At 30.3% G+C, this 461,373-nt stretch carries 414 protein-coding genes, 7 tRNA genes, 6 pseudogenes, 8 riboswitches and 4 other annotated features (2 of these 439 running past the window's edge); of the genes and pseudogenes, 95 read left to right on the top strand and 332 right to left on the bottom strand.

Going from position 1 to position 461,373, the window contains the following annotated elements; all coding sequences use genetic code 11:
• Both KQI89_RS02400 and KQI89_RS02395 read right to left on the bottom strand, forming a co-directional pair.
• On the bottom strand, positions 1-2,547 hold the 5' portion of the coding sequence (locus KQI89_RS02400; RefSeq protein ID WP_216455760.1) for a valine--tRNA ligase. The gene continues 96 nt to the left of window position 1, outside the view; the window shows 2,547 of its 2,643 coding nt (coding positions 1-2,547); it begins with the start codon at positions 2,545-2,547; its stop codon lies beyond the left edge, outside the window.
• A 117-nt stretch (positions 2,548-2,664) separates the two neighbouring features.
• Positions 2,665-2,882, bottom strand: a binding site (T-box leader).
• 48 nt (positions 2,883-2,930) lie between these two features.
• Positions 2,931-7,214, bottom strand: a complete 4,284-nt coding sequence (locus KQI89_RS02395; RefSeq protein ID WP_216455759.1) for a 2-hydroxyacyl-CoA dehydratase — start codon at positions 7,212-7,214, stop codon at positions 2,931-2,933.
• 338 nt (positions 7,215-7,552) lie between these two features.
• Here KQI89_RS02395 and KQI89_RS02390 point away from each other — a divergent pair, with 338 nt between their 5' ends.
• Positions 7,553-7,903: a tetratricopeptide repeat protein gene (locus KQI89_RS02390; RefSeq protein ID WP_216455758.1), complete on the top strand. Its 351-nt coding sequence runs from the start codon at positions 7,553-7,555 to the stop codon at positions 7,901-7,903.
• A 38-nt stretch (positions 7,904-7,941) separates the two neighbouring features.
• Here KQI89_RS02390 and KQI89_RS02385 read toward each other — a convergent pair whose 3' ends face one another.
• Genes KQI89_RS02385 through KQI89_RS02370 form a run of 4 tightly spaced genes read right to left on the bottom strand, consistent with a single transcriptional unit; the run spans position 7,942 to position 11,781 of the window.
• Positions 7,942-9,096 (bottom strand): transglutaminase-like domain-containing protein, encoded by a 1,155-nt coding sequence (locus tag KQI89_RS02385; protein WP_216455757.1) that lies wholly within the window; start codon positions 9,094-9,096, stop codon positions 7,942-7,944.
• Positions 9,097-9,110: 14 nt separating this feature from the next.
• Positions 9,111-9,752, bottom strand: coding sequence for a recombination regulator RecX (gene recX, locus KQI89_RS02380; protein WP_216455756.1), 642 nt, complete (start codon positions 9,750-9,752; stop codon positions 9,111-9,113).
• Between the two features lie 15 nt (positions 9,753-9,767).
• A complete protein-coding gene (locus KQI89_RS02375; RefSeq protein WP_216455755.1) occupies positions 9,768-11,015 on the bottom strand; it encodes a M16 family metallopeptidase in 1,248 nt (415 codons plus the stop codon).
• A 34-nt stretch (positions 11,016-11,049) separates the two neighbouring features.
• On the bottom strand, positions 11,050-11,781 hold the full coding sequence (locus tag KQI89_RS02370; RefSeq protein WP_216455754.1) for a class I SAM-dependent methyltransferase: 732 nt from the start codon (positions 11,779-11,781) through the stop codon (positions 11,050-11,052).
• Positions 11,782-12,082: 301 nt separating this feature from the next.
• On the opposite strand from KQI89_RS02370, the gene KQI89_RS02365 reads away from it, so the two are divergent.
• The gene (locus KQI89_RS02365) at positions 12,083-13,450 is read left to right on the top strand and encodes an aminotransferase-like domain-containing protein (protein WP_216455753.1); all 1,368 of its coding nucleotides are present in this window, start codon (positions 12,083-12,085) and stop codon (positions 13,448-13,450) included.
• Between the two features lie 150 nt (positions 13,451-13,600).
• Here KQI89_RS02365 and cobS read toward each other — a convergent pair whose 3' ends face one another.
• From cobS to cobT, 3 genes are read right to left on the bottom strand one after another with little or no spacing between them, the layout of a single operon-like run.
• Positions 13,601-14,368: an adenosylcobinamide-GDP ribazoletransferase gene (cobS, locus tag KQI89_RS02360; protein WP_216455752.1), complete on the bottom strand. Its 768-nt coding sequence runs from the start codon at positions 14,366-14,368 to the stop codon at positions 13,601-13,603.
• Positions 14,369-14,384: 16 nt separating this feature from the next.
• A complete protein-coding gene (cobU, locus tag KQI89_RS02355; RefSeq protein ID WP_216455751.1) occupies positions 14,385-14,936 on the bottom strand; it encodes a bifunctional adenosylcobinamide kinase/adenosylcobinamide-phosphate guanylyltransferase in 552 nt (183 codons plus the stop codon).
• Between the two features lie 21 nt (positions 14,937-14,957).
• Positions 14,958-16,031 carry a nicotinate-nucleotide--dimethylbenzimidazole phosphoribosyltransferase gene (cobT, locus tag KQI89_RS02350; RefSeq protein ID WP_216455750.1) on the bottom strand — a complete coding sequence of 358 codons (1,074 nt, stop codon included), beginning with the start codon at positions 16,029-16,031 and terminating at the stop codon, positions 14,958-14,960.
• A gap of 138 nt (positions 16,032-16,169) precedes the next feature.
• Here cobT and KQI89_RS02345 point away from each other — a divergent pair, with 138 nt between their 5' ends.
• The 3 genes from KQI89_RS02345 (at position 16,170) to KQI89_RS02335 (ending at position 19,234) form a co-directional block, all read left to right on the top strand.
• Positions 16,170-16,856, top strand: a complete 687-nt coding sequence (locus KQI89_RS02345) for a response regulator transcription factor (RefSeq protein WP_216455749.1) — start codon at positions 16,170-16,172, stop codon at positions 16,854-16,856.
• The gene (locus KQI89_RS02340; protein ID WP_216455748.1) at positions 16,853-18,403 is read left to right on the top strand and encodes a sensor histidine kinase; all 1,551 of its coding nucleotides are present in this window, start codon (positions 16,853-16,855) and stop codon (positions 18,401-18,403) included. The genes KQI89_RS02345 and KQI89_RS02340 overlap by 4 nt, the downstream gene beginning before the upstream one ends.
• Before the next feature lie 285 nt (positions 18,404-18,688).
• Entirely contained in the window at positions 18,689-19,234 is a 546-nt protein-coding gene (locus KQI89_RS02335) for an NADH peroxidase (protein ID WP_032121531.1), read from the top strand.
• Positions 19,235-19,401: 167 nt separating this feature from the next.
• On the opposite strand, the pseudogene tnpA reads toward KQI89_RS02335, so the two are convergent.
• Positions 19,402-19,875, bottom strand: a pseudogene (gene tnpA / locus KQI89_RS02330) (IS200/IS605 family transposase).
• Between the two features lie 127 nt (positions 19,876-20,002).
• On the bottom strand, positions 20,003-20,275 hold the full coding sequence (locus tag KQI89_RS02325) for a hypothetical protein (RefSeq protein ID WP_216455747.1): 273 nt from the start codon (positions 20,273-20,275) through the stop codon (positions 20,003-20,005).
• 649 nt (positions 20,276-20,924) lie between these two features.
• Here KQI89_RS02325 and KQI89_RS02320 point away from each other — a divergent pair.
• Together KQI89_RS02320 and KQI89_RS02315 are read left to right on the top strand one after the other, a co-directional pair.
• Entirely contained in the window at positions 20,925-21,338 is a 414-nt protein-coding gene (locus KQI89_RS02320) for an ATP-binding protein (RefSeq protein WP_343216324.1), read from the top strand.
• On the top strand, positions 21,331-21,645 hold the full coding sequence (locus KQI89_RS02315) for a hypothetical protein (protein WP_216455746.1): 315 nt from the start codon (positions 21,331-21,333) through the stop codon (positions 21,643-21,645). The genes KQI89_RS02320 and KQI89_RS02315 overlap by 8 nt, the downstream gene beginning before the upstream one ends.
• A 49-nt stretch (positions 21,646-21,694) precedes the next feature.
• Here the strand turns inward: KQI89_RS02315 and KQI89_RS02310 are convergent.
• The 3 genes and pseudogenes from KQI89_RS02310 to KQI89_RS02300 form a co-directional block, all read right to left on the bottom strand.
• Positions 21,695-21,994 (bottom strand): annotated as a pseudogene (locus KQI89_RS02310) (AMP-binding protein); the annotation flags it as partial.
• 57 nt (positions 21,995-22,051) lie between these two features.
• Positions 22,052-22,390 (bottom strand): AMP-binding protein, encoded by a 339-nt coding sequence (locus KQI89_RS02305; protein WP_216455745.1) that lies wholly within the window; start codon positions 22,388-22,390, stop codon positions 22,052-22,054.
• Positions 22,391-22,404: 14 nt separating this feature from the next.
• Positions 22,405-23,166 (bottom strand): annotated as a pseudogene (locus tag KQI89_RS02300) (IS630 family transposase); the annotation flags it as partial.
• A gap of 50 nt (positions 23,167-23,216) precedes the next feature.
• On the opposite strand from KQI89_RS02300, the gene KQI89_RS02295 reads away from it, so the two are divergent.
• Positions 23,217-23,570, top strand: coding sequence for a hypothetical protein (locus KQI89_RS02295; protein ID WP_216455744.1), 354 nt, complete (start codon positions 23,217-23,219; stop codon positions 23,568-23,570).
• Positions 23,571-23,854: 284 nt separating this feature from the next.
• Here the strand turns inward: KQI89_RS02295 and KQI89_RS02290 are convergent, their stop codons facing one another.
• The 44 genes from KQI89_RS02290 to KQI89_RS02075 all read right to left on the bottom strand — a co-directional run bounded on the left by KQI89_RS02290 (position 23,855) and on the right by KQI89_RS02075 (position 60,904).
• Positions 23,855-24,601 carry a nitroreductase family protein gene (locus tag KQI89_RS02290; RefSeq protein ID WP_216455743.1) on the bottom strand — a complete coding sequence of 249 codons (747 nt, stop codon included), beginning with the start codon at positions 24,599-24,601 and terminating at the stop codon, positions 23,855-23,857.
• A 413-nt stretch (positions 24,602-25,014) separates the two neighbouring features.
• Positions 25,015-25,224: a hypothetical protein gene (locus KQI89_RS02285; RefSeq protein ID WP_216455742.1), complete on the bottom strand. Its 210-nt coding sequence runs from the start codon at positions 25,222-25,224 to the stop codon at positions 25,015-25,017.
• On the bottom strand, positions 25,214-25,456 hold the full coding sequence (locus KQI89_RS02280) for a hypothetical protein (RefSeq protein WP_216455741.1): 243 nt from the start codon (positions 25,454-25,456) through the stop codon (positions 25,214-25,216). Before KQI89_RS02280 ends, KQI89_RS02285 begins: the two co-directional genes overlap by 11 nt.
• Before the next feature lie 155 nt (positions 25,457-25,611).
• The gene (locus tag KQI89_RS02275; RefSeq protein WP_216455740.1) at positions 25,612-26,199 is read right to left on the bottom strand and encodes an ATP-binding cassette domain-containing protein; all 588 of its coding nucleotides are present in this window, start codon (positions 26,197-26,199) and stop codon (positions 25,612-25,614) included.
• Between the two features lie 117 nt (positions 26,200-26,316).
• A complete protein-coding gene (locus tag KQI89_RS02270) occupies positions 26,317-27,003 on the bottom strand; it encodes a hypothetical protein (RefSeq protein ID WP_216455739.1) in 687 nt (228 codons plus the stop codon).
• Positions 27,000-27,365: an ATP-binding cassette domain-containing protein gene (locus tag KQI89_RS02265; protein ID WP_343216342.1), complete on the bottom strand. Its 366-nt coding sequence runs from the start codon at positions 27,363-27,365 to the stop codon at positions 27,000-27,002. Before KQI89_RS02265 ends, KQI89_RS02270 begins: the two co-directional genes overlap by 4 nt.
• 176 nt (positions 27,366-27,541) lie before the next feature.
• Entirely contained in the window at positions 27,542-28,381 is an 840-nt protein-coding gene (locus tag KQI89_RS02260; protein ID WP_216455738.1) for an ATP-binding cassette domain-containing protein, read from the bottom strand.
• Complete coding sequence (locus KQI89_RS02255; protein WP_216455737.1) at positions 28,378-28,821, bottom strand: hypothetical protein; 444 nt, start codon at positions 28,819-28,821, stop codon at positions 28,378-28,380. Before KQI89_RS02255 ends, KQI89_RS02260 begins: the two co-directional genes overlap by 4 nt.
• Positions 28,822-28,837: 16 nt before the next feature.
• Positions 28,838-29,041, bottom strand: coding sequence for a hypothetical protein (locus tag KQI89_RS02250; protein ID WP_216455736.1), 204 nt, complete (start codon positions 29,039-29,041; stop codon positions 28,838-28,840).
• Positions 29,042-29,064: 23 nt separating this feature from the next.
• Positions 29,065-29,397, bottom strand: coding sequence for a nucleotidyltransferase family protein (locus KQI89_RS02245; protein ID WP_216455735.1), 333 nt, complete (start codon positions 29,395-29,397; stop codon positions 29,065-29,067).
• A 61-nt stretch (positions 29,398-29,458) separates the two neighbouring features.
• Positions 29,459-29,935: a nucleotidyltransferase family protein gene (locus KQI89_RS02240; RefSeq protein WP_216455734.1), complete on the bottom strand. Its 477-nt coding sequence runs from the start codon at positions 29,933-29,935 to the stop codon at positions 29,459-29,461.
• Between the two features lie 1,115 nt (positions 29,936-31,050).
• On the bottom strand, positions 31,051-31,524 hold the full coding sequence (locus KQI89_RS02235; protein WP_216455733.1) for a ferritin family protein: 474 nt from the start codon (positions 31,522-31,524) through the stop codon (positions 31,051-31,053).
• 6 nt (positions 31,525-31,530) lie between these two features.
• Positions 31,531-32,274 carry an elongation factor P 5-aminopentanone reductase gene (gene ymfI, locus KQI89_RS02230; RefSeq protein WP_216455732.1) on the bottom strand — a complete coding sequence of 248 codons (744 nt, stop codon included), beginning with the start codon at positions 32,272-32,274 and terminating at the stop codon, positions 31,531-31,533.
• A gap of 99 nt (positions 32,275-32,373) precedes the next feature.
• A complete protein-coding gene (locus KQI89_RS02225; protein ID WP_216455731.1) occupies positions 32,374-33,264 on the bottom strand; it encodes a DMT family transporter in 891 nt (296 codons plus the stop codon).
• 169 nt (positions 33,265-33,433) lie between these two features.
• On the bottom strand, positions 33,434-34,132 hold the full coding sequence (locus tag KQI89_RS02220) for a CbiQ family ECF transporter T component (protein ID WP_216455730.1): 699 nt from the start codon (positions 34,130-34,132) through the stop codon (positions 33,434-33,436).
• Positions 34,117-34,389 (bottom strand): energy-coupling factor ABC transporter substrate-binding protein, encoded by a 273-nt coding sequence (locus KQI89_RS02215; protein WP_216455729.1) that lies wholly within the window; start codon positions 34,387-34,389, stop codon positions 34,117-34,119. The genes KQI89_RS02220 and KQI89_RS02215 overlap by 16 nt, the downstream gene beginning before the upstream one ends.
• Before the next feature lies 1 nt (position 34,390).
• Positions 34,391-35,113, bottom strand: a complete 723-nt coding sequence (locus KQI89_RS02210) for an energy-coupling factor ABC transporter permease (protein WP_216455728.1) — start codon at positions 35,111-35,113, stop codon at positions 34,391-34,393.
• A gap of 130 nt (positions 35,114-35,243) precedes the next feature.
• Positions 35,244-35,427: riboswitch (cobalamin riboswitch) on the bottom strand.
• 6 nt (positions 35,428-35,433) lie between these two features.
• Positions 35,434-36,162, bottom strand: a complete 729-nt coding sequence (gene cobJ, locus KQI89_RS02205; RefSeq protein WP_216455727.1) for a precorrin-3B C(17)-methyltransferase — start codon at positions 36,160-36,162, stop codon at positions 35,434-35,436.
• A gap of 2 nt (positions 36,163-36,164) precedes the next feature.
• Positions 36,165-37,016, bottom strand: a complete 852-nt coding sequence (locus KQI89_RS02200; protein ID WP_216455726.1) for a GHMP family kinase ATP-binding protein — start codon at positions 37,014-37,016, stop codon at positions 36,165-36,167.
• A gap of 9 nt (positions 37,017-37,025) precedes the next feature.
• On the bottom strand, positions 37,026-37,790 hold the full coding sequence (locus tag KQI89_RS02195) for a cobalt-precorrin-6A reductase (protein ID WP_216455725.1): 765 nt from the start codon (positions 37,788-37,790) through the stop codon (positions 37,026-37,028).
• 1 nt (position 37,791) lies between these two features.
• Positions 37,792-38,778, bottom strand: a complete 987-nt coding sequence (gene cbiG, locus KQI89_RS02190) for a cobalt-precorrin 5A hydrolase (protein WP_216455724.1) — start codon at positions 38,776-38,778, stop codon at positions 37,792-37,794.
• Positions 38,775-39,530 (bottom strand): precorrin-4 C(11)-methyltransferase, encoded by a 756-nt coding sequence (gene cobM / locus KQI89_RS02185; RefSeq protein WP_216455723.1) that lies wholly within the window; start codon positions 39,528-39,530, stop codon positions 38,775-38,777. Before cobM ends, cbiG begins: the two co-directional genes overlap by 4 nt.
• 1 nt (position 39,531) lies before the next feature.
• Entirely contained in the window at positions 39,532-40,209 is a 678-nt protein-coding gene (locus tag KQI89_RS02180) for a cobalt-factor II C(20)-methyltransferase (protein WP_216455722.1), read from the bottom strand.
• 31 nt (positions 40,210-40,240) lie between these two features.
• Entirely contained in the window at positions 40,241-40,801 is a 561-nt protein-coding gene (cbiT, locus tag KQI89_RS02175) for a precorrin-6Y C5,15-methyltransferase (decarboxylating) subunit CbiT (protein WP_216455721.1), read from the bottom strand.
• Position 40,802: 1 nt separating this feature from the next.
• Entirely contained in the window at positions 40,803-41,417 is a 615-nt protein-coding gene (cbiE, locus tag KQI89_RS02170) for a precorrin-6y C5,15-methyltransferase (decarboxylating) subunit CbiE (protein WP_032121519.1), read from the bottom strand.
• Between the two features lie 13 nt (positions 41,418-41,430).
• A complete protein-coding gene (cbiD, locus tag KQI89_RS02165) occupies positions 41,431-42,519 on the bottom strand; it encodes a cobalt-precorrin-5B (C(1))-methyltransferase CbiD (RefSeq protein WP_216455720.1) in 1,089 nt (362 codons plus the stop codon).
• A gap of 26 nt (positions 42,520-42,545) precedes the next feature.
• Positions 42,546-43,169 (bottom strand): precorrin-8X methylmutase, encoded by a 624-nt coding sequence (locus KQI89_RS02160; protein WP_216455719.1) that lies wholly within the window; start codon positions 43,167-43,169, stop codon positions 42,546-42,548.
• A 26-nt stretch (positions 43,170-43,195) separates the two neighbouring features.
• On the bottom strand, positions 43,196-44,542 hold the full coding sequence (locus KQI89_RS02155) for a cobyrinic acid a,c-diamide synthase CobB (protein WP_216455718.1): 1,347 nt from the start codon (positions 44,540-44,542) through the stop codon (positions 43,196-43,198).
• Positions 44,539-45,630 (bottom strand): pyridoxal phosphate-dependent aminotransferase, encoded by a 1,092-nt coding sequence (locus tag KQI89_RS02150; RefSeq protein WP_246582937.1) that lies wholly within the window; start codon positions 45,628-45,630, stop codon positions 44,539-44,541. Before KQI89_RS02150 ends, KQI89_RS02155 begins: the two co-directional genes overlap by 4 nt.
• 61 nt (positions 45,631-45,691) lie before the next feature.
• Positions 45,692-46,639, bottom strand: a complete 948-nt coding sequence (gene cbiB / locus KQI89_RS02145; protein ID WP_216455717.1) for an adenosylcobinamide-phosphate synthase CbiB — start codon at positions 46,637-46,639, stop codon at positions 45,692-45,694.
• 13 nt (positions 46,640-46,652) lie between these two features.
• Positions 46,653-48,137, bottom strand: coding sequence for a cobyric acid synthase (locus tag KQI89_RS02140; RefSeq protein WP_216455716.1), 1,485 nt, complete (start codon positions 48,135-48,137; stop codon positions 46,653-46,655).
• An 11-nt stretch (positions 48,138-48,148) separates the two neighbouring features.
• Positions 48,149-48,994: a sirohydrochlorin cobaltochelatase gene (locus KQI89_RS02135; RefSeq protein ID WP_216455715.1), complete on the bottom strand. Its 846-nt coding sequence runs from the start codon at positions 48,992-48,994 to the stop codon at positions 48,149-48,151.
• 31 nt (positions 48,995-49,025) lie between these two features.
• Positions 49,026-50,321: a glutamate-1-semialdehyde 2,1-aminomutase gene (gene hemL, locus KQI89_RS02130; protein WP_216455714.1), complete on the bottom strand. Its 1,296-nt coding sequence runs from the start codon at positions 50,319-50,321 to the stop codon at positions 49,026-49,028.
• A gap of 7 nt (positions 50,322-50,328) precedes the next feature.
• Positions 50,329-51,300 carry a porphobilinogen synthase gene (gene hemB, locus KQI89_RS02125; protein ID WP_032121512.1) on the bottom strand — a complete coding sequence of 324 codons (972 nt, stop codon included), beginning with the start codon at positions 51,298-51,300 and terminating at the stop codon, positions 50,329-50,331.
• Between the two features lie 21 nt (positions 51,301-51,321).
• Positions 51,322-52,797 (bottom strand): uroporphyrinogen-III C-methyltransferase, encoded by a 1,476-nt coding sequence (gene cobA / locus KQI89_RS02120; RefSeq protein ID WP_216455713.1) that lies wholly within the window; start codon positions 52,795-52,797, stop codon positions 51,322-51,324.
• Between the two features lie 15 nt (positions 52,798-52,812).
• Positions 52,813-53,685: a hydroxymethylbilane synthase gene (gene hemC, locus KQI89_RS02115; RefSeq protein ID WP_216455712.1), complete on the bottom strand. Its 873-nt coding sequence runs from the start codon at positions 53,683-53,685 to the stop codon at positions 52,813-52,815.
• The gene (locus tag KQI89_RS02110; protein WP_216455711.1) at positions 53,633-54,352 is read right to left on the bottom strand and encodes an NAD(P)-dependent oxidoreductase; all 720 of its coding nucleotides are present in this window, start codon (positions 54,350-54,352) and stop codon (positions 53,633-53,635) included. Before KQI89_RS02110 ends, hemC begins: the two co-directional genes overlap by 53 nt.
• Positions 54,310-55,506, bottom strand: coding sequence for a glutamyl-tRNA reductase (hemA, locus tag KQI89_RS02105; RefSeq protein ID WP_216455710.1), 1,197 nt, complete (start codon positions 55,504-55,506; stop codon positions 54,310-54,312). The genes KQI89_RS02110 and hemA overlap by 43 nt, the downstream gene beginning before the upstream one ends.
• Before the next feature lie 124 nt (positions 55,507-55,630).
• A riboswitch (cobalamin riboswitch) is annotated at positions 55,631-55,803 on the bottom strand.
• Between the two features lie 411 nt (positions 55,804-56,214).
• A complete protein-coding gene (locus KQI89_RS02100; RefSeq protein ID WP_216455709.1) occupies positions 56,215-57,045 on the bottom strand; it encodes an RnfABCDGE type electron transport complex subunit B in 831 nt (276 codons plus the stop codon).
• 14 nt (positions 57,046-57,059) lie between these two features.
• A complete protein-coding gene (gene rsxA / locus KQI89_RS02095; RefSeq protein ID WP_032121506.1) occupies positions 57,060-57,638 on the bottom strand; it encodes an electron transport complex subunit RsxA in 579 nt (192 codons plus the stop codon).
• Positions 57,639-57,660: 22 nt separating this feature from the next.
• Entirely contained in the window at positions 57,661-58,335 is a 675-nt protein-coding gene (rsxE, locus tag KQI89_RS02090) for an electron transport complex subunit RsxE (RefSeq protein WP_032121505.1), read from the bottom strand.
• Entirely contained in the window at positions 58,328-58,906 is a 579-nt protein-coding gene (locus tag KQI89_RS02085) for an RnfABCDGE type electron transport complex subunit G (RefSeq protein WP_032121504.1), read from the bottom strand. Before KQI89_RS02085 ends, rsxE begins: the two co-directional genes overlap by 8 nt.
• Complete coding sequence (locus tag KQI89_RS02080) at positions 58,906-59,841, bottom strand: RnfABCDGE type electron transport complex subunit D (RefSeq protein WP_032121503.1); 936 nt, start codon at positions 59,839-59,841, stop codon at positions 58,906-58,908. The genes KQI89_RS02085 and KQI89_RS02080 overlap by 1 nt, the downstream gene beginning before the upstream one ends.
• Before the next feature lie 13 nt (positions 59,842-59,854).
• A complete protein-coding gene (locus KQI89_RS02075; RefSeq protein ID WP_032121502.1) occupies positions 59,855-60,904 on the bottom strand; it encodes a 4Fe-4S dicluster domain-containing protein in 1,050 nt (349 codons plus the stop codon).
• Positions 60,905-61,235: 331 nt separating this feature from the next.
• Between KQI89_RS02075 and mscL the strand changes: the two genes are divergently transcribed.
• The gene (mscL, locus tag KQI89_RS02070) at positions 61,236-61,643 is read left to right on the top strand and encodes a large-conductance mechanosensitive channel protein MscL (RefSeq protein WP_032121501.1); all 408 of its coding nucleotides are present in this window, start codon (positions 61,236-61,238) and stop codon (positions 61,641-61,643) included.
• An 82-nt stretch (positions 61,644-61,725) separates the two neighbouring features.
• Here the strand turns inward: mscL and KQI89_RS02065 are convergent, their stop codons facing one another.
• The 13 genes from KQI89_RS02065 to KQI89_RS02005 all read right to left on the bottom strand — a co-directional run bounded on the left by KQI89_RS02065 (position 61,726) and on the right by KQI89_RS02005 (position 76,679).
• On the bottom strand, positions 61,726-62,070 hold the full coding sequence (locus KQI89_RS02065) for a DsrE family protein (protein WP_216455708.1): 345 nt from the start codon (positions 62,068-62,070) through the stop codon (positions 61,726-61,728).
• Positions 62,071-62,101: 31 nt separating this feature from the next.
• Positions 62,102-62,641 (bottom strand): GNAT family N-acetyltransferase, encoded by a 540-nt coding sequence (locus tag KQI89_RS02060; RefSeq protein WP_216455707.1) that lies wholly within the window; start codon positions 62,639-62,641, stop codon positions 62,102-62,104.
• 254 nt (positions 62,642-62,895) lie between these two features.
• On the bottom strand, positions 62,896-64,143 hold the full coding sequence (purD, locus tag KQI89_RS02055; protein ID WP_216455706.1) for a phosphoribosylamine--glycine ligase: 1,248 nt from the start codon (positions 64,141-64,143) through the stop codon (positions 62,896-62,898).
• Between the two features lie 49 nt (positions 64,144-64,192).
• Positions 64,193-65,698 (bottom strand): bifunctional phosphoribosylaminoimidazolecarboxamide formyltransferase/IMP cyclohydrolase, encoded by a 1,506-nt coding sequence (purH, locus tag KQI89_RS02050; protein WP_216455705.1) that lies wholly within the window; start codon positions 65,696-65,698, stop codon positions 64,193-64,195.
• 13 nt (positions 65,699-65,711) lie between these two features.
• Positions 65,712-66,320, bottom strand: coding sequence for a phosphoribosylglycinamide formyltransferase (gene purN / locus KQI89_RS02045; RefSeq protein ID WP_216455704.1), 609 nt, complete (start codon positions 66,318-66,320; stop codon positions 65,712-65,714).
• Entirely contained in the window at positions 66,308-67,306 is a 999-nt protein-coding gene (gene purM / locus KQI89_RS02040) for a phosphoribosylformylglycinamidine cyclo-ligase (RefSeq protein ID WP_216455703.1), read from the bottom strand. The genes purN and purM overlap by 13 nt, the downstream gene beginning before the upstream one ends.
• 4 nt (positions 67,307-67,310) lie before the next feature.
• Positions 67,311-68,720, bottom strand: coding sequence for an amidophosphoribosyltransferase (purF, locus tag KQI89_RS02035; protein ID WP_216455702.1), 1,410 nt, complete (start codon positions 68,718-68,720; stop codon positions 67,311-67,313).
• A gap of 30 nt (positions 68,721-68,750) precedes the next feature.
• Positions 68,751-69,452 (bottom strand): phosphoribosylaminoimidazolesuccinocarboxamide synthase, encoded by a 702-nt coding sequence (gene purC, locus KQI89_RS02030; RefSeq protein WP_216455701.1) that lies wholly within the window; start codon positions 69,450-69,452, stop codon positions 68,751-68,753.
• Positions 69,452-69,931: a 5-(carboxyamino)imidazole ribonucleotide mutase gene (gene purE, locus KQI89_RS02025; RefSeq protein WP_216455700.1), complete on the bottom strand. Its 480-nt coding sequence runs from the start codon at positions 69,929-69,931 to the stop codon at positions 69,452-69,454. Before purE ends, purC begins: the two co-directional genes overlap by 1 nt.
• Positions 69,932-69,961: 30 nt before the next feature.
• A complete protein-coding gene (locus tag KQI89_RS02020) occupies positions 69,962-73,714 on the bottom strand; it encodes a phosphoribosylformylglycinamidine synthase (RefSeq protein ID WP_216455699.1) in 3,753 nt (1,250 codons plus the stop codon).
• 143 nt (positions 73,715-73,857) lie between these two features.
• Positions 73,858-73,959, bottom strand: a riboswitch (purine riboswitch).
• Between the two features lie 54 nt (positions 73,960-74,013).
• Positions 74,014-75,099, bottom strand: a complete 1,086-nt coding sequence (locus KQI89_RS02015; protein ID WP_216455698.1) for an alanine racemase — start codon at positions 75,097-75,099, stop codon at positions 74,014-74,016.
• A gap of 177 nt (positions 75,100-75,276) precedes the next feature.
• Positions 75,277-76,218 carry an SPFH domain-containing protein gene (locus KQI89_RS02010; RefSeq protein ID WP_032121490.1) on the bottom strand — a complete coding sequence of 314 codons (942 nt, stop codon included), beginning with the start codon at positions 76,216-76,218 and terminating at the stop codon, positions 75,277-75,279.
• 29 nt (positions 76,219-76,247) lie between these two features.
• Positions 76,248-76,679: an NfeD family protein gene (locus tag KQI89_RS02005; protein ID WP_216455697.1), complete on the bottom strand. Its 432-nt coding sequence runs from the start codon at positions 76,677-76,679 to the stop codon at positions 76,248-76,250.
• 319 nt (positions 76,680-76,998) lie between these two features.
• On the opposite strand from KQI89_RS02005, the gene KQI89_RS02000 reads away from it, so the two are divergent.
• The gene (locus KQI89_RS02000; protein WP_216455696.1) at positions 76,999-78,906 is read left to right on the top strand and encodes an NAD(+) synthase; all 1,908 of its coding nucleotides are present in this window, start codon (positions 76,999-77,001) and stop codon (positions 78,904-78,906) included.
• 35 nt (positions 78,907-78,941) lie between these two features.
• On the opposite strand, the gene KQI89_RS01995 is transcribed toward KQI89_RS02000, so the two are convergent.
• Entirely contained in the window at positions 78,942-79,358 is a 417-nt protein-coding gene (locus KQI89_RS01995) for a YaaR family protein (protein WP_425514071.1), read from the bottom strand.
• A 488-nt stretch (positions 79,359-79,846) separates the two neighbouring features.
• Here KQI89_RS01995 and KQI89_RS01990 point away from each other — a divergent pair, with 488 nt between their 5' ends.
• A complete protein-coding gene (locus KQI89_RS01990; RefSeq protein WP_216455695.1) occupies positions 79,847-82,468 on the top strand; it encodes a calcium-transporting P-type ATPase, PMR1-type in 2,622 nt (873 codons plus the stop codon).
• Positions 82,469-82,490: 22 nt separating this feature from the next.
• Here the strand turns inward: KQI89_RS01990 and KQI89_RS01985 are convergent, their stop codons facing one another.
• Together KQI89_RS01985 and KQI89_RS01980 are read right to left on the bottom strand one after the other, a co-directional pair.
• Positions 82,491-82,979 (bottom strand): GAF domain-containing protein, encoded by a 489-nt coding sequence (locus KQI89_RS01985; protein WP_187117371.1) that lies wholly within the window; start codon positions 82,977-82,979, stop codon positions 82,491-82,493.
• A gap of 14 nt (positions 82,980-82,993) precedes the next feature.
• The gene (locus KQI89_RS01980; protein ID WP_032121485.1) at positions 82,994-83,497 is read right to left on the bottom strand and encodes a gamma carbonic anhydrase family protein; all 504 of its coding nucleotides are present in this window, start codon (positions 83,495-83,497) and stop codon (positions 82,994-82,996) included.
• Between the two features lie 337 nt (positions 83,498-83,834).
• Here KQI89_RS01980 and KQI89_RS01975 point away from each other — a divergent pair, with 337 nt between their 5' ends.
• Positions 83,835-86,846 carry a vitamin B12-dependent ribonucleotide reductase gene (locus tag KQI89_RS01975; protein ID WP_032121484.1) on the top strand — a complete coding sequence of 1,004 codons (3,012 nt, stop codon included), beginning with the start codon at positions 83,835-83,837 and terminating at the stop codon, positions 86,844-86,846.
• 344 nt (positions 86,847-87,190) lie between these two features.
• Positions 87,191-88,201 (top strand): CehA/McbA family metallohydrolase, encoded by a 1,011-nt coding sequence (locus KQI89_RS01970; protein WP_216455694.1) that lies wholly within the window; start codon positions 87,191-87,193, stop codon positions 88,199-88,201.
• Between the two features lie 137 nt (positions 88,202-88,338).
• On the opposite strand, the gene KQI89_RS01965 is transcribed toward KQI89_RS01970, so the two are convergent.
• Positions 88,339-88,686: a hypothetical protein gene (locus KQI89_RS01965; protein ID WP_032121482.1), complete on the bottom strand. Its 348-nt coding sequence runs from the start codon at positions 88,684-88,686 to the stop codon at positions 88,339-88,341.
• Positions 88,687-89,081: 395 nt separating this feature from the next.
• Here KQI89_RS01965 and KQI89_RS01960 point away from each other — a divergent pair, with 395 nt between their 5' ends.
• On the top strand, positions 89,082-89,540 hold the full coding sequence (locus KQI89_RS01960) for an Lrp/AsnC ligand binding domain-containing protein (protein WP_246582989.1): 459 nt from the start codon (positions 89,082-89,084) through the stop codon (positions 89,538-89,540).
• Positions 89,541-89,612: 72 nt separating this feature from the next.
• Here the strand turns inward: KQI89_RS01960 and KQI89_RS01955 are convergent, their stop codons facing one another.
• The gene (locus KQI89_RS01955; protein ID WP_032121480.1) at positions 89,613-90,122 is read right to left on the bottom strand and encodes a protease complex subunit PrcB family protein; all 510 of its coding nucleotides are present in this window, start codon (positions 90,120-90,122) and stop codon (positions 89,613-89,615) included.
• A gap of 149 nt (positions 90,123-90,271) precedes the next feature.
• On the opposite strand from KQI89_RS01955, the gene KQI89_RS01950 reads away from it, so the two are divergent.
• Positions 90,272-90,478, top strand: coding sequence for a DUF378 domain-containing protein (locus KQI89_RS01950; RefSeq protein ID WP_032121479.1), 207 nt, complete (start codon positions 90,272-90,274; stop codon positions 90,476-90,478).
• 224 nt (positions 90,479-90,702) lie between these two features.
• A complete protein-coding gene (locus tag KQI89_RS01945; RefSeq protein WP_032121478.1) occupies positions 90,703-91,482 on the top strand; it encodes a putative ABC transporter permease in 780 nt (259 codons plus the stop codon).
• A gap of 93 nt (positions 91,483-91,575) precedes the next feature.
• Here the strand turns inward: KQI89_RS01945 and murQ are convergent, their stop codons facing one another.
• Together murQ and KQI89_RS01935 are read right to left on the bottom strand one after the other, a co-directional pair.
• Positions 91,576-92,490 (bottom strand): N-acetylmuramic acid 6-phosphate etherase, encoded by a 915-nt coding sequence (murQ, locus tag KQI89_RS01940; RefSeq protein WP_216455693.1) that lies wholly within the window; start codon positions 92,488-92,490, stop codon positions 91,576-91,578.
• Between the two features lie 232 nt (positions 92,491-92,722).
• Positions 92,723-93,439: a lysophospholipid acyltransferase family protein gene (locus tag KQI89_RS01935; protein WP_032121476.1), complete on the bottom strand. Its 717-nt coding sequence runs from the start codon at positions 93,437-93,439 to the stop codon at positions 92,723-92,725.
• Positions 93,440-93,575: 136 nt separating this feature from the next.
• On the opposite strand from KQI89_RS01935, the gene KQI89_RS01930 reads away from it, so the two are divergent.
• Positions 93,576-94,454 (top strand): ComEC/Rec2 family competence protein, encoded by an 879-nt coding sequence (locus KQI89_RS01930; RefSeq protein ID WP_216456643.1) that lies wholly within the window; start codon positions 93,576-93,578, stop codon positions 94,452-94,454.
• Between the two features lie 52 nt (positions 94,455-94,506).
• Here the strand turns inward: KQI89_RS01930 and KQI89_RS01925 are convergent, their stop codons facing one another.
• The 3 genes from KQI89_RS01925 to KQI89_RS01915 all read right to left on the bottom strand — a co-directional run bounded on the left by KQI89_RS01925 (position 94,507) and on the right by KQI89_RS01915 (position 98,355).
• Positions 94,507-96,786, bottom strand: coding sequence for a DUF5050 domain-containing protein (locus tag KQI89_RS01925; protein WP_216455692.1), 2,280 nt, complete (start codon positions 96,784-96,786; stop codon positions 94,507-94,509).
• 159 nt (positions 96,787-96,945) lie between these two features.
• Entirely contained in the window at positions 96,946-97,614 is a 669-nt protein-coding gene (locus KQI89_RS01920; protein WP_216455691.1) for a ribonuclease H-like domain-containing protein, read from the bottom strand.
• 15 nt (positions 97,615-97,629) lie between these two features.
• Complete coding sequence (locus KQI89_RS01915) at positions 97,630-98,355, bottom strand: HAD-IB family hydrolase (protein ID WP_032121474.1); 726 nt, start codon at positions 98,353-98,355, stop codon at positions 97,630-97,632.
• 267 nt (positions 98,356-98,622) lie between these two features.
• Between KQI89_RS01915 and KQI89_RS01910 the strand changes: the two genes are divergently transcribed.
• Genes KQI89_RS01910 through KQI89_RS01900 form a run of 3 tightly spaced genes read left to right on the top strand, consistent with a single transcriptional unit; the run spans position 98,623 to position 100,819 of the window.
• Entirely contained in the window at positions 98,623-98,850 is a 228-nt protein-coding gene (locus tag KQI89_RS01910; RefSeq protein WP_032121473.1) for a FeoA family protein, read from the top strand.
• Positions 98,851-98,870: 20 nt separating this feature from the next.
• Positions 98,871-100,640: a ferrous iron transport protein B gene (feoB, locus tag KQI89_RS01905; protein WP_216455690.1), complete on the top strand. Its 1,770-nt coding sequence runs from the start codon at positions 98,871-98,873 to the stop codon at positions 100,638-100,640.
• Between the two features lie 14 nt (positions 100,641-100,654).
• A complete protein-coding gene (locus KQI89_RS01900; protein WP_081923228.1) occupies positions 100,655-100,819 on the top strand; it encodes a FeoB-associated Cys-rich membrane protein in 165 nt (54 codons plus the stop codon).
• A 128-nt stretch (positions 100,820-100,947) separates the two neighbouring features.
• Here the strand turns inward: KQI89_RS01900 and KQI89_RS01895 are convergent, their stop codons facing one another.
• A complete protein-coding gene (locus KQI89_RS01895) occupies positions 100,948-101,451 on the bottom strand; it encodes a superoxide dismutase family protein (protein ID WP_216456642.1) in 504 nt (167 codons plus the stop codon).
• A 212-nt stretch (positions 101,452-101,663) separates the two neighbouring features.
• Here KQI89_RS01895 and KQI89_RS01890 point away from each other — a divergent pair, with 212 nt between their 5' ends.
• The gene (locus KQI89_RS01890; RefSeq protein WP_216455689.1) at positions 101,664-102,311 is read left to right on the top strand and encodes an FMN-dependent NADH-azoreductase; all 648 of its coding nucleotides are present in this window, start codon (positions 101,664-101,666) and stop codon (positions 102,309-102,311) included.
• 48 nt (positions 102,312-102,359) lie between these two features.
• Here KQI89_RS01890 and KQI89_RS01885 read toward each other — a convergent pair whose 3' ends face one another.
• The 8 genes from KQI89_RS01885 to KQI89_RS01850 all read right to left on the bottom strand — a co-directional run bounded on the left by KQI89_RS01885 (position 102,360) and on the right by KQI89_RS01850 (position 109,859).
• Positions 102,360-102,731: a CBS domain-containing protein gene (locus tag KQI89_RS01885; RefSeq protein WP_032122754.1), complete on the bottom strand. Its 372-nt coding sequence runs from the start codon at positions 102,729-102,731 to the stop codon at positions 102,360-102,362.
• Positions 102,732-102,893: 162 nt separating this feature from the next.
• A complete protein-coding gene (argS, locus tag KQI89_RS01880) occupies positions 102,894-104,585 on the bottom strand; it encodes an arginine--tRNA ligase (protein ID WP_216455688.1) in 1,692 nt (563 codons plus the stop codon).
• Between the two features lie 100 nt (positions 104,586-104,685).
• Positions 104,686-104,894 (bottom strand) — a binding site (T-box leader).
• A gap of 87 nt (positions 104,895-104,981) precedes the next feature.
• Entirely contained in the window at positions 104,982-105,929 is a 948-nt protein-coding gene (asrC, locus tag KQI89_RS01875) for a sulfite reductase subunit C (RefSeq protein WP_216455687.1), read from the bottom strand.
• Positions 105,930-105,941: 12 nt separating this feature from the next.
• Positions 105,942-106,736, bottom strand: coding sequence for an anaerobic sulfite reductase subunit AsrB (gene asrB, locus KQI89_RS01870; protein WP_246582935.1), 795 nt, complete (start codon positions 106,734-106,736; stop codon positions 105,942-105,944).
• A 2-nt stretch (positions 106,737-106,738) separates the two neighbouring features.
• Positions 106,739-107,749: an anaerobic sulfite reductase subunit AsrA gene (gene asrA, locus KQI89_RS01865; protein ID WP_216455686.1), complete on the bottom strand. Its 1,011-nt coding sequence runs from the start codon at positions 107,747-107,749 to the stop codon at positions 106,739-106,741.
• Positions 107,750-107,766: 17 nt separating this feature from the next.
• On the bottom strand, positions 107,767-108,531 hold the full coding sequence (locus KQI89_RS01860) for a formate/nitrite transporter family protein (protein WP_216455685.1): 765 nt from the start codon (positions 108,529-108,531) through the stop codon (positions 107,767-107,769).
• A gap of 72 nt (positions 108,532-108,603) precedes the next feature.
• Positions 108,604-109,278 carry a Crp/Fnr family transcriptional regulator gene (locus KQI89_RS01855; protein ID WP_246582934.1) on the bottom strand — a complete coding sequence of 225 codons (675 nt, stop codon included), beginning with the start codon at positions 109,276-109,278 and terminating at the stop codon, positions 108,604-108,606.
• Positions 109,279-109,349: 71 nt separating this feature from the next.
• Positions 109,350-109,859 carry a DUF2179 domain-containing protein gene (locus KQI89_RS01850; protein ID WP_032121464.1) on the bottom strand — a complete coding sequence of 170 codons (510 nt, stop codon included), beginning with the start codon at positions 109,857-109,859 and terminating at the stop codon, positions 109,350-109,352.
• A 273-nt stretch (positions 109,860-110,132) separates the two neighbouring features.
• Between KQI89_RS01850 and KQI89_RS01845 the strand changes: the two genes are divergently transcribed.
• Positions 110,133-110,552: a hypothetical protein gene (locus KQI89_RS01845; protein ID WP_216455683.1), complete on the top strand. Its 420-nt coding sequence runs from the start codon at positions 110,133-110,135 to the stop codon at positions 110,550-110,552.
• 198 nt (positions 110,553-110,750) lie between these two features.
• On the opposite strand, the gene KQI89_RS17885 is transcribed toward KQI89_RS01845, so the two are convergent.
• Complete coding sequence (locus KQI89_RS17885; protein WP_281418268.1) at positions 110,751-110,879, bottom strand: hypothetical protein; 129 nt, start codon at positions 110,877-110,879, stop codon at positions 110,751-110,753.
• Between the two features lie 113 nt (positions 110,880-110,992).
• On the bottom strand, positions 110,993-112,288 hold the full coding sequence (locus tag KQI89_RS01840; protein WP_216455682.1) for an L-cysteine desulfidase family protein: 1,296 nt from the start codon (positions 112,286-112,288) through the stop codon (positions 110,993-110,995).
• Between the two features lie 283 nt (positions 112,289-112,571).
• Here KQI89_RS01840 and ppx point away from each other — a divergent pair, with 283 nt between their 5' ends.
• Positions 112,572-114,080 carry an exopolyphosphatase gene (gene ppx / locus KQI89_RS01835; protein ID WP_216455681.1) on the top strand — a complete coding sequence of 503 codons (1,509 nt, stop codon included), beginning with the start codon at positions 112,572-112,574 and terminating at the stop codon, positions 114,078-114,080.
• A 126-nt stretch (positions 114,081-114,206) separates the two neighbouring features.
• On the opposite strand, the gene KQI89_RS17880 is transcribed toward ppx, so the two are convergent.
• Both KQI89_RS17880 and KQI89_RS01830 read right to left on the bottom strand, forming a co-directional pair.
• Positions 114,207-114,329 (bottom strand): hypothetical protein, encoded by a 123-nt coding sequence (locus KQI89_RS17880; protein ID WP_281418267.1) that lies wholly within the window; start codon positions 114,327-114,329, stop codon positions 114,207-114,209.
• Between the two features lie 229 nt (positions 114,330-114,558).
• On the bottom strand, positions 114,559-115,248 hold the full coding sequence (locus KQI89_RS01830) for a Crp/Fnr family transcriptional regulator (protein WP_216455680.1): 690 nt from the start codon (positions 115,246-115,248) through the stop codon (positions 114,559-114,561).
• Positions 115,249-115,591: 343 nt separating this feature from the next.
• On the opposite strand from KQI89_RS01830, the gene KQI89_RS01825 reads away from it, so the two are divergent.
• Complete coding sequence (locus KQI89_RS01825) at positions 115,592-116,281, top strand: YjjG family noncanonical pyrimidine nucleotidase (RefSeq protein WP_216455679.1); 690 nt, start codon at positions 115,592-115,594, stop codon at positions 116,279-116,281.
• A gap of 264 nt (positions 116,282-116,545) precedes the next feature.
• On the opposite strand, the gene abc-f is transcribed toward KQI89_RS01825, so the two are convergent.
• Complete coding sequence (gene abc-f / locus KQI89_RS01820) at positions 116,546-118,450, bottom strand: ribosomal protection-like ABC-F family protein (RefSeq protein ID WP_216455678.1); 1,905 nt, start codon at positions 118,448-118,450, stop codon at positions 116,546-116,548.
• Between the two features lie 683 nt (positions 118,451-119,133).
• Here abc-f and KQI89_RS01815 point away from each other — a divergent pair.
• The 3 genes from KQI89_RS01815 to KQI89_RS01805 are packed head-to-tail and all read left to right on the top strand — an operon-like array spanning position 119,134 to position 121,100.
• Complete coding sequence (locus KQI89_RS01815; RefSeq protein ID WP_216455677.1) at positions 119,134-119,448, top strand: PadR family transcriptional regulator; 315 nt, start codon at positions 119,134-119,136, stop codon at positions 119,446-119,448.
• Positions 119,448-120,104, top strand: a complete 657-nt coding sequence (locus KQI89_RS01810; protein ID WP_216455676.1) for a DUF1700 domain-containing protein — start codon at positions 119,448-119,450, stop codon at positions 120,102-120,104. The genes KQI89_RS01815 and KQI89_RS01810 overlap by 1 nt, the downstream gene beginning before the upstream one ends.
• Before the next feature lie 15 nt (positions 120,105-120,119).
• The gene (locus KQI89_RS01805; protein WP_216455675.1) at positions 120,120-121,100 is read left to right on the top strand and encodes a DUF4097 family beta strand repeat-containing protein; all 981 of its coding nucleotides are present in this window, start codon (positions 120,120-120,122) and stop codon (positions 121,098-121,100) included.
• Between the two features lie 140 nt (positions 121,101-121,240).
• Here the strand turns inward: KQI89_RS01805 and KQI89_RS17575 are convergent, their stop codons facing one another.
• The 4 genes and pseudogenes from KQI89_RS17575 to KQI89_RS01780 all read right to left on the bottom strand — a co-directional run bounded on the left by KQI89_RS17575 (position 121,241) and on the right by KQI89_RS01780 (position 127,530).
• Positions 121,241-121,348 (bottom strand): hypothetical protein, encoded by a 108-nt coding sequence (locus tag KQI89_RS17575; protein WP_246582933.1) that lies wholly within the window; start codon positions 121,346-121,348, stop codon positions 121,241-121,243.
• 169 nt (positions 121,349-121,517) lie between these two features.
• Entirely contained in the window at positions 121,518-122,594 is a 1,077-nt protein-coding gene (locus tag KQI89_RS01795; protein WP_216455674.1) for a tetratricopeptide repeat-containing glycosyltransferase family 2 protein, read from the bottom strand.
• A gap of 325 nt (positions 122,595-122,919) precedes the next feature.
• Positions 122,920-124,623, bottom strand: a pseudogene (locus tag KQI89_RS17570) (collagen-like domain-containing protein); the annotation flags it as partial.
• A 453-nt stretch (positions 124,624-125,076) separates the two neighbouring features.
• Complete coding sequence (locus KQI89_RS01780) at positions 125,077-127,530, bottom strand: collagen-like protein (RefSeq protein ID WP_216455673.1); 2,454 nt, start codon at positions 127,528-127,530, stop codon at positions 125,077-125,079.
• Between the two features lie 556 nt (positions 127,531-128,086).
• On the opposite strand from KQI89_RS01780, the gene megL reads away from it, so the two are divergent.
• Positions 128,087-129,280, top strand: coding sequence for a methionine gamma-lyase (gene megL, locus KQI89_RS01775; protein ID WP_216455672.1), 1,194 nt, complete (start codon positions 128,087-128,089; stop codon positions 129,278-129,280).
• A gap of 186 nt (positions 129,281-129,466) precedes the next feature.
• Here megL and KQI89_RS01770 read toward each other — a convergent pair whose 3' ends face one another.
• Both KQI89_RS01770 and KQI89_RS01765 read right to left on the bottom strand, forming a co-directional pair.
• On the bottom strand, positions 129,467-130,240 hold the full coding sequence (locus KQI89_RS01770; protein ID WP_216455671.1) for an ECF transporter S component: 774 nt from the start codon (positions 130,238-130,240) through the stop codon (positions 129,467-129,469).
• A 30-nt stretch (positions 130,241-130,270) separates the two neighbouring features.
• A complete protein-coding gene (locus tag KQI89_RS01765; RefSeq protein WP_216455670.1) occupies positions 130,271-131,131 on the bottom strand; it encodes a pyridoxamine kinase in 861 nt (286 codons plus the stop codon).
• Positions 131,132-131,323: 192 nt separating this feature from the next.
• On the opposite strand from KQI89_RS01765, the gene pdxR reads away from it, so the two are divergent.
• Both pdxR and KQI89_RS01755 read left to right on the top strand, forming a co-directional pair.
• Positions 131,324-132,709, top strand: a complete 1,386-nt coding sequence (pdxR, locus tag KQI89_RS01760; protein WP_246582932.1) for a MocR-like pyridoxine biosynthesis transcription factor PdxR — start codon at positions 131,324-131,326, stop codon at positions 132,707-132,709.
• A 283-nt stretch (positions 132,710-132,992) separates the two neighbouring features.
• Entirely contained in the window at positions 132,993-134,177 is a 1,185-nt protein-coding gene (locus tag KQI89_RS01755; RefSeq protein WP_216455669.1) for a 3D domain-containing protein, read from the top strand.
• A gap of 168 nt (positions 134,178-134,345) precedes the next feature.
• Here the strand turns inward: KQI89_RS01755 and trmB are convergent, their stop codons facing one another.
• The 9 genes from trmB to hcp form a co-directional block, all read right to left on the bottom strand.
• A complete protein-coding gene (gene trmB, locus KQI89_RS01750) occupies positions 134,346-134,981 on the bottom strand; it encodes a tRNA (guanosine(46)-N7)-methyltransferase TrmB (protein ID WP_032121449.1) in 636 nt (211 codons plus the stop codon).
• Between the two features lie 22 nt (positions 134,982-135,003).
• Positions 135,004-135,654 (bottom strand): site-2 protease family protein, encoded by a 651-nt coding sequence (locus KQI89_RS01745; protein ID WP_032121448.1) that lies wholly within the window; start codon positions 135,652-135,654, stop codon positions 135,004-135,006.
• Between the two features lie 111 nt (positions 135,655-135,765).
• Positions 135,766-136,818 (bottom strand): hypothetical protein, encoded by a 1,053-nt coding sequence (locus KQI89_RS01740; RefSeq protein WP_216455668.1) that lies wholly within the window; start codon positions 136,816-136,818, stop codon positions 135,766-135,768.
• A 29-nt stretch (positions 136,819-136,847) separates the two neighbouring features.
• Complete coding sequence (locus KQI89_RS01735; protein ID WP_032121446.1) at positions 136,848-137,867, bottom strand: phosphodiester glycosidase family protein; 1,020 nt, start codon at positions 137,865-137,867, stop codon at positions 136,848-136,850.
• A gap of 175 nt (positions 137,868-138,042) precedes the next feature.
• On the bottom strand, positions 138,043-139,419 hold the full coding sequence (locus KQI89_RS01730; protein ID WP_032121445.1) for a PhoH family protein: 1,377 nt from the start codon (positions 139,417-139,419) through the stop codon (positions 138,043-138,045).
• 170 nt (positions 139,420-139,589) lie between these two features.
• Complete coding sequence (gene deoD, locus KQI89_RS01725; RefSeq protein ID WP_032121444.1) at positions 139,590-140,291, bottom strand: purine-nucleoside phosphorylase; 702 nt, start codon at positions 140,289-140,291, stop codon at positions 139,590-139,592.
• Between the two features lie 93 nt (positions 140,292-140,384).
• Positions 140,385-141,200 carry a metallophosphoesterase gene (locus KQI89_RS01720; protein ID WP_216455667.1) on the bottom strand — a complete coding sequence of 272 codons (816 nt, stop codon included), beginning with the start codon at positions 141,198-141,200 and terminating at the stop codon, positions 140,385-140,387.
• Between the two features lie 243 nt (positions 141,201-141,443).
• On the bottom strand, positions 141,444-142,094 hold the full coding sequence (locus KQI89_RS01715; RefSeq protein ID WP_032121442.1) for a nitrite/sulfite reductase domain-containing protein: 651 nt from the start codon (positions 142,092-142,094) through the stop codon (positions 141,444-141,446).
• A gap of 199 nt (positions 142,095-142,293) precedes the next feature.
• Positions 142,294-144,144 (bottom strand): hydroxylamine reductase, encoded by a 1,851-nt coding sequence (gene hcp, locus KQI89_RS01710; protein ID WP_216455666.1) that lies wholly within the window; start codon positions 144,142-144,144, stop codon positions 142,294-142,296.
• A gap of 262 nt (positions 144,145-144,406) precedes the next feature.
• Here hcp and KQI89_RS01705 point away from each other — a divergent pair, with 262 nt between their 5' ends.
• The 3 genes from KQI89_RS01705 (at position 144,407) to KQI89_RS01695 (ending at position 146,941) form a co-directional block, all read left to right on the top strand.
• Complete coding sequence (locus tag KQI89_RS01705; RefSeq protein ID WP_216455665.1) at positions 144,407-145,075, top strand: hypothetical protein; 669 nt, start codon at positions 144,407-144,409, stop codon at positions 145,073-145,075.
• A gap of 264 nt (positions 145,076-145,339) precedes the next feature.
• Positions 145,340-146,335, top strand: a complete 996-nt coding sequence (locus KQI89_RS01700) for a biotin--[acetyl-CoA-carboxylase] ligase (protein WP_216455664.1) — start codon at positions 145,340-145,342, stop codon at positions 146,333-146,335.
• 75 nt (positions 146,336-146,410) lie between these two features.
• On the top strand, positions 146,411-146,941 hold the full coding sequence (locus tag KQI89_RS01695; RefSeq protein ID WP_216456639.1) for an amidase domain-containing protein: 531 nt from the start codon (positions 146,411-146,413) through the stop codon (positions 146,939-146,941).
• A 60-nt stretch (positions 146,942-147,001) separates the two neighbouring features.
• On the opposite strand, the gene KQI89_RS01690 is transcribed toward KQI89_RS01695, so the two are convergent.
• Entirely contained in the window at positions 147,002-147,550 is a 549-nt protein-coding gene (locus KQI89_RS01690) for a signal peptidase II (RefSeq protein WP_216455663.1), read from the bottom strand.
• Positions 147,551-147,795: 245 nt separating this feature from the next.
• Here KQI89_RS01690 and rd (KQI89_RS01685) point away from each other — a divergent pair, with 245 nt between their 5' ends.
• Together rd (KQI89_RS01685) and KQI89_RS01680 are read left to right on the top strand one after the other, a co-directional pair.
• Positions 147,796-147,954, top strand: a complete 159-nt coding sequence (rd, locus tag KQI89_RS01685; protein ID WP_216455662.1) for a rubredoxin — start codon at positions 147,796-147,798, stop codon at positions 147,952-147,954.
• 133 nt (positions 147,955-148,087) lie between these two features.
• Positions 148,088-148,513, top strand: a complete 426-nt coding sequence (locus KQI89_RS01680; protein ID WP_096877959.1) for a hypothetical protein — start codon at positions 148,088-148,090, stop codon at positions 148,511-148,513.
• Positions 148,514-148,598: 85 nt separating this feature from the next.
• On the opposite strand, the gene KQI89_RS01675 is transcribed toward KQI89_RS01680, so the two are convergent.
• The 6 genes from KQI89_RS01675 to KQI89_RS01650 form a co-directional block, all read right to left on the bottom strand.
• Entirely contained in the window at positions 148,599-149,405 is an 807-nt protein-coding gene (locus KQI89_RS01675; protein WP_216455661.1) for a class I SAM-dependent methyltransferase, read from the bottom strand.
• A 36-nt stretch (positions 149,406-149,441) separates the two neighbouring features.
• Positions 149,442-150,449, bottom strand: a complete 1,008-nt coding sequence (gene asnA / locus KQI89_RS01670) for an aspartate--ammonia ligase (RefSeq protein ID WP_216455660.1) — start codon at positions 150,447-150,449, stop codon at positions 149,442-149,444.
• Positions 150,450-150,600: 151 nt separating this feature from the next.
• Positions 150,601-150,853: a binding site (T-box leader), on the bottom strand.
• Between the two features lie 50 nt (positions 150,854-150,903).
• On the bottom strand, positions 150,904-151,851 hold the full coding sequence (locus tag KQI89_RS01665; protein ID WP_216455659.1) for an L-lactate dehydrogenase: 948 nt from the start codon (positions 151,849-151,851) through the stop codon (positions 150,904-150,906).
• Between the two features lie 376 nt (positions 151,852-152,227).
• Positions 152,228-154,066, bottom strand: coding sequence for an extracellular solute-binding protein (locus KQI89_RS01660; protein WP_216455658.1), 1,839 nt, complete (start codon positions 154,064-154,066; stop codon positions 152,228-152,230).
• Between the two features lie 2 nt (positions 154,067-154,068).
• The gene (locus KQI89_RS01655) at positions 154,069-154,920 is read right to left on the bottom strand and encodes an ABC transporter permease (RefSeq protein ID WP_216455657.1); all 852 of its coding nucleotides are present in this window, start codon (positions 154,918-154,920) and stop codon (positions 154,069-154,071) included.
• Positions 154,920-156,005 carry an ABC transporter ATP-binding protein gene (locus tag KQI89_RS01650; RefSeq protein WP_216455656.1) on the bottom strand — a complete coding sequence of 362 codons (1,086 nt, stop codon included), beginning with the start codon at positions 156,003-156,005 and terminating at the stop codon, positions 154,920-154,922. The genes KQI89_RS01655 and KQI89_RS01650 overlap by 1 nt, the downstream gene beginning before the upstream one ends.
• Before the next feature lie 432 nt (positions 156,006-156,437).
• Here KQI89_RS01650 and rocF point away from each other — a divergent pair, with 432 nt between their 5' ends.
• Together rocF and KQI89_RS01640 are read left to right on the top strand one after the other, a co-directional pair.
• On the top strand, positions 156,438-157,334 hold the full coding sequence (rocF, locus tag KQI89_RS01645) for an arginase (RefSeq protein ID WP_216455655.1): 897 nt from the start codon (positions 156,438-156,440) through the stop codon (positions 157,332-157,334).
• A gap of 339 nt (positions 157,335-157,673) precedes the next feature.
• Positions 157,674-158,291, top strand: a complete 618-nt coding sequence (locus KQI89_RS01640) for a 3'-5' exonuclease (protein ID WP_032121430.1) — start codon at positions 157,674-157,676, stop codon at positions 158,289-158,291.
• Positions 158,292-158,349: 58 nt separating this feature from the next.
• On the opposite strand, the gene KQI89_RS01635 is transcribed toward KQI89_RS01640, so the two are convergent.
• Both KQI89_RS01635 and KQI89_RS01630 read right to left on the bottom strand, forming a co-directional pair.
• On the bottom strand, positions 158,350-159,705 hold the full coding sequence (locus tag KQI89_RS01635; protein ID WP_216455654.1) for an MATE family efflux transporter: 1,356 nt from the start codon (positions 159,703-159,705) through the stop codon (positions 158,350-158,352).
• A 128-nt stretch (positions 159,706-159,833) separates the two neighbouring features.
• Positions 159,834-161,126, bottom strand: a complete 1,293-nt coding sequence (locus KQI89_RS01630; RefSeq protein WP_216455653.1) for a M48 family metallopeptidase — start codon at positions 161,124-161,126, stop codon at positions 159,834-159,836.
• 166 nt (positions 161,127-161,292) lie between these two features.
• Between KQI89_RS01630 and rd (KQI89_RS01625) the strand changes: the two genes are divergently transcribed.
• On the top strand, positions 161,293-161,454 hold the full coding sequence (rd, locus tag KQI89_RS01625) for a rubredoxin (RefSeq protein ID WP_081923222.1): 162 nt from the start codon (positions 161,293-161,295) through the stop codon (positions 161,452-161,454).
• A 232-nt stretch (positions 161,455-161,686) separates the two neighbouring features.
• Complete coding sequence (locus KQI89_RS01620) at positions 161,687-162,043, top strand: hypothetical protein (RefSeq protein ID WP_216455652.1); 357 nt, start codon at positions 161,687-161,689, stop codon at positions 162,041-162,043.
• Positions 162,044-162,121: 78 nt separating this feature from the next.
• Here the strand turns inward: KQI89_RS01620 and pflA are convergent, their stop codons facing one another.
• Entirely contained in the window at positions 162,122-162,841 is a 720-nt protein-coding gene (gene pflA / locus KQI89_RS01615) for a pyruvate formate-lyase-activating protein (RefSeq protein WP_216456638.1), read from the bottom strand.
• Between the two features lie 63 nt (positions 162,842-162,904).
• Positions 162,905-165,130, bottom strand: a complete 2,226-nt coding sequence (gene pflB, locus KQI89_RS01610; RefSeq protein ID WP_216455651.1) for a formate C-acetyltransferase — start codon at positions 165,128-165,130, stop codon at positions 162,905-162,907.
• Between the two features lie 443 nt (positions 165,131-165,573).
• Here pflB and KQI89_RS01605 point away from each other — a divergent pair, with 443 nt between their 5' ends.
• A complete protein-coding gene (locus KQI89_RS01605) occupies positions 165,574-166,443 on the top strand; it encodes a formate/nitrite transporter family protein (protein ID WP_216455650.1) in 870 nt (289 codons plus the stop codon).
• Positions 166,444-166,668: 225 nt separating this feature from the next.
• Here KQI89_RS01605 and KQI89_RS01600 read toward each other — a convergent pair whose 3' ends face one another.
• The 10 genes from KQI89_RS01600 to KQI89_RS01555 all read right to left on the bottom strand — a co-directional run bounded on the left by KQI89_RS01600 (position 166,669) and on the right by KQI89_RS01555 (position 176,613).
• Positions 166,669-167,448 carry a serine hydrolase gene (locus KQI89_RS01600; RefSeq protein ID WP_032121424.1) on the bottom strand — a complete coding sequence of 260 codons (780 nt, stop codon included), beginning with the start codon at positions 167,446-167,448 and terminating at the stop codon, positions 166,669-166,671.
• Between the two features lie 321 nt (positions 167,449-167,769).
• Entirely contained in the window at positions 167,770-168,867 is a 1,098-nt protein-coding gene (locus KQI89_RS01595) for a 6-phosphofructokinase (protein WP_032121423.1), read from the bottom strand.
• A gap of 224 nt (positions 168,868-169,091) precedes the next feature.
• Entirely contained in the window at positions 169,092-169,922 is an 831-nt protein-coding gene (locus KQI89_RS01590) for an undecaprenyl-diphosphate phosphatase (protein WP_081923295.1), read from the bottom strand.
• 141 nt (positions 169,923-170,063) lie between these two features.
• Entirely contained in the window at positions 170,064-170,390 is a 327-nt protein-coding gene (locus KQI89_RS01585) for a thioredoxin family protein (protein ID WP_216455649.1), read from the bottom strand.
• A gap of 20 nt (positions 170,391-170,410) precedes the next feature.
• Positions 170,411-171,169, bottom strand: coding sequence for a 5'/3'-nucleotidase SurE (surE, locus tag KQI89_RS01580; protein WP_216455648.1), 759 nt, complete (start codon positions 171,167-171,169; stop codon positions 170,411-170,413).
• A 162-nt stretch (positions 171,170-171,331) separates the two neighbouring features.
• Entirely contained in the window at positions 171,332-171,943 is a 612-nt protein-coding gene (locus KQI89_RS01575; RefSeq protein WP_216455647.1) for a superoxide dismutase, read from the bottom strand.
• Between the two features lie 116 nt (positions 171,944-172,059).
• Positions 172,060-172,329: a hypothetical protein gene (locus KQI89_RS01570; protein WP_216455646.1), complete on the bottom strand. Its 270-nt coding sequence runs from the start codon at positions 172,327-172,329 to the stop codon at positions 172,060-172,062.
• Between the two features lie 148 nt (positions 172,330-172,477).
• A complete protein-coding gene (locus KQI89_RS01565; RefSeq protein WP_216455645.1) occupies positions 172,478-173,590 on the bottom strand; it encodes a transglutaminase domain-containing protein in 1,113 nt (370 codons plus the stop codon).
• A gap of 184 nt (positions 173,591-173,774) precedes the next feature.
• The gene (gene pckA, locus KQI89_RS01560; RefSeq protein ID WP_216455644.1) at positions 173,775-175,349 is read right to left on the bottom strand and encodes a phosphoenolpyruvate carboxykinase (ATP); all 1,575 of its coding nucleotides are present in this window, start codon (positions 175,347-175,349) and stop codon (positions 173,775-173,777) included.
• A gap of 286 nt (positions 175,350-175,635) precedes the next feature.
• Positions 175,636-176,613, bottom strand: coding sequence for a type I phosphomannose isomerase catalytic subunit (locus KQI89_RS01555; RefSeq protein WP_216455643.1), 978 nt, complete (start codon positions 176,611-176,613; stop codon positions 175,636-175,638).
• Positions 176,614-176,802: 189 nt separating this feature from the next.
• Here KQI89_RS01555 and KQI89_RS01550 point away from each other — a divergent pair, with 189 nt between their 5' ends.
• The 3 genes from KQI89_RS01550 to KQI89_RS01540 all read left to right on the top strand — a co-directional run bounded on the left by KQI89_RS01550 (position 176,803) and on the right by KQI89_RS01540 (position 180,077).
• Positions 176,803-177,891: a hypothetical protein gene (locus KQI89_RS01550; protein WP_216455642.1), complete on the top strand. Its 1,089-nt coding sequence runs from the start codon at positions 176,803-176,805 to the stop codon at positions 177,889-177,891.
• Positions 177,892-177,967: 76 nt separating this feature from the next.
• On the top strand, positions 177,968-179,329 hold the full coding sequence (locus KQI89_RS01545; protein WP_216455641.1) for a Mur ligase family protein: 1,362 nt from the start codon (positions 177,968-177,970) through the stop codon (positions 179,327-179,329).
• Between the two features lie 19 nt (positions 179,330-179,348).
• Positions 179,349-180,077, top strand: coding sequence for a type 1 glutamine amidotransferase (locus KQI89_RS01540; protein ID WP_216455640.1), 729 nt, complete (start codon positions 179,349-179,351; stop codon positions 180,075-180,077).
• A 144-nt stretch (positions 180,078-180,221) separates the two neighbouring features.
• On the opposite strand, the gene KQI89_RS01535 is transcribed toward KQI89_RS01540, so the two are convergent.
• From KQI89_RS01535 to KQI89_RS01505, 7 genes are all read right to left on the bottom strand, one after another.
• A complete protein-coding gene (locus tag KQI89_RS01535) occupies positions 180,222-181,916 on the bottom strand; it encodes a M3 family oligoendopeptidase (protein WP_216455639.1) in 1,695 nt (564 codons plus the stop codon).
• Between the two features lie 122 nt (positions 181,917-182,038).
• On the bottom strand, positions 182,039-182,743 hold the full coding sequence (locus tag KQI89_RS01530) for a DUF4430 domain-containing protein (protein WP_216455638.1): 705 nt from the start codon (positions 182,741-182,743) through the stop codon (positions 182,039-182,041).
• A 16-nt stretch (positions 182,744-182,759) separates the two neighbouring features.
• Positions 182,760-184,631 carry a DUF4430 domain-containing protein gene (locus KQI89_RS01525; protein WP_216455637.1) on the bottom strand — a complete coding sequence of 624 codons (1,872 nt, stop codon included), beginning with the start codon at positions 184,629-184,631 and terminating at the stop codon, positions 182,760-182,762.
• A gap of 58 nt (positions 184,632-184,689) precedes the next feature.
• Positions 184,690-185,376 (bottom strand): ECF transporter S component, encoded by a 687-nt coding sequence (locus KQI89_RS01520; protein ID WP_216455636.1) that lies wholly within the window; start codon positions 185,374-185,376, stop codon positions 184,690-184,692.
• On the bottom strand, positions 185,373-187,064 hold the full coding sequence (locus KQI89_RS01515) for an ABC transporter ATP-binding protein (RefSeq protein WP_216455635.1): 1,692 nt from the start codon (positions 187,062-187,064) through the stop codon (positions 185,373-185,375). Before KQI89_RS01515 ends, KQI89_RS01520 begins: the two co-directional genes overlap by 4 nt.
• Before the next feature lie 15 nt (positions 187,065-187,079).
• Positions 187,080-187,934: an energy-coupling factor transporter transmembrane component T gene (locus tag KQI89_RS01510; protein WP_216455634.1), complete on the bottom strand. Its 855-nt coding sequence runs from the start codon at positions 187,932-187,934 to the stop codon at positions 187,080-187,082.
• A 147-nt stretch (positions 187,935-188,081) separates the two neighbouring features.
• Positions 188,082-188,262: riboswitch (cobalamin riboswitch) on the bottom strand.
• 76 nt (positions 188,263-188,338) lie between these two features.
• A complete protein-coding gene (locus KQI89_RS01505) occupies positions 188,339-188,980 on the bottom strand; it encodes a lactate utilization protein (RefSeq protein WP_216455633.1) in 642 nt (213 codons plus the stop codon).
• Positions 188,981-189,165: 185 nt separating this feature from the next.
• Here KQI89_RS01505 and KQI89_RS01500 point away from each other — a divergent pair, with 185 nt between their 5' ends.
• Complete coding sequence (locus tag KQI89_RS01500) at positions 189,166-189,510, top strand: hypothetical protein (RefSeq protein ID WP_032121406.1); 345 nt, start codon at positions 189,166-189,168, stop codon at positions 189,508-189,510.
• A gap of 179 nt (positions 189,511-189,689) precedes the next feature.
• Here KQI89_RS01500 and KQI89_RS01495 read toward each other — a convergent pair whose 3' ends face one another.
• A complete protein-coding gene (locus tag KQI89_RS01495) occupies positions 189,690-190,853 on the bottom strand; it encodes an iron-containing alcohol dehydrogenase (RefSeq protein ID WP_216455632.1) in 1,164 nt (387 codons plus the stop codon).
• A 22-nt stretch (positions 190,854-190,875) separates the two neighbouring features.
• Entirely contained in the window at positions 190,876-191,493 is a 618-nt protein-coding gene (locus tag KQI89_RS01490; RefSeq protein WP_246582929.1) for an NUDIX hydrolase, read from the bottom strand.
• A 138-nt stretch (positions 191,494-191,631) separates the two neighbouring features.
• On the opposite strand from KQI89_RS01490, the gene KQI89_RS01485 reads away from it, so the two are divergent.
• Positions 191,632-192,897, top strand: a complete 1,266-nt coding sequence (locus KQI89_RS01485) for a D-alanyl-D-alanine carboxypeptidase family protein (protein ID WP_216455631.1) — start codon at positions 191,632-191,634, stop codon at positions 192,895-192,897.
• A 20-nt stretch (positions 192,898-192,917) separates the two neighbouring features.
• Here the strand turns inward: KQI89_RS01485 and KQI89_RS01480 are convergent, their stop codons facing one another.
• The 7 genes and pseudogenes from KQI89_RS01480 to KQI89_RS18115 form a co-directional block, all read right to left on the bottom strand.
• Entirely contained in the window at positions 192,918-194,036 is a 1,119-nt protein-coding gene (locus KQI89_RS01480; protein ID WP_216455630.1) for an aminopeptidase, read from the bottom strand.
• A 41-nt stretch (positions 194,037-194,077) separates the two neighbouring features.
• A complete protein-coding gene (locus KQI89_RS01475) occupies positions 194,078-194,977 on the bottom strand; it encodes a DMT family transporter (protein WP_216455629.1) in 900 nt (299 codons plus the stop codon).
• Positions 194,978-195,284: 307 nt separating this feature from the next.
• A complete protein-coding gene (gene ppaX / locus KQI89_RS01470; RefSeq protein WP_216455628.1) occupies positions 195,285-195,935 on the bottom strand; it encodes a pyrophosphatase PpaX in 651 nt (216 codons plus the stop codon).
• A 98-nt stretch (positions 195,936-196,033) separates the two neighbouring features.
• A complete protein-coding gene (locus KQI89_RS01465; protein ID WP_216455627.1) occupies positions 196,034-196,828 on the bottom strand; it encodes a divergent polysaccharide deacetylase family protein in 795 nt (264 codons plus the stop codon).
• Between the two features lie 143 nt (positions 196,829-196,971).
• Positions 196,972-200,421: a 5'-nucleotidase C-terminal domain-containing protein gene (locus tag KQI89_RS01460; protein WP_216455626.1), complete on the bottom strand. Its 3,450-nt coding sequence runs from the start codon at positions 200,419-200,421 to the stop codon at positions 196,972-196,974.
• Positions 200,422-200,631: 210 nt separating this feature from the next.
• Entirely contained in the window at positions 200,632-201,396 is a 765-nt protein-coding gene (locus tag KQI89_RS18120) for an LPXTG cell wall anchor domain-containing protein (RefSeq protein WP_425514070.1), read from the bottom strand.
• A gap of 69 nt (positions 201,397-201,465) precedes the next feature.
• Positions 201,466-202,284, bottom strand: a pseudogene (locus KQI89_RS18115) (metallophosphoesterase); the annotation flags it as partial.
• Positions 202,285-202,553: 269 nt separating this feature from the next.
• Between KQI89_RS18115 and KQI89_RS01450 the strand changes: the two are divergent.
• Positions 202,554-202,799, top strand: a complete 246-nt coding sequence (locus KQI89_RS01450) for a GIY-YIG nuclease family protein (protein WP_216455624.1) — start codon at positions 202,554-202,556, stop codon at positions 202,797-202,799.
• Between the two features lie 233 nt (positions 202,800-203,032).
• The gene (locus KQI89_RS01445; RefSeq protein WP_216455623.1) at positions 203,033-203,848 is read left to right on the top strand and encodes a tetratricopeptide repeat protein; all 816 of its coding nucleotides are present in this window, start codon (positions 203,033-203,035) and stop codon (positions 203,846-203,848) included.
• Positions 203,849-203,880: 32 nt separating this feature from the next.
• Here KQI89_RS01445 and KQI89_RS01440 read toward each other — a convergent pair whose 3' ends face one another.
• A complete protein-coding gene (locus KQI89_RS01440) occupies positions 203,881-206,268 on the bottom strand; it encodes a VIT domain-containing protein (RefSeq protein WP_216455622.1) in 2,388 nt (795 codons plus the stop codon).
• Between the two features lie 226 nt (positions 206,269-206,494).
• Between KQI89_RS01440 and KQI89_RS01435 the strand changes: the two genes are divergently transcribed.
• The gene (locus tag KQI89_RS01435) at positions 206,495-206,863 is read left to right on the top strand and encodes a CidA/LrgA family protein (RefSeq protein ID WP_032121396.1); all 369 of its coding nucleotides are present in this window, start codon (positions 206,495-206,497) and stop codon (positions 206,861-206,863) included.
• A complete protein-coding gene (locus KQI89_RS01430; protein ID WP_216455621.1) occupies positions 206,856-207,563 on the top strand; it encodes an LrgB family protein in 708 nt (235 codons plus the stop codon). Before KQI89_RS01435 ends, KQI89_RS01430 begins: the two co-directional genes overlap by 8 nt.
• A 78-nt stretch (positions 207,564-207,641) precedes the next feature.
• Here KQI89_RS01430 and KQI89_RS01425 read toward each other — a convergent pair whose 3' ends face one another.
• The 3 genes from KQI89_RS01425 to KQI89_RS01415 form a co-directional block, all read right to left on the bottom strand.
• Positions 207,642-208,793, bottom strand: coding sequence for an amidohydrolase (locus KQI89_RS01425; protein ID WP_216455620.1), 1,152 nt, complete (start codon positions 208,791-208,793; stop codon positions 207,642-207,644).
• Positions 208,794-208,924: 131 nt separating this feature from the next.
• Positions 208,925-209,425: a TspO/MBR family protein gene (locus KQI89_RS01420; protein ID WP_216455619.1), complete on the bottom strand. Its 501-nt coding sequence runs from the start codon at positions 209,423-209,425 to the stop codon at positions 208,925-208,927.
• A gap of 68 nt (positions 209,426-209,493) precedes the next feature.
• Complete coding sequence (locus tag KQI89_RS01415) at positions 209,494-210,432, bottom strand: alpha/beta hydrolase (protein WP_216455618.1); 939 nt, start codon at positions 210,430-210,432, stop codon at positions 209,494-209,496.
• A gap of 127 nt (positions 210,433-210,559) precedes the next feature.
• Here KQI89_RS01415 and KQI89_RS01410 point away from each other — a divergent pair, with 127 nt between their 5' ends.
• Both KQI89_RS01410 and KQI89_RS01405 read left to right on the top strand, forming a co-directional pair.
• Positions 210,560-211,243 (top strand): response regulator transcription factor, encoded by a 684-nt coding sequence (locus KQI89_RS01410; RefSeq protein WP_216455617.1) that lies wholly within the window; start codon positions 210,560-210,562, stop codon positions 211,241-211,243.
• 5 nt (positions 211,244-211,248) lie between these two features.
• Complete coding sequence (locus KQI89_RS01405) at positions 211,249-212,709, top strand: HAMP domain-containing sensor histidine kinase (protein ID WP_216455616.1); 1,461 nt, start codon at positions 211,249-211,251, stop codon at positions 212,707-212,709.
• Between the two features lie 92 nt (positions 212,710-212,801).
• On the opposite strand, the gene KQI89_RS01400 is transcribed toward KQI89_RS01405, so the two are convergent.
• The 14 genes from KQI89_RS01400 to KQI89_RS01335 all read right to left on the bottom strand — a co-directional run bounded on the left by KQI89_RS01400 (position 212,802) and on the right by KQI89_RS01335 (position 227,938).
• Positions 212,802-213,593, bottom strand: coding sequence for a rhomboid family intramembrane serine protease (locus KQI89_RS01400; RefSeq protein WP_032121390.1), 792 nt, complete (start codon positions 213,591-213,593; stop codon positions 212,802-212,804).
• A gap of 62 nt (positions 213,594-213,655) precedes the next feature.
• Positions 213,656-215,458: a M3 family oligoendopeptidase gene (locus KQI89_RS01395; RefSeq protein ID WP_343216322.1), complete on the bottom strand. Its 1,803-nt coding sequence runs from the start codon at positions 215,456-215,458 to the stop codon at positions 213,656-213,658.
• A 163-nt stretch (positions 215,459-215,621) separates the two neighbouring features.
• Positions 215,622-217,076 carry an aminoacyl-histidine dipeptidase gene (locus KQI89_RS01390; RefSeq protein WP_216455615.1) on the bottom strand — a complete coding sequence of 485 codons (1,455 nt, stop codon included), beginning with the start codon at positions 217,074-217,076 and terminating at the stop codon, positions 215,622-215,624.
• A 137-nt stretch (positions 217,077-217,213) separates the two neighbouring features.
• Positions 217,214-218,065: a response regulator gene (locus KQI89_RS01385; protein WP_216455614.1), complete on the bottom strand. Its 852-nt coding sequence runs from the start codon at positions 218,063-218,065 to the stop codon at positions 217,214-217,216.
• Between the two features lie 4 nt (positions 218,066-218,069).
• Positions 218,070-218,618: a tetratricopeptide repeat protein gene (locus KQI89_RS01380; RefSeq protein ID WP_032121388.1), complete on the bottom strand. Its 549-nt coding sequence runs from the start codon at positions 218,616-218,618 to the stop codon at positions 218,070-218,072.
• Between the two features lie 174 nt (positions 218,619-218,792).
• A complete protein-coding gene (gene rpsA / locus KQI89_RS01375) occupies positions 218,793-219,968 on the bottom strand; it encodes a 30S ribosomal protein S1 (protein ID WP_216455613.1) in 1,176 nt (391 codons plus the stop codon).
• Between the two features lie 59 nt (positions 219,969-220,027).
• Positions 220,028-221,413: a HAMP domain-containing sensor histidine kinase gene (locus tag KQI89_RS01370; protein ID WP_216455612.1), complete on the bottom strand. Its 1,386-nt coding sequence runs from the start codon at positions 221,411-221,413 to the stop codon at positions 220,028-220,030.
• Positions 221,414-222,106, bottom strand: a complete 693-nt coding sequence (locus tag KQI89_RS01365) for a response regulator (protein ID WP_425514062.1) — start codon at positions 222,104-222,106, stop codon at positions 221,414-221,416.
• Positions 222,107-222,443: 337 nt separating this feature from the next.
• On the bottom strand, positions 222,444-222,650 hold the full coding sequence (locus KQI89_RS01360; RefSeq protein WP_187117370.1) for a heavy-metal-associated domain-containing protein: 207 nt from the start codon (positions 222,648-222,650) through the stop codon (positions 222,444-222,446).
• Positions 222,651-222,699: 49 nt separating this feature from the next.
• Positions 222,700-225,138, bottom strand: coding sequence for a heavy metal translocating P-type ATPase (locus KQI89_RS01355; protein WP_216455610.1), 2,439 nt, complete (start codon positions 225,136-225,138; stop codon positions 222,700-222,702).
• 14 nt (positions 225,139-225,152) lie between these two features.
• Positions 225,153-225,419, bottom strand: coding sequence for a metal-sensing transcriptional repressor (locus tag KQI89_RS01350; protein WP_032121382.1), 267 nt, complete (start codon positions 225,417-225,419; stop codon positions 225,153-225,155).
• A 90-nt stretch (positions 225,420-225,509) separates the two neighbouring features.
• Positions 225,510-226,280, bottom strand: coding sequence for a peroxide stress protein YaaA (gene yaaA / locus KQI89_RS01345; protein ID WP_216455609.1), 771 nt, complete (start codon positions 226,278-226,280; stop codon positions 225,510-225,512).
• Between the two features lie 77 nt (positions 226,281-226,357).
• Positions 226,358-226,768 carry a CBS domain-containing protein gene (locus KQI89_RS01340; protein WP_032121380.1) on the bottom strand — a complete coding sequence of 137 codons (411 nt, stop codon included), beginning with the start codon at positions 226,766-226,768 and terminating at the stop codon, positions 226,358-226,360.
• Between the two features lie 108 nt (positions 226,769-226,876).
• The gene (locus tag KQI89_RS01335; RefSeq protein WP_216455608.1) at positions 226,877-227,938 is read right to left on the bottom strand and encodes an endonuclease/exonuclease/phosphatase family protein; all 1,062 of its coding nucleotides are present in this window, start codon (positions 227,936-227,938) and stop codon (positions 226,877-226,879) included.
• A 410-nt stretch (positions 227,939-228,348) separates the two neighbouring features.
• On the opposite strand from KQI89_RS01335, the gene KQI89_RS01330 reads away from it, so the two are divergent.
• A complete protein-coding gene (locus KQI89_RS01330; protein WP_216455607.1) occupies positions 228,349-228,840 on the top strand; it encodes a YtxH domain-containing protein in 492 nt (163 codons plus the stop codon).
• Positions 228,841-228,859: 19 nt separating this feature from the next.
• Entirely contained in the window at positions 228,860-229,207 is a 348-nt protein-coding gene (locus tag KQI89_RS01325; RefSeq protein ID WP_032121377.1) for a hypothetical protein, read from the top strand.
• A gap of 168 nt (positions 229,208-229,375) precedes the next feature.
• Here the strand turns inward: KQI89_RS01325 and KQI89_RS01320 are convergent, their stop codons facing one another.
• A complete protein-coding gene (locus KQI89_RS01320) occupies positions 229,376-230,254 on the bottom strand; it encodes a GGDEF domain-containing protein (RefSeq protein WP_216455606.1) in 879 nt (292 codons plus the stop codon).
• Positions 230,255-230,701: 447 nt separating this feature from the next.
• Positions 230,702-232,048, bottom strand: a complete 1,347-nt coding sequence (locus KQI89_RS01315) for a HEAT repeat domain-containing protein (RefSeq protein ID WP_216455605.1) — start codon at positions 232,046-232,048, stop codon at positions 230,702-230,704.
• Positions 232,049-232,365: 317 nt separating this feature from the next.
• Between KQI89_RS01315 and pssA the strand changes: the two genes are divergently transcribed.
• Positions 232,366-232,884, top strand: a complete 519-nt coding sequence (gene pssA / locus KQI89_RS01310) for a CDP-diacylglycerol--serine O-phosphatidyltransferase (protein WP_216455604.1) — start codon at positions 232,366-232,368, stop codon at positions 232,882-232,884.
• A 116-nt stretch (positions 232,885-233,000) separates the two neighbouring features.
• Here the strand turns inward: pssA and KQI89_RS01305 are convergent, their stop codons facing one another.
• The 3 genes from KQI89_RS01305 to KQI89_RS01295 all read right to left on the bottom strand — a co-directional run bounded on the left by KQI89_RS01305 (position 233,001) and on the right by KQI89_RS01295 (position 237,054).
• Complete coding sequence (locus KQI89_RS01305) at positions 233,001-234,725, bottom strand: methyl-accepting chemotaxis protein (protein WP_216455603.1); 1,725 nt, start codon at positions 234,723-234,725, stop codon at positions 233,001-233,003.
• Between the two features lie 283 nt (positions 234,726-235,008).
• Entirely contained in the window at positions 235,009-236,661 is a 1,653-nt protein-coding gene (locus KQI89_RS01300; protein WP_216455602.1) for a glutamine--tRNA ligase/YqeY domain fusion protein, read from the bottom strand.
• Between the two features lie 317 nt (positions 236,662-236,978).
• A tRNA-Ala gene (locus tag KQI89_RS01295) sits at positions 236,979-237,054 on the bottom strand.
• Positions 237,055-237,167: 113 nt separating this feature from the next.
• Between KQI89_RS01295 and KQI89_RS01290 the strand changes: the two genes are divergently transcribed.
• Complete coding sequence (locus KQI89_RS01290) at positions 237,168-237,485, top strand: heavy metal-binding domain-containing protein (RefSeq protein ID WP_032121372.1); 318 nt, start codon at positions 237,168-237,170, stop codon at positions 237,483-237,485.
• 72 nt (positions 237,486-237,557) lie between these two features.
• On the opposite strand, the gene KQI89_RS01285 is transcribed toward KQI89_RS01290, so the two are convergent.
• The 29 genes from KQI89_RS01285 to KQI89_RS01145 form a co-directional block, all read right to left on the bottom strand.
• Positions 237,558-238,835: an MFS transporter gene (locus KQI89_RS01285; RefSeq protein WP_216455601.1), complete on the bottom strand. Its 1,278-nt coding sequence runs from the start codon at positions 238,833-238,835 to the stop codon at positions 237,558-237,560.
• 30 nt (positions 238,836-238,865) lie between these two features.
• Positions 238,866-239,948, bottom strand: a complete 1,083-nt coding sequence (locus KQI89_RS01280) for an ArsR/SmtB family transcription factor (protein ID WP_216455600.1) — start codon at positions 239,946-239,948, stop codon at positions 238,866-238,868.
• A gap of 331 nt (positions 239,949-240,279) precedes the next feature.
• The gene (locus tag KQI89_RS01275; RefSeq protein ID WP_216455599.1) at positions 240,280-240,786 is read right to left on the bottom strand and encodes a transglycosylase SLT domain-containing protein; all 507 of its coding nucleotides are present in this window, start codon (positions 240,784-240,786) and stop codon (positions 240,280-240,282) included.
• Positions 240,787-241,026: 240 nt separating this feature from the next.
• The gene (locus KQI89_RS01270) at positions 241,027-243,849 is read right to left on the bottom strand and encodes a VWA domain-containing protein (protein ID WP_216455598.1); all 2,823 of its coding nucleotides are present in this window, start codon (positions 243,847-243,849) and stop codon (positions 241,027-241,029) included.
• 77 nt (positions 243,850-243,926) lie between these two features.
• A complete protein-coding gene (locus tag KQI89_RS01265) occupies positions 243,927-245,726 on the bottom strand; it encodes a vWA domain-containing protein (RefSeq protein ID WP_216455597.1) in 1,800 nt (599 codons plus the stop codon).
• Between the two features lie 11 nt (positions 245,727-245,737).
• Positions 245,738-246,619, bottom strand: coding sequence for a DUF58 domain-containing protein (locus KQI89_RS01260; protein ID WP_216455596.1), 882 nt, complete (start codon positions 246,617-246,619; stop codon positions 245,738-245,740).
• 3 nt (positions 246,620-246,622) lie between these two features.
• Positions 246,623-247,606, bottom strand: a complete 984-nt coding sequence (locus tag KQI89_RS01255; protein WP_216455595.1) for an AAA family ATPase — start codon at positions 247,604-247,606, stop codon at positions 246,623-246,625.
• Between the two features lie 14 nt (positions 247,607-247,620).
• Positions 247,621-249,186 carry a hypothetical protein gene (locus KQI89_RS01250; protein ID WP_216455594.1) on the bottom strand — a complete coding sequence of 522 codons (1,566 nt, stop codon included), beginning with the start codon at positions 249,184-249,186 and terminating at the stop codon, positions 247,621-247,623.
• Positions 249,183-250,064: an ABC transporter permease gene (locus tag KQI89_RS01245; protein WP_216455593.1), complete on the bottom strand. Its 882-nt coding sequence runs from the start codon at positions 250,062-250,064 to the stop codon at positions 249,183-249,185. Before KQI89_RS01245 ends, KQI89_RS01250 begins: the two co-directional genes overlap by 4 nt.
• An 11-nt stretch (positions 250,065-250,075) precedes the next feature.
• Positions 250,076-251,002, bottom strand: a complete 927-nt coding sequence (locus KQI89_RS01240; RefSeq protein WP_216455592.1) for an ABC transporter ATP-binding protein — start codon at positions 251,000-251,002, stop codon at positions 250,076-250,078.
• Positions 251,002-253,422, bottom strand: a complete 2,421-nt coding sequence (locus tag KQI89_RS01235; protein WP_216455591.1) for a hypothetical protein — start codon at positions 253,420-253,422, stop codon at positions 251,002-251,004. The genes KQI89_RS01240 and KQI89_RS01235 overlap by 1 nt, the downstream gene beginning before the upstream one ends.
• Positions 253,423-253,615: 193 nt before the next feature.
• Complete coding sequence (locus KQI89_RS01230; RefSeq protein ID WP_216455590.1) at positions 253,616-254,161, bottom strand: CD3072 family TudS-related putative desulfidase; 546 nt, start codon at positions 254,159-254,161, stop codon at positions 253,616-253,618.
• A 98-nt stretch (positions 254,162-254,259) separates the two neighbouring features.
• Positions 254,260-255,588: an ABC transporter substrate-binding protein gene (locus tag KQI89_RS01225; protein ID WP_216455589.1), complete on the bottom strand. Its 1,329-nt coding sequence runs from the start codon at positions 255,586-255,588 to the stop codon at positions 254,260-254,262.
• Positions 255,589-255,664: 76 nt separating this feature from the next.
• Positions 255,665-256,489, bottom strand: coding sequence for a carbohydrate ABC transporter permease (locus KQI89_RS01220; protein ID WP_425514061.1), 825 nt, complete (start codon positions 256,487-256,489; stop codon positions 255,665-255,667).
• A 13-nt stretch (positions 256,490-256,502) separates the two neighbouring features.
• Positions 256,503-257,372 (bottom strand): carbohydrate ABC transporter permease, encoded by an 870-nt coding sequence (locus KQI89_RS01215; RefSeq protein ID WP_216455588.1) that lies wholly within the window; start codon positions 257,370-257,372, stop codon positions 256,503-256,505.
• Between the two features lie 2 nt (positions 257,373-257,374).
• Positions 257,375-258,388 carry an ABC transporter ATP-binding protein gene (locus tag KQI89_RS01210; protein ID WP_216455587.1) on the bottom strand — a complete coding sequence of 338 codons (1,014 nt, stop codon included), beginning with the start codon at positions 258,386-258,388 and terminating at the stop codon, positions 257,375-257,377.
• Positions 258,389-258,553: 165 nt separating this feature from the next.
• Positions 258,554-259,231, bottom strand: a complete 678-nt coding sequence (locus tag KQI89_RS01205) for an amino acid ABC transporter ATP-binding protein (RefSeq protein ID WP_216455586.1) — start codon at positions 259,229-259,231, stop codon at positions 258,554-258,556.
• Positions 259,232-259,252: 21 nt separating this feature from the next.
• On the bottom strand, positions 259,253-259,894 hold the full coding sequence (locus KQI89_RS01200) for an amino acid ABC transporter permease (RefSeq protein ID WP_216455585.1): 642 nt from the start codon (positions 259,892-259,894) through the stop codon (positions 259,253-259,255).
• A 21-nt stretch (positions 259,895-259,915) separates the two neighbouring features.
• Positions 259,916-260,722, bottom strand: a complete 807-nt coding sequence (locus tag KQI89_RS01195; RefSeq protein WP_216455584.1) for an amino acid ABC transporter substrate-binding protein — start codon at positions 260,720-260,722, stop codon at positions 259,916-259,918.
• 198 nt (positions 260,723-260,920) lie between these two features.
• Positions 260,921-262,975: a methyl-accepting chemotaxis protein gene (locus KQI89_RS01190; protein ID WP_216455583.1), complete on the bottom strand. Its 2,055-nt coding sequence runs from the start codon at positions 262,973-262,975 to the stop codon at positions 260,921-260,923.
• A gap of 215 nt (positions 262,976-263,190) precedes the next feature.
• Positions 263,191-264,357 carry a MalY/PatB family protein gene (locus KQI89_RS01185; RefSeq protein WP_216455582.1) on the bottom strand — a complete coding sequence of 389 codons (1,167 nt, stop codon included), beginning with the start codon at positions 264,355-264,357 and terminating at the stop codon, positions 263,191-263,193.
• A gap of 192 nt (positions 264,358-264,549) precedes the next feature.
• Positions 264,550-265,110 carry a cytidylate kinase family protein gene (locus KQI89_RS01180; protein ID WP_216455581.1) on the bottom strand — a complete coding sequence of 187 codons (561 nt, stop codon included), beginning with the start codon at positions 265,108-265,110 and terminating at the stop codon, positions 264,550-264,552.
• Positions 265,111-265,388: 278 nt separating this feature from the next.
• A complete protein-coding gene (locus KQI89_RS01175; RefSeq protein ID WP_216455580.1) occupies positions 265,389-265,835 on the bottom strand; it encodes a GNAT family N-acetyltransferase in 447 nt (148 codons plus the stop codon).
• Positions 265,836-266,258: 423 nt separating this feature from the next.
• Entirely contained in the window at positions 266,259-268,751 is a 2,493-nt protein-coding gene (locus KQI89_RS01170) for an ABC transporter substrate-binding protein (protein ID WP_216455579.1), read from the bottom strand.
• Positions 268,752-268,892: 141 nt separating this feature from the next.
• Positions 268,893-270,062 carry a cation:proton antiporter gene (locus KQI89_RS01165; protein WP_216455578.1) on the bottom strand — a complete coding sequence of 390 codons (1,170 nt, stop codon included), beginning with the start codon at positions 270,060-270,062 and terminating at the stop codon, positions 268,893-268,895.
• The gene (locus KQI89_RS01160; RefSeq protein WP_216455577.1) at positions 270,063-270,416 is read right to left on the bottom strand and encodes a hypothetical protein; all 354 of its coding nucleotides are present in this window, start codon (positions 270,414-270,416) and stop codon (positions 270,063-270,065) included.
• 108 nt (positions 270,417-270,524) lie between these two features.
• Positions 270,525-271,244, bottom strand: a complete 720-nt coding sequence (locus tag KQI89_RS01155; RefSeq protein WP_216455576.1) for an ABC transporter ATP-binding protein — start codon at positions 271,242-271,244, stop codon at positions 270,525-270,527.
• A 17-nt stretch (positions 271,245-271,261) separates the two neighbouring features.
• The gene (locus KQI89_RS01150) at positions 271,262-272,017 is read right to left on the bottom strand and encodes an ABC transporter permease (RefSeq protein WP_216455575.1); all 756 of its coding nucleotides are present in this window, start codon (positions 272,015-272,017) and stop codon (positions 271,262-271,264) included.
• Complete coding sequence (locus KQI89_RS01145) at positions 271,992-272,984, bottom strand: ABC transporter substrate-binding protein (RefSeq protein WP_216455574.1); 993 nt, start codon at positions 272,982-272,984, stop codon at positions 271,992-271,994. Before KQI89_RS01145 ends, KQI89_RS01150 begins: the two co-directional genes overlap by 26 nt.
• 115 nt (positions 272,985-273,099) lie before the next feature.
• Positions 273,100-273,348, top strand: a binding site (T-box leader).
• Positions 273,349-273,471: 123 nt separating this feature from the next.
• Between KQI89_RS01145 and KQI89_RS01140 the strand changes: the two genes are divergently transcribed.
• Both KQI89_RS01140 and KQI89_RS01135 read left to right on the top strand, forming a co-directional pair.
• Entirely contained in the window at positions 273,472-273,972 is a 501-nt protein-coding gene (locus tag KQI89_RS01140) for a tryptophan transporter (RefSeq protein ID WP_216455573.1), read from the top strand.
• Between the two features lie 98 nt (positions 273,973-274,070).
• Positions 274,071-274,628 (top strand): biotin transporter BioY, encoded by a 558-nt coding sequence (locus KQI89_RS01135; protein ID WP_216455572.1) that lies wholly within the window; start codon positions 274,071-274,073, stop codon positions 274,626-274,628.
• Positions 274,629-274,720: 92 nt separating this feature from the next.
• Here KQI89_RS01135 and KQI89_RS01130 read toward each other — a convergent pair whose 3' ends face one another.
• From KQI89_RS01130 to KQI89_RS01105, 6 genes are all read right to left on the bottom strand, one after another.
• On the bottom strand, positions 274,721-277,495 hold the full coding sequence (locus KQI89_RS01130) for an ATP-binding protein (RefSeq protein ID WP_216455571.1): 2,775 nt from the start codon (positions 277,493-277,495) through the stop codon (positions 274,721-274,723).
• On the bottom strand, positions 277,495-278,631 hold the full coding sequence (locus KQI89_RS01125) for a metallophosphoesterase family protein (protein WP_216455570.1): 1,137 nt from the start codon (positions 278,629-278,631) through the stop codon (positions 277,495-277,497). Before KQI89_RS01125 ends, KQI89_RS01130 begins: the two co-directional genes overlap by 1 nt.
• A 227-nt stretch (positions 278,632-278,858) precedes the next feature.
• A complete protein-coding gene (locus KQI89_RS01120) occupies positions 278,859-279,050 on the bottom strand; it encodes an alpha/beta-type small acid-soluble spore protein (protein WP_032121339.1) in 192 nt (63 codons plus the stop codon).
• 176 nt (positions 279,051-279,226) lie between these two features.
• Positions 279,227-282,985, bottom strand: coding sequence for a S8 family serine peptidase (locus tag KQI89_RS01115; protein WP_216455569.1), 3,759 nt, complete (start codon positions 282,983-282,985; stop codon positions 279,227-279,229).
• Positions 282,986-283,303: 318 nt separating this feature from the next.
• Positions 283,304-284,137, bottom strand: a complete 834-nt coding sequence (locus tag KQI89_RS01110) for a polysaccharide deacetylase family protein (RefSeq protein ID WP_216455568.1) — start codon at positions 284,135-284,137, stop codon at positions 283,304-283,306.
• A gap of 108 nt (positions 284,138-284,245) precedes the next feature.
• Positions 284,246-285,433 (bottom strand): DNA polymerase Y family protein, encoded by a 1,188-nt coding sequence (locus KQI89_RS01105; protein ID WP_216455567.1) that lies wholly within the window; start codon positions 285,431-285,433, stop codon positions 284,246-284,248.
• Positions 285,434-285,806: 373 nt separating this feature from the next.
• On the opposite strand from KQI89_RS01105, the gene KQI89_RS01100 reads away from it, so the two are divergent.
• Positions 285,807-285,882: transfer RNA gene (locus KQI89_RS01100), tRNA-Trp, on the top strand.
• A 230-nt stretch (positions 285,883-286,112) separates the two neighbouring features.
• Here the strand turns inward: KQI89_RS01100 and KQI89_RS01095 are convergent.
• The 3 genes from KQI89_RS01095 to KQI89_RS01085 all read right to left on the bottom strand — a co-directional run bounded on the left by KQI89_RS01095 (position 286,113) and on the right by KQI89_RS01085 (position 287,716).
• Positions 286,113-286,349 carry a hypothetical protein gene (locus KQI89_RS01095; protein WP_216455566.1) on the bottom strand — a complete coding sequence of 79 codons (237 nt, stop codon included), beginning with the start codon at positions 286,347-286,349 and terminating at the stop codon, positions 286,113-286,115.
• A 422-nt stretch (positions 286,350-286,771) separates the two neighbouring features.
• A complete protein-coding gene (locus KQI89_RS01090; protein WP_216455565.1) occupies positions 286,772-287,134 on the bottom strand; it encodes a YccF domain-containing protein in 363 nt (120 codons plus the stop codon).
• A 162-nt stretch (positions 287,135-287,296) separates the two neighbouring features.
• Positions 287,297-287,716, bottom strand: a complete 420-nt coding sequence (locus tag KQI89_RS01085) for a putative ABC transporter permease (RefSeq protein ID WP_216455564.1) — start codon at positions 287,714-287,716, stop codon at positions 287,297-287,299.
• 191 nt (positions 287,717-287,907) lie between these two features.
• Between KQI89_RS01085 and KQI89_RS01080 the strand changes: the two genes are divergently transcribed.
• Entirely contained in the window at positions 287,908-288,183 is a 276-nt protein-coding gene (locus tag KQI89_RS01080) for a late competence development ComFB family protein (protein WP_216455563.1), read from the top strand.
• 58 nt (positions 288,184-288,241) lie between these two features.
• Here KQI89_RS01080 and KQI89_RS01075 read toward each other — a convergent pair whose 3' ends face one another.
• Both KQI89_RS01075 and KQI89_RS01070 read right to left on the bottom strand, forming a co-directional pair.
• Positions 288,242-288,862 carry a CBS domain-containing protein gene (locus KQI89_RS01075; RefSeq protein ID WP_032121332.1) on the bottom strand — a complete coding sequence of 207 codons (621 nt, stop codon included), beginning with the start codon at positions 288,860-288,862 and terminating at the stop codon, positions 288,242-288,244.
• Between the two features lie 133 nt (positions 288,863-288,995).
• Positions 288,996-289,904 carry a metal ABC transporter substrate-binding protein gene (locus tag KQI89_RS01070; protein ID WP_216455562.1) on the bottom strand — a complete coding sequence of 303 codons (909 nt, stop codon included), beginning with the start codon at positions 289,902-289,904 and terminating at the stop codon, positions 288,996-288,998.
• A gap of 230 nt (positions 289,905-290,134) precedes the next feature.
• Here KQI89_RS01070 and KQI89_RS01065 point away from each other — a divergent pair, with 230 nt between their 5' ends.
• The 4 genes from KQI89_RS01065 to rimI all read left to right on the top strand — a co-directional run bounded on the left by KQI89_RS01065 (position 290,135) and on the right by rimI (position 293,110).
• Positions 290,135-291,400, top strand: a complete 1,266-nt coding sequence (locus KQI89_RS01065; protein ID WP_216455561.1) for an HD-GYP domain-containing protein — start codon at positions 290,135-290,137, stop codon at positions 291,398-291,400.
• Between the two features lie 99 nt (positions 291,401-291,499).
• Positions 291,500-291,961 carry a tRNA (adenosine(37)-N6)-threonylcarbamoyltransferase complex ATPase subunit type 1 TsaE gene (gene tsaE / locus KQI89_RS01060; RefSeq protein WP_216456634.1) on the top strand — a complete coding sequence of 154 codons (462 nt, stop codon included), beginning with the start codon at positions 291,500-291,502 and terminating at the stop codon, positions 291,959-291,961.
• A complete protein-coding gene (tsaB, locus tag KQI89_RS01055; protein WP_216455560.1) occupies positions 291,958-292,671 on the top strand; it encodes a tRNA (adenosine(37)-N6)-threonylcarbamoyltransferase complex dimerization subunit type 1 TsaB in 714 nt (237 codons plus the stop codon). Before tsaE ends, tsaB begins: the two co-directional genes overlap by 4 nt.
• Complete coding sequence (gene rimI / locus KQI89_RS01050) at positions 292,664-293,110, top strand: ribosomal protein S18-alanine N-acetyltransferase (RefSeq protein WP_216455559.1); 447 nt, start codon at positions 292,664-292,666, stop codon at positions 293,108-293,110. The genes tsaB and rimI overlap by 8 nt, the downstream gene beginning before the upstream one ends.
• A gap of 59 nt (positions 293,111-293,169) precedes the next feature.
• Here the strand turns inward: rimI and KQI89_RS01045 are convergent, their stop codons facing one another.
• The 8 genes from KQI89_RS01045 to recD2 form a co-directional block, all read right to left on the bottom strand.
• Complete coding sequence (locus tag KQI89_RS01045; protein WP_216455558.1) at positions 293,170-293,802, bottom strand: ECF transporter S component; 633 nt, start codon at positions 293,800-293,802, stop codon at positions 293,170-293,172.
• Between the two features lie 99 nt (positions 293,803-293,901).
• A riboswitch (FMN riboswitch) is annotated at positions 293,902-294,017 on the bottom strand.
• 55 nt (positions 294,018-294,072) lie between these two features.
• Positions 294,073-296,229, bottom strand: coding sequence for a Tex family protein (locus tag KQI89_RS01040; RefSeq protein WP_281418264.1), 2,157 nt, complete (start codon positions 296,227-296,229; stop codon positions 294,073-294,075).
• 29 nt (positions 296,230-296,258) lie between these two features.
• Positions 296,259-297,378 (bottom strand): peptide chain release factor 2 gene (gene prfB / locus KQI89_RS01035; RefSeq protein WP_216455557.1). Its coding sequence is split into 2 segments (ribosomal slippage): positions 296,259-297,299 and positions 297,301-297,378, totalling 1,119 coding nucleotides; the frame shifts between segments, so codons are not numbered across the junction.
• A gap of 86 nt (positions 297,379-297,464) precedes the next feature.
• The gene (gene secA, locus KQI89_RS01030) at positions 297,465-299,972 is read right to left on the bottom strand and encodes a preprotein translocase subunit SecA (protein ID WP_216455556.1); all 2,508 of its coding nucleotides are present in this window, start codon (positions 299,970-299,972) and stop codon (positions 297,465-297,467) included.
• 178 nt (positions 299,973-300,150) lie between these two features.
• A complete protein-coding gene (gene hpf, locus KQI89_RS01025; protein ID WP_032121325.1) occupies positions 300,151-300,681 on the bottom strand; it encodes a ribosome hibernation-promoting factor, HPF/YfiA family in 531 nt (176 codons plus the stop codon).
• A gap of 462 nt (positions 300,682-301,143) precedes the next feature.
• Positions 301,144-301,755: a ComF family protein gene (locus tag KQI89_RS01020; protein WP_216455555.1), complete on the bottom strand. Its 612-nt coding sequence runs from the start codon at positions 301,753-301,755 to the stop codon at positions 301,144-301,146.
• Positions 301,756-301,898: 143 nt separating this feature from the next.
• The gene (locus KQI89_RS01015) at positions 301,899-302,936 is read right to left on the bottom strand and encodes a hypothetical protein (protein ID WP_216455554.1); all 1,038 of its coding nucleotides are present in this window, start codon (positions 302,934-302,936) and stop codon (positions 301,899-301,901) included.
• Between the two features lie 33 nt (positions 302,937-302,969).
• A complete protein-coding gene (gene recD2 / locus KQI89_RS01010; protein ID WP_216455553.1) occupies positions 302,970-305,204 on the bottom strand; it encodes an SF1B family DNA helicase RecD2 in 2,235 nt (744 codons plus the stop codon).
• Between the two features lie 174 nt (positions 305,205-305,378).
• Here recD2 and nagA (KQI89_RS01005) point away from each other — a divergent pair, with 174 nt between their 5' ends.
• Positions 305,379-306,509, top strand: coding sequence for an N-acetylglucosamine-6-phosphate deacetylase (gene nagA, locus KQI89_RS01005; RefSeq protein ID WP_216455552.1), 1,131 nt, complete (start codon positions 305,379-305,381; stop codon positions 306,507-306,509).
• 52 nt (positions 306,510-306,561) lie between these two features.
• On the opposite strand, the gene metK is transcribed toward nagA (KQI89_RS01005), so the two are convergent.
• The 6 genes from metK to KQI89_RS00975 form a co-directional block, all read right to left on the bottom strand.
• A complete protein-coding gene (metK, locus tag KQI89_RS01000) occupies positions 306,562-307,737 on the bottom strand; it encodes a methionine adenosyltransferase (protein ID WP_216455551.1) in 1,176 nt (391 codons plus the stop codon).
• Between the two features lie 106 nt (positions 307,738-307,843).
• Positions 307,844-307,946, bottom strand: a riboswitch (SAM riboswitch).
• A 146-nt stretch (positions 307,947-308,092) separates the two neighbouring features.
• Positions 308,093-308,177 (bottom strand) — tRNA-Tyr (locus KQI89_RS00995).
• Between the two features lie 4 nt (positions 308,178-308,181).
• Positions 308,182-308,256 (bottom strand) — tRNA-Thr (locus KQI89_RS00990).
• 23 nt (positions 308,257-308,279) lie between these two features.
• Positions 308,280-308,355 (bottom strand) — tRNA-Val (locus KQI89_RS00985).
• A gap of 6 nt (positions 308,356-308,361) precedes the next feature.
• Positions 308,362-308,446: transfer RNA gene (locus KQI89_RS00980), tRNA-Tyr, on the bottom strand.
• Positions 308,447-308,450: 4 nt separating this feature from the next.
• Positions 308,451-308,525, bottom strand: a tRNA-Thr gene (locus KQI89_RS00975).
• 475 nt (positions 308,526-309,000) lie between these two features.
• Here KQI89_RS00975 and yyaC point away from each other — a divergent pair.
• On the top strand, positions 309,001-309,534 hold the full coding sequence (gene yyaC / locus KQI89_RS00970; RefSeq protein WP_216455550.1) for a spore protease YyaC: 534 nt from the start codon (positions 309,001-309,003) through the stop codon (positions 309,532-309,534).
• A gap of 83 nt (positions 309,535-309,617) precedes the next feature.
• On the opposite strand, the gene mreB is transcribed toward yyaC, so the two are convergent.
• The 28 genes from mreB to KQI89_RS00830 form a co-directional block, all read right to left on the bottom strand.
• Entirely contained in the window at positions 309,618-310,649 is a 1,032-nt protein-coding gene (gene mreB / locus KQI89_RS00965) for a rod shape-determining protein (protein WP_032121320.1), read from the bottom strand.
• Positions 310,650-310,746: 97 nt separating this feature from the next.
• The gene (gene spoIIID, locus KQI89_RS00960; protein ID WP_032121319.1) at positions 310,747-311,001 is read right to left on the bottom strand and encodes a sporulation transcriptional regulator SpoIIID; all 255 of its coding nucleotides are present in this window, start codon (positions 310,999-311,001) and stop codon (positions 310,747-310,749) included.
• Between the two features lie 235 nt (positions 311,002-311,236).
• Positions 311,237-311,989, bottom strand: coding sequence for a M23 family metallopeptidase (locus KQI89_RS00955; RefSeq protein ID WP_032121318.1), 753 nt, complete (start codon positions 311,987-311,989; stop codon positions 311,237-311,239).
• A 296-nt stretch (positions 311,990-312,285) separates the two neighbouring features.
• Positions 312,286-313,329 (bottom strand): stage II sporulation protein D, encoded by a 1,044-nt coding sequence (gene spoIID / locus KQI89_RS00950; protein WP_216455549.1) that lies wholly within the window; start codon positions 313,327-313,329, stop codon positions 312,286-312,288.
• 234 nt (positions 313,330-313,563) lie between these two features.
• A complete protein-coding gene (gene murA, locus KQI89_RS00945; RefSeq protein WP_032121316.1) occupies positions 313,564-314,826 on the bottom strand; it encodes a UDP-N-acetylglucosamine 1-carboxyvinyltransferase in 1,263 nt (420 codons plus the stop codon).
• Positions 314,827-314,848: 22 nt separating this feature from the next.
• Positions 314,849-315,538 (bottom strand): hypothetical protein, encoded by a 690-nt coding sequence (locus tag KQI89_RS00940; protein ID WP_216455548.1) that lies wholly within the window; start codon positions 315,536-315,538, stop codon positions 314,849-314,851.
• A gap of 247 nt (positions 315,539-315,785) precedes the next feature.
• On the bottom strand, positions 315,786-316,052 hold the full coding sequence (locus KQI89_RS00935; RefSeq protein WP_216455547.1) for a F0F1 ATP synthase subunit epsilon: 267 nt from the start codon (positions 316,050-316,052) through the stop codon (positions 315,786-315,788).
• A gap of 14 nt (positions 316,053-316,066) precedes the next feature.
• Positions 316,067-317,464: a F0F1 ATP synthase subunit beta gene (gene atpD / locus KQI89_RS00930; RefSeq protein ID WP_216455546.1), complete on the bottom strand. Its 1,398-nt coding sequence runs from the start codon at positions 317,462-317,464 to the stop codon at positions 316,067-316,069.
• Positions 317,465-317,479: 15 nt separating this feature from the next.
• The gene (atpG, locus tag KQI89_RS00925; protein ID WP_216455545.1) at positions 317,480-318,334 is read right to left on the bottom strand and encodes an ATP synthase F1 subunit gamma; all 855 of its coding nucleotides are present in this window, start codon (positions 318,332-318,334) and stop codon (positions 317,480-317,482) included.
• Positions 318,335-318,353: 19 nt separating this feature from the next.
• Complete coding sequence (gene atpA, locus KQI89_RS00920; protein ID WP_216455544.1) at positions 318,354-319,862, bottom strand: F0F1 ATP synthase subunit alpha; 1,509 nt, start codon at positions 319,860-319,862, stop codon at positions 318,354-318,356.
• Positions 319,863-319,872: 10 nt separating this feature from the next.
• Positions 319,873-320,412 carry a F0F1 ATP synthase subunit delta gene (locus tag KQI89_RS00915; protein ID WP_216455543.1) on the bottom strand — a complete coding sequence of 180 codons (540 nt, stop codon included), beginning with the start codon at positions 320,410-320,412 and terminating at the stop codon, positions 319,873-319,875.
• Between the two features lie 2 nt (positions 320,413-320,414).
• Positions 320,415-320,891, bottom strand: a complete 477-nt coding sequence (locus KQI89_RS00910) for a F0F1 ATP synthase subunit B (RefSeq protein WP_216455542.1) — start codon at positions 320,889-320,891, stop codon at positions 320,415-320,417.
• A gap of 113 nt (positions 320,892-321,004) precedes the next feature.
• Positions 321,005-321,247, bottom strand: a complete 243-nt coding sequence (atpE, locus tag KQI89_RS00905) for an ATP synthase F0 subunit C (RefSeq protein ID WP_216455541.1) — start codon at positions 321,245-321,247, stop codon at positions 321,005-321,007.
• Positions 321,248-321,274: 27 nt separating this feature from the next.
• Positions 321,275-321,955, bottom strand: a complete 681-nt coding sequence (locus tag KQI89_RS00900; protein ID WP_216455540.1) for a F0F1 ATP synthase subunit A — start codon at positions 321,953-321,955, stop codon at positions 321,275-321,277.
• A 4-nt stretch (positions 321,956-321,959) separates the two neighbouring features.
• Complete coding sequence (locus KQI89_RS00895; RefSeq protein ID WP_216455539.1) at positions 321,960-322,337, bottom strand: ATP synthase subunit I; 378 nt, start codon at positions 322,335-322,337, stop codon at positions 321,960-321,962.
• Positions 322,338-322,802: 465 nt separating this feature from the next.
• Complete coding sequence (locus KQI89_RS00890) at positions 322,803-323,984, bottom strand: acetyl-CoA C-acetyltransferase (protein ID WP_216455538.1); 1,182 nt, start codon at positions 323,982-323,984, stop codon at positions 322,803-322,805.
• Between the two features lie 133 nt (positions 323,985-324,117).
• Positions 324,118-325,266, bottom strand: a complete 1,149-nt coding sequence (gene wecB, locus KQI89_RS00885; protein ID WP_032122731.1) for a non-hydrolyzing UDP-N-acetylglucosamine 2-epimerase — start codon at positions 325,264-325,266, stop codon at positions 324,118-324,120.
• Between the two features lie 22 nt (positions 325,267-325,288).
• Positions 325,289-326,311 (bottom strand): MraY family glycosyltransferase, encoded by a 1,023-nt coding sequence (locus KQI89_RS00880; protein WP_216456632.1) that lies wholly within the window; start codon positions 326,309-326,311, stop codon positions 325,289-325,291.
• A 28-nt stretch (positions 326,312-326,339) separates the two neighbouring features.
• Positions 326,340-326,828, bottom strand: coding sequence for a dCMP deaminase family protein (locus KQI89_RS00875; protein ID WP_216455537.1), 489 nt, complete (start codon positions 326,826-326,828; stop codon positions 326,340-326,342).
• Positions 326,829-327,043: 215 nt separating this feature from the next.
• Entirely contained in the window at positions 327,044-327,673 is a 630-nt protein-coding gene (gene upp, locus KQI89_RS00870; RefSeq protein WP_032121303.1) for a uracil phosphoribosyltransferase, read from the bottom strand.
• A 68-nt stretch (positions 327,674-327,741) separates the two neighbouring features.
• Complete coding sequence (rpiB, locus tag KQI89_RS00865) at positions 327,742-328,191, bottom strand: ribose 5-phosphate isomerase B (protein WP_216455536.1); 450 nt, start codon at positions 328,189-328,191, stop codon at positions 327,742-327,744.
• Between the two features lie 76 nt (positions 328,192-328,267).
• On the bottom strand, positions 328,268-328,717 hold the full coding sequence (locus KQI89_RS00860; RefSeq protein WP_216455535.1) for a low molecular weight protein arginine phosphatase: 450 nt from the start codon (positions 328,715-328,717) through the stop codon (positions 328,268-328,270).
• Between the two features lie 52 nt (positions 328,718-328,769).
• Positions 328,770-329,819, bottom strand: a complete 1,050-nt coding sequence (locus tag KQI89_RS00855; protein WP_216455534.1) for an L-threonylcarbamoyladenylate synthase — start codon at positions 329,817-329,819, stop codon at positions 328,770-328,772.
• 26 nt (positions 329,820-329,845) lie between these two features.
• Positions 329,846-330,595, bottom strand: a complete 750-nt coding sequence (locus tag KQI89_RS00850; RefSeq protein ID WP_216455533.1) for a ZIP family metal transporter — start codon at positions 330,593-330,595, stop codon at positions 329,846-329,848.
• A gap of 28 nt (positions 330,596-330,623) precedes the next feature.
• Entirely contained in the window at positions 330,624-331,217 is a 594-nt protein-coding gene (locus tag KQI89_RS00845) for a hypothetical protein (RefSeq protein WP_216455532.1), read from the bottom strand.
• Between the two features lie 42 nt (positions 331,218-331,259).
• Positions 331,260-332,342 carry a peptide chain release factor 1 gene (gene prfA / locus KQI89_RS00840; RefSeq protein WP_216455531.1) on the bottom strand — a complete coding sequence of 361 codons (1,083 nt, stop codon included), beginning with the start codon at positions 332,340-332,342 and terminating at the stop codon, positions 331,260-331,262.
• A gap of 92 nt (positions 332,343-332,434) precedes the next feature.
• Positions 332,435-334,195, bottom strand: coding sequence for a peptide chain release factor N(5)-glutamine methyltransferase (gene prmC, locus KQI89_RS00835; protein WP_216455530.1), 1,761 nt, complete (start codon positions 334,193-334,195; stop codon positions 332,435-332,437).
• Positions 334,196-334,212: 17 nt separating this feature from the next.
• Positions 334,213-334,818: a thymidine kinase gene (locus tag KQI89_RS00830; protein WP_216455529.1), complete on the bottom strand. Its 606-nt coding sequence runs from the start codon at positions 334,816-334,818 to the stop codon at positions 334,213-334,215.
• Positions 334,819-335,074: 256 nt separating this feature from the next.
• Between KQI89_RS00830 and rpmE the strand changes: the two genes are divergently transcribed.
• Complete coding sequence (gene rpmE, locus KQI89_RS00825) at positions 335,075-335,287, top strand: 50S ribosomal protein L31 (protein ID WP_032121294.1); 213 nt, start codon at positions 335,075-335,077, stop codon at positions 335,285-335,287.
• A gap of 52 nt (positions 335,288-335,339) precedes the next feature.
• Here the strand turns inward: rpmE and rho are convergent, their stop codons facing one another.
• The 7 genes from rho to ypeB form a co-directional block, all read right to left on the bottom strand.
• Positions 335,340-336,800: a transcription termination factor Rho gene (rho, locus tag KQI89_RS00820; RefSeq protein ID WP_425514069.1), complete on the bottom strand. Its 1,461-nt coding sequence runs from the start codon at positions 336,798-336,800 to the stop codon at positions 335,340-335,342.
• Between the two features lie 524 nt (positions 336,801-337,324).
• Entirely contained in the window at positions 337,325-337,672 is a 348-nt protein-coding gene (locus KQI89_RS00815) for a hypothetical protein (protein WP_216455527.1), read from the bottom strand.
• A 122-nt stretch (positions 337,673-337,794) separates the two neighbouring features.
• Positions 337,795-339,402, bottom strand: a complete 1,608-nt coding sequence (gene pyrG, locus KQI89_RS00810) for a CTP synthase (protein ID WP_216455526.1) — start codon at positions 339,400-339,402, stop codon at positions 337,795-337,797.
• A gap of 166 nt (positions 339,403-339,568) precedes the next feature.
• On the bottom strand, positions 339,569-339,874 hold the full coding sequence (locus KQI89_RS00805) for a ribose-5-phosphate isomerase (RefSeq protein ID WP_243125407.1): 306 nt from the start codon (positions 339,872-339,874) through the stop codon (positions 339,569-339,571).
• A gap of 239 nt (positions 339,875-340,113) precedes the next feature.
• On the bottom strand, positions 340,114-340,527 hold the full coding sequence (locus KQI89_RS00800; protein ID WP_032121291.1) for a YwiB family protein: 414 nt from the start codon (positions 340,525-340,527) through the stop codon (positions 340,114-340,116).
• Between the two features lie 19 nt (positions 340,528-340,546).
• Positions 340,547-341,530, bottom strand: a complete 984-nt coding sequence (locus KQI89_RS00795) for a tRNA 4-thiouridine(8) synthase ThiI (RefSeq protein ID WP_216455525.1) — start codon at positions 341,528-341,530, stop codon at positions 340,547-340,549.
• 119 nt (positions 341,531-341,649) lie between these two features.
• Positions 341,650-343,026, bottom strand: coding sequence for a germination protein YpeB (ypeB, locus tag KQI89_RS00790; protein ID WP_216455524.1), 1,377 nt, complete (start codon positions 343,024-343,026; stop codon positions 341,650-341,652).
• Between the two features lie 196 nt (positions 343,027-343,222).
• On the opposite strand from ypeB, the gene KQI89_RS00785 reads away from it, so the two are divergent.
• Entirely contained in the window at positions 343,223-344,335 is a 1,113-nt protein-coding gene (locus tag KQI89_RS00785; RefSeq protein WP_216455523.1) for an MGDG synthase family glycosyltransferase, read from the top strand.
• A gap of 44 nt (positions 344,336-344,379) precedes the next feature.
• On the opposite strand, the gene spoIIR is transcribed toward KQI89_RS00785, so the two are convergent.
• From spoIIR to KQI89_RS00730, 12 genes are all read right to left on the bottom strand, one after another.
• On the bottom strand, positions 344,380-345,024 hold the full coding sequence (spoIIR, locus tag KQI89_RS00780; protein WP_216455522.1) for a stage II sporulation protein R: 645 nt from the start codon (positions 345,022-345,024) through the stop codon (positions 344,380-344,382).
• 231 nt (positions 345,025-345,255) lie between these two features.
• Complete coding sequence (locus KQI89_RS00775; protein WP_216455521.1) at positions 345,256-346,437, bottom strand: Ger(x)C family spore germination protein; 1,182 nt, start codon at positions 346,435-346,437, stop codon at positions 345,256-345,258.
• Positions 346,434-347,534: a GerAB/ArcD/ProY family transporter gene (locus tag KQI89_RS00770; protein ID WP_216455520.1), complete on the bottom strand. Its 1,101-nt coding sequence runs from the start codon at positions 347,532-347,534 to the stop codon at positions 346,434-346,436. The genes KQI89_RS00775 and KQI89_RS00770 overlap by 4 nt, the downstream gene beginning before the upstream one ends.
• Positions 347,535-347,560: 26 nt before the next feature.
• Positions 347,561-349,021: a spore germination protein gene (locus KQI89_RS00765; RefSeq protein ID WP_216455519.1), complete on the bottom strand. Its 1,461-nt coding sequence runs from the start codon at positions 349,019-349,021 to the stop codon at positions 347,561-347,563.
• A 31-nt stretch (positions 349,022-349,052) separates the two neighbouring features.
• Entirely contained in the window at positions 349,053-349,238 is a 186-nt protein-coding gene (locus KQI89_RS18110) for a CLC_0170 family protein (RefSeq protein WP_032121283.1), read from the bottom strand.
• Positions 349,239-349,407: 169 nt separating this feature from the next.
• Positions 349,408-350,250, bottom strand: a complete 843-nt coding sequence (gene ispE, locus KQI89_RS00760; protein WP_032121282.1) for a 4-(cytidine 5'-diphospho)-2-C-methyl-D-erythritol kinase — start codon at positions 350,248-350,250, stop codon at positions 349,408-349,410.
• A gap of 238 nt (positions 350,251-350,488) precedes the next feature.
• Entirely contained in the window at positions 350,489-353,110 is a 2,622-nt protein-coding gene (cphA, locus tag KQI89_RS00755) for a cyanophycin synthetase (RefSeq protein WP_216455518.1), read from the bottom strand.
• A 1-nt stretch (position 353,111) separates the two neighbouring features.
• Positions 353,112-353,927 (bottom strand): cyanophycinase, encoded by an 816-nt coding sequence (locus tag KQI89_RS00750; RefSeq protein ID WP_032121280.1) that lies wholly within the window; start codon positions 353,925-353,927, stop codon positions 353,112-353,114.
• A gap of 203 nt (positions 353,928-354,130) precedes the next feature.
• Positions 354,131-355,699, bottom strand: a complete 1,569-nt coding sequence (locus KQI89_RS00745) for a DUF3794 and LysM peptidoglycan-binding domain-containing protein (protein ID WP_216455517.1) — start codon at positions 355,697-355,699, stop codon at positions 354,131-354,133.
• A gap of 468 nt (positions 355,700-356,167) precedes the next feature.
• Positions 356,168-356,404: a Veg family protein gene (locus KQI89_RS00740; RefSeq protein ID WP_032121278.1), complete on the bottom strand. Its 237-nt coding sequence runs from the start codon at positions 356,402-356,404 to the stop codon at positions 356,168-356,170.
• A gap of 348 nt (positions 356,405-356,752) precedes the next feature.
• Positions 356,753-357,616 (bottom strand): sporulation peptidase YabG, encoded by an 864-nt coding sequence (yabG, locus tag KQI89_RS00735; RefSeq protein WP_216455516.1) that lies wholly within the window; start codon positions 357,614-357,616, stop codon positions 356,753-356,755.
• A 207-nt stretch (positions 357,617-357,823) separates the two neighbouring features.
• On the bottom strand, positions 357,824-358,825 hold the full coding sequence (locus KQI89_RS00730; RefSeq protein ID WP_216455515.1) for a CotS family spore coat protein: 1,002 nt from the start codon (positions 358,823-358,825) through the stop codon (positions 357,824-357,826).
• Positions 358,826-358,933: 108 nt separating this feature from the next.
• Here KQI89_RS00730 and KQI89_RS00725 point away from each other — a divergent pair, with 108 nt between their 5' ends.
• The 3 genes from KQI89_RS00725 (at position 358,934) to KQI89_RS00715 (ending at position 362,327) form a co-directional block, all read left to right on the top strand.
• Positions 358,934-360,058 carry a glycosyltransferase family 4 protein gene (locus tag KQI89_RS00725; RefSeq protein ID WP_216455514.1) on the top strand — a complete coding sequence of 375 codons (1,125 nt, stop codon included), beginning with the start codon at positions 358,934-358,936 and terminating at the stop codon, positions 360,056-360,058.
• A gap of 95 nt (positions 360,059-360,153) precedes the next feature.
• On the top strand, positions 360,154-361,458 hold the full coding sequence (locus KQI89_RS00720; protein WP_216456630.1) for a putative DNA modification/repair radical SAM protein: 1,305 nt from the start codon (positions 360,154-360,156) through the stop codon (positions 361,456-361,458).
• A 137-nt stretch (positions 361,459-361,595) separates the two neighbouring features.
• A complete protein-coding gene (locus tag KQI89_RS00715) occupies positions 361,596-362,327 on the top strand; it encodes a TIGR03915 family putative DNA repair protein (RefSeq protein ID WP_216455513.1) in 732 nt (243 codons plus the stop codon).
• Positions 362,328-362,405: 78 nt separating this feature from the next.
• Here the strand turns inward: KQI89_RS00715 and KQI89_RS00710 are convergent, their stop codons facing one another.
• From KQI89_RS00710 to KQI89_RS00700, 3 genes are read right to left on the bottom strand one after another with little or no spacing between them, the layout of a single operon-like run.
• Complete coding sequence (locus KQI89_RS00710) at positions 362,406-363,461, bottom strand: CotS family spore coat protein (RefSeq protein WP_216455512.1); 1,056 nt, start codon at positions 363,459-363,461, stop codon at positions 362,406-362,408.
• A 13-nt stretch (positions 363,462-363,474) separates the two neighbouring features.
• The gene (locus KQI89_RS00705; RefSeq protein WP_216455511.1) at positions 363,475-364,230 is read right to left on the bottom strand and encodes a protein kinase family protein; all 756 of its coding nucleotides are present in this window, start codon (positions 364,228-364,230) and stop codon (positions 363,475-363,477) included.
• Positions 364,231-364,233: 3 nt separating this feature from the next.
• Positions 364,234-365,250 (bottom strand): CotS family spore coat protein, encoded by a 1,017-nt coding sequence (locus KQI89_RS00700; protein WP_216455510.1) that lies wholly within the window; start codon positions 365,248-365,250, stop codon positions 364,234-364,236.
• A 139-nt stretch (positions 365,251-365,389) separates the two neighbouring features.
• On the opposite strand from KQI89_RS00700, the gene KQI89_RS00695 reads away from it, so the two are divergent.
• Entirely contained in the window at positions 365,390-366,508 is a 1,119-nt protein-coding gene (locus KQI89_RS00695; RefSeq protein WP_216455509.1) for a glycosyltransferase family 4 protein, read from the top strand.
• Positions 366,509-366,678: 170 nt separating this feature from the next.
• On the opposite strand, the gene KQI89_RS00690 is transcribed toward KQI89_RS00695, so the two are convergent.
• From KQI89_RS00690 to KQI89_RS00675, 4 genes are all read right to left on the bottom strand, one after another.
• Positions 366,679-367,923, bottom strand: a complete 1,245-nt coding sequence (locus tag KQI89_RS00690; protein ID WP_216455508.1) for an ABC transporter substrate-binding protein — start codon at positions 367,921-367,923, stop codon at positions 366,679-366,681.
• A gap of 60 nt (positions 367,924-367,983) precedes the next feature.
• Positions 367,984-369,018 carry a hypothetical protein gene (locus tag KQI89_RS00685; protein ID WP_216455507.1) on the bottom strand — a complete coding sequence of 345 codons (1,035 nt, stop codon included), beginning with the start codon at positions 369,016-369,018 and terminating at the stop codon, positions 367,984-367,986.
• Positions 369,019-369,027: 9 nt separating this feature from the next.
• A complete protein-coding gene (locus KQI89_RS00680; RefSeq protein ID WP_216455506.1) occupies positions 369,028-370,017 on the bottom strand; it encodes a phosphodiester glycosidase family protein in 990 nt (329 codons plus the stop codon).
• Between the two features lie 233 nt (positions 370,018-370,250).
• Complete coding sequence (locus KQI89_RS00675) at positions 370,251-371,630, bottom strand: radical SAM/SPASM domain-containing protein (RefSeq protein WP_216455505.1); 1,380 nt, start codon at positions 371,628-371,630, stop codon at positions 370,251-370,253.
• A 335-nt stretch (positions 371,631-371,965) separates the two neighbouring features.
• Here KQI89_RS00675 and KQI89_RS00670 point away from each other — a divergent pair, with 335 nt between their 5' ends.
• Positions 371,966-372,859 carry a LysR family transcriptional regulator gene (locus tag KQI89_RS00670; protein WP_032121265.1) on the top strand — a complete coding sequence of 298 codons (894 nt, stop codon included), beginning with the start codon at positions 371,966-371,968 and terminating at the stop codon, positions 372,857-372,859.
• A 68-nt stretch (positions 372,860-372,927) separates the two neighbouring features.
• On the opposite strand, the gene KQI89_RS00665 is transcribed toward KQI89_RS00670, so the two are convergent.
• The 4 genes from KQI89_RS00665 to KQI89_RS00650 form a co-directional block, all read right to left on the bottom strand.
• A complete protein-coding gene (locus KQI89_RS00665) occupies positions 372,928-373,893 on the bottom strand; it encodes a polyprenyl synthetase family protein (RefSeq protein ID WP_032121264.1) in 966 nt (321 codons plus the stop codon).
• A gap of 99 nt (positions 373,894-373,992) precedes the next feature.
• Positions 373,993-374,514, bottom strand: coding sequence for a Gx transporter family protein (locus KQI89_RS00660; RefSeq protein ID WP_032121263.1), 522 nt, complete (start codon positions 374,512-374,514; stop codon positions 373,993-373,995).
• A gap of 11 nt (positions 374,515-374,525) precedes the next feature.
• Entirely contained in the window at positions 374,526-374,918 is a 393-nt protein-coding gene (locus tag KQI89_RS00655) for a NusG domain II-containing protein (RefSeq protein WP_032121262.1), read from the bottom strand.
• A gap of 37 nt (positions 374,919-374,955) precedes the next feature.
• Positions 374,956-376,836, bottom strand: a complete 1,881-nt coding sequence (locus KQI89_RS00650) for an FAD-dependent oxidoreductase (protein ID WP_032121261.1) — start codon at positions 376,834-376,836, stop codon at positions 374,956-374,958.
• 333 nt (positions 376,837-377,169) lie between these two features.
• On the opposite strand from KQI89_RS00650, the gene KQI89_RS00645 reads away from it, so the two are divergent.
• The gene (locus tag KQI89_RS00645; protein ID WP_216455504.1) at positions 377,170-377,664 is read left to right on the top strand and encodes an FMN-binding protein; all 495 of its coding nucleotides are present in this window, start codon (positions 377,170-377,172) and stop codon (positions 377,662-377,664) included.
• A 153-nt stretch (positions 377,665-377,817) separates the two neighbouring features.
• Entirely contained in the window at positions 377,818-378,864 is a 1,047-nt protein-coding gene (locus tag KQI89_RS00640) for an FAD:protein FMN transferase (protein WP_216455503.1), read from the top strand.
• A 130-nt stretch (positions 378,865-378,994) separates the two neighbouring features.
• Here KQI89_RS00640 and eutH read toward each other — a convergent pair whose 3' ends face one another.
• Positions 378,995-380,086: an ethanolamine utilization protein EutH gene (gene eutH, locus KQI89_RS00635; RefSeq protein ID WP_216455502.1), complete on the bottom strand. Its 1,092-nt coding sequence runs from the start codon at positions 380,084-380,086 to the stop codon at positions 378,995-378,997.
• A gap of 341 nt (positions 380,087-380,427) precedes the next feature.
• On the opposite strand from eutH, the gene KQI89_RS00630 reads away from it, so the two are divergent.
• Together KQI89_RS00630 and KQI89_RS00625 are read left to right on the top strand one after the other, a co-directional pair.
• Positions 380,428-381,093: a diacylglycerol/polyprenol kinase family protein gene (locus KQI89_RS00630; RefSeq protein WP_216455501.1), complete on the top strand. Its 666-nt coding sequence runs from the start codon at positions 380,428-380,430 to the stop codon at positions 381,091-381,093.
• 37 nt (positions 381,094-381,130) lie between these two features.
• Complete coding sequence (locus tag KQI89_RS00625) at positions 381,131-381,946, top strand: DUF92 domain-containing protein (RefSeq protein WP_216455500.1); 816 nt, start codon at positions 381,131-381,133, stop codon at positions 381,944-381,946.
• 116 nt (positions 381,947-382,062) lie between these two features.
• On the opposite strand, the gene KQI89_RS00620 is transcribed toward KQI89_RS00625, so the two are convergent.
• The gene (locus KQI89_RS00620) at positions 382,063-382,344 is read right to left on the bottom strand and encodes a DUF503 domain-containing protein (protein ID WP_032121255.1); all 282 of its coding nucleotides are present in this window, start codon (positions 382,342-382,344) and stop codon (positions 382,063-382,065) included.
• Between the two features lie 144 nt (positions 382,345-382,488).
• Here KQI89_RS00620 and KQI89_RS00615 point away from each other — a divergent pair, with 144 nt between their 5' ends.
• The gene (locus KQI89_RS00615) at positions 382,489-383,619 is read left to right on the top strand and encodes a PLL family lectin (protein WP_246582928.1); all 1,131 of its coding nucleotides are present in this window, start codon (positions 382,489-382,491) and stop codon (positions 383,617-383,619) included.
• Between the two features lie 101 nt (positions 383,620-383,720).
• Here the strand turns inward: KQI89_RS00615 and KQI89_RS00610 are convergent, their stop codons facing one another.
• The 10 genes from KQI89_RS00610 to KQI89_RS00565 all read right to left on the bottom strand — a co-directional run bounded on the left by KQI89_RS00610 (position 383,721) and on the right by KQI89_RS00565 (position 394,874).
• Positions 383,721-385,277, bottom strand: a complete 1,557-nt coding sequence (locus KQI89_RS00610; RefSeq protein WP_343216340.1) for an ABC transporter permease/substrate-binding protein — start codon at positions 385,275-385,277, stop codon at positions 383,721-383,723.
• A gap of 21 nt (positions 385,278-385,298) precedes the next feature.
• Positions 385,299-386,408, bottom strand: a complete 1,110-nt coding sequence (locus KQI89_RS00605; protein WP_216455498.1) for an ABC transporter ATP-binding protein — start codon at positions 386,406-386,408, stop codon at positions 385,299-385,301.
• Positions 386,409-386,563: 155 nt separating this feature from the next.
• Positions 386,564-387,181: a TrkA C-terminal domain-containing protein gene (locus tag KQI89_RS00600; protein ID WP_032121252.1), complete on the bottom strand. Its 618-nt coding sequence runs from the start codon at positions 387,179-387,181 to the stop codon at positions 386,564-386,566.
• 15 nt (positions 387,182-387,196) lie between these two features.
• Entirely contained in the window at positions 387,197-388,123 is a 927-nt protein-coding gene (locus tag KQI89_RS00595; RefSeq protein ID WP_216455497.1) for an ROK family protein, read from the bottom strand.
• A 288-nt stretch (positions 388,124-388,411) separates the two neighbouring features.
• Entirely contained in the window at positions 388,412-389,179 is a 768-nt protein-coding gene (locus KQI89_RS00590; RefSeq protein ID WP_216455496.1) for a YdcF family protein, read from the bottom strand.
• Between the two features lie 269 nt (positions 389,180-389,448).
• The gene (locus KQI89_RS00585; RefSeq protein ID WP_032121249.1) at positions 389,449-390,774 is read right to left on the bottom strand and encodes a pyrimidine-nucleoside phosphorylase; all 1,326 of its coding nucleotides are present in this window, start codon (positions 390,772-390,774) and stop codon (positions 389,449-389,451) included.
• A 22-nt stretch (positions 390,775-390,796) separates the two neighbouring features.
• Positions 390,797-391,615 carry a purine-nucleoside phosphorylase gene (locus tag KQI89_RS00580; protein WP_032121248.1) on the bottom strand — a complete coding sequence of 273 codons (819 nt, stop codon included), beginning with the start codon at positions 391,613-391,615 and terminating at the stop codon, positions 390,797-390,799.
• A gap of 44 nt (positions 391,616-391,659) precedes the next feature.
• Positions 391,660-392,832 carry a phosphopentomutase gene (locus KQI89_RS00575; protein ID WP_216455495.1) on the bottom strand — a complete coding sequence of 391 codons (1,173 nt, stop codon included), beginning with the start codon at positions 392,830-392,832 and terminating at the stop codon, positions 391,660-391,662.
• 176 nt (positions 392,833-393,008) lie between these two features.
• Positions 393,009-394,049, bottom strand: coding sequence for a LacI family DNA-binding transcriptional regulator (locus KQI89_RS00570; protein WP_216455494.1), 1,041 nt, complete (start codon positions 394,047-394,049; stop codon positions 393,009-393,011).
• A gap of 210 nt (positions 394,050-394,259) precedes the next feature.
• Positions 394,260-394,874 (bottom strand): copper homeostasis protein CutC, encoded by a 615-nt coding sequence (locus KQI89_RS00565; RefSeq protein ID WP_216455493.1) that lies wholly within the window; start codon positions 394,872-394,874, stop codon positions 394,260-394,262.
• A 164-nt stretch (positions 394,875-395,038) separates the two neighbouring features.
• Between KQI89_RS00565 and KQI89_RS00560 the strand changes: the two genes are divergently transcribed.
• Positions 395,039-395,311, top strand: coding sequence for an acylphosphatase (locus KQI89_RS00560; protein WP_216455492.1), 273 nt, complete (start codon positions 395,039-395,041; stop codon positions 395,309-395,311).
• A gap of 44 nt (positions 395,312-395,355) precedes the next feature.
• Here the strand turns inward: KQI89_RS00560 and adhE are convergent, their stop codons facing one another.
• Positions 395,356-397,953: a bifunctional acetaldehyde-CoA/alcohol dehydrogenase gene (gene adhE, locus KQI89_RS00555; protein ID WP_216455491.1), complete on the bottom strand. Its 2,598-nt coding sequence runs from the start codon at positions 397,951-397,953 to the stop codon at positions 395,356-395,358.
• Between the two features lie 354 nt (positions 397,954-398,307).
• On the opposite strand from adhE, the gene KQI89_RS00550 reads away from it, so the two are divergent.
• From KQI89_RS00550 to nagA (KQI89_RS00540), 3 genes are all read left to right on the top strand, one after another.
• Complete coding sequence (locus KQI89_RS00550) at positions 398,308-399,870, top strand: PTS transporter subunit EIIC (protein ID WP_216455490.1); 1,563 nt, start codon at positions 398,308-398,310, stop codon at positions 399,868-399,870.
• Positions 399,871-399,884: 14 nt separating this feature from the next.
• Positions 399,885-400,631, top strand: coding sequence for a MurR/RpiR family transcriptional regulator (locus KQI89_RS00545; protein ID WP_032121241.1), 747 nt, complete (start codon positions 399,885-399,887; stop codon positions 400,629-400,631).
• Positions 400,632-400,728: 97 nt separating this feature from the next.
• Positions 400,729-401,922 (top strand): N-acetylglucosamine-6-phosphate deacetylase, encoded by a 1,194-nt coding sequence (nagA, locus tag KQI89_RS00540; protein ID WP_216455489.1) that lies wholly within the window; start codon positions 400,729-400,731, stop codon positions 401,920-401,922.
• Positions 401,923-402,152: 230 nt separating this feature from the next.
• Here the strand turns inward: nagA (KQI89_RS00540) and KQI89_RS00535 are convergent, their stop codons facing one another.
• The 4 genes from KQI89_RS00535 to KQI89_RS00520 all read right to left on the bottom strand — a co-directional run bounded on the left by KQI89_RS00535 (position 402,153) and on the right by KQI89_RS00520 (position 407,028).
• Positions 402,153-403,013, bottom strand: coding sequence for an SDR family oxidoreductase (locus KQI89_RS00535; protein ID WP_216455488.1), 861 nt, complete (start codon positions 403,011-403,013; stop codon positions 402,153-402,155).
• A 213-nt stretch (positions 403,014-403,226) separates the two neighbouring features.
• Positions 403,227-404,024: an HAD family hydrolase gene (locus KQI89_RS00530; protein ID WP_216455487.1), complete on the bottom strand. Its 798-nt coding sequence runs from the start codon at positions 404,022-404,024 to the stop codon at positions 403,227-403,229.
• A 24-nt stretch (positions 404,025-404,048) separates the two neighbouring features.
• Entirely contained in the window at positions 404,049-405,530 is a 1,482-nt protein-coding gene (locus tag KQI89_RS00525; RefSeq protein WP_032121237.1) for a methyl-accepting chemotaxis protein, read from the bottom strand.
• 214 nt (positions 405,531-405,744) lie between these two features.
• Positions 405,745-407,028, bottom strand: a complete 1,284-nt coding sequence (locus tag KQI89_RS00520; protein WP_216455486.1) for a glycoside hydrolase family 18 protein — start codon at positions 407,026-407,028, stop codon at positions 405,745-405,747.
• A gap of 333 nt (positions 407,029-407,361) precedes the next feature.
• On the opposite strand from KQI89_RS00520, the gene KQI89_RS00515 reads away from it, so the two are divergent.
• The 3 genes from KQI89_RS00515 (at position 407,362) to KQI89_RS00505 (ending at position 409,177) form a co-directional block, all read left to right on the top strand.
• The gene (locus KQI89_RS00515) at positions 407,362-407,673 is read left to right on the top strand and encodes a winged helix-turn-helix transcriptional regulator (protein WP_032121236.1); all 312 of its coding nucleotides are present in this window, start codon (positions 407,362-407,364) and stop codon (positions 407,671-407,673) included.
• Positions 407,674-407,921: 248 nt separating this feature from the next.
• A complete protein-coding gene (locus KQI89_RS00510) occupies positions 407,922-408,605 on the top strand; it encodes a hypothetical protein (protein ID WP_216455485.1) in 684 nt (227 codons plus the stop codon).
• Positions 408,606-408,694: 89 nt separating this feature from the next.
• Entirely contained in the window at positions 408,695-409,177 is a 483-nt protein-coding gene (locus KQI89_RS00505) for a hypothetical protein (protein WP_096877955.1), read from the top strand.
• Between the two features lie 182 nt (positions 409,178-409,359).
• Here the strand turns inward: KQI89_RS00505 and KQI89_RS00500 are convergent, their stop codons facing one another.
• From KQI89_RS00500 to KQI89_RS00485, 4 genes are all read right to left on the bottom strand, one after another.
• The gene (locus KQI89_RS00500) at positions 409,360-409,839 is read right to left on the bottom strand and encodes a hypothetical protein (protein ID WP_216455484.1); all 480 of its coding nucleotides are present in this window, start codon (positions 409,837-409,839) and stop codon (positions 409,360-409,362) included.
• 364 nt (positions 409,840-410,203) lie between these two features.
• Positions 410,204-410,371, bottom strand: coding sequence for a zinc-ribbon domain-containing protein (locus KQI89_RS00495; protein ID WP_216455483.1), 168 nt, complete (start codon positions 410,369-410,371; stop codon positions 410,204-410,206).
• 614 nt (positions 410,372-410,985) lie between these two features.
• The gene (locus tag KQI89_RS00490; RefSeq protein WP_216455482.1) at positions 410,986-413,181 is read right to left on the bottom strand and encodes a DNA topoisomerase III; all 2,196 of its coding nucleotides are present in this window, start codon (positions 413,179-413,181) and stop codon (positions 410,986-410,988) included.
• A 150-nt stretch (positions 413,182-413,331) separates the two neighbouring features.
• Positions 413,332-415,269, bottom strand: a complete 1,938-nt coding sequence (locus tag KQI89_RS00485; RefSeq protein WP_216455481.1) for an endonuclease MutS2 — start codon at positions 415,267-415,269, stop codon at positions 413,332-413,334.
• 667 nt (positions 415,270-415,936) lie between these two features.
• Between KQI89_RS00485 and KQI89_RS00480 the strand changes: the two genes are divergently transcribed.
• Both KQI89_RS00480 and KQI89_RS00475 read left to right on the top strand, forming a co-directional pair.
• Entirely contained in the window at positions 415,937-417,700 is a 1,764-nt protein-coding gene (locus tag KQI89_RS00480; RefSeq protein ID WP_216455480.1) for a M56 family metallopeptidase, read from the top strand.
• 735 nt (positions 417,701-418,435) lie between these two features.
• Positions 418,436-419,275, top strand: coding sequence for a CvfB family protein (locus tag KQI89_RS00475; RefSeq protein WP_216455479.1), 840 nt, complete (start codon positions 418,436-418,438; stop codon positions 419,273-419,275).
• A gap of 250 nt (positions 419,276-419,525) precedes the next feature.
• On the opposite strand, the gene KQI89_RS00470 is transcribed toward KQI89_RS00475, so the two are convergent.
• Complete coding sequence (locus KQI89_RS00470; RefSeq protein ID WP_216455478.1) at positions 419,526-420,356, bottom strand: MerR family transcriptional regulator; 831 nt, start codon at positions 420,354-420,356, stop codon at positions 419,526-419,528.
• A 110-nt stretch (positions 420,357-420,466) separates the two neighbouring features.
• On the opposite strand from KQI89_RS00470, the gene KQI89_RS00465 reads away from it, so the two are divergent.
• Positions 420,467-421,051 (top strand): GNAT family N-acetyltransferase, encoded by a 585-nt coding sequence (locus KQI89_RS00465; RefSeq protein WP_216455477.1) that lies wholly within the window; start codon positions 420,467-420,469, stop codon positions 421,049-421,051.
• Positions 421,052-421,540: 489 nt separating this feature from the next.
• Here KQI89_RS00465 and KQI89_RS00460 read toward each other — a convergent pair whose 3' ends face one another.
• From KQI89_RS00460 to KQI89_RS00445, 4 genes are all read right to left on the bottom strand, one after another.
• Complete coding sequence (locus KQI89_RS00460) at positions 421,541-422,953, bottom strand: aspartate ammonia-lyase (RefSeq protein WP_216455476.1); 1,413 nt, start codon at positions 422,951-422,953, stop codon at positions 421,541-421,543.
• A gap of 404 nt (positions 422,954-423,357) precedes the next feature.
• On the bottom strand, positions 423,358-424,803 hold the full coding sequence (locus KQI89_RS00455) for a DEAD/DEAH box helicase (RefSeq protein WP_216455475.1): 1,446 nt from the start codon (positions 424,801-424,803) through the stop codon (positions 423,358-423,360).
• Positions 424,804-425,080: 277 nt separating this feature from the next.
• A complete protein-coding gene (locus KQI89_RS00450) occupies positions 425,081-425,638 on the bottom strand; it encodes a GNAT family N-acetyltransferase (RefSeq protein ID WP_216455474.1) in 558 nt (185 codons plus the stop codon).
• 179 nt (positions 425,639-425,817) lie between these two features.
• Positions 425,818-426,588, bottom strand: a complete 771-nt coding sequence (locus KQI89_RS00445) for an aminoglycoside adenylyltransferase domain-containing protein (RefSeq protein WP_216455473.1) — start codon at positions 426,586-426,588, stop codon at positions 425,818-425,820.
• A 482-nt stretch (positions 426,589-427,070) separates the two neighbouring features.
• Here KQI89_RS00445 and KQI89_RS17565 point away from each other — a divergent pair, with 482 nt between their 5' ends.
• From KQI89_RS17565 to KQI89_RS00430, 3 genes are all read left to right on the top strand, one after another.
• Positions 427,071-427,559: a DUF2975 domain-containing protein gene (locus KQI89_RS17565; RefSeq protein WP_216455472.1), complete on the top strand. Its 489-nt coding sequence runs from the start codon at positions 427,071-427,073 to the stop codon at positions 427,557-427,559.
• Positions 427,560-427,573: 14 nt separating this feature from the next.
• The gene (locus KQI89_RS00435) at positions 427,574-427,798 is read left to right on the top strand and encodes a helix-turn-helix domain-containing protein (protein ID WP_032121218.1); all 225 of its coding nucleotides are present in this window, start codon (positions 427,574-427,576) and stop codon (positions 427,796-427,798) included.
• Positions 427,799-427,864: 66 nt separating this feature from the next.
• A complete protein-coding gene (locus KQI89_RS00430; RefSeq protein WP_216455471.1) occupies positions 427,865-428,086 on the top strand; it encodes a DUF3955 domain-containing protein in 222 nt (73 codons plus the stop codon).
• A 175-nt stretch (positions 428,087-428,261) separates the two neighbouring features.
• Here KQI89_RS00430 and KQI89_RS00425 read toward each other — a convergent pair whose 3' ends face one another.
• From KQI89_RS00425 to KQI89_RS00385, 10 genes and pseudogenes are all read right to left on the bottom strand, one after another.
• On the bottom strand, positions 428,262-428,696 hold the full coding sequence (locus KQI89_RS00425; protein ID WP_216455470.1) for an NUDIX hydrolase: 435 nt from the start codon (positions 428,694-428,696) through the stop codon (positions 428,262-428,264).
• 559 nt (positions 428,697-429,255) lie between these two features.
• Positions 429,256-430,299 carry a 2-hydroxyacid dehydrogenase gene (locus tag KQI89_RS00420; RefSeq protein ID WP_216455469.1) on the bottom strand — a complete coding sequence of 348 codons (1,044 nt, stop codon included), beginning with the start codon at positions 430,297-430,299 and terminating at the stop codon, positions 429,256-429,258.
• Between the two features lie 9 nt (positions 430,300-430,308).
• Positions 430,309-431,160, bottom strand: coding sequence for a class II fructose-bisphosphate aldolase (locus tag KQI89_RS00415; RefSeq protein ID WP_216455468.1), 852 nt, complete (start codon positions 431,158-431,160; stop codon positions 430,309-430,311).
• A 15-nt stretch (positions 431,161-431,175) separates the two neighbouring features.
• Positions 431,176-431,934: an SDR family NAD(P)-dependent oxidoreductase gene (locus tag KQI89_RS00410; protein ID WP_216455467.1), complete on the bottom strand. Its 759-nt coding sequence runs from the start codon at positions 431,932-431,934 to the stop codon at positions 431,176-431,178.
• Between the two features lie 14 nt (positions 431,935-431,948).
• The gene (locus tag KQI89_RS00405; protein WP_216455466.1) at positions 431,949-433,451 is read right to left on the bottom strand and encodes an FGGY-family carbohydrate kinase; all 1,503 of its coding nucleotides are present in this window, start codon (positions 433,449-433,451) and stop codon (positions 431,949-431,951) included.
• A gap of 23 nt (positions 433,452-433,474) precedes the next feature.
• The gene (locus KQI89_RS00400; protein WP_216455465.1) at positions 433,475-434,737 is read right to left on the bottom strand and encodes a PTS galactitol transporter subunit IIC; all 1,263 of its coding nucleotides are present in this window, start codon (positions 434,735-434,737) and stop codon (positions 433,475-433,477) included.
• Positions 434,738-434,912: 175 nt separating this feature from the next.
• The gene (locus KQI89_RS00395) at positions 434,913-435,491 is read right to left on the bottom strand and encodes a glycerol-3-phosphate responsive antiterminator (protein WP_243125403.1); all 579 of its coding nucleotides are present in this window, start codon (positions 435,489-435,491) and stop codon (positions 434,913-434,915) included.
• A gap of 217 nt (positions 435,492-435,708) precedes the next feature.
• Positions 435,709-435,930: pseudogene (locus KQI89_RS17985) on the bottom strand (GNAT family N-acetyltransferase); the annotation flags it as partial.
• Positions 435,924-437,660 carry an ABC transporter ATP-binding protein gene (locus KQI89_RS00390; protein WP_216455464.1) on the bottom strand — a complete coding sequence of 579 codons (1,737 nt, stop codon included), beginning with the start codon at positions 437,658-437,660 and terminating at the stop codon, positions 435,924-435,926. The gene KQI89_RS00390 and the pseudogene KQI89_RS17985, both read right to left, overlap by 7 nt.
• Positions 437,657-439,399, bottom strand: a complete 1,743-nt coding sequence (locus tag KQI89_RS00385; protein ID WP_246582927.1) for an ABC transporter ATP-binding protein — start codon at positions 439,397-439,399, stop codon at positions 437,657-437,659. Before KQI89_RS00385 ends, KQI89_RS00390 begins: the two co-directional genes overlap by 4 nt.
• A 149-nt stretch (positions 439,400-439,548) precedes the next feature.
• Here KQI89_RS00385 and KQI89_RS00380 point away from each other — a divergent pair, with 149 nt between their 5' ends.
• The gene (locus tag KQI89_RS00380; RefSeq protein ID WP_216455462.1) at positions 439,549-440,418 is read left to right on the top strand and encodes a LysR family transcriptional regulator; all 870 of its coding nucleotides are present in this window, start codon (positions 439,549-439,551) and stop codon (positions 440,416-440,418) included.
• A gap of 180 nt (positions 440,419-440,598) precedes the next feature.
• Here the strand turns inward: KQI89_RS00380 and thiD are convergent, their stop codons facing one another.
• Positions 440,599-441,402 (bottom strand): bifunctional hydroxymethylpyrimidine kinase/phosphomethylpyrimidine kinase, encoded by an 804-nt coding sequence (thiD, locus tag KQI89_RS00375; RefSeq protein WP_216455461.1) that lies wholly within the window; start codon positions 441,400-441,402, stop codon positions 440,599-440,601.
• 119 nt (positions 441,403-441,521) lie between these two features.
• Positions 441,522-441,624, bottom strand: a riboswitch (TPP riboswitch).
• 90 nt (positions 441,625-441,714) lie between these two features.
• Positions 441,715-441,813: riboswitch (TPP riboswitch) on the bottom strand.
• Between the two features lie 637 nt (positions 441,814-442,450).
• Here thiD and KQI89_RS00370 point away from each other — a divergent pair.
• Complete coding sequence (locus KQI89_RS00370; RefSeq protein ID WP_216455460.1) at positions 442,451-442,720, top strand: transporter; 270 nt, start codon at positions 442,451-442,453, stop codon at positions 442,718-442,720.
• A gap of 141 nt (positions 442,721-442,861) precedes the next feature.
• Here the strand turns inward: KQI89_RS00370 and KQI89_RS00365 are convergent, their stop codons facing one another.
• The 3 genes from KQI89_RS00365 to KQI89_RS00355 all read right to left on the bottom strand — a co-directional run bounded on the left by KQI89_RS00365 (position 442,862) and on the right by KQI89_RS00355 (position 447,096).
• Complete coding sequence (locus tag KQI89_RS00365; RefSeq protein ID WP_216455459.1) at positions 442,862-444,418, bottom strand: ABC-F family ATP-binding cassette domain-containing protein; 1,557 nt, start codon at positions 444,416-444,418, stop codon at positions 442,862-442,864.
• A gap of 238 nt (positions 444,419-444,656) precedes the next feature.
• The gene (locus KQI89_RS00360) at positions 444,657-446,078 is read right to left on the bottom strand and encodes a PAS domain-containing sensor histidine kinase (RefSeq protein WP_216455458.1); all 1,422 of its coding nucleotides are present in this window, start codon (positions 446,076-446,078) and stop codon (positions 444,657-444,659) included.
• A gap of 133 nt (positions 446,079-446,211) precedes the next feature.
• Positions 446,212-447,096, bottom strand: a complete 885-nt coding sequence (locus KQI89_RS00355; protein WP_216455457.1) for a DegV family protein — start codon at positions 447,094-447,096, stop codon at positions 446,212-446,214.
• Between the two features lie 418 nt (positions 447,097-447,514).
• On the opposite strand from KQI89_RS00355, the gene KQI89_RS00350 reads away from it, so the two are divergent.
• Together KQI89_RS00350 and KQI89_RS00345 are read left to right on the top strand one after the other, a co-directional pair.
• Positions 447,515-448,603 carry a lactonase family protein gene (locus KQI89_RS00350; RefSeq protein ID WP_216455456.1) on the top strand — a complete coding sequence of 363 codons (1,089 nt, stop codon included), beginning with the start codon at positions 447,515-447,517 and terminating at the stop codon, positions 448,601-448,603.
• A 114-nt stretch (positions 448,604-448,717) separates the two neighbouring features.
• The gene (locus KQI89_RS00345) at positions 448,718-450,307 is read left to right on the top strand and encodes an ABC-F family ATP-binding cassette domain-containing protein (protein ID WP_032121203.1); all 1,590 of its coding nucleotides are present in this window, start codon (positions 448,718-448,720) and stop codon (positions 450,305-450,307) included.
• 176 nt (positions 450,308-450,483) lie between these two features.
• Here KQI89_RS00345 and KQI89_RS00340 read toward each other — a convergent pair whose 3' ends face one another.
• The 5 genes from KQI89_RS00340 to KQI89_RS00320 all read right to left on the bottom strand — a co-directional run bounded on the left by KQI89_RS00340 (position 450,484) and on the right by KQI89_RS00320 (position 455,621).
• Positions 450,484-451,473, bottom strand: coding sequence for an ornithine cyclodeaminase family protein (locus tag KQI89_RS00340; RefSeq protein ID WP_216455455.1), 990 nt, complete (start codon positions 451,471-451,473; stop codon positions 450,484-450,486).
• Positions 451,474-451,512: 39 nt separating this feature from the next.
• Positions 451,513-452,391: a sulfite exporter TauE/SafE family protein gene (locus tag KQI89_RS00335; RefSeq protein WP_246582925.1), complete on the bottom strand. Its 879-nt coding sequence runs from the start codon at positions 452,389-452,391 to the stop codon at positions 451,513-451,515.
• 22 nt (positions 452,392-452,413) lie between these two features.
• On the bottom strand, positions 452,414-453,229 hold the full coding sequence (locus KQI89_RS00330) for a TrmB family transcriptional regulator (protein ID WP_216455454.1): 816 nt from the start codon (positions 453,227-453,229) through the stop codon (positions 452,414-452,416).
• A gap of 467 nt (positions 453,230-453,696) precedes the next feature.
• Positions 453,697-454,950 (bottom strand): metallophosphoesterase, encoded by a 1,254-nt coding sequence (locus KQI89_RS00325; RefSeq protein WP_216455453.1) that lies wholly within the window; start codon positions 454,948-454,950, stop codon positions 453,697-453,699.
• Positions 454,951-455,417: 467 nt separating this feature from the next.
• Complete coding sequence (locus KQI89_RS00320; protein ID WP_216455452.1) at positions 455,418-455,621, bottom strand: heavy-metal-associated domain-containing protein; 204 nt, start codon at positions 455,619-455,621, stop codon at positions 455,418-455,420.
• A gap of 267 nt (positions 455,622-455,888) precedes the next feature.
• On the opposite strand from KQI89_RS00320, the gene KQI89_RS00315 reads away from it, so the two are divergent.
• Positions 455,889-456,371 (top strand): CarD family transcriptional regulator, encoded by a 483-nt coding sequence (locus KQI89_RS00315; RefSeq protein WP_207706368.1) that lies wholly within the window; start codon positions 455,889-455,891, stop codon positions 456,369-456,371.
• Positions 456,372-457,015: 644 nt separating this feature from the next.
• Here KQI89_RS00315 and KQI89_RS00310 read toward each other — a convergent pair.
• From KQI89_RS00310 to KQI89_RS00290, 5 genes are all read right to left on the bottom strand, one after another.
• The gene (locus tag KQI89_RS00310; RefSeq protein ID WP_343216320.1) at positions 457,016-457,933 is read right to left on the bottom strand and encodes an AraC family transcriptional regulator; all 918 of its coding nucleotides are present in this window, start codon (positions 457,931-457,933) and stop codon (positions 457,016-457,018) included.
• Between the two features lie 35 nt (positions 457,934-457,968).
• Entirely contained in the window at positions 457,969-458,586 is a 618-nt protein-coding gene (locus KQI89_RS00305) for an NUDIX hydrolase N-terminal domain-containing protein (RefSeq protein WP_216455451.1), read from the bottom strand.
• A 223-nt stretch (positions 458,587-458,809) separates the two neighbouring features.
• Complete coding sequence (locus tag KQI89_RS00300; protein ID WP_216455450.1) at positions 458,810-459,223, bottom strand: GNAT family N-acetyltransferase; 414 nt, start codon at positions 459,221-459,223, stop codon at positions 458,810-458,812.
• A 209-nt stretch (positions 459,224-459,432) separates the two neighbouring features.
• Positions 459,433-461,274 carry an ABC transporter ATP-binding protein gene (locus KQI89_RS00295; RefSeq protein WP_425514060.1) on the bottom strand — a complete coding sequence of 614 codons (1,842 nt, stop codon included), beginning with the start codon at positions 461,272-461,274 and terminating at the stop codon, positions 459,433-459,435.
• A gap of 2 nt (positions 461,275-461,276) precedes the next feature.
• Positions 461,277-461,373, bottom strand: the final stretch of a protein-coding gene (locus KQI89_RS00290) for an ABC transporter ATP-binding protein (protein ID WP_216455449.1). 1,628 nt of this gene lie beyond the right edge of the window; the window shows 97 of its 1,725 coding nt (coding positions 1,629-1,725); its start codon lies off the right edge, out of view — the gene reads right to left on this strand; its stop codon occupies positions 461,277-461,279.

Raw genomic sequence — 461,373 nt, 5'->3', positions numbered from 1 at the left:
CTTGGATACAAATTTTTCATTAGAAAGCTTTTTTTCAACTCTTTCAATTTCAGATTGAAGCTTTTCTTTTTCCTTATTTAATCTTTCTAGTTCCTTTTCTTTATCAACTAAATCCAATAAAGGAATAAACAGTTCTCCACCTTTAACTACTAGAGAAACTAGATTATCTGGTAAATTACTCTTATCTTTTATAATTTCAACTTCACTAGCAGAAGCTAACTTTTCAAAATAAGTTTTACCACCAGCAAAGGCCTCTTTAGCTTCATCTAATACATATGCAAGAACTTTAGCCTTTCTTGATGGTGGAACGTTCATCTCTGCTCTTACATTTCTTAAACCCTTTATTCCTTCTATGATATAAGACATTTCAATCTCAGATTTTTCATAGGATATACTTTCATCATATTGAGGCCATGAAGATATAGTTATGGATTCATATTCATTATTTAAATGTGTATATATTTCTTCAGTAATAAATGGCATTACAGGGTGTAATAGTTGTAATGATGTAGTAAGAACTCTATATAGCACATTAAAAGTAACTCCCTTTTGTTTTTCATCCTCTCCATACAATACAGGTTTAACAAGTTCAATGTACCAATCACAGAATTCTGTCCATATGAAGTCATATATCTTTTGAAGAGCAATGCCTAGCTCAAACTTATCCATATTCTCTGTTACTTCTTTTACAAGTCTATTCATGTTGGATAATATCCATTTATCAGCTAAACTGTATTCTTTGCAGTCTTTATATTTATTCATTAATTCCTCATCTAAATTCATCATAACAAATCTAGATGCATTCCAAATCTTATTTGCAAAGTTTCTTGCAGATTCAACTCTTTCAGGATAGAATCTTATGTCGTTTCCTGGTGCATTACCTGTAACAAGCATAAATCTTAATGCATCTGCCCCATAATTATCTATAACTTCTAATGGATCTACTCCATTTCCAAGGGATTTAGACATTTTTCTACCTTCTGAATCTCTTACCATACCATGCATAAACACATTTTTGAAAGGTACCTCTCCAAGATTGTGTATCCCTGAAAATACCATTCTAGCTACCCAAAAGAATATGATATCATATCCTGTTACCAAAGTATCTGTAGGATAAAAATACTCTAAATCTTCGGTTTTTTCTGGCCATCCCAATGTGGAAAAAGGCCAAAGGGCTGAACTAAACCAAGTATCCAACACATCAGAATCCTGCTTTAAATTATTGCTTCCACATTTAGAGCAGCAATTTGGCGTATCTTCACTAACAATTATCTCTCCACACTGACAGTACCAAACTGGAATTCTATGTCCCCACCATAGTTGCCTTGATATACACCAGTCCTGTATGTTTTCCATCCAGTTATAATATACCTTTTCAAATCTTTCTGGTATAAACTTAGTTTTTCCATCCTTTACAGCCTTTATTGCAGGTTGTGCTAAACCTTCCATTTTCACGTACCATTGTTTTGATATTATAGGTTCAACTACTATACCACATCTATCATGAAAACCTACGTTGTGTACGTGTTCCTTTATCTTAACTAAGTATCCTTCTTTTTTTAAATCCTCTACTATAGCCTTTCTAGCTTCATATCTTTCAAGTCCCTTATATTTTCCTCCGAACTCATTTATATGACCCTTATCATCCATTACCTTTATTTCTTTTAGGTTATGTCTTTTACCTACCTCATAGTCATTAGGATCATGTGCTGGGGTTATTTTAACAGCTCCAGTTCCAAATTCCATATCCACATAATCATCAGCTATAATAGGAATCTCTCTATTTACTAAAGGTAGTAATAGCATTTTTCCTACTAAATCTTTATATCTTTCATCCTTGGGATTTACAGCTACAGCAGTATCGCCCAGCATAGTTTCAGGTCTTGTAGTTGCTATTTCTAGATATCTATCTGTACCAACTAAAGGATATTTTATGTGCCAGAAGTTACCTTGTTGTTCTTTATGCTCTATTTCCGCATCTGAAATAGCTGTAACACATTTTGGACACCAGTTTGTAATTCTATTTCCTTGATACACAAGTCCCTCTTCATAAAGCTTTACAAAAACATGCTTTACAGCCTTATTCAATCTTTCATCCATAGTAAAACTTTCTCTAGTAAAATCTACTGAACATCCCATCTGCTTAATCTGTGATCTTATTCTATCTCTGTATTCATCGGTCCACTCCCAAACCTTTTCTAAAAAGGCTTCTCTGCCAATCTCTTTCTTTTTGATGCCTTTTTTTAATAGTTCATTTTCTACCTTAACCTCTGTTGCTATACTGGCATGATCTTCACCAGGTAACCAAAGAGCATTATACCCTTGCATTCTTTTAAATCTTATTAACATATCTTGAAGGGTATTATCAAGAGCGTGACCTAAGTGAAGCTTTCCTGTAATATTAGGTGGTGGCATTATTATAGTATAAGGCTTTTTATTTTTATCCACCTTAGGAGTAAAATATTTTTTTTCTTCCCATACTTTGTATATTCTCTCTTCAAATTCTTTAGGGTTATATGTGGTGTTTAAATTCTTTTTTTCAGTCATATTAATACCTCCTGATTTACTTTTAAACTTTAACTATAAAACACTTAAGTATAAGTTGCTTCTAAAAATAATAATTTTATTGTTTTTTGAAACAATAAAAAAAGAGCCTTCATCCTATAAAAGGACGAGGGCCCGTGGTACCACCTTTTTTCCCATTTAATAATTAAATGGCTCTTAAAACATAACGGCAAAACACCGTCTTTACCTACTACAATTTCAGCAAAGATGCTCAAAAGCTACCTTCAAGAATTAGTAACATAAAGGACCTTTCAGCCGGTGAGTCCTTCTCTCTTAAAGCACTTGAATTCCTTACTCCTCTTTATCATCGCAGTTTATTTAACTTAATAAATATATTATAATACTTACAGCATAGTGTCAAGTATTTATGCTTTATTATCTACAGTCTTTAATATTTCTTTTTCTATTTCTTTTGGAGTAATTGGATTTTGAAGATTTTTAAAGGCCACAGAAAGCATAAGTTTAATCCTGTTTAACTGGTTAACTTCACTAGCACCAGGATCATAATCTACAGCTACAATATTAGCCCTAGGATACTTTTCCTTTAAGGCTTTTATCATTCCCTTTCCTGTAACATGATTAGGTAGGCAGGCAAAAGGTTGCATGCAAATTATATTTTCCACACCACTTTCTATAAGCTCTATCATCTCAGCAGTTAAAAACCATCCTTCTCCAGTTTGATTCCCTAAGGACAATATTTTAGAAGCTTTATTAGCTAACTCTTTTATATATTTTGGTGGCTCAAATCTTTCGCTTCTTTCTAATGCTTCCCTTAAAGTTTTTCTATAATACTCCATTACATTTATTGAAGCACTCCCTAATATTTGGGATAATTTACTTCCTGATAGATATCTATATTTAAACTCTTGATCATAGGCACAATATAAGAAAAAGTCTAGTAAATCTGGCATCACAGCCTCTCCACCTTCTTCTTCAATAAGATTTACTACATTATTGTTAGCTGAAGGGTGAAATTTAACTAGTATTTCGCCTACAAGGCCCACCTTAGGTTTTGCTACATTATTTATCTCTAAGTTATCAAAGTCTTTTACTATATTTCTAACATTTTCTTTAAACTCTTTGTGACTTCCATTATATACATTTTTCTTTATCTTATTTATCCAATTGTTATATAATTCATTAGATGATCCTTTGATTTTTTCATAAGGTCTAACTTTATAAAGAACCCTCATCAATAAGTCACCATAAATTATAGCCATCATTCCTTTATTGAATAAACTTGGAGTTAAAGAAAAACCAGGATTCTTCTCCATTCCTACTGTATTTAGGGAAACCACAGGTACGTTATGATATCCAGCATCTTTAAGAGCTTTTCTTAAAAATCCTATATAGTTTGTAGCTCTACATCCGCCTCCAGTCTGACTTATTATAATGGAGGTATTATCTAAATCATACTTTCCCGAATTAAGGGCTTGTATTAATTGACCAACTACCATTATACAAGGATAGCAGGCATCATTATTTACATATTTCAACCCCTGTTCTACAGCATCATTATCTACTTTAGGTAACACTACAAGATTATATCCATTAGCTTTAAAGGCCTCTTCTACAAACTGAAAATGAATAGGTGACATTTGTGGAGATAATATTGTATGCCTTTCTTTCATCTCCTTTGTAAATACAATTCTTTCATGATTGTGCTCATAAAGAGTTGGCTTGTATTCAGCTCTTTCACGTTCTTCCATTGCAGCTTTTAAGGATCTTAACCTAATCTTTACAGCCCCTAAATTATTGCCCTCATCTATTTTTAACAGAGTATATATCTTTCCACTCTTAGCTAATATCTCTTGAACCTGATCAGTAGTTACTGCGTCTAATCCACAGCCAAAGGATGTAAGCTGAACTAATTCTAAAGAGTTTTGGCTAGCAACAAAACTAGCTGCTGCATATAATCTGCTGTGGTACATCCATTGATCTACTACTCTCAAAGGTCTCTCAACTTGTCCTAAATGGCTTAAGCTATCTTCCGTAAATACAGCCATATCATAATTTGTTATAAGCTCTGCTATACCGTGGTTTATTTCAGGATCTATGTGATAAGGTCTTCCACTTAATACAATACCCTTTTTTCCTGTTCTATTTATATAATCTAAAGCTTCTCCTGCCTTTACCCTTATATCCTGCTTAAAATTATCCATCTCATCCCAAGCCTTATCTACAGCGCTAACTATTTCACCATAGCCTATAGAAAACTCTTTTAATTCCTCATAAAGTCTTTTCGAAAGTTTTCTTTTGTTTTCAAGAGAGATAAATGGATTCTTAAAATTTATATTTTTTTCCTTTATTATATCCATATTGTTTTTTATAACTTCTCCATAGGAAGTTACAATTGGACAATTATAATGATTATTTGCTTCTTTAAATTCTTTTCTCTCATAAGCTATACAAGGATAGAATATAAATTCAACTCCTTTATTTACTAGGCTCATTATATGTCCATGAACTAGCTTCGCAGGATAGCACACAGACTCTGAAGGTATAGTTTCTATCCCTAAGTCCAATATTTTTTTAGAAGACCGAGGGGACAGCTCCACTCTAAATTTTAATTCTGTAAAAAATTTATGCCAAAATGGATAGTTTTCATAAATATTTAATACTCTCGGAATTCCTACAATTCCTCTCTTTGCATTTTCTAAAGGAAGAGACTTATAATCAAATAATCTTTTATATTTATAATCATATAAATTAGGAAGCTCAGAATTTAAGTTTTCCCCTCCTGCTCCTCTTTCACATCTATTACCAGAAATGAATTTTTCCTTATTAGAAAACTCATTTATCGTTAGCAAACAATTATTGGCACAAAGGCCACAGCGCCTCATGTTACTTTCAACTTTAAAGTTTAAAATATCCTCTTCCTTTAATAAAGTGCTATCATGTCCAACTTCATATCTTTCCTTAGCTATAATAGCGGCACCATAAGCTCCCATAAGCCCTGCTATATCTGGTCTTATAGCTTCTCTTCCAGAAATAATTTCAAAACTTCTTAAAATAGAATCATTATAAAAGGTTCCACCTTGAACAATAATATTTTCCCCCATATCTTCAGGCTTTTTAATCTTTATAACCTTAAATAAAGCATTTTTTATAACAGAATAAGATAATCCCGCTGAAATATCTGCAACTGTAGCCCCTTCCTTTTGAGCTTGCTTAACTCTTGAATTCATAAATACTGTACATCTAGACCCTAAATCAACAGGATCTTTTGATTTTAGTGCTTCTTTTGCAAAGTCTTCTACGGTAGTACCTAAAGATTTTGCAAAAGTTTCAATGAAAGATCCACATCCAGAAGAACATGCTTCATTTAAAAGTATACTATCTATAACTCCATCCTTAATTCTTAGACACTTCATATCTTGTCCACCAATGTCTAAAATAAAATCTACTCCTGGTAAAAAGTTATCTGCTGCTTTATAATGAGCTATAGTTTCTATCTCACCAATATCCACTTTAAAGGCAGACTTTATTAATCCCTCCCCATAACCTGTCACTGTGGAATTCATAATTTTAGCTTCTGAAGGAATTATTCTATATATATCCTTTAATATATCTGCAATCAAATTTAATGGATTACCTTTATTGCCACCATAAAAAGAATATAATATTTCTTGTCTCTCCCCTATAAGCACTACCTTTGTAGTGGTAGAACCTGCATCTATACCTAAAAAACAATTGCCTTTGTAATTTGCTAGATCTGCTCTAGGAGTTTTTGCTAAACTATGTCTTTTTTTAAATTCTATCTTTTCTTCTTCATTTTTAAAAAGAGGTTTTAGTCTTTCAACTTCATTTCCTTTTATAATATCTAAGACATCTAATTTTTGTATTAATTTGTTAAAATTAATTATCTTAGATTTCTTAGAAAATATGGCTGCTCCCATAGCAACAAAAAGTTGTGAGTTTTGTGGAAATATAACTTGTTCATCCTTTAAATTCAATGTTTCTTTAAATCTCTGTCTTAATTCAGATAAAAAGTATAGTGGTCCTCCTAAAAAGGCTATATTTCCTCTTATAGGTTTTCCGCAAGCAAGTCCACTTATAGTTTGATTTACTACAGCTTGAAAAATAGAAGCGGCTAAATCTTCTTTTTTAGCTCCTTCATTTAAAAGTGGTTGAATATCAGTTTTTGCAAAAACTCCACATCTTGCAGCTATAGGGTAAATAAGGTGATGTTCTTTTGCCATCTCATTTAATCCTTTAGCATCAGTTTGTATTAAAGATGCCATTTGATCTATAAAAGCACCAGTACCGCCAGCACAAGTACCATTCATTCTTTGTTCTATTCCACCTTTAAAATATGTTATTTTGGCATCTTCTCCTCCAAGCTCTATAGCTACATCTGTCTCCGGTATAAATTTTTCTACTGTAGTAGTAGACGCGATAACTTCTTGAACAAAGTCAATATCTAACCATTTTGAAACTGCTAATCCACCAGAACCTGTAACACTTATTGTAATCAAGTGTTCTTTATATTCAGCTTTTATATCTGTCAAAATTTCCTTAATGGAATTTTTAATATCAGCATAATGTCGCCTGTAATCTCCATATATCAATCTACAGTTTTTATCCATAATTGCTATCTTTACAGTAGTAGATCCAACGTCCAATCCTATGTGTAATACATCTTTCAAAATTATCATCTCTTTCCATAAAATAATTATAAAATCCTTCATGCATACACTAAACTTATCTATATTTTAAAATAATATCACTGTGAATTATTACCGTCAATTCCTCAGTAATTTTATTACATTAAGGTTATAAACTATTTACTTTTCTCATTCTTTACTTTCCATAATATTAATTTAATTTTTCTAATATGCTAAATCCTTTTACAATATTTCCAAAGCTTTTGTAAATTCTAGAATAAACTCTAATATATTGTATATAAAATTCCTCGTTGGTTAAGAATGTAAATATAATATTTAAGTTTGCGTTAGTAATATGCATGAATTTTGGGAGGAGTAAAATGGATTACTTTCAAAAAGCCAATGAGTTTTACAACAGCAGATCCTATAAACAAGCAATAAGTCTATACAAAAAAGCTATTGAAAACAAAGAAAATGAAGCTTGCTCATATTACAATTCAGCAGTTTGCTTTATTAAACTAAAAGAATATCAAAAAGCAATCAATCATTTAAGATCTGCTATTATCCTAAAAGAGGATAGTAAATATTACTTTAATTTAGCTTATTGTTATGCCATGAGTGGAGATAACAATAAAGCCTTGTTATATTTTAATACTTCTTGGTCATTAGATCATGAGGATGAAGATTGTAAAAAAGCAATTGATTTAATTTTAAAAAATCATATTAAATAACTAACAGGTTGTCTCTATATACTTTGCGAGACAACCTACTACCATTCACCTATTATGTTTTCTCCTCTATGATCTAAATCAAATTTTTTACTATTAAAATAATTTCCTCCTCTATAAAAAGTAGTATCTACATTTATCCACCTATCTTCTTCACTAATATATACTTGGTTCCAAGAGTGACTTACCCAATCTAAACCATTAAATCCTTCTCCTGTAACTAACCTAACCTTTAACCCCGTTGCTCTGCACATCGCAACAAAAAGACAAGAAAAATCAAAACATATCCCTTCCTTAGTATCATAAGCAACCTTAGCACCTGAATCCACTTTAAAGTCATTATTATATACTTTATCTACTTTTTCATAGTCATAATTTATATTTAAACCAATCCAATTATATATGGCTTTAGCTTTTGCTTTATCATTATTATATCCTTTAACTAAATTTATAGAAAAATTATCTATATATTCACTGGATTTTATGCCTTCTTCTAAGGTAACACCATTATAATATACAATAGTATTTTCTTTATTGTTTTTTCCTTTTACAACATTGCTAGGATTTTGTTTAATCTCCACCTTAAAGGAATCTTTTATTATTTCTGGAATTTGTTTTACCAGATTTGAATTAGTTAAGGGAGACATTATTGATATATTTATTTTATTATATATACTTGAACTTTCTAGATAGTAATTTAACTTTTCTCCTTTGTAAAAGTAAGATAAAAAATAAATAAAAAATGCTGTAAAAAAAACATAACAAACACCTTTAGGTATGGAAAAAATGGCTCCAATTATTCTATTAAATGTACTGCCTTTATATTTTATTTTATTTTCTAAAGATCTTATTAAGGGATAGAAAATAAGATAATTTAATAGATTGTAAATAAGTAGCTGTATACTATAAATTATAAAGCATATTATTAAAAAAACTATAACATAAAATGCTTTATTATATTTTTCAATATAATACATTACACTGTAAGGTGTTTTTTTAATAAAAGTATCTAAGTACCCCCTTGTATATTTCATTAAATATACACTAATTGGTATAGACAGTAAAAAAGCAATGTTTTTCTCCGTTTCTATTAATCCCTCTTTCAAATTTAAAGAATCAAATTTAAAAATAAAGCCTTTTAATAGTGGATATAAAAACATAAGAATAAATAATAAATTAATAGAATTTTTCTCCATAAGGTTACCACCCTCTACAACTCATTTTCTTGAAGCACTTTGTCCACCACTGATTTGGAACAATCCATTGAGTAGCCTTTTCCTATTAAAAATCTATACAGTTTCATTTTAATCTTATATTTATCATTTTCTCTTTGAATTATTGCGTTGTACTTTTTTATAGCTACCTTTTCAGCAATATTTTCTCCTATTTCTTCATTATAAAGATTCTCTAGGGCATTCTCTATTATATTTTTATCAATACCTTTATTTAAAAGGGCATATCTTATCTTGTTTTTCCCTTGAGAATTACTTTTTTCTTTTACATAAGCTTCTGCATATTTCTTATCATCAATAAGGGAGTATTCCTTTAAAAAGATTATAACTTCATTAATAGTATCTTTACTATAACCTCTTTGCAATAGTTTATCTACCACATTTTTTTCTGGTTTATATCCCTTTTCTACTAATCTTAAAGCATAATTTTTTGCCTTGGAATATTCTTCCTTTAATGATATCTCATTTAACTGAGATATATCAATTTTATCCCCTTTTTTTAAGTTTTTCCTATATACTATTTCTGCAAAACAAGCTATAGCAAATTCCCCATCTACAAATATGTTTACCCTATCTTTATTTCTACTTTGTATTTCAATTGAAGTTATTTTACCTTCCATCTAATAATCTCACCTTTAATCTATTTCATTTTTTAATATGTGTATAGTTGGGTTTTCTAAAACTATATTAGCCACATCATATATGCTTTTGCTACTTATATTTTCTAAAGCCTTCATATCTTCAATGTATGCATGTATATTTTCTTTTTCTAAAGCTTGATGCAACACGTAATTTGCTAAATCCGTAGAATCCTCTATAGTAGATATCACTGCAGTTTTATGAACCTTACTCATTAAATTTACTGTATCATCATTAAATCGAATTTTTTTATTTTTAATATCCTCTATACATCTATCAATAGCTTCCATGGCACTAGATATATTTTCTTCAGATACCGCAGTGTATATAGCCATGGTCTTTATTTGTGGTGTCATATCTAAATCTGTATAAACATCATAGGCTAATCCAAGCTTCTCTCTAAGTTCTCTAAATAAAATTGAGTTAGCACTTTCTCCAAGTTTATGGTTTAAAATCTTTAAGGGTAATTCCTTTTCCTTAGGCAAATCATGAAATGTATATAAGTAGGCTATAGAGCTTTGCTCTATGTCTCTTTTAATTGTAGTTTTTATTGTTGGATTATTTTTTTCAACTATTATGGAGTTTTTATTTGAAAACTCTCCCTTCCAAGAACCAAACTTACTATTTATCTTACTTAAAGCTTCACTATGATCTAGGGATGAAACCATAACTAATATAGAATTTTGCGGTGTATAAAATTTATTATAAAATCTTATCAATTGCTCCCTATTAAAAGATTTTATATTTTTTTCTTCTCCTATAATATCCCACCTTAAAGGGCTATTAACAAAAGCTATTTCATTTAATTTTTTAAAGGTTAAGTTTTCAACATCATCTAAGCTACTTCTTGCTTCAGATAATATTACACCTCTTTCTCTTTCTATCTCTTCCTCTTTGAAGGATGAATTTATAATCATATCCGATAATAAATCCAAAGAACTTGAAATTTCCTCCTCTAAAGCGCTTATACTATATATAGTAGCCTTATAATCTGTATAAGCATTGTACTCCCCACCTAAAAACTCTAAATCATTATTCAGTGTTTCATTACTTCTAAAAGCAGTTCCCTTAAATAACATGTGCTCAATAAAGTGAGAAATTCCCTTTTCTTCTATGGATTCATACATAGCTCCAATACTTACTCCAATTTGTATTGACATTATTTGTGTTTCTTTTTTTATAGTAATAACTCTAAGTCCATTATCCAGTAAGCTATCCTTAGCATCGAAAATCAGTTTTTTCATTAAATTATCCCCTCATCCTTGATCATTCTTGTTATTATATCTTTTTTGCCCTTACCACAGTAGCATAAGCCTTATCATTATAAGGAATCTTATTGAACCCTCCATAAAACTCCATATGGCTAAAACCTATGTCTAATAGCATAAGTTCTAGTTCATCCTTTCTAAGCGGAAGGAGGGTCACAGTATTTTCATACCTATGGTTTTCTTCATTTCCTATAATTAATTCAGAGTTAAAATACACTAAATCCTCTTCTTTATTATAATCATATTTTCTTATAAATTCTAAAGCCTCTTTATCTCTTTTAATAGTAGGAAGATGATCTACATTATATTTTATTATTCTATCATAATTTATTATTTGTACTATTAGCTCACCCTGTGGTTCTAATACATCATATATGTCCTTAAATAAAGTCTTAATTGCTTTTCTATCTGTAATATGCACTAAAGAGTTTCCTATGCAAAATATAGAGTTATACTCACCCTTAGCTATGTTTTTTAAATTCATCATATTTTCACATACAAAATTTACATTTTCTAATTTATTGGATTTTTTCTTAGCTAAGTTTATCATGTCTAAATCTAAATCTATCCCTAAAACCTTCATTTTATTCTTAGCAAGTTCAATGGAATAAGTTCCACTGCCACAGGCTAGGTCTATTACCTTTTGATGTTTTTTTAAATCTTCTAGTAGAAACTCTACAGTAGCATTATTTTTTTCAAACACTATGTCATAATATTTGCTTAGTTCTTCATAAAATCCCATAAATAATCCTCCTTACAAGAATATCTAAACTGGTAAGATTTTTAATTAATATAATGTACAGATTAAAACTTATTATCTTATTATAATATACTTATCCATGTTTAATCAAAGTAAATATTATTTAGAATATTTATCTATTAACTTATTATACTTTAAATTAGTCTAAAACAAAATTTTAAGTAAAACAAGTTTTTGTATTGATACAGTTTGTTTTTATTATTAATACACTACTGTAAATTTTTATGATATACTTTATAATTAGTAGGAACTGTATTTATACAAAATAAGTAGGTGAATTATTATGAGTACAAAATATGAAATTATAATTAACTATATAAAAAGTGAGATAGAAAATGGTAGCTTTACATCTAAGTTACCTTCTATTAGAGCCCTAGCTATAAAATTTAGTTGTAGTAATTCTACAGTAATAAGAGCTTATTCAGAATTAGAAAAACAAAACCTTATCTATGCATTACCAAAGAGCGGTTACTTTGTAATGGATAACCAGCTAAAGTATTATAGTTTTAATGATAACCATATAATTAACTTCTCTTCAGGAGAACCAGATAGTAAAATATTACCCTATGAAGAATTTCAAAAATCCTTTGAAAATGCAGTAGAACAATACAAATATCATATTTTTGCTTATTCCTTATCCTCAGGTTTCATCCCTCTAAAACAAAGTATACTTTCAATGATGACAAAAGCCAATATAGATTGTTCTATGGAAAGACTCTTTATTACCTCTGGAGCTCAACAAGCCCTTTCTATATTATCTCTTTTAAACTTTGGTGAAAATAAAAATTCTATTTTGGTAGAACAACCTACCTACAATATTTTTTTGAAGTGGCTTAATATTAATAAATTAAATGTATATGGAATAGATAGAGATTTTAATGGAATAGACCTAGATAGATTAGAGTATCTTTTCAAAAATAAAGATATTAAGTTTTTTTATACCATGCCAAGGATGCAAAATCCTCTTGGAACTTCTCTTTCTGAAGAAGACAAAAAGCATATTGCTTATCTTGCAAATAAATATAATGTTTATATAGTTGAAGATGATTATCTTAGCGACTTAAATGAAAATAACTCCTATCCTTTATATAGGTATGATGAAAACGAAAGGGTTATTTATATGAAAAGTTTTTCAAAAATCCTTATACCAGGTATGCGACTTTCAGCTTGTATATTACCTAAAAGATTAATAGATTCCTTTAGCAATTATAAAGTAACCTTTGATTTAGTAACTACAGTGCCTATGCAAGGAGCCTTAAGTTTATTTATAAATAATGGTCAATATGAAAACTATATATCTAAGTTGAAAAATTTTTATGGTACTAGAATGAGACTATTTAAAAACCAAATGGAAAAGTTCTCCAACCTAAATTTAGATTATAAAATATCTAATAACGGTCTATTTTCTTTAATAAAAATGCCTAATATCAATATAGATGAGCTCATAAGCTTAATGCTCTCTAAAGATATTGAGCTTAGAAATGGCTCAAACTTTTATTTAGATGAATTTAATAAAACCCCTTCTATTAGAATGAGTCTATGTAAAGTTAGTGAAGATAAAATAATTAAAGGTCTAGATTTCCTTTATGAAGAATTAAAAAAATTATATTCCAGTACCTCCTTAAGAAATTTTCATCCTTTAGAGTTATAGTAAAATTCACTAATAGGAAAAAGGCATAGAATTTATATCAATAAATTCTATGCCTTTTAATATATTTCATTAGATTTTAGAAGGTTGACTTTTAATAAAACTTCTTTATTAACTTAATATATTACTTGCTACTTTAACTTAAATATTACTTTATATTTTTAATGATAAAATAAATATTAGAGCTGTCAATTCTATAATTTCATTCATGGCACCTAAGTTATCCCCTGTTATGCCTCCAATTTTGTTTTTGCATAAGCCATAAAATAATAACAATATAATAAGTGAAATAAAAAATAAAGCAAATTGATATAAAAAAGGTATTAAGCTATTCATGCTATAAGAGGTTAAAGCTAAAATTATAAAACCTATGATTAGCTCTCTATTAGATATATTATTTATAATAAAATTTCCTGATCCTGTTTCCTTAGCAGCCTTACCTATGTAAGCTAAGATCTGAAGGGCTACTCTTCCCATAAAAGGAGCTAATATTATAATATAACCTTTATTAAGTCCTATAATTTTCTCATAAGAAATATATCTTAGTAAAATATCTATAATTATAGCCATACAAGAGTAAGTTCCTATTCTACTATCTTTCATTATATCTATAATCTTATCCTTACCTCCCTTAAAGGCAAAGAAGCCATCACAGGTATCTCCTAATCCATCAATATGAAATCCACCTGTTATACATATATAGGTTATTATCATAAGTACTGATAAAAATTCCTTAGGTATGTAATTATAAAATATCTTATAGACTATAAATTGTGAAGCTCCAACTATCATTCCTATTAAAGGTATATAAGCTGATGCCCTTTTGAAATTTCTATCCTCACAAGGAAGAACTATATTTATAGGTATCCTTGTCATAAACTGTACTATAAGTAAAAAACTTTTAAATTCTTCAATCAACATTACACACATCCTGATATTATTTTATTTTTAGAGGAATTCCACAGGTTACTAAATAAACCTCGTCACTGTTTTTAGCTAAATATTGATTTATCCATCCTGCAAAATCTCTAAATATTCTTCCCAATTTATATTCTGGAACTAGTCCCATTCCCACTTCATTAGTTACCATAACCAGAGTAGTATCTTCTTCTTTAACCTGTTTTAAAAGAAGGGAGTATTCCTTTTCTATCTCTCTATATATAGCATCTAAAGTTTCACGAGAAACATTTTCTTCCAAATTTTCTTCCCTATTAAAAATTAAATTTGTTAACATTATAGTTACACAATCTAAAAGTATATAGGGCTTATTATACTTTTTAACTGCTTCATTTAAATTTGTAAATCCCTCATGAGTTACCCACTTTGGATTTCTAGACTCCCTATGTCTTTCTATTCTCTCTTTCATTTCACCATCTGTAACTATAGCTGTAGCAATATATAAAACTTGGTCTTTTTCTTTTAAGAGGTTTTCTGCGAAGGTACTTTTACCACTTCTACTTCCTCCTGTAACCAATATTATTTTACCCATTATGCTCTCACTCCTCTAATATTATCTTATATCTATATAGTTATCTTTGTCTAACCTAGCATTTTCAAAAGTCCCCATGTTATTTATTGTGTAAAGAGAAGCTTCTATTATATTAAATGCCATAGGACATGCTGAACCTTCACCTAATCTCATATTTAAATTCAATATAGGTTTAAGTCCTAATTGCTCCATTATGTAACAAGCACCTGGCTCTGCAGATAAGTGTGAGGGAAACATATACTCTCTACATAAAGGGTTTAATTTATAAGCACAAAAAGCTGCCACAGAAGATATAAATCCATCTATAACAATAGGTATTCTATATTTAGCAGCTGCTAAATAGCATCCACATAAAGCTGCAATATCGTATCCCCCAACTTTACTTAAAACATCCACAACATCTTCTTTAATGGGTTTATTTACTTCTATAGCCTTTTTTACTACTGATTTTTTAACCTTATATTGTGCTTCAGTAACTCCTGCTCCCTTCCCCACAATTTTATCAATCTCCATATCTGTTAAGGCACAAAATACTGCTGCACTGGTAGTAGTATTTCCTACTCCCATTTCTCCAGTTCCTATAATATCTACACCTTTTTTATGTAATTCCTCTACAATTTCTATACCAGATTCTATAGCCTTTAATGCCTGCTCTAAAGACATAGCACTTTCTTTCACCATATTATTTGTACCATAACTTATTTTTCTATTTAATATTTTATTATTATTAAAGTCATGGTTAACCCCTACATCTACAACAGTTAACTCTGCTCCATAATAATTAGCTAAAACCTTAACCCCTGTAATATCTTTGGTGAAGTTTTCCGTAACTAATGCTGTAGTATTTTGAGGACAAGAGCTAATTCCCTCTTCTACCACCCCATTATCAGAGCACATAATAATTATATTTTTCTTCTTCAACTCTTTAGGTAAATATCCTTTTATTCCTGCTATTTTAGCTGTCATAATCTCCATATAGCCTAAGCTTCCAATAGGCTTTGTTAGATTATCCATATACTTTACTACCTTATTCATAGCAGTTTTATCCAAAGGATCAATAGATGAAATAAAGTCTTTTATTTTATTTTTGTTCATATGTATTACCTCCCATTGTCACTTTAAATTATCTCATTTTTTTGTTTCTAATGCAAAGATTAATTCTCTATTATTCTACTTTAAAAAATTATAGTATAATTAAAATATAATTATACATACTGCATAGGAGGTATAACCTTGGAAAAAACCATTTTAATTGTTGAAGATGAACTTAGAATGAGATTACTTTTAAGAGATTATTTTAAAAAGGAAGGCTTTAAGGTATTAGAAGCTGAAAATGGCCTTACTGCTTTAAGTATTTTTAAAAATGAAAAAAGTCATATCAACTTAATTATACTAGATATAATGATGCCTCTAATGGATGGCTTTACCTTTTGTAAATCTATTAGAGAGATATCCTATGTACCTATAATAATTCTTACAGCAAAATCTGATGAAGAGGATAAACTTCTAGGATATGAGCTTGGCGCAGATGACTATGTAACAAAACCCTTTAGTCCTAAAATATTGGTGGCTAAAGCCAAAGCTCTACTAAAAAGAAGTGATTCTCTGGATTTTATTGAAAAAAACAACGAGGAGTTTGACGGATTAATTATTAATACCCTCTCTCATGAGGTTTATTTAGATGAAGAGGAAATATACCTAACTCCGAAAGAATATGACCTTTTAATATACTTAGTAGAAAATAAAGGCATTGCCTTAAATAGAGATAAAATATTAGATAATGTGTGGGGAATAGATTATTTTGGTGATCCCCGTACTGTAGATACCAATATTAAAAGATTAAGAGAAAAATTAAAGAACAAGTCTTATTTAATATCCACTGTAAGAGGAAGTGGATATAAATTTGAGGTGAAAAAATGAAAAAAAACTTAACTCTAAGACTTTTTGCCATAACTTCAGTATTCATAAGTATTATTTTAGTGCTTATAATGTCTTTTCAATCTATATTTTTTGAAAAGTTTTATATAAACAAAAAAATGAGTACATTAAAATCAGAAATAAATTCATTTAAAATAACATACTCATACAATTATACTAATAAACAAGCTTTATTTAATAGTATGCAAAGTTTTGAAAAAAATAATAACGCTAAAATCGCCATATTTTCTAATAAAGGTGAGATTGTTTTTTTATCTGATCCTAATAAACAAATAGATGCTATTATTCTTGATATGCTAAAAGAATCATTTTTTACAATTTCTAGAAACCCTCAATTTTCTGCCATACTATCACAAGGCAGTGTTATAACTAAAATATTAACTAGTGAAAATCAAAGCATAAATAATATTGTCTGCATAGCTCCTATATCTTTAGAAAGTACCAATGATAATATAATAATTGCTGTTTCTCCTTTTCAGACCATTAAAGAAGCTTCCTCTGTAATAAGAGATTTTTATCCCTATGGATTGCTTCTTGGAATTTTTGGTATAGTGTTACTATCTATAATATATTCTAATTTAATTTCTCGTCCTCTAAAGGCCATAAATAAAAGTGCTTTAAAGATGGCTAATATGGACTTTTCTGTACAGTGCGATGAAGATAGAGAAGATGAAATAGGAAATTTAGCAAAAACCTTAAATTTCTTATCTTTAAATCTTAGTAATACCTTAAAAGAGTTAAGTAAGTCTAATGATAAACTAAAAGAAGATATCGAAAAAGAAAGACGTATTGAAAAAATGCGTAAGGATTTTATAGCTAATGTATCTCATGAATTAAAAACGCCTATAAGCCTTATTGAAGGATATGCAGAAGGACTAAAAGATAATATTGCAGAGGAAGAACAAAGGGATTTTTATGTAGATGTAATAATTGATGAAGCTCATAATATGGGAAACTTAGTTTCGGATATGCTAGACCTATCTCAATTAGAATCTGGTTCTTTTAAGCTCAATATAGAAATTTTTAATATAAAGTCTTTAGTGGAGCATATAATAAAAAAATTAACACCACTACTAAAAGATAAGAATATTGAAATAATCACAGAAGTAGAAAATACTTTTGTGGAAGGTGATAAATTTAGAATTGAGCAAGTTCTAAATAATTTTATATCTAATGCTATAAGGCATACCACTATAAATGGAATAATTAAAATTACCTCAGAATTAGGTGTGAAAAAATCAAATTATAGTATGCCTGAATATTATAAAACAAAAGATTATTTGTTTATTGAAGTATTTAATTCAAATTCAAATATACCTAATGAAGAAATCCTAAATATATGGGATAAATTCTATAAGATTGATAAATCTAGAAACAGATCCGGTGGTGGAACTGGCCTTGGTTTAGCTATAGTGAAAAATATATTAGAAAAACACCATAGTGTACATGGTGTTATAAATAAGAATAATGGAGTAACTTTTTATTTTTCTTTAAAAATCATTGAAAATGATTTGATAGCATATAAGTAATTGCATAAGATAAGTAAATATAAACAAAATATTATGTAACTTATTTTAGCATTGTTAGGATATTTTTGTTGAAATATGTTATATTTAATATAGTGTTTTAAATGACTTTAAAATAAAATTTGGTTAAAAGCTTACACTTTGGTATAAAAAGCAATAGTTATATATATGTTTATAAATATGTAAAAAACTATTGCTTTTCTATAATGATTGTTATATAATAATAATTGTTGGTAAAATAGTAAATATATAATATAAATCAACATAATTTTAAGGAGGATGGTTTTAATGAAAAAATTTGTCTGTACAATCTGTGGGTATGTTTATGAAGGAGAAGCTGCACCAGAAAAATGCCCACAATGTGGAGCTCCTGCTGCAAAGTTCGTTGAAAAATCTGAAGGTGAAATGTCCTGGGCAGATGAGCATAGAATTGGAGTAGCTAAAGATGTAGATGCTGAAGTTATAGAAGCTTTAAGAGCTAACTTTACAGGAGAATGTACTGAAGTAGGAATGTACCTAGCTATGAGCCGTCAAGCTGATAGAGAAGGCTTCCCAGAAGTTGCTGAAGCTTATAAGAGAATAGCTTTTGAAGAAGCTGAGCATGCAGCTAAATTTGCTGAATTATTAGGAGAAGTTGTTGTAGCTGATACAAAAACTAATCTTCAAATGAGAGTAGATGCAGAACACGGCGCTTGCCAAGGAAAGAAAGATTTAGCTACATTAGCTAAAAAACTTAACTTAGATGCAATCCATGACACAGTTCATGAAATGTGTAAAGATGAAGCAAGACATGGTGCTGCATTTAAAGGATTATTAGATAGATATTTTAAATAAAAATTAAAAGGCTGTTGTCCTAATGCGACAGCTCAAACTGTAATCATGACCACCCCTAGAAGGGGTGGTTTGCTCTAGCCCTATAAGGGCATATTACTGGCTGTGCTACTCGCACATTGAACGATTTGCCAACCGCAAATTTTTTCAGGCTACCCCTAAAGGGGTTATTATTTTTTGCCTTGTTTTACTGGATCACCCGTAAACGGGTCTACATATTCTTTTAAACTCATCTGCTCATATGATATGTCTTCTTGTATTTGATTTTTTATCTACTCTTCTATAACTTTTTTATTTCTGCCAACTGTATCAACATAGTAACCCTTACACCAAAATTGTCTGTTTCCATATTTATATTTCAAATTTGCATGTCTATCAAATATCATCAACGAACTCTTTCCTTTTAGATACCCCATAAATTGAGATACACTTAATTTAGGCGGTATGCTTACAAGCATATGTATATGATCTTTATATGCGTTTGCTTCAATTATTTCTACTCCCTTATGTTCACATAGTTTTCTTAATATTTGTCCTATATCTGCTTTTATTTTCACATATATTACTTGCCTCCTATACTTAGGTGCGAAAACTATATGATATTTACAATTCCACTTGCTATGTGCTAAACTACTGTTATCCATATTGGATATACCTCCTTTGTTTAATGATTTTGGTCGGCAAACCTACTTTCATTTTACATTGGAGGTTTTATTTTTTCTACGCATAGCTAAAAGCTTTTTAGAACCACAGGTATAACCTGTGGTATTCCTAATACAATAAAAACTTTGATAACACATTTGTTATCAAACTCATCTTTTCATATAATTCTTCTACATCTTTTAACACACCATTATAACTCATAATCTCATCTATGACTCTCATTGGACTTTCAACTTTTGCTTTAGTATTAGGGCGAGCCCTTACACATGGAACTATCTTAAAGTTAAAATCTTTAGCCAATTGTTCGAATTTTGGATTTATTTTTCCTTCACAACATTCCGTCCTTGCTTTGTCCATCATTGTTGATGCATTATCAATCAATATTTCCTTTGGACACCACCTAATGTTTCAAAGGCATTTGCTAGAAAATCAAATAAATAATTTTGATTAGTTGATGGGCAAACAGTCTAGACTTTGAACCTAGAAGCAGATAACACTAAGCTACCTACGTTTAATACCATTTTGGTATTATCTTTAAATGTAAAGTTTATTTTTTCTTTCCAATCAAATTGTGCTTGTTTACCGAAAGGTGTTTCTGATTTTATAGAATCTGATTTAGCCTTCGGCTTAAAGTGTTCTGCGAATTTTTCATGCTTTAATATAAAATAATTAAAGTTACTCCTTGAGCATTGAAGTCCATGCTCCCTAACCAAGTATCTATATAGATGTGATTTGTAATGAAATACTTGGGGATTTTCAGAGGATAATAGTTTTTCTATTATTTCGTAGAAATCATCTATCTTAGATTTTTTTGCTTACGTTCATTATTTAAATTTCCTTCATAATATTTTTTAACAGTTCTTCTATCAACTCCTAGATTTCTTCCTAATTCACTAAAGTTTGGTTTATCCAAATTGTTGACCTCCACAAATAATTTTAATTTTTTTAAATCATTTATCGACACTATATCTATTTCAGTATTAATTTTCATATTCATCACCCATTAATACTGTAAAAAATATTAGCAATTTTGTACATAGAAATATTAGCAACTTTGTACAATCTTATCTTAGCATTAATAGACGAGTTAAATGTGGCAAAAGGCTGCGGTACACTTGAAAAGGTAATTAAGAGTTACCAGAAGATTGATCTCCTAATTATGGATGAGTGGCTTATACGATGTCTTACCCCGCAGGAATCCTATGACCTTCTTGAAATCATAGAAGCAAGGACACATCATGGTTCTATGATTTTCTGCACCCAATATGGAAAAGGCGGATGGTATGAGCGGATTAGCCCTTCTAATGATGGACCAATATCAGAAGCTATCATGGACAGAATTATACATAATGCCTATGAAATCATAATAGATGGAAAAGTCTCAATGAGGGAACGTCATGGTATAAAGTCTTTAAAAATGGAAGAAGGTGAAGTTAATGAATAACCTTATTCCTAATGATGATCATATGGAATTCCTGTATTTGCAGCTAATTGATTATCTTGTAGATGATATCAAGCAGTTGGAATTGGAAACAATCCGCCTGCGCCATGAACTAAGCAAACGGCTTTCTGACTATGATGGGTTGATACTCAGGTCCGAGATTTATTCAGGACTTGCTGGCCGTTATGAATGGCAGGAAGCCTATGCAAGATATGTTTCCCTTTACTGTGAAGGAACTGATCCATTAGATAATGAATCGTATTCCAAGCAGATGGAACAGATGGCTCATCTAGGATATATTGATGAATAAAAATCACACTCAGCAGCAATGCTCATAAAAGAATAAAGGCGGCTGTCCTTCACGTTCGTGACTGTGGTCTTATCGAAACGAAATACTCAACTATTAAATTACTTATCTCTGCCGGATCAAAAGTTTTGTGCTTATCATTTATAACTAATGTAGCTCCATTTGTTAGTGCCACAAAAATTTCACATACACTTACGTCAAATACATAATTTGTTAACGATAATACTTTATCCTCGGATCCAATTGGTGAATTAAAACTTTTATTAAAGCTCATTATAAAGTTATTTAAATTTGAATGCTTAAGCATACCCCCTTTAGGGTTACCTGTAGTTCCTGATGTATAAATGACATAGCCTAAATTATCTCAGTTATTTATCTTTTCTAAGTTTTCAGAACTACTATTGAATAATTAATCTTTAAATAAATCTATAATTTCACCATTATACTGTATATCATTTATTAATCTTCCTGACGTTAGCAACACTTGACTTTGGCTATCACTTAACATATACTCTATTCTTTGTTTAGGATAGTTTGAATCTATTGGTAAATAAGCTCCTCCTGCCTTTAATACTCCAATTATTTCTATTACCATCTCTAACGATCTATCAACCATTATTCCTATTATAGAATTTTCTTTAACGCCCTTATTCATTAAAAGTCTTGCTAAACTATTTGATTTTTCATTTAACTCCCTATAAGTTAATTTTTTATCTTCAAATATTATGGCAATATTATAGATAACCACAGTTGAAAGTTAAATTATTCATAGTAATTTCTAGCATAAGTAACCGAATGTTTTATTGAATCATTTTCATTAAGTTTGTCATATATATTACAGATATCATCAAATAGTTCTTTGATAGAGGATCTTGCTCTAGTTTGAAAAAGTGAGTTTTTTAGTAAATTCCACAAGTTTTCTTGCGGATTAAGATCAGGTGAATATGGAGGAAAATTGATAAAAATCAATTTATCCTTATGCTCAACAGCATACTCTCTCATTTTAGGGCATGTATGTGATCTAGCATTGTCCATTAATATATATATTTTCTTACCTTCATTCAGTTTAAGTAAAAAATCAAAGAAATTACGGATTTCGGCATTAGCGATGCTATGATTTGATGGGTAAATACCAGCAAAAGTTTCAAATGAACCATGTATTTTACTAGCGCCAACAATGTTGGCGCCTATATGAGGATTATTCTTTTCAAGTATAGGGGATACCCCTTTTATGCTCCAACTTTTACGGTTTTGAGACTCGAGTCTTACGTAAGTTTCATCCATAGCATAGATGACACAATCAGAAGAATCCTCTACAGTATCTAGAAGATTTTTCATTTTTTTAAAGTCTTCTTTCTCAGACTCATCTGCTTTGCTAGGCTTTGATTGAGATCTTTTGAAAGTATAATTCTCACTTAGTAAGATACGTCTAATAGTTTCATCTGAATATAATACACCATATGTTTGATTAATATATTCTGCTAAAAGAGGAGTAGTCCATCTATATCCTAAAAGATTGTGATCATTAGGTTTAGAGTTATTTAAAGTATTTTAGAAATGAAATACTTTAAAAGGTGGAATCTCAATTATGGATTGGTAAGATAGATGCAGCTATTGAAATATTAAGATCTATTGCTACCGACAAAATTAAATCTGAAAGCAACATAGAAAGACTTATAGGTTACTTTAAAAGAAACAGAAATTACATACCTTGTTATGCTTTAAGAAAATCATTAGGCTTAAGGATTTCAAGTAATAAAGCTGAAAAGGTTAATGATTTGCTAGTGGCAACTAGACAAAAACATAATGGAATGAGTTGGTCTAAAGATGGCTCTGTTGCTTTAGCAACAATAATAACTCTATATAAAAATAATGAGCATGAGCAATGGCATGAAAATTCAAAAATACATTTTAAGTTTATATCATAAAGTAGAAATCTAAGCTACTTATTTACTGTATAAAAAAGTAAATTCTCTGTTTATGGATTATAGGACAAGGACTACCCCCTGTCTGTAAGAAGCTAGCTTTTTGTTTTTTGATAGGGGGAGGTCTCTTTATCTTTAATCCTATGCTTTATTTATCTCAAAAATTTTTATGCACAGGTCGAAATTATTTAAGTGAAAATGAACTATCCTAGTTTACTTCTGTATTCAATTTTTAAAATATAAATTATGCTCATCTCTAATAATTTATATTTAGTTAATAATGAGCATTACACATCGTATCCAGACTCTTTAATATTTCGTTTTATTTCTTCATTAATTTTTAGTAGTTCATCTTTTCTAAATTTATTTTTGGAATACGATTGAGCTATGTTAAAAATACCCTTATCTCTTAATTCTTCAAGTCTTTCTTTAGTGTTTCTAGTTTGAAATAAAAATTCTTTCTCACAATACCAATCCTTTATTTCTTCATCAGTAGGTATTTTATATGAATTGTAATGCACTACAGCGTCTAGTGGCAATCTATCTAAAAGTCTACCTTCATTTTTAGGATAACCTAAACAAAGCATACCTGCTGGAAAGGTGTATACTGGATTGTTTATTACCTTCCTTATATCCATAGAAATTACATCACCATTATAATATGTTCCAATACCTAAGCTTTCTGCTGCTATAGAAATATTATGAAGGCAAATTAATGCATCCCAATTATTCATGAACAATCCATGAATAGTATTTACAGGTGTATTATCCTCTCCAAAAGCATTAAACCATCTCTTTGTTCTATAAGCATCAGCTAATGCTATTATTACAAGTGGAGTATTATATACTCCTAATGCTTTTAATTTATCTAAATCCTCAAGTACAACTAACGAATATCCCTGTAGATTTCCTGCATTAGCGGCTCTAATACCAGCCTGAAGTATTTCATCTAAAACTCTTTTTTCAATTTTTTTATTTTCAAAGCTTCTTATTGACCGATGATTTTTTAAAATATTTATTACTTCATTACTCATATATTACCAACTCCCCCTATATATTTTAAAATACTCTTAAATACTCTTTATTTCTTATAATTTTATTCATTGATATGATAGCTTTATGAATATGACTGTGTATAAATTGAATTAATTCAATATTATTGCATTGATTAAGTAAAACATCAGAAAAATGAATTTTTTACCAAATTATTACTGGAATGTTTCCACTAATATCATGGTGACTAACCCTCCCATCTCTCACTGAGTCTATGCTCTAAAATTCCTTTGTACTGTCTATCCATGATGTGGTATCAGCGATGCTCCTAAACTGGGTCAATTGCCCTAATGGTAATTATACTGCTGAATTCCTAGCTATCTTTTCAAAGAACTAAAACTATAATTTATAATGAATATCTAAGGTTATTAAATTTATTTTGATTGATATATTTTTAAGCAGCATTCTGCTCTGTTTGTAAATTAGTTAAATGACATATTACTTGTGTAGGATCATATGCTACGCCTTTTATAACCATAGCAAATAAAATTTTTATAAGTTTTCCACATAAGGCTATAAGTGACTGCATCTTTTTCAACGGGTTTTTAGATCTATGGACAAAATTATTGTGCAATAATTTAAATTCCTCATTTCTACAAACCATAGGCATAATACATCTTTGCATAATAACCATTATTACTTAAAAGTTCCTTATGACTACCATCCTCGATTATTTCTACATCTTTAAAAACCAAAATTCTATCAACAATGCTTGTTATACCAAGTCTGTGAGAAATTAGAATTGTAGTTTTGCCTTCTGTAAGATTTGCAAAATCACTATAAAGCTGAGCTTCTGCAACCGGATCAAGTGCTGATGTTGGCTCATCAAGTATCATAATTTTTGCCCTATTACGATATACTGCCCGAGTAATAGCTATTTTTTGCTATTGCCCACCCGAAAGATTGTTTCCATTTTTACTAAATATACCTATTTGTTCATTTAATTTTATTGGCTGTTTAACCACTACTTCATTTGCATTTGTCTTATTTACTAATTGAAATAGTTCTTCAACACTTGCATTCCTACATTTATCATATATGTTATATTTTCTCTTATAGTAGCCTCATAATGTCCAAAATCTTGAAACACAACAGATATTGAACGTCTTACAGCAGTTAAGTTATTATGTATATTTATATCATTTATCTTAACAACGCCACTGTCTGGCTCATACATTCCACAAATAAGATTTACAAATGTAGACTTTCCAGAACCGTTTTTACCTACAATTGCAATTTTTTCACCACTTTTTATTGTTAAATTAAGGTCCTTAATAACCAATTTCTCACTATTAGGATATGAAAAATTTACATTTTCAAATTTAATATCACCATTTTCAATAAGCTCAGCTGTATCATCTATATTTTCTCTTTCCAATTTTTTAAGATCAAAAAAAATTTTCATATAATTAATATCACTTTCAAATTGTGCCGCACCTATTAATAATTTTGATGTAATATCCTGCAATTGTCTTGACAGTGTAAATACGAGCATAAATACCCCAAGTCCCATATCAGGTTTTTGATATATTTCATTGGCAACAATTAACAAAACCGCCATATACACGACATTTCTCAAAATATCAGCAACCGAATTATAGAGAACATGCTTTTTTGTCATTTTGTTTTTGATTTTAACATATACATCTGAATTTTCTCTCCAGCGATCTTTTATATAGTAAAAAATTCCCAAATGTCAAATTTCTAACATTGTCCTTTCTGCAACACATATGAAAAAATAATGAATAACCATAGCACCTTCTTTCATCCATTTTATATCCTGCCTATATGTTTCATATTTTTGTCTATAAGATAGAATCACTGATGGTATACAAGTGACAAGTAATATTATTACTATCCATATATTCACATTAACTAGAACATAAAAAATACTGATGAAAGTAATCATATTTTGAATCCATATTATAATCATCTGCATACTCTCTGCTACCTTATAACCAGCATACGTATTTACAAAATATATTTTTTCTTTAAAATCATCGTAATTTTCTATATATTTAACATCACAAGTACATCTTAAGACGGTTTCATGTATGTACTTATCAGTCCTTATCCTATCTACTTCTTGTATATAGTTGAATAAAAAATTAAAAATTGTCTGAATTATAAAAAGACTCGTTAGCACTGTAAAAGTAGCAAATACGTCCGATATACTTTTACTGTGGTTTATGGATATTTCTTGTATTTCATTTGTAAACTGTTTTAATACATTAGATGAAATTACCGGAACAAATGCCATTAAAAATCCAACAAGACTTATTAATATTGAAACTTTACTTTTTGTTTTAATACTAACCCTTAGTGCCTTTAATATTATTTTTATCCTTTCGCTAAAACATAGTCTTTCTTTTACTGTATTCATGACTGCGCTACACCCCTATCATACCATTGCGCTTGCTTATTAAATAAATCTGCATAAACACCATTCTTTAGAATAAGATTTTCATGTGTTCCATCCTCTATGATTTTCCCATTATCCATAACAATTATTCTATCTGCAAGCCTTGCAAATCCAACCCGATGACTAATTAGAATGGCTGTTTTACCTTTAATCTTTTCCTTAATATTCATAAACTGATCCATTTCGGCAATTGGATCAAGTGCTGACGATGGCTCATCAAATATCATAATTTCTTTATCGCTCATATATGCCCTAGAAACAGCAATTTTTTGTTTTTCTCCACCAGATAGTTCTGCACCATCTTTACTAACCTCTTTATCTATCCAATTTTTAGACCTTTTGGAAATTTATTCAATATATTTATAGCGCCCCCTTTTAAAAGAGCTTTTTCAATTTTTTTATCATTACTGATATTATTTAAATCTCCAAACCCAACATTTTCACCTAAAGATGCATGAAATAAATAGAAATTTTGAAAAAAATACTCCAATACAGCTATTTATAACCCCGTTTTGTATTTACGGTAATGTTTACCATAAAAATACATATCAACTGATGTAGGTTTTAATAAATCAAGAAGTACTTTGACAAGGGTAGTTTTTCCACTTCCATTATGGCCAACTAAAGCAATAATTTCCCCCTTATTGATTTTCAGATTAATATCAGTTAATATTTGAACATTTTTTTCATAACAAAAGTTCATATTATCTATTTCAAATACTATTTTAGAATCTTCAACTTCTGTTAACTTACTACTCTCATCACTTTGAATTTGTTCAAAAGTAGATATGAATTTGAACTGTCTTTGTAATGCAAAAAGCCCATAATCCACTTGTAACAAACTTTTAGAAATACCTAAAATTGCATTTGATATATTTTCACACATAATATATATCATTAAAAATTCATCTGCTTTAATAACACCCGAAGATACCATTAGAATTTCATACACTACTACTCCAATAATAAATATATAAAATGCTACTCCACCAACAAAGGAACGAATCTCAAGTCCAAACACTCTTTTAATTTCATATTCTTTTATTCTATCATTCGCTCTTCGCCATTGATCTACTATTTCATCTTGTGTTTCATATATACGTATTTCTTTAGAAGTTCCTCGCTCCAACGGCATATCGTAAAAATATGACACTCTTCGTTCATCGATTGCTGTTTTTAAATTATCTCTTCTAACTTTTTCAGCAAAACACACATTTAAATATATTATTATGACCACATATACGATGGATATTAAAAATATTACTTTTGAGTTAAAAGCTACAATTAACAAACAGCCAATATTAATCACCTTAGATGCAAGAACACAAAACGCACTCATAAAATCTGTGAGAGAACCCCCCTCGAAATAATAGCATTATATTCATCCTTTATCTCTTTATTCAATAATGTTTTCACATCTATTTTCTGCATGAAATCCATCAGTATTTCTTCCATCCCTAAATAATATGAGTCATACATCATCATATATAATAAATCACCATTAATTCTTGGTGATAATCCAATAACTGTTAAAATAATTCCAAATGTAATTATGCTTGGTATCACATCAGAAATGCTGCCCGTACCCGTTGATAAAAATAACGAAATAAAAGCTATTATCTTTTTATTATAGGTTAATGCTATAGCCGAAAGTGCTGATAATACAGTACTCAAACTAAACCATAAAAGTAACATGTTCTTGTCTATTTTCCATGCCATTTTAAATGCCCATATAATTGTTTTTATTTTATCTTTTAACAAAACTTTAAATTTCTCCATAATATTCTCTCACATACTATTCAGTAAATATTTTTGGCGTTTCTGATAATTCATCAATATTGTCACAGGAAAATAATCTATCCCAAAAATTCTTTTGAAAATTTCTATTTTCATCTTTAGTATTGTCTCCATAAGTATCAAAAAAAGCTATATCTGAAATATTTATTTCCTTTATAATTTCACTTTCATATCCATCATTATATATTGTTTGTAGGAACATAAAAGTATACACTACTTGTTTTTCTAATGAGTGTTTTTTGCAAATTTAACCATTTTAATCAAACTCTCATTATCCATAAAGTGTATAATATATTCTCTTATATCACAAAGTTTAATAAGATTAAAATCTTTAGCAGTATATATATTATAAGTATGTTTTGCTTGATCATAAAAATGAGTACACAAATGTATAAGTACATGTTCATGCTGAGCACACCCATTTTCCTCATACGAATTGATTATATCTTCAACTGCTTTTTTATCTAGCGTATCATCTAAACTATATCTAAAATCAACTTTAAACTCTAGATTATTCTCATTGTTGCTAACTTTTCTAAATGGATATAGGTTGCTCATAAACAGTTTCCATTTAATATATTCTGATCGATTTACTGGTTCAATTTTTTTAGCAGTATAATCATATGTTCCTTGTATATACCCAAGAAGTTTCATTTTTTTTAATTTTTTCTATATCAGAATATCTTATCAAACAATCTATATCCCCCATATATCTTATTCCATGTTCCTTATACATTTTATTTATTAGCATTGCTCCCTTTACTGGTAAACATGGAATACAATCTTCATTTAAAGCTTCTATAACATTTTCTAGTTCATTAAGAAATAAACGATTTTGCTCCTTTATACCAGAATATGAGAATTTTAATATATTACTGAGATATTTAGAAATTTTTACATCCGCCTTCACATTCTCAATATTTTTCCAACATAATGTAAAGGTTTTATGGTAAAGAGTCAATTTGTAAAATTCAAACCAATTAATTCCCTCATCTAATATTTTGCATATTTCCAGCCTATTTTCTTCTGACATTGTAATCCTAGATGTCAATATCAATAATTTTTGTTCCTTAGTAAAATTATGTATTTTATACATAATTAACCTCCATTTCATTACTCTCGCTTCGACATGTTAAATAAACACCACGATATGTTGTTGGTGTTTGAGTTGTATCTTCTTCACCATCAAAAGGATTAGTACTGGTAACTTCATCTTCTCTTAATCTAATTCCTGCTATAGCTGATATCTGAGTATAACGATATTTTTTGATCTCTTCACTTTTCTTGTTGACTGTAGTATATGGAATTTTCATATATATTTGGTATAGACACAGCTGCTAACCCCGTTTTAGGAGATGTATCAACGTAATATAAATCTCTTTAATTAATGAAATAGGTGATATAGAAACAAATCTTTCATGGTTTGTTATAGATTCGGTTTAATGCAGTATTTCTTTTAGATATTGCTAATCTTTAAGTTTTCAACAATTATTGTTCTTATCAATATTTCAACAATTACTGTCCTAATTTTATCTTTTTTATTAACAAATTTTTCAACCTTACACTTTTTCTCTTAATCCATTAGTAAACATAATTCATTTAATTTTTGTTCACTAATATTAAAAATTTCCATAAAGTTCACAATATATATACTTTTATTTTTACTATTATCGCAGATTTTCTATAATCACCCATATAATTCCAGTAATTATTATTATACAACACTTTGATGGATTATTTTATCGCTTATTGTATTGAAATTACTGTTTTTTGTGATATTTTATTATCTTTTTTTTACATTTATATTACAATAATTCTTGTTTTTTATATTTTTACAATTAAAATTAAATCTTATTATATTTCACTTCGCAATTCCTCTCTTTGTGAACTTTGAATGCTATATAGATAATTACACAAAATGTTATATAATAACTCTATATACTATATAACTGTCATACTCCCTATAAAATTACATATTATCTGTTATATTTTCACTTTTTCCATCAGATAGATTTTGTAAATATGCAGCAAAATGAATTTCATTGTATTGCCTTCCTATTAGTTTCTTTAAGTTTGTTCTTTCTATCTCTTGGCAAAAATAAAATATGATAGTTAATAATTATGTTTCAGAGTTTAGACAAAAGGCATATCCTCCTTTACGAGGATATGCCTTTTATCTAAAGTCTGAAGCTGTTGCCTTAAGGCAGCCGCTTATTTTCTATAATTTATTAAGTTTTCTATATCTCTTATATGCTTATACTCTTCCTCTACAATGAAAGAAAGAGCCTTATATCTTTCCTTCTCCACATCTTCCTTGGTCTTTACTAGTTTACCTCTAATAGTTAAAAGCAAGGCTAAATTATCCTTTTCAAAATTCAAAGCAAATTCCAAAAGCTCTCCAATACTAGTTTTTTCTATCTCCCTAAAAGAGTTTTTAAATTCACTCATAATCTTGGATATCTTATCATAGGTTTGAAAGTCTATTTCTATATCCTTTTCATCTCTTAACTCCTCTTTTAAGTTTTCATAAAAATGAACATGTTTAGATTCTTCTTTTGCTAAAACCTTAGCTAATACTTTAAAACTACTAAAGTCATCACCCCTATCAGAAATATCACTATAAAAATCCGATGCTAAGCTCTCTATTTCAATTAATTTATTTATAACATCTAATACAGTATACATAAGAATTTATATTAACCCTCCATCCACAGTTATTATTTGTCCTGTAAGATATTTTGAATCATCATTACATAAAAAACAGGCTAAGTTAGCCACATCTTCTTGCTCTCCAAACTCCCCCATAGGAATTTCCTCTTTTAGGCTAATAATCTCTTCCTCCGTTAACCAACTATTCATAGTAGTTTTTATAACTCCAGGAGAAATAGCGTTTACCCTTATATGGGATGGTGCTAACTCCTTTGCCAAAGCTTTTGTAAAAGAGTTTACTCCACCCTTTGAAGCGGAATAAATTACTTCACAGGAAGCACCTACATTTCCCCATATGGAGGATATGTTTATTATACTACCTGACTTTTGATTTAGCATATAGTTTGCTACGTTATGACAGGTATTGAAAATTCCTTTTAAATTTGTATCAATTAAAGAATCCCAATCACCCTCTTCCATATCTGTAAATAATCCAATTTTAGAGATTCCTGCATTATTTATTAATATGTCTACTTTAGCAAAAGCATTCACTGTATCTTCTATAAGTTTTTTTGCCTCATTATATTTAGATATATCCGCTTTGTACTTAATAGCATAGCCCCCTGTTTGCTTTATCTCTTGTACTACCTCTGTGGCAGATACATCATCATTTTTATAATTTATTACTACAGCTGCACCTTCTAAAGCTAATTTTTTTGCTATAGACTTACCTATACCTTTTGAAGCTCCTGTAATCACTGCAACTTTCCCTGTTAATTTTCCCACATCATCACCTTTTCTTTTGGATATTTCTATTTTTATTATTTGATTCATCCCTTATTGTACAAAAGCTAGGAATTAAACACTTATTAACGAAAGAACTTACTATTTAGAAGTTGTGTCTTCTAAAGCAATTTGAATTTTTCCTCTTTTTCTTCTAGTATATAGGAAAACTGCCACACTAGCCCCTATTATTAAAGTATAACCAAAGATACTATACTTATCAGGTAATTCATTAAATATCACTTGTCCTATTATAGCAGAAAAAATTATATTTACATAGTCGTAGATAGAAACCTCACTAGCAGGGGCATATTTATAAGCAATTGTCAAAGAAAATTGAGCAATGGAAGCAAATACACCAGTTCCAATTAAATATAAAAACTGATTAAACGTAAAAGGCTCAAATTTAATTATAACAAAGGGTAATGTAGTTATTATGGAGACTAAGGAAAAGTAAAAAACAATGGTATAATACTCCTCTTTATTCCCTAAAAATCTTACCAAGGTATATGCTGCCCCAGCAAATATGGCTGAAGAAACTCCTATAAGAGCTGGGATTATATCTATATTAAATGCAGGTTTAATTATGAACAAACTTCCTATGAATGCTCCTATTAGTGCAAAAACTTGTATGGAATTAATTTTTTCCTTTAAGAAAATAACCGCAAATATAGTTACAAAAAATGGACTTAGCTTATTTAACATAGATGCATCTGATAGTACCATATGATCTATAGCATAAAAACTAGCAACTATACCTAAGGTTCCTAATAGAGATCTTCCTAAAAGATATTTTTGATTTTCTTTCTTTCCAAAAAAACTACTCTTATGTCTTATTATAAGTATGAAAGCTACAATGCAACTTATTAAATTCCTAAAAAGGCTTTTTTCTATAGAAGGTAATTGACCTGCGCCTTTAACAAAAGCTCCCATTACAGCAAAACTAAAAGAGGATAATATAATAAATACAACAGACTTTGTCTTCTTATCCAAAAAATCACGCCCTTTCTATATAGTTAACATATTCATTGTAATCCCTTTTGTTGATTTTGTTAATAGCTATCAATTAAAATTCACTTTCATTTAATATGCTTTATAATTAACTGTAAATATAAAAAATAAGACTTAAAGGATAATTCTTATCTATCCTTTAAGCCTTCATTTAATATTTAATAACTGTAAATGTTATAAGAGTTAAATACATTATTATTAATACAATATTTACTCTTTTAATTTTATGATAATGTGAATTGTAGTTTAGATTTCCATTATAGCATCTGCTATTTATGGAATCCTTTATGTCCTTCCATCTTTTCATAGTGTTCATAAAAAGAAGCCCTGCTATTTTCGAACTATTTTTTACCTTAAGAGAAAAAGTATCAAATCCATTTCTACTTCTTACTGCGTTAATCATTATAGTAAGTTCCTCTTCTAGCATCAAAATAAATCTTTCCATGCTTTTGGCTATATCGCAAAAATCTTTCAGCCATTTTGAATTATGTAGAAAATTCAAAATGTCGTCCATTGGAGTTGTAAGTGCTAAATAGGCTACACAAAGTCCTCCTGATAGAGCTTTTAATATTATTAACCCCGTAGCTTCTATTCCATAATCCAATAAAAAGGTTATGGAAGAAATAAATGCAAAAGTAGCAGTACCTAATGAAAATTTAATCACTATATTTAAAAAATGTTTATTTTTAAAATGTATAATTACGAAAAATATTATATTTAGTATTATAGGTACATAACTTTTACTAAATCCCAAAATCATTATGGGACCTAAGGATAATAATATCTTTTCTAAAGGGTTCTTTTCGCATTGAATACTGCTTTTAGAAAGAAGTACTACTTCTCTGAGCATACAGTTTTTCTACCTATATAGTATCCTATGAATCCTGCTCCTATAGCTGCTTGCAGTGCAAATAAAAAGCTTTCTATCTCTCCTGAAGGTGGTTCCCATATATGGCTAAACCATGGTTCATAAGAGGAATCTATTTCCATAATAGCTTCTTCTGCCATGGCATCTGCTCCTTCAAATTCACCATTTTTTCCTATTATCAGTGCTCCTGCTATTATAATAAAACATAAAAGTACTATAGCTAACGTTTTCTTTTTCATATTATTTCACCTCACCTAACGCTTTTAATTCTTCTCTTGAATGCTTTTCAATAAATTCAAAAATACCTACTGTTAATATTCCTTCCACCACTGCTAAAGGAATTTGTGTTATAGCAAAAATTCCTATAAATTTCATGAAAGACATAAAAACTCCTCCGCTTGATGAAGGAAAAGCAAGTCCTAATTGTAGAGATGTGATAATATAGGTTATTAAGTCCCCTAAAGCTGCTGCTAAAAATACTGCTAACTTTTTATTCTTATTTTTTAAAGCTTTATAAATTACATAAGATATTATAGGACCTACAATACCCATAGAAAATACGTTAGCTCCTAAAGTTGTAAGTCCGCCATGGGCTAAAAATATAGCTTGGAAAAGTAGAACTATAGCTCCAATGACACTCATAACAAAAGGTCCAAATAATATAGCTCCAAGTCCCGTTCCTGTTGGATGTGAACTACTACCTGTAACTGATGGTAGCTTCATAGCAGAAAGCACAAAGGCATAAGCTGCTACTAAAGCCAATAGCATCTTTAAATCCTTATTTTTACTGGTTTTATTTTTTATATCCCTTAAACCTAATATAAAAAATGGAGCACTTAGTATAAAATATACTAAACACCATAGAGGACTTAAGTATCCTTCTACAATATGCATAGCATTAGCAGCATAGGATCCTCCTAAAAATAATAGTAGTGACAAAGTGAAAATTTTCTTTTTGCTCATGTTTACCCTCCTATTTAATTTATTTTATTTATACTAAAAATGGCTCCCTCTCGGAAGCCATTAGTATACAAAAAATTCCAGCCAGAGCTGGGATTAATCTTTTGTAGATAGACTCTCCCTCCGAAAGCTTTTAATTACTTAGATTTAGGCAGGTCTCCTGGCTTATGATTCATCCTAACCTTACCCTTCCCTCTCTTAAAGAAGTGGTATTTATAAGGCTCGTCCTCAAATACAGTAGCGGGGGCTGCTATGGCATTTAACCATATTCTCTTTTCACCTTTATTTAAAAAGGCACCTAAATCTTTATTAAATTTTAATAATTATCTATTGAGATATCCTCTAGGAGTTATAAATTTATTACCCTTTATATAACTTTCACTATTTCCTATGATAACTATGGTAAACATATCCACATTATCATCCTTAAAGGTATCTAAAGTACTTATCTCTTGTTCCTCTCCATCTCTAAGGGCATTTTTAATAATAGCTACTGGAGTGCTTCCTTTTCTAAATTTTTTAATTATCTCTATGGATTCCTTTAAATAATGAGGTCTTCCCTTACTTTTAGGATTATACAAAGAAATTACAAAATCAGCCTCTGCTGCTAATTCAACTCTCTTTTTTATTAATGAATAAGGTGTCATTAAATCACTTAAACTAATATTGCAATTATCATGCATTAAAGGTGCACCTACCATAGATGCTGCTGCTGAGGAAGCTGTTATACCTGGTATAACTTCTACATATTCCATTTGCTCTTCATCACATAATTCTAAAATAAGTCCTGCCATTCCATATATTCCTGCATCTCCAGTGCTGATTATAGAAACTGTCTTATCTTCAGCAATTTTTAAAGCTTGTTTACATCTATCCTCTTCACCCTTCATTCCTGTAGCATAGATTTCCTTACCTTGAATTACTTCCTTAATCATGTCAATATATTTTATATATCCCACAATCACCTGACTTTTTTCTAAAGCCTCTCTAGCTTTTATAGACATATGCTCTATGCCACCTGGTCCCATACCTATTACATATAATTTTTCCAAATTCATCTCCTCTTTCTGTATGTATCTATTGATTTTAAAGTCTTTATACCGTAACATCTATAATCTTTTACTTTTATATTTAAGTTTAAAGCCTTTATCATCTTCTCTTCACTTTCATAAATTATGCCTAACATATCTCCACTATGAGCTCCAAGGATACCTACCCCTTCTGTATCTTTAGATATTTTAATAACTTCATCTAAAATATCATAGTAGAGTCTTTTTTGATTTTTTATTATACTCTCTGTACTTATTTTAGCCAAGGCTTTAATATCTTTTTCATGGAAAGCTTTTATTAAATCCTTCTCTAAATAGTCTAAGTGAGCTAAATCTTCTATGGATTGCTCATTGAATTGTACTGTATTTATACTTTTCTTACCCTCATATACCATTATATATAATTCCATATAATTACCTAGTTCTAATAAAAAATCACCTTTTTTATATTGAAACAATGTGGCCTTTTCAAATACTATGCTATCTGTAGGTTCTATAGCTATAGCTAATTTAATAAGTTCTTCCACTGAAAAATCCCTATTGAAACACTTTAAAAGACAATTATATAAAGCACAAATATCTGCAGTACTACTAGCAAATCCTTTGCCTCTTGGTATGTTTGATTTAATATCTATTGTAAAATTCTTATAAAGCTTTTCGTAACCCCAAAGCTTAAGAATATTCTCTAAAAATTCATAACACTTTTTATTGTTTATCTCAAGCTCTTCTCTTTTTTCTTCCTTTAAAGTAACTTCAGTATAAACATCACAGGGAAAAGACAAAAGTAAATCTCTACCTCCAATTTTACCTTGAAACACTTCTCCTATACTACCAGGATATTTACTCTTATAATACATAAACACCCCTTATAAAATAGAATTTAAATACTCTGAAAGCTTAGTTTCATCATTAAAACATATATCATAAGGTTTCTTTTTACGTCCTATAACTAAAACCCATAGGTCTTCCTCTATGGCAGATTCTATTTTCTCTCCAGTACCACCTTGAACACCGCTATCCTTCATTACTATTGCTTTAGCTTCATAAGCCTTTATAAAAGCCTTATTTAACTCTTTATCTATAGGACCTTTCATAGCAATTATATCTTCCACCTTAGCTCCAGCCTTTAAAGAACTATCTATAGAATCTAATGTTGGTAGTATCCTATGGATTATTCTATTTTTTAAATTCATGGAGGTAAATTTACCTATGTTTCTGCTTCCTGTAGTATTTAATATATTTCCTTCTATATCCTTTAGTTTTTCTTCTAATTCTTTATAATCTTCTACTAAAATAAGTTTTTCATAATCAATATATTTTTCTATTAAAGAAGCTCTTTCATATCTTATATATTGAATACCATATTCCTTGCATACCTCCATAGCATTCTGTGTCACAACTTCTGCATAAGGATGGGAAGCATCTATAAGTATCTTTACATTATTTTTTAGAAGCATTTCACTAAGTTCTTTTTTATCCAAAGGTTTCGTATTCAAATATTTATATTTATAACCTTTTAATAGTTCTCCACCATAATCTGTGGCAGTAGACACTACTATGTCCTCTGTATATCTATTTATCAGTGACAATAACTTTTTACCTTCAGAGGTGCCTAAAATCAATGCTATCATTCTACTCTTCCTCCAGTTCTCCTATACATAAGGTCATTCCTTCCAAGGATAATTTTTTTGTAAAAGCCTTAGCTCTAGAAAGCTCTACCACAGGTTCAGCTACAGCTTTAACTCCAATGGTTTTTTCTACAAAATTACTTCCCTCATATTTATATTGTACCTTTTTTATTTCTTCTAAGGAAAAAATATTTAGTAAGCAATCTAGATCCCTAGCTAAATCTTTTATTGCCCTCTCATGCCTTTTAACCTCTACAGTGGCAATAATTCTTACAGATCTTTTATCTATATTATAGTCTGACAGTGTTTGGAGTACCTTTTTTTTCATCTCTAAAGGGCTATAGTCCTTTTTACATCCAATACCTAAAACTATGTCTCTTCTTATAAGCTTTAAGCAAGGATTCGTGCCAATATCTATTTTATCTTTATTAGTTACAATAACTGAAGCTAAAGCCTCTGAAGGATTTTCTGTATATCCTTTAGGTAAAGAAATTAATGATTTTTCATCTTCAAAATACACCTTTTTGTTTTCTACTAGTAAAGCAGATATTTCTTTAGCTTTTTTTAAATCCTCAATAATTAATTCATTACTTTTAGCTATAATATCAGGGGCAGTTTTACCTAGGGTATCCGTGGCTGTAGTTATTACAGCTTCTGCTTTTAATATTTTTGATATACTTACACAAAGATCATTAGCTCCCCCTAAATGCCCACTTAAAAGACTTATAACGTATTTAGCATTATTATCTATTACTATTACTGCTGGATCCTTATCCTTTGTCGTAATAGTAGGAGCTATGGCTCTTACTGCAATGCCTGTAGCACTTATGAATATAATACCTTCATATTCTTTCATTAGCCTTTCAGTAAGCTCATACACATTAAAATCTTCTTTGTTTTTTTTATAATAATGGTGTAGATCCATATGCTCTTTTAGTGTTTCAGCAATAGCTAACCCTCTAGAAGTAAAGGTTACTATAGCTAGCTTCATGACCTTCCCTTTCTATACATATGAGAGAAACTTTCATCATAGAGAAGGCTCTTTTCATAATCACAATCTATAAAGTCTCCTACTAAAATTTGCGCACACTTTACTATATTAGCTTCTTTAACCTTTTCAGATATATCCTTTAAAGTTCCAAGGATAATCCTTTCATCTTCCCAAGTAGCCTTTTCTATTATTGCAATAGGTACATCTTCTCTACCATAACCTCTTTTTAGTTTTTCTACTACCTTATCTATCATAGATATAGATAAGAAAATTGCCATTGAAGCATTAGTTCTTGCTAGTATCTCTAAATCTTGCTCTTCTGGTACTGGTGTCCTTCCCTCTACCCTAGTTAATATAACAGTTTGACTTACAGATGGAAGTGTAAATTCCTTTTTTATTGCTGCTGCTGCCGCTGAGAATGAACTTACTCCTGGTATAACCTTATAGAAAATATTATATTTATCTAATTCATCCATTTGCTCCTTTATAGCACCATAGATGGCAGGATCTCCTGTATGAAGTCTTACAATTGTCTTTCCTTCCCCTTCATATTCTTTAATAGTTTCAATAACCTCTGGTAAAGTCATAGATGCTGAGTTATAAACTCTTACTCCTTCTTTGCAAAACTTTAAATGTTCAGAACTCACAAGAGAACCAGCATATATTACTACATCCGCCTTTGAAAGAACCTCTCTTCCTTTAACAGTTATAAGATCCACATCCCCTGGACCTGCGCCTATAAAATAAACCATATTAATTACTTCCTCCTCTTTTATGTGCGATAATTAAAGACATGTATTCTCTTTCTCTTAATATCTGTTCCCTATCTCTAATAACACCTTGACCTTCTCTTCCTGCTCTTTTTACATATACATACTCGTAGCCCTTTTCTTCTAAGAAGTTTATAACTTCTTCCTCTATTTTATAAACCTTCATTATAACTATATACTGCTCATCTTTTATTGTGTCTAACCTATTAGCAGGTACAATTAAAAGAGGTTCATCTCCAATTACTAATGGCTCCTTTGCAAGGCTAGCACAAGCACAAAAGGAAGTTATTCCAGGTACTGTTTCTGTTTCATATCCTTTTTCCTCTACATATTTTAATAAATATATGTATGTACTATATATAAAAGGGTCTCCTATGGTTAAGAAAACCACATCCTTACCTTCCATAAGCTTTTCTTCAATAGCTTTAAAAGCTTCATAAATCTTTTCTTCTTGGTCTTTTGAACCCATAGGGAAATGCTTAACTAATACCTCAGCGTCTTTACTTATATATTCTTCCGCTGTTTCATGAGCTATACTTTTTCCTCCTGACATAGCACTTGGAACCACCACTACCTGTGCGTTTTTAATAATATTAACTGCCTTTATAGTAAGCAATTCTTTATCTCCAGGGCCTACTCCTACCCCATATAATTTTGACATATACTCTCCTCCTAAAGCCTTTAATTACGAACTATTTTTTAGCCTCAACTATAAATATAGGATTACCTGCAAATAGCATTGAACTTCTACCTTTAGTTTTACTTACAGATACTTGACTACATTCTACAGCGAATCCCAATGCTTTTAATGTACTCATAGCTTTATATAAATTATCAATGGTTATAAAATTTAAAACCATCTTCCCTTTATCTTTAAGTAGTTTAGCGTAATTTTTAATTATATCTTCAATATTTCCGCCACTACCTCCAATAAATATTCTATTAAATTCACCTTTTATATCATTAAAGGCTTCTAGAGCCTCTCCTTCTATTATTTTTATATTGTTGCATTGAAATTTATTTATATTTTTATATATTGTGTCTAAGGCTTCACTATCTCTTTCTATACCCACCACTTCACCATTACAGCATATTTTAGCTGCCTGAATGGTAACGCTACCTGTACCAGCACCAATATCTAAAACACTATGATCTTCTTCAAGTTCTAGTTTTGCTATGCTTAGTATTCTTACTTCTTCTTTAGTCATAGGGCAATCCCCTCTTAAAAACTCCTCATCTTTTATAAAGATCATATTAATCCTCCATTTCTAAAACTTCTATAGCTACAACAGATAGACTAGAAAAATCCTTATGAATTAAATTGTAATTGAGATCTATGGTTATAGTTTCATCTTCATAAGAAAGATTTTCACCTATATATATTTTAGCTTTAATTTTGTTTTCTAGAAGCTTTTCACATAAGTAACCTGGACTATTATTTCTATCCGTTAACCAAAAAGAAATCCTGTTTTCTTTAACCTTGTTTAAAAAGTCTTCCTCTCTACCGTGGACACTACCTAAATAAGCAAAGCTCCAACTTTTATTTATTTTCGATGACAGGTATTGAAAAGAGCTTATACCAGGAATTACTTCTACATTCCCCTTATAATTTCTGTTTATAAAATCACTTATTCCATAAAAACATGGATCCCCTGATGCAATAACAGAAATTTTCATATCTTCATTCTCTTTAGCAATACTTAATACTTCTTCTATAGATTTTATAGGAATTTTCTTTACTGAAACAAAATCTATACTTTTTAAAGCTCTGTTAAATCCCACTATAAAGTCACTATTACTTAAAATTTCTACAGCTTTAGGTAATATGTAATCTTTATGACCTGGTCCTATGCCTACTATATAAAGCATTTATCTCACCCCATTAATGATGAATTTTACACAAAACTTTTCTATCTTTAGTATTACAAAACATTATTACTTCTACACTTAATGTATTATAACAGTAAGTCTCTATTCTCTTTTTTACTTTCTTTCCTATATTATAGTAAATATCCTCGTATTGCTTTGGAATTAACTTAACGGCTCCATCTGTAGTTTTTTGGGAGTAGATAAGATTTACAAGTTCCTTATCAGCTCCCATTAAAGCTAACTCTAGTGCTAAAACCTCTAGCCTAACATCACACACCCTGCTATGGGTTTGAAAACAACCAGCAGATATTTTTCCAAGTTTACCTATATGCCCTACTATAGCTATATCTTTTAAACCCTTCTCCATACATACATCTAAGGCAAAACCTATATAATTTGATACTATAACTGTCTGTCTTTTATCATAACCTTGGTTTATAGCTTCCTCTTCCCCTATATTACCAAAAACCAATACTAAGCTTTTGTTTTCTCCTTGAAGCTTTTGCTCCATTTCAATCTTTATAGATTCCTTTAAAGCCTCTTCTGACATTGGGGTTACAATTCCAGTGGTTCCAAGTATGGATATACCACCTACTATACCTAACCTAGGATTAAAGGTTCTTTTTGCAATTTCTTCACCTTCAGGAACAAAAATAATGATTTCTATTCCACTATTTTTAGGTAGTATATCCTTAACTTCTTTCTCTATCATAGATCTTGGCACAGGATTTATGGCCCATTCTCCTTTTTTCATAGGAAGTCCATTTTCTGTAACTACCCCTATCCCTTTTCCACCTTTTAAACTATATCCATCTTCTTTCAAAATAGCCCTTGCCCATATTTCTGTACCATGGGTGGCATCTGGATCATCTCCACCATCCTTTAACACACAACATTCTACATAGCCATCCCCTCTATTGAATTTTTCTATGGGAATGTTTAGTTTTATCCCTTTAGGTGTATCTATTTCTACATTATATATAGATTCTCCAGGATTAAACAACATTATTGTAGCTGCCTTTGCTGCTGCTGTAGCACAGGAACCTGTTGTGTATCCGCATCTTAATCTTTTTCCATTAAAATTAACATATAGGTCTAACAAATTTATCACCTCTTTAATCAAGGGATTTATCTTTCGATTAGCATATATAAAAGAGCATTTACTATAGCTGCTGCTACAGTACTTCCTCCTTTTCGTCCTCTTACAGTTATCATAGGTAATTGTAATTTTTCTATTTCAACCTTAGATTCACTGGCACCTACGAATCCAACAGGTGCTCCTATGATAAATGCAGGGTTTCCTTTCCCTTCTTCTGTAAGTTCCTTTAATTTAAACAAAGCTGTAGGAGCGTTTCCAAAAACAAAGAACTCTACTCCTTCTTCTAGAGCAGTTTCCACTGCTGCCATAGACCTTGTTATACCTTTCTCTTTAGCCATTTCATGGGTTTCTTCTTTATTTACATAACATACTACTTTACAACCTAATTTATCTAGAGCCTTTTTGTTTATTCCAGATAAGGCCATATTAGTATCTGTATATATAGTTATTCCCTTTTTTAATAGCTCCTTTGCCTTTTCTATAGATCCTTCTCTTATATAAATTAAATCTTTATATTCGAAATCTGCAGTGGTATGTATAACTCTTTTTACTATTAATAATTCTTCCTCTGAAAATTTACTTTCGCCCATTTCACTGCCTATTATTTCAAAGCTTTTCTTTTCTATATCCATTGGAATCTTTATATAATCCATTTAATCACTTCCCTATTAAAAGTATTTTATTGAGAATTTACCATTTTTCTATCCCAAGCCTTATTTAGTAAACTCTCTATAAAATCTAAATTATTATAAAAATGCACATGAGCATATCCACCTAAGGTGTTGTTTTTCATATACCCACATTGCCAAATTTTAGTACTATCATCATAAAGAATTTTAGTTAATTTATAAATCTTATCCTCAGATATGTTTACAGAGGATTTATGAAACTCATGACAATTTATAGTAAGCCCTAAGGGTAACAAATTATTCTTTTTATCTATACTTAGCTCTGCATATCCAAAGTTTTGTAATCTCTTATTCATTACTGCCTCACCTTTTAAAAAACCTACCATTTCCCTGTTTTCTATAGAGCTACAAAGATACATTAACCCTCCACACTCAGCATAACAAACTAATCCACTATCTAAAGCTTTTTTTATACTCTCTCTAATAGACGAATTCTCCATTAGTTTGTCTTTAAAAATCTCCGGATATCCTCCTCCTATATATAAAAAGTCAGTATCCTCTGGTATATTTTTATCATAAAGAGGACTAAAAAATGTAACATTACCAGCTTTTTTAAGTATTTCTATGTTATCTTCATAGTAAAAAGAAAAGGCTTCATCTTTGGCTATAGATATATTTATATCTCTTTTCTCTATAGCTTTTAATGGTATGTAGCTAGAATTTATCTCTTTGAATACTTCTAACATCATATCAAGGTCTATGTATTTATCTACTAAATCGCTTATATAATCTATCTTTTCCTTAAGATTATGTACTTCACTGCTTTGGATAAGCCCCAAATGCCTACTTCCTATATTTATGTTTTCATCCTGTGGTATATATCCAAAAACTTTTAAATTACAATGTTTTTCTATGGCCAACTTTAATATTTTATAGTAATTTTCTGTTATGTTATTAAGTATTACTCCACCTATATTTATATCATCAAAGTTTTTTATTCCATTTAACTCGGCACAAAGGGTAATACTCTGACCCTTAGGGGATATTACAAGTACTACAGGTATTCCTAGAGTCTTTGCTACATGAGCTGTGGAGTACATGTTATCTATACCCTTACCATCATAAAGTCCCATAACTCCTTCTATTATACCTAAGTCTTTGCCTAAAGAACTTTCATTGTATATTTGTTTTACAGCATCTTCTCCTGTCAAATATATATCTAAGTTTCTAGACTTGTTTCCAGTAATGTAACTATGGAAAGCAGTATCTATATAGTCTGGCCCTACCTTATAGGGTTGAACATTAAAGCCCTTTTTTATAAGACTATTCATAATACCTAAAGTTAAGGTGGTTTTTCCTCCACCACTTTTATTAGAGGATAGTATTATGCTTTTCATATGGAGCCCAACTCCTTTTCTATAGTTTTTAAAGTATTTATTAAAATAGAGTTTCTATAAGAATCTTTTATGGCAAATCGTACATGATACTCATCTAAACCTTTATAATTATCACATACTCGTATTAGCAGATTTTTCTTTAAACAATACTCATATAACTCTTTCCCTTTTAAGTTTTTCAATTTGCATAATACAAAATTTCCTGATGTTTTATAGACTTTTTCTATAAAATCTATATCTTTTAGCAAAGGAGTAATCTCTTTTCTACAACCCTCTATCCACTGTAAACTGTTTTTAATATATTTCTCATCTTTTAACACTTCACAAAGAGCCATATCAGCAAAACAATTTATATTCCATGGAATTTGTTTGTTTTTTAATTCTTCTATTAATCCTCTGTCTTTGCTTATACCATATCCTGCCCTTATACCTGGCAGTGCAAAGAATTTAGTAAGTGCTCTTATTATAAATAAACAATTATACTTATCTATATCTTCAACAAAACTTAAAGCCTTATCTCCGGCAAACTCTATAAAAGCCTCATCTATAATAGCAGTTATCCCTTTTTCTTCACAAATGTCCAAGATTTCATAAAACCTATCTTTCTCTATTAAAGCTCCATTAGGATTATTGGGATTACCTAAGACTAAAGCCTGACATTCCACCATTTTCCTTTTTATATCCTCATAATCTAAATCCATATTTTCATCCAAATAAGAGTATTCTATTTTAGATCCAGACTTTAGTGCGCAATCTTCATACTCTACAAAGGAAGGTACCACTATAAGGATTTTACTAAAGTTACTAATAACTAATTGTATTATTTCTGCTGCTCCATTGCCCAATAATATGTTCTCCATGTCCACTTTGTTATGTAGATATTCTACTATTGAGCTCTTGGCTCTTCTGTAATGTAAATCTGGATATCGCAAAATAGCATCCATAGCTTCTTCCATATTTTTTGTAAAGGTATCTGGTACTCCTAAGGGATTTATATTAGAACTAAAATCTAATAGATCCCTACATTTAAATAATCCCTCTGTATATATATCTCCTCCATGTTTAGCTATAGGTTTATCTTTAGTCAAAGTTATCCTCTCCTATTCATCAGAAAGCTAATTAAGGTGTTTCTGTTATCACTTACCATAGTTATTGGATTAGTTTTAAAACTCCAAAGTATAAAGCATAAAATAATACCTCACTAAAATACATAAGTTTAATGGTATTAATTATATGTATATTTTTAAGTTCCACCACGGAATCTCCTATGGTAGGTTTTTCTATTATTTCTCCAAAATAAGTATTAGTTCCACCTAATTGAATGTTTAATGCTCCTGCTACAGCTGCCTCTGGATAAGCACAATTAGGGCTTTTATGATTTTTTCTATCCCTTATCATAATTTTAAAAGCATTTAATATGTTTCCCTTCACCAAAGGTGCTGATAGACATATCAAAGCTCCCGTAATTCTAGCAGGTACATAATTAAATATATCATCAATTTTTGCTGGAAAGTATCCTATATACCTATATTTATCATTCATATAACCTAGCATAGAATCCATAGTGTTTACAGCTTTATACATCATAGCTAAAGGCGCTCCTCCTATAGCTGCAAATAACAAAGGAGCAATTACTCCATCAGATGTGTTTTCAGCTACAGTTTCAATATCCGCTCTTATAATTTCTTTTTCAGAAAGATTTTCTGTATTTCTTCCTACTATATAAGATAGATGAAGCCTTGAAGCCTGAATATCTTCTTTTATAAGATCTTCATATATTTTTTTTCCTTCTTTATGAAGACACCTGGCAGCTATAGTAGTCCAAAGCATAAATATACTTAATAAGTGATATAAAATTTTGTAAGGTTTGGCTAAATATAAAATTACATAAGGGATAAAAAAGCTTGTGGCACATAAAATGAAAACTATAAATAATCCATATATCTTTAGATTTTTTTCATTCTTTATTATTTTTCTACCCTTATTCTCTAAGAACCTTATAACCTTCCCCATATAAATTACTGGATGAGGAAACCCATAAGGATCCCCAATTATCCAGTCAATTATTATAGCTACAGCTAAATCCACTAAAAACAACTTACTACCTCCGCTATTTAATATCAATTATTCTGTAAATTTCATCCATATTTAAGCTTTTCCTAACTATTTCAGATAGCTTATCTAGTTCTTTTTCACGAAGGCTTTCATACTCAGGGGACTGTTTCTCTCCTAATCCCTTCTTTATTCTTAATGGGTTTAATACATATTGTCTAAAAGTAGGTGAATCAAAAACTCCGTGGATATACGTACCCATTACAGTACCTTCTGTATTAACAGCTCCATCATACTTTATTTCTTCTTTATTATTAATTTCATTTATTTTAAAAATAGATTTCACCTTAGGATTTTTAATGGTGTTTCCTAAATGTATCTCATATCCGTATATCCTATTTGCTTCCTCTTTAGAGTCTAAAAGTACCCCTTCTATTCTAGTCATGGTTTTTTCCTTTTCAAATATAGTGTCTATATCTAAAAGGCCCATAGCTTTAATTTCCTTTTCATCAGTTTCTAAGGAATAAGGGTCTTTTATAGAGTTTCCTAAAATTTGATATCCACCACATATACCTATGACCATATGTTCTTTTGCATAATCCTTTATCATATCTTCTAATCCCGTTTTTCTTAAATACAATAAATCTTCTATGGTATTTTTACTACCTGGTATTATAACTAAATCCGGTTTTCCAAAACTCTCTTTATCTCTTACAAATCTTATAGAAACATCTTCTTCACAGTTAAAGGCATCAAAATCGGTAAAATTAGATATATGAGGAAGCTTTATTACAGCTATATCTATATCTTTATCAGCTTTATTATTAAAAGTAATAGCACTATCCTCGTCTTCTAGATTTAAATTAAAATGAGGTACCACTCCTAAACAAGGTATATTTATTATATTTTCAACCATATCTATACCTGGCTTTAATATATCTAAATCCCCTCTAAATTTATTTATAATAAAACCTTTAACTCTAGCTTTTTCCTCTTCTTTTAATAAAAGCATAGTTCCTGCAAGAGAAGCAAAAACTCCTCCTTTATCAATGTCTCCTACTAATATAACAGGGGCATCCACAAGCTCTGCCATCCCCATATTTACTATATCTCTGTCTCTTAAATTTATCTCTGCGGGACTACCAGCACCTTCCATAATTATTGCATCATACTTACTTTCTAGATTTATAAAATCCTCTTTAAGCATGTCTTTAAATATAGGTTTTAATTCATGGTATTCCATAGCAGAAGTATTTCCATATACTTTTCCATTTACTATAACTTGACATCTTTTATCTGTGGTAGGTTTAAGCAATATAGGATTCATGTAAGCCTCCGGTTCAAGGCCAGCAGCATAAGCCTGAAGTACCTGTGCTCTTCCCATTTCTTTACCGTCTAATGTGATATAAGAATTTAAAGACATATTTTGAGACTTAAAAGGACAAACCTTATATCCATCTTCTTTTAATATTCTGCATAATGCTGTTACCAAAATGCTTTTTCCCACAGAGGAAGCAGTACCCTGAATCATTATTTTTGACATATTATCTTCTCCTACGCAAACAAATTTTTTCCTTTTGTTGTTTTACCTAAATTGTCATATCTATTATCTATAGCATCTTTTATATGTTCTATATAAATATCCTGAAACTCAGATATCTCACCTAGTCCGTGCATATGTACATTTACTTCAAATCCTGACTTTTCTAAAATACTTTTCCATGAATCATCTTCATCACTTGCCATATCATTTTTAGCGTGATCCCCTGCTACCACCATTAAAGGAGCCAAGGTCAATTTATCCATATTTTTGGCTTTTAATTTTGGAATAATATCTTCTAATGTAGGATATCCTTCTACGTTAGCTATAAGCACTTTATTATATCCTTTATCCATTAATACTTGTTGAAAACAAACATATGCTGCATTAGCGTAATGTGTTGTCCCATGTCCCATAAGCACTAAGTTTTCATAAGAATTTAAAAGTTTGTCTATAGATTCTATTAAAATACTATAATCGTCTGGTATGTCTTCTTCATGACCTTTAAAATAAAGTATAGGTCTTCCTACTTGAATTTTGCTAAAACATTCTTTTTCAATATATTGATCTACAACACCGTTTATATAATCAAATTCTAATCCTGGTATTATATGAAGTGGTTGAACTATTACCTCTTCATATCCATCCTTGTATAACTTCTCTAAAGCTTCTTCTGGAGTAAGTTCTATTATACCATCCCTGTTTTTTAAAACATTTATTATAATATGAGCTGTAAAAGCTCTTCTCACTTCATAATCTTTATAAGTTTCTCTAACCTTTTTTTCTATGGCATCTATGGTAACTTTTCTAGTATCGTAATGGGTGGTACCAAAGGATACTAAAAGAATTGCTTTTTTCATAACTTCACCTCTAAAATTTATTTTTCCTGTATTATCTATTATTTACTGGTTCCCAACTTCTCATAGCTTCTAAGAACTTTTCTATATGATAATCTTCCATCTTTACATTTAAGAATAAAGCCTCAAACTGAGAAGGTGGAAGGTTAATGCCTTTAAGAAGCATATGTTTAAAATAAGAAGCATACAATTTTGTATTGCTTAACTTTGCATCCTCATAATTTCTTATAGCATCTAGATCATTAAAGAATATAGTAGCCATAGCTCCTCGTCTATTTACTACTACATTTAATCCTTTTTCTTTAGCTACTTTTTTTACACCCTTCTCCAGCAAATCTCCTAAGGATTCAAGTTTATTATAATAGCTAGGATTATCATACAATTTTTTTAATGTAGTATAACCTGCCGCCATAACTAAAGGATTGCCTGACATAGTTCCTGCCTGGTATACACTTCCTAAAGGAGATAGATGTTCCATAATTTCTCTCCTACCACCATAGGCACCTGAAGGAAGTCCTCCTCCCATTATCTTAGCAAAGGTAATTAGATCCGGTTTTATTCCATAAAAACTTTGAGCTCCTTTATAAGCCACTCTAAATCCACTCATAACCTCATCAAATATTAAAAGAGTTGCATTTTCCTTACATAGTTTATGAAGCTCATATAAAAACTCTTTCTCAGCAGGTATAACCCCCATGTTCCCAGCCACAGGTTCAATTATAACCGCCGCTATATCCATAGCACAGCTACTAAATATGTCCTTTACACTTTCAATATTATTATAAGATGCAATAAGTGTATTTTTTACGCTATCTTTAGGAACTCCTGCTGATCCAGGTATTCCCTCTGTCATAACTCCGGAACCTGCACTTACTAAAAAACCATCAAAGTGACCATGGTAACAACCGGCAAATTTAATTATTTTATCTCTTCCTGTATATCCTCTTGCAAGTTTAATAGCACTCATGGTAGCCTCTGTACCAGAGTTAACCATTCTTATCATATCTACATTGTCTAAAGTTGTACACATATGCTTTGCTAATCTTAACTCAAGTTCTGTGGGTGCTCCAAAAGCTATAGCTTCTTCAGAGGTATCCTTTATAGATTTTACCACCTCTTCATCACAGTGACCTAGTATCATAGGTCCCCACGCTCCTACAAAGTCTATATATTCTTTTCCTTCTTCATCATATACATAGGTTCCATTGCCTTTTTTTATAACTGGTGGGGTTATATCTAAATCTTTAAAAGCTCTAACGGGACTGTTAACCCCTCCAGGCATATATACTTTTGACTCTTTAAATATTTCTTCATTCTTATTTAAATCCATATACACTCTAAAAATCCTCCTTTATCCACTCTGCAGCTTGTAGAGCATAATATGTTATTATTATATCCGCTCCAGCTCTTTTTATAGATAATAACATCTCTAGCGCAATAGCTTTTTCATCTACTAATCCCTTTTCTGCCGCAGCTTTTATAAGGGCATATTCTCCACTTACAGAATAAGCTGCTATAGGATAATCAAACCTATCCTTTGCCCATCTTATAATATCTAAATAAGATAAGGCTGGTTTCACCATTATTATATCTGCCCCCTCTTCTATATCTCCTTCAATTTCTCTCATGGCCTCTTTTATGTTTCCTGGATCCATTTGGTAGGTCTTTCTATCTCCAAATTGCGGTGTAGAGTGAGCAGCTTCTCTAAAAGGTCCATAAAAGGCTGAAGAGTATTTAGCACTATAGCTCATTATAGAAACACTTTCATATCCTTCTTTATCTAAAGCCTTTCTTATAGCTTTAACTCTTCCATCCATCATGTCCGATGGTGCTATCATATCCGCTCCTGCTCTAGCATGGGATACTGATATTTTTGCAATAATTTCTACAGATTTATCATTGATTATCCTAGAATCCTCTACAATTCCACAATGTCCATGGTTTGTATACTGACACATGCATACATCTGTAATAATCCATAAATCCTTATGTAATTCCTTAATTTTTCTAATAGCCCTTTGAACTACTCCATTATCATCATAAGCAGAGGATGCAAAGCTATCTTTATGCTCTGGCAATCCAAAAAGTATAATACCTCGTATGCCTGAACTTTTTACCTCTTCTACAACTTCTTCTAATCTATCAATAGAGTAATGATAGGTTCCAGGAAGAGAACTTATCTCTTCTTTTATATTTTCACCTTCCACTACAAATATAGGAAAAATTAAATCCTTAACAGATAGTGTAGTTTCCCTTACTAAATCTCTTATTTCTTTTCTTTCTCTTAATCTTCTATTTCTTTTAATCATTTGAAGCACTCCATTCTAATATTAATTATTGCCCCATAACTGTAAAAGTTTTTTTATTATTCCTTCTTCAGAGTATTCATCACAACTTATGCAGTTTAATCCTTTTTCTACTATAGCCTTTTCTGTAATTGGTCCAATGGCTATTATATTTTTTTTATTTATTTCACTAAGTCCCACCAAATCTATCATATTATTAAAGGTAGATGGACTTGTAAATATAACTATATCAACATTTTCAAAAGAATTTATGTTTTTATTATCTCCTTTTGACACATCATATATATGTACCTTGTCTACCTCAGCCCCTAATTCACTTAAGTTCTTATCTATATAGTCTCTAGATTTTAAAGAGCAAGGAATTAATACCTTATCTCCTTTTTTAACTAAAGGCTTTAATTTATCAACCAAGTCCTCAGCTATAAATTGATCTGCTAATATTTCTGCTACTATACAATTATCTAAAAGGGCGTTATAACTTCCCTTTCCAATAGATGCAAATTTACCTTTAATATTTCTTATATCTATATGTTTCTCCTTTAGATAAGTAAAAAATAAGTTAACTGCATTTACACTAGTAAAAATTAAATAATCATATTCATATAATCTATCTATATAGGGCTCTAGATTAAATTTTTGTTCTTCTATTTTTATGGCATTTATTTCAGTTATGTCAGCACCTAATCCCTTTAACTTTTCTCCTATGGATTTAGATTGCTCCTTTGTTCTAGTAATGCATATATTCTTACCGAAAAGAGGTTTCTTTTCTCTCCAATTTAGATTTTCACTAAGTTCCACCACAGAACCTACCATTATGATGCAAGGAGATACTAATTTAGCCTCACAAACCTTTTCTAAAATATCACTTAAATTACCTATTACAGACTTTTGCTTAGAGGTTGTTCCTTTCATAATAACAGCGCAAGGAGTACTTTCTTTCATACCCTCTTTTGTCAAATTATTTATTATTATTTCTAAGTTATTTAATCCCATTAAGAAGATTAAAGTACCTTTAAGTCTAGATACAGCATTCCAATCAATATCTAGTTTATCCTTAGCCATAGCTGTAAAAACATGAAAACTTTGGCTTATACCTCTATGCGTTACTGGTATACCAGCATAACTAGGTACTGCAATAGCAGAAGTTATTCCTGGAACAACTTCAAAGGATATATCTTCCTCAATCAAGGATAAAGCTTCCTCTCCCCCTCTGCCGAAAACATAAGGATCTCCACCTTTAACTCTCCCTACCACATGACCTTTTTTAGCTAGCTGTATCATAGTTTTATTTATTTCTTCTTGAGTTTTATAGTGACATCCCGGTTCCTTTCCACAGTAATAAATCTCACAATTTTCATTTAAATACTTTAAAACATTTCCACCAATGAGTCTATCGTATAAAACAGCAGTACATTTTTCTAAAGCCTTAATAGCCTTCATTGTAAGTAACTCTTCATCTCCTGGTCCTGTACCAATAAGAAAAACCTTTCCAAACTCCATTATATTCCCTCTTTTCTATGCCTTAAGAATTTTTTCTGCTAGTGCTTTTCCTAAGTTTAAGTAATCCTCTTTGTTTCCTACTATGTCTTTCTTTACTATTTTGCCTCCTACATCATAAAGACCTATAAGATACATTATATTTCCTTCTAAATATCCATAGGCACCAATACAACTATGGCAATTACCATTAAGAGCCTTCATAAACTCTCTTTCCGCTTCTACACATATTCTTTCATCATAAAAGTCAAGACTTTTAAAAACTTTTGCATCTTTCATATCCTTTACAATCTCTATGCCTAGAGCACCTTGTCCTACTGCTGGAACGAACTCAAAAGGATCAAGATAATCTGTAATTATACTTTCCATATCTAATCTTTTTAATCCAGCTGCCGCTAATATAATTCCATCTAAATTCTGCTCTTTCATCTTGCTTATTCTAGTTTGTACATTTCCCCTTATAGGAACTATCTCTATTTGAGGATTCAAAAGTTTAAGTTGTACCGCACGTCTTATACTACTTGTTCCTATTTTAAGAGATTTCTTTTTGCTAAAAAAACTTTCTCCATAAAGAGAAATATAAGCATCTCTCACATCTTCTCTTTCCGGTATAGCAGCTATTTCAAAATCTGATTCTAGAGAAAAAGGAACGTCTTTCATGCTATGAACCGCAGCATGAGCTTTTCCTTCCAATAGGGCAATCTCTATATCTTTTACAAAAACACCCTTCCCACCGATTTTATCTAGGGTTACATTTAGATTTTTATCCCCTGTTGTTTCTATTAATAGTTTTTCACTTTTTATACCAAAATCTTTTTCAATAAGCCCCATTATTATTTCAGTTTGAGCTTGAGCTAACTTGCTTTTTCTTGTAGCAATTTTCATATTCAATCCATTCCACTCCTAAAAAATCAATTAATGTAGGATAAAACATCAATAATACCTGAATTCCATACCCCTTTTCAAAATAGTATTTAAAGTCTTCTTGTGAAATAAAGCTTAAAATTTCTTTTTTAAAACCTTCAGATTTCACTCTTTCTCTTAGGATATTTCCAAAGGCTATAAAATTATCAAAGTCTACTAAATAGTTTTCAATAGAATTTGCTAAGTACTTAGAAAGCTTTGGGTTTCCTTTCTTAATACTTAAAGCGAAATTTATTTCCTTTGTACTTCTTTGTATAGGTACCACAAAATTACCTTGAGTAAAATCCCAGCAGGTAAGATATAGTTTATTTAACTCTTCGCAATGTTCTATTATTTCATCAGTAATACCTTTGTCCTCTAAAGCTATTATGATTAAGTGTTTATCTAAAATATATGTTTTTTTATAACTATCTTTTATAATATGTAAATTTTCCTGATTAAACTCATTAAATCTTTTTTCAAAGCTTTTAGCTACCACAGAAACTTGGCATCCCCTATTTATGAAAGCTTTAGTTTTAATATAACCAGCTTCCCCTGCTCCAAATATTAAAACCTTAAGTTTTTTCGATATTAAAGATATAAAAGCAAAATCTAATCCATCCTCAGAAAAATCCTCTCTATTATTTCTTGACATTGCTTTTCACTTCCCTTTAATTTTTCTTCTTTTAATACTTCCATGGCTCTATGTAAGTAATAATCAGAGGTGCTTTTCAACATGGTTTTTACTAGCATCTCGTTATCCTTAGTATATTTTTTTCTATTATAGCTATCAAATCTGCGATTATGTATGTGTTCACCTTGTTTTGACATCTTATGAAATAGAGGTGCTAACTCCCTTAAGCTTTCCCACTGTAAAAATTCATCAATATGCTTTTCTATTATATATCTATTTTTTTCCATTTCCACTTTTCTTTTTTCTCTATTACTCTTATCCATTTTTCCAATATCATCAATATGATAAAGTTTAATGTATTCTAGTTTTTCTATCTCCGAATCTACATCTCTAGGTAGGGATAAATCGAATATTACAAGCGGGTGATTTTCTACTTCTTCTTTGTATATAATTATGTGGGGAGCTGATGTACAGCTTATTATAATCTCTACATCTTTTATAAATTGATTTTTTTCATTATAAGATATTACTTTAACTCTAGGATCATTCAAAACTATTTTTTTAGGGTCTCTCACTACTAGGTATAGATCTGTGAAATCGAAACTACTTAAGTACTTATATACAAGCTTTCCTACTTCTCCAAAACCAATCATCATTATCTTCTTCTTATTTTCTCTAATAATTTCCTTTGCGACTATAGATGATGAGGATACAGGAATCTTATACAATTGTGCCTTATATCTAAACTCCTTGCCACAGGCTATAGCCATTTGAAATAATCTTTGAAGCTGATTACCAATAGTGTTACACTCTAAAGCCATTTTATAAGCCTTCTTTGCCTGCCCTAGTATTTGATCCTCTCCTAAAATTTTAGAGTGAAAGCCACTACAGACCTCCATTAAATGTTTTACCACTCCATAATCTCTAGCAGTAAAAATATACTTTATATATTCCTTATTCCAGTTTAATAAATTAAAAACCTCTTCTATTTTTATTTCTTTATCATCACTACAATTAACATATATTTCCGTCCTGTTACAAGTATTTATTATTACAGCTTCTTTAGATATTTTCATCATATCTTGTAAAACATCCTTTTCTCTTGAGGGTGTTATAGAAAGCTGTTCTCTTATTTCAATAGGACAGCAACTCTTTATACCTATGAGTTGAATCATCAATATCATCTCCAAATGTCTATTTAAAAACAATAAAATAATAAACTCACAGCATCTGTGAGTTTATAATTTTTACAAATAAAAATATTAATAAATTATAAACGCCACTGCCTTCCCTCCGAAGGATTAGCTAAAGCTTATGGCAGGTCTCCTGACTCACGCATCTTTCTCCTCCTACCTTCCCAGCCTATAGCCAGTGGTTAGGATTCGTCTTCGCATACAGTAGCGGGGGCTGTAGTGTTTTTCACTTTCCCTATTAAACTTCTATAAAGAAGAACCATAATCTTAAAATTAAATTTTACATATATAATTATATAGTCATTTTAGCAAAGTTTCAAGGAAATATTTATACACAAATCCATCTGTATACCGACTGGTAACATTTATTAATAAAATTTCATGTAAAAACTATATAAACTTTATTGATTTTCTATTTACTTTCATAAACAAAGTCGTTGCCTTTAGAGGGAGTTTTTACTCCCTGTAAAGCTTAGAAATCCTTATCCAGGGACATAGCAGTTCTTTATTTCCACTTTGAATAAGATGGAAATATTAGAGTGGCAATCACGATATATATAGGAAATAGAGGTTGTAACCCATGTGGTTTTAAGGTTTTTAACCCAGAAGAATCTTTTATGAAATAGGTAATAACATTTAAAAACCACCATAGCTAATTTAAATTTAAACTAACTACAGTGGTCTTATTAATTAAGAAACTTTAATTTCTACTTCTTTTTTATTAGGTTCTCCTGTAATTGCTTTAGTTGGACACTTTTCATAACATATTCTACATTGAGTACATTTTTCATAATCTATAGAAGCAAGATTAGAGTTCACAAATACTGCTTCTGAAGGACAGTTTTTCTCACAAATTTTGCACCCTATACATCCTATTCCACAATTTTCTCTGACCTTTTTACCTAAATCTTTAGAGTTACATCTAACTCTTATTTTATTTTTAGCTGGAACTGAAACTATAAGTCCTTTTGGACATATATTCATGCAGGCTCCACAGTTTGTACATTTACTTTCGTTAATAACTGCTATACCATCAACTATACTTATAGCATCAAACTTACAGACACCTATACAAGTACCTAATCCTAAACATCCTGATTCACATCCTTTAGGTCCTTGTCCTGGAAGCTTACTAGCTTCAATACAGTCCACTATCCCCTCATATATATACTTATCTTTGCTTTTTTCGCAATCACCGCCACATCTTACGAAGGCAATTTTCTTTTCCGTTTCTTTACTTTCAACACCTAAAATCTCCCCAATAGCTTTAGCTACAGAGCTTCCTCCAACAGTACAACTATTAATATCTGCTCCCTCTTCAACTACAGCTTTAGCATAAGCATCGCAACCTGCAAAACCACAGCCACCACAATTAGCTCCTGGTAAAGCTTCTCTAACTACAGGAACTCTCTCATCAACCTTAACTTCAAATTTTTTTGATGCATAACCTAGTAAAACTCCAAATATCATTCCAATAGCTCCTAAGCTAAGCATTGCATATATTATACCTGTTACATCCATTTAACTGCACCTCCTTATCTTATAAGACCTTGGAATCCTAAAAATGCAATAGACATTAATCCTGCTGTAATTAATGTTATAGGCAATCCTCTTAATACTAAAGGTATATTTTCATTATTATCTATTCTCTCTCTTATTCCTGAAAGTAAGACAATGGCAAGCATATAACCTAAAGCCGCCCCTAATCCATTAACTACAGATTCTAAAAAGCTATAACTTTCTTGTATATTTAATACAGCTACTCCAAGTACAGCACAGTTAGTAGTAATAAGTGGTAAAAATATTCCTAAAGCTTTGTAAAGCTTTGGACTCATCTTTTGAATAACCATTTCAACAAATTGAACCAATGCGGCTATTACTAAAACAAAGGCAATGGTCTTTAAATAGGTTATATTTAAAGGTTCCAATATAAAATGGTATACGCTATATGACATAACAGATGCTAATGTCATAACAAAGGTAACTGCAAGTCCCATTCCCACTGCTGCATCCGTTTTTTTAGAAACACCTAAAAATGAGCATATACCTAAAAATCTTGATAATACAAAGTTATTTACTAGCATTGAACTAATAAATATTAGAAAAATTTTCATGCTTTTTCACCCCTTTAATTCTTTAGGATTCTATTACTCTTCCACAACCCATACTACATTTGCTACAGTCATGATCTAGCATCTTACATTTACTCTTATCTTCCGCTTTTCTCAAATTAACCCAGTTTAAAAGAGCCATTAGAATACCTAAAGTAAAGAAAGCACCTGGTGCTAATACCATGATAGAAGCTGGTTGATATGCTTTTGGCATAATTTGAAACTCAAAAACAGTTCCTGCTCCTAATAATTCACGAACTATTCCTAGTATTGTTAATGATAAAGTGAAACCTAATCCCATTCCTAAAGCATCAAATATTGAAGCTATAGGTGGATTTTTAGAAGCATAAGCCTCTGCTCTTCCTAGAATTACACAGTTAACAACTATCAGTGGTATAAATATACCAAGAGACTTATATAAAGCCGGAACATATCCATGCATTAAAAATTCTATAACCGTAACAAAGCTTGCTATTATAACTATATAAGCAGGTATTCTTATCTTAGAAGGTATTAACTTTCTAAGGATAGATATAGCTAAATTGGAAGCAATAAGAACTACAGTAGTAGCTATTCCCATACCAATAGCATTCTTAGCACTAGAAGTTACCGCTAGAGTTGGACACATAGCAAGCACTTGAACAAAAGTTGGGTTTTCAGTTATTATTCCATTTTTTAATCTTTCAATAGCACTATTCATTAGCTCCAACAGCTCCTTTCAAGTTATTATTATAAAATTCGATGGCAGCATTAACTCCACCTACAACCGCAGTAGAAGATACTGTAGCTCCTGTTACTCCTTCTACCTCATCATCTTTACCAGAAGGGGTTTTTGTGAGTTTAATACCCTTTTCGATTTTCTTTTCTTTAAATTTATTAGTAAAGTCCGTTTTCTCAACTTTAGATCCAACTCCAGGTGTTTCTGAGTGGGATACTATTTTAATACCTGTAACATCTCCAGCATCCGATATACCTACCATAGTTTGTATATCCCCATGAAATCCTTTTGAAGTTACATTTATAAGATAACCGACCTTTTTGTCTCCCTTATAAGCCTCAAGTACTTCATTTATAGAACCCTCTTTAGATAATTCTATTTTCTTATCTTTAACTACCTCTGCTTCTGGCATAATTACACTTAATTCTTTCTTGTCTAATTTACCATTTTTTTCAATAGCCTCTTTAGTTCCTTCATAAGAAAGACCTAATATAAGTCCCGATAAGGCTGTTATTATAAGTAGTATTACTCCTAACTTAATATTTTCTTTCATTATGCTGTTTCCTCCTTTAATCCTATTACATTTATTCTATCGATTATAGGTGTTACAACATTCATTATAAGTATTGAATAATAAGCACCTTCAGTGTTATATCCATATACTCTAAACAGTATAGTCATTAAACCTGCACCTACACCAAAAATTATTTTACCCTTTGTAGTTATAGGGGTACTAGAATAATCATTAGCACAGAAAAACGCAGTAAGTATAATGCTTCCAGTCATAAGGGTTCTAACTACATCCCCCGTAAAAAATCCTTCTTTCCCAAAGATCCAAGAGGCTAATGCCACTGTAATTAGATAGCTTGCAGGAATTTTTAAGTCTATAACCCCTCTTATGATTAAGTATAAAGCTCCAATACATAAGGCAAGTATAGATACTTCTCCTATATTACCAGTTGCTTGTCCTATAAATACTTCCCATAAGCTTGGAAGAGCTGTAGTTACTGCTTCACTAGCTGAAGTAACTGCCTCAGTAGCCTCACTAGCAGAAGATGCTGCATCCGTAACAGGTTTAATCATAGCCGCAGACCAGGAAGTAAGTAAGAAAATCTTAGCCGCTAGAGCTGGATTCATAAAGTTTTGAGCAAAGCCTCCAAAAAATTGTTTAACCACTATTATTGCAAAAATACCTCCAATTATAGGAATCCAAATAGGAACATGGGTTGGAAGTACAAAAGCTAATATAAGTCCTGTAATTGCCGCACTAAAATCATTAATAGTTACTGACTTTTTACATAGTTTTTGCCAAATGGCTTCTGTTACAATGCAAGTTATCACGGAAGCTAATATTATTTTCAAGGCATCCATTTTATAGAAATAAATAGACGCTCCTACTATTGGTAATAATGATATAAATACATCTCTCATTATTTTATTTACTGAATTATTTGTACGTGTATGTGGTGAAGCTGAAACTACATACATTTACATACACCTCCTATTTTGTATCCAATATTATATTTTTTGCTGTATTTATGGATTGAACTAAATGCCTTTTTGAAGGACATACATAAGAGCATAGACCACAATTTATGCAATCTAGACCTTTAGCCTTCTTGAATCTATCAAAATTTCTTTCAATAGCATAATCCTTTAACTTCATAGGTACTAGCTTTTTAGGGCAAATATCTATGCAGTTTCCGCATCTTATACAGACCTCTTCCTTATATGAAGGACTTTCTTTTTCTGTTAAAAATAATAAAGAAAAGTCTCCAGATTTTATTTGATCATCTAATTGAAAGATCCCTTGCCCTTTAAGTATACCCCCTGATATAATCTTATAGGGTTCCTTATTAAAACCACCTAATGCATCTACTATTTCTTTGTAAGTGCTTTCTTTAGCTATAGTAAACACACCTTTTTTGTTTACTGCACCACCATCTATATTTATCAAAAAATTAGTTATTTTATTGAAATTAATCAATTGATAGATATAATATAAATCTAATAAAGACTCTACAACTACAGAGTTTTGATTTTGTAAGTTTAACTTTTCTTTTAAGAAATCATCACCTAGCCAACCATAATGATTAGGTAGTATTTCCATATTTTTGTTAGAGGTATTGCTTAGTATTTTTTCTGATTTATCTTTTAATCCTTCTTCGGAAACAATTACAAGTTTCTTAACATTAAAAATATTGCATATTGTATCCAGTGACCCCTGAATTTCTTTTACATAGTTATCTAATAGTACTTTGTTTAACCTTACTGCAGGGTCATTATCTAAAGCGTTAATCACCAGAACATCAATTTCTTTATTTATTTGTTCATATTTTAAATAAGAATCCTTAAGAGAATTTATTTCCTTTATATGGTTCTCTTTTAACAAATTAATAAATTCCTCTTTGCTTAAAGGTTTTCTTTTTTCCTGTGATATGCTTTGGTCTTCTTCATCTTTTGATATTAACTCTAAAATTGACTCAGCATCTTGCCTTATATATTTTTTCTTAACTTTATTCATTTCATATAATATATTAAGCTTGCTCATTTTGCACCCCCACCTTAACTATAAGTTTTACAATACCGCATAACGACTTAATTCTACCATATTTAACATAGTTGAACAATATATTATATTTTTTTTAACAAAGTATCTAATTTAGGTAAAATAAAAAATATTTTTAATATTTTTCATAATACTATACATAGCTTATATACATTGATTTTATAAAAAAAATAATTGTATATTATACCCATTATTATTGTTATTTTTTTAACTTTTCCAAAATTTTTAGAATATTGTTTTTCTATGTATTTTTATTGAAAAATCTATTCCACAATGTTATGATTTTATTAAGTTTTTTGTGAGGTGATATAATATGTTGAAAGAATTTAAAGAATTCGCCATGAAGGGAAATGTAGTAGACCTCGCCGTAGGTGTTATTATTGGAGGTGCCTTTGGTAAAATAGTTACTTCTCTAGTAAATGATATAATTATGCCTTTATTAGGATTATTACTAGGTGGTTTAAATTTTACTAGTTTACATTATACTTTAAGAGAAGCTGCTGATCCAAAGAATTCATTGGTTTTTAACTATGGACAATTTATTCAAAATATATTTGATTTTCTTATAATAGCTTTTTCTATTTTTTTATTTATTAAGTTGATAAATAAATTTAAAAGAAAGGAAGAAGTTAAAGAAGAACAGGTTGAAGCTCTTCCAACAAAAGAAGAAGTTTTACTAACAGAAATAAGAGACCTTTTAAAGAAAGATTTAGATAAATAAGTTTTATAGTTATAATAAAAATATTTATTAATAAGAAAAACCCTTCTCTTTAGAAAGGTTTTTCTTGTTTTGATATCTAATATTAAGGCTTTAAATAGGCATACCCTTCATATTGTTTTCTTACCATATATTCTACCGCTGAACTTATAACTTCTATTTCTTCCAATAACTCTTCTTCCTTTATACCATAAGTTTTTAAAGAATTTTTGCATAGAAGTATTCTTATATTTTTACTTTTTAAATCCTTTAGTCTTTCATAATATTTATTATCTTCACTAATAAAGCTCTTCACAGCTAAAGCATTTACTACAATCTCTATATTAACCTCTTCTCCCTCTATATTCTTTATTAAATTTAAAGCATTAGACATAACCAAAGGAAGTTTTTCATTTTCATCTAAATGAAAAATAACTTTATATTTTATCACTTAAAACTCCTCCTACAATTTAAAGCAAATCTTATTTTTTTAATCCTAGATATTCCTCTTTTAAAAGTCCCATTATCATTTCATCATGATATTTTCCGTCTTTATATATTTCTTGCCTAAGTACACCTTCATTTATAAATCCACATTTCTCATAACATTTAATAGCCCTTTTATTAAAGGAGTATACTTTAAGCTTTATTTTGTTTATATTCATTTGATCAAATATAAATTTAATTAGAACCTTCATAGCATCAGATCCATAACCTTTTCCCCAATAATTTTTATCTCCTATGAAGATGCCCACCTCTGCTACACTATTTTTCCAATCTATATTATTAATACCACAGCCTCCAATATAAATTTCACGCTCTATAGTTTCTATAGCAAAGTTATAGCAATCCTTTGAAGCTGATTGCATCTCAAACCACTTTATTTCGTCTTCCAATGTATAAAGATAAGGTATTCCTGGATGTAGATATCTTTTAATCTCTGCATCATTTATATATCTTTGAGCTTCTAGTATATCCTCTCTTCTATATTCTCTTAATCTAATTTTTTCCCCAGTATACATGTTATCCCTCCTATAATTTTATAAATTTATTTAATAATAAGTCCAAACTTTTAGCATTTGTATTTCAAACTGCCTATAGTAAAATCATTATATCATAGATTCTAAAGTGAAAATTCTAAATTCATCAAAAATAAGACAACTTCTCAATGCCTGTTATAAATTAATTAAGATTTTAAAATTATACACAATTAACTTCATAAAAAAACAAAGCATAGACTTATAGACCTATGCTTTGTTGAGCAACTGTTAAAACACTAAATTAATCCTATATCTCTTCTATAATACATATTTTCGAAATTAATCTTTTTTATGTCTTTATAGGAACATATTCTAGCCTCTTCTAAACTATCTCCTAAACTAACCAAAGTAAGAACTCTTCCTCCAGAGGTTTTTAAATTACCTTTTTCCAAGACTCCTCCCCCAATAAACACCTTCCCTGTTATATCCTTTTTAATCTCAATAGAAAATCCTTTAATATATTCTCCTGGATATCCTGATGATACCATAACTACAGAAGCACTGTGGGACCTGTTCCATTTTATTTGAAGATTCTTCAAATTTTTATTATAAGCTCCTTCAATAAGTTCGTATAAATCACTTTCCATTAAAGGAAGAACCCCTTGTGTTTCAGGGTCACCTAATCTAACATTATATTCTAATAAATATATGCCTTTTCTTGTAATCATCAATCCGAAAAACAAGAAACCTTTATACTCCATATTTTCTTCTTTTATCCCTTTAATAGTTGGCTTTAAAATATTTTCAATGAATTCTTTCATAACCCCATCTGTAACAAAAGGATTTGGTGCAATAACTCCCATACCTCCTGTATTAGGACCTTTGTCATTATCTAATACCTTTTTATGATCTTTAGCAGATATAAAAGGTATTATTGTTTCTCCATCAGTTATAGAAAGTATAGAAGCTTCTACCCCTTCTAAAAACTCTTCAATTATAACTTTCTTACCAGAGCCATTAAATATATCTTTTACCATAAAGTCTTCAATAACCTTCTCTGCCTCTTTCAAATTACCACAAATTACTACACCTTTTCCTCCAGCTATACCATCTGCCTTTATTACTATAGGATAAGTACATTTATTTAAATACTCCATAGCCTTATCTTTATCATTAAAAGTAGCATATTCTGCGGTAAGTACCCCGTATTTTTTCATAAATTCCTTTGAAAAATTCTTACTTCCTTCTAGAGAAGCTGCTTTTTTAGAAGGACCGAATATCCTTAATCCTTCTTCATTAAATCTATCCACTATGCCTTTTATCAAAGGCTCTTCTGGTCCTACAATTGTCATATGTATCTTATTTTCTTTTGCAAAATTTATTAGTTCCTCTATAGAACCCTCTTTTATATTTTGGCACTTTTTCTCTAAAGCAGTACCCCCATTACCTGGAGCGCAGTATATCTTTTCTATTTTAGGATTTTGAGAAAGCTTCCATGCTATAGCATGTTCCCTTCCTCCTGAACCAATTAATAATATATTCATATTACCACCTTACCCATAGAGGGCAAATCCCCTTTCTTAGAATCTTCTTTTAATGTTTAAAATGTCTTATTCCAGTAAACACCATAGAAATTCCTAAATCATCGCAGGCTTTAATTGAGTCTTTATCTTTAATAGAGCCTCCTGGTTGTACAATTGCTTCTATACCATGTGCTGCTGCTTCTTTAACCACATCATCAAAAGGGAAAAATCCATCAGATGCCAGTATTAATCCTTCTTTTCCTCTTTGGAGTGCTTCCTCTGCTGCCCAAATCCTATTAACTTGTCCACCGCCTATTCCTAAAGTCATCCCATCTCTTACTACCACAATGGCATTAGATTTAACATATTTGGCTACCTTCATTCCAAAGGTCATATCTTTTAACTGCTGTTCTGTTGGGCTTTTTTTAGTTACTATTTCTAGGGATTTTATTAAGTCTCTATCTTCTTCTTGTATAAGAAGACCTCCATCTACGGATACTAAAGCCTTATTGTTTAAAGGTTTAGTATTGCATTTTATAACTCTTAAATTTTTCTTTTTACAAAGTGTAGAAAGAGCCTCCTCTTCAAAATTCGGCGCTATCACTACTTCAAGGAAAATTTCATTTAGCTTTTCTGCAGTGGATTTATCTACAGTTCTATTAAAAGCTACAATTCCACCAAATATAGACGTAGGATCAGAGCTATAAGCTTTATTATAAGATTCTAAAGTGTCCTTACCTAAAGCTACTCCACAAGGGCTATTATGCTTTAATGCACAACAAGCTGGTTCTTCAAATTCCATAACTACCTTAAAGGCTATATCTAAGTCTTTTATATTGTTATAAGATAGTTCTTTTCCATTAAGTATTTCTATATTATTCATAATGCCTTCCTCTAATAAAGCATTATAGTAAGCTGCACTTTGATGAGGATTTTCTCCATATCTTAAATCCTTAGATTTTTTATATACTAAATTTATATACTCTGGATAGTCTACTTCATTTTCCAATAAAAACTGACTTACAGCTCCATCATAAGCACTGGTTAAATTAAAAACCTTCCCTGCTAGAATTTTTCTAGTAGCATAACTTACTTCTCTTTCAGATTTTAGTTCTTCCATTATAGGCTCATAATCCTTTTTATCTGTTACTACTACTACATCTTTAAAGTTTTTAGCAGCAGATCTTAACATTGTAGGTCCACCTATATCTATAAACTCTATTTTTTCTTCAAAACTTATAGATTCTTTATATTTTTCAAAGAAAGGATATAAATTTACTACAACCATATCTATTAATGGTATATCTTTTTCTTTTAAGGTATCCATATGAGAGGGATCTTCTCTCCTTGCTAATATTCCACCATGAATTTTAGGATGTAGTGTTTTCACCCTTCCATTAAGCATTTCCTCGAATCCTGTGATTTCTTCAACATCTACAGCTTCAATATTATTATCCTTTAGATGTCTTAATGTGCCTCCCGTAGATATTATCTCTACACCTATAGATTTCAAAAATCCGGCAAATTCTACTATACCCTCTTTATCATAAACACTAATTAAAGCTCTTTTTATCACATTAATTCTCCCTTCAGCAAATAGTTGCTTTATTATGATTAAATTCCACCCTATTTTCACTTATAGACTTAATTGCTTCTAAAAGACATAAATGTTCTTCTTTAAGCACTCTTCTTTGCAAAGTTTCTGCCTTTTCTTCTGGATTTATATATAAAGCCCTTTGAATAAGTATAGCCCCTCTATCTATTTCTTCATTTACAAAGTGAACAGTACACCCAGTAACTTTAACCCCCGAGTCTATAACTGCTTGGTGGACTTTAATACCGTACATACCCTTTCCACAAAAGCTAGGTATGAGAGAAGGATGTATATTAATTATTTTATTTTTATACCTTTTAAGTAATTGCCCCTTTAATATAGATAAAAATCCTCCAAGTACAATTAAATCCACCTTATCCCCTATTATTTTAAAAACTTCATCTCCTATATTTTCACCATAAATTTTTTTATCTAATACATAACAAGGGATACCCTGTTTTTTTGCCCTTTCTATTCCTTTAGCAAGGGGATTATCACTAATTACCATTTCGATTGAACAATTAATTTCACCTTGATTTATTTTATCAATTATATATTGTAGATTTGTACCTGAGCCAGATATAAGAAAAGCTATTCTAAACAAAGGCCTTCACCTCCAGAGATTACTGAACCTATAACATAAGCTTCTTCTCCCATTAACCTTAGCTCTTCAATTACCTGTTCTTTTAAATCATTATCTACACATAACACAAAGCCTATCCCCATATTAAAGGTATTATAAGCATGGTTTTCATCTACACCTTTTTCCATTAAATACTTAAATATATATGGAACTTCATAGCTATTTTTATCTATTTTAGCGCTGTAACCCTTTGGCATCATTCTTGGAATATTTTCAAAGAATCCGCCTCCTGTTATATGAGCCATTCCCTTTATTTTGAATTTATTTAGAAGATTTAAAATAGGTTTAACATATATTCTTGTAGGCTTTAATAAAATATCTCCTAGTTTTTCCCCTTCTATCTCTATCTGAAGATCCTCCACTAACTTTCTTATAAGTGAGTATCCATTGCTATGAGGTCCTGATGAAGTTATACCTATTATTGCATCTCCTTCTTTTATATCTTTTCCATTTATGATATCTTTTTTATCTACAACTCCCACTGCAAATCCTGCAATATCGTACTCTCCATTCTTATAAAAACCAGGCATTTCAGCAGTTTCTCCTCCAACCAAAGCACAATCTGCCATTAAACATCCTTCCGATACTCCTTTAACTATATCCGCTACTACTGAAGACTCTAATTTTCCACAAGCAATATAATCTAAGAAAAATAACGGCTTGGCTCCATGACATAAGATATCATTTACGCACATTGCTACGCAGTCTATACCAAAACTATCATATTTATTCATAGAAAAGGCTACTTGAAGTTTTGTACCAACTCCGTCTGTTCCAGATACCAATACCGGATTCTTATATCCACTTGGAATTTCCACCATGGCAGCAAAACTACCTATATTATTTAAAACAAAACTGTTCATTGTATTTTTTGCATGATTTTTAATCATACTTACAGCCTTATAACCTTCTTCAATGTTTACTCCCGCCTCTTTATAGGTGATCATAAAATCACTCCTTCTCAAGATAATCTTTATCTGTTTCAATAGGTGTATCTACAGGATAAACTCCACTAAAGCAACCAAGACAGAATCCATCCTCTTTGCCAAAGGATTTCATCAATCCTCTTTGACTTATATAACCTAAACTATCTGCTCCTATTTCCTTATTTATTTCTTCTAATGATAAATTTGATCCTATAAGTTCTTTTCTATAAGGTGTGTCCATTCCAAAATAGCATGGATACTTTACTACTGGAGAGGATACTCTAAAATGAACTTCTTTTGCTCCAGCCCTTCTTAAAATCTCTACTAGCTTCTTACTTGTAGTACCTCTTACTATGGAATCATCTATTAATACAACTCTCTTATCTTTTATATTTTCTTTTAAAGGATTAAGTTTTAGGGAAACAGTCTTTTCCCTTATTTCCTTTGAAGGAGATATAAAGGATCTTCCTACATATTTATTTTTAATAAATCCTATACCAAAGGGTATGTTTGAAGCCTTAGAAAAACCTACTGCAGCAGCTATACCTGAATCCGGTACACCTACTACAATATCTGCTTCTACAGGGCATTCTTCATACAATATTTCTCCAGCTTTTCTTCTAGCTTCATACACACTAATACCATCTATAGTACTGTCTGGTCTTGCAAAATATATATATTCAAAGGAACATACTTGGGGTTTTATCTTCTCAGAGTAAATTATACTTTCTATGCCCTCTTCCCCAATTACAACTATTTCTCCTGGCTTTATATCTCTAACAAATTCAGCACCAATAGTATCTAAGGCACAACTTTCAGAGCATAAAATAAAACTATCTTCGATCTTCCCTAAACATAAAGGTCTAATGCCATTAGGATCTCTAATTCCAATTAACTTATCTTCAGTTAAAATAACCATAGCAAAGGAACCTTTAACCGCCTGAATAGCAGATATTACAGCCTTTTCAATTCCTTTTTTTGCAGCTCTTGCAATTAGGCTTAATACAACTTCTGAATCAATTGAGGTTTGAAATATACTTCCTCCCTCTTCTAATAATTCTTTAATAACCTCTGCATTAACCAAATTACCGTTGTGAGCTATAGCCATAGGACCCAATTTACAATTAGTTAAGATAGGTTGAGCATTAATGACGTTACTAGAACCTGTGGTTGAATATCTAACATGTCCAATTGCAGCCCTTCCCTTTAGATTGGATAGAGAGTTTTCATCAAAGGCTTCAGAAACAAGTCCCATATTTTTATGAAGACTTATATTTTCTCCATCGCTAACGGCAATACCAGCACTTTCTTGACCTCTATGTTGCAAAGCATATAATCCATAATAAGTTATCTTTGCTACATCAAAAGAATTATTAGAATATATACCAAAAACCCCACACTCTTCTTTAAACTTATCCTTTATTTCCTCCATCATAATTAACCTATCCTTTCCTAATTACTAAAACTAGTTATCCATTCTATTTAATATTTCCTCATAGGCTTCTATAACATTTCCTAAATCTCTTCTAAATCTATCCTTATCTAGTTTTTCCTTAGTATTTTTATCCCAAAATCTGCAAGTATCTGGTGATATCTCATCAGCTAAAAGTACTTCCCCTTTATATCTTCCGAACTCTAATTTAAAGTCTATTAGATCTATACCTTGCTTACTAAAAAAATCTTTAAGCACTTCATTTATATCTCTTGTAAGTTTATATATGGTATTTAACTCTTCAAAATCTGTTAATCCTAATGCCACAGCATGATAATCATTTATTAGTGGATCTCCTAGACTATCATCTTTATAACAAATTTCATAAACTGTAGTTTTTAATTCTTTTCCCTCTTCTATACCAAGCCTTTTAGCCATGCTACCTGCTGCAACATTTCTCACTATAACTTCTAGAGGAATTATTTCTACTTTTTTGCAAAGTTGCTCTCTATCATTAAGCTTTTTTATATAATGAGTTTTTACTCCTTTTTCATGAAGAAGTTCAAATATTTTTGAAGAAATATTATTATTTAAAATTCCTTTACTTTGAATTTCTCCTTTTTTCTCCCCATTAAAAGCAGTAGCATCATCCTTATAATAAATAACTACCTCATCTAAATTTTCACCTTTATAAATTTTCTTAGCTTTTCCTTCATACAAAAATTCTTTTTCCATTAAAATTCAACTCCCTCTTCATTTTCTTTTATAAAGTTTTCTTTCATATTTTTTCTATACTTATAAAGAGCCTCTCTTATTTCTGGATATTTTATTGAAAGTATTTCAGCTGCTAAAATTCCTGCATTGTAACTATTATTAATGCCTACTGTAGCTACAGGTATAGCTTTAGGCATTTGTACTATAGAATATAGGGAATCTTGTCCTCCTAAAGCAGCATTTATAGGAACTCCTATTACAGGTAAAATAGTGTGTGATGCTATGACTCCAGGTAAATGAGCCGCTAGTCCAGCTCCTGCTATTATGCATTGAAAATCTTCTTTTTCTAGAGTCTCAATAATTTCTAAAAGCTTCTCTGGAACCCTATGAGCAGATAGTATAAAAGCTTTATACTCTACATTAAATTCTTTTAAAGCCTTAGCAGCTCCACTCATTATTTCCTTATCAGATTTACTTCCAAATATAATGGCTACTTTCATTTATAAACACCTCTTTAATGAATTTAATATTTATTTGAAATAATTTACTCCGGATTTAAATATGCCTTGATCCATATTTCCTTCTATGTTTTTATATAATCCCCTACCTATTCTCTCACTATGGGCCATTTTCCCAAATATTCTGCCATCGGGACTTAGTATTCCCTCTACAGCCCCTAAAGAACCATTGGGATTATAAAGAGTTTCCATAGACACATTACCCTTCATATCTACATACTGAGTAGCTATTTGTCCTTTTTTAAAAAGATCATCAATTACCTCCATAGAGGCTACAAATCTACCTTCTCCATGAGATACAGGTAATGCATGTATGTCTCCTATGTTTGTTTCCTGAAGCCAAGGAGATTTATTTGAAGTTATTTTTGTATTTACAATAGTGGACACGTGTCTTCCTATATGATTGTAGGTTAGGGTTGGCATATGATCTTCTATATCTAGTATTTCACCATAAGGAAGAAGTCCTAGCTTTATTAAAGCTTGAAATCCGTTGCAAATACCTAAAATTAGTCCATCTCTATTATTTAAAAATTCCATTACCGCTTCTTTTATATAAGGATTTCTAAAAATTGTGGCTATAAACTTTCCTGATCCCTCTGGCTCATCTCCTGCACTAAAACCTCCTGGAATCATTATTATTTGAGAGTCTTTTATCTCTTTAACCATTTCTTTTATAGATGTTTTTAATAAATCTGGAGTAATATTTTTAAATATCATCTTTTTTACTAATGCACCCTCTTTTTCAAAGGCTTCCGCTGAATCATATTCACAATTAGTTCCTGGAAATACAGGAATAAATACTCTAGGTCTTGCATAATTAAATTTAGATTTATATGTTTTTTTAGATTCTTCTATAGAACTTAAACTAATAGAGTACTTATCACTGTGAGCTTTAGTTGGAAAAATAGACTCTAGAGGACTTTCCCAAAGATTAATTAGATTTTTTAAATCTACCCTTTCTCCAAACCCTTCTATATAAGGTTCTTTAATAGTACTACCTATTATTTTGTAATCTACAGAACTTAGATAGTTTAAAATATCTTTATTATCTTCTACCTCAATAATTATAGATCCATAATGTTTTTCCATTAATTCCTTCTTAGTTATATCTCCTATTTTTACTCCTATTTCATTTCCAAAACTCATTTTAGAGATAGCTTCAGCTATTCCCCCTTGTTTAATACTCATAGCTGATAGTATTAATCCCTTTTCATTAAGTTCTTTTATCTTATTAAAGTTATTCTTAAGCTTTTCTGAGTCAATGGTTTTATCTCCCTTTATAAAGCTTTTAATTAAAATGAGAAGATTGCCTTCTGCTTTTAAATGCTGTGTTATTATTTTGTTGTAGTGAGTCTCCACAGCTACCGCAAAGGCTACTAATGTAGGAGGCACATTTATATCTTCGAAGGTACCTGACATACTGTCTTTCCCTCCAATAGCGGCTATACCCAACTCTTTTTGAGCCTGTATGGCTCCTAATAAAGCTGCAAAAGGTTTTCCCCACTTTACACTATCCTTATAAAGTTTTTCAAAATATTCCTGAAGACTAAGTTTAATATTTTTATAATCTCCTCCTAAGGCAACAATTTTAGTAGCCGCTTCTATAACAGCGTAGTAAGCACCGTGAAAAGGACTCCAGTGAGCTATATTAGGATTATATCCAAAGGTCATTATACTTACAGAGTCTCCCTTTCCTTTTAGCAAAGGTATTCTACTAACCATTCCTTCAGAAGGAGTTTTCTGATATCTTCCACCATAGGGCATAAGCACCGTTGATGAACCTATAGTATTATCAAATCTATCTACTAATCCTTTTTGACTACAGATATTTATATCTCCTAAAATACTTTTAAGCATATTCTCTAAGGTATCTTCTTGAAATTTTTCTTCCAAATAGCATTTCTCTTTTGGAGACTTAATCAACACCTCAGCATAGGACTTTGCTCCGTTAGAATCCAAGAACGCTCTATTTAAATCTACAAACACCTCATCCTTATATAGCATTCTTAATTTATTTTCACCTGTAACTCTAGCTACCATAGTAGCCTGAAGATTTTCCTCTAAAGCCAAATTAATGAAATATTGCAAATTTTCATATGATATTACCACTGCCATTCTCTCTTGAGATTCAGATATAGCTATTTCTGTTACTGTTAATCCTTCATATTTTTTAGGTACTTTATCTAAATATATATCTATACTGTCACTTAGTTCTCCTATAGCTACAGATACTCCCCCTGCACCAAAATCATTGCATTTTTTTATAATTTTGCTTACCTTAGGATTTCTAAAAAATCTTTGTAACTTTCTCTCTGTAGGAGCATTTCCCTTTTGAACTTCTGCCCCACAAAAATCTATGGATTTTTCAGTATGCTCCTTGGAAGAACCTGTAGCTCCTCCACAACCATCTCGTCCAGTTTTACCACCAATTAATACTATAACATCTCCTGGTATAGGCTTTTCTCTAACTACATTTTTTTCTGGTACAGCGCCTATAACTGCTCCAACTTCCATTCTTTTTGCTATAAATCCTTCATGATAAAATTCCTTTACCTCACCTGTGGCAATGCCTATCTGATTTCCATAAGAGCTATATCCCCTTGCAGCACCTAAAGTAATAGATCTTTGTGGAAGCTTTCCTTTTAACGTTTCTTGGATAGCTTGTCTTGGATCTCCACTTCCTGTAACTCTCATAGCTTGATAAACATAAGCTCTTCCTGAAAGAGGATCTCTTATAGCTCCTCCAAGGCAAGTAGCAGCGCCTCCAAAGGGCTCTATTTCCGTAGGATGATTATGGGTTTCATTTTTAAAAAGTATTAAATATTTTTCTACACCCTTATCTGTATTTACATCTACTTTTATAGTACAAGCATTGATTTCATCTGATTCATCTAAATCTTTTAAAAGACCTCTTTTTCTCATTTCCTTCATGACAATGGTAGCTAAATCCATCATTGTTATATCTTTATCTTCTCTATTTAAAAAATTTCTCATTTCTTTATACTGGTTAAAAGCTAGCTTTATTGGTTCTGTGAACCTGCCCTCTTCAATTACTATATCTGTTATAGAAGTAGAGAAAGTAGTATGTCTACAATGATCAGACCAATAAGTGTCTATAACAGCCATTTCTGTATAGGTAGGGTTTCGTTTCTCTTTTTTAAAATAATCAATACAAACCTTTAAATCCTCTTTTGTCATAGCAAGTTTTAAATCTTTATAAAACTCCTCTATATCCTCTTCTTTTAAATCTATAAAACCTTCCATCCATTTCGCTTCTTTAACATTATTGAGCTTTTCAATGGTTTCAACTTTCTTAAATAAGCTAGTTTCCCTGGAATCCACAGGATTTATATAGTAATTTTTTATCTTTTCTATCTCTTCTAAGGTTAAATCACCCTTTAAAGCTATTATTTTATGGTATTTAATTTCAGGCCTATGTCCCTCTGATAATATTTCTATGCATTGCTCTGCTGCATCTGCCCTTTGATCAAATTGACCTGGTAAATACTCTAGGGCAAAATATTTATATTGGTTATTAATAAATGATTGATCTTCATATAAGTCGTCTATATTTTTTTCTGCAAAAACTGTATATTTTGCTTTTTCATAAATTTTATCTTCTATGTTCTTAATAGTATAACCGTTAATTATTCTTACTTCTTTTAAGTTTTTTATCCTTAGATTTACTAAAAAGTCCTCTAGTAAATCCCATCCTTCCACATTATATTGTGACTTTTTTTCTACAAATAGGTTTTTAATATCCATATTATCCCCCTATATTTTTAATCCATAAAACCTATATTTCTGTAATAAAAAAACATGGCTAAGGGTCTATGAGTAAACCTTTAGCCATGTTCTTAGTAAATTTAGCAATGATAATAAAGCCTAAATTGGCAAAATAAAATCCTGCTAATTATAGATTTACCCATAGAAGGAAAGTTTACGGCTTTCCAGTAGAAACTCTTAGACCCTATCTCTAAGATTATATGGATTAATATTTAATTCTATATATAGAGTAACACTAGCTTAAATATAAGTCAACATTTATATGTTAAATTTAAATATCATTCGTTACATTCCGAACTTTCACATTTTAATTCCACATCATTATTCGTGTATTTTTTCAAAATGGAACTATCTGCTAATATTGGGGTAATATCTATAGTAAATATGTCTTGCTCCTCAAAGCCTTTCAAATTTATCATAGTGATATTCATATTTGGTTTTCCGATAATCTCAACAGCTCTACCATTACAAAATATGCTATTTTGCTTAACTACATGATGATATATTACTTTTAAAATATCATAAAATACATTATGGCGAACCTCCTTACTAAATCCAAGGTGTTCAATGTTTCCAATACCTAAAACCCCTACAGTAATATCTTCTTTAGCCTTGTATTTTCCTCCATAACCAACTTTAGAACCTTTTTTTACATTGAATTTATTTACAACCTTAGCTTTATAGGAAAATATTTTTTTAAAGCCTTTATCTCCACCTTCGTATCCATAGATCAAATTTCCTACTCTTATAGCAGTTGTAAAATCTGTTTCTTTTCTGTACTCTTCCTGCAAAAACCCACTAGAATTTAAGCAATGAATATTAGGTATTTCATCAATAAAGGGTTCTACTGCCTTTTTAAAAGTATTTATTTGATTTATGGTACTTTTATTATTTTTTGTATTATGTAAGTGAGTGTATACACCATCCAATATCATACTAGGAAAATTACTTTTTATGTAATCTACTACTTCACCTAACCTATCTGGCTTTATACCCATTCTATTCATTCCTGTATCTACATAAATATGTACTTTATTAGTAAAATCTGGGTTAATATGTTTTAATATTTCTTCATTATCAATAGTATAGATTATGTTTTCTCTAGGATTAAGCATATCCTCTAAATCAACTAAAGGACTTAGAAGTAATATTTCTTTATCTCCAACTATCCTTTCAGCTTCTGTCATGTCCGAAACTGCAAAGTAGTCCACCTTATCTTTTAAATATTCAGTTATCCCCTCAATACCTAGTCCATAGGCATTACCTTTAACTACTGCAATTATTTTTTTATCACTAATTCTTTTTATGTTATTTATGTTCTCCTCTAGTTTATCTAGAGATATATCACACCATAAATACTTCATCTAATGTTTCCTCCAATAGCTATCTAAAATTATATATAAAGTATATACCATAGATTTAAAGATTTAAAGCGCTTAATAGGTTTTTTCTTTATAGTGCCTCTTTACTTTAAAGTTAATCTTAGGTTTTTATATATAATAAAAACTACTCCTAATTAAAGAAGTAGTTTTTTATATCTATTATTTATTTTTTAAAACTTCAGCTAAAGCTGCAATACTTCCTAATGAAGATACTGCATCTGTTGGTATTATAAGCTTGTTTGCTGCTCCCTTTGCCATTTCTTTCATAGCTTCTACTTGTTTTAAAGCTATTACAGTTTCATTTGTTCCTGATTCTAAAATAGCTTTATTAACTAAAGCAATAGCCTCTGCATCAGCTTTAGAAATAGCTTCTATAGCTTTTGCCTTACCTTCAGCTTCAAGAAGTTGAGATTCTTTAAGACCTTCTGCCCTTCTTATATTAGCTTCTTTTTCAGCTTCTGCTTGCAATATCTTAGCTTGCTTCTCTCCTTCTGCCTTAGCAATTTCACTTTGTTTTTGTCCTTCTGCTCCCAAAATTAAAGCTCTCTTATTTCTTTCTGCCTTCATTTGCTTTTCCATAGCCTCTTGGATTTCAGCTGGAGGAATGATGTTTTTAATTTCAACAGAAAGTATTTTTATACCATAAGCATCTGTTATTTCATCCACTACCTTTAAAAGCTCTGAGTTTATTTTATCTCTTCCAGAGAGAACTTCGTCTAGGGTCATATTACCAACTATGTTTCTCATGTTAGTTATAGTTGAATAGATTATACCTGCTTTGTAGTTTTCTATATTATATACAGCATCTTTAGCATTTAATACCCTATAGAAAATAACATTATCTATAGATATTTTAACATTATCTTGAGTAATAACATTTTGAGGATCAATATCTAATATTTGCTGCTTTATAGATACCTTTTTTCTGATAAAGTCTGCGAAAGGTATAGTTAAATGCCAACCTGGTTCTAAAACCTTACAGTATTGTCCAAATCTTTCTAATAAATATACATATCCTGTGTTAACAACCTTTATTGATGATAGCATAGCAATCACAACAATTACTAAAATAACAATTAAAAATATACGTGATATATCCATTTAATTCCCTCCTTAATAATATCTAAATCTTATTGTTCTACAGACTTTACAAGCATTTTATTACCTTCAATACCTTCTATTTTAAACTTTTCCTCCTTTCCTATCTTTTTATCTCCTATATTTTTAACAGCCCAGTAAATTCCTTCAATTTTCATCTGCTCTTCTTCTATTATCTCCTTCTCTGCTAAAAATTCTTTTCCTAAATACTTATTATCCATGGATACCTTTGGCATGTTATTTAGCTTAGTCTTGTTTTTTATCATTGGGTATACAGTAATAATTAGTAAAATACTTATTGTTAGGAATAGTATAACTTGAATACCTATACTAAATCCTATCATTGCAGCTAAAATGGCCACTACACCTGCTACTGTAAACCAAACAAATAGCAAACTGCTTGTCACTAAATCAGCCACTAAAGCCACAGCGGATATAATTATCCATACAATAATATCTGTCATCCTCATCCCCTCCTCAATTTTATTATATAATAGTATTCAAATTACTGCCACGATTATAGTTTATTTAACCTATAATTTTATTATACACTATATATAACATTTTTAAAAGTTGTTTTAGATCGCTTTAAGTGATATTTTATACCGTTTATCTCATTCCTTTTATTTTTTCTTTGTTTTTCATTGATTTTCACAATTTATCTATATAATATTAATAGTACGTATATAATAATAATAGAATATTAACTTAGTTAATGAATTTTTTAGATTTATTTTTAACCTCTAATGGTTAAAGATGATAATATTATATTGAGGTGATAATATGAATTTCATAAGAATTGGATCTGCTTGTCCTGTAACCAAGGTTTCTGATGTGAACTTTAATTTAGAAAATATCAAAATCTGTATAAATAAAGCTCTGGAAGATAAATGTAAGATTCTTGTTTTTCCGGAACTTTCTATTACTTCCTATACTTGTAGCGACCTTTTTCTGCAAAAACAATTACTGGATAAATCAGAAGATGCCATAAATGATTTATGTAATTATAGTAAAGGAAAAGATATACTAATTGCTGTAGGCGCTCCTCTTTATTATGACAGCCAGCTTTTCAACTGTGCTTATATAATTTTAAATGGAAAGATACTTGGCATAATTCCTAAAAGCTATATTCCAAATTATAGTGAATTCTATGAAAAAAGGTGGTTTTCTGAAGGATTAAATATAATAAATGAGTATGTTGATTTAAAATTTCAATGCTCTATTCCTTTTGGTACAGATATAATATTTAGTGACGGTACATATAAAGTAGCCTTTGAAATCTGCGAAGACCTTTGGGTAGGTATACCTCCAAGTTCTTATCTTTCATTAGCTGGTGCTAACATAATATGCAATCTATCTGCCTCTAATGAACTAGTAAGTAAATATAACTATAGAAAAGATTTAGTATTATCTCAAAGTGCTAGAAGCCTATGTTCTTACATATATTCCTCTAGTGGTGTTCATGAATCTACTACAGATTTATTATTTAGCGGACATCTTTTAATTGCGGAAAATGGTAATTTATTAAAAGAAAACCATAGGTTTCAAAGGGATAATGAAATAATTTCTTCTATAATAGATATTGATAGACTAGAAAATGAGAGATTAAAAAACACTAGCTTTAAGAAAAATCCCTACTTTAAAGAAGTTAAACTAAGAGAAGTTAATTTTAATTTTGAGGATTTATCCTACGGAGTATTTGATAGATATGTAGCAAAACATCCTTTTGTTCCTAGTAATGAAGCAGAAAGAGAAGAAAGGTGTAAGGAAATATTTAATATTCAAGCCTCTGCTTTGGCTAAAAGATTAGAGCATACTGGTTTAAAGAAAGCAGTAGTAGGGATTTCAGGAGGATTAGATTCTACTTTAGCATTATTAGTTATTATTAAAACCTTTGATTTACTGAAGATCCCCAAAAAAAATATAATTACAATAACCATGCCGGGCTTTGGAACCACTGATAGAACTTATAACAATGCACTAGATTTATGCAACCACCTAGGTACAGATCTAAGAGAAATAAATATAGTACCAGCATGTTTGCAACACTTTAAAGATATTGGTCATGAAACTAACATTCATGATGTTACTTACGAAAATGTTCAAGCTAGAGAAAGAACTCAAATCTTAATGGATATTGCTAATAAAGAAGGTGGACTATTAATAGGTACAGGAGACTTATCAGAACTGGCTCTTGGATGGTGTACCTATAATGGGGATCATATGTCTATGTACTCTGTAAACTGTTCTATACCTAAAACCCTGGTAAGATATTTAGTAAGATATGTTGCAGACTTTGAGGTAGCTAAAGAAATATCTGATACTTTAATAGATATATTAGAAACTCCTGTAAGCCCTGAATTACTTCCAAAAGATAAAGATGGTAATATAGTTCAAAAGACGGAAGATGTTGTAGGCCCTTATGAGCTTCATGATTTCTTCTTATATCATTTCATAAGACAAGGTGCTACCCCTTCCAAAATACTATTTTTAGCAAAGGAAGCTTTTAAGGATTGTTATACTGAGGAAACCATAAAATTATGGTTAGATAAATTTATAAAAAGATTCTTTACTCAACAATTTAAACGCTCTGCCTTACCTGATGGCCCTAAGGTTGGAACCATAAGTCTCTCCCCACGTGGAGACCTTAGGATGCCTTCTGATGCAAGTTTTAATAGTTGGATGATTTAAAACAAAGTATAAATAAAAGACCAGAATATGGTCTTTTATTTATATATATCCAAAACTAAGCCCTGAATTTCATCAATAGTAGCTGCAATATCTAAATTTTCCTTTTCTTCTTGTAATAAAAGCTCTGTTAACTCTTCTAATTTTTTATCTATAGTCTCTACCGTAATAAAGTATTGAGTTTGCCAAAAACTTATGTCTTTTTTTATTTTATACATATATCCCATGACAGCTTCTAAATATTCTTTAATAAGATTTTTATAGGCTCTTACATCTCCATAACACTTAGTTATAATAAGTCTATTGCCCTTCTTTTTTATGTCTTCTAATAATTTTTTTAGTTCCTCTTCTGATCTTCTTTCTCTTGCAAAACTAAAGCTTTGAGAAAAGTCTTTCCTACTTTCAACCTTTTTTCTATCTGAAGTAACAGATGGACTTTTACTGATTCTTCCTATCTCCAAGGATTCCACTCCTTTGTTTAAATTATTTTATCTCTCTTTACTTAAAGTAATTTTTTATAATTATAATTATACTATATATTTTTATTATAATCATTTACATTATAACAAATAATAAAATAACTGTGTACATTTACTTTTCCCTCCATAGAAAAGGCTTGTTGACATAATCTACTATTTTAAGTATAATCTAATTATTAAAAGTTAATATTTTTTATCATAAGGGAGTAGCTTGCAGGTTTATCCTGTTGCAAAGCCAACAACCGATGTTTATCATCTGGTTTTGTATTAAATAGTAAGACTTATGTATAACACTAGTTATACATAAGTCTTTTTTAGTATTTAATCAGAATATTTTTATGAAGATAAAAATTAATTTAACTTTTTCGTTATTATATTATTTAAATTAACATTAGGTTATACTAGCTATAAGATGCTTTTATATCAAATAAATTTAAGTTTTTAAGAAAGGGGATCAATAATTCATGTGGTTTAAAAAATCTATTGAAGAAACACTTCAAGAATTAAATGTAGACCCAGAAAAAGGTCTATCATCAGAAGAAGCTAAAAACCGTTTAGAAAAATACGGTGAAAACAAATTAGCTTCTAAGGCAAAAAAAACTGGAATACAAATATTTTTCTCTCAGCTTAAAGATCCTATGATATTTATACTTTTAGCTGCTGCAATAGTATCCGGTATAATGGGGGAATTAAGCGATTCCGTAATAATCTTATTAGTTATATTTATTAACGCCATTGTAGGTACTGTTCAGGAATCAAAAGCTGAAAAAGCTCTAGAGGCTTTAAAAAAGCTCTCCACTCCAAAAGCTATAGTTAAAAGAGATGGCTCACCAAAAGAAATACCTTCAGAGGAGGTTGTTCCTGGTGACATAATAATTCTAGATGCAGGTAGGTATATACCAGCAGATTTAAGACTTATAGAAACAGCTAATATGAAAATAGAGGAATCTGCTCTAACTGGTGAATCTGTTCCTGTGGATAAGGATTCTAGATTAACTTTTGAAAGCTCTGATACAGCTTTAGGAGATCAAAGAAATATGACCTTCTCCTCTACCCTAGTAACCTATGGAAGAGGTACTGGTGTAGCTGTAGCTACAGGTATGAATACTGAAATAGGTAAAATAGCTAAGATGCTAAATGAAGAAGGAAATGAAATGACCCCTCTTCAAAAAAGACTAGCAGAGCTTGGAAAGATATTAGGAATAGGAGCACTTATAATCTGTGGACTTATGTTTTTAATATCTGTAATACAAAAAAGAGATCCTTTTGAAATGCTACTTACAGCAATTAGCCTTGCAGTAGCTGCTATACCTGAAGGTCTTCCAGCTATAGTTGCTATAGTTCTTGCTATGGGTGTACAAAGGATGATAAAAGAAAATGCCATAATAAGAAAGCTACCTGCAGTAGAAACTCTAGGTTCAGTTAATATTATATGTTCTGACAAGACAGGTACATTAACGCAAAATAAGATGACTGTAACTAAAGTATTTACTTTAGAAGGACTAAAAACTATAGATCAATTAGATATAAATAAATCTTCCGACAGATTATTAATTGACAACTTAGTTTTATGTAATGATGCTACTTATTCTAAAGACTCCAATACTGGAGATCCTACAGAAATAGCACTTTTAGAAGCTGGTGCTAATGTGGGCACTTTAAAAGAAGAAGCGGATGTTACATACAAAAGAATAAATGAGCTTCCTTTTGATTCTGACAGAAAGCTTATGACTACTGTAAACAGCTATAATAAAGAAAATTATGTGTTTACAAAGGGTGCTATAGATAATCTATTAAAAATAAGTACCAAAGCTTATATAAATGGTGAAATAAAAGATCTTACTGATGATATAAAAGCTCAAATAATGGATGCTTCAAACTCTATGTCAGATGATGCTTTAAGAGTACTAGGCGCTGCTTATAAAATTATTCCAGATAATAATATTTCCTTAGATAGCCTAGAGTCAGATTTAATATTCATAGGTCTTGTAGGAATGATAGATCCTCCAAGATTAGAAGTAAAAGACTCTATAGCTACTTGTAAAAAATCCGGTATAAAAACTATAATGATAACTGGAGACCATAAAAACACAGCCTTTGCCATAGCTAAGGAATTAGGTATTTCCGATGATCCTAATCAGGCTATTTCAGGAGCTGATTTAGATAAGTTATCTCAAGAAGAATTAAATGCCAAAATAGATAACTATAGAGTCTTTGCAAGAGTTTCACCTGAACACAAAGTTAATATAGTTAAAGCATTTAAGTCCAAGGGAAATGTAGTTTCAATGACTGGTGATGGAGTTAATGATGCTCCTTCATTGAAAATAGCAGATATAGGTGTAGCTATGGGTGTTACAGGTACTGACGTTGCTAAGGGCGCTTCTGATATGATCCTTACTGATGACAATTTCTCTACCATAGTATCAGCTATTGAAGAAGGTAGAAATATTTATAACAATATTAAAAAATCTATAATATTCTTATTATCCTGTAACCTAGGAGAAATAATCGCCTTATTTATTGCTATATTATTAAGTTGGGATACCCCTTTAAAGCCAATACACATATTGTGGGTAAACCTTATTACAGATACCTTACCTGCTTTATCTTTAGGTGTAGACCCTGGGGATAAAAATGTAATGGATAATCCACCAAGAGACCCAAAAGAAAGCTTATTTGCTGGTGGTACTGGAGTATTCTTGGTTTTAAATGGTTTATTAATAGGTGCACTAACCCTATTTGCCTTCAAGTATGGTGAAGCTAAATATGATACTCTTCAACATGCTCAAACTATGGCTTTTGTTGTATTAAGTGTATCTCAATTATTCCATTCACTTAATATGAGACATCCAGAAAAATCTATATTCCAAATAGGGTTATTTACAAATAAGTACTTAATATTATCTATAATTGCAGGTATATTCTTACAAGATATAATAATAACAGTTCCTTTCTTGGCAGGAGTATTTGATGTATATGATCTTAATATGTCTGACTGGTTATTTGTTGGTATATTATCCATAATACCATTAGTACTAAATGAAATTGCCAAGATATTCATAAGAATGAAGAAAAAATCAGCATAAGAAAAGGGCCTTTGGCCCTTTTTTAAATATAATTTATTATCTTTTCTACTGCTTTTTCTAAATAAGTTTCCTCTAATTCAGAAAATCGATTAAATTCAGGACTATCCATATCCAAAACTCCATAAATTTTTCCATCTTTTATTATAGGAATTACTATTTCAGAATTAGAAGCTGAGTCACAAGCTATATGTCCAGGAAATTCATGAACATTATTAATTCTTTGAAGGGTCTTATGTTTTATGGCTGTACCACAGACACCCTTTCCAATATCTATTCTATTGCAAGCTGGCAATCCTTGAAAAGGCCCTAGTACTAGAGAATTATTCTCCTCATCATAAAGATAGAACCCAACCCAATTACATTTATCTACTGCTACATTAATTATAGCAGCTATATTAGAAAGATTAGCTATAAAATTCCTTTCTGAGCTAAGTTGACCTTCTATAAGTATCAACATATATTTATACTTTTCCTCTATAGTCATCTTTTTCATTGCATCTAACTTTATCACTATGTATTCATCTCCTATTTATACTTCTTTGAAAGCTCAATATAATTCTTAGCCGAAACTATAAGCTCTTGTTTTTCTTTCTCTGTAAGTTCTCTTATAACTTTAACTGGAGATCCCATACATAATACTCCAGAGGGTATAACCTTTCCAGGCGGAACCAAACTTCCTGCTGCAATAATTGTATTCTCTCCTATTTCAGCTCCATCTAGTATTATAGCTCCCATACCTATAAGACAATTATCCCCTACCCTACAAGCATGAACTATAGCACTATGACCCACAGTTACATTCTTACCTATATAAGCATCAAATTTTTCGTTGTGAATGTGTACAACGCAATTATCTTGAATGTTTGTTCCTTCTCCTACATATATGGGCATACCATCCCCTCTAAGTACTGCACCAAACCATATGTTTACATCTTTCTCTAAGGTAACATCTCCTATTATGTCAGCACTACTAGCTATAAAAACCTCTTTATGTATATTAGGTGTCTTACCATCAAAACCTATAATCATAAAATACCCTCCTATCTTGCTATTATCTATATTATAAAAGATATTTTAGCATATTATACAAAAACAAACCACTTATAATAATTTAAAATAAAGAGATATTTAAATAAAAATAAAGATATGATTAGTATAGTCTTCCATAAATGATTTTAGCATTTAAAACGTAAATTGATTATGAAATAGATATTGTTTATAATATACAGAGTCAACTATATATAGTATGTTTTTCCTATACCACATACTATATATAGTTGTCAACAGTAAAGTTAAAAGTGTATTTAGTTTGTTAATTAAAAATTTTTAGACTTTATCAATAATTATCTGGGGGTGCTTTAAAATAATGAATTCACTTAGAGATATTTTTAAAAGATATTATACAAAAGAATTAGAAAAAGACAAATCAAAGACCGTATATGATTTATTTAAATGGAAAAAGGTTGATGTGCTTTTAACAGATCATAAATCTGGAAAAGTATTAACAGATATGAAAGACTTAGAGTTTCCAGAGCATTACTCTCAAACTGCTTGCGACATAATAGCTTCTAAATATTTTAGAAAAGCTGGGGTTCCAAATGAAAGTGGTATTGAAACAAGTATGAAGATGGTAGCTCACAGAATGGTAAATTTCTGGAGGGAAGCTTTAAAAGAGGAAGGGCTAATAAAGACAGAAGACGAGTCTAAAATTTTCTATGATGAAATGGTCTACGGTCTATTAAATCAAATGTATGCCCCTAACTCCCCTCAATGGTTTAATACAGGTCTTGCTTTAAGTTATGGAATAAAAGGATCTCCTCAAGGAAGTTTTTATTACGATGAAAAAAAACAGAAGGTAGTTCTCTCTCCTGATTCTTATACAAGAACGCAGGCTTCTGCATGCTTTATAGTTTCAATTGAAGATAAGCTTTTAGGAGAACACTCCATCTCTGACCAATATGTAACAGAAACAAAACTATTTAAAGGTGGTTCTGGTACAGGTACTAACTTCTCAGCATTGAGAGCAGAAGGAGAAAAATTATCTGGTGGAGGGTATTCCTCTGGTTTAATGAGTTTTCTAAAAGGTTTTGACCGAAATGCAGGTGCCATAAAATCTGGTGGAACCACAAGACGTGCTGCAAAAATGGTGTGTCTTGATATAGATCACCCTGAAATAGAAGGATTCATGTCCTGGAAAGCTAAAGAAGAAGATAAAGTAAGAGCTTTAGGAAAGATGGGCTATGACGCAGATTTTGAAGGAGAGGCTTACCAAACAGTTTCTGGCCAAAACAGCAATAACTCTGTAAGAATAAATGATGAATTTATGGAAAAAGTTTGTACTCTAAATAAAAATCCTGATGTTACAATAGAACTAAAAGGTAGAGTGGATTCAAGAGTAAACAAAAATGTTAAAGTACAAGAATTATGGAATATATTCAATGAATCTGCATGGAAATGTGCCGATCCAGCACCGCAATTCTCTGATACCTTTAATGCATGGCATACTTGTCCAGCTGGAGAAGATGGGGTATTTAATGCTCCCTATAATAGATTAAATTCTACTAATCCTTGTGGTGAATATGCATTTTTAGATAATACCTCTTGTAACCTTTCATCTATTAATATTTATAAATTCTATAATGAGGATTCAAGAAAATTTGATTTAGATGGTTATCTTCATATGGTAAGTTTAAATCAATTATTATTAGAAGCTTCAATACATTGGGGCCAATTCCCCACAGAAGATATTGCAAGACGAACCCACTTATTTAGAACCACTGGTTTAGGCGTATCTAATATAGCTTCTTTATTCATGGTAATGGGATACCCTTATGATTCTGAGGAAGCTAGAAACATAGCCGCCTCATTAATAGGTATATTAACAGCTCGTTCTTATGTGGTTTCTTCATTAATGGCTAAAGAAATTGGTACTTTTGAAAAATATGAAATAAATAAACCTTACATGCTTAAGGTTATAAGAAATCATACAAGAGTTTCTGGAGCACTTAAACCTCCTTATGAGGGCTTAAATTATATTCCTTTAGAAGTTAACCATGATTTATTATTAAACAAAAAACTTAAATTTTTAAGCGAAAACTTAAAGAAAGAATGGTTAAAAGCTTTAGACTTAGGCGAAAAATATGGCTATAGAAATGCTCAAGTTTCTGTTATAGCTCCTACAGGAACTATATCCTTTGCTATGGATTGCGGTGGAACATCCATAGAGCCATTTTTCAGCCATATAGTCTATAAAAAACTTTCTGGTGGCGGATATATGACCTTAGGAAATCCTGTTATTGAAGCTGCCTTAAAAAGCTTAGGCTACGCTAGCAACGAAATTGAAGATATAATAAACTATATAACTAGAACTGAAAAAGTCTCTAATGGTGATTTTGAATATGAAAAAATACTAGATGGAAAAATAGAAGGTGCTCCACATCTTAAAAAAGAACATCTAGCTATATTTGATACAGCAAACACCTGCGGTTCTGGTGAAAGATATATAGCCCCTGAGGGTCATGTTAAAATGGTAGCTGCCATTACTCCATTAATATCTGGAGCTATATCTAAAACTGTAAATCTTCCAAAAACTGCTTCTGTAGAAGATTTTAAAGATATAGTAATAGACTCTTGGAAACTTGGGGTAAAAGGAATAGCTCTATATAGAGACTCCTCTAAAGCTAGTCAGCCATTAAATACGTCTTTAGATAAAGATACGGACCTTAAATTAGAAGACTTAAGTTATAAAGACTTGCTTGCTAAAGCTAATGAAATGCAATCAGCATTAAATGTTTCAAGAAGAGATAAACCACAAGGTATAAGATCCGGAACTACACATCCTGCTCAAATAGATGATGTTAAAATTTACACCACTGTTAATAGAAATATGCAAGGTGAGATTTGCGAAATATATATAACTACGGATAGAGAAGGAACTATAATAACTGGACTTTTAAACTCCTTATCTAAATCCATTTCCGTAATGCTACAATATCATGTTCCTGCTAAGGATATAGCAAGAATGTTAAGAGGTCAAAAATATGAGCCTTATGGATTTGTACAAAAACATCCTTATATAAAATATGTTTCTTCTATTTCTGATCTTGTAAGTAAGATCATTGATATAGAAACAGATGATTATTCAAGATGCCAAATAAAACCTGAAGGATATGAAAATCTAAATGTTCAAACCTCTCTCCCTATAGATGTTCCAGTACTTATGGGAAATCTTGAAGAAAAAGAAGAAATTAAATCTCACATCCACGGCGGAGAAAGAGTTTATGGAAGTACTTGCCCTACTTGTTCCAGTACAAGAATGGTTAAAAACGGCACTTGTATGGTATGCTTAGATTGTGGTTCCACTACTGGATGTAGCTAACATCTTAAAAAGGATATCCAAAATCTATGATTTGATGATAGTGAGTTAAGCAGAGAACCAACGTCTATGATCTTGTATGAATCGCTTACTCCTCGAGTACTCATCTGAAGTTATGAAGATGAGTTTCCTAAGCAGATATCTCAAATCTATGATTTGATGATAGTCGCTTACTCATCTGAAGTTATGAAGATGAGTTTCCTATATAAAAAAATGTACACTAATAAAATATTGGTGTACATTTTTTTATTTTTCTTATTAATCTTATTTTATAATAATACATAATAGCAATTAACTTTACATTAAGTATTATATTAATAGGAATATAATTTTTAAGGATGTGCTATATGGGAAAAAGCAAAAGTAAAAAAAACTCAGATAAAAAAAAGTTAGAAATAATGTATGGAATCCCTCATTGCCATACAGAAAATTCTACAGGTGTTGGTAGCGTAAGGGACGCCTTGAAATATTCTAAAAATAAAAATATTGATTTTATTATAATAACTGATCATAATAACCCTCTAAAGGATACCACAAAACATAAAGATAGTAGCTTAAGTAAATGGGAATATTCAATGAAACAAATTAATAAGTTTAACAAAAAACAGAGTAATTTTATTGGTATCTTAGGTTTTGAATTTACCTTTAAGCCCTATGGCCACTTTAATGTATTTGCTTCAGATAAATTTTTTACAGGTTATATACAAGATGTAAAAAAAATTCTATTATGGAGCTCTGTAAATAACCCTATAATTGCTATTAATCATCCAGGTAAAAATGTTGAAAAGCTTCCTTATGATTCAACTTTAAATAACTATATGTGCCTAATTGAAGTTGGCAATGGTTTATATCCTTCTAAAACATATAATAGATATGAAAAAAGATATTATTCTCTTCTTGATAAAGGATGGATGCTTGGGGCTATAAATGGTCAAGATAATCATAAAATGAACTTTGGAGATAGTGAAAATTTAACCGCAGTATTAGTTCATAAAAAAGACAAGAGAAACCTTTTAGAGTCTTTGAGAAAAAGACATACTTATTCTACAGAATCCAAAAGTCTTAAAGTTCACTTTTATATAAATAAAAGTCTTATGGGGGATATATTATACTGCAATGGAGAAGAACCTTTAAATTTTTCTATCTATGCTGAAGATGAATATAATAAAATAGTAAAAATTCAAGTTATTACTTCTAAAGGTTCAAAAATAAAAGATATAGATTTTCCTCCCCAAAAACAAATAAAGTATTTTTTTTCTATACCTTTTAATGAGGATGAAAAGTGGTATGTAATTAAAATTATTTTAAATAACGGAGCTACAGCTCTAACCTCTCCTATTTTTATAAATATAAAATAAAGTTTTAAATTAAGAGAGGTGATTTTTATAGTGAAACTCCATTTAAAATTTAAAGTCATTTGATCCTATAAAAATACTGTGGATCACCTTATTTAAAAGCTAGTCCACAGTATCTTCTGTAAAATCTAATTAAACATTTATCTTTTTTTATTCTTTAACTCTTCATTATTAGACATATTTTTTACTCTGTTTGGTTTCGCTTTAGGTTTTATCTTTATCTGCTTCTCTTTTTTAACCTTACCCATTGATACCAAATCAAAAAACCATAAAAGCAAAATTACAAATAGGATAGATTGTACTGGCACTAATATGTATTGATTCAAGTTGAAGTTATTAAAGAATATAGGTAAAAAGAAAACTAATATGGCTAAAGCTAATATAATCCACTTATTTACTTTAATTTTTTTAAGTAAATACACATTTAACAAGTTGTATATTATAATAGCTATTATAGAGCATATTAAAACCAACAATATATATTTCACTTTTCTCCCTCCTTCCCTAATTTAACACCTATAACATATAATATTTCATATTGAAGATTTTTTCAATAAAAATATGCACTTTTAAAAACAAAATAAAACCCTTAGGTGCTACCTAAAGGTTTTATCTTTGTTGGTGGGGTACCAATTTGACAACAATATAAATTAGAAAATTTAGATTTGTTATTGTTAATATAATAATATATTCTGCAATTAAATGCAATATATTTAATATATTTATTTTATATTTATTAATTTTATATTTAGGAATAGTGTGATTAACGTTTTTTTATTTTTTTATTTATTTTTTATTAAATTATTGATAAATTCATATATATTTCTGATATAATAGTATTAGTCAAATTATTTTACATATATGGGGTGATTGTGTGTCTCTTATGATTAATTCCCAATTAGACGACTTAGATCTACAAATTTTGGACATTCTAATTAAGGATTCAAGAACACCTTATTTGGAAATAGCCCGTGTTTGTCATGTAAGTGGAGGAACTATCCATGTTAGAATGAAGAAAATGGAGGATTTAGGTATAATCAAAGGTACAAAACTTATGCTAGATATGCCTAAACTAGGTTATGATGTATGCTGTTTTGTTGGAATCTTTGTGGATAAAACCTCATCATTTAGCAATGTAATGGAAGAAATGTCAAAGATAAAAGAGGTTGTTGAATTACACTATACTACTGGTCAATATTCTGTTTTTGCCAAGGTCATATGCAAAAGCATATCGGATCTTCAGGACATATTAATGCACAGAATAAATAACATAACTGGGATACAAAGAACTGATACTTTCATATCCTTATCGCAACCTATAGATAGAAATATCCAGCTTTGATAAATTCTCAGTACTAAATATTAAAAAGACCATTTATGTGTATGGAATGTACATAAATGGTCTCTTATTTTATTATTTTGTAACTTCTTCTATTTTAGTATACTCATTATACTCACCATCTATAATTTTAAATTTATGATCCTGAAGATTTATCTGTAAAATTATATAAGGGTAGGTAATGGCCTGTATCACTACATCTCCTCCTGAAGGAGCTTTTTCTTCTATATTTATAATTATATTATCCTCTGTTTTATTTACAGATTTTACAGAAATAGAATATCCTCCTGAATTTTTTTTCCCTGATAAAATAATTAAGTATTGTAAATTATCTTTATTATATATGAGATATCCTTTCTTTCCTTTATGCATAGAAACTATATTATTTATACTTTCTGGCGCCTTAGACCAAGGTATAACACTATATTCTATCATGGCACTACTCTCCAATTCTTTTAAACTTTCAGAACCATCAACAAAAACATCCTTTTGAAGACTATCACTTCTATTTAAATCCACATCTTCACATCCTACAAAGTTAACACTAAATATAATAACACATACAGCTGACAAAAATTTCTTCATGCAAAAACTCCTAACTAAATTACTTTGTAACTATATTGTACCCTATAATACATATAAATAATTTAACAAATAATTAAATATTACTAATAAAAAAAATATATTATGTTAATAATAAATATGTAGAACTTATTAAAAGGAGATGGTATTAAATGAAAGCGCTTGATTTTATTGCTCTCTTACTAGTAGTAATAGGTGCCTTGAATTGGGGATTAATTGCTTTTTTTAGTTTTGACCTAGTAGCCTCACTATTTGGCAATATGACAGCCTTTTCTAGAATTGTTTATGGTCTAGTTGGCCTAGCAGGATTATACGCTATATCTTTCTTCGCAAAAGATAGATACAGAGATGTTGAATAATAATTTAAAACACCCTCTATAATGAGGGTGTTTTAAATTATTTTGTTTTATCCCCTAACTACTAAATATATCTCATAACCATACTTAATTTTATGATATCATATTGATAGATTTGGATTTTACTAATAAAATAGTACTAACACCTTTTATAAAACAACAATAGCATAATAACTTTCATGTTATTGTACTGTAATAATATTATAAAATAATTAAAGGAGGATATTATGTATAACACAATTTTAGGCTTTAGCATTTATAACATATTATTTTATTTTGTCATATACTCTTTTATAGGTTGGTGTACAGAGGTAGCTTACGCCTTTTATAACCAAAGAAAGTTTGTAAATAGAGGCTTTTTAAATGGTCCTTTTTGTCCAATTTACGGTTTTGGATCTTTAATATTAATAGTATTTTTAAACCCTTTTAAAAGCAATATTTTACTTCTATTTATTCTCTCCCTATTATTAACCTCTCTACTTGAATATATAACTGGATATATATTAGAAACCATTTTTAACACTAGATGGTGGGATTATAGGGATAATGCCTTTAATATAAAAGGACGGGTTTGCCTAAGTTTTTCTGTAATGTGGGGTGTTGTATCCATATTTCTTATTAAGGTTCTGCATCCTCCAGTAGAAAACTTTATAAACAATCTGCCTTCAATTTATGGAATTATATTGTTTTACATATTTATTATCTATTTTATAATAGATTTCTCTGCTACCTTAATGTCTTTAATTGAATTTAAAAACATTATAATTCAACTAGATGAAATATCTAATGAAATTAAGGATAAGTATTCCTTTATAAAAGATAAGGCTAAGGATAAAGCAGAAGAAATTGAAATTTCTATAAAAGAATTAAAATCTAAACATGATAATATAATGAACAATATAAAATTTAAGCATAAACGACTTCTTAGCGCATTTCCTGATGTAAGCTCTAAAAATTTTGATTCTATAATAAAAGAAATTCAAAATAAAATAAAAATAAAAAAATAAACCTAATAAAAAGCTTTTAGAAAAGGAGGTATCCTAATCTAAAAGCTTTTTATTAATCCTTATGTGACACCTAATATCACTTATAAGATATATTTACTTGCCTTGATTTAAATCTATAGCTTTTGCTATGTATCCATCACTAGATTTTAAAAGTTCTTCTCCTCTTTCTTTAGATACCCCCGCCACAATCATTAGTATACTTAATTTCACATTATATCCTGTCTCTTCAAGATATTTTTCTGCCTCTTCAATAGATACCTCTGTAGCCATCATAACTATTCTTTTAGCTCTTGTAACTAATTTTTCATTAGTTGGTTGAACATCCACCATAAGGTTGCTATATACTTTTCCAAGTTTTATCATTGTACCTGTGGTTAACATATTCAAAACTAACTTTTGAGCTGTTCCTGCTTTCATTCTAGTAGATCCCATTACAACTTCAGGTCCTACAACCACAGATATAGGTATATCAGCTATTTTAGCCATTTCACTATCCGGATTCATTGTAACGCAAATTACCTTGGCTCCTATAGATTTAGCATAATTCATCCCTCCTATTACATAAGGTGTTCTTCCTGATGCAGCAATACCGCAAATCACATCATTTTCATTTATAGACTTTTCTTTAAGATCTTTTTCCCCTAGTTCAAAACTATCTTCTGCACCTTCTACAGCTTTAAATATGGCTGTATGGCCTCCAGCAATAAGACCTTGCACTAATTCAAAATCAACGCCATAAGTTGGTGGACATTCTGAAGCATCTAATATACCTAGTCTTCCACTAGTTCCAGCTCCCATATATAATAGCCTTCCACCTTTTTTCATGCCTTCAGTTATCACATCTATAGCTTTTGCTATTTCCACTGAGGCTTCGGCTACAGCCTCAGCTACTTTTTTATCCTCTTCATTTATCTTTTTTACAAGTTCTAATGTAGAAAGCTTATCTATATCCATAGTATTAGTATTTCTACCTTCAGTAACTAAACCTTCTAGTTTTTTAATATCCATATGTTTTCCTCCCATCAATAAAGTGTATCACTCATAGTATAATATTTATTTTCATATGTATCAATATATTTTGAAATTTTTTTCCGAACTTTTTCAAAATAATTAGTTAATTTTAAAATTTTCCTGTTAAATATAAGGTGAAAATATAAAATAGATGGTTAAATATAATTTTAACCATCTATTTTAACATAATAATTTATCCCATAACTATCATTCTAATGTTCTTTTTATCTTATTGTAATTCTAATAAATTATTAAAAATTATCTCTTTTACATCTTCCGCTAGACTTCCTTGTTCTTCTTTACTTAAATCTTTCACGTAAATGGGTTTATCTATTTTTACTTTTACAGTAGCCTTTTTTAATCTTCCTGTTTCTTCAAAAGCTTTATAAGTTCCAGATATAGCTACTGGCACTACGGGTACCTGTGACTTTATAGCTAGTTTTAAACTCCCTTTCTTAAATTCTGCCATTTCTTTACTCTTACTACGAGTTCCTTCTGGGAATATAGCTAAGGAATGACCTTCCTTTAAATAATCTATGCCTATGTTTATGGTTTTTATAGCTTCCCTCACATTTTGTCTATCTAAAAACAAACTCTTCATTCCTAATATCCAGTTTCTATATACAGGAATCTTGGCTAATTCCTTTTTTGCAACAAATCCAATTGGTTTATTGAGTATATAAATCATTATGGGTATATCAAAATAGCTTTGATGGTTTCCAACAAAAAGACAAGCTTCCTTAGGAATATTTTCTCTTCCACTTATCTCCACGTCCATACCCATTATCTTAATGGTTCTTTCAGCCCAGGTACTTACAACCTTTTTTGTGTACTGAAAAGCTGCCTCTTCCCCTCTAATTCTTCTTATTAACCTAAACTTTATTCTTTTAAGTCCTACTATAATCATATATAATAAATAATATAATCCTATAAAAAAAGTCCTCATGAAATCACTTCCTTATCAGTTTAATCAAAGTAATTATACTAAGTTATATAGTAAAATTCAAGGAAAACCCTTTTATCATTCTATGAAAAATGATAGACTATTGTAATGAGCTAATTTTACAATAATTTAAGGAGTGATATTTTTGAAGCCAAAACACTTAAAAGTTTTATTTCCACTTTTTTTAGTATTTATTTTGATATTTACTGGTTGTACTATAACAGTCAAAACTTCTGGAAATAATTCTAATAGTAATACTGAAGTTGATAATCTTAAGGTTCATTATATAGACATAGGTCAAGGAGACTCAGTATTAATACAGTATAAAGATAAAAATATGTTAATAGATGCAGGACCTAGATCTAGCTCTGACAAGTTAGTAAAATATTTAAAAGATATAGGTGTTAACAAAATAAACATAGTTGTAGCTACCCATCCTCATGAAGATCACATAGGAGGCATAGTAGCTGTATTAAATAATTTTCCTGTAGAAAAATTTTACGCTCCCCAAAAGACTAATAACACAAAAACCTTTGAAAAAATGGTTTCTACATTAAAAGAGAAAAATTTAAAAATTAATGTAGCTAAGAAAGGTGTTAGTTTAGATTTTCATTCAGACATTAAAGCAGAGATGTTAGCTCCTAATAGCGAAAATTATGAAAATATAAATAATTATTCTGCAGTAGTAAAATTAAACTATGGAGAAAACAGTTTTTTATTTATGGGTGATGCTGAGAAAATTTCAGAAAAAGAAATTGTTCAAAAAAATTTAGATCTTAAGTCTGATGTGATTAAATTAGGACACCATGGGAGTAGCACTTCCTCTTCTAAAGAATTTTTAGATAAAGTAGATGCAAAGTATGCTATTATAAGCTGTGCAAAAGGAAATGACTACGGTCATCCTCACAAAGAAATCGTTGAAGATATGAAAAACAGAAATATCACAGTTTATAGAACAGATCTTCAAGGTGACATTGTAATAACCAGTGACGGAAAAAACATTAAATCAGATAAATAGGCTTAAGATTAGATAAAGCTTTCAAAGGTTTAATCCTTTGAAAGCTTTATTTTTAATAAATTATTTCCTTATTATAGACATTTAATATGTCCCTTTTTTCCTTAATAAATCTATTTATTAACCCCTCATGCCAAGTAGGAGAGCTAGGAAAATATATGTCTACTTTAGACCTTTCATCATAAACTCCCACTATAAAATTAGAAGGTTCATTGAAATATCCCAGTTTATTTATAAGCTTAAAAGCTCCATAAGCTCCGTGTTGCACCGAGGTGGATAGCAGCATATTTCTAACTGCTAAGTAATCTGTTAAATGACTATATTCTATGCCACTATTTTTCAATCTTCTCATTAAATCATCATAGAAATTAATTTTTATATATTTTTGCTGCATATTATAAAAATCATTATAATACTCCTTAGCTATTTGCTTCCATTCCTTATCAAAGTTTTCTCCATAAATTTTAGGTTGTCCACCATCTTTTATATGAGCATTATTTAACCTTTGATAAATATCAACATTTTCATTTTTAGTCCATTGTATAAAAGCAGCTAGAGAGCCTAAATTTGATGAAAATTGATATGTTCCATAAGACTTCCCTCCATAATCTCCTACTCCAGAAGAGATAGCTGCCGGATCTCCATTAGATTCATATTCTTCTGCTACTGCTCCTATCATATTATCATATAAATCATCGCTTATAATATCTACATATTTGGTGACGTACCCTTCATGTATATTGCCACTTTTATCATAATATCTAATTTTATAAAATCCATAATGATAAGTTTTAGTTTGTCCATTAACAACTCTATCTACATATTCTCCCTGTCTACCTAGGATTTCTAACACCTCTCCCTTAGGTACTTCTAAGGTTGAATTGGAACTCATTGATGGGTTAGGTCTAATATAAAGGTCATCCTGAGCTACCCCTAATACAGCTTTCCATGAATTCTCCTTATCAAAAAGAACTTTTCCATCCTTTCCTACAACCTTACCTGATGTATATTTAGAAGCAATGGCTGTAGCCTCTCTTAATGTATTATATCTACCTTTATTTTGTATTCCTTCATATACCCAATGGCTTGTACTATCCCATAAAAGATTTTGGGATGGGTCATATAAAGCTCCTTGTCCTACATTGTTAGAATTTAAATATGTCATAGCATCTTTTATACTATTAAAATTTTTAATTTCTCCATTATTTAACTGTAATTTATAATATCCTAAAGGCGTTTCCTTGGAACCATCAGTATTTACCCTATAGATTATATTATCACCCAAATTATAATAAAATATTTTATCTTTAATTACATTTATATAATTATATCCTTCTATAGTTGAAAGAAAAGCATCTCCTATACGAAATAACTCTCCACCCTGTTTATTACATCTATATAAAGCACCACTACTATAATCCGAAAAGTAAATATAGTTTCCACTTATATTGATAGATCCTAGTGCCTTGTCCATAACCTTTACCTTAGTACCTGAATTTACATCCATCTTATAAAGCTTATATCCATCAGAAGCATTTATATAATATATGTTATCTCCATCCAAGGCAAATCTGTATATAGACTGTTCTATAACATTAGTAGCTTCACTACCGTCATCTTTAATTCTATAAAGCTTTTTATCTTTTAATGAGGTATAATATAAATACTCTCCTCGTATAGAAAAGTTTTCTACTCCTCCTTCTACAAGTGTTGTAGTACCTGAACCATCAGTTTTTGCAGCTTTAAGCTTTAAGCCATCACGACTTAAAAAATAAACAAATCCTCCACTAACTTGAATATAGTGTGCATCACCTTCTGCAAGCTTTGTTTTTCTACTTCCATCTTTATATATCTTATATATATTCTTATTGTCAGAATAGTTTATGTAATAAATATAATCTCCAATTATATTTATGCTATAAACACTATCTTCAGAAATTTTCACAGCGCCACTGCCATCTAAACTAGATCTATATAGCTTTCCACCATCACTTTCATTTCTATAATAGATCATTCCATCCTTTTCATTAACAATGGACCAATTAGACAGATTGGAGTAATCTCCCCCTAGAGATACTTTAAAATTATAATCATACCTATCAGTTACCTCTTTAGATACTTTGGTTATATCATATATATCAACAATAGAATCATTGTTAAAATCAAATTTAGAATTATTTGTATTATAATATGATGTTATTATATTTAGATCTTTAATATCTACAACTCCATCTTCGTTAAAGTCACCAAAGATTGCATAAGCATTTACTGTAGTTACAGAAAAAATCACAGCCAAAGCTGATGCTAAAATCATATTTAAAACTGATTTTTTCATATATATCACTACCCTTCACCTTTATTTCATAGTTACTATAGAATAAAATTTAACCTACATAAATTATAGACTAAAATGCAAGTATCATCAATAATTTTAAATTTTGGATACATCACTATTAATTTGTAAGCTTAATTTAAAACAAAGCAAAATAAGGACTCATATTTCAGAGTCCTCATTTTGCTTTGATAAATTACCCCAGTTTGTGTATATATGGAATAAATTTATCACATCCTGCTCATTGTATAATAAAATTCTTTCTATTTTATCCTCAGGCATCCTCTTAATATAGTCTTTATCCTTAACAACTTTACTAAAGGTTTTAGCTAGATTAGCACCATTTACAACTTCCCCTTCTCTTTCTATGCCTATTAACTTTTCAAGGTTCTTAAGTCCTATATTATTTTTAAACTGCTTTTCATACTCTCTTTGTAAATCTACATGAACAAAATGTTCATCAAAGTTAAAATCTATATTATATTTATTAAATAAATATTTAATCACAGTAAAATCATTATTTCCAGAAAAAGTTACTATATAATGTTTATTTTTATTTTTCATCATAAACTGAAAATAACTTTCTGCCATAAATAATACATCTACAGCTTCATTTTTATTTTCTATCATATACTGAGTAACATTTATGGAAGAATCTAATTTATCATAATAGCAACATCCAAATACCCCTATACATATAGGTTTTTTGTAAACATAATGTTCTAAGTCAAAAAACAAAGCTGATTCATAACAATCTTTCTTATCTTCTATATCTAATACATTGTCTAAATTTATGTCATCTACATAAAAAGTATTTTCACGAATTATCACTTTACCCACTCTTTCTTATAAAATCTGTAAACAATCTGCATTTAAGCCATAAATAACATCTTTTCTCTCTACCACTATTTTGATTTTATTTTTTACCTCTTCATCTTCTAAAACCTTTTTTATTAATTCTCGAGTTGGGTTTATACAAATAGGATTCCCTACAGATTTAAACATTGAAAAATCACCTGCAGTATCCCCATAAGCATAACTATTTGAAAGATCTATATGATATTTGTCCTTAAAATATAATATGGCTTCTCTCTTACTTTTGCTATCCCACATAGGAATTACTTCTCCAGTATACTCCATTTCATTATCCATTAAGTAAGCAGCACCTTTATAATCATCAAATCCATACTTTAATGCCATTTCCTTAACTAATTCTTCTGGGCTTCCAGATATTATTATAATCTTATGTCCCTTAGCTTTATGCCAAGTTATTCTATCTCTAGTATAGGTATATACCCTATCCCCCTTTTGCTGAACGACCCTTCTTGCTATAAACTCTACTTGAGATTTATGTAAGCCTTTAACTGCTTGTATATAAATATCTGCCATTTTCAAAAGATAATTATCATAATTCCCTTGTCTTTTATCCCACTTTTGATATTCAGGCCTTACTTCATTATACCACTTTTCCGGTTCTATTATTTCATATTTTACTAACTTTTTAAAAATCTCAGCTATAAGTCCCTCTCTATAAAGAGTTCCATCAATATCAAAAAACGCTCCAATGTTCATATCCTCCCTGAAATTATCAGGTTTTCACCGCCTCTCTACTTATATATTGCTTCCATGAACCATATTTATTCTTATAAATTTAAAGATACTTTAATTTATTTTTAATCTTATATTTATAGTATAATATCACGAATTTAATGTCTATTCAACTTAGAACTCTTTTGTTAAGTATAGTTACTTTTTTATCAACTTTGGACAAACTGTTGACTATATTATATCAAAATGCTATAATATAGTGATAATGATTTTCAGTAAGGGGTGTTAATGATGTGCGTTTGCGACTTAAAAATAGGCCAAAGAGGTACAGTTTTATCGATAAATGGTGATGAAAAATTAGCCAAGCGACTACTTGCTTTAGGTTGTGTAGAAGGAACAGAGATTTTAATAAAACGTTCCGCTCCTTTAGGGGACCCTATAGTAATTAATTTTAGAGGCTTTGATATGGCAATTAGAAAAACAGATGCAAGAAATATATATATAGATAGTGCATCTTAGTTTTATTAAGGAGGACAAGCATGATAACAGCAGCATTGTTAGGTAATCCAAATGTAGGTAAAACTACTCTCTTTAACGCCTTAACTGGTTCTAAGCAATATGTGGGTAATTGGCCTGGGGTTACAGTAGAAAAAAAAGAAGGCTTTATTGAAGATAAAATAAAAATCGTTGATCTTCCTGGGATTTACGCCATGGACACTTACTCCAATGAAGAAAAAGTATCTAAAAACTTTTTAAATAATGGAGAGGTGGATGTTATAATCAACATTGTTGATGCATCTAATTTAAATAGAAATTTATATCTTACTACTCAATTAAAGCAATTTAACAAACCTATAATATTAGTCTTAAACATGCTAGATGTAGCAAATTCTAAAGGTATAAATATAGATATAGAATCTTTATCTAAGAATTTAAAAGTTGCAGTAATACCTATGATAGCCAGTAAAGGCAAGGGTATAAAAGATATAATAAAAATTATAGAAAGTAAAAAATATTTAAACTTTAATGACACTAATGATTATTCTTTCCCAAATGAAAAAACTACTTATAACTATATAGAAAATATATTATCTAGTAGTGTAACTTATAACTCTTCCAAAAATTATACAAATACTTCTGATAAAATTGACAAAGTAATACTAAATCCTTTTTTGGCTTATTTTATATTTTTAGGAATAATGTTTTTAATATTTAAATTCACTTTTAATTGGGTGGGGCAACCTCTCTCAGATCTATTAGAGGATTTTGTTAGTAATACTTTTTCTCCTTTTGTATCGAGTTTATTAGAAAACTCTAGCCCTTGGTTTTCTTCATTAATAGTTGATGGAATTATAGGTGGAGTAGGTTCCGTATTTGTATTTATTCCTATAATATTAACCTTATTTTTCTGCATATCTATACTAGAAGATAGCGGCTACATGGCAAGAGTTGCTTTTATAATGGATAAGCTAATGAGAAAAATGGGATTATCAGGAAAGGCTTTTATTCCTTTCGTTATAGGTTTTGGTTGTGCTGTACCTGCTATAATGTCAGCAAGAACCTTAGAGAGTGAAAAAGACAGAAAACTTACTGCTCTTTTAGTTCCTCTTATGTCTTGTAACGCACGACTACCTGTTTATGCTGTATTCGCATCAGCATTTTTCCCTGAAAAGGCGGATATTTTAGTATTATGTCTTTATCTATTAGGTATTGTACTTGCATTTTTATTAGGAATTTTATTTAAAAATACCTTATTTAAAAAAGATGAAGAACCTTTTATTATTGAGTTACCAGAATATAAGCTACCAGAAGTAAAAAATTTATTAAACCATACCTGGGATAAAGGTAAGGGCTTTGCCAAAAAAGCTGGTACAATTATCTTTGCAATGTCTGTAATAATCTGGATTTTATCTAAATTCAGCTTAACCGGATATACAGAGGATATATCTATAAGCTTTTTATCTATTATAGGTGGATTATTAGCTCCAATTTTAATGCCTTTAGGCTTCGGCACATGGCAAGCTGCTGTTTCTCTTTTAACAGGATTTATAGCAAAGGAATCTGTAGTTGCAACTATGCGTGTTATTTACGGAGATCAACTTTCAACTATATTACCTAGCCATTTTACTTCTATAGCTGCAATTTCCTTTTTAATTTTTGTATTATTATACACACCATGCGTAGCCACAGTAGCTGCTATGAAGAAAGAGTACGGTGGAAAAATGGCTTTATTTTCAGTAGGTTATCAACTATTGTTAGCTTGGATCATGTCCTTTCTTGTATATAATGTAGGAAATTTAATATTTTAAAGAGGTGTTTCTTTATGTTAGAAATAATATTTGCAACAGTAATAGTAGGTTTTTCTGTATATGTGATTTATAAAAACTTTAAAAACACAAAATCAGGAAAATGCAGTTGCGACCATTGTCCTTCTCACTCCTCTTGCTCTGGTTGTAACTCAAACACCATTAAAATAGAAAAGAAATAGTATCATATAATAAAAAGCCTTTATCTTATTTCTATTAGAAATTAAGATAAAGGCTTTTTATATTTATACCTTATCTCCCGTTACCGATACTCTTTCAGAAAGTATTTGTCATAGTAACACTACATTAATTACTTAATAACACCGCAAGCTAGTCTTCTACCTGAATCACCAGCTGGTTGAGTCTTATAATCATCTGGACTTTCATGTATTACAACAGATTTACCAATTACATCTTTAACCTTAAATTTATCTGTAAAAAAACACATCATTGCTATTCCATGATTAGAAAATAGTACAGGAAAATCCCCTGCATGATTGCCATGTGGCTGTTTAGTAGGATTCCAATGGGATCCTGCTGACTTAAAGGGATCATTTACGTCTCCAACTTCACAATTACCGAACTCATGTATATGGAATCCATGGGGTCCTATTTGTTTTTCATTGGCTGTAGCAGGCTTAAATTCTGGTAAACCCCAAACGGTCACACAGACATTTGTCCCATAAGGTACATCTACAAAATATACCATCCCTTTAATACTTGGAGCAAAAGGTCCTCCCTTTATAACTGCTGTAGCCATAGTGTTCATGTTTCTAAAGTATGCTTCATCTCTTGTAGCATAATACTTTCTCATATTATCTCTAGTATAGCTATTACATGACATAGAATCTAAAAAACCATCCCAATAATAAAAGCTATATGCATATGGATTATTAACCATATTTAAACCTTTCTTTTAATACTTATATGGTTATATTATGAACCACAACCTAAATTTGTTAAAATAAAAATGTATAAACTTAAATATATAGCTAAAAATAATTATATATTTGGAGGTGATTGTGTTTGAAAAAATTATTATATATTACTGTTAATCCAAAACCTCAAGAAGTATCTACTAGTAAAACTATAGGTAGAGACTTTGTTACTAATTTTTTAATTAAAAACACTGACTATATGATGGAAGAATTAGATCTTTATAATGAAGATATACCTGAGATAAATGAGAGAATTATTAAATCCAGAGCAGAACTAGTTTCTGGTGATGAATATAATTCTTTATCTCCGGAGGATAAAAAAGACGTAGATAGGATCAACACTCTCTGTAGCCAATTCTTAAATGCGGATTGTTATGTAATAGCTGCACCAATGTGGAGCATAAGTTATCCTTCCAGACTTAAGAGATATATAGATTGTATTATAATAAATAATAAAGTAATTCAAATATCTGATGAAGAAGTAAAAGGTCTTTTAGATGATAAAGAAAGAAGTATGGTTTATATTCAATCCTCTGGAGGGATTTATCCTAAAATATTCGGTGGAAAATTCAACCACGGCATAGATTATATTCATGATATATTTAAATTTCTAGGAATAAAGAAATTTGAAAAGATACTTGTTCAAGGCATAGATATGGATCCTTCTTCTAAAGATGCTGCCATTAAAAAAGCTCAAGAAGACATTAAAGAAGTAATAGATAAGGTTATGAAGTGATAACTCCATAACCTTATTAAATATTTTAATATATGCTTACAAAACTTTCTATACTCTATTTAACTCTTCTATAAAGTAATCTATAATATCCTCCATAGAAATCATCCCTATAACCTTATTGCTTTTATCTACCACAGGTATAGCTACTATGTCGTTATATCTAATTTTTTTTGCTACATCTATAATTTTTTCTTCAGTTTCAGCAGTAACTACCTCTTTTTTCATTACAGACTCTACAGGATAAGTATCATAATGCCCTTCATCTACTAAAAATCTATATATATCTGCCTTTACTATTATGCCTTTAAGATTATTATCCTTGTCCACCACTGGGGCACCATTTATCCTTTTATCAATTAGCATATTTAAAGCTTTGTTTACCGTATCTTTATCATTAACAGCAATAACATTTTTGCTCATAATATCATATACCTTCAAATCCTACACCTCCAATTGAGTTATATATACATTATACAAGACTACCCATCATAAGTAAACTATTCCAGATCTAGAACACCCATAAATTTTAATATAATTAAAAGAGACATTAAAATTAATTAATATCTCTTTTTTGTGGTAATATTACATTTTTTCTACTGTTTCTATACCTAATAGACTTAGTCCATTATGAATTACTGTACATGTTGCCTCAACCATATTTAATCTAGCATTTTTTAAAGATTCATCTTCTAAATTTATTATTGAGTGAGAATTATAAAATTTATTAAATGCTTTAGCTACATCTATAATATATCTTGTTAACATAGCTGGTTCAAGTTTATCTATAGCAGAGAGTATAGCTTCATTAAATGCTTTTAAGGTTTTAACCAATTCAAACTCTTCCTTTGAGTTAAGTTTAGAGTAATCACATTCAGAACCTATAGTGCCTGCTTTTCTTAATATACTCTTAGCTCTTGCGTAAGTATATTGAACATATGGTCCTGTTTCTCCTTCAAAACTTAGCATATCCTTCCAATCAAACACAATATCTCTTTCTCTATTATTTTTAAGATATGCAAATACTACTGCACCTATTCCTACCTTTTTAGCTACCTCTTCCTTATTTTCAAGATCTGGATTCTTTTCATTTATTATCTCTAAGGTTTTAGTTGTTGCCTCTTTTAGCAAATCTTCAAGTAAAATTACATCACCTTTTCTAGTAGAAAGCTTTTTATCTGCAAACTTTACCAACCCAAAACCTACATGTCTACAGTCATTAGCCCAGTCATGGCCCATAAGTTTTAATGTAGTAAATATCTGTTTAAAGTGAAGAGCCTGTGGAGTTCCAACTACATAAATATTTTTATAAAAATTATAGGTGTTTTTTCTATATATTGCAGCAGCAAGATCTCTTGTAGCATATATGGTAGCTCCATCAGCCTTTTTAATTATACAAGGAGGCATATTATATTCATCTAACATAACCACTTTAGCCCCATTACTATCTACAAGTAAGCCTTTATTTTCTAACTCTTCTACTACAGTATCCATTTTATCACTGTAGAAACTTTCTCCTGCATAGGAATCAAATTTTACACCTAGTATTTCATAAACTTTTTCAAATTCTTTCAAACTTAAGTCTTTGAATCTCTTCCAAAGCTTTGTTTCTTCCTCTTCACCATCTTCTAGTCTCTTAAAATGCATTCTAGCTTCATCTTCTAGAGAAGGATTTTTCTCTGACTCATCATGAAATTTTACATATATTCTTAGAAGCTCTTCTATTGGATTTTTTTCAAGGGCTTTTTCATCTATCCATCTCTTATATGCTACTATAAGCTTTCCAAATTGTGTTCCCCAGTCTCCTAAATGGTTAACACCTATGGCATTATATCCTTCAAAATTTAACATTTTATATAAAGCATTTCCTATAGCTGTAGTAAATAGATGTCCTACATGGAAAGGTTTTGCAATATTTGGAGAAGAATACTCCACTATAACATTTTTGCCCTTTCCTTCTTCTGAAGATCCATATTTCTCTTTTTCGTTTAATATCTTGTTTAATGTTTCTTTTATAAGATCTCCCTTTTCCACAAAAAAGTTTAGGTAAGGTCCTAAAGTTTCAACTTTTTCAAACCCTTCCTTTGAGATTTTATCCTTTAACTCTTCTGCTATAGCATTTGGTGCCTTTCTTAATACTTTAGCAAATTGGAAACAAGGAAATGCAAAATCCCCCATATCAGGTTTAGGTGGAATTTCTATAATTTTTTCTAATTGCTCTTTATCCATATCTACATGCTGAGAAATTCTTTCAGCTATGATCTTTTTATAATCCATTTCTATTTTCCTCCTTAATTAAATCTTATAATTTTAAATATTACATTGGCGGTATCTTTGAATTATAATTATTTATAAAATAAAAAACCGCCTCTTAAAAATAAGAGACGGAATATCCGCGGTACCACTCCTGTTGATCATAACAATGATCCACTCAAAAATCTAACGCATTTAGCGGCTTACCTAAACTATATTAGTAGGTAGCTTCTCTGAGGCTCTCTTCCTTTTATATATCTTATAAGGCTTTCACTCTGTCCTTATTCGCTTTAAGAAATTCTATAAAAGTACTCTTCTCTTCTTTGAATTTTTATATTAAATTACATTACATTATATCAATGAAAACAGTTTCCTGTCAACATATTTGACTATAAATTTAACAAAATAGCTAACTTACTATTACCAGTTAATATAGGGGGCCACCACGGCCTTTTCTGGAAGATTAACCTCCTTAAGTACCCATTCCTTGTAAATCTGATATCCAGTTCTATCAACTATATATCCTATGTGTTCTTTACCACCTGGAGCATCCTTATCTATATATGCCTCAATATACTCATAAGTATTAAGTATTATTTTAAGTATACTATCTTCATCTATCCATTTTATAAAATCCTGGGCTATTCTTGGGTTTTTCTTTCCTGTTCTACCCATTATTACTAATTTATAATATTTTTTATCACTTCTTGTCCATGCACCTGTAGGACATTTACCTATACACTCACCACAACCTATACATTTATCATGATCCCTAACTACCTTAAAATTCTCAAAACTTAAAGCTGCTGTAGCCCTCTTTTTACAGTTAGTAACACAGCTTTTACAGCCTATGCATCTATAAGAATCGTACTGCGGCTCTGTCATTCCTATTATACCAAAATCATGCATTCTAGCCTTTATACAATCATTAGCGCAGCCTGTAAGTGCTACTTTTACATGATAGTCATTAGGGAATATTGCTTTTTCAATTCTTTTTGCAAAAGCTGTAGTGTCATAATTCCCAAAAGGACATACCCTATTCCCTATACAAGCAGAAACATTTCTTGTACCTGACGCAGAATATCCTGTATTAGGGCTTATTTGGTTTATATTGAGACCTTCAATAACTGGTTGTATAAGCTCGTTTACCTCTTCCATGTAACAGACTTTTATTCCTGGAATTTCAAAACCTTGTCTAGTAGTTATGTGCACAGTACCATTTCCATAATTATCTGCTATATATTTTATTGTATCAAAATGTTTAACATCTAAATGTCCACCAGGAACTCTCACTCTTAAAGCAGTTATTCCTCTAGTTTTTGTAATCCTAAAGGCATTTTTCTTTAAAGCTTTTGTATTTATATCCATATTCAAATCCCCCTAATCTATAAGAGTCTTTCCCTTTACATAATTAAATACAGGTCCATCAAGACAAATATAAGTATCATCTATCTTACAATGTCCACATTTGCCAACTCCACAGCACATTTTTCTTTCCTGTGAAATCCAAATATTCTTTTCATCTATACCTAATTTCAAAAACTCCCCTACAGTAAATTTCATCATCATGGGAGGTCCCACAACAACTACTTGCACATTTTCCCTATCCTCTATTTGAAGATCTTTCACATATTTAGTCACAAGTCCTCTGTTCCCCTTATATCCTTCCTCAGCACTATCTACAGTAATTATTACATTAGAAGACTTCCTCCAATCTTCTATATCCTCTTTAAAAAGTATATTATCTACAGTTTTAAATCCTGCAATAACATTTAAAGATACACATTCATTAATATTTTTAGAAAAATAATCTATTATACCCTTTACTGGTGATACTCCTGTTCCTCCAGCCACTACAATAAGTTCTTTATGTTTATAATTTTCTATATGAAATCCATTACCATAAGGTCCTCTTAAAAATATAGATTGTCCTAGTTTAAAAGAGTGAATTATATCTGTTACTACTCCAACTCTTCTTATTGTTAGATCTATATATCCCTCTCCCATGCCACAGACAGAAATAGGTGCTTCTCCATATTTTGGAATGGAAACTTCGAAAAATTGCCCTGGTTTTACATCACCCTTAAATTCCATTCTAAAAGTATACTCAATCTCTGTATGCTTTTTTATATCTAATATCTTTGATTTAAATGGCATATAAACATTGTTATTCATTATTATTCCACCTCTTTCATTGCTTCATTTAATTTATTTACGCAATTAGAAAATGAAATATACTCAGGACATATATCCTCACATCTCCCACAGCCCACACACATTTGATAACCAAACTTCTTTTTAAAATCATAAACTTTATGCATTACTTTATATCTCATCTTTTCACCTTTATCTTTTCTAAACTCATGCCCTCCAGCCATAGTAGTAAAGCCATCTATATGACAAGAAGCCCAAACTCTACGCCTTTCTCCCGCCTTTGGGTTATCCTTATAAAATATGTCTTGCATGGTAAAACATGTACAGGTAGGACAGACAAAATTACATCTTCCACAGGCTATACACCTTGAAGAATATTCATTCCAAACCTTTGAATTAAGAATTCTTTGATCTAAATTATCAGGCACTTTTACACTTATTTCATTACTTTCTACATAATTAGGAGAAACATCTTTTTCCTCCAAGAAATCAATACCTTTAAAAAGTTCCAACAAGTCCTCATCCTTTATATCTATACAGACTTCTTCATTTTTATAATTTAATGCCATATGATAGTTAAAGCTTTTATTTGTTCCCATACTTGCACAAAAGCAGTTTTCAAAACTTTCACCACAACCTATTAATACGAACTTAATTTTTTCTCTTAAAGCTTTGTAATATGGATCTTCATATCCATTATTTAAATAAATCTGATCTATAGGTCTAATTCCATGTAAATCACAACTTCTTAGAAATATTAAAATTTCTTTTTCCTCTATTTTAGGCTCAATCCAACTGTCCTCAGTAAAATAAAACAATGTTTGCGTTATAGGTAAAACTAATTCTTTAAATGAAAAATGTGATTTTTTATCTAAAGTCATTTCTTCTATAGAGTAAACTTCACTATACCTTATAGAATCTGTGTCAGAAAAAGTTCCTTTTCCTTTTAAGGTTACAGGAGCATACACCTTATATTTTTCTTTTAAACTTATTAGATATTCATTAAAAGCTGAGTTTGATAATTTAAAACCCATGTTTTTCACTCCTTCTATTATTTATTTGATATAAAATAGTAAGCCCATCCTATAAATATAGCTCCTCCTATGAAATTTCCTAAGGTTACTATAGCTAAATTATATATAAATCCGCCAAAAGTTATTGTAGCGGCATGAGGGATCATAAGTGAAATTGAAAGTAGTGTCATATTAGCTACACTATGCTCAAATCCTGTAGTTATAAATGCAAATAAACACCAAAATATCATTATTAACTTTCCGCTCTCTTCTTTCATCTTAAAAGAACACCATACTGCTAAACAAACAAGCATATTACAAAGCATTCCTCGTGCTAATAATTCAATTACCCCTGTGTCCATTTTCCCTTGAGAAGCATTTAATATAAAGTCTGCTGTAGCTCCTTTAGCTAAACCAGCACCTACAAATAGAGAGGCTATAAATATAGATCCTATTAAGTTTCCAATAAAGCTATAAATCCATATCTTAATACTTTTGTTTAAAGTAACTTTTTTATTAAGAGTAGCTATGGTCATAACCATATTGTTTCCTGTAAAAAGTTCCGAACCAGCCATAATGACTAAACTTAAAGCTATTCCAAAGGAAACCCCCATGACAATCTTTGTATATGGTGCTTTTACGTGAGCTAAAAGTCCACCAATAGTAAAAATAAGTAGAGTACCAAATCCAACAAAAACTCCAGCTAATACTGCTGCTAGAATATATCTACTCTTACTTTTCTCCATTAGTCTTACTTTAGCTTCACCTGCTAAACTTATCTTGTTAATTTCTTCACTAAACATATTAAAAAACCTCCACTATGTAACTTACATATTTATTGTAAAATTGCAGCAAAAAAAAGTATGTGATTTTTATCACATACCCTTAAAGTATTTTGCTAAATTTTCTCTATCTTTAATAAATAACTTTTTTTCTTTAAATTCTATTAATTCCATAAGCTCTAGTTGCTTTATAGCTCTAGATACTGTTTCTCTAGAACTACCGAGCATTTCAGATAAATATGTAACTGTAATTTTTAAATTTATAAGAGTTCCCTTTTCTGTTTCTTCTCCGTAATCTCTTGATAGTTTCCACAGTTTAGCTGCTAGCTTTTTTTCTATTTTTACTGGCACAGTATTTTTTAATTGTCTATAAAGCTTTCGAATCTTTTTTGACATACTTTTAATTACTTTTTCATTAAAAGCAAAATCCTCTTTCATAAAGCTTATAAATTTCCCCCTCTTTATAGCCACTATAATACTGTCTTCAAAGGCTTCACAGGTAATAGATGCTGGAATTTCATCTAAAATAACTTCATTTATAATTTCACCTTCTGAAAGTATAAATATAACTCTTTTTTGTCCACTTTCAGAATTTCTGTATAAAGTTACCTTTCCTGTTAATACAATGAATATATCATCAACTTCATCCTTTTCTCTAAAAAGATGCATTGATTTCTTAAGTTCTATAATATTGCAACAATGAATAAATCTATTTAAAAGCTCATAGTTTAAATCTTTTGTTAATTCAAGAGATTCAAATTCCTTCAAATATCTTTTTATATTACCACCCCGATACAATATCTATTATTCAAAGATAACCTGCTATACTTTACTAAGTTTTATTTTTTTATACCATATCCACCGTAAACTGTTTTAGTATCAGCAATAGATATTACTGCATTTTTATTGGTGCTTTCTATTAGCTTTATAACATCTCTTTTTCTTTTTCTCTTTACATGTATAATAATCATTTTTTTCTTTTCATTTATTCCCTCTGCTTCTACTAGGGTAAGTCCTAAGTTATCATTTCTAAGGGCTTCTGCTATAACCTCAGCATCCTCTTCTGAAGCTACTATGCTTATGGTTAAAAGCCCCAATGCTAATTTTTCCTCTAATAAAGATCCTAGAAAATTTCCAAAAGCAAATCCAAGAGCATAAACAACCATTCTAATTGGATCTTCTCTTATTCCCACCAACACGGAGCTAACCACATAAAGCCAAATGCTAACCTCAAAAAAACCTATAATAGCTCCGTATAATCTTTCTCCTCTAGTTATAAGCACAGTTCTTAAGGTCATAAGTGATACTTCTAGTATCTTTGCAAAAAATATTAAAACATAATACCACATAAATCTTTGCTAGTCTAATTACTAGCTACCTCCTCTCAAATCTTCTCTAATATTGTAATGATTATTATATCATATATCCCTGTTTTTATTATCCCTATATAATAATTTTTTGTTTCATTTTAATTGAAAATTTTTATAACTTAAATACTTCCATTATATTTAGCTTTTTACTACAGTAACACTTCTTTATTAATTTAATACTATAATACTGTACTTAATATTATGGAGGTATAGTGAATGTATTATTATCCAATTCCTTATGGTTATAGCCCTATGTATGCTTTCCAAGATCCTGTAGATCCTCGTCTATTAGAGGATGAATTAATTGATAGGAACATAAATATGCGCCATGGAGGAGGTGGCTTTGGCGGCGGACATGGTGGCGGATTCGGTGGCGGTCATGGTGGTGGCTTTGGTGGAGCACATGGTGGCGGATTCGGCGGCGGACATGGTGGTGGCTTTGGTGGAGCACATGGTGGCGGATTCGGCGGCGGACATGGTGGTGGCTTTGGTGGAGCACATGGTGGTGGACATTTTCCCGGTCAATTTGATGGTGGACATTTTCCTGGTCATGGTTTCCCTGGTCATTTTCATAATGTACCTTTTTTCTATAACGCCCCTTATTACTACGATAACTATTATTATGATGATGATTATTATGATGATTATGACTATTATGATGATGACTATTAAACACTTGCCAACTTATACCTGTAAACTTGACGTTATCCCCTAAGTTTAACATATAAAAAGTATTCTGTAATACTGGAATAAATAAACTAAAAAGACCGTTTTAAAATAAAAATTTAACGGTCTTTTTAGTATAATAATGCTCAGTTCCTTGTTATCGTCTAATTTTTTAATACTTATTAAAGAAGACTTATATATCCATTACTTATTAGGAAGTCCCCTTACAGGTTTATTCATATTAGTTTCTACATCCATAGTAATTGGATTTGCTGATTTGGAGTTTTTAGTTTTATTATCATTTCTTTTTTTCTTTTCTGATTTCGTTGGCATCTCTCCACCTCCACAATTATCTTTCCTAGTCTCCGTGGAAAATATTCATTTACTTTAAAAAAGCTTACATTATGAATAGATTCACTTCAACGTAAGCTTTTTTATATATAAAATTATTTGCAAACCATCATATTTAAAATAACCCTATCAGTATCAACCATTCCTTCTATTCCTAGGTTTCCTAAGTTTTTAATTGTTTGTTCAACACAATCATGTATTATTCCATCCTTACAGGATACTTCTATATCATTTATAGCTAAAACCGCCGATTGTATAGCTGAACTTACTGAAGTTGATATCTTTAATGCACAGCCTTGTTTCGCTCCATCACAAATCATTCCCGAAAGACCCGCTATCATATTTTTAACAGAATGATTTATGGCTTTTTTATCTCCACCTAAAAGATAAGTAATAGCACAGCTTGAACCTATTGCTGCTGCAACACCGCATCCACATAGTGCGGACAATCTCCCTAAATAACTTTTTATATGTATGGTAATCAAATTACTTATAGCTAATGCCCTAGCAAAATTTTCTTCGCTGCTCTCCAGTTTTTCTGCCACAGCTACCACCGGTAAAGTACAGGTTAATCCTTGATTCCCACTCCCAGCAGTAGTCATAACTGGGAATATACAACCATCCATTCTTGCATCTACAGCAGCGGAGGTTATAGCTATTGCATAGGATTCAATACTGTCTGCAAAAATTCCTTTGCCTATGCTTTCATAGAATACTTTTCCCACCCTTAGTCCATAGTCTTTTTCTATTCCCTCTTGAGCTACTCTTCTATTCATCTTCGCTCCCTCTAAAAGGAATTTTATATCTTCAAACTTTACCTTTTGAGAAAAATCATATATACAATCTATAGTTAAACTTACTTCTTCTTTTTTCTCTTCTTGCTCATTACAATTATTGCACTCTTTAACCTCATCATCCTTTTTCTCATATATTAAATCCTCATTTAAAGAAATATGTACAATATTTGTATGCTTATCTTTAATTATAACCTTAGATTCATTCTGTCCATCAAAACATACTATTTCAATATACAACTTATTTTTAACATCTTTTAACTTCACCTTTAGTCTGTTTTCTTTTAAATAATTAACTGCTTCTTCTATATGTTTATCTTCTATATCTTTAAGCACTTCTAACTTAGCCTCTGCATTGCCTCCTATAAGCCCTAAAGCAGCGGCTATATCAAGACCTGTCATTTTAGTCTTAGGTATTCCAACACCCATTCCATTTTTAAGAATATTACCACTTACCAAAACCTCTACTCTTTCTGGGATACTACCTAGAATCTCTCGAGCTTTTGCACTAGCATAAGCCACCGCTATGGGTTCTGTACATCCTAAGGCAGGCGTTAGTTCTCTTTTAAGCAAATTAACATATTTATTAAACCCCATAAATTTTCTCCTTTTCCCCATGTAATTGTTTTCTATTATTATGATATCAAATTAAAAAACTTAATTCAATTGACCTTAGCTAATTCTTATGACCAAAGTTATTTTTTAATATAAGCAGTAACATATTCCTCTTAATGCTCTCTATGGAATCTTCTCTTTTTTAATTTAAATTATCTATAGATAAATATTAATGTTTTCTTAAGGTTAATCATATTGAAAAAAACTATATAATAAAATAATATAGTTATATAGTTAAAATTCACAAAAAGGAGTACAGGATACAATGGAAAAACTTGGGATTATAGATATAGGGTCAAACTCAGTAAGATTGGTTCTATCTCAAATAAATGAGAGTGGCTCTTTTCATATTATAGATGAAATAAAAGAAACCATAAGACTAGGAGAGGATGTAGAAATAAGTGGAGAATTATCTGAAGATAAAATCCAAAAAACAATAAAAACTTTAGATTCCTTTAAAAATATATGTGAAGCCTTAAAGGTTGAAAAGGTTATAATCGTAGCCACAGAAGCTGTTAGAACCGCAAATAATAAAGAATCCTTTCTTAATAAGGTTAAAGAGAAAGTTAATGTAGATATTAGGGTTTTAAGTGGTGAAGAAGAGGCTGATTATGATTGCATGGCTGTAATAAATAGCATATATACCAAGAATTCTTTAATGATGGATATAGGTGGTTCTAGCATTGAGCTTGCTTGGATAAAAGATAACATCGTAAAGGAAAGATTAAGCCTGCCCTTTGGTGCTGTAAACTTAACTAGAAGATTCGGTGTGGAAGATGTGGTAACCCCTCAAAATGATGATGATTTGAAAAGGTTTCTTAAAAATGAATTTGAAAAGATTTCTTGGCTTTTTCAAACAAAGTTTGATAACCTCATAGGTATTGGAGGTTCTATAAGAAACATAGGAAAAATAGATAGAAAAAGGAAAAAGTATCCTTTAGATATTGCTCACAACTATACAATGGACTCCTCAGCTGTACATGATATTTATCACCTTGTTAAAAGTAAAAGTCTGAAACAAAGAATGAAAATAGAGGGATTATCTAGTGAAAGAGCGGATATATTTGTAGCTGCAGTTTCATCATTAAATGTTATAATTGATTTACTCAAAATAGATAATATGGTAGTAAGCGGCAAGGGTTTAAGGGAGGGTGTTTTATATGAACATATAAAGGATAATTATAAGCCAAAAGAAGATATTCTAGAATCCTCCATTGAAGGAGTTTTAGAAAGTCATTACATTAATAGAGATCATGCATATAACGTTTATAGATTAACTGATAAGCTCTTTGATGACTTAAAATCTTTACATCATTTAGATGATTCCTTTAAAAACATATTAAAAACAGGAGCTATTCTACATGATTGTGGAATTAGTATAAGATATTATAACCATCATAAGCATTCTTTCTATATATTAATGAACTCTCATATAAACGGACTAACCCACAAGGAATTGGTAATGAGTGCCTATGCATCTGCTTATCATAGAAACAATGACTTTGATATAAGTATATGTCAATTTAGCGGCATAATAAATCAATTAGATGTTCTTAATATTAAGAGAATAGGTGTTCTATTAAGGATTGCTGAAGGATTAGATAGAACCATGTTAAAATCTGTAACTAACATTAATACTGTTATAGAAAAGGACTCTGTAACCTTAAAGTTAACCTCTTCTAGAGATATAGATTTAGAGATAAATGAAGCTTTAAAAGCTACAGATAAATTTAATCAAATCTATAATAAAAAACTATTTATAGTTAAAGAATAAAATATTATTAATTCCTTATAAAAACACATAAATCACTTTAGCATTAACCACGAAAGAATCCTCCAGTTATTTCCACAATCAGATGATTAGCAGTAACTGGAGGTTATTCTTTGTTATTATTAACTTTTATTCTACAAAAGAACTACAAGTTGCCCAGACTTCAATGGTATCATATAATTCTTTTTTAAGTTCTTCTTTTTTACTATAATATTTGTTAAGCTCATTATAATTTTCAATTAATAAGTTCATCTTTTCATCTATTTTTCCTATCTTCTCCTCTAAAATATCTATTTTATTTTCTATAAACCTTATCTTAATATCTGTGTATAATAATATTTCTATTTTCTAAAACATCATTGACTTACTGCATTGTAAGGAATATTTATGTCTTTTAACTGCTGAATATGGAATAAAGGATGTTAATAAAAAATATTTCATATACCTACGTGGAAAAACCTTCCGCACTATTCATCTTACATCATAAAGGTTTTATATAAGGATTTTTAGATAATTTTCGAAGTTTATCCTCATCTAATATATATATTTTTTTATCCTCATATTTTATAATTGATTTTAATTCAAGCTCTTTAAAGGTTCTATTTAAGTGCCTATAAGTTGTACCTAAGAATTGAGCAATTTCTTTTAATGATGAGTTTAAAAGTATATAGTTTTTATCTGTTATATGCTCAACCAAATAGGTAGATAACCTATTTATAAGAGGATACACAAAGTTGTATGAACTATTATTAATGGTTGCATAAAGTTTTTCGCTTAAAGAGTCTATTAAATAATGTAAAAACTTTAGATTATCTAAATATTTTTTTCTAAGTATATCTGAAGGTATTGCTATTAAATAAGTATCCTCTATTGCATCAATGTTGCAGAGTATAGGAATGTTTTTTAAAAGTTCTAAGTCTCCTATTGAATTAAACTCTTTATAAAACTTTAAAAGCATTGATTTACCATTTTCAAAAAGATACGATATTTTGATTTTCCCATCTACAAGCAAATAGTAGTATTCAAGATTAGACTCTGCTTCTAATATATATTCATCTTTTTCATAAAAATGAAGTTGTGCATATTTTAATATATCTTTATCAAGTATGTTTTCTATATTATGCCTAGCAATATAATGGCTCAAAAGATTATTGTCCGAAATTCTTTTCATAAATCCTCCTTAACATGACATATGTCATATTCAAATTTATATGACATATTATAATTTATTTATAAAGTATTGTAAATCATTAGGATCAATGTACATATGTATAAAAACTTACCCCTTATAAATAGAGTTCCACCTTCCTAGAAGTGGCTTTCTTTAGCAAACTGACTATGTCTAGCCTGGTAGACATTTTGGGTTGTTTCCAATGATCCTTAATAGATTTAAAAAAGAAAAAATAATTAGGTTTTTTCATAATTTCATTTTAGATTGCTCAATATTTTAAGACTTTTTTATAAAAAAGTTTGTATGTTATAATTAGAAAAATAAACTATATGGGGGGCTTATTATGAAATACGACACTATAATATTTGATGCAGATGAGACTTTATTTGATTTTAAAAAATCTGAAAGAGATGCTCTTAAAAATACTATGCTTGAATTTAATATAGAGTATGATGAAAATTATCATTTGAAGGTATACAAAGATGTAAATAGAGCTATATGGAAAGAGCTTGAAGATGGACTTATTACTCAAAAAAAATTGAAAATTGAAAGATTTAAAAGATTGTCGGATAGATTAAATTCTGGATTTGATGAAGTTCTATTTGCAAAATCATATATGAGGCATTTGTCTTTGGCATCTTTTTTATACCATGATAGTATGGGCCTTGTAGAAAGTCTGTATAAAAATTATAAACTTTCTATAATTACCAATGGTCTTACGGAGGTTCAGGATACTAGAATAAGAAAATCTATTATAGCAAAATACTTTGATGATATAGTGATATCTGAGGAGGTTCAGGTATCAAAGCCAGATCCTAGAATATTTGAACATGCTTTAAATAATATAAAGCATACTAACAAAAGCACCGTATTAATAGTAGGAGATAGTTTAACCTCTGATATACAAGGGGGCATAAATTCTGGTATAGATACCTGCTGGTTTAATCCTAATAAAATTGTAAATGAGACCTCAATAAAACCTACTTATGAAATTTCTAATTTGATGGAACTTAAGGCTATACTTAAAAAATAGATATTAAGTGATTCTAAGCTTCATGTGGAGTTAATTAATGAAGACTATACTAAATACAATACTCCAGCAGTGAACGAAAATCTTTAATTTTATCTAAATGTTTTTCACAGAGTGTGTGGGGGTGTTGGAAATTCCACCCATGGAATAAATTAAGAAACAGGCTATTATGAATCACTTTAGAATTAGCACAAAAGAATCCTCCAGTTATTTCCACAACTACAGGTTTAGCAATAACTGGAGGTTATTCTTTATTATTGTACACTTTTATTCTAAAAATGAACTACAAGTTGCCCAGGCCTCAATGGTATCATCTAATTGTTTTTTAAGTTCTTCTTTTTTACTATAATATTCGTTAAGCTCACTATAATTTTCTATTAATAAGTTCATTTTTTTATCTATTTTTCTTATTTCCTCCTCTAGGCTATCTATTTTCTTTTCTAATTTTTCTATTTTCTGTTCCCTTTTCTTATTTTCATCTACCTTTGTTGCCTTTTTAGTTTTTTCTTTATTTACTTTTTGCTTTTCCATATACTGAAGCTTCTGCTTACTTTTTTCTTCTTTATAATACTCATAATTACCAAGGTAGTTTTTAAATCTTTTGTCCTCAATAGCTATTATCCTATTACTCATTTTATTTATAAAATATCTATCATGAGAAATAAACAGTATAGTACCTTTGAAATCTTCTAGTGCTTCCTCTAAGGTTTCAATGGAATCTATATCAAGATTATTAGTGGGCTCATCTAATATTAATAAATTAATATTTTCATATAAAAGTTTGCTTAATTTTAGTCTAACTCTTTCTCCACCAGATAAATGCTTTACCTTCTTAAAAACATTACCACCAAAGAACATAAACTTTGATAGGTACTCTCTTGCCTTTCCTTCAAGTATGGTGATATCTTCTCTAAAACACTCAAGTACAGTTGCCTCCTCATCATTAAAAGTCACATTTTGAGGAAGATATGCTATCCTAACACTATTCCCTACAGTAACAGCACCTTTATCTGGACTCTCTTCACCTAATAGTATCTTTAAAAAGGTTGTTTTACCACTTCCATTAGCTCCAATTAATGCAACTCTTTCAGCAAAATTAATTAATAAATCTGAATCCGTAAATAAAACCTTATCTTTATAACTTTTACTCAAGTTCTCTGCAAATATAACCTGATTTCCAGATCTTTCTGTCCTGTTAAAATTTAACTTCATATTTTGTCTTTCAGATTTAGGTTTATCAATTTTCTGCATTTTATCAAGCTTTTTTTGTATACTCATAGCTCTTCTAAAGAATTTATTATTATCCGCTCTTAAAGCCCAATCCCTTAAATTTTTTATAGAATTTTCCATAGCTTTAATCTGCTTTTGCTGTTCTTTAAACTGATGAAACTGCAAAAGTAAATTTTCTTCTTTTTGCTTCACAAAATCTGAATAATTACCATTATAGGTTTCACATTCCATATCCTCTATTTCTATAATTTTTTTTACTACATTATCTAAAAAATACCTATCATGAGACACTATAATAACAATTCCTTTGTAGCTTTTTAAATAATTTTCAAGCCACTCTGCAGAATCCATATCTAAGTGATTTGTAGGCTCATCTAACAACAATATATCTGGACTTTCTAATAAGATCTTTCCAAGAGCTACTGTGGTTTTCTCTCCTCCACTTAATATACTAAATTCTTTATTAAGAAACCTATCATCAAATTTAAGTCCTGTACATACTTTACTTAATTTTTCTTGTTTTTCGTATCCTCCTTTGATTTCGTATTCTTGCTGAATATTACTATACTTTTCTAAAGTTTTTTCCAAATTTAATCCTTCTAAATGCTTCATTTCTTCTTCTAACAATGTGATTTCTTTTTCCATAACTTCAAGTTCATTAAATGCTAAGTTTAAAACATCAAACACTTTAAAATTATCAGGATATTGATGTACTTGCTGAAGATATCCAACTGACTTTCCTCTAGGCATAGAAATCCATCCCTTATCATCCCTTGTGATTTTTTCAATGCCTGCTATTAATTTTAAAATAGTACTTTTACCACTTCCATTTACACCTACTAAACCTACCTTTTCATTATCATAAATCTTAAAAGATATATTAGTAAAAATTAAGTTAGCATCTAAATACTTCATCACATTATTTAACGATAATTCCATCATAATAAAATCCTCCTAATCATCTACTCTTTTATAGATTAGGTAATCCTTTCATAGCTATATAATTTTCTTTATAAATAAAAAAACTGTAAGAAATATAATCCTCTTACAGTCTAAAATCAAAACTATTTAAAGCCATAAAAATAATATTGCACAAAATGAAGCCTCAATAAAATTATACGAAACATTTTCATAAGTATGCTGATTTTTAAAGCTAAATTTCAGTTCATATTTTAGTAAAGTAAGCTACTTTCTCATTGCCTAACTTACAAAAGAGTACTACAAATAAACCTTTAAAAATTAAGGTTTAAAACAACTCTCTTATAAAAATATTAATTTAAATTAATTTTAGCAATTGATGGTGTCATAGCTTACATTTACCCCCTTTATTTTTATTTACTATATAATACCATGATTTATTATTATTGTAAATGCTCTATAGTTTCTTAATTTAATTAATTATGATTTTGAAGATGGTTCTAGTTTTAATAAAACTTTTAAAGCTGTTTTTCTTTATGCTCTAGTGTAACAAGAATAAAATCTTTAGTAATCGTATAATTTATAATTTAGTATCTTGCAATGTATAATACCATATGATATATTATAGCTAAAGTTAAAAATTATTTAGACTTTTTATAAACAGTAATCTTATTATATAATTAAAATATAGATTAAGGGGTGATTGAATGAATGTACAACTAAAGAAGGGTGTTTTAGAGCTCTGTGTTCTGTCTGTACTTTCAGAAAAAGATTGTTATGGTTACGAGCTAGTAAATGAAATATCCAAAAATATTCAGATATCAGACGGAACTATATACCCTATATTAAGAAGATTAACCCAAGAAGGTTATTTCACCACATATCTTCAAGAATCCCAGGAAGGTCCACCTAGAAAGTATTATAAATTAACTGAGCTGGGACATGAAACCAAAAACAAATTAACAACAGAATGGTTTGATTTCGTTAAAGCGGTAAGCACCATCGTAAAGGAGGATAAGTAATGAAACAAAATGAATTTCTAGAAATATTAGGCAAAAATCTTCAAGGTTTCTCTATGGATGAAAAAAGAGAAATTCTTTATGATTATGAAGAACATTTCATTTTAGGTAGAGAAAATGGCAAAACTGATGATGAAATAATTGAAGAACTTGGAAATCCTTTAGATATAGCAAGACACTATAAAAGCAATAGAGTTACAGTGATTAATGAGAATCAAAATAACAATTATGATAAAAGTAATAATAAGCAAAAAACTGCTACTAATAATGATGACAGATCTCAATATTCCTACACTCCAAACAAGGCTCCTAAGTGGCTACTATTGTTACTTTTGATTCCTTTTATAATCTTACCCTCCCTTGGAATCATACTAGGTTTATATGGTACTCTAGTAGGCTTATTTGCAGCGGCAGTAGCCATTGTAATCGCAGGCTTTGCACTATCCTTAGCAGGAATATTAGGTACTACTATATTAGGATTTGAAATAATATCTCTTCCTAATATATCAATGATACCAATGCCCGCAATGTTATTTGCCGGTATTGGAACCATGGCTTTAGGGGCACTATTTTTTATAGGAATTTTATATTTAATGAAATTTTTAAACTTAGGAACATCAAAATTCTTTTCTTGTATATCAAGTTTAACAAAGAGATAGGAAGGAGGATAATAAATGTTTAAAAATAATAAATTTATTAAAAAAGCTACTTTATATCTGTTATGTACGGTTTTTGTTTGTTATGGAATTGCTGGCATGATTATAAATTCTTCTGGGTTTAGTTTTTATAATCTGTTTAAGGATTTTCATTCTAATGTAAATATTAATGTTGATGGACATTGGAGTGACTTTATTTATAAGTACTCTTATGAGGTAGATGAGGAAAAATCCATTGACATGTCTTCTACAAATAACATTAAAATTGATACGGTTAGTGCAGACATTAGGATATTAATATCTGATGACCACAATGTAAAAGCAACATTAAAAGGTTATATAAAGTCAACCCAAGAAGTATCTACTCCTAAATTAGATATGACAGAAGAAAAAGACACCATATATATAAAGTCACAAGGTAAATCTTTTATAGGTCCCTCTTCCTACTCAGAAAATCTAACACTAGAAGTATTTATACCTGAGAGTTATGTTAATAACTTATATATAAAGTCAACCTCTTCTGATGTGGCTATAGAAACTTTAAATCTAAATAGTTTTAATATAAGTACAACCTCTGGCACCATAAATGCTGGAGAAATTACAGTGAAAAGCTTTGATTTCGGCTCTACTTCAGGAGATTTAAAAATTGATAAATTAAAAAGTGATAACAATCAAATTAAAACTACTTCTGGGAATATTAAAATTGACTCTATTGAAGGTAATTTATCCCTTAAATCTACCTCTGGAGATTCTTATTTATATTATAATGACATGCCTTCTGGAGATATTAACATAATTTCTGTATCCGGTAAAGTAGACCTTATAACACCGAGCAATGCAGAATTTTTCGTTAACGCTTCCAGTACCTCTGGAGACATAGCCCTAAATAAACCTATAACACTAGAAGTGAAAAAAGAACACCAAATAAAAGGAGTAGTAGGATCTGATAAGTGCAAATTAAATATAAAAACTACTTCTGGCGATATAAGAATAAAATAATAAAGTATCCTCAAACTTAAAAGTTTGAGGATACTTTATTATAGTGAACTTTTAAATTCTTCTATAGTTAAATCTCCTTTATATTCTTTAGTAAATAAGAATGGGAGAAATATCATAACATTAAATATTATACTTAATATTTAATCTTTTGATGTGATTACTGTTTCATAGGAATTAGTAGCATCTATGGCTAAGTAATTATTGATTAAATGAATAATTATAACAGACCAAAGATTTCTAGTTTTCATATAAACAAAACCAAGAAATATACAATAGAAAATAATAAGAGAAAAACCTTCAATGTAAATATTTTAGGTTTTTCTATATTATAAGACTTTCTCCTTTAACTTTTTATAAAACTCCTGAAAGATGAATTCCATATTTGGAGATTATCTATAAGTTACTTTTATATAGGATCTATCTTTCACTAATACTTTTAAAGTAATTTTTGTTATATGCTACTGAGGGATCTTTTGGCTTGTATTCTTCAGCTTTATTATTATACTTTATGGCTTCCTCTGTGTTTCCAAGTTTATCATAACATACACATAGTTGTATGCATGGGATATAACCCCAATAATCATGAGATATGAAACCCCAACCATCAATTGGTTTCTCTAGATCTAGAACTAACTTATACCAAAAGATAGCTCTTTTATAATCTTTATTATTAAAATAGTAAGCTCCAAGTTGACAACAAATCTCAGCCCTTGGAGTATCATATTCAAAACTCTTTAATAAAATCTCTAGCATCTTTTTTTGATCATTTTTATTATTATAACAAGTTGAAAGAATATAGCAAGCGTTTATATTATCTTCTATCCAGCCCTTTCCAGTATTTAAAAACTCTTCAAAATATTTTATGGCCTCATCATAATTTCCGTTATAATATAGTTCTCTGGCGTAATAATAAATGCCTCTAGGGCTTAAATCTTCACCTTTAGATATAGTCTTTTGGTAAATAGATAAATTTCTCCCCTTAATAGGTATACGTTCTTTTTTATGAGTTATACAAATATCAGAGTTTATTATATTTCCATCTACTTTTAGATACTCATGAACGGGTTCCATCCATTGATAATTCTTTATTCTCTTTGATAAACGTTCTCTAAAATATGATAAAGTAACATTTCCATCTTCATCAAAGCCTACATTATATTTCATCATTACTGCATCAATTTTATTATCTAAGTTTTGTTTTAGCTCTTTAAACTTTTCTCTGTCTTTTTCAAAAATAACATCATCAGCATCTAACCAAAGAATATAGTCCTTTGTAGCTTTAGAAAATGCATAATTTCTTGCTGCTGAGAAATCATCAATCCATTGAAAATCAAACACTTTATCTGTGTATTCTTTAATAATTTCTTTTGTGTTATCAGTTGATCCAGTATCTACTATTATTATTTCATCCACAATATCTTTTACACAGTCTAAACATCTATCTATAACATCCTCTTCATCTTTAACAATCATACATAAACTGATAGTTATCATCTAATCACCCCAAAACAAATTTCTATTATATACTATGATAGGACATTTAATTTTGTGATTTATACTTAAAGGGATCGAATTAATAAATAAATTGTTGAATCTCCTGATTTTTAAGAGTATTTATATAATGTTATAGTATAAAACATTTGTTTACTTATGTATTATTTAAATTAAAAATACTTAGTCTATAGAGTTCTTACTACTAATTATTGAAAGTAAATGACAGAGGTAACTATACCTCTGTCACTGATTTCTAAATTAATTGGTTAAAATAATATTGTGTGAATATCTATCTTAAAAGTTACAACTTTATCATAATCTATCATTAAAAGCTTATTATATTTAATGCTCTAGTTAATGCAGTAGCACTTGCAATATTAGTTCCTGTAACTGTAATACGAACTTCGTAAGTGTGTGAACCTGCCGAAGGAGTGCTTATCCATGTCAAGTTAGGAATTTCCCCTAAAATACGTGTAGCTAATGGAACATTATCTTCATTTTTCTCAACAGTTACTGTAGAAATCACAACTCCATCTAAATATAGATTGTAAGTGATAGTATATTGATAAGGAGTAAGCACGTCTGTTGTTATTTCTACTTCTGCCATTGAATCCACCTTTAAAGTCTGTCCAGCAGCAGTAGTTAATGGAAGAGATAGTACAGATACTTCAGTAGTAAGGGGAAGATTTGTTGAGCTACTTGATTGTGTTGAAGATAGTGCACTTCCTGCACCAGTAGCTCCTGTTGCTCCTGTGGCTCCTGTAGCTCCTGTTGCTCCAGTATCTCCTGTTGCTCCTGTTGCTCCTGTGTCACCAGTAGCTCCTGTTGCTCCTGTGGCTCCTGTGGCTCCTGTGGCTCCTGTTGCTCCTGTTGCCCCTGTATCTCCAATATCTCCTGTTGCACCAGTTGCTCCTGTTACTCCTGTTGGACCTGTTGGCCCAATATCTCCGGTTGCTCCTGTTGGCCCTGTAGCTCCAGTATCTCCAATATCACCTGTTGCTCCGGTTGCTCCTGTTCCCCCAGTTGATCCCGTAGGACCAGTTGCTCCGGTTGCTCCGGTTGGCCCTGTAGCTCCAGTATTTCCAATGTCACCTGTTGCCCCTGTTGCTCCCGTTACGCCTGTTGCTCCTGTTACCCCAATACCAGTAGGACCTGTTGGACCTGTTGGACCCGTAATTCCGATATCACCTGTGGCTCCTGTTACACCTGTTGGACCTGTTGCCCCTGTAGTTCCAGTAGCTCCCGTTGCTCCAGTATCTCCTGTTGCTCCAGTAACACCAGTTGCTCCAGTAGGGCCTGTTGATCCGGTTGGCCCAGCTGAACCTGTTGGACCAGTTGGTCCTGTTGCCCCCGTATCTCCTACAGCTCCTGTGGCACCTGTAGCTCCTGTTAAACCTGTTGGTCCTGTTACTCCGATACCAGTAGGACCTGTTGGACCTGTAGCTCCTGTGATTCCAATATCACCTGTTGCTCCAGTAGATCCAGTTGGTCCAATTGCCCCAGTGGCTCCAGTGGAACCAGTAGATCCTGTGGCTCCTGTTGAGCCAGTTGGCCCTGTAACCCCCACACCTGTTGGTCCGGTTGGTCCTGTTGGCCCTGCTACTCCTGTTGATCCTGTAGGCCCTGTTGAACCTGTATTTCCAATTCCTCCTGTTGCTCCTGTTGCTCCTGTAGAACCAGTAGGTCCTGTGGCTCCTATTGGACCTGTAGCCCCAGTACGTCCAGTTGCTCCTGTTGGGCCAATTGGACCTGTGGCTCCTGTGGCTCCTGTATCACCAGTTGGACCAAATGATCCTGTAGATCCTGTTGCTCCAGTACGTCCTGTGGCTCCTGTTGGGCCTGTGGCTCCTGTAGGTCCCGCTATTCCAGCAGGTCCAGTTGCCCCTGCTGGTCCAGTTGTACCAGTTGCTCCAGTACGCCCTGTGGCTCCTGTTGGGCCTGTTACCCCTGTTGCTCCAGTGGCTCCTGTTTCTCCTGTTGGGCCTGTGGCTCCAGTTGCTCCTGTTGGACCTGTTGGTCCTGTTGGTCCAATATCATTAGCAGTTATATCCAATGCAACTTCTTCAATTTCAAAATTATCTATATTCATAAAATGCAATACCTCCAAAGTTTATAACTATAATTCGAAAAAACTGTTTTTTTGTCTAATCCTTGTTGTAGTATATATTATGTTATGTATATAAAATATGTGCTTCTATAAATTTTTAATAATTAAAGTTATATTGAACAATTTAAAAACTAAATTAAATCTATAGATTCTTATAGATATTATACATCCAGCAAAGCCATGTAATTGTAAATACACTCTATAATTTCTAGATCATAATATACAATATTATTTTTGCTAACAATATTTCTATATAGAGTTTCATTTACAACTTACAACACGCAAACTAAGGCACCTATTTCTTAATGAAATGGTGCCTAGAATATCAATTATCTAGAGTATATTATTTTTCGATTTGCTTGTGGATAGATTTAACTAGCTTATCTTTTGAATTAATATAGAGGCATTTGCGTTAATTTCTGTTCCACCTGCTAGCGTTTGTAAAGTAACTGCAGCAGCACTTGTATGATTTCTCAAGGTTAAAGCATCTCCTTCTGCTGCAGTGACAATTACCATACCTGTGTTTGGCTGAGTTCCCGCACCAGAGCCGTAAATAGCTCCGGTAACAGCATCCCCATTTTGGAAAACAGCAAACTGGTTTGGTTGTACACCTGAAACATGAAACCAAATAGCATAATCTCCTGCGGTGCCAATAGTAATTGTAGCTGTTCCAGGCGTATGAGAAATATCACCTACAATGACACCGTTAGCACTAAAAATCACATCTTTTTCTAATTCAACATCTTGAGCCAATAAATTGTAAATATAGGCATATGCAGCTAATCCCTGTGGTCCTGTTGGTCCGGTAGGTCCGGTATCGCCTATTGCTCCCGTTGGACCTGTATCACCTGTTAACCCTGTTGCTCCCGTTGGACCTGTTGCCCCTTTTGGTCCCGTAGGTCCAGTAGCTCCTGTATCACCTACTGCTCCTGTTGGTCCTGTATCTCCTGTTAAACCTGTTGGTCCTGTTGGTCCTGCTACTCCTGTTGGTCCTGTTGGTCCGGTGGCTCCTGTATCACCTACTGCTCCTGTTGGTCCTGTATCTCCCGTCAAGCCTGTAGCTCCCGTTGGACCTGTTGTTCCTTTTGCCCCTGTTGGTCCTGTATCACCTGTTGCTCCAGTTGAGCCTTTATCACCTTTTAAACCTGTGGCTCCTACTATACCAGCTAATCCTGTTGCACCTGTTGCACCTGTTGCTCCAGTAGCTCCAGTAGCACCTACTGCTCCAGCTGGACCTGTATCGCCTTTTAATCCTGTGGCTCCTGTGGCTCCAGTGGCTCCTGTATCACCGGTTGCTCCTGTTGGTCCTGTATCTCCTGTTAAACCTGTTGGTCCTGTTGGTCCTGCTATTCCTCTTGGCCCAGTAGGTCCAGTGGCTCCTGTATCACCTACTGCTCCTGTTGGTCCTGTATCTCCTGTTAAACCTGTTGGTCCTATTGGTCCTGCTATTCCTGTTGGTCCTGTTGGCCCGGTGGCTCCTGTATCACCTACTGCTCCTGTAGGACCTGTATCACCAGTCAACCCTGTGGCACCTGTATTACCTTTCAATCCTGTGGCTCCTGCTGGTCCTGTTACTCCTGTTGCACCGGTATCTCCTTTCAATCCTGTGGCTCCTGCCGGTCCTGTTACTCCTGTTGCACCGGTATCTCCTTTCAATCCTGTAGCTCCTGACGGTCCTGTTACTCCCGTTGCGCCGGTATCTCCCTTCAATCCTGTAGCTCCTGCAGGCCCTGTTACTCCTGTTGCACCGGTATCTCCTTTCAATCCTGTAGCTCCTGCAGGCCCTGTTACTCCTGTTGCACCAGTATCTCCCTTCAATCCTGTAGCTCCTGCCGGTCCTGTTACTCCTGTTGCACCGGTATCTCCTTTCAATCCTGTAGCTCCTGACGGTCCTGTTACTCCCGTTGCGCCGGTATCTCCCTTCAATCCTGTAGCTCCTGCAGGCCCTGTTACTCCTGTTGCACCGGTATCTCCTTTCAATCCTGTGGCTCCTGCCGGTCCTGTTACTCCTGTTGCACCGGTATCTCCTTTCAATCCTGTGGCTCCTGCCGGTCCTGTTACTCCCGTTGCGCCGGTATCTCCCTTCAATCCTGTAGCTCCTGCCGGTCCTGTTACTCCCGTTGCGCCGGTATCTCCCTTCAATCCTGTAGCTCCTGCTGGTCCTGTTACTCCTGTTGCACCGGTATCTCCCTTCAATCCTGTAGCTCCTGCCGGTCCTGTTACTCCTGTTGCACCGGTATCTCCTTTCAATCCTGTAGCTCCTGCAGGTCCTGTTACTCCTGTTGCACCGGTATCTCCTTTCAATCCTGTAGCTCCTGCAGGCCCTGTTACTCCTGTTGCACCAGTATCTCCTTTCAATCCTGTAGCTCCTGCAGGTCCTGTTACTCCTGTTGCACCTTTATCTCCTTTCAATCCTGTAGCTCCTGCCGGTCCTGTTACTCCTGTTGCACCTTTATCTCCTTTGGGCCCTGTAGCTCCTGCCGGTCCTGTTACTCCTGTTGCACCTTTATCTCCTTTGGGCCCTGTAGCCCCAGTACGTCCAGTACTGCCTGTAGGACCAATGGGTCCTCTAGGTCCAGTCCCTCCTGTTGGACCAATTGGCCCTCTAGGTCCTGTGGCTCCGGTTGCGCAACAACATTTATAACAATCGTAGTATTTTTTACAGTTACACCTCTTTTTACATTTTGATTTATCTAAAGTTATACCTGAATTCTCGTCACTATCATCTAAAATAATATAAAAATTATCTTCTAAATCATTATCATCCAGAATAATATAATAACCATCTTCTAAATCATTGTCGCAGCTATCAAACGGATATTTCGACATATTTTACTTTCACCCTCCTACAATTACAAATATAGTGATTTAAATCACTCATTATAATATATGCTTTTGTAAATGAAAAAGCGTGTCATAAAATGTAAGATAAAAACCTCTAAAATTTCATTCTTTTAACATAAATTAGCTCTTGTACATTTTTTATCTCCTTACATACATTGTTACTCACACTATTATGGGTTTTATTTTAGATTAGCCTTATCTTTGGTATAGGAATAGTTTATAATTTAATATACACTTATAACTTGTTAAATTAAGAATATTCTTTAATTGTTTAATAAAAATTTTAGTAAGACAATTAGAGAAGAATTAGGGAAATCATGTATAGTAGGATTATACAAAATAATAGTACAAGGAGATTTGTTATGAAAATTGAATCTATTTCATAATAGTTCTAATTAACACCAAAACCCTTTAAAACGTTTTCATATTTCTTTTATTAATGATATAATAAATTTGTGGGTACTTAAAAATACTGGCAATATTTTAAAATTATTTAACATATTCCAAATTTTTAAATATGAAAAGGGGGACAAATTTCACTATGGTTAAATTAGAAAATTCGGGGTATAACACAAAAATTATTCATGCTGGAACACATTGCGATCCATTAACTGGGGCTTTATCTACTCCTATATATCAGACTTCCACCTTTGTATTTGACTGTGCAGAACAAGGAGCTAGAAGGTTTGCTTTAGAGGAAGAAGGTTATATATATACAAGACTAGGTAATCCCACTCAAGCTCAACTTGAAGAAAAGGTTGCAGCCTTAGAAGGTGGGGAAGCTTGTATAGCTACTGCCTCTGGTATTGGTGCTATTGCATCAGCTATATGGACAATCTGTAGTACAGGAGATCACATAGTAGCATCTGATGCTTTATATGGATGTACCTTTGCACTTTTAAATGAACAAGCTAAAAAATTTGGTATAGACGTTACTTTTGTAGATGCTAAATCATTAGATAATATTGAAAGAGCGATGCGACCAAACACTAAGATAGTGTATATAGAAACTCCTGCTAATCCTACTTTGGATTTAATAGATATAGAGGGATGTTCAAAAATAGCTCATGATCATGATGCTATTTTAATGGTAGATAATACATTTTTATCTCCTTATGGTCAAAGGCCTTTAGAACTTGGAGCAGATGTGGTGGTGCATAGTGCTACAAAATATATAAATGGACATGGTGATGTTGTGGCAGGTCTTGTAATAGGTAATAAAGAATATATAGATCAGGTAAGATTTGTGGGTATAAAAGATATTACTGGAGCTTGTATTAGTCCCTTTAATGCATGGCTTATAATAAGAGGATTAAAGACACTAGGTGTTAGAATGGATAGGCACTGCGAAAATGCCATGAAGGTAGCTAAATATCTGAAAAATCATTCTATGGTAGAAAAGGTAATGTATCCAGGTTTAGAGGATCATCCTCAGTACAAGCTTGCTAAAAAACAGATGAAAAAATTTGGAGCTGTATTAAGCTTTGAAGTAAAAGGTGGCGTAGAGGCTGGAAGACAGATTATGAATAATGTTAAACTATGTTCTCTATGTGTAAGCCTTGGAGATACAGAAACTTTGATAGAACATCCAGCTTCCATGACACACTCACCAATTCCTCAAGAAGAAAGAGTAAAAGCTGGAATAACAGATGGTCTTGTAAGAATATCTGTAGGTCTTGAAGATGCTGATGACATAATAACTGACTTAGAACAAGCAATAGGAAAAATAAAGTAAACATATTAAATAGTATACATGATAAAATTATTTAATATTAAAAAATTAGCTAGTAAGTTATACTCTTACTAGCTTTTTCTTATGCTAAAAAATTATAATATTGCGTTTCTAAAATGTTAGTGAGAAAATTTAGATACTGACCTTTATCAAAAGGTTACTAAATACATAGTAGGCTAAAATAAGAATCTAAGATAAATTAAATTTTGATTTTAATACAGATTTAGATAATGGAATATAAAGTGCAACAGCAACAAATATAGAGAATGAACCATTTATAAGAGTTGCAGGTAAGCTCACAGCTGAGCTTAGAACCGCAGGAATAAAGCTACTACCTGCAAGTAAAAGAGTTACTACTCCAAATAAGAACTCTCCAATTAGGTTAAAAGCTATACCTGCCACTGCACCTAGGATGGCATATTGAAGTTTAACAGACAGATTCTTAGATACAATACATATAGCTCCTAAGGCTACTCCAAGAATAAGTGAGAATATATATAGTACAGGATTAATTACTAGTTTCTTTTCAATTCCTGACACTGCCACTTCATTACCAAAAGTTGCTGATACAGCGAAAAGAGCTATACCTATTACAATAAGAAGACTTGAAGCAATAGCTATCCACTTTATTGGTGACTTTGCATCATCTTTATTCCCTTTTGATGACACCCCACCTACGATTACCCCAATACCAAACTTTAATAAAACAGTTTTTGGAACACTAGATGCATAACCATTCATTAAGTCAAAGAGTCCCATTCCAATAGACCCTGAAACCCCTCCAATAGTCCCTGAAAAAAGAAGTGCAGCTAATATTACAAACATATTTCCCATGTGCAAAAATGGTTTACCTACAGGTGATGGAATTGGTATCTTAAAGAACAATGCAACATAACAAAGAGCAGCAAAAAGCCCAATTAGAACCATAGAACCTGTAGAAAACTCCTTTTTCCTTGTAGTCATTTTAAATCCCCCCAAATTTATAAATTAAGTTTATTTATTAAGATTATTTTGAATGTCCATAATAAACTGTGGCAATGTACTTTCAAAGTCTACCCCGTAATTAGTTGGAGTTCCTCTTTTATAAGTAAGATCAGTTGAAGATTTAACTATATCTACTGCAATTTTTATTGATTTATCTATAGTGATTCCTCTAATCATGGCAGATGAAAAGGCACTGGTAAAGAGGTCTCCAGTACCGTGATAACTTCCTGGTGTTCTAGTTGTAGATGCATAATGAATTTCATTAGTTTCTTTGTCATAAGAGGCTGCACCAACTTCACCATCTGTAAATGATACACCAGTTAGTACAACTTTTGATGGGCCTAGACCAGAAAGTCGTTTTAATAAACCTTCTACATAGTCATACGTATAGGGCGGTTCAATATACTTTTCTCCTAATAATAAAGTAGCTTCTGTAAAGTTTGGTGTTATTATATCAGCAAACTCACAAATCCCTAAGAACCCTTTACACATGTCTTGGTTAAGACCTTTATAATATTCTCCATTATCCGCCATTACTGGATCTATTATTACTAAAGTTTTTTCATCTTTAAGTAGTTTTATAATATCTTCTACTAATTTTGCTTGACTGGAACTACCAAGATATCCAACATATATAGCATCAAAGTCTAACCCCAGTGAATCCCAGTGCTTTGCCATAGGATACATATCTTCACTTAAATCTCTAAAAGTATATCCTGTAAATCCACCTGTATGGGTAGAAAGTACTGCTGTAGGCATACAGGTACACTCTATTCCTGCAACTGAGATTACAGGTAATGCCACTGTCAAAGAACATTTCCCAAAGCCTGACAAGTCATGAATAGCTAAAACTCTTTTTAATTTTTCCAATTCTTATCCCCCTTTTTACAATACACACTCCATTAATTACATTTCAAATAAACTATTATTCTTATTAAAACTAATGTATATACTTGAATATTTTCCATCTTATATATATACTATACATAATATTTGTCGTTGTTGAAATGTACAAAATATGAAATTTTAATATGTACAGTTTTAAATTGAGAGGAGTTTTCTATGGGTAAATCCAGTAAAATCATACTTAACCAAAATGATTCTTCTGATGTACCATTGTATATTCAGCTTTATAATTATTATAAGAGTCTTATTTCTTCTGGTACCCTTAAAGCGGAAAGTAAGCTACCATCTATAAGAAGATGTGCAAATGAAAGAATGATAAGCCGCACTACAGTAGAAGCAGCATATTTACAATTAGCTGCTGAGGGATATATTACTTCTCGTCCAGGAAGCGGCTTTTATGTAAATGATTTAAACTATATGGATATCCAGAGACCTTCACCAATGCAAGTTACTAAATCTAAATTTCAGCACAAGGTATTATACGACTTTGCTACCTCTGCAGTGGATTATAAAAGTTTTAACTTCGATTTATGGAGTCGATATATGAAAAGTGCACTTCGTAATGGTGAAAGGCTTTTATCTTATGGAGATCCTCAGGGCGAGTACGATCTTAGAGTTGTATTATCAAAGTATGTGGCTGAGCGACGTGGAGTTATATGTACACCAGAACAAATTGTGGTTGGAGCAGGTATACAAAGTTTATTACAAATTTTATGTTCTCTCACTGGGCTGCGTTCACCAGTGGCCTTTGCTGGTGGTAGCTTTAAGCATGCAAGAGCTGTTTTTTATGATAGAGGTTTTAACACTTTAAACTATGGGAATATAACCAATGATTTATCTAATTTTCATAAAGATAAAATAAAAATAATATATACATCCCCATCACATACAACACCTTGGGGAGATGTTATGCCTATGCAAACAAGATTAGAATTGTTATCTTTTGCAAAAGCTAATGATTGCTTAATAATTGAAGATGATTATGATAGTGAGTTTAGGTACTACAGTCGCCCAGTACCATCACTACAGGGTTTAGATGGAGGAGAAAAAGTTATATACATGGGTACTTTTTCAAAGTTATTGCTACCCTCCCTAAGAATTAGTTTTATGGTATTATCCAAGGAATTAACAAATGTTTATGCCAATCGAGGAAAAATATATAATCAAACCGCATCAAAGACAGATCAAATTGCCCTCTGTCAGTTTATCCGTGATGGCCATCTTCTAAGACAAATAAAAAAAGCAAGAAAGCTTTATATGGTTAAAAGTCAACAGTTATGTATTGCTATAGATAAAGTTTTTGGAGATAAAGCTAAAGCACTACCTGGTTCAGGAGGATTCTTAATTCAACTTGAAGTAAAAAGTAAACTATCATCTAAAGAACTTGAAAAACGAGGAAAGGATGTAGGGGTTTTGGTAAGTTCCTTTGACTATGGAGAAGAGGGACAGTATCCAAGATTACTTTTATCCTGTTCTGGAGTTTCTGAGGATAATTTTGAGAAGGCATTAATCTTACTTAAGGATGAATTTTTTAAGGAATAAGAAAAATTCCTGTAGTTTCTTTACATCCATTGATAAAGTTAATATGCTGTTGTTTTCCATTAATAATAATTAATTTTTGAACAAACTGATCTAGTTTAAAATGACCCTTTTATGAGAACTAGAACAGTTTTTCTTATTTTTAAAACTCCTTAAATCATGTTGTTTATAAATATTTCATTGGAATATAGCCTAATCTTCATGTATAATGGTGTAATAAATAAATATTTGAGTAGTTAAACCATTTTACTCAAAATAATACATAATGTACAAGGAGGCTAAAACTTTGAATAAAAAAGTTTTAATAGGGCTTACTTCAATACTAATAGCATGTAATAGTATTATTATGACAACTGTTACTAATGCTACCCCAGAGGAAAATATTGAAAAAAGCACAATCCAAATTAAAGAGTTGGACAAGCAAATTGTTGATTTAAAAGATGAGTTATCTAACTTAAATGGAGAAATAAGTCAATTAGATACTAAACTTAAGGAAAATAAAGAAGAAATTAATAAAACTGAAGATAATATCAAAAGTACAGAATTACAAATTACTAAGCGGAAAAAAATTATAGAAGAAAAACAAGAGGTTCTAGGTAAAAGATTAGGTAGTATGTATAAGGGTAATTTGTACTCTAATCCTTTATTGGTAGTATTAAAATCAGATAGCTTTTCTGATGCTATATCTAATATTCAAGCTGCCGTTAAAATAATTTCTTTAGATAAAAAATTAATAAATGATATTGATAAAGAAAAGGAAGCTCTTATTGTAAATATTGATGAATTAAATAATAAAAAAGATGAGCTTAAAACCCTAGAGTCTTCTACACAAAATTCACTTGAAGAGATAAAGAGTAAAAAGAAATCTCAACAGGATGCTTTGAGCAAATTAAGTGATGAGAAGAAAAAAGCATCTTCTATTATAGAAGAAAATGAAAATTCTTTAATATCCCATTCAGTTTCCGTGATTAATTCTTCAACTTCTTCTGAAAGTGCTATTAAAGAAGCTATCTCCACACTAAAGTCCTTGTTACCACAAATAAATACTTCCTCCGTAAAAAATAAGGCTCAAAATGCCATAAATAAAGGTACTAGCACCCTACAGTCTCTTAAGGAATCTAACTCAAATAAAGGTAATAGTAATACTGGTAACATTGATCGTGGTTCCAGCCCAGCTAAAAAGACCTACACCATGGAAGCAACAGCTTATTTTGATGGTCTTTTAACCGCTTCAGGTTTAAAGCCTATAAGAAATCCTGCTGGTCTCAGCACTGTTGCGGTAGATCCTTCAGTAATACCTCTAGGCTCAAAACTTTATATCGATGGATATGGCTATGCTATAGCTGCTGATACTGGATCTCTAATAAAAAATCTTAGAATAGATTTATATATGAATTCAAGAGAAGAATGCTACAATTTTGGTCGAAGAAATGTTACAGTTAGCCTTATTGCCTATCCTAATGAGTGGTAGGATTAATTAAAATATACTAGTAATCATGCAAAATAAAAGGATTTAAGTTTATCAGTTCTAAACTTAAATCCTTTATTTTTATCTATCTTTAGGTCTTTATAAATTTAATACTGTATTATTATAATGCTATAATTACAGTACCTAACCTATAGGTATCTCATTACTCTTCTACTTTAATCTTGCAATTAAAAACATGATCTTCATTCCCTTACTTGAGAACTTTTCTTCATATTCTGTCATGATATTATTTTCAAAACTTGAACTATGCAAATCATAGGTGCTATAGGTTAACTCAAATCCACTTTCTTTAAAATACTCTAAAGAAGCTTCAAATAATTCTTTATCATCAGTTTTAAACCAAATTTCACTACTTGGCTTTAAAAAAGTTTTGTATCTTTCTAAAAATCTACTGTGAGTTAATCTCCTTTTGTTATGGCTTTTTTTAGGCCATGGATTACAAAAATTAATGTATATTCTACTTATTTCATCTTTATCAAAAATTTCTGTTATAAAAGCAATCTCTAGAGGTGTAAGTCTTACATTTTCAACTTCTTTTTCTTGCACCTTTCTAAGAGCATAAACTAAAACTTCATCCTTTAAGTCTATTCCAATGAAATTTATATCTTTATTTTCATAGCCTTGATTACTTATAAATCTTCCCCTACCACAACCTAGTTCTAGATAAATAGGGTTGTTATTATTAAATTCTTCCTTCCATTTCCCTTTCAATTCTCTTGGGTTTATTACTACTTCTTTACTTTGTTCCATTTCAGGCCTAGCCCACCATTTTTTTCTAAGTCTCATGGTCTCCTCCTAATAGTTAAGTTTATAATCCGGTAATTTTGAATGCAAATAATATAAGTTTTTTTGTTAAATATGCTGTAGGCATTCCAACTAGGTAGTCTACTATTGGCGAAACTATAAATATTATCAATATAATATTTTGGTATCTATGTATAGTATCTGCATACTTATAGAATTTTGAAGGGAATAAGTCCCTTATAATATGAAATCCATCAAAGCCTGGTATAGGCATAAGATTTAAGAAAAACAGCATAACGTTTATATGTATCATATAGTTTATTATTAATGTTATTATAGATGTTATTTTGTTACCATCAGTAAACTTCACAAAAATCATAAATAAAGCTAATATTAAAGCACTACTTATAGCTACTAAAAGATTTGCTATAGGTCCTGCTAAGGATACTTTAAGATCGTCTTTGTAGTAATTCTTAAAGGCAGATGGATTTACTTGAACTGGTTTTGCCCATCCAAAACCTACAATCAATATCATTATAAATCCTATTGGATCTATATGATTTATTGGATTTAATGTAAGTCTTCCTTGAAACCTAGGGGTTTTATCTCCTAACCTATCTGCTACCACTGCATGGGCATACTCGTGAAAAGTGAACCCTATTAGTATAGCAGGTATCATTAAAATCATATGCAAAATATTAAAATTTCTAAGCATTTAAATCCTCCTAAAATAAAATCTTAGTACATTATAACACGTATAGACTTGCCATACCATATTTTAAATTTCAAAAGTAAATAATATAGGGAAGCTATAAAGCCTCCCCTATTATTCTACCTTTGTCTTTACTAACTTGCCTTGACTTATACTAACTATACCGCCTTCATACATATGCAAGAATTTGCCTTCATAAGTAATCTCTTTATCACTTATGGCTTCTTTAATTGTACCCTTTAAATTATTATTAATATATATTTGTCCACTGTTAGATATGTATATATCTTCTTTATCTACCCCTAGATCCATATCAATTTTCTTCCAACTTTCAGCACTATCTTTTAACTTACCATAGAATATTTTTTTTATTTTATCCTCATCTTTATCACCTAAATAAACCAAATCATTGTCATCTACTCCTAATATAGTTGGACTTTTTAAACCAGGGATCTCTATAGGATTTTTCATCTCTGTTGAATAGATCTTTTTATAAGTTAAATCTTCATATAATAAATTATCTTCACGAGGTAGTGCTTTTATATTTCCAATCAGATAGGACTTTGCTTCTACCTTGCTGATTTCATGCATTATATTCACTCTGTATAAGGTACACCTATTCCCTGCTTGCTGACTTTTTACGTAGGTAGTATTAGTAAATGTGGATATTGATATATCTTTTATAGATGCATCCTTGTTTAACTTGGCTAAATTCACCAAATTACCTTGTGTATCACTTATTTCTCCCTTTTCATCTTTTCCCGCATCATAATATGTTAATTTTAATGTAGTTCCCCCATTATTAGCGGATATTTTTTCTCCTATCAGCATTCTGCTTTGATTGGAAAGCCAAGTATAATTATTTATTTCAGCCCCTTTTTCTGCTTGAACTTTCTTTCGGTCTCCTGTAATGGTATTTATAACATCAATACCTTTTTCATCATAATAGGCTACATATTTTCCATTAAACGAAACCGTAATATTTTTAACTCCTTCTGGTATATCTATGTCTATATCTTTCTTCTTTTCTTCTTTTTTTTCTACCTTTTTAATCTTCATATTGCCGGTGCCCTTAGTTAAGTAATAATTATTTATATAAAAGAAACCTACGAATTGAATGAACAGCGATAATAAGCCCCAAACAATAATCTTCTTGATGTATTTCATTGAATTCTCTCCTTTGACTACTATTTAAACTACTTTACGTATACTGCAGAAGCTCCTGTTCTTTCACCTAAGCTATCACTTGGAGTATTTATTACTTCTCCTTCATAGTACATAGTAGAAGATGACCCTCCATCTAAATTAGTGGCATTTATTGCCCCATATTTTATCATTACATCTTGAATATCTTCTAAAGTTGCTCCTAGTTCTGTTAACTTTCTTCCATCAGTAACTAGCATAAGTATGGCTCCATCTTCCCTTTGTCCTATACAAGTTCTCGGTGCATTTCCCCATGCATCCACCGGCACTTTCTTTCCATTTACTACAAGAGCTGGTCCAAAGCTTACAGCTTCTGTGGCACCAAGCTTCATAAGTTCTTCTACGGTATAATGCCCAACTAAAAGCTTACCTTCCTTAGTTAGTGCCATCATATCCCTATCTTCACCCTCTACTAAGTCATTATGTATTATCTTACCATCAGCCAAAATTAGCCCCTTAGGATTCGCTCCAGTGCCTGTCCACTTTTTGCCTCCATTTGTATCCTCAAAGGAGCCTCCATTTATAGCTGCTACAGCATCATTATCTCTAGCAATTTCACTTGTAAGTTGTCCTTCTGTATAAAGCTTTTTAGTATATCCTACCTTAACTCTCGTAGGATCATGGACTATAAGCATATACCCTTTAAACTTACCTGGAACATGAATATCTTCTCTTTCTATATTCTCATCATGTTTTTTAGGCAATTTAATATCCGTAGCATTTACATCTTGTTTTATAGTTTCTACTGCTTGTTTCCCAAGTATTTTATCTATTCTTTCTTGTGATAAAAATGTAGTAGCTATCCACTGGTGACTTAAGGTAGTCATAGCAGATCCCACCAATGTAACTTTTACATTTTGAAAAGGTCCATAATAAGCTATGAATGGAGCTGTAACTCCTGTAAATATAATTTCAAATATAATAAATGCAGTTAAAATCTTCCAAGAAAATTTTTTCTTCTTTTTCTTATACTTTTTATCATTTTTACTTATATCTTCCGGATGCTTATCCATATTTTAAATCTATCCTTTCTAAAATTTTTTAACAAAACACTTCTTCTATTTTACAACATTTATGTAATTTTTAAAATAGTAATACTTCACATAATTTGTGTATTTATTGTAAAAAATAAAACAGATATATTAATATATCTGCTTCATTATATAATTTAATTACTTTAATTGCAAACTATAACCTTTGTGCAGCTTCATAAGATAGATAGGATCTTTCACACTCATCATACTTTAAGGTAATCTGATAACAAAGATGGCTTCCTTTCATTTTTTCTGAAGCGTAACATAACCCATTAGAACGAGAGTCTAAAAAAGGTTGATCTATCTGTTCTGGATCTCCAATTAATATAAGCTTAGTGCCTTCTCCTACCCTAGTTACTATAGATTTCACTTGTTTTGGCGTTAGGTTTTGTGCTTCATCTATTATAACCCAATTCTTCACTATAGATCTTCCTCTTAAATAAGCCACCGCTTCTGTAGTTATTATTCTTCTATCAAATAGCTCTTGTACTTTGTCCTCTAAGTCGCCTTCATTTTTATATCTTTCTTTTTCATCTGAATCTACTAAAATCTCAAGATTGTCATAAATAGGCCTCATAAAAGGAGCTATCTTTTCCTGTTCAGTACCTGGTAGATAACCTATCTCCTCATCCATAGTCACATTAGGTCTACAAATAAGCATTCTTCTATACTCTCCACTTTCCTCTTCCATGATTTTATAAAGTCCTGCTGCTATAGAAAATAAAGTCTTTGCAGTACCAGCTGGCCCCTTTACTATAACAAGAGGAGCTTTATCTGCACTTGTGCACAAGCACTCTAACATAAATTTTTGTCCAATATTTTTAGGGCTTATGCCCATAATATTTAAGTCCTTATATTTTAAGCTTACTATTTTTTCACCATCAAATCTTCCTAATGCAGTTTGCTTATTATTTTCTTTAGAATGAATTAATAAAAATTGATTCTTTTCTAGCTTTGGAGTATAGTAAGTCCTCTCCTCTTCTGAATAAGCCATTAGTCCTTTTATGTCCATATATTTTTTTTCATAAAATCCTTTTATATCTTCTGAGTTTACATATATCTCCATCCTTCCAGTATACTGTTCATCATATTGTGGTACAAATTTTTCATAAAAGTCTTCTACCTCTACATCTACTATATCTGCTTTTATTCTTTCAAAAATGTCTTTTGTTATTAATCTTACATTTTTATCATTCTCTTTAAGTCCTTTGCATACTTGCAAAATTCTATTATCAGCTTTATTTTTATCCCAAGTAGGAGGCATCTCCGTGTCAAAGTTATTCATTTCAACAAATAACTTTCCTCCTCCTGGTAACTCTACACCTTTGGTTAGTTTTCCTTTTTCTCTCAATTCTTCTATTATTCTTGCTGCCATTCTGGCATTTGCACCCAACTCACCTTTATGTTTCTTAAAATTATCTAGTTCTTCTAAAACAACTTCTGGAATTACTACATCATTGTTTTCAAAGGTATTTATAGCTCCAGGAGAATATAACAATACATTAGTATCTAAAACATAGGTCTTCTTCAAAGACAAAACCTCCCTTCTTATATATAATATGTTGAACTATTGATAAATATATCTTTAGCTCTTTTTTATACTATGAATAAAGCCAGTAAAAAGTATTAAATAAAAAAAGCTTTAGCAACCTAAAAAGGTATGCCAAAGCTTTATTTAAACTATATTAAATTTAAATGATTTTATTCTGCTAATTCTAGTGCAACTTCCATCATATGAGTAAAGGTTTCTTGTCTTTCTTTAGCAGTAGTTTCCTCTCCTGTAACTATACTATCACTAACTGTTAATATAGCTAATGCTTTTCTGTTAAACTTTGCTGCTAGAGTATATAAAGCTGCTGCTTCCATTTCAATAGACATAACTCCAAAACTAGCCCATTTTTTCCATGCTTCTCTGTCATCTTGATAAAAGCTATCAGAAGTTAATACAGTTCCAGCCTTTACATTTAATCCTTTAGCCACACCAAGATCATAAGCCTTTTTTAAAAGTTCAAAATTTGCTGTTGGCGCATAGTCTCTGCCTTCAAATCTTATCTTGTTTATAGCAGAATCAGTACAAGCACTCATAGCTAAAATCATATCCCTAACCTTAATATCTTCTTGAATACTACCACAGGTGCCTATTCTTATTAAGTTTTTTACATTATAACTTTGTATAAGTTCATTTACATATATAGATATAGATGGAACTCCCATACCTGTACCTTGAACAGATACCCTTTTACCTTTATAAGTACCTGTATATCCATACATTCCTCTTACTTCATTGTAACATATAGCATCCTCTAAAAAATTTTCTGCTATAAATTTAGCTCTTAGTGGATCTCCTGGTAATAATACTGTATCAGCTATTTGGCCTTCTTTTGCTCCTATATGTACGCTCATTTGAATCCTCCTTAATTAATGTAATAAGTACCCTTAAGTATATAACATATATTAACTTTTTTCAACAATTCAGAATTTCCTGTATATATGTATCTATTTATCACTCTCTATAGTTAAAAAAGTGATTTGACTTCTATTAAAAAATCTTAGCGGTATTCTGCTAGTACCTACTCCACTGTCTATGTATAATTTGCACTTACAAAATTTGTATAATCCTTTATTATATTTAGGAAAAAAGCCTTGTCCCGGTGCCACTATAGCTCCTATAAAAGGTAACCTAATTTGCCCACCATGAGTATGTCCACATAATACTAAATCCGCTTTTATAAAATCATCCTCATTTACTATATCAGGACAATGAGATAAAAGTAGAGTGTAATTTTTTATATCCATATCCTGAAAAGCTTTCTCAAAATCATGATTACCAGTACTATAATTATCTATTCCACAAATATTTATTAGATTATGGTCTATGTTTAAGACTTCATTTTTATTATTTAATATAGAAACTCCTATAGCTTCTAATTCCTCTATAAAACCTAATTTGTATTTATTCCTCCACTCATGATTTCCTTTTACATAGAAAAACTTAACCCTTCTATTTATATCCATAAGCTCTCTTATAAAACTTATAGTGTTTTGATAATCCCTAGTTTCCCTATCAATTATGTCTCCTGTAAGTACAACTATATCATATGCATTTTTATATAACATTTTCCTTATTCTATTTTTAATTAAATTGCTCTGTGAGTTGTGAAAGTCTGTAATCTGAATGATCTTTATAGAACTTCCTTTCTGTAATTTAGCTGATTTTAAATTTAATTTGGTGAATTTTGTAAAGTTCACCTGAAGGAAAACATATGCAACTAAAAATATAATTATGAAACATAATATAAGCAGTACTCTCAAAACCTTTCCCCCATTCTTAATAAAATTCTACCTAATTAAGAGTAATTTAGAATATATCACTCTAAGATAATATCATAATTTTTTACCACAGCAAAGCTGTGTTGTATAAACAGATTTTCTGCGAAACAAAAATGAGCATAGTAGGATAAAGGGAGGCATACCTTTTCAACGGATACCTCCCTTTAAAACACCTTTATAAGAACACACCTTAAAGCTAACTCTTTTTTAAATTATTTATTATATCTATAAAACAGAACTTTTAAAACTATCTATACCTATCCTATCAATAAAATCTCCTAGTTTTTCTCCAAACTCTGCTGTTTCTTTATAAAAGTTTAATACTCTTTCTACTAATTCATAGGCTTCTTTTTCACTTATATCTTTAGCTATTATATCTGCCATTCTTGGATTAAATCCTGCAGAACCTCCTGCTACAACTATAAATCCAGTTTTATCAGCTATAACACCAACATCTCTTGCATAAACACTTCCGCAAGCATTTCTACACCCTGCCACTCCTATTTTAGTTCTATTTGGCATTTCAGCCCCATAAAACTTATTTAATAGCTTCATACCTATACCAATAGTATTATATTTTGATCTTTTGCAAAATCCCGCTGGGCACATCTCTACATTTTTAACTGAATATTGACTTTTAACTGCTGGTTCCATACCTAACTCTTCCCAAATCTTAGGAAGGTCTTCTTCCAATAAATTTGTTATCATTATTCTTTGTCCAGAAGTTATTTTAAGTACTCCTTTATACTTTTTTGTTACTTCTGATATTTTAATTAAAGTGTCTGGCAACACAAATCCTGCTGGTATAAATGGAGTAATTGCAAAGGTTCTCTTTCCATCTCTTATCTTCTGAAGATTTCCATAGTGTTTTTCCATAATATATTCTCCTTTACATATCTGCTGTATTAGACCACAAAATAGTCTGTTTATGTTATTTTATACACAATCTACCTATAAGCAATATAGGTTATAACTTTTCATAGGTAAAAGTCCTCAATATAATCAAATTTTATCTATTACAATTCGATATATCAAGGACTTTTTGTAATTATGATTTTCTAATTAATTTTTATTCTTATCCTAATATTTCTTTTATATCATTTTCTGCATTAGTTATAGGACTAATTCCAAAGTTATCTACTAAAACTTGTAATACATTTGGTGATATAAATGCTGGTAGAGTTGGTCCTAGTTTAATATTTTTTATATTTAATGATAGTAATGTCAATAGTATACATACCGCCTTTTGTTCATACCAAGATAGTATTAATGAAAGTGGTAAATCGTTAACTCCACAGTTAAATGCATCTGCTAGAGCTAGAGCTATCTTTATTGCAGAGTAAGCATCATTACATTGTCCTACATCTAAAAGCCTTGGTAATCCTGCTACTGTTCCAAAATCAAGTTTATTGAATCTATATTTTCCGCAAGCTAAAGTTAATATCACTGTATCTTGTGGTAATGAGGTTGCAAGTTCAGTATAATAATTTCTTCCAGTTTTAGCTCCATCACAACCACCTATTAAGAAGAAATGTTTTATTAACCCCTCTTTTACTGCTCCTACTATTTCATTAGCATGGCTTAGAGTAGCATTGTGCCCAAAACCTACTAATATTTTCTTTTCCTCTTCCTCTTCACTCCAGCCACCTAATTCTAGTGCTTTATTTATAACTGCTGTAAAGTCTTTTATTCCATTTTTATCTTCAGCTATATGAAGGCATCCTGGCCAAGCTACTACACCAGAAGTAAATATTCTGTCGCTATAACTTTCTCTAGGTTTTTGAATACAATTTGTAGTCATAAGTATAGCTCCAGGAATATTATCAAATTCCTTTTGTTGATCTTGCCATGCTCCACCGTAGTTTCCTAGTAAATGAGTGTACTTTTTTAATTCTGGATAAGCATGGCTTGGAAGCATTTCTCCATGAGTATATATATTAATTCCTTTTCCTTCAGTTTGTTCTAATAATTGTTTCAAATCTTTAAGATCATGACCTGATACTACTATAAATGGTCCCTTTTTCTTTGTAATTAATACTTCTGTAGGTTCCGGATTTCCATAACTACCTGTATTAGCTTTATCTAATAGCTCCATAATCTTAAAGTTAACTTGTCCAAGTTCCATATTTAATCCCACTAGATCATTTACAGTTAAAGTATTATCCATTGTACTCATAAGTCCCTTATAGAAAAACTTATTTACTTCTTTATTTGTAAATCCTAACACATAAGCATGGTGTCCATAAGCTGCCATACCCTTTAATCCATAAATGCAAAGTTCTCTTAAAGAACGAATATCTTCATTTAGAGCTTTATCTGACATTACTCCAAAGCTTGCTGCTTCTTTTACCATTTCTTCCTTAGAATTTGGTGCCACATAATCTGCTTCTTCAAAACCTTTTATATCTACATTACCTGCTAAAACTTTTATTTCCTTCTTTATTTCATTAGCCTTATTTATTAAAGTAACTAATCTATCTTCATCAAAATTTACGTTAGTTAAGGTTGTAAATAGACCATCCATCATGAATCTATCCATTTCATCACTTAGCTCTAAACCTTTTTCCATAGCTTTGTATCCATAGAAACCAATTCCTTTTAATTGATGTACTAAAAGGTCTTGTAGTGCAGCTACATTAGCATTTTTTCCACATACCCCTACTTTAACGCAACCTTTTCCTCCCACTGTTTGCTCACATTGATAACAAAACATTGGATTTGATATTTCTTTTGACCCTTCAAGTCCTTCATTCAACGCCTTTACTAATTCTTCTATACTTATTCCATGTATATCAGCTGCATCCTCTAGTGACTCCATTTGTGATGATGGACATCCTATGCATCCTAATCCCTTTCCCATTAATATTTCTGCTGCCTTTGGGTTTATCTTTAAAGCATCCCCTATTAGAGTTTCTCTTGTTATCATATATTTTATTCCTCCTTAAATTTATTCGGATATTTCTTTCAATCAATCTTACAATGCTATTGTACTAAAAATAATTTCCATTATCCGTAACAGATGTTACAGTAATAAATTTTTATAAAAATTCTTATGAAAAAATAAAGATCTAAAAAATTTCTAATTTTTATAAACTTAAATCCTGCGGTAATATATGTTACAGACAAGAGAAACATAATCTTATATTATTATGTAAGATTAATAATTATTCCTTGAAAGGAGAATGGACATGAGTAAATTTTTAGCACCAATACATTTTTGGTTATTTAATAAAATAAAAATTTCTGAAGACTTAGAGAAGGATATAGTTAATACTTTTGATGAGAAATATAATAATAAGGGATCCATTATATATAAAGATATAATAAATATAATAGGTATACCTACAGAGGATACTTCTCTTGAAAATATAATTGATACCACAAATATTCACGGTTGGCTTCAAAATAAAATATCCTTAACAGAAAAAAGAACTGCAGCATTAATAACAGAATTAACTAAAAACTTTGGTGAAGCTTCACTAAATATTATTAAAAGTATCTTTGAAAATCAAGGCAGAAAATGTGGAGAGGAAGTTAGAGAAGATGGCATCTTAAACTTACCAAAAGATTTATTTAAAGCTCTTAATAACTATATTTTAGAAGGAATGCCTTGCGATAATGTTAATAGCATATGTAAAGATGATTCTAGTGAAATACAATGGACTTCTAGCAAATGTCTCCATAAACAATATTGGGATGAAGTAAATGGAGATATAACAATCTTTTATAGTTTAAGAAAGGCCTGGATTAAATCCTTTATAGAAGCAATAAATCCAAGCTTTATATACAATCAAACTATTGAACAGAATGATGGAAATTATACTTTTATAAACTCTTTCTTAAAGAAGAATATGTAGCTGACCTTTCTTTAAAATGATATAATGTTTTTAAAATAAAGCTTTAGATTTTATTCTAAAGCTTTTATGCAGTTGGTAGCATTGCTGATAGTTTTTATGTGATACATACTATAACTCTTTGGTCTTAGTGATTTAGAGTTTTTATGCTGTGTCTAAGCACTGCTATACAACTGAATAAGTTATTCTAAATCTCATATGGAAAGAACAAGCAAACTCCACCTAAACCTTAGAATAACTGGATCTTTAGTTAAAGGAAGGATAAAATTGAAAGATAAAATTGTTGTTTTACTAAAGGAAAAAAAGAATGAATTCTTATCTGGAGAGGAATTAAGTATTTCTCTTGGCGTTACCCGTGCTGCTATATGGAAATATATTAATACCCTAAGAGAAGAAGGTTATAACATAGAATCTTCTCCTAAAAAAGGTTATAAATTATTAGAGTCACCAGATGTATTAACCTTTGGAGAAATCCATAATTTTTTAAATACAAAGTTCTTAGGGCGAAACCTTATTCATTATGAAAGTATAGACTCAACAAATATAAAAGCTAAAGAAATAGCTAGAGAAGGCTGTTCAGATGGCACTGTAGTTATAAGTGAATATCAAAGTTCTGGTAAAGGAAGACTTGGTAGACAATGGGTCTCTCCAAAAGGAAAAGGTATATGGATGTCTATTATATTAAAACCTGATGTGGATCCATCTTTTGCCTCTAAAATAACCTTAATTGGTGCTGCCTCTGTATTAAAAGCTATGAATAATTTAGGTATAAATAACTGTAGTATAAAATGGCCAAATGATATTGTTATAAATAATAAAAAAGTCTCTGGGATACTTACAGAAATGAGCGCTGAGTTAACAAGGATAAATCACATAGTCATAGGAATTGGAATCAATGTAAATATTGATGTAGAGGATTTTTCCAAAGAGTTAAAAGCCATTGCTACTTCCTTAAAAATAGAGAAAAATAAATCCATTGATAGGAAGATGCTTTTGGCAGAAGTTCTAAACTCCTTTGAACCTTACTATGAAGAATTTATTCATAATGGTCACATTCCCTCAACCATAGATTTGTGCAGAGAAAATTCAATATTACTGCAAAAGGAAATCCAATGTATAAGAGGAAATTCTATTTTTAGAGCCAAAGCTATTGATATAAGTGATAATGGTGAACTAATTGTAGAACTTCCAGATGGTAAAATAGAACATATAGTCTCTGGGGAAGTTTCAATTAGAGGTTTGTATGGATATGTAGATTCTTAAAAATTATTTATGACCTCTTATGTTTAAATATCATAGTATATTAATAATAATAATTTAAAGAGGTCTTAAATGTATATAAGTAAAACCCTATATAGACAAAATAGGTATTCACGGTTAGCTGCTACAAAGTATGCTATTACTTATGCCTTAAAGCCTAATCCTAAATACAGATATTTCCCTCTAGTAGATGATAAAGGTGGAGATTGTGCTAATTTTTTATCACAATGTTTATTTGCTGGTGGTGCCCCCATGGACTTTAACACAGCTCGCCCTTGGTGGTATAAAAGCTATAATGGCAACATAATGAAGGATACTTGGTCCATTTCTTGGGCTGTAGCGCATTCCCTATATTACTATTTAAAAGTAAGTGAAAGCATTAACTCACCTGGAGTAAAGGGGTTAGAAGTTTATAACAAAAAAGACTTAGAGCTAGGAGACCTTATATTTTTTGAAAACAACAAAGGAACCATCTTCCATTCAGCCATTATAACTTCTTTTTTAGGAAGAGAGCCCTTAATCTCTCAACATTCTTTTGAAGCTTTAAATATTCCTTATAGAAGTTCTTGGACTCCAAGCAAATTTCACTTTATAAAAGTCATTATATAATTTCTAGTAAAAAAATAGGCTATAAGTGTAAAAATCCAATAGCCTATTTTTTTAAAGATTTTATTTTATTATTAGACTCTTCTTAATAAATTTAAAGTATTCTCTTAAGACTTCTTTTTCATTTATCTTTGAGATTCTTTTTCTATGCTTTATGACAAAAATTATTAAGATAGCATTAAATACATTTATGTATATATCCTTTAAGTCAAAAATAAAAAAGCCTTTAAGCATAATATAGTCTAAGCTTCCATTCCAGAATATCTTATCTATCAAAGAGCACAATCCTCCAGAGATTAAAAATATTTGAAGTATCTTTCCTATTTTACTATATCCACCCTTATTATTCATATATGTAAACCAGTAATGAGCTAATATAAGAATTACTAAAGTTAAAACTACATGAAAAACCTTTCCAAGTCCAAAATTAAACATAGAGTTCATCCAAGAATATTTATCATTAAGGAAAGGTTTAAAATAAATTAAGTCCTCTATTATTGGTATACTTACTCCATAATAGCTTCTAACTACTAACTTTATTCCTTGATCTAGTATAATTAATAATAAAATTGCTAAAGATACCCTTATATCCCTTGTGTTGTCCCTTGTCATAATGCTACTACCTCCATAACCTTATTTAATCCAAATCATATTATAATATAAGTAAGGATATAGATTATTTTACCATATAAAATGACTTTATTCAGCTAGAGTTTTATTACTGATAATACTCATTAAACTCTATATTTTAATGATATTTATTATTATTTAAATTTTATTATTGATTATTTATTCTCATTATAGTATTATTATTTATGAATTTTACTTAAATTAAATTTTAATAGGAGAGATAATTTATGAAAAAGTATGTATGCGTGGAATGCGGTTATATATATGATCCAGAAGTAGGGGATATACAAAGTGGAATAACTCCTGGAACTTCCTTTGAAGACATACCTGAGGATTGGATTTGTCCCATTTGTGGTGAAGGAAAATATGTTTTTGAAGAATTATAATATTATATGAAAATTTTTAGACTTTAGCTGAATTTAAAAACTTTAGCTAAAGTTTTTTATTTGTAAAATTTATTCACAAATAGAGTAGTAACTTCATACTCTATAATGTATTAATAATAAAAGGATGGAAATAATGTTTAGATTTTATGACTTAGATTTTACTCAATATGATAACATGAGAATCTATGATGAAGGTGATTCAAAATTTGAAGAAGTTGGTGAGTATGAAGTTGAGCTAGTTAATCCATATTATCCTATGAACTACGGTATGAGATCTACAAATCAATCTTCACCACCAGGATTACCACCTTCTTTTATTCCCTCTAAAAACCAAGCAAAAACTATGCATTCAGGCGGACCTAGTACCCTTGCAATAGATGCTGGTGGTATCAGACCTTGCAAGTTTAGATTTACTTATATATGGCAAACAAATGGAAGATCTTACTGGTCATACATTACCTTCGTTGGCAGAAGGTCTATATCTGGCTTTAGATGGATGAACCGTAGATGGGTTTATTTTGGGCTAGATTTAAATAGAATTGAATCTTTTTTCTGTTAAAAATAAAATTGCTATTAAATTAATTCTCCCACTATATAATAAAGAACTCTTGATTTATAAACTATAATCAGGAGTTCTTTCTATTTTAAATCTTTTTTACAACTATATGCAAATGTTCAGTGGCATCTCTATACTGTGGAAGTTCACAGCTCTCTACTGCTACCTTTAATAAATTATCATATACTACTCTATCTTCTTTATAAAGCTTTATAACCCCCTCCTCAATTCCTGAGAGAAAGCTTTCCGCCCCAGCATAGGATGCTATATGAAATCCAGCTTTTTCAACTTCATCTAAGGCTTGTACTGGAGTTGAAAAATATACTTCTGTAAAACTATTATTTTCATCAAAACTTTGTTCATCTAAATAACCATAAACATTGTTTAAATCCTTAAAGACACTGCTAAACTCTGTTACTCCTGCCTTTAATATGCCCCAGGAGTTTAAATAAGAAATTATGGCTATACCCTGCTTTTTTAAAATTCTTAAGGTTTCTTTTAAAACATTTATTCTTTGCTCTTTATCTAAAATATGATACATAGGGCCCATTAGTAAAATAGCATCATATTTATCGCTTTCTAAAATATTTAAATTAAGAGCATTTTCACATAAATATTTCTCTGCCTTTAGTCCTACACCTTCAATTCTTTTCTTTGCTATATCAAGTTCCTTTTCTGATAACTCTAATAAAGTTACACTATATTTCTTTTTTAATAATTCTAGTGAATATCTACCAGGTCCTGAACCTATGTCAATAACTTCGCCTGTTTTAGGGAAATATTTATCTATAAGGTGCATTGTACTATTAAATTCTATACTACTATATGGGTTATTTAATCTTTCTAGCTCCACTTTTGCATTTTCATCATAATAATTTCTCACTACCTCACTCATAGTACACCCTCCTAAATCCTCAATTATTTTAATATCTTAAAGTAACTTAATATTACTTTTCTCACAAAGCTCATGGATTTCCTCCCCCCATATAGATGCCTGAACTTCTCCAATATGAGCTTTTCTAAGAAAATACATACAAATTCTAGATTGACCTATACCTCCCCCAATAGTATAAGGAAGTTTTCCTTCCAATAATGACCTGTGAAATTCTAGTTCCTTTTTATATTCACAGTTAGCAATACTAAGTTGCTTTTCTAAGGCTTTCTCATCTACTCTTATTCCCATAGATGATAATTCAAGAGCTATATCTAATACTGGATACCAAAATAGTATATCTCCATTTAAATTCCAATCATCATAATCTGGTGATCTTCCATCATGCTTTTCTCCTGATTTTAGCTCCCCACCTATTTGCATTAAAAATACCGCCTTTTTTTCTTTGCAAATAGCATTTTCTCTCTCTTTGGATGATAAACCTGGATACATGTCCTCTAATTCTTGAGTGGTTATAAAAAATATATCTTCTGGTAAAATTTTATCTATAATATCATACTCTGAGCATATATATTCCTCTGTTTCTTTAAATGCTCTATATATAGATCTTACTGTTTCTTTTAATGTTTTCATTGTTCTCTCTTCTTTTAAAATTACCTTTTCCCAATCCCATTGATCCACATATATAGAATGTATATTATCTAAGTCCTCATCTCGTCTTATGGCATTCATGTCAGTATAAAGCCCTTCTCCTTCCTTAAATCCATATCTATATAAAGCCATCCTCTTCCATTTAGCTAGAGAGTGAACTATTTCAGCCTTTCTTTCATCTAAGGCTTTAACTCCAAATCTAACAGCTCTCTCTACTCCATTTAAATCATCATTTAATCCTGTATTGCTAGTTACAAATAAAGGGGCTGAAACTCTAGTTAAATTTAAAATCTCTATAATCTTCTGTTCAAAATAATCTTTAACCTTTTTTATTGCTATTTCTGTTTCTTTTATATCTAATTGTGATTTATATTTCTTTGGTATAATTGTTTCCATAATATTTTCCTCCATTTCAACTATCCTTTAACAAATCCATTATATAAAGGTTTAATCTGTTGTAAAAAATTCTAATTGTTGAAATTTTCATTTATAAGAATTTGGCCAAATTCCTATAAATATAAAAAGCCTTTCGTCCTAATATATAATATATTAGGACGAAAGGCTAAACTTCCGCGGTACCACCTAAGTTAACTAAAAGTGTTCACTCTATCAGTACGGAATTAATTAATAAACTCGATACTGTCCTAGTTTTAACGGTTAGGCTCCGTTCAATACTACTCTCTTAGATTTCGTTTGAAAACTCCAGGATGTTCTTCCTTATAAGCTTCGTGTAGGTCTTTCACCCTCACCTACTCGCTTAGACTACTTCTCATAAGTACTCTTCCTATCAATGTTTATGATAAATATTTATTTCTTGTTATTATATATGCTTAATATTAAATTGTCAATACTATATATCAGATTTTGATACATGATCCTTTAATATTTCTGCTGATTCTTTAAGTTTGTTTAGTTCTTCTTTATTTAAAGGAACTTCTAAAATCTTATTAGCTCCCTCTTTACCTATTACTGTAGGTATACCTAAATACACATCTTCAATATCATATTCTCCCTTAAATAGGCTAGATACAGTCAATATAGCTTTTTCATCTCTCACAATAGCCTCTACAATTCTTCTAACCGCAAGAGCTACAGCATAGTTAGTATATCCTTTTCTATTTAGTATCTCATAGGCTGCATTTTTTACATCTTGTGGTATATTTTTCTTAAATTCTGCATCGCAACCACCACATAGATTATCACAATATTCATCCGCATTCATACCAGCAATACTTGTTAAGCTCCAAGCAGCAATTTCAGAATCCCCATGCTCTCCTATTATATAAGTATGAATATTTCTAGCATCAATTTTAAAATGCTCACTTAGCATATAACGGAATCTAGATGTATCTAATACTGTTCCAGAACCTATAACTCTCTCCTTTGGGAAACCTGAAAGCTTGTAAGTTATGTAAGTTAAAACATCTACTGGATTAGAAACTACAAGTAGTATAGAATTAGGACTATATTTAACCACCTCTGGCACTATACTCTTAAATACTTTTAAATTTTTATTTATTATATCTAATCTAGTTTCCCCAGGTTTAGGTCCAACTCCTGCTGTTATTATTACAATATCAGAATCCTTTGTATCCTCATATCCTCCAGCTTTTATATCTACTGGTTTAACAAAGGAAGCTCCATGGGATAAATCCATGGCTTCTGCCAAGGCCTTATCTTTGTTTATATCAACTATTACTATTTCAGAAGCTAATCCTTCTAGCATTAAAGCATAAGCCGTGGTGGACCCAACAAAGCCAGCTCCTATGATAGATATTTTTGTACCTTTTATGTTCATAAAAACAACTCCTTTTATTAAAGGTTTTTAATCTTCAACTATTCATTAATTATTCTTTAATATTATCTACATAATAAAAAATCTAATGTATTTATTTCTTAATTATTAAAAATTATATAACCTATAAATTTTCCCAGTGGTTTTAATATAACCATCTTAAAAACACATGTAGGATGTATAAATAAATTCCTGCTCACAATTAGGAGGACTAATATAAAAATAATCAAACTCCAAATTAAACCAATATGTAGTTAATAATATTTTATATTACTTAAAAGTTATTATCAACATCTAAGTAGTAAAAAAACAGGCTATGCCTGTTTTTTTATGAGAATTATATTTGTAAAGGTTTATTAATTTTAAATTGTCATCAGTATTAATTCTTTATTTCCGACCAAATAATATCATAATACTTAACAGCCTCTCCTATATCCATTAAATAATCGCCTTTTTTAAGCTCTTCTTCTGGCGGAAAGGATAATGGACTTTCTAGTATTTCTTTTGGAGTCATATCATATGTAGCTTCGTTACAGTTTGTATAAGGATATGCCTTTGTAAACTCTATACTTACATCAGCTTCTAATATAAAGTTTAAAAATAGCTCTGCTTCTTTTGAATTCTTAGCGTTTTTAGGAACTATAAAATTATCTTGCTGAAGGAATAGTCCTTCTTCTGGTATAACAACTTTAAGATCCTTATTTTCCGCCATGGCAAAACCTGCTTCTGCAGACCAGGCAACTCCTATAGGCACCTCTCTACTTATGAGCATAGATTTAGAATTATCACTATCATAAGCCTTTATATTTGGTTGAAGTGCTTTTAATCTAAGCTTAGCCTCATTTAACTTATCAACATCAGTTTCATTAAAGTTATATCCTAAACTCTTTAATGTCATTCCTATAACTCCTCTAGGATCATCTAACATAACTATAGAGTCTTTGAATTCATCCTTCCATAAGTCTTTAAAGCCTTTTATATCTTCATCACTTATCTTTGTGGAATCCACTACTATTATAGCTTCTGATCTCATATAAGGCACACTATACTCGTCATTTTCATCAAAGTATAAATGTTTGAACTCCTCTCCTATATTACCCCAATTAGCCAAAGCTTTTGTATCTATTCTTTGAAGCATATCTTGCTTTCTCATTATATCTACCATATAATCCGCTGCTACTACCACATCGTAACTATTTCCACCTGCCATCATTTTAGCTAACATTTCTTCATTAGAACCATATGTGGCATAATTCACCTTTACATTATACCTTCTTTCAAACTCCTCAATAACGGGCTTTGGTATGTAATCAGACCAATTAAAAATATTTAGTTCTCCTACATATTGAACAGTAGACTTTGAAGCTTTCCAAACTCCAAAAGTAAATATAAAAATAAAACTCATAAGAGCTGCAAAAACCCTCTTCATATTTTTATTTTTAATACTACTAGACTTAATTTTTTCTGCCACTATAACAACTATAACTGTAAGAAGTATCAATATACTAGATAATGCATTGATTTCAGGAGTAACACCAAACTTCACCATAGAAAACACCTTTAATGGAAAAGTCATACTACTAGGTCCTGCCACAAAGAAGCTAATTATTACATCATCTATAGATAATGTAAATGCTAGAAGGCCACCTGCTATAACTCCTGGCATAATGCTAGGTAAAGTTACCTTTAAAAAAGTCTGAAAAGGGGTAGCCCCTAAATCCATTGCTGCCTCTTCAATAGATTTATCAAAACCTTCTAATCTAGCTCTTACAACCACCACCACATAAGATATACTAAAAGTTATATGTGCTATTATAAGTGTTAATATACCTCTATCCACATCTATTAAGGAAAAAAACGCTAGTAAAGCTATACCCAAAACGATCTCTGGAATAACTATAGGTATATAAAGCATTCCATCCATTACAGACTTTCCTTTAAACTTAGACTTATATATGCCTACCGCAGTAAGAGTTCCTATTATTACGGATATAATACTACTTATAAAGGCAATTACTAAACTATTTTTTACCGCTACTAAAAGTCCGTTATTAGTTAAAAGTTTTTGATACCACTTAAAGGTAAAACCTGTCCATGTTGCATTTAATTTGGATTCATTAAAGGAAAATAATATAAGTATTATTATTGGTATATAGAGTATAAAGTAGATTAATCCTGAATAAATCTTACCAATTAGCTTCCTATTATCCTTCTTCATCTCTACGTCACCTGCCCTTTATCCTTAGATTTTATCCCTTTAAAATATAGCCCTATTATAATAAGCATGACTATAATAAGCAGAACAGAAATAGCTGAACCAAAAGGCCAGTCTCTAGCCATAAGGTATTGATTTTTAATAAGGTTACTTAAAAGGACAACCTTACTTCCGCCCATAAGATCCGGTATAAAAAAGTATCCTAAGGTAGGTACAAATACCAATAAAGCTCCCGCCATTACCCCTGGCATTGTAAGTGGGAATATAACCTTCATAAAGTTCTTTAATGGTGTAGCTCCTAAATCTGAAGCTGCTTCTATAATAGATTTATCTAACTTTTCTACTGAAGAATAAATTGGCAGTACCATAAAAGGAAACATCATATACACCATTCCAATAAGCACTGAAGTATTATTATAAAGGAGTTTCAGCGGCTCACTTATTAAGTGCAATTTTATTAAATATGAATTAATTATTCCTTCTGTCCTTAATAGTATTATCCAAGCATAAGTTCTTATTAGGGAGTTCGTCCAAAATGGCAACATTATCAACATAAGAAGGATTCCTCTCCATTTCTTTTGGGATCTTCCTATAAAAAATGCAAAGGGATAGCCTAGTATCAAACAAATAAATGTAGTCATTAAGGCTATTAAAAGTGATTTTAAGAATATATTTAAATATAATGGATCTATAAACCTTATATAGTTTTCTAAGTTAAAATTATATATTACCTCTCCATACTCTCCCCTTGTGCAAAAGCTTACAACTATCATTAACATAACTGGAATTAGAAAAAAACAAGTCATCCAAAGTATTACAGGATAAAGCAATCTAAAAGATTTATTCTTTTTTTTCATCAAGCTCTTACCACCACTGCATTGTCTGTTTTCCAAGTTACAAAAACCTGATCCTTTTGATTTTTAAAATTGAATTTTTCTCCTGCAAACTCATTTATGACTATTTCTCTTCCGTTATTAAGTTCTATGACAGTTCTAAGTGCTGCCCCAATATATATTCTTTCTTTTAAAGTTCCACGTAACCATTCATCACCTCTATCAGGCTTTTCTTTAATTTTTAGCCTTTCAGGTCTAACAGCTATACAAACTAATTCTCCTATGGAAAAATCTGAGTTTTCCACTCTTATTTTTTCTCCCTCTTCTACTTCTAGGAGCACATCTTCTTTTTCTATAGAAGAAACCTTTCCTTCTATTAAGTTTGTCTCTCCAATAAAATCTGCTACAAATTTAGTAGTGGGTCTTTCATATATCTCCTCTGGAGACGCTATTTGTTCTATGTTCCCTTCGTTCATAACAGCTATTCTATCTGACATGGTTAAAGCTTCTTCCTGATCATGGGTAACATATATAAAAGTAATCCCTAATTCTCTTTGAAGATGTTTTAACTCTAATTGCATCTGCTTTCTAAGCTTAAGATCTAGAGCTCCTAAAGGTTCATCTAATAACAATACCTTAGGATTATTTATTATAGCTCTAGCAATAGCTACTCTTTGTTTTTGCCCTCCGCTTAACTGTGAAGGCATTCTCTTTTCATAACCTTCTAATCTTACTATTTTAATCATTTCATTTACTTTTTGTTTAATGTCAGCCTTTGAAACCTTCTTCATGGTAAGTCCAAAAGCAATATTATCAAAAACATTTAGATGAGGAAACAAAGCATAGTTTTGAAATACAGTATTGACATTCCTCTCATAAGGAGCCTTACTTGAAACCTCTTCCTTGTCAATATACAATTCCCCACCGGTTAACTGTTCAAATCCTGCTATCATCCTTAACGTGGTAGTCTTTCCACAACCACTTGGACCTAAAATAGTTAAAAATTCTCCTTTTTCTACATCAAGTGATATTCCCTTTACTACTGGTTCTCCATCCTTTTCATAGGACTTAAAAGCACTTACCAATTGAACAATTGCTTTTTCTGCCAATTAATTTCCAACCCCTTACATATATTTATTTTTTATAAAAAAGAAAACTTCCCCACCCTTTTTAAGGCAAAGAAGATATCTATTCAATAGTAGTCGAAAATATAATTTTCGATTAAGAATATATCACAATTCCATAGGTTATACAAGAGTTTTACCCTAAATTTACTCAATTATTTTAACTATGCCTTTAAAACCATAAAAATCTGTTACCATACACATAAAAATTTAATGATTTTTATGTGTAAAACCTTAGTAGAAGCTATTAATCAAATTATTTCGAATATTTTTAATTATACATATTTTAATAAAGTACTTTATTTTTTTAAATATAAATATATAATTATTTTTGTTTATAAAAATAGGCTCTATTTGAAAATAAATTTCAAGTTCACTATAGAACCTAAAATACAGAAATATGGGGGGTGCTTCCTGGTGAAGATAAACTTAATTGGTGTTCCACTATTCTATGGTTGCGATAGACGCGGTGTAGAATTTGGTCCAGATATCTTAAGAGAAAATGGTATTAATAATTTAGCAAAAAAATACGGTCATACCCTTTATGATTTAGGTAATCTTTATGTTCCTAAAGTTGAAGAGAAAGATAAATTCTCTTCGCATAAAAAAATGAAATATTTAAATGCAATAACGGAAGTAAATAGAAATTTGGCTAATCAAGTGTATAACTCACTAAACTCTGGTAGTTTTCCATTTGTTATTGGTGGAGACCACTCTTTAGGCCTTGGAAGTATTTCTGGTGCTAGTGAGTACTTAAATGATATTGCTGTTATTTGGGTAGATGCTCATGGGGACATAAATACAGATGAAACATCTCCTTCTGGAAATGTTCACGGCATGCCACTTTCTGCTGCTATGGGCATAGGTGATGATACTCTAACGGAGTTATACTATAAAGGGAGAAAAGTTAACCCTGAAAATGTTTATATAATAGGCGCAAGAGATTTAGATAAAGGTGAAGTAGATATTATAAATGAATTTAAACTTAATGTATGGTCTACAGAGGATATTAAGAAAAAAGGTGTGGAAAGTGTAATTGTAGAGCTTATAGATAAACTAACTAAAAGTTCTATTAAAAATATTCATCTAAGTTTTGATATTGATTCTTTAGATTCAGAATTAGTACCTGGCACTGGCACTCCAGTATCAGAAGGATTAAGCCTAGAGGAAGTAAAGTATATATTAACATCTATTATCAAAACAAAGAATGTTAAATCTATGGATTTTGTTGAACTAAATCCTAAAATTGATAAAGAAGATCAGACTTTAAATATAGCTTTAGATGTATTAGACATGGTATTTAGCCTTCTTTAATTAGATATGTCAATACTATTATGCACTCTGATCATGGATTTTGGCTCTATGTTTTTCTATAAGTAACATATAAGAGCCCTTTCCATCCTGAGTAAATTCTTTTAAGATTCAGATGAGAAAGATATTTCTTTTAATCAAACTCCATCTGAATCTAAGAGTTACTTCATAGGATACACCTAATATAATATGTCAAAATCATAGATACAGTGAAAATCTTAAAGTTTCATTGTGTCTAATTTTATTGTAAAACATACATAAACCTCCCCTAGTTATTTAATAATTTTAATTTCTATGTTATGATTATTCATAGAGTTGAATTATATTCAGGAGGTTCACTACATGAAATTAATTTTCTTTGATACTGAAACAACAGATTTAAGACCGGGCAGTATATGCCAATTAAGCTATATATTAGTTGATACATCCACTAAACCCCAAAGCACTACAGGTAAAAATATTTTCTTCGCTGTAGAGCACGTAGAACCCTCTGCTGAAGAAATTCATGGTTTTTCTGTAGAAGCTCTTTATGAGCTTAGTAAGGGTTTATATTTCGAAGATCAATTTGAAGGTTTTGTAGAAGATTTTTTAACTGCTGATGTAGTAATTGGACATAATGTTAACTTTGATATAAAGTTCCTTAGACATGAGATTGAGGGATGTGGGGAAGAATTTAATCCTAATATGTCCTTTTGCACTATGGGCTACTATAAAAATGTTTGTAGACTATCTAACGGAAGAGGAGATATCAAAAACCCAAAATTAGAAGAGGTAATTTCCTTCCTAGGTATTACTAAAGATAAAATAAGAGAACTTAGTCAGAAGTTTTTTGGTGGTACTGGAGATTATCATGATGCTAGATTCGATACTACAGCTACATATCTAATAGTTACAGAGGGCATAAAAAAGGGACTTATACCTAAACAATATTTTTCAAATATGATAACTAATAAAAAATAGCTTTTAAATGAAAATAACTACTCTTTAAATTAAAGAGTAGTTATTTTCATTTGTTTTGTTACATATCCACCACGTTTTTTACCCATTTCTTAGATAAAACCCTAGGTAATCCTATAGAGGATTTTACTATCTCCTCTATAAATATTAAAGCCACCACACCATAAACAGGTAAGTGTAGAACTAAAGCCCCTATGAATGACAGTGGCACTCCTATTAGCCAAACACTGCCTGTTTCCAAAAACAAAGAAAATTTCGTATCTCCCCCTGCTCTAAGTATACCTACCACAAGTAGTGAGTTGAAAAATTTGATAGGTAGAATAAGCCCTATGACCCTAAGTACTTTTATTGAATCACTATAAGTTGTAGGTGATACGTTAAACAATTTTAATATCAAAGGGGCTAGTACAATTAATAAGGTACCCATAACTATCCCTACCGTTGGAGATAAAACGGAAAATAATTTAGAATACCTAATGGCCTCTTCTTCTTCTCTCTCTCCGATTTTATTCCCTATCATAACCGCAGCAGCATTAGCTATACCCATATTTATAACCATAAATATATTTTGTACAGTAGTAGCTATTTGCACAGAAGCTACAGCCTCTGTGCTTATTCTAGCGTAGGCCATAGAATACATAGTCATACCTAAAGCCCAAAAGGTTTCATTGAATATTACAGGTAAAGTAACTTTAAAAAAATTAACCATAAATCCTTTTGACAGATCCAGCATATTTTTTATCTTTCCTGCTACTATATTTTTTCCTCTATATACTATAGCTATCATCAAAATAAACTCAATAATTCTTGAAATCAGGGTAGCTATAGCTGCCCCATTAACTCCCATAGCTGGAACTCCTAATTTACCATATATAAAGATTATATTTAGTATGGTATTTGAAACTAAGGCTATTATACTGATAAACATAGGAATTTTCGGTTGCCTTGTGCACCTTAAAGCAAAGGCATAACATAATGTAATAGCGTTTATTATATAACTTAATCCTACTATTCTTAAATATCCCCTACCTGAATTTATAACGACGGAATCCTTTGTAAATATCCTTAATATATCAGAAGGGAAGGCTACTGCAGCTACAGTAAAAATGGAGCCAATTATTATAACACACATAAGTCCAATGCCAATTACCCTATGAATGTTTTCCTTGTCCTTTTTTCCATAATATTGAGCTATAAATATTCCTGACCCACTATTTATACCAAACATTATTAAAGTAAATAGGAAGAAAACCTGATTAGCAAGCCCTACTGCTGCTATACTACTCTCCCCAAGAGATCCAATCATAAGTGTATCCACCATATTCAAAGAAGAGGATACTAAATTTTGCATTATTATAGGTAATGCTAAGGTAACTAGCATTTTATAAAATTTTTTATCTTTAGATATGTCGATCATAATACCTCCTAGGTCCATACTTTAATTATTACCAATATATTTCTGATTTTCTACAAAGCATATTATACCATAAATTTATTTTAATTAAAGTGGCTTTATTAAACTCAAATAACTTATATTAAACCATATTAAGGTATCTTATTAAATTTATTATATCCATTAGAAAATTCTATTCTCTCCTTAGGAGTTGGATGATCGTATCTAAAAAACTTAATGAACCCATTAACATTAGGTACAGAAATGTTGTTTTGTAAAAATTTCACCTCTACTGTAGCATTAGAAAAGTTATCTTCTGTAAGTTCTATGGCAAACTTATCTGCTTGCCATTCTTGATATCTTGTATATCCATTAGATATAGGCGTCAATAATAAAGAAAATAAGCTAAAATATAAAATTATAATGGGAATTGCAGCTAAGTCTTTAATACTGTATATTTTTAATTTATTTCCTTTTTTATTAATAAAGGCTCTTGAAAATTTCTCTGTAAGATATAATAAAAATATGCTATACAAAGCTCCCATAAATATAGATTTAGGTATATGTTTTAATTTATAATGTCCCATTTCATGAGCCGCAACTACTAGGGTTTCTCCTTCACTTAATCCTTTTATTGTATTATCCCATAATACTATCCTTTTAGTGTTACCTACTCCTGTCATATAAGCATTCATGGCCTTTGTCTCTTTACTTTTATCCACTTCATATAAAGTTAGATCTTTAATATCTGCTCTATTTGCTAAATCTTTAATCTTATATTCTAGAATCTTATTTTCTAAGGGTTTAAATTCATTAAAAACAGGGTCTATATATAAAGGATATATTAAGGTACCCATTATATATAATGGCAAGGTTAAAAGCCCTATGATTAAATAAGCACATTTTTTTGCCTTATTTAAAATTTTATAACATAAAAATCCTATAAAAGTTGTAGTAATAGAATTTATAAGAAAACTCTTAAAAACTCTAATAATCCAAGAAAATAAGCTTTCATTTGATATACCTATTAATTTCATTTTATAATACCCTCTAAAAAAGCTTAAGGGTAAGGAAGTTAAAAATAAAAAAGTAAAAATAGAAAAAATATATAAAATTATAATTAAGTTATTTCTTCTGAAATGATCCTTAAGCCATAATTTCAACTCAGTAGCACTCCCACTGACTATTAGGTATAAAGGTATAGCTAATGTTAAAGCTATGCTTAATACCCAGTATAAGGTGCCTAGTTTATAGTTAAACTTAGCAATATCTGTTGCATCAGGAACTATAACGTTATTATTACTATCAACCTTTAATTCTATAGTATTATTTCCTTTCATTAAATAAGAATATTTTACTTGAAAAATTTGTGTTGTTATATAAAGAGCTATAAATAGAAATACTAATACTGAAATAAAATAAATTACCCTGTGTTTCTTTTTCAAAATATCACCTACCATAAAATAATATTAAAGCTTTAGTATTATTTTATTATACAATATAGAATCAAATACTTGTAAACTGTATAAAATTTGTTTATAATATTAATAAATAATACTTAAGAATATTATTTATTAAAAATATCATATTTAACTTTAAGGAGGATTTAACATGCAAAAATATATTTGTATAGTATGTGGCTATGTATATGATCCTGCAGTTGGTGACGAAGATAATGGAGTAGCACCAGGAACTGCGTTTGAAGATATTCCTGAGGATTGGTTATGTCCGCTTTGTTCAGTTGGAAAAGATCAATTTGAACCAACTGAATAGATAAAATTAAGAAAATCACTATAAAAGGTCTATAGGTCTACATTTAAGACATATAGACCTTTTATTTAGCCTCTTTTAAAGGTTGTATTTTATTTAATTATGGTATAAACTTTTCATTATAATTATTTGATTATTCTTAATATTTTTATTCATTTAAAGTTTTCTTAAATCTAAAGATATATAAACTAATAGTTTTATAAATATATATTAAATTGAGAAGGGAGAGTTTTATATGGAAACTAGAAAACAACTAGATACTATTGCTATGTTAGCGATTCTAAAGGACAACCCTACTTTTAAAGCTTTGAATGGCAAAGGATGTATAGTAGGAGTGCAAAGCGAAGAAAAATATATACACATTAGGAATACTGGTTATGATAGAATTAGCCTAGAGGATAATTGGAATATAATTAAACCTATAGATTATGATAAAGCTAACGAGCTGTTTAAAGCTGGTAGAATGGTAGAATGCATTTTTTCAGATGGCACCAGAAAACAATATAGAAAGATGCCTTTAGATAGTAATGTAATAATAGAAGCAGATTTGCCTCTTGCTTATGATTGTCTTTGGTATTGCTACTGGAATTAGGATAAATTTAAAAGCTTCACAAAATAAATATTTTGTGAAGCTTTTATTAATTTTCTTCCATGTTAATTTCAAATCAAATTAAATATTTAACAAACTTTTCAATTGTTCTTCAAGCTCCTTACATTTCTCCCTATCCATAGGTTCCGTATGCTCTAATCTATATTTAATATCCATACTTTTATATTTATTTATCCCCAGGGTATGATATGGAAGTAGCTCTACTTTTTCTACATTTTTTATTTTTTTTATTATTTTAGAAAGTTCGGTTATATGTTCAATAGAATCTGTAATGTCCGGTACCACAACATGTCTTATCCAAATTTTCGCATCAGATTTTTCCGCAGCTTTTAAAAAGTTCCAGGCTTCTTTTCCGTCTTTTCCTGTTAAATCTAAATATCCCTTTTCGGAGATATGCTTTATATCAAATAATATCAAATCTGTATATTTTAATATTTCATCATAATCACCAAAGCCATAACCTGAAGTATCTAGAGCTGTTTGTATACCATTTTCCTTACAAAGCTTTAAAATTTGGAGTAAAAATTCAGGTTGCATAAGTGGATCTCCTCCAGAAAAAGTCACTCCACCATAAGACCTATCAAAGTATGGTTTATATCTCACTATCTTTTTCAAAAGATCTAAGGCTTCTATTTCTTCTCCTCCAGAAAAGTTCCAAGTATCAGGATTATGACAATAAGCACATCTCAAAGCACATCCTTGAAAAAATACCACAACTCTAATACCTGGTCCATCTACAAGCCCCATAGTTTCAATAGAGTGTATTCTACCTTTCATTATAACCACTTCCTTTATTAGGAGAGAAAAGGCTTTAAGATAAGCCCTTCCTCAATATACTTTAAATTACATCTTTTCATGGAATGTTCTGTTTATAACTTCTCTTTGTTGGTCTTTTGAAAGTCTATTAAAGTTAACAGCATAACCTGATACCCTTATAGTTAATGTTGGATACTTTTCTGGATGTTCCATTGCATCCATCAATGTTTCTCTTTGAAGTACATTTACATTTAAATGATGAGCTCCTTGACCAAAATATCCATCCATTACAGATACAAGGTTACCGATTTGAGTATCTCTGTCCTTTCCTAAAGCTTCAGGAACTATAGAGAATGTATTTGATACTCCATCTTCGCAACAAGGATTATATGGAATCTTAGCTACAGAGTTTAAAGATGCTAAAGCTCCTTCTAAATCTCTTCCATGCATTGGATTAGCTCCAGGTGCAAAAGGAACTCCTGCTTCTCTACCATCTGGTGTGGCTCCTGTTTTCTTACCATAAACCACGTTTGATGTTATAGTTAACACAGAAAGAGTGTGTTTCGCATTTTTATAAGTTGGATGTGATTTTAGCTCTTTTGAGAATCTTTCTACAAGTTCTACAGCTATATCATCTACCCTGTCATCATCATTTCCGTATTTAGGAAATTCTCCTTCTATATCAAAATCTACAGTTATGCCATTTTCTCTTACAGGCTTAACTTTTGCATATCTAATAGCACTTAAAGAATCAGCTGCTACAGATAAGCCAGCTACTCCAAAGGCCATAAGTCTACCAACTTCTGTATCATGAAGAGCCATTTGACCTGCTTCATAAGCATATTTATCATGCATATAGTGAATTACATTCATTGTATCTACATATAATCCAGCTACATATTCTAAAACCTTCATATAGTTTGCTTTAACTTTATCATAATCTAAAACTTCATCTTCTATTTTTTCTATTCCAGGTACAACTTGTTTTCCTTTTTTCTCATCAATTCCACCATTTATAGCATAAAGTAAAGCCTTAGCTAAGTTACATCTAGCTCCGAAGAATTGCATTTGCTTACCTACCTCCATGGCAGAAACGCAGCAAGCAATAGCATAGTCATCCCCATATATTGGTCTCATTACATCATCATTTTCATATTGAATAGAATCTGTTAATATTGACATTTCAGCACAGAATCTCTTAAAGTTTTCAGGTAATTTTTCAGACCATAGTACAGTCATATTAGGTTCTGGTGCTGGTCCAAGATTAACTAAGGTGTGTAAAAATCTATAAGAACTTTTAGTTACTAAAGGCTTACCATTTTTACTTACTCCACCTAAGGATTCTGTTACCCATGTTGGATCTCCAGCAAAAAGATCATTGTAATCAGGAGTTCTAAGGTGTCTTACTAATCTTAATTTTATTACAAATTGATCTATTAACTCTTGTGCCTCTTCTTCTGTTATAACTCCATTTTTCAGATCTCTTTCAATGAATATATCTAAGAAGGTACTTGTTCTTCCTAGAGACATTGCTGCACCATTGCTTTCTTTTACTGCGGCTAAATATCCTAGATATAAGAACTGAACAGCTTCTTTAGCATTTGCAGCTGGTTTTGATATATCTATTCCATACTTGCCTGCCATAGACTTCATAGCTTGTAATGCTCTTATTTGCTCAGAAACTTCTTCTCTCTTTCTTATAAGGTCATCAAGCATATTACCTTTTAATGAGTGCAAATCTTTTTTCTTTTCTTCTATTAAATAATCTATACCATATAGCGCTATTCTTCTGTAATCACCTATTATTCTTCCTCTACCATAAGCATCTGGCAATCCAGTTATAAGTCCAGTAGATCTAGCTGCTCTTATATCTTCTGTATAAGCATCAAAAACACCTTCATTATGGGTTTTTCTAAATTGTGGAAAAAACTTTTCTATATCTTTATCTAATGTATATCCATAAGCTTCTAGAGATTGTTCAACCATTCTCCATCCACCCCATGGATTAACTATTCTTTTTAAAGGTGCATCTGTTTGAAGTCCCACTACAACTTCATTATCTTTATCTATATATCCTGCTTCATAATTATCAATTCCTGATACTTTATCTGTAGCTACATCAATAACACCTTTTTTTATTTCTTCAATAATTAAGGCGCTAGATTTTTCCCAAACTTTTTTTGTTTTATCTGTAGGACCTGCTAAAAAGCTTTTGTCTCCTTCATATGCTGTGTAATTCTTTTGAATAAAGCTTCTTACGTCTATTTTTTCTGTCCAAGAACCAAGATTAAACCCTTCCCATTCCTTAAACATATAAAAACCTCCTTAATATTTGATATGGAAAATCACTTAAGTGTAATTTTCATCAGCATCAATATTCCATGACTTCATTATAAAGCCTTTATGCAACTTTGTTAAGTACCTTGAGAAAAGTTTAACTATTCAGAATATTTGACAATTTCTAACATATGTTGACTTTTGACGCTGTTTGTGTTATTATATTGATAGGTAATATAACAGTATAGTTTTAAAACTAGTACAGTTTATTACCTATTTTTCAGTATTTAAGCTTTCTGTTTTTTGTTTTTTCTTATACACATTTAAAATCTATAAGGTTTTAACTTACATTCAACAGGAAAAGTGAAATACAGCTTCATATTTCCCGTTATAATCTTCTGTACAAGCAATAAATGAAAGTTCATTTTCATATTATTTCATTTATCATATTATTACGAAAATTAAAAGGGGGATTTTTTATGGAAAAAAAAATGTTAAGACCAGCGGAAATAGCAGAAGAAATATTAACTTCTTACGAAGCTAAAGCTAACTATAGCAAGGCCAAATCTCTTACTTTAGGCATCTTAGCTGGCGCTTTTATAGCATTAGGAGGATTTGCATCAGCGGTGGCTTCTCACAGCATAAGCAATTATAGTCTTTCTAAATTGGTATCCGGATTAGTTTTCCCTGTTGGATTAATCTTAGTAATTTTAGCAGGGGCTGATTTATTTACTGGAAACGTATTACTAACAGTACCTTTGTTACATAAAAAAATAAACTTTAAACAAGTTTTAAAAAATTGGATTATAGTTTATTTTGGCAATTTACTTGGAGCTATTATAATATCTTTATTACTATTTTATAGCGGGGCTCTAGATGCAAACGAAGGCAAATTAGGAGCTTATGTCATTAAAGTAGCTTACACCAAGTCTAATATTAGCTATATGAAAGCTTTATTTAGTGGCATATTATGTAATATATTAGTTTGCTTAGCAGTTTGGACTTCTTTTGCTGCTAAAGACGTCATTGGCAAAATTTTTGCTATCTTATTCCCTATAATGGCCTTTGTAATATCTGGTTTTGAACACAGCGTTGCTAACATGTACTATTTCTCTATAGGATTATTAGCTAAAACTAATAGCAATTATATTTCTACTCTTAACATCACCGAAGATAAACTCCAAAGTTTAAATATTCAAGGAGTTATCAAAAATTTAATTCCTGTAACCTTAGGAAATATATTAGGAGGTTTCTTATTTGTAGGTGGAGCTTTGTACCTTGCCTTTATCTATATAAACAATAACAAAAAAGATCAGATAAAAAGCATACCTTTTAAAAAGAATGCATAATATAAAATTAAAGGATCTCACAACTTAGAAGTTGTGAGATCCTTTAATTAGCATTCCCAGTTCATTTCAATAAAAATACCGCTAAACTCTAAAATTCCTATGCTTTCCTATATAAAAGCAGTGTATGTGTAAGCTTAGGTTTATAGAATATAATCATATATAACAATTGTACTAATTATAACAAATAAAATACCTGTGCTTTTAAGGCTGTTAATATCTCTTAAGTTAATTCCAACTATTTATTAGCATATCCCACATCATTTTTCCGCACTTAGCAAGAGTAATATTTCCATACACATTGTTAGGTATCCCTTGTGACATAACCGTAAACGCAAAATTTCCCTTTGAAATTTGTATTAAAGCGGTATCATTTTCAACTCCACTTAAATCTCCTGTTTTATTAGCCATGCCCTTTTTTATGTCCTCTGGAATATAAAATGCTACTTTATTTTTCATCTGTTGTCTTTTTAAAATATCTATAACCATCTTGCTATGCTCTTCATTTAAGTAGCTGTGCTTATATAGGTGTTTCCAACATAAACATAAATCATAACTACTAGTTATGTTTTGTACCACGTTTTTAACATCCTTTTCTTCTAATATTTTTCTATTTATCACTGTGTTTTTCAATGACATTTCTTGAAACAACTCATTAATTCTAGGCATACCTATCATATCAATAAGTTTATTAGCTGCCGTATTATCACTTTGTATAAGCATAGCAATAAGAAGTTCAGATAAATTATATTCCCTTTCTCCAAACTCATGTATTATCCCTGTACCTGAAACCTTATCTTCTCTAAAAACAGTAACTTTGTCCTTTAAATCAAATTTCCCATTTTCCGCTTCTTTTAAAATAGCTATAGCTATAGGGAGTTTCATGCATCCAGCGGATATCATTTGAACGTTTTCATTGTATCCATACACATATCCTCCTTCTAAATCCTCAAAATAAAAACTATGTTGACCTATTCTAGATTCTAAATATTTTTTAATCTCTTTCATGTTTACCTCCAGCCTTATAATCATTATCTATATATTATCACATTACATGAATAAATGAAAATTCCCTAAGTTTTTTACTATCATATATATTTATAACCAAAGTGTTACATATTTAATCAATATTCTTCCATATTCAACTTTTCTCTGATAACTTCAGATCCAAACATCACATAAAATTCTTATCTAAAGTGACTAAATTTTAGATAAGCTCTTCTAAGTTTAAGGTCTAAGCCCCCCTTTAGAAACAAACTCTATATTAATCTAAGAATTACTTTGATAAAGCACTAATTCTTTTGGAATCAGTGCTTTACGAAATGAAAATTAGTCTCCTAAAGATATACCTATTTTTCTAGCCACTTTTACCAGTTCACATTCAGGATCTACATTTTTTATATTTCCAATTACATCTTCTAGACTTATTTCAGATATATTATTTCCTTTTAGACAAACCATATTACCAAATCTTCCTTCAGAAATAAGTTCTACTGCCGCTACACCATATCTTGTAGACAGTATTCTGTCATAAGTAGAAGTATTTCCTCCTCTTTGAGTGTGCCCTAGCACTGTACTTCTTATTTCATTACCTTTTATAAGCTTTTCTAAATCATGAGCAAGTTTATTAGCAATGCCTCCAAGTCTAATTGGATCTGGACTATCTTCTACAACCTTATTTACTACTACCTCTCCATCTAAAGGTTTAGCACCCTCAGCTACAACAATTATGCTAAATACTCTACCTTTACTTTGTCTATCCTTTATTTGTTCTACTATTTTATTAATATTATAAGGTATTTCCGGCACTAATATAACATCCGCCGATCCAGCAATACCAGATTCAAGAGCTATCCAACCAGCATTTCGTCCCATAACTTCAAGAAGCATAATTCTATGATGGGACTCTGCTGTAGTATGTAATCTATCCAAAGCTTCAGTTGCTACATCAATAGCTGTGTTAAATCCAAAAGTAACATCTGTTCCTACTAAGTCATTATCTATAGTCTTTGGAACCCCAATGACATTTACTCCTTTTCTTGAAAAATCACGAGCACTAGTTAATGTACCATCTCCTCCTATGACTATAAGGGCATCTACATTTTCTTTTTTAAGATTTTCTACTGCCACATCAGAAACGTCTTTTTTTATCATTACTCCATTTTCCTCTACAGCATAATCAAATAAATTGTCTTTGTTGGAGCTATATAGTATGGTTCCTCCTCTATGTAATATTCCTGAAACTGCATCTATAGTCAAGGGGATAAAATCATTGTTATATAGTCCTCTATATCCATACCTATAACCTATAACTTCATATCCATATTCTAATATAGCTGTTCTTGTTACGGCTCTTATTACTGCATTTAATCCAGGACAATCTCCACCACCTGTTAGTATAGCTATCTTCTTTATTTTTTGCGTCATAAATTGATCCCTCCAAGCTCCGTTTTATTCAATTATACACTTTAAATCTAATCTATTAAACAGAGGTATAATAATTTTGTAATTATACCAAATAGGAGCCTATAAAAAGCATTAGCATATGCTTTTTATAGGCTCCTATTTATATACTATATCATACTTTTATAAATATGATATAATATCACCTATTAAAATAGAATATTATTAAAAATTAGCTGTAGAGTTTGTTATTTTATTACACTTGCAAACATTAATCCAGCAAGTACTACTGCAGCTATTAATCTATATATAGCAAATATTCTCATTGGCTTCTTCTTTAAGAAAGCTATAAATCTATCCACCACTAGTAAAGCAGTAAGAAAAGCCACCACAAATCCTACACCTAGAGAAATCCATTGATTGGTCACCATAGTTGAATAATTATACTTAAATAACTTTAGTCCAGAAGCCCCTACCATCACCGGTATAGCTAAAAAGAATGAGAATTCAGCAGCTACAGGAGTGGATAACCCTGCTATCCATCCGCCCATTATAGTGGATGCAGATCTAGACATACCAGGCCACATAGCTAAGCATTGAAATACCCCTACCTTAAATGCTTGTCCATAACTTATATCATCTAAATTTCTTACAGCATTAAAGCCTTTAGATTTTTTCCTGAAATTATTCTCAATAACTATAAGAAGTATACCTCCTACAATAAATCCAACAACCACAGTTTTTGTATTAAAAAGATATTCATCAATAAGATCATCAAGGGTAAGCCCTAATACCATAGCAGGTATAGTAGCTATAATTAAGTTAACCCAAAATTTAATACCTCTCTTTTCCCATTTAAAAAAGGACACTATCATATCTTTTATCTTATTCCAATACAAAACAACCACTGCCAATATTGCTCCAAGTTGTATCACAACTTCATACATTTTAGCAAAATCCGTTCCATTAAATTTAATTAAATCCCCTACTAAAATCATATGGCCTGTTGATGATATAGGTAAAAATTCAGTTACCCCTTCTACTATAGCTATAATAATAGCTTTTAAAATTATCCACATATCCATTCCTCTCTCTCTTTATCAGTTTTAATTTGGTGAAAGTAAATTAATAAACAAACTACCCTCTATTATAATTTGTTTTTATAGTATTTGTCTATTGTAGGGAGTTAATAATATATTAATCTTAATAAATTCTTAGATCTAACCTTCATATAACTTAATTATTCTCTGAATTTTATCTTCAATATCATTTATGCTTATAAATCTAGCTTCCCTTAATACCTCTTGTTGCTCTACATATAAAAGTATAACAGGAATAGTGAATATGCTATATTTTGCCATAGATTTTTTTACGTCTTCTATTTCTACATAAGCAGACTTCACATTAGGAAACTTAACTAAAAGATCCTTAAATTTTGGTAATAAGGCTTCGCAAACTCCACAACTGCTATTACCAAAATATAAAACAGCTATGTTATTCTTTTGGATAAAAAATTCAATATCCTCAGCGGAATTTAATTTAATCATTAAAAGTTCCTCCAATATATCTAATCTATTATAGATTTTACACCTTTCAAAATATTTGCGTTGTTTAAATCATATCTAAGAGGCGTTATTGTAACATACCCTTCCTTTAAATAATCCACATCATCACCTTGAAAATCTTTTTCTAACATCTCCCCATTAACTCTATATCCCTTACTTCCATCCTCAGAAATAAATTCAACATAATTATGTTTGTATTTGCTTTTCCCTACTTTACAAACTTTGAAACCTTTAACTTCTTCCTTAGGTCTATAAGGAACATTTACGTTTATAACCACTTCATTACCTACGCTCTTATCTTTAAATATGTTTAATATCTCTTCACCTACTTCTGCAGCATAACAATAATCTCCCTCTGACTCTTTTTTTATTTCCTTTGAAATAGCTATGGAAGGTATGTTATATAAAGCTGCCTCTACTGCTGCGGATACTGTACCTGAATATAAAACATCAGTACCTACATTCAAACCTTTATTAATTCCAGATACAACTAAATCTATAGGTTCTTTTATAATCATATCTATTCCTACCCTTACGCAATCCGCCGGAGTCCCACTTATGCTATAAGCTTTAACATTTAAATCTCCAAGAGTAACTTCTTTTATTATTAAAGGCTTATTTAAAGTAATGGAATGACTGCTAGCACTTCTTTGACTATGGGGTGCTACCACAAAAACCTCATGTTTTTTTGCTAAAATCTCAGCAATAGCATATATTCCCTCTGCATCTATTCCATCATCATTTGTTATTAATATCCTCATTTTTTTACCTCCTCAAAGTTATACATTTATATTCTATGTTAATACCACTTTCAAATATTTGCAATAAAAGGAGCTAATTTATACTCTATTACAATTATATATTATAATAGAAAAAGAAGCTTGTATGTTTATAGTATACAAGCTTCTTTTTATAATTACTTACTACTTAGTATTTTCGTATATTTTTTCTACTTCTTTCCAATCTACTACATTCCACCATGCTTCTATATAATCTGGTCTCTTATTTTGATATTTTAGGTAATAAGCGTGTTCCCAAACATCTAAGGCCAAAATAGGAGTTTTTCCTTCTGATATAGGATTATCTTGGTTTGCTGTAGAAACAACTTCTAGCTCCGCTTCTTGGTTTATAACAAGAAAAGCCCATCCACTTCCAAATCTTGTAGCCGCTGCCTTATTAAATTCTTCTTTAAATTTATCAAAGCTACCAAATTTTTTGTTTATGGCTTCTTCTAAACTACCTTCCGGTTTTCCTCCTTTATTAGGTCCTATTATATTCCAAAACATAGAGTGATTGTAATGGCCTCCCCCATTATTTCTTACTGCTATTTTTATATCCTCTGGTATTGAATCTATATTTTTTAATAACTCTTCTAAATCTTTATTTTCTAATTCAGGATATTTTTCTAAAGCTGCATTAAGATTATTTACATAAGCAGCATGGTGTTTTGTATGATGTATCCTCATTGTCATTTCATCTATATGTGGTTCTAAAGCATTGTAATCATATTTTAATTCTGGCAAACTATGTTTCATTATAAAATTCCTCCATAACTCTCATAAATTTATTTTTAAACTGTTTAATATTATATTAACACAACTGATAATAATAATCAATATTGTTTAATAAATTATATGATTTTATTTTGGTTTTATGAATGACAATAATAAATTTTACAAGGCTTTATTATTTCAAAAAGAATATCTAATTTTCGAGAAACAATAACCATATTGTTTTCACTTAAGTATAAAACCTCTTCTTTTAAAGTCAAAGTAGCTTCCCCTTTTTCTAGATAAATCATGGTATTACTGTCACAATGAAGATTAAATCTAGTCTCTAAGCTTTTCATTTCCTTCCAATCATAATCATAGTCTTTGTATAATGCATCATAAGGAACTTCACATATCTTTATTCCTTCCATAACATCACCCTCTTCGCCTTTTATAATTATTATGCTTCATTTTACTAAATTTAATAAGCTTTTCTTTAAATATGATTCATTTTTAAAAGCACTATAAAAAAAGATACTCTAAAATTACACATTGTAATTTTAGAGTATCTTAAAATCTTTATTTTTTATATTGAATCTTTATTTCTTTTACTGAAGTTTTGCCATCCTCTGAAAGGGTTATGGTATTTTCGCCAGGTTTTATGGCTAAATCAAAGTATTTGTTTACTTTAGCATATTCAGAACCATTTATACTGACATAATACTCCTTTACCATAACACTATTCTTAAAAGCTCCTACAACAAACCCTAGTTCTTCAAGTTTATCTAAAGAAGGTTCACCTTTCATAAGGATAAACGTGGCTTTGTCATCACTTTTATCATCTACATATTCTTTTGTAGGACTAAATTGAAACATATCTACCTTATTAACGTAAAGAGATGGACCAGCATAGGAGTTTAAAGATTTTAACTCCGGCATATCTCCTTCAGGTATGTAGGTTATATAGGCATTGCTTTTTTTAATGCCTACAAAATTATTATCTATTGGTATACTATAAGAATAAAGATATTTCGCCATTTCTTTTTTATATTTTTCTATCTTTTCAACTTCCCTTACCTCTAATTCAGCTATATTCCTATTTAACACTTCCATAGCGCTTAAAGGAACTTCCTCATAAGAAAAATAAGCCTTATGAGCCACATCTATCATTACCCATTTGTTTAATTCCTTACTCCAAATTTCCACCACATATAAAGAAGAATCCTTTTTATAAAATTGGCTATCTTTAACTCTAAACTCTCCAAGTCTTGAGTATACCCCAGCTGTTCTAACTGCTTGTGCAAAAACTATAGACATATCTTTATCAGAAGCTTTTTTAGCATCTTTTAATGAATCAATTATATCCTTAGCATCCTCTTTACCGCTTTCGCTACCTTTATTAAATGTGAACATTTCATGAGTCCAAGCTAATAATTTTAAAGACTTATCCATATCTGTGGTTGCACCTTCCACTTTGGAAAATAGCCCTTGATCCTCTGATAAGCTTTTTAAATAGCTAGTACTAAAGTCTTCATTATAAAATTTAATATTAGTCCCCATATAAATATTATCCCATTTTTCTACAAATAATCCCTTTGACTTATCAACTTTGTTTTTGCATCCAAAAGCAAACAGCGCAAAGGATACTACTATAATCCCAAGTAATATTATTTTTCTAGAGAAAGACTTCATATTTCTAAACCTCACTTAACTTTTATTTTAATTATAATATATTTAAATTATATACTAAAAATCATTTATTTCCTATATTAAACTATTAAAATATTTTTTAATCGGATTTTTTAATAAAAATATACTTATAGATTCAACAAAAAACTTCTCAAAGTATACTCTGAGAAGTTTTTATTTAATTATTTTATTCTATTACAGGACCTGCATTAGCTATATCCTCAGAAACTTCTTTGAATTTTTTAAAGTTTTCTTTGAATTTTTTAGCTAGCTCTATAGCTTTATTATGATAAGCCTCTTTGTCCTCCCATAGATTAATTGGATTCAGCATCTCGCTTGGTACTCCTGGGCACTCCTTTGGCATCATAACTTTAAATATTGGATGTTCTTCCCACTTAGCAGATTTTAGTTTTCCTTCAATAGCTGCTGTAACCATAGCTCTTGTGTATGGAAGCTTCATTCTAGACCCCACTCCATAAGATCCTCCACACCAACCAGTGTTTATAAGATATACATCCACTTTATGCTTGTCTATCTTTTCTCCTAACAACTTAGCATAAACAGCTGGATTCATTAGCATAAATGGTTCTCCAAAGCAAGCTGAAAAGGTAGCTTGAGGTTCTTTAATACCTCTTTCTGTTCCTGCTAGTTTACTTGTATATCCAGACATGAAATGATACATAGCAGCCTCTTTTGATAGTTTTGAAACTGGTGGTAATACTCCAAAGGCATCTGCAGTTAAGAATATAACTGTGTCCGGATTGCCACCCTTTCCTCCCTTTTGTATGTTGTCAATATGATACAAGGGATAAGCTGCTCTAGTGTTCTCTGTAAGGCTTCTATCATCATAGTCTGGACTTTTTTTATCATCTAAAATAACATTCTCTAATAAAGCACCAAATCTTATTGCTTCGTAGATATCCTTTTCCTTTTCCTTATCTAAATTGATGGTTTTTGCATAACAACCACCTTCAAAATTAAATACTCCATTATCCCACCATCCATGTTCATCGTCTCCTATAAGTTTTCTGTTTGGATCTGTGGATAATGTAGTTTTTCCTGTTCCTGATAATCCAAAGAATATAGCTACGTCCTCCTTTTCCCCTACATTAGCAGAGCAATGCATAGGAAATACTCCCTTTAAAGGTAATAAGAAGTTCATAACTGAGAACATAGACTTTTTAATTTCTCCTGAATATTGAGTTCCTCCTATAAGAACTATCTTTCTATCGAAATTTACTAATATAAAAGCTTCTGAGTTTATCCCATCTTTTTCTCCATCAGCCTTAAATCCTGGCGCTGAAATAACTGTAAAGTCTGGTATATCTGTATCTCTTTTTCCGTCCTCTTCATATCTTCTAAACAATTGATTAGAAAATAATGCTTGAGATGCATATTCACATACAGTTTTAACTGATATTCTATACTTCTCTTCTGCTCCTACAAAGCCGTCAAAAACATAAGCATCTTTCTCTTTTAAATAATTTAAAACCTTTTCATAAAGATTATTAAAGATTTCTTCTGAAATCGGAAGATTTACACTTCCCCAGTTTATCTTATCTTCAATACTCTTTTGCTTTACTATAAACCTGTCCTTAGGAGATCTTCCTGTATACTTACCTGTATGTACTACAAGTGCTCCTGTTTTAGAAAGACATCCTTCATTATTTTTTAGAGCATGTTCAACTAGTTCAGTTACTGGTAAATTGTCATATACATTTTTTACACCTAAGTTTAAATAGGATAGATTGTTTAACCCCATTTTCCTTCCCCCTACAATATATAATACTCTTTACACTTAAATTATCACACAATAGAAGATTTTTTGCAAGAAATATTTTACTGTTATATTTTAAACAGGTTCAATATGAATCCATTCCTTCATTGAAATATTCTTTTTATTCATTAGCATATGTTATATATAAATTATACTAAGTAAGTTAAGTTTTAATGTATTATTATGCATTAAGTTTTCTCTAAACAATTACTGCCTTCAAAAATAAAAGGATACCCAAAAACAACGGCTTTAGGTATCCTAATTAAAATAACTATTTTTCTACAACTTTAAGTATTTCTTCTCTAAGTTCTTCCACCTCTGGCACATAGGTTTTTAATAATACCACTTCACCCTTTATAGTGTACTTACCAAGAGTTGCAGGAATTAAAATGCTCTCTCCCTTAACTATAGCTTCTGATCCATCTTTATATTCTATTTCACCTTGCCCTTCTACACAAGTGAATATATAAAACCTATTCTCATCACTTTTCTCTTCCACCTTATGCTCTATATCATATATTTCTAGAGAAAAATATGGTGATACACAGTGGTAAGTTTTAGTATATCCTTCATGCTGAACCTTCAACCCTTTACTCTTTTCACCCTTTAATGAAAAATCTATCACATCTAAAGCCTTTTCCACGTGGATCTCACGGCCTCTATTGTAATCATATACTCTATAGGTGGTATCACTATTTTGCTGTATTTCAGCAATAACTACCCCTTCTCCAATTGCATGAACCAATCCACTTTTCACAAAAAACACATCACCTTTTTTTACTTCTACCTTATTTAAATAAGGGTCTAATTTCCCATTTTTTAAGGCACTTTCAAATTGTTTTTTAGTACACTCCTTAGTACCTACAATTAAATTAGCTCCTTCAAAAGCTTCTATTACGTACCAAGCCTCGGTTTTTCCAAGTTCCCCTTCAACCTTTAATCCATATTTATCATTTGGATGAACTTGCACAGATAACTTATCTTTAGCATTTATGAGTTTTAAAAGTAATGGAAATTTCTCTTTACATATATCTTTACCTATAAGTTTCTCTCCTTGCTCTTCTATAAGCTTATCAAAGGAAATTCCTTTAAATTTTCCATTAGAAACTATACCTATTCCATGAGGATGGCAAGCTATATCCCAACTTTCACCTATGTGCCCTTTTGGTAAATTACCCCTAAATAGTTCCAGATCCCTTCCTCCCCATATCTTTTCAAAATAAATATTTTCAAATTTAATTGGATACATATACTCTCTTCCTTTCTTATTAATTTTAAAACTCTTTTTTAAAATATATTTCATTAATAAAATTTAAAATTTCAGCCTAACTTTATGTATAATTTATCATATTAAAACTTATTAGACTTTCATTTGAATACTCTACTATGCTATACTAAATAGAAGAAAACCATAAAAAGAAAAGACTGAGGTGCTGTTATGGTTAATGATCATAAACAGAATAAAAATATTAAAAGAAAATCTATTAATACTTTTAAATTATTACTAATTACCTTTACCACAATGTTTTTAATTTTAAGTTTTTCTTTCATGTTCATGCTAGGCTATGAAAACACTTTAAAACCCTTATCAAAAACTGTAGAAAGCGCTTTATATAGTGGTAAAAATACTTTTGTTGATATAAAATATTTCTATTATACTCTTAAAGGAAGTCCAAAAAAATCCTCTGATATAAAAGAGATAGTTTTAACCTTAAGTGGAAAGTTACCATATAAAGAAAGTCTTCCTATAAATTCCAAGGGAAAGCTACAGTATTTGATGAATTTGGATAGTTTAATAGAGCAGGATACGCTCTCATTTTTAGCTTTAGAACAACATGAACCTATAGGAAAAGAACCGAATTTCATCAGCGATTTAAATTCTTCTATAGAGGTTTGTAACTTAGAAAATGCTCAGAAGGACTTATCCTTAGATCCTTTTAAAGATTCAAATATCTTTAATCTATATAATACTTTATACCTTAGCGTAAAAGATGTAAATATGATTTTTTTCGAATATGATGAAAAAAATCTAGATAGGGATTCCTTATTAGCTCTAAAAGAAAGAGTTTATTCATTAAAAACCAAAGGGGATTTTTTAGTATTACTTAGTAAAAACTCAAAGGAAAATACTGATGAAAAAAGTAAAATAAGTCATTCTCTCATAAGATCTGGTGCGGATGTAATAGTATATTTAGATAGTGAAGAGTATTATATAGAACAGTATAAGGACAGATTTATAATAAATGGTCTTCCTTATTTACTATCAAATAAAAAAGAATCTATTCCTACTCCTTTATATCAATTAAGTATAGTATTTAAAGAGGGCAACCTTTTCGCTATAGGCGTTAAAGTATCTCCCTTTAAATTAGATTATTCCTTCTCACATAATGAGTTTATACCTCAATTATGCAGTAAGGATGAAAGCAAATCCCTTATAGATACACTAAATAAAAAAAGTAAAAATTTAACCTTTAATTTAAGTGATAAATTTAGCTTTTTAGAGTTTAGTTCTTCAAAGGCTAAATGATCATTAAGTAAAGTCTACTCTATCTATAAACTTTGCTTAATGCTAATTTTAAAAATCTACATATTCATTCAAGGTGGTGTCTAAAATAAATATAAAATCTTTTTTTAGTATTGTTATATCAAAATTTGTATTAAAAATCTCTAAGACTTTTTTAAAAGGCGGAAGTAATTTTCCAGGCAAAATAGCTCTAAAATTTGATAAAAATATATTAAAAGTTATAAGCAAAGATTACAAAACTATAATAGTGACCGGTACTAATGGTAAAACTACTACTACAGGAATGACTTTTAATATATTTAAACAAAAAGGATATGATGTTATAACTAATAATACCGGTGCTAATATGTTACCTGGTATTGTATCTTGTTTTGTAGAAAACTACAATTTCTTCAAAGATAAAGATAAGAATAAAATCGCTATACTGGAAGTAGATGAGGCAAATGTTAAATTTATAACAGAGCATATTAAGCCTGAAATCATAACTATTACAAATCTTTTCAGGGATCAGCTAGATAGATATGGAGAGGTTTACACCACTTTAGAGAAGATTTTAGAAGGAGTAAAGAACACTCCAAAGTCTACTTTAATCTTAAATGGCGATGAATCTTTATTGGGAAATCTATCCTTAGAAAACCCTGTGCTTTATTATGGTTTTAATAAATTTAATCAAGGGGATAAAACCATTGAATTAAATGCAGATGCAAAGTTTTGCAAGGTATGCAAAGCTCCTTATAAATATAACTTTATAACTTATAATCATCTAGGAGATTTTTTCTGTGATAATTGTGGCTATAAAAAACCTGAATTAAACTACGCTATTGAAGATATAGTTAAACTAACCTCAGAAGGTTCTTCATTTATAATTAACCATAATGAATTTTTTATACCTCAATCCGGAACCTATAATATATATAATGCTTTATGTGCTTATTCTATATCAAAGTTTTTTAACATAGAAGATACTTTAATAGGTAATTCTCTATCAAAGCAGGATTCTAGCTTTGGAAGACAAGAGGTTCTTAATATAGAGGGTAAAAAAGTAAATATAATATTAGTTAAAAATCCTGCTGGATATAATCAAGCTTTGGATACAATATCTCTAAATAAATCTCAAATGTCTCTAGCATTTTTATTAAATGATAATTATGCTGATGGAAGGGATATCTCTTGGATTTGGGATGTAAACTTCCACAAATTAGGATCTCTTTCCATTGAAGAAATATTAATAGGTGGAGATCGTCTATACGATATGGCCGTAAGACTAAAAATAAGTGGATTAGATCCTCATAGCTTCAAATTAAGTGATACCTATAATGATATGCTTAATAATATAGTAGAGTGCACTAGCGATGAAATATATGTATTAGCTACTTATACAGCTATGATTAATTTTAGAAAACATCTCCATTCAAAGGGATATATAAAGAAACTTTGGTAATATAAAGGAGCGTAATAAAATGGAGTTAAACATATGTCATCTTTATCCAGATCTTTTAAATGTTTATGGAGATCTAGGTAATATTCATATATTAAAATATAGAGCAGAAAAAAGAGATATAAAGGTCACTATACAAAATGTTTCTTTAGGGGATGAATTTCATGTTGAGGATTATGATATAGTATTCTTTGGTGGCGGACAGGATTATGAGCAATCCATTGTTTCTGAAGATCTAATCACTCATAAGAAGGAACCTTTATCACGCTATATAGAAGAGGGAAAAGTTCTTTTAGCTATATGTGGTGGTTATCAGCTCTTAGGAAAATACTATACCACCAATACTGGTGAAAAATTAGAGGGACTTGGTCTTTTAGATATCTATACTGAGGCTGGTAACACTAGATTTATTGGAAATACCCTAATAAAAAATGAAAGTTTCAATGAGACTTATGTAGGCTTTGAAAACCATTCTGGCAGAACCTACATAGGTGATTTAGAACCCTTAGGAAAATGTATTGAAGGCTTTGGCAACAATGGGGAGGATGGTTATGAAGGATGTATATATAAAAACACCTTCTGTTCCTACTTTCATGGATCTTTACTTTCTAAAAATCCGGAACTCTCTGATAGGCTTCTATTAAGCGCTTTAGAGAATAAATATAATGAAAAAATTAATTTATCCTCTTTAGATGACACCTTTGAATTAAAAGCTAAAGAACATATAATAGCTACTAATTCTAAAAAATAATATATACTAAATATAAGTATATTTATATACTTATATTTAGTATCTTTAAACAGTAAATTAATTCTTAAAATTGTATAAAAATATAAAGTGGATCTCAAAACCCAATTATTTTGAAATCCACTTTTTTTATTTTACATTAATTATTTATAACTTTGAATCATCTATAGAATCTAACCATTGTTTAATGGAGGATACTGTTGACTTTATGCAACCATCTTTAAAAGGTGATATTAAGTTTGCATATTCTACAAGATTAACAAAAGACATACTTCCTCCTACATTACATAACCTAACATAGTCTTTCCATGCCTCTTCTTTATTTTCTCTATTTCTCTTCCAAAATTGTAGAGCACATATTTGTGCTAGAGTATAATCAATATAGTAGAATGGCGAACTAAATATATGTCCTTGTTGATACCAATACCCACCTCTTTCAAGGTATTCATTATCTTCATAATCTCTATGAGGTAAGTATTTCTTTTCTATTTCTCTCCAAGTCCTTTTTCTTTCCTCTGGAGTAGCTTCTGGATTTTTATAAACATAATGCTGGAACTCATCCACTGTAACTCCATAAGGTATAAAGGTTAAAGCTTCACTTAAATGAGCGAATTTATATTTATCAGACTCCTCTTTAAAGAATAATTCCATCCATGGCCAAGTAAAAAACTCCATACTCATAGAATGTATTTCGCAAGCTTCATAAGTAGGAGAACTATACTCTGGTAATTCCATGTCTCTACTACAATAGGCTTGGAAGGCATGTCCAGCTTCATGAGTTAAAACATCTATATCTCCTGAAGTTCCATTAAAGTTTGAGAATATAAAAGGTGCTCTATATTCGCTGATGTAAGTACAATATCCCCCTCCAGCTTTACCTTCCTTAGTAACTAAATCCATTAATTCCTTTTCTACCATAAAATCAAAAAATTCTTTAGTTTCCTTAGATAGCTCTGAATACATGGTAGCGCCGTTGTTTACTATCCATTGTGGATCACCCTTAGGAGTAGCGTTTCCAGTTAAGAACATTAAACTCTCATCATAATATTTAAGTTCTTCTAACCCTAGTCTCTTTCTTTGTCTTAACCTTAATTCTGAAGCTATTGGAACTATTTCTTCTAGCACTTGCTCTCTAAAGTTTTTAACCATAGAAGCATCATAGTCTGTTCTACTCATTCTTGCATATCCAAGCTCTACAAAATCAGAAAAGCCTAATTTTTTAGCTATTTTAGTTCTTATTTTAACTAATTCATCATATATTCTATCAAATTTTTCTTCATTTTCTATGAAAAATCCATATCTAGCCTCATTAGCCTTTTTCCTCATAGTCCTATCTTTAGATTGTTGGAAAGGAATAAGTCCTGATAGGTTTCTCTCTTCTCCCTCAAAAGGTATTTTTGCAGAAGCTATTAGTTTAACATACTCACTTGATAGCTTATTTTCCTGTTTAAGATCTTCTAATACCTCCTCAGAAAAAGTCTTTAAATTAACCTTAGCCAAATCAAAAATTTGCGTTCCCCATTTTTCTTCTAGCTCTTTTTTAAATTTTGATTCTACTATGCTCTTATAATATTTAGATATTAATCCTTCATAAACTGGAAGTGCTTCATCAAAATAATCATTTTCTTTTTCATAAAATTCATCATTAGTGTTTATTGTATGCCTTATATAAGCTATACTACACATAGATTCCATTTCACTTCTAAGCTTATTTATTTTTGTCATTATTTCATCTTGCTCTTCAAAAGTTATAGCCCTTTGAAAACTTTCTAAAAGATTATTAAAATCCTTCTCTAAGACTTTTATTTCCGGTCTTTGGTATTTAAAATCTTTAAACTTCATAAAAATCCCCCCTTTTAATAATTTAGCTTCAGCACCCTAAGACACTGAAGCCAAATTCTTAATTAAATTATATAGCATTTAAAATCCTTATTCAATAGATATAAACCTGTTTCTATACAGAATTAGTCATTAATTCCATCTTTTAAGAATTTCCATGTTAGTTTATCTCCTGCCTTTAACACATAAGCTGAAGCTCCAACCCCTGGTTTGTTTCCATTAACATAGTAGCACCAGCCACTGGCTTTTCCTGCTGATCTTTCCTTAATACCTGAAATGCTTGAAAAATATCCAGCTTTAACTACATAATTTATAGAGTTTTTATTTAATATCTCCTTAGTAGCATCTTCTACAGTCTTACCTTCGATTTGCACATAGTCAGAAATTATGTTAGTTCCATTAGCCTCATCTAATATTCTTACATTTGGCTCCTGTTTTTTTTCTGGTTCTTTAGGTTTTTCTAAAGGCTTACTTTCAGTAATAGCCTTTGCTTCACTTTCATAGTTTTTATTGTTTTCATTAGTAACCTTTGCAGAGGCTACATTAGATTCTAAGTTCTTATCTACAACCTTATTAGGCTCTTCCTTAACAAGGCTACTACTTTTTTCATTTTCAGTATTACTATTTTTATCTTCTGTTGACTCTTCTTTAATTTCTTCCACTTTATCATTGTTCTCTTCTGATTTTTCTATGAGGGTAGAAATAGAAGAGTCTTCATATTTTTCTTCTTTTACCCCTAACCTATTATCATTAATTAAAAATCTTGAAAATAATAAAGCTCCAACACTAATTAAAATAACTATTATAAAAATAGGTAATTTTTTTTTCAAATTATCACCTTCTAAATTATTTAATTCTTTTAACTCCTATGGCAATGGAAGCAAATGCTAAAACCATCATAGAAGAAAAGTTAAATAAAGACCCAGTTTTCGGTAACTTAGATTCTTTTATGATTTCAACTTTACTAGTATTATCTATAGCTTTTGAATCTTCCTCTTTAACCTCATTATCTTTATCAACCTCATTATTCTCCTTGCTTTCTTCTATTTTATAAGCTGGCAAAGTTTTTGCATCCACAGCTCCCTTATAATAGTCATAGAATCCGTTATTTTTAAAACCATCAAGACTTATTAGAGCTCTTAGTGCTTCTTCTGTAGAAAGGTAATTATTTTTAGTGTTGTCATCATGATTATACTGTCCGTTATCACCCTTGTAGGATAATAAAGCTGATACCAAATCTCCATTTTCCTTTGTAAAGTTATTTCCCTCTGGATCTATTCCTAAAGAAGTTAAAGCAACTATAGCAAAAGAATTGGTTTCACTAGCTGGTCCATATTGCCCTATGATATCTCCCCTTGAATTTTGCATTAAGGATAAACTATCTACAGCATTATCTAAGGAATCCTTTAGCTGTTTATTATTTATACCTTCTACTTCTTTTCCTCTATAATATGGTGATAATGCACTAATCACTACTGCTGTCATATCTGGATCTATCTTTTCCCCATACCATGTCCAACCTGTCAATTTCTTCCCTTCAACTTCATAAGAAAGCTTTGAGTTTAGTAAAGCTTCTATTAATTGCTTTTCTCCTATTTTATAATTATCATTTATGTTTAAATAATTGTATGCTAATAGTGCAAAAGCCACTTCGTTATTGTAAAAGTCTTCTAAATTTCTACTATATAATTCTTCTACTAGGTTATGCCCTAAGAAATCATAAGGTGAATACCCTAATGCTGTAAGTGCAATTGATATTGTTTCTAACTCTGTAGGTGACATTTCTTTTATTCCTTGGGATTTTATATCTTCAATAGAAGGCTTTAAAAAACCTTCATCAGCTTTAATACCATACTTATTTAAAGCTAAAGCTGCCCAAGGATTAGAAGAGTTCTTCTTAATATAATTTAATGTTATTTCTAATTCTTTTTCTATGTCCTTTGGAGTCTTGTCCTCTTCTTTAACTACAGAATTATCATCATTAAAATATACTAGAGGCTTGTTTACATTATCTATAGTAAATTTCCCTCTATCTTTTATTACCTTAGGAAGTTGGTTTTCTTCATATCCACTTATGCTATACTGATGTTCTCCCTTAGTTAAGCTATCTATGACTATTTTTCCAGTTTCATCTGTTACATATTCCTTATTATCAACAAGCACCTTCCCTCCAGCTATAGGAGTTATTACATCCTTGTTTGTCATAAAATCAAAGTTTTTATAAGAAAATATCATTTCAAAACTTTCATTTTCTTTAACTATTTCAGGATTAAATTGAATTAAATTTACATATGGAGTATTAAACTCTCCATAGTAAACAACTATGTTGTCACCTTCTTTTAACTCATAGCTATCTATACCTACGCTAGCACTTTCAACCTTTGTACCATTTTTAATATAATATAGCCATCCATCATATCCGCCAAAGTCACCAGATTTAATTCCATCTATTTCTTTTATAAACTTTCCATATTGGCTGTCTTCAGCTAAAAAACTTATGTTATTCTTTTGAAGAAGATCTGTTAAAGCCTCATAAGCATTATTCCCCTTTTCTTTTCCCTCTGCTATAGTTCCCTTAGGTCCTTCCACACGAATGTTTATTTCGCTATTTACTTCTAAAGCCTTTGCTACCATTGGCATATGGAATTGAAGTACCAATAACATTAAAGCCATAAGGCAACCTAAATGTTTAAAACTATTTTTTAATTTATTTTTCATTAAAACCCCTCCATTTTAATATTTTTTATAATAATTCATATCCCCTTTTAAATAAAGTTTATTTAATATAGGTATATCGAAGCCTGTCTTTATATCTTTTTAGTACATTATAGAATTTATTATAAAATACTAAAACAAATATAAAGTTTCCTACAGCATGCAATACATCAAAAGGTAAACCTCTTGCGTAAGCAACTAATATGGTCTTCCAGTTAATAGGCCTTATAAAACCTATAACATGCCATATATTCATTATCCAATCAAAGGCAAAACCATAAATAAAGCAAAGCAAAGCAAAAATTTCTATAGATGGTTTTTTATTTTTAACTCCCATGATACCTGAAATCCATCCAATAAGAGCCCAGGCCATCATTTGCCAAGGAGTCCATGGTCCTTGCCCTATAAATATATTGGATATAAACCCTGCAGTACTACCTATTAAAAATCCTTCGTAACTTCCAAATACTAAACCTGAAAGTGCTACCAAGAATGTGGTAGGTTGCACATTTGGAATACCTGTAAAAGGTACCCTACTAATAGCTGCAATAGCACTTAATGTGGCAATCAACGCCACCTCCTTTGTACCTTTATTACTTTTTTCAAAGTATAAATAGTTTATTACCAAAGTTACTATTACATAAAGAGTTAAGTAAAAAGACAATTTGTCATAGTCCTTTAGTTTAAAAGTTATAATGCTCATTAAAAATGGCGGAAACATAGATAATATAATTATGAACTTTTTCATAGTTCTCTCCTTAAAGAGTTTTGGTAAATATTTTTAACATCTTCTATATTAAAAATATTTTTTTGTACATTAGTAAATAACTTATGCACTGTTGTGGTATAATAAAAGCCTTCTTTAAATGCTTGCTGTAATGAACCCTTAGAAATTAATTCTCCATTAAATAACAATAAAAAATTCCTGCCGCAACTTGCAGCAAAATCCATATCATGAGTTATTAAAATTATTGTAATTCCTGATTCATTAATATGCTTTAATATCCTTGATAAATTTTCTTTATTTTCATTATCTAATCCTCTAGTGGGCTCATCTAACAAAATCACTTTAGGTTCCAATACCAGCATTGTAGCAATAGCTAATCTTTGTCTTTCTCCCCCACTTATATCTCTAGGATTTTTATCTTTTAAATGAGTTAAGTTCAAACTTATCATTATTTCTTTTATTTTTTCTTCATTGCTTATACCATAGTTATCTAAGGTAAATTTAATTTCATTATAAACCGTGTCTTTAGATATATAATCATTAGGATTTTGAGATACATAAGCAATATTTTTATAAAGGTCTCTTTTGTCCCAAGATTTTATTTCCTTACCTTGAAATTTTATAGTTCCCTTATACTCAGTTAAATTCATAATGGCTTTAAAAAGCGTAGATTTTCCTGCTCCATTAGGTCCAAGTAAACAACAAAAATCCCCTTGCTTTATATCTAAATTTATGGATTTTAAAGCTAAATAATCCTTATAAAAAACCTTCATCTCCTGAATTGATATTTCATATTGTTCTTTTTCCTCTTTTGAAAATATTCTTTTTAAAATTCCCTTTGGAATTCCTTTCTCTTGTTTTTCATAATAGAGATTATCTTCTTTTATATCTATTAACCCAAATTTATTTTCAATTAAAACCCTAGCATCTTTAAAATTCTTGGGATAACTTTCAATCTTCATGTACTTTAAAATCTTTATATAGGATGGCATAAAGCCATAATAAGAGCTACCATAAAAATCCTTTGGCTCTCCATTAAAGTCTATAGCTCCATTCTTCATAAAAATCACCTTGTCTGAAAGTTCTAGCCATTTTTCAATTCTCTGCTCTATTACTATAACTGTTATTCCTAACTCTTCATTTATTTTTTTTGTAAGATTTATAATTTCTTCTGCGGAGGATGGATCTAGTTGAGATATAGGTTCATCTAATATTATGCAATCATCCATCATAGCCAAGGCAGAAGCAATAGCTACCTTTTGCTTTTGTCCTCCTGATAAAGTTTTTATATCCCTTTTAGCTAAATCTAATAAATTACAAAATTGAAGTGTTTCCCATACCCTTCTATTGATTTCTTCTGTACTTAACCCTAAATTTTCAAGTCCAAAAGCTATTTCCCTATGCACTTTATTCATAACTAACTGCCTCTCAGGATCCTGAAAAACCATAGATATACTTCTTAATTGATTACTTGACCTTTTATCAATATATCCTATACCCTCAATTTCTAATTTCCCCTTTAATGTTCCTCCATAAAAATTTGGTATAGTACCTGCTATACATTTAGCTAAAGTAGACTTACCAGATCCAGATTTACCAATTATTAAAACAAACTCTCCCTTTTCTATAGATAAATTTATATCCTTAAGAGAGCTTTTTTCTGCATTAGGATATGTATAATCTAAATTTTCTATGTTAATATGATTCATTTTTATTGTTCCTTTCTAAATAGTGCTATCTTTTATGTGAACAAAGCTTATTAAAGAAATACTTAATATAAGCAGTGCTAAAATGATAGACTGTATAGAAATCATACGTAAGTCTTTAAAATCGCTATAAATATCAAAATTAATCTTGTAGTATTTGCTAAAAATTAAGTATCCTATAAAACTTATTATGGCTAAAGTACAAATTAATATATCTCTTGGATAATATTTCTCTTTTTTATACACGCCTCTATTTTTTCTTAAAGCTCTTTTAACATAGGAAGCCTCTGCTATATCAAAGGAACCTTCTAGGGAATCTTCAAGTAAAATTGATAATATGGGAACTGCATTATTTATTCTGTTTTTCATACCTTTTTCTTCATAATTCAATCCTCTAATAGTATAGATATCTTTAAGATTATTAAGCCTATTCTCCATATTTGGGATTAGTTTAATGCCAATTAACATCATCAAAGAAGTTTTAGGCATTTTTTGGGAAAAATAAGAAACAGCTTTATCTGAATCCATCATAAGTTCTAAAGAAATAAATAAGACTATAACTATAAGTATTTTATAACTCATTATAATTCCGTATAGCATAACTTCTAAGGTTACAACCTTACCAAAAATTTTAAAGATCTCTACAGTACCAGCTTCTACAAAAAGTGAATTAATAATTAAAGTCATAAGTGATAAAGATAGAAAATATGGCATAATTTTTTTATATTTTAAAAATCCTCTATACACATAAGCTATAGTTAAATTCCAAATAAATATGGCTGTTAAGATAATCATGTTATTAGTTAAAAGAACCATAAACATCATAATTAAATTCACTAAAACTGTGGTCATGGTATGGTATTTTTTCAACAAATTACACCATCCTTTAAAATAAAATTTCAAATAAAAGAATTTCTTTCTTTGTATAGAAAATCTTTATTATGGCAAAAGAAAGCCGAACTTTAAAAGTTCGGCAAAGATTCATTACTTATAAATCTTTACCTTCCCTCCGAAGGTAACTTAATATCATAGATCATATAAGATATCCTGGCTGGCACTTCTTCCTCTTGATAGCCTTCCCAGAAAACTTCCGGTGGCATAAATATCATTTGTCCATGCTTACAGTAGCGGGGGCTGCTGCGGATTAAAACCGCATTCCCTTATATAATCTATATTAAATAATACTATCTATTCATAATAAGCTTATCACTAAAAATTATACTTTTCAATGTAAACATCTACCATTATATTTTAACATTAAAAAGCATTTATTATGTCTAATATCCTAAATTTTCTCCTACTATAACTACTGTTATATCTGATGCAGAAGGTTTTCTCTTTATTACAGAGTAAATCCTACATATCCTACTGTCTGAATTACACTCCACGCAATATCCAACTTTTGTACAGGGATTATCTTTATTTAATCTCTTGTTATTTTGAGGACAAGCTATCAATTTCAGCCTTTGAAAAGCGGAATCCAAATTCTCCGTAATCTTATTTATTCCTACTACTAATATAACCTTTTTAGGTCCAAAGGTAATTGCTGCTACCCTGTTACCAGCCCCATCTATATTTACTAACTCTCCATTAATAGTAACTGCATTAGAGCTACTTAAAAACAAATCACTGGTAAGCTCTTTCCTCATAACCTTTAATCTTTCTTCAGAACTTAAATTAGAATCCCCGTGATCTAATATGATGGCATTCTTTTCTTTGGCTAATTCCTGTATTCCTAAAGATTTAATTGTCATTGAACCTCCAAAGGCTACCTCCATTCCAGGTTCTATTTCTTTACCTACGTAATCTCTTGCCTCCTTGGAACTTTTTAAATAAGCAGCCTTAAAGCCATTCTTTTTCAAAGCTTCTATAACCCTAAGTCCAACAGTTTCATTATGCCATAATTTAACATTATCCATATTAATCCTCCTATTTAAATATTAATTTTATAACTCATACATAATATGTAAAGTTTAAATTGTAAATTATGAAAATTTAATAGAAACTAATTTTATTATTAATCTATTAATAAAATTAATAGCAATGTATTAACCTTTAAGTTAATGGAAATACTAAATTTATAAATATTATTGGTGGTGATTATGTGTTTATTACTAGTATTTCTATGTCTTATATATTTTTGATTATAGGAGTAATATCCCTGTTATGCTTTTTATATTTCAAGTTTATAGCCATATCTTCCTCAAAGGGTGACGAGAGAAGTAAGGCAATACTAGGAAACATGAAAAATCCAGAGCTTTGGAGAAACGTTAATAATAAGATGTCTTATGTTTCCTTGTTTTGGACCATAATTTCCTTAGGAGGCTTCATATACCTAAAATTCTTTATGAACTCTACACTTTTAAGCATATTTATTCCTTTTATCTACCTAGCTCTTATAATCATAAGCTCATTAATATTTTCTAGAAAAAATGAAAAGTCTGTATAAAAGCCTGTTTCTAGAATACTTTATAAAATAAGGGCATTCTCTTTTTATTATGAGATGCCCTGTTTTATTTTTCTAATATTATCTAAGGAAGACTGGCATATTTCTTTTAATCAAAAGTTAAAGATGGCTTGCCCCCTTTAACTTTTGAAACTGTTTATGTTAACTTCAATATTTTAATTCTATTCATAGGCTATTTCATATATACTTAAGATATCTTCCCTATATAACTTCTTAAGACTTCCAATTGGAGCTCTCATTGCAGCATTATCTGCTAACTTAGGAAGGTCTTCTTTATTAACACCTATTTCCTTTAAGGTAGTTGGTGCTCCTAAGGACTTATAAAAATCTTTAAGCCTCTCTATGGCCTTAGCCCCTTTCTCTTCTGAAGTTCCTTCAGTAATATTAAATATTTTCTCTGCAAATCTTTCAAACTTTTTAACATCACATTGTTGAACATACTTCATCCAAGCTGGGAATATAATAGCAAGACCAGCTCCATGGGCTATATCATAAAATGCACTTAGGGAATGTTCAATATTATGACTTGCCCAGTCTCCCTTTCTTCCAGTACCATTATATCCATTTAGCGCTAGAGTAGAACACCATGCAAATTCAGCTCTTGACTCATAATTTTCTCTATGCTTTAACAATATTTCAACATGCTTCATCATAGTCCTAATAATTCCTTCAGATAATTCATCCATCATATCTGTATTTTTCGTTCCATCAAAGTATAATTCAAACACATGGCTTAGGGTATCAATAGCCCCATTTACTGTTTGATTATCTGGAAGTGAAAACTGTACTGAAGGATCTACTATTGACACCTTAGGATATAAAAGAGGTGATCCAAAACCCCATTTTTTATCTTCATCCTCATTAGTAATCACTCCACCAGAATTCATCTCTGAACCAGTAGCAGATATAGTTAAAACAGTAAATATAGGTAAGGCCTTTTTAGGTACAGCCTTTCCTTCAAATAGATCCCATACATCTCCCTCATAATAGAATCCTGCTGATGCAGCCTTTGCTGTATCTATTGTGCTTCCTCCACCTATGGCTACTATGGCTTCTACTTCATTCTCTCTCATTAAACCAATAGCTTCTCTTACCTTTGATAAAACCGGATTTGGTTTTATTCCAGATAATTCTACGTATTCAATATTGTTTTCTTTAAGGGATGATATAGCTTCATCATAAACCCCATTTTTAAATATAGATCCTTTACCATATAGAAGTATTACCTTTTTTAATCCTTCCTTAGAAATTTGTTCTCCCAAAGATGATATGGTATTTTTACCAAATATCATTCTTGTAGGGTTACAAAAATTAAAGTTTAACATAATTGTTTCCTCCTCTTTTATATTAATTTAACTCTTCCTCTAGTACTTTAATAAACTCTCTTACTATTCTTGCGGTAAATCCCCATATTATATAGTTTTCATATTGGTAAAAATATTGAGGCATTATTCCACTAGAAAATTTATAATCTTTTCCTCTATTTATTAAGTGAAAAGGAAAACCTTCTGTATTTCTTGGACCAATTTCCATATTAAATTCAATGGGCTTTTCCTTAATAAGGAACTCTAAAGGCACTTTAAAAATATGATCCACTTCATAAGGACTTGGGGTTAAAATCTTCTGACTACTAATCTTCCCTACAAAAGGGTATATTATGCTAGAATAGGGTGTTACAAAATAGTCTATTTCCCCTAAATATTCTATATCTTCTCTTTGAAGGTTTAACTCCTCCATGGTTTCTCTTATGGCAGCTTCTTTTGGCTTCTCCATATTTTCTATTTTACCACCTGGCAGACAAATATCCCCTGGTTGATGTCTAAGTGTTAAAGCTCTAACTTCAAATATTAAATGTGGCTTTCCATCTACATCTTGCAATAAAAGCATTACTGCACTTTTTTTTAAATCTCCCATTATTTTACCTTGTTTTTTATTAAAAATTTGTGCTATATTATCTATAGTCAACCCACCACCTCTGTAACCATTGTATTAACCTTATAATAATGATATACTAATCATGATTTTATTTTTTACTTACTAAGTAATATTATATCATCTGTAATGATATTTTTATACAAAAAACTATAAATGGAGAGATGAAGATTGAAGAAAAAAAATTTAATTAAAAATATTGCTTTGGCTTTGTCCTTATCTATTTTTTCACCTTTAGCTTATGCCAAAGCTGAGCCCGTTAATGTGCCAAAAATTTATGCAAAATCTGCTGTAAGCATAGATATGGATACAATGGAGGTAATCCTTGATTATAATTCTGAAAATAAAATGTATCCTGCAAGTACTACAAAACTTATGACCGGCATACTTTTAGCTGAAAATAAAAATAAAACTGATAACTTATCCTATACTAAAAGCGCTAAAGAACAACCTGAATATTCCTTAAATACTAACGTAAAACCTATATCAATAGGTGAGACAATGAGCGCTGATGATGTTATGAAAGCTCTTTTACTTTTTTCTGCAAATGATGCTTCTTATGTTATAGCTGATAATGTAGGGGAAAATGTAGACAACTTTATTAAAATGATGAATGATAAAGCTAAAGAGTATGGGATGGAAAATACTAATTTTGTAACTCCAAACGGTCTCCACAGCGGAGAACACTACACCACAGCTTTAGATTTGGCCATATTAGGTAAAAAGGCTTATGAAAATTCCTGGGTAAGAGAAACTATGGCTTTAAAAAAGGCTTCCGTAAAGACCTCTGCTGGTACTATAGCTATAATGGATAACAGAAACAAGCTTTTAGAAAAAAACGGTAATATAGGTGGTAAAACCGGATATACCACTCCTGCTGGTAAATGTCTTGTTTCAATTTACGAGAGAGATGGAAGAAGAATTGTTGGAGTAGTTTTAAATTCCATTTTTGATAGTGAAGATTCTGCTGTTTTTAATGACACAGAAAAAATTATAGATGCTAGCTATGCAGCCAAAAAATCTACCCTTATAGGTAAAGATGAAGTGGTTGAAACACTTCCTATAAAATATAAAGTTTTTAGATTTTTTGGTCCTGAAAAAACTATAGATGTACCTTTTACTTCAAGGCAAAACATTGAATACTATGAAAATGATCTAAATAAAAAGTCTATTGATAAAAAAATTGATGTTTCTCTATTAAATCCTTGGAAATTGGACACAAATGTTACCGCTGCAAAGTTAACAGTTACAGAACCTTTAACTTCAAAATCCTACGATTTATATCCTGGAATCTCAAAATCTGACTTAGTGAAGGAAAACTTAGTTCTTTATGTATTAGCAGCAGTAGCTACCTTAGTTATATTAGCCTTAATAACTTTTATAATAGCAGCTATTAAAAGAGCTTCTAGAAAAAAAAGAAGAAAAAGATACTTCTAAAATTAGAAGTATCTTTTTCTTTATATTTTTAGTACCCCTTCTATAAATTCACCATTTTCATAAAATAATTCCCCATCAGCATATATTTTTCCACCATTTCTCATTTCACAAAGCATATCCCAATGTATAGCTGATTTATTCTTACCGCCAGCCTCTGGCATAGAATCCCCTATAGCTAGATGTACAGTTCCTCCAATTTTTTCGTCGAATAATATATTTTTAGTGAACTTCTTTATACCATAATTTGTTCCTATAGCTACTTCTCCAAATACAGAAGCCCCTTCATCAGTTTCAAGCAAGGCTTTTAGAAGCTCTTCACCTTTTTTAGCTTCAGCTTTTGCAACCTTACCCTTTTTTACTTCTAGCCTAATACCTTCTATTTCTTTCCCCATATATATTCCTGGAAAACTAAAGGTTATATACCCTTCTACTCCATCTTCTACAGGAGAGGTAAATATTTCTCCATCAGGAAAATTAGCCTTTCCATCGCAATTTATCCACTTTCTACCTTCAATGTTTACTTTTATGTCTGTACCTTCTGATAGAATATGTAATTGCTTTTTATCATTTAAATATTCTACCCATCTTTGTTGCTTTTTGCTTATTTCTTTCCACTCTTTTACCGGATCTTCTAAGTCTAAAAGTCCTGCACCATATACAAAATCCTCATATTCTCTATAACTCATAGAACCTTCTTGTGCATCTGCATAAGTTGGGTATTGAGTTCCACACCATCTTAAAGATCCATCTCCCATCTTTTCTGAATATATTTTTCTCCAGCTAGCTGCCCCTTTTGAAGATTGTTGTAATTTTTCCGATGGTATATTGGCATTAACCCTATTATTTCTTGTTCCCCATGCAGTTAACCAAACATCTGCTTTTTTAATAGTTTCTCTCATAATAAAGTTTTCTTCTTCTAGTTGCTCTGAAGTGCTATATTTAAGTTTCATTTCACTTACATCTGTAGAAGTAATCATAGTTTCTACATGAGCTCCTGCTAAAACAGCTTCTTTTACTACCTCTACCATCCAAGGAGTACATACTTCATCGCACGTAACAAATACAAAATCCCCTTTTTTTACTTCTGTAGAGTAATTTACTAATAATTTAGCTAGTTTATTTAATCTTTGATCTGTCATAATAAACACCTCTCTATAAAAATTATTTTAATACCTTTTCTTTAAATTGCTTCTTCAAATTTTTCTTTATTAAATCTGTCATCCATATTTACGAAGAATACCCCACTAATTATAATTATACTCCCAATTACTTGCCAAAAGCTTATACTTTCTTCCAATATAAGCGCTGCAGCAACCAAACTTACTATTGGTTGTAAGTTAATATATGTAGTTATTATAGTAGCGCCTAACTCCTTCAAACAAAAAATATATATTATATATCCTGCAACAGAACAAGCTACAGCAAGGTATAATATATTTATAGTAGCTACAACTGATGGTATACTTGGTTTTGATATAAGTAGAGCTGGACTTAAAAAAACAGTCCCCCAAATGGCCTGATAAGTAGTTATAGTTATACTCTTGTATTCCCCTTTATACTTGCTTGTTACCACATTATATATAACCCAACTTATAGCTGCTCCTAGAGCCATAAGATCTCCTAAGGTTCCTGCTGAAAACAAATTCACCTTATCCTTTGCAGCAACTACCATAACTATACCTGCTACACTTAACGCTGCTCCAATGGTTTTAAACACTGTTAATTTTTCTTTAAATATTATCCTTTGGGATAACAAGGTAAACACTGGTATAGAAGATATAAGAATAGATACATTGGATGCAGATGTAAAAGCTACTGAGTAATTTTCGAAAAAGAAGTATAATGATACTCCAAAAAGTCCGCTTAGAGCCATCTTAACCCTATCTTCTTTTATTACCTTTTCTTCTGGATACTTAACCTTCATTATAATATATAATATTACAGAGGCTATTAAAAATCTATAAAATGCCAAAAGGGTAGGTTCAACTTCGTAAACTACTACTTTAATGCTTAAATATGATAAACCCCATATAAGCATCAATATCACTGCTAATATATGAGCTAGACTTTTTCTTTCCATTTAACTCCTCCTTAATTAAATAATGACACTTAATATTATAAATGAAATTTTCAAATAATTCATTATAATATTAATAAATACCTATTAAGAGTAATTGGTGGAAGATTGCAAAAATTTAAAAGTTACCAAAGTATCCTATATTCATGAATACCCTCTTTCCTAACTCAAATATTATAGGCACTTATATTTACTGTAGTAATAATTTTATTTTCTTTTTATAGAAAAAGGCTATCTAAATCAATGATTGGGTAATACTTACTTTAACATAGATAGCTTCTAATAAATATAAATAAATAAAGAAAGGCTTTTACGCACTTTCCTTATTTATGTTTTCAACTATCTCTAATAACTCTAAAATATTATCAATAACATAATCAGGATCATGTTTTTTTAACATATCTAAAGGTAATGAAGTATAGCTTACTGCTGCTGTGTAGCATCCAGCATCTTTTCCACATAATATATCATAAAAACTATCCCCTATCATTATAGCCTCTTTTGTAGCTATTCCTAATAGTTCACAAGCTTTTTCTGCCGGTTCACCCTTTGGCTTATGATTTTCTGTATCCTCAGGCGTTATAATAACATCTATATAATCACCAAGTCCGGTTAAATCTAATCCCCTTAAAGCCATAGGCTTTACTTTAGAAGTTACCACAGCTACAGCTAGTCCTTTTTCTTTAAAAAGTTTAAGAGCTTCCTTCACACCAGAAAACTCCTTGCATAATTTATCATGGTGTAACTTATTATATTCTCTATATATACTTACAACCTCTTCTACATTTTCACTATATCTACATAAAGTTTTAGTGAGAGGTTCTCCAAAAAATGTCTTTATAACCTCATCACTAACATCTGCATTTAATTTTTCATTTAAGGCATATTTAAAAGACTTAAGTATTAATTCATTTGTGTCTATAAGTGTGCCGTCCAAATCAAATAATAAAGCTTTGATCATAAAATTTTCACCTTCTTTTGTTATTATAAACCCTATTATAGCAAATATTTATTTTCTTTGCTATTATTTAAGTTTTTTACTTTGTAATAGCTTTTCTACTATGGCATTTGAGAGAGATATACAAACTCTATACCCTTTTTCTTTAATTCTGGAACCTTATTTTTAATTGCATTAGCTGTTACAACTCCTCCTTCTACTCCTACATGTCCAATTGCAATGGCACTACCTTCTTTAATGGCTAAGTGTGCCGCTTTGTCTAGTTGTTTTTCTATAGAACCTATATCTTTATTGTTATCTATGAAAATGTTTCTTCCATAATATTTTACTCCTAAGCTTTTAGCTGCCTCTTCTGCTTCTCTGCTAGAAGTGGTTTTGCTATCCAAAAAAATCTTATCCTTTTCTTTTAAAACCCCCATTATTATTCCTACTACCCGTTTATCTTTCATTGCTTTGGAACCCATATGATTATTTAGTCCCACTGCACTATTCACCTCATCAAATGCAGCTTCTACCCTGTTTTTTATTTCTTCATCCTTTAAATCTACAGTTATACCCTTAGGCCCTAACCAACTAGATTTTCCTTTCTCTGGCTCCATAGGTAAGTGTACAATAGTCTCAATACCTTTCTCCTTAGCTTTTTCTGAATCTTTTACGCTAGAGCTCATAAAAGGCATAATAGCTGCTGTAAATGGAATTCCTATGTTCATCATCTCTTCAGTCCCTTTACTATCATTACCAAAATCATCTATGACAATAGCAATATATCCATGATGATTTTCATTAAGGGTACCTTTACTCTTTAAATATGCTTTTCCCAAAATAAATAAAGTAACTATTATAATAATTGTGATTATAGATAAAACTATGTGTTTTTTCTTTATAACAACAAACATTTTTACCACCCCCTAATTATATATATTTTACTCTACTTTCATTTATGTTTTATAAATTGTATATATTGATTTTATTCATAATTAAGCTTAGATAAAAATAAGCACCCTGCATAAAGCAAGATGCTTATTTTTTTATTTAATCATTATGCTGCATTATTATTTCTTTTTCTATATTTTTCATTTAAGAATAAGAAAGCTCCAAGTAATGATACTAATGACCCTATAGCTAGTAATTGAGAAGAACCTACCATTGAACCTGTTTTTGGTAAATTACCCTTATTATTGGCATCTGGTGTTATTACTTCATTATTATCTACAGTAACATCTGGCCCAGCAACTAAATGTTCTTCATATTGGAATGAAACATGTTTCATATCTCTTATTATTTTTACCATAGCATCTCTTATAGGTTCTGCAGTATCCACTACATCTATAGCTCCTTCTAAATCATAGTTATCTCCTTTATCGTACATAAAGTCGTTAGTAACTACTTTGTAATATTTATCCATATCTATTGGCGTTCCATCTAATAATCTCATAGATGTAATTCTTTCTCCAGCTTTTGCATCTTTATCATAGTATACTTTTATTCCGTAGAACTGCCCCCATCCAAATCCATCTGGCATTATACCATGCTCTATTACTCTCTTAAGGTCGGAACCTTTAAGTTTCATAGTTACAAGAGTATTATCAAATGGGAACACTTCATACATTTTACCCATAGTTATATTACCTCTTTCTATAGGTGTTCTTATCCCTCCGCCATTAGTAACAGCTATTTCACTACCAGTGACTTCAGCCATAAGCTTAGTGGTAAATTGTCCAAGTACTGATAGTCCTTCATTTCTATCATGAGTTAAATCTGTATCTAAAGTAGCTATCACCTCATCTAAAATTGGTTTTAACTCTTTATCGTATTTATCATACATAGCCTTAACAGCTGGATCTATTGCTAAATCAATTCTCTTATATAATTCATCTACAGAATTTAATGTGGATAGCTTTCCTTCCTTATTAAACACTAAAGATAAATTAGCTAATCCTCTACCATTATAACCACCTTGTATAACTGGTATACCATTTACTACACCACTAACAAACTGATGAGTATGTCCAGATATGATTCCATCCACACCTTTAACATTTTTAGCCAAATCTGCCGCCTCGCCTGTAACTTCTTTTGTTTTAGAGTTTTGAAAAGCTCCTAAGTGAGTAAGTGCTATAACAGCATCTACATTTTCATTATCTCTTAGATATTTAGACCAAGTATTTATACTTTCTACTGGATCTCTAAATTCGAAATCTTTAACTATTTCAGGTTTTGTCTTGTAAGCTGTTTCCGGAGTAGCAATTCCTACGAAGCCTATTCTCTTTCCACCTTTTTCAATAACCTTATAAGGCTTTGCCCATTCTACAGGCTTTCCTGTAGCTTTATCATAAATGTTAGTTGCTAAGAAATCAAAATTTCCTGTTTTAGCCCAACCAGGTATCAATTCATATCCCCAGTCAAACTCATGATTTCCTACAGCGGAAGCCTCTAATCCTATAAGTTTTAAAAACTCTGCTACTGGTTGTCCTTTCTTCAAGTTAGACATAGGACTTCCTTGGAATAAGTCTCCAGCTGCCACTACTATAGTATTTGGATTTATAGCCTTTAATCTATTTATTTCTCCTGCAAGCTTTGCAGCACCAACGTTTTTACCTTCTGATTTTAATGCTCCATGGAAATCATTAAATGATAAAATATCTATAACAGTATTTTCTAACATTAATAAATCCTTAGAGGTAATTGATCTTACATTTGGAGTTCTTCCATCTGCTGATCTTGGTATATTTAATTTTCCATCATTGATTAATTTAACTGCTAACTCTCTATCAGCAGCATCCCAATTATATCCTGTTAGTAACCAATTATTATCACATTCCGGAGTTATAACTCCACCTTTTTCTTCTACTATATATTTTCTTATTAAATCTCTGATTCTTCCGTCATCACCCATGTCTTTAAAAGAATCATATAAAACCTCTACATTTTCTCCTTTAAATAATCCTGTTTGGTCATTTAATAATGTGGTATTAGCCCTATAATCATTTACAGCAAGTCTTATTACATCATTATCACTTACAGGTGTTCCATCCATATAAGTTAAATCTGTTATTCTTTTCCCACTTTCTTTAGATATATCTATTTTATACTTAACTCCTGAGAACATATCATAATTATAATTTCTTACACTTTCATTAAAGGATATAGTTAAGTCTCCTGGCTTAAAAGTATTATAATACTTTGCAGACCATTCCATATACTTCTTTAGTTGAGCACCGTTAACTTTCAATACTCTTAAAGTATTATCGAATTTATATATTGAAGTAGTTCCTGATTTAGTTATTGGACCTTCTTTCATATTAGCATCATCTCTAAATACTGCCGCTGCTGAAACATCAGCTTTTCCATAGAACATTTGAACCTTATTTATAAGATCTATCATAGCTGTAGGTTTAAGTTGTGCTTCTGGTACTTCCTTTATTTCTTCCTTTGGCACTAAGTCTCCACCTTTTAACTCACCAATAGCTGTTCTTGAGTCCTCTATAGCTCTATCATGATAAGGTTTTAATTTAGCTACTAATTCTTCATCTACTGGAGTTGGGTCCTCACCCTTAGGTGCAACGTTAACAACCTTTGATTTTACATCATTTTGTCTATCTGCTATAACATATTTCCCATCTCTTTCAACAACTTTAATATCAATGACTGAAATAGCATTTGCTTGTCTATAAGGTTCTGTTATAATAACATCTCCTTCTCTTTCTCCTTCTATAGTAGAGTGAGCATGTCCTGCTACTACTGCTGCAAGGTCTGGAACAGCTTTTGCAAGTTCTCTAGCAGAATCTCCATTTCCATATTCCTCATCAATTCCTGCGTGAATTAAGCCTATCATAATATCTACTTGACCCCTTAATTCATCAGCTGACTTTTTAGCTTCTTCTACTGGATTTGTTACAGTATACCCCTTAAGGTTTTCTGCATCCCATTTTGTTATGTGTGGAGTTACCATACCTATTATTCCTATCTTCACTCCGCCTTTTTCAACTATAGTGTAAGATTTTGCTAGCGGCTCCTTATCGGTATCCAATACGTTTCCACATAATACATCTCCACTAAACTTAGAAGCTATATTTTTAAGAGTTGGAACACCATAATTAAATTCATGATTTCCAAAATTCCATGCATCATAACCCATTTCATTCATAGCCAATACCATTGGATGAATTCCATCTTTTAAAAATAATGATGCTGAGTTATCTTGTATAGTATCCCCATTATCTACTAATACAAGGTTTGGGTTTTTTGCTCTTAGCTTTTTTACCATTGTAGATAATTGTGCCATACTTCCTTTGTTATCTTCTGAATCTGTAGCATAGTCATAGGGCATAAATCTACCATGCATATCGGAAGTTGCAACAACTTGGATATCCACCTCATCCCCTTCTGCTGCAAATGCAGATAAATCCATCGGTGTAATGAAACTAAAAATCATTACTAAGGCTAATAGGAATGCGGTATATCTTTTTGACTTTAACCTTTTAAACAAAGACCTCTCCTCCTTTTATATGTTCTTCTCTTTCATATAAAAGCGTTTACATTTTTATATGAAAGAGGTTGTATGTATATTATAGAATTACTGCAAATTTTTGTAAATATTATTTATTAATAAATTACATTTAATTTGTTAATATGTTGTTTTCCTTATTTCATTAAAAAAATAAGTGGCATTAAACCACTTATTTTTTATATATAATTATTATGCTGCACTATTATTCTTTTTTCTACGTTTTTCATTAAAGAACATGAAAGCTCCCAATGCTGTAACTAAAGTTCCTGCTACTATAAGCTCACTTTCACCAACTAATGAGCCAGTCTCTGGTAAAGTAGTAACTTTATTGTCTTCCTTTGTCAAGTTTGTATCTACTGTTTCAACTACATCTTCTGTAGTATCAACACCTGCAACTAAATGCTGTTCATATTTATAAGAAACATGTTTCATATCTTTTATTATTTTTACTAAAGCATCTCTTATTGGTTCTCCCGTATCTACTACATCTATAGCTCCACTGAAATCATAGTTATCTCCCTTATCATACATAAAGTCGTTAGTAACTACTGTATAATATTTATCCATATCTATTGGAGTTCCATCTAATAATCTCATAGATGTAATTCTTTCTCCTGCTTTTGCATCTTTGTCATAGTATACTTTTATTCCATAGAATTGACCCCAGCCAAATCCATCTGGCATTATCCCATGCTCTATTACTCTCTTAAGATCTGAACCTTTAAGTTTCATAGTTACAAGAGTATTGTCAAAAGGGAATACTTGATACATATTACCCATAGTTATAGTTCCTTTTTCAATAGGTGCTCTTACGCCACCGCCATTAGTAATTCCTATTTGAGCTCCTGAGGCTTCTGCCATAAGCTTAGTAGTAAATTGCCCAAGTACTGATAATCCTTCATCTCTATCATGAGTTAAATCTGTATCTAAAGTAGCTAGAACTTCTCCTAAAATAGGTTGTAATTCATTCTTGAATTTTTCAACTATTGCTTTAGCTTCTTGATCTTCAGGTAATTCTTTAACTCTTTTATATAATTGATCTACACTGTTATCAACTTTAACTAATTTACCTTCAGCATCAAAATTTAAAACTAATTTTGCAAGACCTCTTCCATTGTTACCTGCTTGTACAACTGGTATGTTATTTACTACACCATCTACAAATTGATGGGAGTGCGCACTTATAACTGCATCTATACCTTTAGCATTTTTAGCTAAATCTGCAGCTTCTCCAGTAATTTCTTTTGTACTAGAGTTTTGATTAGATCCTAAGTGAGTAAGTGCTATAACAGCATCTACATTTTCTTCTCTTCTTATTTTTTCAGCCCAAGTATTTACACTTTCTACTGGATCTTTAAATTCAAATTCACTTACATTTTCTGGTTTAGTCTTATAGGCTGTTTCAGGAGTAGCTATTCCTATAAAAGCTATTTTCTTTCCATCTCTTTCTATTACCTTATAAGGTTTAGCCCACTCTACTGGATTTCCTGTACTCTTATTATATATATTAGTTGCTAAGAAATCGAAATTCCCATCCTTAGCCCATCCTGGTATTAATTTATATCCCCAGTCAAATTCATGGTTTCCTACAGCAGAAACCTCCATGCCAACACTTTTTAAGAACTCAGTTACTGGTTCTCCCTTTTTAAGATTAGATATGGCACTTCCTTGATATAAGTCTCCGCCACTAACTACTATGGTGTTAGGGTTTTCACCCTTTAATCTTCTTATTTCAGCAGCAAGTTTTGCAGCTCCAATATTCTTTCCAGATTCTTCTACAGAACCATGAAAATCATTAAAAGAAAGTATTTGAATTGATTTAGACTTATCTGTAATATCATTCTCTGCAGCAGATACAGATAAGTTTGTAGGGGCAATAACACCCAACGTCATTGCAGCAACTACTAAAATTGTAGTTAACTTTTTTCTAAACAAAGACCTCTCCTCCTTTTGTATACAGTTATTTCGCTTTTAAAGCAACCGTTTACATATATGCTTTTGCCTTTAAAAGCCTTATTTTTATTATAGGCACTTTGTGGCAATTTGTAAACCTTTAATTATAAATTTTACAACAACTTATTATGGTGTATAATAAGTTAAGGTGATGCAAGATGTGTTATGTATATATTCTTAAATGTTCTGACAATACTTTATATACCGGCTGGACAGTGAATTTAGAAAAAAGACTATCTACCCATTCAAAGGGTAAAGGTGCAAAATATACCCGTTGTAGACTTCCCGTGGAGCTTGTGTACTTTGAAAAATATTTGGACAAGGTTTCTGCTCAAAAAAGAGAGTATGAGATAAAGCAATTAACAAGGTTAAAAAAGTTAAATCTTATAGAAAGAGGATATTGAGGGTGTAAATTATATACACTTAACATAGATTTTTACTAAACTCATTATATCTTTCTATGTATTTTATTTAACTCTCATTTCCTAAAATCTCTTCCAAGGAAGGATCTTGATTTTTTATAATAAGCTTTGATAAAATTTGATTCTTCATAATACCCTCTTATTTACTTCCCCTATACTTGAAAACGTAGTATAATTGTTATATTATCTAAATTTATGGTCTGGGGGAATTATTAATGGGAAAATCTACACTAAAGTTAATTTTAGAATTACTCTTTATATTTGTTGGTTCCTTAATTGCTTATGGTTATAGTAGAATCATGGGAAACATATTTATAATAGGATATTTTGCTTCCAAACTATTAGTAAAGAGATATCTTATTTATACTATGATTGCAAATAGGTATTTTAAAAATAATAATTCTGAAAAAGCTATATCTTATTATGAGAAGGCTATAAAAATAATGTCCTGCAAAGCTAGAATAATAATAAGCTACGCTTATATACTTCTCAGAAACGGGGACATAGATAGATCAGTTAAAGTTTTCAATCTTATAGAAGAAAGAAGACTTCCCTTAGAACTTAATGACGAAATGAACCATGGTATGGTATCTTCGTTAATTCAATGGAAAAAGGGTGATCTTAATAAAGCCATTGATACCTTAGAAAATACATATAAAAAATATAAAAATACTACATTGTATGAAAGTTTTGGTTATTTATTAGTTTTAAGTGGTGATTATGATAGAGCTTTACAATTTAATTTAGAAGCCGTAGAATATGATGAAAATAATGATGTTATAATGGATAACTTAGGTGAAACTTATTACCACTTAGGCCAATATGAAAAAGCTTTAGAAATTTATAAAAAACTGTATAGTAAAAATGTAGCCTTTCCTGAAGCCTACTATTATTACGGATTAGTTCTTAAAAAACTTGGTAATTTAGATGAAGCTTTAGATATGTTTAATAAAGCACTAAATTGCAGAGAATCATTTTTAAGTAATTTAAAAAGAGAATCTATAGAAAAAGAAATAGAGCTTTTAAAATAAAGCTCTATTTCTTTTTTATTTTCAAATACAAATTACAATGTTTTCTGTATAGCAAGCTTTGCAATATCAAGAATATTTTGCCCCTCTTTAAAATTTATTAAAAACTCTTCTTTTATGTTTTTTTCTTCATTCAAAGATAACATAAATGTGGTAGAATCTCTTAAATCAATATTTCTATCACTATTTGATATATATTGTATATCCATATATTTATTTTCTTTTATTATATTCTTTAACTTATCTATATGATCTTCAATTATGGATCTACTAGGCTGTCTAACTAATTTCTTTTCTATAGAAGATCTTAATGCCAATATGACAAGATGAGTGATTTTTTCATTTAATATTCCCTCATTATCTTCAATAGACTTTAAAACATATCTTAAAGACTTATTTATTTGATTCATATAAATTTTAACATCCTCTTTACCTAATGTAAAAGCTAATATACTAATCAATGTACTTTCCAATCTTTTGGTGTGATTTTCTTCTTTTTTATTACAAAAGGCTCCATCTGCTAATTGATTTTTGGCGATTATTCTTAATAGATTTTCTCTATCATAAATTATAGCTTTTTTAGCTTTTTCCTTATCCATCCCCTCTTCTACCATCTTTTCTCTTATATCTACTTTATAAAAAAAGCTTGGGGAATCTAAGAAATATCCTTCAGATATATTTTCCATGGCCTCTTCTGATATTTGTATAGGAATAATATTGCTTATTGCCATTCCTAAAACTGGTTCTTCCATCTCTTCTAGCATAACAAAAGAAGTTTCTTTGCTTATTATTCCATAATCTTTAGAAAGTTCTATTACTTTCTTTCTCATGGATTCCCTTACTTCTCCTCTTTCCCCTCTCATTTTTTCTGTAAGAGATTCTATTCTTTTTCTTGCCCATACTTTTTCAATAAGGTCCGCATTTACATCTAAATCTAATTTGTCTAAATCAATGGTTTTTATATAATCTTCTTGCCCTACTTTTCCCTTTATAGTAACTTTTCCACCAATTTCTCCACTGACCTTGGCAAATATAGAAATGGGTTCCCTATCATATAAATAATCTATAGTTCTAGGATAAGTTCTTTGAACTTTCATGGCACCCCAATCAATAGAAATAACATCTACCTGTGGATTTGTTATCCTATTAAACTGTCTTAAAACCATATCATCAATTCTTTCTCCAGCATATATAAACTCAGGTCTTCCATACCCTATCTCTGCCATCTTATTTATAAAATAACTATTTACTGCAGTATCTACACCGAAGGGGAATATTCTATTATCATTTATATGTTCTTTTACATAATCTATTATCTCATCTTCCTCTTCTACCATATCATCAGTAAATAGTAATATTGTACTATTTCCTTCTCTATTTTTCTCTTGAAGAGCATATTTTAAGGTTTCAAAAACATTTGCCCCAGGTTCTACTTTAAGATCATCTATCCACTCTGAAGCCTTTTCTAAGTTTTCGTCGTTGTAAGGTACCTTGCCCTCTTTAGAAAAAACTTTAACTTCTTCACTAAAAGCTATAATATTAAAATTATCTCCCTCATCAAGGTTCCTTAGACATAGATGAACTGCATTTTTAGCTTCTTCAAGCTGGTCACCTTCCATGGAGTCAGATATATCTATTAAAAAATCATAGTTTTGTGTTTGATGACCTTCCTCATAATCAAGTTTAGGATAAAGCCTAAGATATAATACCCCTTCCTCTTCATCTAAATTGTTATAATTATATATCATACCACTATACTCTTCATTTTTAGTTTCTTTCATCATTAGTACAAAATCCTTATGAAGCATTTGTCCTTCTTTAAAGCTAACTTTGCATAGGGTATCATCTTCTCTATGAACATGTATTCCATGAGTAGGTGAGTATATATCTAGTTTGTTGAAAGATTCCACTAAAAGATTCAGGCTTAATTTATACTCAGGTTTTGCTTTGTTTACCTCCTCTTCCTCCATGGATTGTGGAGCTATTATACTTGGAATCATTAATTTAAAACTACTATCTTCATATAATAATTGATCCATATAAGTTATATTTATCTTAACAGTTTCATTAGGTAGTATACTTCCTATAGATATTGTAAAAATATTATCTTCATCTTGATCTATACTTATTATATTTATTCCACTTTCTAATGCATTTTCATATATTTTATAGGAATCTTCCTTATCTTCTACTATAGCCCTTAAGGACTTTCCTCCTAATATAGCTTCAAAACCAGTTAATACAGCTGTATCAGGCAAAGGGAATATGTAGACTGCATCTATATTGTTTTCTGCCTTATTTTCATATACCTGTGCCATAGAAAACTCAACAAATTCACCACATATGTTTCCATTTATACTTACTTTTTTTAATTGTACTTCATTTTCAGAAAACCTTTTGTCTCTTAAACCATACTTACTCAAGGTTTTTCTCTCCTTTCTAAATATCCTAATAAATTTAAAGGATATGATATATTCCTATTATACTACGAAAATTTATAATTTTGCTCTAGTTTTTAAACATTTTTTCTAATATTGAGAATATTCTTTAATGGATTTAATATTTTCTATATTTTTTCTTTTCAATTAAAGCCCTATTTATTTGCAATACATGATAAAGTATATTTGAGTACAAAAGCGAGGTGTATAAATGAAACTTTTAAGAGAACTTATGATAATTTTGTCAATTTACTTTATAGGAGAAATTATCCATAACCTATTTAAACTACCTGTGCCTGGAAATATCATAGCCATGATTATATTATTGCTTTCTTTGGTCTTTAATATTATTAAATTAGAACAAATTAATAAAGTTAGTAAGTTTTTTTTAGACCATCTAGCCTTCTTTTTTATACCTGCTGGTGTTGGTCTTATAACTTCAATGGATTTGCTTAAAGATAACTTCCACAAAATATTATTTATATGTTTTATAACCACGATTATTGTAATGTTAGTTTCAGCTAAGATTACACAACTACTTATATATAAAAAGGAAAAGAGAGGTGCAAAAATTGACTGAAGTAATTAATTCCCCTTTATTTGGTATTTTAATATCTCTAGTGTGTTTTGAAATAAGTACTATTTTATATAGCAAATTTAAATTTCCTTTATTAAATCCATTGCTTATAAGTGTACTTATAATAATCTTTATTTTAACAATCTTTAATGTTAATTTTGAACAGTATAATTTAGGCGGACATTTTATCTCCTTTTTCCTAGGACCTGCAACTGTAGTTTTAGCAGTACCCTTGTATAATAAGTTGGATTTATTAAAATCTAATCTATTGCCTTTATTAGGTGGTATATTTGTAGGAAGCATAGTTGGTATATTTTCCATAATAATTCTATCAAAAGTTGTAAACTTAGATTTAGATATAATTAAATCTTTAGCTCCTAAATCTGTAACAGTACCTATAGGGGTAGAAATATCAAAAACTCTAGGGGGTATCCCTTCCCTTACAGTGTTTTCAATAATAGTAACAGGAATACTAGGATCTATAATAGGACCCTTCATATTTAAGATTTTCAAAATTGAAGATAGCCTATCAAAAGGCGTAGCTTTAGGAACTTCCTCCCATGCCTTAGGTACAGCTAAAGCCTTTGAACTAGGTGAAACTGAGGGGGCTATAAGTAGTATCTGTATAGGAGTTGCAGGAATTATGACCGTATTCCTTGTCCCTTTAATATACAATATATGTAGTAAAATTTTAGGTATATAAAATAAGAAGGTTGATGCCTATATATTCATTAGAAACCTAAATAAAAAAAGACGCATAGCGTCTTTTTTATTTAGGTTTCTATTTTTCATAAACTACTTTTCCATCAATTATTGTATATAGACAGTTTGTCATAGACTCTAGTGGATTACCATCAAAAATAGCTATATCTGCATCTTTTCCTACTTCAATACTTCCTACTCTATCTGAAATTCCTGATATTTCTGCAGCGCTAATAGTTATAGCTTTTAATGCATCTTCAAAGCTTAGACCTTCCTTAGTAGCTAATCCAGCACATAATGGAAGATATTGTTCCTCTATAACTGGATGATCTGTCATTATGGCTACCTTAATCCCTTCTCTTCTTAAAACTGCTGGAGTTGAAAAAGACTTGTTTCCAAGTTCTATTTTAGAATTAAAGCTCATTGTTGGTCCTACAATAGCTGGAAATCCTGATTCTTTTATATAATCTGATATAAGATGACCTTCAGTGCAATGATCTAAAGTCATTAATAGATCAAACTCTTTTGCTATTCTTATAGCTGTTAATATGTCATCTGCTCTATGCGCATGAGCTTTTAATGGTATCTTTTTCTCAATTACAGGTAATAATGCTTCCATTTTAAAATTAAGTTCAAAGAACTCACCTTTTTCTTTAGCATTATCTTTCTTTGCTTTATAATTTTTAGCCTCAATTAATGTTTGTCTTAATAAAGCTGCTGTAGCCATTCTAGTACTTGGCATTTTATTTTTATTATTATATACCCTCTTTGGATTTTCTCCAAAGGCTATCTTCATTGCAGCAGGCTCTTTAATTATCATATCATCAATAGCTCTTCCATGGGTTTTAATAGCAACAAAAGTTCCTCCCATAACATTTGCACTTCCAGGGCCTGTCATTACAGAGGTTATTCCTCCTTTTACTGCTTTTTGAAAGGCTTCATCATTAGGATTTATAGCATCTAAAGCTCTCAATTGAGGAGTTATAGGATCTGTCATTTCATTTATATCGCTACCTTCAAACCCCATATTTGCTTCCATACCTCCAATATGACAGTGAGCATCTATTATTCCAGGCAATACCCAAGCACCTTTTACATCTATAACTTTTTCTTCTGAATGACCCTGAATATTTTCTCCAACCTTTTTTATTTTACCATCTTCAATTAATATACATCCTTTTTCATATATTTCTCCAGCCATAGTGTATATTTTACCATTTTTTATTAACATATAATCACCCATCCCTAAAATTTATATTATATAATATATTTCTATAAATTCTGGCTTTTTCCTTCGAATTTACAATGAAAGTCAGGCTATTCTGTACTGCAATTATAAATTATTGTATAGATTTAATTTATCTACATTTCATTAAGCTTCCATATAAAGAAATTTAGCACCCCAGCAAAAGTAACCCAAATAATATAAGGTATCATTAAGTATGCCGCAGTTTTATCTATTTTATAAAATCTTATTGTGGTAATTACAATAGCTATCCATAGAATACATAATTCTATAAAAGCTAATCCGTAAAGTCTACAATTAAAGAATATAAAGGGCCATAAAAAATTTAAAACAAGCTGTATAGCATAGGCTAAAAGTGCCCTTTTTACAGGTACTCCATCTTTACCATAAAGATAAATCCTATAAGCTGCAATTCCCATTAATACATATAGCACCGTCCAAACTATAGGGAATATAAATCCCGGTGGAGAAAACTTTGGTTTTATCAACTCTCCATAAACCTTTGAGCTATTTGATGTAAACATTCCTACCACAGTTCCTAATCCTAGAGAGATTAATAAGCTTATTATAAGGGCCCCTATGTCAAACTTTTCATTTACTTTTAAGATATTTTTCATAAAAATCCTCCCTTTAGGGTTCATTTATAATATTTTATGCGAAAATATCTAAATCTATAACTTATTAATTATCTTGGTACAAAGTTATGTCTTTGAAGCCACAATAAAACATCTTCCATAACCTCTTCTCTATTAATTTCATTTAAAATTTCATGTCTTGCTCCTTCATAAATTTTAGAATCCAAATCCTGTACCCCTAAATCTCTGTACAAATTAATTAAGTTTTTTATTCCTTCTCCATAATCTCCCACTGGATCTTCTCCTCCTGAAATTATAAAAATAGGAACGTCACTTGGAGTTCTTTGAACATTTTCATCTTTATGAATATCTTTTAATCCCTTTAAAAAATAATAATAATATGAAGTAGTAAATACAGCTCCACAATATGGATCATTTATGTATTTATCTACTTCCTCATTATCTCTAGTTAACCAATCGAATTCCGTTCTAGTTGGCTCAAAATGCTTATTAAAACTTCCAAATGAAAGCTTATTCATAAGGTCACTCTTTTCTTTAGGTCCTTGTCTTTTCATCTCCATTTTAGCCAACCCTTTACCTAAAGACACTATGGTCTTTGGTTTGCCGTTGCTTCCGCAAAGAATAAGTCCACTAAGCTCCTCTGAATATATCTGAAGATATCTTTGAGATAGAAAAGAACCCATGCTATGTCCAAATAAAACTACAGGCTTTCCTGGATTTTCTTTTTTGATTATCTCTGTTAGTTCATGCATATCAGTTATCATATCATAAAATCCATCATCTTCAGATATATATCCTAAGTCTTCTAAATTACCTGCAGTTAATCCATGTCCTCTATGATCATTTGCATATACAGTATATCCTCTTTCAACTAGCTTTTCTGCTAATCTTTCATATCTTAATGCAGTTTCTGCCATTCCATGTGCAATTTGAATTATTACTTTTGAATCTGACGAATCCGCTTCCCATTTATAAGTACTAATTTCTTTACCTTTAAAATCTTTAAAAACAAATCTACTTCTTTTCATAATACCCCTCCCTTGATATACTTTTATAAATTAATCATAACATGGTATTTTTTTTAATCAACACTATTTTTAATCAGAACCTTCTATTATAATAAAGTAAGTACAATAAATTAGAGGCGGTGAACCTATGAATATTTTAATTGCTGAAGATGAGCAGGATATAAGGGACTTAATAGAGCTTCATCTTATTAAAGAGGGATATAATGTATTTAAAGCTGAAAATGGATTAGAAGCTTTAGACATATTTAAAAATAATCCTATTGACCTTGCTATACTTGATGTAATGATGCCTAAATTAGATGGTTTCTCACTTTTAAAAAATATTAGAGAAAATAGTGAAATACCTGTAATATTTTTAACTGCAAGAGATGAGGATACAGACAAAGTATTAGGTCTTGGTCTTGGTGCTGATGATTACATGACAAAACCCTTTAGCCCACTAGAACTTATCGCAAGAATTCAAGCTCAACTAAGGAGGTATTATAAATACTCTGGGAAAAAAGCAAGAAGCACCTTTACTCTAGGGGATTTAGTTTTAGATAAAGAAAGCTGCACTGTTTATAAAAATGACATTTTATTAGATCTCAATGCAAAGGAATATAAAATTTTAGAGCTTTTAATGGAGAACCCAGGAAGAGTTTATACTAAAAAACAATTATATGAACTAGTTTGGCAAGATTCCTACTACGGAGATGATAATACTATAATGGTTCATATAAGTCATATAAGAGATAAAATTGAAGATAATCAACGATCCCCCAAATATTTAAAGACCATAAGAGGCATAGGCTACAAACTTGAAAAGGTATGATATTTATGAAAAATAGGCAATGTCCACATAAAGAGAATAAAAAAAAGTTAGCCAATCTATTATTAAGAAATTACATATTATTATATCTTATAATGACAGGGATACTATTTCTATCATTAATAATCGCCTCCATTATAGGAGTAGCTCTTTATGTTAATCTTCAAAACTCTGTTTTAGATGAACCTCATGCTATAATGAGAGATGACTATCGCCATATAGACGGAGAAGAGATTGAAAAATTAGGAGGTTACTTGGAGGTTCTTAATAAAGATGGAGAAGTTATCTACAGAAAGGGGAATCCTCCTATTAAAATAGAAAAGTATACCCCTGAAGAATTTAATAAAATCATATATAATTCTGCAGAATTTTCCTTTACACATGAAAGTAGCAAGGAATATCTCTCATCTAACTACGTTTATAGAACAGTTTATAATAAAGAAAAAGATTTCCTAGTTGTAATTGCAATACCTAAAGATGCTGCTAAAAATATAATGAGAACCCATAGAAAGTTATCTCCTAAATATTTTATACTCCTTGCAACTTCTATTGGTCTTTTTATCCTCCTACTAGGGTTTATTATATATTCTAGAATATCTTCTAAAAACTTTGTTAGACCTCTAAAATTATTAATAGAGGGCGCAAGAAAAATATCAAAGGGAGATTATTCTGCTAGAATTTATTTGAAATCTGAAAATGAATTTGGTGAATTAAGAGATGTATTTAATGATATGGCTGAAAAACTAGAAAAAGAAAAAAGGTTGAAAGAAAAATCTGAAGAACTAAGAAGAAGGCTGATATTAGATATATCTCATGACTTAAAAAACCCCCTTTCTACAGTATTGGGCTACTCGGATTATTTAATTAAAACTAACGATTTAACTAAAGATGAAACTATAAAATACCTCAATGTAATAAATCAAAATAGCCTTAGAGCAAATAATCTTCTAACAGAGCTATTTGAATTCTCTAAACTTCAAAGTGCTAATTTCAAGTTAAAAAAGGAAAACTTAGATATTTGTGAATTTTTAAGAGAATTAATTGCTTCCTATATACCTAAAATGGAAGAAAAGGAATTTCAATATGATTTTGAAATTCCAGAAGAAGCTATATTTATAAATTTTGATAAAAACCATTTAGATAGAGCTTTAAGTAATTTAATAATGAATTCAATAAAATATAACCCTGAAGGCACCTATATATATATAAGCACCTTTATGGATAATAACGATTTTACCATAGTTATAGAGGATGATGGTATAGGTATTCCAGAGAATATTCAAAAGGATATTTTTGATCCCTTTGTAAGAGTAGATACCTCGCGAAACTCCAAAAGTGGAGGTACAGGATTAGGATTGGCTATTTCTAAGAGCCTTATTGAAATGCATAACGGGGAAATATATTTGGAAAGCAGCCTAGGAAAAGGCACCAAATTCGTTATAGTTTTAAGAAAATTTTCTATACCTTAACTTTAAAGAAGAAATTTCACTATGATTATTGAGGTCTTTAAATTCAATATAAAAAGCTTTTGAAGGTATTAATCTTCAAAAGCTTTTTATATTTATTTATGTTCATGATTGTTTATATGCTTCATACAATATTCATAATATCCATTACATTTAGAACAATATCTAAATTCCATATTAGGATCATCTTTTTCTGTCACTCCACAAATAACACATTTGTGGATGTAGTCCTTATAGGGTATTTCCGACTTAAATTTTCTTCTCCTATTATACACCTTTTGTCTTCTAACACCATTAGTAACTATATCTCTACCAAAGAATATAAAGTAATTTATTACAGCTACCACTGCGGCTATTTTATAAGACCAAAGTGGTTGACTTACTACTCCATATATTATAATAAACCAGTTAACATAAGCAATATACTTAACTTTTACCGGTATTACAAAGAATAGCAGTATCTCATAATCAGGATATATCCTGGCAAAGGCTAAAAACAGTGAAAGATTTATATATGTGGCATTAGCAGGTCCTCCTATTATAAAAGAAGAAATAATAGTAGCTAACATACCAAATAAATAGTATATATTAAGTTTAAAGCTACCCCATTCCTGTTCTAATCCTCTTCCTGCTAAATAATAAAAATATAATGTTATAATTATCCAAAAAGGTGACATAGTTGGAGGAATAAATATAAAAGTTAAAAGTCTCCAAACCTCTCCTTTTAAAACCAAATCTGGTATCAATGTGAGTTTAAATAATACAGTATTACTCTTATCAAAAATAATAAGTAGATATACAAAAAAGTTTAACAAAACCACATACATCATCAGATTAGGTATAGAGTATTTTCCAAACTTTCTTTCTAACTTATCTAGCCAGTTCACCTTAACGCCTCCCAATAAATTATAAAGGCATGAATTCTTAAAGAGTCAAGGAAAATAAGATCTTAAAAAACCTCTTCATCTTTGCTTAATTCTAAGAATTTATTAATATTCTCTTTTATTGTGTTTAAAGATTCCCTCCAAAACTCACTCTTAGTAATGTCAATGCCAATAGAATCTCCAATCTCTTTCAAATTAGCTTTTCCTGTTATAGATAATAGTCTATCATATTCTTTCACAAATTCAAAGCCTAGTTTTTTATATTGACTATATATCCCTTTTGCAAATAATAAGCCAAAAGTATATGGGAAATTATAAAAGTTCCTATCTGCATAATAATAATGTGGTTTGTTTATCCAAGCGTAAGGACTTAGTGTAGATTCCACTATAGCATCGCCAAAAGCAATCTTTTGTGAATCTATCATCATCTTCTTTATCTCTTCTAAAGATAAAGAGCTTTCCTTTCTCTTTTCAAAAAGAGCTTTTTCAAATAAAAATCTTGCGTATATATCTACCACTACCTGACTAGAATTATTAAGTTCTCCTTCTAATATGCTAAAGGCAGTTTTCTTATCTGAGTTATCTATAGCAGCATCCCTTACTAAAGTTTCAGAAAACAAAGAAGCTGTCTCTGCTATTGGCATAGGATATCTACTATTTAAATAACTTTCTTTACTTAATATATATCCATGATATCCATGTCCTAACTCATGAGCTAAAGTAGATATATTCTTAAAACTACCATTAAAAGTGCACAAAATCCTACTTTGTTTTATTGGATGAAGATTGCTACAGAAGGCTCCTCCTCTTTTTCCTGCTCTAGGTTCTGCATCAATCCATCTATTTTCAAAGGCATTATAGGCAAAGCTTCCAAGTTCTTCAGAAAAAGAACTGAAATTTTCAACTATAAAATCTCTAGCTTCTTCATAACTATAGGTTTTTTCCATGGAACCAATAGGCGCAAATATATCATAATAAGGTAACCCTTTTTTATGCCCTAGAAGCTCTGCCTTCCTTCTATAATATTTTCTAAACTCTGGAAGACTTTCTTCTACAGCTGTCATCATAGCGTTTAAAGTTTCTTCATCCATACGACTCTTCACTAAAGTGTAATGTAGAGGGTTTTTGTATCCTCTTATATTTGATATGGTAATTACCTCTCCTTTTATTCCATTTAAAGCAGCAGCAATGGGTTCTTCTATACTTTTATAACTATTAAGTTCTGCTTCATAGGATTTTTTTCTCATATCAGCATCTTTACTAAAGGCAAAGTTTTTTGCCACCGTTAATGGAATATTTTGAAGTTCTCCATCAATTTCTATATCTACAGTATGAGTAGAAGTTAATAGTTTTTGAAGATTTTCAAAGGCTACAGATCCTGTTTGTTTCATCTTTGATATGATAGCTTCCTCTTTGTCAGATAAAGCATACTTTTCCATTTCTATAATTTCTTTTAAATAAAACTCATGCTCTTTTATTAATTCACTACTATTTATTAAGGAATCTAATCCTTCTACTGCTCTTAGCCATTTATTAAACTTTACATTACATTCATTAAAAGGTATAAATATATTTTCTACTTTTTCAGCACACTTTTGAGCCATAGTATTTTTAGCATCTGCGGAAAGAATTAATCTGCAAAAACTTGATAGTTTAACATATAGAGAGTATATTTTACTTTCTCTATTTATATATTCTTCTATTCTACTTATTAGATCTTTATAATCTTTTGTAGAATCCTCTACCCAAAGTTTCATATCTTTTATTTCTTCATTTAAACTCTCTAAGTCCTTAATAAATTCTTCACTTTCAAATGAAGCATAAAGTTCTTTAAGACTCCACTTCATATTTAATTTTTTCCCTTTCAAAACCTAGCCCTCCTTGGTTTAAATAATTTTAAACATTACTATAATTTAAGAGCGCTTATCTTATAGATATAGCGCTCTTTTAATTATAACATTAGTAAAATCCCTAGTATTATATTTTGTAGAGATTTTTATTAATAATACTAATAATCTGTAACAGAACAGATTATTTTATTTCTTTTAAAACTGCCACCAAGTATTCCCACATATTTTTCATAGAAGAAATACTTGCATGCTCATCTGGAGTGTGTACATCATATATATTCGGTCCAAAGGATATCATATCTATTTCTCCAAACTTTTCTTTAAATAGCCCACATTCTACTCCTGCATGAATAGCAATTACCTCTGCATCTTTTCCATATAAATCTTTGTAGACCTTTTGGAATATCTTTCTTATGTTAGAATCTGCATCATATTGCCATTCTGGATAAGAGGAAGTTGTCTCTATTGTAGCTCCTAATAGTTCTGATATTATTTGAGACTGAGTTAGAATATCTTCCTTTAATGAACCAATGGAACTTCTAACTGCACTGTCAAAAACCACTCCTTTTTCAGTAGTGGACACTACTCCTAAATTTGTAGAACTTTGTACTAAATCTTTTATTTCCATGCTCATAGACTGTATTCCATTTGGTATCATATATAGCAATTTTACTGCTTTTTCAGTAGATTCCTTAGAAAATATTTTATTATTTCCTTCAATGTTTTCTACTATTATTTTAACCTCAGGGTCTGATACCTTATATTCGTTTTTAAAAACTTCATTAATCTTTTCAGTTAAAGATTTTAGTTTTTCATAATCTTTAGCCTTTATAGCTATTTTTGCATCCATTTCTCTAGGTATGGCATTATTTTTAGAACCTCCAGTTAGAGATACTAATCTAAAATCTATATGTTTTAAAATATCTACTAATATCCTTCCCATTAACTTATTTGAATTAGCTCTCCCTTTATCTATTTCCATACCTGAATGGCCACCTTTAAGACCTCTTATTCTTATTACATAAAAATCTCTATTTTCATTTTCTTCTTCCCAACATATAGGTAATATTATTTTATTTCTTAATCCACCAGCACAACTTACTAATAGCTTGCCTTCTTCTTCTGAATCTATATTGATTAAAATTCGTCCTTTAATGTTCTCAGCTTCTAAATTAAAAGCCCCACCCATTCCAGTTTCTTCCTCAGTAGTTATAAGAACTTCTAATGGTGGATGTGGTATATCCTTAGAATCAAGAAGAGCTAATGCATAAGCCACGGCAATACCATTGTCAGCTCCTAAAGTAGTATCTGTTGCATATAAATAGTCGTCTTTTATTCTTAACTTTAAAGGATCTTTTGTAAAATCATGATTAGTTCCTATGTTTTTTTCACATACCATGTCCATATGACCTTGTATTATAACCGTTGGAGCTTTCTCATATCCTTTAGTACCACATTTTTTTATAATAACATTTAAAGCTTTATCTTGAATAACTTTTAAATTACGGTCTTTTGCAAAATTAACTAGAAAATCGCTTATTTCCTTTTCGTTACCTGATCCTCTGGGTATCCTTGATATATCCTCAAAATATTTTAAAACAGACTTTGGCTCTAGATCTTTTAATATATAATTCATTTTATCCTTCCTCTCCTATAGATTTAGAATATTTTATATTTATTTTACCATATATGTTAAAGATCTTCCTTACAAAAACGAAATAACTCTTAAATTTAGATAAATATTATAATTCATATCTACAGCAAAACTAATTACTAGCTTGCAGTTTCTTTTTGCTTTTGTTTTAATGCCTCTTCCATTTTAGCTGTTAAATTTTCCATTATTTCATCTTTATCTTTACCTTCCAGTGGAAAACTTATATGTACATTATCAAAATAATACTCTTTTAAAATACTATCCTTTTCTTTCATTTTTTTGATCTTATGAATCATTTCTCTTGATAATTCAGTTATACTTTCTTTATCAAAATCTGGGTAAACTCCAACAAAAGTTCTAAATCCATGTTTTTCAAAATATTGCGCTTCTGGTAGTATGCCCTTTAGCTTACCATGAACATAATCTTCAATAAGCATATTATCATTATTAATATCCATAGTTAAATCCTTTAAAGATTTGAAAAATACAGTCATTATAATTGATAGAGGATATTTTCCATCTTTAGATTTTTGAACTTGAGACTGAAGGTAATCATTAAATGATATTTTACTTTTTCTATTTACCCTCGGTGGTTGTATAGCTAAATCCCCTCTAGCATGTCTTGTAACTCTGTCATGAAACTTATTTTCATCAAAGGGTTTTATAAAATAGTCTATAGCGCCTACCTTTACAGCCTTAGCAAAGGCATCCATAGTATTGAGATGAGTAAGCACCATAAAAGGAATATTAATATTCTTTCTTCTAATTCTCTCTATAACCTCTAACCCATCTTCCTCTTTTAAATTCATGTCTATTATTATAAGGTCAACTTCATTTTTTAATTCCCCAAGCTTTGTTAAAAGTTGAGAATAATTAGAAGCTTCATGGACCTCCATTCCATCCTTTTCAATAAGTTCCTTTACCCTATATCTTATGTAATGCTTACTATCTAAAATTACAACTCTTTTCAATTCATCACCTACTTAATTTATATATTTTTTCTTTTAGATAAGAACTTTCTGGAAAAATATCGTATAATTTTTTGTATATTATTTTAGCCTCTTCATATTGGTTTATACTTTCATAACTTTCCCCTAGCTTTAATTGCAAATCTAAATCGTTACTTAAATATTTTGAGGGGACTTTTTCAATATGCATTATATAGTATTCATACTGTCCCAATTCAAAATGATTTAAAGCTTTAATTATATTAGATTTAATATCTTCTGGTTTCTTCTCTATAACCTTATCTATATAATCTATACTCTCTATATACTTCTTTTTTTTATAAAGGCTTATAGCTTTAGAAAGTCCAGTATTTTCTTCAGAATTATATTGCTTTATCTTGTACAGTAAAAAAATTAAGTAGGCTATAAAACTTATAAAAAATAAAGGATTTGCTATAGAAAAGAGCAAAATTATTAATAAACTAGCTATATGTTTTTTCTTATTTAATGTTGGTTCTTTAAGGTAGAATGGACTACCATAAGATCTAAATTCTTTTAATTTGTCCTCTGTATTCATAATAAAGTACACTCCTATATAAATAGCTAAATAAATCTCTATATTAGCATAATCTATTATATACTAACATAATCTATTATATATTAACATATTTTCCATCAACATTATAGTATATATTAAAATTTACATTAAAGAAAATCAGAGAAGATTTTAAAACATCCTCTCTGACTTTTTTTAATCTAATTTTAAATTTTTTAATTTATCACCTAAAAGATCTGCTAAGGTAACTTCCTCCTGATTATCATTAAACTCTGAATAATCTACTCCGCTTTCAAAAGCATCTTTTATACTTAATGTAATCCTTTTATCGTTAATTTTCATGTCTAATATTTTAACTTTAACTTCATCGCCTATAGTTAATACATCAGAGGCTTTAACTACTCTTTCTTCTTTGATTTCTCCTAAAGGAACCAAGCCCTCTATCCCTGGTTCTAATTCAACAAATGCTCCAAAGCTAGTAATATTACTTACTCTTCCCTCTACTACATCATTTACATTATATTTATTTTTTATGCTATTCCAAGGATTTTCATCTACATTTTTAAGAGCAAGTGATAATCTATTTTTTTCTTTATCAAAATTTACTACATAAACCTCAACCCTATCTCCTATAGATACTACTTCTTTAGGATCTAAAATTCTCTTCCAAGAAAGGTCAGATATATGAACTAACCCTTGTATTCCTCCTATATCTACAAAGGCACCGAAGTTTGTAAGTCTAACAACTTCACCTTTTCTTTTTTCTCCAAGCTTTATTTCCTTCCATAAAGCTTCTTTTTTCTTCTCTTCTATTTTTAACTCTATAGCTTTTCTAGAAATAACTACATTGCCTTTAGACCTATCAAGCTCAATAACCTTTACTTCCATTTGCTTTCCTATAAAATCTTTTAAATTAGTAGAGGATCTTAAAGAAACCTGAGAAGCTGGCAAAAATACCCTTACGCCTTTTACATTTGCTATAAGTCCTCCTCTAACCTCTTCTTTTATTTTCACAACCATTAAGGTTCCATTTTTAAATGAATCCTCAAATTCATCCCATACTTTAATAGCTTCAGCTTTATTTTTAGAAAGTAGAACATTTCCCTCTCCATCATTTAAATCTATTACCATACAGTCTAAATTTTGTCCTTCTGAAAATAAATCTCTCAAATCCTCTTCATCATTATCTAAAGCTTCAAGTCTAGGTATAATACCATCTGAAATATAATTTATGTTTACAAATATTTCATCTTTAGTTACCTTAATTATCTTTCCTTGTAAAATATCTCCCTTATGTATTTTTTTAAAATCATAAGATTCCTTCAAAAGTTGTTCCATTGACATTTCTACATCTTTTATATTATCCTCCATGAAAATCACTCCTACCAATAATTCTTAGTATTAATAAACCTTTTACTAACAAAATTATATCATAAAATTACAGTTACTGTAGTTCCTTCTCCTAATTTGCTATTTATTTTTATCTCTCCATTATGTGCGTTAACTATGTATTTTGCTATAGTTAACCCTATACCAAAACCCTCGCTTGATCTATTTCTTGATTTGTCTGATTTATAAAATCTCTCAAATACATAAGGTAAGTCTTCCTCACTTATACCCTTACCTTTGTCTATAAAATATATATATTTCTTATTATTCTTTTCTGTAGCTTCAATGGATATATTACTTTCTTTAGGTGAATATTGTACACTATTTAATAATATACAAGAAAAGGCTTTAACTATGCTGTTTTTATCTATAAGTAAGTTTACATCTTTCCCTTTAAAATTAAGAGATATATCTTTTAATTTTAGCTCTTTTTTTAATAAGCTATGAAGTTCATTGTATATTTCCTTTAAAGAACATGTTTCCTTTTTAAATTCTATAGCTGTGGTTTCACATTTGGTTATCTTCTCTACATCCCCCACCAATTTATCTAGCCTTCGTAATTCTTCATAACATATATTTATTTTTTCTTGAGAGGGCTCCCACACACCATCTTTCAAAGCCTCCATATAGGTTAATACTGTAGTAATAGGTGTCCTTAACTCATGAGATATATCTTTTGTTAATTTTTTTCTTATATATTTTTGCCTTTCTAAATCATCTCCAAGATTATTTACACTTTCCGCAAGCAACTTTATCTCATAAGTATTAGTATTAGTTTTTATTTTTTTATTATAATTACCTTTAGATATATCATGAGTAATTTCAGTTATTTCTAAAAGAGGTTTTGTAAGCCCCTTAGATAGAAAAGTTCCTACTATTATTGATATTAATAAAGCTATGGCTAGTGCAATTAAAAAAAGTTTATTTAACTCATTTAAAAATAATATATCCTCATCTCTATAATAATAAGGTGAATAGTTTCCTACTGTAACTTTTCCAAGTAAAACCTTATCCTTTTCAAGGTTATAATCCTTATACTTATACTTGCCTTTTTCTTTTACAGTCCAGTTTATATTTACCTTTTCCATATTGTCTGATATATTTTTTATTACACGTTGACACTTTAGTCCATCTTCACTTTTAGCATCCCAGATTACTTTTCCTTCCCTATCTGTAATCTTAATTATCATTCCATCTTCTAGAGCAGCTATTCCTATATCTTTTAATTCTACTTTATCCCATCCATGTTCTAAGGAATAACATTTTGATAGGGAATATATAAGATTTAAACTTTTTTTATCTTGTTTTTTAATTACATATTTTTCAAACTGACTTTTCAGAAAAATATTTGATAATGCCATAGCCAAAAATAAAGAAAAAAATGCTATAGAAGCAAAGATTATTATAATTTTTTTATTTAAGCGCATTTATTCACCACCGAACTTATAACCTAATCCATGAACTGTAATGATATAACTTGGTGATTTAGGATCAGTTTCAACTTTTTGTCTTAAATTTTTTATATGGGTATCTATAACCCTATCATATCCATCATAATCCTCTCCTAGTGCCATACAAACTAGTTCCTCTCTAGTAAAAGCCTTTTTAGGATACTTTGCCATAGATATTAAAAGTTTATATTCTGTATTAGTTAAATTAATTATTTCACCATTTTTTAAAACTTCTCTTTTATAATTATCAATAATTAATTCATCTTCATTAAAGCTAAATATATTGGATAAAATACCCCCTTCTTCTTCACTCCTTCTAAGTAACGCATTAACTCTAGCCATTAACTGTTTTAAACTAAATGGCTTAGTTACATAATCATCTGCTCCTATATAAAAACCCTCAAGGATGCTATCTTCATCTATTTTTGCAGTAATAATTATTATTGGTACTCGGCTCTCTTTTCTAATATTTTTACATATTTCTTCTCCAGTCATATCCGGAAGCATTAGATCTAAAATAATAAGTGCTGGATTGATTTCATGAAAAATTTCCATTGCTTGGGTACCATTATATGCGTAAAAAGCTTCATAACCCTCCTTTAAGAGATAAGCTCCTACTACATCTACTATATTTTTTTCATCATCAATTACTAAAACTTTTTTATTCACAGGGTACACCTCTAACTCAATATTTAATCAATATAACTTATTTTATCATACTAATCCAATTTTAAAAAATCTAAGAAATTAAAATAAAAGTTTTTATATTATTTTAATTTCTTCATAAAATCCACATATTTGTTTTTTATAATTTAATAAGAAAATATAATTATTATATTTTCTTATCCTCAAACCAACGCCCCTAGGACTCAACCCCAGAGTCCTAGATTTTTTTTATTCCATTTTTTAAAGCTCCACACTATTTTATAGTGTGGAGCTTTATTTGTATTTAAATATTAACTTAACTATATTTTATACTTAATCTCACAAGATTTCTTAGTAGCTATTAAACAGTTTCAACAGACATCACTTTATAGCCTACTTCTTCTATAGCTAACTTGATTTGCTCCTCTGATGGGTCCCCTTCAATTAAAGCAGTTTTGGAATCTAAATCCACTTTTGCTGATTTAACCCCTTCTATTTCTAATAAAGCCTCTGTTACGTGATTAACACAATGGTTGCAATTCATACCTTCTACTAATATTTTTTTCATAACCATTCTCCTTTTTATTTTATTTTTTTAAATTTATTATAAATTTACCTTATTTAAAAGGTTTAAAGGTTTTTAATCTTAATGCATTTAACAAAACCGATACAGAACTAAAACTCATGGCAAGAGCTGCAATCATAGGGTTTAGTAATTTTCCGCCTAGTGCATACCATATGCCCATAGCTACAGGTATACCTAAGGTATTATAGGCAAATGCCCAAAACAAATTTTCTTTTATATTTATTATAGTTTTTTTGCTTAGATCTATAGCTGTAGGAACATCCATCAAATCACTTCTCATAAGAACTATATCTGCTGATTCAATAGCAACATCTGTTCCTGACCCTATAGCCATCCCTATATCAGCCATGGCCAATGCTGGTGCATCATTTATACCATCTCCAACCATTGCCACCTTTTTACCTTGATTTTGTAGTTTTTTCACTTCATTAGCCTTATCTTGAGGTAGTACTTCTGAAATAACTACATCTATTCCAACCTCTTTTGCTATAGCTTCTGCTGTTCTCTTATTATCTCCAGTTAACATAGCCACTTCTATTCCCATGCTGTGTAGTTTTTCTATAGCTCTCTTACTACTATTTTTAACAATATCTGCCACAGCGATTATTCCAACCAATTCTCCATCCATAGCTATATACATTGGAGTTTTACCTTCTTCTGCCAGAGTATTTGACTTTAACTCTAACTCTCTTAATTCAATATTCTTTTCTTGCATAAGCTTTAAATTCCCTAAAAATAAATGCTTATCCTCTATTTTAACCTCTATTCCTTTTCCAGAAATAGAATTAAAATAATCTACTTTCTTTAAGTCTATATTACTTTCCATAGCATGTTTCACAATAGCCTCACCTAAAGGATGCTCTGAAGCCTTTTCTGCACTAGCCGCTAGAGATAATAGATAATTTTCTTCTACTCCATTAGCTATAATATCTGTAACCTTTGGTTTACCTTCCGTAATGGTTCCAGTTTTATCAAATATTATAGTTTGTATTTTATGGGTAGTTTCTAAAGCTTCTCCACTTTTTATAAGCACACCATATTCTGCTCCTTTACCTGTTCCTACCATTATAGCTGTAGGTGTAGCTAATCCAAGAGCACAAGGACACGCTATTACAAGGACAGATATAAAAATTGTTAAAGAGAATACTGGACCTTTCCCTAATAAATACCATACTATGGATGAAATAATAGCAATACCGATAACTATTGGAACAAAATACCCTGATATTATATCAGCCATTTTTGCTATAGGAGCCTTTGATCCTTGAGCCTCCTCTACTAGTTTAACTATTTGGGATAAAGCTGTATCCTTACCTACTTTTGTAGCTTTATATTTTATAGAACCATTTTTGTTTATACTAGCTCCTATAACCTTATCTCCTATATTTTTTTCTACAGGAATGCTTTCTCCTGTTAGCATGGATTCGTCTATAGATGTAACTCCTTCAACTACTTCACCATCCACTGGAAGCTTTTCACCAGGTTTTACAAGAATTATATTTCCTTCTACTACATCATCTATAGATACTACCTTTTCAGTTCCATTTTCAATTATAGTAGCAGTTTTAGGTGCTAGACCCATTAACTTTTTAATAGCCTCTGAAGTTTTTCCTTTAGTAATAGATTCTAAATACTTACCTAGTGTTATTAATGTTAAAATAACCGCTGCAGATTCAAAGTATAATCTCATAGTTCCAGAAGCATCGCCTTTAATTATTTCATATATGACAAACAAGCCATATAAAAATGCGGAAATACTACCTATAGAGATTAAAGAATCCATATTAGGATTTTTCATAATTAAAGATTTAAATCCAACCTTAAAGAATTTTCTTCCTTCATACATAACTGGTATAGTTAACACCAATTGAAGTAAAGCGAAATTTAAAGGACTATGCATTGGATCAATTATTTTAGGAAGTGCAAGACCAAACATATGCCCCATGGAAACTATCAATAAAGGTACAGCAAATGCAGCTGATATAACAAATCTCCTCCAAAGATCTTTAGATTCCTTTTCTTTTCTTATTTTGTCCATATCCAAAGTTTCTTCATCTAAAGGCTTATATCCAGCTTTTAAAACAGCCTTTTTAATGTCTGAAACTTTTATCTTAGAATTTTCATAAGATACTGTAAGTTTTTCTGTAGCTAAATTAACCGTAGCAGATTCAATACCTTCTAATTTCTTCACTGCTCTTTCAACTGCTTTTACACAAGAAGCACAGGTCATACCTTCTATTTTTAACACAACATTAGTAGTTTCCTTTAAAGCTTTGTATCCTGCGTTACTTATAGTATTCTGTATATCTTCTTCCTTAACCTTTTGACCATCGTAGGTTATATTAAGTTTTTCTGTAGCCAAATTTACATTAGCCTCTTCTACCCCATCCATCTTCCTTGTAACCCTTTCTACTGCTTTTGCACAAGCAGCACAGGTCATACCTTCTATTTTAAAAACTTTGCTTTCCATACTATCCCCCTCAACTATTTAACTATAATTTTATCTAAAATTCCCATTATCTCCTCTACCTTCTCCTCTCCACTATTATTAAGGAAAGCATCTTTAACGCAATGATTTATGTGTTGCCTTAATATAAGCATATTAGCTTTTTTTAATAAAGCCTGAGAAGCTATTATCTGATTTGAAATATCTATGCAGTACCTATCGTCTTCAATCATCTTAATTATTCCTTCAATTTGTCCCTTTGAAGTTTTAAGAGCTTGAAGCGCTTTTCTTTTATCTTCGTTCACTTTTTCACCTCCCTACCCCCGTGGGGTGGTTTATATGTAAATAATATCATTAGTGCTTACTAATGTCAACACTAATGATTTTTATTTTCATTAATTTCTTGTAAAAATAATTTGATTTCCTAAACTTAAATCCTCTCTAAATACATATCCATCTAAATCAAATCTTTTTATACCATTCAGGTTATCTATTTTATTTTTAATTATGTAGGAGCTCATAAGTCCTCTTGCTTTTTTTGCATATACCGCTATAATCTTATAACTCTTATTCTTATATTCTTTAAATATTGGAGATACTACTTTTATATCCTTATTTAAGCAGTTCCCGTTTAAAACCTTAGAATATTCTTCTGAAGCTAAGTTTATTAATACTTTTTCTTGTTCATGTTCAAATTCTTTATTCATATAATTAGTTATTATATCTTTCCAATAATCATATAAATTATTTCCCTCTTTATTTTTCAGCTTAATTCCCATTTCCAATCTATATGGTTTTATCCTATCTAAAGGCTTTAATACCCCGTATAATCCTGATAATATTCTAAGATGATTTTGAGCAAATCCTATATCATCTTTATTAAAACTATAAGCATTTAATCCTTTATATACATCTCCATCAAAGGCAAATATAGCTTGCCTTGTATTTTCTTCTAAATCTTTATTCCAACTTTGATAACGATAAAAATTCATCTCAGATAGCTTATGACTAATTCCCATTAAAGTGCCTATTTCTTCTGGAGATAATTTCTTTAACTCTTTTATTAAATCCTCCGCATCATTTAAAAAAATAGGATTAGAACTTTCCTTATGAGGGGTTTCTCTTTGAAAGTCTAAGGATTTTGCTGGTGAAATTATAATCTTCATAGATAATCTCCTTTCTAATTTAAAAATTTTAATAAATAAACTACCCCTTTAAAAAGGAGTAGTTTAAAATTAAGGTATTAAGCTAAATTATCCATATTTTTATAACAATAATTTATTATATCACTTCTCTTGATTATACCTATAAATATTCCGTTATCATCTACTACTGGAACAAAGTTCTGACTAATAGCAAGAGATATCAAGCTTTCAATATTTGCACTTATAGATACAGACTTATGTTTAACTCTCCTTGGTATATCTTCAATCCCCACCTTAGATGTATTTTTAAAGGTAAGATCTGGAGTATTTTTTAATTTCCATAGCAAATCACCCTCTGTCAAGGTTCCAACGTATTTACCCTGGGAGTCTATAATAGGAATAGCTGTATATCCATGATACTCCATTCGTTCTAACACTTGCCTCATTGTAGCCTCTAAGTTTTCGTAAATAACCTCACTTTTAGGTGTAATAAAAAACGCAATATTCATTTTAAATCCTTTCCTTGAGATATTTTTAAGTTTATCTTTCAGTTATATTTTATCATAAATTATTGTTAAAGAATGAGTAAAATTCAAAAATTCACAAATACTTAAATATCATCTTAATATAAAATCCATAGTTACAGGATTATGATCACTATATTTAAACTGCATATCTTCCGTACTTACACTAATCACATCTATATTAGGCGAAACTATGAAACCATCAATAATAGATACAAAGTTTTCCCCTTCAGTATATGGAATGTTTACATCTCTATTTGTTGGTATGTTTTTATCTATAGCTACTTTAAAATTCTTAGGTATCAATTCTTCTGGCATATATTGTAGCCATTCTGGTTTATGTTTTGATCCATTAAACTTCTTTAAATCACTACCTGGCATCACATTATTGAAATCTCCACCTACTAAAACATAATTACCTTTTTCATACTCTTTTTCTACATGATTTTTTAAATAATCCATCTGCATTAACCTAGCTTGTCCATTCTTGTCATAGGCTGATAGATGTGCGTTTATTAAAATTAGCTCTTTTCCATTACTTAACCTAAGTCTATTTTCTAAGAAGCACCTATCTAACATGGCCAAATATTTAGGCCATTTATCCTCTTCTCCTGCAAATTGATATCTTGTACTTTTTTCAATATTATATATTGAAAAATTAGCTATACCTGAATTTACTGTTCCGTGTGGTTTTAGTAAAGGTAGAGGGACCCAAAATACTTTATAATTAGTAGCAAAAGTTGAAGCATACTCTTTTAATCCATCTTTTATAAACTCATATTCATTAAATTTAAAACTTCTTGTAGATTTCTTATCTACTTCCTGTAAAAAAATAAAATGAGGATTTTTATTTACTATAGAAGAAAATATATTATTTATATTTTCCTTAGTTTTCTCTAGACTAATAGACCTGGACCCTCTTCCTCCATCCATAAAAAAATCTTGTCCCTGATCTAATCCCCCATATCCTATATTCATTGTAGTTATAGAGTATTTCTTATCTTTTTCTATTTTTTCACTACTATTGTTCTCTATTTCTACAGTTTCAATTTCTTTAGGCTTATAATCTGTAACCATCATAGCTATAAGGTATATAATAAAAATAGCTATTAAAATAATAATTAAATATAGGGGTATTTTAAATAATTTCTTCATATCTGTTTCCTTTCTTGCATTAAAATCTTAATTATATATTAAAGCTTTGGACTGTTTAGCTCAATATATATTTTATACTAATTTTAAAAATAACTTTATTCTAAGTTTTATATATTAAATTTCTTCATTTTTTTAGGTCTACTTAGTATAATAATTTTGAATAAAGAATTAAATTTACCGTGAATTCCATATTTTATGTTGAATTAAGTCAAAAAACTATATATAATCATATGTAATACAAAATTTTATAAAAGAATAGATTTTAATTATCGATGATTTAGATAAGTTTATATATTTTCTTAGAGCTAATTTACTAAATGTTATACCTATTAATAACTATATGTAAATTGCTTTTTTTAATTATAGTACAAGCATCGATAATCTAGCTAATTTTAAGGAGGTTGTACAAAATGTTAAAATCAATGTTAGAAAAGAAAAAGAAAGAGCAACAAAGAAAGAAAAGACAAGAAAAAATACGTTCTATCACTAATGTATTAGTAGGAACAGCTGCTGGAGCCACGGCTGGAATGCTACTTGCTCCAAAGTCAGGAAAAGAAACTAGAGGTGACATAAAAAAAGCAGCTAAAGAGTTAAATGATGGTGTTAAAGATAGAGCTCAAGAATTAGGAGAAAACATAAAAACTAAAACTGGAGATTTTAAAAGCAAAAGTGCTGAAGTAAAGAGCAAGATAAAAGAAAAATTTCAAAACTCAAAAGATATTGCTGAAGAAACAGCTGAAGAAATCAAAGATGTGGTAAAAGATTGTACTGAAGAAACTGAAAAAGCAGTTGAGGATACTAAAACAGAAGCTAAAGCTAATTATAGAGAAGCAAAATCAAAAATAAAGGATTACGTGGAAGAAAAGAAAGATGAAGCTGGTCAAAAAAAGTGCGAAAAGTAGTCTAAGGTAAAAGTTTAAAATGTATGTAAAGTTGAGCGATTTATTAGCTGGCTTAGGCTATATTACATTAGGTATATTAGCTGCTGCTGCACTAGTATATCTAATAATTACATTAAACAAAGTAACCAAGGTTTTGACAAAAGTAGATAAAATCTTAGGTGAAAATGAAGTTAATATAAATAAAACCACCAGTTATCTTCCAAAGGCTTCTCAAAACATAGCTGAAATAACAGAAAATATAAAAGACGTCAGTGAGGTCATAACTACTACTACAGCTGAGGCCATAGACATAAAAGAAGATGTGCAAAGTTATCTTACCACAGTAAAAGAGATAGTTTTGATTATAAAAAATGTATTTTTTAAATAGGCTCTTTATGAGCCTATTTTTCTTGAGATTCTTTGATTTTTTTATCATTATTTATTATGGAAACTAATGCCGCTAAAGCTGCTAAAGTTATAGCAATCTTTGATTTTTTTTTCAAAGTGTTCACCTCCATAGTGTATTTAATAATATTAATCTTTCAGTTTATATAAATCAATTTTTAATACAGTTTTTCCCACTACCTTTTGCTTCATAAAGCTTGTTATCTGCCATTTCTAAAACCTCTTCAAAGTTTTCAATGCCTTGAATTTCATATATTCCTCCACTAATAGTGAACTTAATTTCTACTCCTTTATAAAAAAAACTGGTATCTTCAATAGTTCTCCTCATATCTTCGGCTAAAATATAGGCCTCTTCTTTGTGTAATCCTTGTAATAAAACAAAAAACTCTTCTCCTCCATACCTTCCAACCCAACCCTGAGTATTTTTTATTTTTTCTTGAAGAATCTTAGTAAATTCCTTTAAAAGATAATCTCCTAAAATATGTCCATACTCATCATTTATTTTTTTAAAATTATCTATATCAAACATTATAGCTGTAGAAGCCTTTCTAGTTACGCTTACGGCAAATATCTCTACAGGTAACTTATCATTTATATATCTACGATTATATATCCCCGTAAGTTCATCCTTTACAACCCTATCATTTATACCCTTAATATACTTTAATATATCCTGCTGGGGTTTATTTTCTACATCTTGAACAATTCCTGTACGAGTTATATCCTTAAAGGTTTCAAACACATATTTATTATCATTATATTCTAAAGGCGTAGCCATTACTAGAAATATTTTATTCCCATTATATTCTACTTTAACACAACTGTCACCTTCTGTATAGGCTCTTATAGATACACAATTTGCACAATGCTCACCCTTTTCCCAAAAATCATAGCAACTGACTTCTGTTATTTCAATATTTTTTTCATCATAATAAACAACCTTTTTTCTTATAGGGTCTACTATTCTTAAACCATCATATAGATGTTTAAATAATGATATATTATCAATTATATGCTGTAAATCATTCAAACTAACAACACCTTTCCAAAGAATGCTAATAATATTGTATATCTCTAATTATAAATAATCTAGTAATAAATAAATTTATATATAAAATTTAATATTTCAAAAAAAATAATCCAGCAAAAGCTGGATTATTAGGTGTAATTAATGCCATTAGGTACATTAAAGTTAATTTATAAGGGTTAAATTAAACCAAGCACATTTTATAGATATCTTCTAAAGAACATTAGGCTTTTATCTAAGAAGGTACTATAAATCTAGGAATATACCATATATGTCTATATGTGCTTTAACCCAATGGTTTAAAAGTAAAAGAGAAACTGATAGGTTTTAACAAATAAATTTGGGATACTTTAATATCCGTTATTGAGTATTGTTATCAATTATTATTTTATATCATTTAATTTTTTTTGTCAATACTTTCTAGGATTTTTGTACTCTAGTTTATATAATTTATTTTAAAATTAATAGCCCTAATCCTTTCTCCTTACATAACTTTTTAAAAGCTTCTTCTTTATTCTTATCTTCTTCCTTCAGATTTTGTTCATTGGGAGGAGTTAATACCAGAACTGCCTTACCATCATTAAAAACAAAAAAAACATCACTTATAAAATCTTCTTTGTTTTTAGGCTCCTTCAATTTAAAATTAAAAGTACTATAAAAATTCACTTCTTCCAATAACTCTAACTTCAATAAAAATTCCTTTTGATAAAGAGATTTATAATAAACATAAGCATTCATCTTTTCGCTTTTAAAATACAAGCCTTTTTTATGCAAAGTTCTCTTTAAATAACCAATAGTGCTTATACCTCTAATGTTTTTTATTTCTAATGGTTTTATTGATTCTGGCCAATATATATTCTCTTCTAAAAGCTTTCTTATATCTTTTTTAAGAAGAGCTTTCTCCATATTATCTAAAAACTTATTATAAGAAGAAATTACAGATTCTTGCTTCCATTCTTTAGGCTCGTTATATATTACAATCATTATTAGTTTAACTATAATTTTTAGGTGACTTTTAGGAAAAGCATAATATAGAAAAAGAACTAACCTTTCTATAAAAGTCAATTTTTCATCAATTCTTAATACCTCACTTACATATCTATATAATTTATTAAACTCACTTTTATGGACTACATTTCCTATTTTTAGCAAGTTTTCTTCAATGGACTCTTCAATATAATTTCTAGGCAATCCATAGTATTTACTTAACCCTTGAATTGTGTAGTATTTATCATTAAAGTCATACCTCTTACAAAAAATCTCCATAAGAATCGTATCTTCAATTATAACCCCTGCTGCCTCATATAATAACTCTATAAATTCCTTACCTGCCTTTTTATAGTTATCTACTAGTTCTCTTGGCACTTGACTTTTACCATTAAAATATTCCATGATCAATAAGTTAGATAAATATCTTATATCATAATTTTTTTTTGATATAGAATTATCATTCTCCTTTAATATCTCATAAACTACTCTTATATTGTAATCTTTCTTCTCTTCTTTCATAAAGTCTTTTAATATATTTAAATGCTCTTTCTTTAAATCCAATTCTTTTAATGCCTTTAATGAATACTGTCTCACCTGTGCCCCTGAATGCTGCAAATTTTGCAAAAGGTATTCTATAGACTTATTACAATCTTCTTTATAATTAGTTGAAAGCTTTCTTATGGCAGAAGCTGCTAACCTTTTTTCGTTGGTATTCCCTTTTTTTAAATATTCAATAATATAGTCTATGCTATTTACATCGCAACTTTCCCCTAGCTCATAGGGCGTCATTTTTGAATAATCAACCATAAAGTATCACCTTTTGTTTTTATTGTTATATTACCATATAATATATTTAAAATAAAACCTTTTGTCATAGGAATAAATGCTTCTCCCATTGATTTTTAAGGTTTTTTTAAGGTTAATTTGATGCTATTTAAAATCAATGATGATATAATATATTAAAATGCTTAATACTGTAATAATTATTATATTTATTTTCTTTACTTACAAAGTTGTAATATTTAATTTAACTTTGTAATCTAATTAAATGGAACTTTCATTTAATTATGCTTATAATATTGTTAGAAGATAAATTTTTAACATGGAAAGGGGTTTAGATTAACATGTCTAAATTTAAAAATGCAATACCTAATGTTCTTACTTTGAGCAATTTAGGTTGTGGCGTAATGTCTTTGCTTATGACGTTAGATGGCAATTATACTTTAGCAAGTTTATTTATACTTTTAGCTGGACTAGCAGATAGATATGATGGAAAGGTAGCAAGGGCCTTAAATGTTTCTAGTGAAATAGGAAAAGAATTAGATTCTCTTAGTGATTTAATATCCTTTGGAGTAGCTCCTGCACTTTTAATATTTAATTTATATAGTTTTAAATCCATGGGCTTATTAGGATATATGGTGCTGTTGGCCTTTCCTATAGCTGGAGCTTATAGATTAGCAAGATATAATATATCAGACTTTAATGGCATCTTTACAGGAATACCCATAACCTTTGCTGGTACTATTCTAGCTGTATTCCCATTAATCACAAGAACTAAAAATATAAATCCTTCTGTAACTTTAATATTAGCTATGTTGCTTTCTTACTTAATGGTAAGTAAAATCAAGTTTCAAAAAAAATAATAATTTTAAATTATAAAAACTAGCTTACAAATTTACAAGCTAGTTTTTATAACTTTTATAAGGATTTTTTTGATACTTAAATGCTTCCATAAAGATTCTGTTTTATATAATAGAATCTAAACTTTAAATTTTGCTACTGCTTCTAAAAGCTTATCTGAATTTACTCCTGCATGGGATGCACTTTCTACAATAGATTGAGATTTTTCCCTTACCCCTGAAACCTTTTCTGCTATAATTGATGTGTTTTCGGCTCCCTCATAGGATGTATGAGTTATATCTGTAATAACCTTTATCAAAATATCTGCTGACTCTTCAATTAACTTTGACATAGAATCAAAGTCTTTCATGGCTTTAGATACATAGTCCGCATCTTTATTGTATCCTTCACCAATACTTACTAAGTCCTCATAATCCTTTATAACCTTACTATTTATAAATTCTAATATGTCTGCTGAGGCTTTTGTAAGCTCATCTACTGCCTCTACCACATCGTAGGTAACATCTTTAATTTTAGATACAGTCTCATTAGATTGTTCAGCTAATTTCCTTATTTCCTCTGCAACTACAGAGAACCCTTTTCCAGCTTCACCAGCTCTAGCAGCTTCTATTGCCGCATTTAAAGCCAGTAAATTTGTTTTTGAGGAGATTTCTAGTATAGTCTCTGAAAATATGTTAATTTGGTCTACTACTTTAGACTTTTCCATGGCAATCTCTAAAGTATCTTTACTCTTTTCATATAGTTCATATGATTCCTTAGATGAGTTTTCAGCATGTTCTCTTATATTTTCCGCCCTTTTCCTTATATCATCAGCCTGTTTTACTCCTATTTCTGTCTTTTGAGAAGCTTCTTCTATTATCCTGGCTATTTCATCAGCTGAGGAACTCATCTCTTCCGTGGCAGCAGCAGTTTCCTCCATACTAGCTGACAACTCTTCTGTGTTAGAACTTGCATCTAATATGTCATCATCTAATATTGTCATAGCACCAGTTATATTTTCTATATCATCTTTCATACTAAAAGCGTTTTCGTTTACTTGTAAAATTATATTTCTAATATCTTGTATAAATCCATTTAAACTATTACCAAGTATTCCTATCTCATCTTTTGAATCTATATTAATAGTCTTTGTTAGATCTCCACCACTACTTGCCAATATATCTAACTCTTTTTGAAGAAGATTTATAGGGTTTGTCACAGATTTAACCACTATAGATATAGTAATAACACATACTATAGCAGCTATAATTGCTCCTATAAATATTACATATACAACCTTACTTTGAGCATCATTCATGTCTACTAGTCTAACTTCTAAATTGTCTTTTTCTGCTTGAATAAGTTCACTTAAGGTAGCTCTAATATCATCCATACTCTTTTTACCTTGCTTTGTCATCATAAAGTAATTGATTCTATCCTCCGTAACCTCTCCAGCATTTACTTTATCTCTTATTTTTACTAAAGCTTCTCCTTCTCTTACAATCCAACTATTTATTGAAAGATTAAGGCTTTTAAGTCTATTTTGTTGTTCTTCACTATCTGCTGTAAGTTCTGTTAATTTACTTAAATTATTCTTCACTTCAACTTGTCCAGTACTAAAAGGTTCTAAATATTCTTTATCTCCCGTTATAGCATATCCTCTAACTCCTGTTTCCATATCTATAACATTTTTAAGGAGCATATCAGCTTCTCTTATAACCTCATATGTATAAATGTTTAAGTTCACGTGTTTTTTAGTTTCAACTATACCATTATAAACCATAATAATTACAAAAGACATAATAAGCATAACCGCAAGAAACCCTGCCGAAATTTTACTCTTAATTTTGGCATTTTTCATCATAATATTATCTCCTTCTACTGTATTTTCTCTTAACACTATATTAACAATTTTGGATATCACTTTCAATAGTTTTTATTTTTGAACTAGTACAAATATTATATAAATAATGTTGAAATCTTTAAAAAACAGATATATTTATGATTTTATTTAAATAAGCATATATATATAATGTAATTGAAATTAAAGCATAGTATATTTTATCAAAATAATATATCTCATTATTTTAAATTTTTTAATAATTAATTTTTATATATAAAAAAACCACCATTACTGGTGGTTTTTTCTATAGTTTAAAAGAACTTTTTAAAGATACTATCCTATTAAATACTAATTTTCCTTCAGTACTATTTGGATCTACGTTAAAGTATCCATGTCTAACTATTTGGAATTTATCTTGAGGCTTTACCTCTTTCATATAAGGCTCTACAAATCCTTGTAATACCTCCATAGAATTTGAGTTTATTTGCTCTAAGAAATGCTTTCCTTCAGAGCCTTCACCCTCATCTAATATTAAAGGTTCATATAATCTAAATTCTGATGCTACAGCTGATTTAGCATCTACCCAATGTATAGTTCCCTTTACTTTTCTTCCTGTAAATCCTGTACCACTCTTTGTTTCTATATCATAAGTACAATGTATTTCAATTACATTACCATTATCATCTTTTATTACATCATTACACTTCACAAAATAAGCACCTTTAAGTCTTACCTCGTTTCCTGGATAAAGTCTATGATACTTTTTAGGAGGATTTTCCATAAAATCATCTTGTTCTATATATAGTTCTCTTGAAAATGGCACTTGTCTTACTCCACCCTCTGGATTATCACCATTATTTTCTATCTCAAGCATTTCTACTTGATCCTCCGGGTAATTTGTTATTATCATCTTTAAAGGTCTTAATACCGCCATAGTTCTTGGAACCTTCGGCATTAAATCTTCTCTTATAAAATGTTCTAACATTTGAGAGTCTACTAAACTATTTGCTTTAGATACCCCAATAGCCCTACAAAAATTTCTAATAGCTTCCGGTGTGTATCCTCTTCTTCTAAGACCAGCTATAGTAGGCATTCGTGGGTCATCCCATCCATCCACAACTTTTTCATCTACTAATAATTTTAATTTTCTTTTACTCATTACAGTGTTTGTAATATTTAACCTAGCAAATTCTATTTGTTGCGGTACATTTTCCATCTCACATTCTTTTACAACCCAATCGTAAAGTGGTCTGTGATCTTCAAACTCTAATGTACATATAGAATGTGTTATACCTTCTATAGCATCCTCTAATGGGTGAGCAAAATCATACATTGGATATATACACCACTTATCTCCAGTGTTATGATGGCTTGCATGAGCAATTCTATATATTATAGGGTCTCTCATATTCATATTAGGAGAAGACATATCTATTTTTGCTCTAAGAACCTTTTCTCCATCTTTAAATTCACCTTTTTTCATTTTTTCCAAAAGATCTAAATTTTCTTCCACAGTTCTATTTCTATAAGGACTTTCTTTTCCCGGTTCCGTTAAAGTTCCTCTATATTCTCTTATCTCTTCTGGGGTTAAATCACAAACATATGCTTTTCCCTTTTTTATAAGCAATATTGCTCTTTTATACATTTCCTCAAAATAATTAGATGCAAAGTATAATTCATCCCATTCAAAGCCAAGCCATCTTACATCCTCTTCTATTGATTCTACATACTCTGTATCTTCTTTAATAGGGTTTGTATCATCAAAGCGCAAATTTGTTTTTCCTTTAAATTCATCTGCTAATTCAAAGTTCAAAACTATAGACTTCGCATGGCCTATATGTAAATAACCATTAGGCTCTGGTGGAAAACGGGTTATTATCTCTTTATGTTTTCCAGAATCTATATCTTCTTTAACTATATTTTTTATAAAATTTGAAGTACTACTCGTAACCTCCATTACTCACCATTCCTTTCTTAATATTCACTTACTTTTTTAATAATTTATTTGTAATATAAATTAGAATAAAACTTAATACATACTGATATTTAATATATCACAAAAATGGTGCATTTTCTATATAAAAACTCTCTAGGATTATCTTTTAAATTTTAAGACTTTCCAATGCAATTGATATTTTTATTAATCTATATTTAAATTATCCATAAACATAAAAAATAGACCTCTAAACAACTAGAATTAAATTCTAACTATCTAATGGTCTTTTTTAATATTTTATATACTAAGAGTCTGTTAATTTTTAGATTTATATGCTTTGGTGGAGATGATGGGATTCGAACCCACGACCTCTTGAATGCCATTCAAGCGCTCTCCCAACTGAACTACATCCCCAATTAACTATATTATATATATCTTTTCCAAAAAAATCTAGTGTAAATATTGAAATATGTTACTATAAAATATAAAATATATTTAGCAGATTAATTTAAATTGGAGGATTCTTTATGATTACAACTACCACAAATACAATAGATGGAAGAAAAATAACTAACTATAAGGGTGTAGTTTTTGGTGAAGTAGTAGCAGGAGTTAACTTTATTAAAGACTTTGCTGCGGGGCTTTCCAACATATTTGGAGGAAGATCTGGTGCTTATGAAGGGGAGCTTATAGAAGCAAGAGAACAGGCTATTTATGAAATGCAAAGAAAAGCCTCCTCCCTTGGAGCAAATGCTGTAGTAGGCGTAACTATAGACTACGAAACCTTAGGCCAAGGTAATATGCTTATGGTAATAGCCTCTGGTACCGCTGTTTTTGTTGAATAAAAAAATAGTTTTAAGTAAATGTTTTTATAAAACATTTACTTAAAACCAAATTAACTATTTAAAATTATAATATCACACCTGTAAAGCCAGTTCTCTATCTTCGCTATCCTTAGGTAAAAGAGTATTTTTAAATGCCAATAAACTAACTATAATTATAATGGCAGATATAACCACACAAAGTGATGTTGAAACCTTATCATACATAATTCCAAATACTAATTGACCTAATGGCATGGTTGCCATACATCCAGCACTCATAACAGTATTTACTCTTCCCATTAAGTTTAAAGGTACAGTCTGCTGGAACATAATACTTAAAGATATATTTACTATGGACATTAATAATATCATAAAAAAATTTACAACTATTAAAGCTATATAAGGAACGAAATTAGAATTAAATAAATTTAAAAATGGTTTAAAGGGAACTATAGCTACTAGCATTATTAAAAATCCTGTCCCTAATAAGTTGTAAAAAAGCAATTTTTTTAGTGGATATTTTTTTGCCATGGCACTGCATATAATAGGGGATAAAAGCATACCTAATGAAGCAACACCTTCCACAATGCCATACTGAAGGTCTGAAACCCCTAATACATTTTTAGATATATATATAAATCCTATTGATCCTAAAGGGCTTCCAACAAAATTAACTATCATGGCTATTCCTATTACACTTATTAAAATATTACTATTCTTTATAAAAGATAAACCTTCTTTAAGATCCCTAGAAAAGGTTTTAAAACTTATTTCCTCTGGGGCTTTATTAACCTTTGGTATATGGATAAACATTTCACTTATTCCTGAAAGTATAAAGCTTATAGAATTTAATAGAAGAATTATAAACAACCCATAAAGTCCAAACAAAGCTCCTGCAATCATTGGAGATATTAAATTTCCCATATTCATTATAAATGTATTCATACTATTAGCATCTACTAAATCTTCCTTTTTAACAATGGAAGGTATCACTGTAGCTATAGCTGGTTGAAATATCATAGAAATTAAAGACAGTAAAACTACAAACAAATATATACTACCTAAGGAAAGGCCTCCATTTAAATAAAATAGTATTGCATATACTCCAATTATTAATCCATTTAAAATATCCATAGAAACAATAATTTTCTTTCTATCCATCCAATCGGTAAATACCCCTACTATAGGTCCTAGCAATAACTGTGGTAACATTGAAATCATAAGAACTGTAGCAAATTTAGTAGCAGAACCTGTAATCTTAAATACATATAAAGAAAGAGCAAAGTTTTGCATTTGTGTCCCTACTAAAGATATAAATTTACCCCACATTAATAATCCGAAATTCCTGTCTTTTAGAAGTTTAATTCTCATAAAAACCACCCTTTTATAAATTTTAATAAATTACCCTAATTTAAATTCTTCTTTTAAAAATTCCATACTATTTTTTATCACTTCTTTATTTAATTTGTAATATACATTCTTATTTTTCTTATACATAGTAACTAAATTGGCTGCACAAAGATAATTTATGTGGTAAGACACTGTAGCCCCTGTAATATTTAGTAATTTTGCTATATCTCCATGACAATACTCATTGTCCTCACTTAATAGCCTTATTATCTCAAATCTATTTCTCTCTGATAAATTTTTAAATACCATTAGATTTAATTGAATTTTATCTTCCCTAATCCCACCTAATATATCAAGAGCCTTTTTGTAGTATACACCTAAAAATATATAAATTTTTCCACCTTCCATAGCGAAGGTTATGCTGTGACTACTAAAATAATTAGAGGATACGTATATCTCATTAAAATTTGAAAGATCAATTATACCCCTTGTTTCTTTTTTTATAAATTCATAAGCTTCTTCATTATTATTTATATCTCTTTCCATTCTTTCATGAAGATCTTCCATAAGATTATCTCTAGTGTTTTTAAAATCCTCATATAGTGGAATTAATTCCTTTACGAACTTTAAAAACTTTTTAAAATAAGCTAATGGTTCTTGAAAAAAGCAGAATAATTCCCATTTAATAGAAGAGTGTATCTCTAATAACTTTATGCTATCTAAAACCAATGGAGTATTTTTTAACATTTCATCTTCTTTAGCTTCATCTTCACCTTCACCAGTTAAATATAATATCTCCTCTATGACTGAAAGCTTTATTTTTTCTTCATCTAACCCCTCTAAAAAATCCAAGTATTCATAAATATTATCATAAGCCCACAGTTCTTTTTCATACATCATAAATCTAGCAATATTAAATCTCTCTGTAGAATAAAATTTAAAATATCTTTCTAACTCCATGTTATTTAATTTAAACTTATTAATATTCTTTTTATAAAAATCCTTAAACTCTTTATCAAAAGAGTCCTGTTTTTCTAACAAATATTCACTTAGACATTCATAGTTTGTTATGTCACTTAATATTAAAAAATAATCTCTTATTTCTCCTGGATTTTTGTTATAAATCACCTTCATATTAAACACTCCCCTTGTTTTGATAAACATCTATCTTTATAATCTATTAGACAAACATCTAATGATTAGATATTTATCTAACTAACTTAATTTTATTATATTCTAAACTCCTATATATGGCAACACTTATTTGAAATTTTATATTTCTTATTTAGATATCCATCTAAATATATGTTTTTTATTAACTACAAAGCTCTAAAATAATAGAATTCACAAAACTTTTTATACTAACTTTTATGTTATTTAAAATAACCCTAGAAATCCATTGTTATATAGTTACAATAGCTTTCTAGGGTTTATTAGAATTATATATTAACCTAAATCCTATATTTTATAATTTTAATCCAGGATATAAAATTTTATATATATTTATTCTTTTTTCTATTTTAGGTAAATAATATTTTTTTGAATACTCTCTCATCACTTCATCTTCCGGATTATTTCTCATAGCCCATTCACTTACAACCTTTAATAAACTTGAGTGTTCTTCTTTTAGTTTACTTAAATAATAACTACCTAGATTTATAGCTACCTCTGGTATTTCTAAATCCTTTGGCTTAAAATCCTTTAATCCCATTTTCTTTGCAACTTCTATTGCTTTTTCATCTCTAAAATTCATTAACCCACTAGTATTATTCTCCTCATATTTCTTATTTTGAAAATTGGTTTCAAAATTTATAAAGGCTGCTACTTCGTAAGGATCTAATCTATATTCTTTAGAATATTTTTTTATCTCATCCTTATATTTTATAGGAAACATCATCTCTCTTATAGTAAAAACTCCTCCTAACATTACTATTATCAATAAAGCCACAATAGATATCACATTTTTTTTCATATTTATTCTCCTTAAAATTATGTGTTTTTCTAACATTCAATTTCTATTAATAATTTTCATATAGATTTTAACTATTATGCTATAGTAAATTAGATTTCTTATTATTATAGTTTAACTTATGTATATATTAATTTTACAAGACTTCAATTTTTAGTACCATTGCTTTAGATTACAAAAACCGGCTTTAAAATTACAATAATGTAATCTTAAAGCCGGTATAATAAAAATATAAATATGAATCTATTTGTTTCTTTCTTCTTTCTTTTTTAATAAGCTTGCTGTGTCTAGCCTACTAGATTTCTCTTTTTCTCTTCTACTACTACTATGACTATTTTTATTTAATTTATCTTTAGTTGATTTCATCTTTTTATCTTCTAATCCTTCTTCAGAATTCTTGTTTGAACTTTCTCCCCATTTACTTTTATTTTCTTTTAAAGAATTATCTTTTATCTCAGTATTAAGTTTAAACTTCTTAGACTTAACCTTTTTCTTATTAATATCCTTAAACTTCTCTTTATTTTTTTTAAATAATTTAAAGTCTAAATTCAATCTTCTATAGGCTATATCAATCATAAATAGAATAAGAGCCATAACTAAAAATGTATTAGTTAAATCTATTCTACTCCACACAGAATTTAATTCTGATGAAAAAACTTCTTCAGAGGATTTAATAAAAGCCCCCTTAGTATCTACTACTAGCCTCTCTAAGGCTCCTTCATCCTTAAAAAATTTATATTCTGGAGAATATTGCATAGCTATAGTTGAGTTTTGAGTGTTTACTATATTATCTCCTTCTAATTCTCTTACATTCAGACTATAAAATCCTATGTTTTTAAGATCCATAACCCCTGAATACTTTCCTGGTTTTATAGCTTCTAAGGGTAACTCCCTTTTTTCTCCATTATCATCTGTTACTAGGGCATTTACTTTTGCCTCTTCACTTTTATTCTTCGTTTCATACTCTATAAAAGCTTGATTTCCTTTCAGCTCAACATTTATGGTTCCTTCTCCATGGCCATAATTTTCTATGGACCAATTTAGTATATTTTGCCATAGCTTAGTGGTTTTATTCCAACCGGCTAAATTCTTACTCCATCTTCCTGCCATATCAGAATTCCAAGCTACCGATCTTCCTAGCCCATATTGCCAAGCGGTAAGTATTGGATCATCTTCATCTGATGATAGTATAATGCTAGCAGTTTCTTTTGCAGAAGATGCTATATATCCCAATAGGGATGGCATTCCACCTTCTGATACTCCACTTAATATATTATGAGGACTAGTTATCTTTGGTGTAAATTCCCTATTATTTAGATATACTTTGGCAGATAAAAAAATTTCTTTTGCAAATATTCTTGGAATATCTGTATATATATCGGTATGATAAGTTCTTCCTCCACCTTCTTCTGCTAAATACTTTAGCAAGTTTTTGTCTGCATCCTCACCTACAGATACTGTAGATAGAGTTATTCTCTCTTCATTTGCTTCCTTTAATACATCCCCATACTCATTAAATCCATCTTGACCATCTGTAAGTAATATAATATGCTTTATCTTTGCATCACTAGATTTTAAACTATTATAAGCCTCTCTTAATGCTGGGTAGATGCTTGTTCCACCTCGAACTCCTATGGTTTTAATCTTATCTTTTATACTAGCTTTATCCTTGCTATTTTGAAGAGGTATCACCCAATCAAAGCTATCATCAAAAGTTAACACTCCTATATCATCTACAGGTCTTAGAGTATCTACAGCCTTTTCTGCTGCCTCCTTTGCTAATTCAAGCTTTGTTACAGCTTCTCCTCCACCCATACTTCCAGAATGATCTATTACAAGTGCTAATGCCATTTTAGGTATTTCCTTCTTACCTCTCATATCCATATATACAGGAAGTACTTTTTCAAAAGGTGTATTTAAATACCCTCCCAATGCAAAAGAATCTTCCCCTCCTGTTGCTATAAAAGAACCAGAATAATCTTTTACATAGGTTTCTAAATTGTTTAAAAACTCCTTATTTATATCATCTATATGTACATTTGTTGTAAGTATAGACTTGAACTCTAACATTTCCTTTAGACTTCTTGGAGCCTCTTTTGCACCTATTTTCTTATAATTCATAGATAGGGCCGAAAATATATTCTCCAGTTCTCTTCCTTCTCCATCCTTACCCTCAATTAATAAAATTTTAGGTTTTTCCTCTGCATTAGTAAAAGCAAGATACTCATTATTTTTCCCTTCAGTGTCCAAAAGTGGCTCAATAACTACCCTATAGCTTTTAAATCCACCAGAATTCTGAATATCTTTAAAAACAAAATTACTTCTTCCTTTTTCAATATCTACATTTTGTTCTGCCTTTTTTGTTCTATCAGAATATAAACTTATATTAGCAGAGGTTTTAACATTGCTTTCTATAGATACAACTACAGAAAATTCATCGCCTATATTTATTCTCTCTGGTATTTTTACATTATCTACATATACTTCTGGTTTTTCACTTTTATTTACTTTATAAACCTTAACATCTACATTTTGTTGTTCTAGAGAAGGTACTGTCTTTAATAAACTTCCCTTATTTTCTTCACCATCTGTTATAATCACTAATCTTTTGGCACTCTGCTCTGGGAAAGTAGCTAAAGCCTGAGTAATGGCATTTTCAACATTTGTAGAAGTGGATACTGGAGTTCCTGATATTCCATTAAAGTTTCTTCCTTCAGAAAAAAACTTTTCTAAAATAGTATCCTCTCCAAAAACCATTACTGCCGCTTTATTCTTTTTAGGCATATTTTCAATAGCCTCATTTATGAACTTCTCTCCTTCTCCTTTAAACTCTTTATTAGACTCTGAAATATCAAGTAAAAATAAAGTAGCTGTATCATTTATATTTAGCTTTATGGTAATGCCTGAAAGAGCTAAACACAATAGGGTAAATATAGTTATTCTGGCGATAACAGTTAAAACTTTCTTTTTTCTAAATCTTATTAATTTTTTAAAGGTATATATGACAAGGCATATAAAAAATGGTATAAGGAGTAAAAATATAGGTCTTATTATTTCTAAGCTCACTAATTTCTATTGGTTAAGAAAGCAATTAAAACTTAACCATACTCTCCTCTCTATTTTTTAGGTATAGGCTTTTTTAATTAATATCCTCTAATGTACAGAATCCACTCAATTAAAATAATTACTAATGCTAGTAATATTAGATATATTCTAAGATTTAAGCCACCCTTTAGAAGATTATTTCCTTTTACATTTTCTATTGAACTCTCTTCATTTTCCATGGAGGATTCAGTATCTGTAGGAAAGTTTACTGTAAAAGAAGTTTTTATAATTTCTTCTCCTATATTTTGAGACACCTGATAAACTCCTGTATAATAAGTAGCTTTATAGGACTTTAAAGGGAATCTTAGAGGTATAATCTCTTCTTCACCTTTAGGGTTTTTAACTTTAACTTCTTCCCCATCTACTCTAGGGTTTATTTGAACCTCTTCACCGGATTTAAAGCTATGTTTATATAACATACCTCTATTTATAAGACCTCCCACTATGTTATGCATTAAAATAGGAAATTCTGCTTTTAAGGTCAAATCTGAGTTATGAAGATCAAAGCCTATAACCCCTATGGCTTTGCCATTAAGTTCACCTATAAATCCTAGGTAGTTTTCTTCCACTTTCAAAAAACCCTCTGCCCAATTAGGTTTCTCTAAATTTTTATAGTTTTTTATAGCAAACTTTAATCCTTCTGTATATCTACTAACTGAACTTTGAGTTATAACTCCATATCCTCCCTCTAGCTCTCCATTAACTTTAAAAATAGAATTTTCTTCAGGATTTATTAATAGCATATTGCCTTCCTTTGGAATATCTACTGGAGTTATATTATCAAATATATAAAGATCATACCTATCCTCTTTATTCATATTCTCTTCAGAATTAGTCTTATAAATATCAATATTAGGTATAGTTTGTAAAGCTCTTTCTAAAAAAATATTTTTTTCTGTAACCAATAATATTTTCTGTCTATCTTCCCTTAATATCTTTTCAAATATGATATTATCATCTTTTATACTATCTTCCTCTGTAAGTTCAGCCTTAAGTATGTCTCCTTTAAAATCTACTTTATCAAATAAAATAGTCCTACTTTCCTTAGGCTTTAAAGAAATAGATTTTATGTCTAAAAGTTCCTCTCCTCCATATAAAGCTAAATCAGAAGTATATTCATAACTTCCTCTATTAGTTATTTTTATGAGTACCTTAAGACCTTCTTTATCCTCACTATAAGAAAGAAAATCTAAAGAAGCATTACTTCCCTTTTCCGTTAAATTAATTACTTTTCCATTTATATCATCTATATTTATGGTTTTATCTGTAAAAAACACTGCTTCATAGCTTTCAACTTCTTTAGTTATAGCTTTTATTAAAGATATACTATCCTCTATGTTTCCACTTACAGATTTTTGCTTTATAGACTTTAATTTATCTATAGCTAAATATTTATCTTTAGAATTAGAAATCTCCATAGAAGGTTTTTCACCTGCATTTATTATAGTTATAGTGGCACTGCCTTTTATGGAATTTATATACTCCTCTGCTCTTTTCTTGGCTTCTTCCATTCTTGTAGAACCTTCATAAGTAGCAGTCATGCTCCCAGTATTATCCATAACTATTATTACATTTTTATAATCTTTGCCCCAAATTGACAAAAATGGGTCTGTTAAAGCTCCAATTAAAAAAATTATAATCAAAAGTTGAAGTAGTAACATTATATTATATCTTAGCTTTTCAAAGGGAGTAGAAGCTTCAATATTCTTATATACCTCTTTCCATAAAAAGGTACTTGAGATTAAGTGATCCTGAGATTTTTGTTTTAAGAGATATAAAAATATTAACAATGGAATAAAACTTAAGAACATCAGGGGCCATAAATTTATAAATTTCACCTTACCACCCCCTATATTTTATTTATGAAACCTTGAAGAGTTAAATCTTGAAATATTATTTTTTCAAGGGAATCCTCTGAGCTTATAGGTACATAAAGTGCTCCATATTTAGAAGCTAAACTTTCCATATACTTTTTAAAGTTTAGTAGTCCCTTTTCATACATATCTAAAACTGAAGGATTTATGCTTACTCTAATATCCTCTCCACTCTCAGAATCAATTAAATTTAAATTTCCATTTAGTTCTGGTTCTAACTCTTCTTTAGATAACACATGAATCAATATTACCTTTTGTTTTTTATAAACTAGGTACTTTATAGATTCTTCTAGAGGCTCTCCATGAAAAAAATCCGATACTAAAACTGATACCCCTTTTCTTTTTGGGTTAAATCTTTTTATAGATGAATATATACTATTTTTACCTTGAAAATCTATTTCTGAAAGCTCTTTTAATATGCTTTGAAATATTATTTTCCCAGAACCTGACTTTATATTTTCTAAACCTTCACTGTTTAATATATTTACCCCTACTCTATCAAGGTTATTTAATATTATATAAGAAAGAGCCCCAACAACCCTTAGTGCTTGATGAGATTTCTTATATTCTCCAAAATCCATAGATTTACTACCATCAATAAAAAAATTGAATACCGCCTCTCTTTCTTCCATAAACAATTTGATAAATAATCTTTCAGAACGAGCATAGGCATTCCAATCTATCCGTCTTATATCATCTCCAGGCACATATTCTCTAAAATCCGAAAACTCTAAAGAAATTCCCTTTGCATGAGACTTTCTTCCTCCCTGATTTCCAAGGCTTAATCTCATATTTAAATTTATATTTATGTTGTATAGTCTTTTAAAAAAATCTTTATCAAATATATCATAAGCCATAGTTTACACTACCTTTATTTCTTCAATAATTTTACTTATAATATCATCTGGATTCACTCCTTCTGCTAATCCCTCAAAGTTCAGAAATATTCTATGTCTTAATGCGGGATATGCTACAGCTTTTATGTCATCAAAAGATACATTAAATCTACCTTCCATTACAGCTTTAACTTTAGCAGCTTTAAATATTGCTTGGGCTCCCCTTGGACTTGAGCCTACACTAACATATTTTTTAGTAATTTCAGGTGCTTCTTCTAATTCAGGATGGGTTGCTAAAATCAGCTTCAAAGCATATTCTGACACAGACTCAGACATAGGTATCTCTTTTATTATTTCTCTTATACTAATTATATCTTCCCCATTTAAAACTGGACTAATTTCTACTTTTTTATTGGTAACTGTTATATCCATTATGGACTTTAATTCCTCTAAAGATGGAAATTCAACAAAAACCTTAAATAAAAATCTATCCAATTGAGCTTCAGGCAAGGGATAGGTCCCCTCCATCTCAATGGGGTTTTGTGTAGCTAAAACCATAAAAGGTTCCGCTAACTTATAAGTACTTTTACCTACAGTTACAGTTCTTTCCTGCATAGCTTCTAACAAAGCAGACTGTGTTTTAGGTGTAGCTCTATTTATCTCATCTGCTAAAACCAAATTAGCAAACACAGGACCCTTTTCGAACTTAAAAGAGTTCCTATCTGCCTCTTTTATAATTATGTTGGTTCCTACTACGTCAGAGGGCATTAAGTCCGGAGTAAATTGTATCCTTGAAAAAGAAAGGTCTAATACCTTTGATAATGTTTTTACCAGTTGAGTCTTTCCAAGCCCCGGAACCCCCTCTAATAAAATATTTCCTTCACTTAAAATCCCTATTATAACTTGCCTTATTATACTCTTTTGCCCAATTATCCCCTTAGATATCTCTTCTTCACACAACTTTATGCGTTCTATGGCTTTATCAATAGCTTCTTTATTCAATTCCATTTTCTCACCTCATATTATTGTAACCCTTCAAAATAGCTTTTTATTATATCCTTTAAAGCCTCTGGTATAATTGAATTATTAATGCTATCATAGGCTTCTTTTCTATAATCTCCTATAACTTCATCATAATTTATAGATTCTCCTCTTTCCGCTGAACCTTCCTTTGAATCTATTATCTGTGATGAAGAACTATTGTTTTTATTTCCAGTTAGATTTTCATCATTTCCGGTATTTCTCTGTGGAATAAATACCTCTTCTTTACGCTCTGTTGTATCAGAGCCAGGCTTATTTATTCCATTTTTACTACCTTGATTCCTTCCTTCTCCACTTCCATTACCTTTACCCTGACCTTCACCTTTGCCCTGGCTTTGATCTCCACCTTCACCTTGCCCCTTATTCTCACCCTGACTTTGACTTTCATTGTTTCCAGTCTTATTACCATCCTTTGAAACAGTACCTTCAGTCTCATCTACCAGAGCTTTTAATGAATCACTAGTCTTCTTTTCACTGTCATCACTAATATTACCTTCTTTAATATCCTTTGATATATTTTTTAAAGCTTCCTTTAAATCTTCATTATCAATCTCTAAAGAGGTCTCTTTTAGTTCTCTAGAAATTTGACTTTTTTCTAAATCTCCAAGAGATTCCATATTGCTTTTTATATCTTTCAATGCCTTATCTATTCCATCTTTATTGCCTTCTTCTAACTGCTTTGCAAGATTTTCTGTAAGTTTATTTTTAGATAATTTATCCGTTAACTTTTCCAAGTCTTTCTTAGCTCTCTCTTTTCTTTCCTCTTCTCCTTTAGGATTTATATCCTTTTGAATGCTTTTAAGTAATTCTTCCTTTTCTTTACTAAGGGAAGGATCTTTAGATTCTTTTTGGAGTTTCTTATCCAATCTTTCTAAAGCTTTATCTATGTCTTTTTCTATCTTTGCATTGTTTATTTCTTTTTTTGCCTGCTCTAAATATTCTATTAACTTTTTCTTTTCTTCTTCTGTAAATTCTTTCATTTTTTCTATATTTTTTTTCTGGTCTTCTATTTTATCTAAAGTTTCCTTTTGATATTTTTTTGTATTTTCTATTTCCTTTGCAATGGTTTTAGCTTCTGTAGGAACAAATAACCCAATAGAGAACAATACAGTTAGACATAACAATAATGCAATTTTTTTCTTTTCTATATTTATAGGTATTTTTTTTCTTATATCAAAGGATTTTATGACTTCTAAAGTGTCCCTCTTTTGAAGTTCATAAAATCCCTCTTCCTTTCCTCTGCCTTCCAAGGCTGTCGACAATCTTTCTTCTAATCCTATACTATCTATCATAAGAGCCTGTTTTTTATTATTGGGCAATTTTAGTATTGAATATATTAAGCTTATAAAGCTACCTAGTATTAAAATTGAAATCCCAGTAAAAACACCTTTATATATAGGAATAAATAGGGATAATAATAGCAGTATTGTAGATAGGGCTAAAGTCATTATTAGCCCTTTAATCATATTGTTTAAAAATAAATTTGCCCTAAGTCTTCTAGATGCTTTCTTAAAAAACTTTTCTATTTTTAAATCTAAATTACTCATACCTTCCTCATTCTTTTCTTTTTAGATTTCTTTATAGGATTTAGTTTCCATGAAGCCAATAGTAATAGTCCTATGGAAACTATGGTTTCCACCACAAGATTGATTATCCATGCATTTGGGATATTGTTTAAAGATCTAAAACCTGGTATCATGCTAGCTCCTCCTAATTGATGAATCATCAATGAACCATAGCCCATTAAAGGATTTAAGTAAAGATAATAAGGTATTGAAAAAGCCTGAGATGGATTTTGTCCTGTAGAAGTATATTTAAAACTTAAATATTGAAAATACATTACAGTTATAAATAATGTACCTAAAGTTAAGAATAATCCTACTCCATAAACTACAGCATTTGAAACTCTAGAACTTTTAAAAAGTGTAGATACAAAGATAGCTATACTACCAACATATAGTGCTGTAATCAAATAAAATATTATTATTTCCATTATGTGTTTAGCATTTACCCCTCCAAATAAAAACACCAAAGAAAAAACTGGTATTGTAGATATAATAAGAAGTATAACTTTGCTTAAGGATGCCATAAGCTTCCCCATTATAATAGACAAAGGTGACATCTTAGTAGAAAGTAAAATATCTAAAGTTTGTCTTTCTCTTTCTCCAGAAATAGCCGATGCTGAAAGTGAAGGTACAATAAATAATATTAAAACTAATTGTAAACTTTCGATGGCCATATATATTGTAGGTAGTTCTTCATATCGTGACCCACCATATACCATATTTTTTATAAACATTGTAAAGGTAATAACAGCTACTGACGCTAATATACCTGAGTATATTGCAAGTAATACCCCCACTCTCCAAGTCCTAACTGTAGTTTTAGCTTCTTTTCTAAGAACAGGATTTAAATTAAACTTCATAATGCCACCTCCTATTTATGATTTTCTTCTGTAATCTTCATGAATACTTCTTCAAGATTTCCACTACCCTTAGTAAAGGATACCACTGGAATATTATTAATTACCAAAGTTTTAAGAATCTCCACCATATCTTGTTCCTGTCCAGAAAAACCTAAGGTTATATTATTACCCTCCACAAGCACATTGCTAAGGTTTGGTATTTCTTTTAGAATTTTAACTCCTTCTTCTATCTTGTTTAATAATCTAATTTTTATTGGGTTAGCGTAGTTCATTTTCATCATTATCTCATCTACAGTTTCAGTAATTACCATCTTACCTTTTTCTATAATACCAATTTTAGTACATAGTTCCGCGAGTTCTGGGAGGATATGGGAACTTATCAATATAGTTTTCCCCATATCTTTTAAATTTTTCAAAATTGACTTCATCTCATATCTAGCTCTTGGATCCATTCCAGAAGCTGGCTCATCCAATATAAGAAGTTCTGGATTATGCACAAGACTTCTAGCTAAGCAAAGACGTTGCTTCATACCTCTAGATAATCCGTCTACATAAAAGTCCCTCTTATCTGTTAAATTAACTATTTCTAGTAAGTCCATGGATAACTTTTGAGCATCATTACCTAATATTCCATATATAGAAGCATAAAACTCCAAGTATTCTATGGTTTTTAAATTATCATATACTCCAAAGAAGTCTGGCATATAACCTATCTTTTCCTTAAGCTTTTTGTTATCTCTTATGCCATCTATTCCATCTACATAAACTTCTCCAGAATCTGGTGATAAAAGCCCTGCTACTATCCTCATTGTAGTAGTTTTTCCTGCTCCATTAGGTCCTACAAATCCAAATATTTCTCCTCTTTCTATTTTTAAATCCACTCCATTTAACGCTACAAATTTCCCATAAGATTTTCTAAGCTCCTTAATTTCTAGCATTAGTGTAACCTCCCTTTTACAGAAATTGCTGGTAACATGGAAGGTTCCTCATGCTTTGATCCATTTCCAGAACCTCTTTCTACATGTATTTTGATTTCTCCATCTTTTATATACTTTGAAGCATTATCTATATTAATTTCTTTGTTACCTATATCTAACTTATCATAATTTCCTTCATTTACATTTAGTATATAAAAATCTCCATCAAAGGGTTTCATATATCTTCTTCCCTCAATATGTTTAAAAGTTATTGATTGTACCGTCATACTATCTTCTATTTTATAGGTTAAATCTAAATTCATATTTCCATAGATTATTCCATCCCTATCATTATATCCACCTTGACCTACTTGATTGTCAATATGAGGTTTTAAAAATCCATAAGGGTATTCTATTATACCATCTTCCACAAAATTTATATTAGTTTTTATAGCTAATAGATTACTTTGATAGGTAGGAACTTTCTCTCCATTTACTTTTAATTCATCTTCTATTAGATTATTTGAAAATCCAACAATATAAGTCTGTTCTATATCTCTTGCATTACTAGATACATTCATTTTATCAAAGAACATCTCTAGCTGTTGAAACCTATTTCTCATAGTCCTCTCTTCATCATTTAATGTAGAAGCAGATTTACTATAAAAGTTATCCATAAAATTTTCTATACCAGTATATTCTTTTAATACATTTGATAAATCAAAAACTTCTCCCTTTTTTATATCTCCTAGTTCATAAATATAAAACGGAGTTATAATATAAGCACTTTCTAAATCAAAACCTAAATTATTTGTTATATTTCCTTGAAGCTTTCCATCTTTAAATTTCAATTGTGATTCTGTTGTGTTTAATGACATATTCTTTTTATTAAAATTAAAGATATTTGCTCTAAATGCTTTTATATCATTAAATTCAAAATAAGTTTTATTACCTTCATAAAGTACCTTTAAATTTAAACTTTTAGCCTCTGTGTTTTCATTGGCTTGACCCCTGAATCCTTCTACATCCTCTATAAAGTTTAAAGTCACATCCTTTGGTTCTTCTACATATAATCTATCTTTAGTTGGACTTATAACTCCAGCATATACTTCTGTATCCGAAGGCTCTTTTTTATCTATAATTGTCATAGAAAACAAATTAACAAAGGGTTTATTTATTCTAGTAGAACCACCAATTATATATATTACTCCACTAAAAATTAAGGCCAATACTGGAACTGTAACCCATATATAGTCTCTTTTTTTAAGCTTTTTCAATATAGTATAACTTAAAGGTCCTACTAAAAGCACATAAACTATAAATAACATAGTTACTAACCTTATATTTGGCAGTTTACCTTCTGGAACTTTATTTAATAGATCATTTAGCCTGTACTGCTGAGCCATTACATCCCCTTTACCACTTCTTATACTAGTGTATATATTATCCGACAATAATTTAGCTATGAAAGCCTCTTTTCCACTCCAACTTATAAAAGGTTCTAGTCCTAAAGGTAGACCTGATAATATTACCACACCACTTTTTCTATTTAATTTAGATATTATTGGAGTATTTTGCTCTTTAATAAGTACATCACTATCTTTAATATCTATATTTAAAACCTCCGTATTCAGAACTTCCAAAGATGGGTTTTTAATATAATTATTTAAAGAGCTTAATGTTTTGTTTTCTGAACCCTTTATTTCTCCTTTTATAAAGTCATCATTAAATAAAGATAGGGTTTTAGAATAATTATTCCCTGTACCTATAAGGAGCATCCCTCCATCTTCTACCCACTCTTTAATAGCTTCATATTGAGTCTTAGAAAGCTTAGATGTATCAAAATTATCTATTACTAATATATCTAAAGCATCTAAAGCTTTACTGTTTTCTGGAATGTTTGTTTCATTTAGCTTTACAGCTACCGGATTTAAATCTAATTTATCTGGCCCCACTGCAATCTTTAGTTTTGTTTTACTAAAATAACTCAAACTGTTAAAATCATCTGAAAGCACCCCTATAAATCTTTCATTTTCTGTTAACCTGCCATTTTCAACTCTAACCTTTGTATCACTTATAACTTTACCTTTTTCCACTAAACTTATAGTTAAGTCATTAGATATGCTTCCCATAGGTACAGCCATTGTAAACCTTTTTTTAGATTCCTTAGGAATGTTAGCCTTTTCACTATACAAATCATACTTATCAACTCTTGTAGGAATTTTTACTTGAATTTCTCCTTCTATATCTTTCTTTCCATTTTGAATTTCGATGGAAATAGGAATATTTTTGCCTACTTTATATCTTCCTTCAAATCCATACTGAACCTTAATTTCTATATCTTCACTTTTTTCCTCCGCTTTAACACTTTTAACTCCTAAAGATGACAATATGAAAAAACATATAAAAAATATTAGTGCTCTATTTGTTTTACGCCTCATTGGCCTATACCCCCTTTTAAATGCTTATAGGAAAGATTTTACCATATGTTCCTTAGTAAAAGTTACTTTTAGTTTACAAAAGTTAAAAATTCTAAGATTATATGTTATAAAACCTATACTATAATATAATTTAATAAAATTATATTATAAAAAATAAGAGAAGCATAGCTTAATCTATACCTCTCTTATTTTTTTATAGTAATTTATCAAAATCATAGTTATCTATATCTTTTTCGTTAATTCCTAAAAAATCTATTTCAATGTTTTCTTCTTTTAGCATCTTCATAAATTCATCCATATAAATCCCCGGAACTTTGTCATAGGTTATGTCTCTTTTTAAAGTATCTATGCTTTCTATTTTTGTGATTTCTCCCTTCCAAGTATTAGACACACAACTCACATCTATACCGCAGCTAGGACTACCGTTTACTCCTATTATATATTTTATTTTATAGTCATTAGCAATGTATTCTTTTATCTGTAAAATTATAGGATTAAGTAGCTTTCTACAATGATTTCTAAAATAAGGGTTATCAAATTGATTTCTTACATGTCCCCATCTTCTCATACCGTAGAAGGTAAGTTCTGGACAAGGAAGTTGTATAATTCCATAATCTCTTTCAATTAAAGCATAGGTTAATGGCTTTAATACTCCTTTATATCTACAAGGTCCCTCTACTTTTGAATTTGCATTTATAAAACAATGAGCTAATATACATATGTTTCTACTTTTTTCCACAATATCTCTCCTTTTAAGTTATAAATTTGTAGCAGATACCATAATGATATCTGCTACATACTTTCAAATATAGTGCCAATATAAAATATATAATTAAGCTAATTACTTCTAGCTTCTTTCATTGCCTTTTCGCCCTTTTCTTGAGCTTCCTTAAGAGCTTCTTCTGTAGTTTTCTTCTCTTTAAATACTTGCTCTAACTCTTGTCCTAAAACATCTAGGGCAGGTATAGTACCAATAGATCTAGCTCCAATCCAACCTTTATCTAAAGTCTTCATAGGTACTTCTTTTACTGGATTTTCTTTTAAAAACTTTTGATACTCTTCACTTTTTATAGCTGACATTCTAACAGGTATGTAACCAGTTTTCATTGAAAAATATGCTGTGTTTTCTGTATTAATTAAATGCTTTAAGTATAACCAACCAGCAAGCTTTTGCTCTGCAGTTCCAGTATTATACATAGCTACATTTGTTCCATAATAAAGCTGAGCATCTTCTTTATGTACTGGTAATGGTGCCGAAAACCAATTTCCCTTAAATCCCTTTTGAATATAAGGTATGGCTGAAGTTGAAGCTACACACATTGCTGCTTTTCCTTTAATAAAGGTATTGTTTGCATTTTTATCTTCTCCAGCTAAAGTAGCAACTTTATCCTTTACCATACCAGCAAGAAATTCAACAGCTTCCTTTGTTTCTGGAGTATTAAAATTAATTTTATCATCTTTTTCACTAATTACTTCTCCACCAGCATGCCTTACCCAAATTCCTATGTCTGTAGAGATATTATTTTCTAAAGCAACACCATAAACTTCTGGATTTCCATCATTATCACTATCTACAGTAAGCTTTTTAGCTGCATCTTTGAATTCTTCCCAGGTTTTAGGAACAGATACGCCCTTCTCTTTTAACATATCTTCATTATAATAAAGCACCATTTGACTTTTGTTAAATGGTAGAGAATATTGCTTATCTTCAAAAGTTCCATCTTCATATAATATCTTTATGATATCTTCTGATTCTTCCTCTTTCATACCTACCGTACCATTGGACATGTAAGGATTTAAATCTTCAACTAAACCTTTATCTATGTACCATGTAAGTCTGTTATTATATATTTGAGTTACTGTTGGAAGTGTATTACTTTTTGCAGCTCCCATTAATTTTTCAAACAGATCCCTATAACCACCTTGATTCACAAGTTTAACTTTGATTTTAGGATTTTTTTCTTCAAAATCTTTAGTAATCTTTGTTAAAGCCTCTTCATTTTCCCCCTTCATAGAATGCCAAAATTCAATTTCCACATTTTCTTTAATCTCTGTTGGTATACTAGATGTAGCTTTATCTTTCTTATCATCTACTTTTCCACTACACCCTATCATGGATAGAGCCATGATACCTGTTAACATAATTGATATAACTCTTCTTTTCATAAGTTAAAACTCCTTTCTTGGGTTTAAAATATAATATGGATTTACTCCATTTTTTATCTTATATAACCTTTTACTTCTAACCTTTAATACCGCTATTGCTTACACCGTTTAATATATATTTTGATAATAATATAAACACTATAATCATGGGCATTATAATTATAGTTGAAGCTGCCATTAAAATATGATAATCCATACCTACTTCTGAGGAAAACTTAGCTAGGACAATGGGTAAAGTTCTCATCTTTTCTGAGTTTGTCATGATTAATGGCCACATAAAAGCGTTCCAACTATTTATTATCTTTAAAATTGCTATAGTAAATATAGCAGGTCTAGCCATAGGTATCATTATTCTTATTAAATATTTAAAATCACTACAGTTATCCACCTTTGCTGCATAATAAAGCTGTTTTGGTATATTTAAAAAGTATTGTCTTAAAAAGAAAATTGAAGTTATACTTGTACACCACGGTATAATTAAAGCCTTATATGTATTTATCCATTTCAGTTTACTTAAGGTTACAAAGTTTGGTATAAGCAATACTTCTCCAGGTACCATCATAGTTCCAATTAAAATAGTAAATATTATATCCTTCCCCTTAAAATCTAAGTTTGAAAAGGCGAAGGCTGCCAATATAGTAGTTACTAGCTCTCCTATGGTAATGGCTACTGTAATTACAACACTATTAAAAACATATCTATTGAAATCTTTTAATCTAAATACTTGAAGGAAATTTTCCCATTGAGGCTTCCTTGGAATTATAACTGGCGGATTTGCAAAAACCTCCTCTGGGGATTTCAATGCAGTTAAAAAAATCCATATAAAAGGGGTAAGTATAAATATTGCTGTAACTACAAGAATCATGTAAGTTAATATCTTTTCTAACTTTTTTTTCTTCAATTCAATCCCCCCCTTAATAATGAACTTTCTTTTTTGCAATTCTAAATTGAATCAAAGTAAATATTAATATTATTATAAAGAGTATAAAGGCTGCTGCAGAAGCTACTGCAAAATGCCAATTCATATAAAACTTATTAAAAATATAATACACTATGGTCATAGCACTTTTTAATGGTCCTGGTGACCTATCATAAAGAACAAAAATCTCATCAAATAATTTAAATCCTCTTATAATAGATGTTATTGAAAGAAAAAGTATAATTGGAGATAGAAGTGGTAATGTTATTTCTTTAAATATTCTCCATTTACTAGCTCCATCCACTTTTGCTGCATAATAATATCTATCATCTATACTTTGTAAACCAGCTAGTAAAATAACTACATTGTATCCAAGACTTTTCCAAATATTTAACAATATAAGCAATGGCATAGTATAATAGCTATCCCGTAAAAATTGCTTAGACCCAAATCCCATACTGTTTAATACTAAATTAATAAGCCCTTGATCACTGTTAAATATCCATCTCCACCCTACAGAAATAGCTACAGTACTAGTCACAAAAGGCAAGAAATATGCACTTTTAAAAAAATTTCTTAACTTTAAATTTTGATTTAATAAAACTGCAATAAACAAAGCAAGTCCTATAGCTAAAGGCACTGCAATGGCTACATAAACAAAAGTATTTCTTAACGCAAGATAAAAATCTTCATCTGTAAGAACGTATACATAGTTATCTATTCCTCTTTTATAAACTATGTCTTTTAAATAATCAAATTTTGTATAAAAACTCATCATAAAAACTTTAATCACAGGATAAATCTGAAATACCGCCAGTATTAATATACTTGGTAATATGTATAAAAACCCTTTATATCTTTTCATATCTAATCCTTAAACCTATGTATCTTTTTAAATTTTAAATAGACATCTTGTCCAACATTGTAATTCGATTCTCCTGTTATGATAGCTCTGATTTCTATACCTTTGAATACTAATGTTATATGTGTATCTCTACCTAAGGATAATATATTACTTATGTAAGCTGGAATAAGTTCCTCGTACTCTTTTTTAGTATAAATCTCTATGTCCTCTGGCCTTATTCCAAAATTCTTTATGTCCCCATCTTCTGAAATATCCTCTAAATTATTAAAAAATCTTATGAACTCACTTTTTTCAAAGATATTTATCTTAGGACTTCCAATAAATCTAGCCCCATATACAGAATTAGGATTATGATAAAGTTCTTCTCCTGTAGAATATTGTATAGCCTTACCCTTATGCATTAATAATATTTTATCTGATATAGATAGTGCTTCTTCTTGATCATGAGTAACAAAAAGTGTAGTTATATTAAAGTCCTTTTGAAGGTTTCTAATTTCTTCTCTCATTTCTACTCTTAGTGCTGCATCTAAATTAGAAAAAGGTTCATCCATAAGTAATAATCCTGGTTTTTTTATTAAAGCCCTTCCTATAGCCACCCTCTGTTGCTGTCCCCCTGATAATTCTTTAGGTTTTCTCTTAAGTAACTCCTCAATTCTAAGAGTCTTACTTATAATTTTTGCTTCCTCTATAGCTTGACCCTTTTTCATCCCCTTCATTCTTAAAGGAAAGATAAGATTTTCAAGTACAGTTAAATGAGGATACAAAGAATAATTTTGAAAAACCAACCCTATATTTCGTTTCTCTATGGGCACTGAGTTTATTATCTCCTCATTAAAAGAGATTTGCCCTGCTGTAGGATCTACTATACCCGCTAACATATAAAGCAAGGTACTTTTCCCACAACCACTAGGTCCTAATATAGACACCAGTTCACCATCTTTAACGATTACATTTAAATCATCTACCGCTATAACCTCTTCATATTGTTTTCTAAGATTCGTAATAGTAACTTTCATTTAATCACCTTATAAATTTTAATCGTGTACCATTTTTTATGGTAACACCCTTATGGGATTATTTCTAATAGTTATAAGCTATAGTACAGGAACCGCCTATAGTTTTTACCAATACTATAGTAATTAAGGGAACTAATTTGATATTTACCAATTAGTTCCCTTAGATTAAACAATTTTACCTTCTCTAATTTTAATTATTCTATCTGATATATTTTTAGCAAAATCCATATCATGAGTTATTATTAAAACAGCCCTATTATCTTTTTTTGCCAATTCCTTAATTATCTCTCCCACCTGTCTTTTAGAATCTGGATCTAAGGCTGATGTAGGTTCATCAAAACACAGCACCTTAGGATTCATTGCACAAGCTCTTACTATAGCTATCCGCTGCTTTTCTCCTCCTGATAATTGAAAAGGGTACTCCTTAGCCTTCTCTTCAAGATTAATTCTTTTTAAGAGTTCACCTGCCTTTTTTTCTGCTTCATTTTTATCCATCTTAAGCACACTAACTGGCCCTTCTATAATATTTTCAATTACATTTAAATGAGGAAAAAGGTTAAAATTCTGAAACACCATACCTATTTTTCTCTTATATCTTTTTATTTCTTCCTTTGAACTATAAGAAAAGATATCTCCTTCCTGTTTAATAAGACTATCTCCTTCAATAGTAATGTAACCTTCATGGCATTTTTCCAAGTCATTCAAGCATCTTAAAATAGTGGTTTTTCCTGCACCTGAAAGTCCTATTAAAGATACTACTTCTCCCCTATGTACTTCAAAGGATATTCCTTTTAAAACTTCTTTCTTTCCATAAAACTTTTTTAAGTTTCTAACCTCTAGCATTTTCTTCCCTCTTTTCTTTGCCTATAAATAATAAGAGTATCTTTTTTCAAGAATGTAAAATATTTTTGTTAATAGTAAAGTAAATATCAGGTAAAAAATTCCTACTACAATTAAGGGCACTAAACTTGCCTCTCTATTTGAAGCTATCTTCCCTATTCGCAACAATTCATCTATGCCAACTACATAAACTAAAGATGTATCCTTAACTAAAGTAATTACTTCATTTGCTACAGAGGGCAGCACCACCTTTATTACTTGAGGTAATATTATTCTTTTGAATCTTCTCCTAAAGCTTAATCCTAGTACATAGGCTGCCTCAAACTGTCCTTTATCAATGGATTCAATACCTCCTCTAAATATTTCACCAAAATATGCTCCATAATTTAGCACAAAGGCTATTATAGCAGCGGTATATCTATTAAAAGTAATACCAACTAAAGGTAATCCAAAAAATATAAATGTTAATTGTAATAGTAGGGGGGTTCCCCTCATTATTAATATATAAAACTTACATATTTTATCTAAAACCTTTAGCTTTGAAGTTTGCATAAGGGAAAGAAATACCCCAAGTGGTATAGATAAAATTAAAGTAATAGTAAATATACTTAATGTATTTATAAGTCCCTGTGCCATTGATCTTATAAGTGTGTATAAATAACCCATATATATTCTCCTAACCTAAACTTATTTAATTATATCTTCTCCAAACCATTTTGATGAGATTTTTGAAGTAGTTCCATCCCTTTTCATGTTATTTAAGATTGAATTAATTTCTTCAATAAATTTCTTGTCTCCTTTTCTCATACCTATACCATATTGCTCTTTACCAAAATCCTCTGGTAGAACTTTGTACTTTTCTGAACCTCTTTGAGTTGTATAATACCTTGATAGTATTTCATCAGCTACTACCGCATCAACTCTAGATGATTCTAAGTCCATTAAAGCTTCATTATTGGTATCAAAAGTTATAGGCTTACCATTTTGAAACTTTTTCATTAATTCTTCTTCTTTATTTATAGCGTCTAAAGCACTTGATCCACTTTGTACTGCAACCTTTTTTCCTTCTAAATCTGACTTTTTATTTATATTTGAATCCTTCAAGGTTATTATAACTTGTCTATTTTCTACATAAGGATCAGAAAACTCAACCTTTTCTTTCCTTTCCTCTGTTATTGAGTATCCATTCCATATAACATCTATATTTTTATTTTTTAATTCTGTTTCCTTCATGGCCCAGTCTATAGGTTGAAACTTAACTTCTAAATTTAGTCTTCTTCCTAATTCCTTAGCAATATCTATGTCAAAACCAACTACTTCACCTGAGGCATCTTTAAATCCCATAGGTACAAAAGTATCATCAAAGCCTAAAATTATATATCCTCTTTTCTTTATGTTTTCAAATTCATCTAAACTTGTTTTACCATTATTGCATCCAGATAGTAAAAAAACTCCTAACATAGCTACAATAAAACTTAAATATTTTTTTCTCATATTATCCCCTCTTTCTTTTATCTATTTATTACTTTAACGTGATAAAGTAATAAAGTCAATAGGGCGATTAAAGTTTATATTTTCAAAATAATCTATTAATTATTTCATCCATAATCATAAGCTTACTTTATAAAATATAAAATTACATAAAAAAATGTCGGTTAAAGTACAACCGACATTTTTATTTATTATATTTAATTAAACTTGAAACTTGTTCATTATTCTCTCAAGATCTACAGCCATCTCTGTAAGCCTTTGTGCTGCTGATGCAACTTCCTTCATAAGCGCAGTTTGTTCTTCCGCTGATGCTGCTACATTTTGAGAGCTACCTGATGTTTCCTCAAAAATCTTTGACATATTTTCTATAGATTCCACCATGCTTTGTGATCCTGCTGAAATTTCCTCAATAACCGCAGATGCATCTTGCATTTTTACTGAAATATTATCTACAGAAAGTAGGATTTCACTAAAGGATTTACCAGCCCTCCCCACTATAGAAATTCCAATATTAACAGCTTTGCTACTTTCCTCCATTGCTACAGTAGACTCTGAAATACTTCCTTGTATATCCTGTACTAGATTAATTATCTTGCTTGTTGAACTTTCAGATTGCTCAGCTAACTTTCTAACCTCTTCCGCTACTACAGCAAAGCCTCTTCCTTGTTCCCCAGCCCTTGCTGCTTCAATAGCTGCATTTAATGCCAATAAATTTGTTTTTTCTGCTATTTCACTTATTACCAATATAATACTTCCAATTTCAGAAGATTTCTTACCCAAAGTATCTATACTTTTAGATAAAAATTCTACTTTTTCATTAATATTATCCATCTGCCTTATGGCCTTATCTACCACTTCATTTCCTTCTTTAGCCCTTTTGAAGGTTATAACAGATGCTCCTGCCATATCTTGAACATTTAAACTTACATGCTCTAATCCTTGAGATATTTCACCTACCATCACACTGCTATCCTTCATAAGATCTTCTTGTTTTTGAGAATTAGAAGCTATGTCTTGTATAGAAACTGCAATTTGATCTGCTGCTACTTCTGTTTGCTCAGAGCTTGCTGAAAGTTCTTCAGAAGCTAAAGATAATTTCTCTATATTTTCCCTTACATTGAACACTGTGTTTCTTAAATTTTTCGCCATATTATTAAGATATCCTATCATTTTTCCTATCTCATCATTGCTATTTCCTTCAATGGTTTTAGTTAGATCATTTTCTGCTATACCCATAGCAAGATTATTCACATTTTTAAGGCTTTTAGTAATGCTATTAGCAACAGAAAAAATAGCTAATGTAATTAAGATGGAAGCTATAATTATAATTACGCTAAGTAATCTAAAAAGAGATTTAGAACTAGCTAATAATTCTGATTCCGGTATAGTCAATGCTAATATCCATTTTGTTTCTGGAATTTCTTCATAATATACTCTTATTTCTTCTCCATCTAATTCATAATTAGATACTCCTGTTTTTGAGGATAACATAGTGCCACCTAAGGATTTCAAAGAAGTATTTTCATCTTCAATAATTTTACTTTGTAATATTTTATTTTCTTCAACCCCAGCTATGTATTTTCCATCCTTATCTATTAAAAAAGCTTTACCTTTTTCTCCTACTTTTATGTCCCCTATATTTTTCTGTAATGTAGTTAAGTCAATGTCTGAAGTAGCAACTCCTAAAACTTGTTTATTATTATCATAAAAAGGTGCTGCAGTTGTAACCATAGAAACCTTACTTACCTCATCATAATAGACCTCAGACCAATATGTAAAACCATCCTTATCTTGTATAGTATTTTGATACCAAGGAAATTTAAAATAGTCATATTTTTCATCACTATAATCTTCTACAAAAAAAGCCTTATTATTTTTTTTATAGGCATAAGGACCAAAATATTTTAATTCATCTTTATATTTATAAGGTTCAAACCATATTCCTGCTCCATAGGTATCTTTATTAGTAAGTATAACTTCCCTTAGCATCTCAGCATACTGTTCTTTTGATAAAGAGCTTTTAGTTGCTTGAGTTACCTTTGCCAATGACTCCGCAATTTGTTCATGCTCCAATAAACTTTTTTGAATTAAATTTATATTCCCTTCCAGTTGACTTTCCATACTTAATTCTATTTTTTCATTAATAATATTTTTTGACTTTTCATAACTTATATAATTCATAACAAACATAGATATTAAGATTACGGGCAAAATTGTTAATATAATTTTTGTCCTTATGCTTTTAATATTCTTCATAGAACAGCCTCCTAAAACTGTATTTTAATATGAGTTAAATGTTCCAATTAATATATAGCTAATTATGTTTATTTTATTCTTTAATAAACTATCTTGAAACCCTTGAGTTTAGATAAAACTTTAAAACACAAACGCCCCACCTATAACTTTGAAATATTATAAATAAGGCGTACTTTTAAATATCAACTTGTACTTTTATTGGAAGTTCTTTTACTTCATAAGCTATTAATTGCTTTTTCTAATCTTTGCATGCATTCTTCTATATAACTTCTAGGGCAAGCTATATTCATTCTTTGAAACCCTTCTCCTAGCTTTCCAAATATATTACCACTATTAAATTTAACCTTAACCTTTTCTTTTAAAAATCTATCTAACTCTTCCTGTGGCATATTCAAATCTCTCATATCTAACCACAAAAGGTAAGTTCCCTCTGGTCTTTTCATCTTTACAATAGGTAATTTTTCTTTCAAATATTTTTCTACAAAGTCTATGTTTTTCTCTAAATAACATAAAAGCTCTTCTATATATTTATCTCCATATTTATAACAAGCTTCTAGAGAAGTTATCCCAAACACATTACCCCAATTATATCCTATTCTAGCTCTTACAAAAGAATCTCTTAATTCCTTGTTAGGAATTACTGCAAAGGCTTGACTTAATCCTGCTACATTGAAAGTTTTACTAGGTGCCATTAGTGTTATAGAGTTTGCCTCAAATTCTTTAGAAATGGATGCAAAGGGAGTATGTTTAAATCCCTTATAAATTATATCTGAATGAATCTCATCAGATACAACTAATATATTATTTTCTATGCATATTTCTCCTAATTTTTCAAGTTCACTTTTACTCCAAACCTTCCCTAAAGGATTATGTGGGTTACATAATATTAGCATCTTTGGATTTTCTCTTTTTATTATATTTTTTATATCTTCTAAATCCATGTCATAACCACACTCTGATTCTTTAAGATTATTTACTAAAACTTTTCTGTGATAAGCTTCAGGTACTAAGGCAAATGGATGGTAAACTGGCTGTTGAATAATTATTCCCTCATTCTCTTTTGTAAAGCTATTTATGGAAGTAGCTATTCCATCAACTACACCAGGTAGAAAAACTATCCAATCTTTTTCTACATGCCATCCATATTTATTTTTCAATCTATCAATTATAAGCCTATAAACTTCTTCATTAGCATAAGTATACCCGAATATAGGATGTTCTGCTCTTTTTTTGATGGCTTTATGAACCTCTACTGGACAAGGAAAATCCATATCAGCTACCCACATAGGCAGAAACTCTTCACCAAGATCTATTATACCCTCATCCCATTTTACACAAGTAGTTCCTCTTCTATGGATAATTTCATCAAAGTTATACGCCATAACCTATACCCTCTCCTTTACAAATTAATTTAATAATACCAAGGTTATAAATAAGATAACCTTGTAAATAGAAAAACCATTTTATACTTAATTATTCGACAGAAATAACCCTTATCCTTTAATAATCTCTAACAATATAGAAATATATCTTAGTAGGAAATCTTTAAATAAAAAATATAAAGCACCTGCATTTTACCAGAATGAGTCTTTATAATTTTTTCTGTAAAGTTCAATAGATTCTATTACCTTTAATAACACTTCTTCTCTTGACCAAAAACTTGTGTCAAAAATAATATCATAATTGTGCAGATTATATATATCTGCATCATAAAGCCTTATAAATCTTTCTCTTTCTACAAGGGATCTTTTCTTTATACTAAACAAAGCCCCTTCCTTGGTAATATAAGTTTCAGAGCTACCCCTTGCATCTTTTATGGCTCTTTCAGCAGCTATATCTTCATTTACTTTAAGATAAATATTTATACTATCTTCAATGAAATACCAAGCAAGTCTAGCATCAAATAAAAAGTTTTCTTCATTTCTTCCTATTTCCCTTGTTCTTTCATCTATAATCATATCTACATTATTATCATCCATATATTTATTAAACTCTGTAATATCCATTCCAAGACTTTCCGCTTCTTTCCTTAAAAGCTTTCCTGCACTAAAAATCTTTAATCCATAATGACTGCATAGACTTTTACTTAAACAGCTTTTGCCACTATATAGATCTCCAGTAATGGTAATTTTCATAAAAATCCTCCTTGCTATTTATAATAACATACTTATGTAAATTATAAGATTAAATGTTATGATTTATCAATGTATTTAATCTATTCTTGTTAAAAGTAATTCTCTTTACTAAAATTACATTAAAGGAAAAGTATTACAAGAGCTATCCTCCTTTAGTTTATAATTACTCCTTTAGATAAATATAAAAAAGATATAGAATTTAGTAGTAATTTATACTAAATCCTATATCTATAATGCTATATTTAATTCAGCGGTGTCTTTAAGAATATTCTATTAAATTAAAATCTTCCAGCCCCTCTAAGTATTAAACTCATTGCTATATGTTCTATTCCCTCTTCTTCAAATAAATTACCATAGGCTTTGAAACCTAATCTTTCATAAAAACTAATAGATTTTATTTGAGCATGTAATAGTACTTCTCCAATATTAATTTCTCTTAATATATGGATGAGCTCTTCTATAACCTTTTCTCCATATCCACATCTTCTATATTCTTTCAACACACATACTCTTCCTATTTTATATCTTCCACTTAAATCAACCACTCTTCCTGTAGCCACTGGCAAATTGTTTTCATATATCACTACATGGTAACTCTTTTCATCAAGACCATCTCTTTCATGTTCTACAGGTACATTTTGCTCTTCCACAAAAACTGCATATCTAACCTTATAAGCATCTTCTAAAAGATTTTTTTCCTCTCCCTTAAATCTTTTCACTTCCATAAAAACACTTCCCTATACAATGAATTATACCTATGTATTAAAAATAAAATTAATCTTTATATTTTCACTTTTATAGTTTAATTTTATTTTTATTCTAACAATTTAAAGGTTACTAATATTATATCACGGTAAATCTTATAATAAAATTTAACTTATATATCTTATAATACTATAACTTTATGTAATACTTCATATAAAGCAGTTTTGATAATGTTTTCAAAATAATCCTTAAGAATCATAGTGATTTCTATAAATCTTATTTAATACAGTAAAAACTATGCTTTAAAAATAAAAAAAACACTGCTTTTGAAATAAACTGTAAAGCAGTGCTTTTTTATGTATTGTCAATTAATTCTAAGGTTTAGGTGGAATTCTCTTAATTATCTGAATCTATGAAATAAAAATTTTTATTAAACCAAATTATTACTCTTTCCATACATCTTGCAATTTTATCAAATTTATAGGTGTTACTGTAATACCTTTAACATTATTTTTGGTTGCATAACAATTACAACTTACAGAAACAAATATATATGGACACTCTTCTTTTAATATTTCTTCAATGTGAGCTATTTTTTCCCTATATTTATAAGGATTTTTTATGGCTTTTACTTCCTCTATAAGCTCTATTAAGTTTTCATTAGTATAACCCCCTATATTTGCAATACCGTCAGGATCTATAAAGGGCTCTATATAATTATCTGGTGTTCCTGTATCTCCTATCCACCCTGAATAAAGTATATCTCCTTTTTTCTTAAATTCAGCCTTAGTATAGTTCTTTTGCTCTACTTCTACGGTTTTTAACTGGAGACCAATTTCATTTAAATTCTCTTTAAGTACCTTTATTAAAGATTTAGCATAGTGGCTATTCTTTGTAAGAGAATTAATCAATAGGGTTATAGTACCTTGCTTTACTCCACTTTTTTTCATATAATCCTTAGCTTTACTTATATCTCTTTTTATTTTCTCTCTACCGTTTAAATTAAATCCCTCTGGGAATATATACTGTGAAGGGTTTTCTAAGTCCTTTAAGCCTTCCTTTATAATCCTTTCTCTATCTAGAGCGTAGTTAATAGCTAATCTTACATACCTATTTTCAATCAAAGGATTATTGCTAGTAAAATTAAAGGCTAAATATTTTGCACCAAGACTTTCTTTTTTATTAATTTCATATCCTGCTTTCTTTATTTCATCAACATTTGAAGCATTTACAGGTGTATAGTCTAATTTATTATTTATAAAGTCTTCAGCTAAGCTCTCAGAAGATGTATGAATAATAATTTCATCTGCAAGCCCAGAACCTAATGGGTAATCTTTCACCTTTTCTAGCACTAATTTATCATCCTTTTCATTATAACTAACAAACTTATATGGCCCTATACCTATAGGATTAACCTCTATGTTTTTCGCACACTCTTTAGGTATTATAGAGCAGGATATAAATGCTAAATTATTTAAAAATGAAGCATAGGGATTTTCTAAAATTAATTTTATCTGGTAGTCATTTATAATTTTAATTCCGCTTATAACCTTAGATTCTCCATTATAAAATTCTTTAGCTCCTTTAATAAAATTTAATATCCATCTATTGTCTGAATTTGTTTCTCTACTTAAAAACCTCTCAAAAGAATATTTTACATCCTCGGATTTTACATTTCGCCCATTATGAAATTTAATATCTCTTCTTAGAATAAAGTTCCACGTAACATTGTCGGACTCTAAATGCCAACTTTTAGCTATACCACCTATTATATCCACTCCTGATCCAAATTGTACCAAGCCCATATGTATAGGGTATAACGCCTTAACGTTGTCTGCATAAAGAACTTTAACAGGGTCTAATGTATATATCTTAGAAAATTTTATATTTAAAGTTATTTTTTCGTCATTTAATTTTTCTTCCTTGTCTTGAACTAGGGTCTTCATGCTTTTAGATATATTATTTAATGTGTTTATACTATCCTTTAGTTTATTTAGACTGTACTTTTGTCTAAAAGCATTTATAGAAGTGTTTTCATTATGAGTTTTCAGCTCTAGACTGCCCTTTTCCATATCTTCCATAGTAGCAACAAGGTAATCATTTTTCTTTACTTGTTGCTTTATAGCTTCTTCTATATCTAAAGATATTTGTTGAGTTCTGCTTACAGATTCTATTATGTGATTTATTGCTTCTTCAACCTTTTTAGCTTCTTCTGTGCTATTAATAACTCTTTCAATACTTTGTTGCATTATGGTATTGGTTTTATTAGTTGTGGATGCTATATCCTTTATTATGTCCCCAATTTCATTAGCAGATTTAGAACTACTTTCAGCTAACTTTTTAACTTCTCCTGCAACTACAGCAAAACCTCTTCCAGCGTCTCCAGCCCTTGCAGCTTCTATATTAGCATTTAAGGATAATAGATTAGTAGTATTAGAAATGTTTTTTATTGTATCCACAAAACCATTTATTTTTTCTGACTTTTCTATTAATTCTAAGATTACCTGATGCATATTTTCAACAGTTTCCTTTATGGTTTCTATACTACTAATTGAAGAATTTACGGCTTCATATCCAGATTTAGATTTTTCCAAAGTACTATTTATTTCTTTAATAGTTTCATCTACTCTCTTAAATACTATATGTGAGAATTCTCCTACCTCATTTGATGCTTGAAAGGTATTTGCGATATGCTTTTCATTTAACTCAATTTGTTTATTAATGTCTTCTACTGAATTCAAAAGAACTTCTGTAGCCTCTAATGTTTCTTCACCTTCATTTAAAATCCTATCTGCTATATTGATTTGATATTCTTGTAGCATTCTTAAGTTTGATAGTTTTAAATTAAAATTATTTGTGGATTTGCTCCCAAGGTTTTCTCTCTGCTGAATCTTTTCTTGTGGTTCCTTTTTATTTTTTCCTCCCATTAAAAACATATTTTTCCCCCTTAATATTCAAAATACCCTTTTTAACTTTAAACTTAGTAAAGTAATATTTTTAGAGCCCTGTTCTATAATTCTAAAACAGAGCTACTAACTTTACATAAAAATGAATGATTATCCTTATATATTCAATATTTATTTTATATCTCCTGCTTTTATTAAAGCGATTTTAGAAGATAATGGTCCAATTAATTCATATATAACTGTTCCAGCTAATACAATGGTTCTTATTGCTTGTCCATACTCAGGTGGTAAAGATTTTTCTGCAACCAAAGATAAGCCTATAGCTACCCCTGCTTGAGGAACTAAAGCCAACCCTAAATATTTCCTTACATTTTCCTCTGCTTTTGTTATATAACCTGCAATGTATACCCCAAGCATTTTGCCTATAACTCTAAATACCATATATCCAAGTCCTATAACTCCTACACTTCCTAGCACTGACAGATTCAACTCTAAACCTGCAATTGTAAAAAATGCTATAAAAAGTGGAGGTGTAAATCTATCCACAATACTTAAAAATCTACTACTATTGCTACTTAAATTAGTTATAGTGGCTCCTAGCATCATACATGTAAGTAGGGTAGATAGATTTAATTTTATAGAAATTCCTATAGCAAAAAATATAAATGCTATAGTTAAAGATAATAATTCATTCTCACCTTGAACTTTTTTACCTAGATATGCAAAGATAAATCCTAATATAAATCCTATAACTATAGAAAAGACTATTTCAATTAGAGGCTTTAATATAGCCATGGCTAGAGAAGTTGAAGCTCCACCTATAAGTGCTTGAGCTATCGCAAGAGATATGCCAAAGGCAATTATACCTATAGCATCATCCATAGCTACTACTTGTAAAAGAGTGGTTGTAAAATTACCTTTAGCATTATATTGTCTTATTACTAATATAGTAGCCGCTGGTGCTGTAGCTGCAGCTATAGCTCCAATAGTTAAGCTAAAAGGTAAGGGTTGTTTAAAAATAAATATCATGGCTAAATCCACTAAAAGTACTGCCCCTAATGCTTCAAAAATTGTTATCATTATAACAGTTTTACCTGTCTTTTTTATATTCTTTAGTAAAAATTCACTGCCTATTCCATAGGCAATAAATCCAAGGGCTGCCTCTGATAATATCCCTAAAGATTTTACTGCATCTTGAGGCACAATTTTTAATACATAAGGACCTATAATTACTCCAGCAATTAAATATCCGGTTACGTTTGGAAGTTTTATTTTAGAAAGTAGTTTTGCACATAACATGCCTGAAAATAGTACTATGGCTATGTAATATAAACTGTTCATCTACTCTCTCTTTCCCCCTATATTCATTCCTTCCACGTAACCTACAGGAACTGTAAATATTATGCCTACATCAGGCTTAGACATATCTCCTGTTTCCTTCTTTATGCATGATACCGCTGTTTCCAATTGATTATCCTCAATTACTACAAAAATTGTTTTATTAAAAGGGTATTTTTCATCCATTACCATTCTTATAGATCCAAAAATAGGAATGTTGCTTCCTACCTCATTTAATATTCGAGCCATACCTGTACTTTCAATTACAGTAGCTCCTCTGATACCTTCACTCATGAAGTTTTCAAGTATTCCCTCAAGACATTCCACTTTATTTAGCACTAAAAATAATACTTGCAACCTCATCATCTCCTTTCAATTTTAAGTTTTACTTAATATAGTATAGCATAACTTTTAATGATTTTAAAATTGAAAGAGGCCTTAGTGTAACTTTAAAATCTAATAATATTATTCTCCACCTAGTAAATAGCTTTTTATTTCCTTAGCAAAATCCTCCATAATAAATTTTTCCTTCTTTCTAGCACTTACACTTTTTATAGGATTTTCTAATATCTTTTTAACTTTTGTAGGCTTGTTGGTAAAAATCACTATATAGTCACCTAAAAGCGCTGCCTCCTCTAGATCATGAGTTACTAGTATAGATGTTCTTTTTTCTTTATCTATTATATTTGCAAGAGTATTTATTATATTTTCTTTAGAGGCTATATCTAATGATTTAAAGGGTTCATCCATTAATAAAACCTCTGAGCTATATGCAAAGGCTCTAGCTATACTAACCTTTTGTTGCATTCCACCACTAATAAAATCAGGGTAATAATCCTTAAAGTCTAACATATCCACTTGATTTAAATAATGCTGGATTATGTTTTTTCTAGCTTTTATATCTAGCTTATCCTTAAGAACAAAATCTATATTATCCCACAGAGTATTCCATTTTATAAGCCTAGGTTCTTGAAAAACGAAGCTGATTTTTTCCTTTTGTAGCCCTTTAACCTCTCCCTCATAATCCTTTATAGTTCCATTTATTATATTTAATAATGTAGATTTTCCACATCCCGAAGGTCCTAATATACAAGTTACATATCCTTTAGGAATAGTAAAGGATATGTCTTCTAATACTTTAAGATTAGAAAATTCTTTTCCTACATGCTCTATTTTGTATTCCAAACCCTTCACTCCCTTAATTAATACTTCCAACGTGCTTTACTTTTATATATGAACTTTATAAGAGTCTCAAAAATAATAGTTAATACTACCACTATAATTATCCAAGCAAAGACCCCAGAAGTGTTTAAGTATAGTTTTTCCATCTGCAAGCTACTTCCTATGGAATATTTAGGTTGACCTAATACTTCTCCTGCAATTACCACTTTAAAATTTAATCCTAATACAGAGGCCATAACCTTATATATTCCTCCAAATATGCATGGAATATATATGTTTTTTATGATTGTTATTTTCTTTACCTTAAAAAGCTTTGCCATATTTAAGATTTTAGTATCCATAGAAATCAAAGCTGATACTATGCTGTCATATAGTATTGGAAATATCACTATAAAGCCTATTAAAACAGGTGCCTTTTCACTATCTAACCAAATAAGAGCTAGAATAACTATAGCCATGGTTGGCACTGATTTTAATATAGAAAGAATTGGTTTAAAAAGATTATGTATAATCCTAAATTCATAGGCTAAAAGTCCTAAAACTAAAGCTGTTAATATAGAAATTAAGAAGCTTAAAAAGCTTCTTAATAAAGTAAATCCTATTATATTTATAAAATTTTTATTATTTATTATTTCAATTAAAGCTTCATAAGTGGAACCTATAGAAGGTATTATAGTTTCATTATTTATACTTTTAGCACCTATTCCCCATATGATAAATAGAAGCATAATGGATAAAAATATATACTTTTTATTTTCCCATGTATAATCCTTCATCTGGAACTTTTCCTCCTATTGATTTTGGCTCAAATTCATTAAGAACTTTATAATATGTTTCATAATCTTCTTTGCTTTCTTTTATATGAATAAAATTCATATTTGCCCTTTCTATCACTTTTTCAGCTGTAGCTTTATTCATATTTAATTCTAATTCTTCTGCATACTCTCCTAATTTTTGTGGATTTTCATTTGCCCACTTTATGCTCTCTTTATAATCCTCTAAGAACTTGTCTACAAAATCCTTATTTTTTTCTATTAACTCTTTTTTTATGATTATACTAGATTGAGGGTATCCATACTTGCTACCTGTAAGATTAATCCACTCTTTATTTAAATCTATAGCAATTTTACTTTCTGTTTTTTTCATTGTAACAGTAGTTATCATAGGTTCTGGCATAACAGCAAGACTTGTCTTCCCACTAATGAATGCTGGTGCAAGCTCTGTAGCACCATTAAGATAAGTTATGCTTACATCCTTATCTGTATCTATATTGTTTTTAGATAATATAAATCTAAATATTATATCTGGTGTTAGTCCTTTACCTATATTATATATTTCTTTACCTTTCATATCTGATACCTTTGAAATATCCTCAGATGTAACTACAAATAAAGATCCCCAGCCAGCAGTACCTGCTAATTTATAAGATAAGTTCTTATTATAGGCTTGGGCTGCCAAGTTTGATGGAACCACAGCTATGTCAGCTTCGCTATTTAATACCTTTGCTACTAAAGCATCTGGAGTTTTTTCTACATTATATTCTATAGTAAAATTCTTTTTAATTTCAGGTTTTTCTTTCATAAGCTTTGCAGCTGTAAGTGCTGGAATTCCATCAGGAACAAACACCTTAATATTCTTATTTTCTACTTGTTGTTGTTTTTCTTCACCTTTATTTGATATGCAACCTACTAATAAAACCATTGACATTAATAAGCTTAATGCAATAGAAAATCTTTTTTTCATAAAAATCACCTTCCTTTAATAGAAATTTTATCCTACTCTATATATTTTACAGATTATTAGTAAATAATCAATGGACAACTCTTAAAAATATGTTATAATATATTCAAATTAATATTTAAATTCGTTTATAAGGAATAGTAGCTAAAAAGCTTCATACACAGAGAGTGAAGAATGGTGAGATCTTCATGATGATAATTTTAGTGAATGGACCTTTCAGAAGTAAACCGAAATCCTTAAATGGAGAGTAGCAGTTACCGGAAGCCTACCGTTAAAAAGGATAGAGTATGTTAGTACTTGAATAATGAGATACATTGTTTATTGCAATGTAATTTAGGTGGCACCGCGAACAACTTTCGTCCTAATTAGTTTTAGACGAAGGTTTTTTTTATTTGTTTTAAAAGGAGGGATTTATATGAGATGAAGTGTTTTCTATAAAATTTTAAATGTAAAATTCACTACTAAACTAATTATGCGAGGAGAAATAAATATGAATTTAAAAAAATTAACAACCTTATCATTATTTTTAGCTATAGGATTTATACTTCACCAAATCTCACCTCCAATATTTTTTGGAATAAAGCCAGACTTTCTTTTAACTATGATGGTTATGTCATTATTATTTTGTGAAAGTTACAAGGAAACCTTAATTGTTAGCATTGTATTTGGTATGTTTGCTGCACTTACTACTGGATTTCCTGGAGGACAGATACCAAATATGATAGATAAAATCATATCTGCAGCATTGATTTATAATATAAAGACTCATTTTACTAAAAAGAATTATTTTAAGGTACCCATATTAGCTTTTTTATGTACCCTAGTAAGCGGTATTGTATTTTTAATTTCTGTATCTTTTATTATGTCATTGCCTACAAACATTTTTATTTTATTTGCTACAATAGTTATCCCTACTTCTCTTATAAACACTATAGTCTCCTTGGCTATATATAATCTAATAGTTCGAATTACAGGTTTAAAAACCTTATAGAATATACCTTATTGACCTTTAAAATAAATTATAATAAAATAGTATTGTAAACTTAAAAAAAATTATAGTTTACAATACTATTTTAAAGGTGGTTATTTATGAAACTCTCAACTAAAGATTTAATATTAATAGCTTTATTTTCAGCACTAACAGCAATTGGTGCATACTTATCCTTACCTATTCAACCAGTAGCCATATCCTTTCAAACTTTAATAGTAATAATGTCCGGAATGATTTTAGGATCAAAATCTGGAGGCTTATCTCAAGTAATTTACATTTTTTTAGGCTTAATAGGATTGCCAGTGTTTACAGGTGGTATTGGGGGTATCCCCATACTAATGAAACCTTCCTTTGGATTTGCAATAGGGTTCATTCCAGCAGCTTATTTATCTGGAAAAGTAGTAGAGAAATTTGAAAATAATAGTATTTTAAAATATATCTTAGCCTCCTTAGTTGCCACCTTAATAATTTATTTATTTGGATTACCTTACATGGCTTATATTTTAAATAGTGTGCTTCACAAAAACTTATCCTGGATAAAAATATTCCAGTCCGGATGTTTAATTTTTTTACCAGGGGATATTATAAAATGCATCCTTTCTTCTTTAATAAGCTATAAAATCATCCCTTTAATTAAAAATAATAAAGAATTTTAATATAAAACTAATAAATAAGAGAGTGATAAGAATAAAATGTAACCTATGTCAAGTACATTTTACTTATGACTCTCTTATTTAAATTTTACCAACTATATATAGATAATATTTGAGTCTTGTTTAATTATATCAATTTCTCTTCTTTGACATGTAAATATTATAATCTGCCTATTGCTCTCTATACTTTGTATATAATCCAGAACTTTCATTAACCTATCATCATCATATTGCATAAAAGCTTCATCTAAAAAAATAGGCACTGATTCATTTTGATTAAATATAAGATCAACAAAAGCCATTCTAAGAGCAAAATATATCTGATCTAGGGTTCCATTACTTAAATATTCTGCATCTACAATAGTATTTTCATTATTATCTCTAAGTTTTATACTGTACTCTTCCGAAACTTTAACTTCATTATAATTATTCATTGTTATAGAACATAGTATTTTACTAACTTTATTATTAAGTAGAGGTCCAAAATCTCTTTGAAGTTCTTTAAAACATTCTATTAAAGTTTCATAAGCAATATTTATACACTGTAATCTATACTCTAGTTCACTGATTTCATTTTTTACAGACTCCATATTTTCTTCTATGTCTGTTATCCTTCTTTTCCCTATAAATTTATTTTCTATGGAATTTTCTACATCCTTTAATCTTTTCTCAGTGTTTAATAATTCTTTGTTTTTTTCTTTAAGAGCTTCATCTAGCATTTCCTCATCTTTAAAGTTTTCTTCTATGTCTTCCTTTAATATATCTCCTATTTCTTCCCTCATCTTTTCCAAATCTCTATCTTTTAGAAGGAGTCTGTAACTACTATCAATATTTTTAAGCCTATTTTCTATATCCTGTTTTTCTTTTAACTTTTCCTCAAGTCTTTCTATCTCTTCTGAAACTACTTCTATAGAAATATTACCTTTAGAAACCCTCATGATTTTCTCTTTTATGTTTCTCTCTTTTATTTCTATTTCTTCATTAATATGATCTATAGATTTTAAAATATTATTTAACTCTGAATTTAAAATCACTATTTGGTTATTAAGAAGTTTAAATTCTTTATTTTTCATTAAAAATTCTTCTATATCCTGACTTTCTGTATGTTCCAATATAAACTGTAGATACTTGTTTATATTTTGAAGGTTTTCTTTTAACACCTCTGGTTGGTAATTTTCTTTTTGTATTAGTTTTTCTTCAATTTTTACTTTAAGTTTATCAATATTTTCTTTAATATCCTCTAAATTTCTTAATTTAATTAAAAAATCCTTATAATCTTTAGCTCCTGATGCTTTATAGTACTGCTCTAAATCTTTTTCTATGGATGCTATAGTCTCATTAAGAGAAAGAACCTCCTTATCTTTTAGGATTTCTTTATGTATATTACTCAAAGCTTTAGAATTCTTTCTCTCTCTTTTAACAAAAAACAATGTTAAACACATAGGCACAAAGATAAATGGAAAAATTAAATATCCCTCATAGGCTTTTAAAAATTTAATTGCAAAAATAAAGGGAATTGTTATAAATGAACATATACTAAAGATCAAATTCTTTCTTTTATTTTTTTCATAGACATGTTTTTCATCTATAAGTTTATAATCTATATGGGTATTATCCATTTTATATTTAAGCTCTTTCAGCTTGTTTTCATAATCATAGAATATACCTTCAATCCGTCCTCTAAAACCTAATATAGGTTCTAATACCTCATATTTATCTTTTAAAGTTTTCAGATTACATTCAAGAGTACTAAGTTCCTTTTCTATATCTTGAACTTCCTTTATTCTCTCTTCTATATTTTTTTTTTCTAAACAAAGAGATATTACTTTTCTTTCTACTTCTTCGTCTAAGTTGTTAAATTTTTCATACTTATGGAATTCTTCTTTTTTAGTTTTTAAAGACTCCTCTACTTGGTTTTTACTTTCCTCTCTTTCTATGTATATATCTTTTAGCTGATTATACCCTCTATATTCTTCCTTTATGGAATCAATAAAGTTTTTATCTATAATTCCTTTATCACTAAGTAAATCCTCTTCTACCTTTTCTTTTTCACGATTTAGCTCATCGCTTTTCTTTAAATACTCCAGTATCTCCTTATATTCCTTATGTAGCTTTATTCTTTTTATATGCTTTTTGTATAATTCTAATTTATTTATATGAGCTCTTAACTCAAATTTTTTTTCTTGAAGCTTATTTAGTTCTAATTGTTCTTCTATGCCTTCTTTGCTTAATCTTACACTGTCACTATATTCCCTATTTAATTCTTCTAGTTCTAATTTTAACCCATCTAATTTACCTGTTTTTCTTGGTGTGGTAATAAATCTCTTAGCTTCCTCTAGTACTTTAATGGCTTTTTCATAAGAGCCTTCTTCTCCTTCAATTTCCACTAGATTAGTGAGTTTTTCTAGTATTTCATCTCCCTTTCCTCTTTTTATTTCTAATCCAAGTTGCTTTATAAATAAGGTTTTATTAAAACCTTCTTCATTTAAACCTAATATTTCCTTTCCAGGTTCTATTACATTAATAGCCCTTATCTTTTCTCCTGTAATACAATGAATTATCTCTCCTTGATCTTCTTTTCTTGTATTTCCGAAGGATCTTTTTATTATATACTCATTTCCATCCGTTTCTTCATAAATAAGCTCTCCCTGCATCTTTTCTCCACTCCAGGGCATATATCTTTTTCTTTCATTTTCTCTTATAGATTTCTTCTGGGAGTTCATCCCATAAAACATAGCCTTTATGAATCCCTGAATAGTGCTTTTTCCAGCTTCGTTCTTACCGTATATTATATTTATACCATCTTTTAATTCTATGGTTTTATTTTTAAATTTACCGAAGCTAATTATATTTAATTTTTTTATAATCATTAAAGAATCAGCTCCTTATTACTTAAGCACTGTATTCCTGTTTTTAGTGCATCCTTTAATATCTGTTTTTCTTCCTTTTCTTCTGCTTCATTTATCTTTTGAATCATCTTCCTAGCATAGAGACCTTTTATAGAAAGTTCTTTACACAAAGATTCATAATCTAAATTTATTTCTGTAGAATCTTTTAAGGTTATATAATAAAAATCTTTTGAGATCTTTTCTCTTAGAACTTCTAAATTTATAATAAAATCCTCAGTTACTTCTCCTAAAAGAATTACTTTATAAATATTATTATATCTTTCACTTTCTGGAATATAGTTAAGTATTTTTTCTCCTATATCTTCATAAGTTAATACACCACTTATATCCATGAAAATTTCTTCATACTTTCTTTTACATATAGGTACAAACTTTAAATCAATAATGTCCTTAGATATTTCTCCTAATATTACACCCTTTTCTCCTTTTTCATCAAAGGCTCTTCCTTCCGGATTACCACAATAAGCATAATAAGTATGTTTTTCTTTATTTATACCTGAAAAACTATGTCTGTGTCCTAAAGCTATATAATCCATAGAACTATCGCCAATCTCTTCAAGAGTTATAGGATTATATTCATTTTTTTTACCTTTAACGCTTATGTCTCCATGTAATACCATTATGTTTATCCTATCTTTGTCCACTATAAACCCTTCAGAAAAATTCTCTAGCAAAGATTTCCTTTCGTAATATTCTGAAAACCCCTGACCATACACAGTTAGTTCTTTCTCATCTATAGAAATAGCCTCCATATTAGATTTAAATATATGTACATTGGAAGGCCAATTTATCATAGTATAAAAAGATTTTTCATTATAAGGGTCATGATTTCCTGGAGCTATAAATACCTTTATCTCTGGTATTTCTTCTAATTTTTTTTTCATATAATCCAAGGTAGTTTTCATAACTCTACTATTGTCAAATAAATCCCCACTTAATAATAAAATCTCTACTTTTTCCTTTTTAGCTAAATTAATTATGTTCCCAAAAGTCTCCCTTAAGTCTTCTCTTCTTTTCTCTGCAAAATCCTTATTTAACTCACTGAAGGCAGTATCAAAATGAAAGTCGCTGCAATGTAATAGTTTTATCTTTTTCAATGTCATCACTCCTTCAATCGAACTTTAGTTCTCTAATACTTTGATTTTATCAAAGGATTTATAATTATTCAACTTAAATATATAGATAAAATTGAAGAAGCTACTCCAAATATCTTTGGAGTAGCTTCTCTTTGTTATCCTAGGCCATTAATTATAGCCTATTTTGATTTGATAGTTCTGCTTCTGCTTCTATTTCCGCTTCCGCTTCTATTTCTGCTTCTGCTTCACTATTCTCTGGAGGCTAGATCTCTTTGGTAGGATTCTACCATTCTTTTGACCATTTCTCCTCCAACAGAGCCACATTGTCTTGAAGTTAAGTGTCCATTATACTCTTCAAATGGAACTCCTAACTCTTGTGCTACCTCTGTTCTGAATTTGTACAATCCCTGTTTAGCTTCTGGAACTAATCTTCTTGCCATAATTAATTCCTCCTTTGAAACAAGTTTTTTTCAAAACAGTTAATGATGTCTCTCCTTTGTTGCTCACTATTATTGTTACCCGATAGAATATCTTTACTCTATAAAAAATTATCCAAAGGAGTTATGATTATGCAACAAATCTTAATAGTGTAAAATTTTATAATACTAAAATTATATTATTTATACACAACCTTTATAGTTTTAATAGTTTCATGTCCAAAGGTATCTACTGCTTTCAGTTGTATAAACTCTCCATTTTCTACTTTAATTGTTTTTTCAAAGTTATACAGATTAAATTCGTGACCATAGTCTACCTCATTACTAATAGATTTAATAAGTTTTCCATTGATATAGAACTTATATCCCATGCAACTATCTGATACACTACCCTTTATTAGTATTTCTCCATTGTCAGTATAAGCAACACCTTCTTCGTCCACAACAGGTGCTTCTACATTAATAACAGGAGCTTCTGAATCAAGATAAATTTTTACTGAATAGTTGTTTGCATCATATAAACTCTTATCTTCTTGAAGAACTTTAGCAATCTTTCCATTTAAATCTTCTGCATATACTTTTATATAATTTATTCCCTGCTTAAGCTCTTTTGCTTCAACCACAAATTCAAAGCTTAAATCCTCATTAACTTTTACATCCTTATCATTTATCTTAAATACTTTTAGTGGTGCAGATAATTTACCATTTATTAAGAAATTCCCATTGTGGTCTAAACCTTTTTCCGTTAATTCCATATTTGCTCCAGCAAACAATTTATTTTCAAAGTCAATTACCGCTTCTTTAGCTGTTACTAATATATCTTCAACTGTCATATTTCCAGCACCATCTAAAACTGCTAGAGATACATTATAAGCTTCAGTTTCTTTAACATCTATAGATGTAGAGTAAATTTTTGAGTATTTATCATAATATACTTTAGCATCTTCTACAACTTTTCCATCCACTACAATGTTGTTTGTAGCTATGCCTGATAAATTATCCTTAGCTCTCCACTTCACTACTAGCCTATCTCCTAATCTTTGTTTAGAAATTATCTTTACTTCTGGAGCAGTTAAGTCAACTTTTATTGGTATTTCCATTATTTGAGGTTCTTTTCCTTCTATGTCTACATAGGATTTTATAGAAATATAATATTGGCCCTCTTCTACGGCTTCATTCTTTCCTGATAAATTATCGTATACAGTTCCATCCCATGCCAATGAGTTAAATAATTTTGGTTTTTTACCACTACCATTTGAGGTATTATATATATTCTTTCTAACATTTTCTTCTTCATTAACATTTGTTATTATATTTTTGTCTTTGTCTTTTATATCTACACTTACCTTCTTAGCATTTCTTAAGAAGTATAGGTATGGAATTACAGTGTCTCCATAGCCGTCTCCATCTGGTGATATAGCATATTTCTCAATATCATCACCCATAGTATCCATTTCTTCTCCATACTTAGATACTAAACCAGATCTTAAAGCTCCATTATTAATTTCAGCCATAACTGTTTCAGCTTCTTCCCATTCTCCATGGTTAATTATATTTTCTTTACTCCAGTCTCCATAATATCCCATGAAAGGTACTACCAAAGAAGGTACCTCTTCAGTTTTTGAATTAAACTTAACATATCCCTCTAAAAATCTTTCAGTGGATAACTCATTACCTATAGTTAGTGTAACATTTATCTTTGAATTGCTATTAGCTTTTACAGTAACTTCTTTTTGATCAAAGCTAATTTTAGCGTCCTTTGAATCTAAAATAATGTCATGAGCCATTTCTCCATTAGCATCTTTATCTGCCTGTGAAAGAACTCCTTTTAGATTTTCTATAGAATAAGTTACATCTTTATCTCCATAATTATTTAAGTCTATTTGGAAAGAAACTTCCTTTTCCTTTATCTCTTTTAAAGCTACAGATGCTTTTCCATTATAAGTTGCAGTAACCTTATTTTTTATAGCATCTTCAATTTGAATTAATCCTGCCCCTTGCCTTCTTGGTGAGAAAGGAACTCCCTCATTAAATTTATCTATCTTAACATTTGAAGTATTCATAGCTACATTTTTTGCATAATCTATTAATTCTCTTCCTTGTAGATTGCTATTATATCCTTTAATAGCTTGCATTATTAAAGCCATTCCTCCAGCAACATGTGGAGCTGCCATAGAAGTTCCACTCATATTATCATATCTATCTCCATTTACTGTAGAGAATATATTTCCACCAGGTCCAGCGATTTGTGGTTTAAAATCAAGATTAGGAGCAGGACCCCAAGATGTACTATCATCATAATCATCTACCTCAGGATTGTCCTGAGTTATAGTTGCTCCTGTCAGTTTAAGAGTAACCTTTTCTTTATTATCTAAAGCACTAGCTGCTTTTGCCCCTGCATTATTACCTACAAAAATTGCTGGTATTTTAATATTTCCATCTGTGGCCATATTAATTAACGCCTCTCCTCCTGAGGCATGGTTATATACAACTACACCTATTGCGCCAGCATTTTGAGCATTTAGAATTTTGGCTATAAAGTCTAGTTCACCTCTTGAAATTAGAGCAACTTTATTCTTTAAATTCTTCCCCTCAAAGTCCTCTGGCTTTCCAAATCCACAATTAATTATCTCATAGTCTTTCTTCTCTTCAAAAGATACTTGGTGAGTTGAAAAAGTTCCATTTATTTCTTCACTTCCTAAATTAAAAGTAGCACTATATGCTGTAACTTTCTGATTTTGATAGTTAGCTACCATGAAAGCATCCTTTGCTAAAGCAGGAGAGCCAACAACTGATATATCCTTCATAGTACTGTCTCTATAAGGAGCCGTAGAGTAACTAGAGTTTCCAGCAGACACTACTACTAGCACACCCTTATCTGCAGCATTTTTTATAGCTTTTTGTTCCGCATCATCATCATCTTGGAACCCTGCTGCTGAACCTAAGCTCATGTTTATTATATCAGCTCCAAGGGTTACAGAATCTTCTAATGCTGCAACTATATCATCTGTGTATGCATATTTACCTGCCGGTCCATTAGAAAAAGCCTTCATACCTAATAATTGAGCTTGAGGAGCCACACCTTGAATTGCTTGTCCATTTTTTACTTCTTCCTCATCTCCATCTGCAGCAACAATTCCAGCTACATGTATTCCATGTCCACCATCTGGTCTTTTATCTACTATATCATTATTTTTATCTGCATAATTATATCCGAAAGGAATTTTGTCATTAAAATAGGTTTCTGCATTTAAATCTGATTTCAAGGCTCCAGTCTTTTTAAGTTCCTCTACCTTGTCTTTGGATAGTTTTATTTTTGAAATATCTTTAGGAGCTTTTAAATCTTTATGGGTATAATCTATACCAGTATCTATAACTGATACCAGCATCCCTTCCCCTTTTAAATTATACTTCTTCCAAGCATCGAAGGCTTGAGTTAAGTTTTTGGCATAATTCATATCTGTTTCATACTTATTAGCTTCCTTTACTTTCTTAACTCCTGGAATCTCTTTAAGCTTGTCCACTTCTTTTCTTTTTACATCCATGCTAAAACCATTTATGACATTCCCATAGCTATGCCTTATGCTAGCTCCATCAAGTGAACTAGCCGCTGATTTAGCTGCGCCTTGATTTTCTTTTACTGCCCCAATAGCCTGTGGAGTTGCTCTTACTCCCTCCGGCATAGATTCTGCTGCTGACTTGCCCTCTAGTTCAACAACAACCCTAATAACTTCCTCTGGATCTTCAGTCTTTACATCTTCTCTGTTTTTTACTTTTGAAGAATAAATCTGAGCTTTAATGCTTTGAAGGGTTTCCTGATCATAACTTGAGGTATTCCCCTCTAAGGCATTTGCTCTAGGAGTATTTCCAATTACTAAGGACAAAGCTAAAGCCATGCCTAAGAATTTAGACATACCCCTCCTAAAATTTTTGTTCATGTATTATCCCCCTTTTATAAAAATAAATTATTAATAACCATATATTATATGGCTTTAACCTTTTTTTATATATCATATAACAGAAAATTTTTAATATATTTAAGCCTTATTCTAAAGGAACAAAACAATATTTTACCAATTCTATTTAATTTTTCATTAAAAATCTCAGCAAAGTTTTCTAAATTACATACTTTTTTCCCACAAGTTATATCTATTGGTTATTATTACATATTATATAAAAGTTCCATGCAGAATTCAACATATTTTTAAAATAAAATCAATTGCAACTTTTCCTTTTTATTATTTCAATTATTTTGATTACAATTTTTTAAATTGATATCCTTCATTTTTTAAGTAATCAATTATATGGGGCAATGCTTCTAAAGTTGTAGATTTAGTAGAAGAATCATGCAAAAGTATCACAACTTCTTTTTTTCCCAAAACTGTTTCTTTAATTTTCTGCAATTGAGCTTCTAATGGAACTTCATGATATTCAGCATCTCCATTTAAAGCATTCCAATCTATATATTTCATATTTATCTTTTCTAAAACCTTTTTATAAGGGTCCTTATAATTTTCAAAAGACCCTCCAGGGAATCTAAAAAATTTACTTTGATAATCTTCCCCTAATATAGATTTTAAAATTTTTTCCGTTCTTTCTACTTCGTATGTGAAATTTTCTATAGATGAATAGATAACATTAAAATCATGAGAGTAGGAGTGGTTACCAATGGAATGACCTCTATTCTTTATGTCCTTTATAATTTTCTCATTATGCTCCGCCATCTCTCCTGTTACAAAAAATGTTGCTTTAATAGAATTTTCTGATAGTATATCTAAAATTTTAGGAGTTATATTTTTACTAGGACCATCATCAAAAGTTAAATAAGCAATCTTATCTTCCCCTACTTTAGTTTCTTTTTCATCATACTTACCTTCTTCTTTATACTGATTTTTATCCTCTTTCTTATCTCCATAATATAAATCATCAATAGCTTCAGATTCTTTATAATTTATATTTTCATTATCTTCTACACTATGCTGTTTTATTTCTAATTCAGGTTCATAATAAGAGAAGAACAATGATCCTCCTATAAAACCCACAAAGTATAGAGCAATAAAAAATAAAACATATTTTATTTTATAATGCATTTTTAATACCTCTTCTTATCCCTGCTAATAATATTTTTAAAATATCATATGAAAATCATAACATTAAAATGGGTAAAATTGTTAATATTTCGCAAAACAAATCTCCCCTTATTTTTTAAGGAGAGAAGTTCTGCAAATTATATCTTTTCCATATTTTTCTCTTATTTCATCTAAAGTTTTGTCAAGTTTTTCAGAACTCTCAGCTTTTTTGGAAGTTTCTAAGGAAAATAAACTAAGTTGTTCTGTATAAGTATCTGTAAGATTGCTCAAAGTTATACCTAAAAGCCTAATAGGTTCACCCCTCCAACACCTAGTAAATAATTCCAAAACCGTTTCTGAAATAACTTTTGTAGAATCTGTAGGGTTTGATAACCTTTTTTGGTGAGAATAACTTTTAAATTCATTAGTTTTTATATTTACACCTATAGAGTAACAATATTTCTGATTTTTCCGAAGCCTGTACGCCACCTGCTCTGCTACCTCTAAAAGTACCTTATAAGCCTTTTCTTTCCGCATTATATCCACAGGCAATGTGACTGCATTACTTATATTCTTAATACTATCCTCATTATAGTTAACTCTACTATCATCTATACCATTGGCATAATCCCATATAAGTTCTCCACTACTTTTAAATCTCTCCTTTATTATGTCTCTATCATAGTTAGCCAATTCCCCTATAGTAAATATATACATGGAATTAAGCCTTTTCTTGGCACTCTTACCTACCATAAAAAGTTCTTCTACCGGAAGATGCCATAGTTTATCCTTCACTTCCTCCTTAAAAATAGTATTCACTTTATTAGGTTTTTTAAGCTCAGAAGCCATCTTAGCCAACAGTTTATTTGTTGAGATTCCAATGCTAACAGTAAACCCTAATTTTATATTTATCTCTTTTCTTATATTTTCACCTAGAATCAAAGCCTCTTCTCTACTAATTTTACCCATGTCTAAAAAACATTCATCAATAGAATATTGCTGAAGATAAGGAGTGTAATTATACAAAAAAGTCATTAACATTTTACTATATTCTTCATAGATTTTAAAATTAGGTGGTATTATCATTAAGTCCTTATACTTCTTTTTAGCAGAATATAGACTTTCTCCTGTTATTATGCCGTAAGCCTTTGCTTTATTTGACTTAGCAAGTACTACTCCTCTCCTACTTTCTTCATCTCCACCTATAACAGATGCTATTTCTCTTATATCAATAGTTCCCCCGGATCTTAATCTATCCACAGCACTCCAAGATAAATAAGCAGAATTAACATCTATATGAAATATTATACTTTCCATAGCAAAACTACCTCTTCATAATTTAATTAAAAAAGCTTTTCTTAAAATTATTATATCATATTAAAATAAATCTTTATTTTTACTATTTAAATTATAGATAGATCAAGTGATTCAGAAGTCCGGGTAGAGTTTGCTTATAGGAAACTCTCTCCCTTTTGAATCCTAGAAGAGCTTATTTAATGTATCAGTGTTATCCCCAAGGCTCATAGATATCAGGATTAACAATTGTAGCCAGGGCATAAAAACTAAAACTTATTCAAACCCTATTTACTACTTTATTGGAAATTAATAGGGTTTTATGAAAAAATGTAATATTTTTTAGAAAAACTATTGCATTTTTTTCTAATATATTATATAATCTTAATTGTCGCTTAGGGGTATAGCTCAATTGGTAGAGTAGCGGTCTCCAAAACCGTTGGTTGCGGGTTCGATTCCTGCTGCCCCTGCCAGATAAAAAACCAGTAGAATTAATAATTCTACTGGTTTTATTTTATTATCACAATTCCCCTGAATATATTTTAAATTAAAGAAATAAAAGTTATAATACTAATAATATAAAAGTAGTTATAAATCAATGATTTACAACTACTTTTCGCTGTAGGTTAAAAAGGTAAAATTTTATACTAACTCTTTCAAAATTTAACTTTGTAAAATATAAAACTTATATTTATCATTTGATTTAATGCAATCTAGCATAATCTTGAATAAATACAATTAGGAAGATAGTAACCGCAGTAAAAATAAATATTTTATCTATATATTTTTTATTTTCTAATTTACTCCTAAAGCCAATATAAATATACGATTGAATCACACTTAGTATTGGTATGATAGATTTATATAAAGTTATGTTTAAAATTAAAAATACAATACTTTCTAAAAAGAATAAAATATTTAAATTCTTAGATTTATTCAAAATAAGCCCTCCTAATTTTATTTATATCACTAGTTGTATTAAGGATTAAGCTTGCCTCTAACTTCTTTTTTTAATAAACTGCCCTCCTTAAATATTTTAAATTGTGATACCTTACATTTCGCCAAAACTAAATTATATACCCCTTGAGATATAACGCCAGAATACTCCTGCTTAGTTTTATCCTTATCTATAAACATTAAGTGCGGTCTATTTATTCCTACATGAAATATTTCATATCAATATATATGCATTACTAATATTGTAACATGTACAAACGGAAAATTCAGTAAAATATTATACCAAAAGGCAAAATAACATAGCTTAAGAATTATCATTTACCTCTTAAATTATTTTTACCTTACCAATTATAAAAACTTTTAACTTCCAATATAAAAAGCCTTGGATTACTCCAAGACCTTTTACTAAATAATTTCTTTACCAAAGGGCATAAGGGATAACCTTGCCAGTTTTAAACTTTGGGCTGCAAAAGGAAGTCCTACTATAGTTATGGCAAAAATCAGCGCAGAAACTAAATTAGCTAAAGCCAATTCCCATCCTAAAAATATTATCCACAAAAGATTACCTATTAGCCCCATTGTTCCTAATCTTGAGTTTCTAACTTCTCTACCAAATGGAGCTAATTGTAACTTTGCCATTTTAAAGCATTGTTTGCCAAAGGGTATTCCTATTATTGTAATACAGCAAATGAATCCAGATATAACCCATCCTATTGCTCCAAATAAGCCTCCGAAAATAATCCATATAATATTACCTAATGTAGACATAAAAATCCCCCTTTATATACTTAACTACATTAATATATTACTACGAATAGGTAATAGTTCCTATATTATAAGCTTTTATTTCTTAAATCTACATTCATTAAAAGAAAAATAGCCATGAAAAAGCATAAACTTATTTCATAGCCATTTTTTTATTTAGTATTTTTATATATTATCCATATTTGCTAATTGAAGCTGCGTTAAAGTATCATGGATTTTTTCGAAAATAAGACCAGCAACAAACCATACTGGTGCATAGGTAAAGGTGATTAACCCATAAGGTGATAGAGGTTTACCTGCATAATTCCAAGGACAGACACCAAGAACTTTTAACAGAATACTACCTGTAATAAATTCTGTCATAAATATTAGAACCATATATATACCTCCTCTTATAAAAAATGAAAGGTGTCTCGTTCTGTCATGTATAGGTTCTAAAAAAACTGCAAGGCCATATATAAAAAACATCCATATATATGTCCATCCAGTAAGTTTCACATCTCCTTTAACAAGAGAGCCTATTCCAGTCCATAAAACCTCTCCACAGAAGCCTAAAAGTCCATATATTACAAATTTTTTTATCATATATATATCTTTTGTATTTCAATAAAAAATATACCATATTTTTTAAATTTATCTTAATAACATCTATACTTATTTTTCAAAACAATTGAAAACAATTTGCTTTATTTGCTATAATATATACAACATGTTAAATTTATATAAACTAACTTTTTTAAAATTGGAATTTATAATTTTATTAAAAGAGGTATAATATGATTAAAAATTATATGGAAGTCTTTGTAGATAACACACTTTCTGAAGTTATAAAGAAATACAAAAATATCTGTAAGTGTCATTATTGTTTAGAGGATATAAAGGCTATTGCTTTAAACAACTTAAAGCCTATTTATGTATCTACAAAGGATGGTGATCTTTATACTAGAATCAATGAACTTGAATTTCAATTTAAAACAGATATAGTAAAAGAATTAACCTTTGCTATTGAGATAGTATCAAAAAAAACTAGACATGAAGCAAATAGAACCTAGTATTATTTAGGATAACAATAAAAAATCCACCAAAATGAATTGGTGGATTTTTTTATTATTATACTATTTTAAAACCCGCTTCTTTTACTTTTTCTTCAATTAATTCAAAGTTATCAGTTCTCATTCTTACTACAATTTCCATAACATCTATAACACTCTTTGGATCTACTACTACAAAACTGATTATATCTGCATTATTTTCTGACAATATCTTTGAAAGTTTAGATATTTGTCCTGGAATATCATAAGCCATAACAGCCAATCTTTGTCCCTTATTTAGACCGAACAAGGATGTGAACTGTTCAAACACAGCATGGTGAGTTAATATACCCTCAAAGGCACCTTTATTATCTATAACCGCTACAAACGATATATTCATTATCTCCAAGAAATGAACAGCCTTTTCCATTTGTTCCATAGGTAGAATAGTTGGTATATCCTCTCTCATAACTACTTCTACATTAAAATCAGATAAAAAGCACTGCTTATCTTCACATTTTTCATAGTAGAACTCATAAATTCTATCCTTAGAGATTGTTCCGTAAAATTTTTCTCCCTCAGCTACAGGTATAGACAAAAATTTATTTTCATTCATAACTTCTAGAGCATGACCTATAGTAGATTTTGGACTAACAGTTATCAATTTTTCCTTTGGTAACATTATATTTTTTACTAACATTTCCCCATCTCCTTTTTAAAGCAATTAAATTACGATTCAATTAAAACAAATTAGTGCGTTATAAATATTATACATGAAAACATTCTATAAATTCAAACTATTTCTTCAAATGCTAAAATTATAATACTTTTATTTATTTTATTTTCTTAAGAGCATTTATATTTTCTTTAATTAGCTCAATATAATCCTTTTCTCCATCATATTTTACTAAATATACTTTTTCTGTATTAGGGTAATTTACCATACTCTCTAATTCACTTTTTACTTTATTGTCCTTTTCAAAAAAAACTATTGCTTTAGAATCTTTAAACAACTTATTAATATTCTCTTGATTTACCTCTTTATGTCTCATGATCTTAGTATTAATCACTCCTAAATAATTTGTAATATAATCAAATTCCTCTGATGTAATTATTAAGGAGTATGATTTTAACTTATCTGAAACATATTTAATATCCTCTTCTAAATAACCTATTTCTTTTAACTTTTTTTCATAATTTTTTTCATAGAAATCTCTATTAACAGGATCTTTTTCAGCCAAAGCATTTTTTATATTAGATAGTGCTACCTTATACTCTTCTATACCTAACCAATAATAAGGATTTTCTTTAATATCCTTATCTCCGTATCTTTTTCCATTAGTAATATAGTTTAATTTTATCCCTCTTGATACATTTATAGAGGAAACTTTATCTTTTTTTAATTTATATATAAACCCTTCAGCCCAAGGTTCTAAATTTCCTCCATTATAAAAAAACAAATCCTTTTTTTCTATATTTGTTAAACTATCCTCTGTATATTGATAGTTCCAAAGTTCTTCTTCGCTTTTTAACATATATTCTACAGCATGCTTATCTTTTACTAAATCTTTTACCATATAGTAAAGAGGCTTATTTGTAGTAGTTATATTCATATATTTTTCTTTACCAGCCATACCTTCATCTATAGCAGAACTTTTAACTATACCGAACCTATAGGTAGCTGTGAAAATAATTATTATTAATATATTAACAGTTAAAATACTGTACACCCATTTTTTCATCTAATATCACCTCAGAAAAGATGTAATATTTATATAATATACATTATACTATATATTATACTTAATAATATTTATGATGATATATGTTTAATATACCTATCCATTATTTAACAATGATTTTTACTCATAATAATTATACGTTAATTTTCTCCATAAAGATAGCCTTATTATTTTGTTTTTTTAGCCTATTTACGATAAAATACCCAATAATATAAAGTGGAGGTTAAGTAATGAACATAAATTTAGAGGATGTAATAAGCTCTCTCTCTACAGCTTTAGATTTATCACAACTTTCTTCACAAGATAATATTTTGGAAGAAATATCAAATATGCCCTATGATCAAAATAAGTTTTTATACCATTCAAAAACAACTACCTATATAGCTATGGAAATATGTAAAGAACTTAGCATTGATAAAAACACTATAAATCGAACTTACATCTCCTCCATGTTACATGATATTGGAGGAATAAATAATATGCACTCAAATCATAGAAATAATAATTTTATTAAAAACCACTGCATTCAAGGAGCTAATACTCTTAAATATTTTCCTCAATTTAGAGATTTAAATAAAATTATCTTGTATCACCACGAAAATTATAATGGATCTGGTCCTTTGTCCATAACTTCTAATAGTATTCCTATAGAAAGTCAAATAATTAGAATGGCTGATCTAATAGATAGTATTTTTAATAGAAAGACCCCTAGTTATAATCAAAAAAATAATATTATTAACTGGATAAATCAAAATACCAATATTATTTTTAACCCTATGTTAGTAGATATATTTAACCGTATATCAATTAGAGATAATTTTTGGTTCAACATTGAAAACATATCCTTTATTCCAAGCATATTTACTTCAATTATTCCAGACTTAAATATATACATATCTTTGGATGAATTTCGTGAAATATCATTGATATTTGCAAAGATAATTGATAGTATCAGCCCTTTCACCGCAAAACATTCTATAGATATTGGAAATCTAGCTTATATAGTATCAAAATATATAGGTTACGAAGAAGAAAAATGCACTAAAATGGAGATTGCAGGATTTTTACATGATATAGGCAAAATTGCTATACCTCCAGATATATTATCTAAACCTGGCGCCCTTACAAAAGATGAATATTCTATAATTAAGTCTCATGTATATTATACAAACATAATTCTTAAAAATATTAAAAACGCAGAGGATATTACAGAATGGGCTTCTAATCATCATGAAAAATTAAATGGAGATGGCTATCCTATAAGATTAAATGCAAAAAATCTTTCAATGGAAAGTAGACTTCTAGCCGTTTGCGATATTTATCAGGCATTAACAGAAAAACGACCCTATAGAAATGGTCTTTCTCCAAAAGAATCTTTTGATATTTTAGATAAAATGTCAAAGGAAAATCTCGTATGTAATAAAGCTTTAGACATATTAAAAGGGACCTTAAGTTGCAATAATTTAAGTGATAATAAAGGGTGTAAGGCTATATAAGTTACCTGCTCTTTTCTTTTTACATCTTTTGATATAAAATAATCATGTATCCTTTAATTTATTTCTTAGGAGGTGAAGGTGACTTATAGCACCGAATTTATGAAATTTGTTGTAAATAGTGTAGAGGAAACTTTAAATTTAGGAAAGAACATAGGAAAACTCTGTAACCCTGGAGATATTATATGTGTAGTAGGTGACTTAGGTGCAGGAAAGACACATCTTACAAAAGGCATAGCAATGGGCTTAGATGTTAAAGATCATATAACCAGCCCAACCTTTACCATTGTAAATGAATATGATAGCGGTAGGTTAAAATTATATCATTTTGATGTATATAGAGTAAATGATCCTGATGAGATATATGAAATTGGCTTTGATGAATATATCTTCAGTAATGGCGTAAGTATCATAGAATGGGCAAATTATATAGAAAGCCTTATACCGGAAGAGCATCTTAGAATAACCTTACAGAAAAATGTTGATTTAGGAGAAAATATTAGAACAATTGAGCTTTTACCTAAAGGTAAAAGATATGACTATGTAAAGGAGATTAAAATATGAAAGTACTCAGCGTAGATTCTTCTACGGAAACAGCCAGCGTAGCCTTAATAGAAGATGATAAGTTATTAGGTGAAATAAATTTTAATTATAAAAAGCAACATTCAGTATTATTACTATCTATGATAGATAATTTATTAAATAGCTTATCTTTAGATATGGATGAAATAGATGGTTTTGTTATTTCAAAGGGACCGGGCTCTTTTACGGGATTAAGGATAGGTATGGCTACTATAAAAGGAATGAGTCTTGCTTCTAATAAACCATATATATCTTTATCTTCACTAGACGCTTTAGCTTATAATATGTATGGTTTTTCTGGAATTGTATGTTCAATGATGGATGCACTAAGAAATAATGTATATACCTCTTTGTACCAATATGAAGATGGTAATCTTGTTCAAATATTAGATTATAGTGCTATTTCAGTGAATGAATTAATTGATAAGTTAAATTCTTATAATAAAAGAGTTTGCTTTATAGGTGATGCTATAAACTTACATAAAGATATATTAGAAAAAAGTATACCTAATTGTTTATTCGCTCCTTCTCATCTTAATTATGTAAGAGCCGCTTCTTTAGGTGAGCTAGGAATGAAAAAACTAAAATTAGGAGAAAAGGATGATATAAATAATTCTGCTCCTATATATCTTAGAAAATCTCAGGCAGAAAGAGAGTATGAAAAAAAGCAGGTGTCCTTAAATCATGAATAATATTGAAATTATCCCTATGACTTATGACCATATAGATGATGTTTTATCTATTAGCTTTTTGAGTTTCCCCATATCCTGGTATAGAGAATCCTTTATAAGAGAGCTTCAAAATAACTTTGCCTACTATGTAGTAGCTAAATACGAAGGGGATATTGTAGGTTTTGGTGGAACTTGGATTATACTGGAAGAATCTCATATAACAAATATTGCTGTTCACCCTAATTTTAGGGGCCTAGGTATAGGTGAAATTATACTAAAATCTCTTATAAACATAGGCAAAAGCCACGGTATTAATTCTATGACCTTAGAAGTAAGACCCTCAAACACCGCTGCCCTAGGGCTATATAATAAACTTGGCTTCCTTGAAGAGGGAAGAAGGAAAAACTACTACGAAGATAACAAGGAAGATGCCCTGATACTTTGGAAGAGAGATTTTTAACATTATGTTAATTAGCATTAAAAGCCAGCATTTTGCTGGCTTTCTTTTCTTTATTAACTCTAATTTTTGGCGTATTTTTTTTCATCAACTAGTATTTCTTCTTTATGAATAAGAGGTGATACACTCTTATATATTCCTGCTGTAACTATAGAAACCGCTATTCCCTTTAATAAATTAAAAGGTACAATAGCCCAAACAATTAAAGAGCTTAAATCCGTTATATTGCCATTTATTTTACTCCCCATAGCTATTATTGCATCTAAAGGCATCTTAAAAACCTTAGCATAGGTTGGTATTAGTACAAAATAATTTATTAAAGAAGCTAATAATGTCATTGATATAACCCCTATAGTTAATCCTACAATAGCACTCTTTCTAGTCTTATTTTTTCTATAAAAGTACCCTGAAATAAATACCATTACTGAGCCAACTATAAAGTTTGCAGTCTCTCCTACAAGTGCAGTTTGAGTCCCCTTAAATAGTACATGAAGTATATTTTTTAATAATTCTATTACTACTCCCTCTATTGGGCCTAAAGCAAAAGCTCCAATTAATGCTGGAAGATCGCTTAAGTCAATCTTTAAAAAGCTTGGGAATATTGGTAATGGAAAGTCAAAATACATTAATATAAAGGCCATAGCCGCTAATAATGTAATCTTGATTTGTCTGTTAAGACTAAATTTCTTTGTCATGATAAATACCTCCTTAAATAGGTATCCTCAAGGGGGCTAATTCCTAGATTACATATAAAAAAACCCTGACAAAAAGCCAGGGCATAGTAATCCTACTTAGCTTACCTTCTTTCATCCAGACTTTACTGTCGGCCTCGGAATCTAACCGAGTCATGCCATATAGGCTCGCGGGCTTTACCGCCGGTGGGGAATTTCACCCCGCCCTGAAGATAATATATTATATTTGATATACTTATTATATATCACTGTTATAAAAATAACAAGTGTTTTTTATAATTTCATAGAAAGACCTATTCTTTTTCTCTTTTCATCTACTTCAAGAACCTTTACCTCTATTACATCTCCAACCTTAACAATATCCAAGGGGTGCTTTACAAATTTCTCTGACATCTGACTTTTATGAACTAATCCATCCTGGTGTACACCTATATCCACAAAAGCACCAAAATCTGATACATTTCTAACTGTTCCCGTTAATAACATACCCGGTTTTAGTTGGTTAATATCCATTACTCCTGTTTTAAATATAGGCTTTGGAAGTTCCTCTCTTGGATCCCTTCCAGGTTTTTTAAGTTCCTTTATTATATCCATTAAAGTTGGTATCCCTACTCCTACTTTTTCTGATAGATCTTCTATGGATGTATCTTTCATTCTCTCTTCAATATCTTTTAAGCTTCCACTTTTTAGATCCTCTAATTTATATCCTAATATATCCATAAGCTTTTTTGCTGAATTATAGGACTCAGGATGTACTGCAGTATTGTCAAGAGGTTCCTTACTTTCCATAACCCTCAAAAATCCTGCACACTGTTCAAAAGCCTTTTTTCCTAATCGCTTTACCTTAAGCAATTCTTTTCTACTACTAAATTTACCTATTTCTTCTCTGTAATTAACTATATTTTGAGCTACAGCTAAATTAACTCCTGATATATAGGATAATAGTGATGGTGTAGCTATATTAAGATCCACCCCAACCTTATTTACCACATCTTCCACAATACCTTTAAGGGATTCATCTAATTTTTTAGGTGTTATATCATGTTGATATTGTCCTACTCCTATAGACTTAGGATCTATTTTTACTAGCTCTGCCAATGGGTCTTGAAGTCTTCTACCTATAGATATAGCTCCTCTTATAGTAACGTCTAAATCTGGATATTCCTTAGCCGCAAGCTCTGAAGCAGAGTATACAGATGCCCCTGCTTCTGATACTATAACATAATAAACTTCCTTACCCTCTTCTTTTATTTCATTAATAAGAAGAGTTATAATTTCTTCTGACTCTCTACTGGCAGTACCATTTCCTAAAGATATTACATTTACATCATGTTTTAGTATTAATTCCTTTAGTTTTTTAATAGTTCCTTTAACATCATTTTGTGGTGCTGTAGGATAAACTGTAGCTTTTTCTAAAAACTTACCAGTTTCATCAAGCACTGCCACCTTACATCCTGTTCTAAAGCCTGGATCAAAGCCCATAACCACATTATCTTTTACTGGTGATTGCATAAGTAAGGATTTTAAATTAGCCTTAAATATTTCTATAGCTCTTTCTTCAGCAATTTCGGTTAATTCAGCCCTTATCTCTCTTTCAATAGAGGGATAGATCAATCTTTTCAAGGAATCCTTTATACTTTCTTCTATATAAATATCAGTTACGTTATTGCCCTTTAAACACTTTCTTTCTAAGTATTGTATTATGTTATCTTCCATAGAAGTAATTTTAACACTTAGTACCTTTTCCTTTTCCCCTCTATTTATTGCAAGTATTCTATAAGGTGGAATGGTTCTTACTGTCTCTCTATAATCATAATACATTTCATAGGGAGTGGGTTCTTTTGAATTTCCTTTAGTTTCAACTACTCCCTCCTTTTGAAGGTAGTTCCTTATCCATTTTCTAAACTCAGCTTCATCAGATATTATTTCACTTATTATATCCATAGCACCTTGTATAGCTAATTCTTTAGAAGGTACTTCTTTTTCTAAATTTATAAATTTATTAACTTCAACTTCAAAATCTCCATTAAAGTTCCCTTTCCATATTAATCGAGCTAAGGGTTTTAATCCCTTTTCTTCCGCCATGGTAGCTCTAGTTCTTTTTTTAGGTCTAAAAGGTCTATATATATCTTCTACCTCTGTTAAAGTTTCAGATTTTAAAACACTTTCTTTTATTTCTTCTGTAAGCTTTCCTTGCTCCTCAATTAACCTTATAACATCGCTTTTCTTTTCTTCTAAACTTCTTATATAAATTAACCTTTCAGATAATTTTCTAAGGACCTCATCATTTAACCCGCCGGTTCTCTCTTTCCTATATCTAGCAATAAAAGGCACTGTATTTCCTTCATCCAACATTTCAATAACACTTATAACTTGATTTAGTCCTATGGATAGCTCTTTTGACAACTTTTCTTCAATAGTCATTATCATAATTACACCTCATTAAATATAAATTTAAGCTATTCTTTAAGCTTTCCACTGCTACTTTGTTTTAGATATTCATTTATAAATAAATCTATGTCTCCATCCATAACAGCATTTACATTTCCATTTTCAATTAAAGTTCTATGATCTTTAACTAGAGTATAGGGTTGGAATACATAAGACCTTATTTGACTTCCCCATCCCATATCCTTTTGTTCTCCAGTTAAATCTTCAATTTTTTCTTTATGTGCTCTCTCTTTTAATTCTATAAGTTTTGATTTCAATACTTTTAAAGCTACTTCTCTATTAGAGTGTTGACTTCTTTCATTTTGACATTGTACAACTATTCCTGTAGGAATATGAGTTATCCTCACTGCTGATTCAGTTTTATTTACATATTGACCTCCAGCGCCACCAGCTCTATAAGTGTCTAGTTTTAAATCCTCAGGTCTAATATCAATATCTTGACTTTCCTTAAGCTCAGGTATTACTTCCATGGAAGCAAAGGACGTTTGCCTCTTACCATTAGCATTATAAGGAGATATCCTAACTAGTCTATGTATACCCTTTTCTGCCTTAAGATATCCATAGGCAAATTCTCCTGATACTTTTAGCGTAACTCCTTTAATTCCAGCTTCATCCCCTGGAAGATAGTCAAGTATTTCTACTTTAAATCCCTTATCTTCACTCCATCTTGTATACATTCTAAGAAGCATTTCTGTCCAATCTTGAGCATCAGTACCACCTACACCAGCATGAAGAGTTACTATAGCATTGTTTCTATCATATTCTCCAGAAAGAAGGATCTCTATTCTAAAACACTCTATATCCTTTTCTAATTCAGTTATTTCATCTACAAACTCTTTTATGGTACTATCTTCTTCTTCTCTAATTAAACTGCTCAATATTTCTATATCCTCAATTTTTGAATCTATTGAATTATATCTATCTAATTTATCCTTTAACCTTTTACTTTCTTGAGTAACCTCTTGAGCTTTTATATTATCATTCCAAAATCCAGGCTCTTGCATTTTATGGTCATACTCTTCAATAGACTTCCTTATTCCGCGGATGTCAAAGAGAAGCCCCCATTTCCTTTAGAGTTTCTTTAAGTTCTGGAATCTTTGATATCTTTTCTTCTAATTGCAAAATCATACTCTTTCATCTCCTTATTTATATAAAATCTTTATTAAAGAAATATAGATTTGCAGCTTTTGAATAACCGCAAATCTATAATTTAACTAGGCTTCTCTACCACAACAATTTTTATATTTTTTACCACTTCCACAAGGGCAAGGGTCATTTCTTCCAATTTTTTGTTCTTTTCTTACAGGCTCTTTTCTTACTGAAGATTCTTCATAGTTAGTTGAAGTTTCTCTTACCACTTTTTCTCTTTCAGGAGCTCTCTCTACCTGAACATGCAATAGATATCTCACGGTGTCATGCTTTATATTATATATCATTTCATCAAACATAGTGCTACCTTCAAACTGGTATGCTTGTGTAGGATCCTGTTGCTTATAAGCACGCAGTCCTATACCTTGTTTTAAGTGGTCCATATTGTCGATATGATCCATCCACTTAGTATCAACTACCCTTAAGAGAATAACTCTTTCTATTTCTCTCATGCTTTCTGGTCCAAAGTCTTTTTCTTTTGCTTCATATATATCATGAGCTATAGATAGATATTTTTCTTTTATTTCATCATTGGATAATTTTGATACCTCATCAAATTTAAGCATTCCATGAGGTACAAATAAATCTTCCATAAAATTAATTAATTTTTCAAGATCTTTATCAAAGTTATCTTCTACTCCTGATAAATGTGAATCTACCGCATTAAATATAACATCTTTTATCATATCTTGAACTTGATCTTTTAAATTTTCTCCTTGAAGAACTTGTGCTCTTTGACTATAAATAATTTCTCTTTGCTTATTCATAACATCATCATAACCTAAAAGAGTTTTTCTTATATCAAAGTTATTTCCTTCAACTTTCTTTTGAGCATTTTCAATAGCCTTTGTAACCATCTTGCTTTCAATTGGATCATCTTCTTCTAATCCAATTTTATCAACTAATCCTTGCAATTTATCAGTTCCAAAAACTCTCATTAAATCATCCTCTAAGGATAAATAAAACCTTGTAGATCCCGGATCTCCTTGACGTCCTGAACGCCCTCTAAGCTGGTTATCTATACGTCTTGATTCATGTCTTTCTGTACCTATTATCTTAAGTCCACCTAACTTAGATACTTCTTCTCCAAGTTTAATATCAGTACCACGACCAGCCATATTTGTAGCTATAGTAACCATTCCTTTTTCTCCAGCATGGGATACTATCTCTGCTTCCCTTTCATGATATTTAGCATTAAGAACTTGGTGGGGAACTCCTTTTTTCTTCAAAAACGCAGATAAAACCTCTGATTTTTCTATACTAGCAGTACCTACCAATACAGGCTGACCTATTTTATGTGACTCTTCAATATCTTTTATTATAGCATTATATTTGCCCTTTACACTTTTGAATATAGTATCTGGATAATCAATTCTTTCAATAGGTTTATGAGTAGGTATCACAATAACATCTAATCCATAAATTTCTCTAAACTCAACTTCTTCTGTTAGAGCTGTTCCTGTCATACCAGATAACTTATTATACATTCTAAAATAATTTTGGAAGGTTATTGTAGCAAGAGTTTTAGATTCTTTTTCAACCTTAACTCCCTCTTTAGCCTCTATGGCTTGATGTAGACCATCACTATATCTTCTTCCTTCCATAAGTCTTCCAGTGAATTCATCAACTATGATAACCTCACCGTCTTTAACCATATAATCTTTATCTCTTTTCATTACATAGTTTGCCTTCAAAGCTTGAGTTACATGATGCTGAATCTCCATATTCTGAGCATCTGCATAGTTTTCAAGACGGAAATATTTTTCTGCCTTTTTAACACCTTCTTCAGAAAGTATTGCTGAACTAGCTTTTTCATCTACAGTAAAATCCTGCTCTTTTACAAGAGTTTTAACAAAATAATCTGCTACTTTATAAAACTCTGTAGATTTTTCTCCTTCTCCAGAAATTATAAGAGGAGTTCTTGCTTCGTCTATAAGTATTGAGTCAACTTCGTCTACTATGGCAAAGTTTAGTTCCCTTTGAACCTTTTCTTCTTTGTATACAACCATGTTATCTCTTAAATAATCAAATCCATATTCATTATTTGTTCCATAGGTTATATGTGAATTATAAGCTTCTCTTCTTTGTTCAGAGGTTAACCCATGAAGTATTACCCCTACCTTAAGTCCTAAAAATTCATATATTTGACCCATCCACTCTTTATCTCTATTTGCAAGATAATCATTTACTGTTATAATATGAACTCCTTTTCCACTTAAGGCATTTAGATAAGCGGGCAAGGTAGCTACTAAAGTTTTACCTTCACCTGTTTTCATTTCTGAAATTCTACCTTGATGAAGTACAACTCCACCTATAAGCTGCTCTCTAAAGTGTCTCATGCCTAGTGTTCTTACAGAAGCTTCCCTTACAACAGCAAAAGCTTCTGGTAATATATCGTCTAAAGTTTCACCCTTTTCTAACCTATTCTTAAATTCCTCAGTTTTTCCTTTTAGTTCCTCATCACTTAAAGCTTTAATTTGATCTTCCATTGCTTCTATTTTATCTACAATTGGAATAATTCTTTTTACTTCTCTCTCACTATAACTTCCAAAAATTTTATCTAATAATCCCATATTTTCATCCTCACCATTCCGTTGTTATAATAACTCATTTATAAATTATACACTAACACCAGTAAACATTTCAACACCTACTGGTAAAAGTGAATACAATATACATAATATATCAAAATAATAACAGCCCATAAATAGGGCTGTTATGTAAAAATTTTAAGTATACTCTTTTACAAAATTAAAATTCTGGTTCTATTAATCCGTAATTTCCATCTTTTCTCTTATAAATAACATTTACTTCTTCTGTATCTGAATTTTGATATACGAAGAAACTGTGTCCTAAAAGTTCCATTTGTAAAACTGCTTCTTCTGTTGCCATTGGTTTCATTGCAAACCTTTTAGTTTTAACAACTTTAGGTTCTTCCTTTTCATTTTCTTCCGCATATGCTGCTATAGATTGGAATCTTAAGGAATCTCCATTATTTCTTCTTTGAAGTTTTGTTTTTTGCTTTCTAATTTGTCTTTCTATCTTATCTATTACTAAATCGATTGAAGTGTATAAATCCTCAGTAGCTTCTTCACCTCTTAAGATTACTCCATTAAAGGGTATTGTAACTTCTATAATCTGTCTGTTTTTTTGTACACTTAGTGTAGCATGAGCTTCCACCTCAGGATTAAAATACTTTTCCAGCTTTGAGAGTTTCTTTTCCACGGTTTCTTTTAGCGCCTTTGTCAATTCGATATTTTTAGCTATTACTGTTATTTTCATAATTCCAGCCCCTCTCTGCTATGTAGTATCATTAAAATTTTTGTTAAAATGATACTTTATTTATGTTGTTATATATATATATTATATCCTTTTTTAAAATTTAACAAGTGGAATTATGGCAATTTACAAAATATTATGTACACTTATTACTTTATCTCTTAAAAATACTTCTCCTTATATAGAATTTCATCTTTTTTCAAAAAAATAAAGCCCCTAGTTAGAAAATCTAACTAGGGACTTTATTAAAAGCTAGTTGACCTGGTCTTTGACCCCACACCCGCCTGCTGGAGCTTTTGCTACTGGGAATTAACCGCTCACTACTAACCCTCTCATTTTTTATTAAATGGCAGGACTTACCTCTAAGCCGCACCATGCTCATTAGACATTTTATCTAACTTACGTGGATCGTTTCGCCTGCGACTGGCATCGACTTTCAACCACAAACCTAACCTCATAAATATATTATAACTTACTTTTAGCCACAGTCAATATATTAATTTCTTTAGCTCCATTATTTTTTAACTGTTTATAGCAATAATATACTGTAGCTCCTGTAGTTACCACATCATCAATAAGTATTACTTTTTTATCCTTTATTTTATCTTTAAATCTATTATCAAAATAAAAAGCCTCTTTTAGATTTTCCCATCTTTCTTCCGAACTTAAGGTCTTTTGCTCTCTTGTATTATTATTTCTATTAATACAATGTAAAATAGTTTTATTATTATATTCTCTTATTATTGAAGCCAGTATTTTACTTTGATCATAACCTCTAGCTTTAATTCCAGATTTACTAGCGGGTACGTAACATATATAATCAAATTCTATATGTTGTTTATCTATTACTTCTAATATACTATAAGCAAAAAAACGTCCTACATTAAAATCCTTTTTATACTTAAATCTCATTAATAAGTCTCTAATTTCATGAGAATAATATGAAGTTGAATAATATTTTAATACTTCTTCCTCTATTTTTATATAAGAAGACCCTTCTTTTGACTTTATATTCTTCTCACAACATAAACATATAAAATCTTTATTTAATTTATCTTTCCTACAAATTAAACACATACCATCTTCCGGAAATATAATTGATAAAAGATAACTACCAATACTCTTAATATTTTTGATTAATATTGATAAGTATTTAATAAAAATATGTTTAACCCCAGTTAAATTTGCTTTCCTTACGCTTTTGTTATTATTATTAATTTTTAAATATTTATTAATCCTCTTTCCCATGCTAGTTTATTGAAATTTCTAGTTATAGATTTAGCCTTTTCCATTTCTATAGTAGTATTATTAGCTAGAAAAATCACTTCTGAATTACTAAATCTACCTTCCATTCCTACCTTTCCACATATATAAGTGAGTTTTTTGTAGTTATATCTTTCATCATCAGCAAAATAAACTACTATATCTAAATTATTGACTCCCATGTGAAAATTATTCATACTATCCATGACAATAATAAGAGGTTCATCTTTTACCCTTAAAAGCTTTTGTATCTTTCTTGTTTCTTTATCATTATAACGTATGGTATTAGTGCTTATTTCTTCTCTAAGTCCTAACAAATATTCGTATATTGTATCTGCTTTCCCTCTATCAGGGGCATATAATATAACTTTTCTTCTAGATTTTACAAACCATTTCATATAATCATAAATCATATAGGGTATCTCTTTATTTATATCAATCTTTGTAGTTATTATTCTAGGTTCAGTAATGGGAATATTATGCTTTTTTATTGGAATTTCTATTACTTCTCCCTTCTCTAAAATAGATTCAATAGAATAAGTAATATATTTTACAGCCTTAATTTTATACATTAAATTTCTTATATCCCCTACCCCATAATCTGAGTAGCAACTTACATCATCATAAATAACACAAAAGAACTTTTCTTCTATAAGATTTGCATTTTCATAATTGGTTATTACTAATAACTTTTCTTCTATATTTGTACAATTTCCTCTAAAATAACAGTAGTTTCTAAAGGAAGTGTCTTTCCTTATTTGTTTTAATAAATAAATATCTTTTATATCTTCATTGGTTATATAAAGAACCTTTTTATTCTCACTTATTAAATTTAATATTATATCTAAAAACTTTACGGAATTATTATAAGGAACAGATATCACATTTAAATAATTTTTATTATAACCTTTTTTAGCCCAAGTTATAACCTCTTGATTAAAATCTTTGTCTTTATTATATTCCTTTACATCTTTAAAAAGTTTAAATATGGACATATATGCCCCTCCGTATCTCATAACATATATTGTTTATTCATTACTAAAAATATCTTTAGACGCTATATCTTGTATCCTCCATTTTAAAGAAGAAAACCGTTCAAAACTCCTATCATTTTCTATCATATACTTAAGGGATTTAACAGAGCCTGTTAACACTACTAACTTTTTAGCTCTAGTTATAGCTGTGTATAATAAATTTCTATTCATAAGTAAAGGTGATCCCATAAATACCGGCATAACCACCACAGGGAATTCACTACCTTGACTTTTATGTATGGTTATAGCATAAGCTAAATCTATTTCATCTAAGTTTATCTGCTCGTAAACCACTTTTCTCTCTTCATCAAATATTACTGTTAAAGTGTTATTATCTTCATCAATATCTGATATAAAACCCATATCTCCATTAAATACGCCTATACCTTCTTTTTCTCCTAATCCGCTAATACTGCTCCATTTTAAAGAATAGTTATTCTTTGTTTGCATAACTTTATCACCTATTCTAAAAACAGTATCTCTGTATTCCTTTTCCTTTTTATCTTTTGCCTTTGGATTTAATATCTCCTGAAGCTTAGAATTTAGATTTATAATACCTAAAGGTCCCTTTTTCATGGGTGACAGTATTTGAATATGCTGAAGTTTATTCCATGATTTATTGAAATTTGGTAGTCTAGTATTTATTAGTTCTATAAGGGTATTTAATATTATATCCTTATTTTCTTCTTTTATAAAAAAGAAATCCTTGTCTCTATCATTTAATATAGGCATTTCTCCATTATTTATTTTATGGGCATTAACAACTATCATACTTTCTTTCCCTTGTCTAAATATCTCTTTAAGTCTTACAACTTTTACGGATTTGCTTTCTATAAGATCTTTTAATACATTTCCAGGTCCTACAGAGGGAAGCTGATCTACATCTCCTACTATTATCAGTCTAGTTCCAATAGAAATAGCTTTTAATAGACTATTCATAAGCAATACATCTATCATAGAAGCCTCATCGATTATAATCACATCACAATCTAAAGGAGAATCTTCGCCTTTGGAAAAAGCCATTTCCTCCTCATCAGCTGCAAAACCTAACTCTAATAACCTATGAATAGTCTTAGCTTCTCTACCAGTAGATTCAGTCATTCTCTTTGCTGCTCTACCTGTTGGTGCCGCCATAACTACATTCATCCCATTCTTCTCAAATACATCTAATATACATTTTATTATAGTTGTTTTACCTGTGCCAGGTCCCCCCGTTATTATTTCTACACCACTATCTAATATACCTTTTATAGCTTCTTTTTGAGAAGGTGCAAAGCTTATATCGCTTTTTTCCTCAAATTCTTGTATATGTTTATCAATATCCATGTCTATAGTTTCATAATTTGAAAAGGCAAGGGTAAGCATAACTTTAGTTATGCCAAGTTCACTATAATAATAAGGAAGGGTGAATATACACTCTCTCTCCTCTACCATCTCAATCTTTATCTTTCCATCTATAGCACAATCAAAAACATTTTGAACTATAAGCTCTTCCTTTACTTTTAATATGTCCGCCGCTTCCTTAATAAGATTATCTTTTGGCATGTATGTATTTCCTAAAGCACAGAACTCACTAACTACATGCTTTATTCCACTTTGGATTCTAAAGGGTGAATCCATCTCTATTCCTAAACTTCTAGCTATCTTATCAGAAGATTTAAATCCTATACCAGAAACTTCTTCAGTTAATATATAGGGGTTGTTTTTTATTATACTTATAGACTCTGCTCCAAATCTCTTATATATTTTCATGCATTGATTTGGTGTAACACCATAAGCCTGCAAAAAAACCATAATGTTTTTTACTTCTCTTTGTTTAAAATAAGATTCATATATTAACTCTATTTTTTTATCCCCTATACCTTCTATTTCTTTAAGTCTTTCTATATTGTTTTCTAAAACCTCAAAGGTGTTTTCTCCAAATTTTTCCACTATTTTTTTAGCCGTAACAGGACCTATTCCTAATATCATACCTGAAGATAGGTATCTTTCTATGCCAATAAGACTCTCTGGCAATATTTCTTCTGCAGCACTTACCTTGAATTGTTTTCCAAATTGCTGATGGACAACCCATTCTCCTATTAACTTTAAATTTTGCCCCTCTGTTATATAGGGTATACAACCTACTATTACAGTAACATTCTTTTTTGCATCTATTTTAGCTACCACATAGCCATTTTCTTCATTTTGAAATATTATATCTTCTACAGTACCTTGTATTTCCTCCATAGAATCTCCTCACTCAATTCTTAATTACAATAATTATATCATAATTACCTTTTAATACGGTATTTTTAACCTATAGTTCTAATGAAAATTATAGTACAACAAAAATAAAATTCAACTTAAAGAAAAATATCTGCTATAATAATATACAAAGAATATATTATACGAGGTGATTTAATGTTAATTAAAAATTGTAGAATAATATATAGTGATAGAATTGAAAGAGGTTCTGTTCTTATTGAAAATAATAAGATTAAAACTATAAATCCAAAGGATTTAGATGATAAAGAAGTCATTGATGGTGAAGGTTTATATTTAGCTCCTGGCTTTATAGATGTACATATCCATGGCGCTGGAGGGCGCGATACCATGGATGGTAGCTATGACTCTTTAAATATAATTGCAAAAACTATTGCACAGTTTGGAACTACCTCCTTTTTGCCAACTACTATGACTTGTGCTAAAGAAGATATAAGAAAATCTGTAGAAGCTATAAAGGATGCAAAATACAAGGGCACAGAAGGAGCTAATGTATTAGGAGTACACTTAGAAGGACCTTTTATAAATCCTTCCGCTATAGGAGCTCAAAACCCTCAGTTTATTCAAAAACCATCCATAGAATCATTTTTAGAAATGGTTGGTGAAAATATTGATGCAGTAGTAAGTGTTACTATGGCACCTGAAATAGAAGGAGCTAGTGAGCTTATAGCTTATTTAAAAGAAAAGGGAATAGTTGTATCTATAGGACATACTAAAGCAACTTATAAAGAGACTATGGAAAGTATTGAATGTGGGGTTTGCCACTCAACACACCTTTACAACGCTATGCCTGGATTGCACCACAGAGAACCTGGCGTAGTAGGAGCTATATTCGATTCTCATATAACCACAGAAACTATATCTGATGGAATTCATATAAGCTATCCTTCTCTTAGAGTAGCCTATAAACAAAAAGGGTTAGATAAAGTTTTATTAGTAACAGATGCTATGATGGCATGCTCCATGGCAGATGGCACATATTCTTTAGGGGGTCAAGAGGTTATTGTTGAAAAAGGTGCTGCTAGATTAAAATCAGGTTCTCTTGCTGGTTCCGTTTTAACCTTAGATAAAGCAGTCAGAAATGTTCATAACAACACAAACTATCCTTTACATGAAATTGTTAATATGGCTACCTTAAATCCTGCTAAACTTTGTAATGTAGATCATAGAAAAGGTTCCATAAAAGAAGGTTTTGATGCGGATATAATATTGTTTGATGAAGAAATAAATATTAAAAAAGTTATAATTAATGGTAAAGTAATATATTAGAATAAAAAATACCCTCTATATATAATAGAGGGTATTTTTTAGCATTAGCTTTTTATACATATTTTTTTATTTCATCTACCTTGTTTAGTTCTTCCCATGGTAGGTCTAAATCTATTCTTCCAAAATGACCATATGCAGCAGTTTGTCTATATAATGGTCTTCTTAAATCTAATTCCTTAATTATTGCTGCTGGTCTTAAATCAAATACTTTTTGGATTATTTCTACTATTTTATCATCACTTATTTTTCCTGTTCCAAAGGTCTCTACCTCTATAGATACTGGTTTTGCAACTCCTATAGCATAAGCTAGTTCAATCTCTAGTTTATCTGCAACTCCTGCCGCTACTAAATTTTTAGCTACCCATCTAGCTGCATAGGCTGCGGAACGGTCAACTTTAGTAGGATCCTTTCCAGAGAAAGCTCCACCTCCATGTCTTCCATATCCACCATAAGTATCTACGATTATCTTTCTTCCAGTTAATCCTGAGTCCCCTTGAGGTCCCCCTATAACAAATCTTCCTGTTGGATTTATATAGTATTTAGTGTTTTCATCTAACAACTCAACTGGTACTACAGTCTTAATTACATACTCACGAAGATCTTTATCTATTTGCTCCATGGATACCTCTGGACTATGTTGAGTAGATATTACTATAGCATCTATTCTTAAAGGTTTATTATCTTCATATTCTACTGTTACTTGAGTTTTCCCATCTGGTCTTAAATAAGAAAGAGTTCCATCTTTTCTAACCTCTGTTAACCTTCTTGATAATTTATGTGCCATAGCTATTGGAAGTGGCATATACTCAGGTGTTTCATTAGTAGCAAATCCGAACATCATACCTTGATCTCCAGCTCCGATGGCCTCAATTTTGTCCATTTCACCTTTTTTAGATTCTAGAGCCTCATTTACTCCCATAGCAATATCTGCTGATTGTTCATCTATAGAAGTCAATACCGCGCAAGTATCAGCATCAAATCCATACTTTGCTCTAACATAGCCTATCTCTTCAATAGTTTTTCTAACAACCTTTGGTATATCAACATAGCAATTAGTAGATATTTCTCCCATAACCATAACCATTCCTGTAGTTACTGCAGTTTCACAAGCTACCCTTGCATTTGCATCATGAGACAATATAGTATCTAATATAGCATCTGATATTTGGTCACAAATCTTATCTGGATGTCCTTCTGTTACTGATTCTGATGTAAATAATCTCCTCATAATTTATCTGCACTAAATGTAATTTAAATGCAGTTTTTCACTCCCTTCTTAAATTATATAATAAAAAAAGTCTCCTCAAGAAAGAAGAGACTGCATTTCATCCTCTCTCTTATCTTGCAGAATTATACTGCAGGAATTGGCACCATAGTGCACATGCACCGGTTGCCGGGTTTCATAGGGCCCTTTCCCTCCACCTCTCTTGATAAGAGTCTATGTAATTTTACAACATACCAATTTTAACATGCTTGACTTATCAAGTCAATATACTAAAATACATATTTATAATTTTTTCATATATGGTATCAAACCATTGTAATTAATATTATAAAATAAAAAAGACACTTAAAGTGTCTTTTGGTGGAGGAAGACGGATTCGAACCATCGAAGTCGTTGACAACAGATTTACAGTCTGCCCCCTTTAGCCACTCGGGAATTCCTCCATACTGGAGCTGGCAATAGGAATCGAACCTACAACCTGCTGATTACAAGTCAGCTGCTCTACCGTTGAGCCATGCCAGCACATACTATTAAATTTTAAAAATTGGTGGGCACAACAGGGATCGAACCTGTGACCCTCTGCTTGTAAGGCAGATGCTCTCCCAGCTGAGCTATGCGCCCTTTTTTTGGTGGAGGAAGATGGATTCGAACCATCGAAGTCGTTGACAACAGATTTACAGTCTGCCCCCTTTAGCCACTCGGGAATTCCTCCATACTGGAGCTGGCAATAGGAATCGAACCTACAACCTGCTGATTACAAGTCAGCTGCTCTACCGTTGAGCCATGCCAGCATATCCACCAATATTTTATTTTGTTAGTCTTAACGTGACTAACTTTGTCTTGTCTTGTTCGCCGTAACCCGGCTGACAAAGAATAGTATACATAGATATAGATATAAATTCAACCTTGATTTTCCCCCTTTATCTAGGTTTATTTTTCTACTTCTCTATTTTTCTCCATATTACTCCCTATATATACTATATTTATATTTTTTAACATGTATATGAATTTAATAATAAATCATCTTTCACTTCCTTTATTAATTATGAATAGTTTCTTGTAAAAATCCGCATTTCATCAATATTAAAGAGAGTTTTGCCATTTATTATTATGGAGTATGAATTATATATTTAACTAAAATTCAACACCTATTCTCTCTTATTTTAAATATATAAAAGATTTTACTTTATTATGATTTAATATTTTTATTTATTTCTTTAATATTATTTTTTATTGTACATATAAATTAGTTAGGAGGTGGTTATATTGAATAAATCAAAAATACACTATAAAAATAAAATGGCTATTTATGAGCTTTCTTACTTTATGAAAGATTATATAGATAAAGACTCTGTAATAATATGTATAGGAACTGATAGATGTATTGGCGATTCTTTAGGACCTCTTGTAGGTACAATTCTTCAACATAGGTTCTTTCCCTTACCTGTCTATGGAAGTGTTTCTTCCCCAATTCATGCAATAAATTTATGTGAAAGAATATCTAACATAAAAGGCATGCACCCCCACTCCAATATATTAGCTATAGATGCTTGTTTAGGCGAAAAAAATTCTATAGGAGAAATTCATGTAAGAGATTATCCTATTCATCCAGGTAAAGGTGTTGGAAAAAATCTGCCTGACGTAGGTGATACATCTATTATAGGTATAATAGACTCTAACGATGGCGGTGATATCTTTCTTAATAAAAACATAAGATTAAGTTTTATTATGGATATGGCAGAAATAATTGCGGAATCATTGTTTTATTCAATATATTTAAAGAATTTATATCATGATTAATATATGTTTTTAATTAAAATAGGACTACTCCTTTAAAAAAGAGTAGTCCATAAAACCTTCATCATTTTAATCTATAACAAAATTTAATCTATCAGCTCCACATTGTTATCTTCTAAAGTTACATCTAACTTATCAATGAAGTCTAGCACTTTTCCAGTGCCTACAGCTACGCTGGATACCGGTTCCTCCGCTATATGTACAGGTACCTTTGCAATATGTTCTATAAGTTTATCTAATCCATTTAGGAGTGACCCTCCACCGGTCATTACAATTCCCTTTTCTGCTATATCTGCTGCTAACTCTGGTGGAGTCTTCTCTAAAACTGCATGTGTACTGTCAGCAATAATTGTAACTGTCTCTTTTAATGCTTCCCTCATCTCAGAAGAAGTCACAGTTATATTTTTAGGTAGACCTGAAACTAAGTCTCTTCCCTTAATATCCATGCTAAATTCATCATCACCATATGCACTACCAACATTTATTTTTAAATCTTCGGCAGTCCTTTCACCTATCATAAGCTTGTGCTTTTTCCTTATATATTTAATTATAGCCTCATCAAACTTATCTCCAGCAATTTTAATAGAAGCCCTTACCACTATACCACCTAAAGATATTACAGCTATATCAGTGGTTCCTCCACCTATATCAATAACCATATTACCACTAGGTATCGTTATATCAATTCCAGCTCCAATAGCTGCCGCTAAGGGCTCTTCAATTAAAAACACTTTTTTTGCTCCTGCATTTATAGCTGCATCTTTTACTGCCCTTTTCTCAACCTCTGTAGATTGACAAGGGACGCAAATCATAACTTTAGGCGCAGATATCTTTCTCTTGCCACAAGCTTTTCTAATAAAATGTTTTAGCATTTTTTCAGTTGTATCATAGTCTGATATAACTCCATCTTTTAACGGCCTTAAGGCTACTATATTTCCTGGAGTTCTTCCTATCATCTGCCTGGCCTCTTCTCCTACAGCTAATATTCTATTAGTATTCTTATCTATAGCTACTACAGAGGGTTCCTTTAATATTACCCCCTTACCTTTTATATAAACTAATACTGTAGCTGTTCCTAGGTCTATGCCCATGTCTGTACCCATGCTCCAAAACCACATTCTATTTTCACTCCCAATTCACGAAATTTTATACTAATTCAGTCATTTTATACTAAAAATATACAGAATCTTCTTTTCTATTATACTAAGAATGTGATTATCCTTCAATAGCTTTATATTTTAACTTGGTTGCTTTTCCACCCCTGATATGACGTTCGGCCTTGTTTAAGTCTAATATTATCTTAGCTTGCTCTGCAATTACAGGATTTATTTTAGGTAGCCTTTCAGTCATATCCTTGTGTATAGTACTTTTGCTAACACCAAATACCTTTGCTGTTTTTCTTATTGTAGCTTTTGAATCAATTATATAATGCGCTACCTCTAGCACCCTCTCTTCAATATAGTCTTTCAAAATGCTACCTCCTTAATATCTATATTTATAAATATGCGTGTGTTTTTCTTTAAATTACTTTTTCAATGGCTATTTTCCAATAAGGAAAGGGCATTATTTAAACCTTTTGTTCCTGACTAATGTTTCTATATATTTCATATTTATAATATGAATTTTAGAAACTACTAGTCCCTGAATTTCTTTTTATAAAGTTCAGGGGCAATTTAATGCCTACCTGAACTAACTTAACTCTTCCCTATTTGTAGCTTACATATTTAGCAGGATTAACTTTTGCGTCATCTTTTAGAACTTCAAAGTGTAAATGATCTCCATACTTTTCATCACTATAGTTCCCAGCAGTTTTTCCTACCTTACCAATTTCTTGTCCCTTAGATACTTTTTGTCCTTGTTTTACTTGAACATTTTCATCTAAGTTTGAATATATAGTCTTTAAACCATTTTGATGGTTTATAACTACGTATTTTCCTAGTTCCGTATCATCGTTATCTACTTTTTCTATAACACCTTCTAATACAGCTATAACCTTCTTCCCTAAGTCTGCCTTAATATCTATTCCAGACTTAGTTCTCCAAGTACCTAATGTGCTACAAAAAATAGTTTCTTCAGTAAATTCTCTTGCTAAAGTTCCATCTACTGGTTTTTCAAATTTAGCATCTAAATTTTTAGAAACTGCTGAGGAATCCTTGCCTTCTTTAGGTACTTCTATATTTTTCTTTTCCTCTTCAACCTTTGAAGAGGTCTCAGCCTTCTTTTCATTATCTTTTACTTGAAGTGCATTATTCATATCCATTTCAGGAAACTCGCGCCCCTCTGCCAGTTTAAATTCTTTTTTATTCTCTACTACTGGTGGTTCTTCTGTTGTAACTTTTTTATCTTTTACAGTAACTACTGCTATAGTAGCAACTATGCACAAGCAAACAAATAATATTACATAGAAGCCCTCCTTTTTAAAAAAATTACTTGTTCTTTTACCTATTTTTTTGTCCATAATGAACACCTCCATTTAGTAGTCTGTCCTTTCACAAATAAAAAATACATAAATTTAGTATTTTTATTTCTATTTTTTTCTATAAAATTCCCCATAAAATTCATATTAGTAAGTAGTTTTTTGTATTTTCTTGTTTTAAAAAGGAATGCTTCTAAAGCTTTATTTCCTCATTCCTATATAACACTTAGTAAATATATCTGTTAAATCTAAAATATATTTAATTCCTACCTATAAAAATACACAATAAAAATCCACTGCACATTAAATATGCAGTGGATAAATTATATAATTAAGCTTTAATCATTAATTTTTTCTATACTAACCCCTTGATAATAATGAGTTAGTATGTCTCTATAGTTTTTACCATCTTTACCCATAGAATTAGCCCCCCATTGACTCATTCCTACTCCATGTCCATAGCCTAAGCAATTAATTTCTACTTTATCCTTAATAAAACTTATAGTAAAATTTGCAGAATTCAAATTAAATACTTTTCTAAATTCAGGTCCACTTATATTAACATCTCCTATTTTTATAGATTTTACTGATCCACCTTTACTTCTAGATATAATCTTAACTCCTTGTGATAAATTAGAATATTCCAAGCGAGAATCTTTATAGTTCTGATTTATTTTATTTACAAATTCTTTATTACTAAAAGTAACTTTAGATTTAAATTTAGGAGCCACTTCTTCCCCTGAACTTTCTACAGATATTAAATAGGGCTCTGAAAAAGAAAAAACCTCTGAGGCATCTTCTGTTTTTCCGGAACTTACTGCAAAATATTGAGGGTTAAGTACTAAGTTTCCCTCATACATTAGTATCTCTCCTTTTGTATCCATCACCGCTTTTTCTATTTTTCCCCAATACCCTTCACCCTGATCCTTAGGCCAACTTTTTATTTTCTCTTCTTTATTCACATATACCTGACAGTGGGTAGTATCACAAATATCTGCTCCATTAGCTTTTTTACAGTTTAAAATCATCTTAGATACGGCAAAAGTTCTAGCTGCAACAGCCTGAGCTTTTAATGCATCTTCATTAAAATTTGCTGGCATCTCAGATGCAACTACTCCTACTATATATTCCTCTAAATTAATTTCTTCAAACTCACCTTTTTTAATATTATGCACTTTTATATCGTTGAACTCTTTACCTTTTAAACTGTTTTTAGAATAATTTATTTTTTCATTACCTTCATAACCTTTAATATTATTATGATTTTTTTCTTTGTCCCCTATGCCTATAAATATTATAGGCATAATAATTATAAATAATATAAATAAAATAAAACATATAATAAGTTTTTTAAATTCTATATTTATATTAACCTTATTCATTCCCATTCTCCCTTTTATATATTTACCAAAGATCTTATACAAAATTATATTAATCTTTATTTAAATATATAACTTTTAATAAATAATATGTTTCATAAAAGCTAATATCCTCATTCCTTGATCTCATAAGAATCAAGGAATGAGGATATTAACAAGAATACTATAATAAACTTATTCTTATTATTAAATTTTTTATAGTAAATAACTTCTAGATAAATATATAGAAAGGTTATGCTAATAATTAATTCTTTCAATATTTGCTCCTAAAGCCTTTAATTTATTTTCTATATCCACATATCCCCTATCAATATGGTAAACATCAGAAATGCTAGTACATCCTTCTGCAGCCAATGCACATATTATTAAAGCTGCACCAGCCCTTAAATCCGTGGCCTTAACCTCAGCCCCTGTAAGTTTTTTAACACCTTCAATAACAGCACTTCTACCATCTATTTTTACATTTGCTCCCATTCTTTTTAACTCTGGAGCATGCATAAACCTATTTTCAAATACAGTTTCAGTTATTATGCTAGTTCCTTTAGCAATAGCTAATAAAGCCATCATTTGCGCCTGCATATCTGTAGGAAATCCAGGGTATGGCATAGTCTTAATATCTACTGCTTTTATATCGCCCTCTCCATAAATTATTACACTTTCATTTTTTATTTCCATATTAACTCCACACTCTGATAGTTTAGCTAGAATGGGCTTCATATGTTCCTCATTTATTCCATTTATTTTTATTTGGCTCTTAGTTATAGCAGCTGCTGTCATATAAGTTCCTGCCTCAATTCTATCGTATATAGGTCTATGCCTAACACCTTTTAACTCTTCTACCCCTTTTATCTTTATAGTTCCTGTTCCTGCACCTTCTATACAAGCTCCCATAGAGTTAAGATAAGTTGCTAAGTCTTCTATTTCAGGTTCTTCTGCTGAATTTTCTATAACAGTTTCCCCTTTAGCAAGTACCGCTGCCATCATTATATTCTCTGTGGCACCAACTGATGGGAAGTCAAGGTATATTTTATTTCCTATAAGCCTGTTAGCTCTTCCTTCTACATATCCATGTCCCAAATCTATCTGCGCTCCTAAAGCACTAAATCCTTTTAAATGAAGATCTATAGGTCTACTGCCAATATTACATCCACCTGGTAAAGATAGTTTTACTCTACCAAATCTTGATAACATAGGTCCCATTATTAAGAAGGACGCTCGCATCTTTCTCACTAAATCACTATGAGGTTCTTCTTTTGAATTTATATCTTTAGTATCAATAGTAATGCAATTTGTATTTGTATCTAATTGAACATCAGCTCCTAAGGATTCTAATACCTTACATATAACAAAAACATCTTCTAACATAGGTGCATTTTCAATAATAGAAACATCTCCACTTAATATACTAGCAGCTATTATAGGCAATACTGAATTTTTAGCAGAACTTATATTTACTTCTCCTTTTAGCTTATAGCCACCTTTAATTATTATCTTTTCCATATTATCCTCCATCCTATAATTGTTAATAAGCATTATAGATTATTGGCGTACCAACAATCAGATATGTTCCTGAAGTGTATCTCATTACTGCGAAGTTTATGTCCACACAACCTGGTGAATTACCATTTTTGCTAGCCTTATTGGTTAAGGCAGTACCTATAACCCCAAAATCAGTGAATTTTATATCTATGTTTAAATTTTTTTCACTTACTAATAATTCTTCTATGTGAGTCTTACATTCTTCTAAGCTATCATCTTCAACTTTAGCCTTAACATATTTATAAACCTTAGCGCTTCTTTCTCTTTCAACATTTCTAAGCACTTCTTTCTCTATTTTTTCTTTTTCCATTATGGATTCTATATTAAATTTTACTTCTATATACCCAACTTTTTCTGATTTGTTTACCAATGCTTTTAACTCTATTCCATCTTCCTTTTTATTGATAAACTTTATATCTTTATTTTCTTCCACATCAGCATCTTTGTTGATTTTTTCATATTTTATTAGTATTTTATCAATATCTTCATATATTTCAGAAATCCTATCTTCTTCTACATTTTGAAATTCTATTTTCATACCATATTCCTCTGGTTTTCCTTCTAGCGATACAACAAATTTATTAATTAAATCCTCATCATTGTAAGATTTATATCCCATAAGAAATACAAAATTTAAAAGACCTATAAGGACTATCCATATAAGTTTCTTCATAGAATTACCCCCTTTTTTCTAATTATTGTCATTAAGAAATATAATATACAGCTTTCCCTTAATTTTTTATATGGAGGTAATACATTATTCACTTATTTTAATGAATTTAAGGCAAATATTACAATATATTATCAATATATTGGTTTCTCAAAAAAGTGTGAACAGGATACGTATTTTAAATAAAAAAGCCTATAATCTAGAACATTATTAATTCTAGACTATAGGCTTTTTAAAATTAAAATCTTGCTTATTTATCCCACTCTGCATTTTTGCATGCTACACTTATATTATTATCCTTTACCGTTAATACTCCTTCTGAAATGGATACTCTATACTTTTTTTCATCCTCACCAATAAACTGAACAGTTGAAGGTACAACTACTGTTATCATAGCTCCATGTCTAGGAAGAACCTCAAAACTTCCTTCAGCATTTTCTGTAAATAATTTTTTAATTTGACCTGAATATATTTCTTTATCTGGTGTAAGAATGTTTAAGCTCATTAACTCCATCATCAAAATCCTCTCCATTAACCTTCCATTAGCTTCTTAGCCTTTTCAACGACCTCTTCTATATTACCTACAAATAAAAAGGCTGACTCTGGAAGATCATCATATTTCCCTTCCAATATCTCTTTAAATCCTCTAACCGTTTCATTTACAGGAACAAATTTGCCTTTCATCCCAGTAAACTGCTCAGCTACAGTAAAAGGCTGCGATAAAAATCTTTGAACTTTTCTTGCTCTAGATACTACTAGTTTATCTTCTTCTGATAGTTCGTCTATTCCTAATATAGCTATTATATCTTGTAACTCTTTATATCTTTCCAACACATTTTTTACCCTTGTAGCTACTTCATAATGCTCTTTACCTACTACTCTAGGATCTAATATTCTTGATGTAGATTCTAACGGATCCACTGCTGGATATATTCCCAGTTCTGTAATAGATCTTGATAATACTGTAGTTGCATCAAGATGGGAAAAGGTAGTAGCCGGTGCTGGATCTGTCAAATCATCCGCTGGTACATATACAGCTTGAACTGAAGTAATTGATCCATGCTTTGTAGAAGTAATTCTCTCCTGTAAAGCTCCCATTTCTGTAGCAAGTGTAGGCTGATACCCTACAGCACTAGGTATCCTTCCTAATAATGCAGATACCTCTGATCCAGCTTGTGTAAATCTAAATATATTATCAATAAAGAGTAAAACATCTTGACCTTTATCTCTAAAATATTCAGCCATAGTGAGTCCAGTAAGGGCTACTCTCATCCTAGCCCCTGGCGGCTCATTCATCTGACCAAAAACTAGTGCAGTTTTATTTATAACTCCAGAATCATTCATTTCATGATAAAGGTCATTTCCTTCTCTTGTACGTTCTCCTACTCCTGTAAAAACAGAAAGTCCGCCATGTTCAATAGCAATATTATTTATAAGTTCTTGAATAAGAACAGTTTTACCAACTCCTGCTCCACCAAAAAGACCTATTTTCCCACCTTTTTGATAAGGAGCTATTAAATCTATTACCTTTATTCCTGTTTCAAACATTTCTGGCTCTACAGACTGTTCTTGAAAAGTTGGGGCTGCTCTATGGATTGGATAATATTCTTCTGATGAAAAGCTTCCTTTTTCATCCATGGGTTTTCCTAACACATTAAAAAGTCTACCAAGAACTTCCTGTCCAACGGGGACGGATATTGCTTTTCCAGTGTCTACAGCTTCTACTCCTCTTCTTAATCCTTCTGTAGATTCCATAGCAATGGCTCTTACGATATCATCACCTACATGTTGCTCTACCTCGGCTATTAAGATTTTATCTTCCAATTTTATCTCTATAGCATTATATATATTAGGAAGATATTCTGACTCAAATTTTATATCTATAACCGGTCCAATAACTTGAACTACTTTTCCTATCTTTCCAGGCATAGTCTACCTCCTCATTTATCTTTGAGCTTGTGCTCCTCCTACAATTTCTGATATTTCTTGTGTTATAGCACTCTGTCTTATTCTATTAAATTTTAAATTTAATTTATCTAAAAGATCATTAGCATTTTGAGTTGCACCATTCATTGCAGCCATTCTAGAACTATGCTCACTAGCTTTTGCATCAAGAATATTATTTAATAGCCTTGCCTCTAGATATACATTTTTTAATAATGTGAAGCATTCCTCTATATTAGGTTCAAACTCAAAAGTTTTTCCTTCACTTTCCTTTTGATTAAAATCGAAAGGAATTAACTTTTCTGACACAACAGCTTGTTTTACCGGAGAAATAAATTTAGAATAAATTACATTTATTTCTCCTACCTTTTCCTCATCATATAATTCCAAAGCCTTATCTAAAATAGGTCTTATATCTTCCGCTTTAGGAATATCTGGTATTTCAAAAAATTCAGCTGCAGTAGAGTAACCTAACTTATTAAAATATCCCTTTCCCTTTTGACCTACCATTATTATCAAAGATTTCTCTTCTGTGTTTTCCATCCTTTCAATAGCGTAAGAAGTTACAGACCCATTATAACCTCCACAAAGTCCACTATCTGAAGTAAATACTATGTATAATTTATTATTTGAAGAATTTCCTTCAAAATACATACCAAAATGATCTTCCATTGAATTTACTAAAGTATCAAAGGATTCTTTTACTGATGAATAGTATTTATTATTTACCATCAACTGTTCTCTTGTTTTTCTAAGTTTAGCGGTGGCAACAAGTCCCATGGCTTTAGTAATTTTTTTGGTATTGGTAACAGACTTAACTCTTCTTCTTATGGCTATAAGTCCTGCTCCTGCCACATTTCCACCTCCTAAAACCTTAAGCTAGAAAATTCTTTTTAAATTCTGCTATGGCTTTATTCAATTTATTTTTTATATCCTCAGTTAACTCTTTTTTCTCTAATATTTCTCTACTAATCTCTCTATAATGAGTATCAATATAATCTAAAAATTCTCTTTCAAACTTTCTAATTTTAGGTACCTCTATATCCATTAGATAATTATTAACCCCAGCGTAAAGCATAATTATTTGTTGCTCTACTGGCATAGGTTTATATTGATCCTGTTTTAATATTTCAATCAATCTTTTACCTTTTTCAAGTCTCTTCATAGCTTCTTTATCGAGATCAGAACCAAATTGAGCAAAAGCTGCAAGTTCTCTATATTGTGCTAATTCAATTCTAAGAGTACCGGATACTTGCTTCATAGCCTTTATCTGTGCATTACCTCCAACTCTCGATACCGATATACCCGCGTTTATTGCTGGCCTTTGACCTGAATAGAAAAGCTCTGATTCAAGAAATATTTGACCATCAGTTATAGATATTACATTAGTTGGGATATAGGCTGTCACATCCCCAGCTAAAGTCTCAATTATTGGAAGAGCTGTTAAAGAACCTCCACCTAGCTTTTCTGATAACTTAGCCGCTCTTTCAAGTAACCTTGAATGTATATAGAATACATCTCCAGGATAAGCTTCTCTTCCCGGTGGTCTCCTAAGTAATAATGACATAGTCCTGTAAGCTACCGCATGCTTTGAAAGGTCATCATATATTATTAATACATCTTTACCTTTGTACATAAAGTATTCTCCCATACTACAACCTGCATAAGGAGCTAAAAATTGTAATGGCGCTGTTTCTGATGCTGTAGATGCAACAACTATGGTGTAATCCAAAGCTCCCATTTCTTCAAGGCTATTTACAATATGTGCTACTGTTGACTGTTTCTGACCAATAGCAACATATATGCAAACTACGTCTTTTCCCTTTTGATTTAATATAGCATCTAATGTTATAGCTGTTTTTCCTGTTTGTCTATCTCCTATAATAAGTTCTCTTTGCCCCTTTCCAATAGGCACCATAGAATCTATAGCTTTTATTCCTGTTTGAAGAGGCTCTTTAACAGATTGTCTGTCAATTACACCAGGAGCTGGAAACTCAATAGCGCGCATAGCATCAGCTTTTATTGGCCCTTTTCCATCTATAGGTGTTCCAAGTGAGTTAACCACTCTTCCTATAAGTTCTTCACCTACAGGAACTTCCACTACTTTTCCAGTTCTTTTTACTATATCTCCTTCTTTTATACCTTCTTCAGAGCCTAAAAGTACACACCCTACATTATCTTGCTCAAGGTTTAATGCCATACCGTATACGCCATTTGGAAACTCTAGCATTTCACCTTCCATGCAGTCATCTAATCCATATACCCTAGAAACACCATCACCTATTTGAATAATGGTACCAGAGTCCACTGTTTCTATTTTCTTCTCATATCTTTCAATTTCTTTTTTTATTATAGATGTAATTTCTTCTGGTTTTATATTCATGACATCACCTCTATTCCGTTTTAAGCACTATTTCTTTCATTTCTTCTAACTTGGACTTTACAGTTCCATCTATTACATCATCACCAACTCTTACATAAACCCCACCTATTATGCCCTTGTCAATTTCTTCTTCTAGCATAATCTTTTTATTATATTTATTTGATAGTTTATCTATAAGAATTTTTCTTTCCTCATCATTTAAAGGTATTACGGTTTTCACTTTAGCAATAAGAGTATTATTTCTCTCTAAATGAATTTTTTCCATCTCATTTAACTTTTCTTTTAAAAATAATATCCTATCTTTTTCTATAAGTATAAGTAGAAAAGACAATAACTCTTCATCTATTTTATCTTTAAATATCTTTATAAAGGTCTTTTTCTTTCTTGAAGTGCTTATTTGAGGATGTTTAATTATTTTCAAAAAATCCTCATTATTTTGTATTAGATCTACGATTTCTCTTAAATCCTGCAGATATTCCTCTACCTTTTCTTTTTCCTCTGCAACTTCATATAAAGCTAAAGCATATCTTTTATCTAAATACTCATACATAGTTAATTACCTACCTTAGATAAATAATCTTCTATTAGCTGTCTATGCTTTTTCTCATCAATATTCTCTTCTAATACTTTTGCCGATAGCATTATAGCAAGTTCAATCACAGCACTTTTAACTTCATTTTGTGCTTTTTCTTTTTCTCTTTCAATCTCTATTTTAGCTCTGTCATAGATTATTTCTGCTTCCTTATGTGCTTCTGCAACTATTTCAGCATATAAATCTTCCGCCTTAGCTTTTCGCTCTTTTGTTATTTTCTTTCCTTCTTCTGCGGCTTGCCTTAAAAGAGTTTCATTCTCATTTTTTAAAGCTTCTGCTTTTTTCATATCATCCTTAGCCTTTGCTAAATTGCCCTCAATTCTTGCTTTTCTACTATTCATCATATTTGTAACTGGTCTAAATAAAAAATGTCTTAAAATTAAATATAAAATAAAAAAGTTAATTATAACTGCTGTAATTTGAGATATCTTTATCATATTTATATCAAAGCCTCCCTTCAGGCTTAATGGTTTATATAAATTTCTTTTTAATTATGGCTCTGTCTTATTAGTTAAATTATAAATCTATAAAACAGAGCCTTTAATCCTTATTATTTTACCCCAACAAATATTAGGAATATAGATACTAAAAGTCCATAAATAGCAGTTGCTTCAGCAAAACCATTACCTATAATAAGAGCTGTTGTTATTTTACCGCTGGCTTCTGGTTGTCTTGCTATTCCTTCCACCGCTTTTCCTGTGGCATTTCCTATACCTATCCCTGCTCCTATTCCTGTTAAAACTGCTATACCTGCTGCTAAAGCTGACATAGCTGCTACAAATTCATGATTCATAATTATTCCTCCTTAAAATTGCTGTTATTAGTGTTCTGAAATTATTTTAATATTTATCATGGTCAACATTGTGAATATCACCATTTGAATTACACCATCAAAAATATCAAAATAAAAATGTAAAAATACTGGCAACCCTAATTGAGCAAACCAACTCAAACTACCTAGTGCCTTGTATAAAAGCCCCATTATAACTGCCGCTGCTGTCATATTACCAAATAATCTTAAACTTAAAGATACTGGTAACATAACTCTTTCTAATAAGTTCATAGGAATCATAGCCATTATAGGCTTTCCAAAGCCTATAAAATAATGTGCTATTCCAATCTTTTTTATTGTATAACCTTGGATGACAATAAATGATATTAGAGCCATGCCCAAGGTAACATTGTAATCTTTAGTAGGTGGTTCAATACCTACTAATCCTGTAATATTCATAACTAAAAGATAAAGCCCCAAGGTTCCTACAAAAGGAATGAATTCCCTGTAAGATTCTCCCATATTTTCTACCACTACACCCTCAACAAATTCAACAAAAATCTCTGCAATATTTTGCTTTCTAGCTGGTATATCCTTTAAGTTTCTAGTAAGAAAATAAGCTATTAGGCCTAAGATAATTATTATAGCCCACTGTACTACAAGACTATAAGTAATATCAAATTTAAAGTTCATAATATTAAAGGAAAAAATAGGTTCAATTTGTTCCACTAAATCACTCCCCTTCTCCTTTGTCTGTTCTTAGTCCATAAATCATAATCACAATAAAATGTGATACATAACCTATAACATATGCTATAACATAATTTTCATAATAAAGCATAATAACTAAAATAATAAATGCTACAATTAAAGTTCTAATAACAAAGTTTAATAGGCTTAAAATAATTTTCCTATTACCTCTATTATTAATTATAAGATGAGTAATTATACTATTTGCAATGAAATTAAGTAGTGCAGTGAAGAGTCCTAATATGAAGGCAATTATATAAGTGTAATCAAAAAACCAAAGGAATATTGCGGCAAAAGCTAACGCAATGAATAGAGTAATGAAGATCATTTCTTTTAACATTATCTTAAGATATTTTTTCATGACTAAACTCCTCTTTTTATTACTTGCTAATTATATAGCTTTGGGTTTTAATAATAAAATTTCAAATAAATTCATTTACCTTAATAAATAGCCTTTTAAGGCTATTTATTAAGGATTTTATTCATGTTAAGCCTATTATCTATTAAAAATTCGAATTTACTCCAATTAAAGATAATATAAAACTCCTTTGTGCATTTGGCTAAATATATATAATTTTCTGAAATATACAAGCGTAAAATTGTTAACATTTTCATAAAAATGGAACACCGCAAAATCCAATAGCATTCCTCAACTATTATACAATTTTCTTTAAAATTCGACAAAAATATCTTGATTAAATATCAATAAATTGAAAGTATATTTTTGATACACTTCATAAAAAAGTTTATTCTGTTTTTTTATTATACCCATTAATAATTTAAATAATAAAAAGGAGGTTATACCCTCCTTTTTAATAAGTAAAAACTATTCTCTTTCTACCACCACTGCAGTTCCCATTCCTCCACCTATACATAAAGTTGCAAGACCTTTCTTTGCATCTCTTTTTTGCATTTCATGAAGTAATGATACTAGTATCCTAGCTCCAGAGGCTCCTATTGGATGTCCTAAAGCAATGGCTCCTCCATTAACATTAACTTTATCCATATCAAAGCCTAAGTCTCTAGCTACTGCTATACTTTGAGCTGCAAAAGCTTCATTAGCTTCTATTAAATCCAACTCCTCAACTTTAACTCCTGCTTTTTCTAAAGCTTTATTAGTAGCTGCAAATGGTCCATATCCCATTATTGATGGTTCTAATCCTCTTGATCCATAGGATAAGACTTTAGCAAGAGGTTTTATTCCTAATTCTTTAGCTTTTTCAGCGCTCATTATTACAAGTGCTGCTGCTCCATCATTTATTCCGGATGCATTACCAGCTGTAACTGTTCCGTCCTTTTTGAATGCAGGTCTTAATTTCCCAAGGGATTCCACAGTTGCCCCGAATCTTGGGAACTCATCTGTATCAAATATAATAGGTTCACCTTTTCTTTGTGTGATTGCTACAGGAACAATCTCCTCCTTGAACTTTCCATCTTTAATAGCCTTTTCCGCTTTATTTTGTGAACTTGCAGAGAACTTATCTTGTTCTTCTCTTGAAATATTCCATTTTTCCGCTATGTTTTCAGCAGTTATTCCCATATGATAATTATTAAAAGCATCCCATAATCCGTCATTTATCATCATGTCTACCGTTGCCCCATTGCCCATTCTTTGTCCCCATCTTGCTGTATTTAGTACATAGGGTGCCTTTGACATATTCTCCATACCACCAGCTACTACTATATCAGCATCTCCTGCTAATATTATTTGACTTGCAAGGCTAACAGCTCTTAATCCTGAACCACAAACTTTATTTATTGTCATAGCTGGAACTTCTACAGGTAACCCTGCTTTTATCATAGCTTGTCTAGCTGGGTTTTGTCCAAGTCCACCTTGAAGAACGTTACCCATTATAACTTCATCTACCATTTCACCTTTAACTCCAGCTCTATTTAAGGCTTCCTTAATTACAATAGCTCCTAAATCTACAGCTGCAACATCCTTTAAACTTCCTCCAAAGGTACCTATGGCAGTTCTAACTGCACTTGCAATAACTATTTCTTTCATAATACTGAACCTCCCACTTAAATATGTTAACTATTTTCCTAATCTTCCAACATGATTTAATTATAACTTTATTCAGTATATTTATCAATAGAATTTTGTTAAAAAAAACACAAACTTTTTATATTTTTTTAAATTATCTTTTAAACTCTCCTAGCTTTTCTTTTGTAAAACCAAAATAGTGAAGTATAGAATTAACAATTCTATAAGACGCCTTACCATCACCATAAGGATTGATAGCTTTACTCATGCTGGAATAATACTCTTCCTCTAAAATAAGCCTATTAGCTTCTTTTAGTATATCCTCTTCTTCTGTACCTATTAACCTTACTGTACCAGCTTCAATAGCTTCAGGCCTTTCAGTAACATTTCTAAGCACTAATACCGGTTTACCAAGATGAGGCGCTTCTTCCTGCAAACCGCCCGAATCTGTCATAACCATATAACACTTATTCATAAGATTGTGGGTCTCTTTAGTATCCAGCGGAGGTAACAAATGAATCCTATCTAAGTTTGATAAATACTTATCAACTACATTCTTTACAATAGGGTTTAAGTGCACTAGATAAACAATCTCTACATCTTCATGACTTTCCACTATTTGTCTTAAAGCAAGACATATGTTTTCTATGCCCTTTCCCCAGTTTTCTCTTCTATGGGCTGTAACCATAATAACTTTTTTATTATAGTCAATGCCGTTTAATTCTTCACTTTCAAAAATATAATCTTTATCTACAGTAAAATTCATAGCATCGATTACAGTATTTCCTGTAATATATATGTTCTCTTCCTTTACACCTTCTCTTAAAAGATTATCTTTTGATCCATTGGTAGGGGCAAAGTGCAAGTCCGCCAAACCTCCTGTAAGTTTTCTATTCATCTCTTCAGGATAAGGAAAAAATTTATCAAAAGTTCTAAGTCCAGCTTCCACATGGCCTACCTTTATTTTTTTGTAGAAAGCAGCTAAAGCTCCTGCAAAAGTAGTTGTGGTATCTCCGTGTACAAGTATAATGTCTGGTTTTACCTCTTCAAATATATCTTCAAGCCCCTCTAAAACCCTATTGGTTATACCTGTAAGAGTTTGTTTAGACTGCATGATATTTAGATCATAATGAGGTGTAATTTCAAATAAATCTAGTACCTGATCTAGCATCTCTCTATGTTGAGCTGTTACACATACTAAAGATTCTATTTCTTCTCTTCTTTCTAGTTCTTTCACTAAAGGAGCCATTTTAACTGCTTCCGGTCTAGTACCAAAAATAGTCATAACCTTTACCTTATTCATTATTTCCCTCCTATTAAGTCCTCTATTTATTATCAAAAAATCCATATCTCCAAGCCAAAAATACTATGAATAGTATTATTACAGTTAGAAGAAAATAAGATCTAGGCGTGCTTATACACATAGCTAAAATAGATATAGCACCTAAGCAGGCACTCATTAAATACATAACCAATACCACTTGTCTTTGCGTAAGGCCTAGATCTAAAAGTCTATGATGAAGATGTCCTCTATCCCCTTGCATTATAGGTTTACCATTTAGTTTTCTCCTAATCATTGCAAATAAAGTATCGTAAATTGGTAACCCTAATGTTAATATGGGCACCACAATAGCAAAGGTAGCAGCAGATTTTATAGCCCCTTGCAAGGATATCACTGACAATAAAAAACCTAGAAGTTGCGAACCTGTATCTCCCATAAAAATAGAAGCAGGATTAAAATTATAAGGTAAAAATCCTGCTATAGCTCCAATGAGCACTGCAGTCAAAAGAGCCGCTGAAGATCTTGAAGCCATAACAGCTATAACCATTATAGTGATTGAAGATATTAAAGCTACCCCCGCAGCTAATCCATCTAACCCATCGATTAAATTTAAAGCATTTGTTATGCCAATTATCCATAAAACCGTAAAAGGTATAGAAAATCTTCCTATATTAAAGAAAGCATCTTCTCCTCCAAAGGGATTGGTTATATTTTTAATATAAATCCCATAATAAATTACGCATAAGGAGGCTATTAATTGGAACATTAATTTTTGCCAAGGTCTTAGTTCTTTTATATCGTCTAAAATACCACCAATTATTATTATGGTCGCTCCTATTATTATACCCTTTTCCCATTGTTCTAGCGGCCCAACCTTTATTATTATGCCTATTATAAAGGCTATGTATATAGAAAGCCCTCCTAGAAGTGGTATAGGCTTTTTATGAATCTTTCTTTCATCCTTAGGTATATCAATTGCATTTATCTTAAAGGCTAACCTCTTTATCAAAGGTGTTGAAATAGCTGATATTAACGCTGTAATAAAAATTAATTTTATGTATTGCATCATAATTTTTTCTTCCTAACTATAAATTTTAGTACCCTACATTATCTGTAAGAGAGTCGTCATTATCTATCCACTTATCTACATATACGACCTTGTAGAAATCTTTGCTTTCTCTTATAACAACCTTTTCAATTCCCGAATTAATTATAAGCCTCTTACACATAGCGCAAGAATTTGCATCCTTTACCAGTTCTTTTGTTTTAGAATCTTTTCCAACCAAATATAAAGTAGCCCCAATCATGTCCCTTCTTGAAGCACTTATAATTGCATTAGCTTCACTATGTACACTCCGACAAAGTTCATAATGAGTTCCTCTTGGTATATTTAGTTTATCTCTTATACAGTGTCCCAAATCTATACAGTTTTTTCTACCTCTAGGAGCACCTGTATATCCTGTAGAAATGATTTCATCATGTTTAACTATTATGGAACCATAATTTCTTCTAAGACAGGTTCCTCTCTCTAGTACAGTTTCTGCAATATCTAGATAATAATTATGTTTATCTCTTCTTTCCATTTAAATCCCCTTATAAGCTAAAATATAAGTAAAAATATTTAATATATAAAACTATAAAACATTATTTAAATTATACATTAAATAAGATTTAATGTAAACAAACCCATACTTTTAGATTGTTACAAAAATGTGTACAGTAATGCCAATGGATTTAAAATTAAATAAAGATGAATTTATAAACTTGTTTAGTCTATAAATTCATCTTTATAATTTAATTATTTAGTTCCGAAAAGTCTGTCTCCAGCATCCCCTAACCCTGGTACTATGTATCCTTTTTCATTTAGCTTTTCATCTATTGAACCTACATAAATATCTATATCTGGATGAGTATCTGCTACTAGCTTTATACCCTCTGGTGCAGATATAAGACACATTAAACGGATGTTTTTTGCGCCTCTTTTCTTTAATAAAGTTATAGCATCTGCTGCCGAACCTCCTGTTGCTAACATTGGATCTGTTACTATGACCTCTCTCTCTTCAATGTCCTGCGGAAGCTTGCAAAAGTATTCTACTGGCTGTAGTGTTTCCTCATCTCTGTATAGTCCTATATGCCCAACTTTAGCTGCTGGTATTAATCTTAACATACCATCTACCATGCCTAGTCCAGCCCTTAATATAGGAACTATGGCCATCTTCTTGCCAGCTAACATCTTGCATTTAGTAACACAGATAGGAGTTTCTATCTCTACCTCTTCCATCTGTACATCTCTTGTGACTTCGTAAGCCATTAACATAGCCACTTCTTCAACTAACTCTCTAAAATCCTTTGACCCAGTATTTTTATCCCTTATAAGAGCTAATTTGTGTAAAATTAATGGATGTGTTATTTGTGTTACTTTTCCCATGTTTTTTCCTCCTAAAATCTATTAAGCTTTAATTTATATATTAATTCAGGCTTTTTATATAGCCTAAATTATTTTAAATATTTCTTTTCAATTTCTGATATTTTGTCTATTCTTCTTTGATGTCTTTCTCCTTCAAATTTAGCATTTAAAAAAGTATCAACTATGTCTAAAGCTAAACCTGTACCTACAACTCTCTCACCTAAGGCTAATATATTAGCGTTATTATGTTCTCTTGTAGCGTGAGCACTAAATGTATCTGAACATAAAGCAGCTCTTACCCCTGGAACCTTATTAGCAGAAATACTTATTCCTATTCCTGTTCCACAAATTAATATTCCAAATTCAAAATTTTTCATGGCTACTTCTTCTGCTACTTTTAAAGCAAAATCTGGATAATCACAAGAATTTTCATTAAAGGTTCCAAAATCAACAAACTCTATGCCCTTTGATGTTAAATGTTTTGCAATTTCTCCTTTTAATTTAAAACCACCATGATCACTTCCAATAGCTATCTTCATGAAAGCACCTCCATAATCATATTATTTTTTAAATATAACAACAATTTGTTATATTGCAAAAAAGAAGATTAGGATGTTATACCCTATCTTCTTTTAATTTGTTTATCAAAAGTTCTATTGAATTTTTTAATTCAAAAAAGGTCTCTTCATAAACGGCTATTGAGCCGCCGTATGGATCTATTATATCACCCTTTACGCCCACATATTCATTTAAAGTAAATATTTTTTCCTTTTTTGATGGATAACTTTCTCTCAATATATCTTTAATATATGATGTCATTGTAAGGATTAAATCAGAACCCTCAATATGTTGTGTGTTTAATTGAACAGCTTTTCTTTCACTGATGTCTAAACTTAGCTTATCTTTAACCATCTTAGCTGAGTTTAAAGAGGTATTACTATTAGGGACTACACTAAAACCTACAGACTCTGCAAATATATTTTTATCACTACACATATTATTGAAAATAGCCTCTGCCATACAGCTTCTACAAGTATTACCCGTACATACAAAAAGAATATTCACAGTATCAAACCTCCCTAATATTAATATAATCTACAATTCTTATGATTAAAGTCTATACATCTAATATATCAAACCCAGCTGACTTTTTAAGTCTATTCATTATGGCAATACCAATGCCTAACTCTTCAAAGCCCTCTGATAAAATGAAATCTACCCCTTTATCATCAAAGGATCTTAGTACTTCAAAAAGATTCTTTGCTATATTATCTAAGTTTTTTCTACTACCTAGGGATAAAACTATTCCATTAGTATAGCTTTCTTTAGTTTCATTTGTAGCCATAATTCCTACAGTCTTTCCATCATCTATATAATTTTGCACCATTTCATTGATTTTTGCAATAGTTTTTTTCAAATCTCCTCTTACTATTTTTAAAGGAGCCTTAGGTGCATAATGTCTATATTTCATTCCTGGAGCCTTAGGCCTTAAATTATCTTTTGGTTTTTCCATAACTGCTGGATCTATATATATTTTGCTATGAATTTTTCTTAGCATCTCTAAAGTTACAGCTCCCGGTCTTAAAACACAAGGTGGATCCACTGTACAATCTAAAATTGTAGACTCCAACCCCACTTGGCTACCTTTGCCACCTAATATGTACTCAATCTTTCCATTCAAATCTTCTATGCACCTTCCCACCTCCGTAGGACTTGGTCTTCCAGAAATATTTGCAGATGGTGCCGCAATGGGGACTCCACTTTTCATTATAAGCTCCCTAGCAATTTTATCTGAAGGCATTCTTACACCTATAGTATCTAGTCCTGCACTAGTTATATCTGGTACTTTGTCAGATTTGTTTAGTACCAAGGTTATGGGACCTGGCCAAAATTCAGTCATTACTCTTTGAGCTACTTCCGGTATATCTTTTACATACTCTTCAATACGATAATCTGCCACATGAATTATAAGAGGATTATCTTGGGGTCTCCCTTTAACTTTAAAAATGTTTTTAACCGCCTCTTCCTCTAGCGCATTAGCCCCTAAACCATAAACTGTTTCTGTAGGGAATGCTACTAGTCCCCCATCTCTTATGACTTTAGCCGCTTCCTCAATGGATCTTTCATCTATTTTGTTTTCTTCCATTATAACTATCTTAGTTTCCACTAAAGTTCTCTCCTTTGTATATGAGATTACAGAATAATTCCTATAATAAACCCTAAGCTAACTCCTAACAATATGCTTAAAGTAGATGCATATTTATAACTTAACTTATTACATTCTGGAATTAATTCTCCAAAAACTACATACATCATAATACCTGAAGCAAAAGCCAAAGATCTACCTAACATATTTTCTGAAACACCCCCTACAAATGCTCCAAATAAAGCTCCTATAGCCGTAGGTAAAGTGGTTATAAAGGCATATAAAAATATACTTAAGTTTCTTTGTTTAGATGCCATAAGAGGTGCTGTTACAGCTACTCCTTCAGGTATATCATGTAAAGCTATTATTATGCTCATCTTAATGCCTAGACTTTCACCAGCTATAAAACCACATCCCATTATTATTCCTTCAGGAAGATTATGAAGCATAATTCCTATAGCGGTTATTATCGCCAATTTCTTATAATTATTTCCATGAGTTTTTTTATTTATAAATACTTCTAATGCCATTATTATAAATATTCCTAGAAAATAAAAACCCAAAGTTTCTTTTAAGGATATTTTCTGTAAAGATTCAGGGATTAAATCAAAAGTTACCACAGAAAGCATTAATCCTCCCGAAAACCCCATAATTGCACCAATTACATTTTTGCTAGGATTTTTAAACACCATTCCAATAGAAGCTCCTAACATTGTACCAAACATCGATACTATAGAACATAACAATATAACACTAACTAATTTATTCAACTTAAAATCACCCCTTATCCATACCATTTTATTAGTATAAATAAGGGATTATAACTTAAAATATTAATTCCTTTTGTCCTCTAGCTATTTTTATATTCTCAATAGCTTCTTCTGTATAAACTGCCTTTACACAATTTTTATATATAACATCAAGCAATTCATACTTATAAAAACCACCTTTTTTTATAACTAAGTAATAATAATCCCTTTCTGGGTTCAGCTTTTTTTGTTTCTCATATTTCATGGAAGCAACAGGATATTTTTTATAGAAGTCTTTATTAATTGGTTTAGACCTTTTGCTTCTAATTTTAGTACTACTTACTATGATTATCTCCATATCCTCTTTATCCTTAAGGGTATGTATAATAGATATCTTATCACAAAACACCATGGTTTCTTGATCAATTATACCCGCCTTTAACTTTAGCTTATTATTATAGCACTGAAAACTCAATGCTTCCCAGTTACATCTATATATAATAGCAAAAACAATCATGATTTCCACAGAAATCATATAGCTCAATAAAAACCAATTTATGTTTCCATATAAAAACAATGCTAAAGGTAAAATTAAAAACATAAATATCATAGATATCATGAAAATTTTAAAATATTTCTTTTGTCTTTTTACAGCTTTTTTGATATCCATTTAAACACCTCTAAGAATAATTAGAGCTATACTTTTAAAATATTATAGGTCCTCTGTATTCCCCATAGCTTTCATTTTTTCTGCTTGGTCTTCTGTTATAAGAGCATCTATAACTTCATCTATATCTCCGTCAAGAAAAGATTCTAATCTATATAAGGTTAGTCCTATTCTGTGGTCTGTAACCCTACCTTGAGGATAGTTATAAGTTCTTATTCTCTCACTTCTATCTCCTGTACCTACTTGGCTTTTTCTATCTTCAGCTATAGAAGCTGATCTTTCAGCCTCTGCTCTTTCAAATAGTCTGGCTTTTAGCACCTTCATAGCTTTTTCTTTATTTTTCAATTGAGACTTCTCATCTTGACATGAAACCACAAGTCCTGTGGGTAAATGGGTAATTCTAACAGCAGAGTCTGTAGTATTTACACACTGACCACCATGTCCAGATGCTCTAAACACGTCTATTCTTATATCATTTGTATTTATTTCTACATCCACATCTTCTACTTCAGGCAATACCGCAACCGTAGCAGTAGAGGTGTGTATTCTTCCACTTGATTCTGTATCTGGAACCCTTTGAACTCTATGAGCTCCACTTTCATATTTAAGCCTACTATAAGCCCCATTTCCTCTTATCATGAAAACTACTTCTTTGAATCCACCTATATCCGTCTCATTAGCACTCATAAGTTCTACCTTCCAGCGCTTAGTTTCAGAATATCTTGTATACATTCTAAATAAATTTGCAGCAAAAAGTGCAGCTTCATCTCCACCTGCACCACCTCTAATTTCCACAAATACATTTTTATCATCATTAGGATCCTTAGGTAAAAGTAGTATTCTAAGTTCATCAGCAAGTTCTTCTTTTTTTGCTGTAAGTTCTTTAAGCTCTTCTTGAGCCATCTCCTTTAATTCTTTATCATCTTCTTCATTAAGTATTTCTTTATTAAACGCTATTTCCTCGTCCGCTTTTTTATAATCCCTAAATTTTAATACCACTGTCTCAATATCTGAATGCTCTTTACATAGTTTTTGCCATTCTTTTTGATTAGCCATTATGGAAGGATCACTTATTTTAATTGACAGCTCTTCATATTTATTTTCAATAAAGTTAAGCCTTTCTAACATATTATCACTCCGTAATCATATTTTCATAGTTTATTATTATAACATATAATAATTAAAAATATCAATATTTCTTTGTGTTATACTTTTAAATATCAATTATTTTTTGCTATAACAACTCTATGAAGTCCTGCTAAATCCTTTAAAATTTTTATTTCTTTATACCCATTTTCCTTAAGTATACCACTAACTTCTTCTCCTTGGTCATGTCCAATTTCAAAAGCAATAATTCCATCATTATTTAATATACTTTTACTTTGCAGTGCTATAGTTCTATAAAAATCTAATCCATCTTCTCCTCCATCTAAAGCCAAATGAGGTTCAAATAGCTTTACATCTTCCATCAATTCTTCTATGTCTCTGGTTTTTATATAAGGAGGGTTTGATACTAAAACATCATACTTATAATTTTCCTTTATAGCCTCATCTAAAAGATCACTTTTAATAAACTTTACTCTTTGCCAAAGTCCAAATTTATGTATGTTTTTCCATACCATCTCCTCTGAAACATCACTAATATCCATACAATCTACATTTGTGCTACTATTATAATATGCTAGGGATATTCCTATAGCTCCACTTCCTGTACATAAGTCACAGATTTTTTTGTAACCCTTATTATCAATATGATCTAATATAGACTCTACTAATATTTCTGTGTCCGGTCTAGGTATTAATACCCCTTCTTTTATTTCTAATTCTAATCCCATAAATTCAACTTTTCCTAGTATATATTTAATAGGCATCTTATTTTTTCTAAATTCTATAAGTTCCATAAACTCTTTTTCTTTAATTATATCTACAGTTTCCTCCCTGCGAGTTAAAAGATATAATTTATCGACTCCCAGAACTTTAGAAAGTAAAAGCTGTGCATCTAATATATAACTAGGTATATTAACAGTTTTTAACACTTGGTTACCAACACTTAATAATTCCCCTATAGTTTTTTCTGGCTCCTTGATACCTTCTGCTGCTTTTAAAGATGCAATAGCTACCTCTAATTGAGAATCATCTGGTTCACGAGTAGTTAATAACTGCAATTTAATGCCTGGATAGGCTAGTGCCTGTGATAGTATACTTTCACTTCTACCAAGCCATTTTATTATTTCAAAAGTAATACCGGATACAACAGGTAATAATAAAATTCTATACAAAAGCCTTTCACCTAGACTGTTCCACCCTGTAATGGAAAACAATACTATGCTTACAATCATTACAAGAAATAAAAAATTAGTACCACATCTAGGATGAAGTCTACCTTGCTTCCTAACGTTTTCTACAGTTAGCTCCTGCTCCAGTTCATAACAGAATATTGTTTTATGCTCAGCACCATGATATTGAAACAATCTATTTATGTCCTCCATTTTAGATATGAGGTATATATATGTTATAAATATACCAACTCTAAAAACACCTTCTATTATATTTAACCACATATTACCTAAGCCTATTTTTTTAAATAAACTAGCAAAAGCCGTAGGTATAAATACAAATATAAACATAGATATGATAAAAGATACTGTTAATAAAATACCTGTTACTACTTTTCCACTGTTTTCTTTGAACCATTTATCTAAAAGTTTTTCAAATCTTGATTCCTCTTCTTCTTCATCTAAAAAACTAGAAGAATAGTTTAATGTTTCTATCCCTGTTATTAAAGATTCGATAAGAGATATAAAACCTCTTATAAAGGGTAAATTTAATATTTTATTTTTATCTCTAATAGAGGAAACTTTTTTAATATCCACTTCTATATCTCCTTTAGGAGTCCTTACAGCAGTGGCAACTCCTTCCTTCCCTCTCATCATTACACCTTCAATTACAGCTTGACCGCCAACAGTATAATTTTTCTTCATAAATATATCAACTCTCTTTATAAATTTCTTTTTTCTTGAAATTTTTCTTTATATTCAAAATAACATTTCGGACATAAGGATTGGTATTCTACATGATCTTGATTATCTATAGCTATTTGCTCTCCTTCAAAAACATATTCTCCGTTAACCTTTCTTCCATTAAGTAATGCCTTCTTCCCACAAGTGCATATAGTTTTCATTTCTTCAATACTATGAGCTAAAAGAAGAAGTCTTTCACTTCCTTCAAACCCTTTCATCTGAAAATCTGTTCTAAGTCCATAGCAAATAACTGGTATATCCATAATTACTGCAACTTTAAAAAGCTCATCTATTTGATTACTTTTAAAGAACTGAATTTCATCAGCTAATATACAATCAATTTTACCATTAACCTCTATATACTTTTCTACATTAGAATAAACCTCATCTTTTGAATTTAATACCATATCTACAGTTCTTGTAACTCCAAGTCTTGATACTATTTTCTCTCCACCCTTAGTATCAGTCATAGGCTTTACTATAATAATTTTCATGCCTCTTTCTTCATAATTGTGAGCCACCTGCATAAGGTTAGTAGACTTACCGGAATTCATTGCACCGTATCTAAAATATAACTTTGCCATTTCAAACTCTCCCTCTTTTAATTGTCATATAATCATAGAAATAGTAACTGCATAATTAAAATTACAAGTTATGTTTAAAATCTCCTTAATGATTATAACATTTAAATTAAATATAAAAAAGAGATGTTTGCAGGATAAATTATCTACAATTTTAACCTATATTTTTATATTTATGTCTATTGACTATTAATAAAACTTCATGCTATAATCTAGTAGTTACAGAACGGATATCCGTAATTTGAAAGAGGTGAAACAGATGAGAGAAGGCATACATCCAAACTACAATCATGAAGCTGTAGTTAAGTGCGCATGTGGAAACACATTCACTACTGGTTCAGTTAAAGATGAACTAAAAGTAGAAATTTGTTCAAAGTGCCATCCTTTCTTCACTGGACGTCAAAAGATCGTTGACGTTGGAGGAAGAGTTGAAAAGTTCAACAAGAAGTTCAACTTAAAAAGCGAAGAATAAAGCTATATGAGGAAGATCTTTCGATCTTCCTCAATTGCTTTTTTTGATTAAATTACTTTGAAATATCTATCTTCTTTATCATTTCTATAAATTCTTTATTATTTCTAGTTCTAGATAATAAATTTATAAGATTTTCTGTTATAGTTTCTACATTACCTTCTCTATACATAACCTTCCTTATGTTATAGGCTACATCCTTTTCATCCTCTGTAAGAAGTAAGTCTTCTTTTCTAGTACCAGATTTATAAATATCAATGGCAGGGAAAATTCTTCTTTCTTGAAGCTTCCTATCTAAGTGAACTTCCATATTTCCTGTGCCTTTAAATTCTTCAAATATCATATCATCCATTCTACTTCCCGTTTCAACTAAGGCAGTAGCTAATATTGTAAGACTTCCACCTTCTTCTATGTTTCTTGCAGCTCCAAAAAACTTTTTAGGCATTATTAAAGCTCCAGGATCTAGTCCTCCTGATAAAGTTCTTCCTGTTGGTGTTATAGTAAGGTTATAAGCTCTAGCAAGCCTTGTAATACTATCTAATAATATTACAACATCCTGACCTTGCTCTACCATACGCTTAGCTCTTTCAAGCACCATTTGTGCTACCTTTGTATGATGATCCGGTTCTTCATCAAAAGTAGAATAAATAACCTCACCATTTATAGACCTTTGCATATCCGTTACTTCTTCTGGTCTTTCATCAATAAGAACAACAATAAGTTTCACTGCTGGATAGTTAATAGAAATATTCTGAGCTACTTTTTTTAATAAAGTAGTTTTTCCAGCTTTAGGAGGTGCTACAATAATTCCTCTTTGGCCCTTCCCAATAGGACTTATTATATCCATAAGCCTTGAAGATAGATTGTTTTCGCCTAGAGTCTCAAGTCTCAATCTTTCATCTGGGTAAACTGGAATAAGTTTTTCAAAAGATTTTCTTCCAACGGCCTTTTCAGGATTTTCTCCGTTTACTCTTTCTACATATAAAAGAGCCTTAAATTTTTCTCCTTCTTTAGGAACCCTTACTTTTCCTTCTACCTCATCACCAGTTCTTAAATTAAATCTTCTTATTTGAGAAGGTGATACATAAATATCATCAGGGCTTGTAAGATAGTTTCTTCCTCTTAAAAAACCAAAATTATTATTTTCATTTACTTCTAATACACCTTTGGCAGATTCCGAGTCATTTATCATGGTTTTTAATCTTTCTTTTTTATTCTCAACTTGAGTCTTGTCCATATTCCCATTATCTAAGCCTATATTCTCCGATTTTTCATTTTCAGAAGAACTTCTATCTTTATAAGAATCAGTTCTGTTAGTATCAATCTTAAATGTTTGCTCTTGATCCTTAATTATATTATTTTTAGGGGCTATTTTTTCCCTAAGTACCATACCATCCTTTTGTATAGAGATAGTATTTATCTTTTGTATCTCTTCAATTAATTCGCTTTTTTTAAACTTACTTATATTTTTTATATCTAATTCTTTTGCCAATTTTTTTAACTCTACTAAAGTCATTTGTTCATAATTATTGCTTGACAAAATTGCACCTCCAAACTTAATAAACAACGTAATATTAAACGCTTTCAATAATATAAAATATTTTCTAAAGCTAACATATGGAAATTCTTAAGAAAATTAGGATAAAAACGGATATGATATGAATATAAAAAGAATATTTAGAAGTATGGACTAAATATCATCATTATAATTATTATCCTCAAATAAAATAAATATACATAATAGTATCATTGTAATATAAATTAAACTATATTTCATATTAAATTATATACCTATATAAGATTACGTCAAGGATATATATAAAAATTTATGTAATTTCACCAAATATAGCTACTAAATTTATAATTTATGTAAATTTTATTTAAATGGAGGTTTTAAGATTTGTTTTTAGCCAGTATTATAGAACTTTATAATACTGGCATTAATAAATTATCTAAATAGAAATGATTTTAGATTTATCTTTATTTAAAAGTTTATTAATTATATTATAAAATAAGTTCTTTAATTGATTACAGATTAACTTATATCATAGAATATACGTTCATTTCAACTTCTTTATATTTTTCTATAACATGAGAAACTGCTTTTTCTTTACCTATAAACAATATAGGATTCCCTGTTTTTTCACATCCTCCTATAACAATATCTTTTGATAGTAACTCCTGAACTCTGTAAACATAACAATGAACCTCATCACATAAGGAGCATTTTAAATTTATGAATATTTCTTTAGACTTTTTATTAAATATAATATTTTTTGCGTGATATCCCTGGATTAGATCACAAAGCTGAAATATTGTACCTCGCTCTACTATAATGTTATTATTCTCCGCTTTAAAACCTATGACTACCTCAGTATTATATATCATGGGCTCACCCCCATACATAGTATTTATAACTTAAGAAATTCTATACATAAGATTAAATTCCTTCAAATTAATATCAAAAATAATCATAACCATAGCAAAACTTTTCGACAAGCCTATAATAGCTATTTCACTCTTTCGCTTAAAGCAGCGGAAATAAAATCTCTAAACAGAGGGTGTGGTCTGTTTGGTCTAGATTTAAATTCTGGATGAAACTGAGTAGCTAAAAACCAAGGATGATCTTTAATTTCTACGATTTCCACCAATCTTCCATCAAGACTAGTTCCCGTTATTGATAAACCTCCTTCTATTAATGACTTTCTATATTCATTGTTAAACTCATATCTATGTCTATGTCTTTCATAAACCACTTCTTCACCATAAGCTTTATAAGCATTACTATGTTTTTCTAACTTACAAGGATATAGACCAAGTCTCATAGTTCCTCCAATGCCATCTATATCTCTTTGCTCAGGCATCAAATCAATAACTGGATAATCTGTTTCTTCATTTATTTCTGAACTGTTAGCACCTTTATAATTTAATACATTTCTCGCAAACTCTATTACAGAGCATTGCATTCCTAAACAAATTCCTAAAAAAGGAACTTTCTTTTCCCTAGCCCATTTTATAGCCTGTACCTTTCCTTCTATACCTCTATTTCCAAAACCTCCTGGAACTAATACCCCATGAAACCCCTTCAGTATTTCTTCTACATTTTCTTTAGTAACATCGCAAGCGTCCACCCACTTTATATTAACCAAAGAATCATTAGCAAATCCTCCATGATTTAAAGCTTCTACCACAGATATGTAAGAGTCATGCAGTTCAACATATTTTCCAACTAAAACAATATTAACTTCTTTAGAAAGTTTTTTTATGTTATGCACCATATTAATCCATTCTTCGTTATCTACCTCATAGCAATTTAGTTTTAGTTTTTCGCAAATAAGATTATCCAAGCCTTCCTTATACAGCATTAAAGGAACCTCATATAGGTTTTCTGCATCAAGATTTTGAATTACCGCCTTCCCATCTATGTTACAGAATAAACCTATCTTTTCTTTCAATTCATCGGGTATAGGCTTTTCAGATCTACATACTATTACATCTGGCTGAATACCAATACTTCTTAATTCTTTTACAGAGTGTTGAGTTGGCTTTGTCTTTAATTCTCCAGCCTTACCTAAAAACGGAACTAAAGTCACGTGTATAAAACACACATTATCTCTTCCTACTTCATATTTTATCTGTCTTATTGCTTCTAGAAAAGGAAGAGACTCAATATCACCAACAGTACCACCAATTTCAGTTATTACTACGTCTACCTCTTTCTCTTTAGCAACTCTATACACTCTACCTTTTATTTCGTTTGTTACCTGTGGTATTACTTGTACTGTACCGCCTAAATATTCACCTTTTCTTTCTTTAGAAATTACTGACCAATATATTTTACCCGTAGTTACATTGCTACTCTTACTTAAATTCTCATCTATAAATCTTTCATAATGTCCTAGATCTAAATCCGTTTCCGCTCCATCATCTGTTACAAAAACCTCTCCATGTTGATATGGACTCATGGTACCTGGATCTACATTTAAATAAGGATCAAATTTTTGTATAGAAACCTTAAACCCTCTATTTTTTAACAATCTACCTAAAGATGCTGCTGTTATGCCCTTTCCTAATGAAGAAACAACACCTCCTGTAACAAAAATATATTTTGTACTCATAAAAAACCTCCAAATTTCAAAATTACTATTGACAGCATTATAAAAAATCATTATAATAGGAATTACCCCATTTATATAATGGTATTTTTATGTCATAAAATACATCATATATATTATCATATTTCTTTATGCATATCTATATATTTTTTGAAATTTCTTTTGGATTTTATATGATTTTTTTTATAATATCTTCTATTTCAAAATATTTTTCTCTGAATTCCTTATTTATATATAGTTTTTCTTCTGCTCTTTTAAAATTATAATCTATACTTCTTTTACTCTTAACAGGCAACATCTCCGCTAAAGTTGTTTTGTCTGTACATCTATGTTTTTTTAATAATAAAAAAAGTAAATACTTACACTCCTTATCCTGCAACAATTTAATTAAATCTTCTTCCTCAATATTTTTATATTCACATAGCATATATATTATTTTTTCATATTTATCTCTTCTTAAATCTACATAACTCACAGCTTCATCTCCTATAAAATTATCTTCACATGCTTATTCTCAATTATATCCATTATAAATTAATTTAATCAAATAGACCTTAGTTATATCATTTATACACCTTTTAATGTCCCTAATATAAATAAAAAAACTCTGTTTAACGATTATATAGCTTATGTAAATATCTAAGCTAATCATTGAATAAACAGAGTTCTTTAATTAAATTATTAACGCATGTCCAATTATTCTATAGTTTAAATCTAAGATTTTATTTTTATGTTCAGTTCTGTATTTTGAACCGTTTGACCTGCTATAACCATGTTATAGTTTATAAACACCTCTCCACCTTCATCATTTACATTTATCTTCAATTCATTAGTATCTATCTTCATTTCCAATACTCCATATGGGGTGTTATACAATGTTACACACTGGTTATTTCTTTCAAAATCCATTTTTGCACTGGTAGTACCTACCCTTACTAAAGAAAGTTTATCAGGAAAAATTTGTAGTGTAGTGGTGGTTCCCTCCATTCCACTTATTTCAGTTTCATCATATACAGCAAAGTATTTATTATCTTCCTTATAAAATTCACCTGGCGTCACTACTTCTATAGCCTCTTCTTTATTTAACTTTTGATTGCTTAAAATAGAAATTATGGCTTTCTTTTTCATTATTATTCCTCTCCCTAACCTAAAGGTTTATGCTATATTCATTAATTTCTTCATCACTTAAATATTTCCCATTAATATACTTATTCAAAGGTTTCCTGTATAGTCCATACTTTATAGTCATTTCCTTTTGTTCTTTGCCCTTACTATATCTTAAAGAAACATCCGCTGCAAATTCTATAGCCTTAGCATTCTTATCCCCAGTTAAAATAACCATGGATCCAGCATAGCTTTTAGGGAAAAACATCATATCTCCCTGTTGAAGGAATCTCTTCATTTCCTTACTTTCATTTTGAGTTCTAGATACCATTATCTTACTATTACCTACTCTAAAATGTCTACCATATCTCAAAAGAGCTATATCTTCTTCTGTAGGATTATTATTGTATTTTAATAAATCCCTTAATCTTTCCGAATAATTAGGTTCTGTAAGTTTACATCCGCCTGCTGGCGATGGATAATCCTTTATTCCCCAAAGCTCTGCTAATTCCATCTGCCTAGATCTACTTCTTCCTGAAATGTCTAAAAGTTTTTCTCTATCCACTAGGCCTAAAATTTCCATTTTTGTAGGCTCTAAATTTAATGCACATAAGGGTCTTAATATTTTTTCACTAAATCCTGATTCCTTTTTTACAATATCCAAAGAACGCTTAGTTTGTGACATTGGTCTTTGGTTTAAAACCTCTCCTGTTATAATAAAATCAGCTTTATATTCTTCTAACAAATTACCTGTATAACTCATCATCATAGCATGACAGTCTATACATGGATTCATATTCTTTCCATAACCATGCTTAGGATTTTGAACTAAGTTAAAGTGTTCCTTAGAAAAATCAATAACAATTAAAGGTATATCTATCTGCTTACACATTTCAACTGCTTTTACTTCATTAAAAAAATAAGATTTAAAACATACTCCTATAACCTGAATTCCTTGATTCCTAATTAACTTAGCTGCTAATATACTATCTAATCCTCCAGATATCATGGCTAAAGCTTTAGTCATAAACTCACTCCTTAAAAATGCAATTACAAATTATAGTTTAGACATATTATATCATTTTATCAAGTGATTTTTAAGGAGATGGTTTTAAACCAAATAAAATTACTCTATTTTTTTAACTATTATATAGCTAGTTGCCCGTTAGGAGTATTTATTATTTTTATTATTCTTTGAGGACTTCCGGTAACTACATCTATATAAACCTTATATTCCTCATCTCTATAATTTCCACTGTATTCATAGCATAATGCCTCCTTATTCATCTCTGTAGGAATTACTGCTAATCTTATGTTATTTATATTTAATCTTTTGCCCACATTTTTTCTTCCTTGATCTGCGGCGATGCTAATCTTTGGAAGTTCTCTTTTATCTGTATGTGATACAAGATACTTTTCTGCCTCCATCCCTACTACACTTCCATCATCTAAAGCCATTTTAAGCTTTATTTGATCGGGATATACAGCAATATTATCTATACTATATACATAGTTTATCGTTATGTTATCTTCATATTTTAAGGTATATGTAGGAATCATATTTTTATATCCTAATGAATCTAAATAGCTTTTACCTCTTTCTACCGCATCCTCTACAGTAATAGTAGGTTGTTTTATACCCCTATTATCCATAAGATAAATAATTTTCCCGCCTTTTTTAGATACATCACAAACTATATTTTCTTTCTCATCTCTACCATTTAATACTACGTTAAAACCATAAGACTCTATTTTGGTGTTGCTTTCACTACTTTTTTCTTGAATTTCTTTTATCTCTCTACCTCCTATAGCTTTTTTTAGAGCCTCTTTAGCATTTTCTACAGAAATCTCTTCTTCTTGGTTTACTTTAGGTTCTATCTCTAATATGTTATCAGAAAAGGGGCCATCATATATAAGAGATGGGTATTGAGCTATCTGTTTTTGGATACCCTGAAACTTTTCGGAAACAAGGTTCTCATCATTTTTTGCTAAAACTCCTGTGGCTTTTTTTCTTATCTCCCCCCACTTTACTTTACCTTCATTTATTTCTTGTAAAAGTCCAGTAAGATTTTCTCTTAGAGTATAAGATTGATCTGAAAGGCTATCAATAGCATCTAACTGGTCATCCGTAATTTCTTCCCCATTCATAGATCCCTTTACAAGACTATAGCAATAATCTCCTACTTGAATTAAAAACTTACTTGTCTCGTTAATCCTTTCTTGGGGTATAGGCAAAGAGTGCAGTCTATCCGAAGCCATGGTGGAATACCTAAATATTTCTTCAAATATAAGCAACCTTTGATCCTTATCTCCTGCTATGGCAGATTTAGAAAGGTTATCTTGTATGTTGTCTACAGCAGTTACAAGTTCATAAATACTTTTACTATATTGACTTTGAAGATAATTTCTATAATCAGTTCTTTCTAAGGTCATTAATATAGCAAAAGTACTTGAGAATACAACTATAAGAGTAACTACCAAGGTATATATTATTCTTTTTCTACTAATATTGTTTTTCTTCATATATATCTACCTCCTATATGGTGGTAGTATTTGTATTATTTGCGACTATTATTCCTATATATTATAATGAAATTACCATAACTTTAAATTTACCATAAATTATTATTTTCTTATACCCTATGGTTTAAAAATATTGTATACTTATATTTAGGGTTTTAACCAAATAAAACATAAGATACTGAAGGTGTGAACATTAATGAAATTATTAATTTTATCTGTTTCAGCAGGTGGCGGACATATAAATGCCGCAGAAGCTATAAAAGCTCATGCTGAATTATATGTACCTGATTTAGATGTGGAAATAATAGATACAATAAAATATATAAATCCCTTTTTAGATAAACTTATAATCGGAAGCTATCTTAAAAGCATAAAACTATATCCTTCTATATTTGGAATGCTTTATAATTTTGCAGAAACCGATGATGGCTTGGCTACCGTAAGCAGTAAATTTAATGAGCTTATGGCAAATAAGATTATACCTCTTATAGATGACTTCAACCCAGATATAATTATATCTACCCATCCTTTTTCCACAGAAATGTTATCTATATTAAAATCTAAAATGAAAATTAAAAAGCCTGTTATATCAGTGCTTACAGACTATGCGCCACATAGCTTTTGGATTCATCCTAACATAGATGCTTATGTGGTAGCCACAGAAGAAATGGCAAAAGATATGGCTATTAGAGGGGTTAACCCTAGCCAAGTTTTTAGCTTTGGAATACCTGTTCATCCTGATTTTTTAGTAAATAAGGATAGAGATGATTTTTTCAAAGAATTAGAGCTTGATCCAAACAAGCTCACCTTATTACTTATGGGTGGAAGTCTTGGTATGGGTAACATATTAGAGGTCTATAGCCAATTATCTAAAATTTCTATGGATTTTCAGATAATAGCAATTACAGGAAACAATAAGAAGCTCTTAAATGCCCTTAATGAGGCCACAGAAAACTCAGATAAACCAACTAAAATAGTAGGTTTCACTAAAAATGTTAATAGCTATATGAAATGCTCTGACCTTCTTATTACAAAACCTGGAGGTTTAACTGTTTCAGAGGCCTTAATATCCAATTTGCCTCTTGCTATATTTTCAGCAATACCTGGTCAAGAAGAGAAAAATGCCGAGTTCTTATTAAAACATAATCTGGCTATCGATTTAGGTAAAGGTAATGACTGTGAGTACAAAATCCAGGACCTATTAATAGATAATAATAAGCTTGATTTAATGAAAAATAACTGTAAGTATTTTTCTAAACCAGATGCTGGCAAAAATATTATAGAACTTATAAAAAACATGACCCAATAAATAAGAAAGATTCTCAAAAGCCATGAGAATCTTTCTTATTTCATCTATTTATTTTTATTTTTTATTTCCTTAAAAATTTCCCCTATTTTTGATTTAAACACAACATTCCCCGTTGTTTTCCCTTTTATTAAATTATATTCTTCTTCATTCAATGTCTTTTTCATTACGTTTTCCGTTTCTTTGTAGGATACCTCGCCTTTTGTTATATCCACAAAGCAAAGAGGAGGAAACATGACACACCACCAATTTTGCCCTTTACCCTCTCCTATAATTAATCTATAAGCCTCATATTCTCCTTGAGGTAAAGTTATATTTCCATAAGTTTTTACAGGAAATATTTCATTGGATAATTTACTTTTAACTTCATAATTATAATTATTAGCTCTAAGCACCTTTATAGCTATACTTTGTATCTCTTCATCATTTTCCCTTAATATTTCTCTAGATTCCTCTAAACTTTTGCTATTCTCTAATTTAGGGTAAATATATTCCAAGATTTCATCTCTTACCTTTAGTTTTACATCTTGATCATCTATAGAATCACTATTAGCGATAACATGAAATCTAATAACCTTATCCTTTATAATATCACTATCTATTTTTTCAAAACTATCTAAGTCTTGTCCATAAGCTAAGCAACCTAAAAATAAAATAAATACTGTTACTGTTCCAAAAATTATTTTTTTCATTATTACCACTCCTTTACAATTAATTATTACCAATATATCCCATAATATTCACAAAATAAAAAATTAAACTAATTCTTTTTAACCAAAAATGTAAGGAGCTTTAAAATTTATCCCGTTGCGGCTATTGCCTATGTGGATAAGTTCTTCCAAGACTCAGATTGATATATATATTCCTCTCCTTCTGAACCTAAGAATAACTTGATATAACTCCTTACACTTAAATATATTATTTTATTTTGTGATTCCTACACGCCTTATAAAGGTATTAACTTTTATATTTATTTGAGCACCAGAAAAACTCTCCTCCCAATTATCTTTAACCTTTTTCCATATGTTAGGGTTAAATTTTTCTATATGATCATTTATCCCTATAGCATCAACCTTTGCTTCCTTTTGTAAGTATTCTACTACTTTACTACATTCATATTCTATGGATTTATCAAAACTATCTTCTAATTCCTTTAACTTTTCCTTATCAAAATCTTTTTTATCAAAGTAGGCAGATTTTATTGTTCCTTCTAGATTAATATCAATGTCAATTACTAAATTACTTCCTTCGCCATCCTTATGGGCTTTAATTTTTCTATTTACACCATCTATCTCAAAATCTATAGGATGCCCTTCATCATATACTACTTTAATGCCACTTTTTAATTTTCCTCTTAATATTTCTAAATTCAAAGTTTCTATAGGATCTAGTTTCCCTTTAAATTCATAGTTTTTAATAATTGAAGTTCCTGTCAAAATTAGTTCATTTTTTTCTTTATCTATTTTTATAGACGGAATTATAGCATTCCCATTTTTAGTTAAAAGCATCAATAATTCATTTAACGTAACAGGCAATACGTATCCATTCCTATTGCTATTCTCCATTAACCCACTTATGTAGGATTGAATATGACTATCTATCTGAGGCTTAAATTTTATAAAATCTTCTGGTTTACCTTCTGTCATAACTACATAAGCCTTCCTATTAATTTTAGGCTGTCTTTCAAGATAGTCGAAAATTTCAGTCATTGTATATGGGTATGTAAGAATATCATTGCTTAACATTATAAGTCTAGCATGCTCCATATAAACATTCCTACTACTCCTTGAACTTATCTCCCCTAAAGCTCCTTCCATTGAGTATGTATCCACTGTAAACATATTATCGCCTTTTATTACCGCTTTATTAGGTGCAAAATCACTTATATCTGGAAAGGAATAAGTGATCTTAAGTTTATCTAAATCCCTTTGAGAAAAAAGCTGATCTTCTTTAAAATTTTTTAATTCTTGTTCTCTTTCTATATCTTTTCCTACATCTATTCCAATTGTAGATACAAAAACCCTTCTATCTATTTCCACCTTATCCCAACAGCCAGTAAAACTCATGCATATTAAAATTATTAAAATTATTCTTATTTTTTTCATTTTTTTCTGTCCCTTCTTCTAAGTTTCACCTTGCCTATAAAATAAAATAATAAAGGCAACACTATTGCAGTTAATACTATAAGTGGTCTTAATATATATTTAGTAAAAAATCTTACTACATATAAGTTTTTAGGGAATAGGGCCATTATGTAAATTAGGGGCATAGAAATTAAAATACTTAATCGTATATCTTGTAATTTAAAGGTGTTTTTTATAATATCACAGCTAAAATAGTATGAATTTATAAAGGTTGTAAAGAAAAATAGTATCCAAAGAGCCATCACCACTCCTTCCCACCTCTCTACAAACAACCCTGGAATATCTATAGATGTAATCATGGAAATGGTTGGCCATAAAAGTTTTTTTGTTTCCTCTCTAGATAATATAGCTATACAAAAAATATTAATTATCCCATAAAATACAGTAGTAAACCCAATAGCTTTTATTGAAGCCTTGTTAGCAGTACATTTATTTTTTACAAAAGGAAGTAGTAAAAACAATATTTCAATTCCAGCAAAGGATAATAGTGATTGACTTAATGCTTTTATATATTCTATGGGCTTATTTTGAAATACAGGTAATAAATTTGTAAAATCACTACCTTTCAATAGCACTATTAAAATAAAAACAACTGGTATAAACATTATGAAAAAAGACACTTCATTAAACCTTACCAAATTACTCAAGCCAACCCTTATTATATAAGCTGCCACTAGTATGGTAGCGATAATTAAAAACTCTGTAGGGGTTTTTTCTAACAAATATTTCTTCACAACCTCAACAAAGCTTCTTACTTGAACAGATGCACTCATCAGTATATAAATAGCGTAAAATGTCAAAATTAAATTTCCTATAAAATTACCTACATTTTCTTTTACTAATTCATCAAAAGGCTTAAACTCATTTAAATAGCAAACCTTATAAATTAAAGAGACTATTATCATGTAGATTAACCCAGATATTATAGTAACTATCCACCCATCATTATTTACAAGTTCAGCCAGTTCTCTAGGATAGGAAAAAATCCCTATGCCTATCATAGTACAAACTAATGTAGCAAATAATCCATAAGACTTTATTTCATCTTTTGAATTCATAAGGTTAACTCTCCATTTCAATTTAATTATTTTTGTCTTACCTTATCTCCTGTATGCATATACTGTGGTCTTTTTTTGAAAAACTGAATAGGGTACTTTAAAATAGTATCTTTCATATCACCTTTGTACAGATTTACAATAGGAGATAAATATGATATACCAAAACTTTTTAAGCTTACTAAATGACTTAATGTAATAATACAACCTATTCCTATTCCATAAAGACCTAATGTGGAAGCCATTATAATAAGTATGAATCTAATTATTCTAAAGGCAAAAGATATTTCATAATTTGTGGTTATAAAACTAGTTATTGCCGTTATGGATACTATTATTATCATTATAGGACTCACTATTCCAGCACTAACAGCTGCTTGACCTATGATTAATCCTCCCACTATACCTATAGTGGCTCCAATAGGCCTTGGTAATCTTACGATAGACTCCATTAAAAGTGCTAGACTAAATTCCATTATTATTGCTTCTACAAAAGCTGGAAAAGGTACCCCTTCTCTAGAAGCAGCGATGGAATAAGCAAGTCTCGTTGGAATTATTGACGTATGATAAGAGGTAATTGCTACATACAGAGCTGGCATTAAAATTGAAATTAATATAGATATAGCTCTTACAATTCTTATGACAGAAGAATACATCCATCTTTGGTAATAATCATCAGGCGATTGAAAAAATTGAACTAGTACAGTTGGAACTATTAAAGCAAAAGGAGAGTTATCAATTAAAATGGCTACCCTTCCTTCTAATAGCGCTGAAGATACTACATCTGGTCTTTCTGTAAGCTGAATTTGCGGAAATAAACTCCATTTATTATCCTCAATTAATTGCTCTAATTGACCACTATCTAAAATTCCATCTATATTTATAGAATCCAATCTTTCCATAAGCTCCTTTAATACATCTTTATTAACTATATCCTCTATATACAGTATTACAGTATCTGTTTTAGACCTAACCCCTAAGGACTTACGAATCATCTTAAGATTTGTATCCCTAATCCGCCTTCTAACTAAAGCTGTGTTAAATCTTATAGTTTCTGTAAACCCTTCTCTTGAGCCTCTAACTACAGTTTCATTAGCAGGTTCTCCTATACCTCTATTAGGCCAAGCTCTTGTTGCTAATACGTAACAGTGTTGTAATCCATGAATAAATAAAATTGTATCTCCAGAAAGCATTAGATCTATTGCTTTTTTCATATCAGTTTCTTCTACTAAATCAGAAACTGACAGTATTTTTTCCTTAATCTCTTCTTGGCGTTTTATTCTATGAGATTCTTGCATTAAACTTTCTAAAACATAATCATTTAGCAATATCTTATCTGCTAACCCATCTATATATATAATAGAACATTTAAATTTTCCACATAAAAATTCTCTAAAAACTACATCAGAATTATTTTCTAGTAATTCTTTTATATAGCGAGTATTCTCATCAACATCAGGGTATATATAGTTTTCTATTACCTTTCTCACTAAATCCCCTCCTTTATTTAATTAGATTTCGTTACATAACCTTAAAGGTTATAAACAAAATAGTAGATAAGATAACCATAATTATAGGAATAATTCTAGATTTCCTATATAAATTAATATCACCTTTTTTTATAAAATACTTCCTATCTACAAAAAACACATACAGAGAAGCTACCACTATCATAATAAAAAAATAAATATCAAAAACACTTCCCATATATTATTACCTCATTCTATTATGAATTTTTAAATTACGAATTCTTAATACCTTCTTAGTTTTCTCCCTTAAAAACTAAAATATGCATATTCTCTTTAATGTTCCTTCCATATATTAAAAATCAAAGAAAAAAGAACCCCTAACTTAAAATTAAGAGTTCTTTTAATGATTATATAGTTCTCGTTATAAAAGTCTCAGAGTATTTTTTCTTCATATAGTCATAACAAAGTTGAGCTTTTAACATATCATCAAAAAATCCGAAAACAGTAGGTCCACTACCACTCATCAAAGCGCCTAAAGCATTCATTTTTAACATTGAAGATTTTATTTCATTGAGAACTTTATGTTTTTTCAAAGTTACATTTTCCAATACATTCTTCATATTCTCACTTACAGATTTTAAATCATCCTTTTCCATAAAGCTGATTATAGAATCTATATCTGGATGTTTATAGATTTTATCAATTTTAAGGCTTGTATAAACTTCCTTTGTAGAAACACCAAAGGAAGGCTTTACAAGGACTAAAATATGATTTTTGAAGGGTTTAAGCATTGTTATCTCCTCTCCAATCCCTTCACATAAAGCCGTACCTCCTTTTAAGCAATAGGGTACATCGGCTCCTAATTTTAATGCAATATTAGATAACTCCTTTTGAGAGGCTTTCACTTTAAATAAATCGTTCATTAAGTTTAATACCGCCGCTGCATCCGTACTCCCCCCTGCTAGTCCAGCTGATACAGGTATATTTTTCTTTATATCTATATTAACACCTTTTTTTATATCATAAGCCTTTATAAATCCTTCTGCAGCCTTATATGCTATATTTCTACTATCTATAGGAACATAATTTTTATTACAACTTATACTTATTCCTTTATCTATTATATCCACAGTTACCAAATCATAAATATCTATTCCTTGCATTATCATCTTCAAAAGATGGTATCCATCTTCTCTTTTCCCCACCACATCTAATGCAATATTTATCTTTCCATAGGCCTTAATTTTCATACATTTCCTCCTCAAAAACAGTTTAAAACATGTAAAAAAATCAATTCACTGCAATAAATTAATTCTTTCTTTAGATTTCATTATATTATATCTATATTATAGATTATTGGCACTTAATGTAAAGATATAAAAATAATAAATCTATTCAATATAAATAATACACGAATTCATGAGAAAATGTAAAACTTAAGCTTCTCAGAAACTTTATCTAAGAAGCTTTTAATATAATCTGTTTGCTTTATATGACCTTTTCCCCAACTTTCTTCTGAACTTCCAATTGATTTTTTTTAATTAAATCTCTAAGAGGTGTATAGTTTTCAAAAAACACCATTACTATATCACCTGATTCAGCATTGTCTATTGCCTTTTGCAAAGCTTCCTCTTCCTCTAATATTATTTCCATATATTTAGGATTTTTAGCGGAGGATACTGCTCCTTTATATAATAACCTTGCTATCTCTCCTTTTCTTCTACCTCTTTTATCCTTATCTTCTTTTATATATACTCTATTAAAATTTTCTCCTGAAAATTTACCTAGTTCTAAGACACTTTCATCAGTTCTGTCTCCTGGTACTCCTATAACAGCTATTAAGTTGTTATATTCTAACTTTTTTAGTCCAGATACCACAGCTTTATATCCATCTAAATTATGGCCGTAATCCAATACTACTGTTACACCATTTATTTCATACATATTAAATCTACCTGGATTATTATCTTCATCACTTTTAAAAGAGGTAATACCTTTGCTTATCATACAGTAATCTATTTCAAGGCCTACTAATGCAGATACAGCTGCTAAGGCATTTTCAATATTATAATCTAGTTTTCCTTGAAAGGTTATTGGAATATCTTCTACATCTGCTATGTGGAAAATCTTCTTTTCTTTTTCCACATATATTGAATTATCATATATATATACCCCGTACCCTCCATTTTTAATATTTTCTTTAATATACTTGTTATCTTTATACTTAGAAAATAATATAAGTTTACCCCTGGCTTTTTTAATAATTTTTAAACTTTCTTCATCATCTGCATTAAGAATAGAATAACCTTCATCTTTTACTGACTCAATAATTAGAGACTTAACATGTGCTAAATCCTCAATAGTATTTACTCCATCTATACCTAAATGATCCTCTCTTATATTTGTAATAACTCCTACATCTGCAAGATCATAAGCTAGCCCTTTACGTATTATGCCTCCTCTAGCAGTTTCTAGTACAGCCATGTCTATTTCCTTATTGCTTAGCACTGTTCTAGCACTTGTAAATCCAGTAGTATCACCATGTTCTATACATTCATTATCTATATATATTCCTCCTGTAGTAGTCATGCCCACTTTATATCCTATTAAGGATAAAGTGTGAGAAATAAGTCTTGTTGTAGTAGTTTTACCATTAGTTCCCGTTATAGACACTATAGGAACACTGCTTGGAGAATTTTTAAATAACATATCCACAATAGCACCTGCCACATCTCTTTCTTTTCCTTTATTAGGGTAATGATGCATCCTTATACCTGGTGCAGCATTTACCTCCATTACTATTCCCTCAAGATTCAAAGGTATTGAAATATCATGGCAACATATATCAATGCCACATACATCAAGACCTATGGTTTTAGCTATCCTTTTACATAACTTTATATTTTCTTCACATATTAAATCAGTGCAATCTATAGAAAAACCACCTGTAGATAAATTAGCATTTCTTCTAAGATATATTTTTTCATCTTTTTTTAGTATAGATCTTAATTTATAACCTTTATCACCTATGGTTTTGATTAAGCTATCATCTATTTTTATCTTTGTTAGAGGCTTTTCATGTTCTTCCCCTCTTCTATCATCTTTGTTTATACCTTCAATTAACTCCTTAATTGTACTTTTTCCATCTCCAATTACATATGGTGGAATTCTTAAAGATACAGCTATTACCTGATCATCTATAACACAAACCCTGTAATCATTTCCTTTTATATACTTTTCTATAATAATATCATTAAATTGGACTTTAATATCTTCATAGGCTTGTAACAACTCTTTTTCATTTTTAATATCTAAAATTACACCTTTACCTTGATTTCCAAACCTAGGTTTCAAAACTACAGGATATCCTATAGCCTTACCTTGAATTAAAAGTTCCAAGGAACTCTTTACTATACCACCCTCTGCCACGGGTATATATTGATTTTGTAGCATTTTCTTTGTAAGCCACTTATCGCAGGCAATATCTACCCCTATGGATCTCGTAGAATCTACAACAGTTGCATCAATCATCTTTCCATATCTTCCATATCCTAGTTGATATATCCCTGAATTATTTACATCTAAAACAGGTATCTCTCTATTTCTTGCTGCATTACATAAAGCCTCCGTGCTAGGTCCAATAATTTCTGTATTTAAAATAGCTTTAATATCTTTTAATCTATATTTCATATTGACACTTTTATTTTTAATAAGAGCATTAACAATATCTACAGAAAGCTTTGCTATGCTCAATGCTGTTCTTGGATAAATGTATTGAAATATAATATAATATTTATCTAAATTTATTTCTCTAGCTTTTCCATAGGAAATATCCATTCCTAAAGTATTATGGATACCTATTATTATGTGTTCACATATATGAGCTAAATAAGTTCCTTCTTTTAATCTTTTTACAAATCCACCTTCCTCATCTATACCACATCTATGTTTCTTTAATTCTGGAACTAGCTCTACTAAATTTTCATTAAACCCTGGAATATCTTTACTAGGGATATCTCTATATCCTTCTAAATCTACTTCGAGTTTTATACATTTTTTGTGAGAATATATATTTCGGCCTTCAAATACCCTATAACTAGTTATCTTCATTCTATATCCTTTCCTCCTCAAATGGTACTTTGCTAGTTAAATCAAAGCAGTTTCCATTCTTTAGTACATGCATATTAACATTAAACATGCTTAGTAGCTCTTCCGGGAATTGTTCGGATACATTACTTTTAGTTATCCCTCTGCCATCTATAACATATACAGCTCCAGATCCTATAACATTAAAAAAACCCTTATTATTTACTACTATTGCCGTATCTTCATCAATTCCTATACCTAAGACCTGTGGATTTTCAGCTATGCCTACTAAAAGTCTCCCAATTCTACCTCTTTGAGCGAAATGCTGATCTATAATCACATCTTGTATAAACCCAAGTCCTGGTGCCATTTTTAATGTGCATTTTCTTGGTGACTCATCATCATATCCTTCTATAATCATGGTATGGCTCATCACAGAAGCCCCAGCAGAAGTACCTACAAATATGCATCCATTTTTATAAATGTTTTTCATAGATTGATATAAAGGAGTCCCGCCTAATATGCTAGTTATTCTTAATTGATCTCCTCCTGTAAAAAACACCAAAGATGCCCCTTTTACCTTTTCTATGTTGCCTTTATAATTAGCTTCTTTTCTATCATTTACATCTAATATATCTACATTTTTAACTCCTAAATCCATAAATAAATTATAATACATGCTGCCTACCTCTTTTGGTTCCTCTGTAGCTACTGTAGCAATTACTAATTTATCTTTATCTTTTTTAATGGTAGAACTTACATACTTTAATATATCTTTGTTACCCTTTTTATCTTCCGCTCCACCTATTATGATGAGTTTATCTTCCAGCTGACGTTCCACAATATCACCCCTTATTTCAGTATTTTTTATTATTTCCAATATAATAATTATTATGCATTTTATATGTATATCCTTTTACATAAATGGACACAAGAAAAAGGCTTTCAATGGATTATTCCTTTGAAAACCTTCAATCTTTATTATAAAACTTTTAATCTTTGAAATCCCTTTAAAGTTCTAGCTACTAAACTCTAACTTTGTAATTATAAAATTGCCCTTCCAGGTATTATTATTTTATCACCTACATTTATTAAATCAGGATTTTCTATATTATTAACCTTCACAATTTCTTCTATGGTTGTAAAATATCTTTTAGCTATTTTCCATAAGGTGTCTCCCTGTTGAACTACATAAATTGTAATGCTAGCTTTTTTATCTGGAATATCCTCATCTAATTTATTTATAGATACTAAGAATTCTTTTTCTGTTAAATAATTAACTCTTCCAACCACGGATACAATACATTTTACTGCTATGGTATTAGCTTCTATAGAGGCTTCTATAGTTTCAATATTTGCCTTGGCAAAACACACCATATCTATTTTTGTACCAGGAATATCTATACCTGAAGAAAAAGGAAGCTCCTCTTTTACCGAATACACATATCTTCTATCCTCTTTGCTTCTATAGAGTATATTAACCTTTACTATACCCTCTACAGTTATCTTATCCTCCAATACCTTTCTCTCCGTTATAGAAGCACTTCCACAACTCATAAGTATTTGAATTGGCATTGGGCTTTCTGAATCTATTTCTATATTTTCTTTTACTATAACTTCATTAGCATTTAATCCATGAAGTATATTAATATTATATTTTTCTTTATTTACTTCTAGTAGAGCACTTGGACTATATACGTCCTCTATCATGTGAATTTTTTCTTTAGACATAATTCTAAAGTTAGTCTTTAATAAAGACTCTACATTTATTATTCTATTTTCTCCCAAATCATCTTGTCTTACATCTACATTTACATCAGATAAAATTATATCTCCTATACACTTCATATCGTCATTTATTCCTTCTATTTCAAAGCTGTCACTTACAAAAGTTTCTTCTTCTAAATATCCTATCTCTCTACTATCTATAGCTCTGTATATTATTTTTACTGTAATGAAAGCACTAATTTGAAGTTTGTTATCTATGATTTTAATGTCCTTTTTGTGTATATTAAGATCTCTATTTAATATCTTTCCTAACTGCGGTTTGTCCATACCTATATTTATAACTGATTTAGCTACTAACTCTTTTTCAACATTATCTACAATCTGATCTAATGTATATGGTCTCTTCAGCATTTGAAGGTTTTCTGAAGGTTCAATATCCTTAACTATATCGTATTGGTACTCTTTTAACACCTCAGCCTTTAATTTTATTATTCCTTCAATACCTATTTTTCTTTCATTCATTATTGAAGATTCCATATGTTCTACATAGCATTCTACTGCACAATTCATATTATGCTCTGCCCCAACTACATTTACATAATTAGAAAACTTATCACTATAATTTACACTCTGCATTCCTAATCTTTCTTCATCTTCTCTTGCTAAATAGAGTATAGTATAGTCTAACCTACCTTCTACATAAATTTTGTCAGGCATTATATCTTTGCTGGTGATTATAGGGTTAACATCCACAGTTAATATTTCTAAAACGTCTGGATGAGTATCTGGAATTAAATACTCTCCCCTAACTACAGTGTCACTCATATTTTCTCCAAGTAGTTGTTCATATTCTATATTCTCTCTAATAACATCTATCTCCGCCATATTATCCCTCCCATAAAATACCTATTATAATTTATATTACTGCTCTCTAATAAATATACTTAAATTAATTTTTAATATAAATATTTCTCTTTAATTATTAACATAAATTGATTCTTATAAAATCTTTTATATTAAATTATATTATTTAAAGAATGAATATATCACAAAATAATTTTATATAATGGGAAATATTAAAAATACAGCTGTTAAGTATATGTAAGAAAACCTTTTCTTTATTTTCTATAACGATACTAAAAATTACATAGAAAATAATTAAGTTTTTTACATAATTTTTGTTGACAAATAGCAAAAATTGACGTATTATAAATATGGTTATTGACCATATAACCTCTCATAAATTCTCAATACCCTTTTATACCATAGTTGAAAGATGGAACCCACCATCTTTCTTTTTTTATTTTGAGAAATAAAAAACCCCAGCATAAGCCAGGGTTTTTTATTTAAATATTAGCTAGCAAAAACTAATTGAACTGTCTTTGTTAAAACATCTGAATAACTATAGGTCACTGTCCTTTGGGTGTCATTTTCGAGCCTTATAACGAAAATGCTAGGGTATGTTTCTTCAATTACCCCTTTGTTTATAAGAACTTTTCTTCTTCCACCATTAGCCTTTAGAGTAACTTTTTGTCCAACATGCTTTTCTATATCTTTTCTTATAGTGGCTAAGGTTTGTAATTTCTCCATATAAACACCCTCTTTCCCATGTATATTATATAATACAATAGGCTTCTTGTCAAGTAAACTTATTATTTTATCACTTTTAAAAGCTTTTTGTCAACGTTTTTTTTATTTTTAATTTTTTTCTTTTATAAAAGTATGTATTGAAAATTTAAAAAGTATATTTTCATATGTATTAAATTAAAAATCTCCTTTTCGGTGAGCTCATAATAAAATACTTTTAGAAAGCTTAACTATTGTCATTTATATTGTTACCAAAAATCTTAATTTATATTCATGGATAATAATATCCTCATAAGTTACCTAATTTAAAGAGGGAAGTATTAGCTACCTCCCCCTATTAAATAAATATTACTACTTTGCATATTGAGATTTAGGATATCCCTCTCTATACTTACCTCTAGTCTGAAGTCCTCCTATACCTTTTATTCCTGTAATAGTATTGTCTAAAACCTCGTGGATAGCTACTACCTTATCTACATTGGTGTAAGCAATCTTCTCACATATAAATACCGGATCTAAACAGTGTATAAGTACTCTATTTGGGGAGCTTGCAAAATTAGCACCTGCATCTAATATTCTCTCATAGCAAGATTGACATGCCCCTGCAAAAATCACTAATTCATCATAACTAGAATTATAATTCCTTAGTTCAGACACCGCCTCTACAAAGTATCTAGAATTTCTATAATTATTTAAATCTAAATAATCCTTTGAATCCTTCACTATACTATCATGACCTGTAAGTACTATTATATCCGGTTTAATATTTTTGACTATATCAAGAACTCTACCTGGTTGTTCTCTCTCCTTTATAACCTCTCCTACAGCTTCTAAGGAAAGTTGTTTGTATACTTTTAAACATTTTTCAAGATACTCCCCATCACCATCTATATGGAGTATTTTTCCTGGCCTACCAAATAAAAGTTCCTTTGATGGAGTTGTTCTAGTTACTCTACAACCCCTCTTAAAATCAAATCTACTAGCCATTATATTCTTAATTTTACTATTAACCTGTCTATTAAAAACTTCATCTTTCTCTCCGGTATAATCTGACCTAACTACTTCTAAATCCTCTTCTGGAGAATCTGCAATTATTCTTAAATTAATTCCTTTAAGTACATATAGTATATTATCTGACTCTTCTTTTATATCAATAACTTTAAAGGTTATATCCTTACCATAGGATTTTCTTACTACTATGTCCCCAACTTCCATATACCTTCTCCTCTAAATTAGAATTCTCTTAATATACTATGATAAAATCACATTAATGCTACAATATAATAAACTCTATATTTACTTTGAAATATAATACTCTCAAGTGAATATCATAATATCATTATAAATATAGAGTTTATAAGTAAAATCATATTACTCATAGCTTTTCTTAAAAAAATTCATAATTACCCTCTTAGAATCTTGCTATTCCCTTTGATTATAACAACTTTTAAATCCCTCTATAAAATTCAAATAATTTTCTTTTTCTTTTATTAAGTCCTCAAGCTTAGAACCAAAGGTATTTTGTCCCCAACTTACCTCATTATAATAGTATCTATTAGACAATCTCCAAAATCTTTGAGGAAATAATAAAAATGCAAATATTACTCTATACTCTTCTTCTCTTAAAGGATCTACTTTATTATAGTTATCAATTATGATCTTTGCATAATCCATATTCCAATCTACCCTCTTTAGAACCTTTATCATAAAATTTGCTATATCGTAAGCTCTAACTTCTCTTTTACAGTAATCAAAATCTATTACATTTACTGTATTTTCAGCTATTATTATATTATGATAAGTATAATCGTGATGACAAAAACTCTTTTCCGCCTCAGTAAGTTTACAAATATCCATGTAATTTGAATCTGCCAGTACCTTCATAGCTCTCTTCCCTAAATCCTTATAAAATTGAATAGACTTTATATAATTTAAATCAAAAGAACTTTTATTTCCTTTTTTTCTACCCATGTCCCTCATCTTATCCATAGACTTTACCCTTTTTTCCATTAAATGAGGCCATCTTTCAAGATCACTTTTTAACTTGCTATTTTCTGGCGGTTCATATCCCTTTGAAGCCAAATGCATATATGCCAATTTTTCTGCTGCTAAAGCCACATCCTCCTGTTTATGAAAATCACATTCCCTTCCATTTATCCATTCTGACAAAGTGTAAAGATCTTCATTTACTACTGCAAAAGGTTCTTCCTCTATATTTAAAAAGTATCTATCTACATGAGGAAAACCATTGCTAATAAGATGTTCTTTAGCTCCATAAACAAATAATAACTTTTGTATACCATAATTTATTTTCTTTAAGCATCTCTCTCCTTTATCGGTCTTTAAATAGTACACTCCTTTATTAGGTCTAATACTCTCAATTTTTATGTTGAATTGTCTTTCTATTTCAAATTCTCTCATCAAAGTTATCACCCCCTATAATTTATATGAAAGTAATGTTTCAATTATTAACACTTTTTTACCATTACTAATATAATGAAATATGAATCATGTTGAAAGGAAATCTTTCCTATGAAAATTTGTATTGATGGTAGAGCCGCTAAATGGTATCGTGGTACAGGCATCGGAACCTATACTTATCAACTAATAAAATCTCTTAATAATATAGATAATATTAATAACTATACTGTTTTTATGCCAGAAGTAGAAAAATTTGATATAACTTTGAATTCTAATTTCAATATAAATAAAATAATCAAAAGTATTCAAAATAACTTTTGGGATCAGGTAAATATACCAAATATATTAGATAATGTTGAAGCTGATATCTACCATGTTCCTCAAAACGGTGTAGGACTTCCCTTTAAAAAGAAGTGTAAATTTGTTATAACCCTCCATGATGTTATACCTTTAAAGATGCCTGAAACCGTAGGAGAAAAGTATCTTAAAATATTTAATGAAGATATGCAATCAATTGTATCACTGTGTGATGGTATTATAACTGTCTCTGAATTTTCTAAAGATGATATCTCAAAAGCCTTTAATTTCCCAAGGGATAAAATTTACGTAACTCATTTAGCCAGCGAGGAAGTATATAAGCCTTTAGATAGGTGTAGTTGTAAAAAAAATATAGAAAAAAATTACGGAATCAAGGAGGATTTTATCCTTTACATTGGTGGATTTAGTCCGAGAAAAAATATAATAGGGCTCTTAGAAGCCTTTAGTAAGTTAGTCCAAGTTAATAATAAAACTATAAAATTAATAATTGGAGGCACAAAAGGTATTTCATATCCTAAATATAAAAACAAATCTATAGAACTAGGTATTGAAAATCATGTGATTTTTCCTGGATTTATTCCTTTAGAGCATCTTCCTTGGTTTTATAACTGCTGTGAGTTCTTTGTTTATCCTTCCCTATATGAAGGCTTTGGTCTTCCTCCCCTAGAAGCTATGGCTTGTGGCTCTGCGGTTATAGCCTCAAATCTTACTTCTATACCTGAAGTTTTAGGGGATAGCGCCTTTTTAGTAGATCCTAGAGATCAGGATGAATTATATAGAGCCATGATTAATCTATTAGATGATAATACTTTTAAAAAAGATTTAATTAAAAAAGGTCTTAAGAGGAATTCCACTTTTAGTTGGAATGAAACAGCTAAAAACACTCTATTAGCTTATAAAAATATATGTAAACAATAAAAATCAGCAAAAGCTGGTTTTTATTGTTTACATGCGAACTTATGTTTGGTATAATTTATATATTAAACATTTAAAGGGGTGTTAAAGTGGAGAACTTGGATTTATTAAAAAAACTTTCAATACTATCTGATGCTGCAAAATATGATGTATCCTGTTCCTCTAGTGGCAGTAATAGAAAGAATACGAAGTCAGGTATAGGTAATGCAGCTGAAAGCGGTATATGCCATAGCTTTACTCCAGATGGAAGATGCATATCCCTTTTAAAGATACTTCTAACTAACTATTGTGTTTATGACTGTAGTTACTGTGTAAATAGAATAAGTAATGATGTAAAAAGAGCAGCTTTTACTCCAAAAGAATTAGCAGAGCTAACTATAAACTTTTACAAACGAAATTATATAGAAGGACTTTTCTTAAGTTCAGCTGTTTTTCAAAACCCAAATTACACCATGGAGTTGCTATTAGAATGTATTAAAATCTTAAGAAAAACCTATAAATTTAATGGATATATACATGTTAAAGCAATACCCGGTGCAGATGAATCCCTAATAAAAGAAGCTGGCCTTTACGCAGATCGTATGAGCGTAAATATAGAACTTCCTTCTTCTCAAAGCCTTAAACTTTTAGCTCCTCAGAAGAAAAAAGAAAACATTTTAAATCCTATGAACCTAATTTCTAAGGAGATAATCTCTCACAAGGATTTAAAAAATAAAATAAAAACTACTCCTCATTTTGTTCCTGGTGGACAAAGCACTCAACTAATAGTAGGTGCTACTCCAGATAAAGATTTAAATATATTAAGATTATCTGAAAGTTTATATAAAAAATATAGTTTAAAAAGAGTTTATTACTCTGCTTACGTACCTGTAAATAATGGAGGTAATCTACCTACAATAAGCCACCCACCATTACTTAGAGAACATAGATTATATCAAGCGGATTGGCTTTTAAGATTCTATGGATTTAATGCTAATGAATTATTAGATGAAAAAAACCCTGACTTTGACATGGGGTTAGATCCTAAAACCAGTTGGGCCATAAAAAATATTGAGTTATTTCCTATGGAAATAAATAAGGCACCCTTTGAAATGCTTTTAAGAGTACCTGGTATCGGCCATACCTCTGCTATACGAATATGTAAAACTAGAAGAGTATCTAAACTAAGCTTTGAAAACATTAAAAAACTTGGAGTGGTAGTTAAAAGGGCTCGATTTTTTGTAACCTGTGAAGGAAAATATTATGGAGGAAATACTTTAGATCCAGAAAATATAAGAAAAAACTTGTATTTGTATGAACCTTCTTCAAATGTTGCAGACTTTGAGCAATTATCCTTTTTCACCGCATTACCTAAACTTTATAAAAACCAGGATTTATTCTCTAAATTACATGGTGAGCTTTAGTAAGAAAAGTTAAGTAAAGATAGAATTCTTTTCATATCCCAAAAGATTTTATCCCCTACTTATTCCCCCTAATACTCAATGCTTTTATGTAAATAATTGTTACTAAACAAACTTAATAAAAGGAGTGTGAATAAATTTTGGTATTATACATCCATGATGGAAGCTTTGATGGATTTTTAACCTGTATATATGATTCTTATTACAGTAATATAAAGCCTAATGAAATATTGGATAAGAGATATTATGAAAACCAATTATTCTATGAACCCTACTATATAGACACTGACACAGAAAAATCTAATAAAGTTCTTAAATCTTTAATAACTCAATGTGGTAATGAAACCCTATATAATGTTTATTATTCATTTTTATGTGATACTCCTCCTAGTCATACTCTAATATATAAATATATAAAATTGGCATTTAAATTAAAAAAAGATGTAAATCTACATCTTCATAACGAGATAGTGTATTCAGTAGTTTCTCTTAAGGATAGAGTATTAAAAGAAAGTCATCGCATGAAAGGATTCTTACGATTTACTTCTATAGATAATAAGCTATTATATTCAGTTATAGAACCAGATAACAACATATTACCTATTATAGCTCCTCATTTTCAAAATAGACTTCCAAAAGAAAACTGGATTATTCATGACGCTAAAAGATCTCTGGTTTTAGTCTATGATAAAGAAAAATATTTCTTATTGGAGGATTTAAAATATAGTTTTATGAACATAAAAAAAGACCTCTATACAGATCTTTGGAAAGAATATTTTAAAAGTACAACTATAGAGGAAAGACTTAATATTAAATTGCAAAAGCGCTCTATGCCACAAAGGTATTGGAAGCATCTACATGAAATAGATTAAAACTTTAAGCTAAGCAATAGGTCTAAAAACTTTCTGTTTATATAAAAGTTTTCAGACCTATTTATTGTTGCTATTCATTTAAAAATCTATAATTTTATTTTTAAAAGCTTTTAATAACTCTTCCCTATCATGAAAATACTCTGACTTCTTTTCTAGCCTATCTAAAAAAACTTCTTCATCCCATTGTTTTATCTTATTATAATAATTATTTACAATGGAATAAAAATCTTCTGGAAAATAGAGCAATCCATATAGTACTTCTATTTCCTCTTTTTCTAATACTCCTTGCCTTTTATAGTCATAAATTATATCTTTAACTCTGTTAAAATCAAAGGCAAAGCCTTTAACTGATTTATTTATAAAGTTATTTATATCTCTCACCCTTAAATCTATAACAGAATAGTCAAAATCAATAAAATAAGCTTCCCCTTCTCTTATTAATATATTATGATGTGCTAAATCATTATGGCATATTACAACCTTGTCTTTATTATTTATTAAGTCATAAAAAGCACTATGTTCTAATATATCTATGCTCTTTTCCATTTGACTTAAATTCTCATCTACTTTATTTATAAAAACCTCATCAAATTCATTTTTATATTTAAATTTAAGTACCCTATCCTTTAACTCTTTAATCATTTTAAACCTGCTCTTATAATCCTCTATAGTCCTTCCTAATTCTGAATTTGATGTAATAAGTTCTTCCTTTCCTTCTCCTATACAATAATCCATAAATCCTAGGCTACTATTATGGAGTTTTGCTAAAGACTGAGTAGCAATACTTAATTCTAAGGGATTAGAAAATTCACATTCCCTACCTTCCAGTACATCTATTATACAATAGCACTGTTCCTTCCATGAAGTACAAATGTCACCATTTTTGTTTCTATAAAAGCTCATAACTTTATCATAGCTTCTTAAGATATACTCTAGTGCCTCTTCAATAAACTCTAATCTGTTTTTATCATAATCTATCCTTTTTAGTATCTTTTTCCCCTTATCTGTGTGTAATAAAAAAACACTCCTTAAAGGTGTCACATCATGAACCTTTAAATCATATTGCTTGAATAAATTTGTGCTTAGAGAATAGTTAATTAAATTATACTTTTCACTATACCTTAATCCTTCCAAATAGGTACCCCCCTTATATATAACTTATTCCATCTTTCTCAATAGCTTTTAATAGCTTATCTTCATATTGATCTAAAGTCCAAGGTTTTTTGCTTCTTTTATATCTATTTAAGCATTTCATAAATTCAAAGGGATAAGATATCATAGCTTTAATAAAGTAATTACTATTTTCATCTAATAATTCTATATTGCAAAAATAAGCAATTAATTCTTCATAATCAAGAGAGACACCCTTCCTTTTAAATTTATTCAAATAATTAATTGCATCTACTTCAAGTATTTCATAACAAAAGTTTTTTCCATTAGCTATTTCTATATGTTCATCTTTTCTTATGTTTTCTTCAGTACTATCTCTTATACATATTTCACATTTTCTCATACTTCTATAAAGAATATCAATATAATGCCAGTTATATACACACTCTACACATCTTTCAGCTCTTTTTATATAATCATCACCTACATCTAACAAAAGACTCTCAAAATTATTATTAGCACCTTGTTTTTGTAGGTAACAAATAAACCTATTGTTCTTTTTTATCTCTACTTTACAACCTTCTACTAGTTTTCCTATGTTATTTGGAAGATTGAAACCAATACTACCTTCATATCCCATTACTTTTTTGTGCATTTCACTTAATATATCCATATGATTTTTAGCCTTCTGCATGGTGATCTTTTTCTCTGAGTCAAAGTCTTTACAATTAAGTACCATTATGCCTTTGCTCCAAATGTAATCATAAAATTCATTATAAGCAAATGTACTCATAACCTACCCTCCATTATACCTTTGTGTTCTAAATTCCTTTATAAAATCCTCTTTTAACTCTCTATCCTCTATTATTTTATTTAACTTTCTCAAAAATATCTCTTCACTCCAAGGTTGCATCTCCCAATAATACTGTATTCCAAGTTGCCAATAATCCTGTGGAAACTCCATAAAAGCTGCCATTATAGGTATATCTGTAGAATTTATAGGATAAATTTCATTATAGCTATCCAATATAAATCTTGCCTTATCTATGTCCCACTTTCCATTTTTCATAGCTCTTATTAAAAAACTACTTAAATCATGAAGGTGAGTATCTAATATACAATAGTCAAAGTCAATTATGGATATGTCATTCCCTTGTTTCATTATCACATTATGATGTGCTAGATCATGATGGCAAAATCCATGTTTTTCTATCTCTTTTTCCATTTTTTCAATATAATCGCTCTTACCTAAATAATATAATGCTTGTTTACCCTTCTCCAGCTGTTCTTCTAAAATAGAAACATACTCATAATCAAAAGCTGTTAATTTTTCTTTGTTTGTTATTCGTTTTTTAAAGTCCAATATTTCATTTAACCTGCTGTTAAAATTATAAAACCATTTAAACCAATAATTACGTGGCTTAGCTCTATCATCTATAGTAAATCCTTCACTTTTAATATGGAGTTCTCCTAGCCTTTTAGCTACTATGGAAAGTTCTATAGGATTGTCGTAATTGGCTTCCCTCCCTATTATCCAGGGACTTAGATATGCATGTTTATCTTGTATTTTTATATAATTCTCTCCCTTTACTGTTTTCATAAAGGGTATTATTGAAGAGAATCCCTTGCTCTCTAAGTGATTCATGGCAGATATAATAAATAGAAAGTGTGGGAATTCATATTTTATCAATTTTAAAGCATAAAAGTCTCCCTTTTCATCCTCTACTTTGTATACATTTTTCACCTTTTCTATATTAAAAACTTCAATGCCATACTCTTCTGTTAGCTTAGCTTTTATATAATCTTCTTCCAAAGAATTTCCTCCAAATCAATGTTTCTCCCTTGTAGTATATGAAATATAATAGTGCAATGTGATAAATTACCTTAACATTCACCAAATGAGCTGTTGATTAATATTATTAATATATAAGAGAATTATTAGGAGTGGTTATATGAAAATTGCCATAGATGCCAGGGGCGTTAATTGGTACCGTGGCACAGGAATTGGTACTTATACAGAAAATATTCTGATTAATTTATTAAATTTAGATAAAAAAAATTCTTACCAGATATTTTGGTCTGGTGAAGATTATGAAAAATATGAAAGTGAAAACACAGATATAATAATGGCTTCAAAGAAAAATAGTAGATTTTTTGAATTATCTTATTTCCCTAATAATTTGAAAAGAGAGAACATAGACCTTTATCACCTTCCCCAAAACGGCATTGGTCTTTATGAAAAATACCCCTGTAAAACCATAGTAACCATTCATGATCTGATACCCTATATTATGCCCGAAACTGTAGGTCGTGGATACCTTATAAAATTTCTTAAAGAAATGCCTAAAATAATAAGCAGCTGTAATGGAATAATAACAGTTTCAGAATGTTCAAAAAGAGATATTCTTAGATTTTTCCCTATGGATCCTGACAAAATTATAGTAACTCCTCTAGCTGCTGATAAAAAGTATAAACCTTTAAATAAAACCGCCTGTAGAAATATACTCTATGAAAAATTTGGAATAGATAAAAAATTCATTTTATATTTAGGTGGATTTAGTCCTCGAAAGAATGTTAAAGGATTAATAGAAGCCTTCAATAAAATTTATAAAGACTTAGACGAGGATTATGAGCTGGTAATTTTAGGTTCTTTAAAGGATGAAGGATTATCTCTTTTAACTCTCGTTGAAGAGATGAATATAAAATCAAAGGTACATTTTTTAGGTTTTGTGGAGGAAGATATGCTTCCAATATTTTATAATGCTTGCCAGTGCTTTGTATATCCTTCCCTATATGAAGGGTTTGGTTTACCACCATTAGAAGCTATGAGTTGTGGTGCCATAGTAATTTCTTCTAATACTACCTCTATTCCAGAAGTGGTGTTAGATGCAGGATATTTAATAAATCCTTATGATTCTTTAAATATATCCGAAGCTATTTTTAATGTTCTTTCAAATGAAGAACTAAGAAATGAGCTTTCATTAAAGGCTAAAAAAAGAGCTGCTGAGTTCTCCTGGTCACAAACAGCCAAAAACACCCTAGAAGCCTACAATAAAATTGGTAACCAATGATTATAAATAAAAAGATGGTTATCTACCTCTACCCTCTAATAATTATTTCAAAGGAATATTAAAGCATAGGATATATAATTTATCCTATGCTCTTCATTTTAAAATTTATTAGGAATACAACCTTAGCACCTTTTCTATGAAAACAAGGCTGTTCATTAATTTTATGTAAGCTATTTAGGTAATTTATTTGTAAAATTCTCCATTTCTTTTTCTAAATTACCTTCACTATATATAATTTTACTTATTTCTTCATTTATTTCTTCTCTTAATTCTAAGTAATTTGGTTTAATTTTAAAGTATGTTCCATTCCTTTGGGTGTAATCTAATATGCGTAAAGGTTTTTCTTCATATATAAAGCTATAATTTGTATTATAAGCAACATCATCTACATATTTGTTATAACTAGGCAAAATATAGTACTCATTTAGCCCTTGAAAAACATTGTTTTTTTCAATAACAGCAAACTGAATAAATTCTTTAGCAAGGCTCTTATTTTTACTTTGCTCTAGTATTACAAAGTTATCTCCAGAGCCTATTATGTCTCTGTTACCACCAGGCTCGAAGCTAGGGATTTTACTTATACCTAAATTTATCTTCTCTGTAGATGGCATTTTCTTATATATATTATTCAAAGTTTTATTACTGCCTATAAGAAATGGAATATCCCCTTTTATCAAAAGTTCAGTAGCTTTCTCTTCCTCTATGATATCTACTATATTCTGTGAAAATAAATGTTTTAAAAGCGCCATAGCCTTTGTAGCATTTTTATCCGGCAACTTATCTAAATCAACCTTAAGCTGCTTTAACATCATATTATAGAAATCAAAATAATCTCTTCCAGTATAAGCTATTAACTTATTATTTGTAGATTTATTTATTTTTTCATCTAAAGTTATAATATTATCCCAAGTTCTAATATCTTCAATATTAATACCAGCAGCATCTAACAAAGACTTGTTATAATAAATAATTACGGCTTCATTATCAAATGGAAAAGCCATTATTTTGTCTCCTAATGTAATATCTTCAACTCTTCCTTTACTCATTAAATCCTTATAAGAAGAAATAAACTCATTAACCTCAGAAAAAGAGAGAGGATATTTACTTCCAAAATAGGTAACATATTCAGAAGGCATTACTACCATATCTGTACTACTGTCTGGATTTTTTAAAAAGTCTTCAAAGTCTTTCTTAAAATAATTTTTTTCTATTTTCTGTATATTTATATTAACCTTTGGATGAAATTCTCTAAACTTTTCTGCCATAACTGATAAATATTTATAGTCTACATCATGTGCTAATAAGTTTAAATCTCCTTCTAAAATATCTTTTTTATTATTCCATTTTTTACTACAAGATGTAATAAAAATTACACTTAATATCAAACTTACCCAGACAAAAAATTTCTTTTTCATGTTAATCATCCTTTTCTTGATTTAAATAGCTACTCTTATTTTACAAAAAAACTATTTAAATCAATTATTCAAAGATTTTTTCATAACTTTATTATTTTCAATAATAATAAGTTCCTTATGGCTTATATCTAATAACTTGCCATTATATTGTATTTTACTATTTTTACTTAATTCCAGCAAATTATTTTCCTTACTATTATTCACGAAAACTAGCCCGTCTTTTTTTATAAAAATATCTTTAGCTTCAGTAGGAATAGGCAAATCAAAAATCTTCCATTTATCCTTAGTCATGCTACTTTCTCCATAGTATATTTTAGAGATTTTATTATTTTCTTTTTTACCTAAATATACTTTCTTATCCTTGTCTATACCTAAGAGGACAACTCCATTAAATGCACTTACACTTTTATTGTTATTTAATGACTTTACTATGTCCTTTTCTTCATATATCAAATCCGTGCCCTCTGAAAAAATATCTATGCGTCCTATATTATGTGCATCACTTTTAACCTTTTTAAGCTCATTCATAATATTTACCATATAAATATCACTTACATTACTATTCTTCTGAACTTTTATATACATTACATGGGTAGAAGTGGAAAAAGCTATGTCACTTATTACCTCTTTTGGGCTATAGGAATTAATTCTTAATTTTTTCATATCAAAATTAAGGAGTTCTCTTTTAGTATTGCTTTTAGCATCATAGGAATAAAGATCAAAATATGCTTTAGAAGATCCTTTACTCTTTTCAGCCATAATAAAAGAGTTTTCACCAGGTAACCACTTATAATATTGTATATCAAAATTATCCTCTGCCTTAACAGTATTAGTGTTGCCTGTTTTACTGTCAAAAATCTTTATACTTTTATCCTCTAAATAAGATATAAATCTAGCACTATCTGAAACCTTGACCTCTCCCGATGATTCTGGCAGTGTTAATTCATGCTCCTCTGTTTTTTTATTTTCTACCAACTTAACCTTTGAAACCTTTAAATCAGTATTAAAATATTTATTTTCTAATATGAAAAATATTCCACTCTCAATAACTAAAGCAAATAACGTCCATAAAAGTATTATCTTTAACTTTTTCATAGATTCCTCCTAATTTTCTACATAGAATGCTGTTGCTACAGATCTCTCTCCATCCCATGAATTAGGAGAATTAATCACTTCCTCTTCATAATACATAGTAGATGAGTATCCTCCATCTAGATTTCCAGCATTAATAGCACCACGTTCTAGTAAAATTTCTTGTAAGTCATAAAGACTGGCTCCCAGCTTAGTTAAACTCTTTCTTCCATCTACAACTAAAAAAAGTACTGTGCCATCAGCCTTTTGGCCTACAGCTGTACGAGGATTATATCCATCCTTTAATTTGTCTTTAATTTGTCTTTCACTATTTACAATTAAAGTTGGAGGTCTAAAGCAAATGGCTTCCATAACATTTAACTTCTTTAAATCTTTTATAGTATGATCTCCTACTATAAGTTTTCCTTCTTTAGTAAAGGCTACTACATTTTCTTTTGCATTTTCATCTATATTTTCAGTAGGAAAAATCACCTTACCATTTGATATAACATATCCTCCAGGTGAAGCTCCTGTACCTGCATAAAGCATACCATCTGAAGACTTATCAATAAAAGACCCTCCATTAATAGCCGCAATAGCATTTTTATCAATTGCCATTTCGCTGGTCTTTTGTCCTTTTTCACCTAAATACTTAGTCATTGATACTTTTACCTTTGTAGGATTTTTTATTTCTAACAGATAACCATCGAATCTATCTGTATTTATATCGTATCTCATAACTTCATCGCTATTTTTATGTTTTATACTTATTTTATTTATATCTTGAGAGGTTTCCTTAAAAGCCTCTTTAGTGTTACCTAAAATTTGATCTATTGTTCCCTCTGATAGAAAATTAGTTATAAGATACTGGTGTCTTGTAGCCATAACCGTTGAGACTACTGTTTTTCTCGTATTTTTATAAGGTCCATATAATAACATAAAAGGAGATGTTATTCCTATAACTACAATTTGATAAAATAGGAATAATAAGATTCTTTTAAACGCTTTTTTCTTTTTAACCATTGTAAATCCATCCTTTGATACCATGATTTTAATTTATATGGTAGCTATTACATTATAACCATTATTATCTCTAAAATAAATAAAATATTTAGCTTATCATTATAATATACGATAAATATTTTTAATAATCCTTAAAAATAAAATATAGCCTATGCATTGCTACATAAGCTATATCTATAAAAACAATATGTGGATTATTGTTAATACTAATTAAATCTTTAAAAATCAAACTTTTAACCCTTTGACATGCTATAGTTTCCAGTACAATTAAAATCATCCTTCCAAGCCTTTTCAGCATAAGGCTTAAACTCCTTTGCATAATTATCTAACTCTTTCATAAATTCTTCATCATTTATCATTCTATTAGCACCTGGATGTGTAGCATAGGCTTTAGTTTTTTCTATAACTTCTCTAATCACTTCAGTATTATCCACCATCATACAAGGTAATAATAAATTTTCATTATATGGTTGGCGTGCTCTGAGTTCTTTAAAGAAAGGTCCCCTAAATACCTCTATAAGACTTTTATCTTTAACATTGTCACAGGCAAAGTGAGCGAATATACAAGGTTCTACATCTCCCTTTGAATTTATATGACAATAGTATTTTCCTGCAATACATCCTCCAACATAAGGTGCATCATTAAAAAAATCTATTGTAAAATAAGGTTTGGTACTTCTTATTTTTCTTGTTTTTCTTCCAAGATCTACTCTTTGTTCAGGTGTTAACATAGAATTTACGTCTGGGTTATCCCCTACAGGCATGTACATGAAATACCAGCTCATCTTACATCCTTTTTCTATAAGCATGTCTATGAATTCATCAGATACCACTGTATCCACATTAAATTTAGATGTGGCAGAAGAAACTCCAAAAAGCACGCCTCTCTCTTTTAATAACTCCATGCCATGCATAACTTTTGCAAAGGTTCCCTTACCTCTTCTACTATCTGTTTCCTCCTCAAAACCCTCTAGAGAAAACATAGGAAATACATTTCCTAAACCTTTAACCCTATCTGCTAATTTTTCATCGAATAAAGTTCCATTAGTAAAAGGAGTAAATAAAATATCATTATATTTTTCATATATATCTAGCATATACTCATTAAAGAAAGGTTCTCCTCCAAGTACAACTATGTAGTATATTCCAAGATCCCTAGCTTCTCCTACAATTCTATCTACTTCTTCATAAGTCAAATCATCTTTTTTATCATAATCTGCAGCATAACATCCTGTGCATCTTAAGTTGCATCTCATGGAAGGGCTTATCAAAATAACAAATGGAACTTTTGTATCCTCTTCTTCTAGATATCTTCCTCTCTTTGGCATTCCGTACCAAGTAGCATTACCTAAAAAATTCACAAAAAACTTTTTCATACATTTTTTATCTGTAGTCTTTAATATATTTTGAATGTATTCATAAGTTGCTGGATTATTCTTGTAATATCCATATACATTTTCAACCTGAGTTTGTGCTTCCTCACCTCTAGCTAACTTTCTAGCTAAAGAAAATAGCTTTTCTACATTTTTTTCAGGTTTCTTATCTAATAGCTCTGCTATTGTGGATAAGGTAAGCTCTTTAGCACCTTTCTCCACAGTTTCTTTTATACTCATAGTCAATCCCCCCATTGCACATAATTTTCATATATTTTATACTACTCAGTATAGTATAATCCCATTATATTCCCATTAGTACAACTTTCAATGATTTTTAGATTATATTAACAGTTTCTTTATAATCTAATGCATGTAAAAACCTCAGTTATTCTTCTATAATCTCTATTTTTCATATATTATAGCTTATTATGAATATATATATATTGTTAAAATTTTATTAATTCTATGCAAATGTGATGAATATGTGCTTTCAATAGAATCATTGATTTATTAAGTAATTATGAGTATTATAATCTTATGTATTTTACTTTTATTTAATTTAGGAGGAAACAATGAACATTGAATGTTTTAAATACTTTTATGATGTAGCTACTCAAAAGAGCATTTCTAAAGTGGCTGCTAATTCACATATATCTCAATCTGCATTAAGTCAGCAGATTCAAAAATTAGAGGATAAACTAGGAGTTAAGCTATTAGATAGAAGCAATAAAGGCGTGGAACTTACAGAGGAAGGAACCCTTATATTAAAACATTGTGAAACCATAACCAACTCTTATAAAAAAATGATAGAGGATGTTTCAAGCTTAAAAGAAGATAGGAATAATATAAATATTGATGCATTTTGGCCCATATCCCTTTATGCAGCTCCCTTACTACTTTACCACTTAAAAAAAAGATTTCCTGATTATAATATAAACCTTAAGATAAATTCTAATGAAAACATAGAATCCAATGTTTTAAATGATATAAGTGACATAGGTATATGTTATGGAGAACCCTCTGAAAGAAATCTTATATACTCAAAATTAGGATCAGACACACTAACCTTAGTAGCTTCTAGTAATTACAATATCAGTGATACAGTGAAGCTTGAAGACATAAAGGACCATCCTTTAATAATCTTAAATCAAGGTATAGATATAGGGTATCATATAGATAAATTAATAGCCAAATCAGCAGAGGAGCCTTTAGAACTTAATATCTTATTTACTACAGATTCTATAGATACTGCTATAAATTCTGTAAAAAAAGGATATGGTATAGCCTTAGTTCCTTATTTCTCTATAAAAAATGAAATAGAAAATAATAACCTAAAAGAAATTTATCTAGAGGGTCTAGATGAAGAATTCAACATATATCTGACTTATAAGTCAGATACTATAAGAAATCTAAGAAGTTTTGTGGAAAGTTTTAAAAAATATATGAGAAAAATATTAAACACCTAAAAATAAAGAAACTATTCTTTTAAAGAATAGTTTCTTTATTTATCTTTAAAGTTTAAAATGCATTATTATTAATAGCTTCTTTGTAATAATTCTTTAGTTATGTTTGTTAAAATATACTTATACTCATTTTCTGGTAGCCTTTTAATAAGCTTAAAAGCTTTTTCTGTATATCTCTCCGCAAGTCTAGTGGATTTTTTTACGCCACCTTCCTTATTCACTAAGGATACAATAACCTTTATATCTTCCTCTGAATAAGAGTCCTTCATTAGTATAGGTTCTAAAGAAGATGAATTAGACTGAATAGCGTAAATTACAGGCAAGGTATATATCCCTTGTCTCAAGTCATTAGCAGCTGTCTTTTTTATGCTTTTTTCATTACCAGTATAATCTAATATATCATCAATAATTTGAAAAGCCATACCTATATTGTGTCCTATATTCCAAAACAACTTATTAATCTTTTCATCACAACCACTTTCTGCTGCTCCTGAATATAATGCAAGAGAAAACAACTCAGCAGTTTTTGCAGATATGCGAGAAAGATACTTTTTTACAGAAATATTTTTAGTAAATCGTGAATTCATTTGGTCTATCTCACCTAAGCATATTCTCGACATGGAATTACTGTCAATTTTTATACTGCTTAAAGAAGAAGTACTAGCTAATATCTTAAAACATACGCAAAATAAAAAATCGCCTATGTACACCGCATAGTCTTTTCCATATTTAGACTGTATAGTTTCTTGACCTCTTCTCAATTTAGAATCATCTATAACATCATCATGAACCAAGGTAGCCATATGTATTAGTTCAACTACAGCAGCCATAGCATGAGCTCTTTCTTCTTTATAATCTCCAAACTTTGAAGATATTAAAACAAACGCAGGTCTAAGCATTTTCCCTCCTGAATTTATAAGGTCGTGTATTGAGGTCTCTACTATTTTATCTCTGCACTTTGTACTAGTTTTCATCAGATCTACTACAGACTGTAATTCAGTTTTTATTTCAGGGTACTTATCCCAAAATTTTTCCATTAAATCAACCTCTTCTATTGCTTATATTCTTATAATTATTTTATACCATGAATCTAAAACCATAAACAAAGTTAATGGTTCTAAAACAAAAACCTAATGCTATTGACTTATTCCTTTTAAATATTTTATCTTACTTAAATGTTTTGTAGCATAATTAGAAGTAATTCCTACAAATATCCCTGTACCTACTCCAGCAATAGTTAATATAGGCAAATATAACATAACTCCTATGTTTTGTACTATCATAGCCGCCATAAGTAATTGCCCTATATTATGAAAAACAGCACCTGAAGAACTTACACCTATAATGCTTACTTTATTTTTACCAACAGTCTTTACTATTATCATTATTATATAGCTCAATAAAGCACCAGCAACACTATACATGAAGCTAGATAAGCTTCCTCCAAACATAGTAGAAAGAAGAATTCTTAAAAAAATAATTATAAAGGTTTCTTTATAACTTAATGTGTATAAGGCTATTACTGTTACAATATTAGATAAGCCAAGTTTCGCTCCTGGAGTTATAAAAGGTACCGGTATCATTCCTTCAAATATGTACAGCACCAGTGCTTGTGCCACTAAAAGAGCCATAAAAACCATTTTATTAGTATTTTTCATATCCTCTCACCTCAATAAGATAGAATTATATCCTCTTCATCCTCACTGTAATCACCTTTTATCTCCACAATTAGCCTATGTGGCAAACACACCAAAGTCTCACCAGGTTTTTCAATAAATCCCATCTTCACATCTATCTTATCTGGACAATCTGCATCAATTACAGCTATTTTATTGTCCCTAACTTCTATTATATTATATCCATACTTTGTGTTTATTGTAAAAGTATCTGTGCCTTTATGGTTAGATAAAGGCACAGTTTTGTATAGCTTTCCTTCTATGTTTATCTCAGCATAGGTACCCTTAATGGTATTTCTACCATTAAGATACCAATATAACCCACCGGGTATAAAAGAAATTATTATCAATGAAACTATTATTATTATATCCCACTTTTTAATCAAGGTAATTGCCCCATTCTATTTGTTTATATGATTACTTTTAGCTCACCTTGTTTTCAGAGTATACAGGTGCTGGTTTTCCTAACCACCAATTACCCAAAGCTTTTGAAATCCAAGGCATCACATAATAATCAAGTCCAAAAGTTCTACCTGCTCCACCCATTAGGGCTATAGCTCCAAAGAAGTACCATAATATTTCCCATCCAGCCATAGCAGATAATACGAAGTTTAGAACCATAAAAGCTGAAGCTGCACTAGCAAGCCATGTAAATAATCCTGCAATTAAGCATAATCCAATAGCAAGCTCAGTCATTACAACTATTCTTTGGAACCATACCGCAATATCTGGGTTTGGAATAAATATTTTCATAAGTGCTTCATAGAATTTTGGCATACTCTTTAATATAGGTTGTGCATAGGAAGCACCACCGGCTGCATCTGCTGCTTGACTTGCACCACTTGCACCATCTAATTGTAACCATTCAAATGGCATTTTAACATTACCACTTTTAATCCAACTATCATCACCTATACCTGAAGTCAACTTTTTAAGACCTTTAGCCTTTTCCCAAGTACCCTCACCAATTAACTTTTTAAGGGCTTCTAATACCCACAGAATTCCAATATATAATCTTAGAGGTACAAGCCATAATCTATTAGCCTTTGAAGATAAATGTCCTCCCATTATAGAACGCCTATCTTCCATATTAAAGAACTCATGACACAAGTATCTCCAAATAACAGTAATTCCACCAATTCCCCATAAATAGTGAAGATTTACCATATGCTTCATAACCATAGCAAAGAAACCTGAAAGTTTCATGCCTGAAAGGTTAGCCACACAATATCTTCCACCTACTGATACCATAAATCCATGGTAATTTGATTTAAATGAGACTTTTTCTCCCTTTTCCATATCTGCTGATATATTTTTAGCAATAACATCACCTGTTTGCACTGCAGCTTCTACTATTTGAGGGTTTCCCTTGCCCTTTTCTTCTTCATAGTATGCTATATCTCCAACTACATATACATTTGGTTTTTCAACAGATTGCATAAACTCATTAGTCTGTACTCTTCCTGCTCTTGCTTGAGTAAGTCCATACTCTTTAGCATCTGAATTAGCTTGAATACCACAAGTCCATATTAAAGTTTGTGTAGGAATTTCTTCTCCACTTTTTAATACTATCTTATTTGGAGTTACCTCAACTATTGGTGAATTTTTCTTCATTTCAACTTTGTTTTTTATAAGATAGTTTTCTGCTTTGTCTGCTTGCTTTCTATCTAGCATATTTAATATAGTAGCAAGGGCTTCCACTACCATAAGTCTTACATCTTCTTCATATATATTATACTCTTTACATAACTTCTTTTTCCACTCTACAAGTTCCCCTATCATTTCTATACCTGTAAAGCCTGAGCCTGCTACTACAAATGTAAGCATTTCTTTTCTTTTTTTTGCATCTCTTTCTAAGCTAGCCTTTAAAAAAGTTTCTTCTATATGCTTTCTTATTTTTATAGCGTCTTCAAAAGACCATAAGGAGAAGCCATGTTCCTTTACTCCTGGAACACCGAAATAGCTTGGTTCACTACCTGTACCTATAACGATATAGTCATACTTATAGCTTTTAACATCAGTTTCCACTGTTTGTGATTCCACATCAATATTTTTAACATATTCTGTAACTACTTTAACTTTAGTTCTGTGGAAAATCTGTCTTAAATTTACTTGCACTGATTCCGGATGAACTCTTCCTCCTGCTACTTCATGCAGTTCTGTCATCAATGTATGGTAAGGATTTTTGTCTATAAGAGTGATCTGAACATCATCATCTTTTTTATATTTCTTAGCTAACTTTTTAGCTACGTGAACGCCACCATATCCAGCCCCCACTATTAATATGTTTTTTTGATTTGCCATCAAGTTCACCTCTTCTAATATATTAGATATTTTATGATTGCATCAATCTCCAAATTAATTTTATATAGAAATATTTAACCTGTCCAGACAACTAATTATACCATTTTTTCTATACATATGTAATTTTAAAACCAATGTAATATGCTGATTCCAAAGCCTTTGTTAAGTTAAAAACTAAACAATTTTTATTTTTTCATCATAAGTATATGTGATTCTGCATTAATAAAAACTGTAGCAAAACTTGTTTTTATTTTATTTCTATACTGTTATAATCACTTATAGGATGATTTTGTTAATAAATCATCAATATTAACTACTAAGGGGGATTCTCTTATGAAAAAGAAACAAATACTTAGTTTGGCAACTGCTACTGTTTTATCTTTAACAATATTTGCAGGATGCAGCAAAGGTGATGCAAAGAAAGATGATGCTAAACCAGCAGCTGGTTCAGAAGCAAAGTACAAAGATGGTACTTTTAAAGCTGAATATGACAACTTTGATGAACGTGGTTGGAAAGCAGTAACTACTGTTGAAGTTAAAGATGGTAAAATAGCTAAAGTAGACTTTACATCTGTAAACAAAGAAGGAAAGCTTAAGAGAGACGACGAAGGATATAACACAAACATGGAAAAAACAGCTAAGACTAGCCCTAAGAAATATGAAGGAGAACTAGCTAAAAAATTAGTTGAAAAACAAGATCCAGATAAAGTTGATGTTATAACTGGAGCAACTCACTCCACAGAAGATTTCAAAAAATTATCTAAGGCTGCTTTAGAAAACGCTAAAACAGGTAAAACTGAAACTGCTAAAGTTGAATTAAAGAAGTAATTATATAAAACAAAGACCTTAGAGACTCTCTAAGGTCTTTTTATGTTAATATTTATAGATCCCCTTAGAAATATATAAAAAATGTGCTAAAATATTTATTAGGTTTATTATACTTTAAAATACATACATAAACTACTTTTGGAGGATATTTTTATGAATAAAAAAGCTTTAAGTAACCTATTCTTACTATTATTACCTATATTTTTACTGGGAGGCTGTTCTAATTCAAAAGCTAATACATCAAGCAGTGATCCTATTTCTAAATCTGAAGTTCTTATGGGTACTTTCTGTACAGTAAAAATATATGATTCCAAAGATACTAAAATATTGGATAAAGCCTTTGATAGAATCAAAGAAATCGAAAATGAAGTAAGTATTAATAAAGAGAATACTGAACTTGATAAAGTTAATGCAAATGCTGGTAAGGAAAGGGTTAATGTAAAAAATGATACCTATACTATAATAAAAAAAGGTAAGGAATACTCTAAACTCTCTTCAGGAACCTTTGACATAACTATAGGACCTATAGTTAAGCTTTGGGGAATAGGCACAGATAGCGCTAGATTACCTTCTGAAGATGAAATAAAAGAAAGACTTCCTCTTATAAATTATGAGGATTTAGAAATAGATGAAAAGAATCACTCTATATATTTAAATAAAAAAGGAATGGTAATTGACTTAGGAGCTATAGCTAAAGGTTATACTGCAGACGAAATTGCTAAGGTCTTAAGAGAAAATAATGTACAATCAGCTATTATTGATTTAGGCGGTAACATATATGCTTTAGGTAATAACTCTAAGGGTAATCCTTGGAAAATAGGCGTTCAAAGCCCTTTTTTAGAAAGAGGTGAAACCATAGGTTATGTAGAGGAAAAGGATAAATCTGTAGTAACTTCTGGTATTTATGAAAGATATTTTGAACAAGATGGAAAAAGATATCATCATATATTAAATCCTAAAGATGGCTATCCCTATGATAATGAAATAGCAGGCGTTACTATAGTAAGTGATACCTCCATGGATGGTGACGCATTATCCACTACCCTATTTTCTTTAGGAGTAGAAAAAGGCTTAGATTTTATAAATAAAATCCCTAACGTAGACGCTGTATTTGTAACAAAAGATAAGGATTTATATATAACCCCTGGACTAAAAGATATTTTTAAATTAACAAACAAAGATTTCAAAATGAGAAATTAATATTTAATTAAAGCCTCAAGAGTAAGAAAAAGTATGTTTTTACCACTTTCTCCTCTTGAGACTTTTAGTTTTATATGCATTTACATAGTTATTCTATTATCTTAATAATTTATCATATTAGCTTGTCCTTTTAATTCTCTTCCCCTAATTCTATAAAGTCTTTTTTAAATAATATATTAGCTACAATCATAGAGCTAATACCTGCTACTAGTTTAGAAATTATAAACACTCCTAAAGCATCTGGCTCCTTAGCTGAAATAAAACCCATTTGTCCTCCAAAAACAAAAGCTCCACTGACACTAAAAGCTGTACATAATATTTTGCCTTTAATATTCATCTCCTTAAAACTAGCAAACACCAATAAATTACTAGCTAAACTCCCTAAAAAAGCTACTACGGATACAGAATCCAATCCAAATCTTTTACCAAATCCTCTAAAAGATTCTTTAAATATCCTGCTAAGCACCGATATCATAGGATAGGCTCCTCCTAATATGAATGCTATTTTTCCAGCTACAGCTATAGATTCTTCTGGAGGTATTAATCCTTTAATCAGTTTAACGCCTAATATAACATCTATTCCCTGTACTATAAGTCCAAACATTCCAATACCCACTATAACCTTACCTAAAATAGAAAATAATCTTATAAGTTTTTCAGGTATCTTTATAAGTCCTAAAGATAAGAAAAGTGAAAATAATATTATAGGCATTATGTTCCATAATAATTTAGCAATATTTATTCCTTGCATTAATCCTCCTACTAAGCATCCAATAGGTATGGTTATTACACCCGCTAGTATACCTTTAGAGAAATAAATTTCATCTTCCTTCTCTACCATACTTATTGCCATTGGTATAGTAAAACTTATAGTAGTTCCTAGCATAGAAGCAAGAATCACACTAGAAAATAAGCCCATGTCCTTATCAAAAGCAAGACCATTAGCTAAAGCATAGGCTCCCATATCCGGTGCCAATACCATGGCAGGAAATAGCGATGGGTCAAGAGAGAAAACCTTTGCAATGGGATTTACAATATAAGATAAAGCCTCAGAAAATAAAGGAGAAAGAGAATAAATACCAACTATAGCAATGGCAAGTGATCCCATAGTCTTTAATCCTTCCTCAAACTTTTCTCCCACTTTTAACCTGTTTCCTAAGGCAAAATCAATTCCTCCAAAGAGAAAGAAAAAAGTTATAGCCGTTAATACAATCTTATCCATACCTATCCTACCCCTTCATAAAAACTTATAAGGTCACAAACAAACAAATAGATTATATCACACCTTATACTTTATTTAATATAGTTTCTATAATAAAAAACCTTTTTAATATATTTAAATTATTTTACTATATACTCTTTCTTACTATTAAAGTTCCTTAAATATAAAAAGCTTCAATAAGCTTTTAAGGTTAAAAAGGTACTTAAGCTATATAAAGGACTTTTTAATAAAAATATGATAGAATTGTTTACGAAGACGGTGTGGTCCAATGTGAATCAAGGATGGTTTTCTTATTTCAAAATATGGTTAAAATCAATGCGTAAAAAATAAGGAGTGATAATATGAATAACCTTTGGGGGATTCTAATTTCTATATTATTTGTACTTTTAGTAATAGGCTTATCTTCACTATTAACTAACAGGAATATTATTTCAGGAGAAGGTAGTAGAAAGTTCATACATATTGGAGTTTCAAATTGGTGGATAATAGCTATGCTTTTCTTTGATAATCACTATTATGCTTCCATAGTCCCTGCTATTTTTATAGTAATAAATTATCTTTCCTATAAACAAAACTTATTTAAAGCCATGGAAAGAGGAGGAGGTAAAGAGGATTTAGGTACTGTATATTTTGCTGTTTCCTTGCTTATACTATCCTTTTTAACCTTTCAGAAATCTACAACTCCTTTAATTGGAGCTATGGGCATATTAGTTATGGGCTATGGAGATGGATTTGCTGCTGTAGTTGGAAGTAAATTTGGCAAACATAAATACTATATAGGTAATAACAAGAAATCCATTGAAGGAAGTTTGACCATGCTTATTGTATCCTTCATAGTTTCTTTTACAATTTTAAATATCTATGGCATAATTAACGGTGTTTCAATATCCCTACTTATTTCAGTAATAGCCACCCTTGTAGAAGCAGTATCACCTTTAGGTTTAGATAACATAACGGTGCCCATTATTTCTTCTGCTCTATTTTATGCCTCCATATTAATTAATTAGGATACATTTTACAATATAATAAACAGGATGTGATTTCATGCTAGAATTTAGTATTGGTTTTATACTTTCTTTTATAATAGCTTTTTTAGCTTACAAAAAGAATTCTTTAAACAAAAGCGGATTTATAGCTGCTACCTTTTTAGGTACTTTAATATATTACTTTGGAGGGTTTTACTTTTCTTTTATAATGATTAGTTTTTTCTTATCCTCTAGTATACTTACAAAATTCAAAAATCCTAACAAAAAGTCCTTAGATAACATTAACGCCAAGGGCGCTAATAGAGATTTTATACAAGTTTTCGCTAATGGTAGTGTAGGACTTATCTTTGTTTTTTTATATTATACCTATAAAAATCCGGTTTTTCTATTAGCCTATGCAACTTCCTTTGCTGAAGCTAATGCAGATACTTGGGCATCAGAGATAGGGGTTTTAAGTAAAAAAGATCCTATCTCTATATTAACAGGGAAACCTTTGAAAAAGGGTATGTCTGGTGGAGTAAGTTTTCTTGGAACCTTGTCTTCATTTTTAGGCTCTACATTTATTGGCGTAATATTATTTTTCACTTATTATAGACTTTATCCATTGGCTGAAAATAAAATCCTATATTCAATTCTATGTGTCTTTATAGGCTTTATAGGTTGTTTAATAGACAGCATTTTAGGAGCCTCAATGCAAGCACAATATTATTGTGAAGAATTAGATACTATTACAGAGAAAAGCTATTATAAAAACAAACCTAATAAATTAATAAAAGGTATAGCCATAATAAATAATGATACAGTTAATATACTTAGTAATATAATAGCATCTTTAATAGCTATAGCCCTATACAACATAATTTTCCTCTTATAATTTACAAATTATAGAGAACAAAAACTGTAGTTACATTGGTACAAGTACCAGTGTAACTACAGTTTTTAATATGTACTGTAAAATATATGAATTATTTTTTATTATTACATAGCTACTTAACTAATTTCAATAACCACGTCTTCTATAAAAGCTTCACTGTTTTCTTCAATAAAGTTTATTGCATTTTGTAACATGGAATTTGCATGCTGAGTATCATTACTTATGCAAGCTATTCCTATTACAATACTTTGATGAATATCTTGATTTTCTACCTCTGCTATAGATAAGTTAAATTTATTTTTTAGTTTTGCTATTATACTTTTAACTATCATCCTTTTCTCTTTAAGTGAATGAACCCAATTAGCTCGTAAATATATTTTTGCTGTGCCTATTATCATACTAACACCTCTTATAAAAAAACTATCACCTTTTTATTGTATACTTATAAAGTATATTTTATTAATAAAGAAAAGTAAAATAAAATGTAACTTTCTTCTTGAGCCTTGAATAAGATAAAACTATCAATTCATGGAGGTTTTGTTTTGTATAATGGTGTAAGAAATAATTACCCTTATTTTTGGCACAATGAATTGTGTCCCTGCTATAACTACTGCTGGTCTTGTTATTTAAATTACTTAAATTCTTCCAAAGTTAAAAAGCCCCTTCGAAATATTGACTTATACTTTGAAGAAGACCTTTATAGATGGGAAGATGTTCATAACTTTGAATATGAAGTTCCTGTATTATACCCAGAGGATGATGATTTTATAGTAGAAAAAGAGGCCTTCGAAGATGAAACATCCTCTGAAAACATTGCTAACAGAAGAAATGATCACATAGACTTTAATGAAGATGACTATAGAAAATGGAGCTATTTTGAAACCATACCTGGAAAAATAACTTCAGGAGTTGGTGCGTCTTCTTGGCAACCAAATAGATTGGATATATTTTCTAGATCAAATAATAGGAACCTGATTCATAGCTTTTGGAACGGCTCTAGATGGAGTGACTGGGAAAATCTAGGTGGAACCCTAACTTCCTCTCCTTCTGCAGTATCTTGGGGTCCTAACAGAATTGACGTAGTAACTCGGGGCACAGATAATGCTATGTATCATAAATGGTGGGATGGTTCTAAATGGAGTGACTGGGAATCCCTTGGTGGAACTTTAACCTCAGCACCTTCTATATGTTCTTGGGCAGAAAACCGTCTAGATTGTTTTGTAAGAGGTACGGATAATCAATTATACCATAAATGGTGGGATGGCTCTAGATGGAGTGATTGGGAAGCTCTTGGCGGTAACCTAGATTCTTCTCCTTCTTCAGTAAGCTGGGGACCTAATAGAATAGATGTATTTGCAAAAGATAAAAAGAATTCTTTAATTCATAAATGGTCCAATGGTTTCAGATGGAGTGATTGGGAAAACTTAGGTGGATATTTAACTTCTAGTCCTGGTTGTTCTTCAAGAATGTCTAATAGGATAGATGTGTTTGCTCGTGGAAGAGGCAACAATTTAATCTGGAGAAGCTGGACAGGTAGAAATTGGACACCTTGGCAAAACCTTGGTGGATATTTAACCTCCGAGCCTTCCTCTGTATCTTGGAATAGAAATAGGATAGATGTATTTGCAAAGGGCATGAATAACTCTGTACTTCATAAGTATGATATTGGTTAATTAAATCATAATACTATAAAAAATAAGGCTATTAAAATCTTTAATTTTTAATAGCCTCATTAATTAAGGTACTTTTACATAAGCAAATTTTTTCTTTAACTTTATATTAATCCTTTTTCTTTCAAAAATTCATCTGCTACCTTTCTTGGATCTTCACCCTCTTTGTCTACCTTATAATTTAACCTTCTCATAGTTTCTTCATTAATTTGTCCCTCTAACTTATTTATAACATCTTTAAGCTCTGGATGCTTTTTTAATACTTCTTCCCTTACTATTGGTACAGAATAATATGGTGGGAAAAATTCTTTATCATCTTTTAATACCTTTAGGTTAAAAGCTTCAAGTAGTCCATCTGTAGAAAAAGCATCTATTACTTGAGCACTATCATTCATAAGAGAAGTATATCTTAACCCACCATCTACCGCTTTTACATCCTTAAAGTTCATATTATACTCATCTTTTAATCCTAAATACCCGTCCTGCCTATTAACAAACTCTATGGTGGAAGCTAATGTAAGTTCTCCACCAACTTTTGATAAATCAGAATAGGTATTAAGATTATATTTTTTTGCCGTATCCTGTGTAACAGTTAAAGCATAAGTATTATTAAATCCTAAAGGCTCAAGCCACTTAACTCCATAATTATTTTGGAAATACTCTGATACTATCTTATAGACCTCATCTTTATTTCTTACATTTTCATGTTTCATTATATTTACTAAAGCTACACCGGTATATTCTACATACATATCTACCTCTCCAGCTTTTATAGCATTAAAAGTCACTACACTTCCACCTAGATTTAATTTTCTTTCCACTTTTAAATCTGTATTTTTTTCTATTAAAGTAGCTAACATATTTCCTAAAATCAATTGCTCATTATAATTTTTCGATGCCACTACAATTTTATTATTACCTAAGGAAAAGGATCTAAAGATTCCAAAACCCATAGTAATAATTGTTACAACTCCAATTATTACCAAAGTCTTTTTGTTGTATCTTTTGTTTTTTCCTTTATTATTCGCCCCTATACCAGCTGGGGTTACTATACTTTCTATCTTTCCTATTACAAAATCCATAAAAAGAGCTAGTATACAGGCTGGTATGGCACCTGCTAATATCATGTTGTTGTTTACAGTTTGAACTCCTGAAAACACCATATATCCTAGACCACCACCACCTACAAATGCAGCAATAGTCATAAGCCCTACGGCAGTTACAGCAGAAATTCTAATTCCTGCCATTATAACAGGAAGTGCAAGAGGAATCTCTACCATAGTGAGCATGTCCTTTCTTGTCATTCCCATGGCTTTAGCTGCCTCTAGCATGTCCGGATTAATGTTTGTTATAGCCGTATATGTGTTTTTAATTATTGGTAGTAATGAGTACAGAAATACCATGAAAACTGCTGGCTTACTACCTATCCCAATTACAGGAATTAAAAATCCTAACAAGGCCAAACTAGGTATAGATTGTACTATATTAGTAATTCCTATTATAGGTCCTTTTAATCTCTTCTTTCTTGTGATTAATATTCCTAGAGGAACTCCTATTAATATAGCTAAAATCACAGCCATTATAGTAAGTTCTATATGTTCTAATATTAAAGATAGTATCTCACTTTTTCTAGATACTATAAAGTTTAAAAATTCTTTTATTGAAGTCACATACATCATCTCCTAATCTATATACTGACTACTTAACACTGTTATTAATCTGCTCTTAGTGATAAGTCCACATAATTTTCCTTTATCTAATATGGGTATATATCCTATAGAGGCTTTATCCATCTTTGTAAGCACATCAACTATAGATTCGTCTTTTTCAGCATATATAATATTTTTTTCCATTATATCTCCAAGTTTTAACCCTTGACTTTCTTCTTTTCTTAAAACCTTAAGAGTTACTATACCTAAAAGATTGTTTTGTTTGTCTATAATCAATAAACTATCAACCTTTTTCTCTCTCATTATTCCTACTGCCTGAACTACTGTTCTTCCTGCCATGGTAGTTACAGGATCTTCAATCATTATATCCTTAGCTTTTATAAGCTCTGGCTTATTCCAGATTCTATTTTTGCCTATAAAATCCTCTACAAATCCTTCCGATGGATTCTTAAGTAAGGTTTCTGGATTATCATACTGAAGTATATTTCCATCTTTCATAATACATATCTTGTCTCCAAGTTTAATTGCTTCATCCATATCATGAGTTACAAATACTATAGTCTTTTTAAACTCCTCCTGGAGAGAAAACAGCTCATCTTGAAGCTGGTTTCTTGTTATAGGATCTAAAGCACTGAAAGGCTCATCCATTAAAATTATATCTGGATTAGTAGCAAAAGCTCTAGATACACCTATTCTCTGTTGCTGTCCACCACTAAGTTCTCCTGGATATCTATCTATATATTCTTCCCCATTCATTCCTACCATTTCTAATAATTCTATAGTTCTATTTTTTATCTTATTTTGCTCCCATCCCTTTAGCTTAGGTACAAGACCTATGTTTTCTCCTACAGTCATATGAGGGAAAAGCCCTGTTTGTTGTATAACATAACCTATATTTCGTCTAAGCTCTATAGTATCCTTCTTTGATATATCCTCTCCATTTATGCTTATAATCCCACTTGTAGGTGTAATCAATTTATTTATCATTTTAAGTGAAGTAGTTTTACCACATCCACTAGGACCTATAAGGATAACTAGCTCCCCTTTTTCTATGGTAAAATTCACGTTTTTTAAAATATCTTTTCCTCCAAAACTCTTTCTTATATTTTTAAATTCTATCATCTAATCCCCCCCTAAAATTAAAAGTAACAACTTTATGTTAACACAAAGTTGTTACTTTTAAAAATGTGAAAAGGTTTAAAAATGTAAAGTTTCTGTAAACTATCATTCACAGAAACTTTGTTTTTATAGATTATATGTAGTTTTTATGGAAAATTCTAGTTATAAATAAAGTCACAAACCTTATCATATACCTCGTCATTTCCTATAACAACTATAGTATCTCCCGTAGTAAAAATATAATCTGGTCCTGGTGATACTACAGTGTTGCCTTCTCTTCTATATGCTATTATAGTGGCTCTTGTATGTTGCCACAGCTGTATTTCATTAACCTTTTTGCCTAAAACCTTGCAATTATCTTTTATATTTACTTCGATAAGTAAAAAGGGTGATATATTATTAAATCTCTCTATGAAATCAGAGATTTTATTTAAGTTTTCTTCTAACTCTTTATCTAATTTTTTCTTTTCATTAATTATATTAAAAACATTTTCCTTAGCAGCTTTTATATGCTCATTATCATTATTTCTAGATATAAATTTTTCTGCTGCAGATAAAGACATAACTTTAATCCCGCTTCCCCTTATGCTAGAAACCACATCCATTCCTTCTAAAAGAGCTATGGCTCTTCTTATAGTCTCTGGAGATACGTTGTATATACCTGCCAGGGTAGATCTACCACTTATCCTTTCTCCAACCTGCCATTCACCTTTTATTATTTTATTTGCTAAGTCTAAGGCAATGTTTTTATATATTGGATTAGAATCTTTTTTCATTATTTCCTCCAAAACCTACCTTAATTCCTCTAATGCTATATAGCAAGCTCCATATATACCTGCATCATTAGCAAGCTGTGCAGGTATTATACTAGTATGTTCTGCATAAGAATCCATAGCTCTTTCTTTAAATTTCTTCTTTAAAGCTTCAAAGAATTCCTCTCCTTGAGCAGATATTCCACCGCCTACAACTATAACACCTGGATCTAATATATGTGTAACATTAACTAAACCATTAGCCACATGATTTAAAAACTCATCATATACTTCTTGGGCTATCTTGTCCCCATTATGCACTAAATCCATTATCTTTTCCCCATCAATGTGTTCTATTACTTCGATACCACAAGTCTTTGCTTTTTCTATATATTGTCTTACAAAAGCAGAAGTAGATGCGTATCTTTCATAACATCCATTACAACCACAATTACATTTTTCTCCACCTTCATTTATTATAGTATGTCCTATCTCTCCTGCACTTCCGCTAACTCCTTTATATAACTTCCCATTTATTATTATAGCTCCACCTATACCTGTGCCTAAAGTTACACATACAAAGTCTTCTCTATGCTTTCCTGCACCCTTCCACTTCTCACCTAAGGCTGCAGCATTTACATCATTTTCAATAAAAGCTTCTATATTAAGTTCTCTTTTAATGTATTCTGCTAGTTTTGCACCAGTGTATTCAGGTAAATTTGCTGAGGCAAATACTATTTCACCTTTTTTAGAGTCTACTTGTCCTGCAGTACTTATACCTACTTTATCTACATTATATTGTTTTTGAAATTCTTTTATTTTATTTACCATTTCCATAGGTATGTTTTCTCTACAGTTCTCTTTTGGAGAAGGAAATTTATCCTTTAAAATAATGTTTCCCTCTGAGTTTATTAAAGCATACTTAATGAAAGTTCCACCTACATCAAAACAAGCTATATTTTTCATATTTTTTCCTCCTATGTTAGTTTTATTTCTCTAAATTATTCTAATGAACTAATAGAATTTATTATAACTAACTTATTAAATATAGTTCATGGCTTTTAATTATTCTTCTAAATAAATAAGTTAATACCCAATTAATAATTATTATAATACAAAACTTGCTTTAAATTAACCTTATTAACCTAATTTAAATTTTTCATAGGAAATTACAAAATAATATACAAAATAATATAAAGATACACTAATCATCTTTATATTTTAAACAAAGATATTTTTAATTTCTTTATAAATCTACCTATCAAAAATATAGGACTTAATAAGAGCAAAATACTCTCTAATATAGTACGCTGGCTCTATAGGCTTTTTTACTGCTACAGAATAAGCTTGTACATTCATTCCAGCCCTTTTGGCTAGTAGTTTTGATCTGAAAATATGAAAATTACTAGTTATTATTGTTACATTGTATTCTTCTTTCTCCCTCCAAAGTTCATCCATAATTTCCTTTGAAAAGTTCATATTTCCCATAGTATTAGTGGCCTTTTCCTCTCTTACTATTCTCTTTTTATCTACGCCCTTAGCCATAAGATATTTTTCCATAGCCTCTGCTTCTGTAACAGTTTCACCAGGTCCTTGTCCACCTGATACTAAAATTATGCTATCCTTATTAATTTCCGATAACTCTACAGCCCCTTCTAGTCTTCTAATTAAAGTATCTGAAGGAGCATCTCCCCATAATCCTGCTCCTAAAACTAGTATGTAATCTGTTTTTCCTTTATTTTTTTCAAAGCTCCCGTATACTATAGCGCCTTCTATAATAAACACTGATATAAAAGATAAAATAACTAAAACATTTATTACCTTATCTATTCTATTAAAATGCTTTATTATTAAATGTCTCTTACCAAGGCTTTTAAAAAGACTTAAAGCTATTAAAACTGCCCCCATTATCATTATAGCCTTTGCAATGCCATTTACTATAAAGCTTATACCTACACCATAGGCCATAAATATTGCACCTAAAATCAGCAATATCCAATTTATAAGTTTACTCTTATCCAAATCCTCTTCTCCTCCATCCCTAAATCATCAAATACCATTAAACATTCTTTACTATTAATTTTCTACCCCAATAATATGATTAATATTGATCCCTCACCAAGTGAAATTTACCTTAAGTTGGAATTTAGTTAAGGTGTAAATAGTTACAACTAAATTTCACTTAAGTTTTAGTATATCTAATATTTATCACTAAGTAAAATAAAGGATTAGTTTTGAAACTAAGTCAAAACTAATCCTTATATATACGAAGTTATTTATTAAAAGTTATCCTAGAACTTTTTAATACCATCCTTTGTAACTATACCTTTTATAAGTGGCTTTTTCTCTACTTTTTCTTTTACTATACTATAAGCTTTTAATATCTTTTCTTCAGATTGCACTCTCTTGCTGTCATCATTTGCATATATAGTAGCTATAGCCTCACCCTTTTTAACGAAATCACCTATCTTTTTATGAAGCATTATTCCTACAGATAAGTCTATTTCACTTTCTTTTGTTTCTCTTCCAGCTCCTAGAACTAAAGCTGCTATACCTATATCATCTGCTTTTATGGATTTTATATATCCATCTTCCTTAGCTAGTACTGGTTCTATTATAGATGGTTTTGGGAATAATTCTTGATCTTCAACGAATCTTCCATCTCCACCTTGAGCCTCTACTAACTCTTTAAGCTTTGCTAAAGCTTTACCTGATTTTAGTCCCTCTTTAAGAATTTCTCTTGCTTCTTCAGAACTATTTGCTTTTCCACCAAGAACAAGCATATGAGACCCTAAGGTTAAACATAATTCAGTTAAATCTTCTGGACCATGTCCCTTTAATGTATCTATAGCTTCTATAACTTCTAGGGCATTACCTACTGCAAATCCTAAAGGTTGATCCATATCTGTTATTACTCCCATGGTATTTCTACCTACATGAGTTCCTATATCAACCATTTCTTTTGCTAATTCAAAGGCGCTATCTTCGTCTTTCATGAAAGCTCCACTACCAGTTTTAATATCTAAAACTATAGCGTCTGCACCGGAAGCTATTTTTTTACTCATTATACTGCCTGCAATAAGTGACATGTTATCTACAGTTCCTGTAACATCACGTAAAGCATATAACTTTTTATCTGCTGGAGCTAAGTTTGCAGTTTGACCTGCTATGGCAATCTTTTTATCATTAACATTATTAATAAATTTTTCAATGGGCATATCTATTGAGAACCCTGGAAAAGCTTCTAATTTATCTAAAGTACCGCCAGTGTGTCCAAGTCCCCTTCCTGACATCTTAGCAACTGGAACTCCTACGGCAGCTACCATAGGTCCTAATATTAATGTAGTAGTATCCCCTACTCCACCAGTACTATGTTTATCAACTTTTATTCCTTCTATTTTAGAAAGGTCTATAATTTCTCCACTTTCCACCATAGCCATTGTAAGTTCTGACGTTTCTTTCATATTCATCTTTTGAAAGTATATAGCCATCATTAATGCTGAAACTTGATAATCTGGGATTTCTCCTTTAGTATATCCTTCAACAAAAAATCTAATTTCTTCCTTTGTTAATTCTTCACCATTTCTCTTTTTAGTTATAATATCATACATTCTCATAAACTATCCCTTATATCCTTTCTTATAGATTTTTTATTATGTTTTCCATTAATTTAATAAATTTCTCTCTAGCCATAGCAGAAGTTTCCATTACTTCTTCATGGTTTAATGGTTGCTCTAGTATACCAGCTGCCATATTTGTTAGGCAAGAAACTCCTATAACCTTCATTCCACTATGATTTGCAATAATAACTTCTGGTACTGTTGACATACCTACTGCATCTCCACCTAATATTCTAGCCATTCTGACCTCTGCTGGTGTTTCGTAAGTAGGACCACTAAATAAAGTGTATACTCCCTCTTTAAGTTCAACGTTAATGGATTTTGCTATAGACTTAACCTTTTCTCTTAAATCCTTATCATAAGGATTTGACATATCTGGGAATCTTGCTCCAAACTCATCTAAGTTCTTTCCTATTAATGGGTTAGCTCCTGAAAAGTTTATATGATCATTAATAAGCATTAAATCTCCTGGTTTGAACTCTTTATTTACTGCCCCTGCTGCATTAGTAACTATTAATTTTTCTACTCCTAATAGTTTCATAACTCTTACTGGGAAAGTAACATCTTGCATAGTATACCCTTCATAATAATGGAATCTTCCTTGCATAGCTACTACAATTTTCCCTTGAAGTTTACCTATAACCAATCTTCCTGCATGGCCTTGTACAGTGGACACAGGGAAATGTGGTATTTCAGAGTATGGATAGCTTTCAGCATCTTCTATTTTATCTGCTATAGCTCCAAGTCCTGATCCTAATATAAGAGCAATTTCTGGTTTATAATTACTTTTTTCCTTAATATAACTAGCTGCTTCCTTTAATCTTGTCATTAAATCCATTTTTACTACCTCCTGAATTTAGAATATTAGTCATTATATTAAAATTATTTCACTATTTCTTTTAGGAAACTTTCTCCATTTTTAACTTTTTCTAGATTAAATATTTCTGCTATAGTTTGACCCATATCATAAAAACCTTTTCTTGTTCCCATATTAACATTTTCTTTTAATGCTTTACCATAAGCTAAAAATGGAACGTATTCCCTTGTGTGATCTGTTCCAGGAACAGTAGGATCACATCCATGATCTGCTGTTATAAATAATATATCACTATCCTTCATTTCCTTTAATATTTCTGCAACCCTAGAATCAAATTCTTCTAGTCCCTTTCCATAGGCTTTAAAGTCATTTCTATGACCCCATTTCATATCAAAATCTACAAGGTTAGTAAATATAAGTCCTTTTTTATCACTTCTAATATACTCTAAAGTTTTGTCTACTCCATCCATATTGTCTTTTGTATGTACTGCTTCAGTAACACCTCTTCCGCAAAATATGTCTTCTATTTTACCTACAGCCATAACATTTGATCCACTGTTTTTTAACCCATCAAGAACTGTGTCATGAGGTGGTATTAATGAAAAGTCTCTCCTGTTTGGTGTTCTTACGAAGTTTCCTACATCTCCTATAAAAGGTCTTGCTATAACCCTAGCTACTGCATGTTCATCTTTTAGCATAGCTCTTGCTATTTCACACATTTTATATAATTCTTCTAGAGGAACTACATCCTCGTGAGCAGCTATTTGAAAAACACTATCTGCAGAAGTATATACAATAATCTTTCCTGTCTTTATATGCTCTTCTCCTAATTCATCAAGTATAGCTGTACCTGAAGCTGGCTTATTTCCTATAACTCCTCTTCCAGTTAGGCTTTCAAATTCATTGATTATTTCACTTGGAAATCCATTTGGGTAAGTTGGAAATGCTTGTTTTAAATGAACTCCTCCCATTTCCCAGTGTCCAGTAGTTGTATCCTTACCATTAGACATTTCTTGAAATCTTGCATAACATCCTATGGCATTTTCATAGGGTTTTACCCCTTTCATCCCATCTATGTTTCCAAGTCCTAGTTTCTCCATATTAGGAAGATTTAGTCCACCTACTGCTTCGGATACATTTCCTATAGTATTTGACATCTCGTCTCCATATTTATTTGCATCTGGTAAAGCTCCCATTCCTACGCTATCCAAAACTATCCATATAACTCTTTCTATCATACATATACCTCCTAAAATAAATCAAAGAATCCTTATAAAATATTTGTAAGCGCTTCCAGCGCTTCTATAAAGCCAACAAACTTTTTTCAATCTATAAAAATCAAATTTGGATTTTCAAAAGAAGTCTTTTGAAAACCCAAAACACTACTTTCATATTTTAAGCCTAATTATAAAATTTATTCAATACTATCACTTTCATCACTACCATACTTTTCAGAGCCCTTTAAAACTAAATCTGGTAATAATGTAATTCTTCTTATTTCATTTTTATTTTTATTATTTAATATATCAACCAGCATTTGCATTCCTAACTTACCCATCTCTACCGAAGGTCCATTTACATAGCTTATATTAAATCCTAATATGTTCAATATTTCTATTCTGTCAAAGGTCACTAAAGCAATATCATTTGGTATATTTATTCTATCTTCATATAAAGCCTTAAGACATCCAAGGGTCATCATATTACTACAGACAAAAATAGCTGTAGGTCTGTCGTCCATTTTTAGTATATTCTTGGTTAAATTATAAGAGGTACTCTCCTTATAATCCCCATAGAATACATACTTGTCATCTAAAGGAATATTATTCATCAATAATGCCTTTTGGTATCCTAAATATCTGTCTTTTGCTGGTTTAGAATTCATACGTCCTGTAATTATACCTATTTTTCTATGTCCTTCTTTTATAAGTGCTTCAGTGGCTTCATAAGATCCTTTTATGTTGTCCACAAAAACTCCATTAAAAGTGGTATATTTAACATTTCCATCTACTAGAACTATAGGTATTCCCATGTTTTCTAAGGTTTTAAGGTATTCACTATTAAACTCATCTTCCGCAGAGGTTGGCGTAATAATTATACCTTGAATCCTTTGTTCTGTTAAAACTTTTAAAGCCTTTAGTTCTTTTTCCTTACTTTCATCAGTATCACATAAAATTATGTTTAGCCCATTTTCTTCAGCAACTTGAGTTATTCCCTTAATAACTTCTCCAAAAAATGGGTTTGTTATTTCTGGTACAATAACTCCTACAGTATTAGTTTTATTTTTCGATAGACTTCTTGCTATAGCACTTGGAGTATAGTTTAGCTCTTTTATAACTTTTAACACTTTTTCTCTAGTTTCTTCTTTTACATAACCAGAATCATTTAGAACTCTTGATACAGTAGCTAATGATACCCCTGCCTTTTGGGCTATATCGCTTATTGTAACTGCCATTTTAACCCTCCTTTAATATTCTAGGAAGCAATCTGAATACGATATCAAAGCAGGCAATAGTTAAAACTTAAGTACAAACATGCACTAAAGCCTTGATATATCTCATTCCACAGGAGCATCTTTTAAGCAAAAGACCTGTAGTTATGTTACCGCTTTCATCTAATAATCATATCGTATTTTTAAATTAAATTCAAGTACCTTTATAAATTTTTATAAAATTTTAGTTCCATGTAGCTCTTTAGCTCCTGTATACTTTGACAAATCTTCGTAATTATGTTTTGTAACTCCCCCACCCGGCATAATTATTATTCTATTTTCAGCATATTCTATTAGTTCTTTTATGCATTCCTTACCTGCAATTGCGTTTTCAGCTCCACCTTTTGTTAGTACTCTATCTATTTTTAAATCTACTAACTGATCAATAGCCTTTTTCTTATCCTTTATATCGTCAAAAGCCATGTGAAATGTTATTTCCATAGGTTTTGCCATATCTACTAATGTTCTCGTTCTTTCTAAATCTATTTCATTATCATCATTTAATATACCTAATACAACACCTGTTACTCCTATGTTTTTACAATGCAATATATCTTTTTTCATTATTTCAAATTCATCAATGTTGTAATTAAAATCTCCACCTCTAGGTCTTATAATTACCATAATCTCTGAATCCAATTTTTCTTTTGCCATAGAGATAGTGCCTAAGCTTGGTGTAGTTCCTCCTTCTAAAAGGTTATCACACAACTCTATCCTATGAGCTCCTAAATCATTTGCTCTTTTAGCTTCCTTATAATTACCAACACAACACTCTAATTTTAAATCCATAAAAATAAATATCCTCCCTTCATATACTTTTAAATAAATATAGGCTTATTATATCATTTATAACATATACTCTCAAGTTAACAAGCATTTAATTGTATAGTAGTTTTAAAAATGGTAAAATTAATAGTAAATTTCTATAATTATTTATAAAGTGAGGTGGCATTATGTATAGGTATCATCTTTTAGTAGCAGGTAGAGTTCAAGGTGTAGGATTTAGATATATAACTCAGCATGCCGCGGAAAAAACTAGCGTTACAGGTTGGGTAAAAAATTTGTATAATGGCGACGTAGAAATTGAAGTTCAGGGTCTGGAGGACAATATTGCAAATTTTATAACCCTTATAAGAAAAGGTAACGGCTTTTCTAGCATTGAAAATATTGATATAAATATGATAGATTTAATCTCTCAGGAAAAAGGATTTAAAATCAAATATTAAAAAGGCCATGTGTGGCCTTTTCAACTTTTTATTTGTTCTTAAAATTAAACCTCTTTAAAACTTCCATTGAAAGCATTGGTATACATTCGCTTTATTTCCTCTATAAGTGGATATCTTGGATTTGCTCCTGTACATTGATCATCAAAAGCCTCTTCACACATTAAATCTAAAGTACTATAAAATTTTTCTTTACTTACTCCTGCCTCTTCAATAGTTTTAGGTATGTTTACTCTATTCTTAAGATCATTTATAGCTTTTATAAGCAATTCCACTTTTTCCTCCTCATCTTTACCACCTAATCTTAAATAATCAGCAATTTGCGCGTATCTCCATTTTGCGTTAGGGTACTTATATTGTGGAAATGCAGTCTGTTTCATAGGGTTATCCACTGCATTAAATCTTATTACTTCTTCTATTAAAAGTCCATTAGCAATCCCATGAGGAATATTATGTCTTGCTCCTAGCTTATGAGCCATAGAGTGACATACTCCTAAAAAAGCATTAGCAAAGGCCATACCAGCCATAGTAGCTGCATGAGCCATTTTTTCCCTAGCCTTTATATTATCTCCTCCATTATCATAAGCCTCTGGTAAGTATTTAAATATAAGTCTCATAGATTCTAATGCTAATCCATTGGTGTACTCTGAAGCTAATACGGAAACATAAGCTTCTATAGCATGAGTTAAAGCATCTATACCCGAAGCCGCTGTAAGTCCTCTTGGCATTTTCATCATAAGTTCAGCGTCTACTATAGCCATATTTGGAGTTAGCTCATAATCTGCAAGAGGATATTTAAGCTTTGTTGTTTCATCAGTTATTACTGCAAAAGGAGTAACCTCTGATCCAGTTCCTGCTGAGGTTGGTATTGACACCATCATAGCCTTTTCTCCCATTTTAGGGAAGGTGTATACTCTTTTTCTTATATCCATAAATCTCATAGCTAAATCTTCAAATTTTACATCTGGATGTTCATAAAGTACCCACATTATTTTTGCTGCATCCATAGGAGACCCGCCTCCTACGGCTATTATTACATCTGGTTTAAATTTATGCATCTCATCTGCACCTTTTCTTGCTGTGGCTAGTGTTGGATCTGGTTCTACGTCAAAATATACTTTATAATCTATTTCTATATCTTCTAATACTCTTATTACCTCTTCTATAAATCCTAAATCATAAAGCACTTTATCTGTAACAATAAAGGCTTTTTTCTTATGCATTTCTTTTAATTCTCTTAGCGCCACTGGTAAGCATCCATATTTAAAGTATATTTTTTCAGGTACTCTAAACCAAAGCATATTCTCTCTCCTCTCTGCTAAGCTCTTAACATTAATAAGGTGCTTTGGTCCCACATTTTCGGATACAGAATTGCCACCCCAGGAACCACATCCGAGAGTTAATGAAGGTGCTAGTCTAAAGTTATATATATCTCCAATAGCCCCTTGGGAAGAAGGCATATTAACTATGGTTCTTCCTGTTTTCATAGCTTTCCCAAATTTTTCTATTCTATCTTTAGATTTTACTTGATTTGTATATAACACGGAAGTATGCCCAAATCCTCCAAGTTCTATAAGTCTTGTTGCTTTATTAAGAGCCTCTTTAAAATCTTTCACCCTATACATAGCCAATATAGGAGAAAGCTTTTCATGGGAAAAGGGTTCTTCCAGCTCAACAGAATCTACTTCCCCTATTAAAACCTTGCTATGTTCGGGTACACTCACACCTGCCATAGCGGCTATTTTATGAGCTGATTGACCAACTATATCTGCATTTAAATTGCCGTTTTTCAGTATTATCTCTCTAACCTTTTGAACTTCATCCCCTTCTAGTATATAGGCTCCTCTTTCTTTAAACTCATTTCTTACTTCTTCATACACCTTATCTAATACTATTACAGACTGTTCCGAAGCACAGATAACTCCATTATCAAAGGTTTTTGAAAGTAATATAGAGCTTACTGCCATCTTTAAATGCGCTGTTTCATCTATTATAGCCGGTGTGTTTCCTGCTCCTACCCCAATGGCTGGTCTGCCAGAGGAATAAGCTGCCCTAACCATTCCAGGACCTCCTGTAGCTAAAATTATATCGCTACTAGACATTACAGCTTGGGATAGTTCCACAGAAGGCTCATCTATCCATCCAATTATTCCTTCCGGAGCCCCTGCCTTTACTGCAGCCTCCAAAACTATTCTGGCAGCTTCAATGGTGGAGTTTTTAGCCCTTGGATGAGGCGAAAATATAATTCCATTTCTAGTTTTTAGCGCTATTAATGCTTTAAATATAGCTGTGGCTGTAGGATTTGTAGTAGGAACTATAGCTGCAATAACCCCTATAGGTTCGGCTATCTTAGTTATACCAAAACTAAGATCCCTTTCTATAACTCCACAGGTTTTATCATCCTTATATTTATTGTATATGTATTCTGAAGCAAAGTGATTTTTAATCACCTTATCCTCTACTATGCCCATACCTGTTTCTTCTACTGCCATCTTTGCTAGCTTAATCCTAGCATTATTTGTGGCCATAGCAGCCTGTCTAAATATGTCATCTACCTGCTCTTGACTATAAGTTGCAAACTTTTTTTGAGCTTCTCTTATAGAATCAATTTTAATTTTTAGTTCATCTAAATTAGTAACTTTCATAACAACACCTCTCTCAAACTATACTCACCATTTATTCTTTGTCATTTAAGATTTTCTATTCATTATGTGAAGTAATGCCTTTACACATGTATTTCTTTATCATATATATCAAGGATAAGCTTAGACTCATAGTATATTTATCTTATGTTTTAGCTATAATTGTTTTATGATGAAATATGTGGCTTATCTAAATATAAAAGGTGATTTCATCTTTTTTTGACTTTAGTCATAAATATTTACCATTATAAATTCTACATTATATGGTCTTAATTTTGTGTAAACAATTGCAGTGCTAATGATTTTATGTGATATTAGTTATGGGATATATCTATTTAATAAAAAAGGGGTGTTTTAATGTCTAAAAAGAAAAAATTCAATGAGGAAGTTCAAAGATTTGGTAGATCCTTGCTTCTTCCAATAGCAGTAATGGCTCCTGTAGGGATGGTATTAGGTATAGCCGGAGCCTTTGTTCAACCCTACATGATAGACAAATTACCTTTCTTAGCTAATAAAGCAGTAAATACTACTTTGATTAGTTTAAGGGATATTGCAAATTCAATTTTCAATAACATTCCGTTACTCTTTGCCATGGGAGTTGCCTATGGAATGTCTAAAAAAGAAAAAGGTATAGCGGTATTTTCTTCTGTTATATCTTACATAATACTTAATATTACAGTTAACGTCTGGCTTAATGTAACAGGAAACCTGGCTCCTGCTGCAGAAATGGCTACAAAAGGTCAAGCCATGGTGCTGGGGATTCAAACTTTAAGATTAGATGCCCTTGGAGGTATTATAAGTGGACTTATAGCAGCATTTACTACAGATAGGTTCTATAAACTAGAATTACCTATAGCTTTTGCATTCTTTAGTGGTAAAAAATCTGTTCCAATAATCTCTATTGGAGTTACTTTAATAGTTGGTTTAATAGTACCATTCTTCTGGCAAGCTTTGACAGCAGCATTAGTTTCAATTTCCAGATTATTATTACATAAAGTTTGGGGAACATTCTTATTCCCATTCTTAAATAGAATTTTTATACCTTTTGGATTGCATCACGTTTGGAATTCAATGATAAGGTTTACCCCTACTGGTGGTTCCTATGTTATTGATGGACAAACTTTCGTAGGTGTAATGCCTGCATTAAATCATATATTATTTAAACTTGGTCCAACTAGTGAAGCCTGGAGTCTTATGCCTGATTTAACAAGATATATGGGGCAACTTCAAATGATCAATACCTTATTCATGGTTCCAGCTATTGGACTTGCAATGTACAAATCAGCTTATGCTAAAAACAGAAAATATGTAAAAGGTATAATTTTGACCATGGTCCTTACTGCAGTTTTAGGTAATGTAACAGAACCTATAGAGTTCTCATTCCTATTTATATCACCATTGTTATTCCTATTCCACTCTGTTATGCTAGGAGTAGCAGGAGTATCCCTATATTTCTTAGGTACAGCAGTAGGTTATATAAGAGGAACAATTTTTGACTTTGCTATCTTTGGTTTAATGTACCAAGATACAAAATGGTATAACTTACTTATAGTAGGTATTCCAATATTTATAATATACTATTTTGTATTTACCTGGGCTATTAAAAAGTGGAATATAGCAACTCCTGGACGTGAAGATGAAGATATTCAATATAACTCCTTACTTCAGGATAAAAAGTATGATGAAATTGCAAGTATAGTAGTGGAAGCTTTAGGAGGAAAATCTAATATTACTAATGTGGACAACTGTGTAACTAGATTAAGAATAGACTTAAAAGATGTCCAGTTAGTAGATAAAAATAGAATTAAAGATTCAGGAACCTCTGGTATATTCTTCCCTTCAAAAACTCATATTCACATAGTTTTTGGACCACATGTAGAATTTATAAGAAACGCTGTAGATGAGGAGTTACAGATGTGAGGTGCATAAATTAAATGAATTTAAGCAAAATAACGGAAAAATACGACGAACTTACACACTTAGAAAGAAAAATAGTTGAATACATAGTTGAAAACCCAGAAAATGTCCTCTATCTAACTGCTATGGAGTTAGCTCAAAAGGTTTATGCCTCAAAAACTACAATTATAAATTTTTGTAAAAAGCTAGGTTTTGATGGATACAGCGAACTTAGATATTATGTAAAAGACTTTGTAAACAGCAAAGAAAATCAAAAATCCCCTATTTCCTATAAAGATATCTTAAATAATATTTATAGCGAAATATCTAAAACACTTTCTTTGCAAAATGAAGAAAACATAAAGAAAATAATTGAAGTAATCTTAGCCTCTAAGGTGGTTTATATAATCGCCCGAGGGGCTTCAAAACCTATAGCTGATTTATTAAGTTCAAGATTAGCCTTATTAAAAGTAAAATCAATTTTTATAAATGATCATAACTTATTAGATACAATAGGAGAGAACCTAACAGAAGGGGAATCACTATTAATAATGTCTCTCTCTGGTGAAACGGACAAAATAAAAACCATAGCTAAGGTTGCAAGAACTAAAAATGTTGATGTAATAGCATTAACTTCATTCTCAAACAATTCACTACAAAACTTAGCTAATTATAAAATGTTCTGTTTTGCTGATGATTCTGAAACCAAGTATAATGATGTAATATCTAGATTAGGTTTACATACCTTAGCACAGATTATCATTAATTATATGGAAATATCATGAGTAAATCTTACTAAAGGAAATGCTATATTAGATAACTTAATGAAAGTAAATAAGACTTATTAGTTTTAAAATAAATTATAAATAAGAAGGTGATGTTATGTATTTATATTCAGAGAATATTTATACACCTAATGGTTTTCAAAAAGGATATTTAAAAATAGAAGAAGGCAAAATAGTAGACATACTACCTTCTATATCTGAAGAAGATACAGCTATAAGATACGACGATAAGGTAATAATTCCTGGATTTATAGATATTCATATTCATGGTTGGGCTACAGGCTCTTTTACTTTCCAAGGTACAGAGTCTGCTGTAAATAACATGAGCAAAGAACTAGTAAAATCAGGAGTTACCTCCTTTTTACCTACTAGCGGAACCGATTCTTTGGATAGAATATCTTTTCAATTATCCGAAGGTAAGAAGGCTTTAGATAATTGGAATCCTAAAAAAGGTGCTGAAATATTAGGATTTCACTTAGAAGGTCCTTTTATAAACAAAGAATATAAAGGGATGCAAAAGGAACAATATTGCATTAACCCTTCCAAAGATATCTTTGATAACTTTGCTAAAATAGCAGGATTAGAAAATATTAAATTAATAACCTTAGCTCCTGAGCTTGAAGGCTCTAAAGAGTTCATAAAATATATGAAAGATAATAATGTTCAAGTTTCTGTAGGTCATAGTGCTGCAGACTTTGAAGACATATCAGATTGTAAAGACTGTGGTATAGGTGGATTTACCCATTTGTTTAGCGGTATGAGAGGTTTCCATCATAGAAGACCTGGTGTAGTGGGAGCAGCATTATATTATGATGATCTATATGTAGAATTCGCAAAACAAACTGGACTTACTGTAAGACCTGAAGCCTTTGACATAGTGTTCAAGCTAAAAGGATCAGAGAAGATCATATTAACCACTGATTGTTCAGGTTTAGCTCATGTGGACCAAGAGTTCTATCATTATATAAGACAGTGTAAATTCATACCTGATGGAGATAATGTTAAACTTTTATTTGATGATGGAACTGAAGAGATAATTTCTAAATATGATTATGAAAAGGTTAAAAATCTTGAACTTAGTTATATTGGATCTGTTAAAAATGTAATTAAAAATATAGATGCTTCTATTTCAGAAATCGTAAAAATGACTTCTGAAAATCCTGCCAAGTATATAGGCCTATATGATAGAAAAGGAAGCATTGAGCCTTCTAAAGATGCAGACTTACTTATAATTGATGATGACTTTAACCTAATTGATGTATTCGTAAAAGGTGAAAAACAAATATTATAATATTAGTTTTACTTATATAATTAATATTTTATATAATGTCTATCACCCTAAACATTACTTAATTAATCTTTTAAAAAACTAAATTTAGCCCCAAAATATCAATTTTTTATAAAAAGAAATTGAGCCTAAAATAATCCTGTTGGCTCAATTTCTTTTTTAATACCTATAAATTAATAATAAAATATATTTATTTTTAAGCAAAAGGGCTCACTTCAATGCTGTTACTTTAATTATAAACTAAAATCCTTTATGCAATTTTCTACAGCCTCACTAGTATCTACGAACTCTATACCGAACTGTCTTATCTTGTTATTGCATATTCTTATATCCCTTGGATTATCTTTATACCTTTCCTCATCTTTTATGAGAATATCTTTTTCTCTTTTTTCACTTCCCATAGCTTTTAACATAATTCTTGCTACATCATAAGTACTTAAATTGTTTTCACTTCCAAAGTTATATGTATCATAAGGAGATTTAAACACCTTTGGTAAATTATCTAGTATATCATATATATAGGTCATTCCTCTATATTCATTATGAGGCACCCTAATCTTTTCCCCTTTTAAAATAGCCTTTAATAAATTTGAAAGTAGATTAGAACTACTCTTACCCATCCTTTCAGGGAAACCAAATAACCACGTAAATCTTAAAATCCATACTTCCTCTAAAACTTCTTTTACCAGGGCTTCTCCCTGTAATTTCTGTCTACCATAGTTAGTATTAGGTAATGGTATTATCTCTTCACTATAAGGTCCCTTTTCAATATTACCATTATATACTTGTTCTGAACTAAAATATATCATCTTAGCTCCTATAAGATTGCAAGCCTTTGCTACATTTACACTACCATCTACATTGATTTTCCTTGAAAACTCTGGTTGCTCTTCACAGGTATTTGTAGCTGCTATAGCGGCAGTATTTAAAACATATTGTGGTTTGTAAAATCCTATAGTTTCTATAACTTTCTTTTCTTCTGTTATGTTTAAGTCTTTGCTAGTAAGAGGAATTATTTCATACTTATCCTTATAGTAATTTATAAACCTTGAAGCAAAAAAGCCATTGGCCCCAGTTATAAGTAATTTTTCCATATAAACCTCCTTATTTGATGAATTCAATCTGTTAAGTTATATGAACCTTGCTCTTCTCAACCTAAGGAAATACAATAGGTTTGCAAGATTTAATAATATCCCCTTAGAAAAGGAGAGAAAAACAATGAATAAAATTTTATTAAAAAATTATTAGTTATTATAAAACTAGTATTTTAACTATAATACTTTAATGGTTAAGTATTACATCCTGTATTATTTAATATTAAGCAATTCTTTAATTGTTTTAATAACTCCACCTTCATTATTATCATAGGAAGTAACAAATCTAGCATGTTTTTTTACATCTTCAGGAGCATTTTTCATAGCATAACTATAATATCCCTTACTAAACATAGAAATGTCGTTATAGTAATCTCCAAAGATTAAGGTCTCCTCTTCCTTTATGCCTAGCTTCTTTTGGATCATAGTTACTGCATTTCCCTTACTAACTTCTATATTCATTATATCCATCCATATTCTACCAGAAACTGCTACATGATATCCCTCATTATACTTTCCATGAATTTTATTTGCAAAATCCTTCTGAATTCCTATGTGTTGAGCGTAGCTTAGCTTATGTATATCATTAGGTAAATCTTTAAAACTTTTAAGTTCTACACTAGGAGCATCTCCACATACTAAAAGCTCCCTAAGCTCTTTTGAAGGCTCTTCAATATAAACTTTATCTTTATCGGAAATAATAATTTCTACTCCTTCTTCATCTAAATCTTCAACTATATCTAAAACCTCATTCTTATCTAAGGTACATTGATATAAAAGCTCTCCATTATGATTAAATTGTATAGCTGCACCATTATTACACATAAAAATCATTTTGTTTTTAACTTTATGAAAACCTTTGTCTAAGGTTGAATATAATCTTCCGCTAGCCACGGCAAATACTATTCCCCTTCTATTTAACTCCTCAATTAATTGGTAAAAGTCTTCATCTATCTTACCTTCTTTATTTAGAAAGGTTCCATCCATATCTGTCACTATAAGTTTGATCATCTTCTACCTCCTATAAAAATTTAATTACATATTAGTTTTTCCTGAAATCTCTTCTAAGTTTTCTGCTAAAGATACCATTTTTTCTATAGAAATTCTTATTTCTTTTATATCTTCCATATAATTATCAATAGTAGCGCTGGTCTCTTCTGAGCTTGCCAAAGTTTCCTCTGACACCGCTGATAAATTATGTATGGAATTACTAATGGTTTCGTTAAATTTAATTATTTCCTTCATATTAATATTTAAATCTTCAGTATTGTTTTTTATTTGAAGTATGTATTCATATAATCCTGTTACATTACTTTGAGAGTTCTTAACCAGTTTATTTTGCTCATTATTTATATTAGATAAACTATTTATTCCTTGGGAAATATTTAAAACTTCCTTATTAAGTTCTCTCAAAATTACAGATATGTCTTCTGAGAAATTTTTGCTTTGTTCTGCTAAACTTCTAACCTCTTCTGCAACTACTGCAAAGCCTCTTCCAGCCTCCCCAGCTCTAGCTGCTTCTATGGCTGCATTTAATGCTAAAAGATTAGTCTTGTCTGATATAGATACTATCATATTAATTATGGATTGAACTTCTTCTGTTCTGTGTTTTAAACCATTAGATAATTCTAAAACTCCCTGACTTTCATCATGAGCTATAGAGGACCTATCATAGAGTTCTTTTATATTATCCATAGTTTCTCTAAATACCCTCTCAGAACTTTTAACAAAACTACCCATATTATTAGAAATTTCTTTTGTATCATTTATTTTCTGCTGTATATTTTCTGTGGATTTAGTTTGTTCTTCAATATCTGACGTAGTTTGCTCACTTCCTTTTACAATATCCACTACAGCCCTTTGAATGTTTTCTGAAGAAGCTTCTACTGAATGGATTGCCTTATTTAGCTTATCTGCATTATTATTTAATAAGCTTACCGCTTCATTTATTTCTTTTATAATATTTTCTTGAGATTCTTTAGCCTTTATTATGGCTTTTTCTTCTTCTAAGGATTTCTTTCTTATTTTCTCTGAAAACTTTGTTACTAGATATAAATTTAAAGTAAACATAATAATAACTGCCATCTCCATTATTACTATAGCTTTATTATCATTGTTTATGGTCATAACAGTCCATATAATATTAAAAACCACAGTACCTACTACCGGAAGTATAATATATCTAGTTTCTAAATAAGAAGTAGCAATAACTAACATAGGTATTATAAGCATAGGAGCTACTAAAATACCTGAATAAAATATTATAATAAAATATACTATACTAAAAGGAATAGTACAAATAAATCTTGTATTCTCATTAAAGTATTTTTTCTTATAAAGAAAATAAAGTATTGATATAGGTATCCACATTAAAATTATAGATAAAATACTTAAATTAAATGAAAGATGATTCCTCTTTAGCATAATCACTATACCTAATGTGTATACTAGGCATAATAAAAATGTAGATGATAAAAACAGTTTGTTTGTCGATTTTTTTATATTCATGTCCTCCATAAAAAATCCCCCCTGTAAAAAAATAGCTCATATAGATTCTATCACAGCTTCTATTCTATAAACAATTACTTAATTATAAAACTATAAAATAGAATATATTTTTTATACTTACAGCACATTTTTCTACAAAAACATAGTAATTATAAAAAATAAGCCACCCTTTTTTAAAAGAGTAGCTCCATAGCCTTAAACTAAGCAAATATTTATTTTAAACTTAATTTATGAGTTTTTCTATATTAAACATATTGTCTATAAGCCTCCAGTTTTGTGTAAAAGGCTTAGCAAGAACCCAATAGCTTACTCCTCTAAGTCCGTATTTATTAGCTAATTTCAACTTACTTTCTATACTCCTTGCATCCTCAAACCAAACCACATGCTTTTGTCTATCTTTATCAAAGTAATTAAAGAAAGGACTTTGACTTTTATCATCATAATTAATATTAACCCTATTATCCCTTGCTATATCTATGGCCTCCTCATTACCAACAACCTTTGCAAAAGCAGCTCCTGGTGTATAAGGTAGAGTCCAATCATAACCATAGTTAGGTATGCCCATCATTATTTTATTAGGCGGAATAACAGAGGTAGCATATCTAATAACCCTCTCTACTTCATTTATAGGGGCAACGGCCATAGGTGGCCCTCCAGACCATCCCCACTCATATGTCATTATTATAACAAAATCAACTATACTACCGTGAGCCTTATAATCATGTGCTCCATGCCAAGATCCTGTTGTTACATCGAAGATTTTAGGTGCTAGAGCTGTAGCTACTAAATACCTTGGATGCAGGGCAGCTACAAGCTTTCTTAAAAAGTTATTATATTTTTCTCTATTTTCAGGTGATATTCTTTCAAAATCAACTATAACACCATAATAAGATTTAGCTTTAATAGTATTTAAAATATTATTTATAAGCGTCTCTTGAAGTGCTTCATCATTAAGTATTTTGTCCACTAAAGCGGTGCTAAAATTGTCTCCTGATATATTAGTAACAGACATCATAGGTGCTACTTTATTTTCTAGAGCTATTTTTATTATATTCTCATCATTTATAGGCGTTAAAGTTCCATCCTCATTAACGTGATAACTAAAGGGAGAGACATAAGTTAGATAATTAATAGGGTCTTCTAAAATACTTTTTTCCCTCTCTGGTGTAGAAGGTTGTATATAGCCATTAACCTGTAAATTTCCATAGAGTTTAGCCTTTTCTGGTATTCTAAGTACCTGTGATGGATATATGTTAGGACTACTTAGATTATTTAACTTCATTATACTCTCTTCGGACACTCCAAACTTTCTAGCTATAGACCATAAGCTATCTCCATTCATTACTCTATACCCAAACTCTTTTGAAGGAATAAGTAGACTTTGACCTATAACTAAGCTATCTCCTTCTTTTAATCCGTTATTACTTATTATATCATTTACAGTGACTCCAAATCTGTTTGCTATAGCCCATAGGGAGTCTCCAGGCTTTACCTCATAAATTTTCAATACATTTCCCTTCCTAATAAGTACTTCATTAATTAATATATTCAAATCTATAGCTCTTTGCTATTAGTTTCTATAACCTTCCTATACCTATAATAACTCCCCTTCTTTACATGTCTTAAATCTTTTCTTTATCTACCTCTTTATTTGCATACATAAAGCCATGACAGCTCTTCAGCATACATTAAGCCAAATGCTTTATACTATAAAGGGTAATTTCCTATTAAATCTTCATCCTATAAAATAACTTCCTTACATTGTTCCATTATATACTTACTTTAGTTTTACCATTTACTTTTTAAAACTTTGAATATAAAATGATATTGAGGTGGTTCCATGAAAGATTTTAGTCTATGTCCAAAATTTCAGTGTGCATTTTCCTTGTTAGGCAAAAAGTGGACTGGCCTAATTGTAAGAGTTCTCTTAGATGGACCTAAACGTTTTTCTGATATAAAAGCTTTGATCCCTGAACTTAGTGATAGAATGTTAACGGAAAGATTTAGAGAGCTTGAATCCGAAGGTATAATAAAAAGAAGTGTTTACTCTGAGATACCTGTAAGAATAGAATATGAACTTACTGAAAAAGGAAAAGACCTTGAAAATGCTATGAATGAAGTCCAAAAATGGGCTGAGAAATGGACGGATTAATAGCTTTATAATTTATATGAAAAATAAAAGTTTGCAAAGTTGCAAGCTTTTATTTTTTTATATAAATCTATATTCTAAAATAACTTTAAATATTTAGGGCAACTTCTTTTTACAATCATATAATGTATCATGAAATGCAATAAGCAAAGGATAAATATTATTGAATTTTTTATATAGCCTTTGTATAAACATAGCCATGTCAAGGGGCTTTATACCTTGTAAACAAAATATATTAAGGAGAGTATAAAATGAAAGTAAATAATATTGAAGTTTCTGGAATTGTATCTCCAGAAGAGATTAAGAAGTATTCATTTGATTATCCATGTAAAGAGATATGTAAAACTTTTATTATATCAATACCTGAAAATAAACTACCTATAGACAAATTAATATACATCTTTCTTGGTGCAGATATAACTGAATCAAAGGTTAACTCTACTTATAAAAAGAATTTATTTGTAGATGCTTACTTTAAATCACAAATTATATATTTATCAAATACACAATCTCCTAATCTTCATTCTATTGATATTTCCAGACCTTTTTCTGAATTTTTGCCAATACCAGATGAAATTGATGATATAGACCCTTTAATTTTTATTGAAGATGCCTTTGTAAGACAAATAAATTCTAAAGAAATTTTAATATCAGTATTCTTATTACTATGTCCAGCTGTAAATGACATAGATAATATTCAAGATCCTACTGATGAACTTAATACGAAAGATGATCTAAATGAGTATGATGAATCCTTTAAAACTGATTCAGATATCAGTGAAACCCCTGATTATGACTCTCAACCTAATGAACTCATTGACACAGAAGAGTCTTCTAATGAAACAGCAAAAAAAGACTATAATATAGATATTGAATATGATATGAATTCCTCAGAAGATTCCTCAGAAAATTTTTTTGATTTTGAGTGGGAATAGTATCCCATTTTTCGACTATTTGAATAGTATATATTATCATAGAAAATTGTCTATGAATTTCCCTTAACTAATAAAGGAGGTAAAGTGATTTGAATAAAAAAGATATTTATAAAGAAAATAATTTAGAACTTACTCCCGAACTTTCTACTGATATAGCTAATATGTTTGATACAACTAGGTTTGATAATTCTGATTTAGTTCACTTTAGAGCTTGCGAACTTTGTAAAAAGGTAGATCCAGGTGCTGTAACTCTTTCAGCTTCCAGATTATTGAAAGTTAGAGCATGCATAAAAAATGTTTGTATAGGAAAAGAAGTAACAATTGGTTGTATAGTATTAGACAGAAATAATAGAGTAATTGCATTTAAATCTTCAACATTTGTTGTAGATAAGAGCCATTACTCTACATCAGAAATTGACTCTTCAAGTAATGATGATAAATGTTGTCAAAGATGTAGCCCTTGTACAAATGTATCTAGAATATTTAATTTCATACTTCCAACAGACTTTGATCTATGTTCTCCATTAGATTTGAAGGTTAAAATTATAGCTAACTATACAAATGTTTGTTAATATAAATTAGAGAAAAATCATAAATATCTTTATATTTATGACTAAGATATAAAAATAGTCTTCTCAAACTTAGGTTTGAGAAGACTATTAATCTTTTTCATAACAATAAAAAGACCGCATCAGATTTATCCAATACGGTTTTTTTTATATATTAAAGTATGTTAGAAGCTATTTAATATATTTTAATAATTTACTAAAGACTTCTCTAGCTGAACCTTACTTTCTTCCTCTTCTAGGTATCTACACAAATCCTTAAACTCACTAAGCCACTTTATTTTTGCAAGTTCTCTTAGATCCAATACTATGCCTGTAGACCTTTGCCTTATATATCCCATATTTTCTATGGTAGTTTCCACAAAGCCTTCTTTATGGTTATACTCACAGGGCTGAAAATTATGCCAGTGGTTTTCAAAATATTTTGTTTTTGCAAAGCATAATCTATTAATATGAAAAATCATACCTAAGGGAGAACTTTTCTTTGCAAACTTATGGCTAAAATACTCTTGATTTGGATATTTCTCCTGTCGTCTTTCCCAGTACAATCTATCATTGGGATATAAATTATATTTATCTAGGATTTTACATTTTTCTTTCCCCAACTCTTCCCTCATTATCTTTTCTCTAAGAATAGGTTTTAAGCTTTTTAATGTATCATTATCCAATAAAATTCCCCCTTAAATTAATTACTGAAGAATAATGATGGATTTTTAAAAGTTAAAATAATCCTTTTCAGAAAGTTTCAAATTATCTTATATATAATTTTAATACCTCTACGGTTATATTACCAATACAAAAAGCTTATACATAGGAGCTTATTTATAAAAATTATCAATAGTTACTTATCAAGTGATTCTTAGTATAATATGGTTTTCACATATAAAATTTGTAGACAAGAGCATTAGCTATAGAATAAATATATATTAATTTACTTAAGATAAAAATTTAACTGTAAAGCTTTCATAATTATTTTATTTCAATAAAAAACCCTATTAAGAATTTCTTCTTAATAGGGTAGGTTTTACTAGATTATCTTCTGAATCCTCTGTCATTGTTTTGACGTTTTCTAGCTTTTCTACATTCTGGGCATCTTTGTGGTTCGTTTTCAAAGCCCTTCTCTTTGTAGAAAGCTTGCTCGCCCTCAGTAAATACAAATTCTTTTTCACAGTCTTTACAAATTATGTTCTTATCTGCCATTTTTAAATTCCTCCTTTTTTATACTAGACAAGATTTAAAACCAATGACATATTACATTCCTAAAAGGAGAAATATTGTTCACCTGATTAAATCTTTTCTTTGTAATTACTTAATAAGTAATTACAATTTAATATTATCATAATTATAAAAAATATACAATAGGTTTTTTCAAATATATCACTATAAAAAATTTCCCTGAAGGCTGAATTGTACAGGCTTTAAGCGTATATTTCACTTTGCTATAAAAGCGTATAAAATTCCAATATTTTCATTTAATTTTTACAAAATTAACCTAATATTTTCTTGATTTGTTGGAAAATATGCCTTTATTTTTATATTAAACTTAATAACTTTTCCTTTTAGAAAGTTTATATGTTGCAAATAGCAAAAGCATTGATAATAGAATATATATTAATTCTCCTTTTTCATAATCAAAATATTGGTAAAGATGTCCTAGTATCCCCTTCTTCTGAGTTACTTTACATCTCCACAAGAATTCTTCAATTAAATAATAGGATGTAATTACAGTGGTGCTTATAGCTATATCCTTTGAAAGAAATAATATAAATAAGCTTATGGAAATTATGAAATATCCATAAGCCTTAATTGACTCTTTATTTATCTTTGTTAAACATTGACATAAGATCTCCAAATGGATTATTTATAGGTTCATTAGCTTCTTTTTTCATCTTTTTCATTATATTTGAAACTTCTCTTTTATTTACTTTATCGTTTTTACTATCAAACCTTTTATTAAACATGGAGGCCTTTTCTCTAAAATTGCAGTTAGTGTTTGCACATACATAGATTTGCCCTTCCCCTTGTCCTCTAAGCTCTAATCTCTTTTTACATTCAGGACATCTTGCATTTGTGAACTTACTTACATTTTCTCTATGTCCGCAGGCTCTATCTTGGCATACATTCATTACTCCATGTTTACCTTTAACCTCTAGCATATATTTGCCACAATTAGGACATTTTTTACCTGTAAGGTTGTCATGTTTGAATTTATCAGTACTTCCTTTAACATCTTCAACTAGTTCTGATGCATATTTTCTCATTTCCTCTGTGAAGGCTCTTGGATCTTTTTTGCCTTTACTTATAAGCTCTAGTTCAAGTTCCCATTTAGCGGTCATTAAAGGTGATTTTAACTCCTCTGGCACCAAATCTATAAGTTGCTTTCCCTTTGATGTAGGAATTATTTCTTTGCCATTTTTCTCTATATAGAACATATTAAATAACTTTTCTATTATATCAGCTCTTGTAGCAACTGTTCCTATTCCACCAGTTTCTCCTAGAGTTTTAGCTGAAACTTTATCTACACTTACATACTTTTGTGGTTTTTCCATGGCTGATAATAATGTACCTTCATTAAATCTTGCAGGTGCTTTAGTCTTAAGTTTTTTACTTTCAACTGATGTTATCTTTAACTTATCACCTTTTTTAACTATAGGTAATTCTTGACTATCCTTCTCGTCCTCATCCTCTGTTAAATCACCTAGCTTATCATAAACCTTTTTCCACCCTTTTGACTTTACAACATTTCCTTTTGCAACAAAAGTTTCACCATTAATATCTGCTGTTATTGTAGTTTGTAGATATTCATAGGGTGGTAACATAACTGAAAGAAATCTCTTAACTACTAAATCATAAATATTTCTTTCTTCACTACTTAAAGAAGCTAAGTTTCCTCTTTCTTCTGTTGGAATAATAGCGTGGTGGTCACTAACTTTACTGTTATCTACAAATCCTTTATGGGCATTTATCTTGCCCTTTAGGATTTCAGTTGCACAATTTCTATAGCTCCCTACTGAAATTGCTTTTAAACGATCTGGAAGGGTAGCAACTATATCACTAGAAATATATCTTGAATCCGTCCTAGGATAAGTTAAAACCTTATAGTTTTCATATAGTCTCTGCATTATTGATAGAGTTTGTTTAGCTGAATATCCAAAGATTCTATTGGCATCTCTTTGTAATTCTGTTAAATCATAAAGAGCTGGAGCAAATTGCTTTTTAGAACTTTCAGTAACACTAACTACATTTCCTTCTTTCCCCTTAGTATCTGAAAGGATTTTATTTACTCTATCTTCTTCGAAAATATTACTATTATTATTCTTATCTCTCCATTGAAGAGTAAATCCTTTAGCCTTAGCGTTAATTACATAATAATCCTTTGGCTTAAAATTTCTTATTTCTTCTTCACGATTAACTATCATGGCAAGGGTTGCAGACTGTACCCTTCCAGCGGTTAATTGAGCATTATGCTTACAAGTAAGAGCTCTTGTAATATTTAGTCCCACAACCCAGTCTGCTTCTGCTCTGCACTCTGCTGCCTTATATAAATTATCATATTGCGATGAAGGTTTTAAATTTCTAAAACCATCCATTATAGCTTTATCCGTTTGTGAAGATATCCAAAGCCTTTTTGTAGGCTTATTTACATGTGCCTTTTCTATTATCCATCTTGCCACAAGCTCTCCCTCACGGCCAGCATCTGTAGCAATAACAATTTCCCCTACATCCTGTCTATTAAGCTGAGATTTTACTATATTAAATTGCTTTCCAGATTGCTTAATTACTACAAGCTTTAATCTTTTAGGTAGCATAGGTAATGTTTCCATCTTCCATTGCTTATACTTATCATCATAAACTTCTGGGTCCGCCAGGGTAACTAAGTGTCCCAAAGCCCAAGTTACTATATATTTATCTCCTTCTAAATACCCATTGCCTTTTTTATTACATCTTAAAACTCTAGCTAGTTCCCTTCCCACAGAAGGTTTTTCAGCTAATACTAATATTTTACTCATATATTAACAGTCCTCTCAAAATAGTTATGACTAAATAATAACATAAATTTAGTCATAACTAATAATACCACAAATAAAGCCTTCATGTTATTTGATTAAATTCACTAGCTATAATCTTAATCTAAGGCAAGCTCCATCCGAAACTTAAAATCACTTAATTTCCATTCCTTCCACATGCTTTTTATTCATAAGTTTATCCTTTTTTCTATTTTCCTTAGAATTAAGCACTATATCAAGGTCATAATCCTCTGGATATAATTCATCTTTGCCCACATAAATAGATAGGCGCTTTTTATTAATCTTAATTTTCTTTTTCATAACTAACACAGTATACTCTCCCTTTGAATTTTCTAATTCACAGATTATGCCTGTTCTATTCATAAAGCTTATAAATACATTATCTCCTATATTAAACTTAGATTTATTTTTCTGTTTTTCTGATACTTTAATTCTTTCTTTAGCTTCTTTAATTTTTTCTAACTGACTATTGTGATTTTCAACCTCTTTATTATAGCTCATAATCTTTTCATCATACTGGTATTCTAAATATGTCTTTTCTTCTTTATAGGTAACTTTGTGAGCCCTTTCAATTAGGCTTTTATTCATGCCTAGTCTTAATGATATTAAAAATGCATTACTTTCACCAGATTTACCTATTTTAAGTCTATATAAAGGTTTAAGAGTATTTATATCAAATTCCATGCAGCCATTTATAAAACCTTCATGTTCTTTTGCAAAATCCTTAATCTCACTATAATGAGTAGTAGCTAAAATAACAGAGCCCTTTCTATAAAGTTCCTCTAGTACCGCTACAGCAATGCCCATACCCTCTCCAGGATCTGTACCTGATCCTAATTCATCCATAATAACTAAAGTATAAGGATCAGCACATTCTAAAATACTTATTATATTCTTAATATGTGAGGAAAAAGTACTAAGATTTTGCTCTATGCTCTGCCCATCCCCTATATCTACTAATACATTTGCAAATATAGAGAACTCACTACCTTCTTCTACTGGTACATGAAGACCTGATTGAGCCATCATAGTTAAAAGTCCCACAGTTTTTAAGGCAACGGTTTTACCTCCTGTATTAGGCCCTGTAATTACTAAACCCTTATAACTATCTCCTATAGTAAAATCCAAAGGAACAGCATCTTTACCTATTAAAGGGTGTCTACCTTTCTTTATATTAATATAGTTTTTATTATTAATCTTAACCTTACTTCCTTCAATGGATTTGCTATACTTACCCTTAGCAAAAATAAAATCATAATAACACATAGTTTCAATATTAATATTTAGCTCTCTTTTATAACTTTCTACCATGTTAGTTAAAGTTGCTAATACTTTATATACCTCTTTTTCTTCTTCAATTCTGCATAAGTTAAGCTCATCTTGAGCCTTTTTCACTTCTGCTGGCTCAATAAATACTGTAGACCCACTGCTGGATTTATCATGGATACTTCCATCTATACTTTTTTTATACTCACTTTTTACAGGAATAACATATCTTCCTCCCCTTTGACTTACCAAAGTATCCTGAATATAATTTTTATACTTTTCATTTTTAAGAACGCTTTCTAACTTACTTTTTATCCTATCTTCTAAAATACCAATCCTTTTTCTTATCTTTCCTAAATTTGAAGTGGCCTTATCATCTACTCTTCCTCTAAATACACATCTATCTATCTCCTCTCTTAAGTCCTCTAGCGGAGAAATAGATAGAACATAAAGGCTTATATTTGGAGCCACTTGTTCTTTATCTAACATAAATCTTTTTAATCTCTCTACTTCTTTTAGCAAACCTGAAATAACTTCTAAGTCCTCCGGTAAAAGCACCATGCCTTTTTCAATCTTTTGCTTTACTGACTTTATACCACCTAAGCTATGAAGTGGAATACTTGATGTAATGTTTACAATAGCTCTTGCTTCTGAAGTTTCTTCCATATATTTTTTAATCAAATCAATATCCACAGAAGGCTCTAAATTATCAATTTCATCCTTTGCCAAATCTGATAAAGCATAGGATTTTAATATTTCCTTTATTTTGTCATATTCTAATAGTTCAATAGTTTTAGTATTCAATTTCATTTCCTCCATTTATACTCATATAGTTTTTCTTTTAATTCTCTATAATCTCCTTTAACATCTAACTCTTTAACTACACTTAACATAAAGTTCCCTCCTAAAAAATAAAGGACCGCAAATGAACACACTGATTCACTTACAGTCCTAATAATCCTTTTTTATTTATTATATATTTTATCTCTAGGACTTTTAATTTAAAGAACCATAATATGTTTAAAATACATATATTTATAGTAACTTTAACTTATCCGAGAGTATAAAATCCTATTTTAGGGCAAAAAAATACCGCGCAAACGCACGGAGATTATTTACCAAATCATAAAAGGATACTGTTTTCCGTGTTCTTAACCTAAATATAAGTCTTAAAAATTTCATCAGCAAATAACCCCACTAAATGTAGGACTTTTAAAATTTCTAAAGACTTAAATATTAAATTGCTTAGTTAAGAACAACCTCTATCATAAAACATTCTCCCTTTTTATAAAGATGATTTAATTTTACTACTTTTTTATACCTATTGCAAGTAAGTTCTTTAGTAATTTATAATTTATTTTCCACATGCTAAAATAATTTTATAAATAATGGTTGACAATTGCGTCCTACAGTTGTAGTATGTAAGTATAGACTACAACTGTAGGATAGCTTTTGAAAAGTAGGTGATTTAATGAATTTAAATTTATTATTTAAAACTATACTTCAAATTTCTGCCATGGGAAGTATAGTAGCACTGATAATTATTATAGCAAAAGTTTTATTCAAGAATAAACTTAGCGCTACTTGGCATTATTACATTTGGTTTTTACTTATGATTAGACTAGTTTTGCCTTATTCTACCCCTACTTCTTTTAGTGTTTTTAATCTGTTTCAGTTTGCATCACAACAAGTTGAAACATCTGGATATATAAAAGAAGCGAAACCCTTGATAACTTCAGAAAATAATCTAGACCCTAATTCCCCTATTTTAGAAAAAGAATTCTCTTTCGGGAAATCTTACAGAGAAAATATAGCTGAAAGAAATTCATTAAAGGGTGCAAACATTTCTTTACGCATAAAAGATTTCCTTCCCATACTATGGGTTTTAGGCATAGGGATTTTATCCTTATATATATTAGGAACTTATATTATCTTCCTTATGAGGTTTTCAAAGGATCCTTTATGCAAGGATGAAGAAATTATAGATATACTAAAAGATTGTACAAAGTCTATGGGTATTAATAAAAAGATTTCAGTAATATACAGCAATAAAATAAAAACTCCTACCCTTTGCGGTATAATAAGACCTAAAATTTTAGTTCCCAAAAAGACTATGCACAATTTAAGCTTAAAAGAAAAAAGGTACGTATTTCTTCACGAGCTATCCCATTTAAAACGCAAGGATATTTTATTTAATTGGATATCAACAGTTTTGCTTGTAATACATTGGTTTAATCCTATTTTGTGGTTATCTTTTAGCAGAATGAAGAAGGACTGCGAAGTATGTTGTGATGAACTAACTTTAAAATATATAAATCCTGAAGAATATAAAAATTATGGTGAAACTTTAATAAAGCTCATGAGCATGCTTTCACTTTCTAACTGGACTCCAGGAACTACATCTATGGCAAATAAAAATGAAGTAAAAAGGAGGATAATTATGATATCTAAATTTAAGAAAAAACCAGTACTCACTAGCGTATTAGCAGTTTTAATAACTGTAGCAGTAGGCTTTACTGTTTTAACAAATGGCAAAGATAAAATTCCAAGTGCTGCTACTAACAATATAACAGAGAGCTCTATTGAACCCTCTAAGGATAGTACTCAAGAAGAGGCAACCACAGATACTAGTACTACTAAAACTGAAGAAGTTAAAAATACTAATGCAGAAATTGAACCAGTAAAAGATACTATTAAAAAAGAAGAAACTTCTAATAACAGTAAATCAAAGGAAGTATCTAGTGAAGTATCTAAAAATAATACAGCAAATATTTCTGATCAAGAAATTATAAAAATATTATCTGAAGGATATGTTAACCTTAGAAAATACGAAATACTTTTTAATACAGATACAACTATAGAAAAGGATAATCAAAGCTACGCTAAATTAGGGAAAGATCTTAAAAATTACAATGAGGCAATTAAATATTTAGATTCAGAAATAAGTTTTTCTAAACATTACAGTAAAAACTTTAAAAATAATTTCCTAAATTATATGAGCAAAGAAATAGATGGTGAACTTTACTTTCTGTTAGGTAATTTCGGTATAGGATTTAAGATGAATGAAGCTGAAATAACCTCTAAAAAAGTTGAAAACAATAGTATTATAATGACTCTTAAACTACAAAATGCAGCTGAAGATTATTATGGAGATTTTAAAGCAACTTTAGTTCTAGAAAATGGGAAATGGCTTATAGACAAAATAAATGTCTTCGGTATAGCAACAGTAGAATAATAATAATAATAATAGATTAAATATAGGTTAAATAGGTTAATATAAGACTGCAATAAATTTGCAGTCTTAATTTTTAAAAAACATCTTGCATTTTATAGAATAAAGTTATATAATATAAAAGTTAAGATAATTTAATCTTATAGAGTTGTTGCAGGATACAATTGCAAGATCAGAGTTATTTCAAATATTAGAGTTATAAAAAGTTAGAAAAATGAACCTGAAAATCTTCAATCTTTACTTTCTAATTAATTTCCTAATTTAAAAATATTGTTTGAATTTTGTACTAATTACTTTCTTAACAGTATACTTTATCTTGTCACATTTCTATAGGAATTTGTAGGAGGTACCAAATGAACGTAGAAAACACATTTGTAATTACGAAAGATATTATTGAAGAGTGTCTAGCAGAATGTCTAGAAGAAGAGTAATAATATCTAAAAGCCGCTATCAGTGCTAAATTAAGAGTATTGATAGCTTTTATTATTTTATATGATATTTACTATTGTTAATAGATATTTATAGGAAACTCATCTTCATGACTTTAGATGAGTAAGCGAATACCATCAAACCATAAGGTTTGAGTATCTGTTTAACCGATTACCATCAGACCACGAGTTTGGGTACCTGCTTAAAATCCTTACACCAAACCATAGATTTGGGATATCTGCTTGTGTTAGAATAAAATATGACAAAGAAAGAAAAAATACATATATAATATAAAGAGAGGTAATGAATTTGATTAAAATAGGTGATTTTAATAAGTTAAAAGTGGCAAGAGCAGCTAGTATTGGGTACTACCTAGATGCTGGTACTGGAAATTCTTCAAATGATATACTACTACCAACTAAAAGCGCTCTTGAAGAAAATCTAAATGTCGGAGATGAAGTAGACGCCTTTATCTATCGTGATTCCAGTGATAGAATAATAGCTACCCTAAAAAAACCTTTAGCTACGGTAGGTGAATTAGCCTATCTTAGAGTGGTTTCTTCCACAAAAATAGGTAGCTTTGTGGACTTTGGTCTAGAAAAGGATATCCTTGTTCCTATGAAAGAAAAATTATATCCTTTGCAAAATGATAAATACTATCTATTTTACATTTACTTAGATAAAACTGATAGAATTGCTGCTACAACAGACATAGATAGATATTTAGAAACTGACTCTGAATATGAAACTTCCCAAAATGTAAAGGGAACAGTTTATGGTTTTCAAACTAATAGTAGCGCCATGGTAGCTGTAGACAATGCCTTTAAAGGGGTTATTTTAAGAAATGAATATTTTAATAAACTAAATCATGGGGATGTACTAGACTTAACAGTAATTAAAATTTATGAAGATGGCAAACTTGGCTTAACCCCAAGAAAAGTTGCCAAAGTAGAAGTCAATACCCTACAAGAAACCATATTAGAGTATCTAAAATCCCATGATGGATTTATGACTTTTAATGATAAGACTACACCAGAAAAAATATATAAAGAGTTTAATGTAAGCAAAAATCATTTTAAAAATGCCTTAGGCGGACTTATGAAAAGAGGTTTAATAGAGCAAGATGAAAAAGGCACTACGCTTAAATAAAAGCAAGCTCCTTTTCCTATCCTACCATAAGAACCCTGAAAAGATCAATTAAAATCAATGTTTTCAGGGTAAAGACAAACAGAATGAAGCTTAACATTGAATACCGAAAGAGATTAGGGATACATTCTTTCAAGCAATGATATCTCTTTTTCTTTGTGTTGCCCTTTCATATAAGGAGGGTTTCACGCCATAGGCAGAAATGTCTGTGGTGTTTTTTAATACCCGAATTTAGCAAAAGGCTATGGACACACTATTCTATGCGTATAGAAATTTCAAATAGTAATTGATTTGATGCATCAGTACATAATTCGTCAATAAATGCAATCTCATAAAAAGGATCAATGAGTTTAAGATTGTTTTTTACAGCATAACGATATATCTCCTTATAATAATGACTGGCACTTTCATATCCCCCCTTATGATGTGTAATAAGGTATCGTCCAGCTTGTTTTTTTAATAACTTACTATGGTCTCTTTTATTAAAAGCCTTCACAAATAGCTGAAAATATTGTTGTGTCAATTCTTTATCTATTTCACTTATATTTGTTATAGAACCAACTTGGTATGATGTGTGAATTCCATTTAATTTACAATAATCAAATATATTCGTAATTTCTTTTGACAGCTTAGCTGTATCAATAAATTGCATTTTAGAGGTAACAACTAGATATTCAGAATCAAGCTCTTCTATAAAAATATCTGAACTTTTAATACTATTGTTTTTTTCTACCATTTCAATTTTATAAGTAAGAGCTTCCTTAATTCCATTTAAATGTTCAATTTTATTTTCAACTTCCTTTAGCTGAAGTTTGAACAAATCAATTAAATTATAAGGAGCTTTATTGTTAATGTAATTTTTGATATCTTTTAAAGAAACATTGAGTTCCTTTAATACACTAATGACATAAAAACTTTCTATTTGATCAGCGGAATAATATCTATAACCATTATCTCCTTTTTGCAAAGGTGATAAAATTCCTAGCTTATCATAATAAAATAAGGTGTCTTTAGAAACGTTACAAAGTTTGGCAAATTCTCCTGTAGTTAATAAAAGTTTATTTTTTAAAACTATTTCAATCACCTCTTGACTATGGTGTAACACTATACTTTAAGATTATATCATAGAATAAAAAAATAATAACCCATGTTGATTTAAAACTAAAATATTAATTATTTGAATGAGGTGTTAACATGATTAGAAAATTAGAAATAAATGATGATTTAGAAAAGGTTTCTAGATTAATATATGATACAGATGTAGGAATATTTGAAATGCTTTTTGGTGAAAGAGATAAGGCCATATCCATTATCAGAAAGTTAATTGAGAGAGAAAATAATTCTTTTTCTTACAAGCATATTTTCTGCTATATAGATGAAGAAATTAGAGGCATCCTAATTGGATATAATTATAAAGATATTGATGAAAGTGAAGAGACAGCGGAACTTAATGAGATTTTACCAAAGGGCGTTATGCTTGAACTTTTCTTTAAGAGTTTAATTTTAAAACCAGTTATAGAAAAAAAAGAAGTCAATGACTTATATATTCAAAATATATGTGTAGAAGAAAGTTACAGAGGAAGATCTATCGGAACTAAACTTATAGATTACTATTTTGAATATGCTAAAAATTTGAATCATCAAGCAGTTTTTTTAGATGTTTCTTATGATAACTATAGGGCGAAAAAGTTATATGAAGAAAAAGGATTCCTTACCATAAGTTCAAAAAAAATCAGGTTTAGCAATGAAGGAGTATACAGAATGAGGACAGCTTTATAGAATTAATCTACTTTTGCTCTTCAAAATATTTATTGCTAATTTAGACAAATGAAGTAACCCTTTAATTCACATCTAAACTTGATAATATCATGGAACCTACTAACCAAGAATCACAGAGACAATATACTTTCAAAGTCTTTCCAAAAGGCAAGGAAAAACGGCATAGCATAAATGCTACACCGTTATATCCTTGCCACACACAAAAGTTTTCTTATGTGTGGACACCTTTAAGGAACTTCTTTTTTTATTTAAGTTTATAATCTTCTTAACTTCATACCTTTCATATTGCTAATAAATGCATCCACCCTATGAGAGTCATTAATACAAAATGAAAGATTTTACTTTTCTCTAATTTAAAGTTATAAAAACTCATCTTATAGTTTTAGATGTAAAAGGGCATTCCCTTTTAAAAAAACTTCACCTTAAATCAAGAATTGCTTAGTTTTTACCCTTTATAAAGGTATATTTTCCCTACTTTATATGGGTAAATTATTTAGCAATAAGGTTTTTGCAAGATATACCTGGTTCTGTCATTCCTATTGGGTCTAGTATATCATTAAGTTCCGACTCCCTTAATATTCCTTCTCTAATTATAATTTTTCTAACAGATTCGCCAGTTTTTAAAGCAGTCTTAGCTATTTTTGCAGCTTTCTTATATCCTACATGTGGACATATAGCCGTAATTATTCCTACACTATTTTCCACTAATTCTCTACATCTTTCCCTATTAGCTGTTATACCTGTAATACAATTTTCTACAAAGGTATCAACACCATTAGTTAAAGTTTCTATAGATTGGAATAGGTTATAAAATATAATTGGCTCAAAGGCATTTAGTTCTAACTGACCAGCTTCAGCAGCCATAGTTATAGTAACATCATTTCCTATGATATTAAAGGCCACTTGGTTCATTACCTCTGGTATTACAGGGTTAACTTTCCCTGGCATTATGGATGAACCATTTTGCTTTGATGGAAGATTTATTTCTCCGAAACCTGTTCTAGGTCCTGAAGACATAAGTCTTAAATCATTTGCCATTTTAGAAAGGCTAACTGCACAATTTTTAATTCCAGAAGATACCTCAACAAAAATATCTAAGTTTTGTGTTGAATCAATTAAATCCTCTGCTTGCATTAAGCCTAAATTTGTAACTTCATTTAGGGTAGGTACAATTTTACTTAAATATTCTTCATCTGCATTTATCCCAGTTCCTATAGCAGTACCACCCATATTTATAACCTTTAAATGCTTTTCTACTTTATTAAGCCTTGCAATATTTCTTTTTATCACTGAACTGTATGCCTTGAATTCTTGTCCTAATCTAATAGGTACAGCATCCTGCATTTGAGTTCTTCCCATTTTTATAACATCATCAAATTCTTCAGATTTTTCATCTAAAGCTTTATGCAATATTTCTAACTTACTCATAGCTTTTTCAAGTAATCTTAAAATAGTTATTTTACCTGCTGTTGGAATAACATCATTGGTAGATTGTCCCATATTAACGTGATCATTAGGGTGAACTATTTTATAATTTCCCTTTTCTTCCCCCAAAATCTCTATGGCTCTATTTGCGATTACTTCATTTGCGTTCATATTAGAAGAAGTTCCAGCTCCCCCTTGAACAGGATCTACTATAAACTCTTCATGTAACTTTCCTTCTATTATTTCATCACAGGCAGCAGTTATAGCCTTTTCAATTTTCTCATCTAAAAGACCAATAGCACTGTTAGTTATGGCCGAAGCTTTTTTTATTTCAGCAAGACTTTTTATAAACTCTTCATTTAATTTTAGTCCTGTTATTTTAAAGTTTTCCATAGCTCTTAAGCTTTGTACTCCATAATAAGCATCCTTAGGTACTTGTCTTAATCCTATTGAGTCACTTTCCATTCTAAATTCCATAAAACTTACCCCCAGTTGAATTAAAAATTGCTTCATTATCTTTTATTATTAATAATAATGAATGAAAACTTTCATCAATTTAATTATAGTCCTTCTACTAATTAAATTCAAGATAAATTGCAATTATACTTTCACTTTATATCTCTTTAACTCTGATTTACGAATCTTTACTTGCAAATTAGGTTAAGTCTAATATAAGTTATAGTCTTGTTATATAGGAAACTCATCTTCATAAATTCAGATGGTACTCGAAGAGTAAGCGACTGCCAACAATCCATAGGTTTGGGTATCTGCTTAACCGACTATCACCAAATCATGGATTTGGGATATCTTCTTAAGTTCTTCTAAGTCTCAGATGGAGCGTGAGGAATTCCTCATATGGAAACTCCACCTAAGCCTTTCAATCATTTCATAGCTCTTTGTACTCTTACAGTTTTCCCTTTTATAGTTTTCTTCTCTAAAGACTTCAATACTAAATTTCCCTTTCCATGTAGTATATCCACATAAGAAAATCCTTCTTGAATATCGATGATTCCAACATCCTCTGGATTTATTCCTTCAATACTTGTGATAGTTCCTACAATATCTAAAGCTCTTATTTTTTTCTTTTTACCAGCGTTAATATGTATTTTAGTAATCCCCTTGTTTAGCTCTACACTTTTATGAGGCTTTATTTTTGGTTTAATCCCTTTTTCTTTATCATATATTCTCTTTCCCTCTTCTACCTCTTCATTAGATGGAATATTTCCATGAGGAATTTTTAGACCTATGTATTCTTCAATAGTTTCTAAAAACTTAAACTCTCTTTTGGATACAAAAGTAATGGATTTCCCCTTATTTCCAGCCCTTCCTGTCCTTCCAATTCTATGGACATAGCCTTCTTTTTCCATGGGCACGTCATAGTTAATTACATGGCTAACATGTTCTACACTTATGCCTCTTGCAGCTACATCTGTGGCAATAAGAAACTTAAACTCTCCTTTTCTAAAGCTTTCCATTGCATTTAACCTATCCTTTTGCTCCATTCCTCCATGTAATCCCTCACAGGAATACCCTTTGTTTTTCATTTTTCCAACTAACTTATCTACAGCCTCTTTTGTATTGCAGAATATAATAGAACTAACAGGTCTTTCTGTATATATTATTTTGTTAAGAAGTAAGGATTTTTTCTCTTCTTCAACTTCATAATAAACCTGCTCAATAGTCTCTGTGGTTAAACTCTCTGGAGTAACTTCAATTTTCACAGGATTGATCATATATTTACCACATAATTCTTCTATTTTATCTTCTATAGTTGCAGAAAATAACATGGTTATTCTGTCCTTAGGCAAAAGCTTTATAATTGATTCCACCTGATCTATAAAACCCATATTAAGCATTTCATCTGCCTCATCAATAACCAAGTATTTTATACCCTTTAAATTTATATTTCCCTTTTGAATATGATCTAGAGTTCTTCCAGGTGTTCCAACAATAACATGAACTCTTTGCTTTAATTCTATCTTTTGAGTATTCATAGGTTGTTTACCAAAAATAGCTACAGGTCTCACTCTTTTAAATCTTCCTATGTTAAATATATCTTCCTTTACCTGTATGGCTAGTTCTCTAGTTGGTGTAAGAACTAAAACCTGGGGTAGTCTTTCTTCTAACTCTATTTTTTCACAAAAGGGAATAGCAAAAGCTGCTGTCTTACCACTTCCCGTTTGAGCTTTAACTATTATATCTTTATCTTCAAAGGCTATAGGTATAACCATCCTTTGAACATCTGAGGGTCTTTCAAAACCTAACTTATTTAAAGATTTTAGAACTTCTTCACTTATACCTAAATTTTCAAAATTTGATTTATCCATAATATTTCAACTCCATACATAACTTTATAGATTTACATTATAATCTATTATCTCCTAATAATCTATTTTAATTTAAATCTTTAAAATAAAAGCAAATAAAAAAGTGCTATCTCTCAAAGACTAACACCTTTTTATTTACTTTCAATTAACTTCATAATAAGAATCTTTGTTTTAACTTAGGTTTACTTATGAAGAAACTATACAACGATATGTATGAATATAAGTTTCCTTTTTAAATTTATCCTGTGACTACCATGGCTAAATCTATATATTCCTTCTAAAATTCCGTATTTAACAAAGCATAAACATACATATCTTTACACTCTCCAGTAACACTATGACATTCAAATTGCCTTAAATATCCTTCCTCTTTGAAGTTAAACTTTTTCAATATTTCTTTTGAAGCTATATTTTCACCACAAACAAAGGCTTGAATTCTTACTAAATCCAATTGGTTAAATCCTAATGATAATACTTTCTGCATTGCTTCAGACATAATTCCTTGACCCCAGTAATTTTCTGATAATTCATATCCAATTTCAGCCCTTTTACCTTGAAATTCACTTAAAAATATAGTCCCAATAATTTTATCTGTTACTTTATCTGCTATTGCAAAACGAATAATCCATCCATCATTAAAGCCTCTATTCCATATTTTTATAACTTCATAACCTTTCTCTAATGTTTCAGGACCGTTCCAGTCAAGATAGGCATGTACATTTTTATTTGAATAGTATTTTACTAATTCAGGAGCATCTTCTAATCTTAATTGTCTTAATCTAATTTTTTCACTTTCTATTACAGGAAATTCTTTTAGTACTTTTTTAAAATCCATTTTTATTCTCCTTATCCTTTTGAATTACCAATCTTCACCCTTAAATCATAACATACTATTTTCTCATGTGAACTAACCTATAAAAGTTTCCCTTAAAAGTACTATGCCTAAAATTTAATTCATCCTCTGGTTAATATTATTAATATCCTTTCAAAAAAACCTATCTAAAATTACAACTATTATGAAATAAAGATATTATGAATTAAACTAATTTCCCTTATCATAAAATCCGCAAAATCAATTAATAATTCAGAGTTACAACTAATACTACTTCCATTTTTATAGGCTAATAAGGCTTCTTTTATAACTTCACCATATTGTGTAGCTACATAAGAATATGCCCATTCTCCCCCTTCTTTTTTAGAGCATATGGCTCCTTCCTTAAGATAATATAAAACTCTACAAAGGTTTAGAGTAAAATATATTGGTGAATTGGTTATTTCTTCTTTTACATTTACAATATCATTTATAATTGATTCTATATAATATTTGGGTGGAACAGGTTGAAATGTATCTTTTATTGGTTTTCCAAACAAGCAAATGCCTCTTGAAATAGTGATTGTAATGTGTGCAGCCAAATCAGTATCTTCTCCATTTTCACAGATATAACTACAGTCCCTTTGATATCTTTCCTTATGATCATTGGAGAAATGTAAAATAAATGGTGTTGGATATTTAAAATGTTTTACATCCTCCTCCAATAGAATGCTCATCTCAAAGCCTTTTTGTGGAGCATTTTGGGATAACTTCAGTAGCACTTCTATTAATTCTCTCTTCTCTTTAAAATCTATGTTTTCTTTTACTACCATTAAAAAATCAATGTCACTGATATCAGGATTAAAGCAATTCATTGCCAAGGATCCATGTACATAAATACCAATGAGATTATCCTTTAAAATGTCATGGTAGCAACTTACAATTTCATCTAATATGTCTTTTGCATATACCATTATTATTACCACCTTTTTACTTCATTATATATATATATCACGTAGAATCCGTCTAATCTAAATCTAATTTACATGATTTCTAAATGCCATTTTACTTTAACATCTTATAATTTCATAACATAGCAATAATGGCGATTAATAGATCTTATTTATTTTTTATGTAAAATAAATTTCTGATTAGAATATTTGAATTCCGTTACAGGTTCATCTTCCACAAATCCATATTTTTTTATATAAACTATTTTAATTATGCATTAAATTACTATTCTATCATAAATATAAGAATATTATGCCATAAAAATCATTATTAAATAAACTCCTTCTATTCTAAATATAGCTATAAGAAATTATATTTATTAGACCTTAAAAAGATAAATATATATCGAATTAATTAAATTATTTATTGACAAACGATAAATAATTTATTATTATCAATATTAGAGGTATTAATATTAAATAATAAAAGAATTGAGGTTGATAGTGTGAAAAATAATTTTATTCCTAAAGTTTTAAATATAATTGTGATCTTAGGAATTTCTATTACATGCATTTTTTATTTAGCAAATCCACTTATTATTAAAGCATTTTTAAAAAATCATTATTCTATGACAAACCATGAATTAGTTGTAACAATCTCTACTTGCCTTTATTTACTTGGGGTTCCTTATATAATGGCTCTATTTAAGTTAAAAAAACTTTGCGATTTGGTGGTTAAGAATAATCCTTTTTCTATAGAAAGTGTTAAATCATTAAAAATTATTTCTATGTGCTCTTTTATGGAATTGCTTCTTATTATAGGGTGTGAAAAATATTTAGATTATTCAATAGCAGGCTTTAAAAATATTCCTTTAGGCTTACCAATTGCTGCATTGACTATAATTTGTTTGACAATAGGATTTTTATGCATAGTATTATCCCAATTATTTGAAATAGCCATAAAAATCAAGGAAGAAAATGATGAAACAATTTAGAAAGGAATGTTACTATGCCGATTATAGTGAATCTTGATGTAATGATGGCTAAAAGAAAAATTAATTCTACAGAACTTTCAGAAAAAATGGGAATTACTATGGCTAATCTCTCTATTTTAAAAAATAGTAAAGCAAAAGCAATTCGTTTTTCTACACTAGAATCCTTATGCAAAATTTTAGATTGTCAGCCTGGGGATATTTTAGAGTATGCAGATGACAATGATGATAGATTAAAATAATATCTCTATTTTGCAAATAAAATAAAATTAAAATAAATTAACTTAATTAAATGGGAGGAAACCTTTATGAAAAAATATACTTTTTCTTTAATATCACTTATTATATCTTTTGGTTGTATAGCTGCTTATGGAATTATCGGTTCTAAAGTTGCTCCAGATGGTACTCTAATAGAGCCCTTTTTCTTAATACCAATGTTTTGGTTATTTGCCTTGATTGCGGCAATTTCAGCCTTAATAGTTAAAGTATGTCCATTCTTTTATAAATCTAAAAAACATAGCAACAACTAATTCTTATAATTAGTTATAAACAAAGTATATCCACCCCTTTTACGGGTGGATATTTATTTTAGACTCTGTATAAAAAAAGGGGTAACTAATGTTACTTCCCTACATACATCAACTCACAAAATATAAACATTATGAATTAAAAATATATAAAAACAACCCCACTATTCAATGAATTTTACCATCCATAAATATCAAATTGTATACCGGATATGTAGTTTTCTATCGCTTTTTTTATATATGGTATAGTATTAAAAGGAAGATTATCTATTTCAAACCATGATAAATCATCACACTTTTCTGGTTCCATATTTACTATTTCATTATTCCATGAATCTGCTACAAGAAAAAAATCTATTCTCTCAACCTCTGATTTTCTATGCATAACACCTACAATCTGTAGATTATTTGCTTTAATCTCTATACCTGCCTCTTCCATTGCTTCCCTTATCATTGCTGACTTTACATCTTCGTCTCCATCTAAATGTCCTGCTACAACACTGTAATTTCCATCTTCATATCCTGTATTAAATCTTCTTAATAGTAATATTTTACCTTCCCTAATAAGCAAAAGGTGTACGGCAACGGGCATTTGAAATTTTTTCTTAATCAAAGAAAATCCCTCCTTATCTTATATAGTGTACAATATTTTCCAAACATGATTTTTCTAATAATTTTTATATATTCTCAAACCATTCTTCATTAATTATTACTTTTTCTACAACTTTAACTGAAACACCCGGCTCTAATTTTTTAAATGTTTCGCAAGCTCATTTCCATCTATTAAATCTACAGGAATTGCACCATCTCTTGTTGCCCCTTTAATTACTACCCTTGAAAATACACCTGTTGTTATGATTATACCTAAACATAAAATTATCTCTCATATTTCTACATTAACATATATTTATTTTAACATCTAAATACATAAAGGAACAGAAATTCTTATATATGCAATTTATCATGAAACATTACAAATTTCAGTGTATAGCTTTAATTCTATTTCTTAAATATACTCTCTAAATTAATAAAAAGAGTTAGTTGTTTAAACTAACTCTTTTCAAGCTTCCTTTTGTGTAATTTTATTAATTATTTACATTGTGTTGAGATGGCATTATAATGCATTATTTTTCATATATTATAGTTCTCTATACAATTAGTAATTATTTTTTTTATTTTAATTTAATAGATACATTATTTATTATAGGTGCTTTACCCTTACCTTCTATTAGATTAATTACATTATCACACATTATTTTAGGGCTATTAGTAAAAGCATCTTTTGTAGAACCTGCCATATGGGATGTTATGGTTATATTATCTAATTTTAATATCTCATCGCTTTCTTCTAAAGGTTCCTTATCAAATACATCTAAAGCAGCTCCTGCTATTTTCTTTTCTTTTAGAGCTTCTATTAACGCTTTTTCATCTACTAGCCCAGATCTTGCTGTATTTACTAAGTAAGCTGTGTCTTTCATTAAATCTATCATTTTTTTATCTATCATGTGATAAGTATCTTTTGTAAGTCTCGCATGTACAGTTACTATATCAGATTCTTTCATCAATTTTTCTAAATCTACAAATGTTACCCCTTCAAATTCATCTTGAAAATAAGGATCATATACTGATATATTACTTCCAAAGGCTTTAAGGTAAGTAGCAACTAATTGACCTATCTTTCCAAATCCCACTATACCAACATTTTTATTATACAATTCTGGTATATTATCTCTATTAATGAAGTCTTTTCTCCATATGCATTTTTTTAAATCAGCGTGAGATCTAGATATATTCCTAACTTCAGATAATATCATACCTAAAGTAAACTCTGCTACAGCTCTAGCATTTCTTCCAGGAGTGTTTAGAACAGCTATATTCTTTTCTTCAGCATATTTAATATCTATATTTTCTGTTCCTCCTCTAAGAACTCCTATAAGTTTTAACTTCTTTCCTAAATCCATTACCTTTTTAGGTATAGGTGCAAATTGAACTATAAGCATGTCAAAGTTTTCTATACCTTTATATAAATTATCATCTACGCTCACTGCCTCAGGCCCTTGTTGCTCTATGATTAAATTGTCTGCTTGTAGCTCTTCTAAAGAAGGATGTTCCCATTCTCTAACTTCTATTTCACAGCCATACTTTTCTAACTCAGAAAGTCCTGAATACATTACTTTTCCTGGTATAAATCTATCTCCTATAGCTAATATTTTCATATTTACCTCCTAAATTTTGTCTTGTGACATAGCAAGTTCGATTTTTTCGATTATTGTTTTTCTCAACTCATCTTTTACAGGTTTAAATACCTGATCTGGAAGAGGATCTACTCTCTTTTGAGTTTCACAAGAAGTCTTAAGTCCTTTAAACATAGCTATCCTTAAGTCTGCATATAAATTAATTTTTGTTATACCATTTACTATAGCTTCTTTAACCTGATCCTCTGGAGTTCCTGAACCTCCATGTAATACTAAAGGTACAGTACTTATTTCATTTATTTCTCTTAATCTTTCTATATTTAAATTTGGCATGGATACATATACACCATGAGAAGTCCCTATGGATACTGCTAATGCATCAATTCCTGTTCTATCTATAAATTCCTTAACCTGTGATGGTTCAGTTAAAGCCATTTCCCCTGCATAACTACCATCTATTTCTTTACCTGCTACATGCCCTAATTCTGCTTCTACAGAAACACCTTTTCCTTTAGCCATATCCACTACAATTTTTGTGTTTTTTATGTTTTCTTCGAAAGATAACATAGATCCATCGTACATTACAGAAGTAAAGCCATAATCTATTGCTTTTTTTATGAAATCTATATCTGTAGCATGATCTAAATGCATAACTATAGGTATGTTATACTTACTTTCTACACCTTTTATCATAGAAGTAATATAATCTATACCCTTACCTTTTAAATCATGTTCTAGAAGCATTAATATAACTGGTGACTTCTTTTCCTCTGCGGTATCTAATATAGTCCTTATTAATACATCTTCTGTACAATCAAAGGCTGGAACTGCATATTTCTCTTTCCTAGCTTTATTTAAAACCTCACTTAAATTAACTAACATTCTATAATCCTCCTATTATCTCATAAGCATTCCACCAGTAGCATCTATAGTTGCTCCGGTTATATAACTTGATGGTTCTGATACCATAAATAAACATATATTAGCTATATCTTCAGGTTTTGCAACCCTTCCGATAGGTATCCTATTCATATAATAATCTCTTTTTTCTTCCAAGGACTCTTTAACCATATCTGTTTCTACAATACCTAAGGCTACAGCATTAACATTAATACCATGTTTAGATACTTCTCTAGCCATGGATACAGTTAAAGCTACTACCCCTGATTTACTAGCTGCATAATGGGCATGTCCTGTGGTAGATCCATTAAATGCAGCTTGTGAAGTTATATTGAGTATTCTTCCTTTTCTGTTTTTGCTTAAATTACTTTTAACAAAATATTGGCTCATTAAAAATACAGAAGTTAAATTAACATCTATAGTTTTATTCCACTCTTCTAAAGGGATGTCTGTTACCCAATTTTTAGGCCATATCCCAGCATTATTTATCAATATATCTATATTTCCTAAGCCTTTTTCTGCCTCTTCCATAAGCATTGTGCACTCATCGCTATTACCTAAATTTGCTTTAATAGCAATAGCATTAACTCCGTATTTTTTTGCTTCTTCTATTACAGTTTTTGCTTCATCTTCACTAGAGTTATAATTGATTACTATATTTACTCCTTCTTTTGCAAGAGCTATAGCTGTTGCTCTTCCAACTCCTCTAGAGCCTCCAGTTATCAAAGCATTTTTACCCTTAATATCTAGATTCATCTTATTACCTCCTGTTAAAACTTTTTCCATATAGGACTTAAAGCTTCAATTATTTCTTTATAAAAATTATATTTTTTATCATAAATTTCTTTGTTTTCTTTATTAGGCATACAGGTATACGCTACCTCTACCATAGAGTCTGCAGCGCATTTAAAGCAATCAAAATTCTTAGTAGCTACTCCTGCACATATTGCTGCTCCAAGAGCTCCAAGTTCTGTACTATTAGTAACTTCTATAGGTAACTGCAATACGTCTGCAAATATTTGAACCCAAATTTTAGATTTTGCTGCTCCCCCTGATATTCTTATTGCCTTAGGCTTATCCCTATAATTAAATAACTTATCTATATGTGCTCTATGACAGAAAGCCACTCCTTCATATAAAGCTCTTAGGACATGAGCTCTATCATCCCAGCCATTTAACCCAATAAAACAGGCTTTAGCATCAGCGTCTACATTAGTACCATATAAGAATGGTAAAAATATTATGTTTGACCCTTCTGGAGTTACACTTTCAACTAATCTATTACTATAATCATAAACGTTTTCTCCAGAATCTATGTTAATATCCTTTAGCATTTCAGTTACAAACCATTCTAAATTACTAGCGGAAGTGGGACTAGCTTCTGTAGTAAGCCAATATCCTTCTATGCAATACAAAGAAGTCATAAATAAATCTTCTGAAACTATTGGTTTCTTGCTAATATATTCGTTTATGCTCCAAGTTCCTGCTATCATGCATAATTTTTCTTCATCAGTTACTCCCGTAGCTATAGCAGATGAATCAATGTCAAATAATCCTCCTGCTACAGGAGTTCCTTCCTTTAGTCCTGTTAATTCTGCTACCTCTTTTGTTATATATCCACATATCTCTGAAGAATACTTTATAGGTGGTAACTTACTCATTATTAAATCTAAACCAAATTCTTTTAATAATTCTTCATCATACTTTACGTCTCTTACATTCATTAAATTCGTCCCTGACATATCTGTTATTTCTGCATAGGCTTCTCCAGTCAAACAGTATCTTATGTAATCTTTACACATAAATATCCACTTAGTTTTTTCTAGTACCCTCATGTCATTATCTTTAAACCAATTTAATATAGCAACTGATTGTCCTGCCCATATAGACTGCATTGTCTTAGGTAATACTTTTTTAAAAGTTCCATCCTCATACCATTTAGTAACATAATCCTTACCTCTACTGTCTGTAGAAATTATTCCATTATAAACAAATTCATCATTGTGGCCCATTAAATAAATTCCATTACCATGCCCTGTGGTAGAAATACCAACTATTTCTTCGCCGCTAGCTCCGGCAATTTTTAGTACATCCTTTATAGCTTTTACGTTAGCCTCCCAAAGCTCCCCCATGTCTCTTTCTGTAAATCCAGGTTTAGGCATAATCATTTCTGTCTTACAGCTTGAAACAGCTATTTCCTTACCCTTTAAATCGTATATAGCAGCTTTAGTTAATGTACCACCATTATCAATACCTAATAAAAGCTTTCTCATATCTTCTTCCCCCTTTAATTTTATTATCTAAATAAAGTTGATAATTTTATTAGTATCCAACCTAAAGGCGTTGTAGCTCCTCCCACTAAACTTGCCATACCACCTGAAGCATTTGCTCCCTCAGGCATGGTTACATTTGCTATTTTAGCAGCTTCAGTGTAATAAGGTGCTATGCTAGTTCCAGCATATAAAACTAAAGTTATAACCACAAGCCCTGTTACAAATATTCTAAACATGTTTTTCTTACAATAAGGTGAGGTCATAGGAATTAAAAATACTAATGAAGCTAAGTCTACAAAAGGTAAAACTTTGTTTCCAGGTAATATTACTGCCAATAACAAAGCTGCTGGTATCATCAATAATCCTGTAGCTAAAACTGCTGGATCTCCTATTAATAGTGCAGTATCTAATCCTATATAAAACTCTCTATCTGGGAATTTCTTTTTTAAAGTTTCTTCAGCTGCATCTCTAACAGTTATAAGTCCCTCAACAAGAACATTTATCATAGCTGGTAATAAAACCATTACTGCTGCAACCTTTACCCCTAAGGTTAATACCTTTGTAATGTCCCAACCTGCTAGTATTCCAAGTCCCGCTCCTAATATTGTTCCTAAAGTTAAAGGTTCTCCCATTACACCAAACTTTTTTGTTATTTTATCTGGATTTGCATCTATATCCCTAAGTCCAGGAATTTTTTCTATTATCCAGTTAATAGCTATACCTATTGGTACATAAACTGCTGAAGTAGCATGGGCGAAAGAAACTCCTTTTAAATCATAGGTTTCTTGAATCTTAGGTGCAGTTTTGTCTGCAATAAATAATACTACTATAAAGCTTATTAGAGCTCCTATAGAAGCTATAGCTATACTATGAGTAGCAGCATATATAACTCCTCCAGTAAGTAAAAAATGCCAATAATTAAATATATCTATATTTACAGTCTTAGTTAGTTTTAGCACTAAAAATAAAATATTTATTATCAATGCACCAAATACTACAATAGGTACTATAGGTGATCCCCAACCAATAGTTGCACCTACAGGCCAACCTGGGTCTACTACTGTAAGATTTAATCCGAACCTCTCCACCATAGCCTTAGTTGCAGGTCCTAAGCTGTCAAGTAATAAACCTATTACTAGTCCAATCCCCTCAAATCCAATTCCTACAAGCATTCCAGCTTTAAATGCCTTACCTATTTTTACTCCAAAAGCCAAAGCTAAAATAAAAAATATTATAGGCATCATCACAGATGGCCCTAAATTAATTAATGAATTAATAATTGACATAATTATCCCCCTTTTAATACTCTTAATGGTTTCATAAATCCCCTTGACTTTTCAGCTAATTATAAATTAATTCATTTATTCTTCACCTCCTATAAATTAAAGCAAAAAAATCCTACTTAAAAGAGATAACTAATTTATCTCCTTTAAGTAGGATTCAAATTCACCATCCTACTAGCTATTTTGTTTTATTTTCTATACTCCATAAATTTCTTTCACTGGTGGTAACTCCATCAAATCCAGCTTCACGAATACTATTAAGAGTATCCTTATCCTTTATAAATCCCCCTGCTAATAAAGGGATATCCTTTACATTCCTTATCTCTTTTACGAAATGAGGAGCCATAGGTGCTGGTAAAACTTCTATAGCATCTACCTTAGAAGTTTTTAAAGATTTAAGGCTTGTCTCATAAGACCTAGAATCTATAAGAAAAAACCTTTGTATAGTGTATAATCCTAAGGATTTTGCTATGTTAACTTTCATAGTACTTGCAGACATTACCCCATCTACTTTAAATAGATCTTTTAATAACTTGATTCCCATCTGATCACCAGAAATTCCACCAATCATATCAATATTAACAAGTACTAACTTGTTTTTTTCATGGCACATTGATGTAAGTGCAGGCAAATTACCAATATGAACTTCTGATAAAAGCAGTATATCAGGCTTAGAATTTAAAGCTACATTTAATTCTTTAAGCCTTCTTATAGATGGTATAATTTTAAATTTATCAAATATAAAACCTTTACACATCACTTCAACATCCTTATTATTAAGTTCAACTATATATTATAATATAAATTCGACAAAGTCAATGTAAATTATACAGTTTTAAATTTTTATTGTCTGTAAAACCCTATATTATTGAATTTTTATTAATTTAAAGTTAAGTTTATTCTATAAAAATAACCCCCTAAGGTTATAACATCTTAAGGGGTTTATTAATACATCCTATAATATCTTATTCTTCTTACTCACCCTTACCCTTTTCTTTTTGATTACTCCATTCTTCTTTTAAAATTGCATATACTATATCATCTGTCCAGTAATTATTAAATTAAAAACCTTTTTTAAAATGCGCCTCTTTTCTCATTTGAATTCTTTCAAGCAATGCTATAGATTTTATATTATTTGGATCAACTGAAGCAATTATTCTATGTTTTTCTAAATTATTAAATAAATAATTTATACAGGTGCGAACTGACTGTTATAAAGTTTTTCATAATAACTTCCATTTTTTAATAACTGATTGTGAGTTCCACTCTCTACAACATTGCCATTATCTAATACCAAAATCAGATCTGCCTCCCGTATTGTTGAAAGCCTGTGGGCTATAACAAAACTTGTCCTACCTTCCATCATTTTCAGAAATGCTTTTTGTATGTGTATTTCGGTTCTGGTATCTATGTTACTTGTGGCTTCATCCAAAATAAGCATTGGCGGATCAACTAGCATAACTCTAGCAATGGTTAGGAGCTGTTTTTGCCCTTGAGACAAATTTTCACCAGCATCTGAAATAAGGGTGTCGTAACCCTTAGGTAGACATTTTATAAAATCGTGAGCACCAGAGGCTTTAGCCGCAGCAATAACTTCTTCATCTGTTGCCTCTGGTTTACCATAAGCAATATTCTCACCTATGCTACCTGAAAATAACCAGCTGTCTTGTAGAACCATCCCAAAGCTACAGCGTAAATCCTCACGGGCTATAGTCTTAATATCAATGCCATCCACAGTTATGGAACCACTATCAATATCATAAAATCGCATAAGTAAGTTTACAATAGTGGTCTTACCTGCACCAGTTTGACCTACTATAGCTACTCTGGTTCCAGGTTTTACCTCCAGATTGAAATTAGTAATCAGAGGCTGCTTAGGGTTGTATGAAAAATTAACATCATTAAAGCTAATAGCGCCTTGACTATGTTTAATATTAATGGAGTCTTTACCGTCAGGTTTTTCTGAGGGCATATCAAGAATATAAAATATACGTTGCGCTGACGCAACCGCAGACTGTATCTGAGTAAATACTCCAGTTATATCGTTAAAAGGTTTTGCAAATAGGTTTGAATAAATTAGAAAACTCGATATATCTCCAACTGTGAGTTTGCCTAAAATAGATAAAATGCTTCCAATAACACCTATTGCAATGTAGGTAATATTATTTACAAGACGGGTAGTTGGTCCAGATAACGAGCCATAGAACTGTGATTTTACACCAGAACTATATAATGTATTGTTAATTTTCTTAAACTCTTTAAAAGAACGCTCTTCATAATTAAAAGCCTGTACAACTTTTTGCCCGCCAATAATTTCTTCAATATAACCATTTAATTTACCTAAACTTTCTGCTTGAGTCTTAAACATTTTCTGTGAACGTTTGGTAATAAACCGTGCCATCATAAAGGAAGCCGGAGCAGATAAAAGAACAACAACTGTCATAATAGGACTTATATACATCATGAATGCTATTGCACCTATGATGGTAACAATACCTGTAAGCAATGTTGATATACCTTGTAACATTCCATCTGAAATTGCATCCATGTCATTTATAAAACAACTTATTGTATCACCATGAGCATTACTGTCATAAAATTTTAGCGGTAAGGTATTAATTTTATCAATAAGCTGATGACGCATATCATTAACAGTTCGATATGATATGAGATTGGCTAAATAGGTCAAAAGCCATACAAATAGATTACCAGTAGCGTATACTATAGCAAGAAGGATTAAAATCCTGAATATTGCTGCGAAATCTACTCCTCCTACCCCCATCATACGGTCTATAGACTTACCAATCAGCATGGGTCCCATTAAACTTGAAACAACGCTTAAAATAGCAGCTATAAATGCAATAAACACATAACCCTTATACTTGCCCATATATCTCAAAATCCTTGTCAACGTATCTTTGCTCATTTTGAAGCCTCCTCACTTGAAAGCTGTGATAGGCATATTTCTTTATATACTTCACAGTTATTCATAAGCTCTTTATGTGTACCAAAGCCTGCAATATGTCTGCCATCAAATACAATAATCTTATCAGCTTGCTTTATTGTACTTGCTCTTTGAGATACAATAAGAACCGTCATACTTTTACTGCTTTCAGTAATTGCCCTTCGAAGTTCTACATCAGTGGCAAAATCCAATGCACTTGAAGAATCATCTAATATTAGAATATCAGGCTTTGAAACCAAGGCACGAGCTATAGTCAAACGTTGTTTTTGCCCCCCTGAAAAATTTAATCCTCCCCGAGATACCTGGGTGTTATATCCCTCTGGAAGCTTTGAAATAAATTCATCAGCCTGTGCAATTTTGGCTGCTGCTTTAACTTCTTCATCTGTTGCGTTTTGCTTACCCCAGCGTATATTTTCAGCTATGCTCCCTGTGAATAGTACAGACTTTTGGGGTACAATGCCAATTTTATCACGTAATTTATAAAGCTGATAATCTTTAATATTTATGCCTTCCACAAATATGCTGCCTTCTGTCACATCATAGAACCTAGGAATAAGGTTAACAAAAGTAGACTTTCCAGATCCTGTACTACCTATAATTCCAATAGTTTCACCGGGTTTAATAGTTACCGAAATATCCTCAAGAACCTTATCACCTGTATTATTGTAAGCGAAGGACACGGAATTGAACTGAATTGATGGGACAGTACCGCTAATAACATGTTGAATTTGACTTTCATTGTGCTGAATTGATGTGCTTGTCTCCAAAACTTCATTTATACGAGCAGCAGAAGTAACTGCCTTGGTAAATATAATCACAAGGTTGGACACCACAATAAGCGCAAGCAGTATTTGAGTAATATAATTGACAAATGCAATAATTTCCCCATGGGAAAGCCTTCCTATATTGATATGGATTCCAGCTACCCATAATATAGCTATGATTGCAGCATTCATAACAAATGATGTCATAGGATTAAGCAATGCAGATATTTTACCTACATGAATTGCAGTTTTAGTCAAATCATCATTAGTATCATAAAATCGTTTCTTCTCACTTTCAGTCCTTGCAAATGCACGAATTACCCTCACTCCAGAAAGATTCTCCCTCAAGATTAATGCGATTTTATCAAGTTTCTCTTGATATTTAAGGTAAAGCGGTGAAGATTTACTTATGACAAGGTACAATATAAAGGCAAAAATAGGGGTAACAGCTAAAAAAATCATTGATAACTTAAAATCCATTATCATAGACATAATAATGGCACCTATACATATGAATGGTGCCCGTATAACAAGGCGTATAAGCATGGCAACCGCAAGCTGGAGTTGATTTACATCATTTGTAATTCGGTTTATTAGTGATGATGCACCCAATGTATCTATTTCCGCATAAGAAAGGGATGATATGTGTTTGAAAATAGTGTTTCTCAAGGTTGTACCAAATCCCTGTGAGGCACGAGCCGCATAATACTGGCATATCATAGAGCTACAAAATCCTAGTATTGCCATGATAAGCATAACTCCACCCATTTTAAGTACATAATCTATGTTGTGTTTATCAACTCCATTTTTAATAATCAGTGCCATAATTGTTGGCAACAGTAGCTCAAAAGTTGCCTCCAACAGTTTAAAAGCTGGACCAATTATGCATTCTTTTTTGTATGGTTTTAAAAAGACTGCAAGCTTGAACAAATCCATCAACCTCCATTGCTAAAAATTTTAGAAATCCATTGCATATTTTTATATCTCCGGCTATGATTATAGCATAGGAATTTCCATATGAAAAATATCTATTACATATGTATATTATATGAAAATAATATAGATCCTATTTATTGGAGGATTTTATGGATATAAAACAACTAAAATATTTTCTTACAATTGCAGAAGAAGGTCAAATAACTTCTGCCGCTAAAAAACTAAACATGTCACAGCCCCCATTAAGCCAACAGCTCAAACTACTAGAAGAAGAACTTGAGGTGAAGCTTATAGAGAGGGGTTCACGGCACCTACAGCTCACAGATGCAGGAAAAATGTTTATGAATAGGGCTCGCCAAATTTTAGAGCTAACCAGCTCAGTGGAAAAAGAAGTGAAGGATTTCAGCAAAGGATTACAAGGAACCTTATCCATAGGTACAGTTTCCTCCTCTGGAGCAACACTCTTAAACGAGAGAATATCGGAATTTCATAAGGAATATGACTGTATTAAGTTTGAGATCTATGAGGGGAATACTTTTACTCTTATTGACCTATTAAATAAAGGTATTATCGAGGTGGGCATTGTGAGGACACCCTTTAATGCTTTAAACTTTGAATGCAAATATGCAAAGACTGAACCCATGATTGCAGCCATACCCAAAGAGTATTATTGGGAATCAGCTCAGGCTACTATATCCCTTAATGAACTAAAAGATAAGCCATTAATCATTTACCGCAGATTTGAACAACTAATTTGTGAAGTTTGTATGGAGCAGGGCTTCGAGCCGGAAATATATTGTAAGTGTGATGATGCACGAACAACACTTTTATGGGCAAATGCAGGTCTTGGAATAGCTATTGTCCCCAAATCTGCATTTGAACTTGCCACTAATAATAATCTGCTTTACAGAGAGATAGAAAGTGAAAAGCTGAGAACTAAAATAGCTGCAATATGGGTAAAAGATAGATATATTTCCCCTATTGCATCGAAATTTATAGAAAGTTTCGGCAGAATATAGCTCAAAAATACAATTTTACCCTGCCTTAAATCCACAGTGAGTCCCTTCCATGAAGCCACAGCCCATTAATAAGTTTGTATTCTAAAATGTAATGGCTCCATGGAAGGACATTGTTTCACCAGGTGGACACCTTAATGTTTTCTATTTCTCTTATGCTTATTCTTCCATGCTATGATAGGGTTATATTTTTTTCAGACCATTTCTGTACATGTCATAAAAATGATGTGTGGGTCCGTTTCCCTTACCAATATCAAGAGCATGTTCAATAGCGGTGGTCACATATTGTTTTGCCAGTTCCACTGCCTGGGATATAGATAACCCAAGGGCAAGGTTGGATGCAATAGCAGAGGAAAAGGTACAGCCAGTTCCATGTGTATTTTTAGTGCGGATGCGGTGTGTTTCATAATGATAAAACTCTTGTCCATCGTATAGGACATCAATGGCATTCCCTACAGCGTGGCCACCTTTGACCACCACATTTTTACAACCCATTTCATGAATCTTCTTAGCAGCAGTCTCCATGTCGCTGATGCTAAGGATCTTCATTCCTGAAATTTTTTCTGTTTCAGGAATATTTGGTGTAAGCACGTCAGCCCAAGGAATGACAACTTTTATCAACGTATCAACAGCATTTGGATTCATCAGTGGGCAACCATTTTTTGCATACATTACAGGGTCGATTACAATATTCTTCGGTTTGTACTGACGAAACTTCTCCGCAACGGCCTTCATGGAAGAGGGTGTGGACAACATACCTACCTTTACAGCATCCACATCAATATCCTCAAAAACAGCATCAATTTGCTTTTGAATCATATCTGGCGTAACATCCTGTATGTCAATGACTCTGCTTGTGTTTTCAGCCACTACGGCTGCGATGACACTCATGCCAAAAACCCCATGAGCAGAAAAGGTTTTTAGATCCGCTTGTATTCCAGCACCTCCGCTACAATCGGAACCTGCGATACTCAATACTTTTTTCATAAGAAATCCTCCTTCAAAATTAGATATATAATATACCTTCATCCTGTATTAACAGAAATCTAGCAATCTTGCTAAAAAAATGAGAGCTTCCCTGTAAAGGAAAGCTCTCTGATACGTATACCGGAGTAAAAAATGCTTCCCTACGCCAGTATTAACTGTGATCAGGTTCAAAGGGTCAGGTTTTAACCTTCTCAACTACAAGTAGTCCCCCCGCAAACAATAAAAGATAAATCATATTCAGTTTTCAACATCTATTCCAAATAAAAATAGAGTGCCTCTCTCATTTGGAAAGCACTCTAATCATATACACAATTATGCAAATGACTTGCTTCCCTACCTTGGTCTTAACCAACAGGTTCAAAGGGTCAGGTTTTACCTTCTCAACTCCAAAGAGTTCCCCCGCAAATATTGAATACATTATAACAGCATTTTTGGATAGTATCAAGTCCAATTTTACTCCCTACTATTTTTATAAAACTATTAATAGATATAATCCTTAATTTTCATATAATTTTTTTACCATAAAATAACCCCTGAGGTTATATACCTAAAGGGGGGTAGTATTGGATATGATACTAATTACTTTTAGTAATAGTTATTTTACTCATAATTATTGATTTAAAATCAACTTCAAAATTTTGTGACTTTAAAATGGATATTAATATTAAAAGTCCTAAGATTAAATTTAAGACAAATAAAAAAGTGCTTCGTCCACCAAACGCAAGCACTTTTTTCTCAATTATCTTCTTTTAGATAAATCCAATAGTCCTAAAACTAAAAAACCTTTTAAGATTGACTTAGTGTTACTAGTACTAAGTCTTTTCTTATTTATATTATATCAAATATTCTTTAAAAATAAGCCTGTAATTTTACACTGTTCAATTATTATTCTAATGTCCTTTATGCTTTTCTTTCTTTTTCATCTGCATATCTTTACGGTAAAAAAATAAATCAAACAATTCATATTCTGTTTATATAAAAAGATGAACCATAGCATGAGTTTCATCATATGATAAATACGTAAATCTTTGTATAGGAGATAAATCATATGAGACAGTACAGGCAATATGGACCTCCCGATTATCCACCACCAACAACTATTCCACCAAAGCCTAGAACTTCCTATATTATTGACTGCATGCACTCATTTACTTACGTATGGCCCATAAATGGAAGACCATTTTGGTTTTATCCCACAAGAATAGAGTACGGGGAAGTTTCAGGTTATATGTGGACTGGAAGCTATTGGACGTTCTATGGATTTGATCCAGCGCTAGTGGATCAGGTTGCATGTTATCCCGTTCCAACTCTTTACTAAAGCTGTGTAAAAACAAGTAACTTACTCTAAAAAGCCCTCAAAGTACTTAATTACATTGAGGGCTTTTAGAACTATTCTGCAACTATTATATTTATAAACCTAATTTGTCTTTTATATAATTCAGGAAATAATTTGGAACTACTAGATGATTTTTAACGTCCAATCTTCACAGTTCCATACGTCTGTCACTACATCTTTATAAAACTCTGGTTCGTGACATACAAGGAGTATGCTTCCTTTATATTCTTTTAAAGCTCTTTTTAGTTCTTCCTTTGCCTCTACATCTAAATGGTTGGTTGGCTCGTCTAGAATCAATATATTAGTTGGCTTATTTATAAGTTTACATAGTCTTACCTTTGCTTGCTCTCCACCGCTTAAAACTACTACTTTGCTTTCTATATGTTGTGTAGTTAAGCCACATTTAGCAAGAGCTGCTCTTATTTCGTATTGAGTAAATCCCGGGAATTCCTTCCACACTTCTTCTATGCAGGTGTTATAATTTGCCTCTTTTATCTCCTGCTCGAAGTAGCCTATTTCTTGATAGTCTCCTAGTTCTACTTCTCCTTCTAGAGGTTTTATTAATCCCATTAAACTCTTAAGTAGAGTTGTCTTTCCAAGTCCATTTGAGCCAACTAGTGCTATCTTTTGTCCTCTTTCCATTGAAAGGTTTAAGGGCTTTGTTAAAGGCTCATTATATCCTATAACTAAATCCTTAGCTTCGAATATGACTTTACCTGCTGCTCTTGCTGGCTTAAAGTTAAAGGTTGGTTTTGGCTTTTCCTTTGAAATTTCAATTCTTTCAATTTTGTCTAGCTTCTTTTGTCTAGCTTTTGCCATTCCAGTAGTTGCAACATTTGCCTTATTTCTTGCCACAAAATCTTCAAGTTTTGCAATCTCTGCTTGTTGCCTTTCGTAGGCTGCTTCTAATTGCTTCTTATTGGCTTCATAAACTCTCATGAAATTATCATAGTCTCCTACATATCTTGTAAGAAGCCTATTTTCTACATGATATATTAGGTTTATTACACTATTTAAAAATGGAATATCATGAGATATAAGTATAAATGCATTTTCATAATTTTGTAGATATCTCTTAAGCCACTCTATATGAGCTTCATCTAAATAATTAGTAGGCTCATCTAATAAAAGTATGTCTGGTGTTTCTAAAAGAAGCTTTGCAAGTAGAACCTTAGTTCTTTGTCCACCACTTAAATCCATAACATCTTTATCTAAGCCTATATCTTTTAACCCAAGTCCTGCCCCTATCTCTTCAACCTTTGCATCTATAACATAAAATCCATTATGATCAAGCATATCTTGAATGGTCCCTATATCATTCATCATTTTATTTATTTCTTCTTCTGTAGCCTCTGCCATCTTATCATACATATTGAGCATTTCCGCTTCTAAATCAAAAAGATATTGAAAGGCACCTTTTAAAACATCTCGTATGGTCTGTCCCTTTTGAAGCTTTGCATGCTGATCTAAATATCCAACTCTTACCCTATTACTCCACTGAACAGTCCCTTCGTCTGGCATAAGTTTCCCTGTTATTATATTCATAAAGGTAGACTTACCCTCTCCATTAGCACCTATTAATCCTATATGTTCTCCCTTTAATAATCTAAAGGAAACATCTTCAAAAATAGCTCTGTCTCCAAAACCATGGCTCATATTTTTAACTGTTAATATACTCATTTATTATCTCCTACTTAAACAAAATTCTTACATAAAAAATTCAGCATAAAATAAATCTATAATATTCTATGCTGAAACAATGATAATTTTATCATAATCCAAAGTAATTTAGAAGTGGAATTTATAAAATTCTTGCTATTTTTTAAAGTAAATTTAACCTTGAATTTTCTCTTTCTACCAAGTGATGTGCTATAAATTTCACTTCAAATAATTGGAGAAATTCATAGTTTTGTTGAATTTATATATCTGAAAACTCTATATTCACCCTCTCAAGGCTATTTTCCCCTATGTTCTCAACTATTATATTATCTATATCCTCTGATAATATTTTTACCGGCAATATTACTGTAAATTTACTTCCTTCTCCATAAATACTTTCAGCTGTAATATTTCCATTATGCATTTCTACAAAGGCTTTTACTATAGATAAGCCTATTCCACTACCCTCATGATTTCTTGTAAAGGATTTGTCCACCTGCACAAATCTATCAAAAATCATATTAACTTTATCCGAAGGTATGCCTATACCGTTATCTTCTACTACAATTTTTATATATTGATTTTCATCAAAAACATTTACCCTTATGTTGCCTCCATCTCTAGTAAACTTTATAGCATTAGAAAGTAAATTCAACATGATTCTTTCAATTTTATCTGCATCACAGGCAGTTATTTTTTCTTCCACCTCTGTATCAAACTCAATGTTAATGCCCTTATTATTTGCATAATCTATTATGGATAAAGTTGTATTTTCAATAATAGATATGATTTCATGATTTTTAAGATCTAGAACAAAATATCCTGCATCAATTTTTGTCATATCAATTAAATTTCCAATCAATTTTAATAGTCTATAACAATTTTGCTTTAAAACCTTTATACGATTTGTCATAACCTGTTCTATTTCTGGTAGCCCTTCAATATCCTTTTCCATCAATTGAATTATTCCTAGTATTATGGTAAGAGGTGTTCTAAATTCATGAGATAGATTGGCAAAAAACTCATTTTTTAATCTTTCTATTTCCATATTCTCTTTAAGCTTATCCTTCTCCTCTTGTATCCTTTTTTCTAATTCTTTTACCTTTTTCTGCTCTGTTATATCTTTAATTAAATTTAATACCGCAACCTTTTTATTAATGAAAATAGGCTTAGAAAAAGTCTCTACCTCCAATATATCTCCATTAGATCTTACAAGTCTATTTTCAATTAAAGGTTTAAATTCTTTTTCTTCTAGTACACTTTCCATCCGTTCCTCTCCAACTATGGCCATATCTAATTTCACAAATTCCTCTAATGATCTGCCTACTAAATCCTCACCACTGTCTTGGTTTAAAAGTTTAGCACCAAGGGAATTAGCAAAAATAAATTTAAATTTTCTATGTATCAAAACACCCGTTGGTAAGGATTCTAATACCTGACTATGGATTTCTTCATTTTCTTTAGCTATGTATATAATCTTTTTCATACTTAAAAGAGCTATAATCTGTAATACTAATGAAAATACTAAAATACTAATTAAAATAACTACAAAGTAAATATTTATTTCCCTATGTGTAATATTAGAGTATATAAATATGGAAGTTATAATAAGGTTAACAATAATACCTACTAATATAGAAAGATATCTTCTTTCAAGCTTATAATATTTTAAGTTAAACATAAAAACTCCTTTTAAAACATAAATTAATAACTATAAATAGAGTACCACACCCTTCCTATCTATTGTTAAATTAATAAAAATTTTTACTTAATAAATAGAAAAGAAGTTGCTAAAAACAACTTCTAATCTATTTTTAAATTATATGATTTTGTCTTTCTTTACCCATGAAAAATACAGCTAAATTTCCTGGTCCTCCATGAGTGCCTACTGCGGGACCTGTAAAGTTAATAATTATATCTTTTACTTTTATTTCACTGAGTATGCTTTCTTTAAGCTTTAGGGCTTCCTCTAAACAGTCCCCATGGCATATAGCTATAGTTTGATTTTCTGAATCTTCTATTCTTTCTACTATAAGCTCTACTAGCTTTTTAATGGAGCTTTTCCTGCCCTTAACTTTTATAATAGGCATAACCTTTCCTTCTCCATTTATAGTCATTATTGGTTTGATATGAAGTACTATTCCTATCATTGCAGCTGCTGAAGATAGTCTACCTCCCCTTTTTAAATGATGTAGATCATCTACAGTAATATAAGTATTTAATTTTTGTTTATTTTCTTCAATATAATTTACTATTTCTTTAAAGGACTTTCCATCTTCTTTCATTTTAAAAGCCTTCATTACCATTAAGCCTTGTCCAAGTGAAGCTGTTAAAACATTTACAATAGCTATATTTATTCCAGAATACTCTTCTAATAACATATTTTTAGCTATAGTAGCACTGTTTTCTGTTCCACTTAAACCTGTAGAAACACAAATATATAAAATATCTTTATCTTCTTCTATTATACTCTTAAATTTATTATAGAATTCCTCTACACTTGGCTGTGAAGTTAACGGGGTTTCTCCATTTCTTAAATCCTTAAAAAATTGTTCATGACTTAAACTTTGTCCAAAATCATCAAAATATTGTTTCCCACTGTAGCTACAAGTAAGCCTTGCAAACCTTAATTTTTTCTCCCTTATATACTCTATAGGTAGATCACAACAGGAGTCTGTAAATATTTCAAAGTCCCTCATATAATATTTCCTCTCTTTTACTAAACATATATTAAAAATTATTTATTTTCTAAGTATTATGGTAATGCTAGCATAACTTTCGTTAAATTTCAACATAATTATACATGAAGCTTTCGTATAAATTAACCTATTTCCCACAAATTACAAATATAAAATAGAATTCTCTTCCTCTCTCTAAAGTCCCTTCCTCTATATATGGTATAATTTATGCAATGGATACCATTGCTAATGTTATTTTATGAGATATTAGAACTTTTAAAATTTAGTGATTTAGAGTTCTCGTGTTGTGCAAAAGCACTGGTATACCCCTGGATAAGTTCTTCTAAGATTCAGGTATGGAGATTATTTCTTATAAGCAAACTCCACCTGAACCTAAGAATCACTTGATTTAAATTAATAATTTATGGAGGGATGTATTTTGAAGGATATAAATAGAAAATACATAGCTTACGTTGGAACCTATACTAATGGTCTTAGCAAGGGCATTTACGGTTTTGGCATAGATACTAACACTGGTGAAATTGAAGACTTGGGATTAATGGCTGAAATTCAAAATCCTACTTACTTAACCTTTTCTAGAGATAATAAATACCTTTATTCCACTATAAAAATTGAGAAAAATAAAGCTCAGCTTAGTGGTGGTATAGCTTCATTTTCTATAGATGAAAGCACTGGAGGTCTTAAAGCTTTAAGTTATAGAACTGTTGAAGGAAAACCACCTTGCCATATAAGTACAGATATTAATAATAATTATATTTTTTCAGCTCACTATCATGAAGGAAAAATTATAAGTTATCCATTAAATATAGACGGTACCATAGGAGCCGCTCCTTCTATAATAGAACATGAAGGAGCAGGCCCTAACAAGGAAAGACAGCATATGGCTCATGTGCATTATGTGTCTTTAACTCCAGATGAAAAATATCTATGTGCTGTGGATTTAGGAATAGATAAGGTAATGCTCTACAAATTTGACCCCAATAAAGGAATTTCAATTACCAGTTCTTATGGTATAAATATTAATAAAGGCTCTGGTCCAAGACATTTAGCCTTTCATCCAAAAAGCAAATTTGCTTATGTGATAAATGAGCTTAGTTCAAGTATTACAGTTTTAGAGTATTGCACTGAAGACTTATCTTTTAAGGAAATTCAAAATATATCTACTCTTCCTAAATGGTTTTCTGGCACTAGTTATGCTTCTGCCATTCATATTTCACCAGAGGGTAAGCATTTATATGCTTCAAATCGTGGTGATGATAGCATAGCTCTTTATAACATTGATAACTTCACTGGAAAACTACAGCTTATTTCTCACTTTTCTACTAAAGGAAACTTTCCTCGTGATTTTGCCATAGACCCTACTGGAAAGTTTATTTTTGTTGCAAACCAAAATTCAAGTAATATAGTACCTTTTGCTGTAGATAAAGATTCTGGGCAGCTTAATCAAATTTCAGAGGGAATTAATGTACCTAATCCTGTATGCATAAAAATATTACCTCTTAAATAGACTTTAAACTTAATATTTTTCAAAATTACTTAAATATACAGGTGCAAGAAATGCTTATTTATGATATAATTTCGCAGTAAGTGTGAATATTTAATTAAAAGGATGGTAAACTACGTGATAAATGTAACTAATTTAAGCTTAAGATATGGCGATAAAAAACTTTTTGAAGATGTAAATCTTAAATTTACTCCTGGTAACTGCTATGGTGTTATAGGAGCTAATGGTGCTGGTAAAAGTACCTTTTTAAAAATATTATCTGGTGAAATTGAAGCAAATACTGGTGAAGTTAATATAGCGCCTGGAATTAGAATGTCTGTTTTAAAACAGGATCATTACCAATATGATGATCATAAGGTTCTAGAGACAGTAATTATGGGAAACGCTAGACTTTATGAAATTATGAGGGAAAAAGATGAGCTTTATGCAAAAGCAGACTTCACAGATGAAGATGGAATGAAGGCTTCAGAGCTTGAAGGAGAGTTTGCAGAACTAGATGGATGGGAAGCTGAATCTGATGCTTCTTCTATACTACAAGGACTAGGTATATCCACAGATCTACATGATAAAAAAATGGCAGATCTAACTGGTGGTGAGAAGGTAAAGGTTCTTCTTGCTCAAGCTCTTTTTGGAAAACCAGGGGTATTAATCCTAGACGAGCCTACTAACCATTTAGATTTAAAATCTATTAACTGGTTAGAAGAATTCTTAATAAACTTTGAAGGAACTGTTATAGTAGTATCCCATGATAGACATTTCCTAAATAAAGTATGTACCCATATGGCGGATGTAGACTTTGGAAAAATCAAGCTATATGTAGGAAACTATGACTTCTGGTATGAATCAAGCCAATTGCTTATTCAAATGGCAAAGGATCAAAATAAGAAAAAAGAACAAAAGATAAAAGAATTACAAGAGTTTATTGCACGTTTTAGTGCTAATGCTTCAAAATCTAAGCAAGCAACTTCTCGTAAAAAACTTTTAGATAAAATATCTTTAGATGAAATGGAACCCTCTTCTAGAAGATATCCTTTTGTAGGATTTAAACCAGAGAGAGAAGTTGGAAATGATATATTAATGGTAGAGGGTTTAAGTAAAACCATTGATGGAGTAAAAATCTTAGATAATGTAAACTTTACTGTTTCAAAGGGAGATAAAATAGCTTTTGTTGGAACTAATGATATAGCAAAAACAACTCTATTTAAAATCTTAACTGGAGAGATGGAACCAGATAGCGGAGAATACAAATGGGGCGTAACTATAACAAAAGCTTATTTTCCAAAGGATAACTCAGAGTACTTTAATGGTGTAGAGTTAAATTTAGTAGATTGGTTAAGACAATTTTCAGAAGAAAAAGCTGAAAGCTATTTAAGAGGATTTTTAGGTAGAATGCTTTTCTCTGGAGATGAACCTTTAAAACAGGTAAATGTATTATCTGGTGGTGAAAAGGTAAGATGTATGCTTTCAAAAATGATGTTAAGCAGTGCTAATGTATTAATATTAGATGAACCTACAAACCATCTTGACCTAGAGTCAATTACTGCATTAAATAATGGATTAATGGACTATAAGAGTAATTTATTATTCTCTTCCCATGACCATCAATTCATTCAAACTATAGCTAATAGAATTATTGAAATTACAGATAGTGGCATTATAGATAAGAAGATGTCCTATGATGAATATTTAGAAGAACAAAATAAATAAATTTATTTTAAATAGAAAGGTATGGAATTTAGATAAAAAGTCTAAAGTCCATACCTTTTAATATGAAATTATTCAGAGTTTCATATGGAGTTTACTTGTTATGAATACCTCTTTTCATCTGAACCTTAATAGTAGCAATAGGATAACTTTTTTGCTTTCACAGAGCATTAAACCCTCTATAATTCTACATGTTGTCCTATATTGTTTTCTATGGCTTTTTTGTATATATTGTATGCAGTAACCACATCAAGCACTGCCACTCCAACGGTTTTGAAAAGTGTTATCTCCTCATCATCTTCTCTTCCAGAGATTTCTCCAAGAATAACTTGTCCTAATTCTCCCTTAAAATCTTCCTTTGATACAATACCTTTTTCCATTGGTATTATAAAATCTCCTGCTTCTGCAAGAACTCCTTCTTCTGTATCAAAGTATACCTTATCTGCATTTTTAACTATAGTTTCATCTAACTCTTGCATTTCAGGAGTATAAGCTCCAACGCCATTAACATGAGCACCCTTCTTAACTAATGAGCCATCAAATACAGGTCTTCTAGAAGTTGTAACTGCTGTTATAATATCCGCATCCTTTATAGCTTCTGCAGCCTCTTCAACTGCTACTATTTTAGTATTATATTGAGATAATTCCTTTTTCATCTCTTCTACAAATTCTTTTGCTCTTTCATTATTTATATCAAAAACCCTAACCTCTTCTAGATCTCTAACACAAATCATAGCTTCTAGCTGTGTAGCTGCCTGTCCACCAGTTCCAAATAGAACTGCAATTTTAGCATCTTTTCTTGATAAAATATCTGTAGCAGCACCTTGAACTGCTCCTGTTCTTAACTGAGTTAAATAAGTTCCATCCATTATTGCAGTAACCTCTCCAGTCTTTCCGTCTAATAAGATCATCTTAGCTGGAACGGAAGGTTTACCTTTTTCAATGTTCTTAGGGAAAACTGAAACTATCTTTATTCCCGTAGCATCCAACTCCTCCACATAAGCCGGCATAAATAAGCTTTGTCCCTGTTCTTTTGGAATGTCTATATTAACCCTTAAAGGCACTACACTTTTTCCTGCAGAATATATTCTTAAAGCCTCTTTGTCTGCTTCAATAGCATCCTTCATTGTAAATACTTTCTTTATGTCTTCTCTAGTTAAAATTAGCATTTAATCACTCCTATAAATTATTTATTTTTATTATTATTATTATTGAGGTTGTACTTTTCCTGCTTTAATCTCATTCATAAGCATACTTAATCCACTATATAAAAGAATGGCTGCAATAACCCATTGAAGCATTGATACGTTCAAGCTTTTAACTAAATAAACAGCTACTAAAACTCCTATAACTCCAAAGGTTGAAGTAAAGGCTGTTATCTTCCTTCCATATTCACCATATTTAATAAACTCCATACTTCCTATAGGAACTGAGAATGTGCAAGCTCCCATCATTATTGGAAAGGCTACTGCTGGATTCATACCAAGAGCATATATTGTTGCCATAGTTAAAGAATAAGATCCTATTCCTATGTTATTTAATGCACCATATACAAATAAGCATATTGCAGCAACTGCAAGTTTAATACCACTAAGACCTGTAGCTGTTCCACCAGAAGGTACAAGATTAAATTTACCAGCTAGTATAAATGCTGTGGCAACTAATAAACCTATACTAATAAATTTTCTTATAACTTTAGGCTCTAATTTAACTACAAATCTCGGTCCTATGTAAGCTCCTATTATCTGAGCAACTATACAAACTATAAGCGTAATTGGATCAACTTTTATTACAGATATATAAGCTAGTGCCATAACAGCTACCGGTATAACACATTGTGTATTTAAAGTACCAGGAAGTTTTTTATCTGAAACTAAATTTTTCTTACGATATAGTATAGTGGAAATGGCGAAGTCTGAAATACCAAAAGTAGAAAGAAAAAATATTATTGCAGAGGAAATAGATAGAAATATGTTACTACCTGGTTCCTGTTTCATTTCATTTTTATTATTTAATATATCTTTCACAAACTTAAAAGCGAATACTCCATTTATAATAACAATAAGTATTAGTACAACCTTTTCCATAATTAATAAGCTCCTTTTTATTTTATTTAGGATTAGGACCTTTAAAAATATCCCTTACCCCTTCTAATTCCTTACCAAACTTAACTTTTGCATCATCTTCTAAAGCTTCAATAAGCTTTAAGCAATAAGCATCATGTCTTATATTTTCCTTTGCTAGAAAAACCATAGGCTTACTCTGAGTCCAAATCACTTCTGCATTTTTATCATTTTGAATATGTCCAAATATCATTTCATTAGAATCTACTACGATATTAACCCATCTTCCTCCGCTTTCTTCAAGCATATCCTTTTCAAAGCCATGTTTATAAAAGCTCCTAAGATTAACATCATAATCATTGTTAGCGCTATAAAGGATTATTACAACCTCATCAACTCTCTCTTCAAGAGATTTCAGTTCTTCATAAACATTATCTATATCCTCTTTCCAAACCTGTATGTAAACATCCTTTTTAGCTGAATTTAATAAATTCTTGCACTTATTAAATATATTTTTATATCCTCTTATATACCACATGTTGTCTAAATCCATGGTCTGGTTATAACTTATAAGCTCTTTTTTTACCTCTCCAAGACTTTGATCTACATTGCTCTTTATATTATTTATAAATTCATCAATAGGTACTGCACTGTAATTTACAGGGTTAGTCTTTTTTGAAATTACAACACAACCCTTATCCATAAGTATTTCTAGTATGTTATATACCTTTGATCTTGGAACAGAAGAATTTTTACTTATTTCATAACCTGTACCAGCTCCATTTTTTAATAAAGAAATATATACCTTTGATTCTGACTCAGTAAAATTAAAGTTTTTTAATAAATTTATTATTTTATCCATAAATAATCACTCCAATGTAAAAATTAATTAGTTATTATTATAACACAGCCATGTTTTTAACACATCTTAGTGATTATAAAGAATTCAATAATATTGTTTCTATGTATAACTTCATCCAATGGTTTTAAGTTAAATTTTAAAATATAAATAGTAGCTACCTTTAGTAACTATTATATCTTTTAATTAACAATCTTGTCAAGATATTAACAAGTATTATTTAAGTTTTATATTTTTATGGATTTTTATACATTAAAATAGGAGCTGTAAAAAACAGCTCCTATTTTTCTTATTTTGCTATTTAAATATATTTCTAAAGCTTTAAATTTCATCATTATATCACCATATATATATTGTCATCTTTATATTTTACCTTTTATCTAGAATCTGAGTGATATTTAAAGAAACAACTCTTATCTTTCATTAATATAAAATTATTATTAATGTCTTACTTATTCTTTGTTATTTAATCATTTAGTACGTGGTATAACTTTAAGTGGATTTAAGCTTTGATTTCCCCATGCATCCACTGCATATATTTCAATATTATATTCTGTACCTGGTGATAAATTAGCCAAAGTTACAGATACTCTTTTCTCATTTTTATTTTCCCAAAATTTTATATATTTTGTTTCAATAACTTCTCCATCTTTTTTAATATAATATTTATCTACCAAAGTATCGTCTTCTGCTGCATCCCATGATAAGGTTATAGAATTTTCAGTAGCTTCATCTATAGTAACCTTAGCCTCACTAGGGAAAGTGGGTTTTGTAGCATCTTTTATATTTTCTTCATAGGGTATCTTGACTATATGGGTATTTATCCAATTATGACTAGTAAAATCTCTAGATTTTATCTCCACTCTATCCTTATAAACATCTAATAATAATCCTTGAGAATATTGACTGGCTCCCTCTCCACCTTCAAACCAAGTGTAGGCTACAGAGGCTGTATTAACCATGGTAAATCCATCTTGATAAATAGTTCTTGGATGATTTAATAGAAAGTGTGAATGCCCAGAAAAAAGTATAACTTGAGGATATTGTTTTAATAAAGACAATAATTTACCATCTTTTAATCCTCCACAGTATTCACTACCATAAACAGTATCACTAATAGGTTGATGTAAAAACATAAATATAGGATTTTTATTATCCTTATTAACTGCCAGTGTTTTTTCTAGCCAACTATACTGCTCCTCAGATATTATTGCGCTATCTTCATTCTTTGGATTTGAAATCATAGATTCCTCGCTACCTAATGCTATAAAATGATATCCATCTATCCATTTATCATAATAAACTCCTGGCATACCTGTTTTATTAACAAATCTATCCTTCAGTTCATTATCAGTAACCTTTGATTTTTCATCAATCCTTCTTTCATAAAACTCGTGATTGCCTATAGTAACAATCTTTTCTACATTGGAACTTATATTTTTATCCAACACTTTTTTAAACTCATCATATTGAAATTCTAGGCCATGATTAGTAAAATCACCTACTATAGCTAAAGCTCTACAGTTTGGAGCTATATTTTTATAATCATTTAATGCATTTATAAATATTTTACTCTCCTTTTCTTCACCAAGATGTATATCGCTAATTACCCCTATTTGTAATTTTGGGATTTTATCTTCATTGACTTTTTCATTAGAAGATACAGTGGTTTGCAATAAACTAATAGTAAATATTAATACTAATCCTAAAAGTTTTTTCTTCAATTAAAAATAGCCCCTTTCTATTTTTACAACCTATATTGCTTTTAATAATTTTAAGGATGTAGATTTTATATATTTTAAAATCTACATCCTTAATTTGTGTTTTTTTATTTTATTTATTCATAATAATTTTTACTATTAATCTTGGTCTTTTTTATCTCATGTTTATAGACTCTTATACTTTCCTAAAACTCTTTGAAATTGGATATTGGTACATCTTACATCTCTTGGAGTAAACAAACTCATACAAACCCATAGATCTCAGAATACATCTTAGGAAACTCATCCTCATAGCTTCAGATGAGTACTCAAAGAGTAAGCGACTACCATCAAACCCTAGGTTTGGGTATCTGCTTAACCCACTATCACCAAATCATAGATTTGGGATACATACTCAGGAAACTCATCTTCATAGCTTCAGATGAGTAAGCGACTCACACAAGATCATAGATCTTGGTTCGCTGCTTATGCTATTCTATATAGTATCCTGTTTTTTCAATACAATCTTTTATTTCTTCTTGGGTGGCCGGTTCATTGAATTGAACTTCTACTTTTCCTCGTCCAATGTCTACGGCTACCTTTTGGACTCCTTCTATTTTATCTAAAGAATTATTTAGCTTAGTTCTACTTTCTGAATTCACAAGTCCTGAAACATTACACTCTAATTTTTTCATAAAACCTCTCCTTTATATTTTATTACTCAAATATAGTATGGTAAAAAACTAAGAGTTTTATTATAAAGTGATTAATATTAATACCTTCATTTTAAAGTTATTTTTAGTATGTACATTGTAAATATTAATTTTATTTTAAATAAATTTTTTCTTCAATAAAATTATTGACAAGCATATATAATTTATGATATCATTGTAAATTTGATATTTTTTTCTATATATGTTATACTTAAAATAAAGAATAAAAGATATATGGAGGTGCTCTATTTGTTTGAGATTGGTGATAAGGTTGTTTATCCAATGCAAGGAGCAGGAATAATCAAAAATATAGAGGAAAAAGAGTTTTCTGGTGAAAAGCAAGAGTATTATATTATAAAGATGCTAAAAAGCAATATGGAAATAATGATTCCATTAGATAGAATATCACATTCAAATTTACGTTTGATTAGTGATTCATCCACCCTAAGTAGTGTGCTGTTTAGTTTTCAAACTAAAGATTCATCCAATGAAGAAATTCTTCCCTCTAAGCAAAGATATCAAACTAATATGCAAAAGCTTAAATCTGGTTCCTTAAAGGAAAGTGCTGAGGTATTCTACGACTTAACACTTATAAATAAAGAAAAACCACTTAATTCAAGTGAAAAACAGATGCTAATGAACGCACGAAAATTTTTAATTGATGAAATGACTTTAATAAAAAAAATAAGTGAAAATGAAGCTGAGGATTTATTAGATTCTAGCATTATTTAAACTCGTCTATTTTTCATTTGCTATGATTTTATAAGGTAACTAGCAAGACTAATATTTTTTAAAGGAAACCCATCTTCATACCTTCAGATGAGTACTGAAAGAGTAAGCGACTACCAACAAACCATAGGTTGAGTATCTGGTTAACCCATTCACACAAGATTATAGATCTTGGTTCTATGCTTAACCGAATACTCTAAAACCATAAGTTTGGATCCCTACTTTAATGATTATTTCAAAATCATAAATTTTATAATCTGCTTATAAAACTCATCTTCTAAGCTTCAGCCGTAGAAGTGTTTTCCCTTTAAGAGAGAACTCCACATAAAGCTTATAATAACTTGATATATTTAAATATAAGCACACTAATAATTATGAAGCTTATTAATAAAAGGTACTTCTTCCTTTTATTAATAAGCTTTGTTAAGTATTGTTCTGTATTTAACTTTTAAGGGATCACCATAAATGGTGACCCCTTAATTTCAATTCTTTAGTTACTTTTTCGCACTGGCTCCAACAAAGTTAAATAGAAGTTTCTTTCTTGTCCTTTACTTTAGATTCACCATTTTCAGTGTATTCCTAAAGATATGGAAGATTCTTATGAGCCACATATTCAATCTAATGACATTAGTTTTATTAAAGTCTTCCTACTTTTTTACTATTGCTACCCAAACTTCCTGTTTGTTATTTTGCATATAGCATTCTATTGTTGGCAGATCATCAGGTTCATAGCCTGAATTTGGTAGCCATTCTGTATAAAATCTTTTGTGGACCTCTTGAACCGCATCTGGTAATTTTCCACTGGCATCGAAAATCACCCATGTGGCTTTAGGAAAATCCAATTTAGCCATATTAGCTGCTGGCTCAATATTGGTAGTAACACCAAGATAGTAATCAAATTCCTCTGAGCTCCCCCAATTCCCTCCCACACAAATACCTAGCAGACCTGCTGGGCGACTATCTGCCGCTGTCAACATTTTAAATAAAGAGTTCATATCTCCGTTTTTACTTGTTGTATCCCATATTTTTGGTATTTCCTCGAAAGCCGTTGCAGTATTAACCCTTTTTTTAAAACCTACAATAGAGAATTCTTCAAAGTCTTCAATTTGATAATTCATCTGCTTATCTCCCCTAATAGAAATTTGAAAAGAAATACGTGGACAGGATTTAAGTTTTGTTCCTTTATCCCGTGCAAGTGATGGTACTACCCCATGAAATCTCTGAAATGCACGTGTAAATGAATCATGAGAATCATAGCCATATTTAAGAGCAACATCAATTATTTTCATATTGCTGTGTTGCAAGTCAAAAGCCGCTAGAGTAAGTCGTCTACTTCGTATATATTCTGATAATGGTTTATCAAGAATAAACGAAAACATCCGTTGAAAATTATAAACAGAACATCCTGCAATCTGTGCTGCCCTTTCAAAATCAATTATCCCAGCTAAATTCTCTTCAATATAATCAATTGAACTATTCATCCGATTAATCCAGTCCATAAGTACCCTCTTTTCTATATATAATATTAGATCATAAGTTAATACTTCTCTCGACTTTTCATGCATTTATATGTAGATATGTTATCATAATAGAGATATAACTAATCAAATATTGCAGAAAAGTTCTCATCCAATCTAGCTTTAAAACACATTTCAATTTGTGCTTTTGTATTTCTTCCAACAGATAGTGGCGGTAAATCCATTAATGAAAAAAATCCACTTTCTTCAGTTTCTATATTTTCTTCAAAAACCCCATCTATCAACTGACAAAGCACAAATATTTTATATATTCCATAAGGAGTTACAGGTTCATTATGCTTATTTCTATCTAAGATCGCTATTAGCCTTTTGGGAACTACGTTTACTCCTGCCTCTTCTTTTGCTTCCTTTATTATATTTTCTTTTATTGATAAATTAACTTCTGCCCATCCACCAGGCATTGACCAACAGCCGTCAATACTTTCCTTAACTAGTAATATCTTATCTTCTTTAAAAATAGCAGCTCTTATGTCTACTTTAGGCGTTTGGTATCCAATTTCATTGCAAAATAAATCCTTTATTTTTTCCTTGCTTACTCCAGTATATTCATTTAATATATCTACAGAAAGATTTCTAATCTGTTGAAATCTTTCTATATCATATTTATCTTTTGAATAGGCCAATCCTGCTTGTGCTATTGATTGCAACTGCTTAGCCCAACTAAGCCACTTCTCTTCCATATTTATTCCTCCTGCTTAGTATGTCAATTTTTAAAACTAGTCTTAGATCACAAAATAAGTTACATTATTTAGCTAATACATCCTAATCCTAATGAATTTTAAACTATTTTTAAATTTATTCATTCTATATTAAAACTCATAATTTTATTACTTCACTGATTTCTTTTCTCATAAGTTTTAAACTTACTTCTAATACTCTGTTGTTTAACATACCATTCTAATCCTACAGAAACTTAGCAAATGCAACTGTTTCTCCTTTATCGCAGGAAATAAATCCATTTGCCTCATAGAAACCTCTTGTTTCTTCTCCCTCTTCTGTAAGTAAAACCTTTTGACGAACATCGCTATATTTATTTAAAACATATTTGAAAAGCTTTGTTCCTACTCCTTTTCTCTTGTAGGAATTTAATACTAAAATATCTTGGATATATATTATTGTTAAACCATCACCAACAACTCTAATTAAACCTATTAATTTATCATCATCCCATGCTGAAACAACCATTAAAGATGCTTCTATTGCTTTCATTAGTTTAGGCAAATCCATTGTATAACTTGTCCATCCTGCATCTTCATACAACATATTGATATCCTCATCATTAAATTTTTTAATACATTTATAAGTAATTTTTTCCATATTTACCACCCTTTTATTAATTATTTATTACTACCATTCTGGTAGATTTTATAGGAAACTCATCTTCACAAGTTCAGATGAGTAAGCGATTCACACAAAATCATAGATTTTGGTTCTCTGCTTAGGAAACTCATCTTCACAAGTTCAGATGAGTAAGCGACTACCACCTTTTATCCATCTCAAACACTCTCCTAACAAAGATTAAAATTTTACTCTTCTCCTAATTGACTTTTATAGAGCTTATAGTATTCTCCTTTTTGGTTTATTAAATCTTCATGACTTCCTGACTCTGCTATCTTTCCATCCCTAATTACCATGATTATATCAGCATCTTTTATAGTACTTAATCTGTGAGCTATTATAAAGCTAGTACGCCCTTTCATAAGTTTAAGCATGGCCTCTTGTATCTTTAATTCTGTACGAGTATCTACATTACTTGTTGCTTCATCTAATATAAGTATAGAAGGATTAGATAAAATAGCTCTTGATATAGCTAAAAGTTGCCTTTCTCCTTCACTTAAATTTATGCCTCCTTCAGTAAGTATTGTGTTATAATCCTGTGGTAACCTACTTATAAAACCATCTGCATTTGCCATAATAGCGGCTTTCTTTATTTCTTCATCAGTGGCATTTAACTTTCCATACTTAATATTTTCTTTTATAGTTCCAGAAAATAGATAAGTATCTTGTAGTACCATTCCAAAGGATTTTCTAAGACTATCTTTTGTATATTCTTTAATATCTTTACCATCTATAAGTATTTGCCCTTTTGAAATCTGATAAAATCCTGTAAGCAAATTAACTATTGTAGTTTTACCTGATCCTGTAGGCCCCACTAAAGCAATATTACTTCCCTCTTTTACATGGAAGTTTATATCCTCTAGAACCCTTACTCCCTCTCTATATCCAAAGCTAACATTATTAAAAACAACTTCTCCTCTTACATTCTTTAACTCTTTCGCATCTTCTTCGTCCTTTGGTTCTTCAATTTCGTCTAGGGTTTCAAATACCCTTTCTGCTCCAGCAACGGCAGACTGTAGTGTGTTAAATATATTTGCCAAATCATTTAATGGTCTTGCAAACTGCCTTGAATAGCTTAGAAAGCTTGCTATTATACCTATGGTAATTAGTTCTTTTACTGCTAAAATTCCACCTACAGCGGCAACTACGGTAAATCCAAAGTTATTAATGACATTCATTAAAGGCATGATATATCCAGACCAAATCTGTGCCTTTATCCCTACCTCACATAAATTAGAATTTATTTTATTAAAATCTTCAATAACTCTATCCTCACCATTAAAAGCCTTTACTACCTGAATCCCTGATATGGATTCTTCAATGTGACCATTAAGATTTCCAAGGAATACTTGTTGTTCTTTAAATAATACCTTTGTTTTTTTGGCTATGCTATTTGTCATAATGAAAACTAGAGGAATGGTTATCATACTTGCCACAGTAAGTACTGGACTTAGTACAAGCATCATTATAAATGCTCCTAGAATATTTATCACACTTGACATTAGTTGAGTGGTAGATTGAGATATAGTGGTACTTACATTTTCTATATCATTAGATAACCTACTCATTATTTCTCCATGAGTGTGAGTATCAAAAAAGCTTAAAGGCAGTTTTTGAAGCTTACTAAAAAGTGCTTCTCTTAAGCTAAATACTATTCTTTGAGAGATTCCTGCCATAATGAAGCCTTGAGCAAGAGTTATAAAACTATCAATAATATATGTACCTATAAGAATTCCTATAATTATTTGTAGAGATTTAAAGTTTATTGCCATAGCTCCAAAGGATATAGTATCTACAGCCTTCCCTATTAAATAAGGCACTAAAAGCCCTAATAGAGAACTTACTATTATTAACATAAATATGATAATTAATAATCTTCTCTCTTTACCAAAATATCTCCATAGTCTTAACATAGTTTCCTTAAAGTTTTTAGGTTTAACAACTTGAGATGTAAGTCGGTTTCTCCTAAAATTATTGCTTCCAAAACTTCTTGGAATATTATCTCCTGTATTATCCCTTTTAGTTTCCACCTCTACATGACCCTCTTTCCTATTTGAGAGTAGAATATGTCCTTATAAACATCACAGCTATTCATTAACTCCTCATGACTTCCCATGGCTATTATCACT

Source organism: Clostridium simiarum (assembly GCF_018919175.1).
GTDB lineage: Bacteria > Bacillota > Clostridia > Clostridiales > Clostridiaceae > Clostridium_L > Clostridium_L simiarum.
This window is presented reverse-complemented; position numbering and strand designations above follow the sequence as displayed.

What these genes read in the sequence shown, in the direction of transcription:
- KQI89_RS02390 (WP_216455758.1), top strand. Translation starts at nt 7,553, where the DNA reads ATGGATTACTTTCAAAAAGCCAATGAGTTTTACAACAGCAGATCCTAT.
- KQI89_RS02385 (WP_216455757.1), bottom strand. Translation starts at nt 9,096, where the DNA reads ATGGAGAAAAATTCTATTAATTTATTATTTATTCTTATGTTTTTATAT.
- recX (WP_216455756.1), bottom strand. Translation starts at nt 9,752, where the DNA reads ATGGAAGGTAAAATAACTTCAATTGAAATACAAAGTAGAAATAAAGAT.
- KQI89_RS02375 (WP_216455755.1), bottom strand. Translation starts at nt 11,015, where the DNA reads ATGAAAAAACTGATTTTCGATGCTAAGGATAGCTTACTGGATAATGGA.
- KQI89_RS02370 (WP_216455754.1), bottom strand. Translation starts at nt 11,781, where the DNA reads ATGGGATTTTATGAAGAACTAAGCAAATATTATGACATAGTGTTTGAA.
- KQI89_RS02365 (WP_216455753.1), top strand. Translation starts at nt 12,083, where the DNA reads ATGAGTACAAAATATGAAATTATAATTAACTATATAAAAAGTGAGATA.
- cobS (WP_216455752.1), bottom strand. Translation starts at nt 14,368, where the DNA reads ATGTTGATTGAAGAATTTAAAAGTTTTTTACTTATAGTACAGTTTATG.
- cobU (WP_216455751.1), bottom strand. Translation starts at nt 14,936, where the DNA reads ATGGGTAAAATAATATTGGTTACAGGAGGAAGTAGAAGTGGTAAAAGT.
- cobT (WP_216455750.1), bottom strand. Translation starts at nt 16,031, where the DNA reads ATGAACAAAAATAAAATAAAAGACTTTATTTCATCTATTGATCCTTTG.
- KQI89_RS02340 (WP_216455748.1), top strand. Translation starts at nt 16,853, where the DNA reads ATGAAAAAAAACTTAACTCTAAGACTTTTTGCCATAACTTCAGTATTC.
- KQI89_RS02335 (WP_032121531.1), top strand. Translation starts at nt 18,689, where the DNA reads ATGAAAAAATTTGTCTGTACAATCTGTGGGTATGTTTATGAAGGAGAA.
- KQI89_RS02315 (WP_216455746.1), top strand. Translation starts at nt 21,331, where the DNA reads ATGAATAACCTTATTCCTAATGATGATCATATGGAATTCCTGTATTTG.
- KQI89_RS02290 (WP_216455743.1), bottom strand. Translation starts at nt 24,601, where the DNA reads ATGAGTAATGAAGTAATAAATATTTTAAAAAATCATCGGTCAATAAGA.
- KQI89_RS02285 (WP_216455742.1), bottom strand. Translation starts at nt 25,224, where the DNA reads ATGGTTTGTAGAAATGAGGAATTTAAATTATTGCACAATAATTTTGTC.
- KQI89_RS02280 (WP_216455741.1), bottom strand. Translation starts at nt 25,456, where the DNA reads ATGATACTTGATGAGCCAACATCAGCACTTGATCCGGTTGCAGAAGCT.
- KQI89_RS02270 (WP_216455739.1), bottom strand. Translation starts at nt 27,003, where the DNA reads ATGAATACAGTAAAAGAAAGACTATGTTTTAGCGAAAGGATAAAAATA.
- KQI89_RS02260 (WP_216455738.1), bottom strand. Translation starts at nt 28,381, where the DNA reads ATGAGTGCGTTTTGTGTTCTTGCATCTAAGGTGATTAATATTGGCTGT.
- KQI89_RS02255 (WP_216455737.1), bottom strand. Translation starts at nt 28,821, where the DNA reads ATGGAGAAATTTAAAGTTTTGTTAAAAGATAAAATAAAAACAATTATA.
- KQI89_RS02250 (WP_216455736.1), bottom strand. Translation starts at nt 29,041, where the DNA reads ATGTTCCTACAAACAATATATAATGATGGATATGAAAGTGAAATTATA.
- KQI89_RS02245 (WP_216455735.1), bottom strand. Translation starts at nt 29,397, where the DNA reads ATGAGCAACCTATATCCATTTAGAAAAGTTAGCAACAATGAGAATAAT.
- KQI89_RS02240 (WP_216455734.1), bottom strand. Translation starts at nt 29,935, where the DNA reads ATGTATAAAATACATAATTTTACTAAGGAACAAAAATTATTGATATTG.
- KQI89_RS02235 (WP_216455733.1), bottom strand. Translation starts at nt 31,524, where the DNA reads ATGTATACTGTATTAGATGTTATAAATAAATTAATTGAAATAGAGAGC.
- KQI89_RS02220 (WP_216455730.1), bottom strand. Translation starts at nt 34,132, where the DNA reads ATGCTCAGAGAAGTAGTACTTCTTTCTAAAAGCAGTATTCAATGCGAA.
- KQI89_RS02215 (WP_216455729.1), bottom strand. Translation starts at nt 34,389, where the DNA reads ATGAAAAAGAAAACGTTAGCTATAGTACTTTTATGTTTTATTATAATA.
- KQI89_RS02210 (WP_216455728.1), bottom strand. Translation starts at nt 35,113, where the DNA reads ATGAGCAAAAAGAAAATTTTCACTTTGTCACTACTATTATTTTTAGGA.
- KQI89_RS02200 (WP_216455726.1), bottom strand. Translation starts at nt 37,016, where the DNA reads ATGTATTATAAGAGTAAATATCCTGGTAGTATAGGAGAAGTGTTTCAA.
- KQI89_RS02195 (WP_216455725.1), bottom strand. Translation starts at nt 37,790, where the DNA reads ATGATAGCATTGATTTTAGGCACCTCTGAAGGTAAAAAGTTATTGTCA.
- cbiG (WP_216455724.1), bottom strand. Translation starts at nt 38,778, where the DNA reads ATGAAGCTAGCTATAGTAACCTTTACTTCTAGAGGGTTAGCTATTGCT.
- cobM (WP_216455723.1), bottom strand. Translation starts at nt 39,530, where the DNA reads ATGGTTTATTTTATAGGCGCAGGTCCAGGGGATGTGGATCTTATAACT.
- KQI89_RS02180 (WP_216455722.1), bottom strand. Translation starts at nt 40,209, where the DNA reads ATGTCAAAATTATATGGGGTAGGAGTAGGCCCTGGAGATAAAGAATTG.
- cbiT (WP_216455721.1), bottom strand. Translation starts at nt 40,801, where the DNA reads ATGATCTTTATAAAAGATGAGGAGTTTTTAAGAGGGGATTGCCCTATG.
- cbiE (WP_032121519.1), bottom strand. Translation starts at nt 41,417, where the DNA reads ATGCTTTATATAGTAGGCATAGGACCAGGTCATAAAGATTACATATTA.
- KQI89_RS02160 (WP_216455719.1), bottom strand. Translation starts at nt 43,169, where the DNA reads ATGGATTATATAAAGATTCCAATGGATATAGAAAAGAAAAGCTTTGAA.
- KQI89_RS02155 (WP_216455718.1), bottom strand. Translation starts at nt 44,542, where the DNA reads ATGAAAAGCATAATACTATCCTCTAATAAAAGTGGTGGAGGAAAAACC.
- KQI89_RS02140 (WP_216455716.1), bottom strand. Translation starts at nt 48,137, where the DNA reads ATGTCAAAAATAATGATTCAGGGTACTGCTTCCTCTGTGGGAAAAAGC.
- KQI89_RS02135 (WP_216455715.1), bottom strand. Translation starts at nt 48,994, where the DNA reads ATGAAAAAAGCAATTCTTTTAGTATCCTTTGGTACCACCCATTACGAT.
- hemL (WP_216455714.1), bottom strand. Translation starts at nt 50,321, where the DNA reads ATGGATTTAAATAAGAATGAAGAAATATTTAAAGAGTCAAAAGTATAT.
- hemB (WP_032121512.1), bottom strand. Translation starts at nt 51,300, where the DNA reads ATGATTAAAAGAAATAGAAGATTAAGAGAAAGAAAAGAAATAAGAGAT.
- cobA (WP_216455713.1), bottom strand. Translation starts at nt 52,797, where the DNA reads ATGGAGTTTGGAAAGGTTTTTCTTATTGGTACAGGACCAGGAGATGAA.
- KQI89_RS02110 (WP_216455711.1), bottom strand. Translation starts at nt 54,352, where the DNA reads ATGTCAAGAAATAATAGAGAGGATTTTTCTGAGGATGGATTAGATTTT.
- hemA (WP_216455710.1), bottom strand. Translation starts at nt 55,506, where the DNA reads ATGATTCAACTCATAGGTATAAAGAGTTGCTGTCCTATTGAAATAAGA.
- KQI89_RS02100 (WP_216455709.1), bottom strand. Translation starts at nt 57,045, where the DNA reads ATGGATGTAACAGGTATAATATATGCAATGCTTAGCTTAGGAGCTATT.
- rsxA (WP_032121506.1), bottom strand. Translation starts at nt 57,638, where the DNA reads ATGAAAATTTTTCTAATATTTATTAGTTCAATGCTAGTAAATAACTTT.
- rsxE (WP_032121505.1), bottom strand. Translation starts at nt 58,335, where the DNA reads ATGAATAGTGCTATTGAAAGATTAAAAAATGGAATAATAACTGAAAAC.
- KQI89_RS02085 (WP_032121504.1), bottom strand. Translation starts at nt 58,906, where the DNA reads ATGAAAGAAAATATTAAGTTAGGAGTAATACTACTTATAATAACAGCC.
- KQI89_RS02080 (WP_032121503.1), bottom strand. Translation starts at nt 59,841, where the DNA reads ATGTATGTAGTTTCAGCTTCACCACATACACGTACAAATAATTCAGTA.
- KQI89_RS02075 (WP_032121502.1), bottom strand. Translation starts at nt 60,904, where the DNA reads ATGAGCAAGCTTAATATATTATATGAAATGAATAAAGTTAAGAAAAAA.
- mscL (WP_032121501.1), top strand. Translation starts at nt 61,236, where the DNA reads ATGTTGAAAGAATTTAAAGAATTCGCCATGAAGGGAAATGTAGTAGAC.
- KQI89_RS02060 (WP_216455707.1), bottom strand. Translation starts at nt 62,641, where the DNA reads ATGTATACTGGGGAAAAAATTAGATTAAGAGAATATAGAAGAGAGGAT.
- purD (WP_216455706.1), bottom strand. Translation starts at nt 64,143, where the DNA reads ATGAATATATTATTAATTGGTTCAGGAGGAAGGGAACATGCTATAGCA.
- purM (WP_216455703.1), bottom strand. Translation starts at nt 67,306, where the DNA reads ATGATCACCTATAAAGAGGCGGGAGTAAACATTGAAGAAGGTTATAAG.
- purF (WP_216455702.1), bottom strand. Translation starts at nt 68,720, where the DNA reads ATGATGGAGGAAATAAAGGATAAGTTTAAAGAAGAGTGTGGGGTTTTT.
- purC (WP_216455701.1), bottom strand. Translation starts at nt 69,452, where the DNA reads ATGGAAAAAGAATTTTTGTATGAAGGAAAAGCTAAGAAAATTTATAAA.
- purE (WP_216455700.1), bottom strand. Translation starts at nt 69,931, where the DNA reads ATGAAAGTAGCCATTATATTTGGAAGTAAATCTGATAAGGAAATAATG.
- KQI89_RS02020 (WP_216455699.1), bottom strand. Translation starts at nt 73,714, where the DNA reads ATGGATATTAAAAACCTATTTGTAGAAAAAAAGTCACAATATAATGTG.
- KQI89_RS02015 (WP_216455698.1), bottom strand. Translation starts at nt 75,099, where the DNA reads ATGAAGTATTTATGGTGTGATATATCTCTAGATAAACTAGAGGAGAAC.
- KQI89_RS02010 (WP_032121490.1), bottom strand. Translation starts at nt 76,218, where the DNA reads ATGGATATATCACGTATATTTTTAATTGTTATTTTAGTAATTGTTGTG.
- KQI89_RS02005 (WP_216455697.1), bottom strand. Translation starts at nt 76,679, where the DNA reads ATGACAGATATTATTGTATGGATAATTATATCCGCTGTGGCTTTAGTG.
- KQI89_RS02000 (WP_216455696.1), top strand. Translation starts at nt 76,999, where the DNA reads ATGAATTTCATAAGAATTGGATCTGCTTGTCCTGTAACCAAGGTTTCT.
- KQI89_RS01990 (WP_216455695.1), top strand. Translation starts at nt 79,847, where the DNA reads ATGTGGTTTAAAAAATCTATTGAAGAAACACTTCAAGAATTAAATGTA.
- KQI89_RS01980 (WP_032121485.1), bottom strand. Translation starts at nt 83,497, where the DNA reads ATGATTATAGGTTTTGATGGTAAGACACCTAATATACATAAAGAGGTT.
- KQI89_RS01975 (WP_032121484.1), top strand. Translation starts at nt 83,835, where the DNA reads ATGAATTCACTTAGAGATATTTTTAAAAGATATTATACAAAAGAATTA.
- KQI89_RS01970 (WP_216455694.1), top strand. Translation starts at nt 87,191, where the DNA reads ATGGGAAAAAGCAAAAGTAAAAAAAACTCAGATAAAAAAAAGTTAGAA.
- KQI89_RS01960 (WP_246582989.1), top strand. Translation starts at nt 89,082, where the DNA reads ATGATTAATTCCCAATTAGACGACTTAGATCTACAAATTTTGGACATT.
- KQI89_RS01955 (WP_032121480.1), bottom strand. Translation starts at nt 90,122, where the DNA reads ATGAAGAAATTTTTGTCAGCTGTATGTGTTATTATATTTAGTGTTAAC.
- KQI89_RS01950 (WP_032121479.1), top strand. Translation starts at nt 90,272, where the DNA reads ATGAAAGCGCTTGATTTTATTGCTCTCTTACTAGTAGTAATAGGTGCC.
- KQI89_RS01945 (WP_032121478.1), top strand. Translation starts at nt 90,703, where the DNA reads ATGTATAACACAATTTTAGGCTTTAGCATTTATAACATATTATTTTAT.
- murQ (WP_216455693.1), bottom strand. Translation starts at nt 92,490, where the DNA reads ATGGATATTAAAAAACTAGAAGGTTTAGTTACTGAAGGTAGAAATACT.
- KQI89_RS01935 (WP_032121476.1), bottom strand. Translation starts at nt 93,439, where the DNA reads ATGAGGACTTTTTTTATAGGATTATATTATTTATTATATATGATTATA.
- KQI89_RS01925 (WP_216455692.1), bottom strand. Translation starts at nt 96,786, where the DNA reads ATGAAAAAATCAGTTTTAAATATGATTTTAGCATCAGCTTTGGCTGTG.
- KQI89_RS01915 (WP_032121474.1), bottom strand. Translation starts at nt 98,355, where the DNA reads ATGAACATTGGAGCGTTTTTTGATATTGATGGAACTCTTTATAGAGAG.
- KQI89_RS01910 (WP_032121473.1), top strand. Translation starts at nt 98,623, where the DNA reads ATGTGCGTTTGCGACTTAAAAATAGGCCAAAGAGGTACAGTTTTATCG.
- feoB (WP_216455690.1), top strand. Translation starts at nt 98,871, where the DNA reads ATGATAACAGCAGCATTGTTAGGTAATCCAAATGTAGGTAAAACTACT.
- KQI89_RS01900 (WP_081923228.1), top strand. Translation starts at nt 100,655, where the DNA reads ATGTTAGAAATAATATTTGCAACAGTAATAGTAGGTTTTTCTGTATAT.
- KQI89_RS01895 (WP_216456642.1), bottom strand. Translation starts at nt 101,451, where the DNA reads ATGAGAAAGTATTATGCTACAAGAGATGAAGCATACTTTAGAAACATG.
- KQI89_RS01885 (WP_032122754.1), bottom strand. Translation starts at nt 102,731, where the DNA reads ATGAGCAAAAATGTTATTGCTGTTAATGATAAAGATACGGTAAACAAA.
- argS (WP_216455688.1), bottom strand. Translation starts at nt 104,585, where the DNA reads ATGGATTATAAAAAGATCATAGCTGAAAGAATTTCTCAGCATGTAGAT.
- asrC (WP_216455687.1), bottom strand. Translation starts at nt 105,929, where the DNA reads ATGGATATAAATACAAAAGCTTTAAAGAAAAATGCCTTTAGGATTACA.
- asrB (WP_246582935.1), bottom strand. Translation starts at nt 106,736, where the DNA reads ATGAATAACAATGTTTATATGCCATTTAAATCAAAGATATTAGATATA.
- asrA (WP_216455686.1), bottom strand. Translation starts at nt 107,749, where the DNA reads ATGGGTTTTAAATTATCAAACTCAGCTTTTAATGAATATCTAATAAGT.
- KQI89_RS01860 (WP_216455685.1), bottom strand. Translation starts at nt 108,531, where the DNA reads ATGTTTAGTGAAGAAATTAACAAGATAAGTTTAGCAGGTGAAGCTAAA.
- KQI89_RS01850 (WP_032121464.1), bottom strand. Translation starts at nt 109,859, where the DNA reads ATGTGGTATTATGTTTTAATATTTTTTGCAAAGATACTAGAAGTATCA.
- KQI89_RS01845 (WP_216455683.1), top strand. Translation starts at nt 110,133, where the DNA reads ATGTATGCTTTCCAAGATCCTGTAGATCCTCGTCTATTAGAGGATGAA.
- KQI89_RS17885 (WP_281418268.1), bottom strand. Translation starts at nt 110,879, where the DNA reads ATGCCAACGAAATCAGAAAAGAAAAAAAGAAATGATAATAAAACTAAA.
- KQI89_RS01840 (WP_216455682.1), bottom strand. Translation starts at nt 112,288, where the DNA reads ATGGGGTTTAATAAATATGTTAATTTGCTTAAAAGAGAACTAACGCCT.
- ppx (WP_216455681.1), top strand. Translation starts at nt 112,572, where the DNA reads ATGGAAAAACTTGGGATTATAGATATAGGGTCAAACTCAGTAAGATTG.
- KQI89_RS17880 (WP_281418267.1), bottom strand. Translation starts at nt 114,329, where the DNA reads ATGAACTTATTAATTGAAAATTATAATGAGCTTAACAAATATTATAGT.
- KQI89_RS01830 (WP_216455680.1), bottom strand. Translation starts at nt 115,248, where the DNA reads ATGAAAAGAATTTCGGACAATAATCTTTTGAGCCATTATATTGCTAGG.
- KQI89_RS01825 (WP_216455679.1), top strand. Translation starts at nt 115,592, where the DNA reads ATGAAATACGACACTATAATATTTGATGCAGATGAGACTTTATTTGAT.
- abc-f (WP_216455678.1), bottom strand. Translation starts at nt 118,450, where the DNA reads ATGATGGAATTATCGTTAAATAATGTGATGAAGTATTTAGATGCTAAC.
- KQI89_RS01815 (WP_216455677.1), top strand. Translation starts at nt 119,134, where the DNA reads ATGAATGTACAACTAAAGAAGGGTGTTTTAGAGCTCTGTGTTCTGTCT.
- KQI89_RS01810 (WP_216455676.1), top strand. Translation starts at nt 119,448, where the DNA reads ATGAAACAAAATGAATTTCTAGAAATATTAGGCAAAAATCTTCAAGGT.
- KQI89_RS01805 (WP_216455675.1), top strand. Translation starts at nt 120,120, where the DNA reads ATGTTTAAAAATAATAAATTTATTAAAAAAGCTACTTTATATCTGTTA.
- KQI89_RS17575 (WP_246582933.1), bottom strand. Translation starts at nt 121,348, where the DNA reads ATGAAAACTAGAAATCTTTGGTCTGTTATAATTATTCATTTAATCAAT.
- KQI89_RS01795 (WP_216455674.1), bottom strand. Translation starts at nt 122,594, where the DNA reads ATGATAACTATCAGTTTATGTATGATTGTTAAAGATGAAGAGGATGTT.
- KQI89_RS01780 (WP_216455673.1), bottom strand. Translation starts at nt 127,530, where the DNA reads ATGTCGAAATATCCGTTTGATAGCTGCGACAATGATTTAGAAGATGGT.
- megL (WP_216455672.1), top strand. Translation starts at nt 128,087, where the DNA reads ATGGTTAAATTAGAAAATTCGGGGTATAACACAAAAATTATTCATGCT.
- KQI89_RS01770 (WP_216455671.1), bottom strand. Translation starts at nt 130,240, where the DNA reads ATGACTACAAGGAAAAAGGAGTTTTCTACAGGTTCTATGGTTCTAATT.
- pdxR (WP_246582932.1), top strand. Translation starts at nt 131,324, where the DNA reads ATGGGTAAATCCAGTAAAATCATACTTAACCAAAATGATTCTTCTGAT.
- trmB (WP_032121449.1), bottom strand. Translation starts at nt 134,981, where the DNA reads ATGAGACTTAGAAAAAAATGGTGGGCTAGGCCTGAAATGGAACAAAGT.
- KQI89_RS01745 (WP_032121448.1), bottom strand. Translation starts at nt 135,654, where the DNA reads ATGCTTAGAAATTTTAATATTTTGCATATGATTTTAATGATACCTGCT.
- KQI89_RS01740 (WP_216455668.1), bottom strand. Translation starts at nt 136,818, where the DNA reads ATGAAATACATCAAGAAGATTATTGTTTGGGGCTTATTATCGCTGTTC.
- KQI89_RS01735 (WP_032121446.1), bottom strand. Translation starts at nt 137,867, where the DNA reads ATGGATAAGCATCCGGAAGATATAAGTAAAAATGATAAAAAGTATAAG.
- deoD (WP_032121444.1), bottom strand. Translation starts at nt 140,291, where the DNA reads ATGAGCGTACATATAGGAGCAAAAGAAGGCCAAATAGCTGATACAGTA.
- KQI89_RS01715 (WP_032121442.1), bottom strand. Translation starts at nt 142,094, where the DNA reads ATGGAAAAACACTATGGAAATCTTCAGAAGATAAGAGATGGAAAGAGA.
- hcp (WP_216455666.1), bottom strand. Translation starts at nt 144,144, where the DNA reads ATGATAACAAGAGAAACTCTAATAGGGGATGCTTTAAAGATAAACCCA.
- KQI89_RS01705 (WP_216455665.1), top strand. Translation starts at nt 144,407, where the DNA reads ATGAGTAAATTTTTAGCACCAATACATTTTTGGTTATTTAATAAAATA.
- KQI89_RS01690 (WP_216455663.1), bottom strand. Translation starts at nt 147,550, where the DNA reads ATGACAAGGGACAACACAAGGGATATAAGGGTATCTTTAGCAATTTTA.
- rd (WP_216455662.1), top strand. Translation starts at nt 147,796, where the DNA reads ATGAAAAAGTATGTATGCGTGGAATGCGGTTATATATATGATCCAGAA.
- KQI89_RS01680 (WP_096877959.1), top strand. Translation starts at nt 148,088, where the DNA reads ATGTTTAGATTTTATGACTTAGATTTTACTCAATATGATAACATGAGA.
- KQI89_RS01675 (WP_216455661.1), bottom strand. Translation starts at nt 149,405, where the DNA reads ATGAGTGAGGTAGTGAGAAATTATTATGATGAAAATGCAAAAGTGGAG.
- asnA (WP_216455660.1), bottom strand. Translation starts at nt 150,449, where the DNA reads ATGGAAACAATTATACCAAAGAAATATAAATCACAATTAGATATAAAA.
- KQI89_RS01665 (WP_216455659.1), bottom strand. Translation starts at nt 151,851, where the DNA reads ATGAACATAAAAGGTACAAAAATATCTATCATAGGAGCTGGCTTTGTT.
- KQI89_RS01660 (WP_216455658.1), bottom strand. Translation starts at nt 154,066, where the DNA reads ATGAAGAAGGATAATAGGAAGCTAATTGGTAAGATTTATTCAGGATTA.
- KQI89_RS01655 (WP_216455657.1), bottom strand. Translation starts at nt 154,920, where the DNA reads ATGAAAAAAAAGAATAAATCTTTTAGATTGCTTTATCCTGTAATACTT.
- KQI89_RS01640 (WP_032121430.1), top strand. Translation starts at nt 157,674, where the DNA reads ATGAAATTAATTTTCTTTGATACTGAAACAACAGATTTAAGACCGGGC.
- KQI89_RS01635 (WP_216455654.1), bottom strand. Translation starts at nt 159,705, where the DNA reads ATGATCGACATATCTAAAGATAAAAAATTTTATAAAATGCTAGTTACC.
- rd (WP_081923222.1), top strand. Translation starts at nt 161,293, where the DNA reads ATGCAAAAATATATTTGTATAGTATGTGGCTATGTATATGATCCTGCA.
- KQI89_RS01620 (WP_216455652.1), top strand. Translation starts at nt 161,687, where the DNA reads ATGGAAACTAGAAAACAACTAGATACTATTGCTATGTTAGCGATTCTA.
- pflB (WP_216455651.1), bottom strand. Translation starts at nt 165,130, where the DNA reads ATGTTTAAGGAATGGGAAGGGTTTAATCTTGGTTCTTGGACAGAAAAA.
- KQI89_RS01605 (WP_216455650.1), top strand. Translation starts at nt 165,574, where the DNA reads ATGGAAAAAAAAATGTTAAGACCAGCGGAAATAGCAGAAGAAATATTA.
- KQI89_RS01600 (WP_032121424.1), bottom strand. Translation starts at nt 167,448, where the DNA reads ATGAAAGAGATTAAAAAATATTTAGAATCTAGAATAGGTCAACATAGT.
- KQI89_RS01595 (WP_032121423.1), bottom strand. Translation starts at nt 168,867, where the DNA reads ATGACGCAAAAAATAAAGAAGATAGCTATACTAACAGGTGGTGGAGAT.
- KQI89_RS01590 (WP_081923295.1), bottom strand. Translation starts at nt 169,922, where the DNA reads ATGTGGATAATTTTAAAAGCTATTATTATAGCTATAGTAGAAGGGGTA.
- KQI89_RS01585 (WP_216455649.1), bottom strand. Translation starts at nt 170,390, where the DNA reads ATGATTAAATTAAATTCCGCTGAGGATATTGAATTTTTTATCCAAAAG.
- surE (WP_216455648.1), bottom strand. Translation starts at nt 171,169, where the DNA reads ATGAGGATATTAATAACAAATGATGATGGAATAGATGCAGAGGGAATA.
- KQI89_RS01575 (WP_216455647.1), bottom strand. Translation starts at nt 171,943, where the DNA reads ATGAAACATAGTTTGCCAGAATTAAAATATGATTACAATGCTTTAGAA.
- KQI89_RS01570 (WP_216455646.1), bottom strand. Translation starts at nt 172,329, where the DNA reads ATGGAAGGAATAAAGATATGTGAAGTTCCTTATGATGCATTATACAAA.
- KQI89_RS01565 (WP_216455645.1), bottom strand. Translation starts at nt 173,590, where the DNA reads ATGAAGTCTTTCTCTAGAAAAATAATATTACTTGGGATTATAGTAGTA.
- pckA (WP_216455644.1), bottom strand. Translation starts at nt 175,349, where the DNA reads ATGGGGTTAAACAATCTATCCTATTTAAACTTAGGTGTAAAAAATGTA.
- KQI89_RS01555 (WP_216455643.1), bottom strand. Translation starts at nt 176,613, where the DNA reads ATGTATCCAATTAAATTTGAAAATATTTATTTTGAAAAGATATGGGGA.
- KQI89_RS01550 (WP_216455642.1), top strand. Translation starts at nt 176,803, where the DNA reads ATGGTTAATGATCATAAACAGAATAAAAATATTAAAAGAAAATCTATT.
- KQI89_RS01540 (WP_216455640.1), top strand. Translation starts at nt 179,349, where the DNA reads ATGGAGTTAAACATATGTCATCTTTATCCAGATCTTTTAAATGTTTAT.
- KQI89_RS01535 (WP_216455639.1), bottom strand. Translation starts at nt 181,916, where the DNA reads ATGAAGTTTAAAGATTTTAAATACCAAAGACCGGAAATAAAAGTCTTA.
- KQI89_RS01525 (WP_216455637.1), bottom strand. Translation starts at nt 184,631, where the DNA reads ATGAAAAATAAATTAAAAAATAGTTTTAAACATTTAGGTTGCCTTATG.
- KQI89_RS01520 (WP_216455636.1), bottom strand. Translation starts at nt 185,376, where the DNA reads ATGAAAAAGTTCATAATTATATTATCTATGTTTCCGCCATTTTTAATG.
- KQI89_RS01515 (WP_216455635.1), bottom strand. Translation starts at nt 187,064, where the DNA reads ATGAATCATATTAACATAGAAAATTTAGATTATACATATCCTAATGCA.
- KQI89_RS01505 (WP_216455633.1), bottom strand. Translation starts at nt 188,980, where the DNA reads ATGGATAATGTTAAATTATGGCATAATGAAACTGTTGGACTTAGGGTT.
- KQI89_RS01495 (WP_216455632.1), bottom strand. Translation starts at nt 190,853, where the DNA reads ATGTTAAACTTTAATTTTTGTAACCCTACAAGAATGATATTTGGTAAA.
- KQI89_RS01480 (WP_216455630.1), bottom strand. Translation starts at nt 194,036, where the DNA reads ATGACAGATCAAAGATTAAATAAACTAGCTAAATTATTAGTAAATTAC.
- KQI89_RS01475 (WP_216455629.1), bottom strand. Translation starts at nt 194,977, where the DNA reads ATGGAAAGAAAAAGTCTAGCTCATATATTAGCAGTGATATTGATGCTT.
- ppaX (WP_216455628.1), bottom strand. Translation starts at nt 195,935, where the DNA reads ATGATCAAAGCTTTATTATTTGATTTGGACGGCACACTTATAGACACA.
- KQI89_RS01465 (WP_216455627.1), bottom strand. Translation starts at nt 196,828, where the DNA reads ATGTTTGTTGTTATAAAGAAAAAACACATAGTTTTATCTATAATCACA.
- KQI89_RS01450 (WP_216455624.1), top strand. Translation starts at nt 202,554, where the DNA reads ATGTGTTATGTATATATTCTTAAATGTTCTGACAATACTTTATATACC.
- KQI89_RS01445 (WP_216455623.1), top strand. Translation starts at nt 203,033, where the DNA reads ATGGGAAAATCTACACTAAAGTTAATTTTAGAATTACTCTTTATATTT.
- KQI89_RS01435 (WP_032121396.1), top strand. Translation starts at nt 206,495, where the DNA reads ATGAAACTTTTAAGAGAACTTATGATAATTTTGTCAATTTACTTTATA.
- KQI89_RS01425 (WP_216455620.1), bottom strand. Translation starts at nt 208,793, where the DNA reads ATGTTAATAAAAAATGGTAAAATATACACTATGGCTGGAGAAATATAT.
- KQI89_RS01420 (WP_216455619.1), bottom strand. Translation starts at nt 209,425, where the DNA reads ATGAAAAATATCTTAAAAGTAAATGAAAAGTTTGACATAGGGGCCCTT.
- KQI89_RS01415 (WP_216455618.1), bottom strand. Translation starts at nt 210,432, where the DNA reads ATGAAAAGAAGTAGATTTGTTTTTAAAGATTTTAAAGGTAAAGAAATT.
- KQI89_RS01410 (WP_216455617.1), top strand. Translation starts at nt 210,560, where the DNA reads ATGAATATTTTAATTGCTGAAGATGAGCAGGATATAAGGGACTTAATA.
- KQI89_RS01405 (WP_216455616.1), top strand. Translation starts at nt 211,249, where the DNA reads ATGAAAAATAGGCAATGTCCACATAAAGAGAATAAAAAAAAGTTAGCC.
- KQI89_RS01390 (WP_216455615.1), bottom strand. Translation starts at nt 217,076, where the DNA reads ATGAATTATATATTAAAAGATCTAGAGCCAAAGTCTGTTTTAAAATAT.
- KQI89_RS01380 (WP_032121388.1), bottom strand. Translation starts at nt 218,618, where the DNA reads ATGAATACAGAGGACAAATTAAAAGAATTTAGATCTTATGGTAGTCCA.
- rpsA (WP_216455613.1), bottom strand. Translation starts at nt 219,968, where the DNA reads ATGGAGGATAATATAAAAGATGTAGAAATGTCAATGGAACAACTTTTG.
- KQI89_RS01370 (WP_216455612.1), bottom strand. Translation starts at nt 221,413, where the DNA reads ATGCGCTTAAATAAAAAAATTATAATAATCTTTGCTTCTATAGCATTT.
- KQI89_RS01360 (WP_187117370.1), bottom strand. Translation starts at nt 222,650, where the DNA reads ATGAAAAAAATATTAGTAGAAGGTATGAATTGCAACCATTGTGTTAAT.
- KQI89_RS01355 (WP_216455610.1), bottom strand. Translation starts at nt 225,138, where the DNA reads ATGGAAAGCAAAGTTTTTAAAATAGAAGGTATGACCTGTGCTGCTTGT.
- yaaA (WP_216455609.1), bottom strand. Translation starts at nt 226,280, where the DNA reads ATGAAGATTATAATTTCACCAGCAAAATCCTTAGACTTTCAAAGAGAA.
- KQI89_RS01340 (WP_032121380.1), bottom strand. Translation starts at nt 226,768, where the DNA reads ATGAATATTGCGTTTTTTATTACACCTAAAAGTGAGGTTATTTACGAA.
- KQI89_RS01335 (WP_216455608.1), bottom strand. Translation starts at nt 227,938, where the DNA reads ATGAAGAAATTATTTAAAATACCCCTATATTTAATTATTATTTTAATA.
- KQI89_RS01330 (WP_216455607.1), top strand. Translation starts at nt 228,349, where the DNA reads ATGTTAAAATCAATGTTAGAAAAGAAAAAGAAAGAGCAACAAAGAAAG.
- KQI89_RS01325 (WP_032121377.1), top strand. Translation starts at nt 228,860, where the DNA reads ATGTATGTAAAGTTGAGCGATTTATTAGCTGGCTTAGGCTATATTACA.
- KQI89_RS01315 (WP_216455605.1), bottom strand. Translation starts at nt 232,048, where the DNA reads ATGGTTGATTATTCAAAAATGACGCCCTATGAGCTAGGGGAAAGTTGC.
- pssA (WP_216455604.1), top strand. Translation starts at nt 232,366, where the DNA reads ATGTCTAAATTTAAAAATGCAATACCTAATGTTCTTACTTTGAGCAAT.
- KQI89_RS01305 (WP_216455603.1), bottom strand. Translation starts at nt 234,725, where the DNA reads ATGATGAAAAATGCCAAAATTAAGAGTAAAATTTCGGCAGGGTTTCTT.
- KQI89_RS01300 (WP_216455602.1), bottom strand. Translation starts at nt 236,661, where the DNA reads ATGGAGGTTACGAGTAGTACTTCAAATTTTATAAAAAATATAGTTAAA.
- KQI89_RS01290 (WP_032121372.1), top strand. Translation starts at nt 237,168, where the DNA reads ATGATTACAACTACCACAAATACAATAGATGGAAGAAAAATAACTAAC.
- KQI89_RS01285 (WP_216455601.1), bottom strand. Translation starts at nt 238,835, where the DNA reads ATGAGAATTAAACTTCTAAAAGACAGGAATTTCGGATTATTAATGTGG.
- KQI89_RS01280 (WP_216455600.1), bottom strand. Translation starts at nt 239,948, where the DNA reads ATGAAGGTGATTTATAACAAAAATCCAGGAGAAATAAGAGATTATTTT.
- KQI89_RS01275 (WP_216455599.1), bottom strand. Translation starts at nt 240,786, where the DNA reads ATGAAAAAAAATGTGATATCTATTGTGGCTTTATTGATAATAGTAATG.
- KQI89_RS01260 (WP_216455596.1), bottom strand. Translation starts at nt 246,619, where the DNA reads ATGGCTTATGATATATTTGATAAAGATTTTTTTAAAAGACTATACAAC.
- KQI89_RS01255 (WP_216455595.1), bottom strand. Translation starts at nt 247,606, where the DNA reads ATGGAATTGAATAAAGAAGCTATTGATAAAGCCATAGAACGCATAAAG.
- KQI89_RS01250 (WP_216455594.1), bottom strand. Translation starts at nt 249,186, where the DNA reads ATGAGTAATTTAGATTTAAAAATAGAAAAGTTTTTTAAGAAAGCATCT.
- KQI89_RS01245 (WP_216455593.1), bottom strand. Translation starts at nt 250,064, where the DNA reads ATGAAGTTTAATTTAAATCCTGTTCTTAGAAAAGAAGCTAAAACTACA.
- KQI89_RS01240 (WP_216455592.1), bottom strand. Translation starts at nt 251,002, where the DNA reads ATGCTAGAAATTAAGGAGCTTAGAAAATCTTATGGGAAATTTGTAGCG.
- KQI89_RS01235 (WP_216455591.1), bottom strand. Translation starts at nt 253,422, where the DNA reads ATGAGGCGTAAAACAAATAGAGCACTAATATTTTTTATATGTTTTTTC.
- KQI89_RS01225 (WP_216455589.1), bottom strand. Translation starts at nt 255,588, where the DNA reads ATGAAAAGAAGAGTTATATCAATTATGTTAACAGGTATCATGGCTCTA.
- KQI89_RS01215 (WP_216455588.1), bottom strand. Translation starts at nt 257,372, where the DNA reads ATGAAAAGATATAAAGGGTTTTTATACATATTACCAAGTATATTAATA.
- KQI89_RS01210 (WP_216455587.1), bottom strand. Translation starts at nt 258,388, where the DNA reads ATGAAAGTTACTATTACGAATCTTAGAAAACAATATGAAGAGGTTATA.
- KQI89_RS01205 (WP_216455586.1), bottom strand. Translation starts at nt 259,231, where the DNA reads ATGCTAGAGGTTAGAAACTTAAAAAAGTTTTATGGAAAGAAAGAAGTT.
- KQI89_RS01200 (WP_216455585.1), bottom strand. Translation starts at nt 259,894, where the DNA reads ATGGGTTATTTATACACACTTATAAGATCAATGGCACAGGGACTTATA.
- KQI89_RS01195 (WP_216455584.1), bottom strand. Translation starts at nt 260,722, where the DNA reads ATGAGAAAAAAATATTTAAGTTTTATTGTAGCTATGTTAGGAGTTTTT.
- KQI89_RS01190 (WP_216455583.1), bottom strand. Translation starts at nt 262,975, where the DNA reads ATGAAGAATATTAAAAGCATAAGGACAAAAATTATATTAACAATTTTG.
- KQI89_RS01185 (WP_216455582.1), bottom strand. Translation starts at nt 264,357, where the DNA reads ATGGCGTATAACTTTGATGAAATTATCCATAGAAGAGGAACTACTTGT.
- KQI89_RS01180 (WP_216455581.1), bottom strand. Translation starts at nt 265,110, where the DNA reads ATGAAAATTACCATTACTGGAGATCTATATAGTGGCAAAAGCTGTTTA.
- KQI89_RS01175 (WP_216455580.1), bottom strand. Translation starts at nt 265,835, where the DNA reads ATGGAAGTGAAAAGATTTAAGGGAGAGGAAAAAAATCTTTTAGAAGAT.
- KQI89_RS01170 (WP_216455579.1), bottom strand. Translation starts at nt 268,751, where the DNA reads ATGTTTTTAATGGGAGGAAAAAATAAAAAGGAACCACAAGAAAAGATT.
- KQI89_RS01165 (WP_216455578.1), bottom strand. Translation starts at nt 270,062, where the DNA reads ATGAACAGTTTATATTACATAGCCATAGTACTATTTTCAGGCATGTTA.
- KQI89_RS01150 (WP_216455575.1), bottom strand. Translation starts at nt 272,017, where the DNA reads ATGAAGGATTATACATGGGAAAATAAAAAGTATATATTTTTATCCATT.
- KQI89_RS01145 (WP_216455574.1), bottom strand. Translation starts at nt 272,984, where the DNA reads ATGAAAAAAAGATTTTCTATTGCATTAAGCTTATTAATGTCAATGGTT.
- KQI89_RS01140 (WP_216455573.1), top strand. Translation starts at nt 273,472, where the DNA reads ATGAATTTAAAAAAATTAACAACCTTATCATTATTTTTAGCTATAGGA.
- KQI89_RS01135 (WP_216455572.1), top strand. Translation starts at nt 274,071, where the DNA reads ATGAAACTCTCAACTAAAGATTTAATATTAATAGCTTTATTTTCAGCA.
- KQI89_RS01130 (WP_216455571.1), bottom strand. Translation starts at nt 277,495, where the DNA reads ATGATTATAAAAAAATTAAATATAATTAGCTTCGGTAAATTTAAAAAT.
- KQI89_RS01120 (WP_032121339.1), bottom strand. Translation starts at nt 279,050, where the DNA reads ATGGCAAGAAGATTAGTTCCAGAAGCTAAACAGGGATTGTACAAATTC.
- KQI89_RS01115 (WP_216455569.1), bottom strand. Translation starts at nt 282,985, where the DNA reads ATGAACAAAAATTTTAGGAGGGGTATGTCTAAATTCTTAGGCATGGCT.
- KQI89_RS01110 (WP_216455568.1), bottom strand. Translation starts at nt 284,137, where the DNA reads ATGCATTATAAAATAAAATATGTTTTATTTTTTATTGCTCTATACTTT.
- KQI89_RS01105 (WP_216455567.1), bottom strand. Translation starts at nt 285,433, where the DNA reads ATGGAAAGTATAATATTTCATATAGATGTTAATTCTGCTTATTTATCT.
- KQI89_RS01090 (WP_216455565.1), bottom strand. Translation starts at nt 287,134, where the DNA reads ATGTCTACATTAGGTAATATTATATGGATTATTTTCGGAGGCTTATTT.
- KQI89_RS01085 (WP_216455564.1), bottom strand. Translation starts at nt 287,716, where the DNA reads ATGATAAAAAAATTTGTAATATATGGACTTTTAGGCTTCTGTGGAGAG.
- KQI89_RS01080 (WP_216455563.1), top strand. Translation starts at nt 287,908, where the DNA reads ATGATTAAAAATTATATGGAAGTCTTTGTAGATAACACACTTTCTGAA.
- KQI89_RS01075 (WP_032121332.1), bottom strand. Translation starts at nt 288,862, where the DNA reads ATGTTAGTAAAAAATATAATGTTACCAAAGGAAAAATTGATAACTGTT.
- KQI89_RS01070 (WP_216455562.1), bottom strand. Translation starts at nt 289,904, where the DNA reads ATGAAAAAATGGGTGTACAGTATTTTAACTGTTAATATATTAATAATA.
- KQI89_RS01065 (WP_216455561.1), top strand. Translation starts at nt 290,135, where the DNA reads ATGAACATAAATTTAGAGGATGTAATAAGCTCTCTCTCTACAGCTTTA.
- tsaE (WP_216456634.1), top strand. Translation starts at nt 291,500, where the DNA reads ATGAAATTTGTTGTAAATAGTGTAGAGGAAACTTTAAATTTAGGAAAG.
- tsaB (WP_216455560.1), top strand. Translation starts at nt 291,958, where the DNA reads ATGAAAGTACTCAGCGTAGATTCTTCTACGGAAACAGCCAGCGTAGCC.
- rimI (WP_216455559.1), top strand. Translation starts at nt 292,664, where the DNA reads ATGAATAATATTGAAATTATCCCTATGACTTATGACCATATAGATGAT.
- KQI89_RS01045 (WP_216455558.1), bottom strand. Translation starts at nt 293,802, where the DNA reads ATGACAAAGAAATTTAGTCTTAACAGACAAATCAAGATTACATTATTA.
- KQI89_RS01040 (WP_281418264.1), bottom strand. Translation starts at nt 296,229, where the DNA reads ATGATAATGACTATTGAAGAAAAGTTGTCAAAAGAGCTATCCATAGGA.
- secA (WP_216455556.1), bottom strand. Translation starts at nt 299,972, where the DNA reads ATGGGATTATTAGATAAAATTTTTGGAAGTTATAGTGAGAGAGAAGTA.
- hpf (WP_032121325.1), bottom strand. Translation starts at nt 300,681, where the DNA reads ATGAAAATAACAGTAATAGCTAAAAATATCGAATTGACAAAGGCGCTA.
- KQI89_RS01020 (WP_216455555.1), bottom strand. Translation starts at nt 301,755, where the DNA reads ATGTGTTTAATTTGTAGGAAAGATAAATTAAATAAAGATTTTATATGT.
- KQI89_RS01015 (WP_216455554.1), bottom strand. Translation starts at nt 302,936, where the DNA reads ATGTCCATATTTAAACTTTTTAAAGATGTAAAGGAATATAATAAAGAC.
- recD2 (WP_216455553.1), bottom strand. Translation starts at nt 305,204, where the DNA reads ATGGAGGAAATACAAGGTACTGTAGAAGATATAATATTTCAAAATGAA.
- nagA (WP_216455552.1), top strand. Translation starts at nt 305,379, where the DNA reads ATGTTAATTAAAAATTGTAGAATAATATATAGTGATAGAATTGAAAGA.
- metK (WP_216455551.1), bottom strand. Translation starts at nt 307,737, where the DNA reads ATGAGGAGATTATTTACATCAGAATCAGTAACAGAAGGACATCCAGAT.
- mreB (WP_032121320.1), bottom strand. Translation starts at nt 310,649, where the DNA reads ATGTGGTTTTGGAGCATGGGTACAGACATGGGCATAGACCTAGGAACA.
- KQI89_RS00955 (WP_032121318.1), bottom strand. Translation starts at nt 311,989, where the DNA reads ATGGACAAAAAAATAGGTAAAAGAACAAGTAATTTTTTTAAAAAGGAG.
- spoIID (WP_216455549.1), bottom strand. Translation starts at nt 313,329, where the DNA reads ATGAATAAGGTTAATATAAATATAGAATTTAAAAAACTTATTATATGT.
- murA (WP_032121316.1), bottom strand. Translation starts at nt 314,826, where the DNA reads ATGGAAAAGATAATAATTAAAGGTGGCTATAAGCTAAAAGGAGAAGTA.
- KQI89_RS00940 (WP_216455548.1), bottom strand. Translation starts at nt 315,538, where the DNA reads ATGAAGAAACTTATATGGATAGTCCTTATAGGTCTTTTAAATTTTGTA.
- KQI89_RS00935 (WP_216455547.1), bottom strand. Translation starts at nt 316,052, where the DNA reads ATGATGGAGTTAATGAGCTTAAACATTCTTACACCAGATAAAGAAATA.
- atpD (WP_216455546.1), bottom strand. Translation starts at nt 317,464, where the DNA reads ATGCCTGGAAAGATAGGAAAAGTAGTTCAAGTTATTGGACCGGTTATA.
- atpA (WP_216455544.1), bottom strand. Translation starts at nt 319,862, where the DNA reads ATGAATATAAAACCAGAAGAAATTACATCTATAATAAAAAAAGAAATT.
- KQI89_RS00915 (WP_216455543.1), bottom strand. Translation starts at nt 320,412, where the DNA reads ATGTATGAGTATTTAGATAAAAGATATGCTTTAGCTTTATATGAAGTT.
- KQI89_RS00910 (WP_216455542.1), bottom strand. Translation starts at nt 320,891, where the DNA reads ATGATAAAGATATCTCAAATTACAGCAGTTATAATTAACTTTTTTATT.
- atpE (WP_216455541.1), bottom strand. Translation starts at nt 321,247, where the DNA reads ATGAATCATGAATTTGTAGCAGCTATGTCAGCTTTAGCAGCAGGTATA.
- KQI89_RS00895 (WP_216455539.1), bottom strand. Translation starts at nt 322,337, where the DNA reads ATGAAAAAATATCTTAAGATAATGTTAAAAGAAATGATCTTCATTACT.
- KQI89_RS00890 (WP_216455538.1), bottom strand. Translation starts at nt 323,984, where the DNA reads ATGAAAGAAATAGTTATTGCAAGTGCAGTTAGAACTGCCATAGGTACC.
- wecB (WP_032122731.1), bottom strand. Translation starts at nt 325,266, where the DNA reads ATGAATAAGGTAAAGGTTATGACTATTTTTGGTACTAGACCGGAAGCA.
- KQI89_RS00880 (WP_216456632.1), bottom strand. Translation starts at nt 326,311, where the DNA reads ATGCAATACATAAAATTAATTTTTATTACAGCGTTAATATCAGCTATT.
- KQI89_RS00875 (WP_216455537.1), bottom strand. Translation starts at nt 326,828, where the DNA reads ATGGAAAGAAGAGATAAACATAATTATTATCTAGATATTGCAGAAACT.
- upp (WP_032121303.1), bottom strand. Translation starts at nt 327,673, where the DNA reads ATGGGAAAAGTAACACAAATAACACATCCATTAATTTTACACAAATTA.
- rpiB (WP_216455536.1), bottom strand. Translation starts at nt 328,191, where the DNA reads ATGAAGATAGCTATTGGAAGTGATCATGGTGGTTTTAAATTAAAAGGA.
- KQI89_RS00850 (WP_216455533.1), bottom strand. Translation starts at nt 330,595, where the DNA reads ATGGTATGGATAAGGGGTGATTTTAAGTTGAATAAATTAGTTAGTGTT.
- KQI89_RS00845 (WP_216455532.1), bottom strand. Translation starts at nt 331,217, where the DNA reads ATGGATATCAAAAAAGCTGTAAAAAGACAAAAGAAATATTTTAAAATT.
- prfA (WP_216455531.1), bottom strand. Translation starts at nt 332,342, where the DNA reads ATGTTAGAAAGGCTTAACTTTATTGAAAATAAATATGAAGAGCTGTCA.
- prmC (WP_216455530.1), bottom strand. Translation starts at nt 334,195, where the DNA reads ATGAAGAAAAATTATACTGTTGGCGGTCAAGCTGTAATTGAAGGTGTA.
- KQI89_RS00830 (WP_216455529.1), bottom strand. Translation starts at nt 334,818, where the DNA reads ATGGCAAAGTTATATTTTAGATACGGTGCAATGAATTCCGGTAAGTCT.
- rpmE (WP_032121294.1), top strand. Translation starts at nt 335,075, where the DNA reads ATGAGAGAAGGCATACATCCAAACTACAATCATGAAGCTGTAGTTAAG.
- rho (WP_425514069.1), bottom strand. Translation starts at nt 336,800, where the DNA reads ATGACTTTAGTAGAGTTAAAAAAATTGGCAAAAGAATTAGATATAAAA.
- KQI89_RS00815 (WP_216455527.1), bottom strand. Translation starts at nt 337,672, where the DNA reads ATGATATATAATACTGAGGTAGTCATAGGTTTTAAAGCGGAGAATAAT.
- pyrG (WP_216455526.1), bottom strand. Translation starts at nt 339,402, where the DNA reads ATGAGTACAAAATATATTTTTGTTACAGGAGGTGTTGTTTCTTCATTA.
- KQI89_RS00800 (WP_032121291.1), bottom strand. Translation starts at nt 340,527, where the DNA reads ATGAAAAAGAAAGCCATAATTTCTATTTTAAGCAATCAAAAGTTAAAT.
- KQI89_RS00795 (WP_216455525.1), bottom strand. Translation starts at nt 341,530, where the DNA reads ATGACTAAAGCTTTAGCCATGATATCTGGAGGATTAGATAGTATATTA.
- ypeB (WP_216455524.1), bottom strand. Translation starts at nt 343,026, where the DNA reads ATGAAGAAAAACAATATTAGTAGAAAAAGAATAATATATACCTTGGTA.
- KQI89_RS00785 (WP_216455523.1), top strand. Translation starts at nt 343,223, where the DNA reads ATGAAATTATTAATTTTATCTGTTTCAGCAGGTGGCGGACATATAAAT.
- spoIIR (WP_216455522.1), bottom strand. Translation starts at nt 345,024, where the DNA reads ATGAAAAAAATAATTTTTGGAACAGTAACAGTATTTATTTTATTTTTA.
- KQI89_RS00775 (WP_216455521.1), bottom strand. Translation starts at nt 346,437, where the DNA reads ATGAAAAAAATAAGAATAATTTTAATAATTTTAATATGCATGAGTTTT.
- KQI89_RS00770 (WP_216455520.1), bottom strand. Translation starts at nt 347,534, where the DNA reads ATGAATTCAAAAGATGAAATAAAGTCTTATGGATTATTTGCTACATTA.
- KQI89_RS18110 (WP_032121283.1), bottom strand. Translation starts at nt 349,238, where the DNA reads ATGGGAAGTGTTTTTGATATTTATTTTTTTATTATGATAGTGGTAGCT.
- ispE (WP_032121282.1), bottom strand. Translation starts at nt 350,250, where the DNA reads ATGAAAATTAAGGCCTATGGAAAGATAAATATTGCATTAGATGTGGTG.
- cphA (WP_216455518.1), bottom strand. Translation starts at nt 353,110, where the DNA reads ATGAAGATAACTAGTTATAGGGTATTTGAAGGCCGAAATATATATTCT.
- KQI89_RS00745 (WP_216455517.1), bottom strand. Translation starts at nt 355,699, where the DNA reads ATGGCGGAGATAGATGTTATTAGAGAGAATATAGAATATGAACAACTA.
- KQI89_RS00740 (WP_032121278.1), bottom strand. Translation starts at nt 356,404, where the DNA reads ATGGAGAAATTACAAACCTTAGCCACTATAAGAAAAGATATAGAAAAG.
- yabG (WP_216455516.1), bottom strand. Translation starts at nt 357,616, where the DNA reads ATGGAAGTTGGGGACATAGTAGTAAGAAAATCCTATGGTAAGGATATA.
- KQI89_RS00725 (WP_216455514.1), top strand. Translation starts at nt 358,934, where the DNA reads ATGAAAATTTGTATTGATGGTAGAGCCGCTAAATGGTATCGTGGTACA.
- KQI89_RS00705 (WP_216455511.1), bottom strand. Translation starts at nt 364,230, where the DNA reads ATGAGTACATTTGCTTATAATGAATTTTATGATTACATTTGGAGCAAA.
- KQI89_RS00695 (WP_216455509.1), top strand. Translation starts at nt 365,390, where the DNA reads ATGAAAATTGCCATAGATGCCAGGGGCGTTAATTGGTACCGTGGCACA.
- KQI89_RS00690 (WP_216455508.1), bottom strand. Translation starts at nt 367,923, where the DNA reads ATGAAAAAGAAATTTTTTGTCTGGGTAAGTTTGATATTAAGTGTAATT.
- KQI89_RS00685 (WP_216455507.1), bottom strand. Translation starts at nt 369,018, where the DNA reads ATGAAAAAGTTAAAGATAATACTTTTATGGACGTTATTTGCTTTAGTT.
- KQI89_RS00680 (WP_216455506.1), bottom strand. Translation starts at nt 370,017, where the DNA reads ATGGTTAAAAAGAAAAAAGCGTTTAAAAGAATCTTATTATTCCTATTT.
- KQI89_RS00675 (WP_216455505.1), bottom strand. Translation starts at nt 371,630, where the DNA reads ATGAGTATAAAAGAAACTGTGGAGAAAGGTGCTAAAGAGCTTACCTTA.
- KQI89_RS00670 (WP_032121265.1), top strand. Translation starts at nt 371,966, where the DNA reads ATGAACATTGAATGTTTTAAATACTTTTATGATGTAGCTACTCAAAAG.
- KQI89_RS00665 (WP_032121264.1), bottom strand. Translation starts at nt 373,893, where the DNA reads ATGGAAAAATTTTGGGATAAGTACCCTGAAATAAAAACTGAATTACAG.
- KQI89_RS00660 (WP_032121263.1), bottom strand. Translation starts at nt 374,514, where the DNA reads ATGAAAAATACTAATAAAATGGTTTTTATGGCTCTTTTAGTGGCACAA.
- KQI89_RS00650 (WP_032121261.1), bottom strand. Translation starts at nt 376,836, where the DNA reads ATGGCAAATCAAAAAAACATATTAATAGTGGGGGCTGGATATGGTGGC.
- KQI89_RS00645 (WP_216455504.1), top strand. Translation starts at nt 377,170, where the DNA reads ATGAAAAAGAAACAAATACTTAGTTTGGCAACTGCTACTGTTTTATCT.
- KQI89_RS00640 (WP_216455503.1), top strand. Translation starts at nt 377,818, where the DNA reads ATGAATAAAAAAGCTTTAAGTAACCTATTCTTACTATTATTACCTATA.
- eutH (WP_216455502.1), bottom strand. Translation starts at nt 380,086, where the DNA reads ATGGATAAGATTGTATTAACGGCTATAACTTTTTTCTTTCTCTTTGGA.
- KQI89_RS00630 (WP_216455501.1), top strand. Translation starts at nt 380,428, where the DNA reads ATGAATAACCTTTGGGGGATTCTAATTTCTATATTATTTGTACTTTTA.
- KQI89_RS00625 (WP_216455500.1), top strand. Translation starts at nt 381,131, where the DNA reads ATGCTAGAATTTAGTATTGGTTTTATACTTTCTTTTATAATAGCTTTT.
- KQI89_RS00620 (WP_032121255.1), bottom strand. Translation starts at nt 382,344, where the DNA reads ATGATAATAGGCACAGCAAAAATATATTTACGAGCTAATTGGGTTCAT.
- KQI89_RS00605 (WP_216455498.1), bottom strand. Translation starts at nt 386,408, where the DNA reads ATGATAGAATTTAAAAATATAAGAAAGAGTTTTGGAGGAAAAGATATT.
- KQI89_RS00600 (WP_032121252.1), bottom strand. Translation starts at nt 387,181, where the DNA reads ATGAAAAAAGATTCTAATCCAATATATAAAAACATTGCCTTAGACTTA.
- KQI89_RS00595 (WP_216455497.1), bottom strand. Translation starts at nt 388,123, where the DNA reads ATGAAAAATATAGCTTGTTTTGATGTAGGTGGAACTTTCATTAAGTAT.
- KQI89_RS00585 (WP_032121249.1), bottom strand. Translation starts at nt 390,774, where the DNA reads ATGAGAATGTATGATATTATAACTAAAAAGAGAAATGGTGAAGAATTA.
- KQI89_RS00580 (WP_032121248.1), bottom strand. Translation starts at nt 391,615, where the DNA reads ATGGATTTAATGACAAGATTAAAGGAAGCAGCTAGTTATATTAAGGAA.
- KQI89_RS00575 (WP_216455495.1), bottom strand. Translation starts at nt 392,832, where the DNA reads ATGATAGAAAGAGTTATATGGATAGTTTTGGATAGCGTAGGAATGGGA.
- KQI89_RS00570 (WP_216455494.1), bottom strand. Translation starts at nt 394,049, where the DNA reads ATGGCAGTTACAATAAGCGATATAGCCCAAAAGGCAGGGGTATCATTA.
- KQI89_RS00565 (WP_216455493.1), bottom strand. Translation starts at nt 394,874, where the DNA reads ATGGATTTAAAATTAGAGTGTTGTGTTGGTAATTATAAGGAAGCTAAA.
- KQI89_RS00560 (WP_216455492.1), top strand. Translation starts at nt 395,039, where the DNA reads ATGTATAGGTATCATCTTTTAGTAGCAGGTAGAGTTCAAGGTGTAGGA.
- adhE (WP_216455491.1), bottom strand. Translation starts at nt 397,953, where the DNA reads ATGAAAGTTACTAATTTAGATGAACTAAAAATTAAAATTGATTCTATA.
- KQI89_RS00550 (WP_216455490.1), top strand. Translation starts at nt 398,308, where the DNA reads ATGTCTAAAAAGAAAAAATTCAATGAGGAAGTTCAAAGATTTGGTAGA.
- KQI89_RS00545 (WP_032121241.1), top strand. Translation starts at nt 399,885, where the DNA reads ATGAATTTAAGCAAAATAACGGAAAAATACGACGAACTTACACACTTA.
- nagA (WP_216455489.1), top strand. Translation starts at nt 400,729, where the DNA reads ATGTATTTATATTCAGAGAATATTTATACACCTAATGGTTTTCAAAAA.
- KQI89_RS00535 (WP_216455488.1), bottom strand. Translation starts at nt 403,013, where the DNA reads ATGGAAAAATTACTTATAACTGGGGCCAATGGCTTTTTTGCTTCAAGG.
- KQI89_RS00530 (WP_216455487.1), bottom strand. Translation starts at nt 404,024, where the DNA reads ATGATCAAACTTATAGTGACAGATATGGATGGAACCTTTCTAAATAAA.
- KQI89_RS00525 (WP_032121237.1), bottom strand. Translation starts at nt 405,530, where the DNA reads ATGGAGGACATGAATATAAAAAAATCGACAAACAAACTGTTTTTATCA.
- KQI89_RS00515 (WP_032121236.1), top strand. Translation starts at nt 407,362, where the DNA reads ATGAAAGATTTTAGTCTATGTCCAAAATTTCAGTGTGCATTTTCCTTG.
- KQI89_RS00510 (WP_216455485.1), top strand. Translation starts at nt 407,922, where the DNA reads ATGAAAGTAAATAATATTGAAGTTTCTGGAATTGTATCTCCAGAAGAG.
- KQI89_RS00495 (WP_216455483.1), bottom strand. Translation starts at nt 410,371, where the DNA reads ATGGCAGATAAGAACATAATTTGTAAAGACTGTGAAAAAGAATTTGTA.
- KQI89_RS00490 (WP_216455482.1), bottom strand. Translation starts at nt 413,181, where the DNA reads ATGAGTAAAATATTAGTATTAGCTGAAAAACCTTCTGTGGGAAGGGAA.
- KQI89_RS00480 (WP_216455480.1), top strand. Translation starts at nt 415,937, where the DNA reads ATGAATTTAAATTTATTATTTAAAACTATACTTCAAATTTCTGCCATG.
- KQI89_RS00465 (WP_216455477.1), top strand. Translation starts at nt 420,467, where the DNA reads ATGATTAGAAAATTAGAAATAAATGATGATTTAGAAAAGGTTTCTAGA.
- KQI89_RS00460 (WP_216455476.1), bottom strand. Translation starts at nt 422,953, where the DNA reads ATGGAATTTAGAATGGAAAGTGACTCAATAGGATTAAGACAAGTACCT.
- KQI89_RS00455 (WP_216455475.1), bottom strand. Translation starts at nt 424,803, where the DNA reads ATGGATAAATCAAATTTTGAAAATTTAGGTATAAGTGAAGAAGTTCTA.
- KQI89_RS00450 (WP_216455474.1), bottom strand. Translation starts at nt 425,638, where the DNA reads ATGGATTTTAAAAAAGTACTAAAAGAATTTCCTGTAATAGAAAGTGAA.
- KQI89_RS00445 (WP_216455473.1), bottom strand. Translation starts at nt 426,588, where the DNA reads ATGGTATATGCAAAAGACATATTAGATGAAATTGTAAGTTGCTACCAT.
- KQI89_RS00435 (WP_032121218.1), top strand. Translation starts at nt 427,574, where the DNA reads ATGCCGATTATAGTGAATCTTGATGTAATGATGGCTAAAAGAAAAATT.
- KQI89_RS00430 (WP_216455471.1), top strand. Translation starts at nt 427,865, where the DNA reads ATGAAAAAATATACTTTTTCTTTAATATCACTTATTATATCTTTTGGT.
- KQI89_RS00420 (WP_216455469.1), bottom strand. Translation starts at nt 430,299, where the DNA reads ATGAAAATATTAGCTATAGGAGATAGATTTATACCAGGAAAAGTAATG.
- KQI89_RS00415 (WP_216455468.1), bottom strand. Translation starts at nt 431,160, where the DNA reads ATGTTAGTTAATTTAAGTGAGGTTTTAAATAAAGCTAGGAAAGAGAAA.
- KQI89_RS00410 (WP_216455467.1), bottom strand. Translation starts at nt 431,934, where the DNA reads ATGAATCTAGATATTAAGGGTAAAAATGCTTTGATAACTGGAGGCTCT.
- KQI89_RS00405 (WP_216455466.1), bottom strand. Translation starts at nt 433,451, where the DNA reads ATGAGAAAGCTTTTATTAGGTATTGATAATGGTGGTACATTAACTAAA.
- KQI89_RS00400 (WP_216455465.1), bottom strand. Translation starts at nt 434,737, where the DNA reads ATGTCAATTATTAATTCATTAATTAATTTAGGGCCATCTGTGATGATG.
- KQI89_RS00395 (WP_243125403.1), bottom strand. Translation starts at nt 435,491, where the DNA reads ATGTGTAAAGGTTTTATATTTGATAAATTTAAAATTATACCATCTATA.
- KQI89_RS00390 (WP_216455464.1), bottom strand. Translation starts at nt 437,660, where the DNA reads ATGAGCAAAGATACGTTGACAAGGATTTTGAGATATATGGGCAAGTAT.
- KQI89_RS00385 (WP_246582927.1), bottom strand. Translation starts at nt 439,399, where the DNA reads ATGGATTTGTTCAAGCTTGCAGTCTTTTTAAAACCATACAAAAAAGAA.
- KQI89_RS00380 (WP_216455462.1), top strand. Translation starts at nt 439,549, where the DNA reads ATGGATATAAAACAACTAAAATATTTTCTTACAATTGCAGAAGAAGGT.
- thiD (WP_216455461.1), bottom strand. Translation starts at nt 441,402, where the DNA reads ATGAAAAAAGTATTGAGTATCGCAGGTTCCGATTGTAGCGGAGGTGCT.
- KQI89_RS00370 (WP_216455460.1), top strand. Translation starts at nt 442,451, where the DNA reads ATGAGACAGTACAGGCAATATGGACCTCCCGATTATCCACCACCAACA.
- KQI89_RS00365 (WP_216455459.1), bottom strand. Translation starts at nt 444,418, where the DNA reads ATGAGTATATTAACAGTTAAAAATATGAGCCATGGTTTTGGAGACAGA.
- KQI89_RS00360 (WP_216455458.1), bottom strand. Translation starts at nt 446,078, where the DNA reads ATGTTTAACTTAAAATATTATAAGCTTGAAAGAAGATATCTTTCTATA.
- KQI89_RS00355 (WP_216455457.1), bottom strand. Translation starts at nt 447,096, where the DNA reads ATGAGGGACTTTGAAATATTTACAGACTCCTGTTGTGATCTACCTATA.
- KQI89_RS00340 (WP_216455455.1), bottom strand. Translation starts at nt 451,473, where the DNA reads ATGCTAATTTTAACTAGAGAAGACATAAAGAAAGTATTTACAATGAAG.
- KQI89_RS00335 (WP_246582925.1), bottom strand. Translation starts at nt 452,391, where the DNA reads ATGGAAAAGGTTGTACTAATACTTATTGTTATTATAAATGGAGTATTC.
- KQI89_RS00330 (WP_216455454.1), bottom strand. Translation starts at nt 453,229, where the DNA reads ATGGATAAAATAATAAATTTATTAAAAAACTTTAATTTTACTGAGTCA.
- KQI89_RS00320 (WP_216455452.1), bottom strand. Translation starts at nt 455,621, where the DNA reads ATGAAAAAATTAGAGTGTAATGTTTCAGGACTTGTGAATTCAGAAAGT.
- KQI89_RS00310 (WP_343216320.1), bottom strand. Translation starts at nt 457,933, where the DNA reads ATGCATGAAAAGTCGAGAGAAGTATTAACTTATGATCTAATATTATAT.
- KQI89_RS00305 (WP_216455451.1), bottom strand. Translation starts at nt 458,586, where the DNA reads ATGGAAGAGAAGTGGCTTAGTTGGGCTAAGCAGTTGCAATCAATAGCA.
- KQI89_RS00300 (WP_216455450.1), bottom strand. Translation starts at nt 459,223, where the DNA reads ATGGAAAAAATTACTTATAAATGTATTAAAAAATTTAATGATGAGGAT.